The sequence below is a fragment of the Sphingomonas larreae genome, from assembly GCF_051400595.1.
Lineage (GTDB): Bacteria > Pseudomonadota > Alphaproteobacteria > Sphingomonadales > Sphingomonadaceae > Sphingomonas.
In genome coordinates this window covers 112,749-562,648 of the sequence record NZ_JBLFFI010000003.1, presented here as the reverse complement: position 1 = coordinate 562,648, position 449,900 = coordinate 112,749, and the positions used below count along the sequence as shown (strand labels likewise).

The window sequence follows — 449,900 nt, the reverse complement described above, 5'->3', positions numbered from 1 at the left end:
GCGCGCGGCCGTGACGCTCCGCAGCCCGCTGGCGCTCGCGCAGGCGCTGAGCAGCGTCGCCGAGAGCCAGCTGCGCCTCGGGCAGACTGCGCGTGCGGAGCAGACGATCCGGCGCGGGCTGGTGCTGGCCCGGCAGGAGAGCGCTGCGGTGGAGCGGCCGCAGTTGCTGGCGCTCGCCGCCGAGGCGGCGTTGCGCGCGGGAGATGTGGCGCGCGCACGCGATCTCATCGCGGAGCGGTTCGCCGGCGTGGATCTCGATCGCACGCTGATCGCCGACCGCGACGTCCACGATATCGCCTATCGCATCTATCTCGCGAGCCACGATCCCGCCGCTGCACTCGCCCAGCTGCGGGCGGTCAAGCGGCTCGACGACCAGGCCACCGCGATCGCGCGCTCGAACAGCGCCGCGCTCGCTGCCGCACGGTTCGACTATGCCAATCAGGAATTGCGCATCGCGCGGCTGAAGACCGCCGGTCTCGCCAAGACGGTCGCGTTCGAACGCGCCACCGCGCATACGCAGCGGCTGATCCTGTACGGCACGGTGGCGGGCACGCTGCTGATCATCACGCTGCTGGGCGTCGGCCTGTTCACCATCCGGCGCAGCCGCAACGAGGTGCGTGCCGCCAACGCAGATCTGGCCGCGAGCAACGCCGAGCTGGCCAAGGCACTGCGCGCCAAGACCGAGTTCCTCGCCACCACGAGCCACGAGATCCGCACTCCGCTCAACGGCATCCTCGGCATGACCCAGGTGATGCTGACCGAACCGACGCTCGATCCGCTGTCGCGTGAACGGCTCGGCATCATCGATGGCGCGGGGACGACGATGCGCGCGCTCGTCGACGACATCCTCGACGTGGCGAAGATCGAGACCGGCCGGATGACGATCGAGTCCGCCCCGCTCGACCTGCGTGCGGTGCTCGATCAGTCGACCCGATTGTGGCGCGATCCGGCGCGCGCCAAGGGTCTGGCCTTCCGGATCGACGTGGACGCGGCGCCGCAGTGGATCATTGGGGACGCCGCGCGGCTCCGGCAGATCGTCTTCAACCTCCTGTCCAACGCGGTGAAGTTCACATCCGAGGGCGAGGTGGCGCTGCGCGTGGCGCTGGCGGACGAGCGGCTGCGCGTCACCGTATCGGACACCGGCATCGGCATCGCCGACGAGGCACAGGAGTTGATCTTCGAGTCCTTTCGTCAGGCCGACGCCGGCACGACGCGACAGTTCGGCGGAACCGGCCTTGGACTGGCGATCTGCCGCAACCTGGCCCGTGCGATGGGTGGCGATGTGACGGTGACGAGCCGGCTGGGAGAGGGCGCGACCTTCGAGCTCGACTTGCCCCATCTTCCTGCCGCCGGTGTCGCGCCCGTGGCCGAGGCGGTGGCGCTGGTCGTGGTGGAGCGCAACCCGATCACGCGGGCGATGTACAAGTCGTTGTTCGAGGGCGCCGGCGCGCTGTTGTTCGCCGATGGCGACGACGCCGCGGCCACGATTGCGCGCGTCCGCCCTGAGCGCGTGCTGGTCGACGCCGGCTCGCTCGACGCCGGAAGGCTCGCCGCGCAGCTCGCGGCGATCGGCGAGGCCGCCGCCGGCGCGCCGCTTGCGGTGCTGGTCACCGCGGCTCTCGCCGGCCGCGCGAACGATTGGACGAGTGCGTCAATCACCCAGGTTATCGAGAAACCGGTAGCCAAGAAAGCGATGGTAGCGGCAGTGCTGTCGATGGCGCGCGCGACGGTGCGCAACGCTGCATGATGTGTTAGGGGATCGAGTGCGAGAGGGCGGATCGCATTGCCACCGGGGGGGCGGACCGAAGTGACGGCGTTGACTGCCCTTTTTATCGAAGACGATCGGATGAATCGTCGTGTGGTCCGCGACATGCTCGATGTCGCCGGGGTGGCCATGGTGGAAGCGGAAAGCGCCGAAGTCGGGCTCGAGCTGATCGAGCGCGACGACTTCGACGTGATCCTCGTCGACCTGCGTATGCCGGGCATGGACGGCGTGACCGCGATTCGCCACATTCGCGCGCGCGGTGATGCCAAGGCGCGGCTGCCGATCATCGTCGTCACCGCCGATACCGCGATCGACCTGCGCCAGCGTTGCCTCGAAGCCGGCGCGGACGACGTGATCTTCAAACCGGTAGCGATGGACGCACTGTTCGATGCAATGGGTCGGCTGCTCGCCGAGGACGATGACGACGAGCTGATCTGACCGCGGGCGTCCGGCGCAGTGAACCGCGGCGCTCGTCACGCATGAGGAAGTAAGGCAGCGGCAGCCCGGTCGAGCGCGCCAGCTCCGTCTTATGGCACCGCCGGCCACGCTGATAGGCGCGCACGAACACGGCCGGATCGTCGCCGTGGCTTGGCTAGCCGGCCTTATCCCCGCGCAGCGCCGTGGCGAGCGAGGCGCTGGCGCTGCCGCGGCGGGCGGGCTTGGGCTGATCGGGCGAGGGAGCCCAGCCGGTGAGGAAGATCAGGTCGAAGCGTTCGCGTATGCGCCCGTCCGCATCCGCGCGCGCGGCGAACGCCTCGGCTGCGCGGGCGAGTGCGTCGCGTCGCAGCGGATGGCGATCGGCCAGCACGTTGGTGGCCGCCATGCCGCGCAGATCGGTGAGCAACCGGCCCAGCCCGGGATAGCCGACGCTGATCGTCTCGACGTCGGCGACCGGCAGTGCGAAGCCCGCGCGCATCAGCAGATCGCCGGCCGACCGGACGTCGACCAGCGGGTGCAATCGCGCCACCGCCGCCTCCTCCGCGCCGCGCAGCGCCGCGCGCAGGTGCGCGAGACTGGCGCCGCCGACGAACGCGCCGAGGAACAGGCCGTCCGGGCGGAGCACGCGACGGATCAGTGCCAGCGCGCCGGGCAGATCGTTGACGCTGTCGAGCGTGCCTGCCGCCACCACGAGATCGAAGGAGGCGTCGGCGAACGGCAGCCGATCTTCGTCGCCCTGCACCCCGCCGCTGGCGCGCGCAAAGGCGAACCCGGCATCGAGCCGCGCGATCCGGGCGCCCGGCGGCGCGGCATAGTCGCCGAGATGGCTGCCGAGATCGAGAATGTCGGCGAAGTCGCGTTTTACCGCATCGAGCCGGTCGAGGATGCCGTCGAGCATCGCGGCGCGCAGGAAGTCGTGCGCGGCGAAGTCGACGGCGGCGCGGTCACGGCGCTGGCGCCGGGCGGCGCGATCGAAGATCTCGGGTGGCTGCATGGGTCAGTGTGCGGCTTGTGCCCGGTCGTGGCGCTGCGGACAAGCGCGACATGCGCGTCGCGACGTTCGAGCCGCTGGTGAATCTGGTGCTGCCGCCGCGCTGCCCGGGGTGCGGCGCGATCGTCTCGGCGCAGGGACGTTTCTGTGCGCCGTGCTGGAGCTCGCTTCGCTTCATCACCCCGCCATGGTGCGCGAGCTGCCACCAACCTTTTGCGTACCCGGACGGCGAGGCGCGGTGTCGCCAGTGTAGCGCCGCTCCGCCGCGCCATGCCGGCCTCCACGCCGCCGTCACCTATGACACGGTCGCGCGGACACTGGCATTACGGCTCAAGCACGGCGGTCGCGCGGCCTATGCGACGACCGCGGCGCGCTTGATGGCGCGCTGGATGCCTGGCGAGGCGACGTTGCTGGTGCCGGTGCCGCTGCATCGCTGGCGGCTGTGGTCACGCGGCTATAATCAGGCCGCGCTCCTTGCGGCGGCGCTGACGCGGATCACCGGCGTGCCGAACGATCCGCGCCTGCTCGAGCGCCGCCGCGCCACGCCGATGCTGCGCGCGCTCGGCCCGGTCGAGCGCCGGGCTGCGGTGGCGGGAGCGTTCGGCGTCGCCGCCGCGCGCCGGAGCGATTTGGCGGGGGCTCACCTCGTGCTGGTCGACGACGTCTATACCAGCGGCGCGACCGCCGATGCCTGTGTCGATGCGCTGCTGACCGCGGGCGCACAAGCGGTGACGGTGCTGGTGTGGGCGCGCGTGCTTGCCGCGGGTGATTGACAGCGCGATCGGGTGATCACACCTAGACCGGATGGCACGGGTCGAGATCTACACCAAACAATATTGTCCTTATTGCTCGCGGGCGATGAATCTGCTCGCCAGCAAGGGCGTGGCCGTCGAGGAGACCGACATCGGCGTGCATCGCGACAAGCGCGCCGAGATGATCGGCCGCGCCGGCGGACGCTCCACCGTGCCGCAGATCTTCATCGACGGTCGGCATGTCGGCGGGTCGGACGATCTTGCCGCGCTCGAGCGCAGAGGCGAGCTGGACCCGTTGCTAGCTGCCTGACCGGATCGTGATCGTCTTCGATCTGCGATGCGGCGGCGGGCATGTGTTCGAGGCGTGGTTCGCCTCTTCCGCGGCGTTCGAGGAACAGCGCGGGCGCCGGCTGATCGACTGCCCCGTATGCGGCGATGCGTCGGTGGAGAAAGCGGTGATGGCGCCGAACGTGGCGGCGAAGGGCAATCGCGCAACCGCGCCGACACAACCGCTCGCACCCGCAGATGTCGCAGCCGTGCGGGAAGTGCTGTCCCGCATCGCCGCGGCGCAGGCGGACGCGCTGCGTCAATCGCGCTGGGTTGGGCGAGATTTCGCCGATACCGCGCGCAAGATGCACGCCGGTGACGAGGCGGTTGCGCCGATCCACGGTCAGGCGAGCCGGTCGGAGGTGGTCGCGCTGGTGGAGGAGGGCGTGCCCGTCGCCCCGCTACTCGTCCCGGTGATCCCGCCCGAGCAACTCAACTGAGGCAAAGCGCAGGCGCAAGACGAGCGGGAGCGCGCGCCTACGCAGCGTCCGGCTGACGCAGGTCAGTCATTCCATGTTGAACGGATGGCAGCGCGCCACGTTGACTGCCGTGCGCACGATATCGCGCGCCGAAAGGGAAGACACATGATGGCGCTCCACACCGAAGGACGCGAACCGCGCAGCGCGGCCACGCTTCTCCTCCTGGGCACGTTGGCAGCGCTGATGCTGTACGTGGTCAAGTGCCGCCTCGCCCCGGCGACTGGCCCCGACAATGTCTTGCTGTTCGCGCTGATCGGCGGCGCACTCGGCGGCGTCGCAGCGCTGATCCGCGACTGGAAGGAGCAACGATAATGGGTGGCGACGGCTTCCGGCTCTATGGCACGGCCGACCCCGAGAACAACCAGCAGCCGCCCGCGGGCGGCATGCGCGGAGAGGGCTATGCCACGCCAGAACCCGCCGGTGAGGACCTTACCCATACGATGATCTCGAGCGACGGTCGTACGATCGCGCTTGAGGAGCAGTCGGGCGTGAGCTTCGTCGAGGCGAGCGGCCGCGCCGGGGAGCGGCCGGCCGTTCCACCTGCGCCGGTAGCCGCACCGAACTGGCCCGCGATGCTGGGCGCCGCGGCGATCGGGTTCCTCCTCGGTCGGCGCGTGGCGCGACGCGTTCGCGTCACCGAACCATCGCGCGCGACCCTGCCGCCGGTGCGCGATGCCGGGCCCGCGAACATCGCCGATCCTGAGCCGCGCGCCTGGGATGCGATCGATGAGGGATCGGACGAATCCTTCCCCGCGAGTGATCCGCCGGCCTATTCGACGCCGGGTCGCTGAACGTCCGCCAGGACTAGGGCGCTGTTTTCGATCAGCGTCGCGGACAGCGCGGCATAGCCGTCGACCTGGCGCCACGGCGTGTCCAGGGGCTCGTGGTGAGTGGCCGAGATGACCATCACGTCGGCGCCGGCCGCCTCTGCCGCGGCGATACCGGCAGGGGCGTCCTCCCACACCAGACAGTCGCGCGCTTCCACGCCCAATCGCTTCGCGGCGAGCAGGAAGCAGTCCGGTGCCGGCTTGCCGCGTTCGACGTCGTCGGCGGTGACCATCACCGCAGGCGGCGCCACGCCCGCGGCGCTGAGCCGGACCTCGGCGAGCGAGCGCGGCGCTGAGGTGACGATCGCCCAGCGCTCCGGCGGCAGCGCCGCGGTGAAGGCGGCCGCGCCGGCGATCTCGACCACGTCGGCAACGTCGTCGATCTCGGCCTGGAGCAGGAGCTCGAACTCGCGCTGCGGGTCGACGCCTTGGGGGGCGAAGCGCCGGATCGTCTCGATCGCGCGCACTCCGTGCATCACCTTCATCAGTTCCTCGACGTCGATCTGGTGGCGCTCGGCCCAGGCGGTCCAGGCGCGGATCGCCGACGGGATCGAGTTGATCAGCGTTCCGTCCATGTCGAACAGGAAGGCGGCATAGCGGCGGGTCATGCGCGGTTCGCCGCGGAGAGCACCGCGCGGACGCTCGCAGTGGCAATGTCGCTGTCGATGCCGACCCCCCAGACGGTACGACCATCGCTGGTTCGACATTCGAGATAGGCGGCGGCCTGCGCGCCCGCGCCATGGCCGATCGCATGCTCGGCATAGTCGATGACGTCGAGCGTCGGACCCGTGCTGTCCGCCAGCGCGGCGACTACGCCCGAGATCAGGCCGTTGCCGCGTCCGGACAGCGAGCGCTCCTCGCCGTCGATCGCGATCCGGCCGACGAAGACGCGCTCGCCTGCGGTGCCGCTCTCGTCATAGTCGCGCAGCACGAACCGGTCGTGCGCGCTTGGCAGATAGGCCCGCTCGAACGCGCCCCAGATATCAGCGGCGTTGAGCTCGCGGCTGGTCTCGTCCGCCAGCGCCTGGACGTGGCGGCTGAAGTCGGCCTGAAGCCGCTTGGGCAGTCGCAGCCCTTTGTCCTGCTCGATCACCCAGGCGACGCCGCCCTTGCCCGACTGCGAGTTGACGCGGATCACCGCCTCGTAGCTGCGGCCGAGGTCCGCCGGGTCGATCGGCAGATAGGGCACCTCCCACAGCCCGTCGTTGCGCGCCGACTGGGCGGCGAAACCCTTCTTGATCGCGTCCTGGTGCGAGCCCGAGAAAGCGGTGAAGACGAGATCGCCGGCATAAGGCGTACGCGGGTGGATCGGGATGTTGGTGGCATATTCCACCGTCTTCACGATCGCGTCGATGTCGGAGAGGTCGAGCTGCGGGTCGACCCCCTGGGTGTACATGTTGAGTGCGACCGTCACGAGGTCGCAATTGCCGGTGCGCTCGCCATTGCCGAGCAGGCAGCCCTCCACGCGGTCGGCGCCCGCCATGATGCCGAGCTCCGCCGCCGCCACGCCGGTGCCGCGGTCATTGTGGGTGTGGAGCGAGATCACCGCCGCGTCGCGACTCGGCAGGTGGCGCGCGAACCATTCGATCTGGTCGGCATAGACGTTGGGCGTCGCGCACTCGACCGTGGCGGGCAGGTTGAAGATGATCGGCGCCTCCGCGGTGGGGCGCAGCACCTCGGCGACCGCCTCGCAGACCTCGACCGAGAAATCGAGCTCGGCGGTGGAGAAGGTCTCCGGGGAATATTCGAACTGCCAGCGCGTGTTCGGGCGTTTGGCGGCCTCGTCGCGGAGCACCTTGGCGCCTTCGACCGCAATCCGCTTCACCTCGTCGCGCGACATGCCGAAGACGATCTTGCGCCACGCCGGGCTGACCGCATTGTAGAGGTGGACGATCGCGCTATGCGCGCCCTCCAGGCTCGCGAAGCTGCGCTCGATCAGGTCGCGACGCGACTGGGTGAGCACCTGGATCTGTACATCCTCGGGCACGCGATCGTCGCGGATCAGTCCGGCGATGAAGTCGAACTCGGTCGCGCCGGCGGAGGGGAAACCGACCTCGATCTCCTTGAGTCCGACCTTGAGGAGCATCTCGAAGAAGCGCGTCTTCTTCTCGGCGTCCATCGGATCGATCAGCGCCTGATTGCCGTCGCGCAGATCAGTCGACAGCCAACGCGGCGCGCGCGTGATCGTGGCGGACGGCCAGCGCCGGCCGGGCAGGTCGATCGGCGGGAAGGGACGGTATTTGGTCGCGGGGTCGCGCAGCATGGCGGTGGCTCTCTCGACAGGAGCAGAAGGGGGACGTCCAGCCCTTAGGCGCGGCGCGACAAGCGCGCGAGCGGTGACGCGCCTAAGGGCGCGTAAGTCGAAGCAGGAGGGCGAGGCCGTTGGCCATGGTCATCGACGGTGGGAGTAGCGCGGCGGGCACGGATTTGTCCAGCGCGTCCGAGAGAGCGGCGAGATGTTGAGCGAAAAGAAACCTTTGTCGGCGAAGGAGGGCGCTTGCGAGGGAGTTCACCATGTTGCAGCTGGTTTATATCAGCACCGCGGTCGGCAGTGTCGCTACCGCACCGATCCTGGCGGCGTCGCGCGCCAATAACACACGCGATCGAATCACCGGGCTGCTGTTCAGCGACGGTCGGCGTTTCCTTCAGGCGCTCGAGGGTGATCCCGCCATCGTCGAGCGCGCTTATTCGCGGATCAGCCTCGACCCGCGGCATCGCGCGCTGGTGATCCTGTCGCGCCGCGAGGTGCCGACGCGCGAGTTCGGCGCCTGGGCCATGGCGGAGCGCGTGCCCGGTGCCGACAGTGATTCATTCACCAAGCGGGTCGGCGAGCTGGTGGCGAACGCCTCGCCAGCGGTGCGCGCCACCTTCGACAGCTTCGCGCGGCTGCAACGCGCCGCCTGAGTGGTGCCATGCCGCTCCCCGCCAGCGGCATGGTGAATCCCGGGTTCAAGATGACGTCGCCCGGTTTAAGCGACGCGCCTCCGCCTCAGATATCCGCGAACACGTGGCGCTCGGCGCGTGCGCCCGGGTGCGTCACCGCGCCCTGATAGGCCGGGCCGACGTTCTGCGCATAGCGCCACAGCGCACCCGCGCCATAGCCGTTCTCGCGCGCCTGCCAGCGCGCCCGCCGCGCTGCCAGCACCGCATCGTCGACGAGCAGGTCGATCGTGCCCGCCTCGGCGTCGATCCGGATCGCGTCGCCATCCTCGACCAGCGCGATCGGACCGCCCTCGGCCGCCTCGGGGCCGACATGGCCGATGCAGAAGCCGCGCGTGCCGCCCGAGAAGCGCCCGTCGGTGATCAGCGCGACCTTCTCGCCCATGCCGAGCCCGTAGAGCGCGGCGGTGGTGGACAGCATCTCGCGCATACCGGGCCCACCCTTGGGACCCTCGTAGCGGATCACGATCACCTCGCCCTCGGCGATCTGGCGTGCCTCCACCGCGGCGAAGGCGTCCTCCTCGCAATCGAAGCAGCGCGCCGGTCCTTCGAACTGAAGCCGGTGCATCCCCGCCACCTTGACGATCGCGCCATCGGGCGCGAGCGATCCGCGCAGACCGACAACGCCGCCGGTCGGGGTGATCGGCGTCGCGACGTCGTAGATCACCTTCTGGTCGGGATTCCACGTCACCTGATCGATGTTCTCGCCCAGCGTGCGCCCGGTGACCGTCAGGCAGTCGCCGTCGAGCAGCCCGCCCGCGAGCATCGTCTTCATCAGCATGTAGACGCCGCCGGCCTCGTACATGTCCTTGGCGACATACTTACCGCCCGGTTTGAGATCGGCGATGTAAGGTGTTGTTTTGAAAGCCTCCGCCACGTCGAACAGGTCGAAGTCGATGCCTGCCTCGTTGGCCATGGCGGGGAGATGGAGCGCGGCGTTGGTCGAGCCGCCGGTGGCCGCGACCACGCGCGCGGCGTTGATGAAGGCGGCACGCGTGCAGATGTCGCGCGGACGCAGCTGTCGCGCCACCAGCTCCATCACCTGCGCCCCCGCGGCCACCGCGATCTGCTCACGCGTGGTGTAAGGAGCCGGCACCATGTTACTGTTCGGCAAGGATAATCCGATCGCTTCGCCGACGCAGGCCATGGTGTTGGCGGTGAACTGGCCACCGCACGCGCCATGTCCGGGGCAGGCGACCTTCTCGAGTGCGTGCACCTCGGACAGCGGGCAGGCGCCCGCGGCATATTTACCGACCACCTCGAACACGTCGACGACGGTGACGTCGCGGTCGTGGAAGCGCCCGGGCAGGATCGATCCGCCGTAGACGAAGATGGACGGGATGTTCAGCCGCAACATCGCCATCATCATGCCGGGCAGCGACTTGTCGCAGCCCGCGAAGCCGACGAGCGCGTCGTAGCAATGGCCGCGCACGCTGAGCTCGACCGAGTCGGCGATCACCTCGCGACTGACGAGCGAGGCCTTCATCCCCTGGTGCCCCATCGCGATCCCGTCGGTGACGGTGATCGTGTTGAAGCGGCGGGGCATGCCGCCACCCTGCTCGACACCGCGGCGCGCGGCATCGGCCTGCGCATCGAGAGTCGTGTTGCAGGGCGCGCTGTCGTTACCGGCCGAGGCGAGCGCGACGAACGGTCGCGCAATCTCTTCCTCGCTGAGCCCCATCGCATAATAATAGCTGCGATGCGGCGCACGTTCGGGACCGACCGACACGTGGCGGCTCGGCAGGCGGGATTTGTCGAAGGTCTGGGTCATAGCGCGCACGCCTATGTCGCGGCAGAGGCCATTCGCGCAAGTATGTTGTGCCGAGATGCGTCGGTCTCAACCTCGGTCTCACACCTCCGGGTAGCGCGCCGCGACGAAGTACAGACCGTCCGGCGGCGCGTTGAGCCCGAGCCGCGCGCGGTCGGCGGCGCGCAGCGCGTCGCGGAGATCGTCCGCGCTCCAGCGCCCGAGGCCGACCAACGCGAGACAGCCGACCATCGAGCGCACCTGGTGGTGGAGGAACGAGCGCGCGGCGACATCCACCGCGATCCGCTCGCCGTCACGCGTCACTGCGATCGAGCCGAGCGTCTTGACCGGGCTTGCCGACTGGCAGTGCGTCGAGCGGAAGGTGGTGAAATCATGCTGGCCGACCAGGTGCTGCGCCGCGACGTGCATCGCCTCAGCATCGAGCGGCTGCGCCACCTGCCATGCCAGCCCGCGCGCGAGCGTCAGCGGGGCGCGGCGGTTGACGATCCGGTAGGTGTAAGCGCGCCCGAGGCAGGAGAAGCGGGCGTGCCAGTCGTCCGCTACCGGCGCGCACGAGGTGATCGCCACCGGTGCGGGACGGAGCCGCGCGTTGAGCGCCTCGCCGAGCCGGAAGGCGGTGATCGGCTTGGCGACGTCGAGGTGCGCGCGCATCGCGGTGGCGTGGACGCCGGCGTCGGTGCGGCCCGCGGCGTGAACCGTCACGGTCTCGCCGGTGACCGCGTACGCCGCTTCCTCGATCGCCTGCTGCACGCTCGGTCCGTGCGCCTGGCGCTGCCATCCCATGAACGGCCGCCCGTCGAATTCGACCGTCAGCGAAAACCGGGTCACGGCCTCGTCCTCGGCCGCAGCATCACGTCCGTCACAGGATCGTGCCGGGCGGCAGCGCGAAGCCGCGCAGCAGCTCGCGCGCGTCCATTTCGCCGCGCCCGGCGCGCTGGACGCGGAGCAGCCGGATCGCACCGGTGCCGCACGCCACCAGCAGCGCGTCGTCGAGCACCTCAGCGGGTGTCCCGTCGCCATGCTCGGCACGGGCGGCGCGGATCTTGATACGCTCGCCGGCGTGCTCGAAGAAGGCGCCGGGCGCGGGGTCGAAGGCGAGTATCTGGCGCTCGACCTGCGCGGCGGGCGCGGCGAAGTCGATGCGTGCCTCCTCCTTGCTGATCTTGGCGGCGTAGGTGACGCCCTCCTCGGGCTGCGGCATCGGGGGATAGGCGTCCGGGTCGGCGAGCACCTTCACCATCAGGCGCGCGCCCATCGCGGCCAACTCGGCGGTCAGCGCGCCCGCGCTTTTCCCCGCGCACGCGGTGCGATCCTCGAGCCGCACCGGCCCGGTGTCGAGCCCCGCCTCCATCTGCATGATGCCGACGCCCGTCTCGGCGTCGCCGGCAAGGATCGCACGCTGGATCGGCGCCGCGCCACGCCAGCGCGGCAGCAGCGAGCCATGGACGTTGAGGCATCCGAGCCGCGGGGCGTCGAGCACCGCGCGCGGCAGGATCAGGCCATAGGCTGCGACCACCGCCACGTCCGCGCCCAGCGATGCGAAGGCCGCCTGTGCCGTGGCGTCGCGCAGCGTCACCGGCGTCCGTACCGCCAGCCCGAGCGCCTCGGCGCGGCGCTGCACCGGTGAGGCGACCAGCTCGCGCCCGCGTCGCCCGCCCGGGCGCGGTGGCTGACTGTACACCGCGGCGACGTCGTGCTCGGCGTCCACCAAGGCGTCGAGCGTCGGCACCGCGAAGTCGGGGGTTCCCATGAAGATGATCCGCATGGCGCCAGCTCTCGACACGCTGGCGCGGCGCGACGCAACCCCCTATCTGTTCCGCATGGCTTCCCCCGAGATCGAGGCGCTGACCAACGCGCTGGCGCGGCTCCCCGGTTTCGGCCCGCGCTCGGCGCGCCGCGCGGTGCTCCACCTCGTCAAGAAGCGTGAGGGCGCGCTTGCGCCGCTGCGCTCGGCATTGGTGGCGGTGGAGGAGCGGCTGTCGACCTGTTCGAGCTGCGGCAACGTCGACACCACCGACCCGTGCGCGATCTGCGCCGACCCGCGCCGCGACGACCGCTCGCTCTGCGTCGTCGAGGACGTCGCCGATCTCTGGGCGCTGGAACGGTCGCGGCTGTTTCCGGGGCGTTTCCACGTGCTCGGCGGGCGGCTCTCCGCGCTGGAGGGGGTGCGGCCGGAGGACCTCGCGATCGAGCCGCTGCTCGCGCGCGTCGCGGCGGGCGGGGTGGACGAGGTAGTGCTGGCGATGAACGCCACGCTGGAGGGCCAGACCACCGCACATTATCTCGCCGAGCGGCTGGAGCGCTTCCCGGTGCGGCTGACCCAGCTGGCGCACGGCCTGCCGGTCGGCGGCGAGCTCGACTATCTCGACGAGGGCACGCTGGCGCAGGCGCTGCGCGCACGGCGGCCGGTGGCGTAAGCGCGCTCGCTTGACGCTTCTCCGGCGCGCCCCTAGCTCGCGCGCATGGCCATTCTTCCGATCGTAGAGGTACCCGACGCGCGGCTGCGCGAGACCTGCGCGCCCGTCGCCGAGGTGAACGACGAGGTGCGCGGCATCGTTGCCGACATGTTCGACACGATGTACGACGCGCACGGCATCGGGCTCGCCGCGATCCAGGTCGGCATTCTGCAGCGCATCGTCGTCATCGACCTGCAGGAGCGCGAACTGGAGGAGGGCGAGCCGCCCGAGGCCGCGCGCGCTCCCCAGGCCTTCATCAACCCCGAGATCAGCTGGGTGAGCGAGGAGCAGTCGAGCTACAACGAGGGCTGCCTGTCGATCCCCGAGCAATATGCCGAGGTGACCCGGCCCGAGCGCTGCCGCGTGACCTGGCTCGACACCGCGGGCGAGCGCCACGAGGCGGAGTTCGACGGGTTGATGTCGACCTGCATGCAGCATGAGATCGACCATCTCAACGGCGTGCTGTTTATCGACCATATCTCGCGGCTGAAGCGTGGGATGTTGCTGAAGAAGCTGGACAAACTCCGCCGCGGCGGGTGAGCGGAGGGTAGCCGGGTCGTCGTCTCACCCAGCCACGAGCGTCATCCTGAAACGAGTTCAGGATGACGGCGGTGGGTAGGTGAGGATAGCGCCGCCCGCGTCCGTGTTCCTGCGGACGCAGGAACCCGGGGCCGCCAGTGTCGGCGTCGCCGCTGGACACCCGCGTTCGCAGGAGCACGCCTCCGACCCATCTCGCGCTCCCGCACCCCGCGCTTGCGACCGCGCCCCCGTTCGATCTATGTTCCCGGTCATGACCGATCTCCTTCCCGTCGCGCTGATCGCGCTTGCGCTTGGCGTGCTCGCCGGTTGGCTGCTGACCCGCGCCGCGGCCGAGCGGATCCGCGCCGAGCGCGACGCGCAGGCTGAGCTGTTCCGCCGCGCCATCGCCGATCTCGCCGGCGCGGAGGAGCGCGCCCGCGCCGCCGAACCGCTCCGCGCCGAGCTCGCCCAGGCGCGCGACGAGCGCGAGGCGGCGCGGCTCGAGGTGGCGCGGCTCACCGCCGAGGGGCGCGCCGCCGAGCAGCGCATCGCCGACCTCAAGCTGGCCGCGGACGAGCTCAGCGCGCGCTTCCGCGACGCCGCGCAGACCGCGCTCACCGACGCGCAGAAGGCCTTCCTCGAGCGCGCCGAGGCGCGGCTACGGCAATCCGAGGAGCAGGCGGGGCAGGGGCTCAAGGCGCTGCTCCAGCCGGTCAACGATCGGCTCCAGCGCTATGAGGAGGGCGTCGCCAAGATCGAGGCGGAGCGACGCGACGCGTTCGGCCAGCTGCACGGCCAGATCGAGGCGATGCGCGCCGGGCAGGAGCGAGTCTCGGGCGAGGCGGCCAAATTGGTCAACGCGCTGCGCAACGCGCCCAAGGCGCGCGGGCGCTGGGGCGAGCAGCAGCTGCGCAACGTGCTCGAGTCGTGCGGGCTCGCCGAACACACCGACTTTCGGATGGAGGTCAGCGTCACCACGGACGACGGCGGGCGGCTGCGCCCCGATGCGATCGTCCGCGTGCCCGGTGGCAAGTCGTTGATCGTCGACGCGAAGGTGTCGCTCAACGCCTATCAGGACGCGTTCGGCGCGGTGGACGAGGCGGAGCGTCAGCTCGGTCTGGCCGCGCACGCCCAGTCGATGCGCGCGCACGTCAGCGCGCTCGGCGCCAAGGCCTATTGGACGCAGTTTGCGGATGCGCCCGAATATGTCGTGATGTTCGTGCCCGGCGAGCATTTCCTCTCCGCCGCGCTGGAGCACGACCCGACCTTGTGGGACTTCGCGTTCGATCGCCGCGTGCTGCTCGCGACGCCGACCAATCTGATCGCGATCGCGCGCACCGTCTCGGCGGTGTGGCGGCAGGAGAAACTGGCGCGCGAGGCGCAGGAGATCGGCGCGCTCGGCAAGGAATTGTACGCGCGGCTGACGACGATGGGCACGCACGTGGCGCGGTTGGGCAAGAATCTCGACACCGCCATGGGCGCCTACAACAGCTTCGTGGGAAGCCTGGAGAGCCAGGTGCTGACCAGCGCGCGGCGCTTCGAGGCGCTCAACGTCGACACCGGCAACAAGACCCTCGACCCGCTGCCGGTAGGCGAGCAGGCGGCGCGGCCGCTGACCAAGCTGGCGGTGTCGGAGGCGACGCTGGCGGAAGAGAAGGCCCCGGTCGTGGGCGCGCTGGAGGATGCGGCGGAATAGCCGCGCCGATGGAGCGTGAGACACCTTGCATGCCCGCGCTGCTGCCGCCCGCGCTCGCCGAGGCGCTCGCGGGGTACCGCTGGGCACGCGATACCGTCGGCGAGTCGGGCGGGGCGGTTTACCATCTTCGCGGCGCGGCGGGCGCTCCGGACTTGTACCTGAAGCACGGCGTCGGCTCGGTGGCGGATGAGATCACCGACGAGATGGCGCGGTTGATCTGGCTGGCGCCGCGCGTCCCAGTGCCAGTCCTGACCCACTTCACCCGCGACACCGACGCGGCTTGGCTCGTCACGCGCGCGCTGGGCGGCGAGACCGCCTATCAGCTGCTCAAGGCGGATTCGGAACAACGCGGCGTCGTGGTCGACGCGCTTGCCGATTTCCTCCGCCGGCTGCACGCGGTACCGCTCGCGGACTGTCCCTTCGCCGCCGATCATCATCACCGCCTGCGTAGGGCGCGCGAGCGGATTGACGCCGGGTTGGTCGAAGAGGACGACTTTGACGACGCGCGTCGCGGGTGGAGCGCCGAGCAGATATGGGCGGAGCTGGAGTCTTTGACCCCCTTCGCTGCCGAGCCGGTGGTGACCCACGGCGACTATTCGCTCGACAACCTCCTGCTGCGCGACGGATCGATGCTGGGCTGCATCGACGTCGGCCGCGCCGGCGTCGCTGACCGCTACCAGGATATTGCCATCCTCTGGAACTGCCTCGGCGAGTTCGATGGCGCGCTGCGGGAGCGCTTCCTCGATCGCTATGGCGCGCGTCCGCTCGATCGGCGCCGTCTCGACTTCCACCTGATGTTGGACGAATTGTTTTGACCGCGATGCCAAGGCCCGCGACCGTTCGCGCCGAGCCTGTCCTACGGGCACGATCGGCGGTTATCGGGAGAGGATGACCTCGCTCCCGTGTGGCCGCCACTTCTTAGGTTTGCCGCTATCCGGCAGAGGCGGCTCAGCGCTCGCGCCGGGCACGCTCCTCTCCGGTGTGCTTTTGACCGCGACTGCCGCCTTCCGCGCCCGCGACTCAACATCCACCACGGTGACGAACCGCGCCACTGACTCAACATTCTCAACATTCGCGCGCCGGCATCCGCCACGTCAGTCACTTGCGGTGCTGCGCCAGCACCTCATAGGCCATCACCGCGGTCGCCACCGCGGCGTTGAGGCTGTCCGCCTTGCCCAGCATCGGCAGCTTGACCAGCAGGTCGCACTCGCGCTCGTAAGCCTCCGGCAATCCCTGTGCCTCGTTGCCGGTGAGCAGGAAGGTCGGCGCCGCATATCGCGCCTCGCGATAACCCTGCTCGGTCTGGAGGCTCAGCCCGACCAATTGCCCCGCGCCGCCGCGCAGCCATGCCAGGAAGTCGCCCCAGGGCGCGCGCGCGATCGGCACGGTGAACAGCGCCCCCATGCTGGCGCGCACCGCCTCGGTGGAGAAGGGGTCGACGCACTCGTCGATCAGGATCAACCCGCCCGCGCCGACCGCGTCGCCGGTACGCAGGATCGTGCCGAGATTGCCGGGATCGCGCAGCCGCTCCGCCACCAGCCAGATCGACGCGGCGTGGCGGTCGAGCGCGGCGAGCGGCGTCTCGAACGTCTCGAACACGCCCACCACCGCCTGTGGATTGTCCTTGCCCGACAGCTTGGCGAGGATGTCGGGGATGGTCTCGATCGCCTCGCCGCCGCGCGCCTCGACCGCGTGGACCAGCGCGAGCACCAGCGGGTGGCGCGCGCTCGCGGCGGCGTAGAAGAGGTACACCGGCACACGCCCGGTCTCGCGTGCCTCGGTCAGGATGCGCAGCCCCTCGGCGAGGAACAGCCCTTCCTCGCGGCGGTGGCGCTTGTCGCGCAGGCCCTGGACTCGCTTGACGAGCGGGTTGGAATAAGCGGTGACGGTGCGGGGCATGAGCGGATCGCGGCGCGGACCTCAGTCCTCGCCGAACTTGCCCTCGACCAGAGCGCACATCGTCGCGACCACGTCCTCGGCGGAGTCGCCCTCGGCACTGATCGTGATCTGGTCGCCCTTGGCGGCGCCGAGCATCATCAGCCCCATGATCGAGGTGCCGACCACCTCCGAATCGCCCTTGGCGACCTTCACCGGCGCAGGCTGGCCCGAGGCCAGCGTGACGAACTTGGCGCTGGCGCGCGCGTGCAGCCCGCGGCGGTTGGTCACCTCCACGGTGCGCGACACGGTCACGCCGCCGCCTCGCCGAGCACTTCCGACGCCACCGAAATATACTTCCGCCCCGCCTCGCGTGCGGCGGCGACCGCGGCGGTGACGGTCATCGCCTTGCGCGCCGACTCGAGCCGGATCAGCATCGGCAGGTTGATGCCCGCGATCACCTCGATCCGTCCGCGTTCCATGAGCGAGATCGCGAGATTGGACGGCGTGCCGCCGAACAGGTCCGTCAGCACGATCACGCCGCGCCCCGAGTCGACCTCGGCGATGGCGCCGGCGATGTCGGCGCGGCGCGCCTCCATGTCATCGTCAGGGCCGATCGCAACGGTGCGCACCTGCCCCTGCGGGCCGACGACATGTTCCATGGCCGTCACAAACTCGTCCGCGAGGCGGCCGTGGGTGACGAGCACCAGACCGATCACGGGTCCGAGCATAGGCTTCGATACTTCGTTCATTGACGCGATGGTCGTCCTTCAAGCGCATCCTGCGGTGCCGCCGCCAGGTCACGATGCGTGATGGTGGGACAAAAGCCCGCCTCACGCAACCGACGACCGACCCGCTCGGCGACATGCACCGAGCGGTGCTTGCCGCCGGTGCACCCGAAGGCGACGGTGACATAGGGCTTGCCCTCGGCGTGATAGCGCGGGACGAGCAGCAGGAGCAACTCCTCGATCCGGCCAACTGCCTCATCATAGGCCGGATCTGCCGCGACATAGGCGGCGACCTCGGGGTCCAGCCCGGTATGCGGGCGCAGCTCGGGCACCCAGTGCGGGTTGCGCAGGAAGCGCATGTCGAACACCAGGTCGACCCCCGCCGGCACCCCGCGCGCAAAGCCGAACGACTCGACGGTGAGCGTCGTGCCGATGGTGTCGTCGCGCGCGAAGGTGCGGCGGATATCCTGCGCGAGCTGGTTGCTGGTCAGCCGAGTCGTGTCGATCAGCCGGTTGGCGCGCGCGCGCAGCGGCTCGAGCAACCGCCGCTCGAGCGCGATCCCCTCTGCGGCGGGGCGGTCGTCGGCGAGCGGGTGACGGCGACGCGTCTCGGCGAAGCGGCGTGCCAGCTCGCCCTCCGAACAATCGAGGAACAGCATGCCGACCTCGACCCCGGGCTCCTCGCGCAATTGCTCGAAGCGGCGCAGCACCGCGGCGGGGTCGAAGTTGCGCGTGCGCGTGCCGAAGCCGAAGGCGAGCGGGCGGGGCGTCTCGCCGCTGTCCGGCGGCAGCGCGACGACGCGGGTGAGCAGCGACAAGGGCACGCTGTCCACCGTCTCCCAGCCCATGTCCTCGAGCGTCTTGAGGACGGTGGTGACGCCGGCACCCGCCATTCCGGTGATCAGCAGTACCTCGGTCACGTCGGCATCTCCTTCAGCCGCGCCAACGCCCATTCCACCTTGATCGGTGCAGACGGCCAGCGCGGGTCGATCACGATCTCGGGCAGGGTGACCCCGGCGATGTCGACCAGCCTGGGGTGGGGCATGCGCTCGTCTTCCTCACCGAGCGCGACCACCAGCGCGACCGGCGCGACCAGCCGATACGGCCAGTTGATGATCCCGAGCCCGCGCACCTCCATCCGTCCCGCGATCGTCGCGGGCGATCCCGCCACCAATCCGGCGCCGTCATGTACCAGTTCCGTGTAATCGTCGGCGACCAGCTCGGCGCCGCGGTCGATCAGGCGCAACGCGAGGTCGGACTTGCCCGCGCCTGAGGGGCCGGTGATCAGCACCGCGCGCCCGTCCACCGCGACGGTGGTGGCGTGGATCGTCGTGGCCGCGCTCACGCTGTCGCCGCCGGCTCAACGAGCGGCAGCCGCACCACGAAACGCGCGCCGCTCAGCCGGTCGTCGCGCGATTCGACACCGATCTGCCCTTGGTGGCCGTCGACGATGGTGCGCGCGATCGCGAGCCCCAGTCCGCTATGCTCGCCGAACCCTTCCTGCGTCGGGCGAACCGAGTGGAAGCGCTGGAAGATCGCCTCGCGCGCCTCCTCGGGCACGCCGGGTCCCTCGTCCTCGACGCGCACCTCCAGCATCGAACGGTCGCGTCGCGCCGCGACGCTCACCACGCCGCCCTCGGGCGAGAAGGAGATCGCATTGTCGATGAGATTGGCGAAAACGCGTTCGAGCCGCGCGCCCTCACCGAGCACGTGGAGCTGGTCGTGATCGCGCGTGTCGAGCCGCAGCCGGATGCCGCGCGCGATGCCGCGCGCGTCGCGCTGCGCCACCATCGCCGCGAGCATCGCCGCGACGTCGACCGGCTCGAACGTGGCGCGGCTCAGCTGCGCGTCGAGCCGCGACGCGTCGGAGATGTCGCTGATGAGCCGGTCGAGACGGCGTACGTCGTCGGCGACGATCGCCAGCAGCTGCCGCTGCGCGTCGCCGTCGCGCACGTGCTGGAGCGCGTCCACCGCCGAGCGCAGCGAGGCGAGCGGGTTCTTGAGCTCGTGCGTGACGTCCGCCGCGAACGCCTCGGTGGCGTCGATGCGCGCGCGCAAGGCTAGGCTCATGTCGCTGAGCGCACGGGCGAGCATGCCGATCTCGTCGCGGCGCTCGGGCAGCCGCGGTACCACCACCTCGCGTGCGCGGCCGAGGCGGACGCGCACGGCGGCGCGCGCGAGCCGGCGCAGCGGGTTGACGATGGTACGCGCGAGGAACAGCGAGAGCCCGACCGAGATCGCCGCCACCACCAGCAGCACCACGCTCAGCCGGAAGCGCTCGAGCCGGACGCGCTCGGTGATGTCGCGCGCGTTGACCGCGCTCAGCAGCGCGCGCCCGCCCGGCAGCGGCGCGGCGGCGGTGATCACGGGGGTGCGGTCGGGCGCGCGCCACACCGTCACCGCGCTCACGGCGCCGCCGAGCACCGCGCGGACGTCGGGCCAGCGTCGCCCGTCGGTACGCTCGCGATAGCCCGGCGCAAGCGGCGCTCGAACGACGCGATCGATCCCGGCATCGAGCCAGCGCGCGCTGCGCTTGGCGAGCGAGTCGTCGTCCGGATCGTCGAGCCGGAAGTTGGCGACGCCGAGCGCGCGCGTGTCGACCAGCAGCTGGCCGCCTGCGTCATACAATCGCAGCCGTGTGCCGGTATCGCCGGCGAGCCGCGCGAGCAGCCAGTCGCGGCGCGCGTCGGGGGTGGCGTTGAGCGCCTCCGCCATCAGCCGGGCCTCGCGCGCGGCCTGGGCGGCGCGCCCGTCGAGGATGCGGCTGCGGAACGAGTCGAGGTAGAAGAACCCGCCCGCCAACAGGAGCAGCGCAAGAATGTTGACCGCGAGGATCCGCGGGGTGAGCGAAACCGTGCCGGACCAGGAGCGCGCCTGTTCGGCGGCATCACTCCTCGGAAAAGCGGTAGCCGGCGCCATACAGCGTCTCGATCGAATCGAAGCCGGGATCAACCTCGCGGAACTTGCGACGGACCCGCTTGATATGGCTGTCGATGGTGCGGTCGTCGACGTAGATGTCGTCCTGATAGGCCGCGTCCATCAGCTGGTTGCGCGTCTTCACGATGCCGGGGCGTTGCGCCAGCGTCTCCAGGATCAGGAACTCGGTGACGGTCAGCGTCACACCGTGACCGTCCCAGCTGACGCGATGCCGCGCGGGATCCATCACCAGCCGACCACGTTCGATCGGGCCTCGGGAGGCGGTATCCTCGCTCTCCGATGCGGTGCTGCCCTCGGTGCGCCGCAGGATGGCGCGAATGCGCGCGATCAGCAGTCTCTGGCTGAACGGCTTGGCGATATAATCGTCCGCGCCCATGGCAAGGCCGAGCGCCTCATCGAGCTCGTCGTCCTTGCTGGTCAGGAAGATCACCGGAATACGGCTCTTCTCGCGCAGCCGGCGGAGCAGCTCGAGCCCGTCCATTCGTGGCATCTTGATATCGAAGATGGCGAGGTCGGGTGGATTGTCGACCAGCGCCTTCAGCGCTGCCTCCCCGTCAGAATAGACCCGCGTCAGGAACCCTTCCGCCTGCAGCGCGATCGACACCGAGGTGAGGATGTTGCGGTCGTCGTCGACCAGCGCGATCGTAGCCGTCATCGGATGGTCCGGGTCATAGCGTCCAGTGGGTAATCGAAAGCACGATTGCGCTCAATGCCGCGCAAGAGCGGTATGATCGCCGTGTTTAACACGTTTGACGGGGCGTAACCGAAGGCGTAAACATGTTAAACAGAGATCGCGCTGTGAGACCGCGGCGCGGGCGAAAAAGAGGATGGACCATTGAGCGATCGCATTCCGGATGCCGGGCTTGAGGCGCAGGGTATCGAAACGCGTGCCACGTTGCACTGGAATCTGGTCACCGCGCGGCTGGTCGAGGCGGCGGTGGCGCGCAACGAGGGCAAGCTCTCCGCCGACGGTCCGTTGGTGGTCGAGACCGGACCGCACACCGGCCGGTCTGCGCAGGACAAGTTCATCGTGCGCGACGCCGAGACCGAGGCGAGCGTGTGGTGGGGCAAGTCGAACAAGGCGATGACCCCCGAGCATTTCGCCGCGCTCAAGGAAGACTTTCTCACCGCGCTGCGCGCCAGGAGCGACCTGTTCGTCCAGGATCTTTACGGTGGCTCGCAGCCGGGCCACCGCGTCCGCGTCCGCGTCATCAACGAGCTGGCATGGCACAATCTGTTCATCCGCACGATGCTCGTCCGCCCGGAAGAGCCGGAACTGAAGGGCTTTGTGGCCGATTACACGATCATCGACCTGCCGAGCTTCCGTGCCGATCCGGCGCGCCACGGCTGCCGCAGCGAGACCGTGATCGCGGTGAACATGAGCGAGAAGCTCGTGCTGATCGGGGGCACGCGCTACGCCGGCGAGATGAAGAAGTCGGTGTTCGGCATCCTCAACTATCTGCTGCCGCCGACCGGCGTGATGCCGATGCACTGCTCCGCCAACATGGGCGACGATGGGCGCACCGCGGTGTTCTTCGGGCTGTCGGGCACCGGCAAGACGACGCTGTCCGCCGATCCCAAGCGCACGCTGATCGGCGACGACGAGCACGGCTGGTCGGATGATGCGGTCTTCAACTTCGAGGGCGGCTGCTACGCCAAGATGATCCGCCTCTCGCCCGAGGCCGAGCCCGAAATTTTCGCGACCACCAAGCGGTTCGGCACGGTGCTCGAGAACGTCGTGATGGACGAGGTGACACGCCAGCTTGACCTACACGACGCGTCGCTCGCGGAGAACAGTCGCGGCGCCTATCCGATCGACTTCATCCCGAACACGTCCGAACGCAACATGGGCGGCACGCCGCGCAGCATCGTGATGCTCACCGCGGACGCGTACGGCATCCTGCCACCGATCGCCAAGCTGACCCCCGACCAGGCGATGTATCACTTCCTCTCGGGCTATACCGCGCGCGTGGCGGGCACCGAGATGGGGGTGACCGAGCCGGACGCGACCTTCTCGACCTGCTTCGGCGCGCCGTTCATGCCGCGCCACCCGTCGGTCTATGGCAACCTGCTCAAGGAGCGGATCGCGCGCGGCGGGGTGGACTGCTGGCTGGTCAACACCGGCTGGACCGGCGGTTCGTACGGGATCGGTCACCGCATGCCGATCAAGGCGACCCGCGCGCTGCTCGACGCGGCACTGGATGGCAGCCTGAACGACGCCGAGTTCCGCACCGATCCCAACTTCGGGTTCAAGGTGCCGGTCGCGGTGCCCGGGGTGGATCCCGCGATCCTCGACCCGCGCGTGACCTGGGCGGACAAGCTCGCTTATGACACCGCGGCGGCGCGGCTGGTCAACCTGTTCAACGACAATTTCGCGCAGTTCGCGGATCACGTCGATCAGGGCGTACGTGATGCCGCGCCGCGGGCGGTCGCGTCGGCGTGATGGAGCAAGGTTGACGCCAAGAGGCGGAGACGGCGTCAAGCCGTGCCTGTAGCTCTGCGAACGGTCGAGCCGCGCGGCAAAGAACGGCGATCTAGCTCGATCGCCATTTAGCCGAGCCGCCGCCTTCGCTGGGTACGACGCCCGGCTGGCACGAGCCCGGCGCCTCAGAAAAGAAGCGCCGCCGACGTCCCTCGACGCGGGCGGCGCTCCTGACTCAACCTAGCCCCTGATTAGCGCGGCTTGCGCTTGCTCTTTGTCGTCGTCGTGGTCGCACCCGGCGCGGTGGTCGACGCGTCGGCCGTGGTGCCCGGCGTCGATGTGCTCTCGGTGCCGGTCGCGGCGATGGTGCCGGCGGCCGTCTCGGTGGTGCTCGTCGCCGACGAGGTTGACGACGACGCACCCGCGCTGCCGCCGCCCGCCGCCGTCATGGCCGCCTTGAGCTGCGCCGCGGTCATGCCGAGCATCACGCCCTGCGGCCCGGGGCCGAAGCCGGTCGTCGGCAGCACCACCGGACCATCGGCCGTGGTCAGCGTCACGCCACTAGCATCAACCGACTTGATCGTGCCGAGCTGGCTGCCGCCGGTACCGTAGACCGTAGCGCCGGGCACCAGCTTGGACTTGAAGTCGGCCGATGCCTGCGCCTGCTGCTGACCCGCGGCGGCCTCGAGCTGGGCCTTGGTCATCGCCAGCACCGGTCCCTGCGCGCCCTTGCCGAGCGAGGTCAGCGGGATCGCGGCCTTGACCGTACCGGTGTTGACGACCGCATTAGTACCGTCGGTGCTTTCGACGGTGCCGACGACGCCACCCGACGTGTCATAGACGGTCGCGCCGGTGGTGACGGCGGCTCCACCCGTGGCAGGCGCCTGGGCCGGCGCCGACGCTTGCGCCAGCGCGGACCCCGGGAGGGCGGCGGCGGAAGCGAGGGCGAGAACGGCGAAGTGCTTCACGAGAAACTCCTGTGGTCGTTTGCGAAAAGATATCGTCGCTGAAACGATCGCGTCACAACGAGGGTTCCGAGGGATGGCCGACCCGGCCTGCACCTGAGGTGAACCGCTTGTTCATCGAACAGTCGTTCCCTTCCTGTTCCCGGGGCGCTATGGACGGGCGATGGCCAAGATCCACAAGCGCTACGTGTGCCAGTCATGCGGCTCGGTGACCCATCGCTGGCAGGGCCAGTGCGCGGACTGTTCGGAGTGGAACACGTTGGTGGAGGAGGCGCCGGTCGCCGCTACGCCGTTCCAGGCCAAGCATAATCTTCAAGGCGGCGGGCGCACCATCACGCTGGTCGGGCTTGATGCCGAGGTGGCGCTGCCGCCGCGCACGCCGTTCGGCATCGCCGAGCTCGACCGCGCGCTCGGCGGCGGGCTGGTGGCGGGATCGGCGACGCTGATCGGCGGCGATCCCGGCATCGGCAAGTCGACGCTGCTGCTCCAGGCCGCGGCCACCCTGGCGCGACGCGGGCATGAGGTGGCCTATGTCTCGGGCGAGGAGGCGGCGGATCAGGTGCGGCTGCGCGCGCGCCGGCTCGGGCTGGGCGACGCGCCGGTCAAGCTCGCCGCAGCGACCTCAACGCGCGACATCCTCACCACTTTGTCGCAGGATCGCCCGCCCGCGCTGCTGGTGATCGACTCGATCCAGACGATGCACTCCGACCTGATCGAGGGCGCGCCCGGCACGGTAAGCCAGGTCCGCGCCAGCGCGCAGGAACTGATCCGCTTCGCCAAGGAGCGCGGCACCGCGGTGGTGCTGGTCGGCCATGTCACCAAGGACGGCACGATCGCGGGGCCGCGCGTGCTCGAGCATATGGTTGACACGGTGCTGAGCTTCGAGGGCGAGCGCAGCCACCAGTATCGCATCCTGCGCAGCCTCAAGAACCGCTTCGGCGGCACCGACGAGATCGGCGTTTTCGCCATGGCAGGGGAAGGGTTGGCGGAGGTGTCGAATCCGTCTGCGCTGTTCCTCACCCAGCGCGACGAAGGTGTAACCGGTGCCACCGTCTTCCCCGCGCTGGAGGGGACGCGGCCGGTGCTGGTCGAGATCCAGGCACTGGTGGTGCGGCTCGCCAGCGGCGCCACGCCGCGGCGCGCGGTGGTCGGGTGGGACTCGGGGCGACTGGCGATGATTCTGGCGGTGCTGGAGGCGCGCTGCGGCCTCAGCTTCTCCACTTGTGAGGTCTATCTCAACGTCGCGGGCGGCTATCGCGTGCAGGACCCGGCGGCCGACCTCGCCGTGGCGGCGGCCTTGGTGTCCGCGCTGAGCGAGCGCCCGGTGCCCGCCGATGCGGTGGCGTTCGGCGAGATCGCGCTGTCGGGCGAGCTGCGCCCCGTCGCGCACGCGCCGCTGCGGCTCAAGGAAGCGGCCAAGCTCGGCTTCGAGCGCGCGCTGCTGCCCGACAGCGCCGCGGGTGCGGAGCGCGACGTAATGCGGCGCTCGAGCTTCCGCACGCTGGGGCAGTTCGTCGATCATCTGCTGGGGAGAGGGTAAGGAGGGTAGATCCACCCCGCTCGCGGGAAGGATCGGCGTCGCTCCAGCCGCTCTTCAGTCACCATCCCGAGTAGCCGCCCTGCCCCCTTCGCGCGCGCCCTCACCGCAACTCGCGCTAGCTCATCCCGCCGTCACGCCATATGGAGGCGGACATGAATTGGCAGGGGCTCGACATCGCCGTACTCGCCGCGGTGGCGCTCACCGCGCTGGGTGGACTGAGGCGCGGTTTCATTGGCGAGGTGCTGGCCTTGTTCGCCTGGGTGGCGATGGTGTTCGCGCTCAAGATCTTTCACCTGCCGCTCGCGCATGCGCTCGCCACCCCGGTCGGCAGCGTATCGGGCGCGGCGGTGCTCGCCTTTGTGATCCTTACCGCGGGCACCTATTTTCTCAGCAAGATCGTGGTCAGCGCGGTGGCGCGGCGCACCCGCACCTCGGTGCTCGGGCCCATCGACCGGGCGCTCGGTTTCGGCTTCGGCGCGCTCAAGGGTTTGATCCTGGCGAGCCTCGCCTATCTTTTGCTCATCCTCGTGCTCGACGTAACGGGCGGCGGGCCGTCGCACCGGCCGGCGTGGCTGACGCAGGCGCGGACCTATCCGCTGCTCACCGCGACCAGCGGCTCGATTGCCGACTTTGTCGCGCGCCGGCGCGCGGGTGAACCCGTGTTCGGGCCGCGGTTGCCGGCGCGCCCCGATGGAGCCAAGACGTCGTCATGAGCCTGGACCTGTACACCCCCGAGATCAGCGCGCTGGCGATCGGCAATCCCTATCCGGAGCGGCTTGATGGTGCGGCTGGCACGGCCGAGAAGCGCTCGCCGATCTGCGGCAGCCGCGTGACCGTGGACGTGAACGTCGACGACGCCGGCAGGGTCGCCGCGCTCGGCACGCAGGTGCGCGCCTGTCTGCTGGGCCAGGCCGCGTCGACGCTGCTGGCGCGGCACGCGGTCGGCCGCACGCCCGAGGAGCTGGCGCTGGTGCGCGACGCGCTCACCGCCTGGCTGGCCGGCACCGGCGAAGTGCCGGACTGGCCCGGGATCGAGATCTTCGCTCCGGGGCTTAAGCTCACCGCGCGTCACCCGTCGATCCGGCTCGCGTTCGAAGCGGCGGCGGAGGCGGCCGAGCAGGCGCGCGCGGCCCGCCGGGTCGTCGCGTGATGGAGCACGCCGCGGACGGCTCGCTGGTGCGCGACGGCACGATCCTGCTCGGTGCCGGGCTCGTGTTCGTGCTGCTGTTCCGCCGGCTCGGGCTGGGTGCGACATTGGGCTTCCTCGTCGCCGGCGCGCTCGTCGGGCCGCAGCTGCTCGGCCTGGTGGGTGACGCCGAGACCAAGCTGGGCTTCGCCGAACTCGGCATCACGTTGCTGCTCTTCATCGTCGGGCTGGAACTGAGCCCGACGCGGCTGTGGCGACTCAAGGAGGACATTCTCGGCCTGGGCGCGATCCAGGTGGTCGGCTGCGGCGTGGCGATCGCGGCGATCCTCGCGCTGGCGGCGAAGTTCTCGCTCGCCGCCGCGCTGGCGGTCGGCATGCCGTTGGCCTTGTCGTCGACCGCGCAGGTGTTGCCGATGCTGCAATCCTCGGGACGGCTGCGGACCCCGTTCGGCGAGCGCGCCTTCTCGATCCTGCTGTTCCAGGATCTGTCGATCATCCCGATGATCACGATCATCGCCGCGATGAGCCGCAATCCCGCGGCAGCCGCCGGGCCGCCCGGCTGGCTGCTGGTGGTCTATACCGTGCTCGCGATCGCCGGGCTGGTCGCGGTCGGGCGCTTCGTCCTGCGTCCGTTGTTCCGTGGCATCGGCAATCTCGGCGAGCGCGAAATGTTCGTCTTCGCCGCGCTGTTCACGGTGATCGCCGCGGCGGCGCTGATGGAGTGGCTGGGCCTGTCCACCGCGCTGGGCGCGTTCGTCGCCGGCGTGATGCTGGCAGACAGTCCGTATCGCCACGAACTCGAGACCGACGTCGAGCCGTTCCGCTCGATCCTGCTCGGCCTGTTCTTTCTCGCGGTCGGCATGATGCTCGATCTTCACGCCATCGCCGAGCGGCCCTTCTTCGTGGTGGCGATGGCGGCGGCGCTGATCGCCACCAAGGCGGGGATCATCACTGCGCTGGGGCTCGCCTTCCGCATGAAGTGGCGGCAGGCGCTCGCGCTCGGGCTGCTGCTGAGCCAGGGCGGCGAGTTCGGCTTCGTGCTGCTCGCGCAGGCGCAGACGGCCTATCTGATCGCGCCTCAGGCGGCGAGCCTGTTCGGCGCGATCATCACCCTGTCGATGGCGACCACGCCGTTCCTGATGATGTTTACGCGACGCTTCCGCGAGGAGCCGATCGTCGCCGATGGCGCGCGCGACGGCCCCAAGGCGGACGGCGCCAACGCGATCATCGTCGGCTACGGCCGGTTTGGGCAAACGGTCGGGCAGATGCTGATGATGCAGGACATCCCCGTCACGCTGATCGACACCGACATCGAGATGATCGACATCGCCGAGGAGTTCGGCTCCAAGGTCTATTACGGCGACGGTACGCGGCTCGACCTGCTGCGCCAGGCCGGCGCGGCCGAGGCGGAGTTGATCATGTTTTGCATGGACGGCGACCAGCTCGATCTCGGCCAGCTCGAGGCGGTGCACGAGGCGTTCCCGCGCGCGGCGATCTACGTCCGCACGTTCGACCGGCGCGCATTGGTGCGGCTCAAGCCCGGCCCGGCGCGCGCGGTGGTGCGCGAGGTGCTCGAGTCAGCCATTCGTATGGCACGGTTGGCGCTGGAGGGACTAGGTGTCTCGCCCGCCGAGATCGACCGGGCCGAGCAGATGTATCGCGCGCGCGACCGCGAGCGACTGCGCATCCAGATCGAGGCGGGTGACCTGCGCGCGGCGCGGGCGCTCGTTGCGGAGCAGGCGCCATGGGGCGGGGGGCAGCGCGAGTGAACGGGTTAATGATCCTGGCCGCGCTGTCGGGCGCACTCGCGGTGGGCGCAGGTGCGTTCGGGGCGCATGGCGCGAGCGGCGCAGCGGTCGAGTGGCTCAAGACGGGAGGTCAGTATCAGCTCCTTCACGCCGTCGCGGCGCTGGTGGCGCTTCGCCTCGACGCGCGCGGACCGGCCTGGCTTTTTCTCACCGGTGGGATGCTGTTCGCAGGCACCTTGTACCTGATGGCGCTCGGCCTGCCGCGGTGGCTCGGCGCGGTGACGCCGATCGGCGGTACGATGCTGATCGCGGGCTGGCTGTGGCTCGCGTGGCTCGGCGTGCGGGGATAGCGGACAAAGGGCAGGGGCGGGCATGATCGCGGTGCGGGTAGCCCCGCGCTGCTGACCGCGAAGCCGGGCGCGTCGGATTCCGGCGGGTGCGACACAGCCGGCGCGATCACCGAACCGTCGCCGCCTGTGCGCCCTCCGCCTCGTCACTGCGCGCCTCGCGCACCGCTGGTCGCAGCCGCGCGAGGCTGCACAGCCCGGCGACCAGCGCCAGCCCCGCGGAGACGAGCGGCGGCACTGCGCCCGTACCGACGCCTAGGGCGAGCAGCGCCGCCACCACCGTTGCGCCCGTCGTCTGCCCGACCAGTCGCACCGTGCTGACCAGCCCGCCCGCGGCGGCGACGCGGGCGCGCGGCGCGGAGCCGATGATCAGCCGCGCGTTGGGCGGCAGGAAGGTGCCGAACCCCGAGCCGCACAGCGCCATCCGCCACGCCACGTCGAAGTAGCTGGGATCGGCCGGCAGCAGCGCGATCAGCACCAGGGCGACGATCGAGATCGCCATGCCGATGCCGCCGAGCAGCCCGGCGGGAACGCGATCGGACAACCACCCCGTGAGCGGCGCGACCACCATATTGGTCAGCGGCCATGGCGCGATCGCGGCACCCACCGCGGCGGCGCTGAAGCCGTACTCTTGCGTCAGCCGAAACGGCGTCGACAGCAGCAATGTCATCGAGGCGACGAAGGCGGTGAAGCCGCCAAGCGTGGAGAGCGCAATGACGGGGCGCGCGAGCAGATCGACCGGCAGGATCGGATTGGCGGTGACGCGCTCGCGCCGCACGTAGATCATGCCGATCGCGACGCCGGCCAGCACGATCGCGCCCGACACCACCGGGCTGTCGCCATGAACCGCGCTCTCCGCGCCGCCGATGACGAGCCCGAACATCGCCGCGCACATGACCGCACCGAGCACGTCGAAATGGCGGTCGCGCGGCGCGGGGTCGGGCAGCGCGCGCCCGAGCAGCAGCGAGGCGAGCGCGAAGGGGATTGCGCTGGCGAACACCCATGGCCACGGCGCCACCGCGAGCACCAGCCCGCCGATCGTCGGCGCCGCCGCCGCCGCGCTCGACACCACCACCGAGTTGATGCCGAGCCCGCGCCCCAGCTGCGCCGATGGATAGGTCTGTCGGATCAACGCGGAAGCCACCGCCAGCGCGCCTGCCGCACCGATCGCCTGCGCGGCGCGCACCACCAGAAGGAAGGGCAGGCTCTTGGCGAAGAAGCACAGCAGCGTCGCCACGGTGAAGATGAGCTGCCCCAGCTGGTACATGCGCTTGAGACCGATCCGCTCACCGAGCCCGGCGAACGGCAGCAGCAACATCACCAGCATGAGCTGATACACGGTGACGATCGCCACCACCGCGGACGAGCCGACCCCCAGGTCACGCGCGATCGTCGGCAGTGCGACATTGGCAACGCCGCCGTCGATGATCACCAGCGCGGTGCCGAAGCACAGCGCCGCGATCGCGGCGTAACGGCGCGGCGCTGGCAGGCCGTCCGCGGCGGCGGAAAGGTCGGCGGAGCGATGGATCGGGTCAGCATCGTTCATGGTCGCATGCGTGACTCGCCATCTACCGGCTTGTTCCAGCCGTCGGCGCGCCGCAGGAGTGCGACAAGGAACGAGCGGTCGCGGAGGTGTGGGTGACGGGACGAAGTGGATGGCGCGCGGGGATCACGCTCGCGGCGGTGCTTGCGAGCGCGCCGGCGCTCGCGCAGAGCAAGGCCATGAATGACGATCCCTATATCTGGCTTGAAGACAAGGACGGCGCGAAGGCGCTCGCCTGGGTCGAGGCGGAGAACCGTCGCACGCTGCCGCGACTCGAGCAGGACCCGCTATACCCGGCCTTCCACGCTGAGGCGCTCGCGATCGCGGCGGCCAAGGACCGCATCCCCATGCCCGCGCAATTGATGGGTCGCATCGTCAACTTCTGGCGCGATGCCGATCATCCCCAGGGCATCCTGCGCTGGACCAGCGCGGAGGATTATGCCCGTCCCGAACCGCAATGGCGCGCGCTGCTCGACCTCGACGCGCTGAGCCGGATGGAATCGCGCCAATGGGTCTACAAGGGCCTCACCTGCCTCCAGCCGGACGAGACGCGTTGCCTCATCGCGCTGTCACAGGGCGGCGAGGATGCGGTGACGTATCGCGAGTTCGACCTCGCGGCGGGCGCATTTGTAGAGCACGGCTTCCACCTGCCGACGTCCAAACAGGGTGCGAGCTGGATCGACCGCGACACGCTGATGGTCAGTCGCGACTGGGGCGCCGGGACGATGACCGCGTCCAGCTACCCGTTTGTCGTCAAACTGCTCAAGCGCGGCCAGTCGCTCGATCAGGCGCAGGAGGTGTTCCGCGGCGAGCCGGGCGATCAGCTCGGCACCTATGCGAACACGATCACCGATGGCGCGGGGCACCGCGCGGTCTTCATCGAGCGCCGCCGCACCTTCTTTGGCGGAGACAAGTTGCTGTGGACGCCGCAGGGCATCCGCGCGCTCGACCTGCCGCAGCGTACCTCGCCCACTGCCATGGTGGACGGCCGGGTAGTGTTCGAGACGAGCGAACCCTGGGGCAGCGTTCCTGCCGGCGGGGTCGGGTCTGTCGCGCTCGACGACCTCGCCGCCGGGCGCACGAACCCGACGTTGGTCTTCGCGCCGACGGCGCGCCAGGCGGTGACCGGCGTGGACACCACAAGTCACCATCTCATCCTTCAATATACCGACAATGTGCGCGGTCGCGTCGCGATCTACACGCCGGGGCCGCGAGGCTGGACGTCGCGCCCGCTGGCGTTGCCCGGTAACGCTAGCTTCGGCATCGCGGGCACCTCCGATCGCAACGATCTCGCCTATCTCGCTACCACCGGATTCCTGACGCCGACGACGCTCGCGTGGCTCGACGCGTCCGCCACCTCGGCGCCGCAGCCGATCAAGGCGCTGCCCGCCAAGTTCGATGCGGACGGGCTGGTCGCCGACCAGTTCGAGGCGACGTCGAGCGACGGCACCAGGGTGCCTTATTTCGTCGTCCACCGCCGCGGCGCCGCGCACGACGGCAGCACGCCGACGATCATGACCGCTTATGGCGGGTTCGAGCTGCCGATGCTGCCCAGCTATATCGCCTCCGTCGGCAAGCTGTGGCTCGAGCGCGGCGGTGCCTATGTGCTCGCCAATATTCGCGGCGGAGGCGAGTTCGGTCCGGCGTGGCACGACGCCGGACGCAAGACCAAGCGGCAAGTGATCTACGACGACTTCGCCGCGGTGGCGAAGGATCTGATCGCCCGGCGGCTGACCAGCCCGGCAAGGCTCGGCATCTACGGCGGCTCGAACGGCGGGCTGCTGATGGGGGTGGAGTTCAACCAGCATCCCGAATTATGGCAGGCGGTGACGATCCAGGTGCCGCTGCTCGACATGCTGCGCTACGAGCAGATCGCCGCGGGCGCCTCGTGGGTCGATGAATATGGGTCGGTGAGCGTGCCCGAGGAGCGCGCCTTCCTTGCCGCGATCTCGCCCTACCATAACCTCCGTCGCGGCGTGCGCTATCCCGAGCCCTACATCTGGACCACCACCAAGGACGATCGCGTTGGCCCGCAGCATGCGCGCAAGTTCGCTGCCCGGCTGAAGGAATACGGTCTGCCGTACCTGTTCTACGAGGATACTGCCGGCGGCCATTCCGGCGACGCCGACATTCAGCAGGGCGCGCGGCTTCAGGCCCTTCAGATGACGTATTTCGCGCAAAAACTCATGTCGCGCTGACAAGGCCATGGCGTGCTATGAAGGGAACGCCGGAACGGCTGCTCGGTTCTTGCTGCATTGCAGCGCGATCGGCTAGGAGCGGCGCGATGAATGCTCAGACGATGAACAAGCCAAGCGCGGTGCCCGATACCGTTCCGATCGTCTTCGAAGCGATCGTCAAGCAGCAAGCGGTCGCCGCGACCTACAATCGCGGGGAGGTGACGCTCGCGCCGCACGTCCTTTATACCAAGCACGGCGAGATCTATCTCGACGCGCTCACGATCGAGCGCGACGGCCAGCCGCCCAAGGAAGCCAAGATCGGCGCGTTCAAGCTGTCCGGCCTGTCCGGACTGCGGATCACGCCGCGCCGCTTCAAGCCCAGCGAGCTGTTCGTGCCCGGCGAAGAGAAATATCAGGGCGTGACGCTGCTGGCCGTGGAAGTCTGACCGGTTTGCCGGTTGATCGCTACGCTTCCTACGGCTTCAAGCGCCGGCGCGAGAGTGACGCGCGGCGCTGGAGCCGGTGGGCGCTCGCGCTATTCTATATGCTGGGCGGCATTGCCCATTTCGTCTTCACCGAGGCGATGGCGGCGATCGTGCCGCCCGCGATCCCGCTGCCGGTTGCGGTCGTGGCGGTCACCGGCGTGATCGAGCTCTCCGGGGCGGCGATGCTGCTGCCCCGCGCCACGCGCCGCTCCGCGGGCTGGTTGCTCGCCGGCTATGCGCTGTGCGTGTGGCCCGCCAACATCTACCACGCCATGCTCGATCTCGGCAGCGGCACCGGCCTGCCGATCTGGTACCACGCCCCGCGGCTGCTGCTCCAGCCCGCGATCATGTGGTGGGCGCTATGGGCAAGCGGCGCGGTGCAGCTGCGCGAGTAAGTGCACGTGGCGGGCGACGGCTCAACCGACCATATCCGCTATCCCGCGAGCGCCTTCGCCAACTCGTCCTTGCTCATCGTCGAGCGGCCGGGGATGTCGCGCTTCTTCGCCTCGGCGTAAAGGTCGGCCTTGGAGCGGTGATCGCGGTAAGGTCGGGTTTTCTCCGCCACGTCCTCGGGCTGCGCGGAGAATTGCTTGCCCTTCCTCGTGTCGGCCCGCTTTTTCGCGCTGGTGCGGCGATACTCATCGTTGGACAGCGCCGCGCGCGCCTCCTTGGGCAGGTAGCGCTCGCCGGTGTCGCCGCTCTTCTTGCCGGACTTCGTGCCCCAGTCCTCCTGGCTCCATTGGTGGAGCGAGTTGTCCGCGTCCTTGCCGCCGGCATAACCGCCGCCGCGCTTCTTATACTCGGCCACCGCCATCTGCGCCTTGCGCGCGGACCATTGCCCTTTCTTCCCGCCCTTCGCACCGGCGGTGATCTCGTCCTTCACCTTCTCCCACAGGTCGGGATCGGTCTTCTCGGCGGTTTCGGACATGGCGCACCTCCGCCGCGGACAACCCGGGGGCGGCGCGAAAGTCTCAGCTCGCGCTGACGAAACTGTCCATCACGCGCTTGCGTCCGGCCTGTTCGAAGTCGATCTCGAGCTTGTTGCCCTCGATCTCGGCGATCGTGCCATAGCCGAACTTCTGGTGGAACACGCGCTGGCCCAGGGCGAGGTCGCCCCGCCCCTTGTTGCCGATGCTCACCGCCGAGGCGCGGCTCTCGACCACGCGGACGGGCTCGCGCGAGAAGGTGCGGCTGGTCCATTCGCCGCCCGGCTTGTTCCCGCCCTGCGCGCCGAGAGTGCCCGCGGCGCGCTGCCAGCCGGGGCCGCGCCCGGCGCCGCGCGCGACGTCGGCGAAGGGGTCGGCGTGCTCGCTCCAATTGGCGCGCCACAGGCTCTCGCCGCCCGACATGCTCGTCTCGCTCTCGACATGCGCGTCGGGCAGCTCGGCGACGAAGCGCGACGGCAGCGAGCTGGTCCACTGGCCGTAGATGCGGCGATTGGCGGCGTGGAGGATGGTCGCGCGGCGACGCGCGCGCGTGATCGCGACATAAGCGAGGCGGCGCTCCTCCTCGAGGCTGCGCGTGCCGCCCTCGTCGAGCGCGCGCTGCGACGGAAACAGCCCTTCTTCCCAGCCGGCCAGGAACACGGTGTCGAACTCGAGGCCCTTGGCGGCGTGGATCGTCATGATCGTCACCTTGGGATCCTCGCGCGTCGCCTCATTGTCCATGACGAGGCTGACATGCTCTAGGAAGGCGCCGAGCGTTTCATATTCCTCCATCGCGCGCACCAGCTCGGTGAGATTCTCCAGCCGCCCCGCCGCTTCGGCCGACTTCTCCGCCTGCCACATCGCGGTATAGCCGCTCTCGTCGAGGATCTGGCGCGCCAGCTCGGCGTGCGGCAGGTCGTTGGCCATGTCGCGCCAGCGCGCAATATCGCCGACGAAGCGGCCGAGTGCCTTGCGCGCCTGCGGAGTGAGCTCGTCGCTATCGAGGATGCGCGCGGCCGCGATCGAGAGCGGCAGCCGCTCGGCGCGCGCGAGCTGGTGGAGCTTGGCGATCGCCTTGTCGCCAAGCCCGCGCTTGGGCGTGTTGACGATCCGCTCGAAGGCGAGGTCGTCGGCGGGCTGGTGGACGGTGCGCAGATAGGCGAGCGCGTCGCGGATCTCGGCGCGCTCGTAGAAGCGGAAGCCGCCGACGATGCGATAGGGCAGGCCGATTGCGATGAAGCGGTCCTCGAACTCGCGCGTCTGGTGCTGCGCGCGCACGAGGATGGCGACATGGTCGAGGCTGGTGCCGTCGCGCCGTGCCGCCTCAATCTCCTCGCCGACGCGGCGTGCTTCCTCGGGCCCGTCCCACACGCCGAGGACGCGCACCTTCTCGCCCGCGTCGAGCTCGGTCCAGAGCTCCTTGCCGAGACGCCCGCCGTTGTTGGCGATCACACCCGAGGCGGCGGCGAGGATATGCGGGGTGGAGCGGTAGTTCTGCTCGAGCCTGATCACCTTGGCGCCGGGGAAATCCTTCTCGAATTTGAGGATGTTCTCCACCTGGGCGCCGCGCCACGAGTAGATCGACTGGTCGTCGTCGCCGACGCAGCAGATGTTGCGGCGCTCCTGCGCGAGCAGCCGCAGCCAGAGATACTGGACCGAGTTGGTGTCCTGATATTCGTCCACCATGATGTAGCGGAAGCGCTGCTGATACTGCTCCAGCACCGAGCGCTCGCGCTTGAGGATCGTCAGCACGTGGAGCAGCAAATCGCCGAAATCGCACGCGTTTACCGCGCGCAGCCGGTCCTGGTACTGCTGATAGAGCTCGCCGCCGCGCCCGTTGCCGTAGCGCTCGCTCTCGCCCGCGTCGATTTCTGAGGGGGTGAGACCCTTGTTCTTCCACTCGTCGATCAGCCCGGCGAGGCTGCGCGCGGGAAAGCGCTTCTCGTCGAGGTCGGCCGCGACGATCAGCTGCTTGAGCAGGCGCAGCTGATCGTCGGTGTCGAGGATCGTGAAATTGCTCTGCAGCCCGACCAGCTCGGCGTGGCGGCGCAGCATCTTCGCGCCGATCGCGTGGAACGTGCCGAGCCACGGCATGCCTTCCACCGCATCGCCGACGAGGCGCCCGACCCGCTCGCGCATCTCGCGCGCGGCCTTGTTGGTGAAGGTGACGCTCAGGATCTCGGACGGGTAGGCCTTGCGCGTCCATAGCAGGTGCGCCAGCCGGGCGGTGAGCGCCGCAGTCTTGCCCGTACCAGCGCCGGCGAGGACGAGCACCGGCCCGTCGGTAGTAAGCACCGCGTCGCGCTGCGGCGGGTTGAGCCCGGCGAGATAGGGCGGGTCCTGGAGCAGGTTAGAGGCGTTCGTCACCCTCGAACAGGTAGAGAACGTCCCGCCCGCGGGCAAGCGCAACGGTTGCCAGCACATCCTGCCCATGAGAACATACCGGCAACATAAGTGAGTCGAGGAGGGCTGAGATGACGCAGTTAGGGACGAAGTCGAACACCGGGATCGCCGGCGGCTGCCACTGCGGTGCGATCCGCTACGAGGCGAGCGGAGTGCCCGAGCATCACGCGCTATGCCATTGCACCGATTGCCGCGGCTGGTCGGGGGCGCCATTGGTCGGATGGATCGCGTTTCGAGAAGATCAGGTGACCGTCACGGGTGAGCCGGCGACCTATCGCTCGTCCGAGCACGGCGAGCGGCAGTTCTGCCCGCTCTGCGGCACCGGGCTGTTCTACCGAAATGCAGTGGCGCTGCCGGGGATCGTCGACATCCAGTCCGGTACGCTCGACGACCCTGCGGCGCAGGCGCCCGGTGCGCAGATCATGGTCAAAGAGCGATTGCCCTGGACGGGCGACATCGCCGCGCTGCCCGCCTTCGCGACCTATCCCGGCATGGACTGAGTCGCGTCGGTCCCGACGCGGCAAGATGCCGAGTCAACACGGGTTATTGTCCCAGGACGGATCGGCGTGGGTTCACGGGTCGTCAGGGGGAGTGTGGCGCCAGCAACTTGCGTCATCAAAGTGTCACCGTTCGGGACGATGGCGAGCACACCATGGCAACCAACGTCCTCGCGGCGCGTGATCCGTCGTCGCCTGTCGCCTCGCGCCGGTTCGACGCCCCGCTCCACCCGGGCGCGCGGCTCATGTTCGCGGCATTCGCGGTGGTGGGGCTGCTGTACGCCGGCATCAGCATCGTCATCGACACCCAGCAGGTGGGCGAGCAGCTCGCGCTCGGCGTGTTCCTGTTCCTCGGCCTGGCACTGTTGATCGCGCTGGGGTTCGAGTTCGTCAACGGCTTCCACGACACCGCCAATGCGGTGGCGACGGTGATCTATACCAATTCGATGCCGGCCAATCTCGCGGTGATGTGGTCGGGGTTCTTCAACTTCCTCGGTGTGCTGCTGTCATCGGGCGCGGTCGCCTATTCGATCATCACGCTGCTGCCGGTCGACCTGATTCTCAACGTCGGTTCGGGGGCGGGCTTCGCGATGATCTTCGCGCTGCTGCTCGCGGCGGTGATCTGGAATCTCGCCACCTGGTATGTCGGCCTGCCTAACAGTTCGAGCCACACGTTGATCGGTTCGGTGCTCGGCGTCGGGCTCGCCAATCAGCTGCTCACCTCGGGCGCTGGCGGCACCGCGGGAGTCGACTGGAGCCAGGCGGTCAAGGTGCTTACCGGCCTGTGGATGGCGCCGCTGATCGGCTTTTCCGCCGCGGCGCTGCTGCTGCTGGTGCTGCGCTTCGTCGCGCGCTCGCCGCGGCTGTTGCAGGCGCCCGAGAACGACGCGCCGCCGCCGCGCGGCATCCGCGCGCTGCTGATCTTCACCTGCACTGCGGTGTCGTTCAGCCACGGCTCGAACGACGGTCAGAAGGGCATGGGGCTGATCATGCTGATCCTGATCGGCTGCGCGCCGACCGCTTACGCGCTCAATCGCACCCTGCCGGCGAGCGAGACCCCGGCGTTCGTCCGCAGCGCCGCGGGCGCCACCGCCACGCTGGAGCGTCATGGCGCGGCGCACGTGCCGCTCGAGCGCGCGCGCCCGCTGCTGAAGGACGCACTCGAGCGGCGTCAGATCGTATCGCCGCAGGTCTATGGCGCGGTGGTGGCGGTGTCGCGCGATCTGTCGCGGCGCGTCGCGGACTATGGTGCGCTCAGCAACGTGCCCGCCCAGGCTGCGCCCAACGTGCGCAACGACATGTATCTCGTGCTCGACGCCACGCGAATGATCGTGGCGGCTCCCAAGGCCGGCATCACGGACGCGGAGGAGGCGGGGCTCACCGACTATCAGAAGCGGCTGGAGCGCGGGACCCGCTTCATTCCGCTGTGGGTGAAGATCGCGGTCGCGATCGCGCTCGGCTTGGGCACGATGATCGGCTGGAAACGGATCGTCGTCACCGTCGGCGAGAAGATCGGCAAGCAGCACATGACCTATGGCATGGGCGCTTCCGCCGAGCTGGTCGCGGCGGGCACGATCCTCGCGGCCGATCGCTTCGGTCTGCCGGTGTCGACCACGCACATCCTCTCCTCCGGCGTGGCCGGCGCCTCGGTGGCGAGCGGACAGGGGTTGCAGCGCCGGACCTTGATCCAGCTCGCCGCGGCATGGCTGCTGACGCTGCCGGTGGCGATGGCGCTGTCGGGTCTGCTCTACTGGATGTTGCGCGCGCTGGTGCGGACCGCCGGCCTTTCCTGAACGTAGATTGCCGCGCGGACGAAACAGCGGCCAGCGTCTCATCCGCTTGCGGTGAACCATGCTCCGGCGAACGTCGGAGCACGCGGGCGGGCCAATCAGAATGGTGCGACGAGACCGGCAAGCCGGCAGGATCCGGAAAAGCCGGGGCGGCCCGACGAGCCGCCCCGTAGTCCAGGGAAGGACCGGACGAGGGGGATGGTCCGGTCACGACGACGCCACACAGGGGGAGCGGCGCCGTCATCCTCTTCGTAGCGCCGCGATATTGCTGCGATGTGTCGGCCGGCGAGCCTTTCATGACCGCGCCGCGACTTTTTTTCCGTTGACGCGGGCGCGACCCGGGCTCGATGAACGCCGCCATGTCCGCGTCCTCGCCAGCGACCGCGTCGCACCGCCGCATCCTGCTCGCCAGCCTGGTCGGCACCTCGGTCGAATTCTACGACTTCTACATCTACGCCACCGCCGCCTCTCTGGTATTCGGACCACTGTTTTTCCCGGCGGGCGACCCGGCGATCGAGTTGCTCGCGGCTTATGGCAGTCTCGCGGTCGCGTTCTTCGCGCGCCCGGTCGGCGCCTGGGCGTTCGGTCACTACGGTGACCGGGTCGGGCGCAAGTCGACGCTGATCGCCAGCCTGCTGCTGATGGGCGGGTCGACCATGGCGATCGCGTTCCTGCCCACCTACGCGCAGGCGGGCTATGTCGCGCCCGCGCTGCTCTGCCTGCTGCGCTTCGGCCAGGGTTTCGGGCTTGGCGGTGAGTGGGGCGGGGCGGCCCTGCTCGCGGTGGAAAATGCACCGCCGCACCGACGCGGCCGCTACGGCATGGTGCCGCAGCTCGGCGCGCCGGTCGGGTTCATCGCCGCCAATGGGCTGTTCCTGCTGCTCGGCGCGACGATGGGGCGCGACGCCTTCATGGCTTGGGGCTGGCGTCTCCCGTTCCTGCTCTCCTCTGTGCTGATCGCGCTGGGATTGTGGGTGCGGCTGACGATCGCGGAGACGCCCGCCTTCGCGCGGATGATCGAGGAGGGGCCCCCGCCCGCGGTGCCGATGGGCGAACTGCTGCGGCACCACTGGCGCGCGACGCTTGGCGGCACGCTCGGCGCGGTGGCCTGTTTCGCGGTCTATTATGTCGCGACCGCCTTCGCGCTGGGGTATGCGGTAACGCGCGGGTTCGACCGACAGCTGTTCCTTGCGCTCCAGCTCGGCGCCATCCTGTTCATGGCGCTCGGGATTGCGCTGTCGGGCGAGTGGAGCGACCGGCGCTCGCCCGGGCATGTGCTCCGCTGGGGATGCGTGGGGGCGGTGATTGCGGGATGTGCGCTGGTGCCGGGGCTCGGCTCGGGCGCGCCCGCGGCGGTGTTCGCCACGCTTGCCTTCGCGCTGTTCGTGATGGGCTTCGTCTACGGCCCGCTCGGCGCCTGGCTGCCCGGCCTGTTCCCGGCGCGGGTGCGCTACACCGGGGTGAGCCTTGCCTTCAACATGGCGGGGATCATCGGCGGCGGGCTCACCCCGGTGGCGGCGCAGACGCTCGCGCAGCATGGCGGACTGGCGCCCGTCGGCGCGTATCTCGCCGCGATGTCGCTGCTCAGTCTGGTCGCGCTGCTGGTGATGCGCCCGGCGCGCCACGTTGACGCGGTGCCGGTCGAGGGACCGTGAGCACGCGTCAGGCGAGCCGCAGCAGCGTGATCTGCGCGCGACCGTAAACCCGCTCCACCACCGTCTCGAACCCGCTCGCCGCGACCGTTTCACCGCGTGCGGTCTCGATCGAGACCCAGGTGGCCGCGCCGATCCAGCCGAGCCGCGCGAGCTTGTCCGCCGCCACCGCGCCTGCGCCGGTGCCGTAGGGCGGGTCCATCATCAACAGGTCGAGCGCGGCGGTGGCAGGGCCGAGCGCCAGCACCGAGCCGGGGCGCACGTCGGCTCCCGTCGCGCCCAGCTTGGTCACGTTGGCGCGCAGCGCGTCGAGCGCGGCCTTGTCCTGCTCGATGAACAGGCACGAGCGCGCGCCGCGCGACAGCGCCTCCAGACCGAGCGCGCCCGAGCCAGCGAACAGGTCCGCCACCGCAAGCCCCTCGAAGCTGCCGACGCGGCTCGCCAGCATCGAGAACATTGCCTCGCGCGTACGGTCCGCGGTGGGCCGCGTCGTCTCGCCCGCCGGCGCGACGAGCGCGCGTCCGCGCCATGTGCCCGCGACGATCCTCACGATCGCCCCCGCTTGGTCGGGCCTGAGCGCGGCTTCGCCTTGGCCCAGCCGGGCTGACGCTTGGGACGGACCGGTCGCGTCGGCGGCGTGGTGTCCGGACCGTCGCCCCCATCGCGTGCGCCGCGTGCGCCGCCGGCGCCGGATCCGCGCGACCGCAGGGCGCGCTCGCCGCGATCGTCAGCCGCGCCGCGGGGCGGGCGGGAGGGCCTCGCCGCGGTCTCGGCGCGGGGGCGGCGCTCGGGCCGTGATCCGGGCGTGCGATCGACCGGTCCGTTAATGACGCCTGACGACGCACCACGTCCACCCTGCACGCCCTGCGGCGCGCCACGTGCCGGGCGGGGCGCTCCCGGCGGGACGGGTGACGCGGCGCCACGGTCAGCGGGCGCGCCACGCGGCCCGGTGCGCGCGATCGCTCCCTCGCGGTTGCGCGACGACGGTTCCGCGCGCCGGCCCGCGGCGTCGTCGGCCGCACCGGGCGGCGTAAGCGCGCCGCGCGCCGCCGGAGCAGTCGCGCCCCGCAAACGTGCCGGGCGGTCGCCCCCGCTAATCGAAGGCCGGCCCGGCGACGATCGCACGGTGCCGCGCTGGTCCGTCACCCTGACGTCCTCCACCGGCAGCCGGGTCGCCGCGGGCGACTTGAGTGTGTGTCGGAAGCTGCCGAGATCCGTGGCGCGCACCTCGCCGATGCCGCCGACGGGCAGATCGCCGAGCACGAACGGACCGTAGCGCGTGCGGATCAGCCGCCCGACGCGCAGCCCGAGATGCTCGAGCACGCGCCGCACCTCGCGGTTCTTGCCCTCGCGCAGCGTCAGCTCGATCCACACATTGGCGCCGGTGCGGCGCTCGAGATTAGCGTCGATCGCGCCGTAGCGGACGCCCTCGACCTCGACACCATGGATCAACTCCTCGAGCTGTGCCTGCGTCACCGCACCATAAGCACGCGCGCGATAGCTGCGCTCCACCCCCGTGGCGGGCAGTTCAAGCTCGCGCTTGAAACCGCCGTCGGTGGTGAGCAGCAGCAGCCCCTCGGTGTTGAGGTCCAGCCGCCCCACTGGCACGACGCGCGGCAAGTCCTTGGGCAGTCGATCGTAGATCGTCGGGCGACCGCTGAAGTCGCGCTCGGTGGTGAGCACGCCCGCGGGTTTGTGGAACAGGAACAGCCGCGCCGGCGCGGGCGCGTCGACGGGCTGGCCGCCGACCGTCACGCCGTCGAGCGAGGCGAGCAGTGTCGCGGGCGTATCGAGCACGACGCCGTCGTGCGCGACACGGCCCTCCGCGATCATCCGCTCGATCTCGCGGCGCGAGGCGACGCCGGCGCGCGCGAGCAGCTTGGCGATGCGTTGTTGTGGGGGGTGTTGTGGGCGCTGCGGGGAGCGATCGTCGACCATCGCGGCGGCTTAGCTCATCGCCGCGGACATGGCGGCATTTATTTGCACCCGCCGGGCGTGCCGCGCGTTGTGCCAGCGCAACGACGGTGAGGGCATATGGTCTTCGGACGCAAACAGCGGATCTTGGAGCGCCTCCTTCTCGTCGAGGACGAACCGCTGATCGCATTCGACGCCGAGCATCTGCTGACCGATCAGGGCTATAGCATCGTCGCCACGGTCGATCGCGTGGCCGACGCGGTGGCGGTGCTCGCCGCGGACACGCCGGTCGACCTGGTGCTCGTCGACGTGACCCTCGCCGATGGCAGCGGGGTGGACGTGGCGCGTGCGGCTCAGGCGCGCGGGATCGCGGTGCTGTTCGTCACCGGCGCCTGTCCTGACGAGGCGGCGACGCTGGCGAGCGGCTTCCTTGCCAAGCCCTATGCGCAGCGCGACCTGCTCGCCGCCATCGACGCGATCGAGGAGCACCGCATCGGCCGGCGACCGCGCAAGCTGCCGGGCGGGTTCCAGCTGTTCGAAGCGGGCGGACCAGCGGTGGCATGACGCGGCGGGCCGGTCCGCCGGTGCGCGCGAATGTTGAGAATGTTGAGACCGGAACGCGGTCGGCGTCGGTGTCTCAACATTCGCGAGCCCGTCAGGCCGGGTGCAAGATGTAGCGTTCATCCCCCTGAACATGCAGCAAAAACCTTAGGCCGTGACGCGGCGGACTGCATCGGGAGCGGCTCGGCGTGATCGCGAATGTTGAGAAAGTTGAGGCGTCCGCGCGAGCCACCGGTGCGGCGGACGGCGCTGCACCCCGTTCTCGGTCAGGGTGTATGGGGGGCGGTTGACAAGGTGCATCTGCAACAGCCCTGGCACGACGGCGGAGCTGTAGGACAGCGGTCGTGTGGGCGTTGGCGGGATGGGAACAACGCACGGACGCGAGCGCATGACCTGCCTAAAGGAGGCGACCGCTCCGTCGCAGCCGCCCCGGCGAGGGTCTGGGTCCAGTTGCGACCGGCGTCCCGGGTCTCATCCACGTTTCCCCACTCCACGGCGCCTTCGCCGGGGTGAAAGGAGGGCGCGCGCGCGTGCCCGTCGCCCGCGCATACCGTCTGGCCGCGCCGCGCACCGCCTCGTGACGGTGCGGCTTCACGGCGGCGGGACGATCGTCTAGCGCAATCAATCCGGCGCGGCTCGTCGGAGCAGGATCGGAGCGGGTGGATTGATGGCGACGCGCGCGGACGGGCATAGCTGGCGGGACGGGATCAGGCCCTATGTCGAGCGGGGCCCGCTGGCCGCTTTCGCGCTCGGTGTCTCCTCGGGCTTCCCCTATGCGATGATCGCCGCGACCCTCACCACGCGACTGGCGCAGGACGGCATCGACAAGAAGACGGTAACCGCGTTCAGCCTGGCCTTCCTTACCTATAACATCAAATTTCTCTGGGCCTGGGTGGTCGACGGCGTGCGGCTGCCGGTGCTCGGCCGGCTTGGCCAACGCGTCTCCTGGGTGTTGCTCGCGGGCACGCTGGTGATCGCCGCGGTGGTGAACCTCGCCTTCGCCGACCCGGCCGCCAGCATCGGCGCCACCGCGCTCGCCGCGGTGCTGGTCGGCGCCGCCGGCGCGACCTACGACATCGTGATCGACGCCTATCGCATCGAGATCCTCGAGCCGCGCCAGCTCGGCGTGGGCTCGGGGATGAGCCAATATGGCTGGCGGATCGGCTCGGCCGGGGCGGCCTCGCTCGCGTTGATCGTGGCGGCGCGGCATGGCTGGGCGGCAGCCTATTGCGCCTGTGCCGCGCTGGCGCTGCCCGCGATGATCGCCGCGCTGGTGGTGGGCGAGCCGCGCCGCCACCGCGACCCGGTGCGGCGTCGCGGCATGGGCGAGGCGCTGGCCGCAATCTGGCAGCCGTTCGTCGAATTCTTCCAGCGTCCCGGGGCGGTGGTGATCCTGCTGTTCATCCTTATCCACAAGATCGGCGATACGCTCGGCCAGCTGGTGTTGCGCCTGCTGCTCGACTCGCTTGGCTTCAGCAACGACGAGATCGCGCTGTACGATGTCGGCGTCGGCTTCTGGGCCTATCTGGTCGGCATCTTCATCGGCGGCTGGCTGTATGCGCGGCTCGGGCTCAAGCGCTCGGTGCTGCTCAGCCTTATTCTGATGGCGGTGTCGAATGTCAGCTTCGCGCTGCTCGCTGCGGCGGGGCACAGCAACGAGGGGCTCGCCGGCGCAATGGTGTTCGAGAACGTCGCCTCCGGCATCGGCGGGGTCACCGTCGTGGCGTATTTTTCGGCGCTGTGTGATCTGCGCTTCACCGCCGCGCAATATGCGCTGATCTCGGCGGCGTCGAGCGTGGTCGGGCGGGTCGTCACCGGCACCACCGCGGGCGCGCTGGTGGAGCGGTTCGGCTATGTCGGCTTCTACTGGCTGACCGTCGCCGCGGCGATGCCGGGCGTGCTGCTGTTTTTCTGGATGGGCCGCTCGGGGCTGATCGACCGCTCGGTCGGCAGTGCCGGCACCGAGGGGCCCGGCGACGCGCGCGACGGGCGGTCGGCGTAGGCAGGACGGGTGCCCGCGCTTCTGCCGTCATCCTGAACTCGTTTCCAGGATCCACCGTGCCAAGCGCTGAGCGGCGGCGGTCCTCGCGGGCGGGTGGACCCTGAAACAAGTTCAGGATGACGCTAAGTAGCAGCGCCTCACAGCGTCACCGGGCGTCCCTCGTCGGCGAAGGCGGCGGCGACCGCGGCCGCGCTGGCGAGCACGCCATCGACGTGGCGCTGGCCGAGCAAATCCTGCATCAGCAGCCGCGCGCTCTCCGTGCGCGTCTCGACGCGCGCGAGCACCGACAGCAGCACTTGTTCCGAGGGCGTCATGCGCGCGCAGCAGCACGGCGCGATCGCAATAGGCGCCGCCGCGCTCGCGGCCATGTCCGCCATCAGCACGCGGATCAACGTCAAGGGACGCCGGAACGCCTCGCCGAATGCGGTAAACAGCGCGTGCGCGGCACGCGCGTCGGCCAGCCCGTGCGCGCCCATGCGCCGCATCGCGAACAACGCCACGCGCGCGTTGCCGCACTCGGGCAGCGCATAGGGCAGCACGTTGAGGGTGGCGGTGGTGGACAGGTCGGACATACGGGCGACTCCTCGTTCGCCCGCGATGGTCGTTCATGCGCTATTGATAGTCAATCGCAGATGTTGGGTCAGTCGGGCAGTTCGTCGTTCGCGCTCAACACCTCACCCGCCAGGTAGAGCGAGCCAAGGATCAGCAGCGCGCCGGGTGGCGCGGTCGCCGCGGCGACGCGGTCAAGCGCGTCGTCGAGCGTGGCCGCGGTGGTCGCCGCAGGAATGCCGAGCGCGCGCGCAAGCGCGGCGAGATCGGCGGGATCGTGATGCGCATGCCCAGAGACCGGCAGCGCGACCAGCAGCCCGACCCGCGCCGCGATCGGCGCGAGCAACCCGCGCGCGTCCTTGTTGGCGAGCATGCCGAGGATCACCGCAAGCGGTCGTTCGTCCATGACGTCGGCGATCCGGTCGATCGCGGCGCCGAGCGCGAGACCCGCCGACTCATTGTGCCCGCCATCGAGCCATACTGCGCGCGCGCCGACCCGGGCGGTCAGCGGGCCGGGCGCGAGCCGCTGGAGGCGCGCCGGCCAGCGCGCGCCGCGCGCGGCGGTGGCGAGCGCCGCCGCGTCGACCGGCACCGCCTCCTGCACACGCAGCATCGCCGCGGCGAGCGCGAGATTGCCGGCCTGGTGCGCGCCAGGAAGACCGGGGAGCGGCAGCGTGACGCGACCGCGCGCGTCCTCGACCTCGACCGCGTCGGCGCCGACCCGATGGTGCCACGCCGCCCCATCGGCGTGCAGCGGCGCCTTGGCTGCCGCCGCGGCCTGCGCCACCACCGCCGCAACCGCCGCGGGATAGCGCATCGTCACCAGCGGCACGCCGGGCTTGGCGATGCCGGCCTTCTCCGCCGCGATCTGTGCGAGCGTGTCGCCGAGGAACGCCTGGTGATCGATCCCGAGCGCAGCGATGCCGCAGGCGACCGGCGCCGGCAGTACGTTGGTGGCGTCGAGCCGGCCTCCCAGACCGACCTCGATCACGCAGGCGTCCGCCGGCGTGCGCGCGAAGGCCAGGAAGGCGGCGGCGGTGGTCACCTCGAAGAAGCTCGCGCCCAGGTCGCCCGCGACATCGAGCACCTCCGCCAGCAGCGGGGCGAGCGCCTCGTCCCCGATCAGCCGACCGGCGAGGCGGATGCGCTCGTTGAAGCGGACGAGGTGCGGGCTGGTATAGGCATGGACGCGGTGCCCCGCCGCCTCCAGCGCGGCGCGCAGATAGGCGCAGGTCGAGCCCTTGCCGTTGGTCCCCGCGACGTGGAACACCGGCGGCAGGTCGCGCTGCGGATCGCCCAGCCGCGCGAGCAGGCGCGTGATCCGCTCCAGCCCGAGCACGTCGGCGCCGGGCGAGAGCGCCCACAGCCGGTCGAGCTGCGCCTGGACACGCTGGTCGGCGGAGACGGCGTGGTCGGCCATCGGCGGGCGCGCGTCAGGCGGCGCGGCGCTCGCCGCAGAGATAGCCGATCACGGTGGCGAGCCGGTCGCGCAGCTCGCGGCGGTGGACCACCATGTCGATCAGCCCGTGCTCGAGATAATATTCGCTGGTCTGGAAATCCTCGGGCAGCTTCTCGCGAATGGTGTTCTCGATCACGCGCCGCCCCGTGAAGGCGAGCGTCGCCTTGGGCTCGGCGATCTGGACATCGCCCAGCATCGCATAGGCCGCCATCACCCCGCCCGAGGTGGGGTCGGTGAGCACGACGATATAGGGCAGGCCGGCGTCGTGGAGCAGCTGGATCGCGACCGTGCTGCGCGGCATCTGCATCAGGCTGAGGATGCCCTCCTGCATCCGCGCGCCGCCGCTGGCGGTGAAGACGATGAACGGCGCGCGGTCCTTGATCGCGGCCTCGACGCCCTGGACGAACGCCTCCCCGACCGCCTGGCCCATCGAGCCGCCCATGAAGGCGAAATCCTGCACGCCGATCACGACGCGCTGGCCGTGGATCGTGCCGCGTGCGTTGACGAAGGCGTCCTGCTCGCCGGTGCTCGCGCGCGCCGCCTTGAGCCGGTCGGCATAGCGTTTCGAGTCGCGGAACTTGAGCGGGTCCTCCGCAGCGCGCGGCGGCGCCAGCACCTCGGGGCTGCCCTCGTCGAGCAGATAAGCGAAGCGCTGCTTCGGCCCGATGCGCTCGTGATGGTCGCAGTTCGGGCAGACGAACTGGTTCTCCTCCAGCTCCTTGTTGAACACCATCGTGCCGCAGCCCTTGCACTTGTGCCAGAGCGTGTCGGTGCCCTGCGTCTTGGCGCCGGGCACGAAGCCGCCGATCGCGTTGCGGACGTTGCTGAGCCAGCTCATGCGGTCATCTCTCTTGCCTCGGCGGTGGCCGCGAGAGCCGCCGCGAGCGATTGGACATAAGCGGTGACGGGCGCCGCCGCAGCCGCACCGTGCTCCGCCACCAGCTCGACGATCGCCGAGCCCACCACCACGCCATCGGCGACGCGCGCGATCGCGCCCGCCTGCTCGGGGGTGCGCACGCCGAAGCCGACCGCGACAGGCAGATCGGTCGCCGCCTTGAGCCGCGCCACCGCCTCCTCGATCGACGCCTGCACCGCCTGCTGCTTGCCGGTGATGCCTGCGACCGAGACATAATAGAGGAAGCCGTCCGCACCCGCGAGCACCTCGCCGATGCGCTCGCCAACGGTGGTCGGCGTCGCGAGCCGGATCATCGCCACGCCGGCTTCGCGCAGCGCAGGCCCAAGCGCCTCGTCCTCCTCGGCGGGAATGTCGACGCAGATCACGCCGTCCACGCCCGCGTCCCGCGCCGCAGCGGCGAACCACGACGGGCCGCGGCGCAGCATCGGATTGGCATAGCCCATCAGGACCAGCGGCACCTGCGGGTGGCGCGCGCGGAAGTCGGTCGCGATCCGCAGGATGTCCGCGGTGCGCGTGCCCGCCGCGAGCGAGCGGATGTTGGCCGCCTGGATCGCGGGGCCGTCCGCCATCGGGTCGGTGAAGGGCATGCCGAGCTCGATCACGTCGGCGCCGCCCGCGACGAGCGCGTCGAGGATCGCGGGCGTCGCGGCCACGTCAGGGTCGCCCGCGGTGACGAAGCACACCAGCGCGGCACGACCCTTGGCGAACGCGTCGGACAGCCGGTTCAAATGCTCACTCCCAGCGCCTCGGCGACGGTGAAGATGTCCTTGTCGCCGCGGCCGCACAGATTGGCGAGGATGATCCGATCCGCCGGCATCTCCTTGGCGCGCTTGGCCACCGCCGCGATCGCGTGCGACGGTTCGAGCGCGGGGATGATCCCCTCGCTGCGGCACAGCAGCTGGAAGGCGTCGAGCGCCTCGCGGTCGGTCACGGCGGTATACTCGACCCGGCCGATGTCCTTGAGCCAGGCATGCTCGGGGCCGATGCCGGGATAGTCGAGCCCGGCCGAGATCGAGTGCGCCTCCGCGATCTGTCCGTCCTCGTCCTGGAGCAAATAGGTCTTGTTGCCGTGGAGCACGCCGGGGAAGCCGCCCGCCAGGCTCGCGGCGTGCTTGGCGTCGAGTCCCTCGCCCGCGGCCTCGACGCCGAGCATCGCGACGTCATCGTCGAGGAAGGGGTGGAACAGCCCGATCGCGTTCGACCCGCCACCGATCGCGGCAACGAGTAGGTCGGGCAGGCGGCCGGTGCGGTCGAGCAGCTGAGCCCGCGCCTCGCGCCCGATCACGCTCTGAAAGTCGCGCACCAGCTCGGGGTAAGGGTGCGGGCCGGCGGCGGTGCCGATGATGTAGAAGGTGTCGTGGACGTTGGCGACCCAGTCGCGCAGCGCCTCGTTCATCGCATCCTTCAGCGTGCGCGCGCCGCTCTCCACCGCGCGCACCTCGGCACCCAGCAGCTTCATGCGAAAGACGTTGGGCTGCTGCCGCTCGACGTCCTTGGCGCCCATGTAGATCACGCACGGCAGGCCGAAGCGCGCGCACACGGTGGCGGTGGCGACGCCGTGCTGGCCCGCGCCGGTCTCGGCGATGATCCGCGTCTTGCCCATGCGGATCGCGAGCAGGATCTGGCCGATGCAATTGTTGATCTTGTGCGCGCCGGTGTGATTGAGCTCGTCGCGCTTGAACCAGACTTGTGCGCCCATGTCGGGCTCGGCGCTCTGGCGCAGCGTCTCGGTCAGCCGCTCGGCGTAGTAGAGCGGCGAGGGGCGGCCGACATAATGTTCGAGCAAATCGTCGAACTGCGCCTTGAACGCCGGGTCCTGTCTGGCCGAGCGATAGGCGCGGTCGAGTTCGAGGATCAGCGGCATCAGCGTCTCGGCGACGTAGCGGCCGCCGTAATCACCGAAATGGCCGCGCGTGTCGGGCTGCTGACGCAGGCTGTTGGCGCGCGCCGCGGGATCGAGAGCGGGGGTGAGCGTGTCGGTCATAGCTGGGCGACCCGTTGCAGGAAGGCGGCGATCTTGTCCACGTCCTTGACGCCCGGCGCGCGCTCCACACCCGAGGAGACATCGACCAGCCGCGCGCCGGTGCGCGTCGCCGCGTCGGCGACGTTGCCCGCGTCGAGCCCGCCCGACAGCGCCCAGGGGAGCGGGTGGCGCGCGCCGTCGAGCAGCCGCCAGTCGAAGCGGACGCCCATGCCGCCGGGCAGCGCAGCGTCGTCGGGAGTCTTGGCGTCGTACAGCAGCCGGTCGGCGGCGCCGGCATAGGCGGGCGCGGCGGCGAGGTCGGCGGCGGTTTTCACCGCGAGCGCAACCCAGGTCTCGACCGCGGCGGTCCGGCGCAGCGCGGCGGCGCGCGCGGGCGTCACCTTGTGGAGCTGGATCGCGTCGAGCCGCGCCGCGGCGACGGCCTCGGCGACGAGAAAGTCCGCGGGATCGACGAAGACGCCGACGCGGCGCGCGCGCTCGCCCGTGCGCGCGGCGAGCGCGGCCGCCTGGTCGAAGGCGAGATGGCGCGGCGAGGGCGGGAAGAAGACGAAGCCGACGTGGCTTGCCCCCCCGGCGAGCGCGGCGTCGAGCGTGTCGGGCGTGGAGAGGCCGCAGATCTTGGCAGTGACGGGCATAAGGAACTCGATCGGTGTTGGCGGCGACATAGGCGCGGTAACGGGAGATTGCCACGCGAGAGCGGGCAAGATGACGGCCGGGTTGCCGCAGACGCGGCCTTCGCGACGGCGACTCTCCCGCTGCTGCCGTCATCCCGGACCTTTCCACCGGTGATCTTGGACTTGGTCCCGGATCCACTCCTCCGCGAGGGTAAGGCCGCCAGAAAGTGCGGCACGGTGGATCCCGGACCAATTCTGGGATGACGGCAAGAGTGGGCGAGGGCAGGTCCTATGCCAACCTAGCTGGGATCGTGGCGCAGCGGCCGCAGTGCTACAGCGTGGCGGCGATCGCGCGGGCGGCGGCGTCGGGGTCTAAGGCTTGGGTGATCGGGCGGCCGATCACCAGGATCGAGGCGCCGTCGTCGGCGGCCTGCCGCGGCGTCACCACGCGCTTCTGGTCGCCCGCCGCGCCATCGGCCGGTCGCACGCCGGGTACGACGAAGAAGCCACCGGCCCACGCCGCTTTGGCTGCCTTCACCTCCGCCCCCGAGCAGACGATGCCGTCGAGCCCCGACTCCTGCGCGAGTGCGGCGAGCCGCAGGACATGGTCGTGCGCGCTGCCGCTCACCCCGGTCTGCGCGAGGTCGCGCTCGTCGAGGCTGGTGAGCATCGTCACCGCGACCACTTTGGTGTCGGGGTGCGCCGCCGCCTTCGCATCCTCCAGCATCGCGCGCCCGCCCGCGGCATGGACGGTCAGCACCGCCGGCGCGAGCGGCGTGAGCGATTGCACCGCCTTGGCCACCGTGTTGGGGATGTCGTGCAGCTTGAGATCGAGGAAGACGGGCAGACCGATCTCCTCCAGCGCCCGCACGCCGGCGGGACCATTGGCGCAGAAGAACTCCAGCCCGAGCTTGATGCCGCCGACATGGTGGCGCACCCGAGCGGCGAGGGTCTGCGCGCGCGAGAGATCCGGCGTGTCGAGCGCGACGAAGACGCGACTGCTCATCACGCCACTCCCGGCGGCACCGCGCCCGGAACGGCGGCGGGGGGAGGGGGCGGAAGCGGCTCGGTGGTCGATGCCGCGCCGGTCTCGCCGAACCGCGCCGCGGCGAGCGCGCGCTCGGTCTCCAGCGCGCGCTCGGCGGCCGCGAGGCGCTGGCGCAGGCGGAAGCGGATCCAATGCTGGTAGACCAGGGTCGGCAGGAAGCCGAGCAGGAAGGTCGCCAACAGCAGCAGCGGCAGGTTCACCTCCGCCACGAGTCCGCCGAACAGCTGGATCGAGATATTGGTCCAGTTGCCGAAGGTGAACACCGCGGCGACGAACGCCATCAGGCACCAGAACAGGAGCTTGAGAAACTGCATCGGAGCACGCTAGGCGGCGCGCTGGGAATTTACCAGTGCGGGCTGGCGCGGCGCGGGGATGCGACATCGGAACATCTCGGCGGCGGCGCGCGGGCGCCGGGGCGCGCGTCCTCAGCCGACTTCGCGCCGGAGCGCGGCGATCAGCCCACGCGCGCTGGTGAGCCGCGCTTCTTCCTCGTCGAGGATGGCGGTGAAGGCCGCGCGCTTGATCGCGGCGATTCGTCCGGCGCGCAGCCGCGTCGCCGTGGGCAGGGTGGACACGGTGATGTCGATCATCCGCTCGGCGCCGTGGAGGCGTCCCCACAGATAGTCGTTCTCTCGGTAGGCGCGGCTGAAGAAGGCGCCGAAGCTGTTGAACTGAATACCCTTCAGCGTCGCCGCCGCGCCGCCCGAGCGGATCGAGCAGGCATCGTCGGGGGACACGCGATCGACCTTGATCGGGTCGAACTCGTCGAGCCCTTCGCCTTGGAGCAGCGGCAACGTCGCCACGTCGACGAAGGGAAAGCCGAGATAGTTGAGCAGCATCGGCCGGCGGATCTCGCGCGGCACGGCGGCGAGCGCGGCGGCCATGCGCGCATCGGTCGCGGCGTCGAGCGCGGTGAGATCGAGCGAGGCGCCGAATGCGTCGAGCATCGCCGCGGCATCGTCACGCAGCGCGCGCACGGTGCGGCGCAGCGCCACGTGCGAGTCGGTGCGCTTGGCGCGGAGATAGCCCGACAGCGACTCGTAGATGGCGGCGCGGAGCGGCTCTAGCCCGGCGGGTGCGTCGCGCTCGAGCTCGCCCAGCCGGCGCGCAAGCAGCCGCAGCCGGCGAACGCGGAAGTTGAGATCGAAGGTGCGCAGAAAGTCGACCATGGCTGGGCTGGCGCCCCCGGCATGGACCGCGTCCGAGTCGAGCCCGCGCGCGGCGAGCGCGGCGTCGATCCGCTCGCGCGTCCGCCCCCGATGCTGCGCGCCCGGTGCGCCGCCGATGGCGTGGAGCAATGCGGCGACGAACTCCACCACGCCCGCCGCCTTGAGCTGGCCGTAGCCGACATAGCCGTAGCCGGCGCGGTCGGCGGCCGCCTGCTGTGCGCGGCGACGCCACGCGACCAGCCGCGCCGGGGTGGGGCGATCGAGGAAGAAGGTACGGCCGAACAGCTCTTCGATCGCGGCATCGACCTGCGGACGGATCGCCTCGGTGATCGCGCGCATCCGCTCGATCCGGCGCGAGCGCTCGGCGAGCGCCTCGAGATTGTCGCGGATCGGCTGCTGGCGCGGCAGCTCGCTCAGCGCACCGAGGATCGTCTGGAAGAACCCGGGCGGCCCCTGGTGCGCCGCGCCGAGCGTCAGCTTGTGCCCGGGGGACGGGTCGACATAGACGAAGCGCCGGTCGATCTCGCGCCGCGCGGGTCGTTCGCGCAGCGCGTCGATCGCGGGGCGGAACGGCGCGTTGGCGAGCACCGAACCGTCGATCAGCACCGCGCGTTCGGCGGCGCGCGCGGCGGCGTGGCGCGGCAGCACGCGCGTGAGAAAGTCCCGGCGGCCGGGCCAGCGCTGCCGTCGCGCGCGCAACACGCGGTCGAGCTCGGCGACGGTGAAGGGCGGGAAGGCGCCGGGAAAGCTCGATGTCGCACGCGCCGCGAACACGAGCTCGGCCGGCGCGGCGAGCGTATCGAGGGCGGCGCCATGGTCGCTGAACGGGATCACGAGGCGATGCTCGGTCTCCATCACCTCGGGCGGCGAGTGGAGCTGGAGCCGCTCGGGATGACCGCCGAACTCGGTCACGGTGACGAACAGATCGAGCGGCTGATCGGGCGGCAGCAGGCGTGGCCCGCGCGGCGCCGCCGCCATCGCGTCGAAGGCGTCGAGCAGCATCGCGGTGAAGCCCTCGCCCGAGAAGGGCGGCTCGAACCAGCGCGAGCGGACGAAGTGCGACAGCTTGGCGCGCACCTCGTCGCGCGTCGCCTCGTCGAGGGATTCGAGCTGGTCCGCGCTGCGTCCCGCCGCCATCCAGGCGAGCGGCAGCGCCCAGACCTTGGAAAAGCGCGACGCCGGCGCGGCCGCGGCGTCGATGAGCCGCTCGACGTCGGCGCCCTCCAGCCACAGATCGGTGAGCGGGTCGAGCGACTGGCCGCTCGCGATCGCCTGCGCCAGGAACACGCCGTTGATCCCGCCCGCGCTCGCGCCAGCGACGATGTCGGGCAACACGCGGACACGCCAGCCTGCGCTCTCCTCGATCTCGCCGAGCAGGTCGCGATAGACCTGGGCGCTGGCACCGTGGCATGCTTCGCCGTCGCGGGCGGCGCGGCTGGCGCGGGCGAGGTGCCACACTTCCTTGACGATGCCATGCATATAGACCGCAAGGCTGATCCCGCCGTAGCAGACGAGCGCGAGCCGCAGCTCCTTCTCGCGCACGCCGGCTGCGCTCATTGCGCGACGATCTCCGCCCAGATCGGCAGATGGTCCGAGGCGACGCGCGCCGCCGCGGACTGGTGGACGCCGCACGCCGTGAGGCGCAGCGCGCGCGACACCATGATACGGTCGAGCCGCGCGACGGGCCGGCGCGCGTGGAAGCTCGGGCCGGTGTCGGCGACTTGAAATTCGCGCGCGAAGTCGCCGATACAGCCGGACGCGCGGCTCCATTCGTTGAGGTCGCCCATCATCACCGTCGCGGCTGCGGGCGCGTGATGCGCGGCATGCGAGAGGATCGCCGCCGCCTGGCGCCGCCGCCACAGTCCGGAGAGATCGAGGTGCATGCCGATCACACGCACCGCCGTGCCGCCCAGCGCGACGTCGACGCTGACCGCGCCGCGCGGTTCAAGCGCGGGAAGATGGATCTGCTGGCACGCGAGGACCTCGGCCGATTTGCGCACCAGCACCGCATTGCCGTGCCACCCCATGCTGGTGGCGCGCATGCCGAGCCCGACCGAGCGCCAGTCGCTATGCTCCTCGAGCAGATGCGGGGTCAGCACCGCGGCGCGCTGGCCGAAGCGGCGATCGGCCTCCTGGAGCGCGATCACGTCGGCGTCGATCTCGCGCAAGACTTGGAGGATCCGCTCCGGATTGCGGCGCCGGTCGGTGCCGATCGCCTTGCGGATGTTGTAGCTGGCGACCCTTAGCTTCATCACTTTGGCGTAACGAGGTGAGGCGCCCCGTGGTTGCAGCGCCGCTCTCCTTAGCGCCGCGGTAACACGCCAGCGCTACAAGCGCGCCGGCAACATCGGGTGGGCGCGGGTATGAAGCGGGGATGGAAGCTGGCGCTACTGCCACTCGGGGCATTGCTGGTCGTCGGGTTCGGCGCGGCGAGCGGCGTCTTCCTGTCGCGCGACGGCGTCGCGGCGCGGGTTGAGGCGGAAGTCCGCCCGAACGCGCCGGCGGTACCGCAGATGACGCAATTCTACGCGTTTGACCCGCCGCTGCTGGTCAATATCAAAGACACCGATGCGGTGTTGCAGGCGGGCGTGTCGGTCAGCACGCGCGACCCTGCCGTCATGGACGCGCTCAAGCGCGACGATCCGGCGCTCCGCTCGGCGATGATCCTGGCGTTCGGCGATGCCAGCGAGGCTGCGGATATGAGCGACGCTGGCAAGCAGCAGTTGCTCACCGAAATCACCGGTGCGATCAATCGCCAGCTCGCCGCAGATAACCTCCCCGCGCAGGTCGAAGCCGCGTATTTCACTGACTTTGTCGTGCAGGGCGGCAGCGACGACCAGTGACGCGGGCGCGACGCACCGCGGAACGCCATAGCGGCTACCCGGTTGATGCCGATCGGGTGCGCGTCTGCCGGCGAGAGGCCGCGACGGTTGCATCGACGAACCGGAGAGACGGGGTGAGCGAGAAAGTCTGCACCCGTGCGCCGATGGTGGCGGCACGCGACGGGATGGTGGTCATCGAGTCGAGCTGCGGGCGCTCGTTCAATCTCAGCGCGGAAGTCGCGATGCAGATGAGCGAGCATCTGATCCGCAGCGCCGCGCGTGCACGCGGCCAGCACCGCATGGGCGTGGAGCCTGCCACCGGGAGTTGAGCCGCGCGCACGCCGCATCCCCAAAGCGCCGTGTTCCCAATATGTTCTGTCCTACATGTGGGCGAGAAGCTAGGTCAACGGGCGAGGAAGGAGATGCCCGATGATCTTGCTCGACGCTCCGCTGATGACCGCAATGGCCGCCGTGATCGGCAGCCTTGCCGCGCTGGTCTGGTCGTGCCGCCGCCGCCCGTGAGCGCATGCGCCGACGATCCGCCTCAGCGCTCGTAGGCGCCGCGGATATGGGTGAGCCAGCCGGCGGCGGCGAGCGCTTCGTCGCGCGGACGCGTCGACGCCCCGGGCTTGGCCACGAAGGTCTTGGCGCGTGCGTCGTTGGGATCGATCGGTTGCGCGAACCGAAGCCCGGCGGCGCCCTGTTCGACCCACACCACGGTCGCGCCGACCGCGGCGAGCGCGCCGACCGTCACCAGCACCGTGGCGCCGCGCTGCAGCCGCTCGGCCTGATCGACCCGCACACCGGTGGCGGAGAGATCGCGCACGCGGTGCCGGGTCGCGCCGGCCTGGCCGAAACGCTCGATCAGCGCGCCAAGCATCACGCGGTGGCGCTCGGCACGCGGCAGGTGCGCGCGGCCGTCCGCGTCGGGGATGGCGGAATCGTCCACCTCAGATGTCCTCGAAGCCGTCGTCGCGCGCGGCCGCAGTGGCGGATTGCGGCGTCGTGCCCGACAGCAGTGCGATAACGTCGGGGGAGAGGCGCTGCTCGAAGCGGATCCCCACCTCGTCGTCATCGCACCACGCCACGGTGCCGACCTGCGTCTCGAGCGTGCCGATGCGAAGCCAGACTCGCTGCGCCGCCTGCAGCACGACGCCGCGTAAGCGACAGCCGCGGTTCGACACATCGACGACCTGGACGGGTTCACTTGCGCCGAGGAAGAGCCGGACGCTGCCGGTGAGCGCGGTGGGCACGCGCAGCTCGCGACGGTTGTCGCTCCACGACGCCGCCTCCAGCCATACGTCATCGCCCTCGGGTGCGCCCACTTGCTTCACCTCACGTCCGCCCGCCGCTCGCGGTGGTTCGCTTATCCTCGCATAGCCTTAAAAGTCGGTAACGAGGGGGTCGCCGTCGCATCGGGGAGGGCGGAGACCGCGCCAGCGCAGCGACCGGTCGCCGCGGGCATGTCGCGCCGTCTTGGGCGGGCGTTGCTCCGGCTGCGGCGATGTGCCGCGCCGGGTCGACTCCGGCTGGTGTTTTGGGACACAGGCGGTAGAGAGCGGCGCATGACCGAACCGGGCTTCCCCGCCGTCGGCCAGCGCCGGTGGACCGCGCGGCGCTATCGCGCGCTGCTCCGTACCCAAGGGCCGCGCTCGGTGCGTTTCCGCACGCGGCTGGCGATCCTCGCCGGCGCGGTGGCGATCGGCGTCGCCGCCACGCTCTTCGCGCTCGCCGCCGACGCCGTCAGCGCGCTGTTCGCCCGCTACGCGCACCACTATCGCTATGCGCCGCTGCTCACCACGCCGCTGCTGTTCGCGGCGCTGGTGTGGCTGACGCGGCGCTTCGTCCCGCTCGCGCGCGGATCGGGCATCCCGCAGGTGATCGTTGCGCAGCAGGATCCCGAGCGCGCCACGCGCTCGTTGGTGTCGATCCCGACGGTGGTGGGCAAGACGCTGCTCACGCTCATGGCGGTCCTCGGCGGCGCGTCGGTGGGGCGCGAGGGACCGACGGTCCAGATCGCCGCCGCGGTGATGGGGCTGACGCATCGGCTGATGCGCGTGCCGTTGCGCGGCGCGGTGTTGATCGCGGGCGGCGCGGCCGGAGTCGCGGCGGCGTTCAACACACCGCTCGCCGGGCTGCTGTTCGCAATCGAGGAGCTTGCCTCCGCCTATGAGCAGCGCGTCACTTTGCTGGTGCTCGCGGCGATCGTCATCGCGGGCATGGTCGCGCAGTCGGTGCAGGGCGATTACGTCTATTTCGGCGTGATCAGCGCGCATCTCCCGCTCGGTCCGGCATTGCTGGCGGTGCCGGTCGCGGGGATCGCGGGCGGGCTGACCGGCGGCCTGTTCGCGCGGCTGATGCTGGCGCTGGCGACCGGGCCGTACCGGCTGACCGCCTGGTCGAAGCGACGTCCGGTGCTGTTCGCGGCACTGTGCGGTGTGGTGGTCAGCGCCATCGGCGTCGGCACCGGGCTGACCTGGGGCACCGGCTATGACGCGGCGCGCGCGATGATCGTCGGCGTCGACGCGCCCCTGTGGTTCGGCCCCGCCAAGTTCCTGGCGACGCTCGCCACCGGCGTGGCGGGTCTCCCCGGCGGGATTTTCGCGCCCTCGCTCGCGGTCGGGGCGGGGCTTGGTAACCTGCTGCGCCCGCTGTTCCCGGGAGAACCCACTTCGGCGATCGTGATCCTCGGCATGGTCGGCTATTTCACCGGGGTGGTGCGCGCACCACTAACCGCGGTCATCATCCTCTCCGAGACGACCGCGAGCCGCGGGCTGCTGCTGCCGATGTTCGCGACCGCCTTCCTCGCGGACGGCGCGAGCACGCTGGTCAGCCGCGAGAAACTGTACCACGGTCTGGCGCGCACCTTCGCCCGGCCGTAAGCGCGGGCGGCGCACGTCGCCGTCCTGTCCGCGCTCGCGGCCGTGCTAATTCGTGCGCTCCACAACGGAACGGCGGACACGCGCCGGACGACGCCGGAACCCAGACCCATCAACGCCTTTCCCTGCCGCGCCGGGGTCTCGCCTGCGCGACACCAGCGCGAGCCACCTTGGCTTCCCGGCCCGGCGCCGGAATCCATGGTGCCGTAAAAACAACGGCCTGTGCGTACGCGGCACGATGGGTCCGGGGTCAAGCCCGGGATGACGAGGTTGGTTATGCTGAGCTCCCGCCGGTGCGGAAGCATCGTTCCGCTTGGTGGATCAGCCTTTAGCGCGCGCTCACCACTCCACGCCGATCTTGCCGAAATGGCCGCCTGACTGCTGGTAGCGGAAGGCGTCGGCGAGATCGTCGAGCGCGAAGCGGCGGTCGATCGGCGGCTTGATTCCGGTCGTCTCGATCGCACGGACGAACTCTTGCTGCTGACGCCGCGAGCCGACGATCAGGCCCTGCAGCCGGGCCTGCTTGCCCATCAGCGCCGCGGTGGGGACATCGCCGGTGACGCCCGCCACCGTGCCGATCAGCGCGATCTGCCCGCCGACCCGCACCGCCGCGATCGACTGGGTCAGCGTGCCCGCGCCGCCGAGCTCGAGCACATGGTCGACGCCGCGCCCGCCGGTCCAGTCACGGACCGCGCCGCCCCATTCGGGCACCTCGCGATAATTGACCACATGATCCGCGCCGAGCGCGCGCGCGCGCTCGAGCTTGTTGCCGGAAGAGGAGGTGACGATCACGGTCGCACCCATCGCCTTGGCAATCTGCAACGCCCAGATCGAGACGCCGCCGGTGCCGAGCAGCAGCACCGTGTCGCCCGCCTTGAGCGCGCCGTCGCCGACCAACGCGCGCCATGCGGTCAGTCCCGCGGTGGTGATCGTTGCGGCCTCGACGGCGTCGAAGCCACGCGGCGCATGCGTGAAGGCGGTGGCGCGGCGGACCACCGCTTCGACCGCATAGCCGTCGATGCCGTCACCAGGCGTCCGCGAGAAATCGCCGATCGTGGGCGCGCCGTCCTGCCAGTCGGGGAAGAAGCAGGAGACCACCAGGTCGCCGACCGCGAACTCTCCGACGCCGTCGCCGACCGCCTCGACCACGCCCGCGCCGTCTGCCAGCGGCACCACGCCGGGCGTGGCGCGCATCTCGCCGGTCACCACGCCCAGATCATGATAGTTGAGCGAGCTGGCGTGGAGCTTGACCCGGATCTCGCCGGGTGCGGGCGCGCCGGGGTCGGCGCGGTCGCTCATTCTCAGCGTCTCGAGCGTCGCTGGAGTGCCGATCGTCATGGCGCGCATATGCAGTTCCTTATCGTGGCTTGTAGTGGACGGTCGCGCGGCTCAGCGCTGGTCGGTAGCGGCCGGGATCCCCTGCGCGGCAGGAAGATCGACGATATCGGACGATTCCGCCCAAAGGTTGATCCCGCCATCAGCCGCCACGGCGTCGATCCGCGCGAGTTCGTCCGGCGTGAAGTCAAGCCGCGCCACCGCGTCTAGCGAGTCGTCGAGCTGTTCGACCGTGCGCGCGCCGATCAGCGCTGAGGTCACGCGCGGGTCGCGCAGCACCCAGGCGATCGCCATCTGCGCGAGCGTCTGCCCGCGTTCCCCGGCGAGCGCGTTGAGGTCGCGGATGGCGGCGAGGTTCTGCTCGGTCAGCAGCGATTGCGCGAGCGATCCGCCGCGCGTCGCGCGCGCCTCCACGGGCACGCCGTTGAGATATTTGTCGGTCAGCATGCCCTGCGCGAGCGGGGAGAAGGCGATGCAGCCGGTGCCGAGCGCCTCGAGTGTGTCGAGCAGCTCGCGTTCGATCCAGCGGTTGAGGATCGAATAGCTCGGCTGGTGGATGAACAGCGGCACCTTCTCCTCGGCCAGGATCGCGGCGGCGCGACGGGTGAGGCCGGGGTCGTAGGACGAGATGCCGACGTACAGCGCCTTGCCCTGGCGGTGCAGCTGCACCAGCGCGCCCATCGTCTCCTCCAGCGGCGTGTCGGGATCGACGCGATGCGAGTAGAAGATGTCGACATAGTCGAGCCCCATGCGGCGCAGGCTCTGCTCGCAGCTGGCGATCAGATATTTGCGTGACGAGCCGATGTCGCCATATGGTCCCGGCCACATGTCCCAGCCCGCCTTGGTGGAGATGAGCAGCTCGTCGCGGTGCGTCGCGAAATCGGCCGCCAGCACGCGGCCGACATTCTCCTCCGCCGAGCCGTACGGAGGCCCGTAATTGTTGGCGAGATCGAAGTGCGTGACGCCGCGGTCGAACGCGCGGCGCAGGATCGCGCGGCCGGTCTCGAAGACGTCGGTGCCGCCGAAATTCTGCCACAGCCCGAGGCTGATCGCGGGCAGTCGCAACCCGCTGCGGCCGCTGCGACGATACGGCATGCGATCATCATAGCGTGCAGGATCAGCAACATAGGGGGCAGGGAAGGACATAGGAGACTCCGTCGGGATCGCGTCGGCGTGCCAACGCGCCGCACCGCTCCACGCTCCCTGCCATGCAACGCGGCTATCGGCGTTGCGCCGCCGCTGGTGCACGCAACGGCGTCACGGGCGCTGATCACGCCAGATCCATCGGAGCACGGTCGGCAGCATCGCGCCACCGTCCGCGTCCGAGTGCGTGCCCTCGGTCCAGGCGTGATCGACGTCGTAGCGCGGCCCCGCGCGCCGGGTCGCATCGGCGGAAGCGTTCGCCCATTCGAACGCTTTCAGCATCTGCTGGTTGGCGAGGAACCAATTGCCATGCTCATTGTCAAGGTCGTTGCGTCCGTCCTGCAGGAAGACGCGCAGCGGCCGGATCGGCGACTTGCGGATCAGCCCAGGATAGACGTCGCCGCCATACGCCAGCGGTACGCCGCGCGGGTCGAGCCGGAGGCCGATCGAGGTGTAGCTGCCGATGAAGCTGATGACGTTGCCGAACGCGTCCGGATGGCGCCACGCCACCGTCCAGGCTGCGATCGCGCCGCTCGACGTGCCACCGATCGCACGGCGCCGCGGGTCCGTCACGAAACGCCACCGGCGCGCTACCGCAGGCAGCAGCTCGTCGATCGTCATGCGTGAGTAATCGTCCGAGATGGCGTCATATTCTTCGACGCGGTGATTCGGATTGTCGGTGCCGAGATCGTCGGGGTAGTGCGTGGCACGGTGGCCCGGCGTGACGAAGATGCCCAGCGTCGAAGGGATCGCGCCGCGGCGGCGCAGGTTGTCGAGCACGGCCGGGACCCGCAGCGAGCCGGTCGGATTGATCGCGCGCTGGCCGTCCTGGAACAGCAGCAGGTTGGGAGGGCGTGCCGGATCATAGTCCGCGGGTACGTACACCCAGTAGCGGCGCACGGTGCCGGGATAGATGCGCGAGTGCAGCTCGAAAGGGCCCTCCAGCCGCGTCGCCGCCGCCGTGGTAGACGCGGTCGCGGGCGCGGCGTCGGCGACGCCGATCGCACCGCAGCCGATGGCGAGGGAGAGCGCCGCGATCGAGAGTGCCCGCATGCCTTGCTCCTGCCGATTACCGCCAGCCTAACACGCCAAAGCGACGGGTGAAGAGCCAAACCATCACGTCGGGAACGCTCGCCGCCACTTCGGTTGCGGTATGCGCTGCGCGATGCGACAAGAACATTCAGCTGGAGGGCCTGCAATGCGGACGTTCGTCGATGGTATCGGATATGCGGCGGCTTTCCTGCTCCTCGGCAGCGCCGCGCCCGGCAGGGCGGCGCCCGTTACGCAGCCGGGCATGACCGCCACTGACGCCGCGGACCGATCGGCTGTCGCCAGCGGAGACGAGGTGCGGGCACAGATCGCGGCGATGCTGGCCGAGATGAAGCCGGAGCAGGGGTTCGCGTGGCGCCCGCTGGTGCGCGACGGATCACGCGTTGCGGCAATCGAGGTCTGGAAGAAGCCCGGCCGGCCTGCGGTTCACCCGGCCGAAGCTGAATATGCCATCGTGCTGGAAGGCGCCGGCACGCTGGTGTCCGGAGGAGCGCTGGTCGCCCCCGCCGCATCGCGCAATGGACTGGTGGAAGGCGAGCGGATCGAGGGCGGCACCACGCGTACGCTCGGCGTAGGGGATGTGCTGCTCATCCCCGCAGGCGTCCCGCATTGGTTTGGCATCACGGGCGACCGGCTTGTGTTGCTCGGCACGAAATTTCCAACCGGACGATAACGGCGGGCTTCGCATCGTAATTACGAGATTCGGTTGGCACGCCGGACCGCCGGCCGTGATCGCCTGCGCCGCTGAAGGATGCTGCCTTCAGCGTTCGCCACGGTCGCTAGAATATGGTGCGACCGCTGGGGCCGCGCGCCACCTTCGATCAGACCGCGTCCTCGATCCGCGGATACGGCCCGGCTGCGGTCACCGTCGCTTCAGTCGAAGAGGGCCAGCCTTGACTCGCATGACCCCCTCTACTCTCGCGCTGCGCACCGTCAGGCCCAGTCGGGCTGGCGCGGCTCCGCTCAACGCCATGAAGCCGCGCGCTGCGTCACCGGCGGGCGCCGTGCCACCCTGCTGCATCGAATCGGGCGCCTTGGAGCGACGGGTTGCGCACGGTCCTCGGCTGCCGCGACACTCGGACGCCGGCGATTGCCGCGCGACGACGCGCATCGCCCAGGAAGAGCCGAAACATCACGCCGCCCAGCACGAGCAACGAAGCGGCAAAAGCAACTGCGGCGATGAACCACGCGTCATGTGTCACGATGGCGTCCCTTTTTGCTATGATCGTCAGGTCCGTGGTGCTCCATGCGAAAAAAAGCTTACTACAACCTTAACCATGCCTGACAAATCCGGAGGCGCGCTGTCGGCGCCGCCCCCTGCTGCCAGCTCAAAGATTGGCATTCGCAAGGAATATGCCCCAGAGTAGGGCAGGACGCGCGCGCATCGGTGGAGATGCAGCCCCTCGGATGCTAGGCAGGCGCGGGCCGGTGGGGGCCGGGTCGCCCAGGGGGAGACAATCATGATCGCACGTCCGTCCGGCCCGGCCACGTGGCTGTCGATCCAGTATTTGCGCGCGATCGCTGCCTTGCTTGTCGTGCTCCATCACGCCCGTAATCCCGAGCCCTGGCTGTTCAATCCGCTTGCCGGGCTGTCACTGGGGCAATCCGGCGTCGACATCTTCTTCGTCATCAGTGGCTTCATCATGTATGCGGCGGCCCGTGACGAACCCGCGGGCCAATTCGTCTATCGCCGGATCGTTCGTGTCGCGCCGCTATACTGGTTGGCGACGATCGTCTCGCTCCTCTTCTTCTACCGACGTCAGCTGATAGCGTTCGATCCGGCGCTGTTCGGCAAGCTGGCCTCATCCTTGTTGTTCATCCCGAACTACAATCTGCTCCACCCGGACGAGATCTGGCCGGTGCTCGTGCCGGGTTGGACCCTCAATTACGAAATGTTCTTCTACGCGATCTTCGCGCTTGCGCTGCTCAGCCGGGCGCTGGTGCCAGTGGTGATCGCCGTCATTATCGCGGCTGTCTCGGCGGGAAGGCTCATCGGCTCGGATAATCCGGCGTGGCTGACCTATACCGACCCGATCCTGCTCGACTTCGCCTTCGGTCTTCTGATCGCGCGCTTCTACCCGGCGGGCGCGAGCCGCTGGCTCGTGCTGTTGCTGCCGCTCGGCGTTGCGCTGTTGCTGCTCGCGCCGGTGCCCGGCTCGTGGCGTGCCTTGTATTGGGGCGTGCCGGCCGCGCTCATCGTGATGGGCGCGCTGGCGCTGGAAGCGGGCGGGGGGCTGCCGCAATTGGCCGGGCTGAAGACGATCGGGGACGCGAGCTACTCGCTCTATCTCGTCCATCCCATGGTGATCACCGTGGCGGACAAGGTGGTCCAGAAGGTGCCGCTCACCGGCTTCGCGCAGTTCGCGCTGCTGCTGATCGTCGCCTTCGTCGGATCGGTCCTCGCCGGCATCATGACGCATCGCCTGGTCGAAAAGCCGCTGTTGCGCCGGCTGCAGGGCCGGCGGCGGCCGGCGGTCGGCGCCGGCGTCGCACCGCCGCTGGAGCGCCCCGCCTGAGCGCAGCGCAGCGATGACCCGTGCGCGAGCAGCGGCGGGTGTTATCCCTGGATTACCGAACGTTAAGTCACGCGACCGTAAAAGCCACGCCAGGTTGACGTGGGGCGGGACTGGTGCGGTTTACGGGTGTGCATGGTTGTTTACTGGCGCTGCTGACGGCAGCGTGCGGGCAGGTGGCGGAGACCGGCACCAGCCGAGTGGTCGTGGTGAGCGGTGGGGCCATCGCCGCAGCAAGCCGGCCGGTGGCGCCACCGCTCCCCGCGGTAGCGCCGGACCTCGTCGCCCCGGAACAGCGTCAGCAGGAAGCGATCGATCTGGCCGCGACCGATCGCTACCCGGTGCTGCCTCCCGACCATCTCGAGCTCGCGCGTGAAAGCCTAGCCAGCGACGGCACCGACGGGGTGTGACGGCGCGGCCAGGCGTGACGACGGCTCGCCGCCTTGCACCAGCGATCGGAAGTGCGCCATGCAGGCGCCGATCTCGAAATCGTTGAGCACGCGCTCGCGACCGCGTCTCGACAGCTCGACGCGCAGCCCGTGATCCCGGCCGAGCGTCACCAGCGCCTCTGCGATCGCCGGCGCATCACGCTCGGGCACCATCAGGCCGCAGCCGTCGCCGGCGAGCTCGGCGATCCCGCCATTGGCGGTGGTGATCACCGGCAGTCCCGCGCCCATCGATTCGATAAGGAAGACGGGAATGCCTTCCTTGTCGCCGTCCGCCGCGGTCACGCTGGCCAGGACCGATGCATCATAGCGCCCGGAGGTGAGCGCCTGCAGCAACGTGTCATGGGCCGTCACGCCATGCCAGGTGATCTGGCTGGCCACGTCCAGTCGCTCCGCCTGCTCGCGCAGCGACGCGCCCAAGGGGCCGTCACCGAAGACGTCGAGGTGGACGCGTTGGCCGCGGTCGCGCGCCAGCCGTAGCGCCTCGATCAGGTAGACGTGGCCCTTCTTGTCGACCAGCCGCGCCGCGGTGGCGATGCGCACTTCGTCCAGCGCACCGGCCCGCGGCGTCGTTGCGACCGGCGGCACCGTAACGCCCATGTGGAGCACGAGCGGTGCCGGCGTATGCGGACGGAACTGGATCGCCAATTCGCTTGCCCCCGGCGCGTCGATCGCGCGGACGAATCGTGCTCCCTCCGCCTTCCATCCGACCAGATTGCCCTGCGCGATATCATAGCGATGCGCAGTGATGCTGTATGGCACCCCGGCCATGCGCGCGGCCACCACGCCCATCGTTGCCGGCGCCGCGATCCAGTGGATATGAACGTGATCGAATTGCCGCTGCCTCAGCTCGCGGGCGAGCCACAATCCTTTCGGGAAGACCGCGAGATTGCGGAGCGCCAGGGCGGGGCTCGGCGCACGCGCTATCGTCGCCAGCGTCGTCAGCGCGCGCCAGGGCCGGCGCGCCGCCTCGGCCAGCGCGCCGGCGAGCACGCGCCGCGAGACCACCGGCGCGGCGAGGGTACGGTCGAGCAGGTGCTGGCCGTGCACCATCGCCGCCTGGGACAGCGGCACGAGCCACACGTCCCATCCTGCGGCGAGATGGTCCGCCACCTCCGGGAGAATAAATGCCTCGGTCGCGCCGAACGGCATCTCCTTGCTGAGATATGCGATCTTTAACGCACGCTCGCCTGCCTGCCTGGTCATGACGCCTCTCGCATTTCGCCGACATCCGCCTGGCGCAGCTTCTGCCCGATCTTCACCGCGATCGCGCGCGCCCGCTTCGTACGGCTCTGGCGATAGCGCGCGAAGGCGTCGCGCGTCCGGAGGATGCTTTCTTTCTGCTCCGGAAAGACTTGGACCAGCGCGTCGAGCTGCGCGATGTGGAGGTCGTGATAGAATGGGCTGGCAAGGTTGCCGGCGAGGTCATAGGTCGACCAATAGCCCGTATCGAAGCGCGGCAGCGCGCGCGCGAGATCCGCGGCAAGGGTGCGGGTTTGCGCCGCCACTTCGGGATCCTGCGTCAGAACGGCATAATCGACGATCCCGATGAGCGCGAACATCCAGCCGTTGAGAACGGCTGGCATCGCCTCTCCCGGATATTCCTCCAGCGCGAGGATCCCGTCGAAGCGTCGGGTGAGCCCTTCTGCACCGGAATTCATCAGGAAGTGATAGGCGCGGTCCGCGACCGCCCGCCACGGCCCGTCCGGGTCGGCAACCGCGGCGCGCGCCAGAACGGACAGCCCTTCGCCCTGCGCCATGGCCGAATAGAAAGAGATCGTCGGCCGCCGCAGCGCGTGCCAGCACGACCAGCCACCTCGCTCATCGATCGATTCAGCTGCCCAGCGCGCAGCCTGAAGCAGGCGTTCCTTGCCGTCCGGCACGCGGCCGAGCAGCGCGGCGTCCCAATTGCCGAGCGCCCATTGGAAGACGACAATCGGGAAGCTGAAGGCTGGGTCGGTGTCCGTCTGTACGACGGGGACGCCGTGGGCCCCGGTCGCGCCAACCCACTGCGCCTTGCCAGTGAGATCGTTAAAATAGCCTTCAAGAGCCCAGGGTCGAAACGCCTGCCCCACGCCTTGCGGCACGTGCTGGTAGCTTTTTCCCGTAGCGTAGCGAAGCCATTTACCGAAACGCATCGTATATCGACGGATCATGCAATTCCACCCTTGCGGCCGCTCCGTGAGAGCACGTTGTCACCAACTGCCACGATGCGGACGTCTACAGTTGGACGCACTTAACGCTTAAGGCCACGTTCATCTAGCTGTCTCGATTCAGGACGGTTAGGTCAAGTCCATACGGTAAGCCGTTGTGTAAGAACGGCGAGTTGCTAGCCCTTGGGGAACTAAGGAGCACAGGGAAAGACCATGATTCGCCGGAGCAGGGCGACCATTTTGGCCGCGAGGGCCCGGTGAATACGGTCGAGCCGACGCTCGGGCGCGCTCACCTGCGTCCCGCGCCAGCAAGGCGCGCCGCCGAGGCGCAGCCGCCGCGCCGTCCGTTGCACGCTTTCGTGCGGCGCTGGGGTGCTCTGCCGCTCGCCATCGGTGTGCTCCTGGCGCTCGGCTTCGGTGGCGATCTTACCTCTTCTCTCGCTGGTGTCGGCGGCCTTGCCTGGCGTCTGGGCGCGCTGTTGCTCGTCTTGGTGGCGTGCCGCAGCGGGCTGAACGTCGATGCGGCGATCACCTTCGCCATCGCCTTCGTGCCATGGCTGGCCGCGTCCATGATCGAGATGTGCGTTTTCCTCAATGTGGACCAGGTCTCCGATTACGCCCGGCAAATCTTCATGGTCGTCATTGGTGCCGCAGTCTACGCGGCGGCGCAGTCGCGCGAGAAGCGGGCGCAGGTGCAGATCGCGCTGCTCTGCGCGGCGACGCTCGCCGCGGTGCTGAGTACGATCATGACGATCCCGCTTCTCCAGCACGGCTGGTCGTGGGAAGCGGTTCGCGCCTCCAAGAACGAACTGGTGCTGACCACGGGGTTCGGCGCCAATACCGTTTGCTTCGCCGGCATGATCGCCGCGCTGGCGAGCCCGCAGACCGGTCCAGAGCGGTTCCTGAGCCGCGGTCTCGTTGCGTTCTTCACGGTGCTGTCGATCATCCTTGGCGCGCGGGCGCCGATCGGGCTGTTCTTTCTCTCCGCCCTGATCGCACTGCCATTGTCGAAGCGCAGCTGGAACAGCGGGCGAGCTCGCGTCAGCCAGGCGCTCCGGCTGTCGGCGATCGTGATCGGCGCCATCGTCCTGAGCTTTCTTTTCTCCATCCCTTTTATCGCGCATTCGGTGATCGCCGACGGTCTCGCCGGTCGCGCCGGGCTCTGGCAGATCGGGTTGCGCGGCTGGTGGGACGCGCCGTTGTTCGGCCACGGCGTCCACACCTGGATCGACATCGTGCAGCAGAATCTCGGCGCGGCGGACTATCGTACGATGTACGAGATGCAATCGACCGCGGCGCTGCGGACCGGCGGGTTCCATAACGTCTGGATGAACACCCTCGCGGAGCGCGGGCTGATCGGCCTGGCGGGTCTGTACGCGTCCTACAGCCTGTTGCTGACGCGATTGCTCGCCAATCTGCCGTTCAACCGGCGCGAGCAGCGCTTCCAGGCGCTCGTCCTGTTCCTTTTCGTCTTCCTGCGGGGGTTCGTGGAGATCACTGGTCTGATGTCCTATGCGGACGCCGCGCTCGACGCGATTGTGATCGCCGCACTGGCGGTGACGATCGCATCGGACCAGCCGCGTCGGCGCCGACGCGCACGACACCGCGCGTCCGCTGCGAGGCCGGCGTGAACCGCGCGCGCCTTCGCGCGATCGCGGCCGTGCTGCTGCCGCTCGCCTTCGTTCTCGCCTCGCGCTTCGTCGGGCTGGGGCGCGAGCTGATCATTTCCGCGGGCTTCGGCCTGTCGGCGGCAACCGACGCCTTCTACCAGCTCTCCGCGATCCCGACGTACCTGATCACCTACGTCACGGGTCCGTTCGCCACCGCTTATATCGTCTGGGCGACCGGCGCCCGCGCTTTGCCCGAAGCGGCACAGCTGCCGCTGATGCGGCGCTGGGCGACCATCGCCAGCGTCGCGATCGCGCTGGCCTTTCTCATCGGCGCGATCGTGATCGGTGGCGTGCACGAGCGTCCACAGGATCTCGCCGCAGCGGCGATGATGGCAGGCGCCTGCGTGATGCTCGGACGGGTAGGGCTCGGTGCGGCGGTCTCGAACGCGCGGGGGCGGTTCGGCCGCGCGCAGGGTCTGCTCTTCGCCAACAATCTGACCTTCGTGCTGCTGCTGGGAGCCGGGGCGCTGCTGAGCGCACGCGGCAACGTCCTGCTGCTGCTTTGTGGCGCCTTCTGCATCGCGTCCCTTGTCGCCGCGGGCTTCGCACAGCGGGCGTTGCGACCGGTCGACACGGCTGACCCGCGCGGCGAGATCGTGGACGTCGATGCGACACGACGCTCCATCCGGCGCGATCTGTTGCCGAACCTGCTTTACGCGAGCATCGAGACCGGCGGCTTCCTGTTGACGCAGAGCGTGGTGCTGGTGCTCGCCTCTGCTTCCGGCGTGGGCACGACCTCGGCCGCATCGCTGGCGCAGCGCCTCTGCCTTACCGCCAACGGTCTCTTCGTGAATCCGCTGTCGAACATGGCGATGGTGCATACCGCGCGGCGCGACGAGCGGGCGCGACGTGCCTTCGCGACGCGCGTGGTGCTGGCCACGCTGGCCGCGCTCGCGGTGGTGGCATTGGCCTTGGTGGTGGCGCGTCGTTGGCTGCCCGAGCTGGCGGCGCATGGTGGCCATTTCAGCCGCGCCAACGCGGACCTGCTCGCCGCGCTCATCCCAGGATACGCGCTGTGGCTGGTGGCGCAAGGGACCAGCCTTATGCTCAGCCGTCTCTCGTTCACGCTCGGCCACGCCCGCTTCTACACCGCCCTGACCACTGCGGGCTACGTCGTCGCGAATCTCGCGCGGGTGTTGTCCTGGTGGCAATTCGGCTTCGTCGCCGCGGTCGCCGCTGGCGCCGCGATCGAGCTGGGGGTGGCGCTGACCATCCTGATGGTGATCGTCCGCCGTCCTGAAAGCAACGCGTCGATGTCCAACGCTCTCCGGGGAGCACAGGCATGAGCGCGCCGGAGCTGATGCTCGTCACCGAATCGTCCGGATCAGGCATGGGCCGCTTCACGGTCGAGCTCGCCAATGCGATCCAGCAGGCCGGGGTAGCGGTACAGGTCGTGTCGCCGCCGCAACAGCATGCGTTCGCGGTAACGTCGCACGACGTGCTCGTCCCGCCGGCGTCGCGGCGACGCGTCGCCAAGCTGGCCAATCTCGTGCGCCTCTCCGCCCAGCTCGCCGGCGCGATCGTCCGGCGCAGTGGCCGCGACAGGCCGGTTCTCATGGTCCATCTTGCCCCGTCGCTTCCCGCCAGCCTGCTGCCGATCGCGGCCGCTCGCCTGCGCGGGGCGCCAATCGCGCTCAACCTGCACGATTATTATCCGCATACGTTGCGCTTTCCCGCGCGGCTTCGCGGCGTCGAGCGGGCGCTCTACCGTTGGGCCTACCGTCGCTTCGATCTCGTGCTCACCACCACGGACGAGCAGGCGCGGCGCCTCGCCGCGACCGGTGTGCCGGCGCAGCGGATCGCCGCGCTCTATCACGGTGTCTTCACCGTTCCCGGCATCATACCGCCGGCGCCCGACGCGCCGGCCCGCTTGCTCGTCTTCGGGTCGCTGCGCCCCAACAAGCGCGTGCTCGAGTCGATCCGCGCCGTGCGGCAGCTGCGTGATTCGGGCGTGGACGTCGAGCTGCGCATCGCCGGCGCGCCGCGTCGCGAGGACGCCGATTATTGGCGCGCCTGCCTCGACGCGCTGCCATCCGACGGCGCCGGCTTCGACGTCCAGGCCCGCTTCATCGATGAGGCCGAACTGCCCGCCATCTACTCTGGCGTCGACGCCTTCCTGTGTCCCTATGCCGACTTCGATTCGCAGAGCGGCGTGTCGATGACCGCCGTGTCGAACGGCATTCCGGTGATCGGCACCGCGGCGGCGCGCGCCGCGAGCCTGCCGACCGGCGGCGAGGGGTGGACGACCGTCGCCGACGCCGCGGACGTCAGCGCGATCGCCGCCGCGATCTCCACGTTTCTCGCGGTACCGCGCGAACAGCGCCGCGCCGACGCCGCCACCGCCCGTGCGCGCATCGAGGAAGTCGCGGGCTGGCCTCGATTGGGGCGGCTGTATGCGGAAGCGATGGTCGAGCGCGGCTTCTGGGCGCGTCCGGGGCCGCCTGGCTAGCCGCCGTCGCCTCCCGCGGCGCGGGCCTTAGATAGCCTTTCGATAACGACAAACAATGCCGGGTCGTATTCACGTCTACCGTACTCCGACAGCGGAGGGGGAACATGCTCGTTTTCTTCAGCATCATCTGCATCGTGGCGCTTTTTCTGTTCGTCCACCCTTATGTCACTTACCCGGCATCGTTGTACCTGTTCCCGGCCAAGGACGTGGTGATCGACCGTGCGCGTCCGCGGCCGAGCGCCAGTCTTCTCTTTTGTGCGTACAATGAGGAGCGATCGCTGCCGTCCAAGGTCGAGAACGTTCGTGCGATCAGCGCCGACCGCACGGATATCGAGTGTCTCGCTTACTCGGACTGCAGCAGCGACGGCACGTTCGACCTGCTCCAGCAGCAGGGCAACCTGATCCGTCCGGTGTCGGGCGCGAAGCGGACCGGGAAGGCGCTCGGCATGCGCCGGCTCGTCACGATGGCCCGCAACGACATTCTCGTGTTCACGGATGCCAATGTCATTCTGGATCCGGCGTCGATCGATCCGCTGCTCAGCTATTTCTCCGATCCCACGGTCGGGGGCGTCGCCGGCACGCTGGTGTACGTGAACCCCGATGAGAGCACGACCGCGCAGGTCAGCAGTGCCTATTGGCGCCTGGAAGAGGCGATCAAGCAGCTGGAGTCGCGCTGCGGTTCGATCATGGGCGCTGACGGCTCGATCTTCGCGGTGCGGCGCGAGCTGTATCCTGAGGTGCCCGGGCACCTCCTCGACGACTTCATCGCCTCGATTTCGGTGACGTTCCAGAACCATCGGCTGATCCACGCCACCGATGTGGTCGCCTATGAGCGCAGTGCGACGGTGTCCGCCGACGAGTTCCGGCGCAAGCGGCGGATCGCGTGCCGCGCCTTCAACACGCATCGTTATCTCTGGCCGACCATCCGCAGGACCTACTCGATCGGCGATCTGTACAAGTACGTCTCCCACAAGTTGCTGCGTTGGTTCGGCATGGTGACCCTGACCGTGGCGGCGGTGAGTGCCATCCTTATGTTCGCGCTCGCGGGCCTGCCGCTGATGGGGGCGGGGTTGGTCGTCGCCGGTGCGGGCGTGTTCTTCCTGGGGCAGCGCGGCGTGCCGGTAGCGAGCGCGGCAAGCGAGCTGCTGCTGTCGATTGCCGCGACCTATCTGGGCATCATCGATTCGCTGCGCGGCAAGACCTATCAAACCTGGGCGCCGGCGCTCTCCCGCACCTGAGGCCGAGGCCAGCCATCGATTGTTAATAGTATGCGTTTAGGGGAGGAATTCATCTAAAAACGACTGTCATGCGGAGCCTGCATGTTCTTCACCTCTCACGCCCGATCGGCCGTCTGTATGGCCGCGCTTACAGTCGCCGCTTTGCCTGTCGCTGCTTCGGCACAGGCAAAGGACCCATTCGCGGGTTGCCGTGGCTCCGCTTGGTCAAGCATTGCGCCGGCGACGATCGGCTCCTTCGTCTTCTCTCCCTCGGCGCCGGCACGTCCCTATGCGATCAGCCAGGTGTCACCGAGCGTCTGGCGTTTCGAGTCGCGCGCGCATGACGGCAACAGTGCCGGCGCCGGAACCGATCGCACCGAGATGGTTGCGCAATATTCGCGCTCGACGAGCTGCAACACGGTGCCCTGGCGGACCGACATCTGGCAGTCTTTCGCCATGCGCATCAGCGGACAGGTGGCGAAGGACGGCAAGTGGGTGGTTGTCGGTCAGTGGCATGCCGTGCCTGACGCCGACGATACGTCGATGTCGCCCGTCCTTGCGCAAAGCTTCACCGACGGCATCTTCAAGATTTCCACCCGGTCTGACGGAGAGAAGCGTCAGACGGCTGCCAGCACCGGTAATCCCCGCACCGTCTACGAAGATCGCAGCTTCCCGCTCGATACCTGGGTGAACTTCGTTTATCGCATCCGCTTCGATTATGCCGGCCGAGGCATCTTGCAGGTATGGCGCGACGGCAAGTCCATCGTGAACCTTCGTAATGTGGCGGTCGGGTACAACGATGTGCGTGGCCCGCGCTATCAGTTCGGCATCTACCGCGAGAAGGATTCCACCAGCACGCTCGCGGTGGAGTACGCCAATCAGAACATCACCACCACGTCCATGCTGTCGATGGTCGCGCGGCCCGCAGCGATCAGGTGATCAGCCGCGGCCCCTCGTGTCGCTAGCCAGCCAATGATTGTTACCTCGCCGACGTTTACGCCCGTGGAGGTAACAATCAGGCTTGGCAGGCACGTTGGCGGCGTCGCGAGCCGCTTCAGCAGGTCTTGACCGGCTCGGCGACGTTTCGATTAATAGCGAGCACGCAGCGTGAGGCCGTAGCGCGCAGGCTGATTGTAGTTCACCGTCCGCCCCAGATAGGCGGTCACGCCTGCGCCGGAAGGCGCCGCGAGCAGTGCCTGCGAGATGATGTTGCGTTCATTGGTGGCGTTGTTGGCGAAGAGCGAGACGTCGTACCTGCCGCTGTCCAACCGCAGGCCAGCGCGCAGGTTCAAGTTCGACTGGCTGGGCACCTGCGTGTAGATCGATTGCGTGACGCCCGTTCCATACCCGGTGGTGTGAGAGAATTGCGCGTAGCTGTAAAATTCGGTGCCCTGCGCGACCTCCACGTCCCATGACGGCGTCACCGAAAGCGCCCACTTCGGTGAATAGGGCGCACGCTGGCCCTTGGCGTCTATGTTGGCCACGCCGTTGTAGCTGAGCTCGGCGGGTGCTGGAAGCGAGGGCGCGCGCGTATAGACGGCGTCGTTGTAATTACCGTCGAAGGTCAGGCGTAGGCCGTCACCGAAGTTTGCGGCCACGCTCCATTCCACCCCGCGCGCCCTGATATCGCCGACGTTGGTGGCGCCGCGCTGCGGCGTACCGTCGGGCAGCACGAACGAGATCGACGTCTGAAAGCCGTCGAGCTTCTCCTGATAGGCTGCGAGCGACACGGTTAGCTGCCGGTCGAGCAGCGAGGCCTTCACGCCTGCCTCGATGTTGGTGGTGGTCGTGGGCTGGATCGGCGGCGCCGACGGGTTAAGCGAGCGGTTGTTGAGATCCAGCCCGCCGGCCTGGAAGCCGGTCGCGTACGTGACATAGCTGGTGATCTCGGGTGTGATCTTGTACGACAGACTGAACGTGCCTGAGAGATTGTCGTTCGACGTCTCGAGGTTGAGCGGATAGCCGTTCGTCGCTACCGTGGTCGGATAGCCGGGCACGCGATAGACCACGCCGGGATTGCGCTGCACCGCATCGATAGCGTTGTAAAAGGCGAGCAACTGCGCATTGGTGATGTTTGACGGCAGCGCCGTCGGCAGCTGGCTGGTGTCGACGGGACTGGTGCCGTTCTTGCGATCGTAAGTGTAGCGCAGCCCTCCTGTCGCATCGAGCCGCTCCGTGACATGCCACGTCGCTTGTCCGTAAACCGCTGCGGTGCGGTTGCTGACGGTGGTAACCTCGATGATCTGCACGCCGGTCAGCTGCGAACGGAAGGAGAGGGGGATCGGCGTGAAGGCGGTGCCTGCGATGGTATTGTAGGCATTGTACCAGGGGATGACGTCGGCGCCGAACTGGTGGACCACGTAATGATCCTCCAGCTTGGAATAATAAAGGAACACACCCGCCTGCCACTCCAGCTGGCTGCGCCGGTTCGAAGCGAGCCGCACCTCCTGGCTGAACTGGTCGCTGTGGCTGATCGCCATGTTCTGGTAGATGTCGAGCGGTGACGTATCGCTGTCCTGCGGCGGATCGAACGTCCACAATCGCCACGCCGTGATCGAGGTTAGCGTAGCCCAACCGTAATCATAGTCGGCGGTCAGCGAGATACCGGCGTTCTTCGTCTTGGTTCGGTTGTAATTGTTGATGATACTGGTGCGGGGATCGACCGCCGGCACCCAGTTCTGCACACCGCCGAAGTCATTTAGCCGCGCCAGCGCGGTGAACGCGTTCGATACGCGCGCGCGCTGTGCCGCGGTGGTGTTGATCCCCCAATCGCCGGGGCCGAACAACTCGACGATGCCGCCACCCGAGCTGAAGCCGGCGGAGCTGTCGTTCTCGACATTGAGATCGCCCGCCAGGTTGAGCGTCAGATCGCCCGCGTTAAGCAGGAACTGCTGGCGCACGCCCCAGCGCTTGGTGCCCGCAGTTGTCGTCTCGTCGGTTGCGGTGGGGGCGGCGATTTGTTGACGGTCAGCCGCCGCCTTGAAAGCGGGGCGGAAGGGCGTCGAAATCCAGCCGTCGGCACGCGTGCCGAACGCCACCGTGCGAAAGGCGAGATTATCGGTGATCGGTCCGGTGACGATCGCCTTGGCCTGCGCGAAGTCATAGCGGCCGTAAGTCAGCTCCAGCGTCTGGCCGGGCGTGAAGCTCGGCTTGTTGAAGGTGATGTTCAGGGCCCCGGCCGCGGCATTGCGACCGAACAACGTGCCTTGTGGCCCGCGAAGCACTTCGAAGCTCTGCACGTCGACCAGGTCCTGCAGCACCTGACCAGGACGCGCCTGGTATACGCCGTCGAAATAGACGCCGATCGCATTGTCCAGCCCGTCGGCCGCGGTCGGCGCATAGCCGATGCCGCGGATCGTTACCGAGAAGTTGCGCGGGTTCCCGCCCGTAGAATTGAGGCCAGGCGTTTGGTCGATCAGGCTCTGCAGGTCGATCGTACCCTTCCGCTCCAGCGTCTCGCCACTGATGGCCTGCACCGAGATCGGAACGTCACGGATGTTCTCCGCCCGCCGACGCGCGGTGACCACGACCTCGCCGTCGCGTGCTGCAGGCGGTGCGTTCGGTTCCATCAGCGCCAATTCGACGCCTTGCGCCGGCAGGCCGGCGGACCGCCGGTCCTGCGCCCGAGCCCGCGCGGGTGCGAGCGTCGAAGCGGTCGCCAGCAGGGCGCAGACAAGAACGCGTTGATCCACTCTCATCGATTCCCCCTCTTGCCGATCTAATCCCGATCGGCTTAGCAGGCGTTGTTAGCGATTTGATTCCCGATCGATAAAGTAGGGATTGTTGGTGTGAGCCGAAGTTTTTCTGCATCGCAGCGCTCGGGCTGCCGCTGCACACGTCGATAGACGTCGCGGGAGGGTAGATGATTATGCGAGTCAAGGTGATAGGCGGCCCTGCGCGCATCCGATCGGAAGAGACCGCCGGTCGCCGGCGCCGCCGTCCAATCGAGAATTTGACAGTGCGACTGCGCGTCTCGCGTGCGCAGCTCGGTCTCGCTTTCCCGCTTGCCCGAGACGTCGTGCCGGTTCCCGGCACGCGCCGCATCGGCCACCTCGGGCAGGATTGGGATGCAGGCGATCGCAGGTTCGATAACGCGACGATGGAGGACGCCGGGGCCGCCTTTCCGCTCCGCGGTTTCATCGGTGAACGTCCTTGCTCCGAGCGGCTGGAGCCAACTTCCGCGGATTCGGTGGCCGCCTGATGGCACGGGCCGCCACTCGCTGGCCGAGGGGATCGGCCGCGCTCGCCGTCTTCGTGGCGGTGTCGATCGCGCTATTGGTGATCCTCGCGCCCGCCCGTGAAGCGGCACAGGCCGCGGCGGGCCTCTCGCTCGCCGCGCCGCTGCCGCGGCATGTGCCGCCGGGGGTCGTGCTGCGCGTCGGCGATCCCGTCACGCGCTGGGTGTTCGAGCACAACGGCTGGGAAAAGGAGCTGCCGTTCCGTATCGAATGGGCCGAGATCACCGGTGGCCCCGACGTGACCGAGGCGTTTCACGCCGGCGTGCTCGACGTCGGGTTTGGCGCCAGCGTGCCGCCGATCCATGCGGTATGGACGGGCATACCGGTGCGCATCATCGCCTTTCGTGAATATGCGGAGCGGTCGGGGCGGCAGGCCTATGTCTTCGGCATCGCGCCGGGAGCAAGGATAAGCACGATCGCCGACCTGCGCGGCAAGCGCATCGCCTTCAGTCCCAGCCAGGTGCAGGCACAGGTCGTCATCGAGACCCTGAAAGCTGCGAGCATTGACCGCGATCAGGTGACCTTGGTCGAACTGCCGTCGAGCATCGGCGGGGACGTCTATTCGAATGCGCTCGCCTCTGGCGCAGTCGATGCCGCACCGATCCGCAACGATCTGGTTGCGCAGCGCTACATTCGCGACCACGGAGCCCGCGGCGCGCGGCTGCTCCAGCATCCGCCGTTCCGCGATGATGGCGGCAACGTGTACGTCCCCGAGGCCGCGCTTGCCGATCCCGGAAAGGCGGCGGCGCTGCGCCTGTTCGCCGAATATTGGGGTCGCGGTCAGGCGTGGGTCAACGCGCACCCTGAGGAGCTGGCCCGCGGCTATTACGCCGGCAAGCGCGGGTTGCCGCTCGACGACGCGCGCGTGCTCGCAAACTACATCGCCGGTGTCGCGGTACCGCGCCGCTGGGACGGCGCCATCGCCTATGAGCAGGCCGCGGTCGACACACTCGGCCCGGAGACCGGCCGCCCGCGCCTCGATGCGGCGACGCTGTTCGACCGCCGCTTCGAATCGATCGCGGGCGACGCCGCAGCAAGCGACAGGAGAGAGCCGTCATGAATGCTTTTTCGTACGGACTCAGCGTCGCGGCGGCGGAGGAGCTGCCGCCGGTCGCTCCGGCGAGCGCCCCGACGAGCGCCCCGACGAGCGCTTTGTCGTCGCTGAAGGCGCGCGCCCCCCGTCAGCGGCTGAGCCCGGGCACACCGGCGCGTTATGGCATTCTGCTCGGCCCCGGTCTGTTGCTGCTCTACTGGTCGGTGCTGTCGGCGACGGGCTGGCTCGATCCGCGCATCCTGCCCGCCCCCTGGACCGCGATCACGACGGGAGCGGACCTGATCCGCGACGGCCGCCTTCAGGAGCATCTCGCCGTCTCCGCGGGCCGCGCGATGACGGGGCTGGGCTTCGGCGTCGCGATCGGGACCGTGCTGGCGCTGCTGTCGGGCCTGTCGCTGCTCGGCGGCTACGTCATCGACGGGTTGGTACAGATCAAGCGCGGCGTGCCGATCCTGGCGCTGATCCCGTTCATGATCCTGTGGCTCGGCATCGGCGAGACGATGAAGGTCACGCTGATCGCCACCGCGGTCTTCGTCCCCGTCTACATCAACACGCACAATGCGCTGCGCGCGATCGACATCCGCCATGTCGAGCTCGCCGAAACGGTGCGGCTGACGCGTTGGCAGTTTCTGCGCCACGTCGTCGTGCCGGGATCGCTTCCCGGCTTCCTCACCGGCCTGCGCTTCGGCGTCACCTCGTCCTGGCTCGCCCTGGTGGTGGTGGAGCAGCTCAACGCAACCAGCGGCATCGGCTATATGGTCACGCTCGCACGCAATTATGCGCAGACCGATGTCATGCTCGTCGGCCTGGTGGTCTATGCCTTGCTCGGCTTCGGCTCGGATACGCTGGTGCGTCAGCTCGAGCGCCGCCTGCTCGGCTGGCGCCGGACGCTCGGTCGATGAGTGCCCGGCAAGAGTCGCGCGGCGTTCAGGTCCGCTCCCTCACGCGCTCGTTCACCGAAAAAGGCGTGCTAAACGGGATCGACCTCGACATCGCGCCGGGCGAGTTCGTGGCGCTGCTCGGGCGCAGCGGATCGGGCAAGAGCACATTGCTGCGCGCACTCGCGGAGATCGACCACGAGGCCGAAGGCTCTGGCGAGATCCGTCTGCCTGAGCGGCTGTCGGTGATCTTCCAGGACGCGCGGCTGCTGCCGTGGACGCGCGTGCTCGAGAACGTGCTGCTGGGTGTCTCGGGTCAGCGCGCGCGGGCAGGGGAGGTGCTCGCCGAGGTCGGCCTTGCCGGGCGCGAGCGCGCCTGGCCGCACGAGCTGTCGGGCGGCGAGCAGCAGCGCGTGGCACTGGCGCGCGCGCTGGTGCGCCAGCCCGAGCTTCTCTTGGCGGATGAGCCGTTCGGTGCGCTCGACGCACTCACGCGGGTGCAGATGCATGCGCTGCTGCGCCGACTGGTCGATGCGCATCGCCCCGCGGTGCTGCTGGTCACCCACGACATCGATGAGGCGATCCTGCTCGCCGACCGGATCGTACTGCTTGATCAGGGGCGGCTCGCAGCCGACCTGCCGGTCGCGCTTCCCGACGCCGGCCTTGCTCGTCGCGTGCGCATGGCCGAGCTGCGCACGTTCCTCCGCAACCTGCTGGGCGTCGACGACGTGATCGATGATCTTGAGGACACGGCGCCAGCGCCCGCTTCCGAGGTGCATCATGGCTGAGGCGACGACCCTGGCGTTCCGCGCCGACGCCGTCGCCGATCGGCGCGATGGGCGGCTGTACGATCGCTACCGGACACCGCTCGACCTTCCGATCGCGTGGAACGAAACGCTCGACACGATCATGGCGCACCGCTCGGTGCGCGCGTACCGCTCCGCTCCGGTGCCTGCGGGCGTGATCGAGCTCGCGGTCGCGGCCGCACAATCGGCGCCGACCTCCTCGAACCTTCAGCCGTGGAGCGTCATCGCGGTCGAGGATCCCGCGCGCAAGGCGCGGCTGGCGGCGCTCGCGGGCAACCAGAAGCAAATTCTTCAGGCTCCCTTGTTCCTGCTGTGGATCGTCGACCACCAGCGGCTGACGCGCATCGGCGACCGGCTCGGCACCCCCGCCGACGGGCTGCACTTCCTCGAGAGCTTCCTGCTCGGCGCGGTCGACACCTCCCTGGCGGCGCAGAATGCGGTTGTCGCACTCGAGGCGATCGGGCTGGGAAGCTGCTATATCGGCGGCATCCGCAACAAGCCCGTCGAGGTCGCAGCGGAGCTCGCGCTGCCACCGCGATCCTTCGCGCTGTTCGGCCTCACCGTCGGCTATCCCGATCCCGCCGCGCCGGCCTCGGTCAAGCCGCGACTGCCGCAGGAGGCGGTGCTGTTCCGAGAGCATTATGGCGCGAGCGACCGCCCCGACGCGATCGCCGCCTATGACGCGCGGCTGCGCGGTTTCCAGCGCGAGCAGACACTGCCCGAGCGCGACTGGAGCGAGCAGGCGAGCCAACGCGTACGCGGTGCCGGGTCGCTCGCCGGCCGCGACGCGCTGCGCGACGTGCTCCACCGCCTCGGCTTCCGCCTCGACTGATCCCACCACGTTTGACGGAGACTCCCATGACGAACTCCTCCGAATTTCTCTGGTACATCCCCAACCAGGTCGAGGGCGGCCATCGCGGCGACGTGAGCAACGCGGACCCATCGGGGCTCGAGACGCTGACCACGCACGCGCGCGCGCTCGAGGAGCATGGTTGGCAGGGCGCGCTGATCGGCACCGGTTGGGGGCGGCCCGACACCTTTACCGTCGCCGCGGCGCTCGCCGCGCGCACGACCACGTTCGAGCCGCTCATCGCGATCCGCCCCGGCTATTGGCGCCCGGCCAATTTCGCCTCCGCGGCGGCGACGCTCGACGAGCTGAGTGGCGGGCGCGTGCGCGTCAACATCGTCTCGGGCCAGGACAATCTTGCCGCCTACGGCGACAGCGAGGGCGATCAGGCGCATCGCTACGGCCGCACCAAGAGCTTCATGCGGCTCGTGCGCCGGCTATGGACCGAGACCGACGTGAGCTTCGAGAGCGAGCATTTCCACGTCGCGAACTCCACCGTTGTCCCGCGCATCACGCCGCGCGGCGAACGCCGCCACCCGCGGCTCTACTTTGGCGGCGCCTCCGCGGCCGCCGAGCGCGTCGCGGCGACCGAGGCGGACGTCCAGCTTTTCTGGGGCGAACCGCTCGCCGACGTGGCCGAGCGGATCGCGCGGCTGAAGCGCCTCAGCCGCGAGCTCGACCGCGACCTGCCGCCGCTCGAGTTCGGGCTGCGCATCACCACGCTGGTGCGCGACACCACCGAACAGGCCTGGGCCGATGCCGAGGCGAAGGTGGACGACATGGCCGCGCGCCAGGGCAAGATCGACCAGCACCGCGCCTTCAACGCGGTCGGGCAGCAGCGTCTGCTCGATCTCCACGCCCGCGGCGAGGTACTCGACGACAACCTCTACACCGCTCCTGGCCGTTACGGCGCGGGCGGGGCGGGCACGACATGGCTGGTCGGCTCGGCCGCGGACGTCGCGGCGTCGCTGCGCAAGTATCGCGACCTGGGGATCAACAGCTTCATCCTTTCCGACACGCCTTACCTGGCCGAGATCCGGCGCCAGGGCGACCAGCTGCTCCCGCTGCTGCGCGACGTCGTCGCGGAGCCGGCCCTTGCCGCCCATCAGGCCGCGTGACCGGCGCATCGGTGGCGCATGAAGAGGTGGTGGCGGGCGGCGGTCTGCTTCACCGTCGTGCCTTGCTGGCCGCGGGCGCGGCTTCGGCGGGCGCGCTGCTGAGCGGCGCGGCCGGTTTCGACGCGCGCGCGCCCGCATGGATGCTGACGCCGGGTGCGCCGCTCTCGCTCGGCGGCAGGGGCGACGGGCTCGCGCGGATCGTCCCCGGTCTTCCCTTCGCCGGCAGCGGCTCGTCGCGCACGCCGCTCGATCTGCTGACAGGGACGATCACACCGTCTTCGCTGCATTTCGAGCGTCATCATAACGGCGTGCCCGCGATCGATGCCGATAAGCACGAGCTGCTCGTGCACGGTCTCGTTCGCCAGCCCCTGCTGTTTCGCTACGAGGACCTGCTGCGCTACCCGTTCCACACGCGAACCCTGTTTATCGAATGTTCGGGCAACAGCGCCACCATCGCCGCGCCCGAGCCGGAACAGGCGAGCGCCGGCCGGATCAACGGGCTGCTCTCCTGCGCAGAATGGAGCGGCGTGCTGCTGTCGACCCTGCTCGACGAGGCAGGCGTGGATCCCTCCGCCCGCTGGGTGCAGGCCGAGGGCGCCGACGCCGCGGCGCCGACGCGCAGCATCCCGCTCTCGTTGCGCAACGAAGCCATGATCGCCTTGCGTCAGAACGGCGAGGCGCTGCGCCCCGAGCAGGGCTATCCGATGCGGCTGTTGCTGCCCGGGGTGGAGGGTAATGCCTCGGTCAAGTGGCTGCGCCGGCTCCGCCTGCTCGCCGCACCCGCCTTCTCGCGCGACGAGACGGCCAAATATACCGACCTGCGCGCCGACGGAACGGCCGATGCCTTCTCGCTTCGCATGGGCGTCAAGTCGATCATCCTGCGCCCGTCGTTCGGCCACGATCTGCAGGCGCCGGGCGTCACCACGATCAGCGGGCTCGCCTGGTCGGGGCGAGGGCGCGTGCGCGGCGTGGCGGTGTCGGCGGACGGCGGCAGGAGCTGGGCCGATGCCACGCTTGATGGGCCCGCGCTGCCGCAGGCGCTCACCGCGTGGCGCATCCCGTGGCGCTGGAGCGGCGCGCCGGCGACGCTGATGAGCCGTGCCACCGACGAGACCGGTGCGGTTCAGCCGACACGCACCGCCTGGCTCACGCACTACGCGCCGGGCCAGCGCTATCACGGCAACGCCGTCCAGAGCTGGGCCGTCGATCCCAGCGGCGGGATCACGCATGTCTATGCGTGAGCCCGCGCTGCTGCTCGCCGCGCTGTCGATCATCGCCGGGTGCAGCCGCGGCGACGATGCCGCGGGCGCAACCCCGCACCTCGGTCGGCCCGCGCCGGCCGAGGTCGTGCGCCGCCTTGACATCTCCGTCCTCTCCGATGGCACCGGTCTGCCGCCGGGCGCGGGCACGGTGGCGAACGGGCGCGTCACCTTCGCCGCCAAGTGCGTCGCGTGCCACGGCGAGGCGGGTACCGGCGGACCCGCGGGTCGGCTGACCGGCGGCATCGGCACGCTTGCCTCGCCCAAGCCGATCCGTTCGGTGACCAGCTACTGGCCATATGCGCCGACGCTGTTCGACTATATTCGCCGTGCGATGCCGCTCACCGCGCCGCAATCGCTGACCAACGACGAAGTGTACGGGCTTACCGCCTACCTGCTCTCGCTCGACGGCATCGTTCCCGCCGACACCCGAATGGATGCCGCGGCGTTGTCACGCGTGACGATGCCGAACCGCAACGGCTTCGTCAGCCTCGAAGCGCGCGACTTCGACGGCAATATCGACCGCGTGACCCGCCAAGAGGAGAAATGACTGTGAAGACTGCGATCGTGACCGGAGCCACGTCCGGTATCGGCGAGGCCACCGCGCGCGCGCTGGTGGGTGCGGGCTGGCAGGTGATCGCCACCGGCCGCCGCGCCGACCGGCTCGAGCGGCTGGCTGCCGAGCATGACGGGCGTATCCACACCGCCGTGTTCGACGTCACCGATCAGACCGCGCTCGACGCGGCGCTCGAGGCGCTGCCCGAAAGCTTTCGCGGCATCGACCTTCTGGTCAACAACGCCGGCCTCGCACTCGGCACGGCGCCGGCGCAGCGCGCCGACCTCGAGCAGTGGCGCACGATGATCGACACCAACGTCACCGCGCTCGTCACGGTCACGCATCGGCTCCTCCCACGCCTGATCGAGCGGCGCGGCGGCATCGTCAACATCGCGTCGGTCGCCGGCACCTATCCCTATTCCGGCGGCAACGTATATGGCGGCACCAAGGCGTTTGTGCAGCAGTTCACGCTTAACCTGCGCTCCGATCTCCACGGTACCGGCGTCCGCGTCAGCGCGATCGATCCCGGCATGGTCGAAACCGAGTTCACGCTTGTCCGCACCGGCGGCGATCAAGCCGCCTCCGACACGCTTTACGGCGGGGCAGATCCGATGACCGCGGAGGACATCGCCGCCACGGTGCTGTGGATCGCGACGCTGCCGCCGCATCTCAACATCAACCGCCTCGAGCTGATGCCGGTCAGCCAATCCTTCGCGGGTTTCCAGGTGGCGCGCGCCTGATTCTCGCTGTTCCAGAGAAAGAAGCACCATGCCTGTCGATTATCGCTATCTCGGACGCTCCGGCATCAAGGTGCCGCAGCTCACGCTCGGTACCATGATGTTCGGCGGGCAGACCGACGAGGCCACCTCGCACCGCATCATCGCCAAGGCGCGCGAGCAGGGGATCAACTTCATCGACACCGCAGACGTGTACAACGGCGGCCAGTCCGAGGTGGTGGTCGGCAGCGGCATCAAGGCCGACCGCGACGACTGGATCGTCGCGACCAAATTCTCCAACCCGATGGCTGCCGGCCCGAACGGCAGCGGACAATCGCGCAAATGGATCGTGCGCGCGGTCGAGGACAGCCTGCGCCGGCTCGGTACGGACTATATCGACCTGATCTACTTTCACCGCGCCGTGTTCGACGCGCCGCTCGGCGAGGCGGTGCGCGCGATCGGCGACCTGATCCGCGCGGGGAAGCTGCGCTATTTCGGCGTGTCGAACTTCCGCGCCTGGAGGATCGCCGAAGTGTCGCACCTTGCCGACCAGCTCGGGATCGACCGGCCGATCGCGAGTCAGCCGCTCTACAACATCGTCAATCGCGTGGCGGAGGTGGAGCAACTGCCGGCGGCCGCCTTTTACGGCCTCGGCAATGTCAGTTACAGCCCGCTCGCGCGCGGCGTGCTCACGGGCAAATACGACCCGAACAGCGCACCATCCGCCGATACCCGCGCAGGTCGCGGCGACAAACGCATTCTGGAAACCGAGTGGCGCCCCGAGTCGGTCGCGCTCGCCGCTCGTATCGCCGAGCACGCCCGCGCGCGGGGTATCACGCCCACCGCCTTCGCGATCGCCTGGGTGCTCAACAACCGGCTTGTTACCAGCGCCATCACCGGTCCGCGCACCGAAGCGCACTGGGACAGCTACATCGACGCGCTCGACGTACAGTTCTCAGCCGAGGACGAGGCGCTGATCGACGGGCTCGTCACGACCGGCCACGCCTCCACCCACGGCTTCAACGATCCGGGCCACCCGGTCGAGGGCCGCATTCCGGCGACCAGATAGCCGCACGAGGGCACCAGGAGCGTCAAGCGTGAACGATCATGTGTAGTGCCGGACGTAGCCCCGAGCGGACGTATTGGTGAAGATAGCGGAAGCACCTGACGCGCAGTTTAGGCTTAGGGCGGCGTTAGCGATTGTCTGTCATGCCTGCGGGACACGTGAAGGCAGCGACGGGCGACAAACATGATCCGCTGGTTCCAAGGCGACGCACCGATCAGGACGAAGTTCCTGACGCTGTTTTATCTCTATATCGCGCTGGGTGCCGTGCCGGTCGCCACCACCGCTGCTGCCGCGGTCAGTCCGGACCAGGGCGCCGTTCTCACCTGGGTGGCGATGGTGGCGCTCTTGCTGATCGGCGCGCTGACGCTAGGCGCGCGCAAGCTGATCTGCGACCCCTATGTCTCAACGGTGGTGCGGATGGAGGGCCTCGCCCAAGGCGACTATACGACGCCGATCGACTATGCCGACTTCAAGGACTGCGTCGGTCGGATGGCACGCGCGATGGCCATCTTCCGGCGCAACGGCGAAGCGCTGGCGGCCGCGTCCGGGAGCCAGATCCAGGTTGTCGAGGCGCTCGGTGAGGGGCTGGAGCGCCTCGCCGCGAATGATCTGAGCCATCGGATCGATGCGCCTTTTGCGTCCGATTACGAGCAGTTACGGACCGACTTCAATCGCGCGATGGGGGCGGTGGAAGCGACGCTGGCGCTGGTCGCCGGGACGAGCGCCGGCATCAACGATGGCGCCGCCGATATCAGGCAGGCGTCGGACGACCTCTCGATGCGGATCGAGCAGCAGGCCGCCAGCCTTGAGGAGACCGCCGCCGCGATGGTGCAGATCACCACGACGGTACGCGACACCGCGGAAGGCGCGGTCCAAGCCGACGCGGCGGCGAGCCAGGCGCGCGACGAGGCACAGCGATCGAGCGGCGTGGTGGGGCGCGCCATTCAGGCGATGAGCGGAATCGAACGCGCTTCCGCGGAAATCGGCGACATCATCAGCGTGATCGACGGAATCGCTTTTCAGACCAACTTGCTCGCCCTCAATGCCGGCGTCGAGGCGGCGCGCGCAGGCGAGGCGGGCAAGGGCTTTGCGGTGGTGGCCAGCGAGGTACGCGCGCTCGCGCTGCGCTCCGCGGAGGCGGCGAAGGACGTCAAGACCAAGATCGATGCCTCGGGCGAGCAGGTCGAGTCTGGGGTGCGCTTGGTGAGCGAAACGGGCGAGGCGCTGGAGCGTATCCTCGCGCGTGTCGCCGAGGTGAGCTCGCGCGTGGCCAGGATTGCGTCGTCGGCGAAGCAGCAGTCGGTCGGTCTTGAGCAGGTCAACACCGCCGTGTCCGAGATGGACAGCGTCACGCAGCGCAATGCCGCAATGGTGGAACAGGCGACGGCCGCCGCCCGCGACCTTGCCGGTGAGGCGTCCCATCTGGCCGCACATGTCGCCCGCTTCCGACTCAGCGGCGCTGTGCAAGCGGCGCCGGAGGTTCATCGCCGCAACGCTGCCTGACGGCTTGAGCCGGAACTGTCGCCGCCGAAACTTCTGGCGCTAAGCCCCTAAGTTTTCGGCAGACAATTGCTTTGGCCGGTCAACCGGGGTTAATCCGGCCACGGTTTTGAGGGGGAAACTGCATGGCGACGACGGAACGCCTCGGCTTTCGTGCCGCAGCTGCTTGGCTTTCCGAGATCGTGGGACCAGACGCTGCCTTCGTGCGGCTGGGGATGGTCTATACCGTCGCGATCAGCTTGCTGTCGCTGGCGACGCCGATCTCCGTCCAGCTGCTGATCAACAGCGTCGCCAATACAGCGATGCCGGCGCCTTTATGGGCGCTCTCCGGCGTGCTGCTGGTGCTGCTGCTGATGGTGGCTGGGCTCAGCGCCATGCGCGTCTGGGTGATGGCTGCCTTCGAACGCCGCGTGTTCGCGCGCGTGGTCGCGGAGGTGACAGTGCGCGCGGTTCACGCGCAGAACCCGTTTTTTGCCGACGCCAACCGCGGCGACCTGTTCAATCGCTATTTTGATCTCGTCGTGGTGCAGAAATCGGTGCCCAGCCTCGTCATCGGCGCCTTCACCATCGTGCTTCAAGCCGTCGTGGGGCTGACGATCACCAGCTTCTACCATCCCTTCTTCCTCGCCTTCAACGCGGTGCTGGTGCTGGCGGTGCTGCTGGTGTGGCTGGTATGGCAGCGCGGTGCGATCACCTCGGCGGTGAGACTGAGCCACGCCAAGCATGATGCGGCGCGCTGGCTCGAGAGCGTCGGTGGCTCCAACGGCTTCTACAAGTCCGCCCGCCACCTCGACTTCGCGATGGACCGGTCGGAGGCCGTCACCGCCACCTATGTCGGCGCGCACCGCCGCTACTTCCGCTACAGTTTCGCGCAGACGGTGGCGTTCCTGCTCATCTACGCGGTGGCGGGCGCGGCGCTTCTGCTACTCGGCGGCAACCTGATCCTGCGCGGGCAATTGTCGCTGGGGCAGTTGGTCGCCGCCGAGCTGATCCTGTCCGGCGTGTTCTACGGCGTGTCGCAGCTGGGCTGGTATCTCGACACCTTCTACGATCTGGCGGCGAGCGCGGAGGAATTGTCGCTCCTGTTCGCCATCCCGCAGGAGCGGCTGGTGCGCGGCGAACAGGGGCTGCAAGACGGCGGGCTCACCATGACCGACGTGGTGCTGGACGGCGCGCGCTTCGACCTGACCCTGGCTCCGGGCGAGCAGGTGGTCGCGATCGCCGAGCCCGGCGTCGAGCAGCGGCTCGCCCTGCTGCTGAAACGTCACGTCCTGCCGGATCGCGGGCTTATCCGCATCGGCGGCGCCGATCTCGGCGATCTCGACATGTATCATCTCCGCTCCGACGTGCTGGTGATCGACCAGCCGACGATCGTCACCGTCACCGTGCGCGAGTATCTGCGGCTCGCGTCCGGCGAGAACGCCGGGCGCGACGCGATGGCAGCACTCGCCGCGGTAGGGCTCGAGCGCCGCATCGCGACACTGCCGCACGGGCTGGACACGTTGCTCGCGTCGTCGGGCTATCCACTGAGTGTGGGCGAGACGATCGCCCTCAAACTCGCCAACGCGCTGCTGGTCGGCCCGCGCCTGCTGCTGCTCGGCCAGTTGGTCGATCTGATCGCACCACAGCGGCTCGCCGCGGTGCTCGGCAAACTGCGGGCACGGGGCACCACGGTGCTGCTCTGCACCGGGCGGCCCGAAGACCTGCAACTCGACGGCTGGATGTATCTCGGGACGGAGACGCAACGACGCTGCGACAGTCTCGTGACGTTGCGCGCCGCGGCCGAGCGGGAGGATAATCATGTCGTCACGGCCTGAGCATCTCGCGCATTTTCACACGCTCGCGGCGATCCGGCCGCCGCGCGTGGGCGTGGCGCTCGCGTGGCTGGTCGTGATCGGTATCGCCGCGGCTGCCGCGCTGCTGCTCTTTGTGCCCTGGTTGCAGACGGCGCAAGGCCGCGGGCAGGTGGTCGCGCTCGATCCGAGCGACCGCGCGCTCGGCGTCACCGCGCTCGTCCCAGGCCGCGTCGAGCGCTGGTACGTGACCGACGGCCAGCACGTAAACCGCGGCGACATGATCGCGCGCGTCGTCGACCTCGATCCCAACCTGCTGTCCCGCCTGGCGGCGGAGCGCGCGCAGGTGGAGGCCGAGATCGCCGCGGTGCGTCAAGCGCAGGCGGTCGCCGGGATCGACGTGGGCCGCACCCGCCAGCTGCTGGCCGAGGGGCTGGCGGCGCGGCGCGACTATGAGCAGGCGCAGATCAAGGTGGCCGACGCCGCCGCGAAGCTCGCCGAGTCACGCGCCAAGCTCAACCGGATCGACGTGCAGCTGAACCGCCAGTCGGCGCAGCTGGTGCGCGCGCCGCGCGACGGTCGCGTGCAGAACATCAACGCCGCGGCGAGCGGCGCGCTGGTCTCCGCAGGCACTGTGCTGCTGGTGATCGCACCGGAGCGGGTCGAGCGCGCGGTGGAGCTGTTGATCGACGGCCGCGACGTGCCCCTGATCCGTCCGGGCCGGCCGGTGCGGCTGGAGTTCGAGGGCTGGCCGGCGATCCAGTTCAGCGGCTGGCCCTCGATCGCCTACGGCTTCTTCGACGGGCGCGTTCGCACCATCGATGCGACCGCGAACGAAGAGGGTCTGTTCCGGGTGCTGGTGGAGCCCGCTCCGGGCAAGCCTGCCTGGCCGAACCGCCGTTTCGTCCGGCTCGGCGGCAAGGTGCAAGGCTGGGTGCAGGGTGAGACGGTGTCGGTCGGCTATGAGCTGTGGCGCCAGCTCAACGACTTCCCGCTCGAGTTCGGCCAGGCTGCGGCCAAGGGCGCGAAGGCCGCCGAGGACGAGGACAAGGTGGCGGCCAAGGCGGGCAAGCCGAAATGACGCAGCGGCGCCTGCTATCCCTCGCCGCGCTCGGCGCGCTGTTGCTTGCGCCGCGGCTTCCCGCCGCACCCGCTCCGGTGCGCGCACCGCAAGCGGCACCGGCGTCTCCTGCCGCAAGCGCTCCGACCGCGGCGCCGCTGACGCTCGACGAGGTGCTCCGCGCGTCGGCCCGCGCCGCACCGCAGATTGTCGAGGCGCTCGCACGCGAACGGGTCGCGGCCGGTCGTGCGCTGACCGCTGACGGCGCGTTCGACACGGTGTTCGAGGTAGACGCGCGATCGCGGACGCTCGGCTATTATGACGGCAGCGTGGTCGCGGGCCGCGCCACGCGCCCCTTCACCGATAATGGCGGTTACGTCTACGGCGGCTATCGTGTCAGCCGCGGCAGCTTTCCGATCTACGAGGACGAGAATTACACCAACCGGCTAGGCGAGCTGAAGGTGGGCGCGCTGTACTCGCTGCTGCGCGATCGCCTCGTCGACGACCGCCGCACGCGCCGCACACTGGCCGCGAGTGACGTCGACATCGCGCGCTTCGAGCGCGAGGCGGTCGCGATCGGCGTGCAGCGGCGCGCGGTGGATGCCTATCAGAACTGGGTCGCCGTCGGCCTGCGCCTCACCGCCTATCGCGACCTGCTTGCCCTTTCAGAGAGCCGCCGTGTCGGTTTGAGCCGGCAGGTTCAGCTCGGCGCACGACCCGAAATCCTCCTTGCCGAGAATGATCAGAACCTGGTGCGCCGCCGCGCCCTGGCGGTGCGCGCCGAAGCGGATTTCGCCGCGGCCGCCAACACGCTGTCGCTCTATTATCGCGATGCCGCGGGGCTCCCGCTGCTGGTCGGCGCCGAGCGGCTGCCGTCTGGCCGCGACGTGCTCGCGGGCGTGTCGTCAACCGCCGTCGCCGACGTGACGCAACGCCGCCCCGACCTCCAGGCGCTGCTCGCCCGGGTTGATCAGGGGGCGGCGAAGCTGGCGCTGGCGCAGAACGAGCTGCGCCCCCGGTTGGACCTGCGTGGCGAGCTGGGAAAGGACGTCGGGCCGGAGGGCTTGGGCGGCCGCTCGCGCACGCCGCTGGAGAGCGCGGTGGGGGTGCGCTTCGCGTTGCCGCTGCAAAATCGTGCCGCGCGCGGGCGCGTCGCCGAGGCGCGCGCCGAGATCGACGCGCTTGAGGCGCGCGGTCGCTTCTTGCGCGACCAGATCGCGATCGAGGTCAAGGGGATCGTCATCGGCGTTAGCGCCGCCGAACAACTCGCGCGCATTGCCGAGCAGGAACGCGAGCTGGCGGAACGGCTCGCGGCGGCAGAACGACGGCGTTTCGAGCTTGGCTCGAGTGACTTTTTTCTGGTCAATCAGCGCGAGGAGACCGCCACCGACGCGCGCATCCGGCTGGTCGATGCGCAGGTGCGCATTGCTGCCGCGCGGGCCGAACTCGCCGCCGCCACTGCCGATCGCGCGGCGCTAGGCCTCACTCCCTGAGCGGCGAACACGTCGCTCGATCGGCAGCGACATGTAGCGGAACGAAGGTGACTTCCGCACGAATTTGTAAGCGATCGCCGGTGGCAACATGCCGCTAACGGGCGCGCACGCCTGTCGATCGGGATATTAAAGACGCTGTCGCGCTATACATCGGGCGACAAAATCGCGGCATTCGCCGCGATGATGCTCGCGACTTCATCATAGACCAATCTCGCCCGTGTGCTGATGGTCTCGGTGGCATGCGCGATCAGCCATAGCGGCTCGACCAGGCGCACTTGGGACTCGATCTCCGTCAGGCCGTCACCCAGGAAGCAGGGCAGCATACCGACGCCGATGCCGGCCTCGATCGCGGCGCGCTGCCCGGCAAGGCTGTTGATCAGGATATCCGGTTCACGACCGAAATGCTGTCGAAGCCAGCGCCGCGCGGGTAGATCGTAGGCGCTGCTCCACCCGATCAAACGGGGGCGGTCACGATCTCTAACGGTCGCGGATGCCGCGTAGAGCGCGTGAGCCATGCGGCCAGCCTTCCGGATCGTCAGCGCGCCCTTTTCCGGGCGCACGAGCCGAAGGGCAATATCGGCTTCTTCTTTCGCGATCCCGATGGTGTCGACGCCGGTTACCAGGTCCAGCCTCAGGGCCGGGTAGCGATCCAGCAACGGGCGTAGTGCTGGCACGAGGAGGTTCGTGGCCAACGTCTCCGGTGCAGCCATTCGCACCACGCCCGCCACGTCGCCGCCCCTCGCCGCAACATTCTCGCGAAGGCGGTGCATCGTCTGTTCGACGTCTTCCGCGTCGCCGAGCATGGCGCGGCCATCGTCGGTCAATCGGTACCCGCTGTGATGGCGGACGAACAACGGAACGCCGAGACGCTTCCAGCGCCGCGATGCGGCGGCCGGCAGTTTGCGGGCTGATGCCCAGATCGCGAGCGGCGCTGCTAAGCCCGCCGCCTCGCGCGACGGCCATGAAGCATCGAAGATCGTCCCAGTCCACAACCTTCCATAACCGGAAAACCCACCTCCATCATCGTCCATTCCTGGGCGACGTCCGCTCCATCATCTTGTGACCGAGGAGACGCTACATGACGGATGATCGGTATGCGCGTGGCATCGCGCGGCTGGCGGAAATCGACGGTGCAGCCGGCGATGCGGTGATCGCGGGCCTGGCCGAGCTGGCCCCGGACCTAGGGCGCTACATCATCGAATTTGGGTTCGGCGATGTTTATAGCCGGCCTGGGTTAGACCTGCGGACACGCGAGTTGGCGACCGTCGCCGCCCTCACGGTCATGGGCAATGCTCGACCGCAATTGGAAGTGCATCTGACCGCAGCCCTCAATGTCGGTGCGACCAGGGCCGAGATCGTCGAAATCATCATCCAAATGGCCCTGTACGCGGGCTTTCCAGCCTCGCTCAACGCGATCGCGGCTCTGCGTTCAGTCATAGAGGCGCGCCATGACTGAAGCGCTATCGATCGTGGAGCGGTACCTCGCGGCCTTCGGTGCAGGGGATGCCGAAGCAACGCTGGCATGTGTCGATCGCGAAGCGATCTGGCGCGTGGATGGCGACCCGATCGTCGACTCCCTCCTCTCATCTATTCGAACCAGTCCAACACCGGGTGGATTATCGCTACTGCGACACGCTTGCAGCTAAGCGGCTGGGCTAGTATCCGGTGCCGAAAGGGGGACCGATATGAAGCTCGTACTCGGCGCTGTTGCGGCAACCGTCATCTGGGTTACCGGCGCAAGCGCGCAGGAAGCACGGGATGGTGGCGAATCATCGAATAGCGGCGAGGACATCGTCGTGTCGGCCGCGCGCACCACTCTGCCTGCCAGCGCCTTGCCGCTGACCGTGGATGTGATCGATCGCGAGACCCTGTCGCGTCAGGTCACCGTGTCGGGATCGGTGGTCGATGCAGTCTCTGCGCTGCTGCCAGCCTTCTCGCCGACGCGGGAGAAGATCACGGGCGTCGGCGAAACGCTGCGGGGGCGCTCACCGCTCTACGCGATCAACGGTATTCCGCAGACCACGCCGATCCGTGACGGTGCACGCGACGGCTATACCATCGATCCCTTCTTCATCGACCGTGTCGAGGTCATCTACGGCTCCAACGCGCTGCAGGGGATCGGGGCGACGGGCGGGGTGGTGAATCAGGTCACGGTCCGCGCGCCCAAGGAGGAGGGTTGGAGCGGGCGCACGCTTGTCCAGGGCAACGCCGGTGACGATTTCTCTGGTGCTTCGCTGGGCGGCAAGGTGGCCGGTCTCGTCAATCTTCGCAGCGGACGGTTGGACGCCACGGCGGGCGTCGCCTTCGAACGCCGGGGAGTGTTCCTCGACGGACGCGGAAGGCGCGTCGGCTATGACGGCAATCAGAGCGAGATACAGGACACCGATACGCTGTCCTTCTTCGGTCGTGTCGGCGTCGACCTGTCCGATACCGCCCGCTTCGAAGTCATCGCCAACCGCTTCCGGCTGCAGGGCAACAACCATTACGTGCCGGTGGACGGCAGCCGCGTGGGCGGCCTCCCCGCAACGACCCGGCGCGGCGAAACGCCGGGACAGCCCTCTACCGGCGTTGCGCAGATGGTGTCAGCATCGCTGACGGACGGCGACCTGGCGGGCGGGGCATTCGCGTTGCAGGGTTTCTACAACCGTACCAGCGACACGTTCGCGGGCGGCATCCTCGCCACGTTCCAGGATGCGCGCATCGCGCCGGTCGGCGCGCTGTTCGACCAGTCACGCAACATCTCGCGCAAGCTGGGTGGAAAGGTAAGCTACGAGCGCGCCGTTCCGGGTCTCGAGGCGCTGACACTCACCGCGGGCTTCGACGTGCTGTTCGACCGCACCGCACAGACATTGGTGCAGACGGGTCGAACCTGGGTGCCGCAGACCGATTTTCGCAGCCTCGCTCCGTTCGGTCAGACCAACCTTAAGCTGTTTGACGGCATCGTCCGTCTCGCGGGTGGGGTGCGATACGAGAACGTTCAGCTCGACGTGCCCGATTATACGACATTGGCGACGTCCGGCTCCCGCTTCGTCATTGGCGGCAAGCCGGCGTTCGAGCGAGCGCTGTGGAACGGCGGCGTGGTGCTTGAGCCGATGAAGGGTATTCGCGCTTATGGCAGCTATGCGGAAGGATATACGATCGCCGACATCGGCCGGGTGCTGCGCGCGATCAGCCAGCCAGACGTGCGGATCGACGATTTTCTGGATCTGACGCCCGTCATCTCCAACAACCGCGAAGTGGGCGTCGAGGTGACGCAAGGGCCGCTCGTGGCCAGCGCCACTTATTACTGGTCATCGAGCGACGCGGGTCAGGTGCTGGTCCGCAATGACGACGGCATCTTCAACGTTAACCGTCAACCGGTCGATATCGAAGGGCTGGAACTCAACCTCGATGTGCGCATGCCTTTGCCCGGTCTGCGGATCGGAACCGGCTACAGCCATGTCACCGGTCGAACGGACACCAACGCCGACGGCACGCTCGACGCCGACCTCGACGGGGCCAACGTCTCGCCCGATCGTCTGAACCTCAACCTCGATTACAGCAGCGGCCGTTTCAGCGCGCGTGCGCAGGGACGGTGGTATCTGTCGCGCCGCTTCGAGGGGCAGCCGATTGCCAATGATTTCGTCGGCTATCGTCTGTTCGACGCCTATGTCGCCTACGAGCTGCCAGTCGGCCGGGTCATGCTGAGCGTCCAGAATCTGGGAAACACCGATTACGTCACTTACTATAGCGATACGCAGGGCCCTACCGACAATGCTCGCTTCTACACCGGGCGGGGCCGCAATGTTACGCTGAGCTGGCAAGCTGGATTCTGATGCGCACGCTGTCACTGCTTCATCGCTGGGTCGGTGCGATCGGTGGCGTGTTGCTGGCGGTGCTCGGGCTCACGGGCACGCTGCTTGTATGGCGAAACGATCTGACGTTCGTGGCCCACGCCGGCGATCCCGTCCATGCCGATTCCGCGGCACTGGCGCGGATCGCGGCTGCGCTGGCGAACGGTCCACAGCCGATCGATCGCATCACCTTTGCCGGTGACGGTCTGGGCGTCCATCAGGTCGTCTTCGCGGACGGCAGCGGTGCGTATCTGAGCCAGGCTGGTGAGACGGTCGCACGCTGGTCCTCTCCGTGGCAGCGGCCGGAGCTGTGGCTGTTCGACTTACACCACCGGCTCTTGATCGGCGACGTAGGCGAAGCCGTCACGGGGGTGGCCGGACTGGTCGGGCTGCTGTTCGTGGCCACGGGGATCATCCTGTGGTGGCGAACGCGCAAGCGCTTTCGCCTTCGGCTGTGGCCCGCGACGATGAAGCCGGGCGCCATCGTCCATCACCATCGCGACCTGGGGATCGTGACCTCCCCGCTGCTGATCACGTCGCTGATCACGGGAACGCTGATGGTCTTCCCGGCGCTGGGTGGCCCGCTCCTTTCAGAAGCTCGTCCACAACCGCCGAAGCTTGCCCCAGTCCCAACAGGCAGCGCTCACCCTGACCCGACGCCTTTGTTCGTCAAGGCCGCCAGCATGTTTCCGGATGCCGAAGCACGCCGGCTGCAATGGCCGCGCAAGGCAGGCGCGCCCTTGGTGCTGCGACTTCGCCAATCGTTCGAATGGACGCCGAACGGGCGCACATTCGTCTATGCCGATCCGTCCACGCTGGCGATCATCGGCCGCGCCGATCCGGCGGCGGGCGGCGCTGCAGCAGCCATCCGGGAGAAGCTCTATCCCGTCCATGCCGCGAAGAGCGGCGGCTTGCCGTGGAAGCTGGCGATGAGCATGTCCGGCATCGCACTCGCGCTGCTCGGCAGCCTAGCGGTTTACGGGTTCTGGCGCACGCAGTGGAGCATCGGCCAGGCGAAGCGCAGGAAACAGCAACTTCGCTGACCCTTCGTCGGCCTGCTGCATACCTGTCATCATCATGCGTCGCTTGTCACGATTTGCGGACGTCATCATCCACGAGTTTTCGACAAAGAATGTGCGATGTCATCATCGTGACTCCGCACGGCGCCGACGCCGCGCAAACGGGGGCGGGCGCCACCGTCAGCAGGCGACGAGCGCGCCAGCGAGCCGGGCCAGTCGGATGTGCCGCACGTGATTACCTTAACGATCTGAAAAGCATGATCCGGCTACCCCGGTGCGGAGTAACCATTATCCGGATCGACTGCCGTGTTCCCCTCGCTGATCTCTCGCGTCACGGCCCTGGGCGGCGTCATCGCCATCGCGCTGGCCTGCCTTGTCGCGCTGCTGTTGCAAACATCGATGGAGACGCGCGAGAGCGTCGCCTGGGTGACCCACTCGCAGCAGGCAATTGTCTGCCTCGACGAAGCTGTGTCCGAGCTGCGCGAGGCCGAGTCGGGCCAGCGCGGCTTCCTGCTGACCCGCGACGAGCGCTTCGCCGACACGGTCGACCAGCGGCTCGCCGACGCGGCGCGTCAGTTCAATCGGCTCGAGCGGCTCACCAGCGACAATGTGCTCCAGCACGAACGCGCGGTGGCGCTGCGCGAGGCGGTCGCCCGGCGTGTCGCCGTGCTACGTGCACCGCTGGCGCTTGGGCGACGCGGAGACTTCGTCGCGGCGGCCCGCATGGTCGCGGACGGGCAGGGGCGCGAGCTGATGGCGGAGGTCGACCGGCGCGCGGGCGTGCTGCTCCAGCGCGAGCGCGACTTGCTTGCGCAGCGAGCGGCGGAGGCTGCAACGCGGCTCGCCGCGACGAAGCGCGCTGCGATCATCGGCGGTCCGATCATCGCCGCATTGCTTGCTCTGCTGGTGGCTACGGTTGCGTTCGGAGTGCGCCGCCCGCTCCGCCGCGTGCTCACCGCGATGGAGGCGCTGGGCGCCGGCCACGGTGACGAGCGGCTAGAGACGCGCACGGGCTCGCTCGAGTTTGACCGGCTTGCCGCCGGGTACAACCGAATGGCCGAGCGGCTCGACGAGGTGCTGGGAGAGCAGCGCGCCACCGACGCGCGGCTTCAGGCGGCCAATGCCGACCTGCTCGCCCAGCGCGGTGCGCTCGAGACGCGCGGGCACGTGATCGCGCGGCTGGGCGACATGGCGCACCGGCTGCAGGCGGCGCGCACCGACGCCGAGCTCGCCCAGATCATCGACTGCTTCGTGCCGCAGGTGTTGCCTGGCGTCGCCGGCGCGCTCTATGCGCATAACAATTCGCGCAACCTGCTCGTCCGGCTCGCCGGCTGGGGCGCGGGCGGAGCGCTGCCCGAGAGCTTCGGTCCGGACGAATGCTGGGCGCTGCGGCTCGGCCAGAGCCATGTCATCCTCGGCGACGGCGGCGAGGTCGCCTGCCGTCACGCAGCGGCAGAGGCGGGCGCCTATCGCTGCGAGCCGCTGCTCGCCGGCGGTGAGGTGATCGGTCTGTTGTTCCTCCAGGGCGTGATAGGCGTCGAGGAGGCGTTCCGGCTCACCGCGCTCGGCGAGAACATCGCCTCTGCGCTCGTCAACCATCGCCTGCAACGCGACCTGAAGGAACAGACCGTTCGCGACGCACTGACGGGGCTGAACAACCGGCGCTACATGGAGGAGGCGCTCAAACTCGAGATCGCACGCGCCGCGCGCGCCGGCACGCCGCTCGCCTTCGTCATGTGCGACGTCGATCACTTCAAGAGCTTCAATGACGAGTTCGGCCACGACGCGGGCGACACCGTGTTGCAGCTGGTCGGTGCGGCGATGCGCGACCATTTCCGCGACGGTGACGTTGCTTGCCGATACGGCGGCGAGGAGTTCGCGATCATCGCGCCGGGTGCGTCCGCCGCGGCCTTGCTGCCGCGGATCGAGCGGCTGCGCGCGGCGCTTTCCGAGCTGCGCGCGCGGCAGGGCTCGCGCGCGCTCGGCACGATCAGCCTGTCGTTCGGCGTGAGCGAATGGAGCGCCGAGCTGGGGCGCGACAACGCACCACTGATCGCCAGCGCTGACGCCGCGCTGTATCGCGCCAAGCGCCAAGGCCGAGACCGCGCCATCATTGCGGAGCGTCTTGCCGCGTGACGATGTTTCGCTGAGTAACGTCGCGAGACGAGGGTGCATCAACAAGGTCCGCACCGTCCGCCAGCGACACCAAAGCCAGGCGAGTTGCGCGTGGTCGTCCTAAACGACTCGAGCGGCCGTCCCATCTTGAGAATCTATCTCAGCTGTCATGAGCAAAACGCCGAGCTAAGTAGCTCATGTGTCTACCGATTTCCGCTATGTTGCCGCACGTCGGCCGTCCTCCGATGGTAAGGAGCAATGGGGTCTTTACTTGCCTGACGAGGGGCGGTGGGTCGACATCGTCTTTCGATCGAGGCAAGAGGCCGAGCGTCTGATCGATGAGATGCGCCGGTAGCGGCGGCCCAAGCCGATCCGGCCCGAGCACCTCTCGTTCCACCCATCGGTTCCGAGCTTGTCGGCGGGCCGACCCTGCCAGGTGAAATTCTGGCACGCCGCTGCCGCGCGACGCGGACGGTCGCGTGACGGTTAGCGACGCGCGCCACCGCTGCTTGATCACGACCGCGCCGAAGTGCTGAGCCGCCTGCTTGTGAACTTGATGGTTGACGCTTCGGCGTGCCGCTGCCGGAAGCCGGTCTGGCCGAGCTGCTGGCGCGGGATGCGTGGAATACACGTGCCTACGGGTGATCACCAGAGACCGGGGGTGCGGACTTGCTGCTGGACGCCCCTATCGAGCGCGACCGCACGGGCGCAATCGTCCGCGACCTGACGAACGTGACCGATAGACAGTGTCCCACCGTCGACGTCGCAACCGGTCATGTAACGCCCAACAAGACAGGGCACAGCATCAGGGCTCTCGTCGTGAGTGGTACGCGGAGAAGCTACACTGCCCGCTATCGCAGAGCCTTTCGGTCGAAGCACGCCGCGCAAGTGGAGGACCACTCGGAGGCGGGGGGGCAACGGGTTTCAGTTCAGGCATAGCGGGAGGGAGGAACGATCCGGCGGGCAGCTAACATATGCTGTGCAAGTTGCTCGGCGAGTAGAGCATATTGCTCAGAGAGCTGCGAAGTGAACGCAACTGGCATGGTCGTTTGATCTAGGTTTTGCATTTTAAAGGGAGTGCAAACCGATTGCTCATCTTGTGGTAAGGAGATGGGGCTAGCTGTTAGGTGTTGATTTTGGCTCCGGGGGTAAGAAGGCGCCTTTCAGGCTGCCAAACGGCTCAGCAGACTATCTTACGTCAATGTCTCTCCTGACTATGAGCTAGACGTTGCGATAAGCTGCCGGGCGTCACCTCGGATTGCCGATCTCGTTGCACATTCCATGGGCGATTTCGGATGAAGAACCTCTCGTTATTGAACAAGCTTCTCGTGGCATTCGGCTGCTGCATGCTGATTGTCTCAGGCCTCAGCGGCTTGGCGCTGACGAAGCTCTCAACGATGAACGATAATGTGAGCGCTTTCGCCGACAATCGCCTCCCCAAGGCGGTCGCTCTCGGCCAGCTTGAGGCCAACTTCGCCGCGTACCGCACCGCCTTGTACCGCCATATTTCCGCTTCACCGGATCAGCTGAGCGCTGCCGATCAGGCAGTGACGCAGGCGCGCCGAAACACCATCGAGGCGAGTCGCCACCTGGCCACGCTGGTGGCCGCTCCAGAGGCCAAGGCCGCCACGGCGCGGATCGAGACGATCCTGCCGACGATCATCCACCGCGATGATGTGGCGCTCGATCTGTCGAGGCGCGGCGAAGACGCGGCTGCATCGCAGACGCTTCTGAGCATCCGCACCGATAGCGAGCGGCTTGCCAGCGAGATCGCGGGGCTGCGATCGCTTTTCCAGAAGCAGGAGAGCGGCGCAAAGAGCGCGGCTGCCGAGGACTTTGCGAGTTCCAAGCTGGGCATTGCTGTCGCCGTTGCCGTTGCGCTCGGCGTTATCCTGATGACCTTGTTCGCGATGGTCAAGCTCGTCTCCCGACCGCTGCGCGACCTGAACCTCGCGATCGGCGAGATGGCACGCGGCAAGCTCGAGGTCGCGCTGGGGCAGAGCGATCGCCGCGACGAGGTGGGCAAGCTCGCCGGCTCGGTGACGCTGCTGCGCGATCAGTTGATCGCTGCCGAGCGGGCGAAGCAGGAGCAGACCAGCCTCATCGTCGAGAGCGTCGGCACCGGCCTCTCTGCGCTTGCGGAGGGCAATCTCACGGCGCGGATCGACGCAAATCTGGAGGGGCCCTTCGCCAAGCTGAAGGGGGACTTCAACGCCGCGATGGACGCTGTCTCGGCAACGCTCTCGTCGGTGAACGCCAGTGCGGCAGGGATTGCCAACGGCGCGGGCGACATCCGCCAGGCGTCCGACGATCTGTCCCGGCGAACTGAGCAGCAGGCCGCGAGCCTCGAGGAAACCGCCGCGGCGATGCATCAGATCACGACGACTGTGCGCGAGACTGCGGGCAATGCCGTCCGCGCGAACGGGGTTGTGCAGGAGGCTCGCGCGGACGCGATGGAGTCGGCGGACGTGGTGCAGCGCGCCGTCGCGGCGATGACGGACATCGAACGTTCGTCCGGTGAGATCAGCGACATCATCGCGGTGATCGACGGGATCGCGTTCCAGACCAACCTGCTGGCGCTCAATGCCGGTGTCGAAGCTGCACGGGCCGGTGACGCGGGCAAGGGCTTCGCGGTCGTTGCCAGCGAGGTCCGCGCGCTCGCGCAGCGTTCCGCCGAGGCGGCGAAGGACGTGAAGGCCAAGATCACTGCCTCGACCGAGCAGGTCGACGTCGGCGTGGCACTGGTCGGGCAGACGGGCGACGCGCTGGGCCGGATCTCGGGACGGATTGGCGAGATCAGCACGCTGGTGTCCGATATCGCGGCGGCCGCTGAGCAGCAGGCGATCGGCTTGCAGCAAGTCAACACAGCGGTCTCGGAGATGGATGGCGTTACGCAGCAGAACGCGGCGATGGTGGAAGAGGCGACCGCGGCCGCGCGCAGCCTTGCGGAGGAGACGGAAAATATGTCTCGCCAGGTGGCACGCTTCAAACTGGCGAACGAGTCGCGCGTCAGCCGCGCCGCGTCCCCGGTTCATGTGCTGCAGGACAAGGCCGCTCAGGTGGGTGCCCGCATCGCGGCGAGTGCGCGCGCAAACCGCGCCCATGCGGCACCGGCGATGACGCAGGAAGACTGGTCCAGCTTTTGAGGTAAAAGATGCCGGAGCAACCACCTTTTCGCGGTGAAGCGCTGCGAGAAGGGCCTTAGGTCGATCAATCATCGCATTGAGCAGACGGGACTGGCGAACGAAGCCGCGTTGAGGGCGCGCGTTCTACGTCACGGTGGTATAAGAGCAGCGAGTGCCAGGACCGCCGCGTAATCGCTAAGCTAATCACAGAGCTCAGGTGATCACGTCCCCGGCCACTTACAATGATAATGAGGAGTCTTTGAGCGCACGAGCGCGATAGTTCTTGGAATAGGTCGTCCTGCGCGAGGCGGCGTGTCGCCGTGCAGGCTTAAGACGTGGCGGTAAGAAGTGAAGTGCGGCTTAGCGGGCAAGGAGAAGCTGCTCGTCCTTGCTCCACTACAGACGCCGAAGCGCGCGAAGCTCAATCCCACCGATTCGCCGGCGGAAGGGGTGCCGTGAAAAGGGGAGGGGTGGTGCCGGTTGCAGGGATCGAACCCGCGACCTTCGGTTTACAAAACCGCTGCTCTACCAGCTGAGCTAAACCGGCGCGCCGGCGGCTCTCATGCGTCAGCCGACGCCGAACGTCCAGCCCTCCGTCTGCGCCACCGCCGTCGTGAGCCCCTGCGGATGCCACAACGCCGCGTCCCCAACGCGCGCGCGCAGCCACGCAGCAGCGAGAATCGCGTCGGTGGCGTGATCGTCGAAACGCGGCAGCGGCGCGTGGGGCGCGCTGCCGAGTGCCGCGAGCGCCGCGTCGAGCGCCGCCGCATCGCGCAGCTTACTGCGGCCCCTGCGCACTCCGGCGGCGCGAGCGGCAATGGTGGTGTAGATTTCGACCACCAGCGCGCCGCGCGGAGGAACCGCGTCGAACGGCCATACCGCCACCTTGCCGTCGAGCCGATGCAGCAGCCGCATGCCCGCGAAGCTCGCCTTGGCGACCTGTGCCGCGCCGATCGCGTCATAAACAGTCGAGGGCTTGGTGGACCCGTCATGCGCGATCTCACACGCGCGCCAATGCAGGAAGTCGCGCTTCGCCCCGTCCGCGGCGCCGAGATAGAAATGCCGTCCGCGCCGCGCTTCCAAGAACGAGGCGGCGCCAAGATCAGCGTCGTCGCTCGCCGCGTCGACATAGTGCCACAGCGCGCGCGCATCGGGGGTGTCGGTCTCGCCCGGAAGGTGCGCGCCGCGGGCGAGAAACGGTGCCGAGAAGCTGAAGTCGAAGCCGACCAGCATCGCGCGGTCGCGCTGCGCCAGCAGCCATTCGAGCACTGCCTGGCGCGACCATTCGCGCCCGGGCGGCTCGACCAGCGTGGGAGCGGCGGCGCCGAGATCACAACGCGCCACCGCGATCCCGCGGTGACGATGCCCGCGCGCGCCCGACCAGTCGATCGCGACGAACTCGGTGAAGCGATCGGGCGCGGGCGCGCTCACCGCGCCGCGATCACATCCGCGGTGAAGCGCGCTACGTCAAATCTCGCACCGGTCGGATCCTCGCCGCGGCGCACGACCACCAGTCGCTCGGACGGCACCACCATCACATATTGCCCGCGATTGCCCTGCGCCGAATAGCTTCCCGCCGGCAGCCCCTGCGCCGCACCGAACAGCCAGATCGACGCGCCATAGCCCTCGTCGCGGTCGGGCTGCGGCGCGCGTGATGTCGTCATGTAGCGCATCCAGCCGGCCGGGAGCAGACGACGGCCTTGCCAGACGCCGTCCTGCAGCCAGAATTGCCCGAGCCGCGCGAGATCGCGCGCGGTAGTCCATACCGCGCTCGAGAGCAGGTAATTGCCCTGCCAATCCGATTCCACGACGGTGTGACGCATGCCAAGCGGGGTGAACAGGCGCTGCGGCAATGCCCGATAGCGCGCGTCGCCAAGCGAGGCTCGCAGCGCCCGGGTCGCGAGCAGGATGTCGTTGTTGGCGTAGCGGAAGTGGGTGCCCGGGCGCGACGACAGCGGCCAGCCGGTCGCCTGCTCGGTCACCGCGGTGCCGCCGAAGTAAAGCGCGTCGGTACGATTGCCCGCGGTGTCGCTGTGCAGCCCCGAGCTCATCCGCAAGAGCTGGTCAAGCGTGATCCGCGCGCGCGGATCGCCGGCGCGTCGCCACTCTGGCACGGTCGCGGGGCGTGCCGGGTCGATCCCGCTCAGCCCGACGAGCGTACCCGTGATGCTCTTCGCCACCGACCAGGTACGATTGGGCACGAACGGCCCGAAACCGTCGCGATAGCGCTCGGCGACGATCTGGCCGTCGCGCAGCACCACAATGCCGACGGTCTCGGTGCCGCGACCATAGCCGCCCTCCGCCGCGCGTGCGACCACGGCGGTGAGCGCGGCTCCCGGTCGCGGTGCCACGCCGGCGTCGCCAAGCGGCCAGCGCCGTGGGTCGGGCTCCGGCGCGCGAGGCAGCCCTGCGGCGGCCGGGCGCGGCGCGGCCGCGGCGCCGATCGGGGCGAGTGTGCAGCCCGCACCCGCCGCCCAGGTGGCGCGCCGCGGCGGCAGCGCGGGATCGAACGCCACGGTGACCTCACGCGCGACGCGGTCGATCCGCGCGGCAAGAGTGGACACGATCCCGTCATATTCCGGATAGATGCCGCGGAGCTCGAGCGCTTCCACCTGCCGCTCGGAACGTCCGGCGGTGAAGACGCCGTCGCACAGATAGGACGCCTTGTATCCGGCGGCGATCGCGCGGGCGTAACGCTGATGGTCATCGACGCGGACTGACTGCGGCGACTGCGCCGCGACCGGGGCGGAGACGAGGAGAGGAAAGAGAATCAGGAGTTTAGTCGGGTTCCGCATGCCGTCGTTCATCCCACCAGGCGAGCCGCTCGGCAACGCGCTTCTCGTAGCCGCGGTCGGTGGGCGCGTAGAAGCGCTGCGGCGGCAGCTCGGCGGGCCAGTAATTCGCGCCGGAGAAGCCGCCCTCGCTGTCGTGGTCATATTCATAGTTCGCGCCATAGCCGATCTGCTTCATCAGCTTGGTCGGTGCGTTGAGGATATTGGCAGGAGGCATCAGCGAGCCGGTCTCGCGCGCCACCTTCCATGCGGCTTTCTGCGCAGCATAGACCGCGTTCGATTTGGGCGCGGTGGCGAGATAGACGCAGGCCTGCGCGATCGCGAGCTCTCCTTCCGGCGAGCCGAGAAAGTCATAGGCCTCCTTGGCGGCGAGGCATTGCGCCAGCGCCTGCGGGTCGGCGAGCCCGATGTCCTCGACCGCGGCGCGAGTCAGCCGCCGCAATAGATAAAACGGCTCTTCCCCCGCGGTGAGCATCCGCGCGAGATAATAGAGTGCTGCCTGCGGATCCGAGCCGCGGATCGATTTATGCAGCGCGCTGATGAGATTGTAATGGCCTTCCCGATCCTTGTCGTAGACCGCAACGCGGCGCTGGAGGAAATTGGACAGCCCGGTCGGGTCAAGCGGCGCGGGCAGCTCGACCGAGAACAAGGTTTCGACCTGGTTGAGCAGGAAGCGGCCGTCGCCGTCGGCGCTCGCCACCAGCGCGTCGCGCGCCGACGGTTCGAGCGGAAGCGCGCGCCCGATCTCGACCTCGGCGCGCGCGATCAGCTGTTCCAGCGCAGCACGGTCGAGCCGGTCGAGGATCAGCACCTGCGCGCGGCTGAGCAGCGCGGCGTTGAGCTCGAAGGAGGGGTTCTCAGTGGTGGCGCCGACCAGCGTCACCGTGCCGTCCTCGACATAGGGCAGGAAGCCGTCCTGCTGCGCGCGATTGAAGCGGTGGATCTCGTCAACGAAGAGCAGCGTGCGTCGTCCGAGCCGGGCATGGTCGCGCGCCTCGGCGAATGCTTTCTTGAGGTCGGCCACGCCCGAGAAGACCGCCGAGATCGCGGCGAAGCGCAGCCCCACCGCCTGCGCGAGCAGTCGCGCGATCGTGGTCTTGCCCGTGCCCGGCGGCCCCCACAGGATCATCGACGAGAGTCGTCCCGCCGCGACCATGCGACCGATCGCGCCGTCGGCGCCGGTGAGATGATCCTGCCCGACCACCTCGTCCAGCGCGCGGGGGCGTAGGCGGTCGGCGAGCGGCGCGTCAGCCGCGGGTGGCGGGTCGGGGGGGGCGGCTGGGTCAAGCCCGGCGAACAGATCGGCCATCGCGGTCATGTAGGCGCGGCAACGTCGCTCGTCATCTCGATTACCGAAGATATATCGTGAGAGATCTTGACGCAGCGCTCTCACGATATATCTTGAGCGCATCGGATTGAAGGAGTCGATGATGTTTGGACAAATGTACGGTCATGATCATGATCATGGTCATGGCGGCGGTCGCGGCTTTGCGCGCGGCTGCGGCCCGCGCGGTGGTCGCGGCGGCTGGGACCGCTTCGCGGCAGAGTTCGCAACGCGGCTGGACGAGGCCGCGCGCGGGGGCGGGCGGCGGCGCATGTTCGACGGTGCCGAGCTGCGGCTGGTGCTGCTGAAGCTGATCGCGGACGCGCCGCGCCATGGATACGAGCTGATCAAGGCGATCGAGGACCTCACCGGCGGTGCCTATGCGCCGAGCCCGGGCGTGGTCTATCCGGCGCTGTCGATGCTCGCCGAGATGGAGCAGATCGAAGAGCAGGCGAGCGACGGCGCGCGTAAGCGCTTCGCCGCGACCGCCATGGGTCGCGCGCATCTGGTCGAGAACGAGGCGCAGGTCGCGTCGCTGCTCGAGCGGCTCGCCGGGCTGGGCGCCGCGCGCGCGCGCGGGGACCATGCGCCGGTGCGGCGCGCACTGCACAATCTGCGCCACGCTGTGCAGAACAGGCTCCACTTGGGCGCGGACGAGGACGCGATGTTCCAGATCGCCGCGTTGATCGACGAGCTGGCGCAGAAGATCGAGCGCGCGAAGTGAGCGTCTCGGTCGCTCGCGTGCCGACGCACTCGGCGAGCCGCTACCTTCAGCAGCTCGCCAAGCACTGGAGCCACAAGATGACGGTCCGCTACTCGGAGCAAGAGGGCGAGATCGACTTTCCCAATGGCGCGCGACTGGCGATGCGCGCCGACAGCGAGACGCTCGATGTGGCGCTCACCGTCCCCGAGGGCGAAGACGTGGCACGGATGCGCGAGGTGGTGTCGAGCCACCTCGACCGCTTCGCCTTCCGGGAGGCACCGCTGACCTTCGATTGGCATCAGGGGTGAGAAGGGAGGGGGAGGACGTTTTATCCTGAGCGTGCCTCGGCGAAAGGCGGGAGAAGGTGGGAACGCTCGCGGCTCTCACCTCCACCTTCCTCAGTTCACCCGGCCTTCGCCGGGGCACGCTCAAGCGTCAGGGGCGGCGTTTCTTGTCGGATGCAGGCCGCCTCCGACCGTTTCACCGCCTCGTGAGCAGCTCGCGATAGACGTCGAGCACCGCCTCGTTCGCGGTGTCCCAGCGGAAGCTCTTTGCACGCTCGTGCGCCGCGGCACCCATCGCGAAGCGCGCGGCGGGATCAGCCGCCAGCCCCGTGATCGCCGCGGCATAGCCGTCGATGTCCTGCGGCGTGACCAGCCGGCCGGTGACACCGTCCTCGAGCAGGTCGATCGCGCCGGTCGCGCGCGCCGCGACCACGGGTACCCCGGCGGCCATGGCCTCGGACGTCACCTGTCCCCAGGTCTCGGTGACGCTCGGGTTGAACAGCAGGTCCATCGAGGCGACCGCGCGGCCGAGGTCGTCGCCGCTCTGGAAACCGGCGAACGCCGCCTGCGGGACGCGCGCGGCGAACCAGTCGCGTGCCGGCCCCTTGCCGACGATCAGGACGCGATGTCGCACCCCGAGCGCATCGAGCCGCGCGAGCACTTCCGCGAACACCCCCAGCCCCTTCTCGAGCACGAGGCGGCCGAGGAAGCCGATCGCCAGTTCCTCGTCGTCAATTCCGAGCGAGCGCCGCCATGCCAGATCGCGTGCGGACGGGTGGAAGCGGCGATGGTTGACGCCGCGACCCCATAGCGCGACCGGCGTGGTGACGCCGAGCCCGCGGATCACCTCCGCCATCGACGGCGTCGGCACCAGCACGCGATCGGAGCGATCGTAGAAGCGCCGCAGGATCCATTTGATCGCCGGCTGCACGACGGCGAGGCCGTAATATTCGAAGTACGTCTCGAACCGGGTGTGCACCGCGGATACGACCGGGATGCCGTGCTGCCGTGCCCAAGTCACCGCGGCATGGCCGAGGAACTCGGGCGATGAGACATGGACGATATTGGGCGCGAACGCCTCCAGGTCGCGGCGCGGGCGCGACGGCAGTCCGCGGCCGAGCTTATATTCGCCGCGGCCGCCCGGCATCGGGATCGCGGGCACGTCCACTACCGTACCGCGTGCCTCGAACGCGGGGGTGGGTGTCGTCGGCGAGTAGACGCGCACCGCCACGCCGCGGTCGAGCAGATGGCCGACCAGCAGGTTCTGCGCCTGGTTGGCGCCGTCGCGGACGTAATTGTAGTTGCCGCTGAAGAAGGCGACCCGGGGCGTGGCGGCGGGATGGGCGGGAGACGAACTCATCGTGCGCCCGCTAGTCCCAATCTGCGGCAAAATCGCGGCTCATCGGCATAACGGGTCAGGCCGGCTCGATCTCGTCGCTGCGCCGCAGCCGGCGTATGCGCGGCTCGCGGTCGAGCATGGCGACGCGGCGGATCGTCTGGCGCAGCTCGTCGCGCTTGTCGTGGATCGAGGCGATCACCGGCCCCATCGCGACACCGAGATCGACGAGCACCGCCTCCGAGAGCTGCAGCGAACTCTCCAGCGTCTCGGGCACCGCATCGGTGACGCCAGCCTTGTACAGCTCGGCGGCGTGGACGGTGTCACGCGCGCGGGCGATGATCGGCAGGTCCGGGAAGGACTCGCGCAGCCGCCGGGCCAGCCGCACGGTCAGCACCGGATCGTCCATCGTCAGGATCAGCGCGCGCGCCCGGGCGAGGTCGAGCCGCTCGATCAACTCGGCGCGCGACACGTCGCCGAACACCACGGGATAGCCGGCGGCGCGCGCCGCGGCGACCGCGTCAATGTCGGCCTCGACGGCGACATAAGGCTGCTGGTGGCGCGCGAGCATGTCCGCGACGAGCTGGCCGACGCGGCCGAAGCCGAACACCACGGCGCGCATGCCCTGTTCGGCGGAGACCGCGTCAGGCAGCGGATCGCGACCCTCGATCCGGCGCGATACGGTACGGCCGAGCTTGGCAAGCAGCGGGGTGAGCGTCAGCCCGATCGCGGTCACCGTCTGCCAGAAGGCCGCCGTGGAGGGGAGGATCAGCTGCGCCTGCGCCGCGGTGGCGAGCACGATCAGCGTCGTCTCGGACGGGCTGCCCATCAGCAGGCCGGTCTCCGCCGCGATGCCGCGGCGTGCGTTGGCGACGCGCAGCAGCAGATAAGTCACCACTGCTTTGGCGGTCACCACGCCAACCACCGCGGCGAGCAGCGACCCCCAATTGGCCAGAATCAGCTTGAGATCGAGGCTCATCCCGACGGTGATCAGGAACACGCCGAGCGCGAGACCCTTGAACGGCGCGGTGATCACCTCGACCTCGCTGTGATATTCGGTCTCGGCGATCAGCAGCCCGGCGAGCAGCGCGCCGACGATCGGCGACAGTCCGGCCGCGGTGGTGGCGACGCTGGCGACGATCACCACCAGCAGCGACGCCGCCAGGAACAGCTCCGGGCTCTTGGTCCGCGCCGCCTGCGCGAACAACCGCGGCAGCACCAGCCGTCCGCCGACGTACATCGCTACGACGGTGAGCGCGCCGCGCAGCGCGACCCCGGCGATGCCGGCCCAGCCAGCGTCTCCTACGGTCGGCGCCATCGCGCCCAGTGCGAAGATGATCGGCACCAAAGCGAGATCCTGGAACAGCAGGATCGCGAAGGCGCCGCGGCCGACCGGGCTCGACGTACCCACCAGCGGGAGCACCAGCGCTGTGCTCGACAGCGCGAGCGCCAGACCGAGCCCGGCCGAGCCGCTCCAGCCCTGACCGAGATAATGGAGCGTGACGCCCACCAGGGCGGCGGATCCGAGCAGCTGCATCGGTCCGGTGCCGAACACCAGCTGACGCATCGCCCACAATCGGCGGAACGACAGTTCGAGCCCGATCGAGAAGAGCAGCAGCACGATGCCGAACTCGGCGAACGGCTCGATCGCTTCGGGATCGGAGATGGTGAGATAATAGAGCCAGGGCGCACGCGGCACGAGCGCGCCGAGCCCGGCGGGCCCGACGAGCACGCCGACGAGGATGAACCCGATCACCGGGCTGATGCGGAAGCGCGCGAACGCCGGGATGACGAGCCCAGCCGCGCCGAGGATCACGAGCGCGTCGCTGAAGCCCTCATTCTGAAGTCCGATTGCCATGGTGAGATTGTAAGCGGGATCGATCGCGCTTGTCGCGCCGGGTCGGGAGAAAAAAAGGGATCGGCGACACTTCGTTAAGTTGCGCCGCGGCAGGCTGGAGGGGCTTTATCAGGGAGATACCTCATGTTGCCGCTCCTGCTGCTCACGCAGGCCATCACCTACGCGCCGCCTGCGCCGCCCGTCTATGTCGCGCAGGACGTCACGTCGGGCGAGCGGACTCGCCTGGCCGTCTTGGTCAAGGCGCCCGGCGCGATCTTGTAGGACGGCACGCTCTGGGTTGCGACGCGCGGTGCCAGCAGCTTCCGCCAGACCGTGCAGGAGCCACAGCCGGAGGGCTGCCCGCGTACGCCGAGCTTCGGCTATGGCGCGCAGAATGAGGTGAGCGTTCAGCTCTCCTCCGAGCGTGGCGGCCAGGCCGCGATGCTGGCGGTGACGGTGCGCTGGGCGCGCCCGGTGGAGGAAGGTTGCGGCGGTACGCGCACCGTCGAGCTACGCGAGGCGGTGCCGATGCCGGGCAGCACGCCGGTGGTGCTGCGTGGGGACGGCGGGCTGGTAGTGGAACTGCGCCGCCGCTGAGGCCGCGTCGCTCGCGCGATCGACATTGAGGAAGGGGCGGCCGCCGCGGCGACCGCCCCGGCTGCTCAGGCCCAGCTCGCCATCTTCTTTTCGAGGTTGACCCGAACCGCCTCGAAGAACTGCTCGGTCGTCATCCACTTCTGGTCGGGGCCGATCAGGATGGCGAGGTCCTTGGTCATGTCGCCGCTCTCGACCGTCTCGACGCAGACCTGCTCGAGCGTCTCGGCGAAGCGCGTGACGTCGGGCGTGCCGTCGAACTTGCCGCGATACTTGAGCCCGCCGGTCCAGGCGAAGATCGAGGCGATCGGGTTGGTCGAGGTCGCCTTGCCCTGCTGGTGCTGGCGATAGTGGCGGGTGACGGTGCCGTGCGCCGCCTCGGCCTCGATCGTCTTGCCGTCGGGGGTCATCAGCACCGAGGTCATCAGCCCGAGCGAGCCGAAGCCCTGCGCGACCTGGTCGGACTGGACGTCGCCGTCATAGTTCTTGCAGGCCCAGACGAACTCGCCGTTCCACTTAAGCGCCGAGGCGACCATGTCGTCGATCAGGCGGTGCTCGTAGACGATGCCCGCGGCCTTGAACTGGTCGACGAACTCGCTCTCATACACCTCGGCGAAGATGTCCTTGAAGCGGCCGTCATAGGCCTTGAGGATGGTGTTCTTGGTTGAGAGATATACCGGCCAGTTACGGCCGAGGCCGTAGTTGAGCGAGGCGCGCGCGAAGTCGCGGATCGACTCGTCGAGGTTGTACATGCCCATCGCAACGCCCGCCGAGGGGAAGTCGAACACCTCGTGCTCGATCCTTTCGCCGTTCTCGCCTTCCCACTTCATCGTCAGCTTGCCCTTGCCGGGCACCTTGAAGTCGGTCGCCTTGTACTGATCGCCGAAGGCGTGGCGGCCGACCACGATCGGGTGGGTCCAGCCCGGGATCAGGCGCGGCACGTTCTTCATCACGATCGGCTCGCGGAAGACCACGCCGCCGAGGATGTTGCGGATCGTGCCGTTGGGGGAACGCCACATCTTCTTGAGGCCGAACTCCTCGACGCGCGCCTCGTCGGGCGTGATCGTGGCGCACTTCACGCCGACGCCGTACTTCTGGATCGCCTTGGCGCTCTCCACCGTGACGGCGTCGTCGGTGGCGTCGCGGTGCTCGATGCCAAGGTCGTAATAATCGAGGTCGATGTCGAGATACGGCTTGATCAGGCGCTCGCGGATCCACTCCCAGATGATGCGCGTCATCTCGTCGCCATCGATCTCCACGACGGGCGTCTTCACCTTGATCTTGGCCATGCCGGTGTCCTTGCTGAGAAGCGTTGCCGCGGTCGATAGGGGCAAGGGCGCGGAGGATCAACCGGGAGGCGGGGCGCGCAGCTTCCTTCTCTCGCGCCGTCATCCTGAGCTCGTCTCAGGATCCACCGTGCCGCACACTCAGCGGCGGCGATGCCTGTGAGACCGCGGATCCTGAAGCGAGTTCAGGATGACGCTGGGGGGATGATCTCGCTCGAACCGGAAGGCAGAAGGTGCTGGCCTCGGTGTCGTGGGACCCTTTCGCCCCCACCACCGTTCGAGGCGACGATGCGAACAATCCGTTTTCCCGCCGTGCTTGCGCTGTTGCTGCCCGCCCCGGCGCTCGCCGACACGCTCCCGTTGACGCACGGCTATTATGTCGAGGCCGGCACACCCTGTCGGGGCGCTCCCAACGTCGCGCTGCGCGACTATCAGGGGGACGGGATCGGCTCCAGCAAGGCCGGCCAGTGTCACGCGCGCATCCTCGCCCGCATCGGCCAGCGTTACACGCTGCGGCAGAGCTGCCTGCAATATGGCGGGCCGCGCCAGTATCGTGCCGCCGAGCGATTGAAGATCCGCATCGACAGCCACACCAGCTACACCGATCTGCGCGCCGGCGCGCATTATCGCTGGTGCCGGACGACCGACCTGTGACGGCGACGCCGACCCGCAAGCGCGTTGTCACCGCGCGCGCCGGTCGATAGGACGAAGCGATGACTTCGCTCGACAAGCCGCCGGTCGTCACCACGACCGTGAAGTGGCGCTTCCCCGCCGTCCACCCCGAGGGGCAGAAATTCACCGCAATAGCGTTCGGCATCACATTGCTGATGACGATCGTGTCCAAGGTGTTCTTCTGGCCGTTCCTGGGCCTCACCCTGTGGGTCGCGGCCTTTTTTCGCGATCCCGTGCGCACCACGCCGATGGGCGACGACCTGATCGTCTCGCCTGCGGACGGGCTGATCACGATGATCGAGCGCGTGCCCGTGCCGCGCGAGCTGATCGGCGATCTCGGCGAGATGCCGATGGTGCGCGTGTCGGTGTTCATGTCGGTGTTCGACGTTCATATCAACCGCTCGCCGATCGCGGGTACGATCCGCCAGGTGGTCTATATCTCGGGCAAGTTCCTCAACGCCGACCTCGACAAGGCGTCGGAGGAGAATGAGCGCCAGCATTTCGTCGTCGAGGGCTTTGACGGTCGCCGCGTCGGCTTCACCCAGATCGCAGGGCTCGTCGCGCGCCGCATCGTCGGCTTCGCCAAGATCGGCGACATTGTCGCCGCGGGGCAGCGCGTCGGGCTGATCCGGTTCGGCAGCCGCGTCGACGTCTACCTGCCCGAGGGTTACGCGCCGCAGGTGGCGCTGGGTCAGCGCGCGATCGCGGGCGAGACGGTGCTGGCGCGCTTCGGCGCCGAGCGCGTCAGCGGCGTCGCGCAGTAACGATGCGCCGTCCCGCACGCCGCCCGCTGCGTCGCCCGCCCGGCGGACTCCCGCTGCGGGCGGTCGCGCCCAATGCGGTCACCGCGCTGGCGCTTTGCTCCGGCCTGTCGGGGATTCGTTTTGCAATCTCGGGTCATTGGGAGCTGGCGGTGGCGATGGTGCTGCTCGCCGGCGTGCTCGACGGGCTCGACGGGCGTGTCGCGCGCATGCTCCACGGCGAGAGCCGCTTCGGCGCCGAGCTTGATTCGCTCTCGGATGCGATCTCGTTCGGCGTGTCGCCGGCGCTGATCCTGTATCTCTGGTCGCTCCATGCGCTGCCGCGCTTCGGCTGGATGGCGGCGCTGGTGCTGGCGGTGTTCTGCGCGCTGCGGCTGGCGCGCTTCAATGCCAATATCGACGCTGACGACCAGCCGCACAAGTCGGCCGGCTTCCTCACCGGCGTGCCCGCGCCGGCCGGCGCGGGGCTGGCAATGCTGCCCATGTTCCTGTGGTTCGTCACCGACGTGCCGCTGTGGCGCGACCCGCGGCTGGTCGCACCCTGGACGGTCGCCATCGCGCTGTTGATGGTGTCGAGCCTCGCGACCTTCTCCTGGTCGTCGCTGCGGCTCCGTCCCAACATCCGTTTCGAGGCCATTGCCGTGGTGGTAGCGGTAGGCGCCGCAGCGGTGAGCGCGCCATGGCAGACCGCGGCCGCGGCAGGGATCGCCTATATCGCCGCGATGCCGTTCAGCGTGGCCAGCTACGCGCGGGTCAAGCGGCTCCGCGCTGGCGCGGCGCCATTGCCGGCGACGCCGAGCCCGCCCAGCGCCTGACTGCGATCCGACGCTCCGCCCGCACCAGCGTCGCAAGCGGCGCAGGCCGTACCGCCAACGTCGGAGCAAACTCGCCGCGCAGCGCTTCGGCGATCTTGTCGAGATTGGGAGCAAGCGTCGCGTGCAGCGCGTAGCCGACCGTTGAGAGCGCGCCGCCGAAGATCGCGAAGGTCATCATCGTCATCATTGTTCGACTCCCGTTCCGCGCGCGTCGGCCATTAGAACCTCTGCGACTTTAGAGGGTTCCGAAATCAATCCCAGACCGGTACTGGTCCGTACCGGACCCGAAATGATCCCGCCGCGCTTTCTGTTCCCGCTGTGTTCTAACGCCTTGTTCCAGCTATGTTCGCTCCTGTCAAGCGCTTACCCGAAGGTTGCACGAGATGTTGCATTCGGCTAAGGCGCCCGCCTCAACCCCGCATGGGAAGCATCATCTACCGGTGCGCTGGCCTTCGAGGCCGCGTCACTCGCTTCCCAGAGGCTTAACCGGAAGGAATATGATTATGGCGGCACCTGTCGTCACGATGCAGCAGCTCATTGAGACCGGCGCTCACTTCGGCCACCAGACGCACCGCTGGAACCCGAAGATGAAGCCCTACATCTTCGGCGAGCGCAACGGCGTCCACATCATCGACCTGTCGCAGACCGTGCCGCTGTTCGCACGCGCGCTCGACTTCGTCAGCTCGTCGGTGGCGTCGGGCGGCAAGGTGCTGTTCGTCGGTACCAAGCGTCAGGCGCAGGAGCCGGTCGCCGAGGCCGCCCGTCGCGCCGGCCAGCATTTCGTCAACCACCGCTGGCTCGGCGGCATGCTGACCAACTGGAAGACGATCAGCAACTCGATCAAGCGGCTCAAGGCGCTTGAGGAGCAGCTGTCGGGCAACACCGCCGGCCTTACCAAGAAGGAAGTGCTGCAGCTCACCCGCGAGCGCGACAAGCTTGAGCTTTCGCTGGGCGGCATCCGCGACATGGGCGGCATCCCGGACGTCATGTTCGTGATCGACGCCAACAAGGAGGAGCTCGCGATCAAGGAGGCCAACACGCTCGGCATCCCGGTCGTCGCGATCCTCGACTCGAACGTGTCGCCGGACGGCATCGCCTTCCCGGTGCCCGCCAACGACGATGCGGCGCGCGCCATCCGCCTGTACTGCGAGGCGATCGCCATTGCGGCGACGCGCGGCAACCAGCAGCAGCAGGCCGGCCGTGGCGTCGACCTGGGCGCGATGAGCGAGCCGCCCGCCGAGCAGGCGCTCACGGTCGAGACGCCCGCGGCCGAGCCCGCCGCCGCCTGACCCGCGCGTCCGCGCAGGGTGGGCCCGGCACGTGGGCACGCACCGTGCGGACGCACGATTGTCACGGAGGCTGCCTAAGTCGCGGCCTCCCTCGATCCCCCTCGGCGCGCGGCGATTCACCGATCGTCGCGCGTCGATGCAAAAACCAGCTGAGGACAAGAAGATGGCCGACATCACGGCAGCGATGGTCAAGGACCTGCGCGAGAAGAGCGGCGCGGGCATGATGGACTGCAAGAAGGCGCTCAACGAGACCTCGGGCGACATGGACGCCGCGCTGGACTGGCTGCGCACCAAGGGCCTCGCGGCTGCGCAGAAGAAGTCGAGCCGCACCGCGGCCGAGGGCCTGGTCGGCGTCGCGGTGAGCGGCACCAAGGGCGCCGCGGTCGAGGTCAACTCGGAGACCGACTTCGTCGCCAAGAACGAGCAGTTCCAGAACTTCGTCCGCGAGGTCACCCAGATCGCGCTCGCCAGCGGCGGCGACGTCGAGGCGATCAAGGCGGCGCAGATGCCGTCGGGCACCACCGTCGCCGAGGCGCTGACCAACAATATCGCGACGATCGGCGAGAACCAGTCGATCCGCCGCGCGCGCTCGCTGTCGGTGAGCCAGGGTGCGGTCGTGGCCTATGTTCACAATCAGCAGGCGCCGGGCCTCGGCAAGATCGGCGTGCTCGTCGCGCTGGAGAGCGCAGCGTCGGACGAGGTGCTGCAGGGTCTCGGCAAGCAGCTGGCGATGCACATCGCCGCGGCGTTCCCGAAGGCGCTCAACGAGGAGGACCTGGACGAGGCCGAGATCGAGCGCGAGCGCGCGATCGCGGCAGAGAAGGCGGGTGAGTCGGGCAAGCCGGCTGACATCATCGCCAAGATGGTCGAGGGCTCCATTGCCAAGTACCGTAAGGAGCACGCTTTGGTCAGCCAGCTGTTCGTGATGGACGGCAAGACCAAGATCAGCGACGTCGTCGCCAAGGCGGGCAAGGACGCCGGCGCCGAGATCAAGCTGGTGGATTATGTCCGCTTCCAGCTCGGCGAGGGCATCGAGAAGGAAGTGTCCGACTTCGCCGCCGAGGTTGCCGCTGCCTCGGGCGTGCCGCAGGGCGTCTGACGCCTGAACCGTCCGTTTCGGACAATGCGCCGCCGCCCCGGCCGACGTGCCGGGGCGGCGGTTCGCGTTTGGGGGTAAAATCCTTTCCGGCACGGGGAGGGGGGCGCCAGCCGCAGGCCGGTGGCGGAGGGGGCTCTCGACGCAGCGCAGCGGTGGCGTAGAGTTTTCGTCCCGCGGCGCAGCGCCCGGGGAAAGCTTCTTTACCATGCTGCGCATGGTCCCCGAGCGGGGAGGATCTTGTGGGCTCCTCACCCGCTCACCTCCCGTCTCCCCGACCGTGTCAACCCATTGCCAGCCGCCGACCCGCCGCCTAGGGTCCGCGCCGCTCCGACCCCTGTAAAACGAGACCCGATGACCCAGCCCCGCTACAAACGCATCCTGCTGAAACTCTCCGGCGAAGTGCTGATGGGTGAGGGCGGTCTCGCGATCGACCCCGCTGTCACCGCGCGTGTCGCGGAAGAGATCGCGGACGTGAAAGCGCAAGGCTACGAGCTGTGCGTCGTCGTCGGCGGGGGCAATATCTTCCGCGGGCTCGCCGCGGCGGCCAAGGGCTTCGAGCGCGGCACCGCCGATTATATGGGGATGCTCGCCACCGTCATGAACGCGCTCGCGGTGCAGAACGCGCTCGAGCAGATCGGAGTCGATACGCGGGTGCAGTCGGCCATCCCGATGCAGTCGGTATGCGAGCCCTTCATTCGCCGCCGCGCCGAGCGCCACCTGGAGAAAGGGCGGGTCGTGATCTTCGCCGCGGGCGTCGGCTCTCCCTTCTTCACCACCGACTCGGGCGCCGCGTTGCGGGCTGCGGAGCTCAACTGCGACGCGCTGTTCAAGGGCACGTCGGTGGACGGCGTGTACAACGCCGATCCGAAGAAAGACCCGCAGGCGACCCGCTACGAAACGGTCAGCTACGACATGGTGCTGGCCAAAAACCTCAAGGTGATGGACGCCAGCGCGGTGGCGCTGTGCCGGGATTCGAATATTCCCATCGTCGTGTTCAACATCCGCGAGCATGGCAATTTCGCTGCCGTGCTGCGTGGTGAGGGCGTGTCGACGGTGGTGCAGAAGGAAGTGGAGACGACCGATGCCCGCGTATGACAAGGCCGACCTGGAGCGCCGCATGAACGGCGCGGTGGAGTCGCTCAAGGGGGACCTGGCCGGCCTGCGCACCGGCCGCGCCTCGACCTCGCTGCTCGATCCGGTGACGGTCGAGGTGTACGGCGCGCACATGCCGCTTAACCAGGTGGCGACCGTGTCGGTGCCGGAGTCGCGCATGCTGTCGGTGCAGGTGTGGGACAAGACCAATGTCGGCCCGGTCGAGAAGGCGATCCGCTCCGCCGGGCTCGGACTCAACCCGATCAACGACGGTCAGACGCTGCGCCTGCCGATCCCCGACCTCACCGAAGAGCGCCGCAAGGAGCTCGCCAAGCTCGCCGGGCAATATTCGGAGAAGGCCAAGATCGCGGTGCGCAACGTCCGTCGCGACGGCATGGACGCGCTCAAGACCGACGAGAAGAAGGGCGTGATCTCGGAGGACGAGCGCAAGCGCCTAGAGACCGAGGTGCAGAAGCTGACCGACGCGACGATCGCCGACATCGACTCGGTATCGGCCGCGAAGGAAAAGGAAATCCTCAACAAGTGACGTCGCTCGCGCCTGGGAGGCAGGGCTGATGGCGACCGCCGCGATGCCGCGCGAGGCACCGTCGATGCTGCCGCGCCACGTCGCCATCATCATGGACGGCAACGGCCGCTGGGCTGCGCAGCGCCACCTGCCGCGTGCCGCCGGGCACCGCGCCGGGGTCGAGGCGGTACGCTCGGTCACCCGCGCCGCGCGCGCGCTGGGGCTCGAGGCGCTGACGCTCTATGCCTTCTCCTCAGAAAATTGGCGCCGCCCGGAGGAAGAGGTCGGCGCGCTGATGAAGCTGCTCAAGTTCTTCATCCGCAACGATCTGGCCGAACTGGTGCGAGAGAACGTGCGGCTGCGTGTGCTCGGCGACTATCGCCGCTTTCCCGCCGACGTGGTCGAGCTGGTCGACGACGCACTGGCGCGCACCGCTGCCAACACCGGGCCGATCCTGGCGATCGCGCTCAATTATGGCGCGCAGGCCGAGCTGGTCATGGCCGCCCGTCGCCTCGCCGAACGCGCGGCGCACGGCGGGCTCGCGCCCGAGACGATCGACTCCGCCGCGATCGAAGCCGAGCTGGAGACACGCGACCTGCCGCCGCTCGACCTGCTGATCCGCACCTCGGGCGAGCAGCGCCTGTCCAACTTCCTGCTGTGGCAGGCGGCCTATGCCGAGCTGCTGTTCGTGGATACGCTGTGGCCCGATTTCGACGCCGCCGCGCTCGCCGCCGCGCTCGACTCGTTCGGCAAGCGCCAGCGCCGCTACGGCGGGCTGTGACCTCCTTTTCATGACTGCACCGCCGCCCGACGCCAAGCTGCGTACCCCGTCCAATCTGAGGCTGCGGATGATCGCCAGCGCGGCGATGATCGCGGTTGCGAGCGTCGCACTCTTGCTCGGCGATATCGTCTTCTGGCTGCTCGCGGTGGTCATTGCGCTGTTCATGATGGCGGAATGGTCCGACCTGCAGAAGGTCCCACCCAAGACCAAGCGACTGGCGCAATTTGCACTGAGCGTGCCGCTCGCGACGATGGCGCCGGCGTGGTTGATCATTGAGCCGCGGCCATTCTTCACGCTGGGGCTGATCGCGGGCGGCGCGTTCTTCGTCGTCATCGTCACCCGCCTGCCGCAGCTCGCGCTTGGGGTGGTGTATTGCGCGCTGCCGGTGCTCGCGTTGGTGGTCCTGCGCCGCCAGGGTGACGGCTTGCTCGAGACCTTTTGGGCGATGTCGCTGGTATGGGCGTGCGATATCGGCGCCTATTTCGCCGGCCGGGCGATCGGCGGTCCCAAGCTGGCGCCGCGGCTTAGCCCTAACAAGACCTGGGCCGGGCTGGTCGGCGGTGCCGCGGCCGCCAGCACGCTCGGCGCGGTGCTCTACGCCGCGGCGGGGCTGCCGGCGCCGCTCGCGCTGGCCTCGCCGCTGCTCGCGGTGCTCGCGCAGGGCGGCGATCTCTATGAAAGCTGGCTCAAGCGTCGCGCCGGCGTGAAGGACTCGGGCAACATCCTGCCGGGCCACGGCGGCGTGCTTGACCGGCTCGACGGGCTGGTGCCGGTAGCGCCGGCTGCCGCGCTGCTGGTGGTATCGCTGGGTGCTTTCGGGTGAGGACGGTCAGTGTTCTGGGCGCGACCGGATCGGTGGGAACCTCGACGCTCGACCTGATCGAGCGCGAGCCCGAGCGCTTCCGTGTCGTTGCGCTCACCGCCAATGGCGACGTCGAACGGCTCGCCGCTGCGGCGATCCGCACCGGCGCAGAGCTCGCCGTGGTGGCGGACGAGGCGTGCCTTCCCGCGCTGCGTGATGCGCTCGCGGGCACCGGCACGGCGGTGGCGGGCGGCGCGCAGGCGGTGTGCGATGCCGCCGCGTCCGGCGCGGACTGGACGATGGGCGCGATTGTCGGCTGCGCCGGATTGCGCCCCACGCTGGCGGCGATCGAGCGCGGCGGTACGGTGGTGCTGGCCAACAAGGAGCCGCTCGTCTCGGCGGGGGACATCATCACCGCCGCGGCGCGCGCGCATGGCGCCACGCTGCTGCCCGCCGACAGCGAGCATAATGCGGTGTTCCAGTGTCTCGATCCGACCCGCCCCGAGAACGTGCGGCGGATCATCCTGACGGCGAGCGGCGGGCCGTTCCGCGACTGGTCGCTCGAGCAGATGGCTGCGGTGACGCCCGCGCAGGCGGTGGCGCACCCGAACTGGTCAATGGGCGCCAAGATCTCGGTCGACAGCGCGACGATGATGAACAAAGGGCTCGAGCTGATCGAGGCGGCGCGGCTGTTCCCGGTGCCGCCCGAGCGGATCGAGATCGTCATCCATCGGCAATCCGTGATCCACTCCATCGTCGATTACGTCGACGGCTCGATGCTGGCGCAGCTTGGTCCGAGCGACATGCGCGTGCCAATCGCCCATTGCCTCGCCTGGCCCGAGCGGATGGCGACCCCGATGGCACCGCTCGATCTCGTCAAGCTCGGCCGGCTCGACTTCGAGGCGCCCGACGCGCTGCGGTTCCACGCGCTGACCCTCGCGCGCGACGCCGCTGAAGCGGGCGGGGCGCGGCCGGCGATCCTCAACGCCGCGAACGAGGTGGCGGTGGCCGCTTTCCTCGCCGGTGCGATCGGCTTTCTTGAAATCGCCGCAATCGTCGACGATACGCTACAGCGCTACGACCCGGCCGCGCCGGAGACGCTCGACGCGGTGCTCGCGATCGACGCGGAGGCGCGGAGAAGGGCCGGTGAGCGCGTGAAGGATGGCGTCGCTTGATCCAGACCCCTGGCGTATTGATTACCGCTCTGGCCTTTGTCCTGGTGATCGGCCCGCTCGTCTTCGTGCATGAGATGGGACATTATCTGGCGGGGCGCTGGTTCGGCGTCCACGCCGAGGCGTTCTCGATCGGCTTTGGGCGCGAGATCGCGGGCTGGACCGACCGGCGCGGCACCCGCTGGAAGCTCGCCTGGCTACCGCTTGGCGGTTATGTCCGCTTCGCCGGTGACATGAACCCGGCGAGCCAGCCCGGCGCCGAGTGGCTCGCGCTTCCCGCTGCAGAGCGCGCCCGTACCTTCCAGGCAAAGCCGGTGTGGCAGCGCGCCATCATCGTCGCCGCCGGTCCAGTGGTGAACTTCGTCCTGGCGGTGCTAATCCTCGCCGGGTTCGCGCTCGCGTACGGCGACGCGCGTACCCCCGCGGTGGTGGGCGAGGCGCTGCCCGGCACCGCGGCGGCAGCGGCGGGCCTGCGCGCCGGCGACCGTGTGGTGGCACTGGGCGGGCGCGAGATGGACACGTTCGAGGACATGGTCCGCTACGTGAAAATCCGTGCCGGTGAGCGTATCCGCGTCGATTACGTCCGTGCCGATCGGCCCGCCTCGATTGAGGCGACGATCGGCACGCAGCGCCAGCGCGATCGGTTCGGCAATGAGTATCGCGTTGGCCTGCTCGGCATCGCGCCGGTCGCGCCCGTCATCACCCCGGTAGGCGTGTTCGAGGCACCGTTGGTCGCGGTGCGGCGCACCGGGCAGATCGTCGGCATGATGGTAGAGACGATCGGGCAGATCGTCACCGGGCGGCGCTCGGTGAAGGAGCTCGGCGGGCCATTATCGATCGCCAAAGCCTCGGGCGAGCAGTTCACGCTGGGGCCGGACGAATTCGTGTTCCTGATCGCGCTCGTTTCGATCAATCTCGGGTTCATCAACCTTTTGCCAGTGCCGATGCTCGATGGCGGGCATCTTTTCTTCTACGCGATCGAGGCGGTGCGGCGGAAACCCGCCCCCGCGTATGTGGTGGAATGGGCGTTCCGGGGCGGGTTGGCGGCGGTGCTGGCGCTGATGCTGCTGGTGACCTTCAACGACCTCGGCAATCGCGGGCTGTGGCAGCATCTGGCCGGCTTGATCGGGTGACGAAGGTAAGGCAGGGCGGCGCGAGCCGCATGCGAGGCGGTTTCTCTCGGGTGGGATTTAGGTGACGGTGCTGAACGTTTCAACTTCGCGGGCGCGTGCCTCGGCGACCTTGCTGGGCTGCACGATGCTGGCCGGCGTGCCGCTGGCCGCCGCGGCGCAGACCCGCCCTGCGCCCGCCGCGACGCCCTCGACCACCGCCGCGCCGCCAACCCAGGCTCCTGCCGCGGCTCCGCCGGCCGCACGCACGATCACGACGTTGCGCGTCGACGGCACGCAGCGGATCGAGCCCGAGACCGCGCTCAGCTACACCAAGCTGCGTCAGGGGCAGACGTATACCAACGAGACGCTCGATCAGGCGATCAAGGACCTCTACGCGAGCGACCTGTTCGCCGATGTGTCTATCGACGGCGCCGCGACCGGCAACATCGTCATTCGCGTGCGTGAGAACCCGATTATCAACCGGGTCATCTTCGAGGGTAACAAGCGCCTCAAGGAAGACAAGATCGGCAAGGAGGTACGGCTCAAGCCGCGCCAGATCTTCACCCGCTCGGCGGTGCGCGCCGACGTGGCGCGGATCATCGAGCTGTACCGCCGTCAAGGCCGTTTCGCCGCGACGGTTCAGCCCAAGATGGTCAGCCTCGACCAGAACCGCGTCGACGTGATCTTCGAGGTGAGCGAGGGGCCGAAATCCAAGGTCCGCCAGATCAACATCCTCGGCAACAAGGTGTTCGACGACGGCAAGCTGCGCGCGCAGATGGCCACCAAGGAGGCGCGCTTCTTCCGCATCCTGTCGTCCGGCACGTCATACGACCAGGACCGGCTTGCCTATGACCAGCAGAAGCTGCGGCAATTCTACCTCACCGAAGGCTATGCCGACTTCCGCGTGACCTCGGCGGTGGCCGAGCTGACGCCGGACCGCAAGGACTTCATCATCACCTACGTGGTCGAGGAGGGCGATCGCTACAAGTTTGGCGACGTCACGGTCGACAGCGACATTCGCGATTTCGATGGCAAGAAGATGGCCGGGACGCTCGGCATCAAGAAGGGCGACTGGTACAACGCCAAGCTGGTCGAGGACACGGTCGAGCATCTCAGCGAAACCGCTGGCCTGTTCGGCTATGCCTTTACCGAAGTGCAGCCGGAGTTCCAGCGCGATTCCGACGCGCACACGATGTCGATCAACTTCCACATCGGTCAGGCGCAGCGCACCTATGTCGAGCGGATCGACATCACCGGCAACACGCAGACGCAGGACAAGGTGGTGCGCCGCGAGGTCCGCCTCGCCGAAGGCGACGCCTTCAACAGCTTCCAAGTCAAGCGCTCGCAGGATCGCATCAACAGCCTGGGCTATTTCCAGGACAAGTTCGAGATCAAGCAGACGCCGGGCAGCTCGGCCGACCGGGTCGTGCTCGAGGCCAATGTCGAGGAAAAGTCGACCGGTGAGCTCCAGCTGTCGGCGGGCTTCTCGAGCCTCGAGCGCTTCATCATCCAGGCGAACATCACCCAGAACAACTTCCGCGGCAAGGGGCAGACGCTCCGTGCCGGTGTGAATTACTCGAGCTACTCCAAGTCGATCGAGCTGGGGTTCACCGAGCCGTACATCTTTGACAAGAACATCGCTCTCGGCGTCGACCTGTTCCGGCGAGACTATAATTCGTTCAACTTTTACGGCACCGATCGCCGCACCACCTATAGCCAGGTGTCAACCGGCTTCCAGATCCGCACCGGCGTGCCGCTGACCGAATATTGGCAGCTGGCCGGCCGCTACACCTTCTCGTACGACAAGGTCGGGCTGGATGAGAACTCCTTCTTCACCAACGGCGAGTGCGATCCACTCAAGGCCGGGCGTTACCTCTGCGACTCGCTTGGCAACCGGCTGACGTCGATGGTCGGTTACTCGCTGATCTACGACAGCCTCAACAGCCGTCTGCGCCCCACCGCCGGCCAGCGCTTCGTGTTCAGCCAGGACTTCGCCGGTCTCGGCGGATCGGTGCGGTACGTTCGTACCCGCGTCGAGGGGTCGAAGTTCTGGAACATCGGCAGCGGCTTCATCGCGTCGATCGTGGGCGAGGGCGGCTATATCCGCTCGCTCGAGAAGTCGCGCGGCGAAGGACGCGATCGCGTCCGCATCACCGACCGCTTCTATCTCGGGGAGCCGCAGTTCCGCGGTTTCGACATTCGTGGCGTCGGCCCGCGCGTGAAGCGGCAGTATTTCACCAATGACGCGAATGGCGCCCAGGTGCTGATCACCGATCGCGATCAGGTCATCGACGATGCGCTCGGCGGCAACGCTTATTACCTCGGCCGCTTCGAGATCGAGATCCCGCTCGGCTCGGGTGCGCGCGAGCTGGGGCTGCGGCCGTCGATCTATGCGCAGGTCGGCAGCCTGTTCAACATCACCCGCCCGCTGCCCACCGCGGTGTTCCCGACGACCAAGGACGCCAACGGCAACACCGTGGTGTTGCCGTTGCCGGTGTACAACAACAACACCGACAAGATCCCGCTCTATTATTATACCAATGCCGACGGTCTCAGCGTTTCCACCACCTGCGCCGCCGGCATTCCGGGCGCGAACGGCGCGTGCAACGGCGTGGTGCCCAACACCGCGCAGATCGCGTCGCAGCCGTTTGTCGAGACCTTCCTCGGTGACTCGGCCCGTCCGCGCGTCTCGGTGGGTGTCGGCGTCAACTGGAACTCGCCGTTCGGCCCGCTGCGGATCGATCTTGCGAAGGCGCTGGTGACCCAGCCCGGCGACGACAAGAAGCTCATTACCTTCAATGTAGGGACTCAGTTCTGATGACCACCTTCAAGCATCTCCTGCTCGCCGCCTCGCTGGTTGCGCCGGCCGCGCTCAGCGCCCCTGCGGCGACCGCGCAGGTTGGCGGTGTCGCGATTGCGGATCCCGAGGCGGCCGTGGCAAATTCGAAGGCCTGGGCGACCGCGCGCACGCAGATCCAGACCCAGTATAAGGCGCAGCTCGATCAGGCCAACACGCGCCGCCAGGCGATCCAGACCGAGCTCCAGCCGCTCGTCGCCGCGTACCAGAAGGCGGCGGCCGCACCCGGCGCGAGCGAGGCGTCGCTCCGCCCGCAGCTACAGGCGATCCAGACGCGCGAGCAGAGCGCGAACACCGAGCTGCAGCGGCTCACCGCCCCGGCCTCGCGCGCGCAGGCCTATGCGATCGAGCAGATCTCCGCCAAGCTGCAGGACGCGATCGGCGCCGCGACGCGCGCCAAGAACGTCAGCCTGCTGCTGCGCCCCAACGCCGCGCTCTTTGCGCAGCCGACTGCGGACATCACCTCGGCGATCACCGCCGAGCTCGACCGCGCGGTGCCGACCGTCGGCATCACGCCGCCGGCCAACTGGCAGCCCGGTCAGCAGGACGGCGGCGCTGCTGCCGCTGCGCCGGCTGCCGCTGCGCCCGCGACCAACAATCGCGCGCCGACCGGTCGATGAGCGACGCCCCGCTCGGTCAGTCACCCGGCGGGGCCGGCGGTGAGTCGAACGGGCCGATCGGCCCGTTCGACGTCACCCGCGTGATGGCGCTGCTGCCGCATCGCTATCCGATGCTGCTGGTGGATCGCGTCGAGACGCTGGTGCGTGACCGTTCGATCCGCGCCACCAAGGCGGTGTCGATCAACGAAAGCTTCTTCCAGGGTCATTTTCCCGGCCGCCCCATCATGCCGGGCGTGCTGATCGTGGAGGCGCTGGCGCAGGCCGCGGGCGTGCTGGCAGTCGAGAGCCTTGGCCTCGCCGGCTCGGGTAAGCTGGTCTATTTCATGGCGATCGAAGGCGCGAAGTTTCGCAAGCCGGTGGAGCCGGGCGTATTGCTCTCGCTTGAGGTCGAGTTCGTCCAGAAGCGCAGTGCGGTGTGCAAGTTCGCCGGGGTCGCGAAGATCGACGGTGTGGTGGCCGCCGAGGCCAATTTCACCGCGATGATCGCCGACCCACCCGCCGCGGCGTAGCACCGACCCACTGCACTTTGACTTTGCCGAACGCGCGCTGTAGGGCGCGCGGCTTGCTGTCCCAGGCTGGTCGGAACCAGCCACCTCAGGAGCGTGACCGTGAAGAAAGATACCCACCCCGACTATCACATGATCAAGGTGCAGATGACCGACGGCACCGTCTACGAGACTCGCTCCACCTGGGGCAAGGAGGGCGACGTGATGACGCTCGAGATCGACCCGCTCGCGCATCCGGCCTGGACCGGCGGCAAGGGGCAGATGCTCGATCAGGGTGGCCAGGTCGCGCGCTTCAACAAGCGCTTCGGCGGCGGGCTTACGCTGCGTAAGTAAACCCGTTGTTAGGCATGGCGGCGTAGCATCGCCGCCATGTTCGCTGCCGAATATGCCCCTGCCGAGCGCCCGGTCCGTCGCGGCCGCCGCCATTCGGTGACGGTCGAGGCACCGGTCGAGCAGAGCGGCATGGCACGCACCTTGTGCAAGGTGATCGATCTCTCGCTGCACGGTTGTCGGCTGCTGACCTTTTCCGCAATGGCGCGGAACGAGTCGATCTGGCTCAACATCCCTGGATTGGGCGTGGTCGCCGCGATCGTGGTCTGGGCGGACGATCTGGTCGCCGGCTGCCAGTTCCTTTCCCCTTTGACCGACGAGACGTTCGAGTCGCTGGCGATGCGATACGGTTTGCCGCATTGAAGAGCGACGCGCTGTTTGGACGTTGCAACGAATGCTGCGCGCCTTCCCGCGAGCCCTCTCCGCCGGCGTCACCCTGAACGCGTTGCAGGATCGCCGGTCGGCAGGCGCCTCCTGCCGTCAACGGAGCGGCACAGCCCGAGCCAAGTACAGGATGAGGTTGGGACCGGCGCTTTCACTGGACCGGGGCGCCTCGCCGAAAGGCGTGGCGCTCTCGCGCACGCCTTTACGCTTCCTCCACGCACACCACGCCGTCGCGCACTGCGACAATCCGCACCCGCGCGCCAGCGGGCAGATCGGGGCCGCGCGCGGGCCAGCTGCCGTCTCCCACTGCGACGCGGCCCCGGCCGTCGACGATCGCGCTCTCCAACCGGCTCACCTCTCCGACCAGCCGCGCCGCGCGGTCGTTGAGCCGCGCGTCGCCGCCGGGGACGGGATAGTCGCGGTACCAGCGCCGCCCGACGGTCACCGCAACCGCGCTCCACAAGGCGAAGGAGACGAGCTGTGCCGCAAGCGGCAGCGGCGTGATCGCATAGCTGATCGCCGCGGTAACCGCCGCCGCGAGCGCCAGAAAGACGAGGAACACGCCCGGCACGGCCAGCTCGGCGATGCCGAGCAGCAGCGCCGCGGCGACCCACGCCGCGCCTGGTTCACCCAGCCAATCCCAGCTCATCGCTGCGGGTCGAGCGCCGAGCGCGGCAGATCGAGCGGCGTCTCGGGCGAATCCGTCGGCGCGAGCACGCTCCTGGTCAGCTCGCCGATCCCGCCCAAGGTGCCGATCAGCTGGGTTGCCTCGACCGGGAAGAGGATCGTCTTGGCATTCGGGCTGGTCGCGAACTTGCCGACGGCCTCGACATATTTCTGCGCGACGAAATAATTTATCGCCTGCGTCCCGCCCGCCGAGATCGCGTCGGACACGACCTTCGTCGCCTTGGCCTCGGCCTCGGCGGCGCGCTCGCGCGCCTCGGCGTCGCGATAGGCCGACTCGCGGCGGCCCTCGGCCTCAAGGATGCGCGCCTGCTTCTGCCCCTCGGCGCGCAGGATCTCGGAGGCGCGCGAGCCCTCGGCGTCGAGGATGTTGGCGCGCTTCTCACGCTCGGCCTTCATCTGGCGGCCCATCGCCGCGACGATGTCGGCGGGCGGCCGAATGTCCTTGATCTCGACGCGCGTGATCTTGACCCCCCAGGGCACGGTGGCGTGATCCACCACCGAGAGCAGCCGCGCGTTGATCTCGTCGCGCTTCGACAGCGTCTCGTCGAGGTCCATCGATCCCATCACGGTGCGCAGGTTGGTGGTCGTCAGCTGGAGCAAGGCGACATAAAGGTCGGACACCTCATAGGCGGCCTTGGCGGCGTCGAGCACCTGGAAGAAGACGACGCCGTCAGTGGAGACGATCGCATTGTCCTTGGTGATGATCTCCTGCCCGGGAATGTCGATCACCTGCTCCATCATGTTCACGCGCCGGCCGACGCGGTAGAAGAAGGCCGGGTAGAAGTTGAAGCCGGGTGCGGCAGTGCCGGTGTAGCGGCCGAAATGCTCGATCGTGTACTGATAGCCCTGGCGGACGATCTTGATGCTCGTCAGCAGGTAGAAGACGACCAGCGCCAGGAACAACAGGGCCAGCGTCACGGTCATCGTCTCTCTCCCCCGCGATCTCACCGCGATCGCGCCGCTATCATAGCCGGTGCGGGGCGGGGGGCCTAGCGAGATGCGGGGAACGCGGTTACATGGCGCGCCACTCCTCGCTCCCAAGGATTCGGCGCCCCATGGACATCCGGCTCGGCCTCACCTTCGACGACGTGCTGCTCACGCCCGCCGAGTCCGCGGTGCTCCCCGGCGAGGCGGACACGCGGACGAAGCTGACGCGCGACATCGCGCTCAACATTCCGATCCTGTCCTCGGCGATGGACACCGTCACCGAGGCCGACATGGCGATCGTGATGGCGCAGCTGGGCGGAATGGGCGTGCTCCACCGCAACCTCACCGTCGACGAGCAGGTCGCCGCGGTGCGGCAGGTCAAGCGCTTCGAGAGCGGGATGGTGGTCAACCCGATCACGATCGCGCCCGAGGCGACGCTGGCGCAGGCACAGGCGCTGATGAAGGCCAATCGAATCAGCGGTATCCCGGTGGTGGAGCGCGACGGCAAGCTGGTCGGCATCCTCACCAACCGCGACGTCCGCTTCGCCGAGAACCCGAACCAGCCGGTCGCCGAGCTGATGACGCGCGAGAACCTCGTCACCGTCTCGACCGGGGTCGCGAAGGAAGAGGCGCGCCGGCTGCTCCACCAGCGCCGCATCGAGAAATTGCTGGTGGTGGACGACGCCTATCGCTGCGTCGGGCTGATCACCGTGAAGGACATCGAGAAAGCGGTGATGTACCCGGAGGCGACCAAGGACGCCGCCGGCCGCCTGCGCGTCGCTGCCGCCACCACCGTGGGCGACAAGGGCTTCGCGCGCACCGAGGCTTTGGTCGACGCCGAGTGCGACCTGATCGTCATCGACACCGCGCACGGCCACAATCGCGATGTCGCGCGCGCGGTCGAGCGGGTGAAGAAGCTGTCCAACTCGGTCCAGGTCGTCGCCGGCAACGTCGCCACCGGCGAGGCGACGCGCGCGCTGATCGACGCGGGTGCGGACGGCATCAAGGTCGGCATCGGGCCGGGCTCGATCTGCACCACCCGCGTCGTCGCGGGCGTCGGCGTGCCCCAGCTCACTGCGGTGATGGATTGCGCCGAGGCCGGCGCCGCCGCGGGCGTTCCGGTGATCGCCGACGGTGGACTGCGCACCTCGGGCGATCTCGCCAAGGCGCTGGCCGCGGGCGCATCGACCTGCATGGTCGGCTCGTTGCTCGCGGGAACCGAGGAGGCGCCGGGAGAAACCTTCCTTTATCAAGGCCGTGCCTACAAATCCTACCGCGGCATGGGAAGTGTCGGCGCGATGGGACGCGGCTCGGCCGATCGCTATTTCCAGGGCGAGGTGCGCGATCAGCTCAAGCTCGTGCCCGAGGGGATCGAGGGGCAGGTGCCCTATAAGGGGCCGGCGCGCGACGTCATTCATCAGCTGGTCGGCGGCATCAAGGCGGCGATGGGCTATACCGGCTCGGGGACGATCCGCGACCTGCAAGAGCGTGCGCGCTTCGTCCAGATCACCGGCGCCGGGCTCAAGGAGAGCCACGTCCATGACGTCACGATCACGCGCGAGGCGCCCAATTACCCGACCCGCTGAGTGACTCCCGCGGCGCGCACCCAGGCGGCAATCGAGCTGCTCGACACGATCGTCGCAGCCGCCGAACAAGGTGGCGCCGCGGCCGACACGTTGATCGCGCGCTATTTCGCGACGCGTCGCTACGCCGGATCGAAGGATCGCCGCGCCGTGCGCGAGCTGGTCTATGCCGCCATCCGTGCGCTCGGGGAGCGGCCGGCGAGCGGGCGCGCCGCGCTGGTTGCGCTGGCTCGCCAGGACGCGGCACTCGCCGCTACGTTCGACGGCTCGCCGCACGGCCCGGCGCCGATCGGCGACGAGCCCGCGGCCACGCCGGGCGTGCTGCCGCGCTGGCTGGCGGAGCGGTTCGCGGCGTCGGGGCTCGACGATGACGAGCAGGCCGCACTGGTGGAGCGTGCGCCGCTCGACGTGCGCGTCAACCGACTGCGCGGAGAGGCCCCCACGATCGACGGCGCGACGCCGATCCCCGGCCTCCCTCATGCGCTGCGGCTGCCCGCGGGGACCGACCTCGCGCCCTACGCGGGGCTGGTCGAGGCTCAGGACGCCGGCAGCCAGGCGGTGACGCTCGCCGCGGGCGCCGCGCCGGGCATGACGGTGCTGGATCTCTGCGCCGGGGCGGGGGGCAAGAGCCTCGCGCTCGCCGCCGCCATGGCGGATCAGGGGCGGATCATCGCCAGTGACGTCGACCGCGCGCGGCTCGCGCGGTCGGCGCCCCGCGCTGCGCGAGCCGGCGCGACGATCATCGAGACCCGGCTGCTCGACGGCGGTCGCGAAGCCGCCGCGCTCGCGGACGTCAGCGCCGATGTCGTGTTCGTCGACGCGCCCTGCTCCGGCAGCGGCACGTGGCGGCGCAACCCCGAGGCGCGCTGGCGGCTCACCCCCGATCGGCTCGAGCGCTACGCCGCGTTGCAGCGCCATGTGCTCGCACTTGGCGCGCCGCTGGTGCGCGCGGGCGGTGCGCTGGTGTTCGTCACCTGCTCGCTGCTCGACGCCGAGGGGGCGGACCAGATCGAGCGCTTCCTTGCCGATCATCCCGACTGGAGCGCCGAGCCGCTCGCGCTCCCGTTCGGGCGCGCGCGCGGGGGCGGTCTCCGGCTCACCCCAGCGCACGATGGCACCGACGGTTTTTTCGTCGCGCGGCTGCGGGCGCCATGCTAGGCGACGGTGATCGTGTCGAAGCTGGAGCCGTTCATGCGTTTCACCTCGGTGGCCACTGCCGCGGCGCTGGCGCTGGCGTCGATCTCGACCTCGCTGCACGGTCAGCGCCCGGACGATCAGATTGATGCGCGCAGCCTCGCGCTGCTTCAGCAAGGGAAGGCGGCACGCGCGGCGGGCAATCTCGATGGCGCGACGGACTTGTTCGAGAGCGCGGTGGCGGTCGATCCGCGCAACCGACAGGCGTTCATCGCGCTCGCCCAGATCGCGGAGGCTCGGCAGCTGCCGGGCAAGGCGATCCGCTTGTATCGCGAGGCGCTGCTGCTCGAGCCCAACGACATCGCTGCGCTGGCCGGACAAGGCGAGGCGATGGTGATGAAGGGCGCGGTCGAGCGCGCGAAACAGAATCTCGCGCGGGTCCGCACCTTATGCCAGGGCCAGTGCACGCAGGCGACCGAGCTGGCCGCGGTCATTGCGAAGGGGCCGCCCGTGACCACCGCGCAGGTCGCCGCGCCCGCCGCGGTGCCGCCGGCCACCGCGCGGTCGTCGCGCGACTGAACCGCTCGCCTCGCCGCGACGAACCGGCTAAGCTTCAGCCACAGCGCGCTTCTCGCCGCCTCATCAGATCGAACCGCACCGCTTTGCCGACCCTCCACGCCTTCGCCAACCCGGCCCGCTTCCTGCGGATCGCTCGCCCGCTGACGCCTTGGCTGTGGTGGGTCGGGGTGGCGCTCGTCGTGCTCGGCAGCTGGGCCGGACTGACGCAAACGCCGCCTGATTACCTCCAGGGCGAGACGGTTCGCATCCTGTACGTCCACGTTCCTGCGGCCTGGCTCGGCATGGGCGGGTGGAGCGCCATCGCGCTGTCGAGCATCGCCTTTCTGGTCTGGCGTCACCCGCTCGCCGAGGTCGCCGCACGCGCTGCCGCGGTGCCGGGGGCGACCTTCGCCGCCTTGTGCCTCGTGACCGGCGCGATCTGGGGACGGCCGACCTGGGGGACGTGGTGGCAGTGGGACGGGCGGTTGACCTCGATGCTGCTGCTGTTCTTCGTCTATCTCGGCTTTATCGCACTCGCCAACGCCGACCGCGAGCGCGGCGGGGACGGGCGCGTCCCGGCAATCTACGGCATTGCCGGCACGGTGCTGCTGCCGATCATCCGCTACTCGGTGGTTTGGTGGAACACGCTTCATCAGGGACCGAGCATCGGGCTGACCTCGTCGACGATCGATCGTTCGCTGCTGTGGCCGCTGCCGATCATGCTGCTGGGCTTCTCCTGCCTGTTCGGCGCGATCGTGCTGATGCGGATGCGCGCGATCCTCGCCGCAGCGAAGGCCGAGGCGCGGTTGCGGCGGAGGGCGCTGGCGTGAACCCCTGGCCCTTCGTGATCGCTGCCTACACGCTGGTGCTCGGCGCGGGTGCGCTGGTCGGCTGGCTAAGCTATCGCGCGATGCGGAAGCACGAGCGATGACTCCCAAGTCGCAGCGGATGACGCTGGTGGCACTCGGTGCGGTCGCGCTCGCCGCGGCGGCGCTGCTGGCATTGTCCGGCCTGCGTAGCCAGGCCGCCTTCTTCTATGCACCGAGCGACGTGCGCGGCGCGCCACCCGCGCCGGACAAAGCGGTGCGGCTCGGCGGGATGGTGGAGCGCGGTTCGCTTCGGCGCGCGCAGGACGGCGTGTCGCTCAGCTTCACCGTTACCGACGGCAAGTCGACCACGCCGGTGCGGTTCAGCGGCATTGCGCCCGACCTGTTCCGCGAGGGTTCGGGCGTCGTGGCGGAGGGACATTTCAACCCGGACGCCTCCTTCACCGCGACCAATCTGCTGGCCAAGCACGACGAGAAATACATGCCGCCGCAGATGGCGAGGAAGATGCACGAGACCCGCACGCTGGAGCCGCGCTGATGGGCTTTGTCGTGCTGCTGATCCTGGCCGCACTCGCCTTTGGCACGCTCGCGCTCCTACGCGCCGAGCGCGCACTCTGGACGCTGCTCGCCGCGGCTTTGTGTCTGGGCGGCGCGGGCTACGCATGGCAGGGATCGCCGACGCTTGCGGCGGCTCCGGTGCGGCCGCGCATGACCAGCGCCACGATCGAACCGGAGGAGATCGCGCTGCGGGATAGTCTCCTCGGCCGCTATACCACCGACACCGCCTATCTCGTCGCGGCAGATGCGATGACCCGCAGCGGCAACAGCGGTGCGGCGGCGCGCGTCGTGCTCGGCGGCCTCTCCAAACTTCCTCAAAGCTTCATCCTGTGGACCTGGGCCGGTGTCACGCTGGCGGCCGAGGCGGGTGATCGCCTGTCCCCGCCGGCGCTGCTTGCGTTCCGCCAGGCGGCGCGGCTCGCGCCCGAGCATCCGGCGCCGCCTTATTATCTCGGTATGGCTTATCTGAAGGCGGGACAACTGCCGCAGGCACGCGCCTGCTGGGTACGCGCGATCCGCTTGTCCGCGACGGGCACGGATTACCAGCGCGAGCTGGTGCGCCGTTTGATCGTACTCGATCAGTTCATCGCCGCAGGCGGACCGTCGGGTCGCTGATCCGGTCGCGTGGCCGGCGGCGTCCCGACGGTCTGGGGTGGCGGAGCGATCAGTCCGCCGATTTGCCGCGCCCGGTCTGCTCCTGCAGCGAGTCGATCCGCTTCGAAGCGTCCGCCTTGCTCAGCCCGTCGTCGAACGCCTCGCCGGCCTCTTCGCTGAGCGTTTTGAGGTAGCTGGCCTGCGCGCCGGTCATCGGTTCATCGCCCGTGGTCCAATCATCCGGATCCTTCTCCGCGTTCGAGAACGGGTGGCTCTTGGGATTGTCTTCGCTCATCATCATATCCTTCCGGTGGCGACAACCATTTCGTTCGATCTCTGTTCCGCGTTGCCGACCTCGGGTGCGCGTGCTAGGCGCGGCGCTACCATGGGTAGACACGCGGGCGACGCCTTGAGCACGGTCGGGAACGCATGAGCGTGAACACCGACGACCCGGCGGTCCGCGCGCAGACCTCCGGTCATCATCATCATCGCGAAGGGAACGGCGGGCTTGCCCGCCTCGCGCTCGGCGCGATCGGCGTGGTGTATGGCGACATCGGCACCAGCCCGTTGTACGCGATGAAGGAGGTGTTCGTCGGACACCATCCGCTCGCGGTCGATCCGCTGCATATCTTTGGTGTGATCAGCCTGGTGTTCTGGTCGCTCATGCTGATCGTGACGCTGAAATATGTGCTGATCATCCTGCGCGCGGACAATAACGGGGAGGGCGGCAGCCTTGCGCTGCTTGCGCTGATCCAGCGGCGATCGGGGGCAGGGAAGCGCTGGGGACCGAGCCTCGTCATTCTCGGGGTGCTCGCCACCGCCTTGTTCTTCGGCGATTGCATGATCACTCCGGCGATCTCGGTCCTCTCTGCGGTGGAGGGGCTCGCGACGGTCGAGCAGGGGTTCGATTCGTTCGTGCTGCCGATTGCGGTGACGATCCTCATCGCGCTCTTCTATATGCAGTCGATCGGGACGGAGAAGGTCGGACGGCTGTTCGGGCCGATCATGCTGGTCTATTTCATCGTGCTGGCGGTGATGGGCGGCATCCATATCATCGCTCGGCCCGACATCTTCTATGCGCTCAACCCGATGTACGCGGTGCGCTTCGCCGCCAACGACGGCCAGCTTGCGTTTCTCGCGCTCGGCTCGGTGGTGCTCGCGGTGACCGGAGCGGAAGCGCTTTACGCTGACATGGGGCATTTCGGGCGCAAGCCGATCTCCTATGCGTGGCTCGGCTTCGTCCTGCCTGCGCTGATGATCAACTATCTCGGCCAGGGCGCCTTGCTGCTGGAGCAGCCCGCCGCGGCGGAGAACCCCTTCTTCCTCATGGCACCCGAGAGCTGGCGGCTGTGGCTGGTGATCCTCGCGACGATGGCGACCGTGATCGCAAGCCAGGCGGTGATCACCGGTGCCTATTCGGTGGTGCAACAGGCGGTACAGCTTGGGCTGATGCCGCGGATCCGCATCACCCATACCAGCGCGTCCGAGGCGGGGCAGATCTACATTCCTGCCGCCAATTGGGCGCTGATGGTCATGGTGCTGCTGCTGGTGTTCGGCTTTGGCGAGTCGTCGAATCTCGCGGCGGCATACGGCATCGCTGTGACGGGAACGATGTTCATCTCCACCTGCATGGTGGGCGTGCTGATCCGGCGCGTCTGGCACTGGCCGATCTGGGCGACCGCGCTGTTCGAGATCACCTTCCTGTCGATCGATGGCCTGTATTTCGCATCCAACCTCACCAAGGTGCCCGATGGCGGCTGGTTCCCGCTGCTGGTCGCGGTGATCGTCTTCGTGCTGCTCACCACTTGGTCGCAAGGGCGCAAGCTGATGCTCGAGCGGATGCGCGAGGCGGCGATGCCGATCAAGATCTTCATCGACTCGGCCGCGACCTCGGCAACGCGCGTGCCCGGGACGGCGGTGTTCATGACCTCCACCCCTGAAGGCGTGCCGCACGCGCTTCTGCACAATCTCAAGCACAATCGTGTTCTGCACGACCGCGTGATCCTGTTGACGGTACGGGTGACCGACATGCCCTATTTCCCCGAGGACGACCGCTTCCTCCACGAGGATCTGGGGCAGGGCTTCCACCGTGTGGTGCTGCGCTATGGCTTCATGGAGGAGCCAGACGTGCCCGCGCATCTGCGCTCCTATGACGGTTGCGGCGCCGAGTTCCGGATGATGGACACCAGCTTCTTCCTCAGCCGCCAGACTTTGCTCGCTTCGGATCGGCCGGGAATGGCGATCTGGCGCGAGAAACTGTTCAGCTGGATGTTGCGCAATGCGGAGAGCGCAATGGAATTTTTCCGGCTGCCGACCAATCGCGTGGTCGAGCTCGGCAGTCAGATCGAGATTTGACCGACCTTGCCGCCCCGACGGCCGCGCCTGTCATCGTGACGGCGCTGTTCGGTGCGTCGGACCAGGCATTTTTCGACGCGCAGCGACAGGCCTATTTTCCACCCGAGCGCAATCAGCTCGCCGCGCACCTGACGCTGTTCCATCATCTGCCGCCGTCATGCGCGCCGGAGCTGCGTCAGCAGCTGCAGCACGAGACCCGCGGCGTCGCCGCGCCGCAGGCGCGACTGGCGGGAGTGATCTCGCTGGGGCGCGGCGTGGCGTATCGCATCGAGAGCGCGGCGCTGGAGGCGATCAGGGCACGGCTGGTAGAGACCTTTCATGGACTGCTCACCCCGCAAGATCAGGCGGGCTGGCGCGCCCATGTCACGGTGCAGAACAAGGTCACGCCCGCTGAGGCCCGCGCGCTGCTGGACCGGCTGCGCGGCGAGCTGGTCGAAAGCCCCGTGGCGATCGCGGGGCTCGGCGCCTATTGGTATCGCGGCGGGCCCTGGGAGCCGCTTTCGCGTCATCTTTTCGCGCGGTGAGCGCCGAGTGCCGGCAGAAGAGTGCGGCCCCGTCCCACGGTAGCGCTCGCGCCAGCCACAGTTTCTCTGCCTCCTGTACTTGCTTCCTTGCGAGAACCGGCGCGTCCAAGATGACCGAAGTTTAACGCAACGCGCGAGCGCCGCACCCGTATGTACTGGGTCGTACTATTCGGAGGCTGTCATGCGGTTGGTAACTCTGCTCGCTCTCCCGCTCCTCCTTGCCACCGTCTCGCCCGCCTTTGCCAAGGGATGTATCCGCGGCGTAGCGGCTGGCGCGGTGGCGTGGCATTTCGTCGGCAAGGGACATGCGGTGCTCGGTGCCGCCGCTGGCTGCGCAACCGCGCACCACCATTATGCGAGACAGGCGCGTGCCCAGAAAGCCGCGACAACGGCGCCGCACCGCTGAGATCGTAAGGCTTAATCGTGTGGTCGTCGTTGCCCGCAGCCGGCGTACCCCGTCCCGTGAAGGAATCGCCTCACCAAAATGGCAGTGGCGCGACCTACACCGAACAGCCATCTCTCGAGCGTGCGCTCTTCTAACGACAACAGCCTGGAGCAGACGGCTGCTGCCCTTATTACGCAGCACGGTGCGCGAGTCCGGCAACATATCGTCGATCAGATCCTCGCGGCTATCCGAATGAGCGACCTTGACGCTGCAAAGCGATGGGACGAGGTTGGGCAGGCCGTCGACCGCAAGCTAGCGGCCTAGGCCTCCACCGCACGGGCGCGCGGCGCCAAGCAAACCTGACCAGTTCGGGGAGCCGGAAGATCGCGCCTGAAGGCCAAGACGGCATCGACCAGCCTCGAACCCGCGTATCCATTCCTCGCGCTCGCTCGACGAAAGGTCTGACATGTAAGGGCATTCTTCTACACAGCCCTGCGGCTTTAACCCGGTAAGCCGACCCTGGTTATAAGGGTTCAACAGCATCTTACTCCCCCAGCGTTCTTTCGGTGCCCTCCATCTAAGGATGTTAGGGCTAACATCCTTACCAAAGCGTTAAGGATTACGAACGCGCAGCGGTGAGTGACTCCTAAACTCGCGGTTCTCCCGCAGCGGCTTGATCTCTGCAGCGACGAGTCCGAGCTTAAAGCATGCCTGACGACTCGCCTTGAATCACGACTGAGGGGTTAGCCACGTTGAAGTGAGTGCGCTCCTGATGGATCTGCTCGATGCACAGGAGAGATGCCAACGATCCTTACGCTTCTTTTTCTCGCAGCCGCATCTCAGGCTGGGCACGAGAGCCCCGCTTCTTCAGGCCGACCCGCCGGCGGGAAGGTGACCTGCCGCCGCATCCCACCGTATCTCAGCCACATCGTCGAGCGTAAGTGCGTGAATGAGGCGGGCTGGGCGGCTTGGCAGCGAGCAGTCGACGGACAGCCTGGTGGGCACATGACTCCGTCCAACTCAGGACGATTCGGTGTGCCACTCAGTGCAGTTCGAGGTGGTCAAACCCGCCGCTAGCGTTAGCGGGGTGCAGCTAAGCTACTCCGTCGATGCCTCCGCGCCGCGTACAATTGAGTAGAACGAGAGCGCGGCCAATATGCTGAGCAGTAGGATGCAGGCTCCGACGCTTATCAGTAGCCTCGCCAGCACGTTAACGTTTTCCATTGCTCCGCCCTCCCAATCCCCCTGCGTACCATATCGAATTCGACGATATGGTAACTGCTGGATGCGGTGGCTTATCCACTCCGCCAGTGTTCAATAAGCGGTTCGGACGAGTCGCCTCCAATCTATTCAGCTTCCCAGACCGGGACTCGAGTAGATTTTATACAAATCAGGTGTTCTGCACCAGCCGCGGATACAACTTTGCGTTTCGGTCAGCGGCATTCCATCCACGCGGGGTGGCCAGCGTCGACCAGTCTGGTGACAATCCACCGCATTGGTTGGAGCGGCGGCCCATGCGGCTTGCCGCGTCCACTTGCGGCTGCGGTCCAGAAGGTCACCAGCAGCTCGTCATCGGGTAGGTAGGGGCGCAGTACGCCTGTGGAGAGCCGCGCGGAAGATGTGCAGACGTCCTCGTCGCGCGCGCCGCGGTTGGCGTCGCTTAACACTGCGAGCGCCAAGTTCATCAGTAATGATCGAGCGCGGTGGACGCGGCAATCAGCAACGCTCTCCTTATTCGGTCGTCACTTCTCCGGACCCCCGGGCCAGACGAAAGATGCCGGCGCAGAGGGCGCTTGGCGACGTCGGCTCCCCTCCCAAACGCAGACATCACGGCGGAGGTCGCCGCCGGCGCGATGGCGATCTTATGCCTGTAGATGAGTGATGATGAGCCATGCTGCACCCGTGCGACAGCCGCTACCTGAGTCCGGTCACGCCCAATCTCAGTCGTTCAGTTGATCTGCGCCCCAGGCTGAAAGCGTGCGCAGCTTTCCCGTCTCCATGCCCGAAAAGCATCGTCGAGAAGCTCAATTGGGAGCAGATTTCGGAATGCGTCTCCGTCAGAGAACCTCAAGCCGTGCAAGCGCCCGCTGCGTTACGTCGAACACACGACGACCGGCAAACAACTTCAAGCCCTATCAAAACGCCGGACTTGCCCGTGGCTCCGCCGCTGTTATTCCGGCCGATGAGAATGGTGACGGGCGGGAACGTCGCTTGAGGGTCAAGCGCCGCCACGCGTCGAAACGAACCTTGCAGCTTTGCCTTCACGGCAGGCAGAACATCCATGCAGGAGCGGGCCTCCCTGTATACCGCCTTCTCCCTACTCACCGCTTTCGCAAGCGCCTCACCTGACATGATGCGATTAGGAACGAACTGGCGAACGCCGTCCGTGCCCTTGTCTATGTAATCCTGTTGGAGCGTGCTCCCGGAGGGTTTGCCGTTGGCGGCGTCATAGAGCCGGTAAAAGGCGGTCACATCTGACGTGCGAACCTCAACGGGATGCAGGGTGCTTGCCGGCGCGCTCACGGCGACCATGACCCAAGCTGCCCCGATCGCCCGCCTCACGCCCACGCTGTGCTCCCGCCCAGTCGACGTTTTCCGTACCATGAATACACGCACCGCCAAGAGTTCCTCATCAACCATCCCTCGCTGCGCGGCGATCCGCGTCGCCTAGGCGGTGCGCAGGTCGCATGCGAGCGTAGTCAGCCGGCGCTTTCCCGCGCCTGACTGGCCCTCGAGGTAGAGTCGGGCGAGTCACTCAATCTGGTCGAGACTGTCGCTCACGACGCGCCCGTTGTCACCGCGATCGCCGCGTCACCGAGCAAGACCAGCCACAGTCGTGTGGCGCACGGAGTGCGACACACACGGCGTCGCTCTTCACCCTACGGGTTCGTTCAGATCGAGCGTGCGCGAAAGATCGTGGGGCTCGACGTCAAGCAGCTCCGCCCCAAACACGAACGGGGCATCGTGCGGGCCCTCGAGCAGCTCGCGCTGATAGCGCGCCGCGTTGAGCACGTATGTCGAGGACCTTGGATGCGACATAGGCGATATGCCTGAGCTAACGGTCGGGAGGCGCATGTCGTGGTCGGCCGAGCCGAACTCGACCGAACAGGACATGTGAGAGGAAAGGGGCGATGAGCCGGTCGCCATGTCGGACCGGGCTCAAGGAGGAACGGTGCGCGCCGACGGGCGCACATGCACAAAGCCGCCCGTCACGAGTGACGAGCGGCTGAAGCTCTGAGCGAGCGGTGTTACGGATTACGATGGTAGCGGAGGAGGGACTTGAACCCCCGACACGCGGATTATGATTCCGCTGCTCTAACCAGCTGAGCTACTCCGCCCCAAGGGCTGTCGCCGAAGCGAGGGCGCCTCTTAGCAGGGCGCGCGGCGCCGTCAAGCGCGAACCGGCACACCATACAGATCATGGTCGTCGGCATCCTCGACCATGACCGACACGATGTCACCGGGCACGAGTTGGCCGGCGTCGCGCAGCTGGACCTCCCCGTCGATCTCCGGCGCATCCGCCTTCGAGCGTGCGGTCGCACCGCCGCTGTCGACATCCACCGCGTCGACGATCACTTCGAGCGTGCGCCCGACCTTGGCGGCGAGCTTCGCCGCCGAGATCCCCGCGGTCTTCTCCATGATCCGCGCGTAGCGCTCTTCCTTCACTGCCTCGGGCACCTGGTCGGGCAGCTCGTTCGCCGCAGCGCCCGCGACAGGCTCGAAGCGGAACGCGCCGACGCGATCCAGCTGGGCCTCGTCGAGCCAGTCGAGCAGATATTGGAAATCGGCCTCGGTCTCGCCCGGAAAGCCAACCACGAAGGTCGAACGGAGCGCGATGTCGGGGCAGATCGCGCGCCACGTATGAATCCGGCTCAGCACCTTGGCGTCGTTGGCCGGCCGCTTCATGCGTCGCAGCACCGCGGGCGCGGCGTGCTGGAACGGAATGTCGAGATAGGGCAGCACCAGCCCCTCCGCCATCAGCGGGATCACCTGGTCGACATGCGGATAGGGATAGACATAGTGCAGCCGCACCCAAGGGGCGATCTGGCCGAGCTCGCGCGCCAGATCGGTCATGTGCGGGCGCACCTCGCGCCCCTTCCACAGTCGCGGCTGGTCGCGAATGTCGATGCCGTAAGCGCTCGTATCCTGGCTGATCACCAGCAATTCGCGCGTCCCCGCCGCGACCAATTTCTCCGCTTCGCGTAAGATCGCGTCGGGGCGACGGCTGGCGAGATCGCCGCGCAACGATGGTATGATGCAGAAGGAGCAGCGGTGGTTGCAGCCCTCGGAGATCTTCAGATAGCTGTAGTGGCGCGGCGTCAGTTTCAGCCCGGCGTCAGGGATCAGATCGACGTACGGGCTGATCGCGGCGGGCGCAGCGGCATGCACCGCTTCGACCACCTGCTCATATTCGTGCGCACCCGTGATCGCGAGCACGTCGGGGAAGCGCTGCCGGATCGCCTCGGCTTCCTTGCCCATACAGCCAGTGACGATAACGCGCCCGTTCTCGGCGATGGCCTCGCCGATCGCGTCGAGGCTCTCCTCCTTGGCGGAATCGAGGAACCCGCAGGTGTTGACGAGCACGACGTCGGCACCGGCATAGTCGGCCGACATCTGGTAGCCATCGGCGCGAAGCTGGGTGAGGATTCGCTCGGAATCGACCAGGTTCTTGGGACAGCCGAGCGAGACCATGCCGACGCGCGGCGGGGAGGGAAGTTGCGTTGCCATGAGTTGGCGCGCACATAATGCGCGACGGCCGGATTTGCCAGCACCGCCGCCGAAACGATAGGAACGTCGCGTGAACGGGCGGGAGACAGGCACCATGCTGGCAATCGGGCTGATGTCGGGCACCTCGCTCGACGGCATCGATGCGGCGCTGATCGAGACCGACGGTGAGCGGGCGGCGCGGCTGGTGGCGTTCCGCGGCGAGCCCTATTCGGATCAGGCGCGCGCGCAACTCGCCGCTGCGACCCAGCTCGCGCTAGGGTTCCAGCGTCCGCGCGCCAGCCCGCCCCTCGTCGCCGCGGCCGAGCTGATCACGCGCACGCACACCCTGGCGGTGCAAAAGCTGCTGCGCGATGCCGGCGTCACCGCGAGTGACATCGGCGTCCTCGGTTTCCACGGCCAGACCGTCGCACACCGCCCCGATCGCGGATGGACGTGGCAGATCGGCGACGGTCAGGTGCTCGCCGACGTGACCGGCATCACCACGGTCGGCGACTTCCGCAGCGCCGACGTGGCCGCGGGCGGGCAGGGTGCGCCGCTGCTGCCGGTCTATCATGCCGCGCGCCTGACGACGTTTGACGAGCCGGTTGCGGTGCTCAACCTCGGCGGGGTCGCCAACATCACGCTTGTGGCGGACGGCGAGCCGCTGGCGGCGTTCGATACCGGGCCGGCCAATGGGCTGATCGACAGCTGGATGGAGCAGGAGGCCGGTGAACGGTTCGACCGCGACGGTGCCACGGCAGCGGCGGGACGCGTCGATGAGAGCGTGCTCGGCGCGATGCTCGATCATCCCTTCTTCGACGCGCGCTTCCCTAAATCGCTCGATCGCAGCGACTTCACCATTCAGCCGGCGCGCGGGCTCTCGCTCGTGGACGGTGCGGCGACGCTTACGGCGCTCACCGCCGCCACCGTGGCGATCGCGCTGCGGCTGCTGCCCCGTGCGCCGCGCCGGCTGCTGGTGGGCGGCGGCGGTCGGCTCAACCAGACGCTGATGCGGATGATCGCCGAGCAGACCGGCCTCGCAACCGACTCGGTCGATGCGCTCGGCTGGAACGGCGACGCGCTTGAAGCCGAGGGCTTTGCCTTCATGGCGGTGCGTACGCTGCGTTCGCTGCCGATCAGCTTTCCCGGCACCACCGGCGCGCCGCGTCCCTTGTGCGGCGGTACAGTTTTCGTACCGCGCAAGCGGTGACGTTTAGCCCGCGACGGTCACCGTGGCAGGATGGTGCTTGTCGAGATAGCGTTTGATCCGGCGCAGATTGCGCGTGTTCGACCGGAACATCAGGTCGGCCGCGTCGCCGATCAGCGGCACCGCGCCGAGCACCGTGTCGAAGCCGACGCGCGCCGTCATGCCGAGCAGCGCGAACCGTCCCATGCCGAGGTTGCGCGCCTCCCACACGATCCACATGCCCATCGCCGCGGTCACGAGATCGCCAACCACCGGCACCAGCCCGATAATCGAGTCGAGCCCGACACGGCGGTTGAGCCCGGGGATCACGAACAGCCCCTCGAGCAGCTGCTCCATCGCCTCGACGCGACGCCGAACCGAGGCCGGATCGCTGCCGGTGGGAAGCGTGCCGAACAGCGGCATCGACAAGGGAGTAGGGCGAACGGCCATTGCAGTTAATTGGTGTCGGCGCGCAGCCGGTTCAACGGGTGCCAGGCGCGTGCATTGGCCTGCCATTGCCGCAGCCGCAACGCGACAAGAGACCAGCGGAATGGGCGCGCGATCGGAATGAAGGCGACATCGTCCGTCAGTAGCCGGTCGGCGGTTGCGCTGGCGCGCGCGCGCTCCCCCAGCGAGTCGGCCAGCCGCGCCGCCTCGATGGCGTCGTGTGCTGCGTCCGAGCAGGCGACGCATGCCTCGGCGAGGTACCAGCGTGCGCTATCATAAGGAGCGACGCGATCGATCAGGCGCAGGTCCGCCGTGGGATCGTCCGCTTGCGCGCGGAGCGGGCGAATGCCGATACCATAGAGATCGCGCGCCAACCGTGCCCACAGCAAGGTGCCGCCCGCACCGTCGGGCAGGGCGATGCGCAGGGTGGGTGCTGCCCCGTTGGTGACTCGCCACGCGGCCACCCGCGCGCGCGCAGTCGCCTGGCGCTGCTCAGGCAAGACGAGGCTCCACGTCGGATTGGCCGGAGGGGCGGCGGAATCGAGCTGCTCGGGCAGCAGCGTCTCGCGAGCGACCCAGTCGGGAGAGATGCTCGCGACGACATCGCCGCGATCGATCGCCTGCGCCACCGCACCACGATTGGCGGGGTCGGCAAGAAAGCCGTCGCGGCGCACCACCGCGAGCCCGAACAGCCCGGCAGCTGGATCAACCTTGACATTGATCGGCGCCGGATTGGCGGCGCGCAGCAAGGGCCAGTCGCGCACGGTGCCGCCCGACACCAGATCCGACTGACGCTCGACGAAGCGAAGGATCGCGGTCGCGGCGCGTTCGCCACGCAGCTGCACGTCGTCCTCGGGCGCCGGTCCTGGCTCCTCCGGGTCCCGATCGGGGTCGAGTGCGGGGGTCAGCCGCGATCCCGTCGCGACATGCTCGCGGCGGAGGCGGAAGGGGCCAGCGCCGCCCGTCGGTGGCGGACGATCCCGTACCAGTGCGAGCTCGGGCTGGGCGAACAATTTCAGCAGATCGGGGCGCGGACGCGCCAGCTCGATCTCGATCACCTCCGGCGTCATCTCCACGATGGACGACACCGCCGTGAGATAGGGCGCAAGCCGGTTGTGCGAACGGGCGCCGATCTCGCGCCGGAGCAGTGCCACCACCTGCGCAGCGCGGATCGGCGCGCCGTCGGCCCAATGTGCATCCCGAAGACGGAAGATGTAGCTTCGTCCCTCGTCGGTGACGATCCATCGCGCGGCAACGCCGGCTTCGACCTGCCCGCTGGCGTCGAGCCGCACCAACCCTTCAGCGAGCGAGTCGGTCAGTAGTCGGTCTGCCTCGGCGAGTGTACTGCGATCACGCCCGGCGAGTTGCGGCGCGCCGCCGATAACGCTGACCACGACCGGGCCGACATCGGCGCGTCGGCCGCAGCCGGTGATCGTCATGACGAGCGCCGCGGTCGCGGCCCCTCCGATGATGGTGCGGACGGCGGGACTCGAACCCGCACGCCGTTGGCAGAGGATTTTAAGTCCCCAGCGTCTACCGATTCCGCCACGTCCGCGCATCGCCGTCCACGAAGCGGTTGCAGCGGACCGCGTCAACCCGGCGCGTGGCTCAGGAGACGTTGAGACGAACGCGCATCTCCTTGCCCGGCTTGAAGAAGGGGACGCGCTTGGCATCCACTTCGACGGGCTGTCCGGTGCGCGGATTGCGGCCGACGCGCGCGTTGCGGGGGCGAGTCGAGAAGGCGCCAAAGCCACGCAGCTCGACGCGTCCATTGTCCGCCAGGCGCGTGGTGATCTCGTCGAAGAAGATCGAGACAATCGCCTCTACGTCGCGCTGCGCCAGCTCCGCATTCACCGCGGCCAGCTGCTGCACCAACTCCGAGCGTATCATCGTCTCTCCGTTCGCCTTCGTATACCGTACGGATTGGGTTGATACAGATAAGGTCGGCGCGGGGATAGCGCCGAACTGGCACGGATTCGGCGATCTGGGTCATCGCCGGACGTTTAAGCGTCCAGAGCGCAACGAAAAAGGGATCGGCCGCGCGGCCGATCCCTCTCAAATCACCCTGCGGCGACCGGTCCTGCTTACTTCTTGGTGTCGCGCGCCTTGAGCGCCTCACCCAGGATGTCACCCAGCGACGCGCCCGAGTCGGACGAGCCATACTGCGCCACCGCCTGCTTCTCCTCGGAGATCTGCATCGCCTTGATCGAGAAGGTCGGCTTCTTCGAGCGATCGAAGCCGGTGACCATTGCGTCGAACTTCTGCCCGACCTGGAAGCGCTCCGGACGCTGCTCGTCGCGATCGCGGCCGAGATCGGTGCGCTTGATGAAGCCGGTCGCGCCATCGTCGCCCTGCTGCACTTCGAGGCCCGCGTCGCGAACTTCGAGCACGGTGACGGTGACGACCTGGTTCTTGCCCAGGCGATCGCCCGCGCCCGCCGCGACCGGACCGCCGCGCTCGAGCTGCTTCATGCCGAGCGAGATGCGCTCCTTCTCGGGATCGATGTCGAGCACCACCGCCTGGACGGTCTCGCCCTTGCGGTGCAGGTTGAGCGCGTCCTCACCCGACACGCCCCAGGCGATGTCGGACATGTGCACCATGCCATCGACGTCGTTGTCCAGCCCGATGAAGAGACCGAACTCGGTCGCGTTCTTGACCTCGCCCTCGACGGTCGAGCCAATCGGGTGCGCGGCGGCGAACGCCTCCCACGGATTGGCCTGCGCCTGCTTCAGGCCCAGCGAAATGCGGCGCTTGTCCTCGTCGACCTCGAGCACCACCACGTCCACCTCCTGCGAGGTCGACACGATCTTGCCGGGATGGACGTTCTTCTTGGTCCACGACATTTCGGACACGTGGACGAGGCCCTCGATGCCAGCCTCCAGCTCGACGAATGCACCGTACTCGGTGATGTTCGTGACGCGGCCCGACAGCTTGGCGCCGACCGGATACTTGGCCGACGCGCCGTCCCACGGATCGCTCTCGAGCTGCTTCATGCCCAGCGAGATGCGCTGCGTGTCCTTGTTGATGCGGATGATCTGCACCTTCACGGTGTCGCCGATGTTGATCATCTCGCTCGGATGGCCGACGCGCTTGTAGCTGAGGTCGGTGACGTGCAGCAGGCCGTCGATCCCGCCCAGGTCGACGAAGGCGCCGTAGTCGGTGATGTTCTTCACCACGCCGTCGATGATCTGACCCTCGTGGAGCGACTGGATCAGGCCCGACCGCTGCTCGGCGCGGGTCTCTTCCAGCACCGCGCGACGCGACACCACGATGTTGCCGCGCTTGCGGTCCATCTTGAGGATCTGGAAGGGCTGCGGAATGTCCATCAGCGGCGTGACGTCACGCACCGGGCGGATGTCGACCTGCGAGCCGGGAAGGAACGCCACCGCGCCGTTGAGGTCGACGGTGAAGCCGCCCTTGACGCGACCGAAGATCACGCCCTCGACGCGCGCGGTCTTGCTGAACTCGAGCTCGAGCTTGTCCCAGGCGGCCTCGCGGCGCGCGCGGTCGCGGCTGAGCATCGCCTCGCCGTGCATGTTCTCGACCCGGTCGACATAGACCTCGACCTCGTCGCCGATCTTGAGCTCGGCCTTCTGTCCCGGCGCCGGCGCAAACTCGCGCAGCGGCACGCGGCCCTCGCTCTTCAGACCGACGTCAATCACCGCCAGGTCGTTCTCGATGCCGGTCACGGTGCCGAGCACCACGCGGCCCTCGAAGCTGTCGGCACCGCCGAACATGTCATCGAGCAGCGCCGCGAATTCGTCGCGCGAGGGAGTTGCCGTAGAGGCCATAAATGCTTCGTCCTAGTCGTGTTTCCGGCCAAGCGGTTGGATCCGCTGGTCTTGGCCATCACCATCGCGGCGGCCGCATGCCGCGCGCGACATCCGGGTCAGCACAAGGTGCGAGGAGACGCCGCCCATAAGCGAAAAGGCGCGAGAGGACCTGCCTGTCGCGCCATGCCTCCGCGAGCCCCAGCCCACCGGACCTCTGCTCCATAGCGGATTAGCGCCGGAGGGACAAGCGGGTGGCATATGATGGCCGATGTGTTGCCGCCGTGCTTACCGCGGGCGCGATCTTGGACTCCTTAAGGCATGACAGCCGAGGAGGGCAGGCGGTTGCCGGAGTGTCGCCCCTTGCCGTCGCGCTCGCTTATGTCGGCGCGCCCGCGACCGCAGCAGCCCTCGCCAGGCGCGCTTCCACCAGCACGATCGCCTTGGACACCGCCGCCTCGATCGAAAGGAAGCTGGTGTCGAGCTGCGCCGCGTCCAGCGCGGGTACCAGCGGCGCGGTGGCGCGCGAGCTGTCGCGATCATCGCGTGAGCGGATGTCAGCGAGCACCTGATCGTAACTGGTGTCGTCGCCGCGGGCGCGCAGCTCGGCGTGGCGACGTTGCGCGCGGATCGTCGGCGTCGCGCGGATAAACAGCTTCGCCTCGGCGTCAGGGGCGATCACCGTGCCGATGTCGCGTCCGTCCAATACCGCGCCGCCGGGCTGATGCGCGAACCTCTTCTGGCGCTGGAGCAACGCGGCGCGCACCAAGGGATGCGCCGAGACGATCGAAGCGATCTGGCCTGTCGCATCGTCGCGCAAGGCTGGCTCAACCAAAAGCTCCTCGTCGAAACTGCAGGCCGCCACCGCGTCAGCCTCGATCGCGGGATCGAGATCGAGCCGGATCACGGTCAGCGCCACGGCACGGTATAGCAGCCCGGTGTCGAGATGCGGCAGGTGATAGTGGCGCGCCAGCGCGCGCGCGATCGTGCCCTTGCCCGATGCCGCCGGGCCGTCCACCGCGATGATCACGCCGCTTCTCCGGAAAGCGTGGCAAGTTGTTGATAGAACGCTGGATAACTCGTCGCTACCGGATTGGCATCGTCGAGCGTGATCGCGTTGCGCGCGTGCAGCGCCGCGACCGTCATGCTCATCGCGATGCGGTGGTCGAGCTTGGTTGTGACCGTGCCGCCGCCGGCGATCGGCTCGCCCGCGCTGCCATGAATGGTGAGCCCGTCCTCGTGCTCTTCCGTGCTAACGCCGTTGACGGTCAGCGCATCGCGCATCGCGGTGATCCGGTCGCTCTCCTTGACGCGCAGCTCCTCCGCACCGCGCGCCAAGGTCGTCCCGGCCGCGAAGGCCGCGGCGACGAACAGCACCGGATATTCGTCGATCATCGTGGGCGCGAGGTCGGGCGGCACAATGATCCCGCTCAGCGCGGCATGGCGCACACGCAGATCAGCGACCGGCTCGCCACCGACGACACGGGAGTCGAGTTCCGTGATGTCGGCGCCCATCATCCGCAGCGCGGTGACCAGACCGGCGCGGGTCGGGTTAAGCCCGACATTCTCGATCACGATGTCGCTGCCGGGGACGACCGACGCCGCCACCATCCAGAAGGCGGCGGAGGACGGATCGCCGGGAACGGTGATGGCCTGCGCGCGCAACTCGGCCTCGCCCTCGACGGCGATGACGCGCCCCTCCGCGCCCACACTGACGGTGAGCCGAGCGCCAAAGCCCGCGAGCATACGCTCGCTGTGATCACGCGTCGGGACCGGCTCGATCACGCGCGTGATCCCGGGCGTATTGAGGGCGGCGAGCAGTATCGCCGATTTCACCTGCGCCGATGCGACCGGCAGCGTGTAGGCGATCGGGATCGCGGGCACGAGGCCGCGCACCGTCAGGGGGAGGCGCCCGCCCGGCGTGGCGACGATGTCCGCGCCCATCTGCGCGAGTGGCGTGATCACGCGCCCCATCGGACGGCCCGACAGCGAGGCGTCACCGATGAAAGTGGCGCTGATCGCGTGGCTTGCCACCAGTCCCATCAGCAGCCGCGTCGAGGTGCCCGAATTTCCCATGTCGAGTGCCTGCGGGGGCTGGAGCAGCCCGCCGACACCGACTCCATGAACGCGCCACACCGCGTCCGCGCCGCGCGTGATCGTCGCGCCCATGGCGCGCATCGCCGCGGCGGTGGCGAGCACGTCCTCACCCTCAAGCAATCCCTCGATCCGACTTTCGCCGATCGCCAGCGCGGCGAGCATCAGCGCGCGGTGGCTGATCGACTTGTCGCCGGGAACGCGGATCCGGCCGGTAAGCCGATCGGGCGCGCGGATCACGCGCGGAGAAGGAGGGGTGTGCTCGGAATGCGCCATAGGGCGCGGTGCTTGCCAGCCGGCTTGTGCTATGGCAAGGCGCGCCCCACTTCGACGGTCACACATCGTCGATCCACCCATCCGAAAGGCTTAGCACGGCATGATCAAGCCGGAATGGGGCACGAAGCGTACGTGCCCGAAATGCGCGACGCGTTTCTACGACCTCGAGAAAGACGACCCCGTCACCTGCATCAACTGCGGTTATGCATGGGAGCCGGAACCGATCCTGAAGTCCAAGCAGCCGCTGCCGTTCGAGCAGGCCAAGCCCGACAAGCAGGAGCCCGATTCCGATCTCGCCGGTGACGACGAGGATCTGGACACGAACGAGGACGAAGAGCCCTCGGCCGACGACGAGGTCGATCTCGGTGGCGATGACGATCTCGGCGTCGAGACCAGCAACGACGACGACGAGAACAATTAAGTTTCGAAAAAATGCGGGGCAGGCGGTTTCGACCGCTTGCCAAGCACGCGGCCCCCGGCTAGGGGGCTGCCTCCCGGGACGGAATGGGGCCGTAGCTCAGCTGGGAGAGCGTCGCAATGGCATTGCGAAGGTCAGGGGTTCGATCCCCCTCGGCTCCACCATTCCTCCCGCTGCTCGCGCGATGATCGCGAGCCTTCTCCAGCACAGATGTGGCCACTCGCATCAGGCCTCACGCGCGCTGATCGCACGGCGAGGACGTCATCCTAGTGCCTGGAGCCCTGAGGCCGCTTGCGTCATCTAAGCGTGTGGTCGCGCCAACGTGGCGGGAGATCGCCGGCGCGCAGCGGGTGATCCGAAGCATACACGCGCGTACGGCTTCTTGTACCGGCGGTGCTACGCGGACCGCGAACGCCGCAGGAGGGAAGCCGCCGCCATGGTCAACGATCATACGATCCGGGACGTCGTCATCCTCGGCGGCGGTACCGCGGGGTGGATGGCGGCGGCGGCGCTCGCGCGCTTTCTCGACAACGGCGTCACCCGCATCACACTGGTCGAGTCGGAGGAGATCGGCACCGTCGGCGTCGGCGAGGCGACGATCCCGCCGCTGCTCACCTTCAATCAGATGCTTGGCATCGACGAGGATGAGTTCCTGCGTGCCACCAGGGGCACCTACAAGCTCGGCATCGAGTTCGCCGATTGGGGGGCGTTGGGCGAGCGTTATCTTCACCCGTTCGGCGCGATCGGTCGCGACCTGCAAGGGATCCACTTCCATCAGCTTTGGCTGCGCGAGCGTGAGCGTCGCCGCGCTGCGGGCGGCGAGATTGCCGCTATCACCAGCTGGTCGGTGAGCGGTGCGGCGGCCGCCGCACACCGTTTCGCGCGCCCGGGACCCGACGCACCGTCGCCGTGGCGCGATCTGCGCTACGCTTTCCACTTCGATGCCGCCCTTTATGCCGCTTTCCTGCGGCGACGTGCGGAACAGGCCGGGGTCATTCGCGTCGAGGGGCGCGTCGAGAACGTCGAGGTCGCTCAGGGCAGCGGCCATGTCGCCTCGCTGCGATTGGCGGGCGGCCGTGTCATAACAGGCGACCTGTTCGTCGATTGCTCAGGATTCGCTGCGCTGCTGATCGAGCGGACGCTCGCCACCGGCTATGAGGATTGGAGCCACTGGCTACCGTGCGACCGCGCCATCGCAGTGCCGTGCGCGCTATCGGGCGAGCCCGAACCCTATACCCGCGCGACCGCGCGTGCGGCGGGATGGCAGTGGCGCATTCCGCTGCAGCATCGGCTCGGCAACGGCTATGTCTATGCCAGTCGCTTCGTCGACGATGCGACCGCGCAGGCGGCATTGCTCGCCATGCTCGAGCGGCCGGCGGAAGCCGCACCGCGTCGTCTCGCTTTCACCGCGGGGCGGCGACGACAGGCGTGGAACGGCAACGTCGTTTCGCTCGGGCTGGCGAGCGGCTTCGTCGAGCCACTCGAATCGACCTCGATCCATCTCGTCCAGGCCGGCATCGCCAAGCTGATCGCCTTGTTCCCCGACCGGCGTTTCGATCCCGAAGAGCGCGCCGAATATAACCGCCACATCGCCGCTTTGTACGAGGACGTTCGCGATTTCATCATCCTCCACTACAAGGCGACACGGCGCACCGACACGCCGTTCTGGGACTATGTCCGCACGATGGAGGTCCCCGAAACATTGCGACGCCGCATCGCCCTGTTCGCCGGCAAGGGCCGCGTGTTCCGCGACACTGCCGATCTGTTCACTACGCCTAGCTGGGTGGCGGTCGCGCTCGGTCAGGGACTTATCCCGGCGGACTATGAGCCGGCCGTCGACGCGCTCGACGAGGAGAAGGTGGCGATAGCGCTGGACCAGCTGCACGCGCGCTGCGCCGACACGGCAGCGCGGCTGCCGAGCCACGCCGAGTACCTCAGGCGCAGCGGAATCTTGCCGGCCGCCAGCTGACCCATTCGCGGCTCAGTCGACCAGCATCGCCGCGAGCGCGGGGCTGAGCCATTCGTCGTCCGCGGTCACCAGCCGGGCCGCAAGGCCAGCGGAGATCGCGCGCTTCGCTCCAGCGGTCCGGCCAAGGACCAGCAGTGCGCTGGCCCAGGCGTCAGCCTCGGCGGCGGTCGCGGCGACGACACTCGCGGCGACGACCTCGGTCGGAGCGGGGGCGCCGGTGCGGGGATCGAGATTATGCGCGCCGCGGATGTACGTGCCCGACGTCGCGACCGCACATTGGTGGAGGGCGACGCGGAACGGCGCCAGCGTCGACTCGGGCGGCGCTTCAAGCTCGACCCACCAGGGCTGCCTGTCCGGGCGCATCCCGCGCCCCACCAGCTCGCCACCGACTTCGACGAGCGCGTGGCGGAAACCATGAGCCGTCACGGTCGCGGCGAGCGCGTCGGCGGCATAGCCCTTGGCAATGGCGGACAGATCGAGCGCGACCCCGCCGGGCTGGTACAGCCGCCGCGCAGCCTGCGCCCAGCGCAGCCGCGCCCAGCCGGCGCGGGCGCGAGCGTCATGCAGCGCTTCTTGGTCTGGAACTGGTTGCGCGCCCATCGGTCCGAAGCCCCAGCGATCGACCAGCACGCCGAGCGCGGGGTCGAAGGCGCCGCCGCTGGCGGCATGGATCGCGGCGGCAAGGTCGATCACCGCGGCGAGATCGACCGGCAGCTCGTGCCACGTGCCTGCGGGCGCGGCGTTGAAGCACGACAGCGCAGACGTCTTTTCCCAATGACTGAGCGCCGCCACCAGCGCGTCCAGCCGAGCGACGATCGCCTCACCGAGCCGCGCGATCGACTCGTCCGCCCGCGCGGCAAGCCGTACGCGCCACGTTGTCCCCATCGTCGCGCCGGCGAGCTCGGCGACCGACGCGGCGTCGGGGAGATCGCGCAGCGCCGTCGGATCGATCGGCGGGATCGCGACACGGGTCAGGGCGTCATCACCTCGAGCGTGCTGGTGTAGCTCAGCCGCCGCGCCGTCGCGCGCGGGTTGCTCACCTTGGCGTCTGACGCGGTGGCATTGAGCCAATACATACCCGCCGCCGGGAAGGTGACCGTTGCAACGCCGTCCGCGCCAGAAATCACGGTGCGGGCGTCTTCGGCGTCGCGATAGCGCTTGCCGCCCGGGATCAGCGTCAACGTCAGTCCCGGCGCCGGCCGCCCGTCGACGAGGAAGCGGAAGCGTGCCGGCTCGCCCGCGACCAGCTCGTCGGGATGCGTGATCGGGTCGAGCTCGAGGCCCTTGCCGCTCGGCGTCAGCACCTGACGGGTCGGCGCGCCCGCGGTAACGAAGATCTCATTGCGCGCGATCAGCTCGGTCACCTGGATGTCGGTGGCGGCCGTGGGAATGTCCGCGATCGTCAGCGGTGCCGGCTGGTCGGGGCGCGGCGGGCCGCGACGGCCGATCCGGCGCTCTTCGCCGTTCACCTTGAAGCTGCCCATGAAGGCGCTGCTCTCGGTCGCGATCTTCCACGTACCCGGACGATCGAGATGAACGTCGAACACGCTCCGATACCGCCCGGTCGCAGCATGTTCGAGCGTGCCGGCGCTGCCGTCCGGTCGGTAGACCTTGATCTGTTCGACGCTGCCGGGATGATGGTCGGCGAAGAACAAATCGTTTGAAATGGCATAGTCGACGCTGACCCAATCGTCCTTGCCTGAGAAGATCGTCGCCGAGGGCAGCAGCCATTGGCGATGCGCCGAGAGCGTCGCGGGCAACGCGAGCAGGCCGAGCGCCAGCACGGCGTGTCCGATCCGACGGGTGCGATACGATGTCATCTTGATCCCCTCTTCCCAATCGCTGCCGTCAGCGCGGCGACACCGCGACCGCACCGAGCTCGCGCGATCCCGCCGCACGCGCACTCGCTGCGGGTATCGCGATTGGCACGCTGACCAGCTCGCGCCCGCCGGTCTCGCGTGCCGCCTCGACGCTCAGCACGTAGCGGCCCGGCGCGAGATCGGCGGGCAGCGGCACCTGATATTGTCCCGGTGCCCGCGTCGCGCCGCTCACGCCGTCGAGTGGCAGCGCCATGCTGCGACCGCCCTTGCGCCACCAGGCGCGCAGCTCGGCGAGCCATTTGCTGCCCGGCTCACCGCCGCGCTTGTTGACCGCATACCAGACCGCGAGCGTCCGCGCCGCGCCGCCGCTCGCAGGCTCGACCCAGATAGCGACATAGGGCTTGTGATACTCGGCCACGCCGAGCCGCGGAATCGTTACCGTCACCGTGCCGGCCTGCGCGGCGGTGGGAAGGAGCGTCGCGCCCAGCGCGAGCAGCGGGAGGTGGCGCACGTGAAGGCCTCTCGGTCAGTGGATCAGGAAAACGGCGACGAACGCGGGCACCGCCAGCCCGACGGCGACCAGCGGCCAGGTCGAGCGGCGATGGCGCGCGTGCAGCTGCAGCAGCAGCAGCCCCGACAACGTGAAGATCAGGCAGGCGACACCGAACAGATCGATGAACCAGAACCAGGCGGCGCCCGCATTGCGTCCCTTGTGGAGGTCGTTGAGCCAGGAAATCCAGCCGCGATCGGTCACCTCGGCGGTGATTCGTCCGGTCACCCGATCGACGCTCACCCAGGCGTCGCCGCCAGGGCGGGGCAGCGCGACATAGACCTCGCGTTCAGACCATTCCGCGGCACGTCCGCTAACATCCAGGCCGACCGAATCGCGGATCGCGCCGGCAACCGCGCCTGGCACAGGCGCGTCGGGCTGAGACGGCGAGCGGGCGAGCGGGCGGCGCGCCGATGCGGGGAGGGTGCCGGCGCGCTGGCTGACGTGCGGCGTGGCGGTGATGGAGGCGGCGTGGTTGAGCGTGATCCCGGTGAGCGCGAACAGCAGCATCGTCACCAGCGACACGGCGGCGCTGATCCAATGCCAGTTATGGAGCTGCTTGAGCCACCAGCCGCGCCACTTGCGACTGGGCGGGCGCCGCGTGGTGATCGCCGGTGCGGGAGAGAGGTCGAGCGTGCTCACCGGCTGTGTCTAACGGGTGAGGGGGCGCCACACAAGCTATTGCGAGGCGTTATTAATCGGCCAGAAGGGCCAACGGTAGTCGCGGCAGAACGACCTCGCGCAGCACGAACCCCGATTCCATCTGCGTGACACCGGGGAGCCGTGACAGCTCGTCGCGGTGGATCCGGGCGAAATCAGCGAGGTCACGCGCGCGGACAGTGACGAGGTAATCGTAGCTCCCCGACATCAAGTCGCACCGGACCACCGACGGGCTCGCCGCAATCGCCTCTTCGAATGAGTCGAGCACGTCCTTGCGCTGGCTCTCCAGCGTCACCTTGATGTGGACGATCGTCGCGCAGCCGAGCTTGGCGAGGTCGAGCCGGGCGGCGTAGCCGGTGATCACGCCGGTGTCCTCCAGCGCGCGCTGGCGCCGCGCCACCGCCGTGGCGGAGCGCCCGACCGCGTCCGCCAGCGTGAACGCGGTCGCTCGCGCGTTCGCCAGCAATAGCGACAGCAGACGACGGTCGATTCGATCGAGAGCGGTGGATTCCTGCGGCATCTCCCGAGTGAGTGCATCAAACTGGCGCTTTGTCACGCGACCGGCCCCCGCTTCGCGCGGATTCGGCGTCGTTCGTGCGTTATCCTGCGGTCAGGATAGAGGAGCTTGGATCATGCGCGTCGGCGTTCCGAAAGAGATCAAGAACCATGAATATCGCGTCGGCCTCACGCCCGGGGCGGTGCGTGAATACGTCGCCCGCGGGCACGAGGTGGTGGTGCAGACCGGCGCGGGGGCGGGTATCGCCGCCGACGATCAGGCCTATCGCGCCGCCGGTGCCGCTATCGTCGACACCGCGGAGGAGGTGTTCGCCACCGCGCAGATGATCGTGAAGGTCAAGGAGCCGCAGCCCAGTGAGTGGGTTCAGCTGCGCGAGGACCAGATCCTCTTCACCTATCTCCACCTCGCCCCCGACCCCGAGCAGGCCAAGGGGCTGATGGCCTCGGGCGTCACCGCGGTGGCGTATGAGACGGTGACCGACCAGCGCGGCCACCTGCCGTTGCTCGCGCCGATGAGTGAGGTGGCGGGGCGATTGTCGATCGAGGCGGCCGGCACCGCGCTCAAGGCGGTGAACGGCGGGCGCGGCGTGCTGATCGGCGGCGTGCCGGGCGTGCAGCCGGCGCGGATGGTCGTGCTGGGCGGCGGCGTCGTTGGCACGCACGCGGCGCGCATGGCGGTAGGGCTCGGCGCCGAGGTGACCGTGATCGACCGGTCGATCCCACGGTTGCGCGAGCTCGATGAACTGTTTGGCGGGCGCGTGCGCACGCGCGTGTCGACGCTGGAAGCGATCGAGCATGAGGTGGCGGAAGCAGATGCGGTGATCGGCGCCGTGCTGATCCCGGGCGCGTCGGCGCCGAAGCTGGTGACGCGGCCGATGCTCGCGCTGATGAAGGCGCGCGCCGTGCTCGTGGACGTCGCGATCGATCAGGGCGGCTGTTTCGAGACCAGCCATCCCACGACCCACGCGGAGCCGACCTATGAAGTCGACGGTGTCATCCATTATTGCGTCGCCAACATGCCCGGCGCGGTGCCGCTGACCTCGAGCCACGCGCTCAACAATGCGACTTTGCCATACGGCCTCGCTCTCGCAGGCAGAGGCTATGCCGCCGCAGAAGCCGATGTCGGACTGATGGAGGGCGTCAACGTACGGGGCGGCCGCATCGTCAACCGTGTGGTGGCGGAGGCGCTGGGGCAAGGATAAGGCGCCGGGCTTCGCGTTCCGTGGGCTGCGACAGACTGTCTGACAGTCTTTGATCCACAATCGGTGCGGCACGACGGGCGATCATGCAGGCGTCGGCGGAACGCGGCGCTCCCTAGGTGGCTCCGCTCGTCACCGTGCCGGGTCGTTGCACCGCTGTCGCATTGCAACAAAGCTCGAAGTCACCTGTTTCGCTACGCATGCGAAACCTCTCCCGACGCGACCTTATCCGTACGGCCGGCGGCGTGGCGCTGGCACCCAGCCTGACCTGGTCCCATCCCGGTTCGAGCCAGCAGAGCGCCGGCGACACGCCGTTCTCATGGAAGTTGTTGCAGCAGCGCGCCGCCGCGCTCGCGAAGCGCCGTTACCAGCCGCCGCGCGAGAGCGCTGCGGCCAAGGCGCTCGACTTCGACGCCGTGGGCAGTATCCGCTTCAAGCCGGATCGCACGCTGGCGGGCGGCATCCGCCTCTTCCCGCTCGGCAACGGTGCCGTGACCCCGGTCACGATCAACCTGGTGGAGAACGGCCGGGCGCGGCCGGTGGTGTTCTCGCCCGAGCTGTTCGAGGGCGGCAAGGTGTCGCCGCCCCCCGGCTTCGCGGGCTTCCGAGCGATGGAGACCGGTCGCGAGAGCGACTGGCTGGCTTTCCTGGGCGCGTCTTATTTCCGCAGCGCCGGATCGCAGGACCAATATGGCCTCTCCGCGCGCGGCATCGCGGTCGACACCGGCCTGGCGCGCGAGCAATTCCCCAATTTCATCGAGTTCTGGATCGAGCGCGAGGGTGACCAGAGCTATACCATCTATGCGTTGATGGATGGCGAGAGCCTGACCGGCGCCTATCGTTTCATCAGCCGCCATCCCAAGGCGGTGGTGCAGGACGTCTCGTCGGTGCTGTTCCTGCGCCGCGCGGTCGAGCGGCTCGGCGTCGCGCCGGTGACGAGCATGTTCTGGTACGACGACCGCACGCGTCGCGGCGCGACCGACTGGCGCCCCGAAATCCACGACTCGGACGGGCTCGCCTTGATCAGCCGCGAAGGCGAGCGCGTATGGCGGCCTCTGCGCAACCCGCCGCAACCCGCCACGGACAGTTTCGCCGCCGACCATGTGCGCGGCTTCGGGCTGCTCCAGCGCGACCGCAACTTCGACCATTATCAGGATGACGGCGCTTTCTATGACAAGCGCCCGAACCTTTGGGTCGAACCGCGCGGCGACTGGGGCGCGGGGCGGGTGCTGCTGTACGCCTTCCCGACCGACAGCGAGACGGTCGATAATGTCGTCGCCTTCTGGACGCCGGCGGCGCCCACGCGCGCCGGCCAGCGGCTGCAATTCGACTATCGTCTGACCTGGACCTCGGACGATCCCAGTCTCGACCGCGCCGCGCACGCGGCGGACGTTTGGGTCGGCGCGGCGGGCCGGCCTGGCCTCCCCGCGCTGGCGGGCGCGATCAAGCTGGTGGCCGACTTTGTCGGCGATTCGCTTGCCGGGCTGAGCCGCGACAGCGGGGTGAGTGCCGAGATCGGCGTCGTGCGGGGCAAGCTGTTGAGCAGCGCGGTCTATCCGGTGGTCGGCCAGCGTAATCGCTGGCGCGTCACCGCCGATGTCCGGCCCGAGGCCGCGGGCGGCAACGCCGGGCCGGTCGACGTGCGGCTGTACCTCAAGCGCGGCGAGGCGGCGCTGAGCGAGACGTTGCTCGTGCCGATCTATCCGGCGTGACCACGCTGCCGCCGCGGCTGCCCACCGAGGCGCCGCTCGCCATGCCTGAGCAGCGGTTCGACGGGGCGCCGCCGCTCCCTTCGGCGCCGCCGCCAATCGTCGGCGCGATCGGTTCACCCACCGACGTCCTCGCGCGACGTGCGATCCTCGTCCTGCTGACTTTGGTGCTCGCGCTGTTCGCCGCCACGTCGCTCAAGGAATCGGTGCTGAGCGATGGCATGGGCGTGACCGACGCGCTGCTGCTCGCCATTTTCTTCCCGTTGTTTGCGCTGCTCGCCTTCGGTTTCATCAACGCGGCGGTCGGCTATGTCGTCCTCGCGACCGGGCTCCATCCCGGCTTCACTCCCGTACCGCGCTGGTCGGAGCCGCTGCGGGGGCGCACCGCGGTGCTGATGCCGGTTCACAACGAGGATGTCGCCGACGTGTTCGGGCGGCTCGCTCACATGGCCGCGGCGATCGAGCGCGCCGGCGCGGCGGCCGCATTGGACTTCTTCGTGCTGAGCGACTCGAGTGCGGTGAACGAGGACGAGGAGGTGGCCGCCTGGGCGCTGCTCGCGGAGCGCAGCGCGTGCGCGATCTATTATCGTCGTCGCACCGAGAACGTCGGTCGCAAGCCCGGCAATATCGCGGAGTGGCTGCGCCGCTTCGGTGCCGCTTACGACTATATGCTGATGCTCGATGCTGACAGCCTGATGGGTGGCGAGACAATCCTCGGTATGGCGCAGATCATGGACCGGCGGCCGGCGGTCGGCCTGCTCCAGACGGTGCCGCAGGTGATCGGTGCGCGTACCTTGTTCCAGCGCTGGATGCAGTTCGCGAGCCGCATCTATGGTCCGATCGCGACCGCAGGGCTGGTATGGTGGTCGGGGCCGGAGGCCACTTTTTGGGGGCATAACGCGCTCATCCGCGTGCGTGCCTTCGCCGAGAGCTGCGGGCTTCCGGTGCTGCCGGGGAAGCCGCCGTTCGGGGGCACGATCATGAGCCACGACGTCGTCGAGGCGGCGCTGCTGCGGCGGCGCGGGTGGCGCGTCCATATGGTCATGACCGAGGACACGTACGAGGAATATCCGCCGACGATGATCGACGCCGCAGTGCGCGATCGCCGCTGGGCGCAGGGCAATCTGCAGCACCTCGCTTTGCTCCATGCCTCCGGGTTCCACTGGATCAATCGGTTGCAGTTGTTGCTCGGTGCGGCCGGTTATCTTGCCTCGCCGTTGTGGCTCCTGCTGATCACGGTCAGTGTGGTGCAGGCGGTTCGCGGCGAGCGCGGTCTGATGTCGGGCGATTCCACCGGCACGGTGCTGATCGTTACGCTCGCGCTGTTGTTCGGACCCAAGCTGCTCGGTGTGCTCAACGCGATTGCCGACGTACGGCTGCGGCGGTCGATGGGCGGGACGGGGGCGATCCTGCGCTCGGTGGCGCTCGATGTGCCGTTATCGACGCTTGCCGCGCCCGCAATCGCGGTCACCCAGACGATCGATCTGATCGGCATCGCGCGCCAGCGCCGCGCCGAGTGGCAGCCGCAGAATCGACGCGGGGACTCGCTCGCACTGTCGGCGATCCTGCCGCGCTACCGCTGGCACCTTGGTTTGGGCGCGCTGCTGCTGGCGCTGACCCCATTGATGCCGCTCACTGCACTGTGGTTGACCCCGGTCACGCTGGGGCTGCTGTTGTCGCCGCTGATCGTACAATGGACCGCGAGCGAGCGGTGGGGGCGTCGCGTCGCGTCGGCGGGGTTGTTCCTCACCGACGTCGGCGTGCCCGAGCCACAACCGCTGCCGCTTCTCGCCCCGGCGAGCAATGTCGCTGAACTCGGCGGCTGACAGAAAAAAGGGGGAGCGTCCTGCCGGACGCTTCCCCTTCTTCATCGCGGAGGCAGCTCAGTTGCTGTCCGAGTCATCATCGTTGTCGGCGATAATCACGATGCCGGCGACCACCGCGGCGGCAGCAACCGCCGCAACGATCAGACCACCACCCGCGATCGCCTGACTGTCCTTCGCGGTCGCCGCGCCCGCGCGCGCCGACTTGGCGACCGACAGGCTGGCCGCCGGATTCGCCGGTGCAGCCACCGCCGGAGCAACCGACAGTGAAGCGGCAGCCGCCGCGATCAGATACTTACCAATGCTCATTACTTATCTCCCCGTGAGGAGCGACCCGTCTTCCACGCCGGGCCGCGCAAGGCAATTCTCAAGTGACCCAGATCCCGTCGTGATCGGCCACCTCATTGTCTTAACCGGCACAATGTTGCGAACGTTTGACAGGCCCGGAGACCGATGCGGGATCCGGTGAGTTCGGCCGGATCCGTGTCACTCCTTGGCGGTACCGGGCTCTGCCATGTTGCGGTGCATATGCGCCGTCACTTCCGCGGGAAGGATGTGCGCCGCCGCCGCCTGGAGCTTGTTCTTCCAGCCGGACACGATCGAGTGCTTCCCTGCCATCAGCGCGTCCCAGCCGTCGCGCGCCACCTTGGCGGGCTCGGACTTGCTGTCCGAGGTGCCGACGTCGGTGTCCATCATATCGGCACGGTCGAAGAACTCGGTGTCGACCGGGCCCGGCATCAGCGTGGTAAGCGTGACGCCGGGATGATCCTTGAGCTCGTCGCGCAGCGCGTCGGTGAGATGATCGACGAACGCCTTGCTCGCATTGTAGACTGCCTGGAAGCTGCCGGGAATGAAGCCCGCGATCGAACCTGTCACCAACACCTTGCCGTCGCCTCGCGCCACCATCTGTTGCAGCACCGTCTGCAAGACATAGGTCGTGCCCGTCACGTTGGTATCGATCACGCGTTTCCAATCGGCCACGTCCTGGTCGAGGAAGGCGCGGCCGAGCCCGACGCCGGCGTTGGCGCACAACAGGTCGATCGGGCGGCCACCCGCTGCGGCGAGCAGCTGGTCGACCCCGTCGATCGTCGCCAGATCGGCCTGGACCGAGCTGACGTCGGTGCCGAATTGCTCGAAGTCTGCCGCGGCGGCCTCGATCAGCGGCTCGTCGGCGACGACGAGGATGTCATAGCCGTTCTGCGCGGCGAGCGTCGCCAGCTCGAAGCCGATGCCGGTGGAGGCGCCGGTGATGATCGCGAATTTATCAGCCATCCGTGTCTCTCCTCAATTCAGGCCCGGCTTCAGGACGATCTTGGTGACGTCATTCTGCTGGTCGTGGAACATCTTGTAGCCCTTCGGCCCCTCGCTGAGCGGCATCCGGTGCGAGATCAAGAACTCGGTATCGATCTTCCCTTCGAGGATCGCCTGCAGCAGCCCGGGCAGATAGTGCTGCACATGCGTCTGCCCGGTCTTGAGCGTCAGCCCCTTTTCCATGAAGGCACCGAGGGGCCATTTGTCGACGAAGCCGCCGTACACGGCCGGCATCGAGACGCGGCCGCCCTTGCGGCAGGCGATGATCGCCTGACGGTTGGCGTGTGCGCGGTCGGTCCCGAGGAAGGTCGACGCCTTGATCTGGTCGATGACGTTGTCGACGTAGAAGCCGTGTGCCTCGAGTCCGACCGAGTCGATCACCGCGTCGGGGCCGATCCCGCCGGTCATCACCATCAGCGCCTCGTAGACCGCGGTCTCCTCGAAGTTGATCGTCTCCGCGCCGAAGCGCTTGGCGAGCGCGAGGCGGTTGGGGAAATGATCGATCGCGATCACGCGCTCGGCGCCCATCAGAAAGGCCGATTGTACCGCAAACAGCCCGACCGGGCCGCAGCCCCACACCGCGACGGTGTCGCCCGGCTCGATATCGGCATTCTCCGCTGCCATCCAGCCGGTGGGCAGGATGTCCGAGAGGAACAGCACCTTGTCGTCCTCGATCCCGTCGGGGATGACGATCGGGCCGACGTCGCTGAACGGCACGCGGACATATTCCGCCTGGCCGCCGGCATAGCCGCCGGTCATGTGGCTGTAGCCGAACAGGCCCGCCATCGGCTGGCCGTACAGCTCCTGCGCAATGTCCTGGTTGTCCGCGGGTAGGCCGTTGTCGCAGGCGGAATATTGGTGCTTGCCGCAATGATAGCAGCTGCCGCACGAGATGGTGAAGGGCACCACCACGCGCTGCCCTTTCTTGAGGGTCGACTTGGGGCCGACCTCGACCACCTCGCCCATGAACTCGTGGCCCAGGATATCGCCCGACTGCATCGTCGGGATATAGCCATCGTAGAGGTGAAGGTCCGAGCCGCATATCGCGGTGGACGTCACCTTGATCACGCAGTCGCGCGGGTTGACGATGCCGGGATCGTCGACGGTGTCGACGCGGACGTCATGCTTGCCATGCCAGGCGATCGCCTTCACAGCCCCATCTCCTCGAATTGCTTGCGGTTCATCGCCGGTGTCGCGATCTCGCCGGTTTCGAGCAACTGCTTGAGCCGGCGCAGGTCGCGTCGCGCCTGGATCGCGGGCTCGCGCTGGAACATCTTGGCGATCACCTTCCCGATCACGCCGCCGGGCGGATCATAGAGGATAGTCGCGACCAGCACCGTGCCCCGCGCGCCAGCGTCGTGGAACTCGACGCGACCGGCATTGGGCACCTCTGATCCCTCCTCGCTGGTCCAGGCGAGCAGCCGGTTCTCCTCTTCCTCGGTGATCCGCGCGTCCCACTCGACCGTCCCGCCGGCGGGCGCCTTGACCACCCAGTGCGAGCGGCGCTGGTCGAGCACGTCGATCCGCTCGACATTCTCCATGAACCCGGGAAGGTTCGCGAAATCGCGGAAGTGTGCGTATACCTCCGCGACGGGGCGATTGATCGTCACCGCGCGCGCGGTGATCTCAGTGCCCGTCGCCTCCGGGATCGAACCCTTGGCCCGCTCCGACGCATCGCGATGCTTGGAGGTGGCGAGGGGGGCGTCGTCGCTCTGCTGGTGAAGCAGCTGGTCTGCCATCGAACGGGCTCCTTATTGCCTGCTGCCCCACCAAGCGCGCGCTGTGGTGATCCGTTCCTCGCTATTTCCGATGCTTAACCTCGCTCAATGAGCTTGGCTCAGGGATTGCCCTTGCCGCCGTGCGCACCCACCGCCGTCCCGGTGGAGAAGCTGGTGCCCTCCTCGGCAAGCGCGACGTACAGCGGAGCCAGCTCGGCGGGCTGGCCGGCGCGGCCGAGCGGCGTGTCCTGACCGAACTCGCCCATCTTGCCCGGCAGCTGGCCACCCGCAACCTGGAGCGGCGTCCAGATCGGTCCCGGCGCCACCATGTTGACGCGGATCCCCTTCTTGGCAAGCTGCTTGGCGAGCCCCTTGGTGAAGATCAGGATCGCCCCCTTGGTCGAGGCGTAATCGAGCAGCTCCTCACCGGGATCGTAGCTGTTGACCGAGCCGGTGTTGATGATCACCGAGCCCGGCGGCATCGACGGGATCGCCGCCTTGGCGATGCGGAACATCGCGAAGATGTTGGTCTCGAAGGTGCGCACCATCTGCTCGTCGCTGATCTCGGAGATGTCCGACTTGCTCTGCTGATAGGCGGCGTTGTTGACGAGCAGATCGAGCCCGCCGAGCCCCCGCACCGCGTCGGCCACCAGCTTGGTGCAGGCGCGCTCGGTACGGATGTCCGCCGGCAGCAGCACCGCCTTGCGTCCGGCCTGCTCGATCAGCGCCTTGACCTCCTGCGCGTCGGGCTCCTCGCTGGGATAATAATTGATCGCGACGTCGGCGCCCTCGCGCGCGAAGGCGATCGCGGCGGCGCGGCCGATCCCGCTGTCGGCGCCGGTGAGCAGCGCCTTGCGCCCGGCGAGCCGACCCGAGCCGCGGTAGCTGGTCTCGCCGCTATCGGGGCGCGGGTTCATCTTCGACTGGAGCGCGGGCCAGGGCTGGCGCTGCTCGGGGAAGGGCTGGCGGGTATATTTGCTGCGCGGGTCGCTGAGCTTGGCGGGACCGTTGGCGGCGGCCGGATTGCCCTGCGCGGCGGCGCTGCTCGCGGAGAAGGCGAGGCCGGCGGCGGCGCCGCTCAAGATGGTGCGGCGCGTCGTGCCTTGGTCGTCCATGTCGCTGATCTCCTGAGAGGATGTCGCCCGAACGGGCGAAAGGTGCGGAGGTTCAGTAACTTATTCCCGGCGGACGCGACGTGTGCGGAGACGCCGATGCGCGCTGGTGCGTGGCCGGCGCGACGCTTGCCCCAAGCCTCCCCATCATCCCGGACGTGTTCCGGGATCCGAGGTTCCGCGGGCGCCTCGGCGACGGTGTGTGCGGCACGCTGGATCCCGGACCAAGTCCGGGATGACGGGTAGACATCGGCGAGCGATGGTCGCTCTCGCCGGGCGCGTGGTGACGCTCGGTAACGTATTGCCGACGGACGCGGTGAAGGTTGAGAAGGTTGAGGCGCAGGCGCATCGTTCGGCGATTGTCGTGAGGCGGGTGACGGCGGATCAATGGGTTGCCGTCCGGGCGCGGCGCGAATGTTGAGAATGTTGAGACACCGGCGCGGATAATGAGACGCGAATGTTAAGGAAAGTTGGATCGTTGGCGCCGGATCGGTGGATGGTTCGACCATGTCAAAGAGCGCGTCCACGTGCTCCCGCGTGGCCAGGAGATCGCGAGCCTTGGGGCATGTCGCGGGGGATACCGCGTGCGCGGGAACACGGAGGCGTGAGACGGCGACAGCATAGCGTTATGGCGCCGGCGTAGGACAGCGGCGAACGACACCCAGCCGACAGGATCATAACGCACCGACGTGATCCGTCATCCCGGGTCAGGCCCGGGATGATCGGCTTTCTCCGGGCGACCTTCCCGCGCGATCTTCGACGTCCGTATCCGGGAAAAGCCGGCTCGAGCCCGGGTCGCCGGTGACGCCGCCGCTCCGTCCGGTCAGCTCACGGCCCGTTCGCCGCGAGTTCGGCGAGCCAGGCCTTGGCGGTCCCGTCCGAGGGCGCGCGCCAGTCGCCGCGCGGCGACAAAGCGCCGCCGGCCGAGACCTTGGGTCCGTTGGGGAGGGCCGAGCGCTTGAACTGGCTCGTCTGGAAGAAGCGTACAAGGAAGCGCTCCAGCCACAATCGCACTGTGTCGAGGTCATAAGCGGTGCGCGTCGCTTCCGGATAGCCGAGCGGCCAGCGCCCCTGATCGGCGTCGCGCCAGGCGTGCCAAGCCAGGAACGCGATCTTCGACGGCGCCAGCCCGTGGCGGATCACGTAATGTGCGAAGAAGTCGTTGAGCGCGTACGGCCCGATCTTGCTCTCGGTGCTCTGCAACGCCTCGCCCGGCACCAGCTCGGGCGAGATCTCCTGCCCCAGGATGGCGTCGAGCACCGCATTGGTGCCGGCGTCATATTGATCGGTCGCGATCGCCCAGCGGATCAGGAACTGGATCAGCGTCTTGGGCACGCCTGCGTTGACCGCATAATGGCTCATCTGGTCGCCCACGCCATAGGTGCACCAGCCCAGCGCCAGCTCGCTCAGGTCGCCGGTGCCGACCACCAGCCCGTCGCGCTGGTTGGCGATGCGGAACAGATAATCGGTGCGCAACCCCGCCTGGACGTTCTCGAAGGTGACGTCATAGACCTTCTCGCCGCGCCCGAACGGATGCCCCATGTCCGCGAGCATGCGCGTCGCGGCGGGGCGGATGTCGATCTCCTCCGCGGTGATGCCGAGCGCGTCCATCAGCTTCCAGGCGTTGCTCTTGGTGCCCTCGCTGGTGGCGAAGCCGGGGAGGGTGATGCCGAGGATGTCCGCGCGCGGCCGCCCGAGCCGGTCGAGTGCCTTGGCCGCGACGATCAGCGCGTGCGTGCTGTCGAGCCCGCCCGACACGCCGATCACCAGCCGCTTGGCGTTCGCGGCGACGAGCCGCTTGGCAATGCCCTCGACCTGGATGTTGAACGCCTCGTAGCAATCCTCGTCGAGCTTGGCGGGATCGTTGGGCACGAACGGAAAGCGGCGCAGATCGCGCTCCAGGCCGACATCGGCGAAATCGGGCCGGTGGTCGAAGCCGATACGACGGAAGCGCGTCTCAGGATGGCCGAGCAGCGCGGCGCTGTCGTTGAACGTACCGTTGCGCAGCCGCTCCTGCGCGAGCCGCTCGAGATCCACGTCGGCGATCACCAGTTCGGGCTCCTGCGCGAAGCGGGTGGATTGCGCGAGCAGCTCGCCGAGCTCGTGCACCGTCCCCTGGCCGTCCCAGGCGAGATCGGTGGTGCTCTCGCCGGGCCCGGCGGCCGAATAGACGTAGGCGCACATCGCGCGCGCCGACTGCGACGCGGACAGCATCATCCGCTCGCGCGATTTGCCGATCACCACGTTCGAGGCCGACAGATTGGCGCACACCAGCGCGCCGGCGAGCGCGCCGAGCGTCGAAGGCGGGGCAGGGGACCAATAATCCTCGCAGATTTCGGCGTGGAGCACGAAGCGCGGCAAATCGTCCGCGGCGAAGATCAGGTCGGTGCCGAACGGCACCTCCTCGTCGTCGAGCCGGATCGTCAGCCCGGAGAGCCCGGCGCCGCTCGCGAACCAGCGCTTCTCATAATATTCGCGATAGTTCGGCAGGAAGGTCTTGGGCACCACGCCGAGCACGCGTCCGCGCGCGATCGCCAGCGCGCAATTGTACAGCCGCCCTTCGCGCTCGAGCGCGGCGCCGACGAGCAAGACGGGCCGCAGTTCGACGGAGGCCGCCACCACGCTCGCGATCGCATCGCGCGTGGCGAACTGCGACGCCGACTGGAGATGGAGGTCGTCGATCGCATAGCTGCTCAGGTTCAGCTCGGGAAAGACGAGGAGGTCGACCGCCGCCTCGTGCGCGCGCCGGGCCAGCGCGAGGGCCGCCTCCGCGTTGAAGGCAGGATCGCCCACGCTGGCGGGCGGGGTGGCCGCGGCGACGCGCAGCAGGCCGTGGTGATGGATCGAGCGGAAGGCCGGGTTCATGCCCCTGGCCTACTCGCCCTCGCGCCGCGCCACCACCCGCCGCATCTTAACTTCTCTCAATCACCAACCCGCGCTAGATTGCCGCGCGCGATGAATCGAGTGCTACCTCCGCCGAGCGATCCGACGCTGCTGTTCGCGCACGGCGGCGAGATGGGCGAGCGGATCCTCGCGCACGACTGGTCAACCTCGCCGCTGGGTCCGCTCGCCGACTGGCCCGCCGAGCTGCGTAGCGCGCTCGCGCTCGCGCTGCCGGCGCGGGTGGAGATCGTGCTGTTCTGGGGGCCCGATTACGTCGCGCTCTACAATGACGCTTATGCGCCGACGATCGGCGCGAAGCACCCGGGCGCGCTCGGCCGGCCCGGGCGGGAGGCGTGGAGCGAGCTGTGGGGCGATCTCGAGCCGCTGCTCGCGCACGTACGCGCCTCGGGCGAGACCTTCGCGGCCAAGGACCGGCCGTTCTACATCGAGCGCGACGGACACGGCGAGACGGTCTATTTCGACGTCAGCTACTCGCCCGTGCCGCTCGCCGACGGCAGCGTTGGCGGCGTGCTGTGCATCGTCTCGGAGACCACGGCGCGCGTCCGCGCCGCGCGCGCGATGGCGGAGGACCGCGAAAGGCTGCGCGCGATGTTCGACCAGGCGCCGGGCTTCATCGCGGTGCTGCGCCAGCCCGGGCACGTCGTCGAGCTCGCCAATGCCTCGTACCGCCGGCTGGTGGGCGGACGCGACGTGGTGGGGCGCGCACTGGCGGAGGCGGTGCCCGAGGTGGTGCAGCAAGGGCTGGTTGAGAAACTGGACGCGGTCGTGGCGACGAACACGCCCTATCGCGGCAGCGACGTGGCGCTGCTGCTGCCGCGCGACGGCGGCGCGACGGAGGAGCGAAGGCTCGATTTCATCCTACAGCCGATCGCGGACGCGAGCGGCGCGGTCACCGCGGTGTTCGTCGAGGGGATCGACGTCACTGGCCGACATCGCGCCGAGCGCGCGCTGGCGGTGAGCCGCGACTCACTCGAGCTCGCCACCGAGGCGGGCGAGATCGGGACGTGGAACTATGATCTCGCGAGCGACCGCTTCACCTGCTCGCCGCGGACCTGGGGCATGTTCGGGATCGGCCCCGGTCCGGCGCAGCCGCTCACCGAGTTTGGCGAGCTGCTCCATCCGGAGGATCGGCCACGCGCGCGCGCGGCGTTCCTCGCCGCGATCGATCCGGCGCGGCGCGAGCGCTACGACATCGAATATCGCACGCGTCCCGCCGCGGATGGATCGTTCCGCTGGCTCGCGGTACGCGGGCGCGGGCTGTTCGAGGGCGAGCGCTGCGTGCGCGCGATCGGCACCGTGATCGACATCACCGCGCGAAAGCGCGAGGCGGAGGCGTTGCGCGAGAGCGAGGCGCGCTTCCGCATGATCGCGGACAGCCTGCCCGCCCTGGTGTGGCTCACCGACGCCGATCTCGCGCTCACCTTCGCCAGCGAGGGCTTCCGCACGATCCTCGGCGTGTCGCCGGACCAGGTGGTGTCACGCGGCTGGCTGGCGCTGCTGCCGAGCGAGCTGCGCGCGGCGGCGGCACGCCGACTGATCGAGCGCCAGCAGGCGCGTGACCCGCTCAGCGGCGACTATCGCCTGATCACCGCGGACGGGCGCGAGCGCTGGGTCCATGCCGAGGCGCGCGCGCGCTATCTCGACGGCAGCTTCCTCGGCTATGTCGGCTGTGCGATCGACGTCACCGAGGCGCATCTTGCCGGCGAGCGGCTCGAGGCGCGGGTGGAGGAGCGCACCGCCGAGCTTATGCGGCAGATCGCCGAGCGCGAGCGCGTCGAGGAGACGCTCCACCAGCTCCAGCGGCTCGAGGCGATCGGTCAGCTCACCTCTGGCGTCGCGCACGATTTCAACAATCTGCTCACCGTGGTGCTCGGCAATGTCGAGATGGTGGCGCGCGCGGCCATGCGCGGGCCGCTCGAGGCCCTCGCGCTCGAGCAGCTCGACCACATCCGCGTCGCGGCCGAGCGCGGGGCGACGCTCACCGCGCAGCTGCTCGCCTTTTCGCGGCGCCAGCGGCTCGAGGCCAAGGTGGTGGACCTCAACGCCGCGGTGTCGGGGCTGGTGCCGCTGCTGGAAAGCACGCTCGGCCGCTCGATCGCGATCGAGGCGGCGGTCTGTGACGATCCCTGGCCGGCGATGGTGGACCCGACCCAGCTCGAACTCATTCTGCTCAACCTGGCGATCAACGCGCGCGACGCCATGCCGGGCGGCGGCACGCTGCGCGTCACCACCGACAACGTCTCGCTCGGCGCCCCGCGCCGTGCCGAGGAGCCCGCGCCGGGCGACTATGTCCGCGTCGCGGTGAGCGACACCGGCACGGGCATGACCGCGGACGTGCTGGCGCGCGCATTCGAGCCGTTCTTCACCACCAAGGAGGTGGGCAAAGGATCCGGGCTGGGCCTGGCGCAGGTGTTCGGCTTCGCCAAGCAATCGGGTGGCGGCGTGCGCATCGATACGGCGCCGGGCGCGGGGACAACGGTGTCGGTCTTCCTCCCGCGTGCCGCCGCCGCGCCGCTGCCGGTGGAACATGATGACGGACCCGCACCGGGCGGGTCGCTGGCGGGGCGGCGCGTGCTGGTGCTCGACGACGAGGATCGCGTCCGCGAGGTCACCGCCGAGGCGCTGCGCGACGCGGGCTGTCGCGTGATCGAGGCAGGCGACGGCGCCGCTGCGCTGGACGCGCTCGCGCGCGATCCGACGGTCGAGGCCGTGGTGGCGGACGTGGCGATGCCGCGCATGACCGGAATCGAGTTCGCGCGACGTGCTCGCGACGATCGCCCGATGCTGCCGGTGCTGTTCGTCACCGGCTATGCCGACGCGGACGAGCTCGCCGCGCTGCCCGCGGCGCAGGTGATCCGCAAGCCGTTCACGCGCGCCCAGCTGATCGAGCGGCTGGCGGCGCTGCTGCCTGCGCCGCCACGCGCCTAGGCGGGCGCTGGGATGCGCGCACCTGTCGCGTGGCTGTCGGTGTGGTTCAGCCGGAGTTTCGCCGCGACGCGCTATACCACCGCGGATGGGGCCGGCTGGTGCGCCGGCGAGCGAAGGCGGATGGCCATGATCAGGGCGATGGTGGCGGGTTTGCTGGCGAGCGTCGGGCTGGTGCCCGCGGCGGCGGCGCAGGACGGTTCGCTGCGCGACGCGATGCGCGCGCGGATGCAGGCGCGCATGGAGGCGCGCGGCCAGCCCGCCGCGCCGGCGCGAAACGCGCCGCTCGCGCGCGGTGGCGAGTGGCGGCGTCCGGACCGGCCGGAGCGCGTCGACACCAGCGGCTGGCGCCGCGGAGACGGGGTGCAGCCCGGTGATCGCGCGCGCGCCGGGACCGCGCCGCCCGCGCCGCCCGCGCCACCACCGCCGCCCGCGCTGACTCCTCCGCAGGGCGATCCGCGGCGCGATCGGGCACGGTGGGGCGATCCCGCGGGTCGGGGGGAGCTCGACCCGGCGGCCCGCTCGCGCACGGAATGGCGCAGCGGTCGCGATGACCGCTCGCCCGGATGGGACCGGCGCGATGGGCGCGGGCGACCTGACGAGGGCTGGCGGAGCGAGCGCCGCGTGCGCGGCAGCGTGGTCGAGTGGGGCAGTGCACGCGGTGCCGGCCGGGATCGCGACGGGCGATGGGATCACGACTGGCGGCGCGACCGCCGCTTCGACTGGAGCGGCTATCGTAGCGCCAATCGCTCGGCCTACCGCCTGCCGCGCTATTATGCGCCGTACGGCTGGGGTGACGGGTATCGGCGCTTCGGTATCGGGGTGCGGATCGCGCCGCCGCTGTTCGCGCAGGGTTACTGGATCGCGGATCCCTGGTCCTATCGCCTCCCGGACGCCTACGGCCCCTATCGCTGGGTGCGCTATTATGACGACGCGCTGCTCGTCGATCTCGACAGCGGGCAGGTGGTAGACGTCATCTACGACATCTTCTGGTAAGCCGCGGGGCGGCGCGGCTCGGGGCGGGTTGCACGTTGCCGCGTGCCGCGCGATGGATCCGGCATGGCCCTGACGACCCTTCCCCCGGGCGGCCCCTCCGCCGCGCGCGCCGCGATCGGCGCGGCGGTGGCCGCCAAGCTGGACGCCGATCCCAGGCTGCAGCGCCTTCCCAGCGACCAGGTCGCGGCGTGGCGCTGCCTCGACTTCCTCGATCAGGCGTGGTGCGACTGGCTCATCCAGGTGATCGACTCGAACCGCCGCCCGTCGTCGCTGCTGAGCGACCGCGGCGACCCGAAGAACCGCACCAGCGAAAGCTGCGACATGGACCGGTTCGCCGAGGGCATCCGCCAGGTCGACGAGTCGATTGCCGCCTTGCTCGGCATCGCGCCCGAATTTGGCGAGACGATGCAGGGGCAGCGCTACGCGCCGGGGCAGCTGTTCCGCACGCACCACGATTACTTCCACGAGGGCGAGAGCTACTGGCCGCGGATGCGCGAGAACGGCGGGCAGCGCACCTTCACCGCGATGATCTACCTGAACGAGGTGAAGGAGGGCGGGGCGACCTGGTTCCCGCAGGGCGGGTTGCGCGTGTCGCCGCGGCGCGGAATGCTGCTCGCCTGGGACAATATGACCGCGGACGGCAGCCCCAACACCGCCACGCTGCACGAGGGCATGGCGGTGGTGGAGGGCACCAAATATGTCGTCACTAAGTGGTTTCGTGAGGAACCCTGGGGCCGCGCCGCGCGCGCGGCGGCGGAGGCTGCCGCGCGCGCGGCCGCAGCGTCGACGGACGCCGCCGCCTCTGCTAAGCGGTGACATGCTTCAGGCCAGCCCCGGTTTCTCGCTCAGCACCCGCCCGCGCGCGATCGCGCGCTGGCTCTACGCCGTCGCCGCGCTGATCGTCGCGATGGTGGTGGTCGGCGGCGTCACCCGGCTGACCGAGTCCGGGTTGTCGATCACCGAATGGAAGCCGATCTCGGGCGCGATCCCGCCGCTCACCACCGCGCAGTGGCAGGCCGAGTTCGCTAACTACCAGCGCATCCCCGAATATCAGCAGCTCAACCGTGGCATGACGCTCGACGGCTTCAAGGCGATCTTCTTTTGGGAATATGCGCACCGGCTGCTCGGCCGCGTGATCGGGCTGGCGTTTGCGCTGCCGCTGCTGTGGTTCGCGGTGAAGCGCCAGGTGCCGCGCGGCTATGGCTGGCGGCTCGGCGCGCTGCTCGCGCTCGGCGCGCTGCAGGGCGCGATCGGCTGGTGGATGGTCGCCTCGGGGCTGTCGGTCCGTACCGACGTCAGCCATGTGCGGCTCGCGGTGCATCTCGGCACCGCTTTGTTCATCCTGGCGGGGATCGTGTGGACCGCGCGCGATCTGATCGCGCTGGCGGACAACCCGCTGGCGCGCCCGGCGCCGCTGCGTGCGCTGCCCGCGCTGGCGCTCGCGCTGCTCGCGGTGCAGATCGTATTCGGCGCGTTCACCGCGGGGCTCGACGCAGGCTATGCCTTCGCGAGCTGGCCGCTGATGGGTGACGCGCTGTTCCCCGCGGGCACGCCGCTGATGGCGCCGGCGTGGCGCAACGCGGTGGATAATCCGATCGTGGTGCAGTTCATCCATCGCTGGTTCGCGTTCGTCGCGGCGGCGGTGCTGCTGCTGCTGGGGCATCGTGCGCGGCAGGTACGCGCGCCGCGTGCCGCGGTAGCGGTGGCGGTGTTGGTGACGACGCAGATCGCGCTCGGCATCGCGACGCTGCTCAGCGGCGTGGACCTGCCGATCGCGGTGGCGCACCAGGCCAATGCCGCGTTGCTGCTGATCAGCGCGGTCGCCGCCGCCCATGCCGTGAGCCGCAATCGCGCCTGATCAAGTCCTCGGGTATCGGAATACCCGTCGACAAAGCCGCGGAAACCTTGACTTCATGAGCCTGCGACGGCATTGGGCCGGCATCGGCGCGCAGGCCCGGCGGGGCGGCGCGTCTTTTCTATTCGAACGCGAACAGAGGTCACAGGCACCATGAAGGCGCTGATGAAGACCACCAAGGCGGCCAAGCCGCACGAGGTGGAGAAGAAGTGGCACATCGTCGACGCCGAGGGCCTGGTGGTCGGTCGTGCCGCGGTGGTGATCGCCAACGTGCTGCGCGGCAAGCACAAGACCAGCTTCACCCCGCACGTGGACTGCGGTGACAATGTCATCGTGATCAACGCCGACAAGGTGCGCTTCACCGGCAACAAGCTGGGCGACAAGGTCTATTACAAGCACACCGGCTATGCCGGCGGCATCAAGGGCGTCACCGCGGCCAAGGTGCTCGAGGGTCGCTTCCCGGAGCGCGTGCTCGAGAAGGCCGTCGAGCGGATGATCCCGCGCGGTCCGCTGGGCCGTCAGCAGATGCGCAATCTGCGCATCTACAAGGGCGCCGAGCACCCGCACGAGGCGCAGAACCCCGCGGTGCTCGACATCGCCGGCATGAACCGCAAGAACAAGGTGGGCGCATAATGTCCGACAACCGCCAGTCTCTTTCCGATCTCGGCGCCGCGCTCCAGGAGCAGCGCGAGACCCAGCAGAACGCCACCGAGGCGTCGGCCGAGGCCTATCTCGCGGGCAGCATCGACGAGCCGGTGCAGCGCGCCCCGCTGCGCGCGCAGGAGATCGACAAGCAGGGCCGTGCCTATGCCACGGGTCGCCGCAAGGACGCGGTCGCCCGCGTGTGGCTCAAGCCGGGCTCGGGCAAGATCACGATCAACGGTCGTGACCAGGAGATCTATTTCGCGCGTCCGACGCTGCGTCTCGTCATCAACCAGGTGTTCGGGATCACCGAGCGCGAGGGTCAGTATGACGTGGTCTGCACCGTCAAGGGCGGCGGGCTCTCGGGCCAGGCCGGCGCGGTGAAGCACGGCATCAGCCAGGCGATCACCAAGTATGAGCCGGCGCTGCGCGCGCCGGTGAAGGCGGCCGGCTTCCTCACCCGCGACAGCCGCGTCGTCGAGCGCAAGAAGTACGGCCGCGCCAAGGCGCGTCGCAGCTTCCAGTTCTCGAAGCGCTAAGCGGATATTGCCATGTGCTCCTGCGGACGCAGGAGCCCAGAGCCACAAGCACCAGCCTTCGTCGTCCTGGGTTCCTGCGTGCGCAGGAACACGGAGCGACAGCGGGAACCCAGAGGGGCGGTCCGGCGACGGGCCGCCCTTCTCCTATGCGCCGCATGTCACTTCGGTAACAGGAGCGTGACAGCGCGCGTCACCGATCCGTCGTCAAGCTGACACGCAACACGTGGAGAGAGGTCAGACATCACCGCGGCCCGATCTTCGGGTCAAACGAAGGTAATGCGCTGACATGACAGCAGTGATGACGACGGCCGGGGTCGCCCAGGCCTATGATCGCTGGGCTCCGATCTACGATCTCGTATTCGGACCCGTCTTCCGCCAGGGCCGGGCCAGCGCGATCCGCGCCGCGGACCGGATCGGTGGCCGCATCCTTGAAGTGGGGGTCGGCACCGGTATCTCGCTGCCCGGCTATGCGCGGACCAGCCGGGTCACCGGCATCGACATCTCCGAGGACATGCTCGACAAGGCGCGCGCGCGCGTCCGCCGGCAGAACCTCCACAATGTCGACGCCATCCGCGTCGGCGACGCGGAAGCGCTCGACTTTGCGGACGACTCGTTCGACGTCGTGGTCGCGCAATATGTCGTGAGCGCGGTGGCACATCCGCAACGCGCGCTGGACGAGTTCGCGCGGGTGTGCCGGCCGGGCGGCGAGATCGTGATCACCACCCGGGTCGGCGCCGAGAAGGGCGTGCGCGGCACGATCGAGAAGACGCTGATGCCGGTCACCAGCCGGCTCGGTTTCCGCACCGACTTCCCGTTCGCGCTCTACGAGGACTGGATCGCCGGGCGTGACGACGTCGCTTTGATCGAGCGCCGGGAGATCCCACCGCTCGGCCATTTCTCGCTGGTGCGCATCGCCAAGCTCGACCGGGAGGACCAGTGATGCCGACGATCCGCAAGCTCCGCTTCGAGGACGAGCAGGGCAATCCTGGCTTCCGCGCGCAGCTCAAGGAGCAGCGCTGGGACGACCACCGCTTCTACCACCACAATCTGGTTAACCAGAGCCTGCATTTCGTCAGCGCCTGCACCTTCCTGGTGGCTTATGCTTTGCTGTTCGTCGACGCCGCGCTGGCGAGCCTGCTCGCCTGGGGCGTGGCGATGACGAGCCGCCAGGCCGGGCACTTCTTCTTCGAGCCCAAGGATTATGACCACGAGAACGGGGTCAGCCACGAATATAAGGAAGAGGTGAAGGTCGGCTATAATCTCACGCGCAAATACGTGCTGATGGGCTTGTGGCTGGCGATCCCGGTGGTGCTCGCGATCGAGCCGACCTTGTTCGGCCTGCTCGAACGGCCTGACACTGCGCTCGACTTCCTCCGGCACGTCGGGTTCGGCTGGCTGTTCTTCGGGGTGGCGGCGATCCTGTTCCGGGTCACCCAGCTGTGGCTCGAGCGGGACCTGGAGACGGGCATCGTCTGGGCGACCAAGATCGTCACCGATCCCTTCAGCGACTTTCGGCTCTATCGCACCGCGCCAGCGCGGCTGCTCAAGGGCGAGCGCAGCGAGGACCATCACGCCGCGGCGTGAGGCTGCGAGGGAGGCGACTATCTCGCCGCCTGCGCTGTTCCCCGGCCAAGGCCGGGGAACAGTTGAGGAACGTCGGTGAGATCCGATACGGCCTTCCCACCTGGCCCCCGGCTTTCGCCGGGGAACAAGTGAGGTGAGGGATCTACCCGCGCATCCTTGCCCGCAGCGACTCGCGCAACGCCATCCGGCGAAGTTGCTTGTCGCTGACCTCCGGCCCGCTCCACCAGCCATCCGCCTGCATTGCTCGGGCGGCGGCGACAGAGCGTCGGACGATCTCGTCGAACAACGTGTCGTCCATGTCGAGGCTGAAGATCAGCCGCCCCGTACCGACCCAGCTCAGCGCCAGCCCTTCGGCGCGGAGGTAATATTGCAGCATCCAATTGTAGCGCGACGGCCGCGTGTAGAGCACCGTCCAGATCGTCGACAGGTTCGCGACGCGCACGGGCAGGTCCTCGGCAGCCATGGCGGCGTTGAATTGCGCCGCCCGTGCGTCCCATTTGGCGTCAAGCCCGTCGTACAGCGCCTGAACCGGTCGGGTCTCGAGCCGGCGCAGGAAGGCGTCCATCGCCGCCATCACATAGGGATGCGCGTTGAAGGTGCCCCGCGCGAAGCAGATGTCGACCGGCCGGTCGTCGCGCCAGCGCTTCATCAGCGCGGCGCGTCCGGTGAGCACGCCGACCGGCAGCCCGCCGCCCAGCGTCTTGCCCCAAGTGATCAGGTCGGGCTCGACCCCGACGCGGCGCAGCAGGCTGCCCGGCGCGAGCCGGAAGCCGACGAACACTTCGTCCGCGATCAGTACGATACCGTTGGCGCTGCAGGTCTCGGCGAGGCGGTGGAGCCAGCGCGCATAGGCGTCGAGGTCAGTACCGGCGCGGCGCGCGCTGTCGACCAGCTGGCCGTCCGACGGCGCCGACGCATTGGGATGGAGCGCCTGGAGCGGGTTGACCAGCACGCAGGCGATGTCCTTGCGGGTGGCGAGCACGCGCAGCGTCTCGTCGCTCATCTCGGCGAGCGTCAGGGTGTGACCGGCCGGGACGGGATTGCCGATGCCGGGCTGCACATCGCCCCACCAGCCGTGATAGGCGCCGGCGAAGCGCACCAGCCGTCGCCGTCCGGTATGATAGCGCGCGAGCCGTACCGCCTGCATCACCGCCTCCGTCCCCGACATGTGGAACGACACCTCGTCGTGCCCCGACAGCGCGCGCAGCCGGCGAACGTTATCCGCGACCACCGGGTGATAGGCGCCGAGCAGGGCGCCGAGCGGCTCGGCGGTGGCGACCGCCTCGCGCAGCGTCTCCTTGTAGAAGTCGTTGCCGAACAGATTGACGCCGTAGGATCCGGTGCAGTCGATCAGGCGGTTGCCGTCGAGGTCGATCAGCCACGCGCCCTCGGTCTGCGCGACACAGGCGCCCGACGGCAATTTCGCACGCACCACCTCGGCGAAGGGGAAGGGGACGCGGTAGCGGCCGGTGAACTGCAGGTCGGAGAGGCCGGCGCGGGTCTCTGCGGTCAACGCGAGCGTCTGCGGGAAGCGCTCGGTATAGAGCTCGCTCAGCCGGCGGAAGCCTTCGCGCCGCCGCGCCGCGACCGCGTCGTCGCAGCCGTCGGCGCGGAAGAAGCGCGCCTCCGGGTGGCTGTAGAAGGGGATCTGCCCCGCCACGCGCTTGGCCATGCGGACATGGCCGCCGAGCGAAGGATGCTTGGCACGCGACAGCCGCAGCCGCTCGCGTCCCTTACTGACGGCGAACAGGCTGGTGGCGACCGCGCCGGCCACCGCGACGAACGTCTTCTTCTCCATGCCTCCCCACAGACCCTCACGATGACGCAGGTGTGACAATGCGCTCGGCTTTCCTCCGCCTGCTGCTGCAGGAAGACCTCAACTTCCTGCTCACCAACCGCATCCCGCGTCGCTGGGCGACCAAGCTGGTCGGCCGCATCGCCGCTGTGGAGCACCCCCTTGTCGCGCGGCCGGCGCTGGCGGCGTGGCGCTTCTTCTCGGACGTCGACCTGTCCGACGCGGCCACCACCGAGTTCCGCTCGCTTCGCGACGGCTTCGTGCGGCGGCTGCGCTCGGGCGCGCGCGCCTATGACCGCGATCCCACGACGCTGGCGAGCCCGTGCGACGCGATCCTCGGCGCGCACGGCCGGATCGAGGGCGACCGCGTCTACCAGATCAAGGGCTTCCCCTACCGGCTCGGCGACCTGGTGCCCGATCCGGCGCTGGTGGAGCGGTTTCGCGATGGCTGGTTCGTCACGCTGCGGCTCACCGCGGCGATGTACCACCGCTTCCACGCGCCGGCCGACCTCGCCGTCACCGGAGTGACCTATCTCTCGGGCGACTGCTGGAACGTGAACCCGATCGCGCTCAAGCGGGTCGAGCAGCTGTTCTGCCGCAACGAGCGCGCTGTGATCGAAGCGCAGGCGGACGGGCGCCCGCTGTTGCTGGTGCCCGTCGCGGCGATCCTGGTGGCGAGCATCCGGCTGAGCTTCCTCGACGTCGCAACGGTGCTGCGCGACCAGGGCGGTGCGCGGGTCGCGTGCGACGCCCGCATCGGCAAGGGCGAGGAGATGGGCTGGTTCGAGCATGGCTCGACCATCCTGCTGTTCCTGCCGCCCGCGGCACGCCTGTGCGACGGGCTGCGGCTGGGCGACACGATCCGCGCCGGGCAGGTCCTGGCGGACTGGTGAGGGCGGGCTGCGTTGGCGCGTCATCGGGCGGTGCCGCGCCGCCCCGAGTTCGCTCGTCATCCCTGTGTCAGCATCCACCGTGCCGCGCCGGGAGCGGCCGTTGCTCCGGCCGCCTCATGGATCCTGAGAAGAGTGCAGGATGGCGCAAGAGACCAGCACATGCGTCATCCCACCGCGCGCCGCGCCTCGGCGACGAACGCGGCGACCGCGGGGGCGCGTTCGTCACGGCGCGTCGCCAGCGCCAGCGCCGCGCTGGCGGTCGAGTCGAGCAGATCGTGATAGGTCACGCCCTTGAGCGGAGTATCGCGCATCGAGGCGGGCACGAGCGCGACTCCGAGCTCGGCCGCCACCAGCGCGAGCACCGAGGCGACCTGCGGCGCGGACTGACCGGAAATGGGCTCGAACCCGGCTTCGCGACAAGCCGCCACGGTGGCGTCGTACAAGGTCGGCCCGAGCGCACGCGGTGTCATCACGAAGGGATCATGCGCCAGCTCGGCGAGCCGGATCGGTGCCGCATGCGGCATGCGGCTGGAGGCGAGCGCGGCGATCATCGGCTCGGTCGCGATGGGATGGAGCGTGAGACCGTCGCGCGCGATCGCCTCCGGGCGAAGGAAGGCAAGGTCGATCGTTCCCTCGCGCAGCCAGGCGACCAATGCGTTGGAATGCGCCTCCATCAGCGCCAGCTCGACGCTGGGATAGGCGCGTCGGAAAGCGCGGATCGCCGCCGGCACGCGGTGATTGAAGGCGGCGGAACCCGTGAAGCCGACTCGTATCGACCCGATCTCGCCGCGCGCGGCGCGTCGCGCCTCCGCGACCGCGTCCGCGACGAGCCGAGGCACCGCCTGAACGCGCTCGCGGAAGGTCGCGCCGGCCGCGGTCAACTCGGCGCCGTGCGGCACGCGGTGGAACAACGCGGCGCCGATCTCGCGCTCCAGATCCTTGATCTGCTGGCTCAGCGGTGGCTGCGCGATCCCGAGCCGCTGCGCCGCACGGGTGAAATGGCGCTCCTCGGCGATCGCGAGGAAGTAGCGGATATGGCGTAACTCCATCATCTCTCCAACGTATCGAGATCGGGCGCATGATGTATTGGACATATGGCCGGCGCAATCAGCATATGTCTGTCGTGGAGACAGACGATGGCAACGGCGGCGATCACGATTGAACCTTGCGGCACGGCATGGCGCCACCCGGCGGCAAGCGCGCCCGCGCTCGAGCCGCTGGTGCTGCTGCCGGGATTGCTGTGCGACCAGTCGCTGTGGCGGCAGCAGGTCGACGCGCTGGCCGACATCGCCGCGCCGCTTGTCGCCGATCTCACGCTCGACGACAGTATCGAGGCGATGGCGCGGCGCACGCTGGCGGTCGCGCCGCCACGCTTCTCGCTCGCCGCGCTGTCGATGGGGGGCTATGTCGCGCTGGAGATCATGCGGCAGGCACCCGAGCGGGTGTCTCGGCTGGCGCTGATCGACACCAGCGCGCGCGGCGACACGCCCGCGCGCACCGTGCAGCGGCAGGCCGGGATCGACTCGCTGCGCCGTGGTGCGTTCGTGGGCGTCACGCGCAAGCTGCTGGGTGAACTGGTCCACCCCGACCATATCGACGACGGCGTCGGCGACGCCCTCCGCGCGATGGCGCAACGCGTCGGCAAGCAAGCGTTCCTACGCCAGCAGCACGCGATCATGCGCCGCCCCGACGCGCGTGCCGGTCTGGCCCGCATCGCGGTCGACACGATGGTGGTGGTCGGCGAGGGGGACCGGATCACGCCGGTCGAGCACGCGCGCGAGCTGGCCGCGGCGATCCCCGGCGCGACGCTCCACGTCCTGCCCGCGTGCGGCCATATGCCTGCGCTGGAGACGCCCGAACGGGTCAGCGCGCTGCTGCGCGACTGGCTGATGGCCGCGCACCGCGAGCGGGCGCACTGATTCGTCCTAGCGGGTAGGGGCGAATAGGACCGCGAGGAACGCCTCCCGCTTCATCTGAACGCCGTCATCCTGAGCTTGTCTCAGGATACACCGTGCCGCGCTCTCGCTCGGCGCCCTATCTGCGGGACGGTGTATCGTGAAACGAGTTCAGGTTGGCGGTTGGGGCGGAGAGGACGGGCAGATGCACATGCGGGCAGGAGCGACGTGACAAGGGAGTTCCGTCACCGCACTCCGGCTTCACCCCACGCGATCCGCCACCAGCACATCGACCACCGACGGGTCCGCCAGCGTCGAGGTGTCGCCCAGCGCGCCAAGGTCGTTCTCCGCGATCTTGCGCAGGATGCGGCGCATGATCTTGCCCGAGCGAGTCTTCGGCAACCCCGGTGCGAACTGGAGTGCATCGGGGGTGGCGATCGGCCCGATCTCCTCGCGCACCCATTGCCGCAGCGCGGCGCGCAACGCGTCGGATGCCTCCTCGCCCGCATTGAGCGTGACGAAGGCGTAGATGCCCTGGCCCTTCACCTCGTGCGGCATGCCCACCACGGCCGCCTCGGCGACGCTGGCATGCGCCACCAGCGCGCTCTCCACCTCGGCGGTGCCCATGCGATGGCCGCTGACGTTGATGACGTCGTCGACCCGACCGGTGATCCAGTGATAGCCGTCGGCGTCGCGGCGGCAGCCGTCACCGGTGAAATACTTGCCCGGGTAGGTGGTGAAGTAGGTCTGGAAGAAGCGCTCGTGATCGTTCCACACGGTGCGCATCTGCCCCGGCCAGCTGTCGACCAGGCAGAGGTTGCCCTCGGTCGCGCCCTCCAGCACCTTGCCCTCTGCGTCGACGATCTGCGGCTGGACGCCGGGCAGCGGCTTGGTCGCCGAGCCGGGCTTGAGATCGGTTGCATAAGGCAGCGGCGAGATCAGGATGCCGCCCGTCTCAGTCTGCCACCACGTGTCCACCACGGGACAGCGCGAGTCGCCGACGACGCGGTGATACCAGTTCCACGCCTCGGGGTTGATCGGCTCGCCGACGCTGCCGAGCAGCCGCAGCGAGGCGCGGCTGTGGCCAGTCACCCACTTGTCGCCCTCCCGCATCAACGCGCGGATCGCGGTCGGCGCGGTGTAGAGGATGTTGACGCCGAGGCGGTCCACGGTCTCCCACAGCCGGCCGTGATCGGGATAGTTGGGCACACCGTCGAACATCACCGTGGTCGCGCCGTTGGCGAGCGGGCCGTAGACGACATAGCTGTGACCGGTGACCCAGCCGATGTCGGCGGTGCACCAGAACAGCTCGCCGTCGCGATAGTCGAACACCTCCTTGAAGGTCTTGGCGACCCAGACGAGATAGCCGCCGGTGGTATGGAGCACGCCCTTGGGCTTGCCGGTCGAGCCCGAGGTATAAAGGATGAACAGCGGGTCCTCGGCGCCCATCGGCTCGGGCGCGCAATCGTCGTCGACGCTTTCCAGCGCGTCGTGAAGCCACACGTCGCGGCCCGCGGTCATCGCGACGTCGCCACCGGTGCGGCGGATCACCAGCACGTGCTCGACGCCAGGGCAGTGCGCCGCCGCTTTGTCGACGTTCGCCTTTAGCGGAATGCGCTTGCCGCCGCGGCAGCCCTCGTCGGCGGTGATGACGATCCGCGAATCGCAGTCCTGGATGCGGTTGGCGAGGCTGTCGGGGGAGAAGCCGCCGAACACGATCGAGTGGATCGCGCCGATCCGCGTGCAGGCCAGCATCGCCGCGGCGGCTTCGGCGATCATCGGCAGGTAGAGCGTCACGCGGTCGCCGCGGCGGACGCCGAGCGACTTCAGCACGTTGGCGAAGCGGCACATGTCGCGGTGAAGCTCGCGATAGGTGAGCGTGCGGGTTTCGCCGGGCTCGTCGCCCTCCCAGATGATCGCGACCTGATCGCCGCGCGTCGCGAGATGGCGGTCGACGCAATTGACCGAGACGTTGAGCTGGCCATCGGCGTACCAGCGGATGCGGAAATCGGCCTCGTCGAACGACGTGTCCTTCACCCGGGTAAAAGGCGTGATCCAGTCGACCCGCCGCGCCTCGTCGCGCCAATAACCCTCGGGATCAGCAACCGAGCGGCGATAGGCCTCCTCATAGCCGGCGCGGTCGATGCTGTCGGGCAGGCCCGCCGGCGCGGGGTGACACGTCTCGCTCATCGCTCGTTCTCTCTCCTCGATCCTCGTCGTCGTCGCGCCGGGCTCAGCCCTCGGGCGGTACCGGCGGCGTCTCGTCGCCAAGATTAAGCCCGTGACGCATCAGCATCGGCACGTTGGCCACCGCGAACAGCATCGTCACCGGGATGACCACCCATACCTTGTAGATCGCCCACAGGTCCCAGCCACGCTGCGCGCCGAACGTGGCCGCGGCGCCGCGCCACACCGCCTCGTTGGCGAACGCCATGGCGACGAAGAACCACACCCAGTTGAGCGTCAGCCGGTGCCATCCGCGCTCGCTCAGCCCGGGGTAGCTCGACCCCATCAGCTGCTGGAGCAGCGGCCGCCCCGTTGCCGCACCGAAGCCCAGCGTGGCCGCCAGCAGCGCGTAGACTATCGTCGGCTTGGTCTGGATGAAGCGCGGGTCGCGGAAATACATCGTCAGCCCGCCGAACACGATCACCAGCCCGGCCGAGATCAGCAGCATCGGCGGCACGCGCCCGAGCTTGGCCTTGGCGATCACCAGCGCGACCACGCTCGCCAGCACGAAGGCGGCGGTGGCGACGATCACGCGCGCGAGCAGCAGCGCCTCGACGCGGGTCAGGTCGGACAGCGCGGGCGTCACCGCGGCGACGAGCCGGCGCGCACTCTCACCCGGCAGCAGGAAGTTGACCGCAAAGAACACCGCCAGCGGGCCGTAATCGACCAAAGCGCGCGCGCCCGCCGACTCCTTCGGCGTCGCGCTCACTTGCGCGGCCCCGTGTCGACCCCGGCGATGATGCGGCTGACCTCGCGCGCGTCGAACGGGCGCAGGTCGTCCATCTGCTCGCCGACGCCGATGGCGTGGATCGGCAGGCCGTAGCGCTCCGCCGCCGCCACCAGCACGCCGCCGCGCGCGGTGCCGTCGAGCTTGGTCATGACGAGCCCGGTGACGCCCGCCACCTCCTTGAACACCTCGATCTGGTTGAGCGCGTTCTGCCCCGTGGTGGCGTCGAGCACCAGCAGCACGTCGTGCGGCGCGGCGGGGTTGAGCCGGCCGAGCACGCGCCGGATCTTGGCGAGCTCGTCCATCAGCTCGCGCTTGTTCTGGAGCCGGCCGGCGGTGTCGACGATGAGCACGTCGGTACCGATCTCGGTCGCCTTCTTCACCGCGTCCCACACGATCCCGGCGGCATCGCCGCCCTCGGGGCCGGTGACGATCGGCACGCCGATCCGCTCCGCCCACGTGCGCAGCTGGCCGATCGCGGCGGCGCGGAAGGTGTCACCCGCGGCGAGCATCACTTGGTAATCCTGCTCGAGGAACAGGTGCGCCAGCTTGGCGATCGTGGTGGTCTTGCCCGAGCCGTTGACGCCGATCACCAGCACCACCTGCGGGCGCGGGAAGGCGTCGATCCCGAGCGGCTTGGCGACCTGCGCCAGCACCTTTTCCACCTCCTCCGCGACGACGAGGCGGATGCCGAGCTCCTCCATGTTGCGCTCGAACGTGCCCTCGGCGAGCCGCGCGCGAACCCGGCCCGCGGTCTCCGGGCCGAGGTCGGAGCCGATCAGCGCCTCTTCTACCTCGTCGAGCGTATGCTCCTCGAGCCGCGCGCCGCCGAGGCCGGCGAGGTTGCCGACCAGCCGGTCGGAGGTGCGGCGGAAGCCGCCCAGCAACTTGTCGTGCCAGCTCGTGCTCATGCGATGGTTCCGGTGAGATGGTCGGGCGCGGCGGAGACGATCGTCACGTCGTGCACGCTGCCGATGGGGAGGGGGGCGGCGAGGCGGACCTCGCTGAAATCGGGGGCGTGGCCGCGGTCGCCGGGGCGCTCGATCAGCACGCGCTGCACCGTGCCGACCTGGCGCGCGAGGCGGTGCGCGAGGCGCGCGGCCGAGGCGGCGCGCAGCGTGGCGGCGCGGGCGCGCGCCACCTCGGGCTCGACCTGCGGCATGCGCGCCGCGGGCGTCCCCGCGCGCGGCGAGTAAGGGAAGACGTGCGCGTGGGTGATGTCGGCCTGCTCGATTAGCGCGAGCGTGTTGGCGAACATCGCCTCGTCCTCGGTCGGGAAGCCGGCGATCAGGTCGGCGCCGAACGCCAGCTCGGGCCGTGCCGCGCGCAGCCGCTCGACCAGCGCTAGCGCCGCGGCGCGGCGATGCCGCCGGCGCATGCGCTTGAGCACGAGGTCGTCGCCCGCCTGGAGCGAGAGGTGGACGTGCGGCATCACCCGCGGCTCCTGCGTGAGCAGCGCGAACAGCGCGTCGTCGATCACGTGCGGGTCGAGCGAGGAGAGGCGGACGCGCTCCAGTCCGGGCACGTCGGCGAGCAGCCGCTCGACCAGTGCGGCGAGCCCCGCACCGCGGTCGTCGTAGCTGGCGAGGTCGACCCCGCTCAGCACCACCTCGCGTTGCCCCGCCTCGACCAACGCGGCGACCCGCGGGACGATCTCGGCGATGGCATCGCTGCGGCTGGCGCCGCGGCCCTGCGGGATGGCGCAGAAGGTGCAGGCATGGTCGCAGCCGTTCTGCACGCCGACGAAGGCGCGGGTCTGCGCGCGCGGCCGCGGCGCGTTGCCGCGCGCGCCCCAGCTCGCCGGCAGCAGCTTGGCGGCATTGGCCACCAGGCGGTCGACTTCAGGCATGGCGGCAAAGCCGGCGCGGTCCATCTCGGCGGCGCAGCCGGTGACGACCAGCTCGGCGTGCGGCAGGCGACGCCGCAAGCGGCGCACCGCGGCGCGCGTGTCGCGCATCGCCTGGTTGGTGACGCCGCAACCGTTCACCACCGCCACGCCCGCGCCGGCGAGCTGGCGGATCGCCTCGCTCTCGGCGATGTTGAGGCGGCAGCCGAGCGTCACGACCTCGGGCTGGGGAACGGCGGACATGGCGCGCGATCTAAGCGGCGGCGCGGGCGAAGTCGACCCTGTGGTGTGGGGAGGGGACACGATGCTCCTCGCAGGGCGGGGAGGATCGCGATGTGCTCACCCCCGCGGCGCCATCACCTCGATCACTCCCGCGGCGACATGCGCGGTGACCGGCGTGTGCGCCAGCACCTCGCCATCGATCGAGATCGGCAGCGGCGGGTCGCTGCGCACCCGGATCGACGTGCCCGAGAAGGTCACCACCTCATGGTGGCGCTCCGGGCGGCCGAGCCAGCTCGCCGCCCAATTGGTCACCAGCCGGCGCTTGTAGTGACCCTTCACCACCTGGACCACGATCTTGCCCGAATCGACCTTGGCCTCGTCCACCAGCCAGGTGCCGCCGTGATAGGGACCGTTGGAGATCCGCACCTCGACCGCCTTGATCTTCTGCTCGCCTTTGCCGTCGCCCGCGTCGACATAGAGCGTGAAAGGTCGGAAGCGGGTCAGCTGATAGCCCGCCCAGCCGAGATAGCCGAGCCGCCCCGCCACCTTCTTGAGCCGGTGCGGCACCGTCTCGGCGATCTGCGGGCTCAGCCCCATGGCGGCGCAATTGGCGAAATAATCGTCGTCGATCATGCCGAGATCAATTCGCCGCGGCGCGCCGGTACGGAACACCTCGATCGCGCCGTCGATATCGAGGGGCAGCCCCAGCGTGCGCGCGAAGCTGTTGGCGGTGCCGAGCGGCAGCACGCCGAGCACGACGTCATGTCCCACCATCAGGTCGACCAATCCGCTAATGGTGCCGTCGCCGCCGCCGAGGATGAGCAGGTCGGGCTTCTTCTCCAATGCCTTGCGCACGGTACGGTCGAGGTGCTTGGGGTCCTTCACCGCGTGCGGTTCGACCTTGAACGGCAGCTCGCGCAAGCGCCGGCAGGCGCGGCGGAACAGCTTGCGCCCGCGCCGCGACTTGGCGTTGACGACGAGCGCGGCGGAGCGGATCTCTCTCATGCGCGAGCTAACGCGCGAGTTGGCGTTCCGCTGCCGTAACGCTTGCATGGTGCGTCCGATTGCGGGAAAGCCGCTGGCATGCACGCTGCCTTTCCCGCGCTGCGCCTGCGCCGCACCCGCGCTGCCGACTGGAGCCGCCGCCTCCACGCCGAGCATATCCTCACCCCGGCCGACCTGATCTGGCCGATGTTCGTCACGGAGGGCGAGCAGCTTGAGGAGCCGGTCGCGACCTTGCCCGGCGTATCGCGCTGGTCGATCGACCTCGCGGTGGCACGCGCCAGGGAAGCGCACGATCTCGGCGTCCCCTGTCTCGCGCTCTTCCCCAACACGCCGCGCGACCGTCGCAGCGACGACGGTGCCGAGGCGCTCAATCCCGACAATCTGATCTGCCGCGCCACCCGCGCGATCAAGGACGCGGTCCCGGACATCGGCATCCTCACCGACGTCGCGCTGGATCCCTATACCGCGCACGGCCACGACGGGGTGATCGACGCCGCCGGTTATGTCCGCAACGACGATACGGTCGAGCTGCTGGTGGGGCAGAGCCTCAACCAGGCGCGCGCCGGCGCCGACATCATCGCGCCGAGCGACATGATGGACGGGCGCGTCGGCGCGATCCGCGCGGCGCTGGAGCGGGACTCGCACGTCAACGTCCAGATCATGGCCTATGCCGCCAAATATGCCTCGGCCTATTACGGCCCGTTCCGCGACGCGGTCGGCACGCGCGGGCTGCTCAAGGGCGACAAGACCACCTATCAGATGGATCCGTCCAACCGCGAGGAAGCGTTGCGCGAGGTCGCGCTCGATCTCGCCGAGGGGGCGGACAGCGTGATGGTCAAGCCCGGGCTGCCCTATCTCGACATCGTGCGCGCGGTGAAAGACGAATTCGCGGTGCCGGTGTTCGCCTATCAGGTGTCCGGCGAGTATGCGATGATCGAGGCGGCGGTCGCCGCAGGCGCGGCCGATCGTGATGCGATGGTGCTCGAGACGCTGCTCGCGTTCAAGCGCGCCGGCTGCGCGGGGGTGCTGACCTATCACGCGGTGCACGCGGCACGACTGCTCGGGGCGTGATCGTCACCCTGCGTCTCATCCTGCGTCCGGCCGAACCGCGAGATCGCGCCGCGCTCCACGCGATGTGGGCCGACGCGCTGGTGATGGCGGAGCTTGGCCCGGTGAAGGATGCGGCGGCGAGCGACGCGGCGATTGCGCGCCACGCCGGCTATCGCGCCGAGGGAATCGGGTTCGGCACGGTCGAGCGGCGCGCCGACGGCGCGGTGATCGGCTTCTGCGGGCTCAAGCCGGGCGCGCCGACCACGCCGATCCGCGGTGAGCTGGAGATCGGGTGGATGCTTGCGCGCGCGGCGTGGGGGCAGGGCTATGCGCGCGAGGCCGCGGCGGCATGGATCGACTGGGCCTGGGCGCACCGTGCCGAACCGCGGGTGGTGGCGATCACCGCGGCGCGCAACGTGGCGAGCCGCCGCCTGATGGAGCGGCTCGGCATGCACCAGCTCGCCGACGGCGCGTTCGACCATCCCGACTTCGCCGCCGACGACCCGCGACGCGCGACCGTGACCTACGCGATCGATCGTCCGCAATGATCGAGACCGAGCGGCTGACCCTGCGCGGGTGGCGCGCCGACGATGTAGCGTCGTTCCACGCGCTGGCGCAGGACGCCGAGGTGATGCGCCATATCGGGCCGTCCGAGACTCGGCGCGAAAGCCGCCGCGCGTGGCGCCGGATGGCGGCGGCGCAGGCGCGTTACGGCCATTGCTTCTGGGTCGTGGAGCGCCGCGCCGACCTTGCCTTCGTCGGCCTGTGCGGGCTGCTCCCGCTCAAGCCGCCCGTCGCGGGCGAGGTGGAGATCGGCTGGCGGCTGGCGCGCGAACATTGGGGCAGGGGCTTCGGCTATGAGGCGGCGACCGCCTGCCTCGAATGGGCGTGGGAGCATCTCGACGTCCCCACGATCGCGGCGGTGACCGTGCCCGCCAACACGCGCAGTCGCACGCTGATGGAGCGGATCGGCATGACGCGGGTGGCGGGCGGCGACTTCGATCACCCTGAGCTCGAGGTGGGCGACCCGCTGCGCCGCCACCTGCTCTATCGTATCGCGCGGCCGACGCGTGGCTGAGGCGGCGCGGACGCGCGGCGCGGTCGGCGTGCTGTTCGTCGCGACGATGCTCACCGGCTCGTTCCTGCTGTTCCTGGTCCAGCCGATGATCGCGCGGCTGGCGCTGCCGCGGCTCGGCGGCGCGCCCGCGGTGTGGAACTCGGCGATGCTGGTGTACCAGGCGTTGCTGCTCGGGGGCTATGGCTATGCGCACCTGCTCAGCCGGCTGACGCCACCCCGCCAGCGCCTGATCCATTTGACGCTACTGATTGCCGCTGTCGCCTTCCTGCCGATCGGGTTGAGCGATCGCACGTTGCCGGATGGTGCCGAGCCGGCTTTGTGGGTGCCCTATCTGTTCGCGATCTCGATCGGCCCGCTGTTCTTCGCGGTATCGGCGCAGGCGCCGCTGATGCAGCGCTGGTACGCACTCGCCCGACCGGGCACCGATCCGTACCCGCTGTACGCCGCCTCCAACCTGGGCAGTTTCGCGGGGCTGATCGCCTTCCCGCTGCTGGTCGAGCCGCTGCTGCGGGTGACCCAGCAGCGCTGGCTGTGGAGCGGCGGCTATCTTCTGCTGGTGGTGCTGGTGCTGCTCTGCGCCACAAGGCTGCCCGCGCGCGCCGCCACGCCGGCGCCGGTCGCGTCGGCGGGAGCGGCGACCGCGGGCTCGCGCGTGCTGCTGTGGATCCTGCTCGGGCTGGTGCCCTCGGGCATGATGCTGGCAACGTCGACCTTCATCAGCACCGATTTGGTCGCGATGCCGCTGCTGTGGGTGATCCCGCTCGCGCTGTACCTGCTCAGCTTCTCGATCGCCTTCGCGGCGCGGCGCTGGCTCGCGGACACGCTGACCACCGCCGCGCCGGTGACAATCCTGCTGTTCGGCGGGATCATGATGGGCGGCTTCAACGATCGGGCGACCGCGAGCACGCTGATGGGGCTGCTGCTGCTGTTCATGATCTCGGTGGCGCTGCACACGCGGCTCTACCGGCTGCGTCCCGCGCCGGCGCAGCTGACCGGTTTCTATCTGGCGATGGCGGGGGGCGGCGCGCTGGGCGGTGTGTTCGCCGGACTCGTCGCGCCGGTGCTGTTCGACTGGACGTGGGAATATCCGATCCTGATCGTCGCCGCGGGTGCGCTGGTGCCGCAGGCGCCGCTCGCCGCGACGATGCGCTCCTGGTGGGCACGACCCGGTGCGCAGCTCGCCGCGGCGGTTGCGATCGTGGTGGCGGTGGCGATCGCCGCGGGCGTGTTCGCGCAGGAGCCCGGCGGGTTGCGCCTGGTGCGCCATACCGCGGCGACGTTCGCGATCGTCGCGGCGGTGGGGCTGCTCACGCTCGGCGCGCGCGTGCCGTATCTGCTCGTGCTGGCGAGCGCGCTGCTGCTGTTCGGTGGGTTCCGCTCGCTATCACTGTCGCTCGAACCCGGGGCGCGGCTGCGCAGCTATTTCGGCGTCTATACCGTCGTGGACGAGCCGCATCGGCGTACGTTGGTGCATGGCACGACGCTGCACGGAGTCCAGCTCACCGGCGATCCGGCGCGGGAGCGCACCGCAACCACCTATTACGCACCGGCGAGCGGGGTGGGTCGCGCGATGCGCGCGGTGCCGCTGCTGTTCGGTGACGGCGCGCACATCGGCGTCGTCGGGCTCGGGACCGGGACGCTCGCCTGTTATGCCAAGCCCGGGCAGCGGTGGCGCTTCTACGAGATCGACCCGGCGATGGCGGCGCTGAGCCGCGCGCGTCGCTTCACCTTCCTCGCCGACTGCGCGCCAGATGCCGCGATCGTGCTGGGCGACGCACGCGTCTCGCTCGAACACGCCCCCGCGCACGGCCTCGACCTGCTCGCGTTGGACGCCTTCTCCTCGGACGCGGTGCCGATGCATCTGCTCACGCGCGAGGCCTTTGCGGTCTACGCGCGCGCGCTGACGCGGCACGGCGTGCTGGCGGTGCATATCTCCAATCGCTTCGTCGATCTCGCGCCGGTGGTCGCCGCGGCAGCGCGCGAGGGCGGGTGGCGTGCGCTGATCCTCAACCATGTCCCGCCGGCGGCGGAGGAGGAGGTGACGCCATCGTCCTGGATCATCCTAACGCGTGATCCCTGGACCGAGGCGCTGCTCGCCGGCGACGACGGCGATTGGCACGTGCTCAGGCGTCGCCCCGGCTTCGGACCCTGGACCGACGATTACGCGACGATCCTGCCGCTGCTGCGCTTCTGAACGCCCGGCGCGGCGATCGCGTCACGCGGCCGGCAGCGTCGCCGCGATTGCGTCGATCCGCCGCGTCTGCGCCTCGGCGGCGTCGCGCGCCGCGGCGAGCGCCTCTTCCAGCGCGGGGTAAGCGGGTTGCAGCGCCTGCGCGCGCGCCGTGGCGATTTCCTCCAGCTGCCCCCCTGCATCGGCGTGCGCCGAGCGCAGCGAGTCGAGTTCGGCGATGGCGGTCTGCGCGTCGAGCCAACGCTCGCTGCCCACCGCCGCGCCGCGCGCGTTCGTTGCTCGCGCAGCGGCACGATCCGCCGCCGCATCGAACTGCCGCACCGCATCGGCGCGCGCGGTGGCGATGGTGGCCAGCCGCGCGTCGAGCGCCGGATCGGCCGCGACCGGGGCAGGGGGCGGCGTCGCCGGTTCCTCGAAGCCGCGCTGTTCCACCGCGCGGGGTGCGAGCGAGGGATAGCCGCTGAGGTCGGCGCCGCACGCGGCAACCAGCAGGAGCGGGGGAAGAGCGAGCGGCGCCGGGGCGCGCGGGAGGCGAGGCATGTGATCTGCGTAGAGGCGCGAAAAACTTCCCGCAACGCTCTTGCGCCCCCGCGCGTCGACGTCTAACAGCGCCGCTCCATTGCGCGCCCGTAGCTCAGCTGGATAGAGCATCAGACTACGAATCTGAGGGTCGGACGTTCGAATCGTTCCGGGCGCGCCAATGGTCTCCCACCGCGAGGTGGGCAGGTGGTCGGCATTATGCCGTGCCGCGATGCGCCCGTAGCTCAGCTGGATAGAGCATCAGACTACGAATCTGAGGGTCGGACGTTCGAATCGTTCCGGGCGCGCCAGATTTCACCGCCGCACGGCGGTCGCGAGCCGGGTCAGCGATGGCCCGGCTCGTTTGCGTTCAGGCACCGTTGATCTTCTGGCCGCTGTTGTCGGACTCGGCCGGGGCCTTCTTCTTCGTGGCAGCCTTCTTGGCTCCCGTACCGGTACCGCCGCCACGGCCAGTGCCGAGGCTGCCCCGCGCGCCATCCCCGCCTTTGGTGGTGATCGCGCCCGGATTACCGCCCGCGCCTTTCTGTGCCATCGTCCGTCTCCTTGGATCTGCTGGCGAACAACGTCCCTGCTGACGAGCCAGTTTCCATCAGATACAGTGAGTTAGATCGGCAACCTCGATCGATGCGCAGTGTCGCGGCGTGATCGCAGGCGCTGGCGGAGAGGGTGGGATTCGAACCCACGGTGAGCGTGAACCCACGGCGGTTTTCAAGACCGCTGCCTTAAACCACTCGGCCACCTCTCCGCGCCGCCTCCGCTTAGGCGCGGCACGGTGGCTCGTGCAAGTACGCCGTTGATTCGCGGTTTCGTTGATCCCCACGCTGTGTCACAACGCCCCGACCATGATCGGGGTCGCAACGCTCGCCCGCGGCATTGCCGCATCGCTTCTCATGCTCGCCGCGCCCGCGGCCTCGGCGCAGGACAGCGCGCCTACCGCCGCCGTCGATACAGGCTTCCAGACCTATCTGGCGCAGGTGCGCGCGCGCGCGGTCGCGGCCGGGGTGCGCCCCGCCACCGCGGACAGCGCGCTTGCGTCGCTCACCTTCAACCCGCGCGTTGTCGCGCTTGACCAGCAGCAGCCCGAGGCGCGTCCCAACGCGCCGGTGCCGATGTTCGCGCCCTATCGCACCGCGCACGTCGACACCGCGCGGATTTCACGCGGACGTACCGCCTATCTCGCCAATCGCGGCAGATTGGCGCGCGTCGAGGCGGAGACCGGCGTGCCCGAGCAGATCATGGTCGCGATCTGGGGGCACGAGACCAATTACGGCTCGTACACCGGCAATTTCGACCTGCTCCGCAGCCTCGCCAGCCTCGCTTTCGAGGGGCGGCGTCGCCCCTTGTTCGAGGGCGAGCTGATTGCCGCGCTCAAGATGATCGACCGTGGCGTGCCGCGCTCCCAGCTGGTCGGCAGCTGGGCCGGCGCGATGGGCAACCCGCAGTTCCTGCCCTCGGTCTACCTCCGCCTCGCGCGCGACGGGGACGGCGACGGCCGCATCGACATCTGGAATTCATCGGCCGACACGCTCGCCTCGATCGGCAATTACTTCACGCAGGCGGGGTGGCGCGCGGGCGAGCCCTGGGGCGTCGCCGTCAGCGTGCCGGCGGGCTTCTCGCGCGCCTCGGTCGCCAACCGGCTGGTCTCGCCGCGCTGCCCGCGCGTGTTCGAGCGACACAGCGGGTGGCGCACGATGGCGGAGTGGCGCGCGCTCGGCGTCGCCCTGTTGAGTGGGCGCTGGCCCGGCGACCAGGTGCAGGCGGTCCTAATCGAGCCCGACGGCCCGGGAGCGACCGCCTATCTGCTGACCAGCAACTATCGCGTCATCCTCGACTATAATTGTTCCAACTTCTATGCCTTGTCGGTGGGCTTGCTCGCCGACGCGATCGCACGCTAGGGCGCAGCCCAGCGCGCATCGCCGCCCCTTTCACGACTGCCATCGAACCGGATCCTCGCCATGACCAAGCTGCTGACCGTCCTTGCGCTGCCTGCCGCCGTCCTCGCGGTGGCTTATCCGGCCATGGCCGCGGCGCCGCAGTTCGACACGCCCGCGCCGGTCGCCTTTATGGAGGACCTGTCCTCGGGCGCCGTGCTCTATGCCAAGGACGCTGACCGGCGCATGCCGCCCGCCTCGATGGCGAAGATGATGACGGTCTACACCGCGTTCCAGATGATCAAGTCGGGCGACCTCAAGCTGTCGACCGAATTCGAGGTCCGCCCCGAGACGTGGAAGCGCTGGCATGGGCCGGCGGCGGGCTCGACCATGTTCCTCTCGGTCGGCGAGCGCGTGTCGGTGGCGAACCTGCTGTATGGGATCGTCACCTTGTCGGGGAACGACGCGTGCGTCGTTCTCGCCGAGGGCGCCTCGGGCACTGAGCAGGCCTTCACCGAGCGCATGAACGAGAACGCGCAGAAGCTCGGGCTGACCAACAGCCACTTCGGCACGTCGAACGGCTGGCCCGACGGCGGCGTCACCTATGTCACCGCGCGCGATCTGGCCAAGCTCGCCGCCGCGACGATCACCGAGTTCCCGCAGCTTTACAAGCAATTCTACTCGCGCCGCGATTTCACCTGGGGCAAGACCATGGGCGCGGGCCAGGCGATCACCCAGGCCAACCGCGACCCGCTGCTCGGCCGCGTTGCCGGTGCGGACGGCCTCAAGACCGGTCATACCGACGAGGCGGGTTACGGCTTCACCGGCTCGGCGGAGCAGAACGGGCGCCGGCTGGTGATGGTGGTCGCGGGGCTGACCAGCTTCAACCAGCGCGCGCAGGAATCCATCCGCTTCATGGAATGGGGCTTCCGCGCCTGGCAGGCGCGCCCGGTGGTGAAGGCGGGCAAGACGGTCGGCACCGCGGCGGTGCAGCTGGGCGACTCGAGCGAGGTCGAGCTGGTCGCGCCCAAGGCGCTGGCGGTGACGGTCCCCTCGGGCACGCGTCCGCAGCTGTCGGGCAAGATCGTCTATGACGGTCCCGTCAAGGCGCCGATCAAGCAGGGCGCGCATATCGCCGATCTGGTCGTCTCCGCACCGGGCCTGCCCGAGCAGCGCATGCCGCTGGTGGCGGCGCGGGACGTCGGCCAGGCGGGCTTCTTCGGGCGCGCCATGGCGGGCCTGCGCGGCCTGTTCTGATGACATCGGGGCGCTTCCTCAGCCTGGAGGGCGGGGAAGGGGCCGGCAAGTCGACCCAGGCGCGCGCGCTCGCCGCGGCGTTGCGTGAGCGCGGCGTCGAGGCCGTCGTCACGCGTGAGCCCGGCGGCAGTCCCGGCGCCGAGGCGATCCGCGCGCTGCTGCTCGAGGGCGAGCCGGGACGCTGGAGCGCGCGGGCCGAGGCGCTGCTGTTCGCCGCGGCGCGCGCGGATCATGTCGAAAAGGTGATCCGGCCGGCGCTCGACGCCGGCCGCTGGGTGATCTGCGATCGCTTTGTCGATTCGACCCGGGCCTATCAGGGCGTCGGCGGCGGGGTGGAGGATGCCGACGTGCTGGCGCTCCACGCGTTCGGCAGCGAGGCAATGCTGCCGGACCGCACGTTCCTGCTGACGCTGCCGCTCGCGCTCGGCGCCGAACGGGCCGCGACGCGCGACCATGGCGCCAGCGACCGCTTCGGCGCGCGCGGACACGACTTCCACGCCGCGGTGGCGCGTGCGTTCGACGGCTTCGCCGCAGCGGCGCCGGCGCGCTTCCGTCGCATCGACGCGGCGCGACCGCCGGAGGACGTCACCGCCGCCCTGCTCGCCGAACTGGCGGACTGGCTGCCGTGACCGCACTGCGCGGTCATCGCGCCGCGGTCGACGCCTTCACCGCCGCGCTGCGCGGTGGCAATGTCCACCATGCCTGGCTCCTCGCCGGTCCCGAGGGAGTCGGCAAGGCGACGTTCGCGCGCGCCGCAGCGGCGCGGTTGCTCGCCGAAGCGATGACCCCGGGCGAGCTCGCCCCCGGTTTCGGTCTGCCGCCGGAGCATCGCACCGCCACCTTGCTCACGGCGGGATCGCACCCTGATTATCGCGAGCTGCGCCGGCTGCCGAAGAAGGACAAGGACGACGAGCTGGCGCGCTCGATCACGGTCGATCAGGTGCGCGCGCTCGGCCCCTTCCTCGGCACGATGCCGTCACTATCGCCACGGCGCGCGATCGTGATCGACGCCGCCGACGATCTCGAACGCCCCGGCGCCTCCAATGCGCTGCTCAAGAGCCTGGAGGAGCCGCCTGCGGGCACGGTCTTCCTGCTCGTTTGCCATGCGCCCGGGCGGCTGCTCGCCACGATCCGCTCGCGCTGCCGCGTGCTACGCTTCGAGCCCCTCGGCGACGACGACATGGTGGCCGTGCTGCGCGGGGTGCTGCCCGAGGCCGAGTCCGAGGAGATCGCCTCGCTGGTGAGCGCGGGCGAGGGCTCGCCGGGGCGCGCGCTCGGCTATGCCGGGCTCGACCTCGGCGCGATCGAACGTGCGCTCGAAGGCATTGCGCGCGACGGCGACCCCACGCTGACGCGCCGCGCCGCACTCGCCAAGTCGCTCGCGCTCAAGGCGGCGCAGCCGCGTTACGAGGCGTTCCTCGACCGTGTGCCGACCTTGATCGCGCGCGCGGCGGCGACGCGCGTCGGCAGCGACCTGCGCGTCGCGCTCGACGGCTATGACGAGGCGCGCTCGGTCGCCGCGGCGGCGCGCGCGCTGTCGCTTGACCAGCAGGGCACGGTGTACGAGCTCGCCGGCATCGTCGCGCGGCTGGCATCGCGCGATGGAGAGCGTTAGGAGGCGCGGCATGGGCGACCCCTTCTACATCACCACCGCGATCAGCTATCCCAATGGCCGCCCGCATATCGGCCATGCCTATGAGGCGATCGCCGCGGACGCGATCGCACGCTTCCAGCGCCAGGCCGGACGTGCTGTGCGCTTTCAGACCGGCACCGACGAGCACGGGCTCAAGATGGTCCAGTCGGCGCGCGACCGCGGCGTCGAGGTGCGCGCGCTCGCCGACGAAATGTCGGGCTATTTCAGGGCCATGTGCGACAGACTTGCGATCAGCTACGATCGCTTCATCCGCACCACCGACGCCGATCACCACCGCGCCAGCCAGGCGATCTGGCAGGCAATGGCGGACGCCGGGGATCTTTACCTCGACCGCTATGCGGGCTGGTATTCGGTGCGCGACGAGGCCTTTTACGACGAGAAGGAACTGGTCGACGGGGAAGGGGGCACCAAGCTGTCGCCGCAGGGCACGCCGGTGACCTGGACCGCGGAGGAGACGTGGTTCTTCCGCCTATCCAAGTACCAGCAGCCGCTGCTCGACTTCTACGCGGCCAACCCCGACTTCATCCGCCCCGAGGCGCGGCGCAACGAGATCCTGCGCTTCGTCGAGGGCGGGCTGTCGGATCTGTCGGTGTCGCGCACCAGCTTCGACTGGGGGGTGGCGGTACCCGGTAGTCCGGGCCACGTCATGTACGTCTGGGTCGACGCACTGACCAATTATCTCACCGGGGCTGGCTATCCCGACGGCGAGCTGCGCTACTGGCCGGCCGACCTCCACCTGATCGGCAAGGACATCGTGCGCTTTCACGCGGTCTACTGGCCCGCCTTCTTGATGTCGGCGGGGGTAGCGCTGCCCAAGACGGTGTTCGGCCACGGCTTCCTGCTCCACCGCGGCGAGAAGATGTCGAAGAGCCTCGGCAACGTGGTCGATCCGCTCGACCTCGCCGAGGCGTTCGGGGTCGACGGGCTGCGCTACTTCCTGCTGCGCGAGGTGAGCTTCGGCCAGGACGGCAGCTATTCGGCCGAGGCGATCGTCACGCGCGTCAACGCCGAGCTCGCCAATGCCTTCGGCAATCTGGCGCAGCGAACGCTGTCGTTCATCGCCAAGAACCTTGGCGGCACCTTCCCGGACCCGGGCCGTGCTGACGCAGCGGACGCGCAGCTGATCGAGGAGGTGGTGGCCGCCTGCGCCGGGCTGCGCGCCGGCTTCACCGACCTGCTGCTGAGCCAAGGCGTCGAGGCGTGGCTGCGCGGCGTGTTCGCGTGCAACCAATATATCGACGCGCAGGCGCCCTGGTCGCTGCGCAAGACCGATCCCGACCGGATGCACGCGGTGCTCCGCACGCTGGTGCGCGCAATCCGCATGCTTGCGATCGCGATCCTGCCGGTGGTGCCGGAGGGCGCGGGGAGGGTGCTCGACCAGCTCGGCGCCGACGAGCGCGACCACGCCGCGATCGACGACGACGGCTGGTACCAGCGTCGCTACGACACCGGCGCGACGATCGCACCGCCGACCCCGGCCTTCCCGCGGCTGGAGCTGCCGGCTGAGACGGAGCCCGCCTGATGCTCGCCGACAGCCACTGCCATCTGAATTACGAGGGCGTGTTCGAGCAGCAGGCCGCGGTGCTCGAGCGTGCCCGCGCGCGCGGCGTCACCGCGATGCTCAACATCGCCACCCGTGAGCGCGAGTGGGACGCGGTGCTCGCCACCGCCGAGCGCGAGCCCGACGTTTGGGCTAGCGTAGGTATTCACCCGCACGAGGCAGACCAGCACCCGCACATCGACACGGCCAAGCTGGTCGAGCGCGCGCGTCACCCGCGCGTGGTCGGCATCGGCGAGAGCGGGCTCGACTATCATTACGACCATTCCGATCGTCAGCGGCAGCAGGCGAGTTTCCGCGCGCATATCGCCGCCGCGCGCGAGAGCGGGACGCCCATTATCGTCCACACGCGCGACGCCGAAGAGGACACCGCCGCGATCCTGCGCGAGGAGATGGAGCAGGGGGTCTACACCGGCGTGATCCACTGTTTCACCGCCAGTGACCGTTTCGCGGACCAGGCGCTCGACATCGGCCTGTTCATTTCGATCTCGGGCATCGTCACCTTCCGCAATGCCGAGGCGCTGCGCGTGACGGCGGCGCGGATCCCGCGCGAACGGTTGCTGATCGAGACCGACGCGCCGTTCCTCGCGCCGGTGCCGCATCGCGGCAAGACTGGCGAGCCCGGCTTCGTTGCCGACACGGCAGCCTATCTCGCGCAGCTGCGCGGCGAAAAGGTTGAGGAATTGCAGGACTATACGGCGCAAAACTTCCACGCGCTCTTCAGCAAGACACGCGCGGCGTGAAGGTCCGGATCCTCGGCTCGGGCACGTCATCGGGGGTGCCGCGGATCGGCAACGACTGGGGCGACTGCGACCCCAACGAACCGCGCAACCGACGCACGCGCTCCTCGCTGCTGGTCGAGCACGCCGACGTCCGCGTGCTGGTCGATACCAGTCCTGACATGCGTGAGCAGTTGCTTGCGGCAGGTGTGGGCGCAGTAGATGCGGTCATCTGGACGCACCAGCACGCCGACCATGTGTTCGGGATCGACGATCTGCGCCAGGTCTATCACGCCCTCGGCCGTCCCGTGCCCGGCTATGCGCGCGACGAGTGTGCCGCGGTGTTGCGCCGCCAATTCGGCTATGTCTTCGCGGGAAGTGGCGGTTATCCGCCGACCGTCGCGCTCGAGCCGCTGCCGGATCGGCTGACGCTCGGGGGGTTGACGATCCATGTGGTCGACCAGCCGCATGGCGCGATCACCTCGGCGGGATTGCGATTCGAGGCGGACGGCCGCGCCATCGGCTACGCTACCGACATCAGCGCGATGACGGACGCGATGCGCGACCATTATCGCCAGCTGGACGTGTGGATCGTGGACGCGCTGCGGCGGCGTCCGCATCCGACGCATCCGGACCTCGCGACTGTGTTGGGCTGGGTCGACGCGCTGCGGCCGCGGCGTACCGCGCTGGTCCATATGGATCAGTCGATGGACTATACCGGACTGCTCGCCGAGCTGCCCGACGGGGTCGAGCCGGGCTATGACGGCTGGGAAGATCGCGCGTGAGTGACCGGCTCGTCGCCGGGTTGGCGCTCGTGCTTGTACTGATATTGCCGGTCGCAGCGCTGATGGCGCGAGCCGTGCCGATGAAGACGATCGCGCGGTATGCAGGGGCTTGGCTGCTCATCTTCACGTTGATCTACCTGATCGCTATGCAGTTTACATAATGTGTGTTATCGCTTTCGTGCAGAGTAGGCGCTTGTAGGCGCTAAGTACAAATGCCACGAACTCGCTAGATAGAAATGGCACTCTGCCGTGCTATCGGCGGGTCGCCGGTGTCATAGCCGTTCTCGGCAACGAGGACGCGCATTGTATGACGGTGCTGGCGATGAGTGCCGCTGAGATCACCCGCTTCGACACGCTGATGCGGCTCGACCGCGGCGAGATCTGGGTTACGGACGCGATGGAGCTGCTCGGCCTTGCGAGGCGGCGGGTGTACCGGCTGCTGGGCCGCCTGCGAGAGGACGGCGCCAGGGGCCTGGTCTCGCGCAAGCGAGGACGCCCGAGCAACGGGCGCTACAGCGACGCCTTCCGTGCCGAGGTGGTCACGCTGGTGCGCGAGCACTATGCCGACTTCGGACCGACGCTGGCGCACGAGTACCTCGCCGAGCGCCACGGCATCGGCCTGTCGTGCGAGACCCTGCGGCGCATCATGCTGGAGGCCGGGCTGTGGCGGGACCGTGCGGCCAAGCGCCCTCGCCCATACCAGCCTCGCTACCGGCGCGACTGCCGCGGCGAACTCATCCAGGTCGACGGCTCCGAGCACTGGTGGTTCGAGGGCCGCGGTCCGCAATGCACGCTCCTGGTCTTCATCGACGATGCCACCAGCGAGCTTATGCACGTCGAGATGGTGGAGAGCGAGAGTACCTTCTCGTACATGCGCGCGACGAGGACGTACCTGGAGCGGCACGGCAAGCCGGTGGCCTTCTACACGGACAAGCACAGCGCCTTTCGCAACAACACGGCCTCGGCCAAGGGCGACGGCATGACACACCTCGGCCGCGCGCTGGACCAGCTCATCATCGAGCTGATCTGCGCGAACTCGCCGCAGGCAAAGGGTCGGGTCGAGCGGGTCAACGCCACGCTGCAGGACCGCCTCGTCAAGGCGATGCGGCTACACCGCACCTCCACCATCGACCAAGCCAACGCCCTCCTGCTTTCCAACATGGCAAAGCACAATCGCCGGTTCGCCAAGGCGCCGCTCTACCCGCGCGATCTGCACCGGCCGCTGGCCATTCACGACGACCTTGAGGCTGGGCTGGTCTGGCGCGAGCAGCGCACCGTCACCGGCGCCCTCACCCTGCACTACAACAAGGCCATGTTTATCCTGGAGCCCTCGCCTGCGGCGCAGGGGGTCGCGCGCAAGAAGGCAGACGTGTGCGAGTACCCGGACGGCCGGCGCGAGATCCAGCACGAGGGCACGATCCTGCTCTATCGCATGTTCGACAAGATGCGCCGCGTGAACCAGGCTGCCGTGGTCGACAACAAGCACCTCGACGCGGCGCTGGCGCTAGCTCGCACCATCCAGCAGGCTCAGCCACATCACCGGCAACGGAACAATAACGAGCCGGCGCGAACCGCACAGCCCACCGGTGTATTTAAGCCACCCTACCCGGCTTCTCCTGGCCCGAAGCTGGACCGCCGCACGCTCGGCAACAGTCGCCTTAGCGCGGTCCTCGTCTGTCAAATGAGGAGCTAGTTGCGCGAGGCTTAGGCGAGTACGCCCGTTAGCGTGTGCTCTCAGCAAACGGGCGGTCTGCTTCGTGCGCCCGAAAAGCTGCCGTCCGGCTCTCGCCCAGCTTCTCGCGCGAGCCGTTCGGAGCCGCGTCGGCACTGCAGCGGAGAACGCTGCTGGTAAAGCCGATGTGCCGAACTCGTGATCAATCGCCCAGTCCTCCGACAATCGAAAACGGCCCATAAGGTAGCACCGGTGTATCCGCCCATTGCGCGATGAGGCGACGGTACGCTTCGCCAACCGACCGGATGTTGCGGTCCAGATCGTAGAGGCCAAGCGCATTGACCGTGCCGTTCTTGTCCCGGAGAGCCACGTCCCAGTCGACCTGATCGGTGACAGAATACCACGTCATACCGCAGATCGGCACACCCATACGCCGGAGCATCTGGATGTTGGCCCAGGTTTTCCAAAGCCACTTCGCAGCGTCATCGTTGCCGGTGTCGACGAGGTTGGTTTCAGTGTGCATAATCGGCAGCCGGTATCGTTCGTGATACGCGAGTGCGACTGGGGCATAGCCAAACACCTCTCCGGCGGCACGCCGAATCTCGGGTGCGACCAGAAGGTGTTCGTTGGTCACATAATAATCGTGTCCGAGAATGAAGTGCTCGACCAAATCGACCGAGCGAAAGCGGGCGTATTCGGCTTCGGTCATGCCGTTCTCGCGCAGGTAAGCATACATGCCCGCCGAGATGCGCCGGCCGCAAATGAGGTCGAGCGTCAGAAAGCGGCGTTCATTGAACATCGCCGCTTCTGAGGTTAGGTCTGGGTGATTGGCGTGGGTGTGCTCGGACGATTCTGCATGGATGAAGAGCGCGTCAGGGCGCACTTCGAGAATAGCGAGCATCGCCTCGAGGCTCGCTCTGGTCACGTTTTTGAGGGCGCCAACGAAACCCTGGTGACTGGCTAGCCGCTCGTTCCACCATCCGTAGTAGCCGGAAAATTCAGCGGTGATGTACATTTCGTTCACCGGTGTGAAGAGCCGGACCCATGGGTAACGCTCTGAGAAGGCCCTCGCGTATTCAGCAAAGTGAGGCGGCCAGTCTTCGTTCTGGAAGTCGCCAATCCAATCAGGCACACCGAAGTGGCATAGATCGATTATGGGCGTGATGCCCATCTCGCGCATGACTGGGAGCACTTCATCGGTGAAAGACCAATCGTACCGGCCAGGTCCAAGGTGCATGCGGTAGTATGGAGGGCCATAGCGTAGGTGGCGGCATCCAAGAGCCAACGTAAGTTCAAAATCCTCACGCCAGCGATCGTAGTGGCCGCATTCCGCCATCTGGTCGCGTCGCACTCGCTGCCCACTGCTATCGACGATAGACGGGTAGCTGCACTCGATCCCACTCGCGAACACGAACCTTGACTTCGAAGGATGAGAGACTTTGCGCGGGTTGTAAAACAAGGACGAAGTCGGACGGTCGCTCATAGCGGTTCCTAGCCCTTTGTAGCATTAACGCGGGCGAGCGTTCCCCAGGCAAACGGGTCAGCCCCTGCTACCACAATCGCGTGAGAAGGGCGATCAATCTACCTCCGCTCCAAGCGGCCAAGGGCCGCCGCTCACCCGGCCTCAGACTGCCGGTAGGCTCCGTAAGATTCGCGCTTGGCCAAGCGTAGGATGACGTAGCCGAGCAGCCCTGAGACGAAGGACCCTGCGAGAACGCCGATTTTTGCTTCGGCTTGGAGCAAGGGGCTGTTCGGGAAGGCAAGCAGAGTGATGAAGATACTCATTGTGAAGCCAATGCCGCACAACAGGGCAACACCAAAAACCTGAAGCCCGCTGGCGTGGGCCGGCATGTCGGCTAACCGCAAGCGAACAGCGATCGTAGCAAAGCCGAATACGCCTATGACCTTCCCGATCAGGAGCCCTACTGCAACGCCCAAGGTCACGGGTGCGCTCAGCGCTCCAGGTGGCAGTCCAAGGACGGGGACAGCGGCGTTAGCGATCCCAAATATAGGTACAATGATGAAGCCTACGGGTAGGTGAAGCGCATGCTCGAGGCGATGAAGTGGGCTGATGCTGTCATTATCTCGACGACCTGGGGTGCACTCCATGGGAATGATGAAGGCGAGCATCACTCCGGCCAGCGTCGCATGGATCCCGGATCTGAGTACCAATACCCACAGGACAATTCCGACGAGCAGGTAAGGTGAGAGACGGCGAACGCCGAAACGGTTCAGGGCAACGAGAACGGCAACCGCGGCACCGGCACCCGCGAGATCGGGCATAGAGAGATCGGCTGTGTAGAACATCGCGATTATCAGTACGGCGCCTAGATCGTCGATGATTGCTAAAGCTGCCAGGAAGACGCGCAGTGAAGCCGGCACGCGGTTGTCCAAGAGCGCGATGACACCCAGCGCGAAGGCGATATCCGTCGCGGCGGGGATGGCCCATCCAACTGCTGTCGGCCCGCGATTGAAGGCCAGGTAGATTAGCGCCGGTACGATCATCCCGCCTGCCGCTGCAATGCCCGGCAAAATTCGACGCGACCAGGTCGATAGCTGTCCATCGAGCACCTCGCGCTTTATCTCGAGACCCACGAGAAGGAAGAACACGGCCATAAAACCATCGTTGATCCAATGCCCGAGGGATAGCGGACCTAGGTAGGCATGCAGCAACTGGTCGTAGCCAGGCCCCAGCGGCGAATTGGCGATGAGCAACGCCACCAGCGCTGCGGCCATCAGCACGATTCCAGCTGACGATTGCGCTTCGAGGAAGCGGCGAATGGCGCTCGGCCGTACGGAAGATTTCGTCATCGGGCTCCAGACAGGAGAGAACACGCTGGCGGCCCGACCAGCGAAACAACCTGCCCTGGCTCTGTCGACAGAACCTGGACACCCTGAGCGGCTTGTACAGCCCCGAAGCGGGCGCACAACCAGAAGAGCCTTTTTGGAAAGGCGTGGTGCGGCGCCGTCCCTAGCTTTGTGTGCGCATCTATCTGGGCAAGGGAGCCATCAGGGCCTCGGCACGACCTCCACGATCATGTCCCCAGGCTGAAGGCTGCGGACCTCGGGTTCCCAGAAACCGAACGCCTGATCGCCCCGATAGATTCGATGTCCGAGCCCCGTCTTTATCTCGGCTAGCGCCTTGCCAATTTCACTCTCAGCAACGGGACGCTCGTGGAGCGCTACACGTCCGCCTGTGGCCGCCAAATCGGCGAGGTATTCGGCCAGATGCGTTCCATGGGTCGACCCAGCCAGGAGCAATCCGGCGAAACTCGCCGGGTTGATGACGGTGTCGGCGCCAGCCTGCCTGGCGATAGCCTCGTTGTCTTCAGACCTAATCACCACGCTAATCGGCACATCGGGAGCAAGGCGGCGCGCGGTGAGAACTATCAGAATGGATGTGTCGTCCCGGCCGGCAGAGACGATGATCGCGCGGGCGTTCGCCACATGCAGCGCCTCAAGCGCGGCGTTTCTGGTGGCATCTCCTTCCATGACGGTTGCGCCGCAGTCGCGTGCCGCGCGAAGTGCCGTTCGATCTGCGTCGATGACGACGACCGTCTTGGGATCAGCACCGCGGCGCACCAACTCGCTGACCGCCTCCGAGCCGCTGGTGCCATAACCCGCTACCACAACATGGCCTTGGAGATGCCGCTGGATGATCTTCATGCGCCACTTCTCCCAAACACGCTTGAGAACGAAATTGTAGGCTGTTCCAAGGAAAATCAGCCAGACAAACAGCCGGATCGGGGTCACGACGAAGGTGTCAAAGAGCCTTGCCTGCGGTGTGACCGGCACGATATCTCCATATCCCACCGTGGTGACCGTGATCATGGTGAAATAGAGCACGTCGACGAAGCTGATCTTGCCGTCCACGTTGTCGTGCAGACCGTTGCGATCGAACCAGTGTACCGCAAGCGCTATGCTAATCAGACCGAACGCCAGCAGCACGCGCCAAATCAGGGTCAGCCAGATGGGCGTACGGCTCTTGCGATGAAGACTGAGCGTATTCGGGTCGGGATCGCTGCTGGGCATGAACCATATAGCGAAAACGATGATCGGCGCCGACAGCCCATTGGCGCTGCATCCACGCTCACGCCTGCGACGAGCAAGCCTGAGAAATTGGCGCACTGGCAAACGTATCAAATGGAGTCCGGTGGAGCCGCAGAGCCTATGTGCCCGTTGCAGCAGCATGCCAGCCGATTTTGCCCCCGATCCTTACATTCTCATCATGACGGGTGCGGGCCTGCTGATCGCGCTGGTGGCGTGGCTGCCGCTTGCGCTGAAGCGGCTGCCTCTGTCGCTACCTATCGTCTGTATCGGCATCGGAGCCGCCCTGTTTCTGCTCCCGCAGGTCACGCTGCGCCCGCTGCCGATCGCCTACCCGGAGATAACCGAGCGGTTCGCCGAGTTCGTGGTCATCATCGCGCTGATGGGTGCAGGGCTCAAGATCGACCGGGTATTCGGCTGGCGGCGGTGGTCAATCACGTGGCGCCTCCTGGCGATCACCATGCCGCTGGGTATCCTGGTGATCACGCTGCTTACCTGGTGGGCTCTCGGGCTACCATGGGCGGTTGCGCTGCTGGTAGCGGCGAGCCTTGCACCGACGGACCCGGTTCTCGCCGCCGATGTGCAAGTGGGACCACCGAAGACAGGTGACGAGGACGAGGTACGCTTCGGACTTACTTCAGAGGCTGGTCTGAACGACGGTGCCGCTTTTCCGTTCGTTCACCTGGCCATCCTGCTCGCCGTCGCGCTGCCAGCGGGAAAGCCTTGGGCGACCGAATGGCTGACGTATCGCGTTCTTTGGGAGATTGCCGGCGGGGTCGCGGGAGGCTGGATCGTCGGCCGGGTCTTCGGCTGGCTGACCTTCCATGTGCCGGCTGAGACCAAGCTCGCACGGACCGGCGACGGCCTGATCGCGCTTTCCGCTACCTTCGTGTCCTACGGGCTTACCGAGATCCTGCACGTGTATGGCTTCCTTGCCGTATTCGTCACCGCACTGACCGTGCGCCACACGCACCGTGAGCACGAGTTCCAGGCGGATATGCACGCCATCACCGAGCAGATCGAACGACTGGCGATGATGGTGCTGCTGATCTTGTTCGGAGGTGCCCTTGTCAGCGGCCTGTTGGCGCCGGTGACGTGGATCGACGCCATAGTCGCCGTGATCATCCTGCTGATCGTACGCCCAGTGACGGGATGGCTTGGTCTTCTTGGGCATCGCGCGGACAAGGGCGAGAAATTGACCCTCGCGTTCTTCGGCATCCGCGGCGTCGGCTCGATCTACTACCTGGCTTACGGCATCAACCACATGGAGGTGGCGAATGCCGCACGCTTGTGGGGTATAGTCGGGTTGGTAGTACTTCTATCAGTCTTGTTGCACGGGCTGACAGTGACGCCGATCATGCGCTCGCTCGATAAGCGCCGCGGCGTTGACCCTGATGCGGAAGCATCACCTCCGCCCGGCCTGCAGGGACCAGCCGATCGCACCGTCACGGCTGATTGATCTTCGACCAGTCATCACGTTGGCGCCCTGTTGCGATGCTCGACAAATCGGTCGCCGGATCTGCGGGTACGTTGGCCTCTTTGCGCTCGGAGTATCGATCTACGAGCCGGGCCGCGTGCGGGCGCAGCAAGACCGTGAAACGGATCAGCTCCTCCATCACGTCGACGATGCGGTCGTAGTAGCTGGACGGCTTCATGCGGCCAGCATCGTCGAACTCCTCGAACGCCTTGGCGACGCTCGACTGGTTCGGGATCGTCACCATCCGCATCCAGCGACCGAGGACGCGCAGGGTATTCACGCTGTTGAACGACTGCGATCCGGCTGACACCTGCATGACGGCGAGGGTTCGGCCCTGCGTCGGGCGCATCCCGCCCATCGACAGCGGCAGGTGGTCGACCTGCAGCTTCATGATGCCGGTGATCTGGCCGTGGCGTTCCGGGCTGCACCACACCTGTCCCTCCGACCACATCGACAGCTCGCGCAGCTCGTGGACGGCGGGATGGTCGTCGCCGGTTACCTGATCCGGCAATGGCAGGGTTGAGGGATCGAAGATGCGCGTCTCGGCGCCGAAGAACCGCAGCAGGCGCGCCGCCTCCTCGACGCACAGCCGGGAGTAGGACCGCTCGCGCAGGGATCCGTAGAGCAGCAGGATGCGCGGGGGCGGATCGCCTGCGCCCAGCCCGAGTGCAGGCCTGTCCAGCGCGTAGCGGCGATCGAGTGCGGGCAGGTGGTCGGGGTCGGAGAGTCGTCGCAGAGGCATCAGGCAGGGTGTCCGGTCGGGTTGGATGGATTCCGCAGCATCAGGCACCAAGCCGCAGCGCCAGGGCGGCAAGCGTCACCAGCAGCACGGGGATGGTCAGGGTCGTTCCGATCCTGAAGTAGTAGCCCCAGCCAATGCGGATGCCCTTCTGACCGAGGACGTGCAGCCACAGGAGGGTGGCGAGCGAGCCGATCGGCGTGATCTTGGGGCCAAGGTCGCAGCCGATCACGTTGGCGTAGATCATCGCCTCGCGGACGGCGCCCGTGGCGTGGGTGGCGTCGATCGACAGGGCACCGACCAGGACCGTCGGCATGTTGTTCATCACCGACGACAGCAGCGCGGCGATGATGCCGGTGCCGAACGCCGCGCCCCACACGCCGCCCTCGGCAGTACGGTTGAGGAGACCGGCGAGATGGTCGGTCAGGCCGGCGTTCCGCAAGCCGTAGACGACCAGGTACATGCCGAGCGAGAAGATCACGACCTGCCACGGTGCGCCGCGCAGGACCTTGCGGGTCTCGATGACGCGACCGCGCCCGGCGATGGCAAGCAGCAGGACCGCGCCGGCAGCGGCGACGGCGCTGACAGGAACGCCGAGGGGTTCGAGCAGGAAAAAGCCGGCCAGCAAGGCGGCGAGCACAACCCAGCCGGCCCGGAACGTGGCCCGGTCGAGGATCGCGTCGGCTGGAGCACGAAGCTGCGCCACGTCGTAGCTGGTCGGCACGTCGCGGCGGAAGAACAGCAGCAGCACGACCAGCGTCGCGGCGATCGACGCGAGATCCACTGGCACCATCACCGAGGCGTAATCGGCGAATCCGATGCGGAAGAAGTCGGCCGACACGATGTTGACCAGGTTGGACACGATGAGCGGCAGGCTGGCCGTGTCGGCCACGAAGCCCGCCGCCATCACGAACGCCAGTGTCGCCTTGTCGCGGTAGCCGAGCGCCCGCAGCATCGCGATGACGATCGGGGTCAGGATGAGTGCGGCGCCGTCGTTCGCGAACAGCGCCGACACGGCTGCGCCGAGGAGGACGATCAGGACGAACAACCGTCGGCCGTGCCCGCCGCTCCAACGGGCGACGTGCAGCGCCGCCCATTCGAAGAAGCCGGCCTCGTCCAGCAGCAGGCTGACGATGATAATGGCGACAAATGTCGCGGTCGCGTTCCAGACGATGCCCCAAACCACCGGCACGTCGGAGAGCGAGACCACTCCGGCGAGCAGCGCCACGGCCGCGCCGCCCAGTGCGCTCCACCCGATGTCGAGGCCTCGGGGCTGCCAGATGACCAACGCGATCGTGACGACGAAGATGGTGAGGGCGAGGAGCATCAGGCGACGCGGTGCCCGGAGGCGTCCACCACCTGTTCGCCGTCTTCCTTGGCGAACGCGCCTCGCTGCGGCTCGGGCAGCAGGTCGAGGACGACCTCAGACGGGCGGCAGAGCCTCACGCCGAGCGGCGAGACGACCAGCGGCCGGTTGATCAGGACGGGGTGCGCCATCATGGCGTCGATGAGGGCGTCGTTGCTCAGCGACGCGTCGCCGAGGCCGAGCTCGGCATAGGGGGTGCCCTTTTCGCGCAGCAGATTGCGGGGCGTGATGCCGGCGCGCCCGATCAGCTCGACTAGCAGAGCGCGGGACGGCGGGGTCTTGAGATACTCAACGACGTGCGGCTCGATGCCGGCGTTGCGGATCATCGCCAGCGTGTTGCGCGAGGTGCCGCAAGCAGGGTTGTGGTAGATCACGACGTCGACGGCCACGTGGAGTCCTTTCAGCAGCAAGGGGCGAGTTCGGCGAGGAGCGGCGCGCACAGCTCCGGCGCGCCGGCGCAGCAGTCCTTCACCAGGAACAGCGTCAGCGCCCGCAGACCGTCCAGGTCGGCGCGGTAGATGATGGATCGGCTGTGCCGCTCAGAGCGCACGATTCCCGCTCGCGCCAGGATGCCGAGGTGCGCCGACATGGTGTTCTGCGGCACATCGAGCTGGCGGGCGATCTCGCCGGCCGCCATGCCGTTCGGTTCATACCTGACCAGAAGGCGGAACACCTCTAGGCGGGTGTCCTGCGCTAAAGCGCCGAAAGCAGCGATAGCCTTGTACTTTTCCATATATCTAGCATAGAGGATATGTCTGCTGTTGCAAGCCGAAGGGTTGCGGTGCAGCTGCGCTCTTACTTGCCTGAACGCAGACCGGCCGCTTCCTTCAAAATCCCGCCGCTGCGACAGCGCGGTAACCCAAAGCCTGGTCGAGGTGCCACTAATCACACACAGCCCGTGCCAATCTGTTCTGACGTATACAGGTCCCCTGCCTGCGGGTCGCAAAACTTAGGACGTCCGCGACAACGGCGCGCGGCGTTCTCCTACAAAGCGATGTTCAGGCCGAGCGTCGCCAGCGGCACGACGGTTCCGGTCTCGCCCAGCGGTCCGCTCAGTTGTCGCAGTCGATCGTCGCGGAACAGCGCGAGCATCTCTGCCCGGAGCGACGCATGCAGATTGCCGAGCCGGACGGGCTGACTGATCGCCAGTCCGGCACTGCCGTACAATCGGTCGCCGCTGCCCGCATCATAGAAGCCGCGCCAGCCCACCCCGATCACCGCAGGCAAACTCAGGGCCGGCGCGTGCTCGCCGGTGCCCAGCGCCACTTCTGGTTCGATTCCGACCTGGGTGAATAGCCCATGCGCACCCTTGGGACGGACCGTCGCGGCGAAGGTAGGGTGCAGCCAACCAAAGGCATCCTTGCCATCGTAGCTGGTCGTGATGCTCGCCTCGTGCGTCGTATTCGACACGGCATTAGGGCTCGCCTTGATCGTGTAGACCACGCCAACTCGCAGTCCTTCGACAGGAGCGGCGACCAAGCCGACCAGATTGTTACTTTCATACCACCCACGCGGCGACGTGCGCTCGTCCGAAGCGGCCGGATGAATGCCGTTCGATGATCGGACCACCACCCAGGTATCGGCCTGCCCTGCCGCGTTATGGTGGAGATCGGCTGCCACGCCGACCTGCACATGCACCGGCAGTCGGTTGAGCCCGGCGGCATCGTCATCGTAATTGCCGCGGGCGAAATCACCGTTACGGATATCGACACCGAAAGCCGGGTGGATGCTGCCGGTGCGGGCCGACGACGATCCCAGCGACGCGTCTTCGGTATCAATCGCGGGCACAGACTGGGCCGTCGCCGGCGTTGCGGCGATCAGCGAAACGGAGGCAAAGCCCGATCTCAACAGACGGACGCATGCGGCTCCGGCAGCTGCAACAGAGCGCCGATCGCATCGCGTGCTCCTGCCCAGTTGCAAGGGCACATAGCTTGCCGTGCGGGGTGAGCGTGGGCCGACCGTCCTGGGCGCAGTCGGAATCTCGCACTGCGTATATGTCAAAGGGCTGGACTCATGCACATACTCCAACTGCGGCAACCTTATGACTGCGGCGCTATAGCTGTCCTCGCGAGACCGGCAGCTGCGTGGACTGCAAATGAGCTCGCGGGTTGCCGCTCTCGCTGGAAGCGACAAGCCGTTCGGCACCAGAACGCGGGTCCTAGCTGTCGCACAAGCGACGACATACGCACCATCAGTAAGTCAGGGCTAATGCGACGCGCGACCTGAACGGGCGGCGGTTAAGCTCATGCCGCTCTCCTAAACGGCCATTCCGGTTTCCCGCCAATCTCAGCCACTCACCCAGGCTGCCGGTCGGGTGCGCCTCGAACGTCAAAGACTGGGCAGGTTTTCTGCCCGGCCGATATCAGGTCGGCGAGAGCATCAGCTACCGTTCGTAGCGGACCTTGGCGACGACAGCTCGGGGTGCGTAGCAGCAGGACGTCGCCCGGTATCTGACGGCGCGTTTTCAGCGCAGACGATGGCTGCTCACCGAGCTGTCGCTCACGAACGCGTCGATGGGGCGGCGTTCTCTGCCGCCATGTGCAGGTAGTGTGGAGTGAAGCCGCCGAGCAGCCGCAGCGTCGCAACGCTTTGAATGCTCATTTTGCCTTTGACAGTTGCGATCACGCCGTCGGTTCGGAGAAGCTTTATCATGCGATTGACGTGAACGGAGGTGAGCCCGAGAGCGTCGGCGATCTGCTCTTGTGTCAAGGGGAAGGCATAGCTGCTCTTGTCGTCTTTCTCGGCGTTGAGGCGGACGCTCAGCTCGCATAGCAGGTGCGCAAGCCGCTCGATCGCGGAGCGACGGCCAAGCGATAGCGCCCCCTTGCTCAAGGTGGCGTTCTCAATCAGCCCGAGCCAGGTGCAGGCACGAGCAATGCCGGAATATCGTGCTGCGAGCGTCAACGCCCGGTCCAGCGGCAGGGCCGCTACCATCGTATGGGTGATCGTGCGGACGCCGTAATCGAGCCGGTCGAACATCAGCGAGTCGAGATTGCCGACATCGCCCGGCAGCAGCAGAGTTGGAAGCTGGCGGCGACCATCCCTGGTCATCGTGTACCGGCAAGCCCATCCATCGATGACGATGAGCAGCGCTTCGGCGCGTTCGCCCTCCCGCATCAGCTCGACGTTCGGTGCTGTCGGCTTGGCAGGCAGCACTGCGTCTTCTAGCGCCTGCCGTTCCTCGTGCGAGAGATACCCGGACCTCCAAAGTCGGGTGCCTGACAGAGATGATAACGGGCGCCGTGTGGCGCCGTTGACGGTCGGCGCGACTGAATGGGTCGCTCCAATCATGATGGCTCGGCCTTGCCGAGCTCGTCCGAAGCGAGCCTGCTGCGATACGCGGCAGCAAGCCTGGAGTGCACCTGCTGCACATGGGGCACCGTGGCCATCCTCGCGCGCTCTACCTCGACCGCAGCACGGTGCTGATAGTAGGACCGATCGTCCTTTGACATGTTTGCACCCTTTCAGAGATACCGGTTCAGCACCGGTAAACAGAGTGTCCCACGTCTTATATTAGCTTGCCACCCAATGTGGCTGACCCACATTTCGTCGCCGGAGCATATCGCTCCGCGGGATGACGCCGCTACCGTGCTCAGAACTGTGAAATATATAACGAGGCATTTCCTTAGACGATCAGCATACCTATCTACCTCTCATCGCTCGCCGACATCCAGGGCGTGAGCGGCCGGAGGACCATGCGCTTTCGCCCCCAGTTTGAGGGCGCGCAAATGTCGCATCCAGACGATCGCTACACGACCAATCTCCTCCTCGCCGCGCTCTCGCCCGAGGACCGCGCGCTGCTCAGGCCTCACATGACGCGCGAGAAGCTGGAGCGCGAGCAGGTGCTTACGCCTGCCGGCGCAGAAATCGAACACGTCTGGTTTCCTGAAGGAGGGGTTGCGTCGGTCGTCGCGCACAAGCTCGATTCCGGTCCGACTGAGGTGGGGATCTTCGGCCGGGAGGGCTTCGCGGGTACGCCCTTGCTGCTTGGCGCCGACACCTCACCGCACAGAGTGTTTATCCAGATCGACGGCGGCACCGGACTGCGCATCGACGCGGCGCCCTTCGTGGCCGCAGTAGAGGAAAGCGCGAGTCTGCGACGTATCCTGCTTCGTTACGTCCAGACCTTCATCATCCAGACGGCAGACAGCGCGATCTCGAACGCTCACCAGCGCATCGAAGCCCGGCTCGCGCGCTGGCTGCTCATGTGCCACGATCGCAATGACGGCGACGAGATCATGCTGACGCACGAGTTCATGGCGATGATGATCGCAGCGGACCGATCCGGCGTCACGGTTTCGCTGCACGTTCTGGAAGGCGCGGGCATGATCCGGTCCAAACGCGGTAGGGTGCTCCTCCTCGATCGGCAGAAGCTGGAAGAGCTGGCAGGTGAGGGATACGGACGACCGGAGGCCGAGTACCGCAAGCTGATCGGGCCGTTCGGCAAAGACGCTCCGAGAGTGGCAAGCGTCTGACGCTCCGGCCCTTCAAAGCCGCTACCTTCCGAGGTCAATAGCGGCTGGAGCCCGATGAACAAGCGACCGGACTTAAGGAGGCGTCCGCATCAGCCCAATGGCATCATTTGGGCGTAATGGGACCTCAACCGGCGTGACCGAGCCCGCTGCTGTCGCAGCGGGTCCAAGGGCGCAAGAGCCGAGAGGTGATCGCATCAGCGGGGGCAGCGCTGCGCTGCTTGGGGGGCTCCACGCTGCCCCCGCTGCTACGAGGCAGTGTCATTTCTATCTGGCGCAGATTGTGTCTTTTCTAACTGGCGGCAACAGGCATGGCGCCATCTGAAGAAGAACGCCCGTGATCCTGCACGCTTGACGCGTGACGCTCGCCACGTCGAGGACGGCGTCCCTCAAAAGACGATGAACCTTAGCTTCCAACCTTCGTCGCAGCAAAGCTTAGGCCGCGCCGCTGCCGCTCCTCGCCACTGACGGACGGGCCAGCGCTCAGGCAAGAAGGTGGATAATCAGGCTGACGCTGCAACATGCCGTGACGTAGAAGGTGAAGGCGCGCCAGCCGCACGCAGGTGTTCTCAGCAGCCGAACGGCCCCATGCCGCGCCGTCATGCGCGAGCCTCCCGACAGGCTGACGCGGCCGCTGCCTCGCTCGACAACGGCGGTGACGCGTGCTGGCGCACCGCCTCGCCGATCAGCAGCATCACGGGTTCGCGCTCCCCCACCGCCTCAACCAGGAACGCGAGCGCGGACAGTTGCCCATGAACCACCCGCTCATGGGGGAGCGATGCGTTCACCACTACCAGCACGGGCGTATCGGCACGGCGCCCCGCAGCGATCAGCTGCCGCGCCACGGTCCCGGCGGCGGCGCGACCCATATAGACCGCGAGCGTGGCATCCGGCGCAGCCAGTGCGGGCCAGTCGAGATCCAGCGGTGCGCCGCGTTCCGCATGTGCGGTCACGAAGGTCAGCTGGCGCGCCACTCCCCGCAGCGTCAGCGTCCCGTTGGCCGCCGCCGCAGCCGCGCTCGCTGCGGTGATCCCGGGGCAGATCCGCACGGGTATACCGGCGGCGCGACAGTCGCCGACCTCCTCGGCGGTGCGGCCGAAGATCGCCGGATCTCCTCCCTTCAGCCGAACCACCCGAAGCCCGTTCCGCGCCGCGCTGACGATCAGCGAGCCGATCGTTGCTTGATCGACCGAGTGTCGACCGGCGCGCTTGCCGACGCTCACCCGCCGTGTGCGTGACGAGATCAGGTCGAGCACGCCGGCGCCGACGAGCGCATCGTGGAACACCACGTCGGCGGCACCGATCAGCCGTGCCGCCTTGCGCGTCAGCAAGTCCGGATCGCCCGGCCCGGCCCCCACCAGCCAAACCGTTCCCGGTGCGAAATCCTCAGGCAGCATCAGTCTTCTCCTGGGCGAGCAGGCGCGCGAGCGCGGGGCGGCACGAGCCGCAATTGGTGCCGGCGCCGATCGCGGCGCCGATCGCGGCGACATCGGCGAGCGCGTCCGCGCGGATCGCGGCGACAATGGTGCGCAGCCCGATGTCGAAGCAGGCGCAGACGATCGGGCCCGAATCGGCCGTCGCACCGGGCGCGCGACCGGCGAGAACGGTGGGCGCCACCTGCGGTGCGTCGAGTTGCGCGATTAGCCAGTCGCGCGCGGGCAATTCGCCGGTGGCGGTGACGAACAATGCGGCCACCAGCCGGCCGTCGGCCACGACCGCGACCCGTCGCGTGCCGCGCGCTTGATCGACCGCCTCGATGCGTTCGCCCGCCGGCAAACAGCCGTCCAGCGCGGTGGTCGCGCCGTCCCCGGCGAGTTCCCACAGGCTGCCGGTCCGCAGCGTAACGCGTGTCGCCCACAGACAATCCGGGCGGTGCGTCGGCTCGGCTGCGGTGATGAGGAACCCCCGCCATGCGGTGGCCACCGCGGTGATCGCGGCGGGCGTCGACTTGAACCCGGGTTGGCCGGAGATCGGGTCGACCAGCGCGCGTGCGAGCAGGCCGGTGCGGCCGCCGCTGGCGTTCTGATCGGTCCAGTGGATCGGCACGAACAGCTCGCCCACGCGCTGCGCTGCGGAGACCCGCGCACGATACAGCGTGGCGCCGGCGGGCGTCGTCACGCGCGCGAGGGCACCGTCAACGATGCCGGCGCGCGCCGCGTCGGCGGGGTGCAACTCGACGAGCGGTTCCTCGCGGTGCCGTGCCAGCTTCGGCGCGAGTCCGGTGCGCGTCATGGTGTGCCATTGGTCGCGGTAGCGGCCGGTGTTGAGCGTCAGCGGCCAGTCGCGCGGCGCGGCGGCGCGACGTTTCTGTCGCACCGTCACCAGCTGCGCGCGGCCGTCCGGCGTCGAGAAGCGGCCGTCCGCGAACGGAGTGCCGCCCCAGCGGAACGGCGCCATCGCCGCATAGCCGGCGTTGCCGCCCCCACCCTGCCCGACCAGCGAGAACAGCCGCGCGCCCTCGTTCTCATACGTCGAAAGACGCACATGCTCGCGCCAGATGTCGGCCGGCCGGTTGTAGGCGAACGCGGTCCGCCATCCCATGCGGCGGGCTACCTCGGTGACGATCCACCAATCGGGCCGCGCCGCGCCGGGCAGCGGGAAGATCGCGCGCTGCCGGCTGACGGTCCGATCGGAATTGGTGACCGTACCGTCCTTCTCGCCCCACGCCGCCGCAGGCAGCCGAACATGCGCGAACGCGCCCGTATCGGTATCAGCCATGACATCGCTCACGACCACGAAGGGACATGCCGCCAGCGCCGCGCGCACCTGCGCCGCCTCCGGCATCGACACAGCGGGGTTGGTCGCCATGATCCAGAGCGCTTTCACGCGCCCTTCCGCGACACTGCGGAACAGATCGACCGCCTTGAGGCCCGGCTTGGCGGCGATCGTCGGTGCGCCCCAGAAGCGCTGCGCGAGCGCGCGATCCGCGTCGCCGAAGCCCAGGTGTGCGGCAAGTGTCGTGGCCAGGCCGCCGACCTCACGTCCGCCCATCGCATTGGGTTGGCCGGTGATCGAGAAAGGTTGTGCGCCCGGCTTGCCGATCCGCCCGGTGGCGAGATGGACGTTGAGGATGGCGTTGACCTGATCGGTGCCCGTGACGGACTGGTTCACGCCCTGGCTGAACAGCGTGACCGTGCGCGGCGTGGCGGCGAACAGCTCGAAGAAGCGGCGCACGTCCGCGGCCGCGACGTCGCAGGTGCGCGCCACCGACCACAGATCGGTGTCCTCGCCGAGGCTCGTCCAGAAGTCGTCGGGCGCCGTGACATGGTCGCGCAGGAAGACCGCGTCGAGCGCGCCCGCGTCACGACACCACGCAAGCAGCCCGTTCATGAGCGCGACGTCGCTGCCCGGGCGGATGGCTAAATGCAGGTCCGCCTCGTCGGCGGTCTCGGTGCGGCGCGGGTCGATCACCACCATCCGCGCCCCTGCGGCACAGCGCGCCCGCATGCGTTGGTAGAGGACGGGGTGGCACCAGGCGGTGTTCGAGCCGACCAGCACGAACAGGTCGGCGTCGTCGAGATCCTCGTAGCGTGCGGGCACCACGTCTTCGCCGAAGGCGCGTACATGCCCGGCCACCGCGCTCGACATGCAGAGCCGCGAGTTGGTGTCGATGTTGGCCGAGCCGATGAAGCCCTTCATCAGCTTGTTGGCGACATAATAATCTTCGGTCAGCAGCTGTCCCGAGACGTAGAAGGCGACGCTGCCCGGCCCGTGCTCGGCGATGGTCGCGCGGAAGCGGCGCGCGACCTGATCGAGCGCTTTGTCCCAGCTGACGCGGCGCTGGCCGATCATGGGGTGAAGCAACCGCCCGGCGAGCCCCACCGTCTCGCCGAGGTGCGTACCCTTGGAGCAGAGCCGGCCGCGGTTGGCGGGATGATCGGGATCACCTGCGATATGCACCGTTCGATTGCCGGTCCGGGTCGCGACGATACCGCAGCCGACGCCGCAATACGCACAGGTGGTGCGGATGCTCACCCGACCCTCCCCGTTGGCGAACGGCGCACGACGGCGCTCATGCCGCGGCCCGGAGCGTGCTCGCGCGGCAGAGCAAGACCCTGCCCCCGCTCACCTTGACCGGCACCGACGGCGTGCAGCCCATGTCATCGCCCTGCGCCTCGCCGGTCGCCAGCGCGATCCGCCAATTGTGCAGCGGACAAGTGACCGTGGCGCCGTGGATGATGCCCTGGCTCAGCCGGCCGTGCTTGTGCGGACAGCGATCGCGCAGCGCAAAGATCGCGCCCTCGCCAGTGCGGAACAAGGCCACGTCGTCGCCGCCGTCCACCTTGACCACGCGGCTGCCGCGCAGCGGGATCTCTTCGACCCAGCCGATGTCGAGCCACTGACCGATCATGCCATCTCCCCTTGCGGCTGGAAGCGCGCCATCGGCGCATGATGCTCGCGTTCGGCCCCCGCGGCGCGCGCCGCCCAGGGATCGTCCTGCGTGAATTGCTGCGAGAACCAGAAACGCCGCGCCAGCTCGGCGCGCGCGTCCGCATCGGGCAGCAACCGCGACTGGACGTAGGCGAGCCCGACACGCTCGATCCAGGGTGCGGTCCGCTCGAGATAGCGCGCTTCCTCCCGATACAGCTGGATGAAAGCGGCGCACATTTCGATCGCCTCGGCCTCGCTCGCCACCCGGCAGAGCAGATCGGTCGCGCGCACCCTGATGCCGCCGTTGCCGCCGACATGGAGTTCGTAGCCGGAGTCGACGCACACCACGCCGAAGTCCTTGATTGTCGCCTCGGCGCAATTGCGCGGGCATCCGCTCACCGCGATCTTGAACTTGTGCGGCATCCAGCTGCCCCAGGTGGCGCGCTCGATCTTCACGCCCAGCCCGGTCGAGTCCTGCGTGCCGAAGCGACACCATTCGATGCCGACGCAGGTCTTCACCGTGCGCAGCGCCTTGCCATAGGCATGGCCCGAGACCATGCCCGCGGCATTGAGGTCGGCCCAGACCGCGGGCAGGTCCTCCTTGCGGATGCCGAAGATGTCGAGCCGCTGGCCGCCGGTTACCTTGACCATGGGCGCGTCATATTTCTCCACCACGTCGGCGATCGCGCGCAGCTCGCGCGGACTGGTGATCCCGCCCCACATCCGCGGCACCACCGAATAGGTGCCGTCCTTCTGGATGTTGGCGTGAAGCCGCTCGTTGACGAAGCGGCTCTGCTGGTCGTCGACATAGTCTCCGGGCAGCGCGCAGAGCAGGTAATAATTGAGCGCGGGCCGGCACGAGGCGCAGCCGTCGGGCGTCGACCAGTGCAGCCGCTGCATCACCTCCGGGATCGATCGCATGCCCTGCGCGACGATCTCGCGCCGCACGTCGTCATGGCCGAAGCTGGTGCAGCGGCACATCGTCTTGGGCCCGGCCTCGACCTCACCGCCGAGCCGTAGCGCCAGCAGCGCTTCCACCACGCCGGTGCACGAGCCGCAGCTCGCCGATGCCTTGCACCCCGAGCGTACCGCGTCGAGGCTGTGCGCGCCCGAGTCGACGCAGGCCAGCACTTTGCCCTTGCTGACGCCGTTGCAGCCGCAAATCTCCGCGTCGTCGGAGAGCGCCGCAACGGCCGCCTTAGGGTCCGCGAGCACGCCCTCCGCGGCGAAGGCCTGGCCGAAGATCAGCGCGTCACGGAACGATGCGACGGCCTCGCCACGCTTGATCAGGTCGAAATACCAGTTGCCGTCGGCGGTGTCGCCGTACAGCACCGTACCGACGACGCGATCGTCGCGGACCACGACGCGCTTGTAGACACCGCGGCTGGCGTCGCGCAGCACGATGTCCTCCGCCCCCTCCCCGCCGGCGAAGTCGCCCGCGGAGAAGACGTCGAGCCCGGCCACCTTGAGCTTGGTCGCGGTCGGCGCCGGACGATAGCCGCTCGGCGCGCCGGTCAGTCCGTCGGCGAGCGCGCGGCACATGTCCCACAGCGGCGCGACCAGACCATAGACCTGCCCGTCATACTCGACGCACTCGCCCACCGCGAGCACCGCGGGATCGCTCGTCACCATATGGTCATCGACGCGGATGCCGCGCCCGACCTCCAGCCCCGCCTCGCGCGCCAGCGCGACCGCCGGGCGGATGCCGACCGCCATCACCACCAGATCCGCCGCGATCTCGGTACCGTCCTTGAGCCGCACCGCGGTGACATGGGTGTCGCCCAGGATCGCCTCGGTGTCGGCGCCGGTGAGGATCGTCTGACCGCGCGCCTCCAGTGCGTTCTTGAGCAGCCACGCCGCCGCCTCGTCGAGCTGGCGCTCCATCAGCGATGGCATCAGGTGGAGCACGGTAACGCGCATGCCGCGCAGGCTGAGCCCGTGCGCGGCCTCCAGCCCGAGCAGGCCGCCCCCGATTACCACCGCACTGCCGCCTTTGTCGGCGGCGGCGAGCATCGCTTCCACGTCGCGCATGTCGCGGAAGCTGATCACGCCGGGCAGGTCCTTGCCCGGCACCGGGATGATGAACGGGTCCGAACCGGTCGCGATCAGCAGCCGGTCGTAGGCAAGCACCAAACCGGTGCGGGTTGTGACGGAGCGTGTGACACGATCAATCGCGCATACGGGATCGCCGCTCAGCAGCGCGATGCCATTGTCTGCATACCAATCGGTGCTGTTGATGACGATGTCATCGAACGTCTTCTCGCCCGCGAGCACCGGGGAGAGCATGATCCGGTTGTAGTTCACCAGCGGCTCGGCGCCGATGATCGTGATGCGGTAGCGCGTCGGGTCGCGCGCGAGCAGTTCCTCCACCGCGCGGCACCCTGCCATGCCATTGCCGATGACGATGAGATGGTCGCGAGCGTCGCGCGGTGGCGATTGAAGAGGCTGATGTTGCATGAGCGGTCCAGTCCGGTGCGAGCCGAGGAAGAAGGTCAGATCGTCACGCCGTCGGCGGTGCCCCAGCGGCGGCGCCACCCGGCCTTCACGCACGTGAGGCCGATCAGCGCGACGAGCGCGAGCGCGGCGAAGACGAGGAAGCCCGGAGCGAAGCTGCCGGTCCATTGCTTGGCCAGGCCGAGCGACGAGGCGAGGTAGAAACCGCCGAGGCCGCCCGCCATGCCGACCAGCCCGGTCATCACCCCGATCTCCGCGGCGAAGCGTTGCGGCACCAGCTGGAACACCGCGCCATTGCCCACCCCGAGCGCGAGCATGGCGAGCACGAAGCAGGCGAGCGCGGCCTGTATCGTCGCAGCCGCGCTCACGCCGACCAGCGCGATCGCCGCGAGCAGGAACACGACCGTCAGCGCGCGCACGCCGCCGATCCGATCGGCCAGCGCGCCGCCGATCGGACGCACCAGCGAGCCGGCGAAGACGCAGGCCGCGGTGCAATAGCCTGCCGAGACCGTGCCGAGCTCGAACCGGTCGGTAAAATAGATCGGCAGGCTGGCCGCCAACCCGACAAAGCCTCCGAACGTCACCGCGTAAAAGCCCATCAGCGACCAGGCGTCGGGCTGGCGTAGCGGCGACAGATAGGCGCTGAACGCGCGCGGTGCGGGCGGATTGGGTGCGTCCCTCGCCATGACGATGTACACGAGAAGCACTGCCGCGAGCGGCAGGCAGGCGAGCCCGAGCACGGCGTTCCAGCCGAACGCCTTGGCGAGCGCGGGGGCGAACAGCGCGGCCAGCACCGTGCCCGAATTGCCCATACCCGCCAGCCCCATCGCCTTGCCTTGATGCTCGGGCGGATACCAGCGGCTGGCGAGGGGGAGCGCGATCGCGAACGACGCGCCCGCGAAGCCGAGGATAACGCCGAGCGCGAGCGTCCCGGCGAAACTGTTGACACCGAATGCCCAGGCGCTGGCCAGCCCGGCGATGACGATGATTTGGCTGATCGTGCCCGCCCGCTTCGGACCGATGCGATCGACCAGCAGGCCGTTGACTACCCGCAGCAGCGCGCCCGCGAGCGTCGGCGTCGCCACCATCAGCCCCTTCTGCGCCGGAGTGAGCGACAATGTCCGCGCGATTTCGGGCGCCAACGGGCCGAGTAGCACCCATACCATGAACGCAAGGTCGAAGTAGAGGAAGGCGGCGATCAGCGTGGGCGTGTGCCCGCTCCTCCAGAAACTGCTCGTTACCGCTGCGCCCTGATCGCGTGTGCGGTCCCAAAATGCCGTCGCCATCGCTGCCTCCCGCCGGCCAAAAACGAAAAAAGCCGCCAGGACGGCGACCCCTCGCGGGTGCGTCCTGGCGGCTTCGTTGCCTCATCGGATATCGGGGACCGACCCCTCATCCGTCAGCGCGACCTCCCCAGCGCTGGAGAGGCGTGACGCTGCTATCTCGTGCCCGACGCCATTGTCGGGCAACACACAGGCTGCCTGATTCGCCCGTTGCGCACAAGCCCCTTTCGCACGTGCAGCAACATCCGGGCTCTTACGCCAACGCGGCGAGATAGCCGGGGATGTCGTCGGGATCGAAGGCGCGGCCATCGAAGAAGCGATCGGTGCCGAGCACCAGACGCCCCTGTGTCGAGCCGGCCCCGATCGGTTGGCCGAGCGCGCCCTCGAGCTTCGAACTCGCCCCCGGCAACGGCGCTCCCGACCCCGCGAGCGCGGCACGATACAGGTCGGGCCGGAAGGTCGCCATCGCCGTCGCCGCCTCCACGGGCGAGAAAGCGCACCCGTCCCATCGCGTCATCTGTGCATAGAGCCAGGCGGCCTGACTGCGCCACGGGAAGTTCGCCGCCTCGCGATATTGGAACATGAAGTCGGGATAATGCACCGGCGTCCCGCCCGCGACGAGCCGCACCCGGTCGGTGATCGCGCGCAAGATCGCGTCGACCGGGGCGTCAAGATAAGTGGCGCGTGCGAGGATCGCCGCGTTCCGTTCGGCACTGTCCGGTGCGACAAAGTGCGCCGCCGCGGCATGAAGCGCGCGAATGAGCCGCAGCGTGGCGTCGCCGCGCTCGTCCGCCACCGCGGCGCGCATCGCGAGCACCTTCTCGACTCCGCGCCGCCAGATCTGCGCGGTGGCGAGCGCGATCCGGCCGACGCCGCGATCGACCGCGATCGAGTTCCACGGCTCGCCGACGCAGATGCCGTCGACCTCGCCGGCCGCCAAGGCGTCGGCGGCGAAGGTCGGGCTGGTGACGACGATCTCGACCTCTCGATCCGGCCGGATACCCACACCGGCGAGCCAGTAACGCAACATGTAATTGTGACTGGAATGGCGATGCACCACGCCGAAGCGCAGCCGGCGCCCGGAAGCGTCACGCGCCACCGCGACCGAGCGCAGCGCGGCACCGACCTCATACGGATCACCGAGCGTGTGGCCGAGCCCGCAGGCGTCCGCGAGCGCGGTCGAAAACGTGATCGCATTGCCGTTGAGGCCGAGCACGAACGGCACCGCCATTGCTACCGCGGGTCGATCACGCCCGAGGCTGGTGGCGATCGCGAGCGGCGCCACCAAATGCGCCGCATCGGTATGGCCGTATAGCAGCCGGTCTCGGACTGTCGCCCAGGTGACGTCACGCACCAGGTCGAGCGCGAGCCCATGCTCCTCGGCGAACCCCAGCTCGCGCGCGAGGATCGGCAGTGCGGCGTCGACCAGCGGCAGGAAGCCGATGCGGAGCGTCTCGGTGCTCACGGCAGATCTCCCATCAGCGCATCGCTCGTGACGATCGCCTCGGCCACCTCGGCGATCCGGCGGTTCGACTGCATCGCATGGCCGCGCAGCAGCGCATAGGCGGCGGGCTCGTCGATGCCGCGGCGACGCATCAGGATCGCCTTGGCACGATCGATCGTCTGGCGGTCGACCAGCGCGGTGCGGGCCTCGGCGAGTTCGGCCTGCAACCGCGAGAACGCCTGGAAGCGGCGGATCGCGACATCCAGTACCGGCTTGATCCGCTGCTTGGCGAGCCCGTCGACGACATAGGCCGACACTCCCGCGTCGACCGCGGCGAGCGTCGCCTCGGCGTCGGACTGGTCGACGAACATCGCGATCGGGCGGTCGAGCGCGCGCGACATGGCGAAAAAGTCCTCGAGCAGGTCCCGGCTGGGATTCTCCAGGTTGATCAGCACCACCTCGGGTGCGCATGCCTCGATCTGCGCCACCAGCGCGCCGCGTGGATCGATCACGACCTGATCGTCGAGCCCGGCCTCGCGCAGGCCTTCCGCGATGATCGCGGCCCGGGAGGTGCTGGTATCGATGATGGCGATCCTCACGCGACTTTCCTAGCCGATCCGGCCACGCGAGAGCCAGCCTCTGCGATGGCGCGACGCGGCGCGCGGCACCGCAGGGGATTGCGCCAGCGCGCGCGAGGCTTAGGTTGGTAAAAAAGCGCGCAGTGAGGAGAGATGATGACGGCTGCGGTTCGGTCCGACGAAGGGCATTTCACGACGGCGCCGCGCCGGCGGTGCGGCCGATGACGGCGCCGCGCGCGCAGCCAGGCGACGCCGCCGCCGACATCATCATCGTCGGCTCCGGCGCGGCGGGCGCGATGGCGGCGCACAGCCTCACCAAGGCGGGGCTGCGCTGCCTGCTGCTCGAAGCCGGGCGCGACTATGATCCCAAGGCCGAGGTCAACATGTTCGCGCCGGAAAGCGACGCGCCGCTGCGCGGGACATCGACCCCGGACAAGCCGTTCGGCTATTTCGACGCGACCGTGGGCGGCGGCTGGCAGATCGACGGCGAGCCCTACACCTCTCGCCCGGGCAGCGACTTCCGTTGGTATCGCCCGCGCATGCTGGGCGGCCGCACCAATCATTGGGGCCGCCACGTGCCGCGCTGGGGTCCGTATGACTTCAAGCCCTTTTCGCGCGACGGGCTCGGGGTGGACTGGCCGATCGGCTATGACGATGTCGCCCCCTTCTACGACCGGGTCGAGCGCATGATCGGAGTCAACGGCGGACCGATCGGGCTGGAGAACCATCCCGATTCTCCCGCCGGCTGTCTGATGCCGCCGCCCAAGCCGCGCGTAACCGAGCTGCTGATCGCCGCGGCTGCGGAGAGCGTCGGCATCCCGGTGCGCGCCGCGCATACCGCGGTGCTGACCCGCGACCTGCCCGACGACGTCGCGCCGCGGAGCGCGTGCTTCAACGCCACCCCATGCACACGCGGCTGCTCGATCGGCGCGATGTTCCAGTCGACCACCTCGCTGTTGCCGCAGGCGCGCGCGACCGGCCGCCTGACTGTGGTCACCGACGCGATGGTGGCGCGCGTCCTCACCGGCGCGGGCAATCGTGCCACCGGGGTGGAATATGTCGACCGCCGCACCGGCGCGCGCCACCAGGTGAGCGCGCGCGCCGTGGTGCTCGCCGCGGGAACGGGCGAGACCGCGCGGCTGCTGCTCAACTCGGGCGAGCGCGGCCGCGGGCTCGCCAACGCGTCGGGCGAGCTGGGCCGTAATCTGACCGACTCGACCGGGGCGTCGTTCAGCGCCTACATTCCCAGGCTTGCCGGTCGTCCGCGCTACAACGAGGACGGGATTGGCGGGCAGCACATCTATATCCCGTTCTGGCTCTATCAGCAGCAGAAGCGCGGCGAGCTCGACTTCGCGCGCGGCTATCACTTCGAGATTGGCGGGCGTTTCGGCATCCCGTCCGCCGCGGTACTGCCGCGTGTGTGGGGCGGCGCGCTCAAACAGGCGGTGCGCCAGACCTCGGGCGCGACCATCAACCTCACGCTGCGCGGCGAGATGATCCCCAACAAGGACACGTTCGCCGAGATCGATCCCGGCGTCACCGATCGCTTCGGCATCCCCGTGCTGCGCTTCGCTTTCAAATGGTCCAAGCACGAGATCAACCAGGTCGCGCATGGTCGCCGCGCGGCGCACTCGGTGTTCGAGCGGCTGGGCGGCACGATCCTCGATGCCGACCTCCCGCCCGAGCAGATCATGACCGCGGGCGGCGAAATCATCCACGAGCTCGGCACCGCGCGAATGGGTGACGATCCGCGCACATCGGTGGTCGACAGCTTCGGTCAGGCCTGGGACGTCCCCAATCTCGTGCTGATGGACGGTTCGGTCTTCGCCTCGGGCGCGCACAAGAACCCGACCCTCACCATTCTCGCGCTCGCGTTGCGCGCCTCCGAGCGGCTCGCCGCGCGGTTCACCTCGGGAGCCATCGCGTGACCCTCTCGCGCCGCACCACGCTGCAATGGATCGCGGCCGCCGCCGCGCTGCCGCTGACGCACTGGACCGATGCCGCTGGCGCCACGAAGGCGCGCGGCACGCCGCCGCCCTTCCGCGTCATCGACTGGCCTGCCACGCTGCCCCCGGTCGACGCTGCGCGTGGCTATGGTCGCGATCCGAACCTGAGCGACCCCAACGTGCCCTGGGCGCTGACGCTCACCAAGGCGCAGCGCGCTACGGTGGATCTGCTCGGCGACCTCCTCCTTCCTCCGGACGAGTCCTCGCCCGGCGCCGGGAAGTTGGGCGTTGGCGCCTTTATCGACGAATGGATCAGCGCGCCCTATCCGGTGCAGCAGGCCGATCGCGCGGAGGTCGTCGGCGGGCTCATCTGGCTCGACGCGCAGAGCCGCGCGCTCTACGAACAGCCCTTCGCCGCGCTCGCGGCGGCGCCGCGCGCGAGCCTGCTCGACGCGCTGACCGTCGCCGCGCCGTCGCCGGCGATGGCAGCGCCGGTCGCCTTCATGGATCGGTTGCGCTACCTTTTCGTGCTCGGCTTCTACAGCTTGCCCGAAGGCAAGGCCGATATGCGCTTCGTCGGCGACCAACCCACCGAGGGGCCATATCCGGGTCCGAGCGCTGAAGCGATGACGCATCTCACCACCGTGCTGGCGGAGCTGCGGCTGCCGCGGTCCGAGCGACTCGGCTGATCCAGCCGGCGTCGTCTGGCCGGACGGAGGAGCGGTCGCAGCGACGCGGGAGCGTGGCGGCGATCCCATGTCGCCCCTTCCGCTTGTCAGCTGGCCTGCGACATGGTCTCTTAAACGTTGTATTTGCTAGCAATTCATCGCGCGAACGACCGGAGCCTCATCGATGTCGCTGATCCGTATCCCGCTTGCCGCGGCGCTGCTGCTCGGGCTCGCTGCGCCGGTTGCGGCGCAGGACCCCGCTCCCGAACCGCCGCAACGCTTCGAGGCGGTCAAGCTGTGGCCGCATGGGGCGCCCGGGTCCGCGGCACGGCGCGGCGAGCGCGAGGTGGCGCGCGATTATTGGGTCCGCAACATCCACGATCCCTCGCTGATCCCCTTCCCTGCCAGTACGGCCAAGCGCAACGGCTCCGCCATCGTGATCCTGCCGGGCGGCGGTCACAAGCTGCTGGTGTGGACCAATGAGGGCACCAAGGTCGCCACCGCGCTCAACCGGATCGGCGTCACCGCCTTCGTGCTCAAGTACCGCCTCGCCAACGAGCCAGGGTCGACCTATTCGGTCGAGGGCGACGCCGCCGATGACGCGCGCCGCGCAATCCGCTGGGTGCGCGCGCATGCCGCCGACTACGGCATCGATCCGACACGCGTGGGCGTGATGGGGTTCTCGGCGGGCGGCGAGCTCGTCACCCAGGTCGCAGATCACCCCGAACCTGCGGGCCGTCCGCACGTCGACGCGATCGATGCGCTCTCCGCGCGACCCGACTTCCAGGTGCTCGTCTTCCCCGGGCCGCGCGGCCTGCCCGCACCCGCGGTGGCGACCGCGCCGCCGGCCTTTCTCGTCGCGGGCAGCCGTGACGCATGCTGCGCGGCGCCGTCCGTCGCCTTGTACGAGCAGCTCCGCCGCGCGGGGGTCTCGGCCGAGCTGCACATGTATGCGGACAGCGGACATGCCTTCAACCTGGACGAGTCCGACCGGATCTCGATCCTGCACTGGCCCGATCGACTGTTCGATTGGCTCGCCGACGGCGGCTGGTTGTCGCCACGAGCCGCGCCTGCGTCCGCCTCCCCCGCCGCGGCGCTTCCCGGCGCCGCCACTCCCCGCTAGGCTGCGCGGAAAAGGGGAATATCGCACATGCGCTACCTGCTCGCGGCCACCGCTCTGTCACTGCTCGCCACACCCGCACACGCCGAGCCCGATTATGCGCCCGCGATCCGCGCCGACTATGACGCGACGCTCGGTGCGATGTGGGACGATTTCCACCGCAACCCCGAGCTGTCTTTCCGTGAGACCCGTACCGCGGCAAAAATGGCCGCGGCGCTGCGCACGGTGGCGGGCATGCAGGTGACCGAGAAGGTTGGCGGCACCGGCGTGGTCGGTGTTCTGCGGAACGGCATCGGCCCGGTGGTCTTGGTGCGCGCCGACATGGACGGGCTGCCGGTTGAGGAGAAATCGGGCCTGCCCAACGCCAGCAAGGCGCGCCAGGTCGGCGTCGATGGCGTCGAGGCGCCGGTGATGCACGCCTGCGGGCATGACACGCATATCGTGGGGCTGCTCGCCACCGCGCGGCGCTTGGCGGCGCTGAAGCAACGCTGGGCGGGTACCGTCGTGTTCATCGTCCAGCCGGCGGAGGAGCGCGTCGGCGGCGCCGCCGCAATGCTGCGCGACGGGCTCTACACCCGCTTCCCCAAGCCGCAGTACGCGCTGGCGTATCATTCCAACTCCGAGGGACTGGCCGGAACCGTCTCGGCGTCCGAGGACATCCAGTACAGTTCGTCGGACAGCGTCGACATCACCGTGCCGGGGATCGGCGCGCATGGTGCCAGCCCGCACACCGGCAAGGACCCGGTCTATATGGCGAGTCAGCTCGTCATCGCGCTGCAGGGGCTGATCAGCCGCGAGCGACAGCCGCTCCGGCCCGGCGTCATCACCGTTGGCAGCTTTCACGCCGGGTTGAAGCACAACATCATCTCGGACGAGGCCAAGCTCCAGGTGACGGTGCGCGCCAACGACGAGGCGACGCGACAGCAGCTTCTCGCCGGCATCGTTCGCGTCGCGCGCGGGATCGGCGAGCTCAATGGCATGCCAGCGGACAAGATGCCGGTGGTCAAGGTGATCGAGGGCACGCCGACCACGATCAACGACGCCGGGCTGGCCCGACGGCTCAACGCGGTGATGACGACGACGCTGGGCGCGGACAAGGTGATCCCGTTCCAGCAGAAGGGCATGGGCGCCGAGGATTTCGCCGCCTTCGTGCAGCCGGAGCAGGGCGTGAAAGGTTATTATTTCGCCGTCGGCGGCACGCAGCAGGCGGCGTTCGACGCTGCAGCCAAGGGCGGCCCGCCAATCCCGTCGCATCACTCGCCGCTGTTCAAGGTGGACCCGCGCGCGGTGGTCACCACCGGCGCGACCGCGATGACCGCGGCGGTGCTCGACCTGCTCAAGCCGGGGCAGACTGCGTCCGCGGGCTGAAGGCGCCGCGCTCGCGTGCGTGCAGGAGCCGGCGCTCAAGTCGTCGAGTTCCTGCATCGTCACCACAATGATGGAAAGCAAAAGGAGAGGATGATGAGATTGACCCTGGCGGCGCTCGCCGCCGTGATCGCGCTCGCGCCAGACACGGTCTCGGCGCAGACGCGGATGAACCATATCGCGATCAACGTCACCGACCAGGCGCGCAGCATCGCTTACTACCACGACGCGTTCGGGCTCACCGAGATCCCGGCGCCGCTCAACGCTGCCCCGGGACATCCGCGATGGCTTCGGCTGGGCAACGGAATCGAGCTGCATATCCAGGCGATCAAGGTGCCCTTCACGCCGCCGCCGCGAATCATTCACTTCGCCCTCTCGGTCGGCGACCTTGATACGGTGATCGCCTATCTCAAGCGCACCGGGCGGACATGGACCGATTATGCGGGCAAGGTCGGCGAGATCAACCGCACCCGGACCGACGGCGTCCGTCAGATCTTCACCCAGGACCCCGACGGCTATTGGATCGAGGTCAACGACGCCAAGGAAGGCCCGCCGCGCTGATGCTGGTCTGCGCGCATCGTGACTGCTAGCCCGTCGCGATGAGCGAGCAACGGACGAGCGCCGCGATGGAGCGGCTGGTGGCGATCATGGCACGGCTGCGCGGGCCCGACGGCTGCGAGTGGGATCGCGCGCAGACCTACGCCACGATCGCTCCCTACACGATCGAGGAGGCCTATGAGGTCGCCGACGCGATTGCGCGGGACGCGGTGGACGAGCTGCGTGACGAGCTTGGAGACCTGCTGCTCCAGGTGGTGTTCCACAGTCGCATCGCGGAGGAACAGGGCGAGTTCGCGCTGGCCGACGTCGCGTCCGCCATCGCCGACAAGATGGAGCGGCGCCATCCGCATATCTTTGGCGACGTGGCCGAGGGCGGCCACCATCTCTGGGAAGAAGTGAAGGCGGCCGAGCGCGCGGGCAAGGGCGCGACCAGCGCGCTCGACGGCGTCGCGGTGGCGCTGCCGGCGCTCACCCGCGCCGAAAAGCTGCAGAAGCGCGCCGCACGCACCGGCTTCGACTGGCCCGATGCGAGCGGATCGCGCGCCAAGGTCGACGAGGAGCTGGCCGAAGTGGAGGCGGCACGCGATCAGGCCGAGCGAACCGAGGAGATCGGCGACCTGTTGTTCGCGGTGGTGAACTGGGCGCGACACCTCGGGGTCGACGCCGAGGAGGCGCTGCGCGCAGGGAATGCCAAGTTCGAGAGGCGCTTTCGTGCGATCGAGGCGGCGGGCGGCGACGGCTTTGCGGCGCTGTCGCTGGAGGAGAAGGAAGCACTGTGGCAGCGCGTGAAGGCGGGGTGAGCGGCGGAGCCGGGCATGATCGCGTGGGCTTCTAAAGAGGCCTTCCACCGTTCGCCCCGAAAAGCCGTCGAGCCTGTCGAGACGGCGTATCGAGAGGTCGCCTTCTAACCTCTCCCGATATGGGATCTCGACATGCTCGGTCCCTAACGAGGCGAACGGCTTTTTGATGCGCCGGCTTGTCGGCGGGTAAGCAGTCGAAGCACGAGCTCACCCCTGCCGTGACAGGAACCGCTCGTGCACCGCGGGCGCCATCCGCACCTCGTAGCGAATCTGGTCGCCGTCGACCTGCTGCTCCAGCACCTCCCCGTTGGCGTGGAGCCATGCCGCCCCGGCGCCGTCCGCCGCGTCGAGCGCGATCGCGTAGCGCTGATGCCCCTGGGTCAGCAGATCGGCGACGTGGCGGATCAGCTCATCCACGCCCTCCCCGTTCAGCGCCGACAGCGCCACAACATCATCGCGGCGCGCCGCTTCCTCGAGCAAATCGGTGCGCGCGTCGCCGTGCAGCAGGTCCAGCTTATTCCACGCCTCAATCCGAGGTGTCGTCTCACTGACGCCGACATCGGCGAGCACGCCCTCGACATCGGCCTTCTGCGCCGCCGTGTCGGGATGCGCGACGTCGCGGACATGGATCAGCAGGTCGGCCGAGACCACCTCCTCCAGCGTCGCCTTGAACGCCGCCACGAGCTGCGTCGGCAGCTCGGAAACGAATCCCACCGTATCCGAGAGGATCGCCTTATCGATCCCGGGCAGGCTGATCTGGCGCAGCGTCGGATCGAGCGTGGCGAACAGCAGATCTTCCGCCATCACGTGCGCGCCGGTGAGCCGGTTGAACAGCGTCGACTTGCCCGCATTGGTGTAGCCGACCAAGGCGATGACAGGCCAGGGCGCACGCTGGCGCCGCTCGCGGTGCAGGCCGCGTGTCCGCGTCACCTGGTCGAGTTCGCGCCGCAGCCGTGCCATCCGGTCGCGGATCAGGCGCCGATCGGCCTCGATCTGGGTCTCGCCGGGGCCACCGAGGAAACCGAAGCCGCCGCGCTGCCGCTCGAGGTGGGTCCAGCTCCGCACCAGCCGGCCTGACTGATAGTCGAGGTGCGCCAGTTCCACTTGCAGCCTGCCCTCGGCGGTCGCGGCGCGCTCGCCGAAGATCTCGAGGATCAGCCCGGTGCGATCGATCACCTTGGTCTCGAGCGCGGTCTCGAGATTGCGCTGCTGGATCGGCGTGAGGCTGCCGTCAACGACGACCAGCCCCGCCTCCTCCATCCGCGCGCGCGCGGCGAGCTCCTCGATCTGCCCGGCACCAATCAGCGTCGCCGCGCGCGGCGTGCGGACGCGCAGCGCGACCCTATCGGCGACGACCACCCCGATCGCTTCGGCAAGCCCGGCGGTCTCCTCCAGCCGTGCCTCGGCGTCGCGCGAGGAGCCGCCGAGGTCGGGGTAGACGACGATCGCGCGGGCGCCACGCGCGAATTCATCACGATCGCGCTCGAAGCCGGTGCTCATTCCTCGTCGCCTGCCGCTTGCTCCTCGGCAAGGTTGAGCGGCCGCGACGGCTGGATCGTCGACACGGCATGTTTGTAGACCAGCTGCGACATGCCGTCGCGCTGGAGCAACATGCAGAACAGGTCGAAGCCGGCGATCGCGCCCTGCAACATAACGCCGTTGACAAGGAACATCGTCACCGCGTCCTCCGACTTGCGTACCGCGGAGAGGAAGATGTCCTGCAACTGCGGCTTCTTGCCGCTCTCACCGAGCTGGCCGACGATGCCGGCGACGTCGATCGGTCCCGCGGGCATAATGGTCGAGATCGCGTGCTTGTAGATCAGCTGCGACTGGCCGTCGCGCCGCAGGAGCACCGAAAAATTGTCGAACCAGGTGACGATGCCCTGGAGCTTGACGCCCTTGACGAGGAACATCGTGACGGGAGTCTTGGACTTGCGCAGCGCGTTGAGGAACAGGTCCTGGAGCGAGGTCTGCTTTTCGGCCATTGGCGGGTCCTTGTTCTTGGCGGGAGGTTCCCCGCGTGGTGCGCCGTTGCCGGCGTCGGAAGCGCCGCTGCTGTATGCGGCACGCGCAAGGTAGGGTTCCCTGCCCGGCGCGTCTAGGTGGAGCGAGCCAGGTGACGGTGCTTCTCCCCACGACGCCGGATGGACGCGGCCTCGGCGCGGCGCGCACAGGCTCCTCCGCGCCGGCTGTCCATGGTGCGCGGTTGAATGCCGTTCCGACGCATGTGCCACGACGAGGGTGCGGGGCGCTTCCAGACAAGGCCTTCGCGCGCTGAACCCGTTTTCAGCGCCAGCGGCAGACAGGCGATGCCTCGCCCCCGCGCGCGGGCACCCGGAATGACGCGGCTTCTTAGTCCTCGCGCGTCTCGGTGATCCCCAGCAGCTTCAGCTTACGATGCAGCGCCGAGCGCTCCATGCCGATGAAGCTGGCGGTGCGCGAGATGTTGCCGGAGAAACGCCTGATCTGGACGCGCAGATACTCGCGCTCGAAGGTTTCGCGTGCCTCCCGCAAGGGAGCGCCCATGATCGCGGTGGCGCCCGTCCCCGTCTCCTGGCCGCCGAGCACCTCCGCCGGTAGCAGATCGAGGTCGATCCGGCCGATCCGATCGCCCGGCGCGAGGATGATCGTCCGCTCCACCACGTTGCGCAGCTCGCGGACGTTGCCGGGCCAGTCGTAGGATTGCAGCGCCACCAGGGCGTCGGTCGCGATCTCGGGGACGGGCACGCGGCGCTCGGCGGCGTAATGGGCGACGAAATGTTCGACCAGCGCGGGAATGTCCTCGCGCCGTTCCGCCAAGGGCGGGATCGTCACCGGAACAACATTCAGCCGGTAGTAAAGGTCTTCGCGGAACCGCCCTTCGGCGATCTCCAGCGAAAGGTCGCGCGCCGTGGCGGAGACGACGCGAACGTCGACCTTGACCACGCGCGTACCGCCAACGCGGGTGAAGCTCTGGTCGGTCAGCACGCGCAGGATACGCGCCTGGGTGGCGGGCGGCATGTCGGCGATCTCGTCGAGGAACAAGGTCCCGCCGTGCGCCTGCTCAAGCAGCCCGGTGCGGACGAGGTCGCCCCCCTCCTCCACGCCGAACAATTCCTCCTCGACGCGGTCCGGGCTCATTCCCGCGGTGCTGACGATGATGAAGTTGGCGTGCGCGCGCTGGCTCCAGCCATGGAGCAGCCGCGCGGCCACCTCCTTGCCGACCCCCGCGGGGCCGACGATCAGGACGCGGCTGCCCGTCCCGGCGACCCGCTTCAACGTCGCCCGAACCGCGTTGATCGCGGTCGAACTCCCCGTCAGGTCGGTGCCGCGTCCCGCCGCGGCGCGCAGGCTCGCCACCTCCGCGCGCAGCCGCTCGGTCTCGGTCGCGCGCTCGACCATCAGCAGCAGCCGCTCGGCCTGGAACGGCTTCTCGATGAAATCGGCCGCGCCCTTGCGGATCGCGGCAACCGCGGTGTCGAGCGTGCCATGGCCCGAGATCACCAGCACCGGGATCGAAGGATCGCGTCGCTTGATCTCCTCGAGCAGGTCGAGCCCGTCGAGCCGTGAACCTTGCAGCCAGACATCGAGCAGCACCAGGCTCGGGCGGCGCATCGCGATCGCTTCCAGCGCGGCGTCGCTGTCGCCGGCCATGCGCGATTCATATCCCTCGTCCTCGAGCACGCCGGCCACGAGTTCGCGGATGTCGAGTTCGTCGTCGACGACGAGAATGTCGATCGCCATAGCTTGTCAGATCCGATTTCTGGTCAGGGCGGCGATCGTGCGATCGTCGTCGGTGAAGCCGTCCTGGGACGGGGTGGCATCCGCGGCGGCGAGCGGCTCGAGCAGCGCCGCGTCGAACGACAGCGTCACTACGGTGCCGCCGCCGGGTCGGTCGGCGAAGGTCATCGTGCCGAAATGCTCCTCGACGATCTTCTTCACGATCGCGAGCCCGAGCCCGGTGCCGCGCGCGCGAGTCGTCATATAGGGCTCGACGATTCGGTCGCGCTCGAGCGGCAGGCCGACGCCGGTGTCCGCGACCTCGATCACAACGCGTCCTTCCGCCTCGCGCAACGCCATCGACACCGCGCCCTCGCTGACGTCCGCGGCCTCGACCGCCTCGACCGCGTTCTTGACGATGTTGGTCAGCGCCTGACCGAGCTGGCGACGATCGCACACCAGCGTGGGGGCGGGCTCGTCATGATCGAGCATGAACCGGATGCCGGGATGCGCCACCTCGTGAAGGAACATTGTCTGCCGCGCGATGTCGATCAGCGCTTCCTCGCGGAAGACGGGCTTGGGCATGCGCGCGAAGGAGGAGAATTCGTCGACCATCCGGCGCAGGTCTCCCACCTGGCGGACGATCGTGTCGGTCAGCCGGGCGAAGGTGGTGTCGCTCGGCTCGACCTTGCCGCCGTAGCGACGCTGCAACCGCTCGGCGGCGAGCTGGATCGGGGTGAGCGGGTTCTTGATCTCGTGCGCGATGCGGCGCGCGACGTCCGCCCAGGCGGCGCGACGCTGGTCGGTCAGCTGCTGCGTGATATCGTCGAAAGTGATGATCGGACCGGTGCCGTCGCGCGCGATCCGCGCCGCGAAGGTGCGCATCTCCCCCTGGACGTTGTGCTGGACGTTGGCCTCGCGCGCGCCCTCGTCGAGCATCGCGTCGAGTTCGGGCGCGACCGCGCGCAGCACGCGACCCACCGGCGGCGCATCCAGCCCCAGCAGCGTCTGCGCCGAACTGTTGACGAGCCGGATCGTGCGATCCTGCGAGTCGATCGAGATCACGCCCGCGGAGACGCCCGACATCACCGCCTCGATCAGCGCGCGGCGATTCTCGAGCTGGGTGTTGGCGGTGACCAGCGCGGTGTTCTGCGCCTCGAGTCGCGCGGTCATGCTGTTGAACGCATTGGCGAGCGTGCCGACCTCGTCGCGTGCTGGCGTCTCGGGCACGCGCGCCGACAGGTCGCCGCCCTCGACACGGCGCGCGGCGTCGACCAGCTCGCCGACCGGGCGTACCAGCCGGTCCGCCACCGCGAGCGCGATCCACACCGCCACCCCGACGATCAGCAGCGAGACGATCAGCAGCGCCGCGTTGAACTGGAGCTGGAGCGAGCGCGCGCGCGCGATCAGCTGGCGATAATCGGCCAGCACCGCCGCGCCGCGGTTGAGCTGGTTGGCGAGCTGGGGGTCGAACACCCGCGCCGAATAGAGATAGCTGTGAGGCTGATAATCGAGCCGGGTCAGCACGCCCACACGGTCGCCCGAGCGCACCACTACCGACGCCGCCCCCGCCTCGATCTGATCGACCATCGATTTGGTGACCACCCGTTCGAGCTGGCGATCATAAGGATTGACCAACGCGCGGGTGCGGAGCTCGCCGTCCTGACCGCGCTGGACGATCAGCGCCTCTGAGAGGTTGCGCAGGTACAATTGGTAGGCCAGCCCGGCGGCGAAGCGCTTGCTCTCGATCGGATCGGCGCGGAGATAGTCTGCGAGATCGCCCGCCATCGTCATCGTCTCGCGCCCGACCCGATCGGACTCGTTGCGATAGCTCTCCTGCGCCACCGACGCGGCGTTCTCGAACATGCCGCGCGCACGATCCGAGTACCAGAATTGGACACCATATTGAAATAAGAGCGAAGCGAAGATCGTCACGAGCAGCGCGGGCACGGCTGCGACCAGCGAGAACAACAACACCAAGCGAACGTGGAGCCGCCCCTCCCCGCCCACCGGCGAGCGCGCGGCGCGAGTGAGCGCGATCCGCCGCCCCAGCAGGATCATCAGCGCGATTCCCGCCACCAAGTTGGCGACGAGCAGCAATGCCACCACCGGCGGCGCCAGCAGCGCGGCTGGACCACCCTCGCTGCGCACCGTAAAATAGCTGCCGACGCCGATCGCAACCGCCACCGCCAGCACGGCGAGTTCCAGCGCCGGCGTGACTGTCGGGCGCCGGCGGGCGGACGACGTGGTGGAGGAAGAGGGAGGGACTCCCGCGATCATCGCTCTCTCGCTACAACATCGGTGTTGCACAGAGAACACATATTTCGGCGGTCTATCCCTCGCCTGCTCCGGATGGCCGCGCTCCGGGTTCGATTCCGAGCAGATCGAGGCGCTTGCGCAGCGTGTTACGGTTGAGCCCGAGCGCTCGCGCGGCGCGCAACTGGTTGCCGCCGTGGCGCATCAGCATCGCCGCGATCAAGGGACGCTCCACCGCGCCGATCACGCGATCGTAGAGCGTACCATCGTCGAGCGCGCGCGGCAGCTCGCGCGCGAGCCGGTCGATCATCGCGAGCACCGCCGCCTCGATCCCCGGCTCGGGCAGCGTCTCGGCGACGCCTGGCGTGGCGCCGATCGTCGCGACGACCTCGACTGCCCCGATACGATCGTCGCGCGAGAGGGCTGCGAGCCGCCGCATCAGATTCTCGAGCTCGCGGACATTGCCCGGCCAGTCATGCGCCTCGAGCGCCGCAACCGCCTCGGCGTCGAGAGTCTTGCGCGGCAGCCCGGCCTCGGCCGCGCGGTCGAGGAAGTGGCGCGCCAGCTCGGCGATGTCGCCGCGCCGCTCCCGTAGCGCGGGTAGCGCGATCGGCACGACGTTGAGCCGATAGTAGAGATCCTCGCGAAACTGCCCGCCCGCGACCGCCTGCTGCAGGTCGCGGTTGGTCGCCGCGACGATCCGCACGTCGGCGCGGATGGTTCTTGCGCCGCCAACGGTGGTGAACTCGCCCGACTGAAGCACGCGCAAGAGCCGTGTCTGCGCCTCGATCGGCATGTCGCCGATCTCGTCGAGGAACAAGGTGCCGCCGCCAGCCTGCTCGAACCGCCCCGCGCTGCGCTGCGCCGCGCCGGTGAAGGCGCCGCGCTCGTGGCCGAACAGCTCCGCTTCGATCAGCTCGCGCGGGATCGCCGCCATGTTGATCGGCACGAACGGCGCGGCGCGGCGCGCACCAAGGTCGTGGATCGCACGCGCGACCAGCTCCTTGCCGGTGCCCGACTCGCCCGAGACCAGCACTGTGAGGTCGTTCGAGATCACGCGCGCGATCACGCGATACACGTCCTGCATCGCCGGCGAGCGGCCGATCAGCGGCAGCTGCTCCTCTTCCGCCGCGGCGTGCTCGGTCGCGACGCCGCCGCGCTTGAGCGCGGCCGCGACGGTGCGGGTCAGGGTGTCGAGGTCGAACGGCTTTGGCAGATAATCATAGGCGCCTGCCCCGGTGGCGCGCACCGCGGTGGTGAGCGTGTTGCGCGCCGAGAGCACGATCACCGGCATGTCCGGCCGCTCCACCGCCAGCCGCCCGGCATGGTCGATCCCGTCACCGTCAGGCAGCACCACGTCGGTGACGAGCACGTTGGGCGGGTGGGTCCGCAGCTCGCGCGCCATGTCGGCGAGGCTGGCGGCGGTCCGCACCGCATGGCCGGCGCGGCGCAGCGCATGCGCCACCACGGTGCGCACCGCATCGTCGTCATCGACGATCAGGACCTTGCCCGTGCTCATGCGGCGCGCGGCAGCAGCAGGCGGAACACGGTGTGATGCGGCTGCCCCTCGCGCGCATATTGGACGATACCGCCCATGTCGCGCACCAGCTTGTCGACCAGGGCGAGGCCCAGCCCCTTGCCCTCGGGGCGACCCGATACGAACGGGTCGAACAGATGGTCCGCGATGTCGTCGGGCGCGCCGGGGCCGGTGTCGATCACGCACAGCTCGATCGGCAGCGCGACGCGCTCGCGCCCCTTCCCGGTCGCGACGGTGATGCCGTGGCGATAGGCGGTGGTGAGCGTGATGCGCCGCTCGCCGCGCGGCCCTAGCGCGGCGGCCGCGTTCTTAAGCAGGTTGAGCAGCACCTGAAGGAGCGCGTCGCGATTGCCCAAAACCGCAGGCAAGGACGGATCGTAGCGTTCCTCGATCGCGATATCGCGCGCGAACCCGGCCAGCGCCACCCCGCGGGCGTGCGCGAGCAGCGGGTAGATGTTCAGCGGCATCACCTCGCGCGGGCGCGTGTCCGTGAAATCCTCCATATGATCGATCAGCGCGGCGATGCGATCGACCTCGGCGATGACCAGCCCGGTCAGCTCGTCCGCCGCGGCACCGTCGGCGATCAGCTGCGCCGCGCCGCGGATGCTCGATAGCGGGTTCTTGATCTCATGCGCCAACATCGCCGCGGCGCCCACCGCTGCGCGTGCCGCGGCGGCGCGGTCGCTCGACATGCCGAGCCGGCGCGACGCCGCGGCATGGTGGAGCGTGATCGTCCGCCAGCCCGGCTGGTCGACCACCGCAGCTTCGATCAGGTCGACGCGTACCTTCACCCCGCCGCGCAGCTCGAGCTCGATGTCGAACGCGGCGAAGGCATGGCTGGCGCGACGCTCGTCGGCACCGGCGACGCCGAGCAGCGCGGCCACGGTCTGTCCGTGCATCGCGCGCTGCGAGAGGTTGAGCAGCGTCTCGCACTCGGCGTTGGCGCGCGCGACGCGGTCGTCGGGATCGACCACCAGCACCGCGACGGGCAGCGCGGCGAGCAGCTCGGCCTCGCTCGGCCCGCGCTGCGACGGCGTCACGCCGCGACCCGCATCCGGTGCGGCGCGTAGAAGTCGGCAAGCATAGCCTTCACCCGGACGGGGTCGGGCTCCTGGTTCACCTTGTTGCGGAACTCGGCCGAGCCGGGAATGCCTTTGGTGTACCAGCCGATGTGTTTGCGTGCCATGTTGACGCCGGTGACGACGCCATAATGGCTGAGCATCGCCTCATAATGCTCTGAAAGAACGGCATATTGGTCATCCAGCGACGGGTCGGGACGGCGCTCGCCGGTGGCGAACCAATGCATCACCTGGCCGAGCAGCCACGGACGCCCATAGGCACCGCGACCGATCATCACGCCGTTCGCGCCTGACTGTGCCAGCGCAGCCTCGGCGTCGTCGATGGTGCAGATGTCGCCGTTGACGATCACCGGGATCGTCACCGCGTCCTTGACCCGGCGGACAAAGCCCCAGTCGGCACTGCCCTTGTACATCTGGTTGCGCGTGCGGCCGTGCACCGTGACCATGCGCACGCCGAGATCCTCCGCGATGCGCGCCAGCTCGGGCGCATTGAGGCTGTCGTGGCACCAGCCCATTCGCATCTTGAGTGTCACCGGCACGTCCACCGCGCGCACCACGTCGGTGACGATGGCCGCGGCGAGCTTCAGGTCACGCATCAGCGCCGAACCGGCGTCACCGTTGGTCACCTTGCGGACCGGGCAGCCCATGTTGATGTCAATAATCGCGGCGCCCTTGTCGCGCGCGAGCCGTGCCGCCTCACCCATTTCGTAAGGCGTGCAGCCGACCAGCTGCATCGACACGGGCTCCTCCGAGACATGCCACATTGCCTTCTGCAGCGACTGGCGCGTCTCGCGGATCGCCGCCTGACTCGCGATCATCTCGGTGACGTTAAGCCCCGAGCCGTAGCGCCGGACCAGCGTGCGGAACGGCTGATCGGTCACGCCGGTCATCGGCGCGAGCACGACCGGCTGGTCAATGCTCACGTCGCCGATCCGGACCGGCGTCAGGCGGGTGGGAAGAGGTTGAGTCATGGCGGTGCCCGAAAAATGGGCAGGTAGTCGACCCGCCGCGCTCTGGCAAGCCGCGCGCGGACCGGCTAGGGCCCGCCGCGATGACCACGGTCGCCCTTATCGTCGCCGCCGGTAGCGGCTCGCGCAGCGGCAGCGCCGCGCCCAAGCAGTTCGCCCCGATCGCAGCCCGCCCCATGCTCACGTGGAGCCATGCCGCCCTCACCGCGCATCCGAAGGTGGATCGCGTGATCGTCGTTATCGGCGAGGACCAGGAGGCGCTGCTGGCCGCGGCTGTCCCCGGCGCCGAATGGGTCACCGGAGGCATCGAGCGGCGCGACTCGGTTCGGGCCGGGCTCCGCGCCGTGCCGGAGGCGACGCGCGTGCTGGTGCATGACGCAGCGCGCCCGTTCGTTCCCGGCGCGGTAATCGATCGCCTGCTCGGCGCACTCGACGCGGCTCCCGGCGCGATCCCGGTGCTGCCCGTCGCGGACACCTTGGTCACGCATGACGGGGTCACCGTCGCGCGTGAGACACTCGCGCGAGTCCAAACCCCGCAGGCGTTCGACGCCGCTACATTACGGCGTGCGCACGACGCATGGCACGGTGGCGCCGCCACCGACGACGCGCAGATGGTCCGCGCGTTGGGCGCGGCGGTCCGACAGGTGGAAGGCGACGCGATGCTCGAGAAGATCACCTACCCCGCCGATTTCGCCGCCGCCACGGCCCGCGCCGGTGTGGAGACGCGATCGGCAAGCGGCTTCGACGTCCACCGGCTCGAGGACGGCGAGGAACTATGGCTCGGCGGAGTCCTGATCCCGCACCACCAAGGGCTGTCGGGGCACAGCGATGCGGATGTCGCGCTCCATGCGATCACGGACGCGGTACTCGGCACCATCGCGGCGGGCGATATCGGCACGCATTTTCCGCCGAGCGATCCGCAATGGCGCGGCGCCGAGTCCGGACAGTTCCTGGCGCACGCGCGCGCGCTCGTCGAGGCGCGGGGCGGGCGTGTCACCTTCGTCGACCTCACGCTGATGTGCGAGGCGCCCAAGATCGGGCCGCACCGCGCCGCGATGCAGGCGCGCATCGCGGAACTTCTCGGCCTCTCGACCGATCGGGTCAGCGTGAAAGCGACCACGACCGAACGACTTGGCTTCACCGGCCGCGGCGAGGGCATCGCCGCGCAGGCGATCGCGACCGTCACGCTCCCGTCCGGGCTCGTCGCGTGAGGCGCACGTTTGCGCTGGCCGCGGCGTTGGCGAGCGTCGCGCTGATCGCCGCACCCGCCGCGGCGGCACAGGACCGCTGCCTGTCGAGCGCCGATGCCGAGTCGATCGCACTGGTGGCGATGCCCGAGATCATTCGCGATGCCGGCCGCGTCTGCGCGGCCCTGCCGGCGTCGAGCCTGCTGCGGCGCACCGACAGTCCGCTGCTCCAGAAATATGATCGCGAGGCCGATCGGGCGTGGCCGGCGGCGCGCACCGCCATCGCCAAGCTCAGCGACCCGGCGGTGGAACTGCTGCTGCTGAGTGACTATGCCCGACCGATGCTGACCTCGCTCTTCGCGCCGCAGATCACCGGGCGAATCCAGCCTGGCGACTGCCCGACGCTCGATCGGCTGGTGACGCTGCTCGAGCCATTGCCGGCACGCAACACCGCCGGCATCGTCGTAGCCACGCTCCGCTATCTCAAGGCCGAGAAGAACAAGGGCAAGCGCAACGCCGTTCCCGATCTGCCCGTGTGCGCCGCGGTGACGGCGCCATGAGCGACTCGGTTCTGCCCCAGGAATTGGTCGACGCCGCCCGTCGCGTAATTGATGCCAATCGCGCCGCGGGCCGTCGCATCGCGGTGGCGGAGAGCTGCACCGGCGGGTTGGTCTCGGCCGCGCTGACGGAGATCGCGGGTTCGTCCGACGTGTTCGATGCGGGCTTCATCACCTACTCGAACGAGGCCAAGCAGCGGCAGCTGCGGGTCAGCGGCGACGTGCTCGATACGTTCGGCGCGGTGTCGATCGCCGTGGCGTGGAGCATGGCGCAGGGCGCGCTCGCGCAATCCATCGCAGATGTCGCGGTGGCGATCACCGGGGTCGCCGGCCCGGGCGGCGGAAGCGAGAAGAAGCCGGTCGGCACGGTGGTGTTCGCGCGCGCCGAGCGCGCCGGCGATCCCGCCAATGTGGTCGCCGACAAGCGCTTCTTCGGTGATCTCGGTCGCGCCGGGGTTCGGCTTCAGGCGGCGCTGTGCGCGCTGGAGCTGCTGCTCCCCGAGTCCGACGAGGAGCCCGCGACCGAGTCGCTATAGAGCGCGCGCGCGCGTTCCTCGAACGCGCCGATCATCCTGCGCAACGCGACGCCGAACACCTGCCCGGCGAGCATCTCAAACATCCGGTTCTTGAACGCGAAGTCGACGGTGAAGTCGACGAGCGAGCCGCCCTCCCCGTCCGGCCGGAAACGCCAGTCGTTGTGGAGATACTTCAGCGGCCCGTCGACATATTCGACGCGGATCGTGTCCGGCCGCGCCTTCGCCACCTTCGACGTGAAGGTCTCGCGCAGGCCCTTGAAACCAACGATCATGTCCGCGAGCGTCTCACTCTCACCGTCTTGGCGCACGCGCATCGCCGTCACCCAAGGCAGAAATTCCGGGTACCGGCGCACGTCCGCGACCAGGTCGAACATCTGCTCGGGGCTGTAGGGCAGCCGGCGGGTCTCGCTATGCTTTGGCAAGCTTCGCCTCGCGCGCTGCCCGCATCTTCGCGAAATCGTCGCCGGCGTGATAGCTCGACCGCGTCAGCGGCGACGAGGCCACCAGCAGGAAGCCCTTGGCGCGCGCGATCGCGGCATAAGCGTCGAACGCCTTGGGGGGCACAAACTCGGCCACCTTGGCATGACGCGGCGTGGGCTGGAGATACTGGCCCATTGTCAGAAAATCGATGTCGGCTGAGCGCATGTCGTCCATGACCTGGTGGACCTCGAGCCGCTCCTCGCCCAGGCCGAGCATGATGCCCGACTTGGTGAAGATCGACGGATCAAGCTTCTTGACGCTCTCCAGCAGCCGGATCGACGCGTAATAGCGCGCGCCGGGCCGGATCGTCGGGTACAGCCGCGGCACGGTTTCCAGATTGTGATTATACACGTCTGGGCGCGCGGCGACGATGGCCTCCACCGCGGCTTCGTGCTTGTTGCGGAAATCGGGTGTGAGAATCTCGATCGTCGTCGTCGGGTTGGTGCGGCGGATCGCCTCGATCACCCGTACGAACTGCCGCGCGCCGCCATCGGGCAGGTCGTCGCGGTCGACGGAGGTGACGACGATATGCTCCAGGCCCATCTGCGCGGCGGCGTCGGCGACGTTCTGCGGCTCCATCGGGTCGACCGCGCGCGGCATGCCGGTCTTAACGTTGCAGAAGGCGCAGGCGCGCGTGCAGGTATCGCCCAGGATCATCACGGTCGCGTGCTTCTTGGTCCAGCACTCCCCGATGTTCGGGCAGGCGGCCTCTTCGCACACGGTGGTGAGGCTCTTGGAGCGCATCAGCGCGCGCGTGGCGGCGAAGCCCTCGCTGGTGGGCGCCTTGACGCGGATCCAGTCGGGTTTGCGCTGGCGCGCTGGAGCCGGAAGCGGAGTCATCTCGTTCATGCCGTCGCAGATAGCGGCTGGCAGTCTTCGAAACAACGGAAGGGTAACTGACGAATGAGCAAGTTCCACGATATGATCGACGGCTACTACCGCTTCCGCGGCAACGAGTGGCTGGAGGAGCGCGAGCGCTGGACCGAGCTCGCCAGCGGTCAGTCGCCCAAGGTGATGGTCATCGCCTGCTCGGACAGCCGGGTCGATCCCGCCACCATCTTCGGCAGCCGTCCGGGCGAGGTGTTCGTGGTCCGCAACGTCGCCGCTCTGGTGCCGCCGTTCGAGACCGGCGGCGGGCGCCACGGCGTTTCGGCCGCGCTCGAGTTCGCGGTCACCGTGCTCCAGGTCGAGGAAGTGCTGGTGCTCGGCCACGGCGAGTGCGGCGGCGTCAAGGCGGCACTGTCGGGCGACCTCAAGCAGGCCGAGCCGGGCCAGGGCGGCTTCGTCGCCTCGTGGATCGACCTGCTCGACGATGCACGCGAGAAGGTGATCAGCGAGCACGGCAAGGGACCGGAGGGTCAGACGGCGCTGGAGCAGGAGGGCGTCAAGGTCTCGCTCGCCAACCTCATGACCTTCCCGTTCGTGCGCGACCGCGTGCAGGACGGCAAGCTGCGGCTGCACGGCGCGGTCTTCGCGATCACCGACGGCAAGCTGCGCGTGCTGCAGGACGACGGCCACTTCGAGCCGGCGTGAGGTGGTTGGGGCGCCCGCGAGAGCGTGCGCCCCGTTGCCGATTTACGCATCTCCTTCCACCCCGGCGGACGCCGGGGTGGCGGGTAGGAGAGGACGTCGTCCCCTACCCTGTTCCCCTCACCCCGCCTTCGGCGCCACCAGCGCGTCCTTGTCCTTCGGCAGCTCGGCGGTCACCTTGATGTTCAGCTCCTTGAGCTGCTTGGCCGAGACGAAGCTGGGCGCGCCCATCATCAGGTCCTCGGCCTTCTGCGTCATCGGGAAGACAATCACCTCGCGGATGTTGGGCTCGTCGGCAAGCAGCATCACGATCCGGTCGATCCCCGGCGCCGACCCGCCGTGCGGCGGCGCGCCGAACTTGAAGGCGTTGATCATGCCGGCAAAGTTGGTGTCGACATCGGCCTTGGTATAGCCCGCGATCTCGAACGCCTTGTACATGATGTCCGGGCGATGGTTCCGGATCGCGCCCGACGACAGCTCGATGCCGTTGCACACGATATCATATTGATAGGCGAGGATGTCGAGCGGGTCCTTGGTCTCCAGCGCCTCCAGTTCACCCTGCGGCATCGAAAAGGGATTGTGGCTGAAGTCGACATTCTTGTTGTCCTCGTCATATTCGAACATCGGAAAGTCGACGATCCAGCAGAACTCGAAGCGCGACGTGTCGATCAGCCTGAGCTGGTCGGCGACGCGGGTGCGCGCCAGACCGGCGAGCTTCGCCGCCTGCGCTTCCTTGCCGGCGGCAAAGAACAGCCCGTCGTCCGGCCCGAGCCCGAGCGCGTCGGCGAGCGCGTTCATCTTCTCTTCGCCGTGATTCTTGGCGATCGGGCCGCCCCACTCGCCGCCCTTGCGCGTGGCATAGCCGAGCCCGGCATAACCCTCGCCCTGCGCCCAGGCGTTCATGTCGTCGAAGAACTTGCGGCTCTTGTCCGCGGTGTTGGGCGCCGGAATCGCGCGCACCACGTCGCCCGCTTCGACGATCGACGCGAAGCGGCCGAACCCGGAGCCGACGAACTGCTCGCCGACGTCGCTTATGATCAAAGGGTTACGCAGGTCGGGCTTGTCGTTGCCGTACTTGAGCATCGACTCGCGGTACGGGATGCGGCGGAACGGCAGCGCCGAGACGGTCCGACCCTTGCCCTGCCAGTCGGCGAACTCCTCGAACACGCCGTGCAGCACCGGCTCGATCGCGGCGAAGACGTCGTCCTGCGTCACGAAGCTCATTTCGAAGTCGAGCTGGTAGAACTCGCCCGGGCTGCGATCGGCGCGCGCATCCTCGTCGCGGAAGCAGGGCGCGATCTGGAAATAGCGGTCGAACCCCGCCACCATCAGCAGCTGCTTGAACATTTGCGGCGCCTGCGGCAGCGCGTAGAATTTGCCCGGATGGACACGGCTCGGCACCAGATAGTCGCGCGCGCCCTCCGGCGACGAGGCCGTGAGGATCGGCGTCTGGAACTCGGTGAAGCCCTGCTCCACCATGCGGCGGCGGATCGAGGCGATCACGCTCGAGCGCAGCATGATATTGGCGTGGAGCTTGTCGCGGCGCAGGTCGAGGTAGCGGTTGCGCAGCCGGATCTCCTCCGGATATTCGGCGTCGCCGAAAACAGGCATCGGCAGCTCGGCCGCGGCGCTCTGCACCGTCGCGGCGCGCGCATAGACCTCGATCTCGCCGGTCGCGAGCGCACCGTTCACGGTTCCTTCGCTGCGACGCTTCACCTCGCCGTCGATCGTCACCACCGACTCGACGCGCACGCTCTCCAGCAGCGCCAGCGCAGGCGAGTCGCTGTCGGCGACGATCTGGGTGACGCCATAATGGTCGCGCAGGTCGACGAAGAGCACGCCGCCATGGTCGCGCTTGCGGTGCACCCAGCCCGAGAGGCGGACGGTCTGGCCGGCGTCATCGGCGGTCAGCGCGGCGCAGGTGTGGGAGCGATAGGCGTGCATGGGGCGGAAACTCTGGCTGCGGCGCCGCGCTTCGCTCCGGGCGCCGGCGCCGCGGAAGGCGGCGGCACGGCGGCCGGCGACGCGCCGCGACGGCGGTTGTCGGATGATCGCGGCCCTCTCGCGTCATTACCCTCTTTGTCAACCCGCGCCTGCCCGGCTATGGGCAGGCGCTTATGCACGTTCACCCCCTGATCACCGACAGCGCGACGCTGGCCAATCTTTGCACGCGCCTCAGCGAGGCGCCCTATGTGATGGTCGACACCGAGTTCATGCGCGAGAGCACCTATTACCCGGAGCTCTGCCTCATCCAGATCGCGGACACCGAGGAGGCCGCCGCGATCGACCCGATGGCACCCGGCATTGACCTCGCGCCACTGCTCGCGTTGCTGGTCGACAATGAGGACGTGCTCAAGGTGTTCCACGCCGGCGGGCAGGACATAGAGATCATCTACAATCTCACCGGCAAGACCCCGCACCCGCTGTTCGACACGCAGGTGGCGGCAATGGCGCTCGGCCAGGGCGAGCAGATCGGCTATTCCAACCTCGTCGACAGCTGGCTCGGCATATCGGTCGATAAGGGCGCGCGCTTCACCGACTGGGCGCGCCGCCCGCTTGACTCGCGCCAGATCGAATATGCCATCGGCGACGTTACGCATCTCGCGAAGATCTTTCCCAAGATGCTCGAGCGGCTGCGCAAGACCGGCCGCGGCGCGTGGCTCGACCAGGAGATGGAGCGGCTCGCCGATCCGGCCAATTACGCCAATGATCCCGATGTCGCCTGGAAGCGCGTCCGCGTGTCGAGCCGCAAGCCCGAGGTGCTCGGCCGGCTCAAGGCGATCGCGCGCTGGCGCGAGCTGGAGGCGCAGGCCAAGGACCTGCCGCGCGGCCGCATCGTCAAGGACGAGACGATCGCCGATCTCGCCAGCCACCCGCCGCGCAAGCAGGTCGATCTCGCCAAGGTACGCGGCCTGTCGCAAACCTGGGCGGGCAATGACATCGGCGCGCGGCTGATGGCGGCGATCGAGGCGGCGGCGCCGCTGCCCGACGCCGAGCTGCCGCCGCGCGAGGACCGCAAGCCCGGGCTCGGGCGCGAGGGCGCGCTGGTGGCGGACCTGCTCAAGCTGCTGCTCAAGATCCGCGCGCGCGACATCGACGTCGCGCCGCGGCTGCTCGCGCGCGGCGACGAGCTCGAGGCACTCGCCGCGGGGCAGCGGAATGGGCTGCAGATCCTGCAAGGCTGGCGCTACGACCAGTTCGGCCACGACGCGCTCGACCTGGTCGAGGGGCGACTCGGCTTTGCGGTGCAGGACGGCAAGCTCAAGATGACGCGGACGGAGGCCGCGGCGTGAGCCGGATCGCGATCGCGTCCGTCATGCTGGTTGCGCTGGCGGGCTGTGCGCCCAAGGTGGCGGCGCCGGTCGCGGGTGGGGATGCGCCCGGCACAGGCTGCGACGCCGGCGCCGCGTCAACGCTGGTTGGGCGCGCGGCGGACACGGTGGAGGCGGAGGCGCAGCGGCTGAGCGGTGCACGCACGGTACGCCGCTATGCCACCGGCGACGCGCTGACGATGGACTATCGTGCCGATCGGCTGAACGTCGAGACTGATGCGGGTGGATCGATCGTCAAGCTGAGCTGCGGCTGAGGCGCTTCGCATCCCTTCCTGCCGTCATCCCGAGCTTGGTCCGGAATGCACGGTCCCGCATACTCAGCGGCCGCGAACGCGCGTACCGATCCCGGATAAAGTCCGGAACGACAGAAGGGTTAGTCGAGGCCGACGTCCCTCACCCCAGCCGCGGCTGCAAGCCCAGCAGCTGCGCGAGCGCCTTGTGCCGCTTCTGCACCGCCTCGCCGTAGAGCGCCGCATCGTCGCCGGTCAGCGTCACCACCAGCTCACCGGCCTCGACCCGCAGCGACGAGCGCGCCAGCGGCCCCGCCACGCCGCCGCTGAGCCGCTGCCCCAGCCGCATCGCGGTGCCCCAGGCGGCGGCGCGCTTCAGCGACGGCTCGTCTGCGAGCAATGTCAGCGGCGGTGGCGGGGTCGCGGCGCCGCCCATTCCGGTCCATAGCGCCTGCCCCAGCATCGCGCGGCCGCGCGCGTCGATGCCGACCCAATTGCCGTGAAGCGCGATCTCCAGGCCGCGCTCGGCGCGGAAATCCGGATTGGCGCGCCACCCGACGTCGGCAAGATGGCAGGCCGCGGTGCGCAGTCGCGCGTCGCTCGCGTCCTCGCCCGCGAACAGTGGCGCGATCCAGGCGTCGAGCAGGTCGCCATGCTCGGGAAAGCGCCCACTGACGCGCCCTTCATCGCGCGTCGCGACCACCAGTGGATCGAGCGCGCGTTCTGCCGCGCTCAACTCGTCATAGAGCAGCCCCTCGCGCAACCCATAGGCCGAGACGATCGTCTGCGTGCTGCCGAGATGGCGCAGCACCGCCGCGAGCAGCGCCGCCGCATCACTCAGCGTCGGCACGCGCCCGCCCGAGATGCCGGGGATTTCGCGCAGCCGCGCCTTGCTGACATGCGCCAGCGTACGACGCAGCCGTGCGATCGTGTCGGCCGACATGCCATATTGATGGATCACGGGCAGCGGATAATGCGTCACCACCATGTCGAGCCGCGCCAGCGAGCGCCACGAGCCGCCGACGAGGTAGAGCGGCGTGCCCTGCCCCACCCCGCTCCAGCCCCCCGTGGCGAGCAGCGCGCCCACCCTCTTGTCGAGCAGGTTACGCTCGCGCAGTTCGCCGATGCGCAGCACGCCGAGCGGAAACGAGGCACGCTCGTGCAGCGCGCCGCCGCGCACGCGCACCAGTTCGAGGCTACCGCCGCCCAGGTCGCCGACGATACCGTCGGCGTCGGGAATGCCGGAGAGCACGCCCAGCCCGGCCGCCTCGGCTTCCTTCTCGCCCGGCAAGGTCTCGACGCTCAGCCCCGCCTCTTCGGCGACGGCGACCAGCTCGGCACCATTGTCGGCGTCGCGTACCGCCGCGGTGGCGACGGTGCGCAGCCGCGTCACCTCCATCGCGCGTGCCAGCGCGGCGAAGCGGTGGAGTGCCGTGCGCGCGATCGCCATCGCCTGCGCGTCGATCGTGCCGGACTGCGCCAGGCTGCGCCCGAGCCCGGCCAGCACCTTCTCGTTGAACAGGATCGAGGGCAGCCGCGGCGGCCCCTGATAGACGACGAGCCGGATCGAGTTCGAACCGATATCGATGATCGCGGTGCGTGGCGGATCGCTGGTGTCGCTCGCGCCGCAGCGGGAGACACGGCGCGTCGGCAGCAGCCTCACCGCGCGCGCCGCAGCGAGAGCACCGGCACCTCGTCGCCGTCGAGCGCCGCCCCACGTCCCGACAGCGACGGGTTGACCATGAAATAGCGATGAAGATTGAACGGCTTGTCACCGGGATCGACGCGCACGTAGCTTCCGTCCGGCTGGAGCTCCCACGTTTGTTCATTGTCGATCAGATTGGCGACCATCACCTGGTCGAGCACCTGGTCATGCACCGTCTCATTGTCGATCGGCAGCAGATATTCGACCCGCCGATCGAAGTTGCGCGGCATCCAGTCGGCCGAGGAAATATAGACCAGCGCATTGTCGTTCGGCAGCGCCGCGCCGTTGCCAAAGGCGGCGATGCGGCTGTGCTCGAGGAAACGGCCCACCACCGACTTGACGCGGATATTCTCGGACATGCCCGGCACGCGGGGCTTGAGGCAGCAGATACCGCGGATGATGAGGTCGATCTCCACGCCGGCGTTGCTCGCCTCGTACAGCTTCTCGATGATCGTGGGGTCGACGAGCGAGTTCATCTTCGCCCAGACCGCGGCGGGGCGGCCGGCGCGCGCGTGCGCGATCTCGCGGTCGATGTCCTGCATCAACCGTTCGCGCAGGCTGCGCGGACTGAGCACGACCTTCTCCATGTCGCCGGGCTCGACATAGCCGGTGATGTAGTTGAACAGCCGCGCCGCATCGCGGCCGACGCGCGGGTCCGCGGTAAAGAAGCTCAGATCGGTGTAGATCCGTGCTGTCACCGGATGATAATTGCCGGTGCCGAAATGGCAGTAGGTGCGGAACTTGCCGTTCTCGCGCCGCACCACCATCGCCACCTTGGCGTGGGTCTTCCAGTCGATGAAGCCGTAAACGACCTGCACGCCGGCGCGCTCCAGCGCGCTCGCCCATTGCAGATTCTGCTCCTCGTCGAAGCGCGCCTTGAGCTCGACGACCGCGGTGACCGACTTGCCCGCCTCGGCCGCCGCGATCAGCGCGCTGATCACCGCCGACTGTTTGCCCGCGCGGTACAGCGTCTGCTTGATCGCGACCACGTCGGGATCGTTGGCGGCCTGTTTGAGGAAGGCGAGCACCACGTCGAACGTCTCGTACGGATGGTGGACGACGATGTCCTTGGAGCGGATCGCGGCGAAACAGTCGCCGCCGAACTCGCGGATCCGTTCGGGGAAGCGCGGCGTGAAGGGAACGAACTTGAGGTCGGGTCGGTCCTCGTCGGCGAGCAGCGACAGGTCGCCGATGCCGAGGAACGAGCCGGTCTCGGTGACAATCGCGTCCGCCCCGCCGAGCTCGTCCCGCAGCACCGCGGCGAGCGTGTCCGGCATCCCGGTCTCGAGCTCGAGCCGGATCACGCGACCGCGGCGGCGGCGCTTGATCGCATTGGCGAAATAGCGGACGAGATCCTCGGCCTCTTCCTCGATTTCGATATCGCTGTCGCGCAGCACCCGGAACTCGGCCGCGCCGAGCACGTCGTAACCCGGGAAGAGCGCGGGGGCGAAGCGCTTGAGGATCGATTCGGTAGCGACATAGCGCGCGCCCTCGCCCGGTACGCGGACGAAGCGCGGCATGCCCGGCGGCAACATCACCAGCTCGCGGATCGGCTCCTGATCGGAGCGGCGGACCAGGTCGAACATCACCGCCATGCCGCGATTGGGCAGGAAGGGGAACGGGTGCGCCGGGTCGAGCGCCTGCGGCGTGATCACCGGGAAGAGCTGCTCGCGGAAATGGGTCTCGAGCCACGCCTGCTGCTCGGCGTCGAGCACATGGACGAGCGCATGGCTGCCCGGCACCGAGATGCCCACCCCGTCGAGCTCGGCGCGGATGTCGCGCCACACCGACTGCTGGCTCGCCATCAGCGAGTCCGCCTCCTCAACAATCGCGGCGAGCTGCTGCCCCGGGGTGAGACCGTCGGCCGAGCGCGCCTCCACATCCTGGAGCTGCTGGCCCTTCAATCCGGCGACCCGGACCATGAAGAATTCGTCGAGGTTGGCACCCGAGATGGCGAGAAAGCGCAGCCGCTCCAGCAGCGGGTGCGCGCGGTTGCACGCCTCGTCGAGCACGCGGCGGTTGAACGCGAGCCACGACAGCTCGCGGTTGAAATAGCGGCCGCCGTCCCGATCCATGAAGGGATCGTCGAGCACGTCCTCCGCGTCGGTGCGGGCGATGATGGTGGGTCGGGTCATGGAAGATCGCTCTGCGCGGTGAACGCCGCGTCGGGCTGGAGGGTTTCGCGCGCCAGCGGGATCGACAAGCGGCGTCGCCCCGCCAGTGCGGCGCGGTCCAGTCTCTCTATGGCATCGATGACAGCGGCATGACTCCGCTCCAGTCGCGTCACCAGCCAGGCGATGAGGTCGGGCCGGGCGTCGAGATGGCGACGCGCGAATCCGCGCTCAAGCAGCGCACGCACCAGCGCATCGTCCGGCGCGCCGATCGTCACTGCGGGGCTGGCGGCCAAGCGCGTGCGCAGATCGGGCAGCTGCACCGCCCAAACGGGCGGTAGCGCCGCGGCGACCAGAAGCAGCGGCCGCCGCTCCTCCTGCGCACGGTTCCAGGCATGGAACAGCGCCTCCTCCTCCAGCGTGTCGGCGTCATCCACGACGCGGCCGCCCGATTGCGCCGCAAAGATATGCCCGAGCAGCGTGCGGCCGGAACGCGGCGGGCCGGCAAGGATCGCACTCCGCACGGGCCAGGTAGCCCATCGGTCGAGCAGTCGCACCGCGGCGGCGTTGGAGTCGGTGACGAGGAACTCGGCGTCACGCGCGTCGATGGGCAGGGCCAGCGGTAGCGCGAATTGCGTCATCCCGTCGGTCCACGCGGCGGCGCGACGGCGCCGGACGTGGCCGCCGCGGCGGGGGCCGCCGATCCCGGCGGCGCGCGCCGGATCCGCAACGTGGTGCCGCCGCCGAACACCTGCCATCCGCGCGCTTCCAGCGCGGCGCGGAACGCTTCGGGCGGCCCGGCATAGCTCACGCTCATCAGCGATACTCCGCCGAGCGCGAGGCTGGTGGTCGCCGCCGAGCTTACCCCGGGCACCGCGCGGAGCGCGCCCTCCGTCCCGGTCACCGCTCCTGCGTCGGGGGTGTCGAACTGAACCGTGATGCTGCTGACGGAGGTCGCGGTTGCGCTCTCGTCGACGATCGGGTCGAGCAGGTCGGTCGGCGTGGGCGCCGCCGCTGGCATGATCGGCGACAGGCCGGTGTCCGGATCGAGTTCGCCGCCGCGCAGCGCTTCCTGGTAGATCGAGTCGATCCGACGCACCGCCTCGTCCAGCAGCGCCGGGATACCGCGCGCGCTGCCGACGCGTAGCGTGAAGGCGCGCAACAATCGGTGGTCCGGACCGGAACGCGCCTCGAAGCTGCCCACCACGGGTCCGCCCGGCCATTGCCGCGTCAGCCGTGCGGTCGGCATCAGCACATCGCGCGCGCCATATTGATCGATGACCGTGCGCCACCAGGCACGATCGGGCCGCTGCGTCTGCCCGACGTCGAGTAGCAACGGGTCGGGACCGGTGCCGCTGGGGCGGACGTAATCGATCGCGCTGCTGCCGGTACGGAAGCGCGCCCAGGCTTCCTGCCACAGCGTACGCTGCTCGAACGCGGTACCCACGCCGGTGGACCATTGCACCGGGACCACCACGAATGGCGGCGATCGTTCGACATAGGCGGACACGCCGAGCAGCGCGGCGGTGCGGGCGCGATCGAACAGCAGGCCCAGCCGCGCGATGTAGCGGGTCGGGCCGATCTGCTCCTGCTCGATCACGACGCTCGACACGATCGAATCGAGCGTGCCGTCGGAGAGCGTCCGCTCACCCGCGCCGAGCCGCTGCGCCAGCTGGGTAAAGCCCTTGCGCTGCGCCTCGCGCCAGCCGGCGAGCCGCGCCGCCTCGGCGTTCGGTGCCGAGACGTCGACGCGGATACCGCTGACCTCGAAATCGTCCGAACTGTCGACCGCGGCGACGCCACGGTCGCCGCCCTCGATCTGCGCGACGACCGCGGCGGCGCCGAGTGTGCCAAGGGCCACGGCGGCGGTGATGACGGAGAGGCGTCGCATGTCGCGCGTCTTTTGGCGAAGCAGACGTGGAAATCCAAGCGCGATGTGGCTAGGCGCGTCGCCATGAGCAACGAAGGTTACACCTACGAGCAGGCCGGCGTCTCGATCGCCGCCGGAAACGCGCTGGTGCGCGCGATCGCGCCACTGGCCCGCGCGACGCGCCGTGCGGGCGCCGACGCCGATCTCGGCGGCTTCGGCGGCTTCTTCGACCTGCGCGCCGCCGGGTTCACCGATCCGCTGCTGGTGGCGGCCAACGATGGGGTCGGTACCAAGCTCAAATTGGCGATCGAGTGGGAACGACACGAGGGCGTCGGGATCGATCTCGTCGCCATGTGTGTCAACGATCTGATCGTGCAGGGCGCCGAACCGCTCTTCTTCCTCGATTATTACGCGACCGGTCGGCTCGATACCGCGGTGGCCGAGCGCGTCGTCGCGTCGATTGCCCAAGGCTGCCGTATCGCCGGCTGCGCGCTGATCGGCGGGGAGACCGCGGAGATGCCCGGCATGTACGAGGTGGGCGACTATGATCTCGCCGGCTTCTGCGTCGGCGCGGTGGAGCGTGGCGACGTGCTGACCGGTGCCATGATCGCGGCAGGCGACGTGATCCTCGGGCTCGCCTCGTCGGGCGTCCACTCGAACGGCTTCTCGCTGGTCCGCCGGCTCGCCGCCGACAAGGCATGGAAGCTCGATCGCCCCGCGCTGTTCGATCCCGACAAGCTGCTGATCGATCATCTGATGGCGCCGACGCGGATCTATGTCTCGAGCCTGCTGCCGTTGCTGCGCGAACGCCGGGTCAAGGGCCTTGCGCATATCACCGGCGGCGGGCTGCTCGAGAATCTGCCGCGCGTATTGCCCGCCGGCACGCACGCGATGGTCGATGCCGACGCCTGGCCGCAGCCGCGGCTGATGGCGTTCCTTCAGGCGCAGGGCGGGATCGAGCCCGAGGAGATGGCGCGCACGTTCAACTGCGGGATCGGGATGGCGGTTATCGTCGCCGCGGACGAGGCAGAGGCGGTAACGTCGGCGCTGGCGGCGGCGGGCGAGACGGTCGTGGCGATCGGCCGGGTCGAGGCGGGCGAGCGCGGCTGCACCGTGTCGGGCAGTGCGGAGACGTGGAGCGCGCGCGCCGACTGGACCGCGACGCACCGGGCATGAGCGCGCCGGTGCGAGTCGCGGTCCTGCTCTCCGGGCGCGGATCGAACATGCGCTCGCTCGCCGCGGCGGCGGGCGAGAGCTACGTGATTGCGCTCGTCGCGTCGGACAAGCCGGAGGCGCCGGGACTCGGCTGGGCGCGCGAGCACGGGCTCGCTACCTTCGCGCTCTCGCCGCGCGGCATCGGCAAGCCGGCCTATGAGGCGGCGCTCGACACCGCGCTGCGCGCGGCCGGCACCGAGATCATCGCCTTGGCCGGCTATATGCGACTGCTGTCAGATGATTTCGTCGCACGCTGGCGGGGACGGATCATCAATATTCACCCCTCGCTGCTGCCCAAGTACAAGGGGCTCGACACGCATGCGCGCGCGATCGCGGCGGGAGACGCGGTGGCGGGCTGCTCAGTCCATGTCGTCACCGAGGAGCTTGACGGCGGTGCGGTGCTGGGTCGGGCCGAGGTGCCGATCGAGACCGGTGACACGGCGCATACCCTGGCCGAGCGCGTGCTGGCGGCGGAGCACCGGCTGTATCCGGCGGTGCTGGCGCGCTTCGTGCGCGAGGGGGCGTGGCGAGAGGCTTGAGAGTCGCGCTCCCTCCGTTGGCGCCTACACCGCGCGCCCGTAAACGCGATCGTCGTGCCAGGTCGCGCCAACCAGGAAGCGGCGCTCGCCCACGACCGTGAAGCCGTGCTTTTCATAGAAGCGATGCGCGCGGCGGTTGCCGCCGTACACACCGAGCAACACGCGCCCGCAGCCCGCATCGCCCGCGTCGTCGAGGGCGCGTGCGATCAAGGCGGCGCCTAGACCGGTACCGTGATAGGGCCTCAACGCGTAGATCCGCTTGAGCTCGATATCGCCCGGCAGCGGCGCGACCGGCAGATCGGGCGCGGTGAGCAACGTATAGCCGACCGGTGCGGCACCCGGGTCGACCACCGCCAGCGTCGCCATCGCCCCTGCCGCAAAATAGCGCGCGAAGGCGGCGGCGCTGCTGTTAAGCCCGACGTGCGCGACGATGTCGGCGCCGTCGAGCACGCCCGCGAACGCCTCGAGGAAGGTTGCGCCCGCAACCAGCGCGAGCGCGTCCGTGTCGTGCACGCCGGCGCGCCGCAGCTGCCACGCCGGCGTTGTCATGTCAGCCGACGATCTCTTCGGGCTTGAAGAAATAGGCGATTTCGATCGCGGCATTCTCGTCCGAGTCCGACCCGTGCACCGAATTGGCCTCGATCGACTCGGCCAGCTCCTTGCGGATCGTGCCGGGTGCGGCGTTCTCAGGGTTGGTCGCGCCCATGATGTCGCGGTTGCGCTGCACGGCGTTTTCGCCCTCAAGCACCTGCACGACCACCGGACCCGAGATCATGAAGCCGACCAGATCGTTGAAGAACGGCCGCTCCTTGTGGACCGCGTAGAAGCCCTCGGCCTGCTCCTTGGTCATCTTGATGCGCTTGGAGGCGACGACGCGCAGGCCCGCCTCCTCCAGCATCTTGGTAACCGCGCCGGTCAGGTTGCGACGCGTGGCGTCGGGCTTGATAATCGAGAAGGTACGGTTCGCGGCCATGACGGTCACGGGCTCCTGCTACAATGAGGGGAAAAGTGGCGCTCCCCTAGGCGGCGCGGCGACGCGAGGCAAGCGTCACGCCGCCTGTTCCCAGCGGCCGCTGTCATTCTGCTTCCAATAGCGGCGCGTCACCGCGGGACGGTCCGCCAGCGCCTTCCAGGCCGCCCGCGCGGCGCCGATCTGGTCGTCGGCGAAGAAGTGGAACACGCGGTCGAAGTCGAGAGCGTCGTCGCGCCAGCGTCCGTCCACCAGCGCGACGTGGCGCGCATTGTTGGCCGCGTCGAGGGTCTCCGCGATCAGCACCGGTTGGTGTGCGTCCTCCGCCCCGCCGAGCTGCGCGTGCGGCAGGAAACTGGCGGGCGCGTAGCTCCACAGCAGCCGGTCGAGCATGGCGCGCTGCTCCGCCTCCGCGGCGACGATCAGCAGCCGCGCGCCGTTCGCCACCACCTTCTCGGCGATTTGCGGCAGTGCGCGCTCGAGCGGCATGAGCGTGAGATGGTAGAAGTCCACCTGCACCGCGCGCTCACCCGCCGGCTCGCTCACGGCTCGCAGGAGTCCGCGACGAAGCGGTCGAGCACGCGCACGCCATAGCCGGTCGCGCCCTTTGCCCAGGTCGGCCCGTCCTTGTCGGCCCAGACCATGCCCGCGATATCGAGGTGCGCCCAGGCCACCCCGGTATCGACGAAACGTTGCAGGAACTGCGCCGCGGTGATCGAACCCGCGCCGCGCGGACCGACATTCTTCACGTCCGCGATCGGCGAGTCGATCAGTCGGTCATAGGCATCGGCCAACGGGAAGCGCCACAGCTGGTCACCCGAGGCGCGCCCGGCGGCGAGCAGCTGGTCGGCGAGCGCGTCGTCGTTGGAGAAGAGGCCACCATATTCATTGCCGAGGCTGACGATCATCGCGCCGGTGAGCGTAGCGAGATCGACGATCCGTGCCGGCTTGTGCTCGCGCTGTACCCAGGTGAGGCAGTCACACAGAACCAGCCGCCCCTCCGCGTCGGTGTTGATCACCTCCACGGTCTGGCCCGACATCGTCGTGACCACATCCCCGGGGCGCTGCGCATTGCCGTCGGGCATGTTCTCGACCAGGCCCATGACGCCGATCACGTTCGCCTTCGCGCCGCGTCGGGCGAGCGCCAGCATCGCGCCGGCGACCGCCGCAGCGCCCCCCATGTCCCACTTCATGTCCTCCATCCCGGCGGACGGCTTGATCGAAATGCCGCCGGTGTCGAACGTCACGCCCTTGCCGACCAGCGCAGTGAGCGGCGCCGCCTCGCCCGCCCCGCTCCAGCGCAGCGCGAGAATGCGCGCCTCGCGGGTCGAGCCCTGGCTGACGCCGAGCAGCGCGCCCATGCCGAGCTGGCGCATGTCGTCCTCGGTGAGCACGGCCACGTCCAGTCCCAGCCCGTCGACAGCGGCGAGCACGCGCTCGACGAACGTCTCGGGGTAGAGGATGTTGGGCGGCAGCGTCGCGAGCAATCGCGCCAAAGCGACGCCCGCGGTGACGGCGTCGCGGTCGGCCCAGGCCGAGTCGCTGCCCACGACGGTGAGCGCGGTCAGCGTCGGCTTCTGCTTGTCCGACAGCTTGGTGCGATATTCGTCGAAGCGCCACGCGCGCTGCGCCGCGCCGGCCGCGAAGCGCGCGGCGGCGATCGGGGCGGCGCCGCTGAGATCGGCCACTGCTGCGGTTACGCCGCTGGTCAGCAGCCGGGCGGTCAGCGCACCGCCGGCGCGCTCATAAGCGGCGTCGTCACCCGCGCCGACGCCGAGCAGCAGCACGCGCCGCGCCCCGTCGGCATGCGGCACGAACAGCTCGGTGACGCTGCCAGCCTCGCCTTCGAACCGCTGCCCGCTCGCCGCCGCGGCGAGAAGCGCGTCCGCGCCCTCCACCAGCCCGGCGGTGGCGCCGCCCTTCTGCACCGGCAGCGCCAACACCGCGCTCGTCTCGGGTCGGGTGGCGGCGAACGCGATCTTCATGCGGCTGTCCTTCTCAGTCATCATCTGCTGAATAGGGCCGAGCGCGCGAACTGGCAAAGCGTTGCAGCGACGCGTGCGCGATGCGATAGGGCGCCGTTGCGCCGTCGCCATCCCGGCAGCGCGCGCGGGGGTGCAACGGAAGCGACGTGACGCGTAATGAACTTCTCGCCGGCGGCGCGCTGTGGCTGCTCGCCGCCGCGCCGGCCGCGGCGCAGGCGCCGGTGCCGACCCCCGCCCGGCCGTCGCCCTTGGCGCCGACGAACTCCCCCGCGACCGCTGCGTCGCCGGCAGCCAGCTCTCAAGGCGAGAACGAGCAGGTGCAGTTCAGCGCCAACGGGCTGGAGTATGACACCGAGGCGGACGTGGTCACCGCCACCGGCGAGGTGCGGATGACCCGCGGCGGCGACCGGCTGCGCGCCGAGCGTGTGGTGTGGAACCGCAAGACCGGCAAAGTGATCGCCACGGGTAACGTCGCGGTGACCGACCCGGAAGGCGACACTGCGTACGGCGACTCCATCGAGCTGACCGATACGCTGCGCGACGGCGTGGTCGACAATCTGCTGGTCGTGCTCGAACAGGGTGGGCGTCTCGCGGCAGTGCGCGGCACGCGCCAGCCCGACGGCGTCTACAATCTCGATCGCGCCGTCTACTCGCCATGCGCGGTGACCAACTCGGACGGCTGTCCGAAGGAACCGGCGTGGAAGATCACTGCGGTCAAGGTGACCTATGACGCGGATCGTCAGCGAGTCTCTTACGAAGGCGCGCGCTTCCACCTGTTCGGGCTGACCAGCCCCGCGCTGCCGCGCTTCAGCCACTCGATCGCGCAGAGCAATGACAGCGGCCTGCTCACCCCGTCCTTCGGGCTGACCAGGCTGAACGGCGCCGAGCTGGTGCTGCCGTTCAATTTCGCGCTCGGACCAAATCGCTCGCTCGTCATCGCGCCGCATCTGTTCTCGTCCGAGGTGCCGATGCTCGAGGCGCGCTACAGCGCGGTGAACGAGCTCGGCGCCTATTCGATCGCGGGCTATGCCACCAGCAGCCGGCGCAGCGACGATCTCTCGAGCGGCTTCACCTCGGATACGACGCGCGCCTTCCGCGGCTATCTCGACGGCAGCGGGCGCTTCCAGCTCGATCCGAACTGGAGCATCTCGGGCTCGATGCGGATCGTCACTGATCGCACCTTCCTGCGCCGCTACGACATCTCCAACGATGACCGGCTGCGCACCACCATCGCGCTCGAGCGGATCGACGCGAACAGCTATTTCTCGCTTGCAGGCTGGGCAGTGCAGACGCTGCGGGTCGGCGACCGCCAGGGCATGCAGCCGGTGGCGCTGCCCGAGATGGACTATCGCCGCCGTATCAACGACGGCATGCTCGGCGGCGTGCTCCAGCTCCAGCTTAACACGCTCGCGGTCGGACGCAGGGCGGGCCAGGACACGCAGCGCGCCTTCGCCAGCGCGCGTTGGGACTGGCGCGGCGTCACCGTCATGGGCCAGGAGGTGACGCTCAGCGCCTATGCGCGCGGCGACGCGTACAATTCGAACGACACGGTCGCCACCGCCGTCGATCAGTATCGCGGGATCGACGGGTTCCAGACGCGCGCGATCGGCGCGCTCGCGGCGGACGTGCGCTGGCCCTTCGTCGGCGAGCTGTTCGGCGGGCTGCAACGCTTCTCACCGCGGGTCCAGGTGGTCGCCACGCCGCGTACGCGCAACATCCAGGTCCCGAACGAGGACGCTCGCGCGGTCGACCTTGAGGACTCTAACCTCTTCGCCCTCAACCGCTTTCCCGGCTACGACCGGTGGGAGGACTCGAGTCGCGTGACCTACGGCGCGGACTGGTCGCTCGATCTTCCCGGCGTCGCCATCACCACCAACGTCGGCCAAAGCTACCGCCTCAATTCACGGCCGAGCATCCTGCCCGATGGTACTGGCCTGTCGGATCGGTTCTCCGACATCGTCGGGCGTACCAACGTGCGCATCGGCGAGTTCGTCACGCTCACCCACCGCTACCGGCTCGACAAGAGCAATCTCGCGGTGCGCCGCAACGAGCTCGACGCGACCGTTGGCTCGCGTCGCACCTACGCGACGGTCGGCTATCTCCGCCTCAACCGCGACATCACCGAACTCGAGGATTTGCAGGACCGCGAGGAAGTCCGCGCCGGCGGTCGCGTCGCCTTTGCGCGCTTCTGGTCGTTATGGGGCTCAGCCGTGGTGGACCTCACTGACCGAGCCGAGGACCCGCTGTCGCAGGCCGACGGCTTCACGCCAATCCGGCATCGGCTCGGCCTGGCCTATCAGGACGATTGTCTCGATCTTGGCGTGACGTGGCGGCGCGACTATCGCACCGTTGGCGATGCCCGGCGCGGCGACAGCTATCTCTTGACGCTTTCCTTCAAGAACCTCGGCCGCTAAGCCCCTGTTCAGTTCGCTTCGGGCAGATCAAGGTCGCGTGCGGCCGCTGTCCGGGAGCCGTGATGGAAGCGATCGACGTGCGGCGACGCGATAGGGATTTCGAGACACACGTGATGACCAAGACGATGGGTGCGGTGCTGACCCGCCGGGTACTGGCGGCGCTGCTGATGGTCGGGACCGCGGGCGTGGCGATCGCGCAGACCGCGGCCGACCAGGATGCTCCCGAGCAGGGGGGGCTCGCCAGCGATCCGACCGGGCTCGGCCTGCCTGCCAATCTCCAGGTGTTCGGCAACGTCGATCCGAACGTCCGCAAGGCAACCGCGATCGTCAACGATACGGTGATCACGCGAACCGACGTCGACCAGCGCGTCGCACTGATTGCCGCGGCCAACAACGTCAAGCTCTCCGATCAGGAGCGCGACCGCCTCCAGCTCCAGGTGCTGCGCCAGCTGATCGACGAGACGCTCGAGATCCAGCAGGCCAAGACGGCGGACGTGACGATCACCAAAGACCAGATTGACCAGAGCTTCGCGCGCGTCTCGCGCAATTTCGGCAAGACGCCCGAGCAGTTCGCCGCTTTCTTACGCGAGAGCGGCTCGTCGGACCGTTCGATCCGTCGCCAGATCGAGGGTGAGCTGGCGTGGAGCCGCTACCTCAGCAAGCGGGTCGAGCCGTTCGTCAACGTCGGCGACGAGGAGGTGAAGGCCATCCTGGATCGGCTTGAAGCAGCCAAGGGCACCGAGGAGTTTCACCTCAACGAAATCTATCTTGCCGCCACGCCCGATCGGCAGGAGCAGGTGTTCAACAACGCACGCCAGCTGATCGCCGAGATCGGCCAGGGCAAGGCGCCGTTCGCTTATTTCGCGCGCAATTTCTCCGAGGCCTCGACGCGCGGCGTCGGCGGCGATCTCGGCTGGGTCCGCACCGCGCAGCTGCCCGACGCGCTGGCGCAGGCGGCCACGACGATGCAGGTCGGCCAGGTCGCCGGGCCGGTGGCGACGCCGGGCGGCTTCTCGATCCTCTACCTGGTCGACAAGCGTCGTGTGGGCAGCGCCGACCCGCGCGACGCGCGCCTCAGCCTCAAGCAGATGACGATCAAGTTCCCGGCCAACACCACCCAGGCACAGGCGACCGCGCGCACCTCCGCCTTCGCCGAGGCGATCCAGAAGCTGCAGGGCTGCGGCTCGGTGGACAAGGTGGCCGGCACGCTCAACGCGGAGGTGGTCAACAATGACGCGATCCGCGTCCGGGATCTGCCGCCGCAGCTCCAGACGATCATGATTAACCTCCAGGTCGGGCAAGCGACACCGCCGTTCGGCTCGCCGACCGAGGGCGTGCGCACATTGGTGCTCTGCGGACGCGACGAGGTGCAAGGCGGGCAGCTGCCGGGCGCGCAGCAGGTGCAGAACCAGCTCGAGCAGCAGCGCGTCAATCTCCGCGCCCAGCAGGCGCTGCGCGATCTTCGCCGCGACGCGGTGATCGAGTATCGCTGAGGTACGGCCGTGACCGCGCCGATCGTCATCGCCATGGGAGATCCCGCCGGGATCGGCCCGGAGACGATCGCCAAGGCCTGGGCCGCGCGTGAGGTGCATGCGCTGCCGCCGTTCGTCGCGGTCGGCGACGAGCGCGCGGTGGCGCGCGTGTGGGACGGTCCGATCGCGCCGATCAGCGATCTTGCCGCGGTCGAACGGGTCTACCCCGGCGCGCTGCCGGTGCTCACCGTACAGGACGCCGGCGAGATCGTCCCCGGCCAGCCCGATGCCGACGGTGCGCGCTGCGCGCTGCACGCGCTCGAACTCGCCGCCGGTCTGGTACGCTCGGGCGCGGGGCGGGCACTGGTCACCGGCCCGGTCTCCAAGGCGCAGCTCTACGGTGTCGGTTTCACCCATCCCGGCCAGACCGAGTTCGTCGCCGAGCGCTGCGGGATCGCGCGCGACAATGCGGTGATGATGCTTGCCGGACCGGACCTGCGCGTGGTGCCGATCACGACACATGTGGCGCTCGCCTCGGTGTCGGGGCTGCTAAGCGTCGAGCTGATTGTCGCCAAGGCGCGCGTGACGGCGCGCGGGCTGACGCGCAACTTCGGGATCGATGCCCCGCGGCTCGCCTTCGCGGGCTTCAACCCGCATGCGGGGGAGGAAGGCACGATGGGGCGGGAGGAGATCGACATCATTCGCCCCGCCATCGAGCAACTCGTCGCCGAGGGGATCGACGCGCGCGGCCCCTACCCCGCCGACACCATGTTCCACGCGCGGGCCCGCGAACAATATGACGCGGCGCTGTGCTGCTACCACGACCAGGCGCTCGTGCCGCTCAAGACGCTCCACTTCGACGACGGCGTCAATATAACGCTAGGGCTGCCGATCGTTCGCACCTCGCCCGATCACGGCACCGCCTTCGGCATCGCCGGCAAGGGCGTGGCGCATCCCGGCGCCACGATCGCCGCGATCGCGATGGCGGATGCCGCAGCCCGGCAGCGCGCGCGCTGCGCCACCGCGGCGTGAGCGAGACGCCCGCGTCGGTGGCGCTGCCACCGCTGCGCGACGTCATCGCGCGTTATGGCCTCAATGCGTCCAAGGCATTGGGACAGAACTTCCTGTTCGATTCGCAGCTGCTCGCACGCATTGCGCGCGTGCCGGGCGAGCTCACCGGGACCGAGGTGCTGGAGGTCGGCCCGGGCCCCGGCGGGCTCACACGGGCGCTGCTCGCCGCGGGGGCGCGGGTCACCGCGATCGAGCGTGACCGCCGCTGCATCCCCGCGCTCGCCGAGCTGGGCGCGGCCTATCCGGGGCAGCTCAACGTGATCGAGGGCGACGCCACGGAGATCGACGCGAGCGCGCTCTTCAGGACCGCGCCGCACATCGTTTCCAACCTGCCCTATAATGTCGGCACCGCGCTGCTGGTCGGTTGGCTCTCGGCCGAGTGGCAGCCGTGGTGGCAGTCGCTCACGCTGATGTTCCAGCGCGAGGTGGCGGAGCGGATCGTCGCGCCGGTCGGCGGCGACGCTTACGGCCGGCTGGCGGTGCTGGCGCAGTGGCGCGCGAGCGCGCGGATCGCGATGCCCGTGCACCGCTCGGCCTTCACCCCACCGCCCAAGGTGATGTCGGCTGTGGTCCATATCGTGCCGGAGAAAGCGCCTACCGGCGTGCGGCTGGCGACGCTGGAGCGGCTCACCGCGGCGGCATTCGGGCAGCGGCGCAAGATGCTGCGGCAGAGCCTGCGCGGCGTGCCCGGCGCGATCGCCGCGGTCGAGGCGGAGGGCATCGACCCGACCCGGCGTGCGGAGACGGTCAGCGTTGCGGAGTTCATCGCGGTGGCGCGGCGGCTGGATGATGAACGGTACGGCTGAGCGCCGGAGGCGAGCCACTCACAGATAGCGGCTGTCACCCCACAGTAGCTGCCACCCCGGCGAAAGCCGGGGTCCAGTCGGGGACGGGACCGGACTGCACCAAGACCTTCCCACCTGGGCCCCGGCCTCCGCCGGGGCAACAAGAGGCGTCGCTTCCTCAGCCGAAGGTCAGTGCGGCCCCGGCCTCGACGTGCGTCAGATGAACTCGATCTTCGACACTACATAGTAGCGGTCGCCCGCGGGCACTGAGACCTCCACCTCGTCCTCGACACTGCGCCCGATCAGCGCGCGGCCAAGCGGCGAATTGTAGCTGATCCGGCCGGTCTTGGCGTCCGCCTCGGTCTGGCCGACGATCTGATACCGTACGGGCTTGTCGTCCTCGTCGATCAACGTGACAGTGGCGCCGAACACGATCTTGTCGCCCGACAAATCGCGCGGATCGATGATCTGCGCGCGGCTGAGCTTGTCCTCGATGTCGGCGATCGACGCCTCGATCTGACCCTGACGCTCCTTCGCGGCGTGATATTCCGCGTTTTCCGACAGGTCGCCGTGCGCGCGGGCTTCCTCGATCGCGTCGACGATCTGCGGCCGCTCGGTCTTGAGGCGCTTGAGATCAGCGTTCAGCTTCTCATAGCCCTCCTGCAGCATCGGCATCTTCTCGACCGTCGCCATCGTCCATCCTTCGAAAAACACCCACCGAGCGGTCGCGTCGTCGCGACCGCCCGCACCATCCGGATTGTATGGGGATCAGTTGTGCGGCTGCGAATAATAGGCCTGCAGCGGACGCACTTCAAGCTTGCTCCCGGAATTGCCGGCGACGCCGGCGCCAATCGCGGCGGCCGCCTGCACCGCCGCCGAGGCGGTGGTGAAATAGGGGATCTTGCCGTTCACTGCCGAGGCGCGGATCGGCTGCGAGTCCTTGAGGCTTTGCCATCCCTCGGTGGTATTGAAGATCAAGTCGATCTTGCCGTCCTTGATGCGGTCGACGATGTGTGGCCGCCCCTGCGCCACCTTGTTGATCCGCTCTACCGGCAGCCCGGCGCGCTCGAGATGGTCCGCCGTGCCCGCGGTGGCGACGATGGCGAAGCCGGCCTCGACCAAGGTGCGCACCGCCGGGACGATCGCCTCCTTGTCGCCCTGCTTCACGCTGACGAACACCGCGCCCCCGCTGGGCAGTATCGTGCCCGCGCCGAGCTGTGACTTGGCGAAGGCGGTGGTGAAGTCGCGGTCGATCCCCATCACCTCGCCGGTGCTCTTCATCTCGGGCGACAGCACCGGGTCGATTCCGGGAAAGCGGCTGAACGGGAACACCGCCTCCTTCACCGCGAAATAGTCGATATCGCGGTTGATCCTTGGCAGGTCGGCGAGCTTCTCGCCCGCCATCACGCGCGCCGCGATCTTGGCGATCGGCGCCCCGATCGCCTTGGCGACGAACGGCACGGTGCGGCTGGCGCGCGGGTTGACCTCGATGAGATAGACCAGCCCGTCCTTGACCGCGAACTGGATGTTCATCAGCCCGCGCACGGAGAGGCCGTGGGCGAGCGCCTCGGCCTGGCGCTCGATCTCGGCGACGATCTCCGGCGCGAGCGAATAGGGCGGGATTGAGCAGGCGCTGTCGCCCGAGTGGACCCCAGCCTCCTCGATATGCTGGAGCACGCCCGCGACCACGACCTGCTCGCCGTCGCAGATCGCGTCGACGTCGACCTCGACCGCGTCGCGCAGATACTGGTCGATCAGCACCGGCGCGTCGCCCGACACCTGCACCGCGGTCTGGATGTAGTCTTCGAGCTGCTGGTCGCTGTCGACGATCTCCATCGCGCGGCCGCCGAGCACGTAGCTCGGCCGCATCAGCACGGGATAGCCGATGCGGTTGGCGACGTTGAGCGCCTCCTCGCGGCTGCGCGCGATGCCGTTGGCGGGCTGGAGCAATTTGAGCCGGTTGACGAGCGCGGCGAAGCGCTCGCGGTCCTCGGCCAGATCGATCGCGTCGGGCGAGGTGCCGAGGATCGGGATGCCTGCCTGCTCCAGCGCGCGCGCGAGGTTGAGCGGGGTCTGGCCGCCGAACTGGACGATCACGCCGACCAGCTCGCCCGACTGCTGCTCGACGTGCAGGATCTCGAGCACATCTTCCGCGGTCAGCGGCTCGAAATAGAGACGGTCCGAGGTGTCATAGTCGGTGCTCACCGTCTCCGGGTTGCAGTTGACCATGATCGTCTCATAGCCCTGGTCGGCCAGCGCGAAACAGGCGTGGCAACAGCAATAGTCGAACTCGATCCCCTGCCCGATCCGGTTCGGTCCGCCGCCCAGGATCACGATCTTGCGCCGGTCGCTCGGCTGCGCCTCGTTCTCGGGCTCGCCGAACATCGGCGCCTCGTAGGTCGAGTACATATACGGCGTCTTGGCCTCGAACTCCGCGGCGCAGGTGTCGATGCGCTTGAACACCGGCCGCACGCCGAGCTTCACACGGTGCTGGCGCACCTCCGCCTCGGTGACGCCGCCGGTCATCGCCTTGACGGCCTCATGGATCAGCCCCGAGCCGCGCGCGATGCCACGCTCCATGCCGCGCAGGTTGGCCGACTGGAGCGCGAGCCAGGCGAGGCGCTTGTCGGAGAAGCCCATCGCCTTGAGCCGGCGCATGCCGGGCGCGTCGATCGGCAGGCCGTCCGCCATGACCTCGGCCTCGGCGGCGACGATCTCGGCGATCCGCTCGAGGAACCAGGGGTCGTACTTGGCGATGGCGTGCACCTCGGCGACGGTGAAGCCCTCGCGCAGCGCCTGAGCGGCGACCAGCAGCCGGTCGGGCGTCGGCGCCGCGAGCGCGGCCTCGATCTCGGCGCGCGGCGCGCCGACGAGCCGCTCGACCTGATCGAAGCCCGACAGGCCGGTCTCCAGCCCCCGCAGCGCCTTCTGCACCGATTCGTGGATGTTGCGCCCGATCGCCATGACCTCGCCGACCGACTTCATCGCGGTGCCCAGCGTCGCCTGCGCGCCCTTGAACTTCTCGAAGGCGAAGCGCGGGATCTTGGTGACGACATAGTCGATCGTCGGCTCGAACGAGGCCGGCGTGGCGCCGGTGATGTCGTTCTCGATCTCGTCGAGCGTATAGCCGACCGCCAGCTTGGCGGCGACCTTGGCGATGGGGAAGCCGGTCGCCTTGCTCGCCAGTGCCGAGGAGCGCGACACGCGCGGGTTCATCTCGATGACGATGAGGCGCCCGTCCTTCGGGTTGACCGCGAACTGGACGTTGGAGCCGCCGGTCTCGACGCCGATCTCGCGCAGCACCGCAATACTGGCGTTGCGCATGATCTGATATTCCTTGTCGGTCAGCGTCAGCGCCGGCGCGACCGTGATGGAATCGCCGGTGTGGACGCCCATCGGATCGATGTTCTCGATCGAGCAGATGATGATGCAATTGTCCGCGCGGTCGCGGACCACCTCCATCTCATATTCCTTCCAGCCGAGCAGCGACTCCTCGATCAGCACCTCGGTGGTGGGCGAGGCGTCGAGCCCCTTGCGAACGATCTCGAGGAACTCCTCGCGATTATAGGCGGCGCCGCCGCCCGTCCCGCCGAGCGTAAAGCTGGGGCGGATGATCGCGGGCAGCCCGACCTTGTCGAGCCCGGCGAGCGCCTCGGCCTCGGTATGCGCGATATGGCTGCGCGCGCTCTCCAGCCCGATCTTGTCCATCGCGTCGCGGAACTTGAGCCGGTCCTCGGCCTTGTCGATCGCCTCGGCATCGGCGCCGATCATCTGGACGCCATATTTCTCCAGCGTGCCGTCGCGGAACAGCGCCAGCGCGGTGTTGAGCGCGGTCTGCCCGCCCATGGTCGGGAGCACCGCGTCGGGGCGTTCCTTGGCGATGATCGTGGCGACCACCTCGGGGGTGATCGGCTCGACATAGGTGGCGTCGGCCAGCTCGGGATCGGTCATGATCGTCGCCGGGTTCGAATTGACCAGGACGATGCGATAGCCCTCTTCCTTGAGCGCCTTGATTGCCTGCGTGCCGGAATAATCGAACTCGCACGCCTGGCCGATGATGATCGGCCCCGCGCCGATGACGAGGATCGAGGAGATGTCGGTGCGTTTGGGCATGCGTCAGGTCCTGCCTTCAAGGCTTCTTTGTTTCGGGCAAGGGCACCGCCGCTCGCCCGCTATGTCGTCGCGGCGCTGCGTCAGGCCGGGCGGAGCGCCGCGACGAACCGCTCGAACAGATAGAGGCTGTCCTGCGGGCCCGGGCTCGCCTCAGGGTGATATTGCACGCTGAACGCGGGCCGGTCGGTCAGCTCGAGCCCGGCGTTGCTGCCGTCGAACAACGAAACGTGCGTCTCGCGCGCGTTGGCGGGCAACGTCTCGCGCTCGACCGCGAAGCCGTGGTTCATGCTGGTGATCTCGACCGCGCCGTCGCTGAGCCGCTTGACCGGGTGGTTGGCGCCGCGATGGCCCTGGAACATCTTGGTCGTCCGCGCCCCCACCGCCAGCGCGAGCAGCTGGTGGCCGAGGCAGATGCCGAACAGCGGCTTGCCGGTGTCGAGCAGCTGGCGGATCACCGGCACGGCGTACGCGCCCGTCGCGGCGGGGTCGCCGGGGCCGTTGGAGAGGAAGATGCCGTCGGGCGCGAGCGCCATGATCTCGTCGAAGGTCGCGGTCGCTGGCACCACGGACACCTTCGCCCCGGCCTGAACCAAGTTACGGAAGATGTTGAACTTGCTGCCGTAATCCACTGCGACCACGTGCGGCCGCGCACCCTCGCCGGCACCGTCATAGCCGAAGCCGAGCCGCCAGATGCCGCCTTCCCAGATGCCGTGCGTCTCGCGCGTCACGTCCTTGGCGAGGTCCATCCCCTCCAGCCCGGGCCAGCCGCGCGCCAGCTTGAGCAGCAGGTCGAGGTCGAACTGCCCGTCGGGCGCATGCGCCACCACGCCGGTCGGCGCGCCACCGCCGCGGATGCGGCGCGTCAGTGCGCGCGTGTCCACGCCCGCCAGCCCGATGCGCGCGTGCCGTTCCATCCAGCCGGCGAGATTCTCCATCGCGCGGAAGTTGCTCGGCGCGGTCGGGTCCTCGCGCACGATCATGCCGAGCGCGTGCGGGTTGTCGGCCTCGACGTCGTCGGGATTGGCCCCGACGTTGCCGATGTGCGGGAAGGTGAAGGTGATGATCTGACCGGCGAAGCTCGGGTCGGTCATGATCTCCTGGTAACCCGTCATGGCGGTGTGGAAGCACACCTCGCCCACCGCCTGGCCGGTCGCCCCGAAGCCGCGGCCCCACGCCACCTCGCCGCTGGCGAGGACGAGGACGCCCGTCGCTCCATCCGGTCTGGGCGCGTGCGGAAACGTGGCGTCGGCCATGGCAGGCGGGCACTCCTTGTGTGGGTCGGCAATGTCGCTAAGCCCCGCCCGCTAGAGACGCGCGCCGGACGCGTCAATCGGTTAAGGACACGGGTATGATTCGGGACGACATCAAGGCCGCGCAGATCGCGGCGATGAAGGCGGGCGACAAGGAGGCGCGCGCCACCATCGGGCTGATCCAGGCGGCGGTGAAGAATCGCGATATCGAGCTGCGCACCGGCGCCGCACCGGCGGACGACGACGCGGTCGTGGTCGAGGTGCTGCAGAAAATGGTCAAGCAGCGTCGCGAGTCGATCGCCATGTACGAGCAGGGCGGCCGCCCCGAGCTGGCGGCGGCGGAGCAGGCCGAGGTAGCGGTGATCGAGCGCTTCCTGCCGCAGCAGATGAGCGAGGACGAGACCCGCGCCGCGATCGAGTCGATCAAGGCCGAGCTGGGCGCGGGCGGCATGAAGGACATGGGCCGGGTGATGGCCGAGCTGAAGGCACGCCACGCCAGCACGCTCGACATGAGCAAGGCGAGCGCGCTGGTGAAGGCGGCGCTGGCGGGGTGAGCTCGCGGGCGGGATGAGGCTTGACGTGGGGCGCGGACGGACGGAGGCGCGGAGGGGTTCGAGCGCTTCGCCCCTGCCTCTCTCCGTCATCCCGGACTTGTTCCGGGATCCACCGTGCCGCACTTCCGGACAGCGTTGCTCTCGCGGAACAGTGGATCCCGGAACAAGTCCGGGATGACGGTAGGAGGTGTTCCGCTGTGACGACCGGACGGGTGAAAACACCCCGTCCCACTGCGACACGTTGCCCCCCGCGCGATCGCGCGCCATAAGGGGTATAATGCACCGGTGAGTCTCACCCCCGCCTTCCTCGACGAGCTGCGCGCGCGCACCTCGCTCACCGCGCTGGTCGGCAAGACGGTCAAGCTCACCCGCGCCGGGCGCGAGTCGAAGGGCTGCTGCCCCTTCCACAACGAGAAGACGCCCAGCTTCTACGTCAACGACGACAAGGGCTTCTATCACTGCTTCGGCTGCTCGGCGCACGGTGACGCGATCCGCTGGCTGACCGACCACCAGGGCCTGCCCTTCATCGACGCGGTCAAGGAACTCGCCGCGGCGGCCGGGATGGAGATGCCCGCGCAGGACCGCCACTCCGCCGAACGCGCCGAGCGCGCCAAGTCGCTCCACGACGTGATGCAGGCGGCGGCCGACTTCTTTACCCAGCAGCTCGGCGGCAGCGAGGGCGTCGCGGCGCGCGCGTTGCTCGATCAGCGCGGCGTGAGCGCGACGACGCAGCGCAGCTTCGGTTTCGGCTATGCACCCGACTCGCGCACCCGGCTCCGCGCCGCGCTCAAGGATTTCGGCGACCCCATGCTGATCGAGGCGGGGCTGCTGATCCAGGTCGAGGGCAAGGAGCCCTATGACCGGTTTCGCGGCCGGCTGATGATCCCGATCCGCGACCCGCGCGGGCGCGTCATCGCCTTCGGCGGGCGTATCATCGGCGAGGGCGAGCCCAAGTACCTCAATTCGCCCGACACCCCGCTCTTCGACAAGGGCCGCACTCTCTACAATCTCGACCGCGCCGCCGCGGCCGCGCGCAAGGCCGAGCGGCTGTTCGTGGTCGAGGGCTATATGGACGCGGTTGCGCTGGCGCAGCGCGGCATCGGCGAGGCGGTGGCGCCGCTCGGCACCGCGCTGACCGAGGCGCAGCTCGAGCGGCTGTGGCGCGTCGTCGACGTGCCCTATGTCTGCCTCGACGGCGACGCGGCCGGGCAGAAGGCCGCGATCCGCGCGGCGCAACGCGCGCTGCCGCTGCTGGCGCCGGGGCGCAGCCTCGCCTTCGTCACCCTGCCCGAGGGACAGGATCCCGACGACCTGATGCGCGCGCAGGGGCCGGGCGCGTTCGAGCCGCTGGTGCGCACGGCGCAGCCGCTGGTCGACCGGCTGTGGCAGCACGAGCTCGCCGCCGAGCCGCTGACCACGCCCGAGCAGCGCGCCGGCTTCAAACGCCGGCTCGGCGATCTCGTGCAGACGATCACCGATCCGAGCGTCCGCGCCGAATATCAGGCCGAGTTCCGCCACCGCTTCGACGAGCAGTTCGCACGCAACCGCCAGCCATTCCAGCAGCGCACGCCCTTCTATCCGATGGCGCAGCGCCGACCCGGGCAGAAGTGGACGCCCCCGCCCCCGCCCGTCACCGAGGACGCCAAGCGCATCGGTGCCGCGGGCGGGATCGATCGCGTGCTCGCCAAGGCGGTGCTCGCCGGGCTGATCCGCCACCCCGCCGAGATCGCGCGGCACATGGAGGTGCTCGGCGGATTGCGCCTCGCCGATGGTGCGCTCGGGCGCCTGTTCGAGGCCGTGGTCGATGTCGCGCTCGAGGATCGTCGCGGTGATCCGCTTGATAGCGGTCGGCTCGTCACCATATTGGCGACGTCCGGTTTCGAAACGGTCGCGCATGACCTCTTGAGAGCCGATACGATGCCCTATTCGTTCACGCGCGCCGGCGCTGACGAGAAGCAGGCGCGCGACGACCTTGACGAGGCGATCGCGATCCTGGTCGCCCGGCCGGAGGTGGATGCGGCGCTGGCGGAAGCAACTTCCGCGATGAAGGCGCGCTTCACCACCGAGGCTTTCGAACGGCAAGTGGCATTGGTGAACGAACAACGTGCGCTGGATGAGCGGCTTGCAAATCTGGTGCAGGCAAACGAAGACGCCCGCGCGCTTGGACTTGAGGACGATTGATGGCGAAGATGAACGGTGGCGGTGGTGACGAGGGCGCGGAAGTGGCCGATGCTCCGCTGATCGATCTCAACGACGCGAGCGTCAAGAAGCTGATCGCGCGCGCCAAGAAGCGCGGCTATATCACCTACGACCAGCTCAACGAGGCGCTGCCGCAGGACCAGATGTCGTCCGACCAGCTCGAGGACGTGATGTCCGCGCTCAACGAGATGGGCGTGAACATCGTCGAGAACGAGGAAGCGGGTGAAGACGGCGAGCCGGAGGAACGCGCCGACGACGACGAGGCCGAGCCGGTCGACAACGAGTCCGATTCCGATGGTACCGCGCCCGCCCCGGAGGCGAAGAAGAAAGAGACGATCGACCGCACCGACGATCCGGTGCGCATGTACCTGCGCGAGATGGGCGCGGTGGAGCTGCTCAGCCGCGAGGGCGAGATCGCGATCGCCAAGCGCATCGAGGCCGGGCGCGACACGATGATCCTCGGGCTGTGCGAGAGCCCGATCACCTTCAACGCGATCATCGACTGGTCGACCGCGCTCAACGAGGGGACGATGCAATTGCGCGAGATCGTCGATCTCGATGCGATGCTGTCCAAGGGTCCGTCGGCCGAGCAGGTCGAGGGCGCCGAGGACGACAGCGGCGAGATCAGCGAGTCGAGCGCCGGCCCGTCGTTCAAGGAGGAGGAGGAGCCGGAGGAGGCGTCCGCCGACGACGAGGACGACATGACCGAGCGTCGCGCGCCGCGGCCGTCCGACGATGAGGAAGAGGACAACACGCTCAGCCTCGCGCAGATGGAGGAGACGCTCAAGCCGCTTGCGCTCGAGAAGTTCGCCAACATCACCGCGATCTACCGCAACTTCTCCAAGATGCAGGAGAGCCGGCTGGAGGCGATGGCGTCGGGCGCGGAGCTGTCCGACGCGCAGGAGCGCAAGTACCAGAAGTTGCGCGAGGACCTCACCGCCGAGGTGGAGAGCGTGCAGTTCCACCAAAGCAAGATCGAGTATCTTGTCGACCAGCTCTACAGCTACAACAGACGCCTGACCGCGCTGGGCGGGCAGATGCTGCGGCTGGCCGAGCGGCACAAGGTGAACCGCAAAGACTTCCTCGACCAATATATGGGTCACGAGCTCGACGAGAGCTTCCTCGACGCGGTGCGCGGGCGTGACAAGAAGTGGGCTGCCTTTGCCACCAACGAGGCGCCCGCGATCGATCGCATCCGCACCGAGATCAGCGAGATCAGCCAGCAGACCGGCATGGCGCTCGCCGAGTTTCGTCGCATCGTCAACATGGTGCAGAAGGGCGAGCGTGAGGCGCGGATCGCCAAGAAGGAGATGGTCGAGGCCAATCTGCGCCTGGTGATCTCGATTGCCAAGAAATACACCAACCGCGGCCTGCAGTTCCTGGATCTCATCCAGGAGGGCAATATCGGGCTGATGAAGGCGGTCGATAAATTCGAGTATCGCCGCGGCTATAAGTTCAGCACGTATGCGACGTGGTGGATCCGCCAGGCGATCACCCGCTCGATCGCGGACCAGGCGCGCACGATCCGCATCCCGGTCCATATGATCGAGACGATCAACAAGCTGGTTCGTACCAGCCGCCAGTTCCTCCACGAGCAGGGCCGCGAGCCCACGCCCGAGGAGATGGCGGAGCGCCTGAGCATGCCGCTCGAGAAGGTGCGCAAGGTGATGAAGATCGCCAAGGAGCCGATCAGCCTCGAGACGCCGATCGGCGACGAGGAGGATTCGCACCTCGGCGACTTCATCGAGGACAAGAATGCGGTGATCCCGGTCGACGCCGCGATTCAGGCGAACCTCAAGGAGACGGTGACCCGCGTGCTCGCTTCACTCACCCCACGTGAGGAGCGCGTGCTGCGCATGCGCTTCGGCATCGGCATGAACACCGATCATACGCTGGAGGAGGTCGGCCAGCAGTTTTCGGTGACACGCGAGCGCATTCGCCAGATCGAGGCCAAGGCGCTGCGCAAACTCAAGCACCCGAGCCGCAGCCGTAAGATGCGCAGCTTCCTCGACCAGTAGGACCGGGGCGGACGGGGCCGATCCGTCCGCTGCCATGCCGGTTCAATCGGGGCCGAGATGGCCCTAGTTGATCACGATCAGGCATCGGGCGCTTTACAATGAAGCGCCTGATGTCAGTTAGTTACCTATGAGTAACCGGAGCACGACTCGCTCGCCTGAACGTCTTCAGGTCACCGCGTCCACGCTGGTTCGCCATTTCGGCGAGTGGCAGGAGCGGGCCGCGCGCGCGCCAGTCTATGTGCTCCATCACGGGCGCCCGCGGCTGGTGCTTCTCGGGGTCGATCTGCTCGCCGGGATGGCCGCGCCGGCTGCCGAGGCTCGACCAGAACCGCTGCTCGCTCCGCTGCTTGACGCGATCGATCTTCCGCTGGTGCTGCTTGGCGAGCGCGGCGCGATCGAGCATGCCAATAGCGCCGCGCGCGCGCGCTTCGGCGAACAGGTCGCCCCCGGCGCCGCGATCGCCGAGCTGTCGCGGCGCGATGGCGAAACGCTGGTCGCGGCGGTGCACCGCGTCCTCGCCGGTGCCGAGCGCGAGCGTGTCGCGTTGGTGCCCGACCGCTTTCCCGGTCGCACCCTCGATATCATGGTCGAGCCACTTCCCCGCGGCTGCCTGCTCCGCGTCGAGGATGCCACCGCGGGGGCGGAGGCGCGCGCCACCACGGCGGAGCGCGACGCGATCATCGCGGCGCTGGAAGGCGCCGGGAACGTGGCGGTCGCGCGAGTGAGCCTGCGCGGCACCCTGCTCGCGCCGCGTGCGGCACTGGCCGCGCTGGTCGGGCGGACCACGGAAGAGCTCGCGAACGAACGCTTCCTCGCTCTCATCGCCCGCGCGGATCGCGCCGCAGTCGGCGATTCGCTCGAACGCGCCAGCGGCGGCATCGGCAACGCGGTTGATGCGGCGCTCGCGACCGGTAATGGCGAACCGCTCGATGTCGGGCTTAGTTTCTGGCCGATCCGGGTCGCTGGGCGGGTCGAAGAGGTCGCCGTCGCGCTGGTCCGACGCACCCCGTAAACCACGCCTTTACGTCGATTTGGTAGTTCGCACCGCGCGGCCAGAGCGTTGCCGCGGCGACGGTGGAGGCAATTGATGGCGGACGCGAGCGAGCGCGCGGACCCTGGCGTGGGCGAGTTGATCCGCGCGATGGTGGCGCGCGATGGCACCGCCGCCTCGCGCCACGCGCAGGCGCTCACCGCGCCAGCCGCGCCGCTGCGCGATCTTGCCGATGCGATCCACGCTTTGTGTGTCGTCCACGGCACCTTCCCCGGCCTGGTGGATCATGCCACCGCACAGGGGGTCGACACGCTTGCTCCCGCCTGGATGGCCCGCGCCGCGACCGCGATGGCGAGGGAGCGCGCGCTGCTGGTGCGGCTGGCCGCGGCGGTCGGACCGCTGCCGTCCACGCCTGGTCAGGCGAGCGCGGCCGCGGCGATCCTCCAGCAGCGCGACACGCTCGCGCTGCTCGCGCGCTCGGAGCGGATCGGCTGCGCGGCCGGCGCGGCGCTCGCCCTCGTGCTCGACTGGTCAGCGATCCGCCGGCTGCTCGATGGTTGCGGCGTACGGCTCGGTGAGCCCGTGGCAGCAAGGTTCGACCTCGATTGCGACGAGGTGGTGGCGACGCTCGACACCTTGATGCTGCCACCCGCGCGGGTGCGTGCGCTCACCTTCGGAGCGGAGCAACTTCTGTCCCAGCATCGCGGCCTATGGCAGCTGCTTGAGGCGCGCGTCGCCGCGCGCAACGGCTGACCGCCCGACTCAGCCGGTCCAGATACGCAGCCGCGTGCCGGGCTGAACCCCGCCCTGATGCGCCGGGCAGCGCGTGTAGCGAAAGCGCCGGTCGAGGCAGAGCCAGATTTCGTCGAGCCAGCCCTGCCGGGTCGTGGTGATCCGCATCATCTCCGGTCGCAGTGCCGGGTTGGCGCGCGCGATGGCGGTGGCGAGCGCGCCGGCGGTCAGGGGCGTGCGCGCCAGCGCGGCCATGTCGGGGAAGCGCAGCTGGCGGTACATCGCATTTGACTGGTCGAAATAGCGCTCGGGCGAGTAACCCGGCATGCAGGTGCCATGCTTCGCCCATTCATGTTGCAGCAGCTGCGCCGAAGGGGTGGCGCAGAGATGATGGCGCAGCACCGACTGCGGCAGGATCCCGGTGGCGCGGCAATATTGTGGCCACACTTTCCCCTCGCCATCGGGCCAGAGACCATGAAGGACGAACCCGAAGCGCTGACCCGAGCCGCATTGGAACTGCGCGTCACGGTCCCCGCCGTGATCGCGGCAATATTGCGGGCTCCACGTCAACGCGAGCGTGTAGCTGCCGATCGCGACGCGGCGCGCCGGCTGGCTCGCACTCGGCACGTCCGGCCGGGGTGCGGACACCGCGTCGGGCACCGCGCAGGACAGCGCCTGCGCGCCCGCGCTTCCCGGCAACGCGACCAGCGCCGCCGCGACCCACCAGCGTCTCATGCCACCTCCTCGCGATCGTCGCCGGGTTGTGCCGCCTGCTCGCCCAACCCGAACCACGCCAGCGCGTCCGCGGCGAACAACTGGGTCACTGCGGCCAGCTCGAGGCCGACCCGCAACAGTCCGAGCAGGCTGGTCGTCGCGAACGGCGCGCCGAGCAATCCGGGCAGCAGCACCAGCAGGTGGAGGACGGTCAGCGTCGCCACGATCCAGCGTACCCAGCCGAGCGCCCGCCGTGCCACCGCATACCAGGGGATCAGCGTCAACGCGACGTTGAGCGTGAAGGCGGCCGGCAGCATCCAGCCGAACGCCGCGGTGCGTGGATCGTGCGCGAGCCGCGCCGCCAGGTCACTCCAGGTCAGCCACCAGCCGAGCAACCCCAATGCGAACGAGGCCAGGTAAAGGCGCTCGAAGCGGACGATCGAGGACGGTCGCGTCACGGATACCTCATCTTGCTCGCCGCGCTCTGCCTCCGCTGCGGCAGCGACGCAAGCACCCCCTGCCCCACCGCGCCGCCCCGGCTTACGCCGGTGCGACGTCGAGCCCGATGTCGGCGGCCGGCGCGGATTGGGTGATCCGTCCGACACTGACGAAGGTTACTCCCGTCGCTCCGATGGCGCCGATCGTCTCGAGCGACACCCCACCCGACGCCTCGGTCGGCACCCGCCCGCCGACCAGCGCGACCGCCTCGCGCAGCACCGGCGGAGGCATGTTGTCGAGCAGCAGATGCGTCGCCCCCGCGGCGAGCGCCGGCGCGATCTGGTCGATGCGGTCGACCTCGACGATGATGTCGGCGATCCCGGCCGCCCTGGCGAGCGCCGCCGCCGCGCCGACCCCGCCGGCCACTGCGACGTGATTGTCCTTGATCATCGCCGCGTCCCAGAGCCCCATGCGATGGTTGCGCGCGCCGCCGGTGCGGGTGGCAAATTTTTCGAGCCGGCGCAGCCCCGGGATGGTCTTGCGGGTGTCGAGCAGCGTCGCCCCGGTGCCCGCGAGCGCGTCGACATAGCGGGCAGTGAGCGTCGCGATGCCGGACAGATGCTGGATCGTGTTGAGCGCGGACCGCTCCGCGGTGAGCACCGCGCGCGCCGCGCCGGTGACGCGCAACAGTGCGGTGCCGGCGGCCACGCGGTCACCGTCGCGGACCAGCGGATCGATCGCCGCCGCGGGGTCGAGGTGGCGGAAGAAGGCGGCGGCGAGGTCGAGCCCGCACACCGTGATCGCGTCGCGGCTGTCCATCACCGCGGTGAAGCGCGCCGTCGCCGGGATCACCGCCGCGGACGTGATGTCGCCCGCTGCGCCCAGATCCTCGGCCAGCGTCGCGTCGACGAAGGCGGCAGTGTCGAAACCGTCGAGCACGAACGTCACGGCAGCACCTCTCCCGGAGCGACGCCCCACAATCGCTCGGTCTGGACATACCCTGCCTGTCCGTGGACATCGAACCGGCACCAGCCGTTGCCGCACTGGCTCAATCGCCCGACCACCCCAGGCTGGGCCCGCCACAGCACGTGCGGTCCGCCCGGACGGTCGCGCAGCTCGGCGGGTTCGCCGCCGGTGACGATCGCGGTGCGGGTGTGGCTCACCAAGGTAGCGAGCATCCAGCCCTGCGTGCCGGCCGGATCCTCGATCTTGCGCCACTCCTTGAACACCGCGACCACCCGTACCGGCAGGTCGGCGCGGACATAGACCCAGCTCGACGGGAAGGTACGCCCGGGCCCGGTCCGCATCCGCGCGCGCGACGGGCTGAGCGAGGCGTAATAAGGCGGCTCGCGCAGGTCCGGCGCCGCCTCCGCTACCGTGCCGCACAATAATGCCGCCGCCATTGCCGCCGCCGCGGCGCCCCGTCGCACTGAGATCCCGTTGGTCACCCCCGATCTCCTATGCGGCCCTCGCGGCGTCATCAACCGTCAACCGTTGACGCCCGTGCGGGGCTGCGCCAATCCGGACGCATGGCCGATCCGCGTCGCTGCGCCCACCCTAAGGTGACCGTCACGCGCGAGCTGCCCGCGGTGGTCATGGAGCGGCTCGAGCAATTGTTCGACGCGACCAACAACCGTGGCGACCGTCCGCTGACGCGTGACCAGCTCGCCGCGGCAATGGCGGACAGCGACGTGCTGGTCCCCGCGGTGACCGATACGATCGACGCGGCGCTGATCGCCGGAGCCGGCGAGCGGCTCCGGCTGATCGCCAATTTCGGCGCCGGGGTGAACCATATTGACCTGCGCGCGGCCCGCGCACGCGGCATCCTCGTCACCAACACGCCCGGCGTGCTCACCGAGGATACCGCGGACATGACGATGGCGCTGATCCTCTCGGTGCCGCGCCGCCTCGCCGAGGGCGAGAAGCTGGTGCGCTCGGGCAAGTGGGCGGGGTGGAGCCCGGGCGGGATGCTCGGCTATCGCATCGGCGGCAAGGTGCTCGGCATCGTCGGCATGGGGCGGATCGGGCAGGCGGTGGCGCGGCGCGCCCGCGCGTTCGGGCTGGCGATCCACTATCACAACCGCCATCGCCTGCCGGCCGCGATCGAGGCGGAGCTGGGGGCCGTCTGGCACGAGGCGCTCGACTCGCTCCTGGAGACGACAGACATCCTGACGATCCACACGCCGCTCAACCCCGACAGCCGCGACCTGATCGACCGGCGCCGCCTCGCGCTGCTGCGTCCGCACGTCTTCCTGATCAACGCCAGCCGCGGCGGCATCGTCGACGAGGACGCGCTGGTGGACGCGCTCGAGGCAGGGCGGCTCGCCGGCGCGGGCCTCGACGTGTGGCGCCACGAACCCGAGATCGACCCGCGGCTGCTTGCCCTGCCCAACGTGGTGATGACCCCGCACATGGGCTCGGCCACCTACGAGGGACGCGTGGCCTCGGGCGAGCGGGTGATCGCCAACATACGCAGCTGGGCGGATGGTCATCGCCCACCCGATCAGGTGCTCGAAGGCTGGGCCTGACCGGGCGCGTCGACGCGCGAATGTTGAGAAAGTTGAGACGCGCGTGTGATCGCTGACCCAGCCTCAACATTCGCGCGTATCTCACACCCGTTCCGAGATTACCCCGATAGGTAGCTGACGGGAGCCCGCTTTCGCGCGCCTTCGGGCGTCACTCGCATGTCTGCGCGGCGCGCGAGCAACGCGCGAATGTTGAGAATGTTGAGACCCGGACCGCCGCGCGCCGGATGCGAAGCGGCCGGTACCGGCGAGCGGATGAACGCGGCGTGAGACGAAGCATCCCCGCTTATCCCACACGTCCGCGCTGGTAGGACAGCGGTCGCAGCAACGTCCGCCGGCGCGCCGCTCACTCCCGCTCGCGGGCGGGGGCGCCGAGCACGAGCGCGGCGAGCAACCGACCAGTGTAGCGCAGGCAGAGCTCCTGATGCACCGCCGCGGCGGCCTCGCTGGTTGCGGCGATCGCGCGCACCGCCTCGGTGCGGGCGCGCGCGGCGTGATAATCGGCGTTGTGGTCGTGGTACATGCGCGATCTCCTCGCGGCTGTCCTCACCGACCCGCCTCTCTGCGGCATGTCGCTAATGTTGCGCGTGCGTCATCATTGTCGCGGCCGCCGGTACGCACGGGCGCGACGCGGAACCGATCGGCCCGCCTCTCATTCGAGCCGGCATCCTCCAGCGAAGAAAGTTGATCCATGCGTACGATCCTCTTGTCCTCGGTGCTCGTCGCGGGTGCGATGAGCCTTTCGGCCTGCTCGACGCTGCGCGGCGCAGCGATCGGCGGGGCCGGTGGCGCGGGTGTCGCAGCGGCGACCGGCAAGAGCGTCGAAAAGGGCGCGGCGGTCGGTGGCGTCGGCGGGGCGGTGGTCGGCACCGTCGTCGACTGATCGGTCGGTGGGTTCGCGCGATCGGCGTGTGTCGGCGTTCAGCACGCGCCGGCAGCGGGTCATGCTATTCCCGCCGGCATTCGGGTCGGTTCGGGGCCGTCCTAAGTTTGAACCCCCGCTCTTTCGTCATCCCAAACTGGTTTCGGGATCACGGTGCCTCTCAGGCTTGCGGCCTTTGCACGCGCGGGATGGTGGATCCCGGAACAAGTCCCGGATGACGGAGGTGGTGGGAGGAGGTAACGTAGAAAACAACGCGTTTCTCGTGGGTCACGTTCTGACCGAGAATCAGTTGCCTCCCGTCTGTCCTCCAGACGTTCCGCGATGGCCGGCCTAAGACACGGAGCAGGTCCGGCCCTCGATTATCCTTCACCGCCGTGCTCATCCGGCACCGCCGCAAGCAGCGCGGCCCGCGCGCGGTCCTTCTGGCGATCAAAGCGCGTGAGGATGTCTATCAGCTCGGCACGGTCCGGCACGAACACCGCGCCGAGCGACTGGCGCGTGGCGGGGCGCACCGCGCGCCATGCGCTGCCGTCAGAGACTTCCAGCCCCGCCATCAGCTCGATCGGCATCGCCGTGCCGCTGAGCCGCGCGAACGGCGCCGAGCGGAAGCGCGGGCTCGGCGAGCCGAACCCGACCGCGCCGTGCCAACGCTCGATCGCCGCCAGCGCGTCGCGCCCGCTCAGCAGCACGTCGACGTCCGCGACCGGCGTCACCACGCCGTGCAGCCGCACCGCGGCGCTGCCGATCACCCACCACGGGTCGCGCGCGTCGCGCAGCGCCACCGCCACCTCGCGAAGCGCGGCGGCGAGCGCGTCCATGGCCGGCGTCAGTCGCCCGTCAGGATGCGGTCGACGAGCTGCTGCACCGTCGGCACGAAGCCGTTCGAGTAGAAGGGGTCGCGCTTGAAATTATAGGCGGCGTGCCCGGCGAACATCAGATTCTGGTCGGTGTCGCCGCCATGCGCGATATCCTGCAGCGTCTTTTGGATGCAGAAGCTGCGCGGGTCGGCGAGCCGGCCGGTCGAGTTGGTCTCGGTGTCGGCCCAGCTCGAGAACAGGCACTGGCTGAGGCAGCCCATGCAATCTGCCTGGTCCTTGCGGATCTCGCCCTTCTCGCCCGGCGTCACGAACACCAGCGTATTGTCCGGCGTCTTGAGCGCGTCGGTGAAGCCCGCGCCGAACCATTGGCGCGCGCGCAGCAGATCGTTGCGCGTCACCCAGAAGTTCTTGCCCTTCACGCCGACGTCGAGCTGGAAGACGTGATCCCCCGCCTCCTGCGTCGAAAAGGCGATCTGCCGCTCCGACCGCGCCTCGAGCGCGCGCAGGAACGGATTGCGTACCGCGGAGGAGTAGAAACCGGTCGGCGAGAAGCGGTGCAGCAGCACCTCCCCTTCCTCGATCTCGGTCAGCTTGGCCTTCCACGCCTCGGGGATCGGGCTCTCGCGGGTGAGCAGCGGGCGCGTGCCATATTGGAAGGCGATCGTGCCGAGCTCGGGATTGTCGATCCAGTCGTTCCAGTCGCGCAGGTACCAGACGCCGCCCGCCATCACGATCGGCGTGCTGTCCGGGATGCCGCCCTCGCGCATCGTCTCGCGCAGCGCCTTCACGCGCGGGTACGGATCCTCCGGCTTGAGCGGGTCCTCCGCGTTGGACAGGCCGTTGTGACCGCCCGCGAGCCAGGGATCCTCATAGACCACTGCGGCGAGCCACTCGCTCGCCTTAGAATAAGCGCGCTTCCACAGCGCACGGAAGGCGCGGCCCGAGCTGACGATCGGCAGGTAGCTGACGTTGTACGAGGCGGCGATCTCGCTCAGCTTGTACGGCATGCCCGCGCCGCAGGTGACACCCGCGACCAGCCCGCGGGTGCGCTCCAGCACGCCGTGGAGCACGCGCGGCGCGCCGCCCATCTCCCACAGCACGTTGATGTTGATCGCGCCCTTGCCGCCCGCGATCTCCCACGCGCGCTGTACCTGCTGCACCGCGCCCTCGATCGCATAGGCGACCAGTTCCTCGTGGCGCTCGCGCCGGGTCAACGCGCGGTAGATCTGCGGGATGATCTTGCCGTCGGGATCATAGCTGTCGGCATTGACCGCCGAGACCGTGCCGATCCCGCCGGCCGCCGCCCACGCCCCGGCCGAGGCATGGTTGGTCGCGGCGACGCCCTTGCCACCTTCCACCAGCGGCCACACTTCCTGGCCTCCATAGACGATCGGCTTCAGCCCCTTGAACACGCTCTTCCCACTTCCATCACTGACGTAGCGCGCCCGTATAAAGCAATCGGGCGACAGCGCGACAAAATTGCGACTCAACCGAGACAAGCCGGCCGCCCGGCGGCCGTGGCATAGAGACCGGCATAACGGCGGATCATGTCCGCCTCATCATAGTCCGCGCGCGCCTTCGCCCGATTGGCGCGGCCGACACGCTGGCGCAGATCGGCGTCCCCCGCGAGCGTCTGGATCGCGTCGCGCAGCCGCACCTCGCCGTGATGCTCGGTGACGAACGGCAGGTTCTCGGGCGCGACCATCTCGGCGACGTCGCCCACCGGCGGGCTCACCACCGGCAGCCCCGCCGCCATCGCCTCGACCACGCTGGTGGGCGACTGTTCGCGCGTCGACGACAAAGCGAGCAGGTCGAACAGCCCCATGTAGCGGTACGGCCGCTCGACCGCGCCGGTGAGCACCACGCGATCGTCGATCCCCATCGCCAGCGCGGCGCGCTCGATCGCCTGCCGCTCCGGCCCGTCGCCGACGACGACGAGGCGGAAGCGCGTCGACAGGCCGCCGACCGCGCGCACCAACGCCGGCAGGTCCTTGTGCGGCAGCAGCGCGCCCACCGCGCCGATCGCCAGCTCGCGCTCGTTCCGGACGAAGCCGGGCAGCGCGCGCGGATCGAGGCGCTCGGCATAGAGCGCGGTGGCGATGCCGGTGCCGATGCGGTGGACGCGGGCACGCGGCTGCCTCCACGTCTCCCGCGCGATCCGCTCGAGCGCGCGGCTGGGCACTACCAGAGCGTGCGCGGCGGAGAGCGCGATGCGGCGATAGATCGTGCGGTCGCGACGCAATCCGCTTGCCTCGACGTCGGCGAAGCCGTCCTCATGGTGGATCACCGGCGGCATGGCGCGTGCGAACACGCGCCGCGCCATCACCGCGTCGATCGCCGCCCAGTCGTAGGTGAGGACGAGATCATGTCCGCGCATCAGCCTGGCCCAGGCCTCGTACCGCGCGAGCGAGGGCGCGCCGCCGAACGCGGGCGCGTCCTGCGCGACCTCGTAGCGGACGCCTGTGCCGATCCGCGCGCGCGCGCCGAGCCGGTCGATGTCGGCCACGACCAGCCGATGGCGCGCGCGGGCGCCGAAGGCGGTCATCAGCCGCGCCACGCGCGCGCCCCTCGCGTCGAGATCGAAGCTCGGCAGGACATGGAGGATCGACAGGGGCTGTGACATGTCGGCAACATAACGCGGCGAAAGCGCGCGCGCATCCTTTCCGCCGCGATATTGCGGCAACTCTCGTGCTTAACGCCGATTGCACGAGGCGCGGTGCGATGCCGCCCGGCGCACCATCCAGGGAGTTCTCACGATGCTGAAGTCCACCATCGCCGCGCTGAGCGCGCTCGCGCTCTCCGCCACGCCGGCGCTCGCCGCGGCGGGCAACCCGGCAGCGTCGCTGTCGGTCGCCAAGGCGGTGCGCGCCGCGCCGGCCGCCGAGCGCAAGAGCGAGATCGCCGGACCCGGCGTGATCATCGGGCTGGCGCTCGCCGCCGCGGTGGTGGTCGCCGGTGCCGCGATCGCGATCGACGACGGCGACGATTCGGACAGCAACTGAGCCGCCGCCGGCACCGTTCCCGCGGGCGGTGCCGGCGCGATCAGCCGATCGCGTCCTTGGGGATATGGGTGATGCGGCACGCCAGATCGGCTTCGCCGCTCGCCACGACCCAATGCGCGCCGCCGTCCGCAATGCCGGTGGTGAAGACGACATTGTCGAGGTACATCAGTTCCTTGAGCGGCTCGGTCAGCGCCGGGGCGGGCTCCAGCAGCGCGGCGTGGCTGGTCGCGAGCGTGCGCGAGGGGTCATCCTTGTCGAGCAAGGTCCAATAGGTGCGGTAGATCCCCACCACCCCCGACGGCTCGACGCCGTGCCACAGGGTTAGCCAGCCCTCCTGCCCGTTCACCGTCGCTAGCACCGGCGGCGCGCCGCCGCCCATCCGCGCGGTCGCCGTGGTCGCGGCATGCGGGCGGATACCGGGCTGGTCGTAGGGCTTCCAGTGCAGCGCGTCGGGCGAGGTGGCGAGGTTGATCGACGGGCCGCCGCGCCATTCGCTGTCGGGCGGGTAAGCGAAGTAGAGGTCGCCGAGCGGGCGTGTCTGTGCCCAGAAGCGTTCGCCCACCTTTCCCTCGAAGATCAGCATGTCCTTGTTCTGATGGTCGAGCACGATGCCGTCGAGATGCCAGTCGAGCGCGTCGTCGCTGGTGTAGAGCGTGGTGCAGTGGCGCTCGGGGCTGACCGAGCAGGTCGTCATGTAGTAGCGGCCGTCGACCCGGCTGATCCGCGCGTCCTCGACGCCATAGCATTGATAGCCCGCCCGCGGCGCGATCGCGCGGTCGTAGTGAACCGCCTCGACGCGCGTGCCGGCAGCGTCGAGCTCGACCGGGAGCAGCCAGGATAGCGAGGTGAGCGCCATCACCTTCCACCCACCGCCGCGCATCATGAACTTGCGCGGGTCCGCGGTGTCGACCAGCGACAGCGGCCAAGCGTCGAGCACATAGCGCCCCGCGTCCCAGCGGATCGCGTGGATCTGCTGGTCGCGCACCGGATGCCGCAGTGCCTCGGCGACGCGCACCATCAGCAGCAAGTTGCCGTTGTCGAGCCGCGTCATGCCGGGATTGAACGCGCCGAGCACATAGGTCTCGGCGTCGAGGTGCCCGGCCAGCGGCGAGCGCGACAGGTCGATGTCGGCGGGGCCGAACACCAAAGCGTCATAGGGCATGTCGGTCGTCATCGCGCTCGCTCCTCGACGCGCCTGGCTTGCGGTGGCGCCTCCTCGGATCAGCGAGACGAACCGCTAGCGCGCGGGTTCCGCGGTGCCGTCGAGCAGCCGGGCGAGCGCGGGCGCCACTGCGGGCTCGTCGAGCAGCGGCGCATGGCCGACACGTGGCACCGTCACGACGGTCGCGTCCGGCAGCGCCTCCGCCATCCGCCGCGCGGTCACGGCGGAGAGGATGTCGCTGCGCTCGCCGCGTGCGATCACCACCGGCACCCGGCCCAGCGCGGCCAGCGCGCGCCACAGATCGGGGCCCGCCTCGCCACCGGGCAGTCGCAAGGGCTCGGCGACGCGCAGGTCATAGTCGAGCACGATCCGCCCCGCGCTGTTGAGCCGGTACAGCCGCTTCGCCATCGCCAGCCATTGCTCGATCGACCAGTCGGGATAGACGTCGGCGATGCTCTCCTGCAGGCCGCGCGCGGCGTGGAGCCAGGTAGGGTAGTTGCTCGGCTTGCCGACATAGCCGCGGATCCGCGCCAGTCCGCCCGGCTCGATCGCCGGGCCGATGTCGTTGAGCAGCGCCCCCGCGATACGCCCCGGCAGCATGCCCGCGAGCAGCATCGTCACGATCCCGCCGAGCGACGTGCCGACCGCGACGACCCGCTCGATCGCCTGATCGGCGAGCAGCGCGACCAAGTCCTGCGCGTAGGTCAGCGGGACATAGCTCATCGGGTCCTTGGCATAGCCGCTCTCGCCGCGTCCGCGGAACTCGACCGCGAGCACGCGCCGCCGCCCGGCGAGCGCGGCGACCAGCGGCTCGGCATCGCGGACGTTCCGCGTCAGCCCCGGCAGGCACAGCAGCGGCGGCGCGGTGTCGCCCTCAGGACCGGGATAATCGCGCGCGTGCAATCGCAGCCCGTCGGCGGACCACCAATAGACGTCGCGAAATCCTGCCATGCTTGCACCCTCACTCGAGCGCCCCCCATATCCACGCATGCCCTTCGACCCGCAAGCATATCGCCCCGAGCGCCCGATCCTCTCGCTGGGCGAGCCGTTCTACGATCCCGTTGTCGCCGCCGACTTCCCGGACACGCGACTGCGCTTCCGCAACGATCGCGCCGCCGCGGAGGTGGGACTGGCCGGGCTCGACGACGCCGAATGGACCGCGCATTTCGGCCGCTTCGTGCCGCTGCCGGGCAGCCTCGACCAGCCGCTGGCGCTGCGCTACCACGGTCATCAGTTCCGCGCGTACAACCCCGATCTCGGCGACGGGCGCGGCTTCACCTTCGCCCAGCTGCGCGATCGCGACGGGCGCCTGCTCGAGCTCGGCACCAAGGGTTCGGGGCAGACGCCGTGGAGCCGCTTCGGTGACGGCCGGCTGACGCTCAAGGGCGGGGTGCGCGAGGTGCTGGCCAGCGAGCAGCTCGAGGCGCTCGGCGTGCCGACGTCGCGCAGCCTTTCGCTGATCGAGACCGGCGAGGCGCTCGACCGCAACGACGAGCCCTCCCCCACCCGCGCAGCGGTGCTGGTGCGGCTGAGCCACGGCCATGTCCGCATCGGCACCTTCCAGCGGCTCGCTTATCATCGCGACGAGGACGCGATGCGGCGGCTGGTGCGCTACGTGCTGGCGGAGCTGTACGGCGTGGACGGTGACGATCCGGTGCGGCTGCTCGAGCTGGTGGTGGAGCGCACCGCAACGCTCGCCGCGCGCTACATGGCGGCAGGGTTCGTCCACGGCGTGCTCAATTCGGACAACATCAACGTGACGGGCGAGAGCTTCGACTACGGCCCGTGGCGGTTCGCGCCGACATGGGATCCGGGGTTCACCGCCGCCTATTTCGACCATGGCGGTTTGTATGCGTTCGGCCGTCAGCCGGAGGCGATCCTGTGGGACGCGATGCAACTCGCCTCGTCGCTGCGGCTCGTCGCCGAGAGCGAGCCGCTGGTCGCCGCGCTCGATCGCTTCGCCGAACATTATCAACCGGCGGTAGCGGCCGCGCTGCTGTGGCGGATGGGGCGTCGACCAACGGATCCGGCGAGCGACCGCGCGCTGGTGCAGGAGGTGGAGCGCGCGCTCCGCACGAGTGGCGCCGGGCTCGACCGCTTCTTCTTCGACGTGTTCGCGCAGGAGTTACCCCCCACTTACGGCGCGGAGTGGGATGCGGTGCGGGCGGCGCTGGCGGACTATGCGCCGCGGGCGGCGCGCGATCATGCATATTGGCGCGGCGAGCCGTGCGCGATGCTGATCGACGAGGTCGAGGCGATCTGGGCACCGATCGCGGCGCGCGACGACTGGAGGGCGTTCGAGGCGAAACTGGTAGCGATCCGGGAGATGGCCGAGGCGCTGGCAGGGTGACGCAGGGCGCCAAGCGCGTGACGGCGAGCGCTGACCCACCGGTCACGCCGCACCTTCCGCATCGCGGTGCGCGTTCCGCATCGCGCCGTATGCCGCTGTCTCAGCCGCGATTGGCATCCCCGGAAAATATCGCCAAGAGAGCCGCATGGCAGAATTGATCTCGTACGAGCCGGCCACCGGCGCCGAGCTTTGGCGCGGCCCGGTGAGCGATGTCGACCAGGAAGTCGCCGCCGCGCGCGATGGCTTCGTGCCCTGGGCGGCGCGCTCGCTCTCGTACCGGATCGAGACGCTTCGCCGCTTCGCCAACGTGGTGCGCCAGCGCGCCGACACCTTCACCGAGGTGATTGCGCGCGAGACCGGCAAGCCCTTGTGGGAGGCGCGCACCGAGGTCGACACAGTCATCGCCAAGGTCGATATTTCGGTCACCGCCTACGCCGAGCGCACCGCGCAGCGCCGCATGGAGGCGCCGATGAACAGCCGCATGGCGGTGCGTCACAAGCCGCATGGCGTGCTGGCGGTGCTGGGGCCGTATAACTTTCCCGCGCATCTGCCCAACGGGCACATCGTCCCCGCGCTGATCGCGGGCAATGCGGTGGTGTTCAAGCCCTCGGAGAAGACGCCCGCGACCGGGCTCTTCCTGGTCGAGTGCCTCCATGCCGCGGGCGTGCCGGAGCAGACGGCGCGCGTGGTGATCGGCGGTCCGGCTGAGGGGCGCGCGCTTGCCGCCCATCCGGACATCGATGGCCTGCTGTTCACCGGCTCGGCGCGCACCGGCATCGCGCTCAACCGCGCCTTCGCCGAAAAGCCCGAGAAGATCCTCGCGCTCGAAATGGGCGGCAACAATCCGATCGTGGTGTGGGATACGCCCGATCTCCACACGGCCGCCGTGCTGGTGGCGCAGTCCGCCTTCACCACCGCGGGCCAGCGCTGCACCGCGGCGCGGCGGCTGATCGTGCAGGACACGCTCGCGGATGCACTGCTCGCCGAGCTAACCGCACTGACCAATCGGCTGATCGTCGGCGCGCCGCTCGACGACCCCCAGCCGTTCATGGGCCCGGTCATCGACAACGACGCCGCCGACGGGCTGAGCGAAAGCTTCCTCGCGCTGATGATGAAGGGCGGTCGACCGGTGCGCCACATGGCCCGCCCCGATCCCGCGCGCCCTTTTCTCACGCCCGGGATCATCGACGTCACCGAGGTGAGCGAACGCCCCGATCTCGAGCTGTTCGGCCCGCTGCTCCAGGTCGTCCGCGTCGACGATTTCGACGCCGCGATCGCGGAGGCCAATGCGACCCGCTACGGCCTGTCGGCCGCGCTGATCAGCCAGACGCCAGCGCTGTTCGATCGCTTCTGGGCGGGCGCGCGCGCGGGGATCGTCAACTGGAACAAGCCCACCAACGGTGCCTCGTCGTCGGCACCGTTCGGCGGGATAGGCTGGTCGGGCAACCACCGCCCCAGCGCTTATTACGCCGCCGATTACTGCGCCTATCCCGTGGTCTCGAACGAGGCGGAGGCGGCGCGCGCCGCGATCGGGATCGGGCTGGCCGAGGGCTGAGCACCTCCCGCCCCTCGACAGCCCCGCCTGCGCGGGGCATCAGCACGCGCGAACAGGGAGATAGATGATGCCCAGCGGATTGGTCGCGCTGCTCGACGACGTCGCCGGTCTGACCCGGCTCGCCGCCGCCTCGCTCGACGATGTCGGTGCCGCGGCGGCCAAGGCGGGCACCAAGGCAGCGGGCGTGGTGGTCGACGACACCGCGGTGACGCCGCGCTACGTCACCGGCCTGTCGCCGCAGCGCGAGCTGCCGATCATCGGCAAGATCGCGCTCGGATCGCTGCGCAACAAGATCGTCTTTCTGCTGCCGATCGCGATCGGGCTGAGCGCCTGGGCGCCCTGGGCGATCACCCCGCTGCTGATGCTGGGCGGCGCCTATCTGTGCTTCGAGGGCGCCGAGAAGGTGATCGAGGCCCTGTCGGGCCAGCACCACGACGATGCTGCCGACGCCACCACCGACCCGGCCGAGCTGGAACGTCAAAAGGTCTCGGGCGCGATCCGTACCGACTTCATCCTCTCCGCCGAGATCATGGCGATCGCGCTCGGCGAGGTCGCCGATACCCCGCTGCTCACCCAGGCGATCACGCTGGCGCTGGTCGCGGTGGCGATCACCGCCGGCGTGTACGGCGTGGTGGCGCTGATCGTGAAGGCGGACGACCTGGGGCTGCACCTCGCGAAGGGCTCGTCCCCGGCACTGCGCGCGATCGGGCGCGGGCTGGTCAAGGGCGTGCCGGTGCTGATGCGCTGGCTCGCGGTGATCGGCACCGCCGCCATGCTGTGGGTCGGCGGCGGAATCCTGCTCCACGGCGCCGAGACGCTGGGCTGGCGCGCGCCCCAGCATCTGGTCCACCACCTTGCCGAGCAGGTCGAGCATGGCGCCCCGGCGCTCGGGGCCGTGCTCGGCTGGCTGCTCACCGCGACACTGTCCGGCGTGGTCGGTCTGGCGGTCGGCGGCGCGATCGCGGGGCTGCTCCACCTGTTCCACCGCGGCGACAAGGCGGCGCACTGAAGCCGCGGAGCGCGCCGGCGTGTGTGGAGGAAAAGCCAGGCTAGGCACGCGACAAGCGAACAACGGTTGCGCCTGCCCTCTGCCCCCGCCCATGTAGCGGGTATGGCAAGCCTCCTCGATCCCGACGCGCGCGGCCGCGTCATCCTCGTCGGTGCCGGGCCCGGCGATCCCGGGCTGCTCACCGTCCGCGCGGTGGACGCGCTGCGCGCCGCCGATGTCGTCGTGCACGATGGGCTGATCGACGATCGCGTGCTCGCGCTCGCGCCCGCTACCGCGCAGCGCATCTCGGTCGCCAAGCGGCGCGCGCGGCACACGCTGCCGCAGGAGGCCATCAACGCGCTGATCGTCGCGCACGTCCGCGCCGGCAGCGTGGTGGTGCGGCTCAAGGGCGGCGATCCCTTCATCTTCGGGCGCGGCGGCGAAGAGGTCGAGGCGGTGCGCGCCGCCGGGCTTGCGGTGGAGGTGATCCCCGGAGTCTCGGCCGCGCTCGGCTGCGCCGCCGAGGCGATGCTGCCGCTCACCCACCGCGACCACAGCTCGGCGGTCACCTTCGTCGCCGGCCAGTGCAAGGGGCTCACCGACCAGGACTGGTCCGGCCTTGCCGGGCAGGGCCGCACGCTGGTGATCTACATGGGCGTGGCCACCGCCGAAGCGATCGCGGACAAATTGATGGCCGATGGCGTCGCGCCCGACATGCCCGTTGCGGTGCTCGAGAAAGGTACGCTGCCCGGCCGCCGCGCGCTGCGCACGCTGCTCGCCGATCTCGGCGCGATGGTGGCGCGCGAGCAGGTCGCCAGCCCGGCGATCATCGTCGTCGGCGAGGTGGTCGAACTGTCCGACGCCGAGGACCGGCTCGCCGGTTACGCGCGTGTCGCCGAGAGCGTCGGGGGCCTGTCCGCATGAGGCTGGTGACGGGCAACGATCTGCCGACCGGCGACGTGGTCTGGTGGGCGGGCGGCGGCTGGTCGCGCCATATCGAGGAGGCGGTCGACGCGGGCGAGCGCGCCGAGGCGATCGCGCGCGAAGAAGAGGCGGCGCGGCGCGTCAACGTGCCCTATGTGATCGAGGCGACCCCGACCCCCGAGGGGCCGCGCCCGGCACATATCAAGGACCGTATCCGCGCGCTCGGGCCGACCGTGCGCACCGACCTGACGCTCAAGCCGGCCGACCCGAACGCGGGCAGCTGGGTGATATGAGAAACGATCCTCCCCGGCACGGGGAGGGGGACCACTCGCCGCAGGCGAGTGGTGGAGGGGGCTCGCCGCTAACGGTGCGCTTGCGCGAGCCTCCCTCCGCCACCGCCCTGCGGGCGGCGGTCCCCCTCCCCGTTCCAGGGAGGAGCTAGGATCTACGAATGTACCAGTACGACGAATATGATCAGGCGATCGTGGACGCGCGGGTCGAGGAGTTCCGCGACCAATGCCGGCGCCGGCTAGCGGGCGAGCTGAGCGAGGACCAGTTCAAGCCGCTGCGGCTGATGAATGGCCTCTACCTCCAGCTCCACGCCTATATGCTGCGCGTCGCGGTGCCTTACGGCACGCTCAACGCGCGCCAGATGCGCATGCTGGCGCACGTCGCGCGCACATACGACCGCGGCTATGGCCATTTCACCACGCGCCAGAACATCCAATACAATTGGATCAAGCTGGAGGACGCCGCCGACATCCTCGCCGAGCTGGCGACGGTGGAGATGCACGCGATCCAGACCAGCGGCAATTGCATCCGCAACATCAGCTCGGACCAGTTCGCCGGCGCCGCGGCGGACGAGGTCACCGACCCGCGCCCCTGGGCCGAGCTGCTGCGCCAGTGGAGCACCTTCCATCCCGAGTTCACCTACTTGCCGCGCAAGTTCAAGATCGCGGTGATCGCCGCCGACGAGGATCGCGCGGCGATGCGGCTCCACGACATCGGGCTCCAGCTGGTCGAGCGCGATGGCAAGCTCGGCGCGCGCGTCTATGTCGGCGGTGGCATGGGGCGGACGCCGATGATCGCGCCGCTGATCCGCGACTTTGTCGGCGCGGACGAGCTGATGAGCTATCTCGAGGCGTGTCTGCGCGTGTACAATCGCTACGGCCGCCGCGACAATATCTACAAGGCGCGGATCAAGATCCTGCTCCACGAGATCGGCGCGGACGAATATCGCCGCCAGGTTGAGGAGGAGTTCCTCGCGGTCAGGCAGCTCGGCATCGATCCGCCCGCGGCCGAGCTGGCGCGGATCAGCGCGATGTTCGCGCCGCCGCCGTTCGACGCCGCTGCGCCCGACACCGTCGACCGAATCGATCCGGATTTCGCGCTGTGGCTCGACCAGAACGTCAAGCCGCACAAGCAGCCCGGCTATGCGATCGTCAACATCTCGCTCAAGCCGATCGGCGGCATCCCGGGCGACGCCTCGGCCGAGCAGATCGACGTGATGGCCGATCTCGCCGAGCGTTACAGCGCCGACGAGCTGCGCGTCACCCACGCGCAGAACATCGTCCTGCCGCACGTCCGCAAGGCCGACCTCTATGCGGTGTGGCAGCAGCTCACCGAGGCGGGGCTGGCCGAGGCCAATCTCGACCTGATCAGCGACATCATCGCCTGCCCGGGGCTCGACTATTGTGCGCTCGCCAACGCGCGCTCGATCCCGCTGGCGCAGAAGATCGGCCAGCGCTTCGCTGATGCCGGGCGGCAGCGTGATCTGGGCGAGCTCAAGCTCAAAATCTCGGGGTGCATCAACGCCTGCGGCCACCATCACGCGGGCCATATCGGCATCCTCGGCGTCGACAAGAAAGGCACCGAGAATTACCAGCTGCTGCTCGGCGGTTCGGGCGCGGAGGACGTCAGCCTCGGCCGCATCACCGGTCCCGGCTTCGACGAGGACGGCGTGGTCGATGCGATCGAGCGGGTCACCGACACCTATCTGCAGGTCCGCGAAAAGGGCGAGCGCTTCGTCGACACCTATCGCCGCGTCGGCATGCAGCCGTTCAAGGAGGCGATCTATGGCTGAGCCGCACGTCCGGAGGATCACCGCATGAGCGACAACATGCTGCGCTACCGCGACGACGAGGCGCACGACGAGCCCGCGGTCACGCTCGACTCGTTCGTCGCCGGCCAGACCAACGCCGGCGCGGTGCGGCTCGAAGCGGGCGACGACGCGCGGCTGCTGCTGCCGCATCTCGAGCGACTCGCGCTGGTGGAAGTGTCGTTTCCGACGTTCCGCGACGGACGCGGCTATTCGAGCGCACGGATCCTGCGCGAGGCGGGCTATGCCGGCGAGCTGCGCGCCGCCGGGGATGTGCTGGTCGACCAGATCCCGCACATGCGCCGTTGCGGCTTCGACAGCTTCGCGCCCGAGACCGCGATCGACGCCGCGGTGCTCGAGCGCTCGCTCGCGCGCTATCCGACGCCGTATCAGCGCGCGGCGGACGCCAAGGTGCCGGTGTGGAAGCTGCGCCATGGGTGAGCCCGCGCGCCAGCTCGACACGATCGACGTCACGCCCGCCTTCTCGCCCGACGAAGCGGCGGCGCTCGACGCACGCTACGCCGACGCCACCGCGCCCGAGCTGCTGGCGGAGCTGATCACCGGACCGCTTAAGGGGCGGATCGCGGCGGTGTCGTCGTTCGGCGCGGAATCGGCGGTGCTGCTCCACATGATCGCCGCGGCGGATCGCGACGTGCCGGTGATCTTCACCAACACGCAGAAGATGTTCGGCGAGACGCTAGCCTATCGCGACGAACTCGCCGAGCGGCTCGGCTTTACCGATCTGCGCGTGTTCCGCCCCGACCCGCGGCTGCTGCGGCTCAAGGACGAGAAGGGCCTGCGCTGGTCCTACGATCCGGACGGCTGCTGCGCGCTGCGCAAGGTGGAGCCGCTGCGGCGTGCGCTGCTGCCGTTCGCGGCGTGGATCTCGGGGCGCAAGGGCTTTCAGGCCTCGACCCGGCGGACGATCCCGCGCGTCGAGCTCGATGAGGGCCGGCTCAAGATCAACCCGCTCGCCGACTGGTCGAAGGAGCGGCTCGACGCCTATTTCACCGAGCACGACCTGCCGCGCCATCCGCTCGAGGCGCAGGGCTATCTGTCGATTGGCTGCGCACCGTGCACCTCCAAGGTTCGCCCCGGCGAAGACCCGCGCGCGGGACGCTGGCGCGGCTGGGACAAGGTGGAATGCGGTATCCACGTCGCCGCCGATCCGGGTGACGAGCCGGCCTTCTAGTTGGTCTGTGGCACCCCCGCCTGCGAACGACGGAACGACGCCGTCGCTAGGCCGATGCACTGTCGTCAGTAGCGATTGCCGACCTGCAAACCTTCCGGCATCCGCGAGCCCGGATTTACCGTGTGGCAACCTCGGCCGTCGAGCGAGCGCACGAGCCGCAACGTGGCGCAGCATGGTGCCACGTCGCAGCTTTCGCGCGCTAACGTCGCCGAACTGCACGTCGGCTCTTGCCAGGGTGACGGGTGCTGTGAGCCCGGACCATTAAGCGCAGGCCAGCTGTTTGAGGGACAACGCGCGACCGTCGCTGCCGCACATCCGGCAAGTCGACGAGGGTGACGCATGCCGCGCGTGTCGCGACCCGCTATTGACACCGAGGTCAGCGCCACGGATCAATTGATGCGTCGACGGCGCCACGCCCGGCCGCCCCTCGGGGAGTTGATCGTGCCCCGTACCGCCTTCGCTGCCATCCCTCTCCCCGCGCTGCTCACCATCGGCGCGATCGCCGGGCTGCTGAGCGGCTGCGGCAAGCCGCGCGACACGGCCGCGCCGCCGCGGGTCGGGGCGCAAGTCGGACGGTTGCCGGCGGAGAGCTCGACGATCGTCGTGCCCGTGGCGGCCGATCTGGCCACACTCGAGCAGGGGCTCAACAAGGAGACGCCGCGGGTCCTGTGGACGATCGACGAGCATCGCGACCGCTGCGTCGCAGCGAAGAAGCTGGATCTCGGCATCGCCAAGGTAAAGGTGCTGCCCGATCTCGGCTGCCGGCTCGTCGGCCAGGTCACGCGCGGCGTGATCCGGCTTTCCGGAGAAGGTGAGCGGCTCGACCTGGTGATGCCGGTGCGCGCTGCTGTCGCCGCACAGAATGTCGGCGGCGTCTTGAGCAAGACCGTAACCGGCAGCGCGGTGGTGCGCGCCACCGGGCGGCTCGGCATCGTCGGCGATTGGCAGCCGACCGCCAAGCTCGACATCGCCTATGATTGGCGCGAGCAACCCGGCATCGACGTCGCCGGTCAGCGCATCACCTTCACGTCGCGCGCGGATGCCAAGCTGAAGGGAGTCGTGCGCAAGCTGGAGCGCGACCTGCCCCGCCAGCTCGCCAAGCTGCAGCTGCGAGACCAGCTCGCCGCGTTATGGGCGCAGGGCTTCACCTCGATCGAGCTGAGCAAGCACAATCCACCGGCGTGGCTGCGCGTCACGCCACGCGCGCTTGGGTTCGGCGGCTATCGAGTGGACGGACGCAGGTTGCGGCTGACGCTCGCCGCGGACGCGCTCACCGAAACCTTTGTCGGCGTCCGCCCGCAGGATCCGGCGGCGACGCCGCTGCCGCCGCCGTCGCGCGTGGCGCAGCACGCCGGGCTGCGCTTCTCGGTGCCCGTCCTCGCCGATTATCGGACGCTCGAACCCGTGGTGGAACGCACGCTGCGCAAGCTTGCCGCGCGCGGCATCAGCATCACCGCGGTCGGACCCGTCGATGTCGCCTTCGGCAAGGTCACCGTCTTTGCCACGACGGGCGGACGGCTCGCGGTCGGCGTGCGCGCCAAGGTGACCCCGCGGGCGGCGCACAGCGTGACCACCAGCGGCGAGGCATGGCTTACCGCGATGCCCTATAACGATCCCGGTTCGCAGCTGGTGCGCGCGCGCGACGTGCGGCTGGTGGCACGCACCAACTCCGCCGCCCTCGATCTGCTGATCCGCCTGCTCGGCGAGGCGCAGGTGCAAAGCGCGGTAGCGCTCGCGCTCCAGCACGACTTCCGCGGCGACTATACCGAGTTGCTCGGCAAGGCCCAACGCGCGATCGGCTCACGCCGGCAGGGCGACTTCCTGCTGTCGACCGATGTCACCTCGGTGGAGAACGGCCAGCTCCAGGTCACCGGCGCGGGGCTGTTCCTGCCGGTGCGGGCGCAAGGCAGCGCCGAAATCACCTACCGTCCGCGCTAGGCCGATCCACTAAAGTTAAACCGTGCTCCCGCGTTCGCCGGAGCACGGTGCGCTCCAATGGCCGCCGCGCGGCGGACGGCGGATCAGACGGCGGCCGCGCGTGTCGGAGCGCTCCGGCCCGCCCGTGGCGCGTGCCGCCGCGGCGTCAACGCAGCAGGTTGGAGACCTTGTCGAGGAAGCTGGCGATATGATCGGGCTTGGACACGAACGCGTCCGCGCCGGCAGCGAAGCACGCGTCGATATCGTGCCGGCTTTGCAGCACGGTGAGCGCCATTACCGGGATCGCGCGCGTCGTCGGCGTACCCTTGAGCGTCTCGATCACGTCGAGTCCGCTGACATTGGGCATGCGGATGTCGACGATGATCGCGTCGGGGTTGATCGTCTCGGCCGCGCTTACGGCGCCGCGTTCGTCCTCGATCACCTGCGGATCGTAACCGCCGATCGTCAGCCAGGAGGCGTAGAGCTTGCGATGGCTCGGATCATCCTCGACCAACATGATTCGCTTCTTCATCCGATTCCTTCGGCGGGGCTGCGGGATGCCGCGGCGCGACTCTCCCGGTGCAAACGTTTGCCCCTCGTCGGCGACGCGGTCGTGCGCGTCAATGCGCGATGAGGCGCTCCACCTCGCGCGCGAGTTCGGCGAGGCGATAAAAATCGGGAAGGCTCTCGTGCAGCCGGTCGTCGATGACGCAGAGCGCGCCGATCGCATAGCCGCCGCGATCAACCAGCGGGAGCCCCGCGTAGAAGCGGATGAACGGCGCCGCGGTGACGAGCGGGTTCGCCGCAAAGCGCGGGTCGTCACGCGCGTCGGGCACGATCATCGGGTCGCCAGGCCGGTGGATCGCATGCGAGCAGAACGACACCGCGCGGGGCATCTCCTCCGCCAGGTCGCCCACTCGGGCGACGAAGCATTGTCGCTGGCGATCGATGATCGAGATCGCCGCGATCGGCGTCGCCGCGACCCGCGCCGCCTGATCGACCATGTCCTGAAGCACGCCGCGCCGGTCGCGCGCGGGTTGCCAGACGCGATCCACCGCCTGCTGGCGCAGCTCCTCGTCGAACGGCACAAAGGCCATGTTACGCTCCACCGGACTGGACTCCCCACAAGCCAGCAAGTCTTTGTTGAAGCCGGCTTTTAGTCAAGCAGGAGCCGCACCGATCCGGGTAGTAACAGGCACGATCGACACCGATCAGCGGATCAATCGCGCTCTGCCTTGCGGGTGGCGCGCGCGGTCATGCCGGTCGCCGAGGCATCGTCGAGCATCTGCTCGTCCGGCGCGGGTTCCTCCTCGGGCGGCAGCACCGCGGTCTCGTTGCCCAGCGGGCTGGGCGACGCCAGCGGCGTGGGCTCGGGCGTCGGCGTCGGCGTCGGCTCCGGAGCCGGCGCTTCCTCGACCGTGGCGCTCGGCTCGGGTGCCGGCTCGGGATCGCGCGAGCAGCCCGCCAGCGCCAAGGCGGCAGTGGCGAACAGCGGGAACATCAGTCGCTTGGTCATCATCTCTTTCCTCATCGCGCGGCCACCGCCTGGACCTGCACGGCCGAACGCCGCTCCACCGTCGCGGCTAGCCGTGCGTCCCAGCTATACGGGTCCTCGCGGAAGCCTACCTGCCCGTTGGGGCTGGCGAAAGCGGTCCAGTAGAGCAGATACACGCTGACCGGCTCGGCCATCGCCGCGCGCACCGTCTTGCCCGCCGCAACGGTCGAGTCGATCGTCTCGGGCGGCCAGTCGGGCGTGGTCCGCAGCAGCAGCCGCGCAAGATCCGCCGGCTTCTCGAGCCGCACGCAGCCGTGGCTCGACAGACGGTCGAAGCGCGAAAAGCCCGAGCGCGCCGGGGTGTCGTGCAGATAGACTGCAAAATCGTTCGGGAAATCGAACTTGTAGCGGCCGAGCGCGCTCTTCTCGGACGATTGCTGCAGACGCTTGCCGCCGTTCCCGGTGTCGATCACGCGGAAGCCGTTGCGCTTCAGATAGCCGGGGTTGGCCCTTTCCTTGGGCCACAGCTCCTTGGTGGCGATCGATGTCGGCACGTTCCAGGGCGGGTTGAGCACGATGCTGTTGATCCGGGAGATCAGCATCGGCGTCTCGTTACCCGGGCGGCCCGTCACCGCCTTCATCGACATCACCGGTTCGTCCCCGTCGAACGCGGTGAGCACCGCAGCGGCAATGTTGACCTGGACGCGCTTCTTGTCGAGCTCGGCGGGGAGCCAGCGCCAGCGCTCGAGATTGGCCATGATCTGACGCAGGCGGCGCTCCGCCGGCACGTTGAGCGCCGCGAGCGTCTGCGCGCCGACCTGCCCGGCGGGATTGAGCCCATAGCGACGCTGCGCGCGGCGCACCGCGTCGAGCAGCGCGGAGTCGAACGTATCGCCCGATGCGGCCAGCTGCGGGTCCTCGAATGCTAGTCGCTCGCGCAGGCGCGCGACATCGGCGCCGCGACTGCCGAACGCGGGCGTCGCGGTGAGCGTCGGCCAGCCGCCCTTGTCGACGATCGCGCGATAGCGCGCGAGCCCGGCGACGAGCGTGTCATAGCCCTGATAGGGAGGCGGCAGCGCGCGCAGCCAGCCGGACAGCCGGTCGCGCGCCACCGCATCCGCGAAGGCGGGGAGCGGATCATAAGCGGGCGGACGGATGCCCCAGTCCTTCTGGAAGTCCTCGGGCATCAAGCGCCCGCTGTGGACCGCACGGGCGTGATCGAGCGCGGCGCGCACCATCGCGGCGGAGTCGAGCGTGTCGAGATCGGTGCGCCGCGAGACCCGCAGCCCCTGCGCGAGTTCGTCGTCCGCGATCAGCGTGGCGAGCTGCTGGCGTTGCGCCGCGGTGAGCGTCGGCAGCGGCACGCTCGGCGCCACCGGCGCGACGGGGACGACGGGCACGGGAGCGGGGGGAACGGGCGACGGCGGCACCGGGGTGGCGGGCGGTGCAGCGATAGGAGCGCTCACCTGCGCGGCAGCGGGCGCGACCAGCGCGGCGATGGCGGCGAACGTGCCGGCGCGCCAGAGCAGGCGGCGGCGCGGAGGAGCGGGACGCTGGTTCATCGCGCTCCTCTAGTGCGGTGAGCCCGCGGTGGGAACACCTCGTGGGTGGTGCGACTGCGAAGCCTCCACGGTCGCTCATCGCGCGGGCGCGGCGGGCGGCGCCGGCGACGACCGGCGCATCACCTCCGCTTCCATTCCCCCCCCCTGTGCCGGGGAACTGAACAGCGGCGACATCAGGATAGCACCTGCCTCCGCCTCGACGCGCCCTCGCCTCAGCCAGCGCGACGCGTCAGCAGCGCGGTGCGGAGGCACTGGCACACCAGCTCGTCACGCTGATTGTGCAGTCGATGCTCGAACGTCACCAGACCCGCCTCCGGTCGCGAGCGGCTGTCGCGCAGCGCCGTTACGGCGCTCGACGCCCGGAGCGTGTCGCCGATGAACACCGGCGCCGGCATCACGACCTTGTCGTAGCCCAGATTAGCGACGAGCGTCCCCAGCGTCGTCTCGCCGACCGACAGCCCCACCATCAGCGCGAAGGTGAAGGTGCCGTTGACCAGAATTTGTCCGAACTCGGACGCGCGCGCCGCCTCGGCGTCGAGGTGGAGCGGTTGCGGGTTGTGCGTCATCGTCGAGAACAGCAGGTTGTCGGTCTCGGTGACGGTGCGACGGATCGGATGCTCGACGACATCGCCGACCGCCCATTCGTCATAGTGACGCCCCGCCATCACGCGTCCTCCCGCTCGATCCGCGCCAGCGCGGCGCCGTCGACCACCTGCGCCCCGACCGCGACGTCGAGCGCGGCGACGACCCCGTCGAACGGCGCGGACAGGCTGTGCTCCATCTTCATCGCCTCCAGCGTGACGAGCCGCTGCCCCGCGCGGACGCGCTCGCCCGCGGTGACCTCGACCGCGATGACCCGTCCGGGCATGGGCGCGAGGATCGCGCCGTCGCCCGCCGCGCCGCCGCCCGCCGACGCGGCGCGGAACGACGTGAGCGCATAGGTTTGCCCGGCCTCGGTGATCAGCACCTGCTCGCGCTGCTCGCCCGCCATGGCGTCGCCGGCGAGCGTCACCTCGACCGGGCTGCCGTCCAGCAGGAACGCCGCCGTGCATCGCGGTGGCGCGTTGAGGCGAAAACCCGGTACCGGCGCGCGGCTCGTGAGCGCGCGCGCCGCGGCCGTCAGCGCGGCTTCGCTCGGCCGTTCGCGCGGCATCAGCGCCGCGCCCGCCCGCTCGATCAGTCCTGTATCCACCGCCCCGGCGGCGAAATCGGCATGGTCGAGCGCGCGAGCCAGGAACCCGGCGTTGGTGCGCACCGGCCAGACCTGTGTCTGCGCGAGCGCCGCGCCGAGCCGGGCCCGCGCGGCGTCGCGCGTGTCAGCCTGCGCGATCAGCTTGGCGATCATTGGGTCATAATGCGGCGAGATCGTCGCGCCCTGCTCCACCCCGGTGTCGACCCGCACGCCCGCGCCCGGGCGGAAGGCGATCAGCGCACCCGTCGAGGGCAGGAAGCCGCGCGCGGGATCCTCGGCGTAGAGCCGCGCCTCGATCGCGTGACCGCGGATCGCGAGCTCGTCCTGGCGGAGCGGCAGCGGCTCGCCGCTCGCCACCCGGAGCTGCCACTCGACCAGGTCGACCCCGGTGATCGCCTCGGTGACGGGATGCTCGACCTGGAGCCGCGTGTTCATCTCCATGAACCACACGCGGTCGGCGCGCAGGCCCGCGCTCGCGTCGGCGATGAACTCGATCGTGCCCGCGCCGACATAATCGACCGCGCGCGCGGCGCGCACCGCGGCGTCGCACACCGCGGCGCGGGTGGCCGCGTCCATGCCGGGCGCCGGCGCCTCCTCGATCACCTTCTGGTGGCGGCGCTGGAGCGAGCAGTCGCGCTCGAACAGGTGGACGACCTGGCCGTGGCGATCGCCGAACACCTGTACCTCGATGTGGCGCGGCGCGAGGATGTAGCGCTCGATCAGCACGCGCTCGTCGCCGAACGCCGCCGCCGCCTCGCGCCGGCACGAGCCGAGCGCGGCAGCGAAGTCGGCGGGATCGTCGACGCGGCGCATGCCCTTGCCGCCGCCGCCCGCGACCGCCTTGATGAGGACGGGATAGCCGACGCGCGCGGCCTCATCGGCGAGCCGCTCGGGCGACTGGTCCTCGCCGAGGTAACCCGGGGTGACGGGCACACCCGCGGCGATCATGCGCTGCTTGGCGGCGTCCTTGAGCCCCATCGCGCGGATGCTCGCGGGGTCGGGGCCGACCCAGGTCAGCCCGGCCTCGATCACCGCCGCAGCGAAGTCGGCGTTTTCGGAGAGGAAGCCGTAACCGGGGTGGATCGCGGCGGCGCCGGTCGCGCGCGCGGCGGCGAGGATCAGTTCACCGCGCAGGTAGCTGTCGCGCGCCGGCGCAGGGCCGAGCCGCACCGCGGTGTCGGCGAGCCGGACGTGGAGCGCGGCCGCGTCGGCGTCGGAATAGACCGCGACGGTGCGCACGCCGAGCGCGCGCGCAGTGCGGATGACGCGGCAGGCGATCTCGCCGCGATTGGCGATGAGAAGCGAGGGCAGCATGAGGTTACCTATCGAACCTCCCCGGCACGAGGAGGGGGACCACGACGCGCAGCATCGTGGTGGAGGGGCGCGCGCTCTCGGCAAGCGACGACGATCGCAGTGATAATTGCGTCCAGGTCTGCGAAGACGTCGCGCGCCGCGAAGCGAAGCGTGGCGATGCCGAGAGCGGCGAGTGCCTCGTCGCGTGTGCGGTCATGTATCGGCTCCCCGCCGCGCTCATGCACCTCGCCGTCGATCTCAATCGCAAGTCGGGCGCCGAGGCAAGCGAAGTCAAGCGCATATCCGGCCACCGGATGCTGTCGACGAAACTTGAACCCGCCTGGACGAGTCCGAAGCGCGAACCACAGTCGCACCTCGGCTGGGTTGCCACTGCGACGTTCACGGCGCGCTAGCTGCACCGTCCGGCGGGGCGCGGCGCCCACCCCTCCACCACCGCGCTCCGCGCGGCGGTCCCCCTCTCCGTTCCGGGGAGGTCCGAGGTCGCTTGAGCCACTCACATCCGGAACACCCCGAATCGCGGTGCCTCCTCGACCGGCGCGTTGAGGCACGCCGTCAGCGCTAGACCGAGTACGTCGCGTGTCTGCACCGGGTCGATCACGCCATCGTCCCACAGCCGCGCGGTGGCGTAATAGGGGTTGCCCTCATCCTCGTATTTCTGCCGCACCGGCGCCTTGAATGCCTCCGCTTCCTCTGCCGTCCATGTCGCCGCATCGCGGTGGACGGTGGCGAGCACCGCCGCCGCCTGCTCGCCGCCCATCACGCTGATCCGGCTGTTGGGCCAGCTGAACAGGAAGCGCGGGCCGTAAGCGCGCCCGCACATGCCGTAATTCCCCGCCCCGAAGCTGCCGCCGATCAGCAGCGTCAGCTTGGGCACGCTGGCGGTCGCCACCGCGGTGACGAGCTTGGCGCCGTGCTTGGCGATCCCCTCCGCCTCATATTTGCCACCGACCATGAAGCCTGAAATGTTCTGCAGGAACAGCAAGGGCACGCGGCGCTGGCACGCCAGCTCGATGAAGTGCGCGCCCTTTTGCGCGCTCTCGGAGAAGAGCACGCCGTTGTTGGCCAGGATCGCCACTGGCATGCCGTGGACGTGCGCGAAGCCGCACACCAGGCTGCTGCCGAACAGCGGCTTGAACTCGTGGAAGCGCGACCCGTCGACCAGCCGCGCGATCACCTCGCGCACGTCATAGGGCGCGCGCACGTCCTGCGGCACGATCCCGTACAGCTCCTCCGCCGGGTAGAGCGGCGGCGCCGGCGGTGCGAGATTGACCGTCGGCGCCGGCACCGGGGGCAATGTGGCGATGATGTCGCGCACGATCGTCAGCGCGTGAAGATCGTCCGTCGCGACGTGATCCACCACACCCGAGCGGCGGCCGTGCGTGTCGGCGCCGCCGAGTTCCTCCGCGCTGATCTCCTCGCCCGTGGCCGCCTTTACCAGCGGCGGCCCGGCGAGAAAGATCGTCCCCTGCCCGCGCACGATCACCGTCTCGTCCGACATCGCGGGGACATAGGCGCCGCCCGCGGTGCAGCTGCCCATCACGCACGCCACCTGCGCGATGCCGCGCGCGGACATCTGCGCCTGGTTGAAGAAGATCCGGCCGAAATGGTCGCGGTCGGGGAAGACCTCGGCCTGGTGCGGGAGGTTCGCGCCGCCCGAATCGACGAGGTAGATGCACGGCAGCCGGTTCTCGAGCGCGATCTCCTGCGCGCGCAGGTGCTTCTTGACGGTGAGCGGGTAATAGGTGCCGCCCTTCACCGTGGCATCGTTGGCGACGATCATCACCTGCCGCCCCGAGACGGTGCCGACGCCGCAGATCAGCCCGGCGCCGGGCACCTCGTCGCCGTAGAGCCCGCCCGCGGCGAGCTGGCCGATCTCGAGGAACGCCGCGCCGGCATCGAACAGTCGCTCGACCCGCTCGCGCGGCAGCAGCTTGCCGCGCGCCGTGTGGCGCTCGCGCGACGCCGCGCTGCCACCCAGCGCCGCCGCGGCGACGCGCGCGCGCAGCTCGGCGGCGAGCGCGCGATGGTGCGCGTCATTGGCGCGGAAGCGGTCGTCGTCGCGCGCGATCGTCGAGGCGAGGACGGGCGCGCTCATTGTGCCACCGGCTCGGTCGCGCCGACTAGCTCGCGCCCGATCAGCATGCGGCGGATCTCGTTGGTGCCCGCGCCGATGTCGAGCAATTTGGCGTCGCGCAGGAAGCGCTCGACCGGCCAGTCCCTGGTATAGCCCGCGCCGCCGAGCGCCTGGACCGCCTCGCCGGCGACGCGGAAGGCGCTCTCCGAGGCGAGCAGGATCGCGCCCGCCGCGTCGAAGCGCGTGGTCCGCCCGGCGTCGCAGCTGCGTGCCACCGCATAGACGTAGGCGCGCGCGGAGTTGAGCGCGACATACATGTCCGCCACCTTGGCCTGCATCAGCTGGAAGCTGCCGATCGCGCGGCCGAACTGGCGCCGCTCGCGCAGATACGGCAGCACCGTATCGAGACACGCCTGCATGATGCCGAGCTGAATGCCCGCGAGCACGGTGCGCTCATAGTCGAGCCCGCTCATCAGGATCCCGACGCCGCCGTTGAGCGGCCCCATGACGTTCGCGTCGGGCACCTCACAGTCGGTGAATACCAGTTCGGCGGTGGGGGAACCGCGCATCCCCATCTTGTCGATCTTCTGCCCGATCGCGAAGCCGGGCATGTCCTTCTCGATCAGGAAGGTGGTGATGCCGCGGCTGCCCTCGCCGGTCTTGGCATAGACCACCAATGTGTCGGCGTGGGTGGCGTTGGTGATCCAGAATTTGGTGCCGTTGAGCACCCAGCCGCGGTCGCTGCGCCGCGCGGCGAGCTTCATCGAGACGACGTCCGAGCCCGCCCCCGCCTCGGACATGGCGAGGCTGCCGACATGCTCGCCCGAGATCAGCTTGGGCAGGAAGCGCGCCTTCTGCTCGGGGTCGGCCCAGCGGCGGATCTGGTTGACGCAGAGATTGGAGTGTGCGCCGTACGACAGTCCGATCGACGCCGAGGCGCGCGCCACTTCCTCCTGCGCGACGACATGCTCCAGATAGCCGAGCCCGAGCCCGCCATCGGCTTCGTCAACGGTGATGCCGTGGAGGCCGAGCTCCCCCATCGCGGGCCATAGCTCGTCGCGCGGGAACCAGTCCTCGGCGTCGATGCGGGCGGCGAGCGGGGCGATCCTGTCCGCGGCGAAGCGTCGGGTCGTGTCGCGGATCATTTCCGCATTCTCGCCCAGCGCGAAGTCGAAATCGGGCGTCATGGCGGCATCCTCTATCGTGTCGGCGGACGCGCCGCTCGTTGCACACCTGCCTTTGGTAACGGCTGGAGTGACGGAGATCCGGTGGCGTTCGCCGATCGCTTATCGCGGTCAGCATAGCCGCCCCGCCGCTTGACCCCAAGTTGAACAGCGCGAACACAATCGATAGACAACGTCTATGATTGATCGGCACCTTCTCCGCTACTTCAGCGCGGTGGTCGATCACGGCACCTTCTCCCGCGCCGCGGCGCACTGCCGCGTGACGCAGCCAACGCTCTCCGTCGGCATCGCCAAGCTGGAGACGGTGCTCGGCCAGACGCTGTTTGAGCGTACCAGCCGCCGCGTCGCGCTCACCCCCGCGGGTGCGCGGCTGGCGGACCATGCGCGGCGGATCGAAGCGGATTTCCTCGCCGCCGAAGCAGCGGTGGCGGAGGTGCCGGCGGCCAAGCTGATCCGGCTCGGCGTGGCCGCGACGATCCCCGACTCGTGGATCGAGCAAGCGCTTCGTGACGCCGCACCCGCGGGCGAGCGGCTCGAGCTGATCGAGGGGCGCGCGGGCGAGCTCCGCGCAGCGCTCGATCGTGGCCGGCTCGATGCGATCGTGGCCCCGCTCGACCCGCGCCTGCCGCATCGCGCGCTGTTCGACGAGCCCTATGCAATGGCCTTCGCCCGCACTCATCCGCTGGCCGGGCACGCCAGCGTCGCGGCCGAGCAACTCGCCGGCGAGCCGATGGTGGTGCGCCGCCACTGCGAGCTGCTCGCCGAAACCAGCCGCTTCTTCACCGCGCGCGGTATCCGCCCGTTCATGGCGGCGCGCACACAGAGCGACGCGCGCGCGCTGACCTATGTCCGCGCCGGCGTGGCGACGACCTTGCTGCCCGCCTGCTACGCCGGCGCTGGGATCGTGCTGGTACCGCTTGCGGGGTTCGAGCACCGCCGCACCGTGGCGCTGTCGTTCGCGCCCGACAGCGTGTCGCGCGTGGGGACGAGCGAAACGCTCACGCGGGTCGCGGACCGGCTCACGATTTTGGGGGCTGCAAAGTGAGGGATTGGCCCGGATTGCCTTTCAGGACCGGGGCGCAACTATGCGCTCGCCGTGGCACCGTTGCTCGTTCGAGTCTCGGCACGCGCGGCGCCGCGCCGACTTGTCGTGAATGGTCGCGAGCGGTCTTCACTCTGTCGTCGGAAAGCGGTGGGCGCGCGACCGTCTAATGATGGACGAAACGGCGAAAGCCACGGGCATGAGGCCGCTTCGATCTCGTTCGTCCGGCGTGCCCCTGCGAAGGCAGGAGCTCGGAGCCCTCATTGCCGTTCTCGCGCCATGGCCTCGGCATGGCCGGCGCAGGCTTCAGCTTGGGCGGATCAGGCGTCCGGCCCCGGCGCCCTCAGCGGGCATAAGCGTAGGGACCACCGCGGACGAGCGCGCGCTGGTAGGCCGGACGCGCGTGGATCTTCTCGAGCCAGGCGATCACGGCCGGACGTGAGTCGGCGAGCCCGGCGCGATGCCGCGCCGCCTCCAGCGGGAAGCTCATCATGATATCCGCCGCGGTGAACGCGTCGCCCGCGAACCATGACCGCTGCGCCAGCGACTCCTCGACAAAGTCGAGGTGGCGGTCGATCATCGGCTGCACCCGTGCCACCGCGCGGCGCCCGATCAGCGGCAGTCGCGACAGCACCAGCTTGAGCAGCAGCGGCGGCATCATCGACCCTTCCGCATAATGGAGCCAGAAGCGGTAGAGCAGCGCATCGTCACGCCGGGCGGGCGCACCGAGCTTCCCGTCGGCCCGGTCGACGAGATATTCGACGATCGCCCCGGTCTCCGCCACCACGCGCCCGCGTTCGCCCGCACCCACCGCGTCGCGATCCTCGATCACGGGCGACTTGCCGAGCGGATGCACCTCGCGCAGCGCGCGCGGCGCCAGCATCGTCTTGGGATCGCGCTCGTAGCGCTCCACCTCATAGCCGAGACCGAGTTCCTCGAGCAGCCACAGCACGCGCTGCGAGCGCGAATTCTCGAGATGATGGACGATGATCGTCATGACGGCTCCCCTCCGCGCGGCGCAGCCCCGGACCGCCGCGATGAACGCGAGCGAGCCCGCGCGTATCCGTGCCGCCGATCGCCTTCGCCCGACGACAGCGTGCCGGCCTGGCGTGTCAGTGAAGAGCTGCCGGTTGCGACGCGCCCAGACAGCGAACGTCGACGCTCCGTCTCCGAACGAAGCGATCTCGCCGGCCGAGTGGCGAGCGTCCACCCGCGCGCTATCACCGCGGTCGGCCGCGGCGGCATCGATCGCCGCCGCGGCCGCGCGGATCAGACGTCGTCGTCCTCGCTCGGCCCGGCCATCATGCCGTCGGCGACCTGCTCGGTCCGCGCGCGGATCGCCTTCTCGAGCCGCTGCATCATTTCCGGATTCTCGCGCAGGAAGGTCTTGGCGTTCTCACGCCCCTGCCCGATCCGCACCGAGTCATAGGAGAACCACGCACCCGACTTCTCGACCAGCCCGGCCTTGACGCCGATGTCCAAAATCTCACCGATCTTGGAGATCCCCTCGCCATACATGATGTCGAACTCGACCTGCTTGAACGGCGGCGCGACCTTGTTCTTGACCACCTTCACGCGGGTGGAATTGCCGATCACCTCGTCGCGATCCTTGATCGCGCCGGTGCGACGGATGTCGAGCCGCACCGAGGCGTAGAATTTGAGCGCGTTGCCGCCCGTCGTCGTCTCCGGATTGCCGTACATCACGCCGATCTTCATGCGCAGCTGGTTGATGAAGATCACCATGCAACGCGAGCGGCTGATCGAGCCGGTGAGCTTGCGCAGCGACTGCGACATCAGCCGCGCCTGGAGGCCGACGTGGCTGTCGCCCATCTCGCCCTCGATCTCGGCGCGCGGCACCAGTGCGGCGACCGAGTCGACCACCAGCACGTCGATCGCGTTCGAGCGCACCAGCGTGTCGGTGATCTCGAGCGCCTGCTCGCCGGTGTCGGGCTGCGACACGATCAGCTCGTCAATGTTGACGCCCAGCTTCTTGGCGTACACCGGATCGAGCGCGTGCTCGGCGTCGACGAAGGCCGCAGTGCCGCCGTTCTTCTGCGCTTCGGCGATGACATGGAGCGCCAGCGTCGTCTTGCCCGAGCTCTCCGGCCCGTACACCTCGATCACACGACCGCGCGGCAACCCGCCGACGCCAAGCGCGATGTCGAGCCCGAGCGAGCCGGTGGAGATCGCCTCCACCTGCATCGTCTCCTTCTGGCCGAGCTTCATCGCCGAGCCCTTGCCAAAGGCACGGTCGATCTGTGCCAAAGCGGCGTCGAGCGCCTTTTGACGGTCTGTGTTCGCGGTTGCCATGCCGGTATCGATCACCTGAAGTTTGGCGGCCATTGCCGTGGACCCTTTCGCTAGAGCAACCGCGCGTCGCGTTCAACGCACCGCGATGTTGTATTCTCTTTGTTTCAGGAGAACAAGTAGGGAACTTTGCCGCAATATCAAGCCGAGCGGCGCTGGTTCGGGCGGAGTTCGGCAGGGCGACAAGCTTGAGAGCGACGGTGTCGGCTCCTTCGCCCTGAACGGCGCCCTGAGTTCAGGCCACCGTCGTCGCCAGCTGCCACCATCCCGGGCGGTTCGCCGCGATCGCCCGCGCTGCGGCGTCACGTGCGGCCAGTGTGTCGAACAGCGCGAAGCAGGTCGCGCCCGAACCGGACATACGTGCGAGCACCACGCCGTCCTGCCGCTCCAACGCCGCGAGCAGTTCGCGCACCGCCGGGGCGATCGCCGCCGCGGCCGGCTGCAGATCGTTGCGGCCCCTGCGCGCCCGCACGAGTGTGTCGCCGTGCCCGATCCCGCCGCGGTCGACGCCGTCCCAGCCGGCGAACACCGCCGCGGTGGACACCGGCTGAAGCGGGTTGACCAGCAACGCGGGCGCATCGCCCAACCCCTCGATCGGCACCAGCTCGTCGCCGCGCCCCGTTCCGAGCGCGGCGCGGCCGAGCAGGCAGGCCGGCACGTCCGCGCCAAGCGCCCGCGCGATCGATCCGAGCCGCGCATCGTCGGGCGCGATCAGCTGGTGACGCGCCAGCGCGCGCAGCGTCGCCGCGGCGTCGGCCGATCCCCCGCCGATGCCCGAGGCGACCGGCAGGCGCTTGTCGAGCGTGATCGCATATCCCTGACGCACGTCGAAAGCGGCGCGGAATGCAGCCGCCGCGCGTACCACCAGGTTGTCGTTGTCCGCTCCGATCGCGCCGGCGAACGGACCGGTGACGCTGAACGAATCGATCGCGGCCGGCGCCAGCGTCACGATGTCGCCGTCGCGCGCGAAGGCGAACAGCGTTTCGAGCGCATGATAGCCATCGGCGCGGCGGGCGCGGACATGCAGCGCGAGATTGAGTTTGGCGGGTGCGGGTTCGACCAGCACCGTTTCCGCGACGCTCACCGCAACACCTCGACCCCGTACGCTACCTTGCTATCGAGCCTGGCCGCCACCGCCGCGTCAGCGACCTGGCGCGCCGCCGTCCAGGCATAGCGCGCCTCAAAGCGACGCCCGGTGACCCAGTAAGCGTCACCGAGATGTTCGCCGATCTCCGCGTTGGTGGGGTCGCCGAGCGCGGCCTTCTCCAGCAGGGGCAATGCGCCCGCGCGATCGCCCCGCACCAGCAGCGCCCAGCCGAGCGAATCGGCGATGGCGGCATCGTCCGGCTTCAGCGCCGCGGCGCGCTCCAGCAGCTTCTGTGCCGCCGCGAGCCGCTCGCGGTGCTGCACCAGCGCGTAGCCGAGATAGTTGAGCGCGAGCGGCTCGTCAGGGCCCAATTGTACGGCGCGTTCGAGCACCGGTCGCGCCTCGTCCCAGCGGTCCGCCTGATCGAGTGCTGCGCCATATTGGAGCCAGTCGGCCCAGTCGGCGGCGGCGCCGGCGCGATCGACCAGGCGGCGGTACAACGGGATCGCATCGGCGGCGCGGCGGAGCCGCACATTGAGGTCGGCGAGCCGCTGGACGTCCTCGGTCGCGGCATCGGGGGCGGTGCCGAGCGTGCGCGCGGCGGCGAGCGCCGCGGCGTCGCGGCCGTCGTCGGCGAGCAGCTGGACCCGCCCCGTTGCGGCGATCTGCGCGTAAAGGCTGGTGGGCGGCACCGCATCGAGCATGCTCAGCGCCTGATCGACCGCGCCGTCACGCGCGAGCACGCCTGCGAGCAACACGCGCGCGCGGTCGTTGCCCGGATCGGCGCGCAAGGCCGCCTGGAGCAAGGTGAAGGTGAGCGGCCCCGGCGCGCCGACCGCCAGGTCAGAGGCGACACGCGTGAAGAGGTAGGACGCGCCGAACGCCAGCGAGGGCATCGCGGCATAGCGTTTCGCGCGGTCGGGATCGGTGGCCGCTGCGCGCAGCGAGGTGATGGCGGACTCGCCGCCGGCCGCGAGCAGCCGCGCCGCCGCGGCGCCCTCGCCCCGGCCGAGCAGCAGCCGCGCAGCGGCGACGCGATGATCCTGGCTGGCGAGGTCGTTGCCGAGCAGCGGGCGCAGCGCCGCCTCGCCGTCTGCGATCTTGCCGGTCGCGATCAGCAGCAGCGCACGGGTCTCCTCGACGAAGCGGCGCGACACCGCGTCGGCCGGCGCGCGCACGAGCGGGGTGAACGGGTCGCCGCCTGCGTCGAGCGCGGCCCAGGCGGCGAGCGGCGCGGCGAGGATGCGCAGCTGGTCGTCGCGCAGCCGCGCGATCGCCGCGCCGGCACCGACCCGATCACCGGTGCGCGCGGCGCCGGCGAGCGCAAGCAGCGCGGCGTCGGCGGGCGCTACCCCCTGGTCCGCGAGCGCGGCGGCGGCGCGATCGGCGAGCGCGAGATCACCCGCGCGCACCGCTTCGCGATACGCGCGCACCGCCACCACCGCATTGTCGGGTGCGGCGGCGAGCGCGCGGGCATAGTCGCGCGTCGCGGTCGCCGTCGCGCCGTCTGCCGCGGCAGCGCGTGCCTTCATATAGGCGCCGAGATCACCGGTCGCGGCCAACGCGTTGCCCGGCGCGAGCAGCGCCAGCAGCGCGGCGGAGGCGAGACCGGGAGGGCTGAACCGCATGCCTCGCTGTCGCGGCTCGGGCGCGGTCGCGTCAACCCCGGCGGTCGGGTTTATTGCGCAGCGGCGACGGCGGGTCTGTATCGAGAAGGCGGCGTCCGCTCCTAGCCCGTCAACCCGGACTTGGTCCGGGATCCACCGAGCCGCACATGCGGGAAGCGTTGCTTTAGCGAAGGGCTGGAGTCCGGAACAAGTCCGGGATGACGGCAGTGAGGAAGGCATCCGCGTCTGCGGCAACCTGGCCCCTCACATGTTCGGATAGTTCGGCCCGCCGCCGCCCTCGGGCACGACCCAGTTGATGTTCTGCGTCGGATCCTTGATGTCGCACGTCTTGCAGTGGACGCAATTCTGCGCGTTGATCACGAACTTGGGGTCGCCCCCCTCCCCATCGGCTCCCCCGCCGACGATCTCGTAGACGCCGGCCGGACAGTAACGCTGCGCCGGCTCATCGTACATCGGCAGGTCGTACGCGACCGGGATCGACGGGTCCTTGAGCGTGAGATGAACCGGCTGGTCCTCCTCGTGATTGGTGTTCGACAGGAACACCGAGGACAGCCGATCGAAGGTGAGCACGCCGTCTGGCTTGGGATAGTCGATCCTTGCGACCAGGTCCTTGCGCCACAGCGTCTCGTGATCGGGGTGGTGGTGCAGCGTGAACGGCAGGCGCAGCCCGAAATATTCGAGCCACATCGTCACTCCGGCCAGCCCGGAGCCGATCAGGTCGCCGAAGCGCTTCACCAGCGGCACCACGTTGCGAACGATCGACAGCTCACGCTTCACCCAGCTGCGCTCGAACGCCTCGGGGTAAGCGGCGAGCTCGTCGCCCGCGCGCTGCGACACGATGGCCTCCACCGCCGCCTCGGCAGCGAGCATGCCGGTCTTCATTGCGGTATGCGTGCCCTTGATCCGCGGGACGTTGAGGAAGCCGGCGCTGTCGCCGATCAGCGCGCCGCCGGGGAAGACCAGCTTGGGAATGGACTGGAGCCCGCCGTCGTTGATCGCGCGCGCGCCATAGCTGACACGCTTGCCGCCCTTGAGCAGCGCCGCCACCGCCGGGTGGGTCTTCCAGCGCTGCATTTCCTGGAACGGCGAGAGATAGGGGTTGCTGTAGTTGAGCCAGGTGACGAAGCCGATACTCACCTGCCCGTTCGCCTGGTGATAGATCCACCCGCCGCCGTTCGAGCCGGTCTCGCTGAGCGGCCATCCTTGAGTGTGGACGACCTTGCCCGGAATATGCAGCGCCGGATCGATGTCCCACAATTCCTTGACGCCCAGCCCGTAGACCTGCGGGTCGCAATCGCGCCGCAGATCGAAGATGCGCATCAGCTCCTTCGACAGGTGTCCGCGACAACCCTCTGAGAAGAAAGTGTATTTTGCATGCAGCTCGAGCCCGGGCTGATAATCGGGCTTGTGCGTGCCATCGCGCGCCACCCCCATGTCGCCGGTCGCGACACCCTTCACGCTGCCGTCGTCATGGAACAGGATCTCGGCCGCGGCGAAACCCGGGAAGATCTCGACGCCGAGCGCCTCCGCCTGCCCGGCGAGCCAGCGGCACAGATTGCCGAGCGAGCCGGTGTACGTCCCCTTGTTGTGGAGGAACGGCGGGGTCCACAGGTGCGGCAGCGTGAACTTGCGCTCGCGGGTCAGCACCCAGTGGAGATTCTCGGTGACGGGCACCTCGGCGAGCGGGCAATCCTGCTCGCGCCAGTCGGGCAGCAGCTCGTCGAGCGACTGCGGATCGATCACCGCGCCCGAGAGGATGTGCGCGCCTACTTCGGAACCCTTTTCGAGCACGCAGACCGACACGTCGGCACCCGTCTCGGCCGCGACCTGCTTGAGCCGGATCGCCGCCGCCAGCCCGGCCGGTCCCGCGCCGACGATCACCACGTCATAGGGCATGGACTCGCGATCGCTCACTTCATCATCTCCTCGGCAGCGTGCTGTGCCGCCTCGTCATGGGCGCTCGTCGTATCGTCGCAACGGCTGATCGGGGCGGCGGTGCCAGAAAGTTGACGCTCACGTCAACCGCGATCCTATGATGCGCAGATGGGGGCCGATCAGAATCACGACTGGGCAAAGCTCGTGGCGAGCGCGCTCGACTGGTGGCGCGACGCCGGCGTCGACGCCATCGTGGCGGAGGCGCCATTCGACTGGCTGGCCCCGATCGACAGCGCGCCCTTAGCAGCCTTCGCACTCGCCGCTCCGGCTGAGCCGGTGGCCGCGGCGCCGGCGGCGCTGCCCGACACGCGGGAGGCGTTCGCGGCGTGGCGGTTCGGCGACGACGCGCCCGAGGCGCGCTGGGGTGGCGCCGCGATCGCCGCGAGCGGGCCGCAGGACGCCGAGCTGATGGTGTTCGTCGACTGCCCTGAGCGCGACGACCGCGAGACGCTGCTGGAGGGCGAGACCGGGCGATTGTTCGAGCGGATGCTCGCCGCGATCGGCTGCTCGCGCGCGGACACCGCGCTCGCCTCGGTCTGCACGCGCCGCCCCACCACCGGGCGCGTGCCCCGCGACATTGCCGACCGGCTCGGCGAGATCGCGCGCCACCATGTCGCGCTGGCTGCGCCGCGGCGGCTGCTGGCGATGGGCGATGCGGCGAGCCGTGCACTGCTGGCGATGAGTGTCGCCGACGCACGTGGGCGTACGCACATCATTAACCATACAAACGGCACATTCACGCACGTCGTGGCGACGCACCATCCGCGCTTCCTGCTGGATCGTCCCGCCGCCAAAGCCGAGACCTGGAAGGACCTGCTCATGCTCACCGGGGAGATCACGTCGTGAGCCCGCGCCGTGCGGCGTGGCGCGTCGCTGCCGCGCTCGGGCTGACGATCGCGCTGGGCACCGTCGCCGAGCCGGTGCTCGCGGCTCCCGCCGCGACGTCATCCGCTGCCATTCCGTCGCAGCTCACCGCCGCGCAGCGCTCGGCCTATCGCGCGGTTTTCGCGGCGATCCGGGAGCAGCGCTGGAGCGACGCGCAGATCACGCTCGACACGATGGCGAGCGGTCCGCTTCACGCTTATGCACGCGCCGAGCTGGTGCTTGCCAAGGGCTCGCCGAGGGTCAGCGATGACGCGCTGGCGCGACTGATCGCGGAGGCGCCCGAACTGCCGCAGGCCGAGGCGCTGATGCGGCTGGCGAACGAGCGTGGGCTCACCGGGCTGCCGCTCCTGCCCGTCACCCAGCGGCTGGTCTGGCAGGACGGCGCGCCGGCGCGGGTTCGCGCGCGCGCCACGCGCAGCGATCAGGTCGCTGCGGATCTGGCGGTGCGGATGCAGCCCTTCGTCAAGGCCGATATGGGCGCCGAGGCGCAGGCGCTGCTGGAGGCGACTGACGGCCTCTCGCCGGAGGCCGACACCGAATGGCAGGCGCGCATCGCCTGGATCTACTTCCTTCAGGGGCTCGACCCGCAGGCCCGCACGATGGCAGCCCGCGCGGCGAGCGGCACCGGCGAATGGGCGCTTCACGGCCGCTGGACCGAGGCGCTGGCGGCATGGCGCCAGCATGATTGCGCCGCGACCCAGGTCGATTTCGAGAATGTCGCCGCGCGTGCGACCGACACCGACCTGCGCGCCACCGCGCTCTATTGGGCGGCCCGCTCCGACATGGCGTGCGGCCGCCCCGACCGGGTCGAGACGCGGCTCACCGCCGCCGCGCAATATCGCGAGACCTTCTATGGCCTGCTCGCGCGCCAGGCGCTCGGCCTGCCGGTGGAGCGGCTGCGCCCGCAGCAGGTGAGCCAGGAATGGACGCAGCTCGAGCGCCGCCCCAACGTTCGGGTCGCCGCCGCGCTGGCCGAGCTCGACGAGAACGATCGCGCGGACGCGGTCATCCGTCAGCAGGCGCGGATCGGCGATCCGTCCGAGTTCGGCAGCCTGGTGCGGATCAGCGAGACGCTCGACCTTGCCGGCACGACGGTCTGGCTCGCACACAACATGCCGCAGGGCGTCGTCGCCACCGCGGACACGCGTTACCCGATGCCGAGCTGGACCCCCGACACCGGCTGGCGCATCGACAAGGCGCTGGTCTACGCGCACACGCTCCAGGAATCGGGTTTCCGCAACAAGGTCCGCAGCCCCGCCGGCGCATTCGGGCTCATGCAGATCATGCCGGCCGCGGCGACCGACTATATGCGCGAGCGCGGCGTCTCGATCGATCAGGACGCGCTCGCACGACCGTCGACCAACATCGACATCGGCCAGCGGCATATCGAGAAGCTGCGCGACATGGGGCTGACCGGCGGGCTGCTCCCCAAGGTCATCGCGGCCTATAATGCCGGGCCCAAGCCGGTGGGCGAATGGAACGCGATCGTCCACGACGGCGGCGATCCGCTGCTCTATATCGAGAGCATCCCTTATTGGGAGACGCGCGGCTATGTCGTGACGGTGCTGCGCAACTATTGGATGTATGAGTCGCTCGGCGGCAAGGCCAAGAGCCCCAGCCGCGTCGCGCTCGCGCAGGGCATGTGGCCGCGCTTCCCCGGGCTGCCCGGCGAGAGTGCGGTGCGGATGGCGGGGCAGTCACCCGTCACCGCGATCGCGATCAACGGCACCGTGGCGGCGCAGTCGACCACCCACGTCGAGCGATGAGCCTCGATCTCACGCGCGCCTTCCTGCCGGTCCGCATTGCGGTGCTGACCGTCTCGGACACGCGCGGGCTGGCTGAGGATCGCTCGGGCGACGCGCTGGTCGCGCGGCTGACCGAGGCGGGGCACGTGCTGGCCGAGCGGGCGATCCTGCGCGACGACGCCGACGCGGTCGTCGCATTGCTCCATCGCTGGATCGACGATGCCGCGGTCGACTGCGTGATCACGACCGGTGGCACCGGGGTGACGGGGCGCGACGTCACGCCCGAGGCGGTCGAGCGGGTCGCGGAGAAGATGATCCCGGGCTTCGGCGAACTGTTCCGGTGGTTGAGCTATCAGACGATCGGCACGTCGACGGTGCAGAGCCGCGCCTGTGCCTGCGTCGCGCGCGGTACCTATGTTTTCGCGCTTCCCGGCTCGACCGGCGCGGTGAAGGACGCGTGGGACGGCATCCTTTCGAGCCAGCTCGACAGTCGTCATCGCCCCTGCAATTTCGTCGAGCTGATGCCGCGACTGCTGGAGCGCTAGGGGCTCCGATCGCGCGAGCCCGAGCGCGCAGCGGTTTGCGACTGTTCTTGCTTTGTTCCAGCGCGGAAGCTAGCGTCGGACCATGGTGGGCAGAACGATTCGCGCCTCGCGCGGCGCCACGCACAACGCGACGAGCGCGCGCTTCAACCTGCCCATGGCGGAAGCGGACGGCGACTGGCTCGACACGCGTGAGACAATCGACGGTTCCCCCGCCCCGCTGCGCACCACGGTAACGTTAGAGCGCGCCCGCACGATCATCACGCGCAACCAGTCGCCCGACGTACCGTTCGACCGCTCGATCAACCCGTATCGCGGCTGCGAACACGGCTGCATCTACTGCTTCGCCCGGCCGAGCCACGCCTTCCACGATCTCTCCCCCGGGCTCGACTTCGAAACCAAGCTGTTCGCCAAGCCGGACGCCGCCGCACTGCTGCGCAACGAGCTCAGCAGGCGCGATTATCGGTGCGCGCCGATCGCAATCGGGACCAACACCGATCCCTATCAGCCGATCGAGCGCGAGTGGCGCGTCACCCGCGAGGTGATCGAGGTGCTCGCCGCGTGCGACCATCCCCTGGTGATCACCACCAAGTCCGACCGGGTCGTGCGCGATCTCGACCTGCTCGCGCCGATGGCGGCGAAGCGACTGGTGGCGGTGGCGATCTCGGTGACCTCGCTCGACCCGCGCGTGGCGATGACGGTGGAGCCGCGGGCGCCGACCGCGGCGCGCCGGCTCGCCGCGGTGGCGCGGCTCACGGCGGCGGGCGTGCCGACCTATGTCAACATGGCGCCGGTGATCCCCGCGATCACCGACGGCGAGGTGGAAGCGGTAGTCGCCGCCGCGGCCGCGGCGGGCGCGCTCGGCATATCCTATATCCCGGTGCGACTGCCGTGGGAGGTCGCGCCGCTGTTCCGCGCCTGGCTCGACGAACATTATCCCGAGCGTTCCGCCAAGGTGATGGCGATCGTGCAAAGTCTGCGTGGCGGCAAGGACAATGACCCGCGCTTCGGCGCGCGGATGCGCGGCGAGGGCCCCTGGGCCGAGCTGCTGCGCACGCGCTTCCGCATCGCCCGCGCGCGTCACGGCTTCGCGGACACCCGCCGCACGCTCGACCTGCGTTGCGACCTGTTCCGCGCCCCGGCCGGCGCGCAAGGAGAGTTGTTCTGAGCGCGGGCGCTCGGCGAGGAAGGCGCGTTGAACTCTGCCGCGCCCTGCCGGTTGTGACAGGGACCTCACGGAGACTCCTCATGCTCGCCTCGCTGCTGATCGCCGCCGTCTCGGGCATGCGCGCGATGACCCCGCTCGCCACCGTCGCCAACGCCGCCCGCGCGGGCGAACTGCCGCATGACAACGGCGCGCCCGACTTGCTCGCGCGCCCGCTCGTGTCCGCCGGCACGCTCGCGCTCGCCGCGGGTGAAATGGCGGGCGACAAGATGAAGACCGCGCCCGACCGGATCATCCTGCCCGGCATGGTGGCGCGGATCGCCACCGGCGCGTTCGCCGCCGTCAGTCTCGCGCCCCAACACCAGCGCACCCTTGCGGCACTGCTCGGCGCAGGCGTCGCGGCGGGCGCGTCGTACCTCACCTTCGAGGCACGCAAGGCCGCGATGACTCGCTACGGCCAGACCGCCACCGGCGCGGTGGAGGACGCGGTCGCGCTCGGCACCGCAGCGCTCGCGGTGCGCGTCGCGCGGTAACGCGCCAGCGGCTTGGCAGCCGCGAGTCGATCGGCTAGGCGAGGTGCGGGGCCGGTGTCCGGCCCCACGATCGCGCCGGTGCCCCGACGAGGGGCTCAAATGGGAATGCGGTGCGGGGATCACTCCCCTACTCCGCGGCTGTCCCTGCAACTGTGAGCGGCGAGCGAGCGGCACATGCCTCCCGTTAGCCGGGAGGCGGTCACTGGAGCACGGGGTTCGGCCCCGTCCCGGGAAGGCCGTGCCGGGAGCGACGACCCGCGAGCCAGGATACCTGCCGGCGCAGGGTCGCTCTTGCCTTTGGTCCAGGGGATGGCCGGGCACGGTGTTCCGTCTGAGCGACGAAGCCATGCGGCCGGGGCCGCAGCGGCGCGTGGCATGGGCGACGGCGGGCGCCCGTCCGTGGTGCGCGCCGGCCGACCTTCGGCCCCGGTTCAGGACCGTCGCGGCGCCCCGAAGGAACATCATTGCGCGACCTCACCAAGGTTCCCGTCACCGTGGTCACCGGCTTCCTCGGCGCGGGCAAGACCACGCTGATCAGCCACCTGATCCGCCATGCCGCCGGCAGGCGGCTCGCCATCGTGGTCAACGAGTTCGGCACGCTCGGCGTCGACGGCGCGATCCTGGAACAATGCGCCATTCCCGACTGCCCGGCGGAGAATATCGTCGAGCTGGCGAACGGCTGCATCTGCTGCACTGTGGCAGACGACTTCATCCCCACGATCGAGCGGCTGCTCGCACTCGAGCCCCGACCCGATCACATCCTGATCGAGACCTCGGGCTTGGCGCTTCCCAAGCCGCTGCTGAGGGCGTTCGACTGGCCCGCGATCCGCTCGCGCGTCACTGTGGACGGCGTGATCGCGCTCGCCGACGCCGAGGCGGTCGCGGCAGGCCGGTTCGCGCCCGATCCCACGGCGGTCGCGGCGCAGCGCGCGGCAGACGCGGAGGTCGATCATGATACGCCGCTCGCCGAGGTGTTCGAGGACCAACTCGCCTGCGCGGACGTGGTGCTGCTCACCAAGGCGGACCTCGCCGGCGCGGCGGCGGTCGAGGCCGCGCGCGCGATCGTACTTGCCGAGGCGCCGCGCCCGGTGCCGGTAATGGCGCTGGTCGACGGCGCGATCGATCCCGGGGTGATCCTCGGGCTTGAGGCAGCGGCGGAGGACAATCTCGCCGCGCGCCCCTCGCACCACGACGGCGAGGACGACCATGAGCACGATGATTTCGACAGCCTCGTCCACGAACTCGGCGAGATCGATGATCCCGCTGCTCTGTCCGCCAAGGTAGCGCAGCTCGCGCGCGATCACGACGTGCTGCGCGTCAAGGGCTATGCGGCGGTGCGCGGCAAGCCGATGCGGCTGCTGGTGCAGGCGGTCGGCGCGCGCGTCCGCACCAGCTACGACCGTGCCTGGCGCGCCGACGAGCCGCGCCGCACCCGGCTGGTGGTGATCGCGGAACGCGGCCGCGCCGATGCCGCGTCGGTCGAGGCAGCGCTCGCGGACTGAGCGCGCGATGCACGTCCTCTTCCGCGAGACGCACGGGCTTGATGCGGCAGCGGCGCCGCGCGACCTCGCGCAGTCGCCGGCCGACCTGATCGTCCTGTCCTTCTCGGACAGCGACCTGCAGGCGTTCGCCGCGGGCTGGCACGCGGCGGCGGCGGCAGGCGCCCGGCTGCCGTCGTTGCGGCTCGCCAACCTTGCCGAGCTGACCCACCCGCTCTCGGTCGACACCTATGTCGAGGCGACGCTGCGCCACGCGCGCGCGATCCTGGTGCGGCTGATCGGCGGGCGCTCCTACTGGAGCTACGGCGTACAGCAGCTCACCCGAGTGGCGCAGGAGCATGGCATCGCGCTGGCGGTGCTCCCCGCGGACGGACGCGGCGACGCGGCGCTTGATGCGGCCTCGACGCTGCCGGCCGCGCTGTTGCGGGCGCTGACGCGGCGATGCGACGCCGGTGGCGCCGAGGCGGCGCGCGGTACGCTGGCGCTCCTCGCGCGCGCGGCAGGGCTGGCCGCGGGCGAACCCGACGATACCGCCGTCGTCGCGCCGGTCGGGGCATGGGAGGGCGGCGACGCACCGGCATGCCCGGCGGTGCTCGCCTTCTCGCCCTCACCCACCCGGGTGCTGCTGGTCTTCTACCGTTCCTACCTGCTCGCCGGCGATCTCGCGCCGATCGCCGCATTGCGCGACGCGTTCGCGGCGCGCGGGCTGGCGACTGCGGCGCTGTTCGTGCCGTCGCTGAAGGAGCCGGCGGCGCGCGCATGGTTGCAGCGCTGGGTGGCCGCGCTCGCGCCCGCGGCGATCGTCAGCGTCACCGCCTTTGCCGCGGGCGACAAACATGCCGCCTCGCCGCTCGACGCGGCAGGCGTCCCGGTGTTCCAGGTCGCGCTGGCGACGTCGGCGCGGCGCGACTGGTCGGAGGCGGTGCGCGGCCTCGCGCCTGCGGACCTGGCGATGCACGTCGTGCTGCCCGAGGTGGACGGTCGCGTGTTCGCGGGGGTGGCGAGTTTCAAGGACGCCGGCGCGCGCGACCCCGCGCTCGAGTTCGCGCGCCGCGCGCACCGCGCCGATCCGGAGCGGGTGGCGGCGATCGCGGACCGTGTCTCGGCCTGGATTGCGCTGCAGAGGCGCTCCCCCGCGGAGCGTTGCGTGGCGTTTGTGCTGTCGACCTATCCGGGCAAAAGCTACCAGATGGCGCATGCCGTAGGGCTCGACCCGCTCGCCTCCGTGGAAGCGATGCTGCGCGACCTGGCAGCCGCTGGCTATACGGTGGAGCCCGATCACCCCGCGTCGGCGACCTTGCGGGTTACTTCGCGCGGCATCGCCGCTGATCCTCACGACGCCAACGAGACCCTCGGCTGGCCGCTCGCCGACTATCGGCGCGCACTCGCCGCGCTCTCCCCCGCCCTCCAGGACGCGCTCGCCGCAACCTGGGGCGCGCCCGAGGCGGACCCCGCGGTCAGCGGCGGCGAGTTCCGCTTCGCCGCGACCGCGTACGGCCACATCCTCGTCGCGCTCCAGCCCGAGCGCGGTGATCCGCGCACCCGCGGCGACGACTATCACGACGTCGCGCGCGTACCGCGCCACGCGTATGTCGCTTTCTACCTCTGGCTGCGCGCGCGCGGCACCGACGCGATCGTCCATGTCGGCGCACACGGGACGCTGGAGTGGCTCCCCGGCAAGGCGGTGGCGCTCTCCGCCGAGTGCTGGCCCGAGGCGCTGATCGGGGCAACCCCGCTGGTGTACCCCTTTATCGTCAACGATCCGGGTGAGGCCGCACAGGCCAAGCGTCGCGTGGCCGCGGTGACGCTCGGGCATCTGCCGCCCCCGCTGATCGCGGCCGACACGGGTGTGGGGCTCGCCCGGGTCGAGCTGCTGCTCGACGAGTTCGCCGCGGCGGATGGGCTCGATCCGGCACGCCGTGCCAGGCTGATCGACGACATCGCCGCCGAGGCGTCCGCGATCGGCCTCGCCGAGGAACTCGCGCTCAGGGCCTGTACCAGCGACGCCGAGCGCGTCACCCGCATCGATGCCTTCGTCTGCGAGGTAAAGGATTCACGTTTCGGCGACGGGCTGCACGTCTACGGCCGCGGCACGTGCGGCGCGATGGAGCGCGAAGGGCTGCTGGTTGCGCTCGAGGGCCGCCGGGTCGCGGCCGGCCCCGCCGGCTCGCCCGCGCGCGGGGCCGATGTGCTGCCGACCGGACGCAACCTGTACGGCGTCGACCCGCGCGCCACACCGTCGCGCGCGGCGCACCGCCAGGGAGTGGCCCTCGCCGACGAGTTGCTGCGCCGTCACCTCCAGGACGAGGGCGATTATCCGCGTGCGCTGGTGATCGACCTGTGGGGCTCGGCGACGATGCGCACCGCCGGCGAGGAGTTCGCAATGGCGCTCCACCTGATCGGCGCCGCGCCGCTGTGGGATCACGCGTCCGATCGCGTGAGCGGGGTCGAGATCCTGCCGCTCGCCACGCTGGATCGCCCGCGGATCGACGTCACGCTACGCATATCGGGGCTGTTCCGCGACACGTTCGCACCGCTCTGCGCGCTGTTCGGGCAGGCGGTGCGCGCGCTCCACGCCCGTGACGAGCCGCGCGACCTTAATCCCTTCGCCGGACTCGACGCAGAGCGGCGCGTCTACGGCCCCGCACCCGGCGACTATGGCGTCGGGCTTGGCGACAGCGTCGAACGCTATGACGCGGCGGGGCGCGAGGCCGCGGCAATGGCGTGGCTCGCCGCCTCATCGCATGCCTATGACGACGCGGTCGGCACCCCGGCCGGCGTGGCCGACGCGACAGGACTGCGGCGCAGGATCGGGGCGGCCGACGCGCTGGTCCATCCGCACGACCTGGCGGAAAGCGACCTGCTCACCGCCGCGGATGTGGCCGCGCATGTCGGCGGTTTCGCCACCGCCAACGCGCTGCTGGGCGGCACCGCGCGGCTGGTCCATCTCGACTCGGCCGACCCGACGCGGCCGCGGGCGCGGGCGCTCGGCGAGGAGATCGCGCGGATCGTGCGTGCGCGCGCCGCCAACCCGCGCTGGCTCGCCGGCATGATGCGCCACGGCTATCGCGGGGCGGCCGAGATCGCGGCGACGCTCGACCATCTCGCCGCTTTCGCGCATCTCGCGCACGCGGTGCCGCCCGCGCTGCTCGACCTCTACCATGACGCCACGCTCGGCGATCCGGCGGTGCACGACTTCCTCGCCGACGCCAACCCGGCCGCGCTGGCGGCGATGCAGGCGCGCTTCCGCGCGCTTCACCGCTCGGGGCTGTGGGCGACAAGGCGCAATGCCATCGTCGCCGCGCTGGCGGACGGCGCATGAGCGCGGCGCATGGCTGGTGCCCGACGGCCTGGCGGCCGATGGCGGCGGCGGACGGGCTGCTGCTGCGTGTGCGCCCGCCGCTGGCGCGCGTGTCACAAGCGCAAGCGCTGCTGCTCGCGGACGTAGCGACCCGATATGGCAGCGGCGACATCGACCTTACGCGGCGCGCCGCTTTCCAGCTGCGCGGGTTCGACGAGCCGGGTTGGCGCGCAGCACTGGAGCGGCTGATCGCCGCCGGGCTGGTCGACCCCGATCCGGATCGTGAGGCGCTCTCCGTGCTGGTGGCACCGACATGGCAGCACGGCGACGACACGCACCGGATCGCGCGCGCGCTGATCGAGCGCCGCCATGCGCTCCCGGCGCTGCCGGCCAAGTTCGGGATCGCGCTGGATGCGGGGCCACGCGCCGTAGTCGGCACCGCGCCCGCGGACCTGCGCGTCGAACGCGCGACCGGGGGTGGGCTGATCCTGCGCCCTGATGGTCGCGCGGCCGGGGCGGCGCTCCAGCACGGCCATGAGGTTGAGGCGCTGATCGCGCTGGCGCACTGGTTCGTCGCGAGCGGGGGCGTGACCGCCGGGCGGATGGCGCAACACACCGCGACGCTACCCGATTGGATGAAGGGCAACTCGCGGCCTTGGACGGAGACCGCGGACCAGCAAGGTTTCGCGCCGCCGTTCGGCCGCCTGCACGCGGAAGTGCTCGCGCGATGGGCCGTCGGCTCACCCGCGCTGCGAGTGACTCCGTGGCGCACGCTGTTGGTGGAGCGCGACCACCTCGACCCGGCTGTCGGCCCCCTTCGTGCCGCTTCGTGCGAGCAGGCGGCGGCGACCCAATCCCCGCCCGCGCCCGCCACGGTGGACGCCTGCGTCGGCGCGCCCGAGTGCGCGCAGGCGACCGTGCCGACGCGAGAACTCGCCGGACGGCTAAGCGGTCGTGTCGCAGGGACGCTGCACGTCTCCGGCTGCGCCAAAGGATGTGCGCGCAGCGCCGCTGCGGCGGTGACGATCGTCGGTCGCGCCGGCCGCTACGACCTTGTCCGCGACGGCCGCGCCGACGCCGCCCCGGCGATCCGCGGCCTCACGGCCGATCAACTGCTTGCCCGCCTCGGAGCCGATTGAATGCGCCATGCCTATGAGACCGACGGGGCGACGATCTATCGCCAGTCGTTCGCGATCATCCGCGCCGAGGCCGATCTCGCGCGCTTCACGACGGAGGAGGAGGCCGTGGCGGTGCGGATGATCCATGCCGCCGGCCTGGTCGAGCTCGCCGCCTCGATCCGCTTCACGCCTGATTTCGCCGTAACCGCGCGCGCCGCGCTGGCCGCGGGCGCGCCGATCCTGTGCGACGCGCGGATGGTGAGCGAGGGCATCACGCGCGCGCGCCTGCCTGCCGCCAACGAGGTGGTTTGCACGCTTCACGACCCGCGCGTGCCCCCGCTCGCGGCGCAGCTCGGCACCACTCGCTCGGCCGCCGCGCTCGAGTTGTGGCGTCCGCTACTCGGCGGCGCCATCATCGCGATCGGCAATGCGCCCACCGCCTTGTTCCACCTGCTGACGATGCTCGACGATCCCGCCTGCGCGCGTCCCGCGGCGATCATTGGCTGCCCGGTCGGCTTCGTCGGCGCCGCGGAGTCGAAGGACGCTCTTTGGGCCGAGGCGCCGGTGCCGTGCGCGATCGTCACCGGCCGGCTCGGCGGCAGCGCGATGACGGTCGCCGCGGTCAACGCGCTGGCGAGCACGGCCGAATGAACATGGGCACGATCCACGGCGTTGGGCTCGGCCCGGGCGCGGCGGACCTGATGAGCGTGCGCGCCGACCGGCTGGTGCGCGGCGCGCGGCACCTCGCGTTTTTCCGCAAGCGCGGCCGGCCGGGCCAGGCGCGCCGCCTCGTGGACGGCATGCTGCGCGGCGACGTCGTCGAATATCCGATGGAATATCCCGTCACCACCGAGCTGGCCGTGACCGACCCGCGCTACAATGCGCAGCTCGCTGCCTTTTACGCCGACTGCGCCGCGCATCTCGCCGGGCTCGCGCGCGGCGGCGCGGAGGTGGTGGTGCTGTGCGAGGGCGATCCTTTCTTCTACGGCTCGTTCATGCACCTGCACGCGCGGCTGACCGGCGTCGTGCCGGTGGCGGTGGTGCCCGGGGTTACCGGCATGTCGGGTGCCTGGACCGCCAGCGGCGCGCCGATCACCTGGGGCGACGACGTGCTCACCGTGGTCACCGCGACGCTGCCCGAGGAGGAACTGACGCGGCGCGTGCGTGATACCGACGCGCTGGTGGTGATGAAGATCGGGCGTCACCTGCCCAAGCTGCGCCGCGCAATTGCCGCCGCGGGGCGCGAGGGCGCGGCGTGGCTGGTGGAGCATGCCGCGATGCCCGAGCAGCGCGTGGTGCCGCTGGCCGAGGCGGGCGAAACCGCACCCTATTTCGCGATCGTGCTGGTCCACGGCCAGGGACGGCGACCATGAGCGCAGGCTGGATCGCGATCGCCGGCCTCGGCCCGGGCGACGCGGCGCTCGTCACGCCCGAGGTAAGCGCCGCGCTCGCCGCGGCGACCGACGTCGTCGGCTACATTCCCTATGTCCGTCGCGTCGCACCGCGCCCGGGGCTCACGCGTCACGAGTCGGACAATCGCGTCGAGCTCGATCGCGCGCGGCACGCGCTGTCGCTCGCGGCGGAGGGCGCCCGCGTCGTCGTCGTCTCCTCCGGTGATCCTGGTGTGTTCGCGATGGCATCGGCGGTGTTCGAGGCGATCGAGCACGGCGCCGCGGCATGGCGCGGGCTCGACGTGCGCGTGCTGCCCGGCATCACCGCGATGCTCGCGGCGAGCGCGCGCGCCGGCGCACCGCTCGGGCACGATTTCTGCGCCATCAATCTTTCGGACAATCTCAAGCCGGCGGCGCTGATCGAGCGGCGCGTGCGGTTAGCCGCAGAGGGCGATTTCGCGATTGCCTTCTATAATCCACGCTCGGTCGCGCGCCCCGGGGGGCTCGACCGCGCGCTGGCGGTGCTTCGCGCGACCTGTGCGGATGCGCGGCCGGTGCTGTTCGCGCGCGCGATCGCCACGGCGGACGAGTCGCTCCGGGTGGTGCCGCTGCCCGACGCGCGCGGCGACATGGCGGACATGCGCACGCTGGTGATTGTCGGCTCGAGCCACACCCGCGTGATTGCGCGCGACGGCACGCCGTGGCTCTACACGCCGCGCTCGGTCGCATGAGCGATCCACTCCAGCACCGCGGCCACGCTGTCGCACTCGCACCGCGAAGGAGCGGCCGGGCGGTCGATCATCAGCACCTCCACGCCGAGCTCGCGCGCTGCGGTCAGCTTGGCGGCGGCGCCCTCCCCGCCCGCATTCTTGCACACCAGCAGATCGATCGCGTGCGCGTCGAGCAAACGGCGGTCACCCGCCAGCGTGAACGGGCCGCGATCGACCACCAGGCGATGGCGCGGCAGCGCCGGCGCGCACTCGGGCACGTCGACGAAGCGGAGCAGATAGTCGTGCTGCGGCTGCGCGGCGAAGCGCTCGACATGCATTCGTCCGAGCGCGAGAAAGACCTTCCGCGACGGCCCGGCGAGGGCGTCGACCGCGGCGTCGATGTCGGGAACGTGTGCCCAGCGATCGCCCACGCCTGCCCGCCACGGCGCCCGCGTCAGCGCGACCAGCGGGACATCGGCGCGCGCCGCGGCGGCGACCGCGTGCGCGCTCATCTGCGCGGCGAAGGGATGCGTGGCGTCGATCAGATGGGTCACCCCCTGCGCGCGCAGCCACGCCGCGAGCCCGTCAACCCCGCCGAAGGCGCCGACGCGGACCGCCACCGGCTGCGCGCGCGGGTGTGCGGTACGGCCGGCGTAGCTGAGCGTCGCGCGCCACCCGCGCGCGGCGACCGCCGCGGCGAGCGCGCTCGCCTCGGTGGTGCCGCCGAGGATCAGGAGGTGCGGCATGGGTGAGCGGGATCCGTGGCTGACGATCGTCGGGATCGGCGAGGATGGACCGGACGGGCTGTGCGCCGCAAGCCGCGCCGCGCTGGACGCAGCCACTCATGTGATCGGTGCGCCGCGGCATCTCGCGCTGCTGCCGGTGATCTCGGCGCAGATAACGCCATGGCCGGTACCGTTCGCCGCGGGGATCGAGCGACTGCTGTCGCGGCGCGGGCAGCCGACGGTGATGCTCGCCTCGGGCGATCCCTTCTGGTTCGGTGCAGGGAGTGCCGTCACCGACCGGCTCGCGCGCACCGAATGGGTGGCGCATCCCGCGTGCTCGACCTTCGCGCTGGCGGCCGCGCGGCTCGGCTGGCGCCTCGAAGCGGTCGCGTGCGTCGGACTTCACGCCGCACCGCTGACCCGGCTGCGCCCGCTGCTCGCGCCGCGGCAGCGCGTGATCGTGCTGGTGCGCGACGGCACGGCCGCGACGGAGACCGCCCGCTATCTCGTCGCACAAGGCTTCGGCGACAGCGCGATTGCCGTGCTGGAGGCGCTGGGCGGCACGCGCGAGCGGGTCCGCCACACCACCGCGGCCGACTGGAGGCTCGACGATGTCGCGCACCCCGTCGCGCTGGCGATCGAGGTCGAGGGCGCCGGACGCGTGCTGCCCCGTGCGAGCGGTCTGGCTGACGATTGGTTCGCCCATGACGGCCAGATCACCAAACGTCCGCAACGCGCGCTCGCGCTTTCCGCACTCGCGCCGCGCGCGGGTGAACTGCTGTGGGACATTGGCGCGGGATCGGGGTCGATCGCGATCGAGTGGTTGCTCGCGCATTCCGCCAACCGGGCGATCGCCGTCGAACGCGACCCACTCCGCGCCGCGCGCGCGCGCGCCAATGCCGAGGCGCTTGGTGTGAATCGGCTCGTGGTGGTGGAGGGAGAGGCACCCGCTGCGCTCGCTGATCAGGCTGCGCCCGACGCGATCTTCGTCGGCGGCGGACTTTCGGAGGCCCTGCTCACTCACCTGATAGCGCTGATCCCGCGTGGCACGCGGCTGGTGGCGCATGCGGTGACGCTCGAGTCGGAGGCGCTGCTGTCGCGCCGCCATGCCGCACACGGCGGCGCGTTGCTGCGGGTCGAGCTGGCCGAGGCCGCGCCGCTCGGCACACGCCGCGGCTGGCGCGCGAGCTACCCGATCGTGCAGTGGAGCGTGACGCTGTGATCGTCGCCGGTTTCGGCTGCCGCGCGAGCGCAACCGCGCAGTCGCTGGCGGACGCGCTCGCGCTGGCGGCCGACGGTCGTCCGGTGGAGCGGCTCGCCGCGCCGATCGATCGGATCGCGATGATCGCGCCGCTCGCGCGCGCGATGGGCGTTGAGCTCGTCACGCTGAGCGACGCTGACCTCGCCGCGACGTCCACCCTCACGCGCTCCGTCGTCAGCCTCGCTGCGCGCGGCGTCGGCAGCGTCGCCGAGGCGAGCGCGCTGGCTGCCGCCGGCGCGGGCGCGCGGCTGCTCGGCGCCCGCCGCGTCTCCCCCGATCGCCGCGCCACCTGCGCGCTCGCCGAAGGACTAGCATGACCGTTCATTTCATCGGCGCCGGCCCCGGCGCACCCGACCTGCTGACGCTGCGCGGCCGCGACCTTATCGCGGCCGCGCCCGTCTGCCTTTATGCCGGCTCGCTCGTGCCCGCCGCGGTGCTGCGCCACTGCCCGCCCGGCGCGCGGATCGTCGACACCGCGCCGCTGTCGCTCGACGCCATCGTCGCCGAGATCGCCGCGGCGCATGCTGCCGGGCACGATGTCGCGCGATTGCACTCAGGCGATCTGTCGGTCTGGTCGGCGATGGGAGAGCAGCTCCGCCGGCTGCGCGCGCTCGGCATCCCGGTGAGCGTCACGCCCGGCGTACCAGCCTTCGCCGCGGTGGCAGCGGCGCTGGAGAGCGAGCTGACGCTCCCCGGCGTCGCGCAGTCGGTCGTGCTCACGCGCACGTCCGGCCGCGCCAGCGCGATGCCGGCGGGCGAGACGCTCGCCGCTTTCGCCGCTACCGGTGCGACGCTGGCGATCCATCTCTCGATCCACCGCCTCCCGGACGTTGTGGACGAACTGCTGCCAAGCCACGGCGGCGACTGTCCTGCCGCGGTGGTGTGGCGCGCGAGTTGGCCCGATCAGCGGGTGGTCCGCGCCACGCTCGCCACCTTGGTGGAGGCGGCCACGGGTGGCCCCGAGCGGACTGCGCTGATCCTCGTCGGTCGCGTGCTCGGCGCCGAGCACTTCGACGACAGCCGGCTTTATGCCGCCGACTACGACCGCCGCTTTCGCCCCGCAGCCGGACCGGTGGCGTGATGCCGCCGGGACTGATGATCGCCGCGCCCTCGTCCGGCAGCGGCAAGACCACGGTGATGCTCGGGCTGCTGCGCGCGCTGGCAGAGGACGGGGTTGCGGTGCAGCCGTTCAAGAGCGGGCCCGACTATATCGATCCTGCCTTCCACCGCGCCGCGTGCGAACGGGCCTCGTACAACCTCGACAGCTGGGCGATGCCCGGCCCGCTGCTCGACGCGATTGTCGCCACGGCGACCGGTGCCGAGCTGGTGTTGGCGGAAGCGTCGATGGGACTCTTCGACGGGGTCGCGCGCGTGGGGCAGAGCGGCAGGGGCGCAGGCGCCGAGATCGCGCGGCGCTTCGGCTGGCCAATCGCCTTGGTGCTCGACGTCGGCGGCCAGGCGCAGTCCGCCGCGGCGACCGCGCTCGGCTTCGCGCGCTACGACCCGGACGTGACGATCGCGGGAGTGATCCTCAACCGCGTCGCCAGCGCGCGGCACGAGCGACTGGCGCGCGCCGGCATGGCGGTGATTGACCTACCCGTGCTCGGTGCACTGCCGCGCGAGGCCGGGTTGCGCCTGCCCGAGCGCCACCTCGGCCTGATCCAGGCAAGCGAGCACGACGACCTCGACGCGCGCCTCGCGGCGCACGCCGACTTCGTGCGTCAACATCTCGATCTGTCGGCGCTGCGCACGGCGGCGCGCGGCTGGAGCGCGGACGGCACGCTCCGAGTCAGTCCGCCGGCACAACGTATCGCCATCGCCTGTGACGCCGCTTTCTCCTTCGCTTATCCCCATCTGCTCGACGGCTGGCGCGCGGCCGGGGCGACGCTGATGCCGTTCTCGCCGCTCGCCGACGAAGTGCCGGCGCCCGACGCCGATCTCGTCTGGCTCCCGGGCGGCTACCCTGAGCTGCATGCCGGACGGCTCGCCGCCGCGGCACGGTTCCACGCCGGCCTGCGCGATCATGCCGCAACGCGGCCGATCCACGGCGAATGCGGCGGCTATATGGTGCTGGGCGAGGCACTGATCGACAAGGACGGGGTCGCGCATCGCATGGCCGGGCTGCTCGGGCTGGTGACCAGCTATGCCGCGCGCCGGCTCCATCTGGGTTATCGAAGTGCTACGCTCGCGGCCCCGATCGGGGGCTATGCGGCAGGCACGATGCTCACCGGGCACGAGTTTCACTATTCGACCATCGTCGCGCAGCCGGACGCGCCGCTCGCCGCGGTCGTCGACGCAGACGGTAACGCGGTGGCGGAGACCGGGTCGGTGCGTGATCGCGTGACCGGCAGCTTTTTCCATCTGATCGCGCGCGGCGCCCAATGATCGCGCTGAGCCTGATCGGGATCGGCACCGGCAATCCCGATCATCTCACCCGCGCGGCCGAGGCGGCGATGCGCGCCGCCGATCTGATCCTGCTGCCGCGCAAGCGTGCGGAAACCGCCGAGCTGCTCGACCTCCGCGCGACCATCTGTGCACAGGTGCTCGGCGCCGACGCGCCGATAGCGACCTTCGACATGCCGGTGCGCGACGAGCGCTCCGGATATCTCGCGGGGGTCACGGCCTGGCATGACGCGATCGCGGCGGCCTGGCGCGACGCGATCGCGGCGCATCTGCCCGGCGGCGGCCGCGTGGCGCTGCTCGTCTGGGGCGACCCGTCGCTCTACGACAGCACGCTACGGATCGCCGAGCGGCTCGGCGCGCACGGCGTGCGATCCATGGTGGAGGTGGTGCCGGGGATCACCAGCCTGCAGGCGCTCGCCGCGGCGCACGCCATCCCGCTGACCGCGCTCGGCGCCTCGCTGCTGGTCACCACCGGTCGCCGCCTTGCTGCCGAGGGCTGGCCCGCCGCGGTGGACAGCATTGCGGTCATGCTCGATTCCGCCTGCGCGTTCGAGCGGGTCGCCGCGCCCGAGGTGACGATCTTCTGGGGCGCCTATCTCGGCATGGCCCAGCAAGCACTGATCGCCGGCCCTCTCGCCGAGGTAGGGACGGCGATCAGGGACGAGCGCACGCTGCTGCGTGTCCGGCATGGCTGGATCATGGACTGCTACCTGCTCCGCCGCGCCGCAGCTCCTGCACCCTCCAGCGATCGCTGAACGACAGCACCGCGGCGGTGAGCGGCGCCACGTCGATCGCCAGCGTCGCCGCGGTGGGCACCCCCAGCACATGCGCGAGCGCGGCCCGGATCACGGCGGCATGCGTCACCGCCAACAGCCTGGCCTCGCCGCCCGCCGCGAGGGTGTCGAGCCATGCCGCGACGCGCGCGCGCACCGCGTCAAGCGACTCGCCCGCTGGGGCGCCGTGCTCCGGTGCCGCGAGCCAGGTGGCAAGCGCCGCCGGTGCGATGTCGTCGAGCGCGCAGCCGCGCCACGCGCCGGCGTCCTGATCGGCCAGTGCCGGCTCGACCGATGCGGAGAGGCGCAGCACCGCCGCCGTCTCGCCCGCCGCGCGCGCGGGGCTGGTGCGGCAGGGCCAGTTCGCCCAGCCGCCGAGTCGCAGCGCACTGGCCTTGGCCAGACCGGCGCGGTCGAGCGGATCGTCAGGGTCGGGGAAGCGGGCGGCGCGCATGGCCGCGGTGGCGCCCGCGCAGAGCAGGACGAGGCGAACGGTCACGATGGGGCTCCTGCTCGGTTGACGCGGCGTCGCGCACCCGCCACAGCTGAGCCTATCAGCACCGGGCGGGAAGCCGGTGAGACTCCGGCGCGGTCGCGCCACTGTGATCGACAGCCCCTGCGCTGTCGAGAGTCAGACCCCGCCCGATGCTCCACCCCTCGCCCGGGCGCGCTATCCCGGACTGGAGCCGACTTGATGACTGACCGCGTCGCCGCGCGCGCGCTGCCCGCCGCTTCATATCCCATCCGCGTCATCCCGCTCGCCGAGATCGCGCCCTGGGCGGTGTTCGCCGTCGTAGTGGCGTTGATCCTGCTGTACTTCGTCAGCACCGAGCAGGGCGCGTTGGCGCTGTTCAAGGGCATGTATGTCCACGAGTTCGTCCATGACGGGCGACACCTGCTCGGCTTCCCCTGCCATTAAAGCGGGGTAAGATCATGACCGGGCTGCTGCTCGGGCGGGGGATGCTCGCCGGGCTCGTCGGCGCGTTCGTCGCCGCCACCTTCGCCTTTTGCGTCGCCGAACCACATGTCGACGCCGCCATCGCGTTCGAGGCGCGGCATGTCGCGCATGCCATCGGCGAAGAGCTGGTATCGCGCACGATCCAGAAAACGGCGGGGCTCTACACCGCGATGATGCTGTACGGCACGGCGCTGGGTGGCGTGCTCGCGATCGTGGTGGCGGCGTGCCACGGCCGCGTCGGCGCGACCGCGCCGCGCGCGCTGGCGTTGTTGCTCGCCACCGCCGCGATCGTGGTGATCGTGCTGGTGCCGGCGCTCAAATACCCGCCGACGCCCCCCGCGGTGGGTCTGCACGAGACGGTCCGGCTGCGCACCGCCGCCTTCCTCGCGATGACGGCGGGATCGTTAGTCGCGGCGATCGCCGGCGCGTGGCTGGTGCAGCGGCTGGCGCGTCGGGTCGTGGGGCTCGATCGCTGGCTCCTCGGTGCGCTGACCTTTGTCGCGGTGGCGACATCGATCGGCGTGCTGCTGCCGCCGGTAGACGAGGTGCCGGCGAACTTCCCCGCGTCGCTGTTGTGGCACTATCGCGTTGCCGCGCTCGCCAGCCAGATCGTTTTCTGGCTCGTCACCGCCGACGTCTTCGGCCGGTTGGCGCAGCCACTGCTCGCCCCAGGGTCGACGCGATGACGGACGGCGAGATGACCGACAGCGAGTCACGCCACGCCGAGAAGATGCGTCGGATTCAGGCGAGCCGCCGCACGATGATGGCCCGCAAAACGCAGGAGAAGGGCCTGCTCATCGTTCACACGGGAGCGGGCAAGGGCAAGAGCACCGCCGCCTTCGGCATGGCGGTGCGCGCGATCGGGCATGGCATGCGCGTCGGCATCGTCCAGTTTGTGAAGGGCGCCATGACGAGCGGGGAACGTGCGGTCTTCGATGCCTTCCCCGGTCTGGTCACGTTCCGGACCATGGGCGAGGGCTTCACCTGGGACACGCAGGATCGCGCGCGCGACATCGCGGTGGCGGGCGCAGCCTGGAACGAGGTGACGCGGATGCTCGCCGATCCGGCCTATGCGATGGTGATTGCGGACGAGCTGAACATCGTGCTGCGTTACGATTATCTCCCGCTCGAGGCGGTGCTCGCGGCGGCGGCGGCACGTCCGCCGATGACTCATTTCGTCGTCACCGGCCGCAACGCGCCGACGCCGCTCATCGAGGCGGCCGACCTCGTCACCGAGATGACGCAGCTGAAGCATCCGTTTCGCGGCGGGGTGAAGGCGCAGGCCGGAGTGGAGTTCTGATGGTGACGTTGCGCCCGGTCGCTGCCGGCGCCGCCGTGGTGGCGTGCAACACGTGCCGCCATAGCGAAGACGCGCGTGAAGACGCGAGCGGTGCTCGTGGCGGCGCGCGGCTGGTCGCCGCCCTGCGCGAGGTGCAGGCGAGCGATCCCGCTTATGCCGGCGTGGCCGTGCAGGAGATGCCGTGCCTGTTCGCCTGCGCCGCTTTCTGCACGGTGCATCTCCGCGCGCCCGGCAAGGTCGGCTATGTCCTCGGCCGCTTCGCGCCGGATGCCGACGCCGCCCGCGCGATCCTCGATTATGCCGCGCATTACGCCGCGACCGACACCGGCCAGGTGGCGTTCCGCGACTGGCCGGCGGGGGTGAAAGGACATTTCATCACCCGCACCCCCCCCGAAGGATATGTCGTCGAATGATCCGCCTCGACACCCCTGCCGCGCTTGATGAGGCGCTGCGCACGCTCCCTGCCGCCGATGACAATGCGCGTGCCGCCGCGGCGGCGCGGCAGGAGCAGCTGACCAAGCCGCGCGGCTCGCTGGGCCGGCTCGAGGAGATCGCGCTGTTCATGGCGGCGTGGCAGGGTCGCGCATCGCCGCGGCTCGAGCGCGGCAGGGTTGCGGTCTTCGCTGGCAACCACGGCGTCGCGGCGCGCGGAGTCAGCGCCTTTCCTGCCGAGGTGACCGCGCAGATGGTCGCCAATTTCGCGGCCGGCGGCGCCGCCATCAACGCGCTTGCCCGCGCTGCCGGGCTCGAGCTCAGGGTCACCTCGCTCGAGCTCGAACAACCCACCGCCGACATCGCCACCGCGCCCGCGATGAGCGAGGCGGAGTGCGGCGCGGCGCTGAGCGCGGGCGCCGCCGCGGTGGACGCGGGGCTCGACCTTCTCGTCCCGGGCGAGATGGGGATCGCCAACTCGACCGTCGCCGCCGCGCTCTGCGCCGCCGCACTGGGTGGCGCGGCGGAGGATTGGGTCGGCCCGGGCAGCGGCGTGAGCGGCGACGCCGCTGCCGCGAAGCGCGACGCGGTAGCACGCGCGCTCTCCCTGCATCGTGATCAGGCGACGACGCCGTTCGAGACGCTCCGCCGGCTTGGTGGCCGCGAACTCGCGGCGATGGCGGGCGCGGTGATCGCGGCGCGGCACGCGCGTGTGCCGGTGCTGCTTGACGGCTTCATCGCAACCGCCGCGCTCGCGCCGGTGGCGGTGGCGGCACCCGGGTTGCTCGATCACTGCCTCGCTGGCCATTGTTCGGCCGAGCCCGGGCACGCACGGCTGCTTGCGCGGTTCGGGCTGCGCCCGCTGCTGACGCTCGACCTGCGGCTCGGCGAGGCCAGCGGCGGCGCGCTGGCTGCCTGCATCGTCCGCGCCGCGCTCGCCGCGCATCAGGAGATGGCCACCTTCGCTGAGGCGGGGGTCGCGGCGGGGTGACCACACCGGCGACGCTCCACCTGATGCGTCACGGCGCCATCGCGGCGAACGGCCGGCTGATCGGCCATCACGACGAACCCGCCACGGCGGCGGGGATCGCGGCCTGCGTCGCCGCGGCCGCGCGATTGCGCTTTGCGCGCGTGGTCACGTCCGACCTCGCGCGCGCGGCGCGTTGCGGCACCGCGATCGCCGCAGCGGCCAGCGTCGACGCGTCGATCGACCCGCGCTGGCGGGAGCTCGACTTTGGCGAGTGGGATGGCGCGCGCACCGACGCGCTCAATCCCGCGGCGCTCGCCGCCTTCTGGGACGATCCCGAGCGCGCACCCCCGCCCGGAGGCGAGCGCTGGTCCGCGCTGGTGGCCCGGATAGGCGCCGCGCTTGACGCGGTCGCGGACGCCACGCTCGTGGTGACGCATGCGGGCGCGATCCGCGCTGCGCTGGCCGGCGCGTGCGGCTTCGACTCGCGACAAGTATGGGCGTTCGACCTGCCCTATGCCGCGACCGTGTCGCTGCGACGCTGGCCCGGCACCGGAGGAGTGACACAGATCACCGCCCTGCGTTGATTCGCGCGCTGCTCGTCGCGCTGGGATTCCTGACCCGGCTGCCGCTGCCGCGCGCCGCCGCGAACGAGCGCGACTGGGCCGCCTCGATCCGCTGCTACCCGGTCGCGGGGCTGGTGATCGGCGCGCTCGTCGCGGTCGTGGGTGTGGTGGCGGGGACGCGTGAGCCGTGGGTTGGTGCGCTGGCGGCGCTGGTGATGTGGGTAGCGGTGACCGGCGCGCTCCATCTCGATGGTCTGAGCGATCTTAGCGACGCGCTCGGCGCCGCTCACGGCGACCGCACCCGGCTGCTCCGCGTCCTCGCGGAGCCGCAGGTCGGCAGCTTCGGCGCGGTGGCGATCGTGCTGCAGCTGCTGAGCAAATTGGTCCTGCTGCACGCGCTGCCGGCAGGTGACTGGTGGTCGCTCCCGCTCGTGACCGCGGCGGCGCGCGCCGGGCCGCTCGCCTGGGCGCGATGGCTCCCTCCGCTCAAGCCGGGGCTCGGTGCCACACTCGCCGCGGCGGTGCGGCGGCGCGACGTGATCGGCTGGAGCGCGTTGATGCTGGCGGCGGGCGCGCTGCGGCCGGCGCTACTCGCCGCGCTGCCGCTGATCGCGCTCTACGGCTGGTGGCTGCGCCGCCGCCTCGGCGGTATCAACGGCGACGCTCATGGCGCCGGGATCGAGCTGGTGGAGACCGGTCTGCTGATCGCGCTGGTGCTCGCACCGCCCGCCGCGTCGTTCTAGTCGACGGGATCGGTTGGCGCCGGCCAAAGCTCAGGCAGGGCCCGCGCCGTGTGCCAAGGCCAGCAGCGCGTCGAGATCGACATATTGCTCCAGCTCCGCCGCGATCCCGTCCAATGCGGCGTCGACGTCGGCGCGATGGTCGCCGCCCTGCGCCGTCACGCCGAGCGGCGCGAGCCAGGCATGACGCTGCTCGGCCAGGCCGAACAGGCCGTGGACGTAGCTTCCCGCCACCAACCCGTCGGATGATGTTGCGCCTTCATGACGACCGTCGTCGAGCAGGGCCACCGGCCGCACCGTGTCGGGGCCGACCGTCTGACCGAGATGCATCTCATAGCCTTCGAGGCGCGCGCCGCGTGCGCTGCCACGGACCGCCATGAGCCGCTTGTCCCCGGTCAGCACGGTATCGATCGCGAGCAGCCCGAGCCCCTCAACCGTCTCCGCCCTCCCCTCCACACCCCCTGGATCCGCGACGCTCCGCCCCAACATCTGGTACCCGCCGCACAGCCCCAGCACCGGGCGTCCGCGCCGTACGTGGGCGCGAACGTCGACGTCCCAGCCCTCGCGCCGCAGCGCGCGCAGGTCGGCGATCGTCGCCTTCGAGCCGGCGAGGACGATCAGCGCCGCCTCGGCCGGGATCGGCGTCCCCGGCGGCACCATCACCAGCTCGACCTGCGGCTCGAGCCGCAGCGGATCGAGGTCGTCGAAGTTGGCGAGGTGCGGCGTGATCGGACAAGCGATGAGTATTCGCCCGCCCTTCCCCCCGTGCGGCCGCTGGAGCACGACCGAATCCTCGCTCGGCAGTCGCGCCGCCGCGGCGAGCCACGGTACGACGCCGTAGCCGCGCCATCCGGTACGCGCCGCGATCGCGCGATAGCCGTCGTCGAACAGCGCGGGATCGCCACGAAACTTGTTGACGAGGAAGCCCCGCACCATGGCGGCATCTTCAGGGTCGATCACTACCTTGGTTCCGACCAGCGATGCGATGACCCCGCCACGATCGATATCGCCGACCAGCACGACCGGCACCTGCGCCGCGCGCGCGAACCCCATGTTGGCGATGTCGCCTGCACGCAGGTTGATCTCGGCAGGGGAGCCGGCGCCTTCGACGATGACCAGATCGGCCGCGCGCGCGAGCCGATGGTAGCTCCCGAGCACCTCGTCGAGCAGTCCCTCGCGCCCCTTCCGCCACTCGCTCGCGCGCAGCACGCCGCGGACGCGGCCACGGACCACCAGCTGCGAGGTGCGGTCGCCCTGCGGCTTGAGCAGCACCGGGTTCATGTCCACGTTGGGCGCCACACGCGCCGCGAGCGCCTGGGTTGCCTGGGCGCGGCCGATCTCGCCGCCGTCCGCGGTCACCGCCGCGTTGGTCGACATGTTCTGCGGCTTGAACGGACGCACGGCCAGTCCGCGATTGGCGAAGGCGCGGCAGAGTCCGGCGACGAGCACCGACTTGCCCACGTCCGACCCTGTCCCCTGGAGCATCAGCGCAGCCATGCGACGCCCCCCGCGACGAGCCACAGCATCAGACAGGCTCGCCGGTAGATCGTGAGCGCGCGGGCGATGTCGTGCGCGTCGAGAGCAGCGCGACCGTCGCCGATCCACGGCTTGACCGCGACCGCACCGTCATAGGCGACCGGGCCGGCCAGCCGGACGCCGAGTGCGCCGGCCATCGCCGCTTCGGTCCACCCCGCATTGGGTGAGGCGTGGCGGCGCGAGTCGCGCCACATCACGCGCCACCCGCCCCCACCCGCGAGGCACAGCAGCAGCGCGCCCAAACGTGCGGGCAGCAGGTTGGCGCCGTCGTCGGTGCGCGCAGCGGCCCAGCCAAAGGCACGCCAGCGCGGCTCGCGATGGCCGATCAGGCTGTCCGCGGTGTTGATCGCCTTGTAACCCCACAGCCCCGCCGGGCCGAGCAGTATCAACCAGAACAACGGCGCCGCCACGGCATCGCAGAAGCTCTCCGCCAGGCTCTCCACCGCCGCGCGCGCGATCCCGGCACGGTCGAGCGCCACGGTGTCGCGACCGACGATCCGCGCGACCGCGTCGCGCGCGGCGGCGAGGTCGTCTCGCTCGAGCGCGGACGCGACCGGGCGGACGTGATCGTCGAGGCTGCGCTGCGCCAAGCCCGGCCAGGCGAGCAGCGCGACCGCCGGCCAGGCATTGTGCCCGAGCCATGCGCGCAGGCCCTGTTCGGCGAGCCACGCGGTTCCCGCGGCAAACGCCACGACACTGACGAGGGTGAGCGCGCCGAGCGCGCGGCGGCGACGATCGCTCGCGCTTCGGCCGGCGTTCGTGCTTTTGTCCTCACCTCGCCGGAGTTCCTCGCCAAGCCGCGGGCGCGGAGCGACCGCCGCATTCCACCGTGCCTCCGCCGCCCCGATCACGCGCGCGACCGCCCCGACCGGGTGACCGACGCGCGCGTACAGCCAGGCCGGCCAGCCGAGCGCGGCATCGAGCGCGAGCGCGGCCAAGGCGACAGGCTCAGCGATCGCCCAGCGCCGCGTCGAGCCGGTGCAGCGCCGCTGCATCACCGGGCAGACCGAAGCGGAGCCACTCGGGGACTTCGTTGAACGGTCGCACCAGAATGCCGGCGCGCGCGAGCCGCTCGAACAACAGCGGCGCGGAGCGATGCTCCACCAGCCGAAACAACGGGCAGTCACCCTGGGGCGTCAGCCCATGTGCGACCAGCACGGCGTCGAGCGCCGCCGCGGACGCGCGCAGCCGCTCACGGGTCGCGTCGATCCACTCGCCGTCGCGATAGGCCGCAATGCCGAGGCGCAGTGCGAGGGTCGAGACCGGCCAGCTGCCGAGCCGCGCCGCGATCGCCCCCACCAGCGCCGCAGCGCCGCACACGAAACCAAGCCGTACTCCCGCAAGCCCAAAGAACTTGCCGAAGGAGCGGAACACCAGCACCCGATCGTCGCGCGCGAGCAGCGGCAGCACGCTTGCGCCCGGCACAGAGTCGGCGAACGCCTCGTCGATGACCAGGACGCCGTGCTGCGCCGCGATCGTGCGCGCGAGCGTGAGCAGGCGCGCGGCCGGCCAGCAGCGGCCGTCCGGATTGTTGGGGTTGGCGAGCAGCAGCGTGCCCCCGCCCTGCGCCACTCGCTCCACCTCTGCAACCTCGATGAGCGCCGCGCCGGGCAGCGCGGCAGCATGGGTGCGGTAGCTCGGCGCGACGACGTGCCACGGTTTGGGCAGCGCGAGCTCTGCCAGCGTGCGCAGGCCGACCTCGCTCCCGGGCAGCGCGGCAATCGCCGTTTCGCAGGCGCCAAACGCCGCGACGGCGGCCTCAAGGAGCGCGCTGAGCTCGTCCGGTGAGGGGAGCGTGCGCAGCGCGGCGATCGAAATGACCTCCCCCTCCCATGCGAAAGGGTTGATCCCGGTCGAGAGATCGAGCCAAGGCCGGGGCGCGTCGGGATAGAGCCGGGCAGCGGCTTCGGCACGCCCACCGTGATAGGTCAGCACGGCGGCAGGCTCGGGATGGTGGCTCGCGGAGGTCATCGGCGGTGGGTCTTTCGCCAGCCGGCGCGACGAATACAAGGCGGGAATGACGATGACGGATGCGCGCGTAACCCTGGTGCTGGGCGGAGCACGCTCGGGCAAGAGCCGCCACGCCCAGGCGCTGGCCGAGGCGACCGGCGGGCGGCTCGTCTTTGTCGCCACGGCGCAGGCCTTCGATGACGAGATGCGCGAACGCATCGCGCGACACCGCGACGATCGCGACGCGCGCTGGCGCACCGTCGAGGCTCCGCTCGCCCTGGCCGAGACCATCGCGTTGGAGGGCGCCGTCGGGGCGGTGCTGCTGGTCGATTGCCTGACCTTATGGGCCTCGAACCTGCTGCTGAGCGAGGCAGAGACGGGCGCCGCGCTCGACGCGTTCGATGCGGCGCTCCGTGACACGCCGGCGCATGTGGTGCTGGTGGCGAACGAAGTGGGTCTCGGGATCGTACCGGACAACGCGCTGGCGCGCCGGTTCCGCGATCTGGCGGGGACGATCAACCAGCGGGTGGCGGCGTACGCGGACCGCGTGCTGTTCGTCGCCGCAGGACTGCCGCTGGTGCTGAAGTAAGCCAATCCCCGCCGTCGGAACCGGGGAGCTTCAGTACGGCCGGCCAGCACAAGGCGACGACTCGCCGAGCATGGCCGCCAATTCCGCCTAATAACCCGCATAGTCCGAGAAGCGCGTGATCGTCGGGTCGAACTTCAGCACCACCTTGCCGGTGGCGCCGTGGCGCTGCTTGGCCACGATCAGCTCGGCGAGGCCGTACACCCGCTCCATGTCCGCGGCCCAACGCGCGTGATCCTCGAAGACGTTCGCTGAGTCGCCCTCCATCGGCCGCTTGGGCTCGCGCTGCGCGGTGTAATAATCCTCGCGATAGACAAACCACACCATGTCCGCGTCCTGCTCGATCGAGCCGGATTCACGCAGGTCCGACAGCATCGGGCGCTTGTCCTCGCGCTGTTCCACCGCACGACTGAGCTGCGAGAGCGCCAGCACCGGCACGTTCATGTCCTTCGCCAGCGTCTTCAGCCCGCGGCTGATCTCGGAGATCTCCTGCACGCGGTTGCCGTCGCCCTTGCCTGAGCCCGAGAGCAGCTGGAGATAGTCCACCACCACCAGCCCGATCTCGTTGTTGTGGCGGCGCTGGAGCCGGCGCACGCGAGTATGCAGCGCGCCGATCGAGAGGCCGCCGGTGTCGTCGATGAAGAAGGGCAGATTCTCCAGCTCGGCCGCCGCGGCGGCGAGCTGCTCGAACTCGGTCTTGCTGATCTTGCCCATGCGCAGCGCCTCGGAGCTGATCCGCGACTGTTCGGCGAGGATACGCGTGGCGAGCTGGTCCGCGCTCATCTCGAGGCTGAAGAAGGCCACCTTGGCGCCGACCGACTTGGACGGCGGGATGCCGTCGCGCATGTCGCGCATCCAGCGCTGCGCCGCGTTGAATGCGATGTTGGTGGCGAGCGAGGTCTTGCCCATGCCGGGCCGGCCGGCGAGGATCATGAGGTCGGAATGGTGCATGCCGCCGATCTTGGCGTTGACCGAATCGAGCCCGGTGGTGACGCCCGAGAGGTTGCCGCCCCAGTTGAGCGCGCGCTCCGCCATCTTCACCGCCGCGGTGCTCGCCTGGGCGAAGCTCTTCACCGCATTCTCGGTGCCGCCGTCGGCGGCGACGCGGAACAGCTCCTCCTCGGCGGCCTCGATCTGGGCGCGCGGGTTGACCTCCTCGCTGGTGTCCATCGCGCGATCCACCATCGTATGGCCGACCGAGACGAGCGCGCGCAGCAGCGCGAGGTCGTAGATCTGCTGCGCGAACTGGCGCGCGCCGATCAGGCCGGCGCCGGATCCGGTCAGCCCGGCGAGATAGCCGACCCCGCCCAGCTCCTTCATCCCCTCGTCCGCCTCGAACATCGGGCGCAAGGTCACCGGGGTGGCGAGCATGTCGGTGGCGCGCAGCGACTTGATCGCGGCGAAGACGCGGCCGTGGACGGGCTCGTAGAAATGCTGCGGCTCGAGCCGGTCGACGATGTCGTCGGCGAGCCGGTTGTCGATCATCATCGCGCCCAGCATCGCCGCCTCGGCCTCGACGTTGCGCGGCAGGTGGACGGGCTCGGGCGAAGCCGGCGGAGCAAATGCGAGAGTGGCCATGCGCGCGGCTATAGCCGGCTGATCCGACGAGCGGAACGCCGGACGCGGTGGAACCTGTGGATGACTCGATTGTGACAGACGCGCATCGCCTCTAACGAGCGGCGGCATGGCCGATCCGCGGATCATCGACATCGAGCTGGACGAGCACACTATCCTGTGGCGCTCGGCCGACATTGAGCAGGAGCGTCGGATCGCCATCTTCGACCTGATCGAGGCCAATCACTTTGCGCCGCAGCGCGAACAGGTCGACGGCTATGCGGGACCCTACAAGGTTCGTTTTTCGGTCCAGGACGGTCGACTCGCGCTGGCGATCCGCCGCGCCGACGACACGCCGCTCGAAACGCTGGTGCTCGGGCTCGCGCGGTTCCGGCGCCCGATCCGCGATTATTTCGGCATCTGCGACAGTTACTATCAGGCAATCCGCCAGTCGACACCGGAGCAGATCGAGACCGTGGACATGGCACGCCGCGCCATCCATAATGAAGCCGCAGATCTGCTGCGGCAACGTCTCGACGACAAGGTGACGATCGACTTCGACACCGCGCGGCGCCTCTTCACGCTCATCTGCGTGTTGCACATCAAGGCTTGAGTATCATCATGTGGGGTTTGGGACGGATCTTCCTGATTCTGGGCGCGATCTCGCTCGCGGCGGTGGCCGCTTGGCAGGTTGCGCTGCGCTGGCGTCCGGGGGTGGAGCGCTATCCCGTGCAGGGCGTCGACGTATCGGAGGCGACCGGCGCGGTGGAGTGGCCGGTGGTGAAGGGTGCGGGTGCCGATTTCGGCTATGCCGTGGCGACGATCGGCGCCACCGCACGCGACCACGCGTTCCAGACGAACTGGGACGAGATGGCGCGGGCGGGGATGCGGCGCGGCGCGATCCACGTCTTCTCTTTCTGTCAGTCACCGCGTGCGCAGGCGGACTCGTTCAACACGGTGGTGCCTCGCGACGCCGGGGCGCTGCCGGTGGCGGTGTCGTTCCGCTATGACGAGGCTTGCGCCGACCGACCCGAGCGTGGCCGGCTGGTCGCCGGCGTGGCGGACATGATCGCGCGGATCGAGACGCATACGGGCAAGCCGGTGCTGCTCAAGGTGGCGCGCGACGTCGAGCGCGACTATCGGCTGACCGAGGCGTTCGACCGGCCGCTGTGGGCGGTCGGCAATTTCCTGCGCCCCGGCTACGGCGCACGCGTGTGGCGGGTATGGCGCGCGAGCGACCTGCGCCGCATCGACGGGGTCGACGGGCCGGTCAACTGGGACGTGGTGGAGCTGGGATGAGCGTGCGGGATCAGGAACAGGCGGCAACGTTGATCGCGGCGGCGCGCAAAGCGGCGACGAACGCGCACGCACCCTATTCGCGCTTCGCGGTGGGGGCAGCGGTGCTGCTCGACGACGGCAGCGTCGTGACCGGCGCCAATGTCGAGAATGCCAGCTACGGGCTGTCGCTCTGCGCCGAGACAGTGGCGATCGCGACCGTCTCCGCCTCCGGCCGGCTGCGACAGGTTGTGGCGGTCGGAGTGATCGGCGGCGCCATGGATTCCACCGGCCGCGCCACCGGGAATGCGCCGGTGCGTCCGTGCGGGCGGTGCCGCCAAGTGCTCAACGAGGCGGCGCAGCTGAGCGGCCGCGACCTCGCGGTGCATTGTGCGGGCGCCGAGGGGGAGACGGTCGCGAGCTATCGTCTGTCCGAGCTGCTCCCCGACGCGTTCGGACCGAGCGATCTGGGGGTAAGCTGAAGCGGCGGCGGCGACCTATGCCGCTTCCACTGCCGTCATCCTGGAACAGAAGCTCACGGCTTCGTCATCGCTGCCATCGGCATCATGTTATGATCCAGATGCGCCATGATCCATAACGTGCCGCCGACCGTGAGCAGCACGATCAGCACGCCGAACGCGAGCGCCAGCGCGTTGTTGGTGTTCTCCGGCCCGCTGGTGATGTGGAGAAAGAACACGAGGTGGACGCCCATCTGCGCCACCGCCAGTACCGCCAGCAGGATCGGGATCGCGGGCGCCCAGACCGCGCCGGAGCCGACCAGCGCGAACGACGCCGCGGTGAGCAGCAGCGCGAGCCCCAGTCCCGCGACATAGGTCGACACGCGCGCCGCGCCTTCCTGGTGCCCGCCCGGCGCGTGATCGAGCCGGCGGTCGCCCTGCTCCTCGCTCATCCGATCACTCCGTACAGATAGACGAAGGTGAACAGCGCCACCCAGATGATGTCGAGCGCGTGCCAGTAGAGCCCGAAGCACAGCAACCGCCGCTGTACCGCGTCGGTGAACCCCAGCGTCGCCACCTGCCCCATCATCACGGCCAGCCACACCAGTCCGGCCGCGACATGCAAGCCATGCGCGCCCACCAGGGTAAACAGCGCGGAGAGGAACGCGCTCCGTGTCGGCGCCGTGCCCTCCGCGATCAGCTTGGTCAGCTCATAAAGCTCGAGCGCGAGGAAGCTGAGCCCTAGCACCGCGGTCGCAGCGGCCCAGCCATAGGTCGCCGCGGCCCGCTGCCGCACCGCCAAGATCGACAGCAGGCCGCAGGTGAAGCTGGAGAACAGCAGGCACAGCGTCTCGACAAACACCAGCCGCAGCTCGAACAGCTCGCCCCCGGCCGGACCGCCGGCGGTGTTGGGCGCGAGCACGGCGTAGGACGCGAACAGCCCCGAAAACAGGATGATATCGCTCAGCAGGAAGATCCAGAAGCCGAAAGCTACGGTCACCTGCTTGGGCGCGGGACCGCCTTCGCCATGGCCGGGCGGATCACCCTCTCCCTCGTGCCGCGGGTCGGTGACCTCCCCGCTCACGTCGCGGGCTCCCACGCGCGCAGCTCGTCCACGCCGATGGTCTGCTCGCCGGGCTGGTGCCAGGCAATCCACAGGGTCGTCACAAACCCCGCCAAGGCACCGAGCCCGACCAGCCACCAGATGTGCCACACCAGCGCGAAACCAGTGACGTAGGTGAAGAAGGCGCCGACGAAGCCGTAGGCGCTGTTGCGCGGCATCTCGATCGGCTCGAGCGGGTCGCGCCGCTGCTCGGCATCACCGCGCTTGATCAGCGTCAGCGCGTCACGCCCCGTGACCTGCGGCAGCCGCGCGAAGTTCCACGGCGGCGGGGGCGACCGGGTCGCCCACTCGAGCGTGCGACCGTCCCACGGATCGTCGCTCCCTTCGGCCAGCGCGTGTCGCTCGCGAAGGGAGACATAGAGCTGCATTACCAGGCTGGCGATGCCGCCGAGGATCAGCAGCGCGCCGAGCCAGGCGGCGATCAGCCAAGGCTGCCACGCCGGATTGTCGTAATGCTGGAGCCGGCGCGTCATGCCCATCAGCCCGAGCGCGTAGAGCGGCATGAAGGCGAGGTAGAATCCGCTGACCCACAGCACCACCGCGGCTCGGCCCCAGCCGGGATGAAGGCGGAAGCCGAACGCTTTGGGAAACCAATAGGTGTAGCCGGCGAAGGCGGCGAACAGCACACCGCCAATGATCACATTGTGGAAATGCGCCACCAGGAAGACCGAATTGTGCAGCACGAAGTCGGCCGGCGGCACCGCCAGCAGCACGCCGGTCATCCCGCCGACCACGAAGGTGGGGATGAACGCCACCGCCCACAGCATCGGCACCTCGAAGCGCAGCCGCCCGCCATACATCGTGAACAGCCAGTTGAAGACCTTCACTCCGGTAGGCACCGCAATGATCATCGTCATGACGCCAAAGACGCCGTTGACGTCCGCCCCGGCCCCCATGGTGAAGAAGTGATGCAGCCACACCATGAAGGAGAGCACGCAGATCGCCAGCGTGGCGAGCACCATCGAGCGATAACCGAACAGGGGCTTGCCGCTGAACGTCGCGATCACCTCACTGAACACGCCGAAGGCGGGCAGCACGAGTATATAGACCTCGGGATGCCCCCAGGCCCAGATCAGATTGACGAACAGCATCTGGTTGCCGCCCGCTTCGTTGGTGAAGAAGTGAAAGCCCAGGTAGCGATCGAGCGTCAGCATCAGCAGCGTCGCGGTCAGGATCGGGAAGGCTGCCACGATCAGCAAGTTGCTCGCCAGCGCGGTCCAGCAGAAGATCGGCATCCGCGTGTAGCGCATGCCGGGCGCGCGCAGCTTGAGGATGGTGGTGACCAGGTTGATCCCGCCGAGCAGCGTCCCCGCCCCCGAGATCTGCAGCGCCCACAGATAATAATCGACGCCCACCCCGGGGGAGAAAGCGCGCTCGCTGAGCGGCGGGTAGACCAGCCAGCCCGTTCGGGCGAACTCGCCGACGACGAGGCTGGTGTTGATCAGCAGCACGCCCGTCGCGGTGAGCCAGAAGCTGACCGAGTTGAGCGTCGGGAAGGCGACGTCGCGCACGCCGAGCTGGAGCGGCACCGCGAAGTTCATCAGCCCGATCATGAACGGCATCGCCACGAAGAAGATCATGATCGTGCCATGCGCGCTGAAAATCTGGTCATAATGATCCGGCGGCAGGAAGCCCTTATCGCCACCCACGGCGATCGCCTGATGCGTTCGCATCATCAGCGCGTCGGCAAAGCCGCGGATCAGCATGACGAGCGCGAGCAGGCAATACATCACGCCGATGCGCTTGTGGTCGACCGAGGTGATCCACTCGCGCCAGAGATAGGGCAGCCAGCCCTTGACCAGGATCGTCGCGCCCGTGCCGAGCAGCACCACGAACAAGATGCCCGCCGTGACCATCACGATCGGCTCGTGGAGCGGAATCGAATCCCAGCTCAGTCGCCCGAGCAGCGTCACTTGCCTGCCTCCGCGTCGGCTTCGCCCTGGTTGCTGGCGTCGCGCGGCCGCTCCGCGGCGGGGGCGCGCTGCGCCACGATCGCCTCGAACAGGCGCGCCGGCGCGGTGCCGAACACCAGTGGCGCCGGCACGGTGCCACGCCGCGCGAGCTGGCGGTACCGGGCCGCGTCGAGCGGCGGTGCGGCGCGTGCCTGCTCCGCCCAGGCGGCGAACTGCGCCGGCGGCAGCGCGTCGACGGTGAAGGTCATATCGGAGAAGCCCTTGCCGCTATAATGCGCGGCGATGCCGGGATAGCGACCGGGGTGATCGGCGGCGAGGCGGAGCTGCGCCTCCATCCCCGCCATCGCATAGATCTGGCTGCCGAGCTGCGGCACGAAGAAACTGTTCATCACGGTCGCCGAGGTCAGCCGGAAGTGGAGCGGCGCGCCGGCGGGGACGACCAGCCGGTTGACCGTCGCGATCCCTTGCGCTGGGTAGAGGAACAGCCACTTCCAGTCGAGCGCGACCACCTGCACCTCGATCGGCGCGGCGCGCGCCGGGATCGGCCGCCGCGGGTCGAGCAGATGCGCGCCGACCCAGCCCGTGCCGCCCACGAACAGCACGATCATCGCCGGCACCGACCAGATCAGCAGCTCGAGCTTGCCCGAATAATCCCAGTCGGGCCGATAACGCGCGCGGCGGTTGCCGGCGCGGAACCACCAGGCGAACAGCGCCGTGGCGACGATTACCGGCACGACGATCAGCAGCATCGCCGCGAGCGAGTCGAACAGAATCTGCTTCTCCGCGCGGGCGACCGGACCGCGCGGATCCAGCACTCCCGCGTTGCAGCCCGCCAGCGCGACGGGCGCCACCGCCAGGCAGCGCCGCGCGGGGCTCACGCCGCCGCGACTCCGTCGACGCTCACGCGCGTCTCATCTACCAGCACGCCGCGCACCCGCACGCGCTTGGCGACATGCTCCACCGGCACGCGTTGCAGCTCGAGGATGAAGGTACCGCCACGATCGCGCTGGAGCACGAACGCGCCGCCCTCACGCATCAAGGTTCCGGTCTCGTCGATCGGGCTGCCGGGGATCGCCATGGCGCCGCCATGCGCGCAACCTCAGGGTGACGCAAGCGAGCTGCACCCGCGGCGACGTAATGATGTCGGATCCGACGCGGCGCGGTGGGCCCGGCAGGACTCGAACCCGCAACCTAGCCGTTATGAGCGGCCAGCTCTAACCGTTGAGCTACAGGCCCGCCGAACCGCGTCGTTGCCCATCCGTAGCGGCAGCGCGGGGCGGCTGGCAACCCGCCTTAGCTTCCACCATGGGCATGATCACGCGGCGCGGCCCCGTCTCCCGGCGCGGTGGCGGGGGCTGCGGACGGCAACACGAGACGCAACCGATCGGCCAGAAAGTCGAGCCGCCCGCCGAGCTCCGCGGCGAGATGGCGCGCGAGGCGCAAGGCGAACCCGGTGCCGAGCAGCGGTGCCCCCTCCTCGTCCGTCGCCGCCTCGTCGTCGAGCGCGAGCAGCGCCGCCTCGTCGCGCCCGATCAACGCGGCAGGGCGCGTCATCGTGAGCGCCACCGCCTCTGCCGCGGGCTCCAGCGCGAGCACCAGCGTCTCGCCCGTCACGGTCGCGGCGAGGAGCGTGGCCAGCAGGCGTTGCACCAGCCGTTCCGCCGCATGCGCGTCCGCCGCCCAGCGCGCCGCATCGGGCACCGGCAGCGCGAGCGTACCGCCGCGCATTACGGCGAGCGGCGACAGTTCCTGCGTCACCCGCGCCAGCAACGGCGCGATCGCGACGACGTCGGCGCGGAGATCCAGCGTATTGCCCTCCAGCCGCGCGGCGAGGTCTAGATCATCGATCGCCCCGATCAGCCCGGCGACGTGGCGCCGGATCGCGGCGGCGCGATCGCGATAGCTGACGGGCACGGGGCCGAGCAGCTCGCGCTCGATCAATTCGGAAAAGCCCGCGATCGCGTTGGTCGGCGTCCGCAGCTCGTGGACCAGCCGGCGCAGCCCCTCGGCTTCCGCCGCCGCGCGGCCGGCGCCGTTCCCACGCACCGCGCTCTCCTCCGCGCGCGGTCGGCGCGCACGGCCACGAAAGCCCACGAAGCCACCGGTCGCGAGATCGAACATCGGCACGCCCGATATCCGCCAGTCGCCGCTCACCGCCGACTCGCCCGGCACGCATAACCGCGCGTCGACGAAGCTGGCGCGTTTGCGGAAGGCGCCTGCGGCGACACCGTCAACATGGTGGTGCGATGTCGCGAGCCCGGCATCATGGCGCAGCGACAGGCCGATCAGCGCGCCGCGGGAGCCGGTGTCGACCCAGCGGATGATCCCGCCTGTATCGGTCTCGAACCGAAACGCGTGGACGACAGCGGCGGCCGTGCCGCTCGCGGAATGATAGGCACCGCGTCGGCGCTGATAGGCCTCGATCCGGTTGACCAGATCCGCGACCTCGAACCGCTCGCCGCCGCTGGCGGCAGCGGTCGGGATCGGCTCGGAGGACGGCGGTTCCGCGGCCTCGGCGCGCGCGGGTCCCGGCAGTGCGAGATCGGTCGAGCCGAAGGCGGCGAGCGCCCGCGACACTGACGGCGCAAGATCGCGGCGCTGCCGCAGCACGCCGCGCCCGTGCGGCCCCAGCTTAGGCAGCAGCGTGTCCCAGTCTTCCGGCGCCAGCCGTACCGCGCGCAGCGTCGTGGCGGCGACCTCGGGCACGTCCTCGGCGAAAAAGGCGATCAGAGCCGCCGGCGGGTCGGCGAGCGCAAGCCCGCGCGCCGCGGCAATGCGGACCTCGGCCGGCACACGGGCACGCAGATCCCGCAGCCGAGTGATCAGCGCTGCGTCGGCGGGCGCGCGACCGCGCCCGATCAGATCGACCAACTGGCGAAAAGCCGCGCGCGCGCCGAACGCCGTGGAAACGTCGGCAGCGAGAACGGTCTTCAGACTGTCGTCGAACCGCACCGGAATCTGTTCCTCGCTTTTTGCCAAAACCGCGCCCGTGGCGGTCGCGACCTCCTTAGAGCCGCCTCGAAACGGCTGCTAACGCTCATTGTGGCGCAAAAAGCAGGCATGTCGCAGCTTGGCACAATTGCGCTGCCACGCAATTTTCCTGTAGCGGGAGGTTCCGAAGCTATCGCGAAACTGCGCGATTAGCAGCTATGAGGCGTCATGACCCTGGACCGTATCGACCGGCAAATCCTCGCACTATTGCAGGAGGACGGGCGCATGACCAACGTGGAACTGGCCGAACGCGTCGGGCTGACCGCGCCGCCATGCCTGCGGCGTGTCCGGGCGCTCGAACAGGCGGGGGTGATCCGCGGCTATCATGCCGAGTGCGATCCCGCGCAACTCGGCTTCCCGATCACCGTCTTCGCGATGGTGAGCCTGCGCAGTCAGGCAGAGCAGGACCTCGCCGGCTTCGAGCGCCATGTCGCTGCCATTCCCGAGGTACGCGAGTGCCACATGCTGAACGGCGAGATCGACTTCATCCTCAAGATCGTCGCTGCCGATCTGGAGAGTTTTCAGCGCCTGCTCACCACCAAACTCACCTCGGCGCCCAATGTCGCCAGCGTGAAGTCGTCGCTGACGATCCGCAGCTCGAAGTCCCAGGTGGGCGTACCAATCGCCTGACATAGGCCCCGGCACGGCGCGCTTTACCGAGCCATCCGCGCCCAAACGGTCGTGGCTCGCAGCGATCAAAGATAAGATCGCGCCCTACGCCCCGGCGGGCTTGCGATCGACCCTGGCCTTCGGCGCTCGACTGATCCCCGCCGAACACCGGAAGGGACGGGCCGCGCCCCCCGGAGAGGGCGCGGCGACTCGATCAGCCCTGCGGCGGGTGATCGAGGAAGTCGGTCCACCAGGCCGCGATGTCCGAGCGCGGGCTGCCCTGCACCGCCTGGAACGCCGCCTTGGCGCCCGCGCTGTCACCCGAGTTGGCCAGCGCGATTCCGAGGCGCGTGTTGACGGTGTTGGCGTCCACCCCGCCCTTCTGCAGCGCGGTACGATACAGTGCGACCGACTTGGCGTATTCGCCCGTGCCGAGATAGGCGTCGGCGGTGCTGGCGGCGAGCTTGCCGTCCGCCGCCTTCTGCGCACGCGCCTCGACCGCGCTCATCGACCCCTCGTTTGAGATCGACTTGTTGGCCGCCGCCAGCAGACTGGTGGCATTGGCGCTGTCGGCCGGGATCTTGCCCGACGCCTTGCCCTCGGTCAGCACCGCCTTGGACTCCCACGGCAGGCCCTGGTCGAACGTCCACTGCGCGTAGATCTCATAATCATACTGGTCCGCCAGCGCCTTGCCGGCGCGCAGCAGGCGGTACAGATCGACCTTCTGGTTCTTGTCGAGCGTCGCCACCGACTGCGGCTGGATTCCCCAGAACACGACCATGTCGCGCCAGTTCTTGCGCGTCGGATAGGCCGCGAGATAGCGGCGGATCCACGCCACCGTCTCGGTGCCCATCTTCTTCTGGTTGGTCTTCGCGATGGCGTAGCGATAGATGTCCTCGCTCGGCTTGGTGCCGGCGGCGACCTGCTGGTCGACCATCTTGGCCAGCGCCGCGGAGCCGCCCGCGACATCGCCCGAGTCCATCTTCAGCTTGACCAGCTGGAGCGGCAGGTTCGGGTCATTGTAGCCGAGCTGCTGCGCTTGCTCGAAGTAGCGCGTCGCCCCCGCCGCATCCTTCGCGTTGCCGGCGATGACGCCGCGCTGATAGGCGTAGCGCGCCTTGTCGGCCTGCGGGGTGCGCGGGCTGGCGATCAGCGCGTCGAGCGGCACGGTCAGGCCGGCCGAGCCGCCGCCGCTGTCCATCCTGATCGCCTCGAGGTTGAGACGCAGCGCTGCGGCGATATACTTTTCGTCGTCGGTCTTCGCGGCGGCCTCGACCTGCGCCACCAGCGGCGTCGCGGTGTTGACGTCCTTGGCAGCGAGCGCGGTCTGCGCCTGCGCCGCCGGGCCGCGAACCTCGTTGCTGAGCTTCAGCTGCGAGCCCTGATCCTTCTTCTCATCTTTCTTCTGCGCGAGCGCGGGCTGCGCCAGCGCGACGGTGGCACCGCCGGCGAGCAGCGCAGCCATGACGGCGTTCGAAAGCATCTTCATCGACATGTCTCTCCAGAATCTGCGCCAGAAAATCTCGGGCGAAACGCTTGCTCGCCGCTCTAGTGCCGGTCACGCGGCGGTTCAAGGAAGCGCAGGTGACATTGCGTGTCGCCGCTGAACCGCGATTGAACGTGCCACGGGCGCGGCGTAGGGCGGCGGCATGATCGCCGTGCTGTCGCCAGCCAAGACGCTGGACCTCGAAACCCCGCCGCCCTTCCCCGCCACCCCCGCCCGCTTCGCGGAGGAAGCCGCGACGCTGGCGCATGCCGCGGCGCACCTCACGCAGAAGAAGCTTGGCGAGCTGATGAAGATCTCGCCGGCGCTGGCGAAGCTCAATGCGGATCGCTTCCGCGACTTCGATGCGGCCGACGAGCGCCCCGCGCTCTACACCTTCGCCGGCGACGTCTACGCCGGGTTCGAGGCGAAGACCCTCGACGAAACGGCGGTGCGGTTCGCGCAGGACCATGTCCGTCTGCTGTCGGGGCTGTACGGCATCCTGCGCCCGCTCGACGGCATCCGCCCCTATCGGCTCGAGATGGGCACGCGTTGGGCACCGCGGAAGAAGAAGCTGACCGATTGGTGGGACGATCGCGTCGCGGTGGCGCTCGCCGAGGATCTCGCGGCGGAAGGCTCGGGCGTGGTGCTCAACCTCGCCAGCCAGGAATATTGGGAGGTGGTCGCGGACCGGCTGCCCGCGGGCGTGCGCGTGATCGCGGTCGATTTCCGCGAGGCCGACGGTCGCTTCGTCAGCTTTCACGCGAAGAAGGCGCGCGGGATGATGGCGCGCTATCTCGTCGAGCATCACGTCGCCGAGCTGGACGGCATGAAGGCCTTCGACACCGCCGGCTATCGCTTCGCGCCCGACCAGAGCGAGGATGCGCGCTGGACCTTCGAGCGCGCGGCATGACCCGCGCGGTGGTGATCGGAGCTGGCGGCGGCATCGGCGCCGCGCTCGCTGAGGCGCTGGAGGAGGAAGGCGGTGAGGTGCTGCGGCTCACTCGCGGCGACCTCGACGTGACCGACGAGGCGACCATCGCCGCCGCCGCGGCGCGTGCCGGCACGCCCGAGCTGGTGGTGGTCGCGACGGGTCTGCTGCATGATGCCGAACACGGTCCGGAGAAAGCGCTGCGCGACCTCGACCCGGTCTGGCTGGCGCGGCAATATGCGGTCAATGCGATCGGGCCCGCGCTGGTGGCCAAACACTTCCTGCCGATCATGCCGCGCGCCGGGCGGTCGGTGTTCGCGGCGCTGTCGGCGCGCGTCGGCAGCACTTCGGACAACCGGCTCGGCGGCTGGTACGGCTATCGCGCGAGCAAGGCGGCGCTCAACCAGCTGATCCGCACCCTCGCGATCGAGGACAAGCGCCGCAACGATCGCGGGCTGGTGGTGGCGCTCCACCCGGGCACCGTCGACACGAGATTGTCCAAGCCGTTCCAGCAGCGCGGGCGCGACCTGTTCCAGCCGGGCCGCGCCGCGGTGCAGCTGCTGGACGTGCTCGATGGGCTGCGGCCGACCGACAGCGGCAAGATCTTCGCCTGGGACGGAGTGGAGATCGCACCTTAGTGTGCCTTACTCCCCTGAAGGGGAGGGGCTTACACGCCCCCCGCATCGGGTAACGCCCCTCCCGCGCACGCGCGCGTACGCGTGACTTTGTGGCCGCGTCGTCCTACACCCGCCCAGCAACGATTCCGCAAAAGAAAGAAGCATCTTGGCCGACGACACCGTCCTCGCCGATCCGTCTGACATCGCCCCCATCTCCATCGTTGAGGAGATGAAGACCAGCTACCTGGATTACGCCATGAGCGTGATCGTCGCGCGCGCGCTGCCCGACGTGCGCGACGGCCTCAAGCCGGTCCACCGTCGCATCCTCTTCTCCGCGAGCGAGAGCGGGTTCCTCTACAACCGGCCGTACCGCAAGTCCGCGCGCATCGTCGGTGACGTGATCGGTAAGTATCACCCGCACGGCGACACCGCGATCTACGACGCCTTGGCGCGCATGACGCAGGACTGGTCGATGCGGCTGCCGCTGATCGACGGCCAGGGCAATTTCGGCTCGATGGATCCCGATCCGCCCGCGGCGATGCGCTACACCGAGGCGCGGCTGGCGAAGGCGGCCAACTACCTGCTCGACGACCTCGACAAGGACACGGTCGACTTCCAGCCCAATTACGACGCGAGCGAGCGCGAGCCACAGGTGCTGCCCGCGCGCTTCCCGAACCTGCTTGTCAATGGTGCCGGCGGCATTGCGGTCGGCATGGCGACCAACATCCCGCCGCACAATCTCGGCGAAGTGGTCGACGCCTGCCTCGCCTATCTCGACAACGGGGCGATCACCACCGAGGAACTGATGGAGATCGTCCCCGGTCCGGACTTCCCGACCGGCGCGATCATCCTTGGCCGCGCCGGGGCGCGCTCGGCCTATGAGACCGGGCGTGGCTCGATCATCGTGCGCTCGCGCCACACGATCGAAACCGGACGCGGCGACCGCACCTCGATCGTGCTGACCGAGATCCCGTTTCAGCAGGGCAAGAACGCGCTCGTCGAGAAGATCGCCGACGCCGCCAAGGAGAAGCGCGTCGAGGGCGTCAGCGACATCCGCGATGAGTCGAACCGCGAGGGCGTGCGGATCGTCATCGATCTCAAGCGCGACGCCACGCCCGAGGTGGTGCTCAACCAATTGTGGCGTCACACGCCGGCGCAGGGCTCGTTCCCGGCGAACATGCTGGCCATTCGCGGCGGCCGGCCCGAGCTGCTCAACCTGCGCGACATCATCGCCGCCTTCGTCAGCTTCCGCGAGCAGGTGATCACGCGGCGCGCCAAGTTCGAGCTCAACAAGGCACGCGAGCGCGCGCACATCTTGCTCGGCCTGGTCATCGCGGTGACCAACCTCGACGAGGTGGTGCGCATCATCCGCGGCTCGTCGAGCCCGGCGGAGGCGCGCGCCAAGCTGCTGTCGCGCGACTGGCCGATCGCCGAGATCGCGCCCTATCTCCGCCTGGTCGAGGCGCTCGAGACCGACGTCGCGGGCGATACCTATCGCCTCAGCGAGGTGCAGGTCCGCGCCATCCTCGACCTCCGGCTCCACCGTCTCACCGCGCTGGGCCGCGACGAGATCGGCGACGAGCTCAAGACGCTCGCCGACTCGATTACCGAGCTGCTCGCGATCCTGTCCGACCGCGTGAAGCTCTATGCCGTGATGCGCGAGGAGTTCCGCGACGTGCGCGAGCAGTTCGCGACGCCGCGGCGCACCGAGATCGCCGCCGCGGCGGACGGGATCGACGACGAGGACCTGATCGAGCGCGAGGAGATGGTCGTCACCGTCACCATGGCGGGCTATATCAAGCGCACCCCGCTCGACGCCTTCCGCGCCCAGGCGCGCGGCGGCAAGGGGCGCAGTGCGATGGCGACCAAGGACGAGGACGTCGTCACCAAGCTGTTCGTCACCTCGACGCACACGCCGGTGCTGTTCTTCTCCACGCTCGGGCGCGTCTATCGCCTGAAGGTGTGGAAGCTGCCCGAGGGCGGCCCGGCCACGCGCGGGCGGCCGATGATCAACCTGCTCCCGCTCGAGCAGGGCGAGACGATCTCCACCGTGCTGCCGCTGCCCGAGGACGAGGCGGAATGGGGCAAGCTCCACGTCATGTTCGCCACCGCCAAGGGGTCGGTGCGGCGCAACAGCATGGACGCGTTCACCAATGTGCCGTCAAACGGCAAGATCGCGATGAAGTTCGAGGGCGAGGACGCGGATGACCGCCTGATCGGCGTGGCGCTGCTCGACGAGGGTGACGACGTGCTGCTCGCCACCAAGTGCGGCAAGGCGATCCGCTTCGCCGCCGACGAGGTGCGCGAATTCCAGAGCCGCAACTCGACGGGCGTGCGCGGTATCGCGCTCAAGGGCGACGATCAGGTGATCTCGCTCTCGGTGCTGCACCGCGCGGGAATCCGTGACCAGGAGGAGCGCGACGATTATCTCCGTCATGCGCCGTGGAAGGCCGAGGATGCCGAACGCGCCCCGCGCTTGATGGACCAGCTCCGCTTCGAGGAGCTGCGCGCCAAGGAGCAGTTCGTATTGACGGTCTGCGCCAACGGCTATGGCAAGCTCAGCTCGGCCTATGAGTATCGCCGCACCGGGCGCGGCGGCCAGGGCATCACCAATATCGACAATATCGCCCGCAACGGCGCGGTGGTGGCGAGCTTTGCGGCGAGCAAGGCCGAGCAGCTGATGCTGGTGACCGATCAGGCCAAGATGATCCGCATGCCGCTCGCCTCGTTGCGCGTGATCGGGCGCGGCTCGGCGGGTGTGCGACTGTTCAACGTCGCGGCGGACGAGCATGTCGTCTCGGCGGCGCGGATCGACGAGGAGCCCGAGCCCGAGGACGCTGCCGAGGCGGCGGTCGCGGCGGAGCTCGACGAGGCCGCGCCGGTGGCCGCGAGCGATCAGTTGACGCTCGACGACGGCACCGGTCCGGACACGTTGGGCGAGCAGGTCGACGAAAGCGGTGACGATGCGGGGGAGCAAGCGTGATGGCGGACGAGCGGCCGATGCTGGCCTATAAGGTGCTGACCGGCGAGCAGCTCGCCGCGCTGGAGCGCAACGCGCGCTTCGCGGGTGCGCCGGTCGATCTCGCCGACGGCTATATCCACCTCTCGACCGCTACGCAGCTCACCGCGACGGTGGACAAGCATTTCGCCGGGCAGGATGACCTCCACGTCGCCGCGGTCGACCTCGACGCCTATGCCGATCGAGTGCGGTGGGAGGAAGCGCGCGAGGGGCAGCTGTTCCCGCACCTGTACGAGCCGCTGCTGCTCGAGACGGTGGTGGCCTATGGCGCGCTGGAACGGCTGGAGGACGGTACGGTCAAGCTCCCGATCGCGGGGTAGGCAGCCTGAGGTCGGCTGCCCCCTGCCGCCGGGCCGGGCTCAGCCGACCGACTTGAGCCTGGTTTCCTCGATGTCGAACTCGACTTTGGCGACGCCAGGGAGATGCTCGATCTGCTCCGCCAGCTCGGCATCGAGCGCGAAATCACGGCCGAGGATCACCGTCGCCTGCGCGTGACCGTCGAGCGGCACCTTGAGCGTCACCTTGCCCCGCGCGCCGCGCGACCCGCCGATCAGCGCGACCAGCCCCGCTACCGCGGCGGCGTCCGTAACATGCACCTCGAGCGCAAAACGGGTCGACGAGGCCAGCCCTTCGAACGGGCGGATCGCCTTGACCGTCACGCGCGGTGTCTCCTCGCCCGGACGGCGATCGAGCTCGACCGTCGCAAGCCCGCAGCCGCCGTTGCGTGCCGCCTCTTCTAGGTCGGCGGCAGGGCCGTCATCGAAGCAGGTGGCGATGAATTGGCCGGTGGCGTCGGACAAGGTCGCCATCATATAGCGCTTCCCGCGCGCCGAGGTGCGCCACCGCGCATCCTCGACCAGCACCGCCATCGTCGCCATCACGCGCGCGCCCTCGGCGATCGGCAGCTCGCCCAGCGCGACATAGCTGCGCGCGCCATGCGTCTTGGCGAGATGACGGTAGCGATCGACCGGGTGCGCCGAGAAATAGAAGCCGAACGCTTCCTTCTCCTGCTCCATTCGCTCGGCGAGCGACCAGCGCGCGTCGGGCAGCTTGATCGTGTCGCCCGCGGCCGCGTCGTCGCCGAACAGCCCGCCCTGCCCGCTCGCGCGCCCCTCGTGCGTGCGCGCAGCGATGGCCAGGATCGTCTCGGCGACGGCATGGACGCCGGCGCGATTGGGGTCGAGCGCGTCGAACGCGCCGCCGGCCGCCAACGTCTCGAGCTGTCGCTTGTTGAGCAGCCGCGGGTCGACCCGCGTGGCGAGATCGTCGAGGCTGCGGAACCTGCCCGCGCCGGCCCGCTCCTCGCACAGCCGCTCCATCGCGCCCTCGCCGACCGACTTGAGCGCGGCGAGCGCGTAGCGCACTGACGGCACGCCCTCGGCGTCGACCTCGACGTCGAACTCGGCCGCGCTGGCGTTGATGCAGGGCGGCAGCAGCCCGACTCCGAGCCGGCGCATGTCGTCGACGAAGATCGCCAGCTTGTCGGTGAGGTGCAGGTCGTAGCACATCGAGGCGGCGAAGAACTCGGCCGGATGATGCGCCTTGAGCCAGGCGGTTTGATAGGCGAGCAGCGCATAGGCCGCGGCGTGACTCTTGTTGAAGCCATAGCCCGCGAACTTGTCGATCAAGTCGAACAGCTGGTTGGCATAATCCTTCTTGATCCCGTTATGCTCGGCGCAGCCGGCGACGAAGGTGGCGCGCTGCGCGTCCATCTCGGCCTTGATCTTCTTGCCCATCGCGCGGCGCAGCAGGTCGGCGCCGCCGAGCGAATAGCCGGCGAGGATCTGCGCCGCCTGCATCACCTGCTCCTGGTAGACGAAGATTCCGTAGGTCTCTTTCAGGATCGGCTCGAGGAGCGGATGCGGGTAGGTGATCTCCTCGGTGCCCTGTTTGCGCCGGCCGAACGACGGGATGTTGTCCATCGGACCGGGGCGGTAGAGCGAGACGAGCGCGACGATGTCGCCGAAGTTGGTCGGCCGCACCGCCGACAGCGTGCGCCGCATGCCCTCGGATTCGAGCTGGAACACGCCGACCGTGTCGCCGCGCTGGAGGAGCTTGTAGACCTCCTCGTCGTCCCACAGCAGAGCGTCGAGATCGACCGCGATCCCGCGCTTGGCCAGCAGCTGCACCGCCTTCTTGAGCACCGACAGTGTCTTGAGGCCGAGGAAATCGAACTTCACCAGCCCCGCGCCCTCGACATATTTCATGTCGAACTGGGTCACCGGCATGTCCGAGCGCGGATCGCGGTAGAGCGGGACGAGCTGGGCCAGCGGGCGATCGCCGATCACCACGCCCGCCGCGTGGGTCGAGGAGTGGCGCGGCAGGCCCTCCAGCTTCATCGCGAGGTCGAGAAGACGGCGCACCTCATTGTCGTTCGCATATTCGCGCGCCAGCTCCGACACGCCGTTGAGCGCGCGATCGAGCGTCCACGGGTCGGTGGGATGATTGGGGACGAGCTTGGCGAGCCGGTCGACCTGGCCATAGCTCATTTGCAGCACGCGCCCCGTGTCCTTGAGCACCGCGCGCGCCTTGAGCTTACCGAAGGTGATGATCTGCGCCACCTGGTCGCGGCCGTATTTCTCCTGGACGTAGCGGATCACCTCGCCGCGCCTGGTCTCGCAGAAATCGATGTCGAAGTCGGGCATCGACACGCGCTCGGGGTTGAGGAAGCGCTCGAACAGCAGGCCCAGCTTGATCGGGTCGAGGTCGGTGATGGTGAGCGCCCAGGCCACCGCCGAGCCCGCGCCCGAGCCGCGCCCCGGACCGACCGGGATGTCGTGCGCCTTGGCCCATTGGATGAAGTCGGCGACGATCAGGAAATAGCCGGGGAAGCCCATCTGGATGATGACGTCGAGCTCGAACTCGAGCCGCTGCTTATAGGTCTCCTGCCAGTCGGCGTCGGCCGGCGCCTGGCCGAGCGCGACGATCCGCTCGATCCGTGCCGCAAGCCCCTCGCGCGCACGGTCGCGCAGCATGGTCGCCTCACCCTCGCGGTCGCCGGCAAGACTGGGAAGGATCGGCTTGCGCTTGGGCGCGGCGACCGCACAGCGCTGCGCCACCACCAAGGTGTTGGCGATCGCCTCGGGCAAATCGGCGAACAGCTCGCGCATCGCCTCGGCCGGCTTCATCCAGGCGTGGCCGCAGCTCTTCGGCCGATCGTCGCTCTCCAGATAGCTGGAGCTGGCGATGCACAGCATGGCGTCGTGTGCGGCGCCGAAATCCGCCTCCTCGAAACAGCTCGGATTGGTCGCGACGATCGGCCAGCCGCGCTCGTACGCCAGGTCGAGCAGCGCCGCCTCGGCGCGCTCCTCGACCGCATCACCACGTCGGCACAGTTCGACGTAAAGACGGTCGCCGAACATCGCGTGAAGCCGATCGGCATAAGCGATGGCGCGCGCGGGCTGGTCTTCGGCGAAGAGGCGGGCCACCCCGCCCTCGCCCCCTGCGGTGAGTGCGATCAACCCCGCAGCATATCGTTCGAGCAGGTCGAACGGGACATGCGGCGCCAGTTCGAGCGGACGATCGAGGTGCGCCTGGCTCACCAGCGCGCAGAGATGGTCGTAACCGATCGCGTCCTGCGCATAAAGCGCGATCCAGTCCACCACCGTGGCGGCGCCCTCGGGCATGTCCGGCCGGGCGACGCCGAGCATCGTGCCGATCACCGGCTGGACGCCCGCCGCCTTGGCGGCATCCGAGAAGGCCATGGCCGCATACAGCCCGTTGCGATCGGTCAGCGCGGCGGCGGGAAAAGCGAGCTTGGCGGCACGCTTGGCGATCGCCTTCGGCTCGATCGCGCCGTCGAGCATGGTGTAGCTGGAGAAGATGCGGAGCGGCACGAAACCCGAATGTGGCATCGCTCCTAGCTAGGCGCCGTGACCCGATTCGGCCAGCCGCCGCGTGACCGCCGGAACCCGCCCTGCGCCGGCCCGTTCGCGAGCGCAGCAGGAGGATGAACATGACGGATTTCCGCAGTGCTGGGCGCGCGATGGGCGCCGGCTGGGGCTGGATCATGGCTTATGGCGTGGTCTCGGTGCTGGTCGGCTTCGCCGCGATCATCTGGCCCTATCTGGCGACCTACGCCGCCACGGTGATGATCGGATCGCTGTTCTTCGTTTCGGGCGTATTCTCGATCGCGGCGGGTCTGTTCGGCCATGGCAGCGAGAGCCGTATCTACGCCCTGCTGTTCGGCGTGCTGTCTGTCGTGGTGGGCGCGATCATGGTGTTCGAGCCGATCACCGGCGCGGTGTCGCTGACGCTGATGGTGGCGGTGTGGCTCGGCGTACGCGGCGTCCTCGAGGTGGTGGCGGGAACGCGGATGCGGCGCCGGCGCGTGATGATGATCGTGCTGGGCGTGATCAACCTGCTGCTCGCGCTGTTCATCCTGCTGACCGTACCTTGGTCGGCGCTGACGCTGCCGGGCTATGTGCTCGGGATCAGCTTCCTGTTCGGCGGCATTACCGCGATCACCGCGGCGAGTGACCATCGCAAGGGCGCGAGCGCCTTCGCGGTGCCGGAGGAGATGGTGCAGCAGTGAGGAGGCGGCGGGGCGGCGGCGGTGGAGTGGCCCTCGCCTCTTCGCCTCCCGTCATGTTGGTGGAGGAAAGCGGTGTTTCGCTGCCACCCGCCGTTACAACAGCGCTTCGATATCGGTCCGCAGCGCCTCCGGCGCGGTGGTCGGCGCATAGCGCCGCACCGTCTCACCATCGCGCGCCACCAGGAACTTGGTGAAATTCCACTTGATCGCGCGCGAGCCCAACAACCCTGGCGCCGCGCGCTTGAGCCGCTCGAACAAAGGATCCGCGCCTGGACCATTGACCTCCACTTTGGCGAAGACGGGGAAGGTCACGTCGTAGTTGGTCGAGCAGAAGGTCGCGATGTCGGCGGCGTCGCCCGGCTCCTGCGCGCCGAACTGGTTGCATGGAAAGCCCAGCACCGCCAGCCCGCGCTCGGCATAGGTACGGTGGAGCTCTTCCAGCCCCGCATATTGCGGTGTGAAGCCGCACTGGGACGCGGTGTTGACCACCAGCAGCACCTTGCCGGCATAAGCAGCCAGCGATTGTTCGCCGCCCCCGGCGGTGCGGACGCTCAGGTCGGTGATCGCGGTCATCCGTGCCTCCGCAGCAGGAACTCGATGTTGGTCCGCACGCCGGGCCACTCGGACGCGATGATGGAATAGACCACGAGGTCGCGCACCCGCCCGTTGAACAATTGGTGCGATCGCAGCACGCCGTCGCGCTTGGCGCCGAGCCGCTCTATCGCGGTCTGTGAGCGCTTGTTGAACCAGTCGGTGCGAATCTGCACCACCTGGCAGCCGAGCAGATCAAAGGCATGCGTCAGCAGCAGCAGCTTCGCCTCGGTGTTGACCCCGGTGCGCTGCACCGAGCGCGCGTAGAAGGTGCCGCCGATCTCGACGCGGCGGTGCGCCTCGCTCATCCGCATGAACCGCGTGAGCCCGACGACGCGACCGTCGGGCGTCTCCACCGCGAACGGCAGCGCACGTCCGAAGTCGCGCTCGCGCAGCGCGGCGGCGACGAACGCCTCGGGATCGGTCAGGCCCGACACGTTGGCGAAAAACAATTCGGTGAGGTCACCGTCGGCCGCAGCCGCGCCGAGCGCGGGGGCATCCTCGACGGCGAGCGGGCGGAGCACCACCTGCTGCCCCACCAGCCGCGGCGTCCCGCGCCACAGGCTCACGCGATCAAGCCTTCGTGCAGCCGCACGACCCGGTCCATCTTGGCGGCAAGCCGCTCGTTGTGCGTCGCCACCAGCGCCGCCGAGCCTTCACCCCGCACCAGCCGCAGGAACTCGGCGAGCACGACGTCGGCGGTATGCTCGTCGAGGTTGCCGGTCGGCTCGTCGGCCAGCACCAGCGCGGGCCGGTTGGCGAGCGCGCGCGCCACCGCGACTCGCTGCTGCTCGCCGCCCGAGAGCTGCGCCGGCCGATGCGTCAGGCGATGCCCGACGCCGAGCGCGGTGAGCAGCCCGGCGGCGCGCTCCTCGGCCGGCGCGCGCTCGGCGCCGTGGATGAGCTGGGGTAGCACGACATTCTCGATCGCGTTGAAGTCGGGCAGCAGATGGTGGAACTGGTAGACGAAACCGAGCCGGTCACGCCGCATCGCAGTGCGCCCGGCGGCGTCAAGCTGCGCCGCCTCCACGCCGCCGATGCGGATCGATCCGGCGAACCCGCCCTCGAGCAGCCCGACCGCCTGGAGCAAGGTCGACTTGCCCGAGCCCGACGGACCCAGCAGCGCGACGATCTCGCCCGGCGCGATGGCGAGGTCGACCCCGCGCAGCACGTGGATGGTCGCCCCGCCCTGGGTGAAGCTGCGCGCCAGGCCGCGGGTCTGAAGAACGGCGTCACTGTCACCGGTGCGCGGCATCGCCTCACTCATAGCGCAGCACCTCGACGGGATCGGTGCCCGCCGCCTTGAGCGCGGGATAGACCGTCGCCAGGAAGGTCATCAGCAGCGTGATCAGCACGATCGCGACGATCTCGACCGGGTTGGGCTTGGACGGCAGCTCGGTGAGATAGCGGATCGACGGGTCCCACAGATTCTGGCCGGTGATCGCCTGCACCGCGTTCACCACCGACTGGCGGATGAACAGAAAGCCGAAGCCGAGCAGCAGCCCCGCCACCGTGCCCAGCACCCCGATCGTCGTCCCTACCGTGATGAAGATCCGCAGCATCGCGCCGCGGCTCGCCCCCATGGTGCGCAGGATCGCGATGTCGCGAGTCTTGGAGCGCACCAGCATGATCAGCGACGAGGCGATGTTGAAGGCGGCGACCAGGATGATGATGCACAACACGGTGAACATCGCCACGCGCTCGACCGCCAGCGCGTCGAACAGCTCGGCGTTAAGGCGGCGCCAGTCAGCCACCGCGGCATAGCCCTGCACCTTGCGCGTGAGCGGCGCGAGGATCTCGCCGACCCGGTCAGCGTCGCTGGTCTGCAGCTCGATGATGCCGACACTGTCCCCGCTCAACAGCAGCGTCTGCGCGTCGGCGAGCGGCATCACGACATAGGCCTTGTCGTAATCGTACACGCCGACCTCGAAGATCGCCCCGACCGTGTAGTTGACGTAGCGCGGCATCGTGCCGAACGGCGTCGAGGGGCCGAGCGGGTTGATCAGCGTGACCTCGGAACCGATCGTCGCGCCGAGCTGCTCCGCCAGCCGCGCGCCGATCGCGACATTGTTGCTCCCCGGCGTCACGCTGGCGAGGCTGCCGACGATCACCTTCGAGTTGATCGTCCGGTTGGCACGAATGTCTTCGGGCCGCATGCCGCGCAGGATGATTCCCTCGGCGCGACCGTTGTACGTGACGAACAAGGGCTGCTCGATCATCGGGATCGCGCTGGTGACGCCGGGGGTGGCCTTCGCCTCGGCAAGCGCGCGGCGCCAGTCGGGCAATCGACCGTTGTAGCCCTGCACCACGGCGTGGCCATTGAGTCCGACGATCTTGTCGAACAGCTCGGCGCGGAAGCCGTTCATCACGCTCATCACGATGACCAGCGCGGCGACGCCGAGCATCACCGCGCCGAGCGAGAAGCCCGCGACCAGGACGATGAACCGCTCACCGCGACCGGGCAGCAGATACCGCCGCGCGATCATGCTCTCGTAGCGCGACAGCAACATGCCGCCGCCTCTAGGATGGCCTGCGCGACGGTGCAACGGGGCGTGTGGCGGATTCGACACATAGTCGCCGCAATCGGTTTAGCCGAGGTTCATTTCGGTCGACAGTCGATCGGCGCACCAGCATACCTCTCCGCACTGGCACACAGGCAACGGCCGTGGTTCGGGGAATGTCATCGGGCTCCGCTTCTCATGAAGCGTGCGGGCAGATGGCGGGATAGGGGGCTGACGAGCGATCGTCACGCAGGCGCCCGGGTCGCGATGAGCGGCCCGGGCGTTTGTTTTATGGCGCCAAGCCTTTGCTTTGAGGCTTTGATGTGGCGCGGCGTGGCGCATGCACTGCGCCGCATCCGTCATCCCGAAACAGATCCGGGATGACGGTTACGCTCAGAAGCGCGCCGATACGGTCACGCCATAGGTTCGCGGATCGCCGGGCTGACCGACCACCAGCCCGGTGTTGCCCGACTGGGTCGCCAGCAGCTCATAATAGTCCTGGTCGAAGGCGTTGCGCAGCCACAGGAAGGCGTTGAGCCCGCGATCGCTGCGATACCCGAGACGAAAGTTCGACAGCGAATAACCGTCGATGTTGGTGTAGATCGATTCGGACGGGTTGCTAGAGAAGTCGGAGCGGTAACTGCCGTCATAACCGAGATAGACGGTGCCCGCCTCGCCCGCCAGCGTCACCGGTACGCCATATTCTGCGCCATAGGAGAAGGCCCATTTCGAGATTCCCGGCAGCCGCTGGCCCGAGATGTCGCAATTGGCCGGGCTGTTGGCGCCGCCTGACAGTTCGGGCGGGCATGGCGCATCGGTGAAATCGACGTAGCTCGCGTCGGTGTAGGCGGCATTGGCATAGACGTTCAGCCGCGTCGTCGGGCGGAACGAGGAGTCGAGCTCGACGCCGCGGGTACGCACCTTGCCGGCATTGGCGAGATAGCCGCGCAGCACACCAAGCTGGCCGTTCGTCACGGTTGCCTGATAGTCCGAGATGTCGGTCCAGAAGGCGGCGAGGTTCACCGTGGCGCGGCGATCGAGGAACTGCGTCTTCAACCCGAGCTCATAATGATTGACCTTCTCGGGCTTCACGGTCGCGGCGCTCAGGATCGGATTGTTGTTGCCGTCGAGCGGTAGCCCGGAAAGGTTGATCCCGCCCGATTTGTAGCTGCGCGCATAGGTGGCGTAGCCATGCACGTCGGCGGCGATATCCCAGGCGGCGGTGATGTCACCCGACACGTTCCAATTGTCGAAGTCCGGCGCATAGCTCTGTGGCCCGAGCACGCCACGCTGATCGCTGGTAAGCGTGGTCGAGCCGCTTCCGGTGGTCACCACCGACACATAGGAACCGCGCTTCTTGTCGTAGTTCACGCGTACGCCCGGCGCGATCGAGAAGCGCTCGCCGAGATGCCAGGTAAGCTTGCCGAACGCCGCGGCCGAGGTGTTGGTGAAGCCGATCGTGTTGCGCGCGGTCAGGCCGTCGAGCACCGCCGGATTGCAGGCCGCGGTGGACGGCCGGGCGCAGCCGTTCACGCCGAACGGCGGGTCACCGGGATTGAGCAGCCAGCGGCTCGCCGCCGGCCCTTGCACCTGCAATCCCTGTGTGTCGATCGTCTGCCGGAAGTAGAAGAGCCCCGCCACATAGTCGATCGCATGGCGGCCATTGGAGGCGATGCGCAGTTCTTGGCTCAGCTGCTTCTGCTGCGACGGGTTCGCCGAGACCGTGGTGATCGGCAGGCCGATGAAGTCCCGGTCGTTGGACGGATCCCAATCCCAAAAGCGCCACGCCGAGACCGAAGTCAGGGTCGCGGCGCCGACCTCCCAATTGGCCACGAGCGACACGCCGCCGAGCTCCTGGCGCGCGCGCAGCGGCGTGTCGAGGTCGGTGACGCGGTCGAATGCGTCGCGCGATGGCGGCGCATAACCGAAGGCCGCGGCGAGCGCCTCATACTGCCGCGCGAGTGGACGCTGGGTGCGCCCCACCCGTGCGAAGATCTGTGCGCAGCACTCGGGATCCTGGTGATTATAGTCGCCGGCGAGCGTCAGATCGAGGTTGGACGCGGCTTGCCAGAACAGCTGCCCGCGCAGGCTGCGATTGTCCTGCGCGTTGACATAAGCGCCGCTGCGCGTGTTGTAGATCGTACCGCGCCGCGACGTGACCGAGGCGGAGAGCCGGATCGCCAGCGTGTCATCCATCAGCGGCCCGGAGGCCGAGGCCTTCGCCTGGATGAAGTCGAGGTTGCCCGTGGTCAGCTCGACCCGGGCCTCGGGCGTGAAGCTCGGTCGCCGCGTGGTGATGTTGATCGCGCCCGCCGTGGTGTTCTTGCCGTATAGCGTGCCCTGCGGACCACGCAGGATCTCGATCCGCTCGGTGTCGGTGAAGTCGAACGTCGCCGAGGCGATGCGCGAATAATAGACCTGGTCGACGTAGATGCCGACACCCTGCTCGATCCCGTCGTTGGTGAGGCCGAACGGAGCGCCGAGCCCGCGAATGTTGGCGGCGGAGTTGCGGGGGTTGGTCGAGTAGAATTGCAGCGTGGGCTGGATCTGGGTCAGCCGGCTGACATTATAGGCTCCCGTCTCCGCCAGCGCGGTGCCGCCGATCACCGATACGGCCAGCGGCACGGTCTGGACGCTCTCCGCGCGGCGGCGCGCGGTGACGACGATGTCGCTCCCGCCCTGCTGCGCGGGACCGAGTCGTCCGCGCTCGTTGTCACCGCTGCCGTCAACTGCTCCACGTACCACGGCATCATCCTGCAACGGTGCCGATCCGGCGGGCGCTTCGGTCACCTGATCGGCCGCAGCGGACGGTACGGCGGCCTGCGCCAGTAGAAGCGCGAGCGTGAGCGACATCGATTCCCCCTGTTTACCTCGACACCATCCTGCATCGCCGATGCGGCATAGTCCATCAACGAAGTAGGAGTATCAGGGAGACTTGAAACGCTTCGCGCTACTCCCATTTAGCTAGCGTGCGGTGCCGCTGGCCGGGCCACACGAACAGAGGCGCCGCGGACCACCGGGCGTCTTGTTTCAAATAGCTCATCGGAGGATTTGAACATGCGTTTCGACCTTACCCCTTATCGCCGCTCGACCATCGGGTTCGATCGTCTCTTCGACATGATCGAGGCCAATGCGCGCGGCGCATCCGAAAACTACCCGCCGTTCAACCTGGAGCGCGTCGCAGACGACCGCTACCGTATCACGCTGGCCGTCGCTGGTTTCAGCCGCGACGAGATCGAGATCGTCGCCCAGCAGAACCTACTGCTGGTGGCCGGCAAGAAGGACGACAAGGCGGAGAATGCGCAGTTCCTCCACCTCGGCATCGCCAACCGCAGCTTCGAGCGGCGGTTCGAGCTGGCCGATTTCGTGTTCGTGGAGGACGCGCGGCTCAACGACGGGCTGCTGGTGATCGATCTGGTGCGCGAGGTGCCTGAGGCGATGAAGCCGAAGACGATCGCGATCAAGACCGGTCCGCAGCTCGCGGCGGTGGAGGACACGTCAGCCGGCGAGGCCAAGGCCGCGTAAGATCGGGCCGCGCGAGCGGGATCGGCGTCTCTTTGCTCCCTTTCGAGGCGCCGGTGGGGGCGTCCGGGCCGTCAGGTCCGGGCGCCTTTCCCTTGTTGAGGGAGGGTGCGTTTTGTTCGGACCGGGCCCGAGCCTGCGAAGCTTGGCGAGCTGCATGTAGCGTCGCGGCGTCGGTGCGCACGGTCTCGAGGCGCCCGCGTGCGGGCGCCCCTCCTTTCACGTCAGAGAAAGAGCCCTAGAACTCCGACCATTCCTCCTGAGCGGCGCCGTCGGGTGCCTGCGCGCGCGAGGCCAGCGCCGAGCGTTCGCTCGCGGCGAGCCGCGGCGCCGGACGCGGCAGCCGGCGCGCGGGCGCGGCGAGCTGCTGTGGCCGCATCACTGCGGCGCGGGTCCGCGGCTCTCGATCGATCACGAAGCGCGCAATCTCGTCCGCGAGTTGCTCTGCCTCGCCGTTCAGGCTGCGCGCCGCCGCGGTGGTCTCTTCCACCATCGCTGCATTCTGCTGGGTGACCTGGTCCATCTCGGACACCGCCTTGGTGACCTGCTCGAGCCCGACCGACTGCTGTTTGGCCGATTCGGCGATCTGCGCCACTAGCGCGCTGATCTCGCCGATGCGCGCGATGATCCGCGCCAGCGCGTCGCCGGCATCGACCACCAGCTTGGCTCCCACTCCGATCTGCTCGGCCGAGGCGGTGATGCGTGTCTTGACGTCCTTCGCCGCGTCGGCCGAACGCTGCGCCAGCGCGCGGACTTCCTGCGCCACCACCGCGAAGCCGCGCCCGGCATCGCCTGCGCGCGCCGCCTCGACCCCGGCGTTGAGCGCCAGCAGATTGGTTTGGAACGCGATGCCGTCGATCACCGCGATGATGTCGCCGATCTCCTTGGACGCGCGCTCGATACCCGACATCGCGTCAACCGCGCGCCGCACCACGTCGCCCGATCGCTCCGCATCGCCGCGCGTCTCGCCGACCACGACATTGACCCGCGCCGCGCCGTCGGCGGTCTGGCGCACCGTTTCGCTGACCTGCTGCATCGCCGCCGAGGTCTGCTCGAGGCTAGCGGCGTGGCGCTCCGTGCGCAGCGACAGGTCGTCGCTCGCCTGGAGGATGTCGGCGGCACCGTTGGCGATGCCGCCGATGCTCGCCTGTACCGTCGCCAGCGCCGCCGCCATTGACTCGATGGCATTGTTGAAGTCGCTGCGCAGCTTGCCGAAGGCACCGTCGAGCTCGGTGTCGACCCGCGCCGTCAGATCGCCCCGTGCGAGCGAGTCGAGCCCGGTGCCGACGCTGGTGACGATCAGCTGCGCCTGCCGCGCCTTCTCCTTCTCCGCCGCATCGAGCCGGTCGCGCAGGCGCAGCGTCGCGCGGGCGACGTCGCCGATCTCGTCGCCGCGCTCTGCCCCTGTCACCTCAATCGCGCGCTCGCCATCGGCCAGCCGCAGCAATGCGCCGGTGACGGTATCGATCGGACGCGCGATGTTGCGGATCAAGCGGGCCAGCAGGCCGGCCACGAGCAGCGCCGCCAGCGCCATCGCGCCGAACGTGATCCGCCGTGCCGAATCGGTCAGGTCGCGCGCTCGTTCCAGACCATCGTCGAGCGACTGAGATTGGCGTTCGAGCAGGCGCTGACCGGCGCGCGCCACGTCCGCGAACGAGGCGGCGCGCGCCCGATAACCGGTGGCGTCGCCGGCGCCCAGGCTCTGCGATTTCGCCTCACCGCGATAGGCGTCCCAGGCTCGCACGAAATCGCGCAGCAGCGCGATCGTATCGGACGAGCGCAGGCGGCCGTTGAGATCGGCCACGCCCGCGTCGACCAAGCGGCTCTGCTCCGCCATCTCCGCCGCGGCGCTGCTGGTCACGGCCGGATCCCGCGTGACCGCCAGCATCCCCTCGGCCAGCCGGTGACGCGAGACGGCGAGATTGATCGAGGAAATGGCCTCGTAATTGAGACGGCGATGCGCGCCGATATCCACGGCGATCTGATCGATGCGGGTCACGTTGGTCAGCGCGAGCAGGTTGGTCGCGAGCGTGACGACCAGGATGATCGCGAAGGCGAGCACAAGCCTGTGCGCGATCCGTAACTGGGCCATAGGGGACTGCTCCATTCACCCCCCGCGCCGACCTTCGGCACCGCGGTTCGGGTGTCCCCGCATTTATAGAACGCTAATGCGAGGCAGCGGCTCGCGGCGACGCACAAGCGCGTCGTCGCGACCTCTGGCTCAGACCAGCCGACTCTGTTTCACCGCCGCCGCAATGAAGCTGGCGAACAGCGGATGCGGGTCGAACGGCTTGCTCTTCAGCTCGGGATGAAATTGGACGCCGACGAACCACGGATGATCCGGCCGTTCGACGATCTCGGGCAAGGTGCCGTCGGGCGACATGCCCGAGAACACCAGCCCGCCCTTCTCGAGCGCCTCGCGATAGCCGGTATTGACCTCGTAGCGGTGGCGATGCCGCTCGAAGATCGTCGCACCGCCGTAGATCGAAGCGACGACGCTGTTGCCCGCGAGCGACGCCTCATAGGCGCCGAGCCGCATCGTGCCGCCCAGATCGCCCTGTGCCTCGCGCTTCTCGAGCCCGTCGCGCCCCATCCACTCGGTGATCAGGCCCACCACCGGCTCGTCGGTCGGCCCGAATTCGGTCGACGATGCAGCCTGGATACCGGCGAGATCGCGCGCGCCTTCGATACAGGCCATCTGCATGCCGAAGCAGATGCCGAAATAGGGGATCTCGCGCTCGCGCGCGAAACGAACCGACTTGATCTTGCCCTCCGCGCCGCGCTCGCCGAACGCGCCGGGAACGAGGATCGCGTCGAGCGGCTCGAGCTGGCTCACGATCTCCTCGTCGTCATGCTCGAACAGCTCGGCGTCGATCCAGCGGACGTTGACCTTCACGCGATTGGCAATGCCGCCATGGACCAGCGCCTCGTTGAGCGACTTGTACGCGTCCTGAAGCCCGACATATTTCCCGACCACACCGACGGTGACCTCGCCTTCCGGATGCTGGAGGCGATCGACGATCTCCTGCCAGCGCGAGAGGTCGGGCGGGGACGACGGGGTGATGCCGAAGGCGCGCAGCACCTCCGAGTCGAGCCCCTCGGCGTGATATTGCAGCGGCACCGCATAGATGCTTGCGGCATCGAGTGCGGGGATCACCGCGCTCTCCGGCACGTTGCAGAACAAAGCGATCTTGGCCCGCTCCGAGACGGGCAGCGGCTTTTCGCAGCGGCACACCAGCACGTCGGGCTGGACCCCGAGTGCGGCGAGCTCGCGCACGGAGTGCTGCGTCGGCTTGGTCTTCAGCTCGCCCGCCGCGGCAATGTAGGGCACCAACGTGACATGAACCGAGATCGCGTTGCCGCGACCGACTTCGTTCTTGAGTTGGCGGATCGCCTCGATGAACGGCAGCGATTCGATATCGCCGACGGTGCCGCCGATTTCGCACAGCACGAAGTCGAGGTCGTCGGTCTCCGCGCGCGCAAAGGCCTTGATCGCATCGGTCACGTGCGGGATCACCTGCACCGTCGCGCCGAGATAGTCGCCGCGGCGCTCGCGCTCGATAATCGTCTTGTAGATTCGCCCCGAAGTGACGTTGTCCGACTGGCGCGACGCCACGCCGGTGAAACGCTCGTAATGGCCGAGGTCGAGATCGGTCTCGGCGCCGTCGTCGGTGACGTACACCTCACCGTGCTGGTACGGGCTCATCGTGCCCGGATCGACGTTCAGATACGGGTCGAACTTGCGAATCCGCACGCGGTAGCCGCGCGCCTGGAGCAGCGCCGCGAGGCTCGCCGCCATGAGACCTTTGCCGAGCGAGGAGACCACGCCGCCGGTGATGAAGATATACCGCGCCATGGGGCGAACTGCTTATCCTTGAAGTACGAGCGAGGGCAAGCGCGCGGTACACCCGCACGCGACGAGACGACGCTGTGCGACGAATTAGCGTGCCAGCGGCACGCCATTGTCGGCGGCAGCCGGCGCCGCTGCATTGGCGGCATCGCCCGCGAGCGGCACCTGCGTGCCCGCCTGCGGCGCCGCGGGTGCCTGCGGCTGCGCGGCAGGCACCCGGCGCTGCAGCGAGGTGTCGACCGACACCGCGCCGCGATGCGCCGCGATAAAGGCGAGCGCGATGCTCATCGTCACGAATATGCCCGCCAGCACTGACGTGGCACGCGTGAGAAAGTCCGCCGCGCCCCGTGCCGACATCAGCCCCGAGGGGCTGCCCGAGGACGTCAGCCCGCCGCCTTCCGAGCGCTGCATCAGGATCACGGTGACGAGGGCAGCCGCGATGATGGCCTGGACGACGAGCAGGAAGGTGAACATGGGAGCGACGCGGGTCCGATTCAGCAAGAGGCGCGCGCGACCAGGTCGCACACGCCAGATGGCGGGCACATAGGGGAGCCTTGGGCGCGGATCAACCGCGTCGCTCATCCCCAAGCCCGCGCGAAAACGGCTGGCAAATTCGTGACATGGCTGAAACCAGCCACGGAAGCGGGCGTTATTCCCGCACAAACCCGGAACGGACCGGGCGCGATGCAGCGGGACGAGGACGTGGCAACATTAGCGCAACCCGAACTCAGTTCGTGGATGAACGCGCTGGTCGATTACGTGCGCTCGGGCGAGCCCGATCTCACCAATCGCCAGATGGCGCTTCTCCTCGTGGTTTACTTGCGGCCGGGGCCGCACACGGTGCGCGGTCTGGCACGCGTGCTCAACGTCTCCAAACCCGTGGTGACGCGCGCCTTGAACAGACTGGGTGCGCTCGGCTATCTGCGCCGCCAACGCGACGACAGCGACAAGCGCAACATCTTCGTCGCGCGTACATCCGAAGGGGCAGATTTTCTTGAGGAGTTCGGCCAGTTCATCGGTGACGGCGACCATCCAGCCGTCCACGCCGGGCAACAGCACGTCCCCGCGTAGCGGCTTCACGCTGACCGGTCGATCGCGGTCGCTTGACCCGCGCACGCATGCCGTGCGCGCCGATATCGCCGACGTTCGTCTTGCGGATCGCGTGTTCGCGCCACATTATGCCGCGCCACTCCGGCGGGTCTTGAGCGAGCCGGCGACGCTGCGCGCGGAGCGCGACTCGGCATCGACCGAACTGGCGCTGCTTCCCGCCGGCGCCCCCTTCGATGTGCTCGACCTCACCGGCGGGGTCGCCTGGGGGATCGCGGTGGACGTCAATCTCGTTGGCTATGTCGACGCGAACGTGGTGCGTGCGCAATGACCGTCTCGGTATTCATCGACGGCGGCGCGGGCACCACCGGCCTCGAGATCCGCGACCGGCTGGCGCTGCGCAGCGATGTGTCGCTGGTCACGATCGACGAGGCGAGCCGCAAGGACCCCGCCGCGCGCGCCACCGCACTCAACGACGCCGACGTCGTGATCCTGTGCCTGCCCGACGACGCCGCGCGCGAGGCGGTGGCGCTGATCCGCAACGAACATACGCGCGTCATCGACGCCTCGACGGCACATCGCGTCGCGCCGGAATGGGTTTATGGCCTCGCCGAGCTCGAGCCCAGGCAGGCCGAGCAGATCGCCGCGGCACGGCGCGTCACCAATCCGGGTTGCTACCCCACCGGCTTTCTCGCGCTGGTCCGTCCGCTGGTGCGCGCGGGACTGCTCGCGCCGGACACGCCGCTCAGCGTCAATGCGGTCTCGGGCTATTCGGGCGGTGGCAAGACGATGATCGCCGAGTTCGAGGGCGGTGAAGCGGCGACGGCATTCCGCCCGTACGCGCTGGCGCTGACGCACAAGCATGTTGCCGAGATGACGCGACACGCCGGGTTGAGCGTCGCACCGATCTTCCAGCCAGCGGTGGCGCGTACCTACCGCGGCATGGTGGTGCAGGTGCCGATTCATCTCAGCCAGCTCGCGCGCCCGGCGTCGCTCACCGACCTGTCCGAGGTGCTCGCCGAGGCCTATGACGGCGGCCGCGTCGTCCGCTTCGCGCACGAGGCTAGCTCGATGGTGCGGATCGAGGACGATGCGGGCAGCGACCGCATGACGCTGCGCGTGGTCGGCAACCAGGCGGCCGGGCAGGCCGTACTGATCGCCACGCTCGACAATCTCGGCAAGGGTGCGGCCGGCGCGGCGGTGCAGAACCTCAATATCATGGCCGGCCTCGACCCCGTCGCCGGTTTGTCCCTCTAGAAAGCGACGCAGGAGACTCAGATGGAGCGCAATCCGGTGGGCAAGCTGCTGCTGTTCGGTGCGACGGGCGATCTCGCCAAGCGGATGCTGCTGCCGTCGCTCTACGGGCTGCATGCGGACGGTCTGTTGCCGCAGGGGCTGACGATCACCGGCTCGGCGCGCAGCGACCTCGACGACACCGCCTTCCGCGACGCGACCCGCGTCGCGCTCGACGAGTTCCTGCCCGCCGACCGCAAGGACGCCGGTGCGATCGACAGCTTCCTCGAGCGGCTTCAGTTCCAGCCGGCCGATCTGTCCGACCCCGCCAGCTTCCAGCCACTCGCGGACAAGATCGGCGACGTTTCGGGTGGTTTGGCGATCTATCTCTCCACCGCGCCGTCGCTGTTCGAGCCGGCGGTGCGTGGGCTCGAGAGCGTCGGGCTGGCCGGCGAGACGGTGCGGATCGGGCTGGAGAAACCGCTCGGCTATGACCTCGAGTCGAGCCGCGAGATCAACGACACGGTCGCCTCGGTCTTCCCGGAAGACCGCATTTTCCGGATCGATCACTATCTCGGCAAGGAGACGGTGCAGAACATTTTGGCGCTGCGCTTCGGCAACTCGATGTTCGAGCCGATCTGGAACGCCACCGGCATCGACAATGTCCAGATCACCATCTCGGAGACGGTCGGGCTGGAGGATCGTGCGGGCTATTACGAGGGCGCCGGCGCGCTGCGCGACATGGTCGCCAACCACGTGCTCCAGCTCGTCGCGCTGATCGCGATGGAGCCGCCCGCGCTCTACGACGGCACCGCGATCCGGGACGAGAAGGCCAAGGTCTTCCGTTCCTTGCGCCAGATGAAGCCGGAGGAAGTGCAGAGCTCCACGGTCACCGGCCAATATGAGGAAGGCGCCGTCAGTGGGAAGGTCGTGCGCGGCTACGACGCCGAGCTCGGCTACGACAGCGACGTCGAGACCTTTGTGGCGATCAAGGCCTTTGTCGACAATTGGCGCTGGCAGGGCGTGCCCTTCTACCTGCGCACCGGCAAGCGCATGGCCAAGCGTCGCAGCGAGATCGCGATCCAGTTCAAGCCGGTGCCGCACTCGATGTTCTCGGGCCGCGGCGGGCTGCTCCAGCCCAACAAGCTGATCATCCGGCTTCAGCCGGAGGAATATGTCCAACTGCTGGTGATGACGAAGGAACCGGGGCTGGATCGCGACGGTATCAAGCTGCGCGAGGTGCCGCTCAATCTCAGCCTCGACGCGCAATATGCCGGCACACGCCGCCGCATCGCTTATGAGCGGCTGCTGCTCGATCTGATCGAGGGCGATCAAACGTTGTTCGTGCGGCGCGACGAGGTCGAGGCGCAATGGAAGTGGATCGACGCGATCCGCGCCGGCTGGACGGCGGCCAAGACCCGGCCGAAACATTATGCCGCGGGCACCTGGGGCCCGGCGGGCGCGATCGCGCTGACCGAACGCGACGGGGTGAGCTGGCACGACGATTGAAGATGGTGTTCCTGCGAACGCAGGAACCCGGGTTTGTCGGGCGAGGCGCTCGTGGCCTTGGGCTCCTGCTTTCGCAGGAGCGCGGGTCGCTGACATGACTGCCGCCCCGGCGGACGCCGGGGCACGGGTGGGAAGGCCGCCCTGAGACTCACCACCGCCTACCCAACTGGAGCCCGGCGTTCGCCGGGATGGTGGCTCGCGCGGGGCCGGTTGCTCAGCGCTAACCCTCGCCCGGTCACCGCATTGCTCGGTTGACCTGACCGAACTTCCTGCGAAAGCAGGGCAACGACCCTGCCGGCGCCTGCCGCGCGGCGACCAGCGCGGCGCGAGTGCCGCGACGGAGAGAGACATGACCGAGATCGAATGGTGGGAATATGACGACGCGGCCGAGCTGGCCGATGCGGTCGCGGGCGACATCCAGTTCGTCATCGAGAGCGCGATCGATGCGCGCGGTTCGGCGGTGATCGCGTTGGCGGGCGGCAAGACTCCCCTGCCCGCCTATGAGAAGCTGGCCCAGGCCAAGCTCGACTGGAAGCGCGTGACGATCATTCCCGGCGACGAGCGCATCGTCCCGCTCGGCGACCCGCTTTCCAACGTCACCGCGCTCGGCAAGATCTTCATCCCCAAGGGCGCGCGCGTGATGCCGATCGTGCCCAAGGCAACCGAGGATTATAAGGCCGCTGGCCGCTCGGCCGACGCTTTGATGCAGGACCTGCACTGGCCGCTCGACCTGTGCCTGCTCGGTGTCGGCGGCGACGGTCATACCGCGTCGATCTTTCCCGGGCCCGATTATGACGAGGCGCTCAACGGCCCCAAGGAGCGGCGCGCGTTGGGCGTCATGCCCGATCCGCTGCCGCCCGAGGCGCCGGTGGCGCGAGTCACGCTCAGCCGCCAGGCGATCGCCACCGCGCGCGCGCTGATGATCGCGGTGACCGGCGACGCCAAGCGCAAGGTGATCGAGGACGCCATCAAGGAGGGCGCTGGCTCGCCTTATCCGATCGGCCGCGTGCTGGCCGATGTCGAGCTGCCCGTCGACATCCACTGGGCCGCCTGAGCCGCCCACGAAGACGTATTCCGACCTCGCGGGACTTGAGTGCGGCAGGGCCCTGCCGCACAACCGCGCCGCCGCGCGACGACCCGCCCGAGCCGAAGGTACCAGCATGAATCCAGCCGTCAGCGCCGTCACCGACCGGATCATCGAGCGCTCGCGCCCGACCCGCCGGGCGTATCTCTCGCTGATCGAGCGCGAACGCGACGGCTGGATCGGCCGCCCGCGACTCGGCTGCGCCAATCTCGCGCACGCTTATGCCGGCACGCCCGAGGACCGTGACGCGATGACGACGCGGCACGAGGCGATGAACATCGGCCTCGTCACCGCCTATAACGACATGCTCTCGGCGCATGCGGTCTATTACCGCTATCCCGAGCAGATGAAGGTGTGGGCGCGCGAGGTCGGCGCGACGGCGCAGGTGGCGGGCGGCGTGCCCGCGATGTGCGACGGCGTGACTCAGGGCTATGCCGGCATGGAGCTGTCGCTGTTCAGCCGCGACACGATCGCGCTCAGCACCGCGGTGGCGCTGAGCCACGGCACGTTCGAGGGCGCGGCGCTGCTCGGCATCTGCGACAAGATCGTGCCCGGCCTGCTGATGGGGGCGCTGCGCTTCGGCCACCTGCCGATGATCCTGATCCCGGGCGGCCCGATGCCCTCGGGCCTGCCCAACAAGGCCAAGGCGGCGGTACGCGAGCGTTTCGCCGAGGGCCAGGCGACGCGCGACGAGTTGCTCGACGCCGAAATCCAGGCCTATCACACGCAGGGCACCTGCACCTTCTACGGCACCGCCAACACCAATCAGATGATGATGGAGGTGATGGGCCTGCACATGCCGGGCGCCGCCTTCGTCAATCCCGGCACCAAACTGCGCCAGGAGCTGACCCGCGCCGCGGTCCACCGGCTCGCCGCCATCGGCGTGCACGGCGATGATTATCGCCCGCTCGGCGCGTGCGTCGATGAGAAAGCGATCGTCAACGCCGCGGTCGGGTTGCTCGCCACCGGCGGCTCGACCAACCACCTGCTTCACCTGCCAGCGATCGCGCGCGCGGCGGGGATCGTGATTGACTGGGAGGACTTCGACCGCCTCTCCGCCGCGGTGCCGACCGTCGCGCGGGTCTATCCCAACGGCTCGGCCGACGTGAACGCGTTCGAGGCGGCGGGCGGCATGCCCTTCGTGATCCGCGAGCTGATCGGCGCGGGCTATATTCACCGCGATCTGATGACCGTCGCCGGCGACGATCTCTCCGCCTACGGCGAGCGCCCGGTGATCGAGGGCGAGCAACTGACGTGGCAGCCGGTGCCGGCGAGCGGCGACGAGACGATCCTGCGCCCCGCCGACCGGCCGTTCTCGCCCGATGGCGGGATGCGCATCCTTCAGGGCAATATCGGTCGCGCCTGCATCAAGGTGTCCGCGGTCGAGCGTGACCGCTGGGTGGTCGAGGCGCCCGCGCGCGTGTTCGCCGACCAGCTCGAGGTGCTCGAGGCATTCCGCAACGGCGAACTCGAGCGCGACGTGGTCGTTGTGGTTCGCTTCCAGGGTCCGCGCGCGAACGGGATGCCCGAGCTGCACAAGCTCACCCCGCCGCTCGGCGTGCTGCAGAACCGCGGGTTCAAGGTGGCGCTGGTCACCGACGGGCGCATGTCGGGGGCGAGCGGCAAGGTGCCGTGCGCGATCCACTGCTCGCCCGAGGCGCTGGGCGGCGGCGCGATCGCACTGATCCGCGACGGCGACCTGATCCGCGTCGACGCCGAGGCCGGGACGCTCAGTGCGCTGGTCGACGCGGCGGAGTGGCAGGCGCGGACGCCCGCGGTCGCGCCGCCGCCGGCGAGCGGCATGGGCCGCGAGCTGTTCGGCATGTTTCGCGGTCTCGCCGACGAGGCCGAGCGAGGCGCGAGCGCGGTGTTGGCGGGCGCGGGCCTGTAGCCAGGACGTCACCTTCTCCCGCCGGGAGAGGGATGGAAGAGGGGCGCCACGCGGGAGCCGTTCGCGGCGACCATCGGCTCGGCCCTTTTCTCATGGGAGAGGGAGAAGACCATGCAGATCGTATCGGTGGACATCGGCGGCACGCACGCGCGCTTCGCCATTGCGGAGGTCGACGCGGGACGGGTGCAGTCGCTCGGCGAGCCGGTGACGCTCAAGACCGCCGAACATGCGAGCCTGCAGACCGCCTATGAAGCGTTCCGCGCGCGTCAGGGCGGCACGCTGCCCGCCGCCGCGGCGATCGCGGTCGCCTCGCCGATCACCGGCGACGTGATCCGGCTGACCAACAATCCCTGGGTGATCCGGCCGTCGCTGATCCCGGAGCGGCTCGGTGCGGAGCAGTGGACGATCATCAACGATTTCGGCGCGATCGGGCATGCGGTCGCGCAGCTGCCGGACGAGGATTTCGAGCATCTCTGCGGCCCGTCGACGCCGCTGCCGAGCGACGGCGTCACCACCGTCTGCGGTCCCGGCACGGGCCTCGGCGTCGCGCAGGTGCTCAAGCGCGACGGACGCTATTGGGTGCTGCCGACTGAGGGCGGGCACATGGACTATGCCCCGCTCGACGGCATCGAGGACGCCATCCTCAAGCGACTGCGCAAGACCTACACGCGCGTCTCCGCGGAGCGGATCGTCGCCGGCCCCGGAATCGTCGCGATCTACGAGACGCTCGCGGAGCTTGAGGGGCGCGCGGTGCTGCGCCGCGACGACAAGGCGATCTGGACCGAGGCGCTGGAAGGCACCGACTCGATCGCACTCGCCGCACTCGATCGCTTCTGCCTCGCGCTCGGCGCGGTGGCGGGCGACCTCGCGCTCGCGCAGGGCGCCATGGGCGTGGTGATCGCCGGCGGGCTCGGGCTGCGGATCAAGGACAAGCTGCTACGCTCGGGCTTCGATCAGCGCTTCGTGTCCAAGGGCCGGTTCCAATCGATGATGGCGGCGATCCCGGTCAAGCTCATCACCCATCCCCAGCCCGGCCTGTTCGGCGCCGCGGCGGCTTTCGCGCAGGAGCATCAATAATGAGCGATATCGAGACGGTCATGCGCACCAGCGCGGTCATCCCGGTGCTGGTGATCAAGGACGCCGCGCAGGCGCGCGGGTTGGCCGAGGCGCTGGTCGCCGGCGGGCTCAAGGTGCTGGAGGTCACGCTGCGTACTCCCGCCGCGCTCGACGCGATCCGCGCGATGAAGGAAGTGCCCGGCGCGATCGTCGGCGCTGGCACGGTGGTCACCGCCGAGCAGGTTGTGCAGGTGAAGGACGCGGGCGCCGAGTTCATCGTCTCCCCCGGCCTGTCGCAGAAGCTCGGCGAAACGATTCTAGCGAGCAATATTCCCTGGCTGCCCGGGGTTGCGACCGCGGGCGACATCATGCGCGGGCTCGACATGGGGCTGTCGCACTTCAAGTTCTTCCCGGCCGAAACGAGCGGCGGACTCAAGGCGCTCAAGGCGCTCGCGGCGCCTTTCTATCAGTGTCGCTTCTGCCCCACCGGCGGGATCACCGAGGCGAGCGCGCCCGACTGGCTCGCGTTTGACCCCGTCCTGTGCGTCGGTGGCAGCTGGGTGACCGAAGGCACGCTGCCCGAAATCGAGGCGCGCGCGCGGGCGGCGGCGGGGCTGGCGCGCTAGGTCGGTCTGTTAGTGCGGGTTCGCGCGAGTGGCGTTCGCAGTTATGGCCCGCACCCCTTCCGCCTTCATCCCGGACTTGGGCCGGAATCCACGCTGCCGCGTACTTACCGGCGCCTGATCAAACGGGCGGAGGAATGCCGGACCAAGTCCGGGATGACGCTGATGAAAGTGGCGAGGTCACGCCCTCCACCATCCCTTCCACGCCGCCGGATTATCGCACGTGCCAAATCCAGCGGCGCGGCCCGCCCTCACTCGCGACCGATCAGCCGCCGTGCGATCCGGTCCGCGACCTCGGCGGTGGGATCGCCCGTCGCGGCGGCCTCGTCCCACACCTGGTCGAGCCGACCCGGGATCTGCGCGATACGCGCCATCACCTCGGCCTCGTCGCCGTGGCCGAGATACTCGAGCCCGACATTGATGATCCCGCCGGCGTTGATGACGTAATCGGGCGCGTAGACCACGCCGGCGTCGTGCAGGCGCTGACCGTCCGCAGCGGTGGCGAGCTGGTTGTTCGCCCCGCCGGCCACGATCTTCGCCCTGAGCGTCGGGATGGACTGCTCAGTCAGGATAGCGCCGAGTGCATTGGGGCTGACGATGTCGACATCCGCGCTCAGGATCGCCTCGGGGGAGACCACCGCAGCGCCCAGCTCACCCGCGAGCCGCTCGGCGCGCGCCTGATCGACGTCGGCGAGCGTCAGCACCGCGCCGTCGCGCGCGAGAAGCTTGGCAAGACCGCCGCCCACCGAGCCGAGCCCCTGGATCGCCACCCGCACGCCGTTGACGTCGTCACTGCCGAGCCCGCGCTTCGCCGCAGCACGCACGCCGAGATAGACGCCATGCGCGGTGTACGGGCCGGGGTCACCGCCAGCGGCGCCCTGCGCCACGGGCAGCCCGGAGACGTAGCGCGTCTCCTCCGCGATCACCTTCATCCGCGCTTCGGACATGCCGACGTCCTCGGCAGTGACGTAACGACCGCCGAGCGACTCGACCGCGCGCCCGAAGGCGCGGAGCTGCGCCTCACTGATCGCCTCGCCCGGGCGCGACGCGAGCACGACGCCCTTGCCGCCGCCCAGCGCCAGCCCCGCCATGGCGTTCTTGTAGCTCATCCCGCGCGACAGCCGCAGCGCATCGGTAAGCGCGCGCGAATCGTCCGCATAATGCCAGAAGCGCACGCCACCGGCGGCTGGCCCGAGCGCGGTCGAATGGACCGCGATCACCGCCTTCAGTCCGGACGACGGATCGGCGAACAGGTGGAGCCCTTCATGGGCATCGAAATCGGGATAGTCCCACAACGAGGTCATCACGCCTCCGTCTCAGCGCAGCAGAATATTACCGCCATGCGCAATATTCATAGCTGAGCGACCGCGCCAGCCGTAAAATGACCCGGAGGGGAAATGGGGCGATCGACGGGACTTGAACCCGCGACCCTCGGTACCACAAACCGATGCTCTAACCAACTGAGCTACGATCGCCGCGAAGGCCGGTCCCTAGCGGGGCGCACCGCCCTTCGTCAAGGCGCTCAGAACCTACCTTCCACCGCAAAGGTACGCGCCGCGCCGTTGGCAACAAATCCGCCGGCGTCGAGCCGGGCGGCGACCGCCGGATCGCTCGGCACCAGCGTCAGCTCGGCGCGATAGCGGCCGTCCTGCCACAGGCGGAGATTGACGCCCTCGCCCGCCCCGCTGGTGAGCGGCAGCAACAGCGCGCCAGCATCGCATCGCGCCGCGCCGCTGATCGCGCCGGGCAGCGGCTGGCCGAGGAACTGGCCCGAGAGCGTGGCGCGGACGCGGCCCTCGGCCTGCTCGCACGCCGAATCGACGAACCGCACGGTCACGTCGTCGAGGTCGAGGGCGGTGACGGGTAGCGGCGCGAAGGCGTTGCCTGGTGCCACCGGCCCGCGCGCGCCGATCACCGCCGCCCGGTTGCGCGCGAGCTCGACCACGCCCGACAGCTGCCGTGACGGATCCTCGCCCGCGCCGGTCAGCGCGATCCGCGCGCGCCCGATCAGCAGCGCCAGCGGCGACACACCAGCGTCAAGGTCGCCGAGCGCGATATCGCCGAAGCGCGCTTCGACCAGCCGACCCGACCACAGGCTGCCGGTCACCTCACGCGCGGTAAAGCCCTGCGCGTCAAGCCCGGCCCAGCCCAGCGCCAGCCGCATCGGCAGGAAGGCGGCGATCGCCAGCGCGAACAGTGCAAGGAACAGGGCGCGCCGCCCGGTAGCGAGACGAATGCGCATCAATTCCCCCGCTGTCGCAACGTGAGCTGCGCGGTGACGCTGCCCCCGCCGCTGCCGCTGACGCTGAGCGAGTCGACGAGGACACCTTCCTGCTCGAGGCCCGCAATCCAGCGCATCAACGCGCCCGCCCGTGCGCTGGTGATGGAGGTGCGTATCTGATCGGGCGCGACCACGTCGAGCGAGGCGAGCGCAAAGCCCGCCGCGTCGGCGCGCGCGCGTACCACGTCGGCCAGCGACCCGCCCAGCGCGGTGGCGCCGCGGCGCTGGAGCGACTTGACCTGCAGCAGCCCGGTCTGCGCGGCGCCGAGCCGCACCACCGCGTCGGTGTAGCGCGCGCGCGACGAGGACAGACCGTTGCGCACGGGCAGGATAACACCCGCCCACACCAAGGTGACGACGAGCAGCGCCACCATTATCGCGATCAGCCGCCGCTCGCGCAGCGAGCGCGACTCGAACCAAGCCCGCGCCGCGTTCACGGACGCACCGTCATGTCGCCGGTGAGCCGGTTGTTGGCCTGTTGAAACACGCTCGACTCCACCGTGAAACCGGCGCCGGCGAGCCGCTGTTTGAGCGTGTTCGCCTGCGCCTCGCCGGGCAGCGACAAGGAGACCCGCAACGCGCCGTTCGGCTCGAACTGGAGCGCGGTCACCTCGCTCTCCGGAATGGCCTCGACGATGGCATAGACGGCCGCGGCGGTGCGCGTGAAGCCCTGCCCCGGCCCGCGCAGGCGGGTCAGCCGTTCGCCGAGCAGACGCGCCGAATCGCCCGTGTCCGCCCCGCGCGGCAGCGCCTGACGCGCTACCGCGTCCGCCTGCGCCTCGATCGCGTCGGCGCCGAGCGAATAACGGAGGATCCGCACCAGATCGATCGCGAGCGTCGCCAGCAGGATGCAACCGACCAGCAGCGCGAGCCGCCGCAGCAACGCCCAATCGACCGCCCGACGCCGCCGCCGCGCGAAGCGACCCTGACGCAGGTCGATCGCGGGCGCGGCGATCGCGGCCACCGCGGCGCGGTGCAGCACGTCGCGCGTGAGCGCGGTTGGACGTTCACCGCCGGTGATCAACTCGGTCAGGAGCGGCTCGTCGGCCCAGCCGCTATTCCGTCCGCGCACCACGCGCTGCCCGGGCAGCTCGGCACCGACATAGCCTTCCGCCGGCGCAGGCAGCAGCAGCGGCGCGGGCACGATCGCCGCCGGATCGATCCCGACACGCGCCAGCGACTCGATCCAGGCGGCCATGCGCGCGGGGGCGACCACCGCGATGGTGCGCTCACCGTCACGCTCGGCGCCCACCGCGACATGCAGCTCCTGCGCCGGCTCGGCGGTGGCGTCGCTCACCACGACGCGCGCCGCCGCCAGCGCCTGGGCCGGCGAGCGCGCCGGCAGCTCGGCCCAGTGCAGCGTCACCGCGTCGGCGGGTGCGACCGCGATCACCGGCTCGATCCCGTCGAGCGCGGGCATGCCCTCGCCCTCGCGTTCGATCCGATCGTCGCAAATCCGCCACCAGCGCCAGTCCTGGCCATCGGCGGGAGGGAGGAAGATGAGCGTGGCAGCGGTCATGGCGCATCTCCCCATTGCCGTGTCACGAGCCGCACGGGAAGGGTCCGCGCGTCGATCAGTCCCTGTTCGTGCAATTCGGCCGCGCCGAGCGTGACGTCGACGCGCAGCGCGAACCACGAAGTCTTGACGCTGGTCGACTGTGTCGCACCCAACTGGGACGCACCGCCACCCTGGGTCGCGAGCTGCGTCCACATCTCACCAACTCCGGACCAGCCCGTCGGCGGACGCCGCAGCAGCACGCCCTGCGCCGCCTCGATGCTGAGCGAGCCATTCATTAGCATCGCCAGCAGCGGCGCCTGTTCGGGCAGCAGCGTGTTGACGTTGAGCACGTTGCGCTCGGCCAGCGGCAGCGCGCAGAGGAAGGGACGCAGCACGCGATACGCTTCCGGGGTGACGCCGCGCACCGCGCGCAGCTCGCTGACGTCGGCCATCAGCACGCCCGCGGTGCGATAGCCACGATAGTCGCTGTCCTCCGCACCGCCGGGCAGCGGCGCGTCGTCGCTGTCGATCCAGTCGGCGGCGGCGGCGGCGATGCGATCGCCGTCCGGCACGCGCAGAAGACGCATCAGCGACTGGAATTGCTGCAGCGACTCGCCGTTGACGACATAGTCGCCGTCCGGGCCGCGGGTGGCGAGGCTGTTGAGGTTGAAACAGTTCGCCCCATCGGTGACGCGCGCGGTCGCGCTGCCACCCGGGATCGGCAGGCCGAACGGTCGCCCGCTCCACCCGCCGGTCAGCGCCACCCGATCGCGCGTCTGACTCAGCAGCGCGGTAACTCGCGTCGTCGCCAGCGTCTCCGCGGCATAGGCATAGCCACGCGCGGCATCGAGCGCGACCGCGTTCGCGGCGAGCCGGGTCGACAGGCGCAGCTTCTCCAGCGCGCTCGCCGCCATCACCGAGATCACCGCCACTAGCAGCAGCACGGTGAGCAGCGCGGCGCCGCGCTCATCGCGGCGCATCGACGCCTCCCGGCATCTGCACCGGCACCCCGCCGCCCCCCGACGCGCCGCCGTTCGTGCCTCCCGCGCCGTTCGTTCTCCCGGCCCCGCTCTCCTGAACCCGTCCTGCCCCAGTGCCGACAAAAAACAGCAGCCGGTAGGGCCGGGCATCGTCCCGCACCACGACGAGCTCCACCGCCTGCGGCAACGCGGCGCGCGGGTTACCCTGCCACGTATCGCTCCAGGCCCCGCGGTAGCGGAAGCGCAGTTGCACCGTGCGGACGCGATCGAGCAACAGCGCGGGAGGCAGCGGCGCGGCGCCGTCGAGCGCGGGATAGGCGACGCGCTCGAGGCCGTCGCCGGCAAGGCGATACTCCACCTTCTGCAGGTCGGCGCGCGGCGCCTGATCGGGATTGCTCCAGCCCGCACGGACGAGCCGCAACAGCGGGGTCGCGGTCGCATCGCCGCTGAAGGCGGGCAGCCGCACGCCGTTGACGTCCCGCGTGGTACGGTCCTGCGCCTGCGCCAGATCGGCGGTGAGGATCGCCGACAAACGGTTGAGCGCGCCGGTATCGTCGAGCGCCGTGGCACTGGCGCCCTGCGCGCGCACGCTGAACGCCAGCAACGCCACGCCCGCGGCGGCGATCATGCCGAAGATCATCAGCGCGATCATCACCTCGACGAGCGTGAAACCGGCGTCGCGACGCGCACTCATCCCGCAACGTCCACCGATAGTGCCGGTGCAGGCGGGCGCACCATCGTCATGCGCCCGAGCACCGCGCCGCTGGCATCGCTGACGCTCACGTCCACGCGCATCACGTCACCGTCGCCGAGCGGCTGCACCTCGCGCGTCCAGGTCCAGGCGCGACCGCCGTTCTGCTCCACCCCGCTGCTGCGCCCGCGCACCGGCGGCTGCGCGTCCGTTACCGCTTCGATCGCGACATTGCGCGCGACCGTCTGCGCGAGCAGTGTCGCGGCAACGACGCCGGTCGAGCGGATCGTCTGCCCCTCCAACCGCACCAGGGCGAGCGCGGCGAGGCTGAACACCGCCAGCGCCACCATGATTTCGATCAGCGTGAAGCCGCGCTCAGCCCGCGACATGCGCGCGCCCGTCAGACTCGATCACGACATCGGTGCGCGCGCCCTCGCGCGTCAGCGTCACCGTGAGCGGGTGATCCGCCAGGCCGGTGGTGTCGAAGATCACGCGCTCGCGCACCAGCCCTGCCGCGGCGGTGCCGGGGCGCCACTGCTCGACCTGAAGCGGCGTTTCCATCGGCGTCCAACGACCGCCGCGCCATTGATCGAAGCCATAGCCGGTAGGCGTGACCCACAGGCTGACCGGGCGCGACTCGATGATTGCGGCGTCGTGAGCGCTGCGTGCGCGCGCCGCGAAACGCGCTGCCTCGTCAGCCAGCCGCCCACGCGAGTCGGGCATCGCCAGCACCGCCGCGGCGGAAGCGAGCCCGATCACGGTGATGACGACCATGAGTTCGATCAGCGTAAAGCCGCTGGTGGTATGCAGAGGCTGATAGCGGTGCACGCCCGCTGGTCCCGCCGCGATTCTTCCCCCCTGCTCCGCCGTCTTCCCGGACTCGTTCCGGGATCCACCATGCCGCAGCAGCCACAGCTCCGGGCCTCGAGTGGATACCTGACCAAGTTCGGAATGTCGGAGGAGTGTGAGAACGACGCGGGACTCCATCGCACGCCGGACACCGTGCGCCCGGCGTCGCGCTTCCCGCGCCGGCCGGCGCCTATTGCCAGGAGCCGATGTCGGCATCGATCCCCTCGCCGCCATCCTTGCCGTCGGCACCGAGCGTCCACACGTCCGCGGCGCCGTGCTGCCCGGGCGACGCGTAGAGATAGTCGCGGCCCCACGGGTCCTTGGGCAGCTTCTTGACATAGCCGCCGGCCTGGTAGCGCGCCGCGTCCGCGCCGGCTGGCGCGGTCACCAGGGCCTGCAAGCCCTGCGTCGTCGAGGGATAGGTACCCAGCTGGAGCCGATAGAGTTCGAGCCCCTGCTCGATCGTCGCAATGTCCGCCTTGGCCTTCTGAATCCGCGCGGTGTCGCCCGAGGGCAGCACGTTGAGCGCGACGATCGTCGCGAGCAGGCCGATGATCACGATCACCACCATCAGCTCGACGAGGGTGAAGCCGTTCTTCTTCTTGCGACGCTGCGTCTGTTCGTTGTGCATCAAGGGTCTCACTGGCCGGCCAAGGTGTTGAGCTGGAGGATCGGGAGCAGGATGGACAGCACGATCGTGGCAACGATCGCGCCCATCACGACGATGATCAACGGTTCGAGCAGCGACAGCGCGGTGGCGGTGAAGCGGTCGAACTCGCGCTCGAGATAGTCGGCGGCGCGCTCGAGCATCTCGTCAAGCCGCCCCGCCGCCTCGCCGCTCGCGGCAAGATACACGAGCAGCGGCGGGAACACGCCGGTGCGGCGCATCGCCGTGGAGAGGCTGCCGCCGCCGCGGATCGCTTCGGTAATCTCGTCCGACGCCGCCTTGAGCCGGCGGTTGTGGATCGTCCCGGCGGTCAGTGCCAATCCTTCGAGCAGCGGCAAGCGGCTTGCCACCATCGTAGAGAGCGTGCGCGCGATCCGCGCCGCATGGAGGTCGCGCAACAGCCGCCCGATCAGCGGCACGCGCAGCAGCCAGGTGTCGAAGGCGAGTCGGATCGGTGGCTGGCGCAGCGCCAGCACCGCACCGCCGACGCCCGCGACCACGATCAGCAGCAATAGCCACCACCAGCCGACCAGCAGGTCCGACAGCGCGATGATCAAGCGCGTGAGCAACGGCAGTTCCTGGCCGACGGTGTCGAACTGCTCGACGACCTGAGGCACGACGAAGGTCATCAGCGCGATCACCACGCTGAACGCCACCGCCGACAGCACGCTGGGATAGGCCATAGCGGTCAGCAGCTTGCCGCGGATCTCCGCCTGGCGCTCGAGCAGGGTGGAGAGTCGCTCCATGATCTCGGGCAGCGTCCCAGAGCTCTCACCCGCGGCGACCATCGCGCGGTAGAGCGGCGGGAAGCTCTTCGGCTCGCGCGCCATCGCGTCGGCGAGACGCCGGCCCTCGACCACACCGGCGTGGACGGTCTGGACGATCGCGCGGACCCGCTCCTGCTCCGTCTGGCGCGTGATCGTGCGAAGCGATTCCTCCAGCGGCGAGACGCGGTTCAGCGTGGCGAGCTGGCGCGTGAACAATGTCAGCTGCTTGCCCGACATCTTGGCACGGCCGAGCTCGAGCCCGAACAATGGGCGCTGCCGCGTCGCGGGCGCGCTGCCCGGGTCGATGCGCACGACGTAGAGGCGGCGGCGATCGAGCGCGGCACGCGCCGCGGCGACGTCCGCGGCGGTGACATGCCCGCGGGTCTCGTTGCCGCGCGTGTCGATCGCCAAATAGTCGAAGTCAGCCACGGCGGCACGCCCGACGAGAGCGACAGGCGGGTCGGGCGTGCTCCACCTTCGCCGCACCGTCATCCCCGTGCGAGCGGGGATCCATATACGGTGACGGCGCGGCTCTATGACGAAGCCCCGCGCGTCTGAATCCCCGCTTTCGCGGGGATGACCGACAGAGCGCGAGGGAGCGACTCATCGGATCACGCATTGGTGATGGCCACCTCGGCGGCGTCGGCGTTCTCGCTGCGCGACACGCGCACCGCCTCTTCCGCGGTGGTCTGGCCATTCTCGACCAGCCGGCGCGCCGCGGTCGCGAGCGTATCGCTTTGCGCGAAGGCATGTCGCGCGATCGCGTCCTCGTCGCCGCCCTCGTTGATCATGCGGCGCACGACCGCATCGACTCGCACCGCCTCGAACACGCCGATGCGGCCGCGGAAACCGGTGCGGTTGCACTGCTCGCAGCCGACCGACTCGTACACGGTCGCGCCGGGATCGACGCCGAGCAGCGGCGCTACCGTGTCGCCCGCGCGCACCGCGTGGCGACAGTTGGTGCACAACCGCCGCACCAGCCGCTGCGCGATCACTGCCCGCAGCGTCGAGGCGAGCAGGAACGGCTCCACCTTCATGTCGCGCATGCGCGTGATCGCGCCGACCGCGTCGTTGGTGTGGACGGTGGAGAGCACGAGGTGCCCGGTGAGCGAGGCCTGCACCGCGATCTCCGCGGTCTCGCGGTCGCGGATCTCGCCGACCATTACCACGTCGGGGTCCTGGCGCAGGATCGCGCGCAGCCCGGCTGCGAAGGTGAGCCCGACCTTGCTGTTCACCTGCGTCTGGCCGACGCCCTCGACCGCATATTCGACCGGATCCTCGACCGTCAGGATGTTGCGGCTGCCGTCGTTGAGCAGGCGCAGCGCGCCGTAGAGCGTCGTCGTCTTGCCGCTGCCGGTCGGCCCGGTGACCAGCACGATGCCATTGGGCTCGGCGATCACCTCCCGCAGCAAAGCGTACATCGGCGCGGTCATCCCGAGCGCATCGAGATCGATCCCGGCATTCTCCTTGTCGAGGATGCGCAGCACCACCCGCTCGCCGGCGCGGCTGGGCAGCGTCGAGACGCGCACGTCCAGCAACTTGCCGCCAAGCGTCAGCCCCATACGCCCGTCCTGCGGCACGCGCCGCTCGGCGATGTCGAGCCGCGCCATCACCTTGATCCGGCTCACCACCACCGGCGCGACATGCGGCGGCATGCGCAGCGTCTCGCGCAGCACGCCGTCGATCCGCATGCGCACCACCAGGCCGGTCTCGTACGGCTCGATATGGATGTCGGACACGCCATTGCGCGCGGCGTCGGCGATGATGCCGTTGATCAGCCGGATTGCGGGGGCGTCGTCGGCGGTGTCGAGCAGGTCCTCCGCGGTCGGCAGCCCCTCGGCGAGCAGATCGAGCTCGTCGCCCATGCCCACCGCGGCCGCGGCGGTGGCCTGGCCGTCCATCGCATAATTGTCGCTGAGCAGCCGGTCGAAGGCCGCGACCGGCACCACCGCGACATCGAACGCGCGCCCGAGCACGCGGCGCACCTCGATCAGCGCGCGCGGATCGGCCCCCTCGCGCAGCGCCACCTGCGGCGTGCCCACCGTTCCACCTTGGTCGAGCACCACCCCGAACTTCCGCGCGAACGAATAGGGCAGCGCCACCGGCGGCAGCACCGCGGGCGGCACCGTCACGCCCTCGCCCGGCGGCGACAACGGCGCGGCGGCGGCGTCGATCTCGGCTCCGGTACGCACGATCACTTGCGCCTGTCTCCTCCCGGGATCACCGTCGTCGAATTGCGGTACACGGGCACCGCGACGCGTGGGTCCTCGATGCTGCCCGGCTGGCCGGCGGGCGGCAGCGGCGGCGTGGTCCCCATATAGTCGCGCACCAGCGTATCGATCGAAGGCTCAGCGAGCGGCTCCTGCGCCGCCTGCTGGAGACGGAGATAGCCGTAGCGCTGTTCGGTCACCCGGCGATTGTCGCTTGCGCTGCGGATCACGGTCGGCCGGATGAAGATCATCAAATTGGTCTTCGCCCGCGTCTTCGCCCGCGACTTGAAGAGATTGCCCAACACCGGGATATCACCGAGCAGCGGGATCTTCTCGATCGTGCGGCGCTCTTCGTCCGAGAGCAGCCCACCGATCACGCCGATCGCGCCATCATCGACGGTGAGCACGGTCTCGACCTCGCGCTTGTTGAGGATGAGGTCCGAGTTGTTGTTCGACACCGGGCCGGCGATCGAGCTGACCTCGAGATGCAGGTTCATCTTGATCGTGCCCGATGAATTCACCTGCGGGCGGACGTCGAGCCCGATGCCGACATTCTGCCGCTGCGTAGTGCGGAAGGCATTGTCGAAATTGTTCGACAGCGCCTCGCCGGTGGTAATCGGGATCTCCTGGCCAACGAGCGTGTGCGCCTCCTGGTTGTCGATCGTCATGATCTGCGGCACCTGGAGCAAATTCGACGTATTGTCGCTCTTCACCGCATTGATGATCGCGCCGAAAATGGTGCTGCCGATCTGCCCGCCAAAGCCGCCGAAGCCACCCTGCGAGCCGATGATCGAGCTGATGGCGGACTGGGTCAGCGTGTCCGACGGCGTATTGTTGGTCACCGTGGTGGTGACGCCGTTGGCGATCGTCGTGGTGGTCGAGCTCGCCAGCTCGCGTGCCCCGATCGCCCCCGCGATCTGGAGGATATTGGGCGCGGAGTTGCTGAAGGTAGAGGCAGCGAAGGCGCCGCCGTCAAGATTGCCGAGGATGAACTGCGCGCCCAGCCGGTTGACTGTCGAATCCGACACCTCTGCGACGATCGCCTCGACCAGCACCTGCTGGCGTCGCTGATCGAGCTGGCGGATCACGTCGGAGAGCTGGCGCTGGATGTCGGCCGGAGCGGCGACCACGATTGCATTGGCACCGGCATAGCGCGTCACCACCGCGGCGGTGCGATTTCCCTGCCCGGTGATCGCCGCCTGTTGCGGCTGGCTGCCCGACTGCTGCGTCGTCGATTGCGTCGGCCGCGAGCGCGTGGCGGGCTGCGGCGTCGCGCCGACCCCGGTCGAGCCGGTGCTCGAGCTGCTCAGGCCCGAGCGGGTGAGCGCCTGCTCCTCGATCGCATCGGGCGCCTGGCCGACGAGTTGCTGGAGCACGGGCAGCAGCTGGTTGGCGTCGGCATTCTCAAGGAAGACGACGCGGATCTCGGTGGCGTTGCGCGCGCTCTGGTCGAGCTCGCGCGCCAGCGCCGCCAATCGCGCGACCGTCTGCGGATCGCCGCGCAGCGCCACCGCGTTCGAGCTCTCGATCGCCACCGCGGAGGCGCCGCCGGCCCCCGACGCGCCGCCCGCGCCGGCACCGCCGATCAGTCCCTGCAGCGCGGTCGCCACCTCGCTGGCGCGCGCGTTCTTGAGCGGGATGATCCGGGTCGCGGACGTGTCCGAGTCGATCCGCCGCACCACCTCGCGCACGCGCCGCACATTGTCCGCGAAATCGACCACGACCAGGCTGTTGCCGCCACGATTGGCAGTCACCGATCCCTGCGCGCTGACCAACGGCCGCACCGTGTCGACCGCCTGGGCAGCGTCGACCGAGCGCAACCGGATGATCTCGGTGACGAGCTGGTTGCGCGGCGCGCCGGCGAGGCCGATCCGCCCCGGCTGGCTCGCCGCATTGTCGATCGGCTGGACGCGGAAGGCGCTGTTGGCGCTCGGCACCGCGACCAGCCCGTTGGCGCGCAGCGTCGAGAGGAACACCTCGAGATATTCGGAACGCGACAGCGGCCGGTCGGTGACCACGGTCACCTTCCCTTGCACGCGATTGTCGATGATGAAGGTCCGCCCCGTCACCTTCGCGGCGTCGGCGATGAAGGCGCGAATGTCGGCATCGCGCACGTTGAGCGTGGTCTGCGCGAGCACCGGCTGCGCCGTGGCGGCGATGGCGAGCGGCAGGAGAAAGGCGTGGGAACGCTGCATCATTTTACCGGAATGGAGAGTGAGACGGTCTGGCCGTTGCGCTCGACGGTGACGGGGACCGAGCCGCCGGGGGCGCGCTCGCGCGTGAACTGATCGAGGTCGGCGGGGCCGGAGACGGGGCGGCCGGCGACCTGACGAACCACGTCGCCGTCACGCAGCCCGGAGGCGCGGAAGGCGGTGCCGCCTTGCCCGCGGACGGTGAGTCCCGTCACGCGGCCGCCCTCGATCTGCGGGATGGCGCTGATGTCGGTGCGCAGCCGGTCGGGTGACATCGCCCCGCCCTCGCCGTCCGACAAGCGTGGCGGCGGCGGCGTGCGCGTCGGCGCGCCGGCGGGGTCGGGGGCGGTTGGCGGCGCCACTGAGCCGGGGTCGGTAGGCGAGGTCTGGGTCGATTGATCGAGGAACAGGTCCTCGCGCTGGCCGCCGCGCTCAAGCGTGATATGGTCGAACGCCACCGCGCGCAACACCACACCGGGGGAGACCTCCTCACCCACGCTGACGCTGCGCTGCAACCCGTCCGGGCCGGCCAGGATTGCGGCGCCGCGCGCCTGTGCACTGTCCATCCGCGTACCGAACAATGTCAGCTGGAGCGAGGTGACCACCGCCGGGCCCTGCGCCGCTGCCGCCCCGCTGACACGATAGAAGGGATCGATGCTGGCGAGCACGCCGCCGGGATCGCTCGGGATCGTCGGACCGGCCGGCACCCACGCTCCCAGCGACGCGACCGGGGTAACGACAACCCACATCAAGCGCGCGCATTGCACCGCCAGCGCGGCGAGCAGCAACAGCTCGATCGCCGAGTAAGCGTTCACCACCGGCAACCGCCGCAGGATCGCCCGCGCCCGGGCGTCGAACTTCAATCGCATGCGCTTGGCTGAACTCCCGCGTGCGCCGCCACCATTGCCCTGTTACATCGGCGTCGCCGGCTTGTGTAATATTTCTGCGGCTGGTGAGCCTTGCTGTAAGTGGAATATAGCACGCTCATGGCCAGCGACCCCGTCATCGCGCGTCTGAGCGCACAGCCCGGCATCCAGCGCGTCCCCTCCCCCAAGCTCACGCTGTTCATCAAACGCGATTTCCTGGACCCGGCCGAATGCGCCGGGCTGATCGCGCGGATCGACGCTGACCGCCGGCCCTCAACGATCGCCGACCCCAATGGCGACGCTGCGTTCCGCACCAGCGAGACGTGCGACCTGCCCGACCATGATCCGCTCGTCGCCACGGTCAACCAGCGCCTGGCGGCGATCACCGGGCTGGATCCCGCGTACGGTGAGCCGCTGCAAGGCCAGCGCTATGCAGTCGGCCAGGAGTTCAAGCCGCATACCGACTATTTCGAGCCGACCGGCGCGGACTTCGCACGCTTCTGCAGCGTCGCGGGCAATCGCACCTGGACGCTGATGGTCTATCTCAACGCGCCGCAGGCGGGCGGTGCGACGCGCTTCAAGGCGATCGACAAGACGATCCAACCGGAGCCGGGCAAGCTGGTCGGCTGGGACAATCGCCGCGCCGACGCCTCGCCCAATCCGGCGACGCTTCATCATGGCACGAAGGTGCGCGCGGGAGTGAAATATGTTATCACCAAATGGTATCGCGAGCGTCCCTGGGGCCGGTGACCCCAGGGGCTCGAACCTACCCGCGCGCGCTCAGAAGCTGACGCTCGCGCCCAGCGTGAACAGGCGGCCAAGCCGGTAGCGGTTCACGTCGACGCGGGTACCGCCGTCAAAGGTCTGGAACTCCTGGTAGCGGGTGCCCGTCAGGTTGCGCGCTTCCGCCTTGATCTCGACCTTTTGCCCGACAAATTGCAGTTGCTGACGCATCACGAAGTCGAGCCGAATGCCAGGCTTCTCGATGATGTCGGGCTGGAAGCCCGAGCCGTCGAGCAACGACGGACCGCGGTTGGTGACCCGCTCACTGGCATAATTGAACAGCAGCGTCGCCTGGGTGCCGTTGTCGGTGTCCTCATAGCCGAGCTGCAGGTTGACGAGATGGTCCGACTGGCCGGTGAGCGGCGCGCCGTCGCGAAACAGCGACCGCGCCGGCGCAAAGTTCGCCTGGCAGCCGCCCAGCGTCGTCCCTTCGAGCACGCCCGGGACGCAGCTGCTGTCGGCTGTGATCGCCGAGTGGGTCCAGGTGTAGTTGGCGATCAGCACCGCGCGCTTGCCCGCCATGCCAGCCGAGATGAAGTCGAGCGGCACGTACTTCTGCGCTTCGATCTCGGCGCCGTAGAGCTTGGCACGCGGGAGGTTGGTGAAGCCGGTTTGAAGCCGCGCGTCCGGTGTCGGGAAGAAGCCGACTTGCTCAATAGGATTCTCGATCCGCTTATAGAAGCCGGCCAGCGTGATGCGCTGATCGCGCGCGAAGAACCACTCGTAGCGGGCCTCAAGGTTGTACAGCTCCGAGTCCTTGAGCCGCGGGTTGCCGAAAAACAGACGATCCGACTCGAAGTCACGGAACGCCTGCGGCGCCAGTTCGCGGAACTGCGGGCGCGCGATCGTCTTGGAGGCGGCGAGGCGCAGCTGCTGGTTCTCGGCGAAGTTCCAGGTGATCGTCGCCGCGGGCAGGAAGTAATCGTTTTTGAGCCGAGTCGACGTGGCGTTGATCGGGGTCACCCGCTGCGTCGCGGTCTCGTAGCGCACGCCAATGATGGCCCGCAGCCCGTCAAACGCCTCCGCCTCAACCTGTCCGTAGCCGGCGTGAACGCGCAACAGCGCGTCATACTCGTACGAGCCGTTCTGCCCCGCGTCGAAGCGCATCTGGACCGCCGTCGCCGCCGGATCGCCGGAAACCGGCGTCGGACAGCCATTCACCACATCGGGCGACAGCAGATAGTCCGGACGTAGCAGGTTGCAGGGGAATGGAACCGCGTTACCGGAAACGGTCTGGTAGACGAAGGGCAGCCGAGTCGACACACGATCGTTCTGTGAGAAGTAATAGCCGGCCGACACCGTCATCGGCCGCTCACCCGGGATCTTGTAGGCGATATCGCCCTGGCCGGAGTAGAGGTTTTCGTTGAGTTCGCTGAACACCACGGTCGCGAACCGACCGAAGGCGTTGGTTGCCTGCCACGCGCCCGGGCAGTTTAGCCCGCGGTCGGTAATCGGCACGTCACCGGTTTGGTTCGTCAGCCCGGTGTTGCAAAGATAGATGAACTCGCGCTCGTACGGCGAATTGCGCTGCGAGTTGGCATAAGCGCCGCGCACATCTATCGACAGGTCGGTAATCGGCTTGAACTCGCCGACGAGCTGCGTCTCGATCAGCTTGCGCTCGAACCAGTTGGTGTTCTGCTGGAAAAGCGGATTGCCGCTCGAGTTGTTGTACACGGTCGCGCCCGACGCGCGGCCCTGCTTCAACGTGTCGTGGATGTAGACATTGGTCCAGCGTACGCGATTTTCGCCGAACTCTGCACCGAAGCCGAGCAGTCCGTTCACCACCGCGCGGTTGTCGGTGATCACGGTTTGAAAGTCGTTGCGCACCGTACCGTCGCTGCTGACCGTATCCTGCTGGGTCGTGTTGCGCGTCCGCCAGGTGTTCGACACGCCGACGCTGCCGATCAAGCCGACCCGGGTCGCGCCGATGTCGCCGGTCACGCCGAGGTCGAGGCTTCCCGAGTAATTGGCCGGCGTATCGCTGTTGCGCTGGAGCAGTGTCGTGCGGGCGTTCGACAGCTGAAGTACCTGCGCGCTTGGAATAACGCCATTGCCGAGCGGCGCTTGCTTGATGAAGTCGGGAACGTTGCGCTCGCCCCCATCATAGCCGAGCCAGTCGGTCTTGGATCCGAAATAGGTGTAGCCGAGCTTGGCGGTGGTCTCGGTGTCGATGCCGCCCGAGGCGCCAACGGTGAAGAAGTTTTCGTCCGGGATCGCCTTGGTCGTCAGGTTGATGACACCGCCACCGAACTCGCCCGGGTAGTTGGCGGAGTAGGTTTTCTGCACCAGCGCGGAGCCGACCACGGTGGTCGGAAAGATGTCGAGCGGCACGGTGCGGCGTAGCGGCTCGGGGCTTGGCAGCGGCGAGCCGTTGAGCAGCGCTGAGGAGTACCGGTCACCGAGGCCACGCACGAAGACATAACCATTGCCGACCACCGACAGCCCGGTGACGCGGGTCAGCGCGCCGGCGATGTCGCCCTCCCCGGTGCGCGCGATGTCGGCGCTGGAGAGCACGCTGACCACCTGCGCGGTGGCGCGGATCGTGTTAGGAATGTTGCGACCGACGACGACGATGTCGCCGCCACCCGCCGCATCCAGTCCGGGGGCGGAGACCTCAGCCTGCGGCTCCTCCGTGGCGGTACCGGTACCCTGCTCTGTCCCGGGCGTGGCGGTGGCGGTCGCCTGCTCCTGCGCAACGGGCGCGGCGGCAGGATCGGTCGTGGTGCTCGTCGGTGGCGGTCCGGCGGGAGCGGACGTGGTCGGCGTACCCGTTTGCGGCGCGGCCTGCGCCAGCGCCGCGGGCGCAACCAGCGTGGTCGTTAGGAGAAGAAGCGAGGCATAGGTGCGCTGGCGCATGGCGGGAGGTTCCAGTCTGTTTCTATGAGCGGGCCCAGGACGGCGCTGACACGCACGCCCTGGGCTTCGCCGAGCATCACGAGGGCTGATGGCGCCTCAACGGCCCTGGCACTGGAAGTAGACCGAGTTGAACGTCGGCGGGCCGACGTCCTGGAGTGAGGAGTCCGCAGGTCGGATCGTGCTTCGCTCATTCCCCGCTGCCGGGCGGGTCGTACCGCCGGCGTCTGTCACGGTATTGCCAGCGACCAAGTTGACGCAGGCCTCCCCCGCCGGCGCAACCACGACGCCGTTAACGAAGGAGAAGTCGGCACCACCGCGTAAGCGGATCGCAGCGGGCGCGTTGGTCGAATTACCGCGCTGTACGAAGGTGAAGTTGGCGTAGCGCCCGTACGTCCGCGGCAGCACATCCTCGGCATCGTTCGAATCGATCTCGGTCGCGAACGAGTCCGCCGTGGCGCCGATCGATTTCTGCGCCGCAATGATAAACTGCATGAAGCCGCGCCAGCCATTGTCGACATCGAAACCGTCGTCGTCCGCGCCGGTGACGACAAAGTAGCGGAGGTTAGTCGTGCCGCCGAAAATCTCGACGCCGTCGTCAGACGAGTTGTGGCTTTGCACGTGGTCGATCGTGGTGCCGGTCCCGGTGCCGCCTAGGGTGAGACCCTGCAGTTCATTGCCTGCGCTCACCTCGATTCCGGTGTAGCGGATCTGGACGTACTGTAGCGTGCCCGAGCTGTCCGCCTTGTCCGTGCCGCCGTAGAAGCGGCCGGTCACGCCCTCGATGCCCTGCTGGCAGGTAGTCGAGCTGCCGTTGGCGTCATTCGGCCCGGTGCCGCTTGCGCAGACCGCGGTCGGCGCGCGTCCAAGCAGGATCACGCCGCCCCACAGGCCTTGACTAGCGTCGTTGAAAGTCGGGGAGCCGCCCAAGTTTTGCTGGGCGGTGAAGATGATCGGGGCATCCGCTGTGCCCGCCGCGTTGAGCTTGCTGCCACGGTTTACCAGCAGCAGATCGCTGCTGGTCTCGGTCGGGTCAGCTACGATAACCGCTCCCGGCGCGATCGTCAGTGTTGCGCCGGCTGAGGTGTTGATGTCGCCGACCTCGGTCTGGCCGCGAAGACGGTAGAAGACGCCGGGTATCTTCGGCAACGACAGATCGGCCGAGATCAGCTGCGGCAGCCGGCAGGCACGGAAGCTCTGAACCAGGCCATCGTCAACCGTGCCGGTTGGGCAGGACGCGGTCGCACCGCCGGTGCCGATCGGGGGGACGGCAGAGCAGGCCGTGCTGTTGAGGAAGGTCGCCGCCGAGGAGCTGCAGGTCCAGCCCGAGAAGGCGTTGTCGTTGGGGCCGCTCAGCGCGCCGACATAGCTGGTGTTCTGGATAAAGCTGCTATCGGCGAGCGCCGTCTGCGGGTTGCTCGCCGTCGCCAGCGAAGTACCGCTTACCGGGTACACGCCGTTCAAGGTGTTACCGAAGCCCTGCAGGTTATTGTTCTGCCCGGCCTTGAGGATAGCCACCTGCTCGTCGGCAGTGATGGTCACACCATTGCGCGCGGAGACAAAGGCAATCTGCGCATTGGTCAGGTCGGCGGGTGCGGCCGGCGCGGTCGGGGTCGGCGTGGGAGCGGGCTGGACGATCGTGATCGGCAGGCTGCCGGCGCCCGGCGAGGCAACGTCGTCCGCGCCGCACGAGGCGAGGAACAACGTGGCGGAGGTCGCCAGCAGGAACTTGCTGCGACGGCTGAAGCTGACCATGACTCACTCCCTGTTAGGACGGACCCCGCGGCAGGGCCCGGTGCGGCGAGTCAGGCGGCTGCGCCCGCTCGCTCCCTGAGCAGCGCCGCTAGGGCGTCTCGATGACAGCTGAATGAGTCTTCAAAGACGTTTCGAAGTCAGCAGTGTTACGATTGCGTGACAAAGATGCCGCGTGTGAGGCATCCGGCTCGTTATGGCACATCGCCTCGGCCGCACGACGAGTCGGTACGCGATCCTGACCGCACATGCGAAAAGCCCCGCCGGTCAGTGAGACCAGCGGGGCTTTCGATCGATCGGATGGTGGGCGCGACAGGGATTGAACCTGTGACCCCACCCGTGTGAAGGGTGTGCTCTACCGCTGAGCTACGCGCCCATCCGCGTCGGGAGCGGCGCACCTACGGGAGCGCACCGCCCCTGTCCAGTCTTAATTGAGCGAATCCTTGAGCACCTTGCCCGCCTTGAACTTGGGCTGGCTCGAGGCCTTGATCGTCATCGGCTCGCCGGTGCGAGGGTTACGCCCCGTCGACGCCTTGCGCCGGCTGACCGCGAACGTGCCGAAGCCGACCAGCCGCACCTCGTCCCCCTTTTTCAGGCACGCCGAGATCGAATCGAACACCGCCTCGACCGCGCGGCTCGCCTCGCTTTTGCCGAGCCCGGCCGCGGTCGCGACCTGCGCGATCAATTCCTGTTTGTTCATGCGAAAAGACCCCGTTCCTTACCGTTACGCATTCGTGATGGATTCGCGGAGCCTGGCCCGCATCCTTCCAGTAAGGCGCGCACCCCTGTGCGAGTCAAACGAAACCGCCGCGCCCAGAGACTGGACGCGGCGGCAATAAGTTAGCTTGAGTCAACGCAGCTTAGTGATGCAGCTCGCCGCCGACCGGGGTGATCGGCGAGGGCGGCAGCGCCGCGAGCTCGTCCGCCTCGGTCCAGTCGATCGCCTCGAGCGGCTGGGTCAGGGCGAGCGTCAACACCTCGTCGACGTGGCTCACCGGCACGATCCGCAGTCCCTCACGGATGTTGGCCGGGATCTCGGCCAGGTCCTTCTCATTCTCCTTGGGGATCAACACGGTCTCGATCCCGCCGCGGAGCGCCGCCAGCAGCTTCTCCTTGAGACCGCCGATCGGCAGCACGCGCCCGCGCAGCGTCACTTCGCCGGTCATCGCCACTTCCTTGCGCACCGCGACGCCGGTGAGCGTCGAAACGATCGAGGTGACCAGTCCGATACCGGCCGACGGCCCGTCCTTGGGCACTGCGCCCTCGGGCAAGTGGATGTGGATATCCTTGCGATGGAACAGGCTCGGCTTGATCCCGAACGACGGCGCCCGCGCCTGGACGAAGCTGTAGGCGGCCTGGACCGACTCCTTCATCACGTCGCCGAGCTTGCCGGTCACCTTGGCCTGCCCCTTGCCGGGCACGGTGACGCTCTCGATCGTCAGCAGCTCGCCGCCCACCTCGGTCCAGGCAAGCCCCGTGACCGCACCGATCTGGTCCTCGGTTTCGGACAAGCCGTGGCGATATTTCTGCACGCCCGCATATTCGGCGAGATTGTCGGGCGTGATCGTCACGCCACGCACCTTGCCCTCGAGGATCTGACGCAGCACCTTGCGGCACAGCTTGGCCACCTCGCGCTCCAGCGTGCGAACGCCCGCCTCGCGCGTGTAGCGCTGGATCAGCGCGCGCAGCCCCTCGTCGGTCAGCGTGAACTCGCCCGACTTGAGCCCATGCGCCTGCACCTGCTTGGCGATCAGATGGCGCTCGGCGATCGCGACCTTCTCGTCCTCGGTGTAACCCTCGAGCCGGATGATCTCCATGCGGTCGAGCAGCGGCTGCGGCAGGTTGAGCGAGTTGGCGGTGCAGACGAACATCACGTCGCTGAGATCGACATCGATCTCGAGATAATGGTCGTTGAACCGCGCGTTCTGCTCGGGATCGAGCACCTCGAGCAGCGCCGAGGCCGGATCACCGCGGAAATCCTGTCCAAGCTTGTCGATCTCGTCGAGCAGGAACAGCGGATTGCTGGTCCCCGCCTTCTTGAGGTTGGTGACCACCTTGCCCGGCAGCGAGCCGATATAGGTGCGACGATGGCCGCGAATCTCGGCCTCGTCGCGCACGCCGCCGAGCGACTGGCGGATGAACTCGCGCCCGGTCGCCTTGGCGATCGACTTGCCGAGCGAGGTCTTGCCGACGCCCGGGGGGCCGACGAGACACAGGATCGGCCCCTTCAGCTTGTTGGTGCGCGCCTGCACCGCGAGATACTCGACGATCCGGTCCTTTACCTTCTCCAGCGCGTAGTGATCCTCGTCCAGCACCGCCTGCGCGGCAGCGATGTCCTTCTTGATCTTGCTCTTCTTGCCCCACGGGAGGCCGAGCAGCACGTCCAGATAGTTGCGCACCACGGTGGCTTCGGCGCTCATCGGCGCCATCGTCTTGAGCTTCTTGAGCTCGGCGGTGGCCTTGGTGCGCGCCTCCTTGGACAGCTTCAGCGTCGCGATCTTCTGGGTGAGCTCGGCGATCTCGTCACCCTCGCCCTCCTCGCCCTCGTTGCCCAGCTCGCGCTGGATCGCCTTGAGCTGCTCGTTGAGGTAATATTCGCGCTGGGTCTTCTCCATCTGGCGCTTGACGCGGCTCTTGATCTTCTTCTCGACCTGAAGAACCCCGAGCTCGCCCTCCATCAGCGCATAGGCCATCTCGAGCCGCTTGAGCGGGTCCGCCTCCATCAGCAGCGCCTGCTTCTCGGCGACCTTGACCTGGATATTGCCCGCCACCGTGTCCGACAACTGGCCCGCGGCATCGATCTCGGCGAGCTGCGCCGCCAGTTCAGCGGGAAGCTTGCGGTTGAGCTTGGCGTAATTCTCGAACTGGTCGACTACCGACCGCATCAGCGCGGCAAGTTCGGGGCCCTCCACCTCGGCGTCGGCGACCGGCGCGACTGTCGCGGTAAGATAGGCGCCCTGCTCGTCCAAGGTCTCGAGCGTCGCACGCGCCTTGCCCTCGACGAGCACACGCACGGTACCGTCGGGCAGCTTGAGCAGCTGGAGCACGGTGGCGGTGACGCCCATCGTGTAAAGGTCGTCGCGAGTGGGGTCGTCCTCGCCGGGATCGAGCTGCGCGACCAGGTAGATCTCCTTGTCCGCGGCCATGGCTGCTTCCAGCGCGGCGACCGACTTGTCGCGTCCTACGAAGAGCGGCACGATCATGTGCGGGAAGACGACGATGTCGCGAAGCGGCAGAACGGGAAAAGTGGACGTCATGGATACTCCGGCGCCGCCCGACGAGGACGGCCAAGGCGCTATATATGGTGCGTCGTGGCGCCGCATCAATCTGGCTCTAGCATTGATGCTTGCGGCGCTATCCGCGCCCGCCACGGCGGTCGCCTTGGCGCTGCCCGGCAAGGGCGAGCCGCCGATCCGCGTGCAGACGCAGCGGTCCGGCGGCGTGCGCCCGGCCGAACAGACCGAACTTCATCTCGTCTCGGCGGAGCTCTGGTTCGAACTCGACCCGGCGACGCGACGCGTCGCCGCGCGGGCGCGGCTCCACGTCCAGGCGACCGCCGCGGTGCCGCGGCTGCTGCTCGACCTCGATTCCAACTACGCGATCGCTTCGGTCCGGGTCGACGGGCGGCCTTTGCGTGCGGCGGCGGTGACGCGACCCGATGGGCAGCTCGCGTTGGCGGTGCCGCTACAGGCCGGCGCGTCGGTCACGGTCGACATCGGCTATGCGGGCACCCCGCACGTCGCGGTGAACGCACCCTGGGACGACGGGATCGTCTGGGCGACGGCGCCAGACGGGCGCCCGTGGGTGGCGACCACGACGGAGGGTTATGGCTGCGATCTGCTCTGGCCCTGCCTCGACTTCCCGACCGGCGAACCCGACGAGGCGCTGCTCCATATCACCGCGCCCAAAGGGCTGAAGGCACCGTCCAACGGGCGACTGCTGGGGGTGGAGCCGTTGCGCGACGGGCGCAGCGTCTGGCACTGGCGCGCACGCCAGCCCAACACCTATGCGATCGCGATCAATCTCGGCCCCTATGAGGTGATCGAGGGACGCTATCACAGCCGCTACGGCAACGAGATCCCGCTGGCTTATTGGTATTTGCCCGGCGAGGAAGCGAAGGCGCGCGCGCTCTTCGCCGAATTCGCGCCAGCGCTCGACTTCTTCGAGGCGGAGATCGGCCCTTATCCGTTCGGCGACGAGAAACTCGGCGTGGTGGAGACTCCGCACAAGGGCATGGAGCACCAGACGATCAACGCTTATGGCAACGGTTACGCCAAGGCGCCCGAGGGGTTCGACTGGCTGTTCCATCACGAGCTCTCGCACGAATGGTTCGGCAACCAGCTGACCGCCGCCAATTGGGACGATTACTGGCTCCATGAGGGGTTCGGCAGCTATATGCAGCCGCTCTATGGCCGCTGGCGCGAGGGCGACGCACGCTACGCGGTGATGCTCGAGGCGCAGCGCAACCAGATCACCAACCGCGCGCCACTGGTGCGCGATCGCGTGCTCACCGAGGAGGAGGTGTACGAGCCGGCCAAAGGCGGGGCCGGCACCGACATTTATTACAAGGGATCGTGGGCGCTTCACACGCTGCGCTGGCTGATCGGCGACGCCGCCTTTCGTGACTCGGTGCGACGGCTGGTCTACGGGCGCCCTGACCCCATCCCCGGCAATTTTCGCCCCCGCTACGGCTCGACACGCGACTTCGAGACCATCGTGGCCGCCGTCACCGGAAAGGATTATGGCTGGTTCTTCGACGCTTATCTTCGTGACCGCGCTCTACCCGAGCTATTAACCACGCGCGACGGCGATCGCCTGCAGCTGGCGTGGAAGACGGAGCGGCCGCGCGCCTTCGCGATGCCTGTCGAGGTGCAGGTCGGCGACATGGTGAGCCGCGTTGCGGTGCCCGGCGAACTGCACATTCCCGCAGGCGCGCGTGTGACGATCGACCCGGCGGCGCGCGTGTTGCGTCGCTCGATCGCGGTGGAAGAGTATCAGGCATGGCGAGCGAGGCAGACGGGCTCGAAGTGAAACAGCTGCTCGCACACCGCAGGGCGGGATGGCGGCGGTGTCCATCATCGCCCACGCCCCGCCGAGGCTGATGCAGCCACTCCCTGCCGCAGCGAGCCCTGTAACCGCCTAAGGGACGACCGTCGTGAACAGATAGACCGCGAAGATCATCAAGTGCACCGCGCCTTGGAGCACCGTGGTCCGCCCGTTACCCAGCGAGATCGTCGCGACGAAGAGCGACAGGGCGAGCAGCACCAGGTTCTTGGCGCCGATCCCGAGCGCGAGCGGCAGGTCCAGCATCAAGCTGACGATCGCCACCGCCGGGATGGTCAGCCCGATCGTCGCCAGCGCCGACCCCAGCGCGAGATTGAGGCTGGTCTGGAGCCGGTTGCGCCGGGCCGCGCGGAACGCGGCGAGGCTCTCGGGTGCGAGCACCAACGCCGCGATCACCACGCCGACGATCGCGAGCGGGAGCCCGGCATCGAGCACGACGCGCTCGATCGTGGCGGACAATGCCTTGGCGAGCAGCACCACCGCGACCAGCGCCACCAGCAACAGGGCGAAGGCGATCCAGCTGGTGCGCGCGTCGGGCACCGCGCCATGATCCGCCTCGCCCTCGGTGCCGAGGAAATAGTCACGGTGTCGCAGCGTCTGCACCATCACGAACACACCGTAAAGGAACAGGCTGACCACCGCGACCAGCACGAGTTGCGAGCTGGAGTAGCTCGGACCGGCAACGGTCGAGGTGTAGTTGGGTAGCACCAGCGTCAGCACCGCGAGCGCGGCGAGTGTGCACAATGCCGCGCTGGCGCCGCGTACCGAGAAGCGCTGCTCGCCATGGATCATCCCGCCCGCGAGCAGGCACAGACCGATGATGCCGTTGAGAATGATCATGATCGCCGCAAAAACCGTGTCGCGCGCCAGCGCCGATGCATCGCCCGCGTCCGACAGCATCAGCGAGACGATCAGCGACACCTCGATCACCGTAACGGCCAGCGCCAGCACCAACGTACCGAACGGCTCACCGACGCGGTGCGCGACGACTTCGGCATGATGCACCGCCGCCAGCACCGCGCCGAACAGGATTACCGCGGCCGCGATCGTCCCCCCGTTACCGAGCTTGGCCAGCGACGCAAACACCGCGACCACGCCGGCGAGCGGGAACGCGATGACCCACCAGGGCATCAGCGTGGGAGGCGGTGGCACGGGAGCGTCGGTCGTCTGCATGGACGGGCAATGCGCGAGCGGGCGGTCATGATCCGCCGGACATGATGGGTAACGAAAACGGGCGCCGAGCCGGAAAGCGCGGCACCCGTCCAGGCGCATCGGCAATCAGGGCGGCGGCGACCGCACGACGCGCGCCGCCGGCGCGATCAGGCGACCTCGCCCGCCTTCTTCTTCTCCGCGTAGACGCGAACCGGCTCCTTGCGCCCCTCGACCACGTCGCGATCGATCATCACCTCGTCCACCGAATCCATCCCCGGCAGATCGAACATCGTATCGAGCAGGATCGCCTCGAGGATCGAGCGCAGTCCGCGCGCGCCGGTCTTGCGCTCGATCGCCTTCTTGGCGACCGTGGTGAGCGCATCATCGGTGAAGCCGAGCTTCACGTCCTCCATCTCAAACAGCTTCTGATACTGCTTCACCAGCGCGTTCTTCGGCTCGGCGAGGATCTTGACCAGCGCGGGCACGTCGAGATCCTCGAGCGTCGCGATCACCGGGAGGCGACCGACGAACTCGGGGATCAGCCCGAACTTGAGCAGATCCTCCGGCTCGGTCTGGCGCAGCACCTCGCCGGTGCGCTTCTCTTCCGGAGACGCGACATAGGCGCCGAAGCCGATCGACTTGCCCTGGAGACGGTCGCCGATGATCTTCTCGAGGCCCGAGAAGGCGCCGCCGCAGATGAACAGGATGTTGGTCGTGTCGACCTGGAGGAACTCCTGCTGCGGGTGCTTGCGACCGCCCTGCGGCGGCACGCTCGCGGTGGTGCCCTCCATCAGCTTGAGCAGCGCCTGCTGCACGCCCTCGCCCGACACGTCGCGCGTGATCGAGGGGTTCTCGGCCTTGCGGCTGATCTTGTCGATCTCGTCGATATAGACGATGCCGCGCTGCGCGCGCTCGACGTTATAATCGGACGCTTGGAGCAGCTTGAGGATGATGTTCTCGACGTCCTCGCCGACATAGCCGGCCTCGGTGAGCGTCGTCGCGTCCGCCATGGTGAACGGCACGTCGAGGATGCGCGCGAGCGTCTGCGCAAGCAGCGTCTTGCCGCAGCCGGTCGGGCCAACGAGCAGGATGTTGCTCTTGGCAAGCTCGACGTCGGCGCCCTTGGCACCGTGGTTGAGCCGCTTGTAGTGATTGTGCACCGCCACCGAGAGCACACGCTTGGCCTGCTTCTGCCCGATCACGTAATCATCGAGCACGTCGCAGATTTCCTGCGGCGACGGCACGCCGCCGTCCTTCTTGGCCACCAGCGCCGACTTCGTCTCCTCGCGGATGATGTCGTTGCACAGCTCGACACACTCGTCGCAGATGAAGACGGTGGGACCGGCGATCAGCTTGCGCACCTCGTGCTGCGACTTGCCGCAGAACGAGCAATAGAGCGTGCTCTTGCTATCGCCGCCACTGAGTTTCGTCATTCAGATCATCCTTCGTCGCAGGCATGGCGCCTGCCCTGGGCGCGGCGCAGGCTATCGCACTGCACCTTAAGCAACAACGTACAAAGCCGCGAAAATTGGGGCCGTCGCCGGCTCGCTCGCGCGCTGTCGCCGAACCGCAATATCAATCCTCCGCCCCGCGGCTTCAAGGGCGTAGCGACGATCCGTTGACCCGCGCCGCGCAGGCCCGGCGCCGCAGCCTCGTGGCCGGCGCGCCCGTATCGGAGCGCCGGCCCGGACCATCACGCCGCCGCGCTGACGTCTTCGCTCGGCACCGGACGCTTGTCGAACACCTCGTCGATCAGCCCAAACTCCTTGGCTTCCTCGGCGCTCATGAACTTGTCGCGGTCCATCGCGCGCTCGATCTCCTCGAGCGGCTTGCCAGTGTACTTCGCATACAGCGTATTGAGGAAATGGCGCATGCGCAGGATCTCGCGCGCCTGGATCTCGATGTCGGCCGCCATGCCCTGCGCCCCGCCCGAGGGCTGGTGGATCATGATGCGGCTGTTGGTGGTGGCGACACGCATCCCCGGCTCGCCGCTGGCGAGCAGGAACGAGCCCATCGACGCCGCCTGCCCAATGCAGAGCGTGCCGACGCGCGGACGGATATATTGCATCGTGTCATGGATCGCCATGCCCGCCGTGACGACACCGCCCGGCGAGTTGATGTACATGAAGATGTCCTTCTTCGGGTTCTCCGACTCGAGAAAGAGCAGCTGCGCGCAGATCAGCGAGGCCATGCCGTCCTCGACCCCGCCGGTGACGAAAACGATCCGCTCGCGCAGCAGCCGCGAGAAGATGTCGAACGAGCGCTCGCCGCGGTTCGACTGCTCGATGACGATCGGGACGAGCCCGGCCTGGGTCTGCTGCATGCCGACGCCGGCGCGCGCCAAAGCGCCTGCGAAATCGCCGGTCTCGAACGGATTGTGCATGGAATAACTCTCTTATGCCCTCAAGGCGGCCAACATCGTCGCTCGCCGCAGCTTGTTCAAGCCCCGTCGCCGGCCACGCGACCGGGCGCGGGATGCGCCAGATAGGCGAGCCGCCGCACCTCGCGCCGGCCGCGCACCACCGTGTCGAGGATCAGTCCGGCGAAGACGCAGAGCGCGGCAAGGATCATCAGCCCGGTGACGAGCACCGCGGTGGGGAGGCGCGGCACCAGCCCGGTCTGCGCATAGGTCAGCGCCAGCGGTACGGCGAGCACCACCGCCACCAGCGCCAGCACCGCGCCCGCGGCGCCGAAGAACCACAGCGGGCGCTCGAGCCGGTACAGCATCGCGATCGTGCGAAGGATGCGCCAGCCGTCACCATAGGTGCTGAGCTTGGACACCGATCCTTCCGGGCGCGCGTAATATGGCGTCTCCACCTCGCCGAGCGGCATCTTCAGCTCCAGCGCGTGCACGCTGATCTCGGTCTCGATCTCGAACCCGACCGACAGCACCGGAAAGCTCTTCACGAAGCGACGCGAGAAAACCCGGTAGCCGCTGAGGATGTCGCTGAAGCTGCGCCCGAACAGGCGCGTGAGCATGCCGGTGAGCACGGCGTTGCCGAGGCGGTGTCCGCGCCGGTACGCCGCGGCCGCCTCGCCGACGCGCGTGCCCACGATCATGTCAAGTTGCTCGTCCAGCATGCGCGCCACCATCGCCGGGGCGGAAGCGGCGTCATAGGTCGCATCGCCGTCCGCCATGACATAGACGTCCGCGTCCACATCGGCGAACATGCGCCGCACCACCGCACCCTTGCCCTGAATCCGCTCGGTCCGCACCAGCGCGCCCGCCGCGCGCGCCACAGCGACCGTGCCGTCGCGGCTGTTGTTGTCGTAGACGTAGATCGTCGCCTCCGGGAGCGCGCGACGGAAACCGGCGATCGTCTCCGCGATCGCGGCCTCCTCATTGTAGCACGGCAGCAGTACCGCCACCCGCGGCGCTGCCTGCGCCTCGTCCACCCTCATGCGTCCCGCTTTCCCTGCCCAGCCCGCGTCCGACTCATCCTAGACGATCATCGCCACCGAAACATAAAAAAGCCGGGCTGCATTGCGGCAGCCCGGCTCCTCCTTCGGCTCAGTGGCGCGATCGAGCGCTCAGTCGGCCTTCTTCGCGCGCGTCCGCTTGGGCGCAGGCGCGTCGGCGGCCTCGGTGCCCTCCGCCGTCTCCGCGACCGCCGGGTCGGACTCGACCACCTGCGTCTCCTCGCCGACCGGGGCGGCCTTCTTCGCCCGCGGCTTCTTGGCGGGCGCGTCGGCCGAAGTCTCGCCTTCCACCGCATCGGTCGACGATTCGTCGGGCTTGGCCGCGGCCTTCTTCGCGGCTGGCTTCTTCGCGGCCGCCTTCTCGCCAGCAGGCGCCGCGTCGTCGCCCTCGGTCGCGTCCGCCTTCTTCTTGGCGCGGCCCTGCTTGGGCTTGTGATGGTCGTGATCGTGATGGTGCGTGCCGGTGGCGAAGCCGTCCTCGCTCTCGATCGCCGCCTCGAGTTCCTCACGCGTGGTCTCGCGCTCGGTCACCTCGGCCTTGTCGAACAGGAAATCGACCACCTTGTCCTCATACAGCGGTGCCCGGAGCTGCGCCGCAGCCATGGGATCCTGCTGGACATATTGGATGAAGCGCTGCTGATCCTCGCCGCGATACTGCTGTGCGGCCTGCATGATCAGCCGGCTCATCTCCTGCTGCGTCACCTCCACGCCGTTCGCCTGACCGATCTCGCTCAGCAACAGCCCGAGCCGCACGCGGCGCTCGGCGATCTTCCGATAGTCGTCGCGCTCGGCCTCCATCTCCGCCAGCGCCGCCTGCGGGTCGGGCTCGTGCGTCGCCTCGTGCTGGAGCTGCTGCCAGATCTGGTTGAACTCGGCTTCCACCATCGACGGCGGCACCTCGAAGTCATGCCCCTCGGCGAGCTGATCGAGCAGCTTGCGCTTCATGTACGTGCGGGTGAGCTGGTTGTGCTCCTGCTCCACCTGGCCGCGCAGCAGCCCGCGCAGCTGCTCGAGGCTCTCGAGCCCGAGCGCCTTGGCGAGGTCCTCGTCCACGACGCTCTCCGCGGCGGTCTTCACCGCCTTGATCGTAAGGTCGAACGTCGCCTGCTGACCGGCGAGTTCCTTGGAGCCGTAATCCTCCGGGAAGGTCACCGTGATCTGGCGCTCGTCGCCCGCCTTGACGCCGACGACCTGGTCTTCGAAGCCAGGGATCAGCTGGCCCGCGCCGAGCTCGACCGCCATGTCGCTGCCGGTACCGCCTTCGAAGGCGACGCCGTCCATCGTTTTGCCGACGAAGTCCATCGTCACCTGGTCGCCGATCGCGGCCGCCTTGTCGCCCGCGTCTTCCCAGCGCTTCTGCATGTCCGCGAAGCGCTTGAGCTGCGTGTTCACCGCGGAATCATCCACCGCGACCGTGAGGCGCTCAAGCTTCAGCCCGTCGATCAAGGGGGTCGGCACCTGCGGCAGCACCTCGAGCTCGACCTTGAGCTCGGCGTCCTTGCCCGCCTCATAGCCTTCGGCCAGCTCGACCGACGGCGACATCGCGGGACGCAGCTGCTTCTCGCTGATCAGCGCCTGGATGCTCTCCTGGATCGTCGTGTTTAGCGCGTCCTGGTGCAGCGCGGGCCCATGCATCTTGCGCACGAGGTTGGCGGGCACCTTGCCCGGGCGGAACCCGGGCATCCGGATCTGCGGCGTCACCCGCTTCAGCTCGGCGTCGACGCGACCGTCGATCGCGCTCGCCGGGATGGTCACGGTGTAGGCGCGCTTCAGCCCCTCGTTCAACGTCTCGACAGTCTGCATAGGCCGCTTTCGTCTGGAATATGTTGAGTGATGGCCACCCCGCGTAAAGCGCGGGGACTGGTGCGGGCGAAGGGACTCGAACCCCCACATCTTGCGATACTGGAACCTAAATCCAGCGCGTCTACCAGTTCCGCCACGCCCGCAAGTCGGACACCGCCGGTCGGCGGCCTCTATACCGCGTGGGCGTCTGGGGCAAGCGCCGTCCGCGGGCAACTCCGCGCGCGGCGGAACGTTGACCCGGAAAGGAGAAAGCGATGGCCACCAACCCCGTCAGCCCACCCGACGTGCCGCAGCCCACCTCGCCCGGAACGCCTGACGCACCGCCGCCCGAGATCACACCCCCCGGTCCCGACATCGACGTCCCTGCGCCGGGCGCACCGGCCGGCGATCCCACCCCTGCCAACCCCAATATTTGAGCGAGCCGATCATGACCGAGCGTGAGATCGACCCCATTCCCAACCGTGACGACGAGCGTCCGGATATTCAGCAAGCCGTCGAGGCGCGCAGCGATGCGGTCGCGCGCGGCGAAGGTGGCAAAGAGCCGTCGCGCTTCACCGACAGCGGCGCCTTCGACGGCAACAGCGGCACCGGTGGCGAGGTCAAGAACCAGGATCTTACCCAGCAGTGACCGTCAGCGGCCGGCCGGGGCGGCACCGCCGTCCCGCTCCGGTCTAACGCCAGCGCACCGTGGCGGCGAGACGATGCCAGCTCTCGACACCGCGCGCATAATAATGGATCGCTGGCGCCTCGTAGCTCAACAGAAACAGGTGCTTGTCCCTGATCGCCGCGATCGCCTCGCCGTGACGTTCAACCTCCTCGTCCTGTCGCGTGAAGGTGTAGCGAAAGCGGATCGCCGGTTGATCCGCGATTCGCGTCGGCTCCACCGCGTCGATCGTCATCAGCGAAACCCCCAGCGCGATCCGGTAGCTCGCCTCGACGAGCTCGGGGATATCGGTGAGCAGCATCGTCGAGGAAAAATGCGGCAGCGGCGTGTGCCGCTTCGACACCTCGCGGAAGATCGGTCGTCCGCTCTCGATGGCACCGCAGAAGGTGACGGCGTTGAGCGCATCGCCGTCCAGCGTCCAGCGATCACATCGCGGGCCGGGCGTCCGCGTGAGGCGGTTCCACTCGCGGTCGGGTATGACGATCAGCAGGCCGTGCGCGACCGTAGCCGTGCGGCCGCTGACGACGAGCGAATTGCCCGCCCATGCCGGCGTCGCACTCGCCACGAGAAGGAGCGCGCGCGCGCGGCACAAACGTGTCATCGGGGTTCCTCTCACGAGACGAGCGACCGGATCATGGCGGCATCCGGCGCGGTCGGGGCGAGCTCGAGATAGCGGCGCAGCTCCGCCCGCCCCGTCTCAACCTCGCCCCCGCGCAGCAGCGCCAATCCCAGCCCGCGGTGGCTCTCGCCATGCGTCGGCTCGAGCGCGAGCGCCTGACGGTAATAATCCGCGGCGCTGACGAGATCACGCGGATTTCCCCGCAGCCGGTAAAGTTCGGCGCGTGCGAAAAGCAGATCTTCGCTCCACCCGCCCACTGCCAGCTGGCCGAGCAGATAATCGGTGCCGCCGAAATCATTGAGTTTCAGCTGGTCGGCGAGGAAGGCGGCGCGCCACGGACGCAGCGCGGCGGCGTATGCCGATGCGTCGGCAGTGCCGCCGCCCGGCAGCGCGGCGACGGCCGCCTGCAATGTGCGGGCGCGCTGCAAATCAGTCGGGTGCGTTGCGAAGAAGGCGACCGAATTATAGCGTCGCGAGCGTTGGTTGCGCTCGGCCGCGGTGGCGTCCGCCTCGTCCATCGCGCGCGACCAGACGTCGACCGCGCAGCGCGGATCATAATGAGCTGCGGCGAGGAAGCGGAGCGACAGCACGTCGGCCTCGCTCTCCTGCCCGCGCCCGAACGCAAAGGTGTTCGCGAACGCGGCGAAGCGCACCAGCGGCGCCGCGCTGCCGGCGAGCAGCCCTGCCCAAGCCGAGAGATCCGATGCGCCGCGCTGCCTGCGATAATAAGCCAGGCTGTGCCGCTGCTCGAAATGGGCAAACTCATGCCCGAGCACCGCCGCCAGCTCGGCTTCGTTGCGCAGCCGCAAGAGCAGCCCCGACCAGACCTGGATCGCACCATTGGGCATGGTCGTCGCGTTGAACGCGGGTACCCGCATGACATAGATGCGCACGCCGTAGCAGCGTGCCGTACCCACCGCGCGGCAAAGCACGCCGCGCACATAATCGTTCAGCGCCGGGTCGGCGATGAGCAGCCGCGAGTCGCGCAGCTGGCGCTCGTCCTCGTCCGCGAGCATCCACACGCCGCGCTCGTCGGTGGTCTGCGGCTGGTAGGCGCCGGCGTAAGGTGGCAGCGCCACATCGGCGCTTCCTGCCGCGATTGCCGGAAACGAGAGCAGGACACTGGCGGCGAGTGCGAGCGTCGCCCGCGCAACCCTGCGCCGCGTCAAGGCATTGCTCCATCCGGCTTAGCTTGGAGCGGCGAGGTCGATGCACGCCCGGGAAAACCCTCCAGCAACTCGGCGACGCGTTTGGCGGCGCCAGCGCTGGTACGCACGTCGCCGCCCATCTTCATGTCGGCGTTGAGCCAGACGAGATCACCGGTGTGAAGATCGACCAGCCCGGCATAGCCATGGTGCACGCCGGCGCGGACCGGCACCCCGATCGTCGCCGCGGCGAGCACCTGGAAGATCTTGCGACCGAATGAGCCATATGCGTCGTAAGTGTCGACAAAAAGGGCATAATCATATTGCCGGTCGGGAGCGACCTTGGCCACGTCCACGCCGAGCGTCCAGTCGAATTGGCCAGCCCGCTTCTTGGTTGGCAGCCGATTGCCCTTGAAGAACTGATAGTCGATCACCGACTGCGCCACGACCGCGAACAGCGCCTGGTAATCGGCAACCTGCCGCGCCGCAGCGCCGACCGCCTCGGGCGCTACCACCACGTCGTTGCCGAGCGTGCGCTGCGCGGCGGCCAGCGCCGCCCCGATCTGCTCACGCGCCGCCATGGTCCAGTCCGCGTTGGGCTCGAACACGGCGCCATTAGATTGTGCCCCCACCGTGATGTGCGGGCGCAAGAGCAATATGCGTGCAGTTCCAGGCGCCAGCACGAAGCCGGGTCGAACCGCCGAACGCTCCTGCGCCGCAGCCTGCCCGGCGGGCGCCGATGCGAGCAGCAGCGCCGCGATCCAGGCCCAGCTGACGTATTGTCTGGACATCACCCGTCACCCCCACCGGCGCAATCCGCCGTTCGGGTGGGCAACTATCCGCTATGGCGCGCCCGACAAGCGCGCCGCTGGCTCAATTCAGCGCCTTCTTCAACAAGTCATTGACGACCTGTGGATTGGCCTTCCCACCCATGGCCTTCATCGTCTGCCCGACGAAGAAGCCGAACAGCGCCACCTTGCCGCCGCGATACTGTTCGAGCTGCCCGGGATTTTTTGCCAGCACATCGGCGATGACTGCTTCGATCGCGCCGGTATCGCTGGTCTGGCGCAGACCGCGTTCCTCGACGATCTTGCCGGGTGCGTCGCCGGTCTCGAGCATTGCCTCGAATACCTGCTTGGCAAGGCTACCCGAGAGCGTGCCATCGGCCACCAGCGCGAGCAGCTCGGCCGCCTGTCCCGGCAGCACAGGACTCTCCCCGACCGACTTGCCGAGCCGGTTGAGCGCGCCGAACAGCTCGCTGGTCACCCAATTGGCCGCCGCGACCGGCGCCGCGCCGGCCTCCAGCAAAGCATCGAACCAGCGTGCGCTCTCCACCTCGGCGGTCAGCACGCCCGCATTGTACGGCGTGATGCCGAGCGACTCATAGCGCTGCCGCTTCGCGTCGGGCAGCTCCGGCAGGCTCGCGCGACACGCCTCCAGAAACGCATCGTCGAGTTCCAGCGGCAGCAGGTCAGGATCGGGAAAATAGCGGTAATCGTGTGCGTCTTCCTTGGAGCGCATCGAGCGCGTCGTGCCCGTGTCCGGGTTGAACAGCCGCGTCTCCTGCACCACCGTGCCGCCGCCCTCGATCAGCTCGACCTGACGCCGTGCCTCGTGCTCGATCGCTGCCATCACGAAGCGGACCGAATTGACGTTCTTGGTCTCGGTCCGCGTGCCGAACTCGGCGCCGGGACGCCGCACGCTGACGTTGACGTCGGCGCGCATCGAACCTTCCTCCATATTGCCGTCGCAGCTACCGACGTAGCGCAGAATGGCGCGGAGCTTTCGCAAATAAGCGCCTGCTTCAGAGGGAGAACGCATGTCAGGCCGACTGACGATCTCCATCAGCGCGACGCCCGAGCGGTTGAGGTCGACATAGGAGCGTGTCGGATGCTGATCGTGCATCAGCTTGCCCGCGTCCTGCTCGACGTGGATGCGCTCCACGCCGATCGTCTTGACCGTCTCGCCATCCTCGATCTCGATCGAGCCTTCTCCGACAAGCGGATGATAAAGCTGGGAAATCTGATATCCCTGCGGGAGATCAGCGTAGAAGTAATTCTTCCGGTCGAAGCGCGACCAGCGGTTGATCTGCGCATCGATCGCCATGCCGGTGCGCACCGCCTGGCGGATGCACTCGCGGTTCGGCACGGGCAGCATGCCCGGCATTGCGGCGTCCACCAGCGACACCTGTGTGTTCGGCTCGGCGCCGAACGCGGTCGCCGCGCCCGAGAAGAGCTTCGCCTGGCTGGTCACCTGCGCGTGGACCTCGAGCCCGATCACGACCTCCCAGTCGCCGGTGTCGCCCTTGATACGATAGGGGGTGGATGCGTCAGCCATGATCGGTCTCGGATGTGCTGAGGATAAGGTCGAAAAGAGGCGCCGCGGAAAGGCGGCGGTCGCGCGGAATCAGCAGTACGTCTGGCGCCGCGTCCGGCATGCCGATCACCACCAGCGACCGGGGCGTGCGAGGAAGCCGGCGCGCTCCTCGATCGCCAGCGCGGCGTCGAGCACGCCCTGCTCGTCGAGCGGCTTGCCGATGATCTGTAGCCCCAGCGGCAGACCCGCGGCGTCGACCCCGCCGGGCACGCTCATCGCGGGCAGGCCGGCGAGCGATGATGGCACGGTGAATACGTCGTTGAGGTACATTGCCAGCGGATCCGCCGACTTCTCGCCAAGCGCGAACGCGGCCGAGGGTGCCGTCGGCGTGAGCAGCACGTCGCACTGCTCCCACGCCCGCTCGAAGTCGCGCGCGATCAGCGTGCGCACCTTCTGTGCCTGGGTGTAATAAGCATCGTAAAAGCCGGCCGACAGCACGTAGGTGCCGATCAGGATGCGGCGCTTGACCTCGTCGCCGAACCCCTCCGCACGGGTGCGCGCGTACATGTCCTGGAGGTTGGCACCCTCGGGCAGATCGCGCAGTCCGTAGCGGACACCGTCGTAGCGGGCGAGGTTGGACGAGGCTTCGGCAGGCGCGATGATGTAATAGGCCGGCAGCGCGTAGCGCGTGTTCGGCAGCGAGACCTCGACGATCTCGGCGCCGGCGTCGCGCAGCCAGTCGATCCCGCGCTGCCACAGGGCGTCGATCTCGCCCGGCATGGACTCGACGCGATATTCCTTGGGTATACCGACGCGCTTGCCCTTGAGCGATGCGTTGAGCACCGCCTCCCATGGCGGCACCGGCAGGTCGAGCGAGGTGGCATCCTTCGGATCGAACCCCGCCATCGCCTCCAGCATGATCGCGCAGTCGCGCACGTCGCGCGCCATCGGACCGGCCTGATCGAGCGACGAGGCGAACGCCACCACGCCCCAGCGCGAGCAGCGCCCATAGGTCGGCTTGATCCCCGATATACCGGTGAACGCCGCGGGCTGGCGGATCGAGCCGCCGGTGTCGGTGCCGGTCGCGCCCGGCGCGATCCGCGCCGCGACGGCGGCCGAGCTGCCGCCGGACGAGCCACCGGGGGCGAGCGCTGCGTTGCCGCCGTCGTTGCGCCGCCACGGACTGATCACGTTGCCAAAATGGCTCGTCTCGTTGGACGAGCCCATCGCGAACTGGTCCATGTTGAGCTTGCCGAGCATGCCCGCGCCCGCGTCCCACAGCTTCTGCGAGACGGTCGACTCATATTCCGGCGTGAAGCCTTCCAGGATGTGGCTGGCTGCGGTGCTGGCGACGCCCTTGGTGCAGAACAGGTCCTTCATCCCGATCGGCACGCCCGCGAGCGGCTTGGCCACTTCGCCCGCGGCGCGCGCCGCATCGGCGGCGTCAGCGGCGGCGAGTGCGTGCTCGGGAGTCTCGACGAGGAAGGCGTTGAGCGGCTTGGCGGCGGCGACCGCGGCGGTGAAGGCCTCCGCCACCTCGCGCGCGCTGAAGGTGCCGGCGCGCACGCCGTCGCGGATGTCGCGGATGCCGAGGTCGGTCAGGTCGGTCACGAGAGGTCGTCCATACGGGAGGAGAGGCCGGCCAACGCCGGGACGATCGGGCGAGGATCGGGCGCGATCGTCACTCGATCACCTTCGGCACCGTAAAGAAGCCGTGCTCGGCCTGCGGCGCGTTGGCCAGCACCGAGTCGCGGATACCGCCGTCGGTGACGACGTCGTCGCGCAGCCGCAGGCCGTTGGGGATCACCGCGGTCATTGGTTCGACGCCGGCGGTGTCGACCTCGCCGAGCTGCTCGATCCAGTCGAGGATGTGACCCAGTTCGGGGGAGAGCCGCTCGGCCTCCTCCTCGGTGATGGCGATGCGGGCGAGCCCAGCGATGCGCCGCACGGTTGCGATATCAACGGACATGACAGGCGCGCTACCGCGCACCTCTGCGCAACGCAACCGCTCCGGCACGGCCGCGGTTGCGCTAACCGCAAGTCTGGGGCACCTCCTTTGCGATTGCGGCTGCGGCGACTTTGCTGCACCGCAGCATGGTGACATCCGCTTGGTTCGCAAATTCCTCTATGTCGTCGCCGCGCTGATCGTGCTCGCGCTCGCTGCCAGCCTCGCCTATCGTATCTGGGGCGTATCGATGATGCGTGCCGCGCTCGTGCCCGGCGAGACGTTCCGCGCGCAACCGGGGCTGAGCGTCGCCGATTATCGCGCCGATCGGATGTGGCTGTCGCGACCGACGCTGGCCAACGATCCGGCGCGATGGACGCCGCCGGGCTACCATCCACGCCAGACGCACGGCGGTGCGGCGGTGTTCTTCATCCACCCCACCTCCTATCTCAGCCGCGCGCATTGGAACGCCCCGCTCGACGACAGTGAGGCGAACGATCGCGCCGCGTTGTTCCTGCGCGGCCAGGCCAGCGCGTTCAACGAGGCCGGCGAGATCTGGGCCCCGCGCTATCGCCAGGCGACCTTCGGCGCCTTTCTCACCGACAAGGCCGCCGCCGACCAGGCGCTGGCGCTCGCCTACCGCGACCTGCTCGCCGCCTTCGACGTCTTCCTAGCCGAGATCGCGCCCGATCGCCCGATCATCCTCGCCGGGCACAGCCAGGGCGCGCTTCACCTCACGCATCTGCTCAAGGACCGCGTCGCCGGCACGCCGTTGGCCGGGCGGATCGTCGCTGCTTATGCGGTCGGCTGGCCGATCTCGATCACGACCGACCTGCCCGCGCTTGGCCTGCCCGCCTGCACCACGCCGGACCAGCGCGGCTGCCTACTCGCGTGGCAGAGCTTCGCCGAGCCGGCCGACCCGTCGCTGATCCTCGATACGTTCGACCGCACCACCGGCTTCGACGGCCGGCCGCGTCGCGGTACGCCGCTGCTCTGCACCAACCCGCTGACGGGCGAAACAGGCGGCAACGCGCCCGCGAGCGCCAACCTCGGCACGCTCTATCCCAACGCCGACCTGTCGGGCGCGACGATCCGCGCCGGTACGGTCGGCGCGCGCTGCGCCGGGCGCGGCCTGCTGCTGATCGGCAGTCCGCCCGATCTCGGACCGTATACGCTGCCGGGCAACAATTATCACGTGTACGACTATAGCCTGTTCTGGGCCAATGTTCGCGCCGACGCCGCGCGGCGCCTGGCGGCGAAGTGATCATGGCGCATTCTTTTGCCCATGTCCGTCGTCCCGGCCTTGGGCCGGAATCCATCGTGCCGCGTACGCAGCGGCCGTTGCTCTCGCGGGAACATGGATCCCGGTTCAAGGCCGGGATGACGATGAGAGCCGGCCACCACCGATGACCGCCCTAACCCAACGCGTGACGATCGCCACCACCGCCGCCGCCTTTCGCAGCTCGCTCCCGCACGGCGGCCGACTGCTCGGCCTCGATGTCGGCACCAAGACGATCGGCACCGCGCTGTGCGACGCCGGCTGGAGCTTCGCCAGCCCGGCGCAGCTGATCCGCCGTAGCAAGTTCACTGCCGACAAGGCCGCCTTGGTGGCGCTTTCGGCGCAGCAGCAGGTCGTCGGCTGGGTGGTCGGGCTGCCGCTTAGCCTGGATGGCAGTGAGACGCCGCGGACCCAGTCGACCCGCGCCTTCGCGCGCAACTGCGCCGATCTTGGCTTGCCCTTGCTGCTGTGGGACGAGCGCTGGTCCACCGTCAGCGCCGAGCGCGCCCTGATCGCGCAGGACGTGAGCCGCGCCAAACGCGCCGAGCGCATCGACAATCATGCCGCCGCGACGATCCTCCAGGCCGCGATCGACGCGCTGGTGCAGGCCGAGGTCGCGGGCGGTGCCCCGCTTGCGCCGCCGGGATGCGCGGACTAGGCACGGCGCTCGATGACCCAATCGGACCACCGCCCCGGCACCCTGATCCCCGGCGGCGCGGTATTCCCGCATCGCCATCTCACCGGCATCGAAGGACTCGAGCCGCACGAGATCACCTTCCTGCTTGACGAGGCCGAGACCTGGGTGGAGGCCAACCGCACCCGCGCCGCGCCAGACCGCCGGCTCGCCGGCTTCACTCAGATCAACGCCTTCTTCGAGAATTCGACCCGCACCTTGCTCAGCTTCGAGATCGCGGGGAAGCGGCTCGGGGCCGACGTCGTCAACATGCACGCCGCGCAGTCGAGCGTGAAGAAGGGCGAGACGCTGATCGACACCGCGCAGACGCTCAACGCGATGCGCGCCGACGTAATCGTGATCCGCCATATGTCCTCGGGCGCGGTGCGGCTGATCGCGGACAAGGTCGATTGCCCCGTGCTCAATGCGGGCGACGGCCGCCACGAGCATCCCACGCAGGCGCTGCTCGACGCGCTGACGATCCGGCGCCGCCTTGGCAGTATCGCGCACAAGCGCGTGGTGATCTGCGGCGACCTGCTCCACAGCCGGGTGGCGCGCTCGAACATTCTCGCGCTCACCGCGCTGGCCGCCGAGGTGCGCGTCTGCGCTCCCTCGACGCTAATGCCGGCGGCGATCGAACGGTTCGGCGTCGCCGCCTTCACCGACTTCGACCGCGCGATGGAGGGCGCCGACGTGGTGATGATGTTGCGGCTCCAGACCGAACGCATGGCGGGCGGCTATGTCCCGTCGAGCCGCGAATATCACCTTCGCTACGGCCTCACGCTCGAGCGACTGGCGAAACACGCGCCGGGGGCGCTGATCATGCATCCCGGCCCGATGAACCGGGGGGTGGAGATCGACTCGGCGGTGGCCGACCATGTCGAGCGATCGGCGATCACCGAGCAGGTGCAGATGGGAGTGGCGGTGCGGATGGCGTGCCTCGACGTGCTCACGCGCCGGGCGCGCGGCGTGGAGGGCTGGGCATGACCCGGGCGGTCCATTTCGCTAATGCACGCCTGATCTGTCCGGAAGGCGGCGAGCGCAACGGCGAGTTGCTGATCGTCGATGGCGCGATCGTGGCCGGCGACGTGCCTGCGGACGCCACTCGGATCGATTGTCGCGGCAAGTTGCTCGCGCCCGGGATCGTCGATGTCGGTGTCGCGCGGATTGACCGCGCCGCGGCGCGTGCGGGCGGGATCGTCCGGGTGGCGCCGATGCCGGATCAGACGCCGGTGCTCGACGAGCCCGGTGCGGTGCAGCGGCTCGCGCTGATCGGCCGGCCGGATTTGTGGATCCACCCCATTGCCGCGGCGACGCGCGGGCTCGCCGGCACCGACCTGGCAGAGATGGCGATCTGCGCCTCGGCCGGGGCGCGCGCGGTCGGCACCGGCCGGGGTTGGATCGCGGACTCGGGCGTGATGCACCGCGTCCTGACCTACGCACGCGACCTCGACGTGGCGGTCGTCGCGCATGCCGAGGACGGCGGACTGGCGCAGGGCGCGGTCGCGACCGAGGGCGAGACCGCGTCGCGACTGGGTCTGCCGGCCGCCCCCGCGATAGCCGAGGCGCTCGCGATCGCGCGCGACCTCCTGCTCGCGGAGGAAACGGGCGCGCGGCTCCATCTGCGCACCGTCACCACGGCGGCGGGGCTGGCGCTGGTGCGCGCGGCAAAGGCACGCGGCGTCCGCGTGACCTGCGGCATCACGCCCGCCTATCTGCTGCTGTCCGACAATGCGATGAGCGACTTCCGCACCTTCGCGCATCTGTCGCCGCCGTTGCGGAGCGAGGCCGATCGTCAGGCGGCGCTCGCCGCGCTGGCGGACGGCACGATCGATCTGCTGTGCTCGAACCACGATCCGCGCGGCCCCGAGGAGAAGCGCCTGCCCTTCGCCGACGCCAGCCCCGGCGCAGCGGACGCCGCCGCGCTGCTGGCGCTGTCGCTCGGGCTCGCTCGCGACGGGCGCGTGTCGCTGCCGCGATTGTTCGCGCTGCTCGCGCGCGCGCCGGCCACGCTGCTTGGCCTCGACACCGGCGCGCTGCTGCCCGGGCTGCCCGGCGACGTCATCCTGATCGACCCCGACGCACCGTGGCGGATCGACGCAGACACGCTGCCGGGCAAGGCCGGCAACACCCCGTTCGATGGCTTGCCGGTACAGGGCAAACTGCTGCGGATGTGGAAGGGCGGACGCGAGTTGGTGAGTCAGTGAGGATCAGCCGGCGCGCGAGCCAGCGGGCCCAGTCTCGCACGCGGCCGGTACGCCGGCAGGGTGACGGCTTCCCCGCCCCGCTGACATCGATGTGCGCGCGCTCGCCAGCCGCAGCTTCGATCACCAGAGAATCAGGCACTTGAACCCGTCACGCCACCGCAACGAGGGAACCCGGCTCCCGTAGCTTTGTTCGTCGTGCATGGAGCTACAAACCAGCTGGGCGGAGGCGATGCGCGCGCGCGATTATCGCGCCGCCTGGACTTTGGAGCGCGCAGTGATCGCCGCGCGCGATCCGACCACGCGCGACGACCCGCGGCTCCCCTATCATCAGCGCTGGGTGTGGGACGGCCGGGCGATCGACGGCGTCGACGTGCTGGTGCGTTGCTATCATGGCCTCGGCGACACGCTTCAGTTCGCGCGCTACCTCCCCGCGCTGGTGCGCCGCGCCGCGCGCGTCATGGTGGAGGCACCCGCGCGGCTCCACCCGCTGCTTGGTGGCATCGGGGGAGTGACACTTCACGCGTTCGACCCTGCGCACCCGCTCAAGCCGCACGCCTGCGACATCGAGATCACCGAACTTGCGGGCGCGCTCCAGCTCGCGCCCGACGACGTGCCCGTCCCCTATCTTCACACCGCGGCTGGCCCGCTCCCAGCGGACACCCTCGGCCTATGCCATCAGGCGGGAGACTGGGACGAGGAGCGGTCGTTCGCCGAGACGCTGCTGGCGCCGATCGCCGCGCGGCATCGCTGCCTCTCGCTGGTGGCCTCGCCCTCGGTGCTGCCGGTGCTGAACCCGGCGGGTTGCCCGTTCGATCTCGCCGCCACCGCGACGATGGTCGCCGGCTGCACGGCGGTGGTGACGGTCGATACAATGATTGCGCACCTCGCCGGCGCACTCGGCCGGCCGACCTGGCTGCTACTCAAGGCCGCGCCCGACTGGCGCTGGAACCCCGCGCGGCGCGACAGCGACTGGTACCCGACCATGCGGCTCCTCGTGCAGCCGCGTCCGGGCGACTGGACGTCCGTGGTGGACGCGGTCGGTCGCGAAATCGATGCCTTCTTCGACGATCAGGGAGAGACGATCCATGGCCAGCCTGCCGAGTCCGTCGGTGCCCGTCTCCTGGGGTGAATTGCTTGACAAGATCACGATCCTCGAGATCAAGAGCGAGCGGATCGCGCGCGACGAAGCACGCGCCAACGTGGCGCGCGAGCATGCGATGCTGAGCGGCATCGGCGACGGCGTGATCGCGCGCCAGCCGATCGCCGAGCTGTTCGGCCAGCTCAAGTCGATCAACCAGGAGCTGTGGGAGATCGAGGACGCGATCCGGCGCGAGGAAGCCGCGGCATCGTTCGGCAGTGACTTCATCCGATTGGCCCGCTCGGTCTATCGCAAGAACGACGAGCGCGCGCGGCTCAAGCGCGCGATCAACCTCGCGCTCGAGTCCGATCTGATCGAGGAAAAGAGCTACGCCGCGCTGAGCTGATCCGACATCTCAGCGCAGGCGCGGGCGCGCTGCCATCGCGTAGAAGCGGGCCGTTCACCGACGCGCCGCAGCGGCCCTCAACCTAGGCGGGGTCGTTCGTTCAGCGCGACGAGGGTCGCGCCGCCCTCGTCGTCGAGCGCCAGCGTCGTCACCGATCCGGGATCGCAGCCGAGCTGGAACATGCGGTCGAAGCCGAGACCGAGCCAGTGGACGACCAATCCGCGGATCACGTCGCAGTGCGTGACGCACAATGTTACCCCGGATTCCAGCGCGGTCAGCAGGTCGAGCGCGCGCGCGGTCGCCTCGCCTATCGTCTCGCCGCCGGGACAGCGCGCGGTGCCGCGACGCTCGTTCCACATGCGCCAGTCGGGATCCGCCGCCAGCGCAGCGAAGCTGGCGCCGGTAAAACGCCCGAAATCGATTTCGTCGAGCGCGGGTGCCGCCTGGACCGGGAGACCGCGGGCGTGCGCCACCGCCGTCGCAGTATCGCGCGTACGCCGCCGCGGGCTGGTGTATATCGCGCTCAGCGGCACCGCGGCGAGGTGCTGCGCCAGCGCCGCGGCCTCCTGCTCGCCGCGCGCATCCAATGCGATCTCCGAACGGCCGCTCAGGACGCGGCCGACCTCGGCGTGCGTGCCGTGGCGTGCGAGAAGAACGAGGCGGGTCATCGTGTGGCATGTACCAGCGACTCGCCGTACGGCCAGCTAAATTACGAATCCGGAACAACTTAGGGAACCAAGCTAAGTAGAAGATGTTCCTCTTTGGGTAACCAAGCGGTAACGTGGTCGCTTGTCGTTGATCTCCATCAATCCGGCCGTAACGGCCCGATTGTCGGGGCGAGTGGGAGGGTGGGTATGGAGACGATTCTTATCACCGGCGGAGCCGGGTTCATCGGGCGCTTCGTCGCGGACGAACTGCTTGCGCGCGGCAACAAGGTGCGCGTGCTCGACAGCCTGATCGAGCAGGTTCACGGCGATGTCGAACGTCCTCCGCTGCTCAACGACGACGTCGAACTGATCCGCGGCGACGTGCGCAATGGCGACGTCGTGACCAAGGCGCTCGACGGCGTCGATAGCGTCATCCATCTCGCTGCCGAGGTGGGCGTCGGCCAGTCGATGTACGAGGTGGAGCGCTATACCTCGACCAACGACGTCGGCACCGCGGTGCTGTTCGAGAAGCTGATCGACAAGCCGGTGCGCCGCGTCGTCACCGCCTCGTCGATGTCGATCTATGGCGAGGGCCTCTACCGCGACGCCGACGGCACACTGGTGCAGGATGCCGAGCGCAAGGGCCTGCGCGACGGGCTCAGCAACTGGGAGCCGGTGGACGCACAGGGCCGCCCGCTCGCTCCGGTGGCGACCCCCGAGTGGAAGCAGCCCAACCTCGCCTCGATCTACGCGCTGAACAAATATGTGCAGGAGCGCACGACGCACATCATGGCGGCGCCGTACGGCATCGAGGGCGTCTGCCTCCGCCTGTTCAACGTCTATGGCCCCGGCCAGGCGCTCTCCAATCCCTATACCGGCGTGCTCGCGATCTTCGCCTCGCGTCTCCTCAACGGCCAGCAGCCGATGATCTTCGAGGATGGTGAGCAGCGCCGCGACTTCGTCCATGTCTCCGACGTGGCGCGCGCCTTCGCCGATGCGCTCGTGCTGCCCCAGGCGGTTGGCGGTACCTTCAACATCGGCTCGGGCCACGACCGCTCGGTCACCGAAGTCGCCACCGAGCTGGCGCGCGCGATGGGCAAGAACGACCTCACCCCCGAGATCGTCGGCAAGGCGCGCATCGGCGACATCCGCCATTGTTTCTGCGACACTACGCTTGCGCAGGAGAAGCTCGGCTTCGCCGCGACGCAGGACTTCCAGCAGGGTCTCGCCGAACTGGCGGACTGGGTCGCGCAGCAGACCGCGGTCGACAAGGTCGCGACGATGCGGGCCGAGCTCGAGAAGCGCGGGCTGGTGGCATGAGCGCGCCGGTCCTGGTCACCGGCGGTGCCGGGTTCATCGGGTCCAATCTCGCCGACCGTCTCGCCGGTGAGGGGCATGACGTCGTGGTGTACGACGCGCTCGCCCGCGCGGGCGTCGAGCGCAACCTGGCGTGGCTGCAGCAGCGCCACGGTCAGCGGATCCGCTTCGTGCGCGCCGACGTGCGTGACGCCGCGCGTCTCGCCGACGAGGTGGCGCGCGCGGGCGCGGTGTTCCACTTCGCGGCGCAGGTGGCGGTCACCACCAGCCTCGAGGATCCGTCGGAAGACTTCTCGACCAACATCACCGCCACGTTCCAGCTGCTGGAGGCGCTGCGCACGCGTGCGCCGCACGTGCCGCTGATCTTCGCCTCGACCAACAAGGTGTACGGCGACCTGGCGGACCTCGACTTCGCGCTCGAGGATCGTGCCTATGTGCCGACCGATCCCGAGGTGCGCGCGTACGGCATCGGCGAGGCACGTCCGCTCGACTTCCACACGCCGTACGGCGTGTCGAAGGGCGCGGCGGACCAATATGTGCTCGATTACGCGCGCAGCTTCGGGCTGAAGACCTGCGTCTTCCGGATGAGCTGCATCTACGGCCAGCGCCAGATGGGCACCGAGGACCAGGGCTGGGTCGCGCACTTCCTGATCCGCGCGCTCAAGGGCCAGCCAATCACGCTCTATGGTGACGGCCATCAGGTCCGTGACATCCTCGACGTTCGTGACGCGGTAAGCGCCTATCTCGCCGCCTGGCAGCGGATCGATCAGGTCGCCGGCCGCGCCTTCAACCTCGGCGGCGGGCCGGACAATGCGGTCAGTCTGCGCCGGCTGCTCGACCATATCGGCGCCTCGATCGGCCGCCGGATCGACCTGCGACTATCCGACTGGCGCGCCGGCGACCAGCGCTATTTCGTCGCCGATGCCCGCGCCGCGATCGAGGCGCTCGGCCTGTCGCCGCGGCGCGACTGGCGCGACGGCGTGGCGGCGCTCGCCGACTGGCTGCGCGCGGAACATGCCGACGCGCCGCGGATCGAGGTCGCCGCATGACGCGACGCCTGCTCATCACCGCGGACGCGGTCGGCGGCGTATGGCAATATACGATCGAGCTGGCGCGCGGGCTCGTACGCGATGGCTGGGGGGTCGATGTCGCGCTGCTCGGACCCGCGGCGGCACGCGCGCAGCGCGTGGAGGCGAGCGAGGCCGGCGTCACACTGCTCGAGACCGGTCTGCCGCTCGACTGGCTTGCCGCGGACGCGCGCGCGGTCATCGCCGCGGCCGACGCGGTGGCGCGGCTGGCGCGCGAGCGTGGCGCCGATATCGTCCAGCTCAACCAGCCCGCGCTTGGCGTGGCACCCTTCTCCATGCCGACCGTGGCGGTGATGCACAGCTGCGTGGCGAGCTGGTGGGCGGCGGCGGGCGATGGCCCGCTCCCGGCCGACCTGCGGTGGCAGACCGACCTGGTCGCGCGCGGGCTGGCACGCGCCGGCGCGGTGGTGGCGCCGAGCACCGCCTTCGCCGTGACGGTGTCCAAGCTCTACCCGCAGGCACCGATCCCGCTCGCGATCCACAACGGCCGCTCGCTCCCACCCGCGAGCGGACCGATGCATGATTTCGCTTTCACCGCGGGGCGGTTGTGGGATCACGGCAAGAATGTCGCGACGCTCGACCGCGCCGCGGCGCGGCTGGGCATTCCGTTCAAGGCCGCGGGCGCGACCACCGGTCCGCACGGCGAGCATGTCCGCGTCGAGCACCTGCATCTGCTTGGTCAGGTCAGTGATCAGGTCATCGCCGGCTGCCTCTCGGCACGCCCGGTGTTCGCCTCGGCGGCGGTGTACGAGCCGTTCGGGCTGGCGGTGCTCGAGGCGGCGCTGGCGGGCTGCCCGCTGGTACTCTCCGACACTCCGACCTTTCGCGAACTCTGGGAAGGCGTCGCCACGTTCGTCCCCGCCGACGACGGGGTCGGCTTCGCCGCGGCGATCGAGGAGCTCGCGGGCGACGTGCCGCTGCGCACCGCGCGTGGCGCACTCGCCCGCCGCCGCGCGCTGACCTACACCCCCGAGCGCAACCGCCGCGCGATGGCGACGCTCTATGAGCGGCTGCTCGGCGGTCACGACCGGGTCGCGGCATGAGGATCGTCTATCTTACCCACAGCCTCGATTCCTGCTGGAACCACGGCAACGCCCACTTCCTGCGCGGCGTGCTCTCCGAGCTGATCGCGCGCGGACACGACGTGCAAGTACATGAGCCCGCCGACAGCTGGAGTCGCGCCAACCTTGTCGGCGATCATGGTGAGGAGGCGCTCCAGGCCTATCGCACCGCCTATCCGGATCTCGCGTCGACGCGTTACGCCGCTGACGTCGATGCGGCCGCGCTGGTCGACGGCGCCGACGTGGTGATCGTGCACGAGTGGAACGATCACGCGCTGGTCGCGCGGCTCGGTGAATTGCGCAAGCGCGGCGGCGGCTTCACCTTGCTGTTCCACGACACGCACCATCGCGCGGTCAGCGCGCCCGAGGAGATGCGCGCCTACGACCTCTCCGGCTACGACGGGGTGCTCGCGTTCGGCGAGGCGCTGTCGCGCGTGTATCGCGATTGGGGCTGGGGCGAGCGCGTCTGGACGTGGCACGAGGCGGCGGACACGCGGCGCTTCTTTCCGGTGGAGGGCGAGCGCGCCGGTCTGGCGTGGATCGGCAATTGGGGCGACGGCGAGCGCACCGCCGAGATCGAGAACTTTCTGCTTGCTCCGGCGCGCGACGCCGCGCTGCCGCTCGACATCTACGGCGTACGCTACCCCGACGAGGGCAAGGCGATGCTGGCGCGCTATGGCGCGCGCTACCACGGCTGGGCGCCCAACGCCGCTGCGCCTGCGCTGTTCGCGCGCGCGCTCGCGACCGTCCACGTACCGCGGCGTTATTACACCACGATCCTGCCGGGTATCCCGACGATCCGCGTATTCGAAGCGCTCGCCTGCGGTATCCCGCTCGCCTCCGCGCCATGGGACGATGCCGAAGGGCTGTTCCGCCCCGGCGAGGACTTCCTCTTCGCCGCCGACCGCGACGCGATGACCCGCACGCTTGCCACCCTGCGCGACGATGCTGACCTGCGCGCAGCGCTGGCGCGCTCGGGACTGGAGACCATCCTCGCCCGCCACACCTGTGCGCACCGCGTCGACGAGCTGCTCGCCATCCTCGATCGCCTCGACGCCCCTTCCCTTTCCGCTGCCCGGAGCACCGCCGCGTGAAGATCGCTTTCTACGGTTCCAGCCTCGTGTCGTCCTATTGGAACGGCGCCGCGACCTATTATCGCGGCATCCTGCGCGCGCTCGCCGAACGCGGCTATGACATCACCTTCTACGAACCGGACGCGTTCGACCGCCAGCAGCACCGCGACATCGATCCGCCGGCGTATGCGCGCTCGGTCGTCTACCCGGCGACGATCGAGGCGATGCGCGCGGTGGTCGCCGAGGCGGCCGACGCGGACATCGTCGTCAAGGCGAACGGGGTCGGCGTGTTCGACCGCGAACTGCTCGAGGGCGTCACCGCTGCCGCCCGCCCCGGCGCGCTCCGCATCTTCTGGGACGTCGACGCCGCGGCGACGCTCGACGAGATGCGCGCGGATGCGGATCATCCGGTCCGCGCCGCGCTGCCGTCGATCGACATGGTGCTCACCTATGGCGGCGGCGCGCCGGTGGTCGACGCTTATCGCGGCTTCGGCGCGGCCGAGTGCGTGCCCGTCTACAACGCGCTCGATCCCTCGACCCACCACCCGGTCGCGCCCGACGAGCGCTTCGCCTGCGACCTGGCCTTCCTCGGCAACCGCCTGCCGGATCGCGAGGCGCGTGTGGAGGAGTTCTTCCTGCGCGCCGCCGCGCTGCTGCCCGAGCAGCGCTTCCTGATCGGCGGTAACGGCTGGGACAGCAAGGCGATGCCCGCCAACGTGCGGCACCGCGGCCACGTCTTCACCGCCGAGCACAATGCCTTCAACTGCACGCCGCGCGCAGTGCTCAACGTCGCGCGCGACTCGATGGCGAACGTCGGCTTCTCGCCGGCGACCCGCGTGTTCGAGGCCGCCGGTGCCGCGGCCTGCCTGATCACCGACGCGTGGGAAGGGATCGAGCTGTTCCTCGAACCCGACCGGGAAGTGCTGGTGGCCCGCGACGGGCAGGACGTCGCCGATCACCTCGCCGCGCTCACGCCCGAGCGCGCACGCGCGATCGGCCAGGCAGCGCTCACGCGCGTCCTCGCCGAGCACACCTATGATCTACGCGGCGCACAGGTCGACGCGCTGTTCAAATCGCATATGGCGCGCGAGCGGGTGGCGGCATGAGGCTCGTCGTCCTCGGTCTTTCGCTCAGCTCGTCCTGGGGCAACGGCCATGCCACGACCTTCCGTGCGCTGCTCCAGGCCTATGCCGCGCGCGGCCACCAGATCCTGTTCCTCGAGCGTGACATGCCCTGGTATGCGTCACACCGCGACGAGCCGGCGCCCGCTTACTGCCGGCTGGAGCTTTACGACTCGCTCGACGCTCTGTCCGAGTGGCGCGAGGTGATCGCTGAGGCGGACGCGGTGATGGTCGGCTCCTATGTGCCCGACGGGACCGAAGTCGCGCGGCTGGTGCAGGGCTGGGCCACCGGCGTCACCGCCTTCTACGACATCGACACGCCGGTGACGCTCGCCAAGATCGAGGCTGGTACGTGCGATTATGTCTCGCCCGAGGTGATCCCCGGCTACGACGTCTATTGCTCCTTCACCGGCGGACCGACGCTGCGGCTGATCGAGCAGCGCTACGGCAGCCCGGCGGCGCGGGCGCTCTATTGCTCGGTCGATGCCGAGCGCTACCGACCCACCGGTGCAGCGACGCGCTGGGACCTTTCCTACCTCGGCACCTACAGCGTTGACCGCCAGCCGACGCTCGACCGATTGTTGCTCGAACCGGCGCGGCGTCACCCGGAGATGCGCTTCGTGGTCGCAGGCCCGCAATATCCCAGCGACATCGACTGGCCGGCCAATGTCGAGCGGATCGAGCACCTGCCGCCGGCGGATCACCCCGACTTCTACTCGGCCAGCCGCGCCACGCTCAACGTGACGCGCGCCGACATGATTGCGGCGGGTTGGTCGCCCTCGGTCCGGTTGTTCGAGGCGACCGCCTGCGGCACGCCGATCGTCTCGGATCGTTGGGAGGGGATCGACGAGCTGCTGGTGCCCGGGCGCGAGATCGTGCTGGCGGACACGGCCGAGGACGTCGAGGCGATGCTGGCGCGCGACGATCTCGCGGCGATGGGCACCGCCGGGCGCGAGCGCGTGCTGGCGGCGCATACGGCGCAGCACCGCGCCGCGGAGCTGGAGGCGCATCTGGAAGAGGCGATGGTCGTTAAGCGGGAGATAGTCGCGGCGTGATCTGGCGTGCTCCTGCGTGCGCAGGAGCACGGTTACGTTAAGACTAGCAACCCACCTTCATCCCGGCCCTGAGCCGGGATCCATGGTTCCGCAGGAGCAACGGCTTGGGTGCTCGCGGCTCGATCGATCCCGGCTTGGGGCCCGGATGACGAAGCAGAACCTCTTTACTCCACCCACTCCGCCTTCGGCACGCCCTGCGCCCAGAGCAACGCCGACAGGTCGCCATGCTCGATCCGCGCCGCCGCGGCCGCCGCCACGATCGGCTTGGCACGATAGGCGACGCCCAGCCCTGCCACCTCGATCATCGCCAGGTCGTTGGCACCGTCGCCCACCGCCAGCGTCGCGGTGTCGGCCAGCCCGAGCGCGGTGCGCGTCTCCAGCAGCGTCGTCCGCTTGGTCGCCGCGCCCACGATCGGCCGCGCCACCGTCCCGGTCAGCACGCCATCCTCCAGCTCGAGCACGTTGGCGATGGCGCGGTTGAAGCCGATCGCGTTCGCCACCGGCTCGGCGAAGCGCGTGAACCCGCCCGATACCAGGACCGCGGTGGCGCCCCAGGCGCGCATTGTCCGTACCAATGCGGTCGCACCGGGCATCAGACGCACGCGTTCGTCCAGACACTCCTGGATCACGCTGCCGCGCAGTCCCTTGAGCAGCCCCACCCGCGCGTCGAGCGCCGCCTCGAAGTCCAGCTCACCGCGCATCGCGCGCTCGGTAATGGCGGCGATCTGCGGCTTGAGCCCGGCGTAATCGGCCAGCTCATCGATGCACTCGACCGTGATCATGGTCGAGTCCATGTCCGCCACCAGCAGCATCTTGCGGCGCATGTCACGCGGCTGGGCGACGACGTCGACGGTCTCGAACGTGCCATCCAGCGCCGCGCGCGCGTCAGCCGGGGCGAGCTCGAAGTGAAGGTCGGCGGCGTCGCCCTCGTCGATCCAGGCGAGCGTCGTCGGCGCGCAGCCCGCCGCGGCGAGCCGTTCCTGCGCCGCGCCGACGATGTTGGGCGTCAGCCGCCCGGCTGCTATCAGCGTCGCCGTGAACATGGGTTCTTCCCCTGAGACTTGCCCGAAACCGCGGGTCGCGCTCATCGCAGGGCCGACCGCGAGCGGCAAGAGCGCGCTCGCGATCCAGCTCGCCGAGCGCGCCGGGGGCGTGGTGATCAATGCCGATGCCAGCCAGGTCTACAGCGACCTGCGGCTGCTCTCGGCCCGACCTTCGGAGGCGGACGAAGCGTGCGTCCCGCACCGGCTGTTCGGCTATGTCGACGGGGCGGAGGCCTGCTCAGCGGCGCGCTGGGCGGCGGACGCGCGCGCGGTAATCGCCGAGGTGCATCAAAAGGGGCGGCTGCCGGTGCTGGTCGGCGGTACCGGCCTGTACCTTCGCACGCTGCTCGACGGCATCGCGCCGGTGCCGACGATCGATCCGGCGGTGCGCGCGGCGGTGCGCGCATTGCCGGTGGCCGAGGCCCATGCCGCACTGGAGCGCGAGGACGCCGCCGCCGCGGCGCGGCTCGCCCCGGGCGATACGGCGCGGGTGGCGCGCGCGCTGGAGGTGGTGCGCTCGTCGGGGCGCACCCTCGCCGAGTGGCAGCGTGAGCGGACCGGCGGCATCGGCGCTGGCGTCACACTGCACGCGCTGGTGCTGTTGCCCGATCGGGGGGAGATCCTGCGCCGCTGCGACGTGCGGCTCGAGGCGATGTTCGCTGCCGGCGCGATCGATGAAGTGGCCGCGCTGCTTGGCCGCGGCGACGTACCCGCCGACGCACCCGTGCGCCGTGCGATCGGGGTGCCCGAGATTGCTGCGTATCTCGCCGGCACCATGTCGTGGACCCAGGCGTTGGAGCAGGCGCAGCTCGCCACCCGGCGCTACGCGAAGCGGCAATATACGTGGTTCCGGCATCAGCCGCCGCCAAGCTGGCATCGGCAGACGACCGCCACCTTGGAATTTTATTTCGCAGAAGCGTGTTGACGTGCAACTTTCGATGCCGTAGCGCGCCCCGACCTTAGTTCCGAGGCAGATGAGGAGACGTGACGTGACCACCGAGAAGAGCGGAGCCGATATCCTCGTCGAGGCGCTGTGCGATCTCGGCGTGGAGGTCGTGTTCGGCTATCCGGGCGGCGCCGTCCTGCCGATCTACGACGCGCTGTTCCGCTCGCAGCGGATCAAGCACATCCTCGTCCGCCATGAGCAGGCCGCGACGCACGCCGCCGAGGGCTATGCGCGGTCGACCGGCAAGCCGGGCGTCGTGCTCGTCACCTCGGGCCCGGGCGCGACCAACGCGGTGACCGGCATCACCGACGCACTGCTCGACTCGATCCCGATGGTGGTGATCACCGGCCAGGTGCCGACCAACCTGATCGGCAGCGACGCCTTCCAGGAAGCGGACACGGTCGGCATCACGCGCCACTGCACCAAGCACAATTACCTGGTGAAAGACCCGGCCCGGCTCGGCCCGGTGATCCACGAGGCGTTCCATATCGCCACCTCGGGCCGCCCCGGCCCGGTCGTGGTCGACATCCCCAAGAACGTCCAGGTTGCCACCGCCGCTTATGGTGCGCCCGGTCCGATCCAGCACAAGACCTACCGGCCCGCGCTCGCCGCCGATCCGGCGCTGATCGAGCAGGTGGTCGACATGCTCGCCGCCGCCGAGCGCCCGGTGTTCTACACTGGCGGTGGCGTCATCAACGCCGGCCCGCACGCGTCCGAGCTGCTGGTCGAGCTGGCGCATCTCACCGGCGCGCCGGTGACCTCGACGCTGATGGGGCTCGGCGCCTATCCCGCGACCGGCCCGCAGTGGCTCGGCATGCTGGGCATGCACGGCACCTACGAGGCGAATATGGCGATGAACCAGGCCGACCTGGTGGTGAACGTCGGCGCGCGCTTCGACGATCGCGTCACCGGGCGGCTCGACGCCTTCTCGCCCAACAGCCGCAAGGTCCATATCGACATCGATCGGTCGAGCATCAACAAGACGGTGCGGATTGACCTCGCGATCGTCGCCGACGCCGGCCACGCGCTCGCCGACATGGTGCGCGTGTGGCGCGAGCGCGAGCACCCGCGCCCCGACCTCACCGACTGGTGGCAGCGGGTCGAGGAGTGGCGCGCGAAGAAGTCGCTCAGCTTCCCCGAGAGCCGCACCGAGATCATGCCGCAGCGCGCGGTCCGCGCGCTGTGGGAGGCGACGCAAGCGCGCGCCCCGATCATCACCACCGAGGTCGGCCAGCACCAGATGTGGGCGGCGCAGCATTTCGGTTTCGAGGCGCCCAACAAGTGGCTCACCTCGGGCGGGCTCGGCACCATGGGCTATGGCCTGCCCGCGGCCATCGGCGCGCAGCTCGGCAATCCGGACGCGCTGGTGATCGACATCGCCGGCGAGGCGTCGATCCAGATGAACATTCAGGAGCTCGCCACCGCCACGCAATATCGGCTGCCGGTCAAGGTCTTCATCCTCAACAACGAATATATGGGGATGGTGCGCCAGTGGCAGGAGCTCACTTATGAGAGCCGCTATTCGGAGAGCTATTCCGACTCGCTGCCCGATTTCGTCAAGCTGGCCGAGGCCTATGGCTGGAAGGGCATCCGCATCGAGCATCCCGACCAGCTCGAGCAAGGTATCGCCGACATGCTTGCGCACGACGGGCCGGTGATGGTCGACTGCATGGTGGCCAAGCTGGCCAATTGCTTCCCGATGATCCCGTCGGGCGCGGCGCACACCGACATGATCCTCCAGGCCAACGAGGTCTCGGGGACGATGGACGACGAGGCCAAGGCGCTGGTGTAAACCCTTTCACTCCTCCCCGGAACGGGGAGGGGGACCATGCGGAGCATGGTGGAGGGGGTGCCCCGCGAACGCAGCGCTTGTGGAGGCCCCCCTCCACCAGCCTGCGGCTGGTTCCCCTCCCCGTTCCGGGGAGGACTAATGCAGATACGAGAAGAGAAGGCCGAGCGGCACACGCTGGCGGTGATCGTCGACAACGAACCCGGCATCCTCGCGAGGATCGCCGGCCTGTTCACGGCGCGCGGCTACAACATCGAGAGCCTCACCGTCAGCGAGATCACGCTCGACAAGGCGGTGAGCCGGATCACCATCGTCACCTCCGCCAGCCCCGCGACGCTCGAGCAGATCGTCGCGCAGCTCGAGCGGCTGGTGCCGGTCCATCAGGTCACCGATCTCACCGCACGCGGCGCGCACGTCGAACGCGAGCTGGCGCTGGTCAAGGTGGCGGGCAGCGGCGACCATCGCATCGAGGCGCTGCGCCTCGCCGAGGTCTATCGCGCCCGCGTCGTCGACGCCACGATCGCCTCCTTCGTGTTCGAGGTGACGGGCACGATCGAGAAGATCGACAAGTTCGTCGAGCTGATGGGCGAGGTCGGGCTGGTCGAGGTGGCGCGCACCGGCATCGTCGCGATCGCACGCGGCGCCGAGGCGGCGTAACGACCACCACATCTTTCGTCATCCTCGCGCAGGCGGGGATTCAACACCACGAGCGTCCGCGGGTCTGGAGTCCCGCCGTCGCACGAATGACAAGGGGCTTTGACATGAAGGTCTATTACGATCGCGACGCCGATCTGAACCTGATCACCGGCAAGAAGATCGCGATCCTCGGCTATGGCTCGCAGGGCCACGCGCATGCGCAGAACCTGCGCGACTCGGGCGTGACGGAGATCGCGATCGCGCTCCGCCCCAGCAGCGCCTCGGCGAAGAAGGCGGAGGACGCCGGCTTCAAGGTGCTCGCCAACAAGGACGCCGCAGCCTGGGCCGACATCCTCATGATCCTCGCCCCCGACGAGCACCAGGCCGCCATCTGGGAGAGCGACCTCAAGGGCAACATGAAGCCCGGCAGCGCGCTCGCCTTCGCGCACGGGCTCAACGTGCATTTCGGCCTGATCGAGCCGCCCGCGGACATCGACGTGATCATGATCGCGCCCAAGGGCCCGGGCCACACCGTCCGCTCCGAATATGTCCGCGGCGGCGGCGTCCCCTGCCTCATCGCGATCCACCAGGACGCCAGCGGCAATGCGCATGACGTCGCATTGGCCTATGCCTCGGGCGTGGGCGGCGGCCGCTCGGGCATCATCGAGACGAATTTCCGCGAGGAATGCGAGACCGATCTGTTCGGCGAGCAGGCGGTGCTGTGCGGCGGCGCGACCGCGCTGGTCCAGGCCGGGTTCGAGACGTTGGTCGAGGCCGGCTACGCGCCCGAGATGGCCTATTTCGAGTGCCTCCACGAGCTCAAGCTGATCGTCGACCTGATGTATGAGGGCGGCATCGCCAACATGCGCTACTCGATCTCGAACACCGCCGAGTACGGCGACATCAAGACCGGCCCCCGCATCATCACCGACGAAACCAAGAAGGAGATGAAGCGGGTGCTGGCCGACATCCAGTCGGGCCGCTTCGTGCGCGATTTCGTGCTCGACAACCGCGCTGGACAACCAGAGCTCAAGGCCAGCCGCAGCGCCGCCAAGCGCCATCAGATCGAGCAGGTCGGCAGCGAGCTGCGCGCGATGATGCCGTGGATCGGCGCCAACAAGCTGGTCGACAAGGAGCGCAACTGACGCTCGGCACGCGCGCGGCGGATTGAAGCCGCGCGCGCGCTCCTGTAGGCGCGCGCGATGCGGACGGCGACGTACCGAGACTCGTCGTATCGCACGCGCGCCGACACCGGCAGCCGCGCCGTCTCCTGGGCGCTCGCGCTCGGCATCGCCGCGCTGCTGCTCTACGCGCTGCTGCGCATGGGCGGCGTGGTGCGCGGCGACTTCGGCGACCACCGCCCGCTCAGCACCTTCGACGTGAGCTCGCAGGGCCAGCGCGCCGAGACCGCGGCGACCAAGCGGACCGAGCGCGCGCGCCAGTCGGGCCGTCAGCGCTCCGCGCCGGCCGCGCGCGAGCGCCCGGTCGAACGGGCGGCCGAGGTGCCGCCTCCGCCGCTGGCCGAGCTCAAGCTGCCGGGCGTGATGATCCTCAGCCGCAGCGACTATGCCGCCTCTGACATCGGCAAGATCAAGGGCACCGCGCCCGCCCCCGGCTCGGGCGTGGACGGGCAGCAGAGCGCCAGCGCCGGGGCCGGCGACGACACACCCACGGTCGGCAAGGGTCCGGGCGGTGAGCCACTCTACGCCGCGGAATGGTATCGCGAGCCAACACGCGCTGAGACGAGCCCGTACATGCCGCGCGGCCGGGCCGGCTGGGGCATGATCGCCTGCCGAACCGCGCCGCGCTTCCACGTCGAGGATTGTCGCGAACTCGGCGAGTCGCCCGGCTCGGGTATCGCGCGTGGATTGCGCCAGGCGGGATGGCAGTTCCTCGTGCGACCGCCCCGGCGTGGCGGGCAGCCGCTGATCGGCGTCTGGGTGCGGATCCGCTTCGACATCACCGTCGAACCGGCGCGCGGGGATTCCGCCACCGGCGGTTAGCCGGCCGAAAACCTCCGTTTCGCGGCGCCCTCTATCCGGCCGCGCCATAGTGTGGTGCAACGTGCGCACCACAGGAGGAAGCAACATGCGTCATCTTCTCGCCGCCGGCCTCGTCATCGCCCTCGCCGTCCCTGCCGCCGCGCAGATCGCCACCGCGCCGGGGCAGCCGGGACAGCCGAGCGCCGCGCGCGTCGGCGCCGGCACCTATCAGGTCGATCCCGCGCACACGCAGGTCACCTGGGAGGTCAACCATCTCGGCTTCTCGATGCTGCAAGGCCAGTTCGGTGCCTCGGGCGGCTCGATCACGATCGATCCCAAGAAGCCAGCCGCGACCAAGGTGGAGGTCACCTTCGCGGTGGACCAGCTCTCGGTCACTTCGCCGCAGTTCGCCAATCACCTCAAGTCGAAGGACTTTTTCGACGCGGCCAACAATCCCACCGCGCGGTTCGTGTCGACAACGGTGACGCCGCGTGGGCCGAACAAGGCGACGCTCAACGGCGAGTTGACGATCAAGGGTATCACCAAGCCGGTGACGCTCGACGTGACCTTCGTCGGTGCGGGCGACAATCCGATGAGCAAGAAGGCGAATTTCGGCTTCGTCGGCACCGGCACGATCAAGCGCAGCGACTTCGGCCTCGGCTACGCCGCGCCGGCGGTGTCGGATACCGTGCGGCTCAACGTCAACGCCGCGTTCACCGCGTAAACCCAGGCCACTCTCCTTCTCTATCATCCTGAACTCGTCGCAGCATCCACCGTCCGGCAAGCGCCTCGGCACGTGCGTGGCCGGCGCGGTGGATCTGGGGCGAGTTCAGGATTGTCTCGCAGGATCGTGCGGTCGAACCGCTTCCGGCGCCGCCAAGACCACGACCAATCCGAGCGCTTCGCCTCCGCCGTTGTCGCGCTAGGACATCAACGCCGACGCTTGCCTGCGTCAGCTGCGCACTCCGGCATTGCGGGCGGCGAGTTAACCGCCTTCCACCGCGTGCATTATCTTGTCGCGGCCACGCCCCCGCATTGACACACGCGTCGCCTTGCGGCTCTGACGTGCCGCTCGCGCCCGCGCCATCTGCGCTTGCGCCGTGAGATGAGGATCTGACGCCATGACGCCGCTGGACGGCACGATCGTGCTCGACGCCGCGGCGATACGCGCCGCCGAGCAGGCGGCGATCGCCGCGGGAGACACCGTCGAGTCGTTGATGCAGCGCGCTGGTCGCGCGATTGGCGATGCGGTGCACCGCCTCGCGGGTGCGCACGCGATACTAGTGCTGTGCGGCCCGGGCAACAACGGCGGGGACGGCTATCTCGCCGCGGCGCGATTGCGCGCGCTCGGTCGCGCCGTCCGCATCGCCGCTGCGGAACCGCCGCGCGGTGCCGCCGCGACCGCCGCATGCGAGACCTGGGGCGGTCCCATCGAATCGCTCGCGGCGGCCAAGGCGGCGCCCGTGCTGGTCGATGCGCTCTATGGGACCGGCCTGGCGCGCCCGCTTGCCGCGGGCGAGGCGGCGGCGCTCTCGCGACTGGTCGCGGCCGCCGCGCTCGCGATCGCGGTCGATCTGCCGAGCGGCGCGGCGAGCGATGACGGCGCGCTGCTCGGCGACGTGCCGCGGTTCCACGTCACACTCGCGCTCGGCGCCGCCAAGCCGTCGCACCTGCTCCAGCCCGCGGCGTCGCGCTGCGGCGGGGTGCGCGTCCTGCCGATCGGCCTCGCGCTGGCGGGCGACACGCGCGCGCTCGCCGCGCCCGTGCTCGCGGCGCCGCCGGTCGACACCCACAAGTTCAGCCGCGGCATGGTCGCGATCGTCAAGGGCCGCATGGCGGGCGCGGGCGAGCTCGCCGCCCGTGCCGCGATGCACGCCGGCGCGGGCTATGTCAGCCTGCTCGGCGCGACGATCCCGCAGGCACCGCACGCGCTGGTCCGCCGCTCGCTCGACCATGACACGCCGCTCGACGACGCGCGCATCGGTGCGCTCGTGATCGGCCCCGGCCTCGGCCGCGACGATCGTGCACGCGCGCGCGTCGACCAGGCGCTGGCCACCGATCATGTGCTGCTGGTCGACGGCGACGCCCTCCATCTCGTCACCCCGGAACGGCTGCGCGCCCGCGGCGGCACGATCGTGCTGACCCCACACGCCGGCGAGTTCGACGCACTATTCGGCAACAGTGACGCGTCAAAACCAACACGTGCGCGCGAGGCCGCGGCGCGCGCCGGCGCCACCGTGGTCTTCAAGGGACCCGACACGGTGATCGCCGCGCCGGACGGGCGCACGCTGCTGGCGGGCGAGGCGAGCAGTTGGCTCTCCACCGCAGGCAGCGGCGACGTGCTCGCCGGCGCCATCGCGGCGCGGCTCGCCGCGGGTGGCGATAGGCTCGATGCCGCGGTCGCGGGGGTGTGGCTGCACGCCGCCGCGGCGCGGCGGCTTGGTGCCGGCTTCGTCGCCGACGACCTCGCCGCGGCGCTGGCGCCAGCGCTCGCGACCGTTATCCGGGAGGCGCGCGCATGAACGTCATCGTCAAGGTCGCCGGGGGCGGCGACGGCGTCACCGCCGACGGCCGCTACGTCCGCTTCAGTGCACCCGGCGACACGCTCGCCGAGGACGGCAGCGTCGTCCCTGGGCCGCACCACCAGGTGCCACCGTGCCGGCACTTCCCGGCCTGCGGCGGCTGTCAGCTCCAGCATCTCGACGACCCGAGCTGGGCCGGGTTCATTACCGAGCGCGTTGCATCGGCGCTCGCCGCGCAGGGCTTGTCCGCGCCGCTGCGCGCGCCGCTGCTGTCGCCGCCCCGCACGCGGCGACGCGCGACGCTCCACTTCGAGCCGTCAGGCCGGCTCGGCTTCAGCGCGGAGAAGAGCCACCAGATCGTCGACCTGCAGGAATGCCACGTGCTCGCGCCCGCGCTGTTCGCGCTGGTCAAGCCGCTCAAGCGGCTGCTCGCCTCATTTGGCGCGCGCCGCCGGCTCGACGTCCATCTCGCGCTCGCCGATCAGGGACCGGACATACTCGTCACCGGGGTCACGCCCGAGGGTCTCAACCACCACGATTCGATCACCGCGCTGGCGCAGGCGCACGGCGTGGCGCGCGTCGCCTTCGACGATGGGCTAGGCCCCGAAACGCGGTGGGAGCCTGAGCCGGTCACGGTGACGCTCGGCGGCGTTGCGGTGCCACTTCCACCGGGCGCGTTCCTGCAAGCGACATGCGAGGGCGAGGCCGCGCTGGTCGCCGCCGCCCGCGAAGCGCTGGGCACGCCGCGCACGGTGGCGGACCTGTTCGCCGGGCTTGGCACCTTCGCGTTGGCGCTGCCGGGACGGGTCTATGCCGCGGAGGGCGGTCGCGACGCGATCCTGGCGCTCAAGGCCGGCGCCGGTCGCGCCGGTCGCTCGGTCTTCACCGAGCACCGTGACCTCTATCGTCGCCCGCTCACCGCCGCCGAGCTCGACCGGTTCGACGCGGTGGTGCTCGACCCGCCGCGTGCCGGTGCGCGCGAGCAGGCGGCACAACTCGCCGCCAGCAAGGTGCCGGTGATCGCGTACATCTCCTGCAATCCCGGCAGCTTCGCCCGCGATGTCAAGGAGATGGTCGAGGCCGGCTATCAGCTCGACTGGGTCCAGCCGGTAGGACAGTTCCGCTGGTCGACGCATGTCGAGCTGGCAGCGCGGCTGTCGCGCCCGGGATGATGCGGGCGCCGCGCAGGCGGTGCCGCGGCGGCCCGATGGAACGCTGGAGCGACTGCGCCGCGCTCAGCCGAGCTCGGCGAGGGCCTTCTCGACATTGTCCATCGTAAACGGCTTCGCCAGCCGCGGACGTTCGCGATGCTCGGGCGCAATCTCGTCCCCGCCCCCGCCAGTCGCGAAGACGAAGGGGATCGCGCGCGCCGCCAACGCATCGGCGATGGCAAAGCTCTTCTCACCGCCGCGCAGGTTGACGTCGAGGATCGCGGCGTCGATGCCGCCCGCATCCACCAGCGAGAGCGCGGCGTCGACCGTGTCCGCGGTGCCGGCATGCCCTTTCTCGAGCGCGTCGAGGAAGTCCTCGAGCATCATCGCGATCAGGGGTTCGTCTTCGACCAGGAGCACGCGCATCGTCATGCCGCGTGCCATAGCGCGCTCGCGCGCGTGCGCAACCGCTGGGTACGCAATCGTTACGACGCAGGTCGTTCGCTTTCCTGCGCCGCCAGCGCATCGCGCGTCGCCTCAGCCAGCTGCTGGACCGAGAAGGGCTTGGGCAGGAAGGCGACATTGTCGAGGTCGATCGAGCGGCGCAGCTGCTCCTCGGCATAGCCGGACATGAACAGGATCGGGATGTTGGGGTGGACCTTGCGCAGCTGGCGCGCGAGCGTCGGCCCATCCATCACGGGCATCATCACGTCGGAGATCACCAGAGTGGGTCGATCAACCCCCTGCATCAACTCGAGCGCGGCCTCGCCATTCTCCGCCGCGAGCACGGTATAGCCCTGCCGCGCCAGCGCGCGCTCCGCCACAGCGCGCACCATGTCCTCGTCCTCGACCAGCAGGATCGTCCCGCTGCCCCAGAGATCGCCCGTGCGCTGCCGCGCAGGCGGCTTGGCTGTCGGCGCCGCTGCGCCCGCCTCGGCGGTGCCGCCGGTATAAACCGGGAGGTAGATGGTGAAGGTGGCGCCCTGCCCCGGCGGCGAGTCGGCGAAGATGAACCCGCCCGACTGTTTGACGATCCCGTAGACGGTGGAGAGCCCGAGCCCGGTGCCCTTGCCGACGTCCTTGGTGGTGAAGAAGGGCTCGAAGATTTTCGGCAGCACTTCCGGCGGGATGCCCGTGCCGGTGTCGGACACGTCGAGCGCGGTATAGTCGCCGATCGGCACGATATCGCTGCCGCGGCGACGGATTTCCGCGATCGGCACCGAACGCGTCTGGATCGTGAGCTTGCCGCCGGTGCCCTTGCTCAGCATCGCGTCGCGCGCGTTGACCGCGAGGTTGACGACGACCTGCTCCAGCTGCCCCGGATCGGCCCGGACCGGCCCCAGGTCGCGGCCATGCTTCACCTCCAGCGTGACCGTCTCGCCCATCAGCCGGCGCAGCAGGTTCGACACTTCGGAGACCACATCGGGCAACTGGAGCACCTGCGGGCGCAGCGTCTGCTGGCGCGAGAAGGCGAGCAGCTGCCGCGTCAGGCTCGCGGCACGGTTCGAGTTGGCGCGGATCTGCTGGATGTCGTCATAGTCGCTGTCGCCGGGCGAGTGGCGCATCAGCATCAGGTCGCAATGACCGATGATCGCAGTGAGAATGTTGTTGAAGTCGTGCGCGACGCCGCCGGCGAGCTGGCCCACCGCCTGCATCTTGGTGGCCTGCGCCACTTCACGTTTCAGCCGGTTCTCCTCGCCATTGTCCTTGAGGCTGAGCAGCACCGCGGCGTCGCCGAGCCCGCGTGCGGCGGCGATCGAAAGCGCCACCGGCTCGTCGGGATGGTCCTTGAGCCGAACCGCCAGATCCATCGGGCGCCCGCCCCCGCTCGCGCGTCGGATCGCGTCCGCCACCGCGGCCTTGTCCTCTCGTACCACCAGATCACCGGGGTAGGTCGGGGTCGCGCCGGGTTCGACGCTGGCGGCGCGTGCAAAGGCGCGGTTCATCTGGGTGAAGCGCCCCTCGCGGTCGAGCAGCGCGACCCCGAACGGCATCAGCATCAGCAACCCTTCGAGGTCCTCCGCCGCGCCGCCGCCCGCGATTCCCATGTCGGCGTCGACCATCGCAACCAGGATCGGCGCGTCGGCGTCCTCGCCGAGCGGGATCTGCAGCAGCCGCATCGGCGTCGAGTTGCTACCCTCGGCGAGGAAGCGGACCGTCCCGCCCGGATCCTCGCTGAGGAAGCGCGCGAGATCCTCGTCGACGATCGCGCCATCCGCGGCGCCGGTGGCGCGCGAGCGCAGCACCGCATTGGCGGCGAGCACATGGCCGTTGGCGGTGATCAACGCCGCCATGACGCCGGCCGCGCCCAGCTGATGCCCCAGCGCGCCGTCGATCGACTCAAGCAGCCGCACCACCTGGCCGGTCGGCGCCGCCGCGCCGAGAAAGCGCCAGATCAGGAAGTCCTGCTGCTGCCCGGTGCGCGCGATCACCGCGTCGATCGCGCCGGCCGCGCCGCGCAATGACACGCGTGCGGTGCCGTCGCGCCATGCCGCGCGCCCGGCTACCGCGAGCTGCCCTGCGCCGTCGCCCACCAGCGGCAGCGCCGGCGGTGTCGGGAAGCCGCCGAACACCTGCTCGTAGCGGTCGTTGGCGCACACGAGCTTGCCGCCGCGATCAGTGATCGCCACCGCATCGTCGCTCGACTCGGCGAGCGCGCGCACCAGCTCCCAGTCGTGCGCGATCTCCGGTCCCACCGTCTCGGGCGCCCGCAGGCGCATCACCGCGACCGCGACCCCGGCGAGCACCAGCGCGGCGGCGACGAACCCCGACGCCACCACCATGTCGCCGATCAGCCACAGGACCAGCGCCGCCGCGATCAGGCCGGCAGCCAGCGCGACGCCGATCGCGGCACGCTGGCCGCGCCACCAGCCGCGCGAATCGAGCGAGGCAAGCGGGATCATCGTGCCGCGCTCACCAGATCGTCACCCGCGCATCGGGCGCGAGATACAGCTTCTGCGCGGGGGTTGCGCCGAACGCCTGGTACCATGGTGCCATGTTGCGCACGATCCAGGCACGCTGCTGCGAGGGGGCATGCGGGTCCGTGAGCAGGCGCTGCGCCAGATTGGCCTCGCGATAATTGCGTCGCCATACCTGCGCCCAGCCGAGGTAGAAGCGCTGGTCACCGCTGAATCCGTCCAGCACCGGCGCGGGCTTGCCGCCGAGCGAGGCGAGATAGGCATCGTGCGCGGCGGCGAGCCCAGCGAGGTCGGCGGAGTTCTCCCCCAGCGTCAGCGCGCCCTTGACGTGGCGGCCCGGCAGCGGCGCATAAGCGTCATATTGCGCCACCAGCCGGGCGCTCAGCGCCTGGAAGCGCTGCACGTCGGCGTCGGTCCACCATTGCGTCAGCCGGCCACCGGCGTCGTATTTGGCGCCCTGGTCGTCGAAGTGATGGCTCATCTCGTGCCCGATCACCGCACCGATCCCGCCATAGTTCACCGCCGGGTCGGCCGCGGGATCGAAGAACGGCGGCTGCAGGATCGCGGCCGGGAAGGTGATGGCGACCAGCCCGAAGTTGGCCTGGGCGTTGACTGTCATCGGCGCCATCCCCCACTCCCAGCGGCGGATCGGCGTGCCGAGCTTGGCGCGATCATCGTCGTGATGCCACTGGTGGGCACGTAGTGCGTTGCCGAAGGCGTCACCGGCGCGGACATCAAGACCGGCATAATCGTGCGAGCGCTCGGGGTAGCCGATCCGCGGCACAAAGGCGGCAAGCTTGGCATGCGCCTTGGCCTTGGTGGCGGGCGCCATCCAGGCGAGCGTGTCGATGCGGCGGTTCATCGCCGCGATGATGTTGCGCACCATCGTGTCCGCCGCCGCCTTTGTGGCAGGCGGGAAATAGCGCGCGACATAGACTTTGCTCACGTCATCCGTCAGCGCCTCGCTGGTGAACGCCACCGCCCGCTTCCAGCGTTCCTGCTGCTGCGGCGTGCCGTTCAGCACGGTGCCGTTGAACGCGAAGCTCTCCGCATCGAACGCGCGCGGCAGCACGTCGGCAAATGTGTCGAGGCTGCGCACCAGCAACTGGTCGCGCAGCACCGCTACCGGCGTTGCCGCAAGCAGCCGGGCAATCGCGGTGACGGCGCTCGGCTGCGCGACGATCAGCGTCGCGGTGGCGGCGCGGTCCGCCTTGAGGAAGGCGGCGATGTCGAAGCCGGGGGTGGCCTGAGAGAGCGCGGCCAAGGTCGTCTTGTTGTAGGTCTTGTCGGCGTCGCGACTGTCGATCCGGGTCCAGTGTGCGCGCGCGATCTCGGTCTCGAACGCCACCAGCGCGGCGGCGCGCGGCTCGGCATCGGGTTCGCCCGCCAGCGTCAGCAGCTTGGCGCAATGCGCCTGATAGGCTGCCTTGGCCGCGACCAGACTGGCGTCCTCGCCGAGGTAATAATCGCGGTCGGGCAGACCCAGCCCCGACTGCGCGAGCGTCACCGCATAAACGTCGGGCTGCTTGTCGTCCTGCCCGACATAGACCGCGATCGGGGTGTCGACCCCGGCGCGGCTCGCCTCCGCCAGCAGCGCGGGATAGGTCCCGCGATCGACCGCCTTGATCCGCGCCAGCCACGGCTGGATCGGCGTCAGCCCGGCCTGTTCGATCGCGTCGGTGTCGAGATAGGCGGCATAAGCGCGGCTGATCGCGGACGCGGGATCGCCTCGCGCCTGTTCGAGGAGGCCGCGGGTGCGCTCGCGCGAGAGGTCTTGCAGCACGTTGAACGCGCCATAGTTCGACTCATCGGGCGGGATCGCGGTGACCTTGGCCCAGCCGCCATTGGCGAAGGCGTAGAAATCGTCGCCCGGCGCGACCGAGCGGTCCATGCCCGCCGTATCGAAGCCGAACGTGCCATAGCGCGGCGCGTTCGACGTGCCGGTGGTGGTCGCGGCCGGGGCGGGTGGCGTGTCCGGCGTCGGCGCGACCTGCGCGAGCAGCGCGGCGGGAAGGGCAAGCAGCGGCAGCGCGGCCGCGGCGATCAAACGCATGTACCTGGCACCCTCTCGTGGATCGTACGGCCGGACCCGCGCTCTCTTAACCACGCGCGCGACGTCACGCCAGCGCCGCGCGTTCCGGCGTCAGTGACATCCGCCGAACGGATGATGCGCATGGTCGTGGCGATGCCGCCATTTGCGCGCGATCCACAGCCGCCAGCCGAGGGCGGCGAGCGCATAGCCCGCCACCGCCGCCACCGCGGTGAGCACCAGCAACCCCAGCACCAGCGGCGGCCCCGCGTCCCACAGCCATTGCAGCCAGCCCGTGGCCGCCTCCGCCACCGGCTGCGCCACCGCTGGGGCGTTGGAGCGCAGCAGCCACGCGCCGATCTGATAGGCGGCGATCAGGATGAACGGCGTGGTGAAGGGATTGGTGATGAAGGTCACCAGCGCCGCCACCGGCACGTTGGCGCGGAACGGCAGCGCGATCAGCGCCGCGATCGCGATCTGCGCGACTGGGAACAATATTCCCGCCACCATACCGAGCGCGACCCCGCGCGGCACCGAGCGCCGCGTGAACCGCCACAGCTCGGGAGCGAGGACGCGGTGCGCGACCGGCCGAAGCAGGCGGCTGTTCTCCATCGATTCGCGCGTCGGCAGGTTGCGCCGGCTCCACGCCGCGACGCGATCCCACACGGTCGTCGGCCGCGCCGCCACTCAGCTATGCTCGCGCAGCACGCGCCCTGCCTCGCGCTTCCACTCGCGCTCCTTGATATGCTCGCGCTTGTCATGTGCCTTGCGGCCCTTGGCCAGCGCGAGCTCGACCTTGGCGCGACCCTTGCCGTTGAAATAGACCGTCAGCGGCACGAGCGTCATGCCATCGCGCGCCACCGCGCCGTGCAGCTTGTTGATCTCGCGCTCGTGCAGCAACAGCTTGCGTGGGCGCTTGGGCTCATGGTTGAAGCGGTTGCCATGGCTGAACTCGGGAATGTTCGAGTTCACCAGCCAGACCTCGTCGCCCTTCACCTCCGCGTAGCTCTCCGCGATCGAGCCCTCGCCGAAGCGCAGGCTCTTCACCTCGGTGCCGCTGAGGACGATGCCGGCCTCGTAGGTGGTGTCGATCGCATAGTCGAAGCGCGCGCGACGGTTCTCGGCGACGATCTTCTTCTTGTCGAAGGTGGCTGGCTTGGGACGCGACATGCGCGCGATGTAGGCGCAGCCGCCCGCGAGGGCAAAGGGGGACATGCGACGATCGAGCGCGGCAGGCATCATTTGCGCGGGAGGATGCGGCCTATCTGCCTAGCGGTATCTTGAGCCGCACCATGCCGCGGTTGCTGACGAAGCCACCCACCCCCGCCTGCTCGGCCTCGGCAGCGAGCTTGGCGCGCCCGCCAAACACCCCCGTCTCCGCTTTCGGCAGAGCGGCGGCGTCCGGGTCGTACCGCCCGGGCAGCGCGCGCACGCGAAACTGCTCCTGGTCCGGCGCGCGCCCGCAGACCATTATGTCGTCGCCGGGCCCGTTCTCCGGACAGCGCGGCACCGTTGCGCGAGGCGGTGCGATCATCGGCCCGGCCACCGCCGCCTGGAGGAGCCACCATGCCAGCATCGCCGCTCCTCCCGAGTCATCCCGAAGATCTATAGCGCGGCGTGGGCCAGTGCGGCGTCGACCGCACGCTGGCTCGCCTCGCTGGGCCACGTCATCGGCAGCCGCAGCCCGGCTGGGAAGCCCGGGCGTACCTTCGTCATGGCATATTTGACCGGGCCGGGTGATGCGTCGCTGAACAAGGCGAGGTGAAGCGGGAAGAGCCGGTCATGCAGCGCCAGCGCGCGCGCGTGGTCGCCAGTGGCACAGGCCTGCTGGAACTCGGCGCTGAGCCGCGGCGCCACGTTCGCCGTGACCGAGATGCAGCCGACCCCGCCGGTCGCGTTGAAGGCGAGCGCGAGATCGTCGTTGCCTGACAGCTGGCAGAAGCCCGCGCCGAGCGCGGCGCGATGCTGCGAGACGCGCTGGAGCACGCCCGACGCGTCCTTCACCGCGACGAACACCTGCGGGAAAGCGGTGACGATCCGCGCCAGCGTCTCGGGCTGGATGTCGGTCACCGTCCGCGCGGGCACGTTGTACAATACGATCGGCAGCGGCGCGGCGCGACCCAGCGCCTCGAAATGGCGGAAGATCCCCTCCTGCGACGGGCGATTGTAATAAGGTGGCACCATCAGCGCGGCATCGGCGCCAGCCGCTTTGGCGGCGTGCAGGTTGGTCGCCGCCACGCGCGTATCGTTCGAGCCGGCACCCGCGATCACCGGCACGCGGCCGCGTGCCTGATCGACGCAGACGCGGACGATCGCGAACTGCTCATCCTGCGTGAGCGTCGCCGCCTCGCCGGTGGTGCCGCAGGGCACCAGCGCGGTCGAGCCCTCGGCGATCTGCCACTCGATCAGCGCACGATAAGCGGTCTCGTCGAACGCCCCGGCGGCGTCGAACGGGGTGACCAGGGCGGGGATGCAACCGGAGAACATGAGGTGAATTTGCTCCTGCGACCGATAAGGGGGCGCCGTTCAGCGCAGATACGGCTAGGGTCGCGCATCTGTCCACCGGTCGCGTCAGTCAGAGAGTGAAGGCGGTTTCGTTGATCTTCGTCGTAGCAGCAGCAGGCGCCGCGATTCTCGCGGCAAGTCAATATGGCAGCGTCTCCGCGCCGCAGGGCGCTCCGGCCGCTCCGGCCGCTCCCGCGCCGGCCTATCCGCCGGTATCGGCGACGCCGCCAGCGGCACTGCCCGGAATGGCGCAGCCGCTGGCGCAGTGGAAGGTGCTCCAGCAGACCGATGCGCTGCCGTTCGACAGCTACGTCAGCTTCCTTACCGCGCATCCCGGCTGGCCCGGCGAGGCGACGCTGCGCCGCACGGTGGAGCGAAAGGCCTCCGACCCCAATGTCGCGCCCGCCAGCGTAGCCGCCTATTGCCGCCGCTGGGCGCCGCTGACGGGGGCGGGCTGGGTGGCCTGCGCGCGCGCCTATATGGCGACGGGGGCGAGCGCGCCGGCGGAGGAGGCGGCGCGCACCGCCTGGCGACTCGGGACCTTGTCGCCGCAGGACGAGGCGACCGTGCTCGGCCAGTTTGGCGGCGCGCTCTCCCCCGCCGATCACGACCGTCGCGTCGACGCGCTGCTGTGGCAGGGCAACACCGCCGCGGCCGCCCGCGTGCTCGCTTACACCAGCGCGAGCGCGCGGCTGCTCCTCACCGCGCGGCTCGCTTTCCGCACCGACGCGCCCGACGCCTCGACGCTCGCCGCGACCAGCGACGCGATCGGCGCGCGCGACCCCGGCTATATCGCGGACAAGGCGACATGGCTGCGCAACGCGGGCGCCTCGCCCAGCGCGCGGTCCTGGCTGGCGCGCAGCCGCAGCGGCATGGCGCTGCCGGGCAATGTCGAGAAATTCTACGAGGTGCTGCTGATCAACGCGCGCGCCGCGGCGGCGGACGGCCAGTGGCAGACCGCCTATGACATCGCGCGCCAGATCGACGACGCTTATCCGCCGGGCACCGACGTCTCGACCAAGGGCTATGGCGAGCGCGACGACTACACTTCGCTCGCATGGCTCGCCGGGCAGGCCGCCACCAAGCTCAACCGCCCCGCGGATGCGCGCGCCATGTTCGAGCGCTACGGTCGCGCCAGCCAGGCGCCGCAGACGCGCGCCAAGGGCTTCTACTGGGCGGCGCGTGCCGCCGAGCGCGCGCAACAGGCCGACACCGCGGCGCTGTTCGAGCGCGCGGCGGGCTACCGTGACCAATATTACGGTCAGCTCGCGCTCGAGCATCTCGGCCGGCGGCTGGTTGCGCCCCCGGCGCCGCCGACGCCGGCGCTCGATCCCGCCGCACGCCAGGCCTTCTACGCGCGCGAGATCGTGCGCGCCGCGCAGTTTTTGGGACAGACCGGGCAATATCAGGACCAGACCGCGTTCGTGAAGCAGATCGCGCTCGTCGCGAAGAGCGACACCGACCATTATCTCGCCGACGAACTGTCGCGCCAGCTGCGCCGGCCCGATCTTGGTGTGCTGGTCGGGCGCAGCGCGATGCAGAACGGGCTGACCGAATATAGCGCCAACGGCTTTCCCACCGTGGCGGTGCCGGGCGGCTACGAGGACCAGTGGACGATGATCCACGCGGTCGCGCGGCAGGAGAGCCAGTTCGACCGCACCGCGCGCAGCCCCGTCGGCGCGGCGGGCCTGATGCAGCTGATGCCCGCCACCGCGCGCGAGCAGGCCGGCAAGCTCGGCCTGTCCTACGACGCCGGGCGGCTGGTCACCGACACCGGCTATAACATCCAGCTCGGCTCCAGCTATTTCCAGCGTATCTTCGGGCTGTACGGCAGCTACCCGCTGGCGATCGCGGCCTATAACGCCGGGCCGGGCAACGTGAACAAATGGCTGCGCGCGAACGGCGATCCGCGCACCGGCGCGGTCGACATGGTCGATTGGGTCGAGGCCATCCCCTATTCGGAGACGCGCAACTACGTGCAGCGCGTGCTCGAGAATGCGGTAGTGTACGATCTCATGAACCCGCCGCGCGCGCGCAGCCGCGGGCCCAACAATCTCAGCTGGTACCTGGGTCGCAGCCGCGGCGGGTGACGGCGCCCCTTTCCTCGCCCGCCGCCGATCGCCTAGCGTCACGCCAATGGACCGTCCCAATTACATCACCCCCGCCGGCTATGCCGCGCTGCGTGCCGAGTACGACCAGCTTTTCGCCACCGAACGCCCGGCGCTCGTCGAGACGATCGCCTGGGCGGCGGGGAACGGCGATCGCTCGGAAAACGGCGATTATATCTACGGGCGCAAGCGGCTGCGCGAGATCGACCGACGGCTCGGCTGGCTGTCGAAGCGGATGAAGGCGGCCAAGGTGGTCGATCCGGCGCAGCAGCCCGACCGTTCGCGCGCCTGGTTCGGCGCCACCGTCACCATCGCCGACGAGGACGACCGGAAGCGCGTGCTCACGCTGGTCGGCGACGACGAGGCGGACGCGGGAGCCGGGCGCGTCGGCTGGAACGCGCCGCTGGCGCGCGCGCTGCGCGGCGCCGCGGTGGGCGATCTGCGCCGGGTGCAGCTGCCGGTCGGGGAACGCGAATTCGAGATCGTCGCGCTCTCGTATCCGCCCGCCTGAGGAACGGCCTCCCCGTCCGCGCCGTTGGTTGCGTGACGAAGGAGAGAGACGATGGCCAACGAGAACCCGCGCACCGAGAGCGCACGCGACCATGACGACAAGGACGTGATCGAGGGCATGATCCCCGGCGGCGAGGCGGTGCCGAGCACCGGTGGCGGCGCGCTGGCCCGCGAGGTCGGCAGCCGGGACGATCTCGGCCAGGTCGACGATCCCGATGGCTCGGTCCGCGCGACCAAGCAGGAGGACATCGACTCCGGGGTGGCCTATCGCAGCGATCGGCGCTGAGCCGAGGGCGGCACCGGCCCGGCGAAGCGCCGCGGGATCGTCGCGACCGCCTCGCCGGGCCGCGGTTAAGGCGTTGACCTGCGTCGCGTCACCGCCGATGCAGCGTCATGGCCGAAGACGCCCCTCCCACCCGCAACATCGCCCTGCTGATCGACGCGGACAACGCCTCGTGGCACACGCTCGACCCGGTGCTCACCGCGCTCGCCGAATTCGGCCGCGTCAACGTGCGCCGGGTCTATGGCAATTGGGTCAAGGAAGCGCTCAAGGGCTGGCGCGACATGACGGTGAAGCACGGCATCGAGCCGCAGCAGCAATTCGATCTCACCCGCGGCAAGAACGCGACCGACATGAAGATGACGATCGATGCGATGGACCTGCTCCATCGCGGCCGCGTCGATGCGTTCGGGATCATGTCGTCCGACAGCGACTTCATGCCGCTTGCCACGCGGATCCGGCAGGACGGGCTCGACGTCTACGGCTTCGGCAACGCCAGCACCCCTGAGGGCTTCCGCAACGCCTGCACCCGCTTCATCGACGTCAACGCGCTGCTGGAGACGACCAAGCCCAAGCGCGCGCGCCGGGTCGAGGTGCCGTTCGACGAATCGGTGCCGCCCGCGATCGGCACGAGTGCGACGCGAACGGCCGGCACCGTCAACGACCCCGAGCTGCTCCACCTGCTCCACGACGCCTATGACTCGCTCAAGCCCGACGAGGACGGCTTCGTCGGGCTGTCCGCGCTTGGGCAGCGTGCCGCCAATCGCTCGAGCTTCGACGTGCGCAATTATGGCTACAAGCGGCTCTCCGATCTGGTCGACGCGATCCCCTCGATCGACGTCGACCGCCGCGACAATCACGTCTTCGTGCGCTGGAAGGACTGACCTTTGCCCCGTTCACTTGCCCCGCTCGCCGCGCTGGCGCTGATCGCGGCGCCCGCGCTCGCGCAGACTACGCCGCACGCCGATCCCAAGCGACTCTCCGACGACGTCCGCACGCTCGCCGCGCCTGATTTCGGCGGGCGCGCGCCGGGCACGCCGGGCGAGCGCAAGACGCTCGACTGGCTGGTCGCACGCTTCAAGGCGCTCGGCCTCGCCCCCGCCGGCGACGACGGCCAGTACCTGCAGCGCGTGCCGCTGATCCACACCCGCGTCGCGCCGGACGCGGCGATGCGCGCGGGCGATCTCGTCCTGACGCAGGGCAAGGAGGTCGCGGTCACCAGCGTGCGCCACGCCGCGACGATCGCGATCAAGGACTCGCCGCTGGTGTTCGTCGGCCATGGCGTCCGCGCGCCCGAGGTCAAATGGGACGATTTCAAGGGCCTGGACCTGCGCGGCAAGACGCTTGTCTTCCTCGTCAACGATCCCGACTTCGAGGCGAGCGCCGGCGACGATGCCAAAAGCCGGTTCGGCGATCGCCGCATGACCTATTACGGCCGCTGGACCTACAAGTTCGAGGAAGCGGCGCGGCAGGGCGCCGCCGCGGCGCTGATCATCCATGACACCGCAGGCGCGGGCTATCCCTGGTCCACCGTCAATGCCTCGAACGGCGAGAACTACGACATCGTTCGCGGGGCTGATGACCCGCGCGTGCCGTTGCAGGGCTGGATCGAGCATGACACCGCCGAGCGGCTGTTCGCCGCCGCCGGGCTCGATCTCGCCGCGCTGCGCGTCAAGGCGCGCGCGGCCTCGTTCCGGCCGGTCGAACTGGGCAAGGACTTTTCCGCTACGGCGACCGTCGCGGTCGACCGCGTGACCAGCGCCAACGTGCTCGCCAAGGTTCCGGGCACGACCCGCCCGAACGAGTCGGTGATGTTCGCGGCGCATTGGGACGCCTATGGCGACGGCCCGCCCGACGCGACCGGGCGCACGCTTCGCCCCGGCGCCAACGACGATGCGCTCGGCACCGCGGGGGTGGTCGAGCTGGCACGGCTGTTCAAGGCGGCACCGGCGCCCGATCGCTCACTGGTGTTCGCGCTGTGGACCGGTGAGGAACGCGGGCTGCTCGGTTCGGAATATTACGCGACACATCCGACGATGCCGCTCGCCACCACCGCGGCCAACCTCACGCTCGACATCCTCCAGACCGCGGGACCGGCCAAGGACGTCGTCCTGGTCGGACCCGGCCAGTCGACGCTCGATCCGCTGCTCGCCGACGCCGCGCGCGCGCAGGGGCGGACGATCACGCCCGAGACCTTCAGCGAGCGCGGCCTGTTCTACCGCGCCGACCATTTCTCGACGGTGCGCCGCGGCGTCCCCGCGCTGCTGCTGATGGCGCTCGGCGGCGCACCGGAGCTGGTCGAGGGCGGGCGCGTCGCGGGCCAGAAATGGCTCGACGACTACATGGCCTGCTACCACAAGACCTGCGACGCATGGGACGCGGGCTGGGATCTGCGCGGCGCGGCGATGGACGTCGATCTGTTTCACGCAGTCGGTGCGCGGGTGGCGCACGCCGGCGTGTGGCCGGCGTGGAGCACGGGCAGCGAGTTCGCCACCACGCGCGCGGGGAGCGCCGCCGCGCGAAAGTGATCCGGTGCGGCCGGCGTGCTTTGATGGGCGCATGACGGACCAGGTCCCGCTCACGCGCTTGCCACGCCGGGTCAGGCTGCGGGTCGAAGATTACCTCGCGCTCGACCGGGCGGGCGCGTTCGACGCTTATGGTAGGACGGCGC

422 protein-coding genes, 11 tRNA genes, 1 pseudogene and 1 riboswitch (2 of these 435 cut by a window edge) are annotated in these 449,900 nt (G+C 69.1%); of the genes and pseudogenes, 228 read left to right on the top strand and 206 right to left on the bottom strand.

Going from position 1 to position 449,900, the window contains the following annotated elements; genetic code table 11:
• Positions 1-1,747, top strand: the 3' portion of a protein-coding gene (locus tag ACMGDM_RS14225; protein WP_436804762.1) for a sensor histidine kinase. The gene continues 653 nt to the left of window position 1, outside the view; the window shows 1,747 of its 2,400 coding nt (coding positions 654-2,400); its start codon lies beyond the left edge, outside the window; its stop codon occupies positions 1,745-1,747.
• Between the two features lie 69 nt (positions 1,748-1,816).
• The gene (locus ACMGDM_RS14220; RefSeq protein WP_436804761.1) at positions 1,817-2,203 is read left to right on the top strand and encodes a response regulator; all 387 of its coding nucleotides are present in this window, start codon (positions 1,817-1,819) and stop codon (positions 2,201-2,203) included.
• A gap of 154 nt (positions 2,204-2,357) precedes the next feature.
• Here the strand turns inward: ACMGDM_RS14220 and ACMGDM_RS14215 are convergent, their stop codons facing one another.
• A complete protein-coding gene (locus ACMGDM_RS14215; RefSeq protein WP_436804760.1) occupies positions 2,358-3,197 on the bottom strand; it encodes a class I SAM-dependent methyltransferase in 840 nt (279 codons plus the stop codon).
• A gap of 50 nt (positions 3,198-3,247) precedes the next feature.
• On the opposite strand from ACMGDM_RS14215, the gene ACMGDM_RS14210 reads away from it, so the two are divergent.
• The 5 genes from ACMGDM_RS14210 to ACMGDM_RS14190 all read left to right on the top strand — a co-directional run bounded on the left by ACMGDM_RS14210 (position 3,248) and on the right by ACMGDM_RS14190 (position 5,543).
• Positions 3,248-3,967, top strand: coding sequence for a ComF family protein (locus ACMGDM_RS14210; RefSeq protein ID WP_436804759.1), 720 nt, complete (start codon positions 3,248-3,250; stop codon positions 3,965-3,967).
• Between the two features lie 31 nt (positions 3,968-3,998).
• Positions 3,999-4,256: a glutaredoxin 3 gene (gene grxC / locus ACMGDM_RS14205; RefSeq protein ID WP_436804758.1), complete on the top strand. Its 258-nt coding sequence runs from the start codon at positions 3,999-4,001 to the stop codon at positions 4,254-4,256.
• A 7-nt stretch (positions 4,257-4,263) separates the two neighbouring features.
• Entirely contained in the window at positions 4,264-4,713 is a 450-nt protein-coding gene (locus tag ACMGDM_RS14200) for a DUF1178 family protein (protein WP_436804757.1), read from the top strand.
• Positions 4,714-4,860: 147 nt separating this feature from the next.
• Positions 4,861-5,064: an LPXTG cell wall anchor domain-containing protein gene (locus tag ACMGDM_RS14195; protein WP_436804756.1), complete on the top strand. Its 204-nt coding sequence runs from the start codon at positions 4,861-4,863 to the stop codon at positions 5,062-5,064.
• Complete coding sequence (locus ACMGDM_RS14190; RefSeq protein WP_436804755.1) at positions 5,064-5,543, top strand: hypothetical protein; 480 nt, start codon at positions 5,064-5,066, stop codon at positions 5,541-5,543. The genes ACMGDM_RS14195 and ACMGDM_RS14190 overlap by 1 nt, the downstream gene beginning before the upstream one ends.
• Here the strand turns inward: ACMGDM_RS14190 and ACMGDM_RS14185 are convergent.
• Both ACMGDM_RS14185 and leuA read right to left on the bottom strand, forming a co-directional pair.
• Positions 5,522-6,187, bottom strand: coding sequence for an HAD-IA family hydrolase (locus ACMGDM_RS14185; protein ID WP_436804754.1), 666 nt, complete (start codon positions 6,185-6,187; stop codon positions 5,522-5,524). The genes ACMGDM_RS14190 and ACMGDM_RS14185 overlap by 22 nt on opposite strands.
• A complete protein-coding gene (gene leuA, locus ACMGDM_RS14180) occupies positions 6,184-7,842 on the bottom strand; it encodes a 2-isopropylmalate synthase (protein ID WP_436804753.1) in 1,659 nt (552 codons plus the stop codon). Before leuA ends, ACMGDM_RS14185 begins: the two co-directional genes overlap by 4 nt.
• A 251-nt stretch (positions 7,843-8,093) precedes the next feature.
• Here leuA and ACMGDM_RS14175 point away from each other — a divergent pair, with 251 nt between their 5' ends.
• The gene (locus tag ACMGDM_RS14175) at positions 8,094-8,483 is read left to right on the top strand and encodes a BLUF domain-containing protein (protein WP_436804752.1); all 390 of its coding nucleotides are present in this window, start codon (positions 8,094-8,096) and stop codon (positions 8,481-8,483) included.
• An 85-nt stretch (positions 8,484-8,568) separates the two neighbouring features.
• Here ACMGDM_RS14175 and ilvD read toward each other — a convergent pair whose 3' ends face one another.
• The 3 genes from ilvD to fmt form a co-directional block, all read right to left on the bottom strand.
• Positions 8,569-10,290: a dihydroxy-acid dehydratase gene (gene ilvD / locus ACMGDM_RS14170; protein WP_436804751.1), complete on the bottom strand. Its 1,722-nt coding sequence runs from the start codon at positions 10,288-10,290 to the stop codon at positions 8,569-8,571.
• Positions 10,291-10,368: 78 nt separating this feature from the next.
• Entirely contained in the window at positions 10,369-11,115 is a 747-nt protein-coding gene (truA, locus tag ACMGDM_RS14165) for a tRNA pseudouridine(38-40) synthase TruA (RefSeq protein ID WP_436804750.1), read from the bottom strand.
• A gap of 31 nt (positions 11,116-11,146) precedes the next feature.
• Positions 11,147-12,052: a methionyl-tRNA formyltransferase gene (gene fmt / locus ACMGDM_RS14160; RefSeq protein ID WP_436804749.1), complete on the bottom strand. Its 906-nt coding sequence runs from the start codon at positions 12,050-12,052 to the stop codon at positions 11,147-11,149.
• Between the two features lie 55 nt (positions 12,053-12,107).
• Here fmt and recR point away from each other — a divergent pair, with 55 nt between their 5' ends.
• The 4 genes from recR to ACMGDM_RS14140 all read left to right on the top strand — a co-directional run bounded on the left by recR (position 12,108) and on the right by ACMGDM_RS14140 (position 15,773).
• Positions 12,108-12,704 carry a recombination mediator RecR gene (gene recR / locus ACMGDM_RS14155; protein ID WP_436804845.1) on the top strand — a complete coding sequence of 199 codons (597 nt, stop codon included), beginning with the start codon at positions 12,108-12,110 and terminating at the stop codon, positions 12,702-12,704.
• Positions 12,705-12,749: 45 nt separating this feature from the next.
• Positions 12,750-13,283 carry a peptide deformylase gene (gene def, locus ACMGDM_RS14150; RefSeq protein WP_436804748.1) on the top strand — a complete coding sequence of 178 codons (534 nt, stop codon included), beginning with the start codon at positions 12,750-12,752 and terminating at the stop codon, positions 13,281-13,283.
• Between the two features lie 250 nt (positions 13,284-13,533).
• A complete protein-coding gene (locus ACMGDM_RS14145) occupies positions 13,534-14,958 on the top strand; it encodes a DNA recombination protein RmuC (protein WP_436804747.1) in 1,425 nt (474 codons plus the stop codon).
• Positions 14,959-14,966: 8 nt separating this feature from the next.
• The gene (locus tag ACMGDM_RS14140; protein WP_436804746.1) at positions 14,967-15,773 is read left to right on the top strand and encodes an APH(3')-I family aminoglycoside O-phosphotransferase; all 807 of its coding nucleotides are present in this window, start codon (positions 14,967-14,969) and stop codon (positions 15,771-15,773) included.
• A 283-nt stretch (positions 15,774-16,056) separates the two neighbouring features.
• Here the strand turns inward: ACMGDM_RS14140 and ACMGDM_RS14135 are convergent, their stop codons facing one another.
• From ACMGDM_RS14135 to ACMGDM_RS14105, 7 genes are read right to left on the bottom strand one after another with little or no spacing between them, the layout of a single operon-like run.
• The gene (locus tag ACMGDM_RS14135) at positions 16,057-16,857 is read right to left on the bottom strand and encodes a TrmH family RNA methyltransferase (protein ID WP_436804745.1); all 801 of its coding nucleotides are present in this window, start codon (positions 16,855-16,857) and stop codon (positions 16,057-16,059) included.
• A 21-nt stretch (positions 16,858-16,878) separates the two neighbouring features.
• The gene (locus ACMGDM_RS14130) at positions 16,879-17,148 is read right to left on the bottom strand and encodes an HPr family phosphocarrier protein (RefSeq protein ID WP_183919901.1); all 270 of its coding nucleotides are present in this window, start codon (positions 17,146-17,148) and stop codon (positions 16,879-16,881) included.
• A complete protein-coding gene (locus ACMGDM_RS14125) occupies positions 17,145-17,552 on the bottom strand; it encodes a PTS sugar transporter subunit IIA (RefSeq protein WP_183921381.1) in 408 nt (135 codons plus the stop codon). The genes ACMGDM_RS14130 and ACMGDM_RS14125 overlap by 4 nt, the downstream gene beginning before the upstream one ends.
• Positions 17,553-17,581: 29 nt before the next feature.
• Positions 17,582-18,514 (bottom strand): RNase adapter RapZ, encoded by a 933-nt coding sequence (gene rapZ / locus ACMGDM_RS14120; protein ID WP_436804744.1) that lies wholly within the window; start codon positions 18,512-18,514, stop codon positions 17,582-17,584.
• Complete coding sequence (locus ACMGDM_RS14115) at positions 18,478-18,906, bottom strand: HPr kinase/phosphorylase (protein WP_436804743.1); 429 nt, start codon at positions 18,904-18,906, stop codon at positions 18,478-18,480. Before ACMGDM_RS14115 ends, rapZ begins: the two co-directional genes overlap by 37 nt.
• A complete protein-coding gene (locus ACMGDM_RS14110; protein WP_436804742.1) occupies positions 18,903-20,480 on the bottom strand; it encodes a stimulus-sensing domain-containing protein in 1,578 nt (525 codons plus the stop codon). The genes ACMGDM_RS14115 and ACMGDM_RS14110 overlap by 4 nt, the downstream gene beginning before the upstream one ends.
• Entirely contained in the window at positions 20,449-21,153 is a 705-nt protein-coding gene (locus tag ACMGDM_RS14105) for a response regulator (protein ID WP_436804741.1), read from the bottom strand. Before ACMGDM_RS14105 ends, ACMGDM_RS14110 begins: the two co-directional genes overlap by 32 nt.
• 180 nt (positions 21,154-21,333) lie before the next feature.
• On the opposite strand from ACMGDM_RS14105, the gene ACMGDM_RS14100 reads away from it, so the two are divergent.
• Positions 21,334-22,941, top strand: coding sequence for a phosphoenolpyruvate carboxykinase (locus tag ACMGDM_RS14100; RefSeq protein ID WP_436804740.1), 1,608 nt, complete (start codon positions 21,334-21,336; stop codon positions 22,939-22,941).
• Between the two features lie 230 nt (positions 22,942-23,171).
• Here ACMGDM_RS14100 and ACMGDM_RS14095 read toward each other — a convergent pair whose 3' ends face one another.
• Entirely contained in the window at positions 23,172-23,888 is a 717-nt protein-coding gene (locus ACMGDM_RS14095) for a hypothetical protein (RefSeq protein WP_436804739.1), read from the bottom strand.
• Positions 23,889-24,048: 160 nt separating this feature from the next.
• Here ACMGDM_RS14095 and radA point away from each other — a divergent pair, with 160 nt between their 5' ends.
• The 5 genes from radA (at position 24,049) to ACMGDM_RS14070 (ending at position 28,670) form a co-directional block, all read left to right on the top strand.
• Positions 24,049-25,425: a DNA repair protein RadA gene (gene radA / locus ACMGDM_RS14090; RefSeq protein WP_436804738.1), complete on the top strand. Its 1,377-nt coding sequence runs from the start codon at positions 24,049-24,051 to the stop codon at positions 25,423-25,425.
• A 152-nt stretch (positions 25,426-25,577) separates the two neighbouring features.
• Positions 25,578-26,138: a CvpA family protein gene (locus ACMGDM_RS14085; protein ID WP_436804737.1), complete on the top strand. Its 561-nt coding sequence runs from the start codon at positions 25,578-25,580 to the stop codon at positions 26,136-26,138.
• Positions 26,135-26,575: an iron-sulfur cluster assembly scaffold protein gene (locus ACMGDM_RS14080; RefSeq protein ID WP_436804736.1), complete on the top strand. Its 441-nt coding sequence runs from the start codon at positions 26,135-26,137 to the stop codon at positions 26,573-26,575. The genes ACMGDM_RS14085 and ACMGDM_RS14080 overlap by 4 nt, the downstream gene beginning before the upstream one ends.
• Complete coding sequence (locus ACMGDM_RS14075) at positions 26,575-28,341, top strand: cation:proton antiporter domain-containing protein (RefSeq protein ID WP_436804735.1); 1,767 nt, start codon at positions 26,575-26,577, stop codon at positions 28,339-28,341. The genes ACMGDM_RS14080 and ACMGDM_RS14075 overlap by 1 nt, the downstream gene beginning before the upstream one ends.
• 8 nt (positions 28,342-28,349) lie before the next feature.
• On the top strand, positions 28,350-28,670 hold the full coding sequence (locus ACMGDM_RS14070) for a DUF423 domain-containing protein (protein ID WP_436804734.1): 321 nt from the start codon (positions 28,350-28,352) through the stop codon (positions 28,668-28,670).
• A gap of 106 nt (positions 28,671-28,776) precedes the next feature.
• Here ACMGDM_RS14070 and ACMGDM_RS14065 read toward each other — a convergent pair whose 3' ends face one another.
• Positions 28,777-30,213 (bottom strand): MFS transporter, encoded by a 1,437-nt coding sequence (locus tag ACMGDM_RS14065; protein ID WP_436804733.1) that lies wholly within the window; start codon positions 30,211-30,213, stop codon positions 28,777-28,779.
• 176 nt (positions 30,214-30,389) lie between these two features.
• Here ACMGDM_RS14065 and ACMGDM_RS14060 point away from each other — a divergent pair, with 176 nt between their 5' ends.
• The 3 genes from ACMGDM_RS14060 to ACMGDM_RS14050 all read left to right on the top strand — a co-directional run bounded on the left by ACMGDM_RS14060 (position 30,390) and on the right by ACMGDM_RS14050 (position 33,267).
• Positions 30,390-32,408 carry a prolyl oligopeptidase family serine peptidase gene (locus tag ACMGDM_RS14060; RefSeq protein WP_436804844.1) on the top strand — a complete coding sequence of 673 codons (2,019 nt, stop codon included), beginning with the start codon at positions 30,390-30,392 and terminating at the stop codon, positions 32,406-32,408.
• An 86-nt stretch (positions 32,409-32,494) separates the two neighbouring features.
• Complete coding sequence (locus tag ACMGDM_RS14055; protein WP_436804732.1) at positions 32,495-32,833, top strand: WYL domain-containing protein; 339 nt, start codon at positions 32,495-32,497, stop codon at positions 32,831-32,833.
• Positions 32,834-32,838: 5 nt separating this feature from the next.
• On the top strand, positions 32,839-33,267 hold the full coding sequence (locus tag ACMGDM_RS14050; protein ID WP_436804731.1) for a DoxX family protein: 429 nt from the start codon (positions 32,839-32,841) through the stop codon (positions 33,265-33,267).
• A gap of 38 nt (positions 33,268-33,305) precedes the next feature.
• Here ACMGDM_RS14050 and ACMGDM_RS14045 read toward each other — a convergent pair whose 3' ends face one another.
• Together ACMGDM_RS14045 and ACMGDM_RS14040 are read right to left on the bottom strand one after the other, a co-directional pair.
• Entirely contained in the window at positions 33,306-33,800 is a 495-nt protein-coding gene (locus tag ACMGDM_RS14045) for a DUF5872 domain-containing protein (RefSeq protein ID WP_436804730.1), read from the bottom strand.
• 43 nt (positions 33,801-33,843) lie between these two features.
• Positions 33,844-36,165: an ATP-dependent helicase gene (locus tag ACMGDM_RS14040; RefSeq protein WP_436804729.1), complete on the bottom strand. Its 2,322-nt coding sequence runs from the start codon at positions 36,163-36,165 to the stop codon at positions 33,844-33,846.
• Between the two features lie 107 nt (positions 36,166-36,272).
• Here ACMGDM_RS14040 and ACMGDM_RS14035 point away from each other — a divergent pair, with 107 nt between their 5' ends.
• From ACMGDM_RS14035 to ACMGDM_RS14025, 3 genes are all read left to right on the top strand, one after another.
• Positions 36,273-36,701 carry a GFA family protein gene (locus ACMGDM_RS14035; RefSeq protein ID WP_436804728.1) on the top strand — a complete coding sequence of 143 codons (429 nt, stop codon included), beginning with the start codon at positions 36,273-36,275 and terminating at the stop codon, positions 36,699-36,701.
• 152 nt (positions 36,702-36,853) lie between these two features.
• Positions 36,854-38,491, top strand: a complete 1,638-nt coding sequence (locus ACMGDM_RS14030; RefSeq protein WP_436804727.1) for an inorganic phosphate transporter — start codon at positions 36,854-36,856, stop codon at positions 38,489-38,491.
• A 356-nt stretch (positions 38,492-38,847) separates the two neighbouring features.
• Positions 38,848-40,143 (top strand): MFS transporter, encoded by a 1,296-nt coding sequence (locus ACMGDM_RS14025; RefSeq protein WP_436804726.1) that lies wholly within the window; start codon positions 38,848-38,850, stop codon positions 40,141-40,143.
• A gap of 7 nt (positions 40,144-40,150) precedes the next feature.
• Here ACMGDM_RS14025 and rsmD read toward each other — a convergent pair whose 3' ends face one another.
• Together rsmD and ACMGDM_RS14015 are read right to left on the bottom strand one after the other, a co-directional pair.
• The gene (gene rsmD, locus ACMGDM_RS14020; RefSeq protein WP_436804725.1) at positions 40,151-40,690 is read right to left on the bottom strand and encodes a 16S rRNA (guanine(966)-N(2))-methyltransferase RsmD; all 540 of its coding nucleotides are present in this window, start codon (positions 40,688-40,690) and stop codon (positions 40,151-40,153) included.
• Positions 40,687-42,078, bottom strand: a complete 1,392-nt coding sequence (locus tag ACMGDM_RS14015; RefSeq protein ID WP_436804724.1) for a pseudouridine synthase — start codon at positions 42,076-42,078, stop codon at positions 40,687-40,689. The genes rsmD and ACMGDM_RS14015 overlap by 4 nt, the downstream gene beginning before the upstream one ends.
• Before the next feature lie 96 nt (positions 42,079-42,174).
• Here ACMGDM_RS14015 and ACMGDM_RS14010 point away from each other — a divergent pair, with 96 nt between their 5' ends.
• Together ACMGDM_RS14010 and ACMGDM_RS14005 are read left to right on the top strand one after the other, a co-directional pair.
• On the top strand, positions 42,175-42,618 hold the full coding sequence (locus tag ACMGDM_RS14010) for a response regulator (protein ID WP_436804723.1): 444 nt from the start codon (positions 42,175-42,177) through the stop codon (positions 42,616-42,618).
• Between the two features lie 664 nt (positions 42,619-43,282).
• Positions 43,283-44,617: an AmpG family muropeptide MFS transporter gene (locus tag ACMGDM_RS14005; protein ID WP_436804722.1), complete on the top strand. Its 1,335-nt coding sequence runs from the start codon at positions 43,283-43,285 to the stop codon at positions 44,615-44,617.
• A gap of 137 nt (positions 44,618-44,754) precedes the next feature.
• On the opposite strand, the gene ACMGDM_RS14000 is transcribed toward ACMGDM_RS14005, so the two are convergent.
• From ACMGDM_RS14000 to ACMGDM_RS13955, 10 genes are all read right to left on the bottom strand, one after another.
• Positions 44,755-45,189: a DUF6628 family protein gene (locus ACMGDM_RS14000; protein WP_436804721.1), complete on the bottom strand. Its 435-nt coding sequence runs from the start codon at positions 45,187-45,189 to the stop codon at positions 44,755-44,757.
• A 68-nt stretch (positions 45,190-45,257) separates the two neighbouring features.
• On the bottom strand, positions 45,258-46,586 hold the full coding sequence (locus ACMGDM_RS13995) for a bifunctional folylpolyglutamate synthase/dihydrofolate synthase (protein WP_436804720.1): 1,329 nt from the start codon (positions 46,584-46,586) through the stop codon (positions 45,258-45,260).
• Between the two features lie 13 nt (positions 46,587-46,599).
• The gene (gene accD / locus ACMGDM_RS13990) at positions 46,600-47,463 is read right to left on the bottom strand and encodes an acetyl-CoA carboxylase, carboxyltransferase subunit beta (protein ID WP_436804719.1); all 864 of its coding nucleotides are present in this window, start codon (positions 47,461-47,463) and stop codon (positions 46,600-46,602) included.
• Positions 47,460-48,269, bottom strand: a complete 810-nt coding sequence (trpA, locus tag ACMGDM_RS13985; RefSeq protein WP_436804718.1) for a tryptophan synthase subunit alpha — start codon at positions 48,267-48,269, stop codon at positions 47,460-47,462. Before trpA ends, accD begins: the two co-directional genes overlap by 4 nt.
• Positions 48,266-49,525, bottom strand: coding sequence for a tryptophan synthase subunit beta (gene trpB / locus ACMGDM_RS13980; protein WP_436804717.1), 1,260 nt, complete (start codon positions 49,523-49,525; stop codon positions 48,266-48,268). The genes trpA and trpB overlap by 4 nt, the downstream gene beginning before the upstream one ends.
• Positions 49,522-50,160, bottom strand: a complete 639-nt coding sequence (locus ACMGDM_RS13975) for a phosphoribosylanthranilate isomerase (protein ID WP_436804716.1) — start codon at positions 50,158-50,160, stop codon at positions 49,522-49,524. Before ACMGDM_RS13975 ends, trpB begins: the two co-directional genes overlap by 4 nt.
• 310 nt (positions 50,161-50,470) lie before the next feature.
• Entirely contained in the window at positions 50,471-51,145 is a 675-nt protein-coding gene (gene pyrF / locus ACMGDM_RS13970) for an orotidine-5'-phosphate decarboxylase (RefSeq protein ID WP_436804715.1), read from the bottom strand.
• Positions 51,145-51,501 (bottom strand): hypothetical protein, encoded by a 357-nt coding sequence (locus tag ACMGDM_RS13965; protein WP_436804714.1) that lies wholly within the window; start codon positions 51,499-51,501, stop codon positions 51,145-51,147. The genes pyrF and ACMGDM_RS13965 overlap by 1 nt, the downstream gene beginning before the upstream one ends.
• A 111-nt stretch (positions 51,502-51,612) precedes the next feature.
• The gene (locus ACMGDM_RS13960; RefSeq protein WP_436804713.1) at positions 51,613-53,913 is read right to left on the bottom strand and encodes a patatin-like protein; all 2,301 of its coding nucleotides are present in this window, start codon (positions 53,911-53,913) and stop codon (positions 51,613-51,615) included.
• Positions 53,910-54,608, bottom strand: coding sequence for an endonuclease/exonuclease/phosphatase family protein (locus ACMGDM_RS13955; RefSeq protein ID WP_436804712.1), 699 nt, complete (start codon positions 54,606-54,608; stop codon positions 53,910-53,912). Before ACMGDM_RS13955 ends, ACMGDM_RS13960 begins: the two co-directional genes overlap by 4 nt.
• Before the next feature lie 111 nt (positions 54,609-54,719).
• On the opposite strand from ACMGDM_RS13955, the gene ACMGDM_RS13950 reads away from it, so the two are divergent.
• Positions 54,720-55,199, top strand: coding sequence for a flagellar basal body-associated FliL family protein (locus ACMGDM_RS13950; protein WP_436804711.1), 480 nt, complete (start codon positions 54,720-54,722; stop codon positions 55,197-55,199).
• A gap of 113 nt (positions 55,200-55,312) precedes the next feature.
• Positions 55,313-55,507, top strand: a complete 195-nt coding sequence (locus tag ACMGDM_RS13945) for a hypothetical protein (protein ID WP_436804710.1) — start codon at positions 55,313-55,315, stop codon at positions 55,505-55,507.
• Positions 55,508-55,722: 215 nt separating this feature from the next.
• On the opposite strand, the gene ACMGDM_RS13940 is transcribed toward ACMGDM_RS13945, so the two are convergent.
• Together ACMGDM_RS13940 and ACMGDM_RS13935 are read right to left on the bottom strand one after the other, a co-directional pair.
• A complete protein-coding gene (locus ACMGDM_RS13940; protein WP_436804709.1) occupies positions 55,723-56,127 on the bottom strand; it encodes a PilZ domain-containing protein in 405 nt (134 codons plus the stop codon).
• A gap of 1 nt (position 56,128) precedes the next feature.
• Positions 56,129-56,503 carry a PilZ domain-containing protein gene (locus tag ACMGDM_RS13935; protein ID WP_436804708.1) on the bottom strand — a complete coding sequence of 125 codons (375 nt, stop codon included), beginning with the start codon at positions 56,501-56,503 and terminating at the stop codon, positions 56,129-56,131.
• A 240-nt stretch (positions 56,504-56,743) separates the two neighbouring features.
• Here ACMGDM_RS13935 and ACMGDM_RS13930 point away from each other — a divergent pair, with 240 nt between their 5' ends.
• A complete protein-coding gene (locus ACMGDM_RS13930; RefSeq protein ID WP_436804707.1) occupies positions 56,744-58,060 on the top strand; it encodes a chloride channel protein in 1,317 nt (438 codons plus the stop codon).
• Positions 58,061-58,396: 336 nt separating this feature from the next.
• On the opposite strand, the gene ACMGDM_RS13925 is transcribed toward ACMGDM_RS13930, so the two are convergent.
• From ACMGDM_RS13925 to ACMGDM_RS13915, 3 genes are all read right to left on the bottom strand, one after another.
• Positions 58,397-59,404, bottom strand: coding sequence for a zinc-dependent alcohol dehydrogenase family protein (locus tag ACMGDM_RS13925; RefSeq protein WP_436804706.1), 1,008 nt, complete (start codon positions 59,402-59,404; stop codon positions 58,397-58,399).
• 42 nt (positions 59,405-59,446) lie between these two features.
• Entirely contained in the window at positions 59,447-60,538 is a 1,092-nt protein-coding gene (mgrA, locus tag ACMGDM_RS13920) for an L-glyceraldehyde 3-phosphate reductase (RefSeq protein ID WP_436804705.1), read from the bottom strand.
• A gap of 111 nt (positions 60,539-60,649) precedes the next feature.
• Positions 60,650-61,588, bottom strand: coding sequence for an alpha/beta hydrolase (locus tag ACMGDM_RS13915; protein ID WP_436804704.1), 939 nt, complete (start codon positions 61,586-61,588; stop codon positions 60,650-60,652).
• Between the two features lie 145 nt (positions 61,589-61,733).
• Here ACMGDM_RS13915 and ACMGDM_RS13910 point away from each other — a divergent pair, with 145 nt between their 5' ends.
• From ACMGDM_RS13910 to ACMGDM_RS13900, 3 genes are all read left to right on the top strand, one after another.
• Positions 61,734-62,258: a cupin domain-containing protein gene (locus ACMGDM_RS13910; RefSeq protein WP_436804703.1), complete on the top strand. Its 525-nt coding sequence runs from the start codon at positions 61,734-61,736 to the stop codon at positions 62,256-62,258.
• Positions 62,259-63,045: 787 nt separating this feature from the next.
• Positions 63,046-64,101: an acyltransferase family protein gene (locus ACMGDM_RS13905; RefSeq protein WP_436804702.1), complete on the top strand. Its 1,056-nt coding sequence runs from the start codon at positions 63,046-63,048 to the stop codon at positions 64,099-64,101.
• Between the two features lie 113 nt (positions 64,102-64,214).
• On the top strand, positions 64,215-64,508 hold the full coding sequence (locus tag ACMGDM_RS13900; protein ID WP_436804701.1) for a hypothetical protein: 294 nt from the start codon (positions 64,215-64,217) through the stop codon (positions 64,506-64,508).
• On the opposite strand, the gene ACMGDM_RS13895 is transcribed toward ACMGDM_RS13900, so the two are convergent.
• Complete coding sequence (locus tag ACMGDM_RS13895; RefSeq protein ID WP_436804700.1) at positions 64,479-65,750, bottom strand: glycosyltransferase; 1,272 nt, start codon at positions 65,748-65,750, stop codon at positions 64,479-64,481. The two genes, ACMGDM_RS13900 and ACMGDM_RS13895, sit on opposite strands and share 30 nt — an antisense overlap.
• On the bottom strand, positions 65,747-66,700 hold the full coding sequence (locus ACMGDM_RS13890) for a D-glucuronyl C5-epimerase family protein (protein ID WP_436804699.1): 954 nt from the start codon (positions 66,698-66,700) through the stop codon (positions 65,747-65,749). Before ACMGDM_RS13890 ends, ACMGDM_RS13895 begins: the two co-directional genes overlap by 4 nt.
• 254 nt (positions 66,701-66,954) lie before the next feature.
• Between ACMGDM_RS13890 and ACMGDM_RS13885 the strand changes: the two genes are divergently transcribed.
• The 5 genes from ACMGDM_RS13885 to ACMGDM_RS13865 all read left to right on the top strand — a co-directional run bounded on the left by ACMGDM_RS13885 (position 66,955) and on the right by ACMGDM_RS13865 (position 72,972).
• Positions 66,955-68,328 (top strand): O-antigen ligase family protein, encoded by a 1,374-nt coding sequence (locus ACMGDM_RS13885; RefSeq protein WP_436804698.1) that lies wholly within the window; start codon positions 66,955-66,957, stop codon positions 68,326-68,328.
• Entirely contained in the window at positions 68,325-69,653 is a 1,329-nt protein-coding gene (locus ACMGDM_RS13880) for a hypothetical protein (protein WP_436804697.1), read from the top strand. Before ACMGDM_RS13885 ends, ACMGDM_RS13880 begins: the two co-directional genes overlap by 4 nt.
• Positions 69,650-70,816 (top strand): glycosyltransferase family 4 protein, encoded by a 1,167-nt coding sequence (locus ACMGDM_RS13875; RefSeq protein WP_436804696.1) that lies wholly within the window; start codon positions 69,650-69,652, stop codon positions 70,814-70,816. Before ACMGDM_RS13880 ends, ACMGDM_RS13875 begins: the two co-directional genes overlap by 4 nt.
• A 104-nt stretch (positions 70,817-70,920) precedes the next feature.
• On the top strand, positions 70,921-72,054 hold the full coding sequence (locus ACMGDM_RS13870) for a glycosyltransferase (protein WP_436804695.1): 1,134 nt from the start codon (positions 70,921-70,923) through the stop codon (positions 72,052-72,054).
• A gap of 81 nt (positions 72,055-72,135) precedes the next feature.
• Positions 72,136-72,972 (top strand): heparin lyase I family protein, encoded by an 837-nt coding sequence (locus ACMGDM_RS13865; protein WP_436804694.1) that lies wholly within the window; start codon positions 72,136-72,138, stop codon positions 72,970-72,972.
• A 149-nt stretch (positions 72,973-73,121) separates the two neighbouring features.
• Here the strand turns inward: ACMGDM_RS13865 and ACMGDM_RS13860 are convergent, their stop codons facing one another.
• Complete coding sequence (locus ACMGDM_RS13860) at positions 73,122-75,731, bottom strand: TonB-dependent receptor (RefSeq protein ID WP_436804693.1); 2,610 nt, start codon at positions 75,729-75,731, stop codon at positions 73,122-73,124.
• A 164-nt stretch (positions 75,732-75,895) separates the two neighbouring features.
• Between ACMGDM_RS13860 and ACMGDM_RS13855 the strand changes: the two genes are divergently transcribed.
• From ACMGDM_RS13855 to ACMGDM_RS13790, 14 genes are all read left to right on the top strand, one after another.
• Positions 75,896-76,234 carry a hypothetical protein gene (locus ACMGDM_RS13855; protein ID WP_436804692.1) on the top strand — a complete coding sequence of 113 codons (339 nt, stop codon included), beginning with the start codon at positions 75,896-75,898 and terminating at the stop codon, positions 76,232-76,234.
• Positions 76,234-77,331 (top strand): ABC transporter substrate-binding protein, encoded by a 1,098-nt coding sequence (locus ACMGDM_RS13850; protein ID WP_436804691.1) that lies wholly within the window; start codon positions 76,234-76,236, stop codon positions 77,329-77,331. Before ACMGDM_RS13855 ends, ACMGDM_RS13850 begins: the two co-directional genes overlap by 1 nt.
• The gene (locus ACMGDM_RS13845; RefSeq protein ID WP_436804690.1) at positions 77,328-78,227 is read left to right on the top strand and encodes an ABC transporter permease; all 900 of its coding nucleotides are present in this window, start codon (positions 77,328-77,330) and stop codon (positions 78,225-78,227) included. The genes ACMGDM_RS13850 and ACMGDM_RS13845 overlap by 4 nt, the downstream gene beginning before the upstream one ends.
• A 65-nt stretch (positions 78,228-78,292) precedes the next feature.
• The gene (locus ACMGDM_RS13840) at positions 78,293-78,991 is read left to right on the top strand and encodes an ABC transporter ATP-binding protein (protein WP_436804689.1); all 699 of its coding nucleotides are present in this window, start codon (positions 78,293-78,295) and stop codon (positions 78,989-78,991) included.
• On the top strand, positions 78,984-79,841 hold the full coding sequence (locus tag ACMGDM_RS13835) for an NADPH-dependent oxidoreductase (RefSeq protein WP_436804688.1): 858 nt from the start codon (positions 78,984-78,986) through the stop codon (positions 79,839-79,841). Before ACMGDM_RS13840 ends, ACMGDM_RS13835 begins: the two co-directional genes overlap by 8 nt.
• A gap of 26 nt (positions 79,842-79,867) precedes the next feature.
• Positions 79,868-80,974: an LLM class flavin-dependent oxidoreductase gene (locus ACMGDM_RS13830; protein ID WP_436804687.1), complete on the top strand. Its 1,107-nt coding sequence runs from the start codon at positions 79,868-79,870 to the stop codon at positions 80,972-80,974.
• A complete protein-coding gene (gene soxC, locus ACMGDM_RS13825) occupies positions 80,971-82,215 on the top strand; it encodes a sulfite dehydrogenase (RefSeq protein WP_436804686.1) in 1,245 nt (414 codons plus the stop codon). Before ACMGDM_RS13830 ends, soxC begins: the two co-directional genes overlap by 4 nt.
• The gene (locus ACMGDM_RS13820) at positions 82,202-82,783 is read left to right on the top strand and encodes a c-type cytochrome (RefSeq protein WP_436804685.1); all 582 of its coding nucleotides are present in this window, start codon (positions 82,202-82,204) and stop codon (positions 82,781-82,783) included. The genes soxC and ACMGDM_RS13820 overlap by 14 nt, the downstream gene beginning before the upstream one ends.
• On the top strand, positions 82,780-83,529 hold the full coding sequence (locus ACMGDM_RS13815; protein WP_436804684.1) for an SDR family NAD(P)-dependent oxidoreductase: 750 nt from the start codon (positions 82,780-82,782) through the stop codon (positions 83,527-83,529). The genes ACMGDM_RS13820 and ACMGDM_RS13815 overlap by 4 nt, the downstream gene beginning before the upstream one ends.
• Before the next feature lie 28 nt (positions 83,530-83,557).
• Positions 83,558-84,574 (top strand): aldo/keto reductase, encoded by a 1,017-nt coding sequence (locus tag ACMGDM_RS13810; protein WP_436804683.1) that lies wholly within the window; start codon positions 83,558-83,560, stop codon positions 84,572-84,574.
• A 180-nt stretch (positions 84,575-84,754) separates the two neighbouring features.
• Positions 84,755-86,074, top strand: coding sequence for a methyl-accepting chemotaxis protein (locus tag ACMGDM_RS13805; RefSeq protein ID WP_436804682.1), 1,320 nt, complete (start codon positions 84,755-84,757; stop codon positions 86,072-86,074).
• A 122-nt stretch (positions 86,075-86,196) separates the two neighbouring features.
• Complete coding sequence (locus ACMGDM_RS13800) at positions 86,197-87,888, top strand: ABC transporter transmembrane domain-containing protein (RefSeq protein ID WP_436804681.1); 1,692 nt, start codon at positions 86,197-86,199, stop codon at positions 87,886-87,888.
• Positions 87,872-88,945 (top strand): efflux RND transporter periplasmic adaptor subunit, encoded by a 1,074-nt coding sequence (locus ACMGDM_RS13795; protein ID WP_436804680.1) that lies wholly within the window; start codon positions 87,872-87,874, stop codon positions 88,943-88,945. The genes ACMGDM_RS13800 and ACMGDM_RS13795 overlap by 17 nt, the downstream gene beginning before the upstream one ends.
• Entirely contained in the window at positions 88,942-90,417 is a 1,476-nt protein-coding gene (locus ACMGDM_RS13790) for a TolC family protein (protein WP_436804679.1), read from the top strand. Before ACMGDM_RS13795 ends, ACMGDM_RS13790 begins: the two co-directional genes overlap by 4 nt.
• 143 nt (positions 90,418-90,560) lie before the next feature.
• Here the strand turns inward: ACMGDM_RS13790 and ACMGDM_RS13785 are convergent, their stop codons facing one another.
• On the bottom strand, positions 90,561-91,127 hold the full coding sequence (locus ACMGDM_RS13785) for a LysR substrate-binding domain-containing protein (RefSeq protein WP_436804678.1): 567 nt from the start codon (positions 91,125-91,127) through the stop codon (positions 90,561-90,563).
• 368 nt (positions 91,128-91,495) lie between these two features.
• Between ACMGDM_RS13785 and ACMGDM_RS13780 the strand changes: the two genes are divergently transcribed.
• From ACMGDM_RS13780 to ACMGDM_RS13760, 5 genes are all read left to right on the top strand, one after another.
• On the top strand, positions 91,496-91,873 hold the full coding sequence (locus ACMGDM_RS13780; RefSeq protein WP_436804677.1) for a carboxymuconolactone decarboxylase family protein: 378 nt from the start codon (positions 91,496-91,498) through the stop codon (positions 91,871-91,873).
• 229 nt (positions 91,874-92,102) lie between these two features.
• Positions 92,103-94,232, top strand: coding sequence for a TonB-dependent receptor (locus ACMGDM_RS13775; protein WP_436804676.1), 2,130 nt, complete (start codon positions 92,103-92,105; stop codon positions 94,230-94,232).
• Positions 94,232-95,293, top strand: a complete 1,062-nt coding sequence (locus ACMGDM_RS13770) for a PepSY-associated TM helix domain-containing protein (RefSeq protein ID WP_436804675.1) — start codon at positions 94,232-94,234, stop codon at positions 95,291-95,293. The genes ACMGDM_RS13775 and ACMGDM_RS13770 overlap by 1 nt, the downstream gene beginning before the upstream one ends.
• 282 nt (positions 95,294-95,575) lie before the next feature.
• Complete coding sequence (locus ACMGDM_RS13765; RefSeq protein ID WP_436804674.1) at positions 95,576-97,405, top strand: diguanylate cyclase; 1,830 nt, start codon at positions 95,576-95,578, stop codon at positions 97,403-97,405.
• A gap of 1,274 nt (positions 97,406-98,679) precedes the next feature.
• A complete protein-coding gene (locus ACMGDM_RS13760) occupies positions 98,680-100,530 on the top strand; it encodes a methyl-accepting chemotaxis protein (RefSeq protein ID WP_436804673.1) in 1,851 nt (616 codons plus the stop codon).
• Between the two features lie 450 nt (positions 100,531-100,980).
• On the opposite strand, the gene ACMGDM_RS13755 is transcribed toward ACMGDM_RS13760, so the two are convergent.
• The 4 genes from ACMGDM_RS13755 to ACMGDM_RS13740 all read right to left on the bottom strand — a co-directional run bounded on the left by ACMGDM_RS13755 (position 100,981) and on the right by ACMGDM_RS13740 (position 104,610).
• Positions 100,981-101,056, bottom strand: a tRNA-Thr gene (locus tag ACMGDM_RS13755).
• 20 nt (positions 101,057-101,076) lie between these two features.
• Entirely contained in the window at positions 101,077-101,940 is an 864-nt protein-coding gene (locus ACMGDM_RS13750) for a hypothetical protein (protein WP_436804672.1), read from the bottom strand.
• On the bottom strand, positions 101,937-103,304 hold the full coding sequence (locus ACMGDM_RS13745; protein ID WP_436804671.1) for a serine hydrolase domain-containing protein: 1,368 nt from the start codon (positions 103,302-103,304) through the stop codon (positions 101,937-101,939). Before ACMGDM_RS13745 ends, ACMGDM_RS13750 begins: the two co-directional genes overlap by 4 nt.
• On the bottom strand, positions 103,288-104,610 hold the full coding sequence (locus tag ACMGDM_RS13740; protein WP_436804670.1) for a replication-associated recombination protein A: 1,323 nt from the start codon (positions 104,608-104,610) through the stop codon (positions 103,288-103,290). Before ACMGDM_RS13740 ends, ACMGDM_RS13745 begins: the two co-directional genes overlap by 17 nt.
• A 121-nt stretch (positions 104,611-104,731) precedes the next feature.
• On the opposite strand from ACMGDM_RS13740, the gene ACMGDM_RS13735 reads away from it, so the two are divergent.
• Positions 104,732-105,349, top strand: coding sequence for a PadR family transcriptional regulator (locus ACMGDM_RS13735; RefSeq protein ID WP_436804669.1), 618 nt, complete (start codon positions 104,732-104,734; stop codon positions 105,347-105,349).
• A complete protein-coding gene (locus ACMGDM_RS13730) occupies positions 105,346-105,636 on the top strand; it encodes a DUF2218 domain-containing protein (protein WP_436804668.1) in 291 nt (96 codons plus the stop codon). Before ACMGDM_RS13735 ends, ACMGDM_RS13730 begins: the two co-directional genes overlap by 4 nt.
• 172 nt (positions 105,637-105,808) lie before the next feature.
• Here the strand turns inward: ACMGDM_RS13730 and ACMGDM_RS13725 are convergent, their stop codons facing one another.
• Together ACMGDM_RS13725 and ACMGDM_RS13720 are read right to left on the bottom strand one after the other, a co-directional pair.
• The gene (locus tag ACMGDM_RS13725) at positions 105,809-106,972 is read right to left on the bottom strand and encodes a glycosyltransferase family 4 protein (RefSeq protein WP_436804667.1); all 1,164 of its coding nucleotides are present in this window, start codon (positions 106,970-106,972) and stop codon (positions 105,809-105,811) included.
• Positions 106,973-107,027: 55 nt separating this feature from the next.
• Complete coding sequence (locus tag ACMGDM_RS13720; RefSeq protein WP_436804666.1) at positions 107,028-108,806, bottom strand: cation:proton antiporter domain-containing protein; 1,779 nt, start codon at positions 108,804-108,806, stop codon at positions 107,028-107,030.
• A gap of 123 nt (positions 108,807-108,929) precedes the next feature.
• On the opposite strand from ACMGDM_RS13720, the gene ACMGDM_RS13715 reads away from it, so the two are divergent.
• Both ACMGDM_RS13715 and ACMGDM_RS13710 read left to right on the top strand, forming a co-directional pair.
• The gene (locus tag ACMGDM_RS13715; protein ID WP_436804665.1) at positions 108,930-109,067 is read left to right on the top strand and encodes a hypothetical protein; all 138 of its coding nucleotides are present in this window, start codon (positions 108,930-108,932) and stop codon (positions 109,065-109,067) included.
• Positions 109,068-109,118: 51 nt separating this feature from the next.
• On the top strand, positions 109,119-109,382 hold the full coding sequence (locus tag ACMGDM_RS13710) for a hypothetical protein (protein ID WP_436804664.1): 264 nt from the start codon (positions 109,119-109,121) through the stop codon (positions 109,380-109,382).
• Positions 109,383-109,447: 65 nt separating this feature from the next.
• On the opposite strand, the gene ACMGDM_RS13705 is transcribed toward ACMGDM_RS13710, so the two are convergent.
• Positions 109,448-110,668 carry an NADP-dependent isocitrate dehydrogenase gene (locus ACMGDM_RS13705; RefSeq protein ID WP_436804663.1) on the bottom strand — a complete coding sequence of 407 codons (1,221 nt, stop codon included), beginning with the start codon at positions 110,666-110,668 and terminating at the stop codon, positions 109,448-109,450.
• A gap of 285 nt (positions 110,669-110,953) precedes the next feature.
• Here ACMGDM_RS13705 and ACMGDM_RS13700 point away from each other — a divergent pair, with 285 nt between their 5' ends.
• From ACMGDM_RS13700 to ACMGDM_RS13690, 3 genes are read left to right on the top strand one after another with little or no spacing between them, the layout of a single operon-like run.
• The gene (locus ACMGDM_RS13700) at positions 110,954-111,319 is read left to right on the top strand and encodes a hypothetical protein (RefSeq protein ID WP_436804662.1); all 366 of its coding nucleotides are present in this window, start codon (positions 110,954-110,956) and stop codon (positions 111,317-111,319) included.
• 59 nt (positions 111,320-111,378) lie between these two features.
• Positions 111,379-112,101 (top strand): phosphatidylserine decarboxylase, encoded by a 723-nt coding sequence (locus ACMGDM_RS13695; protein WP_183920016.1) that lies wholly within the window; start codon positions 111,379-111,381, stop codon positions 112,099-112,101.
• 2 nt (positions 112,102-112,103) lie between these two features.
• A complete protein-coding gene (locus ACMGDM_RS13690; RefSeq protein ID WP_436804661.1) occupies positions 112,104-112,913 on the top strand; it encodes a CDP-alcohol phosphatidyltransferase family protein in 810 nt (269 codons plus the stop codon).
• On the opposite strand, the gene ACMGDM_RS13685 is transcribed toward ACMGDM_RS13690, so the two are convergent.
• On the bottom strand, positions 112,852-113,100 hold the full coding sequence (locus tag ACMGDM_RS13685; RefSeq protein ID WP_436804660.1) for a hypothetical protein: 249 nt from the start codon (positions 113,098-113,100) through the stop codon (positions 112,852-112,854). The genes ACMGDM_RS13690 and ACMGDM_RS13685 overlap by 62 nt on opposite strands.
• A 316-nt stretch (positions 113,101-113,416) precedes the next feature.
• On the opposite strand from ACMGDM_RS13685, the gene rpsB reads away from it, so the two are divergent.
• From rpsB to ACMGDM_RS13620, 13 genes are all read left to right on the top strand, one after another.
• Positions 113,417-114,202: a 30S ribosomal protein S2 gene (gene rpsB, locus ACMGDM_RS13680; RefSeq protein ID WP_436804659.1), complete on the top strand. Its 786-nt coding sequence runs from the start codon at positions 113,417-113,419 to the stop codon at positions 114,200-114,202.
• A 163-nt stretch (positions 114,203-114,365) separates the two neighbouring features.
• Positions 114,366-115,301 carry a translation elongation factor Ts gene (tsf, locus tag ACMGDM_RS13675; protein ID WP_436804658.1) on the top strand — a complete coding sequence of 312 codons (936 nt, stop codon included), beginning with the start codon at positions 114,366-114,368 and terminating at the stop codon, positions 115,299-115,301.
• Between the two features lie 351 nt (positions 115,302-115,652).
• Positions 115,653-116,396 (top strand): UMP kinase, encoded by a 744-nt coding sequence (gene pyrH, locus ACMGDM_RS13670; RefSeq protein WP_436804657.1) that lies wholly within the window; start codon positions 115,653-115,655, stop codon positions 116,394-116,396.
• On the top strand, positions 116,383-116,940 hold the full coding sequence (gene frr / locus ACMGDM_RS13665; protein WP_436804656.1) for a ribosome recycling factor: 558 nt from the start codon (positions 116,383-116,385) through the stop codon (positions 116,938-116,940). The genes pyrH and frr overlap by 14 nt, the downstream gene beginning before the upstream one ends.
• Before the next feature lie 28 nt (positions 116,941-116,968).
• Positions 116,969-117,700: an isoprenyl transferase gene (locus ACMGDM_RS13660; RefSeq protein ID WP_436804655.1), complete on the top strand. Its 732-nt coding sequence runs from the start codon at positions 116,969-116,971 to the stop codon at positions 117,698-117,700.
• A gap of 10 nt (positions 117,701-117,710) precedes the next feature.
• Entirely contained in the window at positions 117,711-118,523 is an 813-nt protein-coding gene (locus tag ACMGDM_RS13655) for a phosphatidate cytidylyltransferase (RefSeq protein ID WP_436804654.1), read from the top strand.
• Entirely contained in the window at positions 118,520-119,677 is a 1,158-nt protein-coding gene (locus tag ACMGDM_RS13650) for a 1-deoxy-D-xylulose-5-phosphate reductoisomerase (RefSeq protein ID WP_436804653.1), read from the top strand. The genes ACMGDM_RS13655 and ACMGDM_RS13650 overlap by 4 nt, the downstream gene beginning before the upstream one ends.
• The gene (locus tag ACMGDM_RS13645; RefSeq protein WP_436804652.1) at positions 119,674-120,807 is read left to right on the top strand and encodes a M50 family metallopeptidase; all 1,134 of its coding nucleotides are present in this window, start codon (positions 119,674-119,676) and stop codon (positions 120,805-120,807) included. Before ACMGDM_RS13650 ends, ACMGDM_RS13645 begins: the two co-directional genes overlap by 4 nt.
• Before the next feature lie 124 nt (positions 120,808-120,931).
• A complete protein-coding gene (gene bamA / locus ACMGDM_RS13640) occupies positions 120,932-123,604 on the top strand; it encodes an outer membrane protein assembly factor BamA (protein ID WP_436804843.1) in 2,673 nt (890 codons plus the stop codon).
• A complete protein-coding gene (locus ACMGDM_RS13635; protein ID WP_436804651.1) occupies positions 123,604-124,263 on the top strand; it encodes an OmpH family outer membrane protein in 660 nt (219 codons plus the stop codon). The genes bamA and ACMGDM_RS13635 overlap by 1 nt, the downstream gene beginning before the upstream one ends.
• Positions 124,260-124,772 carry a 3-hydroxyacyl-ACP dehydratase FabZ gene (gene fabZ / locus ACMGDM_RS13630; protein WP_436804650.1) on the top strand — a complete coding sequence of 171 codons (513 nt, stop codon included), beginning with the start codon at positions 124,260-124,262 and terminating at the stop codon, positions 124,770-124,772. Before ACMGDM_RS13635 ends, fabZ begins: the two co-directional genes overlap by 4 nt.
• 99 nt (positions 124,773-124,871) lie before the next feature.
• A complete protein-coding gene (gene rpmE / locus ACMGDM_RS13625; RefSeq protein ID WP_183943387.1) occupies positions 124,872-125,102 on the top strand; it encodes a 50S ribosomal protein L31 in 231 nt (76 codons plus the stop codon).
• A 36-nt stretch (positions 125,103-125,138) separates the two neighbouring features.
• Entirely contained in the window at positions 125,139-125,462 is a 324-nt protein-coding gene (locus ACMGDM_RS13620) for a PilZ domain-containing protein (protein ID WP_436804649.1), read from the top strand.
• Between the two features lie 223 nt (positions 125,463-125,685).
• Here the strand turns inward: ACMGDM_RS13620 and ACMGDM_RS13615 are convergent, their stop codons facing one another.
• Positions 125,686-126,132 (bottom strand): NfeD family protein, encoded by a 447-nt coding sequence (locus tag ACMGDM_RS13615; RefSeq protein ID WP_436804648.1) that lies wholly within the window; start codon positions 126,130-126,132, stop codon positions 125,686-125,688.
• Entirely contained in the window at positions 126,129-127,094 is a 966-nt protein-coding gene (locus ACMGDM_RS13610) for an SPFH domain-containing protein (protein ID WP_436804647.1), read from the bottom strand. The genes ACMGDM_RS13615 and ACMGDM_RS13610 overlap by 4 nt, the downstream gene beginning before the upstream one ends.
• A gap of 131 nt (positions 127,095-127,225) precedes the next feature.
• On the opposite strand from ACMGDM_RS13610, the gene guaB reads away from it, so the two are divergent.
• The 6 genes from guaB to ACMGDM_RS13580 all read left to right on the top strand — a co-directional run bounded on the left by guaB (position 127,226) and on the right by ACMGDM_RS13580 (position 132,372).
• Positions 127,226-128,683: an IMP dehydrogenase gene (gene guaB, locus ACMGDM_RS13605; protein ID WP_436804646.1), complete on the top strand. Its 1,458-nt coding sequence runs from the start codon at positions 127,226-127,228 to the stop codon at positions 128,681-128,683.
• Positions 128,684-129,838: an RsmB/NOP family class I SAM-dependent RNA methyltransferase gene (locus ACMGDM_RS13600; RefSeq protein WP_436804645.1), complete on the top strand. Its 1,155-nt coding sequence runs from the start codon at positions 128,684-128,686 to the stop codon at positions 129,836-129,838. It begins immediately after the preceding gene.
• 33 nt (positions 129,839-129,871) lie between these two features.
• Complete coding sequence (locus ACMGDM_RS13595; protein ID WP_436804644.1) at positions 129,872-130,393, top strand: tetratricopeptide repeat protein; 522 nt, start codon at positions 129,872-129,874, stop codon at positions 130,391-130,393.
• A gap of 83 nt (positions 130,394-130,476) precedes the next feature.
• Positions 130,477-131,202, top strand: a complete 726-nt coding sequence (gene ccmC / locus ACMGDM_RS13590; protein WP_436804643.1) for a heme ABC transporter permease CcmC — start codon at positions 130,477-130,479, stop codon at positions 131,200-131,202.
• 97 nt (positions 131,203-131,299) lie between these two features.
• The gene (gene ccmE, locus ACMGDM_RS13585) at positions 131,300-131,737 is read left to right on the top strand and encodes a cytochrome c maturation protein CcmE (RefSeq protein ID WP_436804642.1); all 438 of its coding nucleotides are present in this window, start codon (positions 131,300-131,302) and stop codon (positions 131,735-131,737) included.
• Positions 131,737-132,372, top strand: coding sequence for a tetratricopeptide repeat protein (locus ACMGDM_RS13580; protein WP_436804641.1), 636 nt, complete (start codon positions 131,737-131,739; stop codon positions 132,370-132,372). Before ccmE ends, ACMGDM_RS13580 begins: the two co-directional genes overlap by 1 nt.
• Before the next feature lie 49 nt (positions 132,373-132,421).
• On the opposite strand, the gene ACMGDM_RS13575 is transcribed toward ACMGDM_RS13580, so the two are convergent.
• A complete protein-coding gene (locus tag ACMGDM_RS13575) occupies positions 132,422-132,649 on the bottom strand; it encodes a DUF3072 domain-containing protein (RefSeq protein WP_436804842.1) in 228 nt (75 codons plus the stop codon).
• 137 nt (positions 132,650-132,786) lie between these two features.
• Between ACMGDM_RS13575 and ACMGDM_RS13570 the strand changes: the two genes are divergently transcribed.
• The 3 genes from ACMGDM_RS13570 (at position 132,787) to ACMGDM_RS13560 (ending at position 135,636) form a co-directional block, all read left to right on the top strand.
• Complete coding sequence (locus ACMGDM_RS13570; protein ID WP_436804841.1) at positions 132,787-134,706, top strand: potassium transporter Kup; 1,920 nt, start codon at positions 132,787-132,789, stop codon at positions 134,704-134,706.
• A 35-nt stretch (positions 134,707-134,741) separates the two neighbouring features.
• Entirely contained in the window at positions 134,742-135,230 is a 489-nt protein-coding gene (locus ACMGDM_RS13565; protein WP_436804640.1) for a 2'-5' RNA ligase family protein, read from the top strand.
• A gap of 181 nt (positions 135,231-135,411) precedes the next feature.
• Positions 135,412-135,636, top strand: a complete 225-nt coding sequence (locus ACMGDM_RS13560; RefSeq protein ID WP_436804639.1) for a hypothetical protein — start codon at positions 135,412-135,414, stop codon at positions 135,634-135,636.
• Positions 135,637-137,048: 1,412 nt separating this feature from the next.
• Here the strand turns inward: ACMGDM_RS13560 and ACMGDM_RS13555 are convergent.
• The 5 genes from ACMGDM_RS13555 to rimO all read right to left on the bottom strand — a co-directional run bounded on the left by ACMGDM_RS13555 (position 137,049) and on the right by rimO (position 140,343).
• Positions 137,049-137,300 (bottom strand): hypothetical protein, encoded by a 252-nt coding sequence (locus tag ACMGDM_RS13555; protein WP_436804638.1) that lies wholly within the window; start codon positions 137,298-137,300, stop codon positions 137,049-137,051.
• Between the two features lie 382 nt (positions 137,301-137,682).
• Positions 137,683-138,255 (bottom strand): hypothetical protein, encoded by a 573-nt coding sequence (locus ACMGDM_RS13550; RefSeq protein WP_436804637.1) that lies wholly within the window; start codon positions 138,253-138,255, stop codon positions 137,683-137,685.
• Positions 138,256-138,489: 234 nt separating this feature from the next.
• On the bottom strand, positions 138,490-138,627 hold the full coding sequence (locus ACMGDM_RS13545; protein WP_436804636.1) for a hypothetical protein: 138 nt from the start codon (positions 138,625-138,627) through the stop codon (positions 138,490-138,492).
• Positions 138,628-138,876: 249 nt separating this feature from the next.
• Positions 138,877-138,953, bottom strand: a tRNA-Met gene (locus ACMGDM_RS13540).
• A gap of 52 nt (positions 138,954-139,005) precedes the next feature.
• Entirely contained in the window at positions 139,006-140,343 is a 1,338-nt protein-coding gene (rimO, locus tag ACMGDM_RS13535) for a 30S ribosomal protein S12 methylthiotransferase RimO (protein WP_436804635.1), read from the bottom strand.
• Positions 140,344-140,437: 94 nt separating this feature from the next.
• Between rimO and ACMGDM_RS13530 the strand changes: the two genes are divergently transcribed.
• Positions 140,438-141,532 carry an anhydro-N-acetylmuramic acid kinase gene (locus ACMGDM_RS13530; protein WP_436804840.1) on the top strand — a complete coding sequence of 365 codons (1,095 nt, stop codon included), beginning with the start codon at positions 140,438-140,440 and terminating at the stop codon, positions 141,530-141,532.
• Positions 141,533-141,535: 3 nt separating this feature from the next.
• Here the strand turns inward: ACMGDM_RS13530 and ACMGDM_RS13525 are convergent, their stop codons facing one another.
• From ACMGDM_RS13525 to aroA, 7 genes are all read right to left on the bottom strand, one after another.
• Positions 141,536-141,958 carry a DUF4112 domain-containing protein gene (locus ACMGDM_RS13525; RefSeq protein ID WP_436804634.1) on the bottom strand — a complete coding sequence of 141 codons (423 nt, stop codon included), beginning with the start codon at positions 141,956-141,958 and terminating at the stop codon, positions 141,536-141,538.
• 5 nt (positions 141,959-141,963) lie between these two features.
• On the bottom strand, positions 141,964-143,394 hold the full coding sequence (locus tag ACMGDM_RS13520) for an ABC transporter substrate-binding protein (RefSeq protein ID WP_436804633.1): 1,431 nt from the start codon (positions 143,392-143,394) through the stop codon (positions 141,964-141,966).
• A 32-nt stretch (positions 143,395-143,426) separates the two neighbouring features.
• Positions 143,427-143,510 (bottom strand) — tRNA-Leu (locus tag ACMGDM_RS13515).
• A gap of 53 nt (positions 143,511-143,563) precedes the next feature.
• A complete protein-coding gene (locus ACMGDM_RS13510) occupies positions 143,564-143,845 on the bottom strand; it encodes an integration host factor subunit beta (protein ID WP_436804632.1) in 282 nt (93 codons plus the stop codon).
• A gap of 194 nt (positions 143,846-144,039) precedes the next feature.
• A complete protein-coding gene (gene rpsA, locus ACMGDM_RS13505) occupies positions 144,040-145,746 on the bottom strand; it encodes a 30S ribosomal protein S1 (RefSeq protein ID WP_436804631.1) in 1,707 nt (568 codons plus the stop codon).
• 358 nt (positions 145,747-146,104) lie between these two features.
• Positions 146,105-146,755, bottom strand: a complete 651-nt coding sequence (cmk, locus tag ACMGDM_RS13500) for a (d)CMP kinase (protein ID WP_436804630.1) — start codon at positions 146,753-146,755, stop codon at positions 146,105-146,107.
• Complete coding sequence (aroA, locus tag ACMGDM_RS13495; RefSeq protein ID WP_436804629.1) at positions 146,752-148,095, bottom strand: 3-phosphoshikimate 1-carboxyvinyltransferase; 1,344 nt, start codon at positions 148,093-148,095, stop codon at positions 146,752-146,754. The genes cmk and aroA overlap by 4 nt, the downstream gene beginning before the upstream one ends.
• Before the next feature lie 100 nt (positions 148,096-148,195).
• On the opposite strand from aroA, the gene ACMGDM_RS13490 reads away from it, so the two are divergent.
• From ACMGDM_RS13490 to ACMGDM_RS13480, 3 genes are all read left to right on the top strand, one after another.
• Positions 148,196-148,516, top strand: a complete 321-nt coding sequence (locus tag ACMGDM_RS13490) for a TIGR02300 family protein (protein ID WP_436804628.1) — start codon at positions 148,196-148,198, stop codon at positions 148,514-148,516.
• Between the two features lie 85 nt (positions 148,517-148,601).
• Positions 148,602-148,677 (top strand) — tRNA-Ala (locus ACMGDM_RS13485).
• 272 nt (positions 148,678-148,949) lie between these two features.
• Positions 148,950-150,482: a tryptophan halogenase family protein gene (locus ACMGDM_RS13480; RefSeq protein ID WP_436804627.1), complete on the top strand. Its 1,533-nt coding sequence runs from the start codon at positions 148,950-148,952 to the stop codon at positions 150,480-150,482.
• Positions 150,483-150,494: 12 nt separating this feature from the next.
• On the opposite strand, the gene ACMGDM_RS13475 is transcribed toward ACMGDM_RS13480, so the two are convergent.
• The 5 genes from ACMGDM_RS13475 to ACMGDM_RS13455 all read right to left on the bottom strand — a co-directional run bounded on the left by ACMGDM_RS13475 (position 150,495) and on the right by ACMGDM_RS13455 (position 154,032).
• Positions 150,495-151,367, bottom strand: a complete 873-nt coding sequence (locus ACMGDM_RS13475) for an FAD:protein FMN transferase (protein ID WP_436804626.1) — start codon at positions 151,365-151,367, stop codon at positions 150,495-150,497.
• Positions 151,368-151,453: 86 nt separating this feature from the next.
• Positions 151,454-152,302: a DUF4198 domain-containing protein gene (locus tag ACMGDM_RS13470; protein WP_436804625.1), complete on the bottom strand. Its 849-nt coding sequence runs from the start codon at positions 152,300-152,302 to the stop codon at positions 151,454-151,456.
• A 28-nt stretch (positions 152,303-152,330) separates the two neighbouring features.
• Entirely contained in the window at positions 152,331-152,813 is a 483-nt protein-coding gene (locus tag ACMGDM_RS13465; RefSeq protein WP_436804624.1) for a DUF2271 domain-containing protein, read from the bottom strand.
• Positions 152,814-152,828: 15 nt separating this feature from the next.
• Positions 152,829-153,494 (bottom strand): PepSY-associated TM helix domain-containing protein, encoded by a 666-nt coding sequence (locus ACMGDM_RS13460; protein ID WP_436804623.1) that lies wholly within the window; start codon positions 153,492-153,494, stop codon positions 152,829-152,831.
• 52 nt (positions 153,495-153,546) lie between these two features.
• Complete coding sequence (locus ACMGDM_RS13455; protein WP_436804622.1) at positions 153,547-154,032, bottom strand: Lrp/AsnC family transcriptional regulator; 486 nt, start codon at positions 154,030-154,032, stop codon at positions 153,547-153,549.
• A 112-nt stretch (positions 154,033-154,144) separates the two neighbouring features.
• Between ACMGDM_RS13455 and ald the strand changes: the two genes are divergently transcribed.
• The 3 genes from ald to mdoH all read left to right on the top strand — a co-directional run bounded on the left by ald (position 154,145) and on the right by mdoH (position 158,762).
• Entirely contained in the window at positions 154,145-155,230 is a 1,086-nt protein-coding gene (gene ald / locus ACMGDM_RS13450) for an alanine dehydrogenase (protein WP_436804621.1), read from the top strand.
• 242 nt (positions 155,231-155,472) lie between these two features.
• Positions 155,473-156,939: an OpgD/OpgG family glucan biosynthesis protein gene (locus ACMGDM_RS13445; protein ID WP_436804620.1), complete on the top strand. Its 1,467-nt coding sequence runs from the start codon at positions 155,473-155,475 to the stop codon at positions 156,937-156,939.
• On the top strand, positions 156,936-158,762 hold the full coding sequence (gene mdoH / locus ACMGDM_RS13440; protein WP_436804619.1) for a glucans biosynthesis glucosyltransferase MdoH: 1,827 nt from the start codon (positions 156,936-156,938) through the stop codon (positions 158,760-158,762). The genes ACMGDM_RS13445 and mdoH overlap by 4 nt, the downstream gene beginning before the upstream one ends.
• A 57-nt stretch (positions 158,763-158,819) precedes the next feature.
• Here the strand turns inward: mdoH and ACMGDM_RS13435 are convergent, their stop codons facing one another.
• From ACMGDM_RS13435 to ACMGDM_RS13415, 5 genes are all read right to left on the bottom strand, one after another.
• Positions 158,820-159,068 carry a hypothetical protein gene (locus ACMGDM_RS13435; RefSeq protein WP_436804618.1) on the bottom strand — a complete coding sequence of 83 codons (249 nt, stop codon included), beginning with the start codon at positions 159,066-159,068 and terminating at the stop codon, positions 158,820-158,822.
• A 177-nt stretch (positions 159,069-159,245) separates the two neighbouring features.
• Positions 159,246-160,031: an SDR family NAD(P)-dependent oxidoreductase gene (locus ACMGDM_RS13430; RefSeq protein ID WP_436804617.1), complete on the bottom strand. Its 786-nt coding sequence runs from the start codon at positions 160,029-160,031 to the stop codon at positions 159,246-159,248.
• Positions 160,032-160,043: 12 nt separating this feature from the next.
• On the bottom strand, positions 160,044-161,222 hold the full coding sequence (locus tag ACMGDM_RS13425; RefSeq protein WP_436804616.1) for a zinc-dependent alcohol dehydrogenase: 1,179 nt from the start codon (positions 161,220-161,222) through the stop codon (positions 160,044-160,046).
• Complete coding sequence (locus ACMGDM_RS13420) at positions 161,219-161,809, bottom strand: SRPBCC family protein (protein WP_436804615.1); 591 nt, start codon at positions 161,807-161,809, stop codon at positions 161,219-161,221. Before ACMGDM_RS13420 ends, ACMGDM_RS13425 begins: the two co-directional genes overlap by 4 nt.
• Before the next feature lie 98 nt (positions 161,810-161,907).
• A complete protein-coding gene (locus ACMGDM_RS13415) occupies positions 161,908-162,903 on the bottom strand; it encodes an SDR family oxidoreductase (protein WP_436804614.1) in 996 nt (331 codons plus the stop codon).
• A 256-nt stretch (positions 162,904-163,159) separates the two neighbouring features.
• Here ACMGDM_RS13415 and ACMGDM_RS13410 point away from each other — a divergent pair, with 256 nt between their 5' ends.
• The gene (locus ACMGDM_RS13410; protein WP_436804613.1) at positions 163,160-163,321 is read left to right on the top strand and encodes a hypothetical protein; all 162 of its coding nucleotides are present in this window, start codon (positions 163,160-163,162) and stop codon (positions 163,319-163,321) included.
• 407 nt (positions 163,322-163,728) lie between these two features.
• On the opposite strand, the gene ACMGDM_RS13405 is transcribed toward ACMGDM_RS13410, so the two are convergent.
• Positions 163,729-165,765: an NAD(+) synthase gene (locus tag ACMGDM_RS13405; protein WP_436804612.1), complete on the bottom strand. Its 2,037-nt coding sequence runs from the start codon at positions 165,763-165,765 to the stop codon at positions 163,729-163,731.
• A gap of 90 nt (positions 165,766-165,855) precedes the next feature.
• Here ACMGDM_RS13405 and ACMGDM_RS13400 point away from each other — a divergent pair, with 90 nt between their 5' ends.
• From ACMGDM_RS13400 to ACMGDM_RS13365, 8 genes are all read left to right on the top strand, one after another.
• Positions 165,856-168,732, top strand: a complete 2,877-nt coding sequence (locus ACMGDM_RS13400) for a PAS domain S-box protein (RefSeq protein WP_436804611.1) — start codon at positions 165,856-165,858, stop codon at positions 168,730-168,732.
• 120 nt (positions 168,733-168,852) lie between these two features.
• Positions 168,853-169,725: an RcnB family protein gene (locus ACMGDM_RS13395; protein ID WP_436804610.1), complete on the top strand. Its 873-nt coding sequence runs from the start codon at positions 168,853-168,855 to the stop codon at positions 169,723-169,725.
• 63 nt (positions 169,726-169,788) lie between these two features.
• The gene (locus ACMGDM_RS13390; protein WP_436804609.1) at positions 169,789-170,541 is read left to right on the top strand and encodes a prolyl hydroxylase family protein; all 753 of its coding nucleotides are present in this window, start codon (positions 169,789-169,791) and stop codon (positions 170,539-170,541) included.
• A gap of 1 nt (position 170,542) precedes the next feature.
• On the top strand, positions 170,543-171,583 hold the full coding sequence (locus ACMGDM_RS13385) for a COX15/CtaA family protein (RefSeq protein WP_436804608.1): 1,041 nt from the start codon (positions 170,543-170,545) through the stop codon (positions 171,581-171,583).
• Between the two features lie 150 nt (positions 171,584-171,733).
• The gene (gene rplM / locus ACMGDM_RS13380; protein ID WP_436804607.1) at positions 171,734-172,213 is read left to right on the top strand and encodes a 50S ribosomal protein L13; all 480 of its coding nucleotides are present in this window, start codon (positions 171,734-171,736) and stop codon (positions 172,211-172,213) included.
• Positions 172,213-172,761: a 30S ribosomal protein S9 gene (gene rpsI / locus ACMGDM_RS13375; protein WP_436804606.1), complete on the top strand. Its 549-nt coding sequence runs from the start codon at positions 172,213-172,215 to the stop codon at positions 172,759-172,761. The genes rplM and rpsI overlap by 1 nt, the downstream gene beginning before the upstream one ends.
• Positions 172,762-173,059: 298 nt before the next feature.
• Positions 173,060-173,701: a class I SAM-dependent methyltransferase gene (locus tag ACMGDM_RS13370; protein WP_436804605.1), complete on the top strand. Its 642-nt coding sequence runs from the start codon at positions 173,060-173,062 to the stop codon at positions 173,699-173,701.
• Complete coding sequence (locus tag ACMGDM_RS13365) at positions 173,701-174,345, top strand: DUF962 domain-containing protein (RefSeq protein ID WP_436804604.1); 645 nt, start codon at positions 173,701-173,703, stop codon at positions 174,343-174,345. Before ACMGDM_RS13370 ends, ACMGDM_RS13365 begins: the two co-directional genes overlap by 1 nt.
• 142 nt (positions 174,346-174,487) lie before the next feature.
• On the opposite strand, the gene ACMGDM_RS13360 is transcribed toward ACMGDM_RS13365, so the two are convergent.
• Positions 174,488-176,143: an aminotransferase class III-fold pyridoxal phosphate-dependent enzyme gene (locus tag ACMGDM_RS13360; RefSeq protein ID WP_436804603.1), complete on the bottom strand. Its 1,656-nt coding sequence runs from the start codon at positions 176,141-176,143 to the stop codon at positions 174,488-174,490.
• A 38-nt stretch (positions 176,144-176,181) separates the two neighbouring features.
• On the opposite strand from ACMGDM_RS13360, the gene asd reads away from it, so the two are divergent.
• Positions 176,182-177,033, top strand: a complete 852-nt coding sequence (gene asd / locus ACMGDM_RS13355) for an archaetidylserine decarboxylase (RefSeq protein ID WP_436804602.1) — start codon at positions 176,182-176,184, stop codon at positions 177,031-177,033.
• 164 nt (positions 177,034-177,197) lie between these two features.
• On the opposite strand, the gene ACMGDM_RS13350 is transcribed toward asd, so the two are convergent.
• A complete protein-coding gene (locus ACMGDM_RS13350) occupies positions 177,198-178,085 on the bottom strand; it encodes a LysR family transcriptional regulator (protein WP_436804601.1) in 888 nt (295 codons plus the stop codon).
• A gap of 84 nt (positions 178,086-178,169) precedes the next feature.
• Here ACMGDM_RS13350 and ACMGDM_RS13345 point away from each other — a divergent pair, with 84 nt between their 5' ends.
• Positions 178,170-178,952, top strand: a complete 783-nt coding sequence (locus tag ACMGDM_RS13345; RefSeq protein ID WP_436804600.1) for an alpha/beta fold hydrolase — start codon at positions 178,170-178,172, stop codon at positions 178,950-178,952.
• Between the two features lie 237 nt (positions 178,953-179,189).
• On the opposite strand, the gene acs is transcribed toward ACMGDM_RS13345, so the two are convergent.
• From acs to ACMGDM_RS13320, 5 genes are all read right to left on the bottom strand, one after another.
• Positions 179,190-181,118 (bottom strand): acetate--CoA ligase, encoded by a 1,929-nt coding sequence (acs, locus tag ACMGDM_RS13340; RefSeq protein ID WP_436804599.1) that lies wholly within the window; start codon positions 181,116-181,118, stop codon positions 179,190-179,192.
• 43 nt (positions 181,119-181,161) lie between these two features.
• Entirely contained in the window at positions 181,162-181,863 is a 702-nt protein-coding gene (locus ACMGDM_RS13335; protein WP_436804598.1) for an inner membrane-spanning protein YciB, read from the bottom strand.
• Positions 181,860-182,792 (bottom strand): signal recognition particle-docking protein FtsY, encoded by a 933-nt coding sequence (gene ftsY, locus ACMGDM_RS13330; protein ID WP_132907957.1) that lies wholly within the window; start codon positions 182,790-182,792, stop codon positions 181,860-181,862. The genes ACMGDM_RS13335 and ftsY overlap by 4 nt, the downstream gene beginning before the upstream one ends.
• Positions 182,789-183,970: a MiaB/RimO family radical SAM methylthiotransferase gene (locus tag ACMGDM_RS13325; RefSeq protein ID WP_436804597.1), complete on the bottom strand. Its 1,182-nt coding sequence runs from the start codon at positions 183,968-183,970 to the stop codon at positions 182,789-182,791. The genes ftsY and ACMGDM_RS13325 overlap by 4 nt, the downstream gene beginning before the upstream one ends.
• 96 nt (positions 183,971-184,066) lie before the next feature.
• Positions 184,067-184,954, bottom strand: coding sequence for a diacylglycerol/lipid kinase family protein (locus tag ACMGDM_RS13320; protein WP_436804596.1), 888 nt, complete (start codon positions 184,952-184,954; stop codon positions 184,067-184,069).
• 78 nt (positions 184,955-185,032) lie between these two features.
• Here ACMGDM_RS13320 and hemB point away from each other — a divergent pair, with 78 nt between their 5' ends.
• The 4 genes from hemB to ACMGDM_RS13300 are packed head-to-tail and all read left to right on the top strand — an operon-like array spanning position 185,033 to position 189,276.
• On the top strand, positions 185,033-186,025 hold the full coding sequence (hemB, locus tag ACMGDM_RS13315) for a porphobilinogen synthase (protein WP_436804595.1): 993 nt from the start codon (positions 185,033-185,035) through the stop codon (positions 186,023-186,025).
• On the top strand, positions 186,022-186,552 hold the full coding sequence (locus tag ACMGDM_RS13310) for a GNAT family N-acetyltransferase (RefSeq protein WP_436804594.1): 531 nt from the start codon (positions 186,022-186,024) through the stop codon (positions 186,550-186,552). The genes hemB and ACMGDM_RS13310 overlap by 4 nt, the downstream gene beginning before the upstream one ends.
• Positions 186,549-187,082: a GNAT family N-acetyltransferase gene (locus tag ACMGDM_RS13305; protein WP_436804593.1), complete on the top strand. Its 534-nt coding sequence runs from the start codon at positions 186,549-186,551 to the stop codon at positions 187,080-187,082. Before ACMGDM_RS13310 ends, ACMGDM_RS13305 begins: the two co-directional genes overlap by 4 nt.
• Before the next feature lie 46 nt (positions 187,083-187,128).
• Positions 187,129-189,276, top strand: coding sequence for a spermidine synthase (locus ACMGDM_RS13300; protein ID WP_436804839.1), 2,148 nt, complete (start codon positions 187,129-187,131; stop codon positions 189,274-189,276).
• Positions 189,277-189,297: 21 nt separating this feature from the next.
• Here ACMGDM_RS13300 and ACMGDM_RS13295 read toward each other — a convergent pair whose 3' ends face one another.
• On the bottom strand, positions 189,298-189,813 hold the full coding sequence (locus tag ACMGDM_RS13295; protein WP_436804592.1) for a hypothetical protein: 516 nt from the start codon (positions 189,811-189,813) through the stop codon (positions 189,298-189,300).
• A gap of 83 nt (positions 189,814-189,896) precedes the next feature.
• On the opposite strand from ACMGDM_RS13295, the gene ACMGDM_RS13290 reads away from it, so the two are divergent.
• Positions 189,897-189,973: transfer RNA gene (locus ACMGDM_RS13290), tRNA-Arg, on the top strand.
• A gap of 53 nt (positions 189,974-190,026) precedes the next feature.
• Positions 190,027-190,103: transfer RNA gene (locus ACMGDM_RS13285), tRNA-Arg, on the top strand.
• A 59-nt stretch (positions 190,104-190,162) separates the two neighbouring features.
• Here ACMGDM_RS13285 and ACMGDM_RS13280 read toward each other — a convergent pair.
• Complete coding sequence (locus ACMGDM_RS13280) at positions 190,163-190,345, bottom strand: hypothetical protein (RefSeq protein ID WP_436804591.1); 183 nt, start codon at positions 190,343-190,345, stop codon at positions 190,163-190,165.
• A 123-nt stretch (positions 190,346-190,468) separates the two neighbouring features.
• Positions 190,469-190,558 (bottom strand) — tRNA-Ser (locus tag ACMGDM_RS13275).
• 97 nt (positions 190,559-190,655) lie between these two features.
• Between ACMGDM_RS13275 and ACMGDM_RS13270 the strand changes: the two genes are divergently transcribed.
• The 9 genes from ACMGDM_RS13270 to ACMGDM_RS13230 all read left to right on the top strand — a co-directional run bounded on the left by ACMGDM_RS13270 (position 190,656) and on the right by ACMGDM_RS13230 (position 199,350).
• Positions 190,656-191,708 (top strand): lytic murein transglycosylase, encoded by a 1,053-nt coding sequence (locus tag ACMGDM_RS13270; RefSeq protein WP_436804590.1) that lies wholly within the window; start codon positions 190,656-190,658, stop codon positions 191,706-191,708.
• 60 nt (positions 191,709-191,768) lie between these two features.
• Complete coding sequence (locus ACMGDM_RS13265; RefSeq protein ID WP_436804589.1) at positions 191,769-192,941, top strand: D-alanyl-D-alanine carboxypeptidase family protein; 1,173 nt, start codon at positions 191,769-191,771, stop codon at positions 192,939-192,941.
• Positions 192,941-193,570 (top strand): dTMP kinase, encoded by a 630-nt coding sequence (gene tmk / locus ACMGDM_RS13260; protein WP_436804588.1) that lies wholly within the window; start codon positions 192,941-192,943, stop codon positions 193,568-193,570. The genes ACMGDM_RS13265 and tmk overlap by 1 nt, the downstream gene beginning before the upstream one ends.
• The gene (locus ACMGDM_RS13255; protein WP_436804587.1) at positions 193,567-194,556 is read left to right on the top strand and encodes a DNA polymerase III delta subunit-related protein; all 990 of its coding nucleotides are present in this window, start codon (positions 193,567-193,569) and stop codon (positions 194,554-194,556) included. The genes tmk and ACMGDM_RS13255 overlap by 4 nt, the downstream gene beginning before the upstream one ends.
• A 10-nt stretch (positions 194,557-194,566) precedes the next feature.
• Positions 194,567-196,117, top strand: coding sequence for a methionine--tRNA ligase (gene metG, locus ACMGDM_RS13250; protein ID WP_436804586.1), 1,551 nt, complete (start codon positions 194,567-194,569; stop codon positions 196,115-196,117).
• The gene (locus ACMGDM_RS13245; protein WP_436804585.1) at positions 196,117-196,896 is read left to right on the top strand and encodes a TatD family hydrolase; all 780 of its coding nucleotides are present in this window, start codon (positions 196,117-196,119) and stop codon (positions 196,894-196,896) included. Before metG ends, ACMGDM_RS13245 begins: the two co-directional genes overlap by 1 nt.
• Complete coding sequence (locus tag ACMGDM_RS13240) at positions 196,893-197,657, top strand: MBL fold metallo-hydrolase (RefSeq protein ID WP_436804584.1); 765 nt, start codon at positions 196,893-196,895, stop codon at positions 197,655-197,657. Before ACMGDM_RS13245 ends, ACMGDM_RS13240 begins: the two co-directional genes overlap by 4 nt.
• Positions 197,654-197,818, top strand: coding sequence for a hypothetical protein (locus tag ACMGDM_RS13235; protein ID WP_436804583.1), 165 nt, complete (start codon positions 197,654-197,656; stop codon positions 197,816-197,818). Before ACMGDM_RS13240 ends, ACMGDM_RS13235 begins: the two co-directional genes overlap by 4 nt.
• Before the next feature lie 146 nt (positions 197,819-197,964).
• Positions 197,965-199,350, top strand: a complete 1,386-nt coding sequence (locus tag ACMGDM_RS13230) for an ISNCY family transposase (protein WP_436804582.1) — start codon at positions 197,965-197,967, stop codon at positions 199,348-199,350.
• Positions 199,351-199,531: 181 nt separating this feature from the next.
• Here ACMGDM_RS13230 and ACMGDM_RS13225 read toward each other — a convergent pair whose 3' ends face one another.
• From ACMGDM_RS13225 to ACMGDM_RS13215, 3 genes are all read right to left on the bottom strand, one after another.
• Positions 199,532-200,665: a family 1 glycosylhydrolase gene (locus ACMGDM_RS13225; RefSeq protein ID WP_436804838.1), complete on the bottom strand. Its 1,134-nt coding sequence runs from the start codon at positions 200,663-200,665 to the stop codon at positions 199,532-199,534.
• A gap of 278 nt (positions 200,666-200,943) precedes the next feature.
• Entirely contained in the window at positions 200,944-202,140 is a 1,197-nt protein-coding gene (nhaA, locus tag ACMGDM_RS13220) for a Na+/H+ antiporter NhaA (RefSeq protein WP_436804581.1), read from the bottom strand.
• A gap of 198 nt (positions 202,141-202,338) precedes the next feature.
• Positions 202,339-203,361 (bottom strand): potassium channel family protein, encoded by a 1,023-nt coding sequence (locus ACMGDM_RS13215; protein WP_436804580.1) that lies wholly within the window; start codon positions 203,359-203,361, stop codon positions 202,339-202,341.
• A gap of 157 nt (positions 203,362-203,518) precedes the next feature.
• On the opposite strand from ACMGDM_RS13215, the gene ACMGDM_RS13210 reads away from it, so the two are divergent.
• Positions 203,519-204,835 carry a cation:proton antiporter gene (locus ACMGDM_RS13210; RefSeq protein WP_436804837.1) on the top strand — a complete coding sequence of 439 codons (1,317 nt, stop codon included), beginning with the start codon at positions 203,519-203,521 and terminating at the stop codon, positions 204,833-204,835.
• Here the strand turns inward: ACMGDM_RS13210 and arsH are convergent.
• The 6 genes from arsH to ACMGDM_RS13180 all read right to left on the bottom strand — a co-directional run bounded on the left by arsH (position 204,822) and on the right by ACMGDM_RS13180 (position 210,114).
• Positions 204,822-205,595: an arsenical resistance protein ArsH gene (gene arsH, locus ACMGDM_RS13205; RefSeq protein WP_436804579.1), complete on the bottom strand. Its 774-nt coding sequence runs from the start codon at positions 205,593-205,595 to the stop codon at positions 204,822-204,824. The two genes, ACMGDM_RS13210 and arsH, sit on opposite strands and share 14 nt — an antisense overlap.
• Positions 205,596-205,635: 40 nt before the next feature.
• On the bottom strand, positions 205,636-206,919 hold the full coding sequence (locus ACMGDM_RS13200) for an arsenic transporter (protein ID WP_436804578.1): 1,284 nt from the start codon (positions 206,917-206,919) through the stop codon (positions 205,636-205,638).
• The gene (gene arsC, locus ACMGDM_RS13195; protein ID WP_436804577.1) at positions 206,919-207,347 is read right to left on the bottom strand and encodes an arsenate reductase (glutaredoxin); all 429 of its coding nucleotides are present in this window, start codon (positions 207,345-207,347) and stop codon (positions 206,919-206,921) included. Before arsC ends, ACMGDM_RS13200 begins: the two co-directional genes overlap by 1 nt.
• An 11-nt stretch (positions 207,348-207,358) precedes the next feature.
• The gene (locus ACMGDM_RS13190; protein WP_436804576.1) at positions 207,359-207,691 is read right to left on the bottom strand and encodes an ArsR/SmtB family transcription factor; all 333 of its coding nucleotides are present in this window, start codon (positions 207,689-207,691) and stop codon (positions 207,359-207,361) included.
• Between the two features lie 251 nt (positions 207,692-207,942).
• Positions 207,943-208,746 carry a hypothetical protein gene (locus ACMGDM_RS13185; protein WP_436804575.1) on the bottom strand — a complete coding sequence of 268 codons (804 nt, stop codon included), beginning with the start codon at positions 208,744-208,746 and terminating at the stop codon, positions 207,943-207,945.
• Between the two features lie 711 nt (positions 208,747-209,457).
• Positions 209,458-210,114: a Crp/Fnr family transcriptional regulator gene (locus ACMGDM_RS13180; protein WP_436804574.1), complete on the bottom strand. Its 657-nt coding sequence runs from the start codon at positions 210,112-210,114 to the stop codon at positions 209,458-209,460.
• Positions 210,115-210,653: 539 nt separating this feature from the next.
• On the opposite strand from ACMGDM_RS13180, the gene ACMGDM_RS13175 reads away from it, so the two are divergent.
• A complete protein-coding gene (locus ACMGDM_RS13175; RefSeq protein ID WP_436804573.1) occupies positions 210,654-211,433 on the top strand; it encodes a Crp/Fnr family transcriptional regulator in 780 nt (259 codons plus the stop codon).
• Between the two features lie 596 nt (positions 211,434-212,029).
• On the opposite strand, the gene cobA (ACMGDM_RS13170) is transcribed toward ACMGDM_RS13175, so the two are convergent.
• From cobA (ACMGDM_RS13170) to ACMGDM_RS13140, 7 genes are all read right to left on the bottom strand, one after another.
• Positions 212,030-212,827 carry a uroporphyrinogen-III C-methyltransferase gene (cobA, locus tag ACMGDM_RS13170; RefSeq protein ID WP_436804572.1) on the bottom strand — a complete coding sequence of 266 codons (798 nt, stop codon included), beginning with the start codon at positions 212,825-212,827 and terminating at the stop codon, positions 212,030-212,032.
• On the bottom strand, positions 212,817-215,405 hold the full coding sequence (locus ACMGDM_RS13165; RefSeq protein ID WP_436804571.1) for a molybdopterin-dependent oxidoreductase: 2,589 nt from the start codon (positions 215,403-215,405) through the stop codon (positions 212,817-212,819). Before ACMGDM_RS13165 ends, cobA (ACMGDM_RS13170) begins: the two co-directional genes overlap by 11 nt.
• A 37-nt stretch (positions 215,406-215,442) precedes the next feature.
• The gene (gene nirD / locus ACMGDM_RS13160) at positions 215,443-215,781 is read right to left on the bottom strand and encodes a nitrite reductase small subunit NirD (protein ID WP_436804570.1); all 339 of its coding nucleotides are present in this window, start codon (positions 215,779-215,781) and stop codon (positions 215,443-215,445) included.
• Positions 215,778-218,258, bottom strand: coding sequence for a nitrite reductase large subunit NirB (gene nirB / locus ACMGDM_RS13155; RefSeq protein ID WP_436804569.1), 2,481 nt, complete (start codon positions 218,256-218,258; stop codon positions 215,778-215,780). The genes nirD and nirB overlap by 4 nt, the downstream gene beginning before the upstream one ends.
• A gap of 35 nt (positions 218,259-218,293) precedes the next feature.
• Positions 218,294-219,541, bottom strand: a complete 1,248-nt coding sequence (locus ACMGDM_RS13150) for a nitrate/nitrite transporter (protein WP_436804568.1) — start codon at positions 219,539-219,541, stop codon at positions 218,294-218,296.
• A gap of 250 nt (positions 219,542-219,791) precedes the next feature.
• Positions 219,792-221,003: a CmpA/NrtA family ABC transporter substrate-binding protein gene (locus ACMGDM_RS13145; protein ID WP_436804567.1), complete on the bottom strand. Its 1,212-nt coding sequence runs from the start codon at positions 221,001-221,003 to the stop codon at positions 219,792-219,794.
• On the bottom strand, positions 221,000-221,581 hold the full coding sequence (locus ACMGDM_RS13140; protein ID WP_436804566.1) for an ANTAR domain-containing response regulator: 582 nt from the start codon (positions 221,579-221,581) through the stop codon (positions 221,000-221,002). The genes ACMGDM_RS13145 and ACMGDM_RS13140 overlap by 4 nt, the downstream gene beginning before the upstream one ends.
• Before the next feature lie 200 nt (positions 221,582-221,781).
• Between ACMGDM_RS13140 and ACMGDM_RS13135 the strand changes: the two genes are divergently transcribed.
• From ACMGDM_RS13135 to mazG, 6 genes are all read left to right on the top strand, one after another.
• A complete protein-coding gene (locus ACMGDM_RS13135) occupies positions 221,782-223,488 on the top strand; it encodes a GMC family oxidoreductase (RefSeq protein WP_436804565.1) in 1,707 nt (568 codons plus the stop codon).
• Positions 223,485-224,195: a gluconate 2-dehydrogenase subunit 3 family protein gene (locus tag ACMGDM_RS13130; protein WP_436804564.1), complete on the top strand. Its 711-nt coding sequence runs from the start codon at positions 223,485-223,487 to the stop codon at positions 224,193-224,195. Before ACMGDM_RS13135 ends, ACMGDM_RS13130 begins: the two co-directional genes overlap by 4 nt.
• A 163-nt stretch (positions 224,196-224,358) precedes the next feature.
• Positions 224,359-225,297 carry an alpha/beta hydrolase gene (locus ACMGDM_RS13125; protein ID WP_436804563.1) on the top strand — a complete coding sequence of 313 codons (939 nt, stop codon included), beginning with the start codon at positions 224,359-224,361 and terminating at the stop codon, positions 225,295-225,297.
• A gap of 27 nt (positions 225,298-225,324) precedes the next feature.
• Positions 225,325-226,662, top strand: a complete 1,338-nt coding sequence (locus tag ACMGDM_RS13120; RefSeq protein ID WP_436804562.1) for an amidohydrolase — start codon at positions 225,325-225,327, stop codon at positions 226,660-226,662.
• A 93-nt stretch (positions 226,663-226,755) separates the two neighbouring features.
• Positions 226,756-227,220, top strand: a complete 465-nt coding sequence (locus ACMGDM_RS13115) for a VOC family protein (protein ID WP_436804561.1) — start codon at positions 226,756-226,758, stop codon at positions 227,218-227,220.
• A gap of 38 nt (positions 227,221-227,258) precedes the next feature.
• Positions 227,259-228,017 (top strand): nucleoside triphosphate pyrophosphohydrolase, encoded by a 759-nt coding sequence (gene mazG / locus ACMGDM_RS13110; protein ID WP_436804560.1) that lies wholly within the window; start codon positions 227,259-227,261, stop codon positions 228,015-228,017.
• A 207-nt stretch (positions 228,018-228,224) separates the two neighbouring features.
• On the opposite strand, the gene hflX is transcribed toward mazG, so the two are convergent.
• The 7 genes and pseudogenes from hflX to dusB all read right to left on the bottom strand — a co-directional run bounded on the left by hflX (position 228,225) and on the right by dusB (position 237,559).
• On the bottom strand, positions 228,225-229,517 hold the full coding sequence (gene hflX, locus ACMGDM_RS13105) for a GTPase HflX (RefSeq protein WP_436804559.1): 1,293 nt from the start codon (positions 229,515-229,517) through the stop codon (positions 228,225-228,227).
• Positions 229,514-230,023, bottom strand: a pseudogene (hfq, locus tag ACMGDM_RS13100) (RNA chaperone Hfq); the annotation flags it as partial. The pseudogene hfq and the gene hflX, both read right to left, overlap by 4 nt.
• 346 nt (positions 230,024-230,369) lie before the next feature.
• Positions 230,370-231,740 (bottom strand): nitrogen assimilation response regulator NtrX, encoded by a 1,371-nt coding sequence (gene ntrX, locus ACMGDM_RS13095; RefSeq protein ID WP_436804558.1) that lies wholly within the window; start codon positions 231,738-231,740, stop codon positions 230,370-230,372.
• 6 nt (positions 231,741-231,746) lie between these two features.
• Positions 231,747-233,996 carry a sensor histidine kinase gene (locus ACMGDM_RS13090; RefSeq protein ID WP_436804557.1) on the bottom strand — a complete coding sequence of 750 codons (2,250 nt, stop codon included), beginning with the start codon at positions 233,994-233,996 and terminating at the stop codon, positions 231,747-231,749.
• A gap of 52 nt (positions 233,997-234,048) precedes the next feature.
• Complete coding sequence (gene ntrC / locus ACMGDM_RS13085) at positions 234,049-235,491, bottom strand: nitrogen regulation protein NR(I) (protein WP_436804556.1); 1,443 nt, start codon at positions 235,489-235,491, stop codon at positions 234,049-234,051.
• On the bottom strand, positions 235,488-236,549 hold the full coding sequence (locus ACMGDM_RS13080; RefSeq protein ID WP_436804555.1) for a two-component system sensor histidine kinase NtrB: 1,062 nt from the start codon (positions 236,547-236,549) through the stop codon (positions 235,488-235,490). Before ACMGDM_RS13080 ends, ntrC begins: the two co-directional genes overlap by 4 nt.
• Positions 236,546-237,559 carry a tRNA dihydrouridine synthase DusB gene (gene dusB, locus ACMGDM_RS13075; RefSeq protein WP_436804554.1) on the bottom strand — a complete coding sequence of 338 codons (1,014 nt, stop codon included), beginning with the start codon at positions 237,557-237,559 and terminating at the stop codon, positions 236,546-236,548. Before dusB ends, ACMGDM_RS13080 begins: the two co-directional genes overlap by 4 nt.
• Positions 237,560-237,639: 80 nt before the next feature.
• On the opposite strand from dusB, the gene ACMGDM_RS13070 reads away from it, so the two are divergent.
• The 3 genes from ACMGDM_RS13070 to ACMGDM_RS13060 are packed head-to-tail and all read left to right on the top strand — an operon-like array spanning position 237,640 to position 239,836.
• Positions 237,640-238,767 (top strand): bifunctional 2-C-methyl-D-erythritol 4-phosphate cytidylyltransferase/2-C-methyl-D-erythritol 2,4-cyclodiphosphate synthase, encoded by a 1,128-nt coding sequence (locus tag ACMGDM_RS13070; RefSeq protein WP_436804553.1) that lies wholly within the window; start codon positions 237,640-237,642, stop codon positions 238,765-238,767.
• The gene (locus tag ACMGDM_RS13065; protein ID WP_436804552.1) at positions 238,764-239,303 is read left to right on the top strand and encodes a hypothetical protein; all 540 of its coding nucleotides are present in this window, start codon (positions 238,764-238,766) and stop codon (positions 239,301-239,303) included. The genes ACMGDM_RS13070 and ACMGDM_RS13065 overlap by 4 nt, the downstream gene beginning before the upstream one ends.
• The gene (locus tag ACMGDM_RS13060) at positions 239,300-239,836 is read left to right on the top strand and encodes a CinA family protein (RefSeq protein ID WP_436804551.1); all 537 of its coding nucleotides are present in this window, start codon (positions 239,300-239,302) and stop codon (positions 239,834-239,836) included. The genes ACMGDM_RS13065 and ACMGDM_RS13060 overlap by 4 nt, the downstream gene beginning before the upstream one ends.
• Here ACMGDM_RS13060 and ACMGDM_RS13055 read toward each other — a convergent pair.
• Both ACMGDM_RS13055 and lipA read right to left on the bottom strand, forming a co-directional pair.
• Positions 239,764-240,258: a type II toxin-antitoxin system RatA family toxin gene (locus ACMGDM_RS13055; RefSeq protein ID WP_436804550.1), complete on the bottom strand. Its 495-nt coding sequence runs from the start codon at positions 240,256-240,258 to the stop codon at positions 239,764-239,766. The genes ACMGDM_RS13060 and ACMGDM_RS13055 overlap by 73 nt on opposite strands.
• Positions 240,245-241,165: a lipoyl synthase gene (gene lipA / locus ACMGDM_RS13050; protein ID WP_436804549.1), complete on the bottom strand. Its 921-nt coding sequence runs from the start codon at positions 241,163-241,165 to the stop codon at positions 240,245-240,247. The genes ACMGDM_RS13055 and lipA overlap by 14 nt, the downstream gene beginning before the upstream one ends.
• 54 nt (positions 241,166-241,219) lie before the next feature.
• Between lipA and ACMGDM_RS13045 the strand changes: the two genes are divergently transcribed.
• Positions 241,220-241,849, top strand: a complete 630-nt coding sequence (locus ACMGDM_RS13045; protein ID WP_436804548.1) for a carbonic anhydrase — start codon at positions 241,220-241,222, stop codon at positions 241,847-241,849.
• A 117-nt stretch (positions 241,850-241,966) separates the two neighbouring features.
• On the opposite strand, the gene aspS is transcribed toward ACMGDM_RS13045, so the two are convergent.
• The gene (gene aspS / locus ACMGDM_RS13040) at positions 241,967-243,790 is read right to left on the bottom strand and encodes an aspartate--tRNA ligase (protein ID WP_436804547.1); all 1,824 of its coding nucleotides are present in this window, start codon (positions 243,788-243,790) and stop codon (positions 241,967-241,969) included.
• 173 nt (positions 243,791-243,963) lie between these two features.
• Here aspS and rnd point away from each other — a divergent pair, with 173 nt between their 5' ends.
• Positions 243,964-245,139: a ribonuclease D gene (rnd, locus tag ACMGDM_RS13035; RefSeq protein WP_436804546.1), complete on the top strand. Its 1,176-nt coding sequence runs from the start codon at positions 243,964-243,966 to the stop codon at positions 245,137-245,139.
• Positions 245,136-245,432, top strand: coding sequence for an I78 family peptidase inhibitor (locus tag ACMGDM_RS13030; RefSeq protein WP_436804545.1), 297 nt, complete (start codon positions 245,136-245,138; stop codon positions 245,430-245,432). Before rnd ends, ACMGDM_RS13030 begins: the two co-directional genes overlap by 4 nt.
• A gap of 139 nt (positions 245,433-245,571) precedes the next feature.
• Here the strand turns inward: ACMGDM_RS13030 and ACMGDM_RS13025 are convergent, their stop codons facing one another.
• Genes ACMGDM_RS13025 through ACMGDM_RS13010 form a run of 4 tightly spaced genes read right to left on the bottom strand, consistent with a single transcriptional unit; the run spans position 245,572 to position 251,115 of the window.
• Positions 245,572-247,071, bottom strand: coding sequence for a Ppx/GppA phosphatase family protein (locus ACMGDM_RS13025; protein ID WP_436804544.1), 1,500 nt, complete (start codon positions 247,069-247,071; stop codon positions 245,572-245,574).
• The gene (locus tag ACMGDM_RS13020; RefSeq protein WP_436804836.1) at positions 247,068-249,188 is read right to left on the bottom strand and encodes an RNA degradosome polyphosphate kinase; all 2,121 of its coding nucleotides are present in this window, start codon (positions 249,186-249,188) and stop codon (positions 247,068-247,070) included. Before ACMGDM_RS13020 ends, ACMGDM_RS13025 begins: the two co-directional genes overlap by 4 nt.
• Before the next feature lie 56 nt (positions 249,189-249,244).
• A complete protein-coding gene (locus tag ACMGDM_RS13015; protein WP_436804543.1) occupies positions 249,245-249,865 on the bottom strand; it encodes an HdaA/DnaA family protein in 621 nt (206 codons plus the stop codon).
• Positions 249,862-251,115, bottom strand: a complete 1,254-nt coding sequence (locus tag ACMGDM_RS13010) for a heavy-metal-associated domain-containing protein (RefSeq protein WP_436804542.1) — start codon at positions 251,113-251,115, stop codon at positions 249,862-249,864. Before ACMGDM_RS13010 ends, ACMGDM_RS13015 begins: the two co-directional genes overlap by 4 nt.
• 63 nt (positions 251,116-251,178) lie before the next feature.
• Here ACMGDM_RS13010 and purM point away from each other — a divergent pair, with 63 nt between their 5' ends.
• Both purM and purN read left to right on the top strand, forming a co-directional pair.
• On the top strand, positions 251,179-252,270 hold the full coding sequence (gene purM, locus ACMGDM_RS13005; protein WP_436804541.1) for a phosphoribosylformylglycinamidine cyclo-ligase: 1,092 nt from the start codon (positions 251,179-251,181) through the stop codon (positions 252,268-252,270).
• The gene (gene purN, locus ACMGDM_RS13000; RefSeq protein WP_436804540.1) at positions 252,267-252,848 is read left to right on the top strand and encodes a phosphoribosylglycinamide formyltransferase; all 582 of its coding nucleotides are present in this window, start codon (positions 252,267-252,269) and stop codon (positions 252,846-252,848) included. The genes purM and purN overlap by 4 nt, the downstream gene beginning before the upstream one ends.
• Positions 252,849-252,872: 24 nt before the next feature.
• Here purN and ACMGDM_RS12995 read toward each other — a convergent pair whose 3' ends face one another.
• The 4 genes from ACMGDM_RS12995 to ACMGDM_RS12980 form a co-directional block, all read right to left on the bottom strand.
• Positions 252,873-253,397: a GNAT family N-acetyltransferase gene (locus tag ACMGDM_RS12995; RefSeq protein ID WP_436804539.1), complete on the bottom strand. Its 525-nt coding sequence runs from the start codon at positions 253,395-253,397 to the stop codon at positions 252,873-252,875.
• A gap of 1 nt (position 253,398) precedes the next feature.
• Positions 253,399-253,821: a nucleoside-diphosphate kinase gene (gene ndk, locus ACMGDM_RS12990; protein WP_436804538.1), complete on the bottom strand. Its 423-nt coding sequence runs from the start codon at positions 253,819-253,821 to the stop codon at positions 253,399-253,401.
• 75 nt (positions 253,822-253,896) lie between these two features.
• Entirely contained in the window at positions 253,897-254,337 is a 441-nt protein-coding gene (locus tag ACMGDM_RS12985) for a DNA polymerase III subunit chi (RefSeq protein ID WP_436804835.1), read from the bottom strand.
• Between the two features lie 23 nt (positions 254,338-254,360).
• Positions 254,361-255,803 carry a leucyl aminopeptidase gene (locus ACMGDM_RS12980; protein WP_436804537.1) on the bottom strand — a complete coding sequence of 481 codons (1,443 nt, stop codon included), beginning with the start codon at positions 255,801-255,803 and terminating at the stop codon, positions 254,361-254,363.
• A gap of 146 nt (positions 255,804-255,949) precedes the next feature.
• Here ACMGDM_RS12980 and ACMGDM_RS12975 point away from each other — a divergent pair, with 146 nt between their 5' ends.
• The 4 genes from ACMGDM_RS12975 to rsmA all read left to right on the top strand — a co-directional run bounded on the left by ACMGDM_RS12975 (position 255,950) and on the right by rsmA (position 261,566).
• Positions 255,950-258,217, top strand: coding sequence for an LPS-assembly protein LptD (locus ACMGDM_RS12975; protein WP_436804536.1), 2,268 nt, complete (start codon positions 255,950-255,952; stop codon positions 258,215-258,217).
• 113 nt (positions 258,218-258,330) lie between these two features.
• Positions 258,331-259,710 carry a peptidylprolyl isomerase gene (locus tag ACMGDM_RS12970; RefSeq protein ID WP_436804535.1) on the top strand — a complete coding sequence of 460 codons (1,380 nt, stop codon included), beginning with the start codon at positions 258,331-258,333 and terminating at the stop codon, positions 259,708-259,710.
• Between the two features lie 9 nt (positions 259,711-259,719).
• On the top strand, positions 259,720-260,721 hold the full coding sequence (pdxA, locus tag ACMGDM_RS12965) for a 4-hydroxythreonine-4-phosphate dehydrogenase PdxA (RefSeq protein WP_436804534.1): 1,002 nt from the start codon (positions 259,720-259,722) through the stop codon (positions 260,719-260,721).
• On the top strand, positions 260,718-261,566 hold the full coding sequence (gene rsmA / locus ACMGDM_RS12960; RefSeq protein ID WP_436804533.1) for a 16S rRNA (adenine(1518)-N(6)/adenine(1519)-N(6))-dimethyltransferase RsmA: 849 nt from the start codon (positions 260,718-260,720) through the stop codon (positions 261,564-261,566). The genes pdxA and rsmA overlap by 4 nt, the downstream gene beginning before the upstream one ends.
• A gap of 195 nt (positions 261,567-261,761) precedes the next feature.
• Here the strand turns inward: rsmA and greA are convergent, their stop codons facing one another.
• The 3 genes from greA to carA form a co-directional block, all read right to left on the bottom strand.
• On the bottom strand, positions 261,762-262,238 hold the full coding sequence (greA, locus tag ACMGDM_RS12955) for a transcription elongation factor GreA (RefSeq protein WP_436804532.1): 477 nt from the start codon (positions 262,236-262,238) through the stop codon (positions 261,762-261,764).
• Between the two features lie 75 nt (positions 262,239-262,313).
• A complete protein-coding gene (gene carB, locus ACMGDM_RS12950; RefSeq protein WP_436804531.1) occupies positions 262,314-265,658 on the bottom strand; it encodes a carbamoyl-phosphate synthase large subunit in 3,345 nt (1,114 codons plus the stop codon).
• 80 nt (positions 265,659-265,738) lie between these two features.
• Complete coding sequence (carA, locus tag ACMGDM_RS12945) at positions 265,739-266,911, bottom strand: glutamine-hydrolyzing carbamoyl-phosphate synthase small subunit (protein WP_436804530.1); 1,173 nt, start codon at positions 266,909-266,911, stop codon at positions 265,739-265,741.
• Between the two features lie 95 nt (positions 266,912-267,006).
• On the opposite strand from carA, the gene ACMGDM_RS12940 reads away from it, so the two are divergent.
• From ACMGDM_RS12940 to ACMGDM_RS12920, 5 genes are all read left to right on the top strand, one after another.
• On the top strand, positions 267,007-267,462 hold the full coding sequence (locus ACMGDM_RS12940) for a GatB/YqeY domain-containing protein (protein WP_436804529.1): 456 nt from the start codon (positions 267,007-267,009) through the stop codon (positions 267,460-267,462).
• 285 nt (positions 267,463-267,747) lie between these two features.
• Positions 267,748-269,643: a DNA primase gene (gene dnaG / locus ACMGDM_RS12935; protein ID WP_436804528.1), complete on the top strand. Its 1,896-nt coding sequence runs from the start codon at positions 267,748-267,750 to the stop codon at positions 269,641-269,643.
• Positions 269,643-271,679, top strand: a complete 2,037-nt coding sequence (gene rpoD / locus ACMGDM_RS12930) for an RNA polymerase sigma factor RpoD (protein ID WP_436804527.1) — start codon at positions 269,643-269,645, stop codon at positions 271,677-271,679. Before dnaG ends, rpoD begins: the two co-directional genes overlap by 1 nt.
• Before the next feature lie 127 nt (positions 271,680-271,806).
• Complete coding sequence (locus tag ACMGDM_RS12925) at positions 271,807-272,691, top strand: nitrogen regulation protein NR(II) (RefSeq protein ID WP_436804526.1); 885 nt, start codon at positions 271,807-271,809, stop codon at positions 272,689-272,691.
• Between the two features lie 75 nt (positions 272,692-272,766).
• On the top strand, positions 272,767-273,423 hold the full coding sequence (locus ACMGDM_RS12920) for a DUF6975 family protein (RefSeq protein ID WP_436804525.1): 657 nt from the start codon (positions 272,767-272,769) through the stop codon (positions 273,421-273,423).
• A 9-nt stretch (positions 273,424-273,432) separates the two neighbouring features.
• Here ACMGDM_RS12920 and ACMGDM_RS12915 read toward each other — a convergent pair whose 3' ends face one another.
• The 4 genes from ACMGDM_RS12915 to ACMGDM_RS12900 all read right to left on the bottom strand — a co-directional run bounded on the left by ACMGDM_RS12915 (position 273,433) and on the right by ACMGDM_RS12900 (position 275,984).
• The gene (locus tag ACMGDM_RS12915) at positions 273,433-274,137 is read right to left on the bottom strand and encodes a ribonuclease T2 family protein (RefSeq protein ID WP_436804524.1); all 705 of its coding nucleotides are present in this window, start codon (positions 274,135-274,137) and stop codon (positions 273,433-273,435) included.
• Positions 274,134-274,574, bottom strand: a complete 441-nt coding sequence (locus ACMGDM_RS12910) for a hypothetical protein (RefSeq protein ID WP_436804523.1) — start codon at positions 274,572-274,574, stop codon at positions 274,134-274,136. The genes ACMGDM_RS12915 and ACMGDM_RS12910 overlap by 4 nt, the downstream gene beginning before the upstream one ends.
• An 82-nt stretch (positions 274,575-274,656) precedes the next feature.
• Complete coding sequence (gene nadC / locus ACMGDM_RS12905) at positions 274,657-275,502, bottom strand: carboxylating nicotinate-nucleotide diphosphorylase (protein WP_436804522.1); 846 nt, start codon at positions 275,500-275,502, stop codon at positions 274,657-274,659.
• A complete protein-coding gene (locus ACMGDM_RS12900) occupies positions 275,499-275,984 on the bottom strand; it encodes an SH3 domain-containing protein (protein WP_436804834.1) in 486 nt (161 codons plus the stop codon). Before ACMGDM_RS12900 ends, nadC begins: the two co-directional genes overlap by 4 nt.
• Before the next feature lie 99 nt (positions 275,985-276,083).
• On the opposite strand from ACMGDM_RS12900, the gene ACMGDM_RS12895 reads away from it, so the two are divergent.
• Positions 276,084-277,082 (top strand): 2-hydroxyacid dehydrogenase, encoded by a 999-nt coding sequence (locus ACMGDM_RS12895; protein ID WP_436804521.1) that lies wholly within the window; start codon positions 276,084-276,086, stop codon positions 277,080-277,082.
• Between the two features lie 343 nt (positions 277,083-277,425).
• Here the strand turns inward: ACMGDM_RS12895 and ACMGDM_RS12890 are convergent, their stop codons facing one another.
• The gene (locus ACMGDM_RS12890; protein ID WP_436804520.1) at positions 277,426-277,602 is read right to left on the bottom strand and encodes a hypothetical protein; all 177 of its coding nucleotides are present in this window, start codon (positions 277,600-277,602) and stop codon (positions 277,426-277,428) included.
• 168 nt (positions 277,603-277,770) lie between these two features.
• Between ACMGDM_RS12890 and ACMGDM_RS12885 the strand changes: the two genes are divergently transcribed.
• Positions 277,771-277,962 (top strand): hypothetical protein, encoded by a 192-nt coding sequence (locus ACMGDM_RS12885; RefSeq protein WP_436804519.1) that lies wholly within the window; start codon positions 277,771-277,773, stop codon positions 277,960-277,962.
• Between the two features lie 359 nt (positions 277,963-278,321).
• On the opposite strand, the gene ACMGDM_RS12880 is transcribed toward ACMGDM_RS12885, so the two are convergent.
• From ACMGDM_RS12880 to ACMGDM_RS12870, 3 genes are all read right to left on the bottom strand, one after another.
• A complete protein-coding gene (locus ACMGDM_RS12880) occupies positions 278,322-278,780 on the bottom strand; it encodes a hypothetical protein (protein ID WP_436804518.1) in 459 nt (152 codons plus the stop codon).
• Between the two features lie 8 nt (positions 278,781-278,788).
• On the bottom strand, positions 278,789-280,192 hold the full coding sequence (locus ACMGDM_RS12875; protein ID WP_436804517.1) for an NAD(P)H-dependent flavin oxidoreductase: 1,404 nt from the start codon (positions 280,190-280,192) through the stop codon (positions 278,789-278,791).
• Between the two features lie 74 nt (positions 280,193-280,266).
• Positions 280,267-281,403 (bottom strand): glycosyltransferase family 4 protein, encoded by a 1,137-nt coding sequence (locus ACMGDM_RS12870; RefSeq protein WP_436804516.1) that lies wholly within the window; start codon positions 281,401-281,403, stop codon positions 280,267-280,269.
• A gap of 133 nt (positions 281,404-281,536) precedes the next feature.
• Between ACMGDM_RS12870 and ACMGDM_RS12865 the strand changes: the two genes are divergently transcribed.
• Positions 281,537-281,782 (top strand): hypothetical protein, encoded by a 246-nt coding sequence (locus ACMGDM_RS12865; protein WP_436804515.1) that lies wholly within the window; start codon positions 281,537-281,539, stop codon positions 281,780-281,782.
• A 40-nt stretch (positions 281,783-281,822) separates the two neighbouring features.
• On the opposite strand, the gene ACMGDM_RS12860 is transcribed toward ACMGDM_RS12865, so the two are convergent.
• Complete coding sequence (locus ACMGDM_RS12860; protein WP_436804514.1) at positions 281,823-282,956, bottom strand: glycoside hydrolase family 130 protein; 1,134 nt, start codon at positions 282,954-282,956, stop codon at positions 281,823-281,825.
• Between the two features lie 63 nt (positions 282,957-283,019).
• Positions 283,020-283,895 carry an alpha/beta fold hydrolase gene (locus tag ACMGDM_RS12855; RefSeq protein WP_436804513.1) on the bottom strand — a complete coding sequence of 292 codons (876 nt, stop codon included), beginning with the start codon at positions 283,893-283,895 and terminating at the stop codon, positions 283,020-283,022.
• A 37-nt stretch (positions 283,896-283,932) separates the two neighbouring features.
• On the opposite strand from ACMGDM_RS12855, the gene ACMGDM_RS12850 reads away from it, so the two are divergent.
• The 9 genes from ACMGDM_RS12850 (at position 283,933) to ACMGDM_RS12810 (ending at position 293,989) form a co-directional block, all read left to right on the top strand.
• Positions 283,933-285,294, top strand: a complete 1,362-nt coding sequence (locus tag ACMGDM_RS12850; RefSeq protein WP_436804512.1) for a protein adenylyltransferase SelO family protein — start codon at positions 283,933-283,935, stop codon at positions 285,292-285,294.
• A 145-nt stretch (positions 285,295-285,439) separates the two neighbouring features.
• Positions 285,440-286,849, top strand: coding sequence for a succinylglutamate-semialdehyde dehydrogenase (astD, locus tag ACMGDM_RS12845; protein WP_436804511.1), 1,410 nt, complete (start codon positions 285,440-285,442; stop codon positions 286,847-286,849).
• Between the two features lie 67 nt (positions 286,850-286,916).
• Positions 286,917-287,858, top strand: coding sequence for a DUF808 domain-containing protein (locus ACMGDM_RS12840; protein ID WP_436804510.1), 942 nt, complete (start codon positions 286,917-286,919; stop codon positions 287,856-287,858).
• A 102-nt stretch (positions 287,859-287,960) separates the two neighbouring features.
• On the top strand, positions 287,961-288,761 hold the full coding sequence (gene cobA, locus ACMGDM_RS12835) for a uroporphyrinogen-III C-methyltransferase (RefSeq protein ID WP_436804509.1): 801 nt from the start codon (positions 287,961-287,963) through the stop codon (positions 288,759-288,761).
• Positions 288,758-289,054 (top strand): DUF2849 domain-containing protein, encoded by a 297-nt coding sequence (locus ACMGDM_RS12830; protein ID WP_436804508.1) that lies wholly within the window; start codon positions 288,758-288,760, stop codon positions 289,052-289,054. The genes cobA (ACMGDM_RS12835) and ACMGDM_RS12830 overlap by 4 nt, the downstream gene beginning before the upstream one ends.
• A 158-nt stretch (positions 289,055-289,212) precedes the next feature.
• Positions 289,213-290,844 (top strand): nitrite/sulfite reductase, encoded by a 1,632-nt coding sequence (locus ACMGDM_RS12825; RefSeq protein ID WP_436804507.1) that lies wholly within the window; start codon positions 289,213-289,215, stop codon positions 290,842-290,844.
• Positions 290,845-290,868: 24 nt separating this feature from the next.
• Positions 290,869-291,300: a DUF934 domain-containing protein gene (locus tag ACMGDM_RS12820; RefSeq protein WP_436804506.1), complete on the top strand. Its 432-nt coding sequence runs from the start codon at positions 290,869-290,871 to the stop codon at positions 291,298-291,300.
• Complete coding sequence (locus tag ACMGDM_RS12815) at positions 291,293-292,051, top strand: phosphoadenylyl-sulfate reductase (protein WP_436804505.1); 759 nt, start codon at positions 291,293-291,295, stop codon at positions 292,049-292,051. Before ACMGDM_RS12820 ends, ACMGDM_RS12815 begins: the two co-directional genes overlap by 8 nt.
• A gap of 441 nt (positions 292,052-292,492) precedes the next feature.
• Positions 292,493-293,989, top strand: a complete 1,497-nt coding sequence (locus ACMGDM_RS12810; RefSeq protein ID WP_436804504.1) for a DUF4403 family protein — start codon at positions 292,493-292,495, stop codon at positions 293,987-293,989.
• A gap of 145 nt (positions 293,990-294,134) precedes the next feature.
• Here the strand turns inward: ACMGDM_RS12810 and ACMGDM_RS12805 are convergent, their stop codons facing one another.
• The 9 genes from ACMGDM_RS12805 to ACMGDM_RS12765 form a co-directional block, all read right to left on the bottom strand.
• On the bottom strand, positions 294,135-294,500 hold the full coding sequence (locus ACMGDM_RS12805) for a response regulator (protein ID WP_436804503.1): 366 nt from the start codon (positions 294,498-294,500) through the stop codon (positions 294,135-294,137).
• Between the two features lie 88 nt (positions 294,501-294,588).
• A complete protein-coding gene (locus ACMGDM_RS12800) occupies positions 294,589-295,065 on the bottom strand; it encodes a GAF domain-containing protein (RefSeq protein ID WP_436804502.1) in 477 nt (158 codons plus the stop codon).
• A gap of 122 nt (positions 295,066-295,187) precedes the next feature.
• On the bottom strand, positions 295,188-295,484 hold the full coding sequence (locus ACMGDM_RS12795; RefSeq protein ID WP_436804501.1) for a hypothetical protein: 297 nt from the start codon (positions 295,482-295,484) through the stop codon (positions 295,188-295,190).
• Positions 295,485-295,495: 11 nt separating this feature from the next.
• Positions 295,496-297,025, bottom strand: coding sequence for a L,D-transpeptidase family protein (locus tag ACMGDM_RS12790; protein ID WP_436804500.1), 1,530 nt, complete (start codon positions 297,023-297,025; stop codon positions 295,496-295,498).
• 212 nt (positions 297,026-297,237) lie between these two features.
• Positions 297,238-297,690: a MaoC family dehydratase gene (locus ACMGDM_RS12785; protein WP_436804499.1), complete on the bottom strand. Its 453-nt coding sequence runs from the start codon at positions 297,688-297,690 to the stop codon at positions 297,238-297,240.
• Entirely contained in the window at positions 297,690-299,531 is a 1,842-nt protein-coding gene (locus ACMGDM_RS12780) for an acetyl/propionyl/methylcrotonyl-CoA carboxylase subunit alpha (protein WP_436804498.1), read from the bottom strand. Before ACMGDM_RS12780 ends, ACMGDM_RS12785 begins: the two co-directional genes overlap by 1 nt.
• Before the next feature lie 8 nt (positions 299,532-299,539).
• Positions 299,540-299,884 carry an endonuclease domain-containing protein gene (locus tag ACMGDM_RS12775; protein ID WP_436804497.1) on the bottom strand — a complete coding sequence of 115 codons (345 nt, stop codon included), beginning with the start codon at positions 299,882-299,884 and terminating at the stop codon, positions 299,540-299,542.
• Positions 299,885-300,024: 140 nt separating this feature from the next.
• On the bottom strand, positions 300,025-301,626 hold the full coding sequence (locus tag ACMGDM_RS12770; RefSeq protein ID WP_436804496.1) for a carboxyl transferase domain-containing protein: 1,602 nt from the start codon (positions 301,624-301,626) through the stop codon (positions 300,025-300,027).
• A complete protein-coding gene (locus ACMGDM_RS12765) occupies positions 301,623-302,792 on the bottom strand; it encodes an acyl-CoA dehydrogenase family protein (RefSeq protein WP_436804495.1) in 1,170 nt (389 codons plus the stop codon). The genes ACMGDM_RS12770 and ACMGDM_RS12765 overlap by 4 nt, the downstream gene beginning before the upstream one ends.
• Before the next feature lie 175 nt (positions 302,793-302,967).
• Here ACMGDM_RS12765 and ACMGDM_RS12760 point away from each other — a divergent pair, with 175 nt between their 5' ends.
• Positions 302,968-303,834, top strand: a complete 867-nt coding sequence (locus tag ACMGDM_RS12760) for a LysR family transcriptional regulator (RefSeq protein ID WP_436804494.1) — start codon at positions 302,968-302,970, stop codon at positions 303,832-303,834.
• A 340-nt stretch (positions 303,835-304,174) separates the two neighbouring features.
• Here ACMGDM_RS12760 and ACMGDM_RS12755 read toward each other — a convergent pair whose 3' ends face one another.
• The 5 genes from ACMGDM_RS12755 to ACMGDM_RS12735 all read right to left on the bottom strand — a co-directional run bounded on the left by ACMGDM_RS12755 (position 304,175) and on the right by ACMGDM_RS12735 (position 310,767).
• Positions 304,175-304,828, bottom strand: coding sequence for a glutathione S-transferase family protein (locus ACMGDM_RS12755; protein WP_436804493.1), 654 nt, complete (start codon positions 304,826-304,828; stop codon positions 304,175-304,177).
• 272 nt (positions 304,829-305,100) lie between these two features.
• Positions 305,101-306,174: a recombinase RecA gene (gene recA, locus ACMGDM_RS12750; protein ID WP_436804492.1), complete on the bottom strand. Its 1,074-nt coding sequence runs from the start codon at positions 306,172-306,174 to the stop codon at positions 305,101-305,103.
• Between the two features lie 199 nt (positions 306,175-306,373).
• On the bottom strand, positions 306,374-307,204 hold the full coding sequence (locus ACMGDM_RS12745; protein ID WP_436804833.1) for a 4-(cytidine 5'-diphospho)-2-C-methyl-D-erythritol kinase: 831 nt from the start codon (positions 307,202-307,204) through the stop codon (positions 306,374-306,376).
• Positions 307,205-307,218: 14 nt separating this feature from the next.
• Positions 307,219-308,853, bottom strand: a complete 1,635-nt coding sequence (locus ACMGDM_RS12740; RefSeq protein ID WP_436804491.1) for a tetratricopeptide repeat protein — start codon at positions 308,851-308,853, stop codon at positions 307,219-307,221.
• Positions 308,854-309,096: 243 nt separating this feature from the next.
• Positions 309,097-310,767 carry an electron transfer flavoprotein-ubiquinone oxidoreductase gene (locus tag ACMGDM_RS12735; protein WP_436804490.1) on the bottom strand — a complete coding sequence of 557 codons (1,671 nt, stop codon included), beginning with the start codon at positions 310,765-310,767 and terminating at the stop codon, positions 309,097-309,099.
• A 129-nt stretch (positions 310,768-310,896) separates the two neighbouring features.
• Here ACMGDM_RS12735 and ACMGDM_RS12730 point away from each other — a divergent pair, with 129 nt between their 5' ends.
• The 11 genes from ACMGDM_RS12730 (at position 310,897) to cobJ (ending at position 323,698) form a co-directional block, all read left to right on the top strand.
• Positions 310,897-311,634 carry a uracil-DNA glycosylase family protein gene (locus tag ACMGDM_RS12730; RefSeq protein WP_436804489.1) on the top strand — a complete coding sequence of 246 codons (738 nt, stop codon included), beginning with the start codon at positions 310,897-310,899 and terminating at the stop codon, positions 311,632-311,634.
• On the top strand, positions 311,631-313,439 hold the full coding sequence (locus tag ACMGDM_RS12725; protein ID WP_436804488.1) for a transglycosylase SLT domain-containing protein: 1,809 nt from the start codon (positions 311,631-311,633) through the stop codon (positions 313,437-313,439). The genes ACMGDM_RS12730 and ACMGDM_RS12725 overlap by 4 nt, the downstream gene beginning before the upstream one ends.
• Complete coding sequence (gene moaB / locus ACMGDM_RS12720) at positions 313,436-313,963, top strand: molybdenum cofactor biosynthesis protein B (protein ID WP_436804487.1); 528 nt, start codon at positions 313,436-313,438, stop codon at positions 313,961-313,963. Before ACMGDM_RS12725 ends, moaB begins: the two co-directional genes overlap by 4 nt.
• A gap of 82 nt (positions 313,964-314,045) precedes the next feature.
• Complete coding sequence (locus tag ACMGDM_RS12715; RefSeq protein ID WP_436804486.1) at positions 314,046-315,128, top strand: PA0069 family radical SAM protein; 1,083 nt, start codon at positions 314,046-314,048, stop codon at positions 315,126-315,128.
• Positions 315,129-315,208: 80 nt separating this feature from the next.
• A complete protein-coding gene (locus ACMGDM_RS12710) occupies positions 315,209-315,658 on the top strand; it encodes a DUF4126 family protein (protein ID WP_436804485.1) in 450 nt (149 codons plus the stop codon).
• A 64-nt stretch (positions 315,659-315,722) separates the two neighbouring features.
• A riboswitch (cobalamin riboswitch) is annotated at positions 315,723-315,951 on the top strand.
• Between the two features lie 171 nt (positions 315,952-316,122).
• Positions 316,123-317,160: a cobalamin biosynthesis protein CobW gene (cobW, locus tag ACMGDM_RS12705; protein WP_436804484.1), complete on the top strand. Its 1,038-nt coding sequence runs from the start codon at positions 316,123-316,125 to the stop codon at positions 317,158-317,160.
• A gap of 7 nt (positions 317,161-317,167) precedes the next feature.
• Entirely contained in the window at positions 317,168-320,479 is a 3,312-nt protein-coding gene (gene cobN, locus ACMGDM_RS12700; RefSeq protein WP_436804483.1) for a cobaltochelatase subunit CobN, read from the top strand.
• Positions 320,476-321,597 carry a ferredoxin-like domain-containing protein gene (locus ACMGDM_RS12695; RefSeq protein WP_436804482.1) on the top strand — a complete coding sequence of 374 codons (1,122 nt, stop codon included), beginning with the start codon at positions 320,476-320,478 and terminating at the stop codon, positions 321,595-321,597. The genes cobN and ACMGDM_RS12695 overlap by 4 nt, the downstream gene beginning before the upstream one ends.
• The gene (locus ACMGDM_RS12690) at positions 321,598-322,227 is read left to right on the top strand and encodes a precorrin-8X methylmutase (RefSeq protein WP_436804481.1); all 630 of its coding nucleotides are present in this window, start codon (positions 321,598-321,600) and stop codon (positions 322,225-322,227) included. It abuts the gene before it with no gap.
• Entirely contained in the window at positions 322,224-322,949 is a 726-nt protein-coding gene (gene cobI / locus ACMGDM_RS12685) for a precorrin-2 C(20)-methyltransferase (RefSeq protein WP_436804480.1), read from the top strand. Before ACMGDM_RS12690 ends, cobI begins: the two co-directional genes overlap by 4 nt.
• Positions 322,946-323,698: a precorrin-3B C(17)-methyltransferase gene (gene cobJ / locus ACMGDM_RS12680; RefSeq protein ID WP_436804479.1), complete on the top strand. Its 753-nt coding sequence runs from the start codon at positions 322,946-322,948 to the stop codon at positions 323,696-323,698. The genes cobI and cobJ overlap by 4 nt, the downstream gene beginning before the upstream one ends.
• On the opposite strand, the gene ACMGDM_RS12675 is transcribed toward cobJ, so the two are convergent.
• Positions 323,674-324,423 (bottom strand): cobalt-precorrin-6A reductase, encoded by a 750-nt coding sequence (locus ACMGDM_RS12675; protein WP_436804478.1) that lies wholly within the window; start codon positions 324,421-324,423, stop codon positions 323,674-323,676. The two genes, cobJ and ACMGDM_RS12675, sit on opposite strands and share 25 nt — an antisense overlap.
• Between ACMGDM_RS12675 and cbiE the strand changes: the two genes are divergently transcribed.
• Genes cbiE through cobF form a run of 5 tightly spaced genes read left to right on the top strand, consistent with a single transcriptional unit; the run spans position 324,422 to position 328,821 of the window.
• Positions 324,422-325,624 carry a precorrin-6y C5,15-methyltransferase (decarboxylating) subunit CbiE gene (gene cbiE, locus ACMGDM_RS12670; RefSeq protein ID WP_436804477.1) on the top strand — a complete coding sequence of 401 codons (1,203 nt, stop codon included), beginning with the start codon at positions 324,422-324,424 and terminating at the stop codon, positions 325,622-325,624. The genes ACMGDM_RS12675 and cbiE overlap by 2 nt on opposite strands.
• Positions 325,621-325,980, top strand: a complete 360-nt coding sequence (locus tag ACMGDM_RS12665) for a cobalamin biosynthesis protein (RefSeq protein WP_436804476.1) — start codon at positions 325,621-325,623, stop codon at positions 325,978-325,980. The genes cbiE and ACMGDM_RS12665 overlap by 4 nt, the downstream gene beginning before the upstream one ends.
• The gene (gene cobM, locus ACMGDM_RS12660; RefSeq protein WP_436804475.1) at positions 325,977-326,744 is read left to right on the top strand and encodes a precorrin-4 C(11)-methyltransferase; all 768 of its coding nucleotides are present in this window, start codon (positions 325,977-325,979) and stop codon (positions 326,742-326,744) included. Before ACMGDM_RS12665 ends, cobM begins: the two co-directional genes overlap by 4 nt.
• Positions 326,744-328,048 (top strand): cobyrinic acid a,c-diamide synthase CobB, encoded by a 1,305-nt coding sequence (locus ACMGDM_RS12655; RefSeq protein WP_436804474.1) that lies wholly within the window; start codon positions 326,744-326,746, stop codon positions 328,046-328,048. The genes cobM and ACMGDM_RS12655 overlap by 1 nt, the downstream gene beginning before the upstream one ends.
• Complete coding sequence (gene cobF, locus ACMGDM_RS12650; RefSeq protein WP_436804473.1) at positions 328,045-328,821, top strand: precorrin-6A synthase (deacetylating); 777 nt, start codon at positions 328,045-328,047, stop codon at positions 328,819-328,821. Before ACMGDM_RS12655 ends, cobF begins: the two co-directional genes overlap by 4 nt.
• Here the strand turns inward: cobF and ACMGDM_RS12645 are convergent.
• Positions 328,763-329,338, bottom strand: a complete 576-nt coding sequence (locus tag ACMGDM_RS12645; protein ID WP_436804472.1) for a histidine phosphatase family protein — start codon at positions 329,336-329,338, stop codon at positions 328,763-328,765. The two genes, cobF and ACMGDM_RS12645, sit on opposite strands and share 59 nt — an antisense overlap.
• Positions 329,339-329,533: 195 nt before the next feature.
• Here ACMGDM_RS12645 and ACMGDM_RS12640 point away from each other — a divergent pair, with 195 nt between their 5' ends.
• Genes ACMGDM_RS12640 through cobS form a run of 7 tightly spaced genes read left to right on the top strand, consistent with a single transcriptional unit; the run spans position 329,534 to position 333,805 of the window.
• Positions 329,534-329,758 (top strand): CbtB domain-containing protein, encoded by a 225-nt coding sequence (locus tag ACMGDM_RS12640; protein WP_436804471.1) that lies wholly within the window; start codon positions 329,534-329,536, stop codon positions 329,756-329,758.
• 14 nt (positions 329,759-329,772) lie between these two features.
• On the top strand, positions 329,773-330,483 hold the full coding sequence (locus ACMGDM_RS12635) for a CbtA family protein (protein ID WP_436804470.1): 711 nt from the start codon (positions 329,773-329,775) through the stop codon (positions 330,481-330,483).
• Complete coding sequence (gene cobO / locus ACMGDM_RS12630) at positions 330,480-331,097, top strand: cob(I)yrinic acid a,c-diamide adenosyltransferase (protein WP_436804469.1); 618 nt, start codon at positions 330,480-330,482, stop codon at positions 331,095-331,097. The genes ACMGDM_RS12635 and cobO overlap by 4 nt, the downstream gene beginning before the upstream one ends.
• Positions 331,097-331,510, top strand: a complete 414-nt coding sequence (locus ACMGDM_RS12625; RefSeq protein WP_436804468.1) for a DUF1636 domain-containing protein — start codon at positions 331,097-331,099, stop codon at positions 331,508-331,510. The genes cobO and ACMGDM_RS12625 overlap by 1 nt, the downstream gene beginning before the upstream one ends.
• Positions 331,507-332,520 (top strand): nicotinate-nucleotide--dimethylbenzimidazole phosphoribosyltransferase, encoded by a 1,014-nt coding sequence (gene cobT, locus ACMGDM_RS12620; protein WP_436804467.1) that lies wholly within the window; start codon positions 331,507-331,509, stop codon positions 332,518-332,520. The genes ACMGDM_RS12625 and cobT overlap by 4 nt, the downstream gene beginning before the upstream one ends.
• A 23-nt stretch (positions 332,521-332,543) precedes the next feature.
• Positions 332,544-333,083: a histidine phosphatase family protein gene (locus ACMGDM_RS12615; protein ID WP_436804832.1), complete on the top strand. Its 540-nt coding sequence runs from the start codon at positions 332,544-332,546 to the stop codon at positions 333,081-333,083.
• Entirely contained in the window at positions 333,083-333,805 is a 723-nt protein-coding gene (cobS, locus tag ACMGDM_RS12610; RefSeq protein WP_436804831.1) for an adenosylcobinamide-GDP ribazoletransferase, read from the top strand. Before ACMGDM_RS12615 ends, cobS begins: the two co-directional genes overlap by 1 nt.
• 30 nt (positions 333,806-333,835) lie before the next feature.
• Here the strand turns inward: cobS and ACMGDM_RS12605 are convergent, their stop codons facing one another.
• The 3 genes from ACMGDM_RS12605 to ACMGDM_RS12595 are packed head-to-tail and all read right to left on the bottom strand — an operon-like array spanning position 333,836 to position 337,309.
• Complete coding sequence (locus ACMGDM_RS12605) at positions 333,836-335,299, bottom strand: cobyric acid synthase (protein ID WP_436804466.1); 1,464 nt, start codon at positions 335,297-335,299, stop codon at positions 333,836-333,838.
• Positions 335,287-336,333, bottom strand: coding sequence for a cobalamin biosynthesis protein CobD/CbiB (locus tag ACMGDM_RS12600; protein WP_436804830.1), 1,047 nt, complete (start codon positions 336,331-336,333; stop codon positions 335,287-335,289). The genes ACMGDM_RS12605 and ACMGDM_RS12600 overlap by 13 nt, the downstream gene beginning before the upstream one ends.
• Positions 336,287-337,309 (bottom strand): aminotransferase class I/II-fold pyridoxal phosphate-dependent enzyme, encoded by a 1,023-nt coding sequence (locus tag ACMGDM_RS12595; RefSeq protein WP_436804465.1) that lies wholly within the window; start codon positions 337,307-337,309, stop codon positions 336,287-336,289. Before ACMGDM_RS12595 ends, ACMGDM_RS12600 begins: the two co-directional genes overlap by 47 nt.
• A gap of 52 nt (positions 337,310-337,361) precedes the next feature.
• Here ACMGDM_RS12595 and cobU point away from each other — a divergent pair, with 52 nt between their 5' ends.
• A complete protein-coding gene (gene cobU, locus ACMGDM_RS12590; protein WP_436804464.1) occupies positions 337,362-337,877 on the top strand; it encodes a bifunctional adenosylcobinamide kinase/adenosylcobinamide-phosphate guanylyltransferase in 516 nt (171 codons plus the stop codon).
• 87 nt (positions 337,878-337,964) lie between these two features.
• Here the strand turns inward: cobU and ACMGDM_RS12585 are convergent, their stop codons facing one another.
• Positions 337,965-339,452: a replicative DNA helicase gene (locus tag ACMGDM_RS12585; protein WP_436804463.1), complete on the bottom strand. Its 1,488-nt coding sequence runs from the start codon at positions 339,450-339,452 to the stop codon at positions 337,965-337,967.
• Between the two features lie 106 nt (positions 339,453-339,558).
• On the opposite strand from ACMGDM_RS12585, the gene ACMGDM_RS12580 reads away from it, so the two are divergent.
• Genes ACMGDM_RS12580 through ACMGDM_RS12570 form a run of 3 tightly spaced genes read left to right on the top strand, consistent with a single transcriptional unit; the run spans position 339,559 to position 341,185 of the window.
• Complete coding sequence (locus tag ACMGDM_RS12580; RefSeq protein WP_436804462.1) at positions 339,559-340,041, top strand: UPF0262 family protein; 483 nt, start codon at positions 339,559-339,561, stop codon at positions 340,039-340,041.
• Positions 340,038-340,727 (top strand): glycoside hydrolase family 25 protein, encoded by a 690-nt coding sequence (locus ACMGDM_RS12575; RefSeq protein ID WP_436804461.1) that lies wholly within the window; start codon positions 340,038-340,040, stop codon positions 340,725-340,727. The genes ACMGDM_RS12580 and ACMGDM_RS12575 overlap by 4 nt, the downstream gene beginning before the upstream one ends.
• Positions 340,724-341,185 carry a cytidine deaminase gene (locus ACMGDM_RS12570; RefSeq protein WP_436804460.1) on the top strand — a complete coding sequence of 154 codons (462 nt, stop codon included), beginning with the start codon at positions 340,724-340,726 and terminating at the stop codon, positions 341,183-341,185. The genes ACMGDM_RS12575 and ACMGDM_RS12570 overlap by 4 nt, the downstream gene beginning before the upstream one ends.
• Positions 341,186-341,238: 53 nt before the next feature.
• On the opposite strand, the gene cyoD is transcribed toward ACMGDM_RS12570, so the two are convergent.
• The 7 genes from cyoD to ACMGDM_RS12535 form a co-directional block, all read right to left on the bottom strand.
• Positions 341,239-341,613 (bottom strand): cytochrome o ubiquinol oxidase subunit IV, encoded by a 375-nt coding sequence (gene cyoD, locus ACMGDM_RS12565; protein ID WP_436804459.1) that lies wholly within the window; start codon positions 341,611-341,613, stop codon positions 341,239-341,241.
• Positions 341,610-342,245: a cytochrome o ubiquinol oxidase subunit III gene (cyoC, locus tag ACMGDM_RS12560; RefSeq protein ID WP_436804458.1), complete on the bottom strand. Its 636-nt coding sequence runs from the start codon at positions 342,243-342,245 to the stop codon at positions 341,610-341,612. The genes cyoD and cyoC overlap by 4 nt, the downstream gene beginning before the upstream one ends.
• Positions 342,242-344,140 carry a cbb3-type cytochrome c oxidase subunit I gene (locus tag ACMGDM_RS12555; RefSeq protein ID WP_436804829.1) on the bottom strand — a complete coding sequence of 633 codons (1,899 nt, stop codon included), beginning with the start codon at positions 344,138-344,140 and terminating at the stop codon, positions 342,242-342,244. Before ACMGDM_RS12555 ends, cyoC begins: the two co-directional genes overlap by 4 nt.
• Positions 344,141-344,193: 53 nt before the next feature.
• Positions 344,194-345,075, bottom strand: a complete 882-nt coding sequence (gene cyoA, locus ACMGDM_RS12550; protein ID WP_436804457.1) for a ubiquinol oxidase subunit II — start codon at positions 345,073-345,075, stop codon at positions 344,194-344,196.
• Entirely contained in the window at positions 345,072-345,275 is a 204-nt protein-coding gene (locus tag ACMGDM_RS12545) for a DUF5818 domain-containing protein (protein WP_436804456.1), read from the bottom strand. The genes cyoA and ACMGDM_RS12545 overlap by 4 nt, the downstream gene beginning before the upstream one ends.
• 85 nt (positions 345,276-345,360) lie before the next feature.
• Positions 345,361-345,433 (bottom strand) — tRNA-Ile (locus ACMGDM_RS12540).
• Between the two features lie 57 nt (positions 345,434-345,490).
• Positions 345,491-347,149, bottom strand: a complete 1,659-nt coding sequence (locus ACMGDM_RS12535) for a histidine kinase (RefSeq protein WP_436804455.1) — start codon at positions 347,147-347,149, stop codon at positions 345,491-345,493.
• Positions 347,150-347,356: 207 nt separating this feature from the next.
• Between ACMGDM_RS12535 and ACMGDM_RS12530 the strand changes: the two genes are divergently transcribed.
• Positions 347,357-347,818 (top strand): Lrp/AsnC family transcriptional regulator, encoded by a 462-nt coding sequence (locus tag ACMGDM_RS12530; protein ID WP_436804454.1) that lies wholly within the window; start codon positions 347,357-347,359, stop codon positions 347,816-347,818.
• A gap of 193 nt (positions 347,819-348,011) precedes the next feature.
• On the opposite strand, the gene ACMGDM_RS12525 is transcribed toward ACMGDM_RS12530, so the two are convergent.
• Positions 348,012-349,286 (bottom strand): hypothetical protein, encoded by a 1,275-nt coding sequence (locus ACMGDM_RS12525; protein ID WP_436804453.1) that lies wholly within the window; start codon positions 349,284-349,286, stop codon positions 348,012-348,014.
• Positions 349,287-349,446: 160 nt separating this feature from the next.
• Between ACMGDM_RS12525 and yaaA the strand changes: the two genes are divergently transcribed.
• The 4 genes from yaaA to ACMGDM_RS12505 all read left to right on the top strand — a co-directional run bounded on the left by yaaA (position 349,447) and on the right by ACMGDM_RS12505 (position 354,167).
• Complete coding sequence (gene yaaA / locus ACMGDM_RS12520; protein WP_436804452.1) at positions 349,447-350,193, top strand: peroxide stress protein YaaA; 747 nt, start codon at positions 349,447-349,449, stop codon at positions 350,191-350,193.
• On the top strand, positions 350,190-350,849 hold the full coding sequence (locus ACMGDM_RS12515) for an SDR family oxidoreductase (protein ID WP_436804451.1): 660 nt from the start codon (positions 350,190-350,192) through the stop codon (positions 350,847-350,849). The genes yaaA and ACMGDM_RS12515 overlap by 4 nt, the downstream gene beginning before the upstream one ends.
• 145 nt (positions 350,850-350,994) lie before the next feature.
• Positions 350,995-353,811: a DNA gyrase subunit A gene (gyrA, locus tag ACMGDM_RS12510; protein ID WP_436804450.1), complete on the top strand. Its 2,817-nt coding sequence runs from the start codon at positions 350,995-350,997 to the stop codon at positions 353,809-353,811.
• The gene (locus tag ACMGDM_RS12505) at positions 353,811-354,167 is read left to right on the top strand and encodes a DUF952 domain-containing protein (protein WP_436804449.1); all 357 of its coding nucleotides are present in this window, start codon (positions 353,811-353,813) and stop codon (positions 354,165-354,167) included. Before gyrA ends, ACMGDM_RS12505 begins: the two co-directional genes overlap by 1 nt.
• Positions 354,168-354,206: 39 nt before the next feature.
• Here the strand turns inward: ACMGDM_RS12505 and dnaE are convergent, their stop codons facing one another.
• Positions 354,207-357,701 carry a DNA polymerase III subunit alpha gene (gene dnaE / locus ACMGDM_RS12500; protein WP_436804448.1) on the bottom strand — a complete coding sequence of 1,165 codons (3,495 nt, stop codon included), beginning with the start codon at positions 357,699-357,701 and terminating at the stop codon, positions 354,207-354,209.
• Positions 357,702-357,802: 101 nt separating this feature from the next.
• Between dnaE and ACMGDM_RS12495 the strand changes: the two genes are divergently transcribed.
• Complete coding sequence (locus tag ACMGDM_RS12495; RefSeq protein WP_436804447.1) at positions 357,803-358,381, top strand: HdeD family acid-resistance protein; 579 nt, start codon at positions 357,803-357,805, stop codon at positions 358,379-358,381.
• 93 nt (positions 358,382-358,474) lie between these two features.
• On the opposite strand, the gene ACMGDM_RS12490 is transcribed toward ACMGDM_RS12495, so the two are convergent.
• From ACMGDM_RS12490 to ACMGDM_RS12470, 5 genes are all read right to left on the bottom strand, one after another.
• The gene (locus tag ACMGDM_RS12490; RefSeq protein ID WP_436804446.1) at positions 358,475-358,954 is read right to left on the bottom strand and encodes a glutathione peroxidase; all 480 of its coding nucleotides are present in this window, start codon (positions 358,952-358,954) and stop codon (positions 358,475-358,477) included.
• On the bottom strand, positions 358,951-359,541 hold the full coding sequence (locus tag ACMGDM_RS12485) for a GNAT family N-acetyltransferase (protein WP_436804445.1): 591 nt from the start codon (positions 359,539-359,541) through the stop codon (positions 358,951-358,953). Before ACMGDM_RS12485 ends, ACMGDM_RS12490 begins: the two co-directional genes overlap by 4 nt.
• Positions 359,538-360,239: an ABC transporter ATP-binding protein gene (locus tag ACMGDM_RS12480; protein WP_436804444.1), complete on the bottom strand. Its 702-nt coding sequence runs from the start codon at positions 360,237-360,239 to the stop codon at positions 359,538-359,540. Before ACMGDM_RS12480 ends, ACMGDM_RS12485 begins: the two co-directional genes overlap by 4 nt.
• Positions 360,232-361,482: a lipoprotein-releasing ABC transporter permease subunit gene (locus tag ACMGDM_RS12475; protein ID WP_436804443.1), complete on the bottom strand. Its 1,251-nt coding sequence runs from the start codon at positions 361,480-361,482 to the stop codon at positions 360,232-360,234. The genes ACMGDM_RS12480 and ACMGDM_RS12475 overlap by 8 nt, the downstream gene beginning before the upstream one ends.
• 384 nt (positions 361,483-361,866) lie before the next feature.
• Positions 361,867-364,326, bottom strand: a complete 2,460-nt coding sequence (locus ACMGDM_RS12470; RefSeq protein ID WP_436804442.1) for a TonB-dependent receptor — start codon at positions 364,324-364,326, stop codon at positions 361,867-361,869.
• Between the two features lie 204 nt (positions 364,327-364,530).
• Here ACMGDM_RS12470 and ACMGDM_RS12465 point away from each other — a divergent pair, with 204 nt between their 5' ends.
• Complete coding sequence (locus ACMGDM_RS12465) at positions 364,531-364,998, top strand: Hsp20 family protein (RefSeq protein WP_436804441.1); 468 nt, start codon at positions 364,531-364,533, stop codon at positions 364,996-364,998.
• A gap of 235 nt (positions 364,999-365,233) precedes the next feature.
• Here ACMGDM_RS12465 and ACMGDM_RS12460 read toward each other — a convergent pair whose 3' ends face one another.
• The 3 genes from ACMGDM_RS12460 to secG form a co-directional block, all read right to left on the bottom strand.
• Positions 365,234-367,087, bottom strand: a complete 1,854-nt coding sequence (locus tag ACMGDM_RS12460) for a methyl-accepting chemotaxis protein (protein ID WP_436804440.1) — start codon at positions 367,085-367,087, stop codon at positions 365,234-365,236.
• Between the two features lie 129 nt (positions 367,088-367,216).
• Positions 367,217-368,851, bottom strand: a complete 1,635-nt coding sequence (gene pyrG / locus ACMGDM_RS12455; protein ID WP_436804439.1) for a CTP synthase — start codon at positions 368,849-368,851, stop codon at positions 367,217-367,219.
• 84 nt (positions 368,852-368,935) lie between these two features.
• Positions 368,936-369,319 carry a preprotein translocase subunit SecG gene (gene secG / locus ACMGDM_RS12450; RefSeq protein ID WP_436804828.1) on the bottom strand — a complete coding sequence of 128 codons (384 nt, stop codon included), beginning with the start codon at positions 369,317-369,319 and terminating at the stop codon, positions 368,936-368,938.
• Positions 369,320-369,583: 264 nt separating this feature from the next.
• Here secG and ACMGDM_RS12445 point away from each other — a divergent pair, with 264 nt between their 5' ends.
• The 8 genes from ACMGDM_RS12445 (at position 369,584) to eda (ending at position 377,291) form a co-directional block, all read left to right on the top strand.
• A complete protein-coding gene (locus ACMGDM_RS12445; RefSeq protein ID WP_436804438.1) occupies positions 369,584-369,916 on the top strand; it encodes a MarR family transcriptional regulator in 333 nt (110 codons plus the stop codon).
• On the top strand, positions 369,864-370,223 hold the full coding sequence (locus ACMGDM_RS12440; RefSeq protein ID WP_436804437.1) for an SH3 domain-containing protein: 360 nt from the start codon (positions 369,864-369,866) through the stop codon (positions 370,221-370,223). The genes ACMGDM_RS12445 and ACMGDM_RS12440 overlap by 53 nt, the downstream gene beginning before the upstream one ends.
• Positions 370,220-371,149: an N-acetyl-gamma-glutamyl-phosphate reductase gene (argC, locus tag ACMGDM_RS12435; protein ID WP_436804436.1), complete on the top strand. Its 930-nt coding sequence runs from the start codon at positions 370,220-370,222 to the stop codon at positions 371,147-371,149. Before ACMGDM_RS12440 ends, argC begins: the two co-directional genes overlap by 4 nt.
• A gap of 21 nt (positions 371,150-371,170) precedes the next feature.
• Positions 371,171-372,634 (top strand): glucose-6-phosphate dehydrogenase, encoded by a 1,464-nt coding sequence (gene zwf / locus ACMGDM_RS12430; protein WP_436804435.1) that lies wholly within the window; start codon positions 371,171-371,173, stop codon positions 372,632-372,634.
• Between the two features lie 349 nt (positions 372,635-372,983).
• On the top strand, positions 372,984-373,688 hold the full coding sequence (gene pgl, locus ACMGDM_RS12425; RefSeq protein ID WP_436804434.1) for a 6-phosphogluconolactonase: 705 nt from the start codon (positions 372,984-372,986) through the stop codon (positions 373,686-373,688).
• A 106-nt stretch (positions 373,689-373,794) separates the two neighbouring features.
• Positions 373,795-375,609 (top strand): phosphogluconate dehydratase, encoded by a 1,815-nt coding sequence (gene edd / locus ACMGDM_RS12420; RefSeq protein WP_436804433.1) that lies wholly within the window; start codon positions 373,795-373,797, stop codon positions 375,607-375,609.
• Positions 375,610-375,720: 111 nt separating this feature from the next.
• Entirely contained in the window at positions 375,721-376,686 is a 966-nt protein-coding gene (gene glk / locus ACMGDM_RS12415; RefSeq protein ID WP_436804432.1) for a glucokinase, read from the top strand.
• The gene (gene eda / locus ACMGDM_RS12410; protein ID WP_436804431.1) at positions 376,686-377,291 is read left to right on the top strand and encodes a bifunctional 4-hydroxy-2-oxoglutarate aldolase/2-dehydro-3-deoxy-phosphogluconate aldolase; all 606 of its coding nucleotides are present in this window, start codon (positions 376,686-376,688) and stop codon (positions 377,289-377,291) included. The genes glk and eda overlap by 1 nt, the downstream gene beginning before the upstream one ends.
• 248 nt (positions 377,292-377,539) lie before the next feature.
• On the opposite strand, the gene ACMGDM_RS12405 is transcribed toward eda, so the two are convergent.
• From ACMGDM_RS12405 to ACMGDM_RS12340, 14 genes are all read right to left on the bottom strand, one after another.
• Positions 377,540-378,592 carry a Glu/Leu/Phe/Val dehydrogenase family protein gene (locus tag ACMGDM_RS12405; RefSeq protein ID WP_436804430.1) on the bottom strand — a complete coding sequence of 351 codons (1,053 nt, stop codon included), beginning with the start codon at positions 378,590-378,592 and terminating at the stop codon, positions 377,540-377,542.
• Positions 378,593-378,686: 94 nt separating this feature from the next.
• A tRNA-His gene (locus ACMGDM_RS12400) sits at positions 378,687-378,763 on the bottom strand.
• Positions 378,764-378,810: 47 nt separating this feature from the next.
• Positions 378,811-379,530, bottom strand: a complete 720-nt coding sequence (gspN, locus tag ACMGDM_RS12395; protein ID WP_436804429.1) for a type II secretion system protein N — start codon at positions 379,528-379,530, stop codon at positions 378,811-378,813.
• Entirely contained in the window at positions 379,530-380,006 is a 477-nt protein-coding gene (locus ACMGDM_RS12390) for a type II secretion system protein M (RefSeq protein WP_436804428.1), read from the bottom strand. Before ACMGDM_RS12390 ends, gspN begins: the two co-directional genes overlap by 1 nt.
• Positions 380,003-381,088: a type II secretion system protein GspL gene (gene gspL / locus ACMGDM_RS12385; RefSeq protein WP_436804427.1), complete on the bottom strand. Its 1,086-nt coding sequence runs from the start codon at positions 381,086-381,088 to the stop codon at positions 380,003-380,005. Before gspL ends, ACMGDM_RS12390 begins: the two co-directional genes overlap by 4 nt.
• On the bottom strand, positions 381,085-382,047 hold the full coding sequence (gene gspK / locus ACMGDM_RS12380; protein ID WP_436804426.1) for a type II secretion system minor pseudopilin GspK: 963 nt from the start codon (positions 382,045-382,047) through the stop codon (positions 381,085-381,087). The genes gspL and gspK overlap by 4 nt, the downstream gene beginning before the upstream one ends.
• Positions 382,034-382,741, bottom strand: a complete 708-nt coding sequence (gene gspJ, locus ACMGDM_RS12375; protein ID WP_436804425.1) for a type II secretion system minor pseudopilin GspJ — start codon at positions 382,739-382,741, stop codon at positions 382,034-382,036. Before gspJ ends, gspK begins: the two co-directional genes overlap by 14 nt.
• Positions 382,738-383,127 (bottom strand): type II secretion system minor pseudopilin GspI, encoded by a 390-nt coding sequence (gene gspI / locus ACMGDM_RS12370; protein WP_436804424.1) that lies wholly within the window; start codon positions 383,125-383,127, stop codon positions 382,738-382,740. Before gspI ends, gspJ begins: the two co-directional genes overlap by 4 nt.
• The gene (locus tag ACMGDM_RS12365) at positions 383,114-383,566 is read right to left on the bottom strand and encodes a GspH/FimT family pseudopilin (RefSeq protein WP_436804423.1); all 453 of its coding nucleotides are present in this window, start codon (positions 383,564-383,566) and stop codon (positions 383,114-383,116) included. The genes gspI and ACMGDM_RS12365 overlap by 14 nt, the downstream gene beginning before the upstream one ends.
• A gap of 211 nt (positions 383,567-383,777) precedes the next feature.
• Positions 383,778-384,218, bottom strand: coding sequence for a type II secretion system major pseudopilin GspG (gene gspG / locus ACMGDM_RS12360; RefSeq protein ID WP_436804422.1), 441 nt, complete (start codon positions 384,216-384,218; stop codon positions 383,778-383,780).
• Between the two features lie 8 nt (positions 384,219-384,226).
• Positions 384,227-385,450, bottom strand: a complete 1,224-nt coding sequence (gene gspF / locus ACMGDM_RS12355; protein ID WP_436804421.1) for a type II secretion system inner membrane protein GspF — start codon at positions 385,448-385,450, stop codon at positions 384,227-384,229.
• Between the two features lie 182 nt (positions 385,451-385,632).
• The gene (locus tag ACMGDM_RS12350) at positions 385,633-387,174 is read right to left on the bottom strand and encodes a GspE/PulE family protein (protein ID WP_436804827.1); all 1,542 of its coding nucleotides are present in this window, start codon (positions 387,172-387,174) and stop codon (positions 385,633-385,635) included.
• Positions 387,175-387,215: 41 nt separating this feature from the next.
• Positions 387,216-389,429, bottom strand: coding sequence for a type II secretion system secretin GspD (gspD, locus tag ACMGDM_RS12345; RefSeq protein WP_436804420.1), 2,214 nt, complete (start codon positions 389,427-389,429; stop codon positions 387,216-387,218).
• Positions 389,426-390,292, bottom strand: coding sequence for a type II secretion system protein N (locus tag ACMGDM_RS12340; protein WP_436804419.1), 867 nt, complete (start codon positions 390,290-390,292; stop codon positions 389,426-389,428). Before ACMGDM_RS12340 ends, gspD begins: the two co-directional genes overlap by 4 nt.
• Positions 390,293-390,409: 117 nt before the next feature.
• On the opposite strand from ACMGDM_RS12340, the gene ACMGDM_RS12335 reads away from it, so the two are divergent.
• The gene (locus ACMGDM_RS12335) at positions 390,410-391,039 is read left to right on the top strand and encodes a prolyl hydroxylase family protein (RefSeq protein WP_436804418.1); all 630 of its coding nucleotides are present in this window, start codon (positions 390,410-390,412) and stop codon (positions 391,037-391,039) included.
• Between the two features lie 30 nt (positions 391,040-391,069).
• On the opposite strand, the gene ACMGDM_RS12330 is transcribed toward ACMGDM_RS12335, so the two are convergent.
• From ACMGDM_RS12330 to lon, 5 genes are all read right to left on the bottom strand, one after another.
• Entirely contained in the window at positions 391,070-393,928 is a 2,859-nt protein-coding gene (locus ACMGDM_RS12330; protein WP_436804417.1) for a TonB-dependent receptor domain-containing protein, read from the bottom strand.
• A 96-nt stretch (positions 393,929-394,024) separates the two neighbouring features.
• Complete coding sequence (locus ACMGDM_RS12325) at positions 394,025-395,680, bottom strand: beta-helix domain-containing protein (protein ID WP_436804416.1); 1,656 nt, start codon at positions 395,678-395,680, stop codon at positions 394,025-394,027.
• Between the two features lie 298 nt (positions 395,681-395,978).
• Positions 395,979-396,053: transfer RNA gene (locus tag ACMGDM_RS12320), tRNA-Val, on the bottom strand.
• Positions 396,054-396,104: 51 nt separating this feature from the next.
• Positions 396,105-396,377 (bottom strand): HU family DNA-binding protein, encoded by a 273-nt coding sequence (locus ACMGDM_RS12315; protein ID WP_436804415.1) that lies wholly within the window; start codon positions 396,375-396,377, stop codon positions 396,105-396,107.
• 160 nt (positions 396,378-396,537) lie between these two features.
• Positions 396,538-398,934 carry an endopeptidase La gene (gene lon / locus ACMGDM_RS12310; protein ID WP_436804414.1) on the bottom strand — a complete coding sequence of 799 codons (2,397 nt, stop codon included), beginning with the start codon at positions 398,932-398,934 and terminating at the stop codon, positions 396,538-396,540.
• Between the two features lie 85 nt (positions 398,935-399,019).
• Between lon and ACMGDM_RS12305 the strand changes: the two genes are divergently transcribed.
• On the top strand, positions 399,020-400,708 hold the full coding sequence (locus ACMGDM_RS12305; RefSeq protein ID WP_436804413.1) for a M1 family metallopeptidase: 1,689 nt from the start codon (positions 399,020-399,022) through the stop codon (positions 400,706-400,708).
• Positions 400,709-400,816: 108 nt separating this feature from the next.
• Here the strand turns inward: ACMGDM_RS12305 and ACMGDM_RS12300 are convergent, their stop codons facing one another.
• From ACMGDM_RS12300 to ACMGDM_RS12275, 6 genes are all read right to left on the bottom strand, one after another.
• Entirely contained in the window at positions 400,817-401,893 is a 1,077-nt protein-coding gene (locus ACMGDM_RS12300) for a calcium:cation antiporter (RefSeq protein ID WP_436804412.1), read from the bottom strand.
• Between the two features lie 167 nt (positions 401,894-402,060).
• Positions 402,061-403,326, bottom strand: coding sequence for an ATP-dependent Clp protease ATP-binding subunit ClpX (gene clpX / locus ACMGDM_RS12295; RefSeq protein ID WP_183943829.1), 1,266 nt, complete (start codon positions 403,324-403,326; stop codon positions 402,061-402,063).
• Positions 403,327-403,586: 260 nt separating this feature from the next.
• A complete protein-coding gene (locus ACMGDM_RS12290) occupies positions 403,587-404,276 on the bottom strand; it encodes an ATP-dependent Clp protease proteolytic subunit (RefSeq protein WP_183943830.1) in 690 nt (229 codons plus the stop codon).
• Positions 404,277-404,332: 56 nt separating this feature from the next.
• Positions 404,333-405,295: a glycosyltransferase family 2 protein gene (locus tag ACMGDM_RS12285; protein ID WP_436804411.1), complete on the bottom strand. Its 963-nt coding sequence runs from the start codon at positions 405,293-405,295 to the stop codon at positions 404,333-404,335.
• A 129-nt stretch (positions 405,296-405,424) separates the two neighbouring features.
• A complete protein-coding gene (gene tig / locus ACMGDM_RS12280) occupies positions 405,425-407,116 on the bottom strand; it encodes a trigger factor (protein ID WP_436804410.1) in 1,692 nt (563 codons plus the stop codon).
• Positions 407,117-407,174: 58 nt separating this feature from the next.
• A tRNA-Leu gene (locus ACMGDM_RS12275) sits at positions 407,175-407,259 on the bottom strand.
• 111 nt (positions 407,260-407,370) lie between these two features.
• Here ACMGDM_RS12275 and ACMGDM_RS12270 point away from each other — a divergent pair.
• Together ACMGDM_RS12270 and ACMGDM_RS12265 are read left to right on the top strand one after the other, a co-directional pair.
• Positions 407,371-407,532: a hypothetical protein gene (locus tag ACMGDM_RS12270; RefSeq protein ID WP_436804409.1), complete on the top strand. Its 162-nt coding sequence runs from the start codon at positions 407,371-407,373 to the stop codon at positions 407,530-407,532.
• An 11-nt stretch (positions 407,533-407,543) separates the two neighbouring features.
• Positions 407,544-407,744, top strand: coding sequence for a hypothetical protein (locus ACMGDM_RS12265; RefSeq protein WP_436804408.1), 201 nt, complete (start codon positions 407,544-407,546; stop codon positions 407,742-407,744).
• A gap of 43 nt (positions 407,745-407,787) precedes the next feature.
• Here the strand turns inward: ACMGDM_RS12265 and ACMGDM_RS12260 are convergent, their stop codons facing one another.
• The 6 genes from ACMGDM_RS12260 to gatC all read right to left on the bottom strand — a co-directional run bounded on the left by ACMGDM_RS12260 (position 407,788) and on the right by gatC (position 413,829).
• Positions 407,788-408,381, bottom strand: coding sequence for a hypothetical protein (locus tag ACMGDM_RS12260; RefSeq protein ID WP_436804407.1), 594 nt, complete (start codon positions 408,379-408,381; stop codon positions 407,788-407,790).
• Positions 408,382-408,392: 11 nt separating this feature from the next.
• Positions 408,393-409,568, bottom strand: a complete 1,176-nt coding sequence (locus tag ACMGDM_RS12255) for a M48 family metallopeptidase (RefSeq protein WP_436804406.1) — start codon at positions 409,566-409,568, stop codon at positions 408,393-408,395.
• Complete coding sequence (locus ACMGDM_RS12250) at positions 409,565-410,335, bottom strand: hypothetical protein (RefSeq protein ID WP_436804405.1); 771 nt, start codon at positions 410,333-410,335, stop codon at positions 409,565-409,567. Before ACMGDM_RS12250 ends, ACMGDM_RS12255 begins: the two co-directional genes overlap by 4 nt.
• 82 nt (positions 410,336-410,417) lie before the next feature.
• Positions 410,418-411,881 carry an Asp-tRNA(Asn)/Glu-tRNA(Gln) amidotransferase subunit GatB gene (gatB, locus tag ACMGDM_RS12245; RefSeq protein ID WP_436804404.1) on the bottom strand — a complete coding sequence of 488 codons (1,464 nt, stop codon included), beginning with the start codon at positions 411,879-411,881 and terminating at the stop codon, positions 410,418-410,420.
• 105 nt (positions 411,882-411,986) lie between these two features.
• Entirely contained in the window at positions 411,987-413,471 is a 1,485-nt protein-coding gene (gene gatA, locus ACMGDM_RS12240; RefSeq protein ID WP_436804403.1) for an Asp-tRNA(Asn)/Glu-tRNA(Gln) amidotransferase subunit GatA, read from the bottom strand.
• A gap of 70 nt (positions 413,472-413,541) precedes the next feature.
• Entirely contained in the window at positions 413,542-413,829 is a 288-nt protein-coding gene (gene gatC / locus ACMGDM_RS12235) for an Asp-tRNA(Asn)/Glu-tRNA(Gln) amidotransferase subunit GatC (RefSeq protein WP_436804402.1), read from the bottom strand.
• A gap of 139 nt (positions 413,830-413,968) precedes the next feature.
• On the opposite strand from gatC, the gene ACMGDM_RS12230 reads away from it, so the two are divergent.
• From ACMGDM_RS12230 to ACMGDM_RS12205, 6 genes are all read left to right on the top strand, one after another.
• Positions 413,969-415,069, top strand: a complete 1,101-nt coding sequence (locus ACMGDM_RS12230) for a DUF3089 domain-containing protein (protein WP_436804401.1) — start codon at positions 413,969-413,971, stop codon at positions 415,067-415,069.
• A 142-nt stretch (positions 415,070-415,211) separates the two neighbouring features.
• Positions 415,212-415,742: a Holliday junction resolvase RuvX gene (gene ruvX / locus ACMGDM_RS12225; RefSeq protein WP_436804400.1), complete on the top strand. Its 531-nt coding sequence runs from the start codon at positions 415,212-415,214 to the stop codon at positions 415,740-415,742.
• 12 nt (positions 415,743-415,754) lie between these two features.
• A complete protein-coding gene (locus tag ACMGDM_RS12220; RefSeq protein ID WP_436804399.1) occupies positions 415,755-416,744 on the top strand; it encodes an aspartate carbamoyltransferase catalytic subunit in 990 nt (329 codons plus the stop codon).
• A complete protein-coding gene (locus ACMGDM_RS12215) occupies positions 416,741-417,964 on the top strand; it encodes a dihydroorotase (protein WP_436804398.1) in 1,224 nt (407 codons plus the stop codon). Before ACMGDM_RS12220 ends, ACMGDM_RS12215 begins: the two co-directional genes overlap by 4 nt.
• Positions 417,965-418,163: 199 nt before the next feature.
• Positions 418,164-419,093: a glycosyltransferase family 9 protein gene (locus tag ACMGDM_RS12210; RefSeq protein WP_436804397.1), complete on the top strand. Its 930-nt coding sequence runs from the start codon at positions 418,164-418,166 to the stop codon at positions 419,091-419,093.
• Complete coding sequence (locus ACMGDM_RS12205; RefSeq protein WP_436804396.1) at positions 419,050-419,448, top strand: DUF6165 family protein; 399 nt, start codon at positions 419,050-419,052, stop codon at positions 419,446-419,448. The genes ACMGDM_RS12210 and ACMGDM_RS12205 overlap by 44 nt, the downstream gene beginning before the upstream one ends.
• A gap of 77 nt (positions 419,449-419,525) precedes the next feature.
• On the opposite strand, the gene ACMGDM_RS12200 is transcribed toward ACMGDM_RS12205, so the two are convergent.
• Positions 419,526-420,116: a histidine phosphatase family protein gene (locus ACMGDM_RS12200; RefSeq protein ID WP_436804395.1), complete on the bottom strand. Its 591-nt coding sequence runs from the start codon at positions 420,114-420,116 to the stop codon at positions 419,526-419,528.
• A gap of 186 nt (positions 420,117-420,302) precedes the next feature.
• Between ACMGDM_RS12200 and ACMGDM_RS12195 the strand changes: the two genes are divergently transcribed.
• The 6 genes from ACMGDM_RS12195 to ACMGDM_RS12170 are packed head-to-tail and all read left to right on the top strand — an operon-like array spanning position 420,303 to position 426,810.
• Complete coding sequence (locus ACMGDM_RS12195) at positions 420,303-421,415, top strand: NAD-dependent epimerase/dehydratase family protein (protein ID WP_436804394.1); 1,113 nt, start codon at positions 420,303-420,305, stop codon at positions 421,413-421,415.
• Positions 421,412-422,461, top strand: coding sequence for an SDR family NAD(P)-dependent oxidoreductase (locus ACMGDM_RS12190; RefSeq protein WP_436804393.1), 1,050 nt, complete (start codon positions 421,412-421,414; stop codon positions 422,459-422,461). Before ACMGDM_RS12195 ends, ACMGDM_RS12190 begins: the two co-directional genes overlap by 4 nt.
• Positions 422,458-423,543 (top strand): glycosyltransferase family 4 protein, encoded by a 1,086-nt coding sequence (locus ACMGDM_RS12185; protein WP_436804392.1) that lies wholly within the window; start codon positions 422,458-422,460, stop codon positions 423,541-423,543. Before ACMGDM_RS12190 ends, ACMGDM_RS12185 begins: the two co-directional genes overlap by 4 nt.
• Positions 423,540-424,655, top strand: a complete 1,116-nt coding sequence (locus tag ACMGDM_RS12180) for a CgeB family protein (protein WP_436804391.1) — start codon at positions 423,540-423,542, stop codon at positions 424,653-424,655. Before ACMGDM_RS12185 ends, ACMGDM_RS12180 begins: the two co-directional genes overlap by 4 nt.
• Positions 424,652-425,740, top strand: a complete 1,089-nt coding sequence (locus tag ACMGDM_RS12175) for a CgeB family protein (RefSeq protein ID WP_436804390.1) — start codon at positions 424,652-424,654, stop codon at positions 425,738-425,740. Before ACMGDM_RS12180 ends, ACMGDM_RS12175 begins: the two co-directional genes overlap by 4 nt.
• Positions 425,737-426,810, top strand: coding sequence for a CgeB family protein (locus ACMGDM_RS12170; protein WP_436804389.1), 1,074 nt, complete (start codon positions 425,737-425,739; stop codon positions 426,808-426,810). Before ACMGDM_RS12175 ends, ACMGDM_RS12170 begins: the two co-directional genes overlap by 4 nt.
• 164 nt (positions 426,811-426,974) lie before the next feature.
• Here the strand turns inward: ACMGDM_RS12170 and serB are convergent, their stop codons facing one another.
• Positions 426,975-427,853 carry a phosphoserine phosphatase SerB gene (serB, locus tag ACMGDM_RS12165; protein ID WP_436804388.1) on the bottom strand — a complete coding sequence of 293 codons (879 nt, stop codon included), beginning with the start codon at positions 427,851-427,853 and terminating at the stop codon, positions 426,975-426,977.
• On the opposite strand from serB, the gene miaA reads away from it, so the two are divergent.
• The 8 genes from miaA to ACMGDM_RS12125 all read left to right on the top strand — a co-directional run bounded on the left by miaA (position 427,852) and on the right by ACMGDM_RS12125 (position 436,900).
• Positions 427,852-428,778 carry a tRNA (adenosine(37)-N6)-dimethylallyltransferase MiaA gene (miaA, locus tag ACMGDM_RS12160; RefSeq protein ID WP_436804387.1) on the top strand — a complete coding sequence of 309 codons (927 nt, stop codon included), beginning with the start codon at positions 427,852-427,854 and terminating at the stop codon, positions 428,776-428,778. The two genes, serB and miaA, sit on opposite strands and share 2 nt — an antisense overlap.
• A gap of 49 nt (positions 428,779-428,827) precedes the next feature.
• Positions 428,828-430,591, top strand: coding sequence for an acetolactate synthase 3 large subunit (locus ACMGDM_RS12155; protein ID WP_436804386.1), 1,764 nt, complete (start codon positions 428,828-428,830; stop codon positions 430,589-430,591).
• 138 nt (positions 430,592-430,729) lie between these two features.
• Entirely contained in the window at positions 430,730-431,245 is a 516-nt protein-coding gene (gene ilvN / locus ACMGDM_RS12150) for an acetolactate synthase small subunit (protein ID WP_183919628.1), read from the top strand.
• Between the two features lie 104 nt (positions 431,246-431,349).
• Positions 431,350-432,369, top strand: a complete 1,020-nt coding sequence (gene ilvC / locus ACMGDM_RS12145; RefSeq protein WP_436804385.1) for a ketol-acid reductoisomerase — start codon at positions 431,350-431,352, stop codon at positions 432,367-432,369.
• Positions 432,370-432,426: 57 nt separating this feature from the next.
• Positions 432,427-433,227: a hypothetical protein gene (locus tag ACMGDM_RS12140; protein WP_436804384.1), complete on the top strand. Its 801-nt coding sequence runs from the start codon at positions 432,427-432,429 to the stop codon at positions 433,225-433,227.
• An 85-nt stretch (positions 433,228-433,312) separates the two neighbouring features.
• A complete protein-coding gene (locus tag ACMGDM_RS12135) occupies positions 433,313-433,930 on the top strand; it encodes a YceI family protein (protein WP_436804383.1) in 618 nt (205 codons plus the stop codon).
• 397 nt (positions 433,931-434,327) lie between these two features.
• Positions 434,328-435,728, top strand: coding sequence for an NAD(P)H-hydrate dehydratase (locus ACMGDM_RS12130; RefSeq protein WP_436804382.1), 1,401 nt, complete (start codon positions 434,328-434,330; stop codon positions 435,726-435,728).
• On the top strand, positions 435,725-436,900 hold the full coding sequence (locus tag ACMGDM_RS12125) for a class I SAM-dependent RNA methyltransferase (protein WP_436804381.1): 1,176 nt from the start codon (positions 435,725-435,727) through the stop codon (positions 436,898-436,900). Before ACMGDM_RS12130 ends, ACMGDM_RS12125 begins: the two co-directional genes overlap by 4 nt.
• Before the next feature lie 63 nt (positions 436,901-436,963).
• Here ACMGDM_RS12125 and ACMGDM_RS12120 read toward each other — a convergent pair whose 3' ends face one another.
• The 7 genes from ACMGDM_RS12120 to dapA form a co-directional block, all read right to left on the bottom strand.
• On the bottom strand, positions 436,964-437,311 hold the full coding sequence (locus ACMGDM_RS12120; protein WP_436804380.1) for a response regulator: 348 nt from the start codon (positions 437,309-437,311) through the stop codon (positions 436,964-436,966).
• A 53-nt stretch (positions 437,312-437,364) separates the two neighbouring features.
• On the bottom strand, positions 437,365-439,782 hold the full coding sequence (locus ACMGDM_RS12115) for a response regulator (protein WP_436804379.1): 2,418 nt from the start codon (positions 439,780-439,782) through the stop codon (positions 437,365-437,367).
• A gap of 10 nt (positions 439,783-439,792) precedes the next feature.
• A complete protein-coding gene (locus tag ACMGDM_RS12110; protein ID WP_436804378.1) occupies positions 439,793-441,850 on the bottom strand; it encodes a M13 family metallopeptidase in 2,058 nt (685 codons plus the stop codon).
• Positions 441,851-441,940: 90 nt separating this feature from the next.
• Entirely contained in the window at positions 441,941-442,513 is a 573-nt protein-coding gene (locus tag ACMGDM_RS12105) for a DUF2062 domain-containing protein (protein WP_436804377.1), read from the bottom strand.
• Entirely contained in the window at positions 442,514-442,996 is a 483-nt protein-coding gene (gene smpB / locus ACMGDM_RS12100) for an SsrA-binding protein SmpB (RefSeq protein ID WP_183919879.1), read from the bottom strand.
• A gap of 91 nt (positions 442,997-443,087) precedes the next feature.
• Positions 443,088-443,402, bottom strand: coding sequence for a hypothetical protein (locus ACMGDM_RS12095; RefSeq protein ID WP_436804376.1), 315 nt, complete (start codon positions 443,400-443,402; stop codon positions 443,088-443,090).
• A 29-nt stretch (positions 443,403-443,431) separates the two neighbouring features.
• Positions 443,432-444,313: a 4-hydroxy-tetrahydrodipicolinate synthase gene (dapA, locus tag ACMGDM_RS12090; protein WP_436804375.1), complete on the bottom strand. Its 882-nt coding sequence runs from the start codon at positions 444,311-444,313 to the stop codon at positions 443,432-443,434.
• A 263-nt stretch (positions 444,314-444,576) separates the two neighbouring features.
• Here dapA and ACMGDM_RS12085 point away from each other — a divergent pair, with 263 nt between their 5' ends.
• The 6 genes from ACMGDM_RS12085 to ACMGDM_RS12060 all read left to right on the top strand — a co-directional run.
• On the top strand, positions 444,577-446,421 hold the full coding sequence (locus ACMGDM_RS12085) for a lytic transglycosylase domain-containing protein (protein ID WP_436804826.1): 1,845 nt from the start codon (positions 444,577-444,579) through the stop codon (positions 446,419-446,421).
• A 46-nt stretch (positions 446,422-446,467) separates the two neighbouring features.
• Positions 446,468-446,950, top strand: coding sequence for a transcription elongation factor GreB (gene greB, locus ACMGDM_RS12080; RefSeq protein WP_436804374.1), 483 nt, complete (start codon positions 446,468-446,470; stop codon positions 446,948-446,950).
• A gap of 51 nt (positions 446,951-447,001) precedes the next feature.
• Positions 447,002-447,235: a hypothetical protein gene (locus tag ACMGDM_RS12075; RefSeq protein ID WP_436804373.1), complete on the top strand. Its 234-nt coding sequence runs from the start codon at positions 447,002-447,004 to the stop codon at positions 447,233-447,235.
• Positions 447,236-447,342: 107 nt separating this feature from the next.
• Positions 447,343-448,113, top strand: a complete 771-nt coding sequence (locus ACMGDM_RS12070) for an NYN domain-containing protein (protein WP_436804372.1) — start codon at positions 447,343-447,345, stop codon at positions 448,111-448,113.
• 3 nt (positions 448,114-448,116) lie between these two features.
• Positions 448,117-449,757, top strand: a complete 1,641-nt coding sequence (locus tag ACMGDM_RS12065) for a M28 family peptidase (protein WP_436804371.1) — start codon at positions 448,117-448,119, stop codon at positions 449,755-449,757.
• Positions 449,758-449,788: 31 nt separating this feature from the next.
• Positions 449,789-449,900, top strand: partial view of a Uma2 family endonuclease gene (locus tag ACMGDM_RS12060; RefSeq protein ID WP_436804370.1) — the start only. 305 nt of this gene lie beyond the right edge of the window; only the first 112 of its 417 coding nucleotides appear in the window; its start codon is at positions 449,789-449,791; its stop codon lies off the right edge, out of view.

Excerpts from the sequence above, each read along its gene's own strand:
- ACMGDM_RS14215 (WP_436804760.1), bottom strand. The coding sequence starts at position 3,197 with ATGCAGCCACCCGAGATCTTCGATCGCGCCGCCCGGCGCCAGCGCCGT.
- ACMGDM_RS14210 (WP_436804759.1), top strand. The coding sequence starts at position 3,248 with ATGCGCGTCGCGACGTTCGAGCCGCTGGTGAATCTGGTGCTGCCGCCG.
- grxC (WP_436804758.1), top strand. The coding sequence starts at position 3,999 with ATGGCACGGGTCGAGATCTACACCAAACAATATTGTCCTTATTGCTCG.
- ACMGDM_RS14195 (WP_436804756.1), top strand. The coding sequence starts at position 4,861 with ATGGCGCTCCACACCGAAGGACGCGAACCGCGCAGCGCGGCCACGCTT.
- ACMGDM_RS14190 (WP_436804755.1), top strand. The coding sequence starts at position 5,064 with ATGGGTGGCGACGGCTTCCGGCTCTATGGCACGGCCGACCCCGAGAAC.
- ACMGDM_RS14185 (WP_436804754.1), bottom strand. The coding sequence starts at position 6,187 with ATGACCCGCCGCTATGCCGCCTTCCTGTTCGACATGGACGGAACGCTG.
- leuA (WP_436804753.1), bottom strand. The coding sequence starts at position 7,842 with ATGCTGCGCGACCCCGCGACCAAATACCGTCCCTTCCCGCCGATCGAC.
- ACMGDM_RS14175 (WP_436804752.1), top strand. The coding sequence starts at position 8,094 with ATGTTGCAGCTGGTTTATATCAGCACCGCGGTCGGCAGTGTCGCTACC.
- ilvD (WP_436804751.1), bottom strand. The coding sequence starts at position 10,290 with ATGACCCAGACCTTCGACAAATCCCGCCTGCCGAGCCGCCACGTGTCG.
- fmt (WP_436804749.1), bottom strand. The coding sequence starts at position 12,052 with ATGCGGATCATCTTCATGGGAACCCCCGACTTCGCGGTGCCGACGCTC.
- recR (WP_436804845.1), top strand. The coding sequence starts at position 12,108 with ATGGCTTCCCCCGAGATCGAGGCGCTGACCAACGCGCTGGCGCGGCTC.
- def (WP_436804748.1), top strand. The coding sequence starts at position 12,750 with ATGGCCATTCTTCCGATCGTAGAGGTACCCGACGCGCGGCTGCGCGAG.
- ACMGDM_RS14145 (WP_436804747.1), top strand. The coding sequence starts at position 13,534 with ATGACCGATCTCCTTCCCGTCGCGCTGATCGCGCTTGCGCTTGGCGTG.
- ACMGDM_RS14140 (WP_436804746.1), top strand. The coding sequence starts at position 14,967 with ATGGAGCGTGAGACACCTTGCATGCCCGCGCTGCTGCCGCCCGCGCTC.
- ACMGDM_RS14135 (WP_436804745.1), bottom strand. The coding sequence starts at position 16,857 with ATGCCCCGCACCGTCACCGCTTATTCCAACCCGCTCGTCAAGCGAGTC.
- rapZ (WP_436804744.1), bottom strand. The coding sequence starts at position 18,514 with ATGGGCGTTGGCGCGGCTGAAGGAGATGCCGACGTGACCGAGGTACTG.
- ACMGDM_RS14110 (WP_436804742.1), bottom strand. The coding sequence starts at position 20,480 with ATGGCGCCGGCTACCGCTTTTCCGAGGAGTGATGCCGCCGAACAGGCG.
- ACMGDM_RS14105 (WP_436804741.1), bottom strand. The coding sequence starts at position 21,153 with ATGACGGCTACGATCGCGCTGGTCGACGACGACCGCAACATCCTCACC.
- radA (WP_436804738.1), top strand. The coding sequence starts at position 24,049 with ATGGCCAAGATCCACAAGCGCTACGTGTGCCAGTCATGCGGCTCGGTG.
- ACMGDM_RS14085 (WP_436804737.1), top strand. The coding sequence starts at position 25,578 with ATGAATTGGCAGGGGCTCGACATCGCCGTACTCGCCGCGGTGGCGCTC.
- ACMGDM_RS14080 (WP_436804736.1), top strand. The coding sequence starts at position 26,135 with ATGAGCCTGGACCTGTACACCCCCGAGATCAGCGCGCTGGCGATCGGC.
- ACMGDM_RS14075 (WP_436804735.1), top strand. The coding sequence starts at position 26,575 with ATGGAGCACGCCGCGGACGGCTCGCTGGTGCGCGACGGCACGATCCTG.
- ACMGDM_RS14070 (WP_436804734.1), top strand. The coding sequence starts at position 28,350 with ATGATCCTGGCCGCGCTGTCGGGCGCACTCGCGGTGGGCGCAGGTGCG.
- ACMGDM_RS14065 (WP_436804733.1), bottom strand. The coding sequence starts at position 30,213 with ATGAACGATGCTGACCCGATCCATCGCTCCGCCGACCTTTCCGCCGCC.
- ACMGDM_RS14060 (WP_436804844.1), top strand. The coding sequence starts at position 30,390 with ATGAATGACGATCCCTATATCTGGCTTGAAGACAAGGACGGCGCGAAG.
- ACMGDM_RS14055 (WP_436804732.1), top strand. The coding sequence starts at position 32,495 with ATGAATGCTCAGACGATGAACAAGCCAAGCGCGGTGCCCGATACCGTT.
- ACMGDM_RS14045 (WP_436804730.1), bottom strand. The coding sequence starts at position 33,800 with ATGTCCGAAACCGCCGAGAAGACCGATCCCGACCTGTGGGAGAAGGTG.
- ACMGDM_RS14035 (WP_436804728.1), top strand. The coding sequence starts at position 36,273 with ATGACGCAGTTAGGGACGAAGTCGAACACCGGGATCGCCGGCGGCTGC.
- ACMGDM_RS14030 (WP_436804727.1), top strand. The coding sequence starts at position 36,854 with ATGGCAACCAACGTCCTCGCGGCGCGTGATCCGTCGTCGCCTGTCGCC.
- ACMGDM_RS14025 (WP_436804726.1), top strand. The coding sequence starts at position 38,848 with ATGTCCGCGTCCTCGCCAGCGACCGCGTCGCACCGCCGCATCCTGCTC.
- ACMGDM_RS14015 (WP_436804724.1), bottom strand. The coding sequence starts at position 42,078 with ATGGTCGACGATCGCTCCCCGCAGCGCCCACAACACCCCCCACAACAA.
- ACMGDM_RS14010 (WP_436804723.1), top strand. The coding sequence starts at position 42,175 with ATGGTCTTCGGACGCAAACAGCGGATCTTGGAGCGCCTCCTTCTCGTC.
- ACMGDM_RS14005 (WP_436804722.1), top strand. The coding sequence starts at position 43,283 with ATGGCGACGCGCGCGGACGGGCATAGCTGGCGGGACGGGATCAGGCCC.
- ACMGDM_RS14000 (WP_436804721.1), bottom strand. The coding sequence starts at position 45,189 with ATGTCCGACCTGTCCACCACCGCCACCCTCAACGTGCTGCCCTATGCG.
- ACMGDM_RS13995 (WP_436804720.1), bottom strand. The coding sequence starts at position 46,586 with ATGGCCGACCACGCCGTCTCCGCCGACCAGCGTGTCCAGGCGCAGCTC.
- accD (WP_436804719.1), bottom strand. The coding sequence starts at position 47,463 with ATGAGCTGGCTCAGCAACGTCCGCAACGCGATCGGCGGCTTCGTGCCC.
- trpB (WP_436804717.1), bottom strand. The coding sequence starts at position 49,525 with ATGACCGACACGCTCACCCCCGCTCTCGATCCCGCGGCGCGCGCCAAC.
- ACMGDM_RS13975 (WP_436804716.1), bottom strand. The coding sequence starts at position 50,160 with ATGCCCGTCACTGCCAAGATCTGCGGCCTCTCCACGCCCGACACGCTC.
- pyrF (WP_436804715.1), bottom strand. The coding sequence starts at position 51,145 with ATGAGCAGTCGCGTCTTCGTCGCGCTCGACACGCCGGATCTCTCGCGC.
- ACMGDM_RS13965 (WP_436804714.1), bottom strand. The coding sequence starts at position 51,501 with ATGCAGTTTCTCAAGCTCCTGTTCTGGTGCCTGATGGCGTTCGTCGCC.
- ACMGDM_RS13960 (WP_436804713.1), bottom strand. The coding sequence starts at position 53,913 with ATGAGCGCAGCCGGCGTGCGCGAGAAGGAGCTGCGGCTCGCGCTCGTC.
- ACMGDM_RS13955 (WP_436804712.1), bottom strand. The coding sequence starts at position 54,608 with ATGAAGCTAAGGGTCGCCAGCTACAACATCCGCAAGGCGATCGGCACC.
- ACMGDM_RS13950 (WP_436804711.1), top strand. The coding sequence starts at position 54,720 with ATGAAGCGGGGATGGAAGCTGGCGCTACTGCCACTCGGGGCATTGCTG.
- ACMGDM_RS13930 (WP_436804707.1), top strand. The coding sequence starts at position 56,744 with ATGACCGAACCGGGCTTCCCCGCCGTCGGCCAGCGCCGGTGGACCGCG.
- ACMGDM_RS13925 (WP_436804706.1), bottom strand. The coding sequence starts at position 59,404 with ATGCGCGCCATGACGATCGGCACTCCAGCGACGCTCGAGACGCTGAGA.
- mgrA (WP_436804705.1), bottom strand. The coding sequence starts at position 60,538 with ATGTCCTTCCCTGCCCCCTATGTTGCTGATCCTGCACGCTATGATGAT.
- ACMGDM_RS13915 (WP_436804704.1), bottom strand. The coding sequence starts at position 61,588 with ATGCGGGCACTCTCGATCGCGGCGCTCTCCCTCGCCATCGGCTGCGGT.
- ACMGDM_RS13910 (WP_436804703.1), top strand. The coding sequence starts at position 61,734 with ATGCGGACGTTCGTCGATGGTATCGGATATGCGGCGGCTTTCCTGCTC.
- ACMGDM_RS13905 (WP_436804702.1), top strand. The coding sequence starts at position 63,046 with ATGATCGCACGTCCGTCCGGCCCGGCCACGTGGCTGTCGATCCAGTAT.
- ACMGDM_RS13895 (WP_436804700.1), bottom strand. The coding sequence starts at position 65,750 with ATGACCAGGCAGGCAGGCGAGCGTGCGTTAAAGATCGCATATCTCAGC.
- ACMGDM_RS13890 (WP_436804699.1), bottom strand. The coding sequence starts at position 66,700 with ATGATCCGTCGATATACGATGCGTTTCGGTAAATGGCTTCGCTACGCT.
- ACMGDM_RS13875 (WP_436804696.1), top strand. The coding sequence starts at position 69,650 with ATGAGCGCGCCGGAGCTGATGCTCGTCACCGAATCGTCCGGATCAGGC.
- ACMGDM_RS13870 (WP_436804695.1), top strand. The coding sequence starts at position 70,921 with ATGCTCGTTTTCTTCAGCATCATCTGCATCGTGGCGCTTTTTCTGTTC.
- ACMGDM_RS13865 (WP_436804694.1), top strand. The coding sequence starts at position 72,136 with ATGTTCTTCACCTCTCACGCCCGATCGGCCGTCTGTATGGCCGCGCTT.
- ACMGDM_RS13860 (WP_436804693.1), bottom strand. The coding sequence starts at position 75,731 with ATGAGAGTGGATCAACGCGTTCTTGTCTGCGCCCTGCTGGCGACCGCT.
- ACMGDM_RS13855 (WP_436804692.1), top strand. The coding sequence starts at position 75,896 with ATGATTATGCGAGTCAAGGTGATAGGCGGCCCTGCGCGCATCCGATCG.
- ACMGDM_RS13850 (WP_436804691.1), top strand. The coding sequence starts at position 76,234 with ATGGCACGGGCCGCCACTCGCTGGCCGAGGGGATCGGCCGCGCTCGCC.
- ACMGDM_RS13845 (WP_436804690.1), top strand. The coding sequence starts at position 77,328 with ATGAATGCTTTTTCGTACGGACTCAGCGTCGCGGCGGCGGAGGAGCTG.
- ACMGDM_RS13835 (WP_436804688.1), top strand. The coding sequence starts at position 78,984 with ATGGCTGAGGCGACGACCCTGGCGTTCCGCGCCGACGCCGTCGCCGAT.
- ACMGDM_RS13830 (WP_436804687.1), top strand. The coding sequence starts at position 79,868 with ATGACGAACTCCTCCGAATTTCTCTGGTACATCCCCAACCAGGTCGAG.
- ACMGDM_RS13820 (WP_436804685.1), top strand. The coding sequence starts at position 82,202 with ATGTCTATGCGTGAGCCCGCGCTGCTGCTCGCCGCGCTGTCGATCATC.
- ACMGDM_RS13815 (WP_436804684.1), top strand. The coding sequence starts at position 82,780 with ATGACTGTGAAGACTGCGATCGTGACCGGAGCCACGTCCGGTATCGGC.
- ACMGDM_RS13810 (WP_436804683.1), top strand. The coding sequence starts at position 83,558 with ATGCCTGTCGATTATCGCTATCTCGGACGCTCCGGCATCAAGGTGCCG.
- ACMGDM_RS13805 (WP_436804682.1), top strand. The coding sequence starts at position 84,755 with ATGATCCGCTGGTTCCAAGGCGACGCACCGATCAGGACGAAGTTCCTG.
- ACMGDM_RS13800 (WP_436804681.1), top strand. The coding sequence starts at position 86,197 with ATGGCGACGACGGAACGCCTCGGCTTTCGTGCCGCAGCTGCTTGGCTT.
- ACMGDM_RS13795 (WP_436804680.1), top strand. The coding sequence starts at position 87,872 with ATGTCGTCACGGCCTGAGCATCTCGCGCATTTTCACACGCTCGCGGCG.
- ACMGDM_RS13790 (WP_436804679.1), top strand. The coding sequence starts at position 88,942 with ATGACGCAGCGGCGCCTGCTATCCCTCGCCGCGCTCGGCGCGCTGTTG.
- ACMGDM_RS13785 (WP_436804678.1), bottom strand. The coding sequence starts at position 91,127 with ATGGCTGCACCGGAGACGTTGGCCACGAACCTCCTCGTGCCAGCACTA.
- ACMGDM_RS13780 (WP_436804677.1), top strand. The coding sequence starts at position 91,496 with ATGACGGATGATCGGTATGCGCGTGGCATCGCGCGGCTGGCGGAAATC.
- ACMGDM_RS13775 (WP_436804676.1), top strand. The coding sequence starts at position 92,103 with ATGAAGCTCGTACTCGGCGCTGTTGCGGCAACCGTCATCTGGGTTACC.
- ACMGDM_RS13770 (WP_436804675.1), top strand. The coding sequence starts at position 94,232 with ATGCGCACGCTGTCACTGCTTCATCGCTGGGTCGGTGCGATCGGTGGC.
- ACMGDM_RS13760 (WP_436804673.1), top strand. The coding sequence starts at position 98,680 with ATGAAGAACCTCTCGTTATTGAACAAGCTTCTCGTGGCATTCGGCTGC.
- ACMGDM_RS13745 (WP_436804671.1), bottom strand. The coding sequence starts at position 103,304 with ATGCGGAACCCGACTAAACTCCTGATTCTCTTTCCTCTCCTCGTCTCC.
- ACMGDM_RS13740 (WP_436804670.1), bottom strand. The coding sequence starts at position 104,610 with ATGGCCGATCTGTTCGCCGGGCTTGACCCAGCCGCCCCCCCCGACCCG.
- ACMGDM_RS13735 (WP_436804669.1), top strand. The coding sequence starts at position 104,732 with ATGTTTGGACAAATGTACGGTCATGATCATGATCATGGTCATGGCGGC.
- ACMGDM_RS13725 (WP_436804667.1), bottom strand. The coding sequence starts at position 106,972 with ATGAGTTCGTCTCCCGCCCATCCCGCCGCCACGCCCCGGGTCGCCTTC.
- ACMGDM_RS13720 (WP_436804666.1), bottom strand. The coding sequence starts at position 108,806 with ATGGCAATCGGACTTCAGAATGAGGGCTTCAGCGACGCGCTCGTGATC.
- ACMGDM_RS13715 (WP_436804665.1), top strand. The coding sequence starts at position 108,930 with ATGTTGCCGCTCCTGCTGCTCACGCAGGCCATCACCTACGCGCCGCCT.
- ACMGDM_RS13705 (WP_436804663.1), bottom strand. The coding sequence starts at position 110,668 with ATGGCCAAGATCAAGGTGAAGACGCCCGTCGTGGAGATCGATGGCGAC.
- ACMGDM_RS13700 (WP_436804662.1), top strand. The coding sequence starts at position 110,954 with ATGCGAACAATCCGTTTTCCCGCCGTGCTTGCGCTGTTGCTGCCCGCC.
- ACMGDM_RS13695 (WP_183920016.1), top strand. The coding sequence starts at position 111,379 with ATGACTTCGCTCGACAAGCCGCCGGTCGTCACCACGACCGTGAAGTGG.
- ACMGDM_RS13690 (WP_436804661.1), top strand. The coding sequence starts at position 112,104 with ATGCGCCGTCCCGCACGCCGCCCGCTGCGTCGCCCGCCCGGCGGACTC.
- ACMGDM_RS13685 (WP_436804660.1), bottom strand. The coding sequence starts at position 113,100 with ATGATGACGATGATGACCTTCGCGATCTTCGGCGGCGCGCTCTCAACG.
- rpsB (WP_436804659.1), top strand. The coding sequence starts at position 113,417 with ATGGCGGCACCTGTCGTCACGATGCAGCAGCTCATTGAGACCGGCGCT.
- tsf (WP_436804658.1), top strand. The coding sequence starts at position 114,366 with ATGGCCGACATCACGGCAGCGATGGTCAAGGACCTGCGCGAGAAGAGC.
- pyrH (WP_436804657.1), top strand. The coding sequence starts at position 115,653 with ATGACCCAGCCCCGCTACAAACGCATCCTGCTGAAACTCTCCGGCGAA.
- frr (WP_436804656.1), top strand. The coding sequence starts at position 116,383 with ATGCCCGCGTATGACAAGGCCGACCTGGAGCGCCGCATGAACGGCGCG.
- ACMGDM_RS13660 (WP_436804655.1), top strand. The coding sequence starts at position 116,969 with ATGGCGACCGCCGCGATGCCGCGCGAGGCACCGTCGATGCTGCCGCGC.
- ACMGDM_RS13655 (WP_436804654.1), top strand. The coding sequence starts at position 117,711 with ATGACTGCACCGCCGCCCGACGCCAAGCTGCGTACCCCGTCCAATCTG.
- bamA (WP_436804843.1), top strand. The coding sequence starts at position 120,932 with ATGCTGGCCGGCGTGCCGCTGGCCGCCGCGGCGCAGACCCGCCCTGCG.
- ACMGDM_RS13635 (WP_436804651.1), top strand. The coding sequence starts at position 123,604 with ATGACCACCTTCAAGCATCTCCTGCTCGCCGCCTCGCTGGTTGCGCCG.
- fabZ (WP_436804650.1), top strand. The coding sequence starts at position 124,260 with ATGAGCGACGCCCCGCTCGGTCAGTCACCCGGCGGGGCCGGCGGTGAG.
- ACMGDM_RS13620 (WP_436804649.1), top strand. The coding sequence starts at position 125,139 with ATGTTCGCTGCCGAATATGCCCCTGCCGAGCGCCCGGTCCGTCGCGGC.
- ACMGDM_RS13615 (WP_436804648.1), bottom strand. The coding sequence starts at position 126,132 with ATGAGCTGGGATTGGCTGGGTGAACCAGGCGCGGCGTGGGTCGCCGCG.
- ACMGDM_RS13610 (WP_436804647.1), bottom strand. The coding sequence starts at position 127,094 with ATGACCGTGACGCTGGCCCTGTTGTTCCTGGCGCTGGTCGTCTTCTAC.
- guaB (WP_436804646.1), top strand. The coding sequence starts at position 127,226 with ATGGACATCCGGCTCGGCCTCACCTTCGACGACGTGCTGCTCACGCCC.
- ACMGDM_RS13595 (WP_436804644.1), top strand. The coding sequence starts at position 129,872 with ATGCGTTTCACCTCGGTGGCCACTGCCGCGGCGCTGGCGCTGGCGTCG.
- ccmE (WP_436804642.1), top strand. The coding sequence starts at position 131,300 with ATGACTCCCAAGTCGCAGCGGATGACGCTGGTGGCACTCGGTGCGGTC.
- ACMGDM_RS13580 (WP_436804641.1), top strand. The coding sequence starts at position 131,737 with ATGGGCTTTGTCGTGCTGCTGATCCTGGCCGCACTCGCCTTTGGCACG.
- ACMGDM_RS13575 (WP_436804842.1), bottom strand. The coding sequence starts at position 132,649 with ATGATGAGCGAAGACAATCCCAAGAGCCACCCGTTCTCGAACGCGGAG.
- ACMGDM_RS13560 (WP_436804639.1), top strand. The coding sequence starts at position 135,412 with ATGCGGTTGGTAACTCTGCTCGCTCTCCCGCTCCTCCTTGCCACCGTC.
- ACMGDM_RS13555 (WP_436804638.1), bottom strand. The coding sequence starts at position 137,300 with ATGAACTTGGCGCTCGCAGTGTTAAGCGACGCCAACCGCGGCGCGCGC.
- ACMGDM_RS13550 (WP_436804637.1), bottom strand. The coding sequence starts at position 138,255 with ATGGTTGATGAGGAACTCTTGGCGGTGCGTGTATTCATGGTACGGAAA.
- rimO (WP_436804635.1), bottom strand. The coding sequence starts at position 140,343 with ATGGCAACGCAACTTCCCTCCCCGCCGCGCGTCGGCATGGTCTCGCTC.
- ACMGDM_RS13530 (WP_436804840.1), top strand. The coding sequence starts at position 140,438 with ATGCTGGCAATCGGGCTGATGTCGGGCACCTCGCTCGACGGCATCGAT.
- ACMGDM_RS13525 (WP_436804634.1), bottom strand. The coding sequence starts at position 141,958 with ATGGCCGTTCGCCCTACTCCCTTGTCGATGCCGCTGTTCGGCACGCTT.
- ACMGDM_RS13520 (WP_436804633.1), bottom strand. The coding sequence starts at position 143,394 with ATGACGATCACCGGCTGCGGCCGACGCGCCGATGTCGGCCCGGTCGTG.
- ACMGDM_RS13510 (WP_436804632.1), bottom strand. The coding sequence starts at position 143,845 with ATGATACGCTCGGAGTTGGTGCAGCAGCTGGCCGCGGTGAATGCGGAG.
- rpsA (WP_436804631.1), bottom strand. The coding sequence starts at position 145,746 with ATGGCCTCTACGGCAACTCCCTCGCGCGACGAATTCGCGGCGCTGCTC.
- aroA (WP_436804629.1), bottom strand. The coding sequence starts at position 148,095 with ATGGCGCATTCCGAGCACACCCCTCCTTCTCCGCGCGTGATCCGCGCG.
- ACMGDM_RS13490 (WP_436804628.1), top strand. The coding sequence starts at position 148,196 with ATGATCAAGCCGGAATGGGGCACGAAGCGTACGTGCCCGAAATGCGCG.
- ACMGDM_RS13480 (WP_436804627.1), top strand. The coding sequence starts at position 148,950 with ATGGTCAACGATCATACGATCCGGGACGTCGTCATCCTCGGCGGCGGT.
- ACMGDM_RS13475 (WP_436804626.1), bottom strand. The coding sequence starts at position 151,367 with ATGGGGACAACGTGGCGCGTACGGCTTGCCGCGCGGGCGGACGAGTCG.
- ACMGDM_RS13470 (WP_436804625.1), bottom strand. The coding sequence starts at position 152,302 with ATGACATCGTATCGCACCCGTCGGATCGGACACGCCGTGCTGGCGCTC.
- ACMGDM_RS13455 (WP_436804622.1), bottom strand. The coding sequence starts at position 154,032 with ATGCCGCAGGAATCCACCGCTCTCGATCGAATCGACCGTCGTCTGCTG.
- ald (WP_436804621.1), top strand. The coding sequence starts at position 154,145 with ATGCGCGTCGGCGTTCCGAAAGAGATCAAGAACCATGAATATCGCGTC.
- ACMGDM_RS13435 (WP_436804618.1), bottom strand. The coding sequence starts at position 159,068 with ATGAGCATTGGTAAGTATCTGATCGCGGCGGCTGCCGCTTCACTGTCG.
- ACMGDM_RS13430 (WP_436804617.1), bottom strand. The coding sequence starts at position 160,031 with ATGGCTGATAAATTCGCGATCATCACCGGCGCCTCCACCGGCATCGGC.
- ACMGDM_RS13420 (WP_436804615.1), bottom strand. The coding sequence starts at position 161,809 with ATGGCAGACCAGCTGCTTCACCAGCAGAGCGACGACGCCCCCCTCGCC.
- ACMGDM_RS13415 (WP_436804614.1), bottom strand. The coding sequence starts at position 162,903 with ATGGACGACCAAGGCACGACGCGCCGCACCATCTTGAGCGGCGCCGCC.
- ACMGDM_RS13410 (WP_436804613.1), top strand. The coding sequence starts at position 163,160 with ATGGTCGCTCTCGCCGGGCGCGTGGTGACGCTCGGTAACGTATTGCCG.
- ACMGDM_RS13405 (WP_436804612.1), bottom strand. The coding sequence starts at position 165,765 with ATGAACCCGGCCTTCCGCTCGATCCATCACCACGGCCTGCTGCGCGTC.
- ACMGDM_RS13400 (WP_436804611.1), top strand. The coding sequence starts at position 165,856 with ATGAATCGAGTGCTACCTCCGCCGAGCGATCCGACGCTGCTGTTCGCG.
- ACMGDM_RS13395 (WP_436804610.1), top strand. The coding sequence starts at position 168,853 with ATGGCCATGATCAGGGCGATGGTGGCGGGTTTGCTGGCGAGCGTCGGG.
- ACMGDM_RS13390 (WP_436804609.1), top strand. The coding sequence starts at position 169,789 with ATGGCCCTGACGACCCTTCCCCCGGGCGGCCCCTCCGCCGCGCGCGCC.
- ACMGDM_RS13385 (WP_436804608.1), top strand. The coding sequence starts at position 170,543 with ATGCTTCAGGCCAGCCCCGGTTTCTCGCTCAGCACCCGCCCGCGCGCG.
- rplM (WP_436804607.1), top strand. The coding sequence starts at position 171,734 with ATGAAGGCGCTGATGAAGACCACCAAGGCGGCCAAGCCGCACGAGGTG.
- rpsI (WP_436804606.1), top strand. The coding sequence starts at position 172,213 with ATGTCCGACAACCGCCAGTCTCTTTCCGATCTCGGCGCCGCGCTCCAG.
- ACMGDM_RS13370 (WP_436804605.1), top strand. The coding sequence starts at position 173,060 with ATGACGACGGCCGGGGTCGCCCAGGCCTATGATCGCTGGGCTCCGATC.
- ACMGDM_RS13365 (WP_436804604.1), top strand. The coding sequence starts at position 173,701 with ATGCCGACGATCCGCAAGCTCCGCTTCGAGGACGAGCAGGGCAATCCT.
- ACMGDM_RS13360 (WP_436804603.1), bottom strand. The coding sequence starts at position 176,143 with ATGGAGAAGAAGACGTTCGTCGCGGTGGCCGGCGCGGTCGCCACCAGC.
- asd (WP_436804602.1), top strand. The coding sequence starts at position 176,182 with ATGCGCTCGGCTTTCCTCCGCCTGCTGCTGCAGGAAGACCTCAACTTC.
- ACMGDM_RS13350 (WP_436804601.1), bottom strand. The coding sequence starts at position 178,085 with ATGATGGAGTTACGCCATATCCGCTACTTCCTCGCGATCGCCGAGGAG.
- ACMGDM_RS13345 (WP_436804600.1), top strand. The coding sequence starts at position 178,170 with ATGGCAACGGCGGCGATCACGATTGAACCTTGCGGCACGGCATGGCGC.
- acs (WP_436804599.1), bottom strand. The coding sequence starts at position 181,118 with ATGAGCGAGACGTGTCACCCCGCGCCGGCGGGCCTGCCCGACAGCATC.
- ftsY (WP_132907957.1), bottom strand. The coding sequence starts at position 182,792 with ATGAGCACGAGCTGGCACGACAAGTTGCTGGGCGGCTTCCGCCGCACC.
- ACMGDM_RS13325 (WP_436804597.1), bottom strand. The coding sequence starts at position 183,970 with ATGTCCGCCGTTCCCCAGCCCGAGGTCGTGACGCTCGGCTGCCGCCTC.
- ACMGDM_RS13320 (WP_436804596.1), bottom strand. The coding sequence starts at position 184,954 with ATGAGAGAGATCCGCTCCGCCGCGCTCGTCGTCAACGCCAAGTCGCGG.
- hemB (WP_436804595.1), top strand. The coding sequence starts at position 185,033 with ATGCACGCTGCCTTTCCCGCGCTGCGCCTGCGCCGCACCCGCGCTGCC.
- ACMGDM_RS13305 (WP_436804593.1), top strand. The coding sequence starts at position 186,549 with ATGATCGAGACCGAGCGGCTGACCCTGCGCGGGTGGCGCGCCGACGAT.
- ACMGDM_RS13300 (WP_436804839.1), top strand. The coding sequence starts at position 187,129 with ATGCTCACCGGCTCGTTCCTGCTGTTCCTGGTCCAGCCGATGATCGCG.
- ACMGDM_RS13295 (WP_436804592.1), bottom strand. The coding sequence starts at position 189,813 with ATGCCTCGCCTCCCGCGCGCCCCGGCGCCGCTCGCTCTTCCCCCGCTC.
- ACMGDM_RS13280 (WP_436804591.1), bottom strand. The coding sequence starts at position 190,345 with ATGGCACAGAAAGGCGCGGGCGGTAATCCGGGCGCGATCACCACCAAA.
- ACMGDM_RS13270 (WP_436804590.1), top strand. The coding sequence starts at position 190,656 with ATGATCGGGGTCGCAACGCTCGCCCGCGGCATTGCCGCATCGCTTCTC.
- ACMGDM_RS13265 (WP_436804589.1), top strand. The coding sequence starts at position 191,769 with ATGACCAAGCTGCTGACCGTCCTTGCGCTGCCTGCCGCCGTCCTCGCG.
- tmk (WP_436804588.1), top strand. The coding sequence starts at position 192,941 with ATGACATCGGGGCGCTTCCTCAGCCTGGAGGGCGGGGAAGGGGCCGGC.
- metG (WP_436804586.1), top strand. The coding sequence starts at position 194,567 with ATGGGCGACCCCTTCTACATCACCACCGCGATCAGCTATCCCAATGGC.
- ACMGDM_RS13245 (WP_436804585.1), top strand. The coding sequence starts at position 196,117 with ATGCTCGCCGACAGCCACTGCCATCTGAATTACGAGGGCGTGTTCGAG.
- ACMGDM_RS13230 (WP_436804582.1), top strand. The coding sequence starts at position 197,965 with ATGACGGTGCTGGCGATGAGTGCCGCTGAGATCACCCGCTTCGACACG.
- ACMGDM_RS13225 (WP_436804838.1), bottom strand. The coding sequence starts at position 200,665 with ATGGCGGAATGCGGCCACTACGATCGCTGGCGTGAGGATTTTGAACTT.
- nhaA (WP_436804581.1), bottom strand. The coding sequence starts at position 202,140 with ATGACGAAATCTTCCGTACGGCCGAGCGCCATTCGCCGCTTCCTCGAA.
- ACMGDM_RS13215 (WP_436804580.1), bottom strand. The coding sequence starts at position 203,361 with ATGCCCAGCAGCGATCCCGACCCGAATACGCTCAGTCTTCATCGCAAG.
- ACMGDM_RS13210 (WP_436804837.1), top strand. The coding sequence starts at position 203,519 with ATGCCAGCCGATTTTGCCCCCGATCCTTACATTCTCATCATGACGGGT.
- arsH (WP_436804579.1), bottom strand. The coding sequence starts at position 205,595 with ATGCCTCTGCGACGACTCTCCGACCCCGACCACCTGCCCGCACTCGAT.
- ACMGDM_RS13200 (WP_436804578.1), bottom strand. The coding sequence starts at position 206,919 with ATGCTCCTCGCCCTCACCATCTTCGTCGTCACGATCGCGTTGGTCATC.
- ACMGDM_RS13190 (WP_436804576.1), bottom strand. The coding sequence starts at position 207,691 with ATGGAAAAGTACAAGGCTATCGCTGCTTTCGGCGCTTTAGCGCAGGAC.
- ACMGDM_RS13175 (WP_436804573.1), top strand. The coding sequence starts at position 210,654 with ATGCGCTTTCGCCCCCAGTTTGAGGGCGCGCAAATGTCGCATCCAGAC.
- cobA (WP_436804572.1), bottom strand. The coding sequence starts at position 212,827 with ATGCTGCCTGAGGATTTCGCACCGGGAACGGTTTGGCTGGTGGGGGCC.
- nirD (WP_436804570.1), bottom strand. The coding sequence starts at position 215,781 with ATGATCGGTCAGTGGCTCGACATCGGCTGGGTCGAAGAGATCCCGCTG.
- nirB (WP_436804569.1), bottom strand. The coding sequence starts at position 218,258 with ATGCAACATCAGCCTCTTCAATCGCCACCGCGCGACGCTCGCGACCAT.
- ACMGDM_RS13150 (WP_436804568.1), bottom strand. The coding sequence starts at position 219,541 with ATGGCGACGGCATTTTGGGACCGCACACGCGATCAGGGCGCAGCGGTA.
- ACMGDM_RS13135 (WP_436804565.1), top strand. The coding sequence starts at position 221,782 with ATGACGGCGCCGCGCGCGCAGCCAGGCGACGCCGCCGCCGACATCATC.
- ACMGDM_RS13125 (WP_436804563.1), top strand. The coding sequence starts at position 224,359 with ATGTCGCTGATCCGTATCCCGCTTGCCGCGGCGCTGCTGCTCGGGCTC.
- ACMGDM_RS13120 (WP_436804562.1), top strand. The coding sequence starts at position 225,325 with ATGCGCTACCTGCTCGCGGCCACCGCTCTGTCACTGCTCGCCACACCC.
- ACMGDM_RS13115 (WP_436804561.1), top strand. The coding sequence starts at position 226,756 with ATGAGATTGACCCTGGCGGCGCTCGCCGCCGTGATCGCGCTCGCGCCA.
- mazG (WP_436804560.1), top strand. The coding sequence starts at position 227,259 with ATGAGCGAGCAACGGACGAGCGCCGCGATGGAGCGGCTGGTGGCGATC.
- hflX (WP_436804559.1), bottom strand. The coding sequence starts at position 229,517 with ATGAGCACCGGCTTCGAGCGCGATCGTGATGAATTCGCGCGTGGCGCC.
- ntrX (WP_436804558.1), bottom strand. The coding sequence starts at position 231,740 with ATGGCGATCGACATTCTCGTCGTCGACGACGAACTCGACATCCGCGAA.
- ACMGDM_RS13090 (WP_436804557.1), bottom strand. The coding sequence starts at position 233,996 with ATGATCGCGGGAGTCCCTCCCTCTTCCTCCACCACGTCGTCCGCCCGC.
- ntrC (WP_436804556.1), bottom strand. The coding sequence starts at position 235,491 with ATGAGCACGGGCAAGGTCCTGATCGTCGATGACGACGATGCGGTGCGC.
- dusB (WP_436804554.1), bottom strand. The coding sequence starts at position 237,559 with ATGACTCAACCTCTTCCCACCCGCCTGACGCCGGTCCGGATCGGCGAC.
- ACMGDM_RS13070 (WP_436804553.1), top strand. The coding sequence starts at position 237,640 with ATGACCACGGTCGCCCTTATCGTCGCCGCCGGTAGCGGCTCGCGCAGC.
- ACMGDM_RS13060 (WP_436804551.1), top strand. The coding sequence starts at position 239,300 with ATGAGCGACTCGGTTCTGCCCCAGGAATTGGTCGACGCCGCCCGTCGC.
- lipA (WP_436804549.1), bottom strand. The coding sequence starts at position 241,165 with ATGAACGAGATGACTCCGCTTCCGGCTCCAGCGCGCCAGCGCAAACCC.
- ACMGDM_RS13045 (WP_436804548.1), top strand. The coding sequence starts at position 241,220 with ATGAGCAAGTTCCACGATATGATCGACGGCTACTACCGCTTCCGCGGC.
- aspS (WP_436804547.1), bottom strand. The coding sequence starts at position 243,790 with ATGCACGCCTATCGCTCCCACACCTGCGCCGCGCTGACCGCCGATGAC.
- rnd (WP_436804546.1), top strand. The coding sequence starts at position 243,964 with ATGCACGTTCACCCCCTGATCACCGACAGCGCGACGCTGGCCAATCTT.
- ACMGDM_RS13020 (WP_436804836.1), bottom strand. The coding sequence starts at position 249,188 with ATGGATCGGGACGGCGGCCGCTATTTCAACCGCGAGCTGTCGTGGCTC.
- ACMGDM_RS13015 (WP_436804543.1), bottom strand. The coding sequence starts at position 249,865 with ATGACGCAATTCGCGCTACCGCTGGCCCTGCCCATCGACGCGCGTGAC.
- ACMGDM_RS13010 (WP_436804542.1), bottom strand. The coding sequence starts at position 251,115 with ATGCGACGCCTCTCCGTCATCACCGCCGCCGTGGCCCTTGGCACACTC.
- purM (WP_436804541.1), top strand. The coding sequence starts at position 251,179 with ATGAGCAACGAAGGTTACACCTACGAGCAGGCCGGCGTCTCGATCGCC.
- purN (WP_436804540.1), top strand. The coding sequence starts at position 252,267 with ATGAGCGCGCCGGTGCGAGTCGCGGTCCTGCTCTCCGGGCGCGGATCG.
- ACMGDM_RS12995 (WP_436804539.1), bottom strand. The coding sequence starts at position 253,397 with ATGACAACGCCGGCGTGGCAGCTGCGGCGCGCCGGCGTGCACGACACG.
- ndk (WP_436804538.1), bottom strand. The coding sequence starts at position 253,821 with ATGGCCGCGAACCGTACCTTCTCGATTATCAAGCCCGACGCCACGCGT.
- ACMGDM_RS12980 (WP_436804537.1), bottom strand. The coding sequence starts at position 255,803 with ATGAAGATCGCGTTCGCCGCCACCCGACCCGAGACGAGCGCGGTGTTG.
- ACMGDM_RS12970 (WP_436804535.1), top strand. The coding sequence starts at position 258,331 with ATGACCAAGACGATGGGTGCGGTGCTGACCCGCCGGGTACTGGCGGCG.
- greA (WP_436804532.1), bottom strand. The coding sequence starts at position 262,238 with ATGGCGACGGTCGAGAAGATGCCGATGCTGCAGGAGGGCTATGAGAAG.
- carB (WP_436804531.1), bottom strand. The coding sequence starts at position 265,658 with ATGCCCAAACGCACCGACATCTCCTCGATCCTCGTCATCGGCGCGGGG.
- carA (WP_436804530.1), bottom strand. The coding sequence starts at position 266,911 with ATGGCCGACGCCACGTTTCCGCACGCGCCCAGACCGGATGGAGCGACG.
- ACMGDM_RS12940 (WP_436804529.1), top strand. The coding sequence starts at position 267,007 with ATGATTCGGGACGACATCAAGGCCGCGCAGATCGCGGCGATGAAGGCG.
- rpoD (WP_436804527.1), top strand. The coding sequence starts at position 269,643 with ATGGCGAAGATGAACGGTGGCGGTGGTGACGAGGGCGCGGAAGTGGCC.
- ACMGDM_RS12925 (WP_436804526.1), top strand. The coding sequence starts at position 271,807 with ATGAGTAACCGGAGCACGACTCGCTCGCCTGAACGTCTTCAGGTCACC.
- ACMGDM_RS12920 (WP_436804525.1), top strand. The coding sequence starts at position 272,767 with ATGGCGGACGCGAGCGAGCGCGCGGACCCTGGCGTGGGCGAGTTGATC.
- ACMGDM_RS12915 (WP_436804524.1), bottom strand. The coding sequence starts at position 274,137 with ATGAGACGCTGGTGGGTCGCGGCGGCGCTGGTCGCGTTGCCGGGAAGC.
- ACMGDM_RS12895 (WP_436804521.1), top strand. The coding sequence starts at position 276,084 with ATGGCCGATCCGCGTCGCTGCGCCCACCCTAAGGTGACCGTCACGCGC.
- ACMGDM_RS12890 (WP_436804520.1), bottom strand. The coding sequence starts at position 277,602 with ATGTACCACGACCACAACGCCGATTATCACGCCGCGCGCGCCCGCACC.
- ACMGDM_RS12885 (WP_436804519.1), top strand. The coding sequence starts at position 277,771 with ATGCGTACGATCCTCTTGTCCTCGGTGCTCGTCGCGGGTGCGATGAGC.
- ACMGDM_RS12880 (WP_436804518.1), bottom strand. The coding sequence starts at position 278,780 with ATGGACGCGCTCGCCGCCGCGCTTCGCGAGGTGGCGGTGGCGCTGCGC.
- ACMGDM_RS12870 (WP_436804516.1), bottom strand. The coding sequence starts at position 281,403 with ATGTCACAGCCCCTGTCGATCCTCCATGTCCTGCCGAGCTTCGATCTC.
- ACMGDM_RS12865 (WP_436804515.1), top strand. The coding sequence starts at position 281,537 with ATGCTGAAGTCCACCATCGCCGCGCTGAGCGCGCTCGCGCTCTCCGCC.
- ACMGDM_RS12860 (WP_436804514.1), bottom strand. The coding sequence starts at position 282,956 with ATGACGACCGACATGCCCTATGACGCTTTGGTGTTCGGCCCCGCCGAC.
- ACMGDM_RS12855 (WP_436804513.1), bottom strand. The coding sequence starts at position 283,895 with ATGGCAGGATTTCGCGACGTCTATTGGTGGTCCGCCGACGGGCTGCGA.
- ACMGDM_RS12850 (WP_436804512.1), top strand. The coding sequence starts at position 283,933 with ATGCCCTTCGACCCGCAAGCATATCGCCCCGAGCGCCCGATCCTCTCG.
- astD (WP_436804511.1), top strand. The coding sequence starts at position 285,440 with ATGGCAGAATTGATCTCGTACGAGCCGGCCACCGGCGCCGAGCTTTGG.
- ACMGDM_RS12840 (WP_436804510.1), top strand. The coding sequence starts at position 286,917 with ATGCCCAGCGGATTGGTCGCGCTGCTCGACGACGTCGCCGGTCTGACC.
- cobA (WP_436804509.1), top strand. The coding sequence starts at position 287,961 with ATGGCAAGCCTCCTCGATCCCGACGCGCGCGGCCGCGTCATCCTCGTC.
- ACMGDM_RS12830 (WP_436804508.1), top strand. The coding sequence starts at position 288,758 with ATGAGGCTGGTGACGGGCAACGATCTGCCGACCGGCGACGTGGTCTGG.
- ACMGDM_RS12825 (WP_436804507.1), top strand. The coding sequence starts at position 289,213 with ATGTACCAGTACGACGAATATGATCAGGCGATCGTGGACGCGCGGGTC.
- ACMGDM_RS12820 (WP_436804506.1), top strand. The coding sequence starts at position 290,869 with ATGAGCGACAACATGCTGCGCTACCGCGACGACGAGGCGCACGACGAG.
- ACMGDM_RS12815 (WP_436804505.1), top strand. The coding sequence starts at position 291,293 with ATGGGTGAGCCCGCGCGCCAGCTCGACACGATCGACGTCACGCCCGCC.
- ACMGDM_RS12805 (WP_436804503.1), bottom strand. The coding sequence starts at position 294,500 with ATGAAGAAGCGAATCATGTTGGTCGAGGATGATCCGAGCCATCGCAAG.
- ACMGDM_RS12800 (WP_436804502.1), bottom strand. The coding sequence starts at position 295,065 with ATGGCCTTTGTGCCGTTCGACGAGGAGCTGCGCCAGCAGGCGGTGGAT.
- ACMGDM_RS12795 (WP_436804501.1), bottom strand. The coding sequence starts at position 295,484 with ATGACCAAGCGACTGATGTTCCCGCTGTTCGCCACTGCCGCCTTGGCG.
- ACMGDM_RS12790 (WP_436804500.1), bottom strand. The coding sequence starts at position 297,025 with ATGAACCAGCGTCCCGCTCCTCCGCGCCGCCGCCTGCTCTGGCGCGCC.
- ACMGDM_RS12785 (WP_436804499.1), bottom strand. The coding sequence starts at position 297,690 with ATGGCGGGGCGTCACTATGACGAATGGGCGGTCGGCGATGTCGTCGAG.
- ACMGDM_RS12780 (WP_436804498.1), bottom strand. The coding sequence starts at position 299,531 with ATGCTGCCCTCGCTTCTCATCGCCAATCGCGGCGAGATCGCCTGCCGC.
- ACMGDM_RS12770 (WP_436804496.1), bottom strand. The coding sequence starts at position 301,626 with ATGAGCGCGCCCGTCCTCGCCTCGACGATCGCGCGCGACGACGACCGC.
- ACMGDM_RS12765 (WP_436804495.1), bottom strand. The coding sequence starts at position 302,792 with ATGACGCCCGATTTCGACTTCGCGCTGGGCGAGAATGCGGAAATGATC.
- ACMGDM_RS12760 (WP_436804494.1), top strand. The coding sequence starts at position 302,968 with ATGATTGATCGGCACCTTCTCCGCTACTTCAGCGCGGTGGTCGATCAC.
- ACMGDM_RS12755 (WP_436804493.1), bottom strand. The coding sequence starts at position 304,828 with ATGACGATCATCGTCCATCATCTCGAGAATTCGCGCTCGCAGCGCGTG.
- recA (WP_436804492.1), bottom strand. The coding sequence starts at position 306,174 with ATGGCCGCCAAACTTCAGGTGATCGATACCGGCATGGCAACCGCGAAC.
- ACMGDM_RS12740 (WP_436804491.1), bottom strand. The coding sequence starts at position 308,853 with ATGCGGTTCAGCCCTCCCGGTCTCGCCTCCGCCGCGCTGCTGGCGCTG.
- ACMGDM_RS12730 (WP_436804489.1), top strand. The coding sequence starts at position 310,897 with ATGGGGGCCGATCAGAATCACGACTGGGCAAAGCTCGTGGCGAGCGCG.
- moaB (WP_436804487.1), top strand. The coding sequence starts at position 313,436 with ATGAGCCTCGATCTCACGCGCGCCTTCCTGCCGGTCCGCATTGCGGTG.
- ACMGDM_RS12715 (WP_436804486.1), top strand. The coding sequence starts at position 314,046 with ATGGTGGGCAGAACGATTCGCGCCTCGCGCGGCGCCACGCACAACGCG.
- ACMGDM_RS12710 (WP_436804485.1), top strand. The coding sequence starts at position 315,209 with ATGCTCGCCTCGCTGCTGATCGCCGCCGTCTCGGGCATGCGCGCGATG.
- cobN (WP_436804483.1), top strand. The coding sequence starts at position 317,168 with ATGCACGTCCTCTTCCGCGAGACGCACGGGCTTGATGCGGCAGCGGCG.
- ACMGDM_RS12695 (WP_436804482.1), top strand. The coding sequence starts at position 320,476 with ATGAGCGCGGCGCATGGCTGGTGCCCGACGGCCTGGCGGCCGATGGCG.
- ACMGDM_RS12690 (WP_436804481.1), top strand. The coding sequence starts at position 321,598 with ATGCGCCATGCCTATGAGACCGACGGGGCGACGATCTATCGCCAGTCG.
- cobI (WP_436804480.1), top strand. The coding sequence starts at position 322,224 with ATGAACATGGGCACGATCCACGGCGTTGGGCTCGGCCCGGGCGCGGCG.
- cobJ (WP_436804479.1), top strand. The coding sequence starts at position 322,946 with ATGAGCGCAGGCTGGATCGCGATCGCCGGCCTCGGCCCGGGCGACGCG.
- cbiE (WP_436804477.1), top strand. The coding sequence starts at position 324,422 with ATGGGTGAGCGGGATCCGTGGCTGACGATCGTCGGGATCGGCGAGGAT.
- ACMGDM_RS12675 (WP_436804478.1), bottom strand. The coding sequence starts at position 324,423 with ATGCCGCACCTCCTGATCCTCGGCGGCACCACCGAGGCGAGCGCGCTC.
- cobM (WP_436804475.1), top strand. The coding sequence starts at position 325,977 with ATGACCGTTCATTTCATCGGCGCCGGCCCCGGCGCACCCGACCTGCTG.
- ACMGDM_RS12655 (WP_436804474.1), top strand. The coding sequence starts at position 326,744 with ATGCCGCCGGGACTGATGATCGCCGCGCCCTCGTCCGGCAGCGGCAAG.
- cobF (WP_436804473.1), top strand. The coding sequence starts at position 328,045 with ATGATCGCGCTGAGCCTGATCGGGATCGGCACCGGCAATCCCGATCAT.
- ACMGDM_RS12640 (WP_436804471.1), top strand. The coding sequence starts at position 329,534 with ATGACTGACCGCGTCGCCGCGCGCGCGCTGCCCGCCGCTTCATATCCC.
- ACMGDM_RS12635 (WP_436804470.1), top strand. The coding sequence starts at position 329,773 with ATGACCGGGCTGCTGCTCGGGCGGGGGATGCTCGCCGGGCTCGTCGGC.
- cobO (WP_436804469.1), top strand. The coding sequence starts at position 330,480 with ATGACGGACGGCGAGATGACCGACAGCGAGTCACGCCACGCCGAGAAG.
- ACMGDM_RS12625 (WP_436804468.1), top strand. The coding sequence starts at position 331,097 with ATGGTGACGTTGCGCCCGGTCGCTGCCGGCGCCGCCGTGGTGGCGTGC.
- cobT (WP_436804467.1), top strand. The coding sequence starts at position 331,507 with ATGATCCGCCTCGACACCCCTGCCGCGCTTGATGAGGCGCTGCGCACG.
- ACMGDM_RS12615 (WP_436804832.1), top strand. The coding sequence starts at position 332,544 with ATGCGTCACGGCGCCATCGCGGCGAACGGCCGGCTGATCGGCCATCAC.
- ACMGDM_RS12605 (WP_436804466.1), bottom strand. The coding sequence starts at position 335,299 with ATGGCTGCGCTGATGCTCCAGGGGACAGGGTCGGACGTGGGCAAGTCG.
- ACMGDM_RS12600 (WP_436804830.1), bottom strand. The coding sequence starts at position 336,333 with ATGCAGCGGCGCTGCACCGGCTCGACGCGGCGCTGGGCGATCGCTGAG.
- ACMGDM_RS12595 (WP_436804465.1), bottom strand. The coding sequence starts at position 337,309 with ATGACCTCCGCGAGCCACCATCCCGAGCCTGCCGCCGTGCTGACCTAT.
- cobU (WP_436804464.1), top strand. The coding sequence starts at position 337,362 with ATGACGGATGCGCGCGTAACCCTGGTGCTGGGCGGAGCACGCTCGGGC.
- ACMGDM_RS12585 (WP_436804463.1), bottom strand. The coding sequence starts at position 339,452 with ATGGCCACTCTCGCATTTGCTCCGCCGGCTTCGCCCGAGCCCGTCCAC.
- ACMGDM_RS12580 (WP_436804462.1), top strand. The coding sequence starts at position 339,559 with ATGGCCGATCCGCGGATCATCGACATCGAGCTGGACGAGCACACTATC.
- ACMGDM_RS12570 (WP_436804460.1), top strand. The coding sequence starts at position 340,724 with ATGAGCGTGCGGGATCAGGAACAGGCGGCAACGTTGATCGCGGCGGCG.
- cyoD (WP_436804459.1), bottom strand. The coding sequence starts at position 341,613 with ATGAGCGAGGAGCAGGGCGACCGCCGGCTCGATCACGCGCCGGGCGGG.
- ACMGDM_RS12555 (WP_436804829.1), bottom strand. The coding sequence starts at position 344,140 with ATGGTCACGGCGGGCATCTTGTTCGTGGTGCTGCTCGGCACGGGCGCG.
- ACMGDM_RS12545 (WP_436804456.1), bottom strand. The coding sequence starts at position 345,275 with ATGGCGATCCCCGGCAGCCCGATCGACGAGACCGGAACCTTGATGCGT.
- ACMGDM_RS12530 (WP_436804454.1), top strand. The coding sequence starts at position 347,357 with ATGACCCTGGACCGTATCGACCGGCAAATCCTCGCACTATTGCAGGAG.
- ACMGDM_RS12525 (WP_436804453.1), bottom strand. The coding sequence starts at position 349,286 with ATGAAGATGCTTTCGAACGCCGTCATGGCTGCGCTGCTCGCCGGCGGT.
- yaaA (WP_436804452.1), top strand. The coding sequence starts at position 349,447 with ATGATCGCCGTGCTGTCGCCAGCCAAGACGCTGGACCTCGAAACCCCG.
- ACMGDM_RS12515 (WP_436804451.1), top strand. The coding sequence starts at position 350,190 with ATGACCCGCGCGGTGGTGATCGGAGCTGGCGGCGGCATCGGCGCCGCG.
- ACMGDM_RS12505 (WP_436804449.1), top strand. The coding sequence starts at position 353,811 with ATGGCGGACGAGCGGCCGATGCTGGCCTATAAGGTGCTGACCGGCGAG.
- dnaE (WP_436804448.1), bottom strand. The coding sequence starts at position 357,701 with ATGCCACATTCGGGTTTCGTGCCGCTCCGCATCTTCTCCAGCTACACC.
- ACMGDM_RS12495 (WP_436804447.1), top strand. The coding sequence starts at position 357,803 with ATGACGGATTTCCGCAGTGCTGGGCGCGCGATGGGCGCCGGCTGGGGC.
- ACMGDM_RS12490 (WP_436804446.1), bottom strand. The coding sequence starts at position 358,954 with ATGACCGCGATCACCGACCTGAGCGTCCGCACCGCCGGGGGCGGCGAA.
- ACMGDM_RS12480 (WP_436804444.1), bottom strand. The coding sequence starts at position 360,239 with ATGAGTGAGGCGATGCCGCGCACCGGTGACAGTGACGCCGTTCTTCAG.
- ACMGDM_RS12475 (WP_436804443.1), bottom strand. The coding sequence starts at position 361,482 with ATGTTGCTGTCGCGCTACGAGAGCATGATCGCGCGGCGGTATCTGCTG.
- ACMGDM_RS12470 (WP_436804442.1), bottom strand. The coding sequence starts at position 364,326 with ATGTCGCTCACGCTCGCGCTTCTACTGGCGCAGGCCGCCGTACCGTCC.
- ACMGDM_RS12465 (WP_436804441.1), top strand. The coding sequence starts at position 364,531 with ATGCGTTTCGACCTTACCCCTTATCGCCGCTCGACCATCGGGTTCGAT.
- ACMGDM_RS12460 (WP_436804440.1), bottom strand. The coding sequence starts at position 367,087 with ATGGCCCAGTTACGGATCGCGCACAGGCTTGTGCTCGCCTTCGCGATC.
- pyrG (WP_436804439.1), bottom strand. The coding sequence starts at position 368,851 with ATGGCGCGGTATATCTTCATCACCGGCGGCGTGGTCTCCTCGCTCGGC.
- secG (WP_436804828.1), bottom strand. The coding sequence starts at position 369,319 with ATGTTCACCTTCCTGCTCGTCGTCCAGGCCATCATCGCGGCTGCCCTC.
- ACMGDM_RS12445 (WP_436804438.1), top strand. The coding sequence starts at position 369,584 with ATGAACGCGCTGGTCGATTACGTGCGCTCGGGCGAGCCCGATCTCACC.
- argC (WP_436804436.1), top strand. The coding sequence starts at position 370,220 with ATGACCGTCTCGGTATTCATCGACGGCGGCGCGGGCACCACCGGCCTC.
- zwf (WP_436804435.1), top strand. The coding sequence starts at position 371,171 with ATGGAGCGCAATCCGGTGGGCAAGCTGCTGCTGTTCGGTGCGACGGGC.
- pgl (WP_436804434.1), top strand. The coding sequence starts at position 372,984 with ATGACCGAGATCGAATGGTGGGAATATGACGACGCGGCCGAGCTGGCC.
- edd (WP_436804433.1), top strand. The coding sequence starts at position 373,795 with ATGAATCCAGCCGTCAGCGCCGTCACCGACCGGATCATCGAGCGCTCG.
- glk (WP_436804432.1), top strand. The coding sequence starts at position 375,721 with ATGCAGATCGTATCGGTGGACATCGGCGGCACGCACGCGCGCTTCGCC.
- eda (WP_436804431.1), top strand. The coding sequence starts at position 376,686 with ATGAGCGATATCGAGACGGTCATGCGCACCAGCGCGGTCATCCCGGTG.
- ACMGDM_RS12405 (WP_436804430.1), bottom strand. The coding sequence starts at position 378,592 with ATGACCTCGTTGTGGGACTATCCCGATTTCGATGCCCATGAAGGGCTC.
- gspN (WP_436804429.1), bottom strand. The coding sequence starts at position 379,530 with ATGCGCATTCGTCTCGCTACCGGGCGGCGCGCCCTGTTCCTTGCACTG.
- gspL (WP_436804427.1), bottom strand. The coding sequence starts at position 381,088 with ATGACCGCTGCCACGCTCATCTTCCTCCCTCCCGCCGATGGCCAGGAC.
- gspK (WP_436804426.1), bottom strand. The coding sequence starts at position 382,047 with ATGCGCCGCGATGAGCGCGGCGCCGCGCTGCTCACCGTGCTGCTGCTA.
- gspJ (WP_436804425.1), bottom strand. The coding sequence starts at position 382,741 with ATGAGTGCGCGTCGCGACGCCGGTTTCACGCTCGTCGAGGTGATGATC.
- gspI (WP_436804424.1), bottom strand. The coding sequence starts at position 383,127 with ATGTCGCGGGCTGAGCGCGGCTTCACGCTGATCGAAATCATGGTGGCG.
- gspG (WP_436804422.1), bottom strand. The coding sequence starts at position 384,218 with ATGCACAACGAACAGACGCAGCGTCGCAAGAAGAAGAACGGCTTCACC.
- gspD (WP_436804420.1), bottom strand. The coding sequence starts at position 389,429 with ATGATGCAGCGTTCCCACGCCTTTCTCCTGCCGCTCGCCATCGCCGCC.
- ACMGDM_RS12340 (WP_436804419.1), bottom strand. The coding sequence starts at position 390,292 with ATGCGATTGAAGTTCGACGCCCGGGCGCGGGCGATCCTGCGGCGGTTG.
- ACMGDM_RS12335 (WP_436804418.1), top strand. The coding sequence starts at position 390,410 with ATGGCCAGCGACCCCGTCATCGCGCGTCTGAGCGCACAGCCCGGCATC.
- ACMGDM_RS12330 (WP_436804417.1), bottom strand. The coding sequence starts at position 393,928 with ATGCGCCAGCGCACCTATGCCTCGCTTCTTCTCCTAACGACCACGCTG.
- ACMGDM_RS12325 (WP_436804416.1), bottom strand. The coding sequence starts at position 395,680 with ATGGTCAGCTTCAGCCGTCGCAGCAAGTTCCTGCTGGCGACCTCCGCC.
- ACMGDM_RS12315 (WP_436804415.1), bottom strand. The coding sequence starts at position 396,377 with ATGAACAAACAGGAATTGATCGCGCAGGTCGCGACCGCGGCCGGGCTC.
- lon (WP_436804414.1), bottom strand. The coding sequence starts at position 398,934 with ATGACGTCCACTTTTCCCGTTCTGCCGCTTCGCGACATCGTCGTCTTC.
- ACMGDM_RS12305 (WP_436804413.1), top strand. The coding sequence starts at position 399,020 with ATGCTTGCGGCGCTATCCGCGCCCGCCACGGCGGTCGCCTTGGCGCTG.
- clpX (WP_183943829.1), bottom strand. The coding sequence starts at position 403,326 with ATGACGAAACTCAGTGGCGGCGATAGCAAGAGCACGCTCTATTGCTCG.
- ACMGDM_RS12290 (WP_183943830.1), bottom strand. The coding sequence starts at position 404,276 with ATGCACAATCCGTTCGAGACCGGCGATTTCGCAGGCGCTTTGGCGCGC.
- ACMGDM_RS12285 (WP_436804411.1), bottom strand. The coding sequence starts at position 405,295 with ATGAGGGTGGACGAGGCGCAGGCAGCGCCGCGGGTGGCGGTACTGCTG.
- tig (WP_436804410.1), bottom strand. The coding sequence starts at position 407,116 with ATGCAGACTGTCGAGACGTTGAACGAGGGGCTGAAGCGCGCCTACACC.
- ACMGDM_RS12270 (WP_436804409.1), top strand. The coding sequence starts at position 407,371 with ATGGCCACCAACCCCGTCAGCCCACCCGACGTGCCGCAGCCCACCTCG.
- ACMGDM_RS12265 (WP_436804408.1), top strand. The coding sequence starts at position 407,544 with ATGACCGAGCGTGAGATCGACCCCATTCCCAACCGTGACGACGAGCGT.
- ACMGDM_RS12260 (WP_436804407.1), bottom strand. The coding sequence starts at position 408,381 with ATGACACGTTTGTGCCGCGCGCGCGCGCTCCTTCTCGTGGCGAGTGCG.
- ACMGDM_RS12250 (WP_436804405.1), bottom strand. The coding sequence starts at position 410,335 with ATGTCCAGACAATACGTCAGCTGGGCCTGGATCGCGGCGCTGCTGCTC.
- gatB (WP_436804404.1), bottom strand. The coding sequence starts at position 411,881 with ATGGCTGACGCATCCACCCCCTATCGTATCAAGGGCGACACCGGCGAC.
- gatC (WP_436804402.1), bottom strand. The coding sequence starts at position 413,829 with ATGTCCGTTGATATCGCAACCGTGCGGCGCATCGCTGGGCTCGCCCGC.
- ruvX (WP_436804400.1), top strand. The coding sequence starts at position 415,212 with ATGACCGCCCTAACCCAACGCGTGACGATCGCCACCACCGCCGCCGCC.
- ACMGDM_RS12220 (WP_436804399.1), top strand. The coding sequence starts at position 415,755 with ATGACCCAATCGGACCACCGCCCCGGCACCCTGATCCCCGGCGGCGCG.
- ACMGDM_RS12215 (WP_436804398.1), top strand. The coding sequence starts at position 416,741 with ATGACCCGGGCGGTCCATTTCGCTAATGCACGCCTGATCTGTCCGGAA.
- ACMGDM_RS12210 (WP_436804397.1), top strand. The coding sequence starts at position 418,164 with ATGGAGCTACAAACCAGCTGGGCGGAGGCGATGCGCGCGCGCGATTAT.
- ACMGDM_RS12205 (WP_436804396.1), top strand. The coding sequence starts at position 419,050 with ATGGCCAGCCTGCCGAGTCCGTCGGTGCCCGTCTCCTGGGGTGAATTG.
- ACMGDM_RS12200 (WP_436804395.1), bottom strand. The coding sequence starts at position 420,116 with ATGACCCGCCTCGTTCTTCTCGCACGCCACGGCACGCACGCCGAGGTC.
- ACMGDM_RS12195 (WP_436804394.1), top strand. The coding sequence starts at position 420,303 with ATGGAGACGATTCTTATCACCGGCGGAGCCGGGTTCATCGGGCGCTTC.
- ACMGDM_RS12190 (WP_436804393.1), top strand. The coding sequence starts at position 421,412 with ATGAGCGCGCCGGTCCTGGTCACCGGCGGTGCCGGGTTCATCGGGTCC.
- ACMGDM_RS12185 (WP_436804392.1), top strand. The coding sequence starts at position 422,458 with ATGACGCGACGCCTGCTCATCACCGCGGACGCGGTCGGCGGCGTATGG.
- ACMGDM_RS12180 (WP_436804391.1), top strand. The coding sequence starts at position 423,540 with ATGAGGATCGTCTATCTTACCCACAGCCTCGATTCCTGCTGGAACCAC.
- ACMGDM_RS12170 (WP_436804389.1), top strand. The coding sequence starts at position 425,737 with ATGAGGCTCGTCGTCCTCGGTCTTTCGCTCAGCTCGTCCTGGGGCAAC.
- miaA (WP_436804387.1), top strand. The coding sequence starts at position 427,852 with ATGGGTTCTTCCCCTGAGACTTGCCCGAAACCGCGGGTCGCGCTCATC.
- serB (WP_436804388.1), bottom strand. The coding sequence starts at position 427,853 with ATGTTCACGGCGACGCTGATAGCAGCCGGGCGGCTGACGCCCAACATC.
- ACMGDM_RS12155 (WP_436804386.1), top strand. The coding sequence starts at position 428,828 with ATGAGGAGACGTGACGTGACCACCGAGAAGAGCGGAGCCGATATCCTC.
- ilvN (WP_183919628.1), top strand. The coding sequence starts at position 430,730 with ATGCAGATACGAGAAGAGAAGGCCGAGCGGCACACGCTGGCGGTGATC.
- ilvC (WP_436804385.1), top strand. The coding sequence starts at position 431,350 with ATGAAGGTCTATTACGATCGCGACGCCGATCTGAACCTGATCACCGGC.
- ACMGDM_RS12140 (WP_436804384.1), top strand. The coding sequence starts at position 432,427 with ATGCGGACGGCGACGTACCGAGACTCGTCGTATCGCACGCGCGCCGAC.
- ACMGDM_RS12135 (WP_436804383.1), top strand. The coding sequence starts at position 433,313 with ATGCGTCATCTTCTCGCCGCCGGCCTCGTCATCGCCCTCGCCGTCCCT.
- ACMGDM_RS12130 (WP_436804382.1), top strand. The coding sequence starts at position 434,328 with ATGACGCCGCTGGACGGCACGATCGTGCTCGACGCCGCGGCGATACGC.
- ACMGDM_RS12125 (WP_436804381.1), top strand. The coding sequence starts at position 435,725 with ATGAACGTCATCGTCAAGGTCGCCGGGGGCGGCGACGGCGTCACCGCC.
- ACMGDM_RS12120 (WP_436804380.1), bottom strand. The coding sequence starts at position 437,311 with ATGACGATGCGCGTGCTCCTGGTCGAAGACGAACCCCTGATCGCGATG.
- ACMGDM_RS12115 (WP_436804379.1), bottom strand. The coding sequence starts at position 439,782 with ATGATCCCGCTTGCCTCGCTCGATTCGCGCGGCTGGTGGCGCGGCCAG.
- ACMGDM_RS12110 (WP_436804378.1), bottom strand. The coding sequence starts at position 441,850 with ATGCGTTTGATCGCCGCGGCCGCGCTGCCGCTGCTTGCCCTTCCCGCC.
- smpB (WP_183919879.1), bottom strand. The coding sequence starts at position 442,996 with ATGTCGCGTCCCAAGCCAGCCACCTTCGACAAGAAGAAGATCGTCGCC.
- ACMGDM_RS12095 (WP_436804376.1), bottom strand. The coding sequence starts at position 443,402 with ATGCTGGCATGGTGGCTCCTCCAGGCGGCGGTGGCCGGGCCGATGATC.
- dapA (WP_436804375.1), bottom strand. The coding sequence starts at position 444,313 with ATGTTCTCCGGTTGCATCCCCGCCCTGGTCACCCCGTTCGACGCCGCC.
- ACMGDM_RS12085 (WP_436804826.1), top strand. The coding sequence starts at position 444,577 with ATGGCGCAGCCGCTGGCGCAGTGGAAGGTGCTCCAGCAGACCGATGCG.
- greB (WP_436804374.1), top strand. The coding sequence starts at position 446,468 with ATGGACCGTCCCAATTACATCACCCCCGCCGGCTATGCCGCGCTGCGT.
- ACMGDM_RS12075 (WP_436804373.1), top strand. The coding sequence starts at position 447,002 with ATGGCCAACGAGAACCCGCGCACCGAGAGCGCACGCGACCATGACGAC.
- ACMGDM_RS12070 (WP_436804372.1), top strand. The coding sequence starts at position 447,343 with ATGGCCGAAGACGCCCCTCCCACCCGCAACATCGCCCTGCTGATCGAC.